This is a genomic window from Bacillus cereus (assembly GCF_025917685.1).
GTDB lineage: Bacteria > Bacillota > Bacilli > Bacillales > Bacillaceae_G > Bacillus_A > Bacillus_A cereus_AT.
The window spans coordinates 2,417,476-2,878,848 of sequence record NZ_CP089518.1; the positions used below are offsets into that span (position 1 = coordinate 2,417,476).

Below are 461,373 nucleotides of genomic sequence, written 5' to 3' on the forward strand. Positions count from 1 at the left end.
ACACGGCACAAAAGAAGAAGTGAAAAACATTACTGATAAATCAGGAAACATTGTTAGCGCAGAAATAATCTCTAAAGGAAAAAGTGGTAATAGTTTAACATTAACGATTGATATGGAATTACAAAAAAAAGTGGAAGAAAGTATTGAGAAAAATTTGAGAGCTTTTAAGAGTTCAGAGCCACTGTTGGACCGAGCTTTTGTCGTCATGACGAATCCAAATAATGGGCAGATTTTATCTATGGCAGGCAAAAAGATTGTAGAAAAAGAAGGGAAAATAGAGATTGAGGATTTGGCATTAGGTAACATGACAACTTCGTATGAGCTAGGGTCAGCTGTAAAAGGTGCTACTTTATTAACTGGATATGAGACAGGGGCAATACATCCAGGAGATCAATTTTATGATGCACCGATGAAATTTAAAGGTACACAAGCTAAGAAATCGTGGAACGTATCTGGTTTTGGTAATATTAACGATTTAAGAGCTTTACAAGTTTCTTCGAATGTATACATGTTCCAGACAGCTTTAAAAATTGCGGGAGTTAATTACGTACCAAATGGTTCGTTGGATATTAAACAAGAAGCATTTGATACGATGCGCTATTATTTTAAGCAATTTGGTTTAGGCGTCCCAACAGGTATTGATTTACCGAATGAAATAATTGGACAAACGAGAAAAGTAGATAGTCAACCTGGTTTTTTATTAGATTTTTCTATCGGTCAGTATGATACGTATACGCCATTGCAATTGGCACAATATATTTCAACGATTGCAAATGGTGGATATCGTATGCAGCCCCAAATTGTACAAGAAATACGAGAACAATCAATAAAAGAAGAAGAGGTTGGCAAAGTTATACGCTCTATAGAGCCTGTCGTATTAAATCGAGTTGATATGAAGAAAGAACATATTGATCGGATAAAAGAAGGCTTTAGATGGGTATTCCAAGAAGGTGATGGAACTGGAGTGAAGTATTTCAAAAATGCTCCATATAAACCAGCAGGAAAGACAGGGACAGCTCAAACTGTATATGGTGGAGATGATCCTATTGGTAGAAATGCAAAAGGAGAACGTATGGAATGTTATAACTTAACATTAGTTGGATATGCTCCATATGATAATCCAGAAGTAGCATTTTCTGTAGTAGTCCCATGGCTTCATGATGATAAAAATGGAATTAATTCTATAATTGGAAAGGAAGTTTTAGATGCATACTTTGATTTAAAACAGCAACGTATACATGGTGAAGCTGCTAGTACAGTTAGTTCGAATCAAAATTAGAACAATATGTGCACTTTTCTCAGGGAAAGAGCCCCTGTTTATATAAAAACCTTAATAAGTTAAATAAAAAGGAAGATTTAAGATAAGAGATAGCAGCTAACATAGTTGCTATCTCTTATTTTTGTTAATATCTTGGCTACTAGTTAAAAAGGTTTTAAATTTATGGAACAAACTTGTTTCCTAGTTGGTCTATTATGTGTACGTATAAAAACAGGTGTTCAAATTGGATACAGTGTATTGAAAATTTGAAAGGAATGATGATTTTGAAAAACAAGAGGATGCAAATAATAGGGATCTGTGCTGGCATATTAGGCTTAGGTCTTACAAGCTTAGGAACTTTTACAGGAGGGGCATTGCAAGTTGAAGCGAAAGAAAAGACAGGACCAGTTAAACATAATAATCATGCGACGTATAAAGAATTCTCTCAACTTGAGAAAAAATTTGATGCTCGATTAGGTGTGTATGCTATTGATACTGGTACAAATCGAACAATTTCTTATCGACCTAACGAAAGATTTGCCTATGCATCAACCTATAAGGCCTTAGCGGCAGGGGTATTGCTACAGCAAAACTCAATTGATAAATTAAATGAAGTCATCAACTATACGAAAGATGATTTAGTTGAATATTCACCCGTTACAGAGAAACATGTAGATAGTGGAATGACATTAGGAGAAATTGTTGAGGCCGCTGTTCGTTCCAGTGATAATACTGCAGGGAATATTTTATTAAATAAAATAGGCGGCCCTAAGGGATATGAAAAGGCACTTAGACAGATGAGTGATCGGGTTACTATGGCTGATCGCTTTGAGGCAGAGTTAAACGAAGCTATTCCAGGAGACATCCGTGACACTAGTACAGCAAAAGCAATTGCTACAAATCTCAAGGCTTTTACGGTCGGAAATGCGCTTCCAGCTCATAAACGTAACATTCTTACAGAGTGGATGAAAGGCAATGCCACAGGAGACAAACTTATTCGTGCAGGCGTACCAACTGACTGGGTAGTTGGAGATAAATCAGGAGCTGGAAGTTATGGGACAAGAAATGATATTGCTATCGTTTGGCCGCCGAATAAAGCACCTATTATCATCGCAATTTTATCCAGTAAAGATGAAAAAGAGGACACCTATGATAACCAACTAATTGCAGAGGCAGCTAAAGTTGTAATCAATGCTCTTAGGTAATAAACTCTCAGTTTTCTCATTTCTTTACCTAATTTTATACAAAGTCTTATGCGGGGGAAAAGTGGGGAAGACTAGAGGGGAACAAATAGTATGAAATTATTTAAGAATAATAAATAATAAAACGGACAAATTCAAGAAAGTATGAATTCGTCCGTTTTATTTACTACTTATAATGAGGATTATCTAAACCAAATGTGAATATGGTATACAACTTAATTAAGGCATACGCAATTGGTAAATTTTATTTTAATTGTTTTTCGTTAGACTAGATAGTTCAACAGATTTTTGAGTACAACGCTTCATAGCTGAAATGATGGCTGTTCTTAAACCTTTTTCTTCTAATGTTGCTACAGCTTCTATAGTCGTTCCACCTGGAGAACAAACCATATCTTTCAATGCACCCGGATGTATTCCTGTCTCTAGTACCATTTTTGCAGAACCTAATACAGCCTGGGCTGCGAATTTATATGCTTGATCCCTTGGCATTCCTTCCAATACAGCAGCATCTGCCATGGCTTCTATAAACATATATACATAGGCTGGCGACGAACCACTTACAGAAGTTACAACATCCATTAATTTTTCATTTACTATCTCTGTTTGACCAAAACTATTAAAAATGTTTAATATATCTTCTAAATCTTTTTCTGTAACCAGTTCATTAGGGCATAATGCAGACATTCCTTCGCCAACAAGAGCTGGTGTATTAGGCATTACTCTTACAATCTTTAACTTTCTACCAAAAGCATCCTCAGTACTCATAATGCTTTTTCCAGCAGCGATAGTTACGATTATTACATCGCCATTTATTTGGTCTTTTATTTCGTTAATTACTGATAAGTATAAGTCTGGCTTAATTGACAAAATTAAAATATCAGCATTTTTAGCTACTGCATTGTTTTTAGAAGTTATAGTTACGCCATATTTTTCGCTAGCATTTTTTAAATTAGTAACGTTTACGTCTGAACAAATTATTTTTTCTGCAGACACTATATTTTCGTTTATCATTCCGCCAATCATAGCCATCCCCATATTTCCGCATCCGATGAATCCAATTTGTTTGTCCATAATAACTCTATCTGGCTCCTTTTATAATCAATTTTATCGGTTTTAAAATATTATTCTGAAAAAGTTAAATAATATCCCATACAATATAAAGAAATATTTTAAGAGAGTGTAGTCCTTTTTGCAATACTAAAAATAAAGATAATAATTTTATTTGAAACTATATAAGTACATGCAGTATAATTTAATGTTTTGTATTGTCTACACTTGATAACATCAAAAATCATGTTTGATAATAGCAAAACATTCTATTATTCGCATAAGGAATTAGGAGAAGTTTTAGGATTTGTAACATAACTAGCTCTATGTGTTGCAGGCTAAAAAGCTGTAAGTTGATTAATAATCGATAAGGTATAGTTAAATCCACATTTTTAAGAAATGGTGATGTTCATAATTTTATACTAAAAACTTGTCGCTCTAATAATTTTTCAAAATATCTCTTGACACAAAAACAAACAATATCGCATAATATAAAAAAATTAGATCGAAAATCGTTGAAGGGAATTAGTACATATGTCTTCTTACGAAAGAGAGTGGAATTCACCGGCTGAAAGATTCCTCGTATAGAATGTATCGAACCTATCCCTGAGTCTTAAATGAAAGTTTAGGCGTACGCCTGCGTTATAGGCGCCAAGTGGATATCTATGTATATCAATTAAGGTGGTACCGCGGAACAATGACCGTTTCGTCCTTTTTATTTTATTAAGGGCGAAGCGGTCATTTTTATTTTGCTCTTTAATAGGCTAGGTGCGGCATTGGTGAGAATAGAAATCGCTGCAAGCTGTATGAATAGAAGTGTAATTTATAAAAAACTTTGATTTTAGACTTGGGGGATACAAAAGTGAAAAAACAACGAATTGTTGTAAAGATTGGGAGTAGCTCTCTAGCAGATAGTCATGGAGGCATTTCTAAAGAACAACTTTTAGATCATGTTGCCGCATTGGCTCGATTGAAAGAGGAAGGGCATGAAGTTTTGTTAATTACATCTGGGGCCGTCGCTGCAGGTTTTTCTGCTCTAGGGTACCCTAACAGGCCAGTAACAATTAAAGGTAAACAGGCTGCTGCGGCTGTCGGGCAAAGTTTGTTAATGCAGGCATACACGGAGGAATTCCGTAAATATGATATCGTTACCGCGCAACTTTTACTAACAAGAAGTGATTTTTCAAGAAAAGAACAATACAGTAATGCTTATGCCACTTTAGGGGAGCTACTAAACCGTTCCGCTCTTCCTATAATTAATGAAAATGATTCTATTTCTTTAGAGGAGTTGACGTTTGGTGATAACGATATGCTGTCTGCTTTAGTAAGCGGACTTGTTTCGGCGGATATGCTCATGATTTTTACAGATGTGAACGGTTTATATGACCAGAATCCCCAGAATAATGCAAATGCGAAAAAATATTATTTCCTCCCTGAGGTTACGGAAGAAATCGCTTCTCTTGCTGGTGATGCTGGATCAAAACTGGGAACTGGCGGTATGAAATCGAAAATCGATGCTGCAAAAACAGCACTTTCTCTTGGTGTGAGTGTATTTATCGGAGCAGGTCGTGGACATGAGAAGTTTTTAGATGTTTTGAAGGGGAAAGGTGATGGAACGTATATCGGTAATGCTCCTCCAAAAGCGATTAAGATGAATAAGCAGTGGATTGCGTTACATTCACTTGTTAGCGGACAAATCGAAGTGGATGCTGGAGCTGCTGCTGCTATCATTCAGCATGGAAAGAGTCTTCTTCCTGCTGGTGTTACTAGTGTGTCCGGGTTCTTCCAAGCAGGAGAAGTTGTGGAGGTCGTAACGCAACAAGGGCGTGTAATAGGGAAAGGTCAATGCAGATATAGTGCAGAGGAAATAAAAGATCTAAAAGGTATGCAGAGCCAAGACATTCAAGTTCGAGGTGAAAGGCATAGCTATGAAGTCATCCATAGAGATAATTGGGTTTCATTTTAAGAATAGAGTAGACTCATCTGAATCTTAAAGAAGGAGGAAATGAAAATGAATGAAGTGTTGGCAAAGGGACAAATAGCGAAGAAGATCGCTAGAGAACTTGTACTAAAATCTACAGATCAAAAAAACGAAGCACTTATCGCGATTGCTGATCAATTGATATTAGAAACCGCATATATTTTAGAGGAGAACAAACGAGATATTGAGGAAGGGAAGGAAAAAGGATTGTCTGCTTCTCTCCTTGATCGCCTTATGCTGAATGAGCAACGTATTATTGATATGACAGAAGGTATTAAGCAACTGATTGATTTGCGTGATCCTGTTGGAGAATGTGTAAGTGCATGGGAACTGGAAAATGGTTTATCTATTCAGGAGATGCGCGTGCCACTAGGTGTTGTCGGGATGATTTACGAGGCGCGCCCAAACGTGACAGTGGATGCGGCCACGATTTGCTTAAAAACAGGAAATGCAGTGATCTTACGTGGTAGTTCTTCCGCTACGTATTCTAACAAAGCCATCGTGGCTGTTATTCACCGAGCGCTTAAACAAACGAGTTTGCCTTCAGAATGCGTACAACTTATAGAAGATACGTCACGTGATAGTGCAAAGCAACTGTTTACACTAAACGAATACTTGGATGTTCTTATCCCAAGAGGTGGTAAACAGTTAATCGATACTGTAGTGAGAGAAGCATCTGTTCCGGTATTGGAAACTGGTGCAGGGAATTGTCACATTTTTATTGATGAAACTGCAGATAAACAAATGGCATTTGATATTATCATAAACGCCAAAACGCAGCGTCCATCTGTATGTAATGCAATTGAAACGATTATACTTCATGAAAATTGGGGGCACCGATTTGGTAACGAACTGTTTTCTTCGTTAAAGGAAAGAGGAGTAGAACTACGTGGAGATAATAAAGTATTAGCAATTGATGCTTCTATTGTACCCGCTATAGAAGCAGACTGGGGGACAGAATTTTTATCTCTCACGCTAGCAGTCAAAATAGTTTCCTCTGCTGAAGAAGCGATTAATCATATCAATACTTATGGATCCATGCATTCTGAAGCGATTATTACAGAGAGTGAAGAAAACGTTAGCAAGTTTTTCACATCCGTCGATGCTGCGGCACTCTACCATAATGCTTCGACACGCTTTACTGATGGTTTTGAATTCGGCTTCGGCGCAGAAATCGGCATCAGTACGCAAAAGCTACACGTAAGGGGACCAATGGGGCTTCCTGCATTGACTTCCACAAAATATATGATTCGTGGGAATGGACAGATTCGGAGATAATAAATATAAGGGAAGAGAAAAAAGCTAAATGCCTACTAAACTAACAAGACAGGTTGAGACTTTATTAAAATGCGTATGCTGAAGATTTTTAAATTGATAACATTAAAATAGAAAGAGGACTGGAATACGGTCCTTTTTGTTTTTTATCGAAGCATCATGCTCGTGAAAATTTTTTAATAAAAGGGCATGTCTATAAGTTGAAATGACCGATTCTTTTTCTATTAGGGTTACATTAGCGTTAATATCGAAAGTAAGTACAAATATATAACAGGAAGACATACGAAGCCATTCAAGGTTCCAATGTTATGGTGATCCGGACTCGATTTTTGTGTTATCGTTATGGAAAGCAGATTAATACAAGTTAAGGAAATAAAGTAGTAAGGAAATAGTTATGGATTTTGGTGCTGAAAATAATTAGAGAAATAATTCTATATGTTAAATTAGTGAAAACCTTTTAGGAGAAACTATGAAAAAAAATATTAATAGAATCATATTTATTATTGGTACATTAGCGGGTATTAGTATATTTTTATATTTGCAGAACAATTTAATAAGTGTAAGTGAAATTAAAATAACATCTAGTAAAATCCCCTCCTCTTTTAAAGGCTTTAAAATCCTCCAGCTTTCAGACTTACATAATAAAATGTTTGGTGATAATCAAGACGTGTTAATTAAAAAAGTAAAAAGTATTCAACCGGACATTATTACTATAACGGGTGATTTAATAGATAGTAAATCGTACGATGCAGAAGGTAGTTTGCAAGTAGTACGAGAGCTTGTAAAGGAGTATCCGGTATATTTTGTGACAGGGAATCATGAAAAGTGGTCAGGGCAATATAACAGTTTAGAGACAGAATTGAAGAAGCATCATGTCACTGTTTTAAGAAATGAACATATAAACATTCAAAAAGACGGACAGGAAATATATTTGTTAGGTATAGATGATCCTGAGTTTACTAGTGGAAATCATAATGAAGGATCTATAGTGAAAAATGAGATTGCTAAAGCAAAAAATGAAGTAAATCCAGATGGATATAAGGTATTACTTTCTCATAGACCTGAATTTTTAAATGTGTATACTGAGGAAAAAATAGATTTAGTTTTATCTGGGCATGCCCATGGCGGACAAGTAAGACTACCATTTATAGGTGGGTTGGTTGCTCCTAATCAAGGTATATTACCTAAATATACAGCGGGTTTATATGAAAAACAAAATACATCAATGATAGTTAGTAGAGGATTAGGTAATAGTATCATTCCGCAAAGAATCTTTAATAGACCCGAGATTGTAGTCGTGCAGTTAAATTAATCTGTACGGCTTTTTTGTTCAGGGGAATAATTTAAAGTTAATTTTTCTTCAGTACAAGTTTTCATTACAATTTTGTTAAATTTTCTCCTCGCTACATAAAGTAACAAAATTTGACTCAATAAGTTTGTTATAGTTTAAATAATCAAAAAATTAAGAATGTCGAATTGAGATGGTCAATATTAGACGTAATTAAAATATAAAGGGGTGTACAAATGCATAAAGAATTTGAAATTGAGGAATATACGGCGATTGAGGAACAAATTCATTATTATTGTAAGTCTTTATTAGTAAGTCATCCTGAACAAATTGTAAAGTATTTAGAAAAAAGATTAGAAAAGTATGCAGAAACTTTACAGTATGCACATTTATATCCGGAAACAGTTATTTTGCCAATACAGCAAATAGTTATCGAATATTCATTAGATGTTGCTAGAATTAGAAAGTATTTAAATTTAAAAACATAAACAAAATCGAATGATTTACAATGAAACAGAGTCGACTTTCAGAAAAAGTATTCTAATGTCGACTCTGTTTCATTGTTTTAGTTATTAACAGAAAAAATATTTATTAGTAAAGTTTGACATATAATAACTCAAGAGTAAAATAAAAGTGAGTACTCACTCATTTTATAGAAAAGGGGGATTTAGAGTGCAACAACCTTCAATTATTTTACGAGATGTATCAAAAAGTTTTGGGAAAAAAGAAGTTTTGTATAACCTTTCATTGCAAGTAGAAAAGGCAGAAATTTTTGGATTGGTCGGGCCTTCCGGATCAGGGAAAACAACACTCATTAAAATGATTGCAGGTATTAATGAATCAACTACAGGAGATGTAATTGTTTTTAATACAAACATGCCTAATTTAAATGGCATGAAAAGAATTGGTTATATGGCTCAGGCTGATGCATTATACGAAGAACTATCGGCGTATGAAAATGCAGATTTTATTGCAACAATGTATGGATTAAAAGGTAAGCGTAAGAAAGAGAGAATTGTAGAAGTTTTTGAACTTGTGCAATTATCCGAGCATATGAAAAAAACAGTACAGCAATTTTCAGGTGGAATGAAAAAACGTTTATCATTGGCGATAGCACTCCTTCATGAACCAGAAATATTGATTTTAGATGAGCCAACAGTTGGCATAGATCCTCTTCTTCGAAAATCGATTTGGGAGAAGTTTTATGACCTTAAAAAGAAAGGCACAACCATTATTGTAACAACGCACATTATGGATGAAGCGGAGTTTTGTGAACGTCTAGGGTTAATTAGAGAAGGGAAATTAGTTGCGATTGGCACACCTGAGGAATTGAAAAAACAAACATCATCTGGACGAATTGAAGATGTCTTTTTATTAGAAGAGGTGGCTGAGTGATGAGAGTTAATGGTGTAATCATTCGTATTATTCGTCAATTTTTTCGAGATAAGCGTTCGTTAGCTATGATGTTTGGGGCACCAATGTTATTACTTTGGTTATTGTCTCTCGTGTTTACACAAAAAGATTATATACCACATATCGCTGTTGTGGATGTGCCGGCTCCAATAGTGAAGGCGATGAAGAATCAAGAAGCATCAATTTATGAATATGAAAAAGAAAAGGCATATTCTGAATTAGAAAAGCAAAAGGTGGATGCAGTGATCTATTTAGAGAATGGAAAAATGAATTTTCTATTAGAAGGCAGTGATTCATCAAAAAATCGTGCTGTACTGCAAGTATTGCAAAAGAGCACAGAGAAGAATGCTGTATCGATTATGAAACCTGAAGTGGAGTATTTACATGGTTCTAAAGACTTTACGATGTTTGATGGGCTTGGGCCAGTATTAATCGGTTTTTTTACATTTTTCTTTGTATTCATATTGTCAGGAGTATCCTTCGTAAGAGAACGTTTAAGTGGCACTTTAGAAAGGCTATTATCCACTCCGGTAAGAAGATGGGAAATAGTTGTAGGATATATTATTGGTTTTGGAATTTTTGCATTTATACAATCTATTATTATCGTAAGTTTTTCAGTTTATATTTTAGACCTTTATGTAGCTGGCTCTATATGGCTAACGCTACTTACTACATGTATGCTATCTTTAACTGCATTAACATTAGGGACATTTTTATCGGCATACGCAAATAATGAATTTCAAATGATTCAGTTTATACCGCTTGTAATTGTACCTCAAGTCTTCTTTTCTGGATTGTTTCCAATGGAATCCATGAATAAGTGGTTACAAATATTAGGGGAATTATTCCCACTCACATATGGTGCTGACGCAATGAGACAAATAATGATTCGGAATCAAGGGTTTACAGAAATTGCTTTAGATCTTACTGTTTTACTTCTTTTTTCACTATTATTTGCAGTAGGGAATGTATTTGCTTTAAAAAAACATCGCAAAATATAATGAAGATAAAAAGGAGCATTATAAATGAAGAAGGATTGGCTGGAAGAATTAGTTGCCGCAACGAATACTGATAAACGTAATGAACGTCAAATGCGTATATTAGAGGCAGCTGTTGATATGTTTGGAGAAAAAGGATACGCCTCAACTTCAACGAGTGAAATTGCAAAGCGTGCGGGTGTAGCGGAAGGAACAATCTTCCGCTACTATAAGACGAAAAAAGATTTATTGTTTGCAGTTGTGATGCCGACCTTAACAAAGTTCGCTGCACCATTTTTCATACAAGCTTTTGCCAAGGAAATATTTAAAACAAATTATGAATCGTATGAAGGTCTTTTAAGAGTAGTAATTCATAATAGGTTTGAATTTGCGAAAAAGCATTTTCCAATGATAAAAATACTAATTCAAGAAGTACCATTTCAGCCGGAACTAAAAAGTGAAATACAACAATTAGTAGAAACAGAACTGCTTTCACATTTTAAAAAGTTAATTGTAAAGTTTCAAGAAGAACGGGAAATTATTGAAATGCCACCATCTTCCGTATTACGTCTTACTTTATCAGCTGTACTAGGATTTCTCTTAACGAGGTTTTTATTATTGCCTGAAGAGAAATGGGATGATGAAGTGGAAATTGAAAATACGATTCAATTTATATTGTATGGACTAACGCCACGGAGGTAATGTGATGCATCAATTTGCTAAACCAACAATTGTTGTAAGTAAATGTTTAGAATTAGATGCCTGTCGCTATAATGGAGAGATTATTTAAGATATAACAATTCGAAGCTTGCAGCCATTTGTTACATTTATCCCTGTTTGTCCTGAAGTAGAGATTGGTTTAGGCGTCCCTCGTGAAACGATACGAATTGTAGAAGAAAACGGTTTGAATAAACTTGTGCAACCGTCGACACGAGAAGATTTAACTGAAAACATGGAGCAATTTTCAAATGCGTTTTTACAAACATTATTTGAAGTTGACGGTTTTATTTTGAAGAATCGTTCGCCAAGTTATGGCACTTTTTATGTAGAAATTTATTCTAGTTTTGAAAAAGGACCAGTAAAAGGAAAAGGAACTGGATAATTTGGCGGAGCAGTAATAAAAAATTTTTCACATCTTCCAATTGAAGAAGAAGGTAGATTGTCGAATTTTATTATAAGAGAGTATTTCTTTTACAATCGCGCATTACAAAATGATTAAATATACTAAAAACATGAAAGAACTTGTAGCGTTTCAATCAGATTATTAGTATATATTTATGGCATAAAATCAGGAGAAACAAAAAGAATTAGGGCGTATTATTGCAAATTTTAAAAAATGAAACGGTTGAAGTTGTATTTGACAACTATGAGAAGATTTTAAATGAATTATTTATGCGCGCGCCCTGCTATCCATCAAATGTAAATGTATGTGAGCACATTTTCGGATATTTTAAAACAACTCTAAAAAACAAGAAAAACTCATTTTTTAGAGTTGCTATAGAAGTATTTTGAAAAGAAAATCCCTCTTAGTAGTTTACTTGTAATTTTAAAAACATGGGCCATTCGATTTGATGAAAAGTATTTATGAAAACAAACATATTTCGAACCATACGCTGAAGCTTTAGTAAAAATTTCTGATTTGGGAAAAGGTAGAGATTATTAAACAATATAATACATAATTCGACAAGAAAATTCCTATGTTGTTGTAGAACAATGTAGGAATTTTTTTGTGCATTGGTACAGAATCTGTTTTAAAATTAAGTTATGACAGAATTATAGCAATTGTCTAACTAATATTCGTGTCTTTTAAGAAGTAATGTTTGTAGTAGTAACTCGCACGCTGTCGAAACTCAATATTCGATAAGGGGTGTGTAGCGTAATGGAATTTACTCTAACTCGCGAAAAACAAATGATTAAAGAAATGGTACGTGACTTTGCTGAAAAGGAAATCGCACCGAAAGCTGTATATTATGACAAAACTGCGGAATTTCCATATGAAACATTTCAAAAAATGGGCGAACTAGGATTATTAGGCATCCCATTCCCGGAAGAGTATGGAGGTTCAGGTGGCGATACTGTATCGTACGCACTAGCAGTTGAAGAAATTGGTCGTGCTTGTGGTGGTACTGGTTTAAGCTATGCTGCAACTATTTCATTAGGTGCTTCTCCAATTTATTATTTCGGTACAGAAGAACAAAAACAAAAGTATTTAGTTCCAATGGCATCAGGTAAAACATTAGGTGCTTTCGGATTAACAGAGCCGAACGCTGGATCTGATGCAGGGGGCACTCAAACAAAAGCTATTTTAGATGGCGATGAGTATGTAATTAGTGGTGAAAAGTGCTGGATTACAAACGCAGAGTATGCAAATACAATTATTGTAACCGCTATCAACGGTGTTGAGGATAATGGTAGAAAACGTATTTCTGCATTTATCGTACCGACTACAAGTGAAGGATTAACGATCTCAAGTCCTTACGATAAGATGGGTGTTCGCGCTTCTAATACTTGTGAAATCGTACTTGATGGTGTACGTGTACCGAAAGAAAATATTCTTGGTGATGTTAATAAAGGATTTAAACAATTCTTATATACACTTGATGGAGGACGTATTTCAATTGCGGCATTAGCAGTAGGTATTGCACAATCTGCATTTGAACGTGCTCTGCAATATGCGAAAGAACGTCAACAATTTGGAAAAACAATTTCTAATTTCCAAGCGATTCAATTTAAATTAGCTGATATGGCGACTGAAGTGGAATTAGCGCGTAATTTAGTACATAAAGCAGCTTGGTTAAAAGATAATGATAAACCTTTCGGTAAAGAAGCGGCTATGGCAAAACTGTTTGCATCTGAAGCAGCAAGTCGTATAGCGAATCATGCAGTACAAATTCATGGTGGATATGGCTATATGCGTGAATATGAAGTTGAACGACATATTCGTGATGCAAAACTGTTAGAAATTGGTGAAGGTACTTCTGAAATTCAACGTCTCGTAATTGCAAGACATTTAGGATGTAGATAAAAAGGAGGAATCACTATGTTTCAAAAAATATTAATTGCAAATCGCGGGGAAATCGCAGTCCGCATTATAAAAACTTGTCAAAAACTTGGCATTCGCACTGTTGCTATTTATTCTGAGGCTGATGAAAATGCCCTTCATGTAAAAATGGCAAATGAATCTTATATAGTAGGCGGCCCGCGTGTCCAAGAAAGCTATTTAAACCTTGAAAAAATTATAGAAATAGCTAAGAAGTCAAAAGCTGAAGCAATCCATCCAGGATACGGATTATTATCAGAGAATCCATCTTTTCCGATTCGCTGTAAAGAAGAAGGAATTGTATTTATCGGTCCTTCAGAAGAAATCATTACTAAGATGGGAAGTAAAATTGAATCACGTTTAGCGATGCAAGCAGCAGATGTACCAGTAGTTCCGGGTATTACTACAAATATTGAAACTGCTGAAGAGGCAATTGAAATTGCAAAACAAATTGGTTATCCATTAATGCTTAAGGCATCCGCGGGCGGCGGAGGCATTGGAATGCAATTGATGGAAACTGAGCAAACGCTCACCAAAGCATTTGAAAGTAATAAAACAAGAGCGCAAAACTTCTTTGGTAACGGAGAAATGTATTTAGAGCGATATATTGCAGATGCACATCATATTGAAATTCAGCTTTTAGCAGATTCACACGGTAATACAGTGTATTTATGGGAACGCGAATGTTCAGTACAGCGCCGAAATCAAAAAGTGATTGAAGAAGCGCCGTCCCCATTTTTAGATGAGGGTACACGAAAAGCGATGGGAGAAGTTGCTGTACAAGCTGCTAAAGCTCTTGGCTATACGAATGCTGGGACAGTTGAGTTTCTTGTAGATGATCAAAAAAACTTTTATTTCTTAGAAATGAATACGAGATTACAAGTAGAACATCCAGTTACCGAAGAAATTACTGGGTTAGACCTAGTTGAACAACAACTACTTATCGCATATGGTGAGAAGCTATCATTTACACAAGATGATGTAAAACGTAGTGGTCATGCCATCGAGGCTCGTATTTATGCAGAAGACCCGAAAACTTTCTTCCCATCACCTGGGAAGATTACAGATCTATCTTTACCGACAAATGTACGTATTGATCACTTTTTGGAGAATCAAGTAACGATTACACCGTTCTATGATCCAATGATTGCGAAAGTAATCGCTCATGGTGAAACTCGAGAAGAAGCGATATCAAAATTACAGGATGCGCTGCAAGAGTTAAAAGTAGAAGGTATTAAAACGAATACACCAATGTTACTACAAGTATTGGAAGACGATGTGTTCAAAAGTGGTATTTATACAACGGGTTTTGTAACGAAACAACTTGTTAAAAAATAAGAGTTATGAATATTAAGGGGGAAAAAATGATGACGAAAGTATATGCATCGATGGCAGGAAATGTTTGGAAAATTGTTGTAGGAGTAGGAGATACAGTAGAGGAAGAGCAGGATGTCGTCATTTTAGAATCTATGAAAATGGAAATTCCAATCGTTTCAGAAGAAGCCGGAACTGTTATGAAAATCAACGTGCAAGAAGGCGACTTTGTAAACGAAGGAGATGTATTACTAGAAATTGAATAGGGAGATATAGGGGGAAGCGAATTGAAACTACCTAATTTTGCTGTCATTAAAGAAGTCGGGCCACGTGATGGTTTACAGAATGAAAAAAAGATTGTTGGCACAAAAGATAAAGTAAAATGGATTCAACTACTTACAGAAGCCGGATTATCGTACGTTGAAGTTTCCTCATTCGTTCACCCTAAATGGGTTCCTGCATTAGCAGATGCAAGTGATGTATTTTCTGAGCTAAAAAGGGATCCAAATGTTACATATGCAGCGCTTGTTCCAAATCAAAATGGTTTGGAACGAGCTTTTTTGCAAAATGTAGATGAGGTGAATGTTTTTTTATCAGCAAGTGAATCTCATAATAAAAGTAATATTAATAAATCAATTAAAGAAGCATTAGCTGTAATTGAAGATATAACAAAACAGGCAACATTTGAAGGGAAAAAGGTAAGAGGTTATGTTTCTACTGTATTTGGATGTCCTTATGAAGGAGATATAAGTACCACAGCAGTTGACGAAATATGTAATCAACTATTTTCATACGGTATTTATGAAATCTCTCTTGGTGACACGATTGGTGTAGCGAATCCATTACAAGTAGATCAAGTATTAGAATATTTATTAAAGAAGTATGATGCTTCACAGTTTGCCATGCATTTTCATAATACGTATGGAATGGCACTGGCAAATGTAGTTAAGTCTTTAGAACATGGTATTACAACGTTTGATAGTTCTTGTGGCGGGCTCGGAGGATGTCCTTATGCACCAGGAGCATCAGGTAATGTTGCTACTGATGACTTAGTTCATATGCTCCATAAGTTAGGTGTCCAAACGAATATTGATGAAGAGAAGTTATTAAGAGCTAGTCAATTTATTCAAAGTAAATTAAATATCCAATTACCGAGTCATGTGTATAGAGCGCTTCAACATAAAACGATAAGTAGGTGAGAAGATGCTACAATTACAAAACATTTCAGTTGATTATGTAACACCTCACGTTGTAAAGATTTCGTTAAATCGTGAAAGACAAGCAAACTCATTATCTTTAGCGTTATTAGAAGAGTTACAAAACATATTAACTCAAATAAGTGAAGAGTCAAATACTCGTGTAGTAATTCTAACAGGTGCTGGCGAAAAAGCGTTTTGTGCTGGTGCTGATTTAAAAGAACGCGCTGGCATGAGTGAAGAACAAGTTCGCCATGCTGTGGGTATGATTCGTTCTACTATGGAGATGGTGGAACAATTACCACAACCAGTTATAGCTGCTATTAATGGAATCGCACTAGGTGGAGGTACTGAATTAAGCTTAGCTTGTGACTTTAGAATTGCTTCTGACACTGCAAGTCTAGGTCTTACTGAAACTTCTCTGGCAATTATACCTGGAGCAGGTGGTACGCAGCGTTTACCGAGATTAATTGGAGTCGGTAGAGCGAAAGAATTAATTTATACAGGAAGACGTATTTCGGCGCAAGAAGCGAAAGAATATGGTTTAGTAGAGTTCGTAGTACCAGCTGATTTACTAGAAGAGAAAGCAATTGAAATTGCAGATCGAATTGCTAATAATGGTCCAATTGCTGTTCGATTAGCAAAAGAAGCAATTTCAAATGGTATTCAAGTAGATTTACATACCGGATTACAAATGGAAAAACAGGCGTATGAGGGCGTAATCCATACGAAAGATAGATTAGAAGGATTACAGGCATTCAAGGAAAAACGCAAACCAATGTATAAGGGGGAGTAAATATGTTAGATCAAAAACAACAATCTAATTCATTTGAAGAACGAGTTGAAACAATTAAGCAAGGCGGGGCACCGAAATATCATGAACAAAACAAAGCAAAAGGAAAACTCTTTGTTCGAGATCGTTTAGCTCTTTTATTTGATAATGGTGAATATGTGGAAGATGCACTATTTGCAAATTGTGAACAAACAGGATTACCAGCTGATGGAGTTGTAACTGCAACTGGTAAAATACATGGTCGTACTGCATGCGTAATGGCAAATGATTCGACTGTAAAGGCCGGGTCATGGGGAGCACGTACAGTTGAAAAGATTTTACGTATTCAAGAAACGGCTGAAAAGTTACGTGTGCCATTGTTTTATTTAGTTGATTCTGCTGGGGCACGTATTACAGATCAAGTTGAAATGTTCCCTGGACGCCGTGGTGCAGGAAGAATCTTTTATAATCAAGTGAAATTATCAGGTAAAGTTCCGCAAATTTGTTTATTATTTGGACCTTCAGCAGCTGGTGGCGCATATATTCCAGCATTTTGTGACGTTGTTATGATGGTGGAAGGAAATGCATCTATGTATTTAGGATCTCCTCGTATGGCTGAAATGGTTATTGGCGAAAAGGTAACTTTAGAAGAAATGGGCGGAGCTCGTATGCATTGCTCTGTATCAGGATGCGGAGACGTATTATGTAAGACAGAAGAAGATGCGATTACACAAGCAAGACAATACATTTCATATTTCCCAAGTAACTACCTAGAAAAGACTCCATTGACTACACCTCAAGAGCCGAAACAGTTCGATAAAACGTTAGAACAAATCATTCCAGAAAATCAAAATGCTCCTTTCAATATGAAAGATCTCATTAACAGAGTAATTGATGAAGGCTCTTTCTTTGAAGTGAAAAAATTATTTGCCCAAGAACTAATTACAGGTTTAGCTCGTATTGACGGTAAGCCAATTGGCATTATTGCAAATCAGCCGCGTATGAAGGGCGGCGTTTTATTCCATGATTCAGCTGATAAAGCAGCGAAGTTTATTAATTTATGCGATGCATATCATATCCCACTATTATTCCTTGCGGATGTGCCTGGATTTATGATTGGTACGAAAGTAGAACGTGCTGGTATTATTCGTCACGGTGCAAAAATGATCTCTGCAATGAGTGAAGCAACTGTACCGAAAATTTCTATCGTTGTTCGTAAAGCATACGGTGCTGGTTTATATGCAATGGCAGGTCCAGCATTTGAACCAGATTGCTGCTTAGCATTACCGACAGCTTCTATTGCAGTAATGGGTCCAGAAGCGGCGGTCAATGCTGTATATGCAAATAAGATTGCAGCTTTACCAGAAGAAGAGCGTGCAAGCTTCATTGCTGAAAAACGTGAAGAGTATAAGAAAGATATTGATATTTATCATTTAGCATCAGAGATGGTGATTGATGGTATTGTTCATCCAAACAATTTACGTGAAGAGTTAAAAGGGCGATTCGAAATGTATATGAGTAAATATCAAGTATTTACGGATCGTAAACATCCTGTATATCCAGTTTAAAAGCCCTATTAAGGGCTTTCTTGCTCAATAAGTCAAGGAGGGGAAAACATTGAAACAAGCAGTTTGGTTTCCAACAGAAGAATATAAAGAAAAAACGCGACTATTTAGTTGGATGAAATCATTAGGTTATGAAGATTACGAAGCTTTTTATAATAAATCAATTGAAGAAACAGCGTGGCTTTGGGGAGAAGCTGAGAAAGCAGTTGGTTATCAGTGGATGGAACCATATACAGAAGTGTTAGATTTAGAAAATGGTACACCGTTTGCACAATGGTATACTGGGGGCACTTGTAACGTTGTAGAATCAGCTTTATCTCGCTGGCTTGCAGACGATAGAACGAAAACACAAGCAGCACTCATGTATGAAGGGGAAAATGGAACTTCGAAATCATTTACATATGAAGAGCTTGACAGCTGGGTAAGCCGTGTTGCCAATGGTTTGAAACATGCTGGTATTGAAAAAGGTGATCGTGTAACAATTTACATGCCAATGATTCCTGAAACAGTTGTTGCTATGTTAGCAGTAATGAAAATTGGAGCGATTATTTCACCAATATTCTCAGGTTTTGCTGCTGATGCAGTAATGACACGTGTACAAGCAGCGGGTTCAAAAATGATTATTACCGCAGATGGTTTTTCACGCCGCGGGAAAATTGTTTCTTTAAAAGATGAAGTAGATAAAGCTTGTGAGCATTGCCCAACTGTTGAAAAAGTTGTAATTGTTCGTCATGCAGGAAATGATTTTACACCGCATAATTACGATTATTCATGGAGTACGTTAGAAAAAGAAAAACCATTTATACATGCTGAAGAAATGAACAGTGATGATCCATTAATGCTTATATATACATCAGGAACAACTGGTAAGCCGAAGGGGACAGTACACACACATGCTGGTTTTCCGCTAAAATCTGCATTTGATGCAGGATTTGGAATGAATATAAAACAAGGCGACCGTGTATTGTGGGTAACTGATATGGGCTGGATGATGGGACCATTTTTACTATTTGGCTCTCTTATTAATGGAGCAACGATGGTTATGTACGAAGGTGTTCCAGACTTCCCAGAGGCAGATCGTTTATGGGAGACAGTCGATAAATATGAAATTACGCATCTCGGTATATCGCCAACATTAATCCGTGCGTTAATGGCTAAAGGCGATGAATATGTAAATAAACATTCACTCAAGAGTTTAGAAGTATTCGCATCAACAGGAGAACCTTGGAATCCGGACCCTTGGATGTGGCTGTTTGAAACGGTTGGAAAAGGGAAAGTTCCAATCTGTAACTATTCAGGGGGAACTGAAATTTCAGGTGGGATTTTTGGGAACGTCCTAATTAAGCCGATTGCACCGATTAGTTTTAACGCATCTTTACCCGGAATGGCAGCGGTTGTACTTGATGGTCAAGGTAAACCGATTCGTGATGAAGTCGGAGAATTATGTTTAGAAAAACCTTGGGTAGGTATGACGAAAAGTTTCTGGGAAGATGATGAGCGTTATGTAAACACATACTGGTCACGATTTGAAAATAAATGGGTTCATGGTGACTGGGTCATTTATGACGGTGAGCAATATATTATTACAGGGCGTTCAGATGATACGTTAAACATTGCTGGAAAACGTATTGGGCCTGCTGAATATGAATCTATTCTTGTGAAACATAATAATGTAATAGAAGCAGCTGCAATTGGTGTACCTGACGATGTTAAAGGTGAGGTTTGTCATTGCTTTGTAGTATTACGAGATGGTGTAATATTTACAGCAGAATTAAAGAAAGAATTAATGAGTTTAGTAAATTCTCATATCGGAAAAGCATTATGTCCAAAAGATATCCACGTTGTAGAGGATTTACCAAAAACACGTAATTCTAAAGTAATGCGACGCGTCATTAAGGCTGCTTACTTAGGGAAAGAATTAGGAGACTTATCTTCACTTGTAAATCCTGAAGTGGTTCCGTATATTCAGGGGCTACAGTCTAGCAAACTATAAAATTACGAATGAGCTCTATGTAAATAGAGCTCATTTTTAATGTTTACTAAAAGATACAAGAGAAAAAGTAAATTTGAAGTTAAAAAATCTACTATTAGTGGTAAGTATGTCTGTTTGTTTTTAGTTTTTATCAAAATAGGATACTGCGGCAGTCTATTCAATGGAGTGATTGAATTTTGTTAAGAATGAAAATTTAGTGAAGAAAAAAGTAATGAATAAAAGGAGAAATCCCTGGGGGACAGGGATTCAATAAGGGAGATAACATTGTCGTTCAATGTCGAAATTTGGCGTATCCGACAAATTAATATTATCATGAATTTTCAGGAGATTGCGATAGTGGATGTGTCAAAAATGTGTACGGGTTTCATATAAAAATGTTATTTAAATAGGAAAAGGGAAAAGAATTAAGTTCACTCGTTCTTAAGATTTTCCCTTTTTAAATTTACTGTTTGCTCGTTGTTCTATATACTTCTGAAATTGGTAAATCTTCGCCATGTAAAGCTTGAGTACTGTCTTTTTTGTTTGAATTATGTGGCTCCGGAGATGTTTCTTGCATTTGCTCTTGGGCTTTACTAGGAGTATTCAGCGCATCCGATGACACATAATCAAGTTGTTGACTTAATAGATTTTTCTTATCCATGTTATGTAGCTCCTTTTTGAACTTAGATATAAAAACAATGTTTTTTTAAATAGTTACGTGGGTATTATGTATCTTTGAATGGACTTATATACATAAACTATATTGAGAATTTAACTAATAATAAAAAGTACTTGTGATGACAAGCTTAAGAAATATAAAGATCATTAGTCCTTATTAAAAGAGTTATTTTAGTAGGGTGTAGATTAAATAGGACCTGTTGTACGGAACAAGTCCTTTCAAAAAGGACAACGGATAATGAATGGGGGTTACTTGAACATTTCTATTAGTGGTAACTAGAGCCCATTCGTTGGATGCTACGAAATTTCATTTGAAAGGAACATCCCAATGATAAGATGAGCACTGTAAATCAGTGCTCATCTTATCAGAAATTGCTTAGTCCTTAAAAATAAAACCATTACGGACAATTCACAATGGTAATAGTGACGTTAGCCATTGTTCCAGGAGAATCAAGAAGTGAAGCAGTAACAGTTACTGTTCCAGGCCCATTAGCGGCTAGAAATACAGCGGTAAAGTTGCCTGAAGCATTGGTAATGACAGCAAGAGGAACCATGAAAGCAAGAGAAGGGTTACTAAATGAAAAACTGACCACTACTCCTGGAGTAGGATTACCGTTTACTAATACTTGCCCCGAAAAAAATAAAGTATTATTTCCTTGAGTGGATACACATGCTGTGGGGTCGTTAGAAGTTAAGGTAATAGATGCAGGCCCAGCAGGAAGATTAAATCCAGTTGGCCCAGTTGGCCCAGTTGGCCCAGTTGGTCCGGTAGGTCCGGTTGGCCCGGTTGGTCCGGTAGGTCCGGTTGGCCCAGTTGGTCCGGTTGGCCCAATTGGGCCAGTTGAACCGGTAGCTCCTGTAGAACCGGTGGGACCAGTAGGGAATTGAAAGGGTGGAACAGGTGGAAGTGTAGGTCCAATAGAACCCGGATTAAGTGCAGCAAAAGATAAAAACTCGTCCATTATATATCACCTCTAAAAATCGTATTACTAATAGTAAATGTAATGATAGAGCAAAGTGAAATGGACAAGCGGTTGTATTTTAATAAATTAAACAAAATAGTTATTTAATAGAAAGAGAGAGTAGTATGATTCCTTTAGAAATTAAATATAAAAAGGCGATTATCTTCAAATCGCCTTTTGGTAATGAAGTGTAATTTTATTCAGTTATTTGAAATATAGTTTCATTCGGTTTAGAAAATCCATACAGTTTCCTTGCGAATTTTAAAACTTCTTCTTCACTACCTGTTAAAACTTTAACATCATTTTTAAGGGTATGACCATCCTTCTTTAAAGTAGATAATTTTTGTTGCTCCGTATTAACCGTGATTTGTTTTTCTTTAATCATTTCTTGTTGGTTATTAAGAGAATATTGAAGGACAAAAATTATAGGTAATATAAAAGCTAAAGTAGTTATAATACGGCGTCTTGTTTTTTTATTATTACCTTGTTGGGTGTTAGGGTTCACTTGCTGTGAGGGTATCTTAGGATTTGATTGTTGTGATGATATTTTTGGGATGTTTCCCATTAAAATGCCTCCATTACTGATTGTAGAATTTAAACCGTTTAAAAGTATTATAAATGTTCAATAGGAATTTTAGAAGATATTTTATTAATATAGGTGAGTTTTGTAAAGTTTAAACAAAATCATTATTTAAATAAAAGAAACCCCGATTGTCTGCGGAGCTCCTAAGGGTAATCATCAAGTGATGACGTACTCGACTAATTAACGATATCATGAATTTTTTTGGTAAAAATACTGGTAAATTCGTCCAAATTAATAAGAGCATCATTTGAAATAAATACGCTATTTTTATAGGGAGGGGAATAATGATGATTCTATGGGACAAACGAGTAAACCTTGTATCAAGGTGATTATTTTATTACAGAGGGGACAATTTTAGAGGTTAGTGAAAGGGTGAATAAATTATTAGATTGGCTTCGGTGCATATTAGCTCCAAACTATGAAAAAGTGTACGGTAATAGTACATAGCGACCTCGGTTGATTCGGATAGACGATGATGAAGAATGATATAAAAATTTCATTTCGTAGAGAAATATGTTGATTAATGATGGGCATTGAATATGCTATGTTTGTATTAAAAAAGAGCAGGATTTAGCCTATATATAGGTGTTGGAATTGTTCTAAAGGGGATCTACATAATTGTATATCCCTGAACCCTCCAAGAAAACAGACTTTGAATTAAGGGTTTTATCTACACGTATAGCGCTCGCTATCATTGCGCCTTGGCCTTATGGATACTTATAGTAACGATATAAAATAATCCTTTTCTAATAAGAAATATACTAAAATATGAGAAAATGCTGTAATAATAATTATACATTTAGTCCTACTGGAAGAACCAGTGGACATCAAACTAAAAAGGGCGTTGTTATATTGCTCTGTAGTTTGGTGTCCGCTTTTTTATTAACAAAATAGATTAGTGGTGTTTTTATAAATGACGCAATTTCGTTTTTAGTATATAAAAAGAAGTTTTAGTACAAGTGTTTGTTTTTTTGTTTTTTTGCTTTCGTCTCGTACACTTTTAAGCTATTGGACATACCTTACTAATAGAAAGGATTAGGGGGTGAGGTTTTGGGTTCTCGATTTAATAATTGTAAAAAGAAGTGTACATGTAAACAGGATGATTGTTGGGAAATATTCGAAGAGTGTAAAAAAGAAAAGCATGAGAAATGTGATAATTCTTGTGTGCAAGGAATTAGAGATGAGCTTAAGAAATTAATTAATCAAACAGTTCAAATTAATACAGAGGGACGTACTTATGTAGGTACTGTTTCGTCTGTAAGTTGTGATGTTGTTAAGCTTGCAGCTATTCCTGGATCTGTTGGAGTAATTATCTCCATTTGCAAAATTGAAGCAATTTTCCCTCCTGTTACAACGGTTACCGCTGAGTTTGATTTTAATGGTGTTGACGTAGCAAACAAAGCATAATTATGCTGGTTTTTTGTAAAGCCATTCTTATGAATGGCTTTATTTTAATTTCGTATAAAAGGAGAATATATTCTTTATATAGAAATAGGTTTGAGGCTATAAAGAGTGATGTACGAAAGGAGAATGAGAGTGATTAAATTAGTGCCCTTTAAAAGATCTGATTTCAAACAATTAATAAATTGGATTAATTCCGAAGAATTTTTAATACAATGGTCGGGAAATGCATTTACATATCCTTTAAATGAACAGCAATTAGAAAAATATACAGAATGTGCAAACACACTGGCATTCAAAATAATAGATGAAGAGACTAAAGCAGTTATTGGTCATATTTCTCTTGGACAAATAGATAATATAAATAAGTCTGCTAGAATTGGAAAAGTGCTAGTTGGTAATACGAACATGAGAGGGCGTTCTATAGGGAAACATATGATGAAAGCCGTACTTCGTATTGCTTTTGATGAATTAAAACTACATAGAGTAACTCTTGGTGTTTATGACTTTAATAAGTCAGCTATTTCTTGTTACGAAAAAATAGGTTTTGTAAAAGAAGGTTTATTAAGAGAGTCAAAAAGAGTAGGAAAAACGTATTGGAATTTATGGAAAATGAGTATGTTAGAATATGAATGGAACAATAAATAATAGTATTTTATAATTATATTATGTTAACAAAAGGGGTTTGGTGGGAAGCGTGAATAAAAAAACTAAAATAATTTCAATTGCAGCTGTTTCAGGTGGAGGTAAAACTACTATTACAGAAAGTTTAACTCATGAGTTAACGAATTCTAAAGCGCTATATTTTGATAGTTATAAATTTGATAGCTGTCCTGCTGATATTTGTAAATGGATTGATGATGGAGCGAATTATGACGACTGGGTACTTACACCATTAATTCATGATATTCAGCATCTTATACGAGATAGTAAATTAGACTATATTATTGTAGATTATCCTTTTGCATACTTAAATAGAGAAATGGGACAATTCATTGATGTAACTATATTTATTGACACACCTTTAGATATTGCGATGGCTAGAAGAATTTTACGAGACTTTAAGGAAGATACTATGAGTGAAATACATAATGATTTGAAACATTACATGGCACATGCGAGAAAAGCTTATTTAGAGGCAATTCATACTGTTAAGCCGAATTCAGATATCGTATTGGATGGATCTTTTTCTGTAAATGAAATAATTGATCATATTGTAGAGGAACTTTGTCGAAGAGAAGTGATTGTCAATGGTTAAATGTATAGAGGAATATGTACAAGTTTATGACGTTAAAATATATACAAAAATATTCCAAGGAAAGAAACTGCAGCCTATTATTATAATGGAAGCAGGTTATGGTGATTATTCAAAGGCATGGGATCATATTGCTGAAGGGCTGACGGAATATGGGACGGTACTCACATATGATCGAGCTGGATTAGGAAAAAGTGGGAAGAGTTCTAAGCGACGTATTAGTTCTGAAATGGTAAAAGAATTAAGAGATTGCTTAAAGCAATTACAACTTAAGCCACCCTATATTTTTGTAGGACATTCCTTTGGGGGTATAAATATCCGTTTATTTACGACCTTTTATCCTGAAGATACGATGGGAGTAGTTTTAGTTGATTCGACACCAGAAAATTATAAAGAGGATTTTTTACCAATAATGTCTTCTGAATTTCAAGATGCATATTATAAGCAATTTATATATGAAAGCTCATACGAAGAGTTCATGTATAGTTTAGGTGAAGCAGGGAAACGTTGTAAGTCAATGAGTGATATTCCACTTGTCGTGTTAGCTGCTGGTAAAAAATCTTTTTATTCGCAAGCTGCACAACTGAAATGGTTACAATTACAAAGAGAATTATTACAATTATCAAGCAAAAATAAATTTATAATTGCAGAACATAGCGGTCACTATATTCAAAAGGATGATCCACATTATATCATAGATGCTATTAAGTGGATCATTGAGGTAAGGGAGAGATAAATGTGTACACTTTATTGCAATATAATTGGCAAGTAAGGGATGATTGGTTTAAGCGGTGTGAGCAACTTACTGAGGAAGAATTGCTTTGCAAACGTGTTGGAGGTGTTGGGAGTATTTTAGAAACACTTTTCCATATTGTAGATGTTGAGTATAGCTGGATTTGTGATTTGAAAGGAAAGGAAGTAGATGAGCCGCAATTTAAGGATTATCAATCAATCAAGAAACTGAAAGCGTTATCTGATTTGTATAACAAGGATTTAGAGAGATTTTTACAATCGTGGACAGAAGACTTAGAGAATAAAATATTAAAAGTTTCATGGATGGATAAAGAGTATAGGTATGGTGAAGTGTTACGACATGTTATTGCACATGAAATTCATCATATAGGTCAGCTATCAATATGGGCAAGAGAATTAAATCTTCAGCCCGTTTCAGCGAATTTAATTGGAAGAGGATTATAGATTTAGAAACCGACTTGCTAAATGCAAGTCGGTTTTTTATATAAAAGAGAACGGTTAGCTAAAGTCCTCGGATTTTTTCTGACGTAGATGTAAAAACATTAAGATCGTAATGATTAAAAAGATTATTACTGTTTGTATGATTAAATTTTTAAACTGAAGTAAAATGGTCCAAGATGTAATAGTGTCTTTGAAAGCTTGAAGTGCAGAATATGAGGTAGGTTCAAAACCGTATTGAAGTAACTTTTTTGTTTCGACAAAAGCCGTGTTTTCTTCATTGGTGTCTAATACTACAGAAATAAACCGTGTGTCTCCTTGTTTTGCTGTGCTAACAAAACTGTAATTACCGTTAGTTGACAAACTAGATTGCAAGCCATCAACACCTTTTAATTTAATGTTTTTATTAAGAGAATAAATCATTTTATTTGTGTTGAAAACTTGAACATCTTTGAAGGTAAATTGGTAAGAGGTTTGTTTAGTAATATTTAATACATCTGGATAGTCTTTTATTAATTGTGCAGCTATTTCGGCTGCGTCTATTGCTGTTGTAATTGATTGTCTATTCTTTTCACTATTTATTCCGGTTGAATTTAAAAATGGAGATTGTTGTGATAATTTTAGTTGTTTTGCTTTTTCATTCATTAACGATGTAAAATTATCTTCATTTCCAGCAATGTGTTCTGCAAGTGCAAGCGCAGAACGATTATTTCCGGTTAAAAGCAAAGCATGAAGTAAGTCACGAACGGTAGTGTTATCCTTTGATGTTACTTGGATCGGACTTGTTTCTGTTTGAAAAACTTCGTTTCTAATTTTCACAGATTCATCTAATTGTATTTTGCCATCATGAAGTTGTTCCATCACAATATATTCTGTCATTAATTTAGATAAAGCGGCCGACTGAATAGGAGTACGTTCATTTTTTTTATAAACAATTTCACCAGAATTAGTATCTATTAAAATAGCTGATTTAGCTCGAATAGTTGGACCATTTACATAAAGATAAAAATATAAAACGATAAGTGCAGTAATAAGAAAAGATAATAATAAAATTGTTATTTTTTTAAAAAATTGCATACGCGATCCTCCTACAATTACATCAATAATATTATTGTAAGAAGGAATGCTTAATTAGTAAGAAAGAAAAGGTAAAGAATTTCTAAAGAATTTTAAGGAATTCTTTAATTTTGGATTTTGATGGAAAATTAAAGGTTCAATTTCTTATTAAATAAGAAATTGAACCTAAAAATGTACCTTATGATCATTTATATGGAAGTAATTTCACAGTGAAAGTTGTCTTTTCATCATCACTATATACTTCAATTGTTCCTTTATGCAGTTCGACAATACTTTTTGCAATTGCTAATCCGAGACCAGATCCACCGGTGTTTGTCGATCGTGATTTCTCTACGCGATAAAAACGTTCAAAAACATGTGGTAAATCAGTACTTGGGATAGCTTGTCCGTAATTTGTTATATCAATTGCAATCGTATTATTGCTTTCGTAAGCTGTTATATCAATATGATTTCCATCATTTCCATAAGTAATAGCGTTTATGATTAGGTTTTCAAACACACGTACTAATTTATCCCCATCAGCGAGTACCATTAGCTTTTGAGATGGGAAAGAAGGACGACATTCAATATTAGCTTCTTGAAGCTGTATCCGAAATTGGACAGTTAATTGTCCAAGTAATTCTACAATATCAATAGGAACAGAATTTAAACTTAACTCTTTATTTTGGACACGTGTATATTCAAACAAATCATTCATTAATGCGTTAAGACGGGTTACTTTATCGTATATAACTTGTATATAATGACGCAATTCCACTTCATCTCTATAATTATCATGATGGATTAAATTCACATATCCAACTATAGATGTAAGAGGCGTTCGTAAGTCATGTGATACATTCGTAATTAGTTCGCTTTTTGCTTGTTCCGCCTGTCTTTCTTCATCAATTGATACTTTTAACTGTTCGACAATTTGATTAACGCCAGTTGCTAATTCTTCTAAATAATTATGCTGTACAATAGAAACTTTATGATTAAAGTTTCCATTCGCAATATATCGAATTTCTTCAATCATTTTTTTAATACAAGTTTCATAGTAAAGCTTTCTTTCATGACGATAAAAAATGTAAAGATAGGATGAGAAAATAGAAAATAAAAACAAATAAGAAACGATTATCATCCATAAAGATTCCTTTATCCCTCTATACTTTTCATAACCAAAAATTCGAATGAATTCTTTACCTAGTTCGCTTAGAGTAAGTGAACTCTCAATTACACTCGTTACGAGGCGAAATATAATTAATTCGGTAATCGGTGTAAGAGTGATAGCTAATAAAAGCCAAAAAATAAGCTTCCACTTTGGTATATCCTTTAATATATCAAATGCTTCATTTCTCAATTTTATATCCTACTCCCCAAACCGTATGAATTAGTTTTTCACCATTCATTACGGTTTCAAGTTTATCGCGTAAATTACTAATATGGACCATTACCGTTTTATTAGAACCATAACCGTCTTCATTCCAAACGCGTTCGAATATCTCTTCAGAGCTAAATACTCTTCCAGTATTACTCGCTAGTAAATATAAAATATCAAATTCGATAGAAGTGAGCTTAATATATTCACCATTTACTTTAACCGTATGATTATGTTTATGAATTTCAACTGTACGAATGCGAATAATACCATCTTCATTCTTTGGTGTGGCAGCGTTTTGGAAAGATGATCTACGTAATAATGCTTTCACTCTAGCAACTAATTCTAGTGGATTAAACGGTTTAATCATATAATCATCTGCACCGGTCATAAGTCCTAATATCTTATCCATATCTTCAGCTTTTGCACTAAGCATAAGGATAGGTACAGTATTATTTTCACGCACTTCTTGACAAACTTCTAATCCATTTCGTTTTGGCATCATAATATCCAAAATCATAAGGTCAACTTCATATGTAGATATCATTTGTAATGCTTCATCACCATCATAAGCTTTATAAATGTTATAACCTTCATTTCGCAAATAAACAGCGAGTAATTCTACAATATCTTTATCATCATCAATAATTAATATGTTTTTATTCATCATATAGTTCCTTTCCTTGCGAATCATCAACATTACTATAATATCAAACATTTATGTATTTTGTAGTAATGTTTCTACAAAAAATTTCACGTAACGTATTAAAAAGGAATTAACACAATTATAACGAATACAAAATAAGAAGGATATTTGAATTTTACGTTATGTTGAAAGTTAGTTATAAGGGGGACTTGCTATGTTATATAATGATATATATTCATTTACTCCAACTGGAAAAATAGAAAATGACATTAAAGCTTTTCTATTAAAATACAATAAAGAATTTACATATAAACATTCAATTCGTGTGGCAAATGAGGCAAGAAAAATTGCGGGAATATTTTATGAAGATGAAGAAAAAGCAGTGATTGCAGGATGTTTACATGATATTAGTGCAATCTTTCCGAACGAGGAGCGGATTGCAGTTGCTGAAAAATTTGGAATAGAAATATTACAAGAAGAACGAGAATTTCCAATGATTATTCATCAAAAATTATCGAGAGTAATTGCAAAAGAGATATTTAAAATAGAGGACGAAGAAGTTTTAAATGCTATCTGTTGCCACACTACTTTGCGTAAACATGCTACAAAAATGGATTTAGTACTATTTGTTGCTGATAAATTAGAATGGGATCAAATAGGGACACCTCCATATTTAATAAATGTTAAAAAAGCTTTAGGAAACTCTTTAGAACATGCTGCTTTTGTATATATTTCATATTTGTGGGAAAGAAAAGATACATTAAAAGTCATACACCCGTGGCTAGTAGAAGCATATTGGTATTTAAAAGAAATTGTAGAGTAGAAAGGGTATGAAAATGCAATTAAAAGAATATATGAATCAAACATTCCCAGGAGTTACATTAGTACCGTCCATATACTTTCAGTGGGAAAATCATCTTCATTTTGATTTTGGGAAAGATAAATATCAATTCAAAGAAGATGGTAACACGTATAATATGGAATATTTTACACAACTATATAGGTATAATAAAAGTCTATTTAAAGATATATTTTCAAAAGAAGATACCGTCTTTTTAGTCACAAATGTTTATCGATTTAAACAGGAAAATATAAAAAATTCGCAGAAAATAAATGTATACAATAGATTTATTAAAAAGAGGGATTTAAAGTTTCATATAAGACAAGAAACATTCCCTTTTCCATTTGAAGATGAAGAAGCTGACTTATATTGTACATATCAACTTTCTTTACAATGTTTTGCGGAAGATATTAAATATGAGCCGCTTATTCAAGCTGCTAATCATGAAGATTTCCCTGACCTACGCCCACGCCTAGGACGAAAAATAGAAATTTCATATCCAGATGTATTTTTTATAAATGTAACAAAGGATATAATCATGTTTATTTATGATGATAGAGGATGTGAAGTAATCGCGAAGAATAAAGAAATGATACGGGATTTATATGAGGAGTATAAAGAGTGGGTACCAGATTATGAACGAGAAAGTATAGATAGCTTATTTAAATGACAATAGGGGAAGTGAAGCGTGTAATGAAACGTATCGCCATCGTATCCGCATGGGAACCAGAACTTACGTATTTGCATCAACATTATCCAAGTGAGCGTGTAGAGAAGATAGCAGCTTGGGAATTTCATTTTCATTCTATTAATGAATTAGAAGTGATATCAGTTGTAACAGGTGTTGGTAAAGTAAGTTGTGCTAGTTGTGTGCAATTATTAATTAGTGAATTTCAGCCGGATGAGTTGTTTATGACAGGGATATGCGGAAGTTTATCAAATAAGGTGAAAAATGGCCACATTGTAGTGGCACTTAATGCAATACAACACGATGTTACTGCCGCTGGCTCAGGTGAGGATGTTTTTAATTTATACGATGGCAGAACAGCACCTATTGAAACAACAAAGTCAATTGTAAGAAAAATAAAAAAAATACGATCTTATGATCCAGTGCACTACGGTACGTTCTTATCTGGAGATCAACGTATTCGTAGTTCAGAAATGAGATATTTACTGCATACTGTATACGGAGCATTGGCGGTTGATCAAGAAGTAGCAGCTTTCGCTTACGTATGTCATATAAATAAAAAACCATTTTTATGTTTAAAAGCTGCTTCAGATCAAGCGAATGATAAAACGAAAGAAGAACAAAAGGTTTTTAAAATGCTAGCGTGTGAAAGAGCGTGTGAGCATCTAATTACTTTTTTACGTGTTTATGAGATTACTGTAGTAAATAGTAGATAGTTAGAGGGTTTTAATATTGGAAACTACAAATAAAATAGCAATTCTTGGTGCGAATGGTAAAGTTGGAAAATTCATCCTAAATCATGCGTTAGAAAAGGGATATCAAGTACGAATACTAACAAGGAATCCTAAAAATACGAAGATATCTAGTGAAAATATAGAGACTATCATTGGGAATGCTCGTGATTTTTCAGCTATAAAGGAATTACTTCAAGGGTGTAAAGCTGTAATTAATGCAGTAGGTCAGCCAAAAAATGAGCCTTATATTTTTAGTACAGTTACGAAGCATATTTTAAAAGTAATGAAGGAATATGAAATAAAACGTTATATTCTTATTTCTGGTGGCTCCTTAAATGTAAAAGGGGATCAGAAGGGAATGGTAAATAAAGTAGGGGCTAATTTGTTCCAATTATTTATTCCAAAGATGATGAGGGATAAATATAAAGAATTGGAAATTATACAAGGTAGTGATGTAGATTGGACAATTGTTAGATTACCATTTGTTATAGAGGGAAATGGTATTGAAAATATAAAAGAGAGTTTAGTAGATATGCCAGGAATGAAAATCCAAAATGGAGATATTGCACCGTTTGTTATAAAACAAATAAATAGTAAGACATATGTAGGGAAATGTCCATTTATTTCAAATTAAGGGGTGAAATAATATTGATTACGTATTATGGAGAACTTTGTACAAAGATATATGAAAGTGATAAATCAATTGCGAGTGGAAAAGAATTGGATTTTTATCTTTCTTTTGCCAAAGACAAAAACATGACAGTGTTAGAACCGATGTGTGGAAATGGTAGAATGCTAATTCCTTTTATACAAAATGGTGTGAATATAGAAGGATTCGACCTTTCAGAAGATATGCTTAAAGTGTGTAAAGAGAAAGCGGAAAAATTAAACTTAAAACCGGTTGTGTCACTAGGAAGAATAGAAGAATATCATAGTGATAAAAAATATGATCTTATTATGATTCCTATAGGTTCATTTTCACTGTTACCTGATAATTTAGTAGAAAATAGTCTTCAAAATATGAAAAAAAACTTAAAGGAAAATGGAAAATTGCTTCTAACAATTGTACAAGGTGGAAGTGAGACAGAACAAATTCTAGATTGGTTAGAGACAAATAGAAAAGAAATTAATAACGAATTAATTGTTGAGTATAGAAAAGTTTCATATGATAAGACGCAAAAACTTCTAAATATTATACTGAAATATGAAGTCATTCATGATGAGAGAATTGAAGAAACTGAGATTATGGATTTTCCTATAAGACTATATGATTTAAAAGAGTTTGAAAATATACTTATTGCTAATGGATTTAGTCAAATTGTTATTCATGAAATAAAAGATGGATATGGTGTAGGGAATTCATTTCATGTATTTGAATGCAGTTTATAACAAGTCAAAACGGAGGATTATACTTATATGATTCAATACAAAAGATGTAGTGAAGTAAGTATAGATTTAGTGTATAAAGCTTTTAAGGATGGATTTTCAGATTATATTATTAAAATGGATGTTTCAAAAGAAGATTTTATAAAAAGGTTTTTTGGGCCAGAAGGCAATTCGTTAGAACACTCCTTTCTTGCTTTAGACGGTGACAAATGTGTTGGTGTAATACTTGGTGGTATTAAGGTATATGAAAGTATAAAAACAATGCGCTGCGGAACATTAGCGGTTCATCCAGAGTTTCGCGGCATTGGTGTAAGTCAAAAGTTATTTGCGTTACATAAAGAAGAAGCAACACAAAATAAATGTAAGCAGCTTTTTCTTGAAGTTATTGTAGGAAACGATCGGGCGATTCATTTTTATAACAAATTAGGTTATGAAAAAGTATATAATCTTTCTTATTATAATTTAAATGATTTAACTGAAATAATGAATAAAGGTAATAAAAATATTGAGGTAAAACAATTAGAATTTCCAACATTTAAAGTTGAAATTCAAAAATGGTTAAACTTCCATATAAATTGGCAAAATGATATTGATTATATCGAAAAAACAAATCATACATTTTACGGTGCATATGTTGATAGCGATATAAAAGGTTCTGTATGTGTAAATGAACAAGGAAAAATTAGTTTTATTTTCATAGACAAAGATTATAGAAATATTGGCGTTGGGACGAAATTATTACAGGTAGCAAGTGAAGAATTAAAGTTATCAAGTTTATCAATTGGGTTTCCAAACAACAATTTACTGGAAGGTTTTTTAAAGAAATCTGGATTTGAAAAGAATTCTTTAGCGCAATATGAAATGTATTTATTGCTATAAAAAGCGGAAGGAATTATTCTTTTCGCTTTTTATTTTGTACTATAAACGTTTTTGCTGTATGTGGGGGGATAAGTAAAAACAACAGAAGTTTTGTTACCTCTCTTATTGAGTTAACTGACACTTTAGTTGAAAAAGGAAAATATATAGTAAACATTGAATATATTAATACATAAAAAGATTTATGAGGTGAAAGTGATGGCAATTAAGCAAGACGAAATTAAAGTAGTAGTCGGAGCTGGAGTATTTAATAATAATCCAGGTTGGGTTCAAACTCAAGAAGATGAACTTAATTTACTAGACAATACCACTTGGGAAGCAAGATTTGAATACAATTCCATTTCAGCTATTTTAGCTGAGCATGTATGGGAACATCTTACTTTTGAAGAAGGTGTAAAAGCAGCTGAAATTTGTTATAAATTTTTAAAGCCATCAGGTCATATTCGGTGCGGAGTCCCTGATGCATTTTTCCGAGATGAGACCTACCAAAATATAGTTCAAATAGGCGGACCTGGTCCGAAAGACCACCCAGCTGCAAGCCATAAAATCGTTCATAATTATAAAACATTAATGAAAATGTTTGAAATCGCTGGATTCGAGGTAGTTTTACTTGAATATTGTGATGAAAATGGTAAATTTCATTACAATGAATGGGATGCAAACGATGGTGTTATTTTCCGTTCGAAAAGGTATGATTCTAGAAATAGAGGCGATAAACTTGGTTTTCCATCGCTAATTGTTGATGCGATTAAAAGGTAAGTCATTCACCTAAAGTAGGTGTTAGTTCCATCAGTTCATTAGTCACAAGTGCATTTTTTTATTTGTGATGTAATTCTATGTTTAACAAGGAAGCAGACATATATAATAAGTTATTTTGAACATTACATAACTTGATTTGAATACTATATTAGCGCTTCTTAACACCATTTACCTTAAAGGAAATTGCTTTCAAATATTTAATGGGAAAATCATATAAAGTAAATAAATCTACGTTTTCTCAAGTTGAATTTTTTTGTAAAAATGTTGAGGTACGCCTATTGTAATAAACACATGGAGAGAATATATAATAAATCAGTCAATTAATGTTCAAGTTAACATTCCCACATTAAATTAATATTTCATTCCCATAGTGATTTCTTTTATACATAAATTCATGTAAAATAAAATAAGAACATACATTCTGCATAAGAGTAGGAGGCAATAAATATGTTAGCTCAAATAGAGAAACAAACTGATGGCTATATTATAAAATTTGAACGCCAATTTCCCAATACAATAGAGGAAGTTTGGTCTGTTTTAACTGAAAACAGCAAACTTAAAAAATGGATGTCTAATTTACAGATTGAAAACCTTAAAGCAGGTGGAATTATAAAGTTCGACATGATGGATGGTTCATTTTTAAATATTGATATTTTAGAGTGCCAACTAAATTCAGTACTTGAATTCACATGGGATAAAGATCGTGTCCGATTTGAAATACATAAAGAGGAAAATGGTTCTCTTTTACTTCTTAAAGAATACATTCATGAATTAACTGATCATACACCGAAAGATATAGCTGGTTGGCATATTTGTTTAGATCTTTTTTCTTCCGTTTTAGAAGGGGAAGAGAAAGAATTTTCTAAAAAAGAATGGAGAAAATGGTTCGAAAAATACAAGGATAAGATTCATGAAGTGAGAGGATAATTGTATAATAGGTAATATTTATTATGTAATTATTATACTATAAAAATGATTTTGTGGAAAAATAAGAATAGAGGTTAATATGAAAGTAAATCAACTAATTGCAAATAACATAAATAAACTTGATACTGTTGTTCCGTTTAATAAATCACTTGGTATTGCTGGTTTATCTGGATCTGGAAAAACAACTCTTTGTCAAACAATTGGTGAAGAATCAAAGAAGCGTCTAGTTTCCTTATTGCCAAAGGCTGAATATCAATATTTATTTCCTAATATTATGGAAACTAATTTTAGCGCAATTAAAATGGAAGAAATGCCTTTAGTACTTTTTTTAGGGAAATCATCAATTTCTTCCAATCCGCGTTCGACGATTGGTACTCATACAGGTGTTTTTAAAGAGATTCGTGAAAAACTAGCGGAAGAATTTAATCTTTCTCCTGAAGTCTTTTCATTTAATAATCAATTAGGTTGGTGTGCTGGCTGTAAAGGGCGTGGTACTACTAAAAATATTGAGTGTAAAAAATGTAAGGGGAAACGTTATAGTGAAGAAGTTGAACAACGTACTATTGAGTTATTTGCTAAATCACATACAATCTCGGATATTAACGATTTAAGCGTTGAATCTATTCTTTTATTAGCAGAAGAATTAAATATTAGCGAAGCAAAACAACATATACTGCAAAATATAATTAATATGAACATTGGTTATTTAACATTAAATCGTATTATGGGTACGTTGTCAGGTGGAGAGTTAACACGACTTTATTTGGCTGAATTCATGGCGGTAAGTGAAAATGCTGTAATTATTATTGATGAGATTTCCGTGGGGCTTGATCACGAAACATTATTACAAATATTAGAAGAAATCAAAAAATTAGGGTGCAAAAATCAAGTTTGGCTCATTGATCATTCAGATACAGTACTGGATACAACGGATGAGAAAATGTTCTTCGGACCTGGTAGTGGAAAATATGGTGGGAAAATCGTAAAAAAATCACCAAGGCCAAAGCCAATACTATCGGAACGAAATTACGAAATGCCAACAGAATATTATACATTCCATGAATTATATTGTCGAAATATCCAAATGACTGAGTTTCAGATTCCTAAAAATAGACTTGTAACTGTTACAGGAGAGTCTGGATGCGGGAAATCTACACTTGTTAATGAATGTATCGCTAAAGATTTTCAAAAGCGATATCCAAAAGACAAACTTGTTATGGTAGGACAAGATCGAAACCAATCGATTACAAGTCGATCAACTGTAGCAACTTTCCTAGATATTAAAAAGAAACTGACAAAGTATAGTGAAGAAATTGATGATATTTTTGAGCGCTCAATTGAGGATATTATTGATGAAATTCCAAATGAAGATATTGCGTATAAACGCTTGAGCCTACTAATCAAATTAGGACTGGGCTATTTAACATTAGAACGAAAAACACAAACATTATCAACGGGTGAGTTTCAATGTGTTCATTTAGTTTCTGAGTTATTTGCAAAAACAAGAAACCCACATACATTATTTATTTTTGATGAACCTTCAAAAGGTTTATCACAAAATATTTTAAATCAATTTATAGATAGTGTTAGAGGGATATTGCAAGATGAATCAGTCTCTATCATTATGATTGAACATAATAGTTACATGTTAGAAAGCTCTGATTATATTGTCGATTTTGGAAAAAGACAGCTTAAATCTATAGAGCATCTTGATGTAGTAAGTCATGAGGATTATTATCGTCAAAAAAGCAGTGTGAATAATACTGAGCAAATATATATTTCTTCAACATTGAATCAACAAAATGGAATTAATTACTTAGAAGAAAATCATATTGATTATTTTAAAAATGCAGAAAACATCTATAAGGGTGGCATATTAAAAAGCTTATCATCAATGGCTCGTTTAATTTACGGTGAATACGAATCTGATACAATTGCACCTGTTGTTGCTATTGATCTCGAAAGACATTTGTATAGTCAATATAGTTTCTTATATGAAATTGGTGGATTGATCAATCATATTGTAGCTGCTCATCCGACTAATAAAGATACGAGAAGTTTTGATTTCTATTCCCAGGACAATCATTGCCCATCATGTTCGGGACGTCTTCAAATTGAAATTTTTGATAAAGAAATTACAATTCAAGATAAAAATGTTCCATTTTGGGATGGTCTATTCGATCCGGAAATCATGAAAGTATTAAAATTTTATCAATATGAAAAAATAGAATTTCTATTTGAAGAAATTAAAAATGAGCTTGGCCATGATTTGTCAAAGAGCTATAATGATATGTCTGAGGAAGAAAAGCATACATTTTGGTATGGCTATTTTGATAAGTCATTTTATGATAAGAAAGGCAAGACACGTAGAACATGGGTAGGATTTAATACAATTATTGGCGGATATATTGTTATCTCAAAAGCAGCTATTAAAGAAGAAATTAAGACGTCTAAAGAATTGATGACATGTCCAATTTGCGAGGGTACTGTATTAAATCACCATAAACCACTTAAATTTAGAGATACAGATATTCGTGAAATTATCAATCAGCCGCTTGATGAAATAATAAAAATTGTAGGAGATTTACCTGTACTCATCAAATTGAAATCTATCGTAGGTGACAATATGATTATGACAGAAGATGTCTCTTTACTGCCTAGGAAAACACAGGTCGCACTGAAAATGTTTGAATTAGAACAAGCAAGCTTTTCAAACTATGAAATGGTATTACAAAATGTTTTACCATTCTGGGGCGAAATTAAAGGTAATATCGAATCAATCAGCAATAATAATAAAGTGACTATTTGTGATTTCCAAAATATCAATGAAACAAGAAAAACTATCATAGATAAGTATTTCACAAATGGAAAATATAAAAAATTAACATATGTGTATGAAGCATTTGGTTATAAAAAATTAGTTACCCAAATTAATAAAATTAAAAAAAGTAACCCATGTCCATTCTGTAACGGAAAAAAAGTTATAACCGAAGATAATCTACATGATGGCGTGTTTAAATTAACAATTCCATGTATAACTTGTAATGCAACTGGTATTAATGATGAAGGGCTAAAAGAAATTGTTGAGGGCGTGGATGTACAAACATGGTTAACTGGAAAAGTTAGTGATGTTGTGGATGAAAGCTTACGAACTGAGGATGTTGCAGACATTCTAATATTTAATCGAATTCGTGAGTTGAATAAGCGAGAAATGATGGCAGTTTATGAATGTCTGGAGAAAAATAATTAAGTTAAGAAGAATAAAATAGTGGTCAGCTAGGGATTAAAAACTCATTTGCAATAATCTGCAAATGAGTTTTTATGTTGAAGAAAAGTTTCTTTAAACGTGTTAAGGTAGATAGATAATATAGCAAGAAAAATCTATTTGTAATACTAATATAAATTATTCTTAAATTATTAAATTTTAAACTGAAAGGTATTACAGGTTGGCATTTATGTTTAAGTTTTTTTAGTCTTTCTAAGATATAAATACATTTGTCTGTGAGAGTTAGTTTTAAATCGTTAATTATGATTATTTATTATGTAATTATTGATGTATAAAAATGTTTTTTGGAGATGATAATTTAGGTTATTTGGATAATACAAAAAGAATATGCTGCTTTTTTAGTGATTGTATAATTATCGGAATTTTTGAATTTAACAGAAATATATACTTGAATGAAGTATATATTTCTGTTAAATTTATCCTATGGATAGAACAAGTTTAATTAAAGGGAATTTAGAAATGTGTGTATTGTCTATTTTGTCTACAAAGAAAAGTTATGGTTATGAAATTATGAAAGAACTCGAAGTACATAATTTAAAATTGAAAGGAGTAGGAAGTATTTATCCCATTTTAACTAAACTGAAAAATCAAGAGTGGGTTAATACTTATCAAGAGGTGACGGATAGTGGTAAAGTTAGGATTTATTACGAAATTAATGAAAATGGAAAATTACGTCTTGAGAAGAAAGTTAATGAATGGTTAGAGTTGCAATCTGATATTAAAAAATTATTAAAGAGTGGTTTGAAAGGAGACCTTCTGAAATGAGGAATGAATTAAAAGAAAAAGAACAGCAATTTTTAACGGGCGTACTTAAGGAATTAAAGCAATATGATATAAGTTTAGAAGAAAGGGAAAATATTAAACAACAAATTTTAGAGCATATCCAAGAATGTCGTGAACATGGTGAGGAAAGTATAAATGACCTAGGAACGCCTCAATTATTTGTTCAAGACTTTTTGGAGATAAATGAAATTGATCTGCGAGTGAAAATGAAACAACTTCAAAATGTAAATAAAAAATCTAATACATTAATCATAATTGGCATATTCGTCGCATTTATTACGTACCTCATTTCACAAACTACACTTTCAATATTTTTAACTGAATCCCTTAATCCAACCAACAGTGAAAATAACTTTAATTTTAATCTTTTATATCGAATAGCAGAAAATCAATGGTGGAACTCTATATTAATAATGATTAGTTTAATGGTTTCTTTATTAATATCTATAATTTTAGTAATTTATAAAAAAAGAAAGTTATCCGAAGTACATTAAGATGAAGATATCGAAATATAAATTGTTTCTAATTTGTATAGTTTGTAATGTATTAATATTATGTATCGTACATCCAAAAGTTTATGCTGAGCAAAATATTAAAGTTACTTTAGATAAGTACATTGAAAAATTTATAAAGGAGCAGAACATTCCAGGAGCTTCTGTTGCAATTGTACATCATAAAGATGTATTCTTCGCAAAATCGTGGGGAATTACTGGAGAGTCTGAAAAAAAGGTAACTAGTAAAACGCCGTTTGCAATCGGTTCAATAAGTAAATCTTTAACAGCTTTAGCTATAGTAAAGTTAATAGAAGATAAAAAAATAAAATTAAAGGATTCAGTTCAACAACATCTTCCTTGGTTTAAACTAAAAGATACACAATCAACTTCAAATATAACAATCCAACATCTACTAACTCATACAAGTGGAATAAACACATATGAAGGCTTAGCATTATCAGATAAACAATTAAAGAGTTCTAAAGCATTAAAAGAAAATGTAATGGAACTTTCAAAAGTAAAATTAAATGCCCCACCAGGGGAAAAGTATCAATATAGTAATGCAAATTATATGATACTTGGTGCCCTTATTGAGGCTGTCACAGATGAAACATATTCTTCATATATAGAAAAGCATGTTTTTCAGCCTTTAAAAATGAATGGCGCAGCGGCAAATAAAGATAGTGCATATGAAAAAAGCTATTTAACAGGTTATCAGTCGTGGTTTGGTATACCAAGAAAAAGTGTAGTGTCTTATGATAATGCTGGAGCACCGTATGGTTATATTACCGCGAATTTGGAAGATATGATTCAATTTATAATGTTTTTGAATCACCAAGAGCACACTCAATTTTTAAAGAAAGAAAGCATGGATCTTTATCTATCACCGCTTTATAAAATAAATTCAGAAAAAAGTTATGGATTTGGATTAAGAACAGCAAATATAAATGAAAGCGAAACGATGGTTTGGCATTCAGGATCAACGCCCGATGCTCGTGCAGAAATGTTTACTTTAAATAAAAGTGGCTGGGCTGGTGTGATTTTAACGAATAAAAATCATGTATTAGAAGAAACAGCACTAACGGTATTGAAAAAGGGGATTATTAGTATTTTGAACGGGGAAAAACCTGGTGATATCCCTAAAAGCATACCACTCACACAAATCGTTATGTCGATAGTCACACTCTCACTCATTATTACATCAATTATGTTAGTGAAAAAGTATAAACGTAAGAAAACTTGTAAAAAAATAACTTGGCTGTTCGTTGGGAGTATATTTCTACTATTATCTATTATTTTGATCCCACTTCTTATTTATTGCACAAATTCACCGTGGCATACGATTAAATTGTTTGCAGCAGATGTAGCTTTAATCGCTAGTAGTACAGTAATTTTATTTGCTGTGAACGGACTAATATCAATATTTATAGCCTTGAGGAGCAACAAAGTATAAGGGTAAATAAATGAAAAAATATAATTTAAGTTGTTAAAGATAGTTGACTCTCACACAATGTCATTGTTTAAGCTAAAGTTGAGCTTCGAAGTAGATAGAATTTTTAGGAGGAAACCATGTTTAAAATTGGAGATTTTTCAAAACTATCTTCCATTAGTATACGTATGTTGAGACATTACGATAAAGTGGAGTTATTACAGCCAGTAAAAGTCGATGAGCAAAGTGGTTATCGATATTATTCAGCAGCTCAATTAAAAAAAGTAAATCGAATCCAAAAGTTAAAAGATATGGGGTTTAATATCGCTACCATTAAAGAAATAATAGAATGCGATAATATAGATAGTATAAAGGAGCAATTTCTAAATCGTAGTACTCAAATTAAAGAAGACATGAATAACCTCCAAAAACAATTACGTCTCCTCGAAGACTCAATGAAAACGATGAGAGAGGATGTTGTTGAAATGAATTATCATATTTCAATAAAGGAAATTCCAGAAAGAAATGTAGCTAGTGTTAGAAAGGTTATTCCATCATATAATTGTGAAGGGGAATTATGGAGTATATTAATGCAGGAAATTCATTCTAAAAATATTAGTATAGCTAATCCGATTAATAGCATTGCTGTCTTCCATGATCAAGAATATAAAGAAAATGATGTAGATGTAGAAATACAGCTAAATATTTTAGGGGAGTATGAAAATACAAAAGATGTTCATTTTAAAAAGATAGAGCCAATCGAGGTAGCATCTATAACAGTAAACGGAAGTTATGAACAAATGACAAACGTAAATGAAGCAGCCGCAAAATGGATTGAGGCGGAAGGATATGAAATAGCAGGCCCGATGTTTAATATTTATCATGTTAGCCCAGCGATGGAATCGGAGCCTAATAAGTGGGTTACAGAGGTTTGTTATCCAATTAACAAATAAGTAAAAAAAGGCATATTTTATGCCTTTTTTATTTTATTGTGTTCAAAAATATATAGCTAAAGGGCTTGTCGGTTTGATTCATCAACTAAATTTAAAATTACGAAAATAAGTGGAGGCAGTTAAAAAATTTTATACCTACTGGAAATTGTGTTTAAAAAAAACCTTCAAGATAATTTACAGTTGAATCTTAAATTAATGGTATGTGTATCCTCCATCTGGAAATAATACATTACCCGTAGTAAAACTATTTTGCATTAAATATAGTACAGTATGTGCAATTTCATCATTATATCCAGCTCGCTGTACAAGAGAAAGAGATTTATAAGTTTCATAAGCAGCTAGTCTATTTTCGTTTTGTTCATTTTCCCTTCGTATCGTTCCAGGAGAAACAACATTAACTCTAATTGGAGCTAATTCAACAGCTAAAGCTTTCCCTAAACTTTCAATAGCACCATTACAAGCTCCGTAAGCAGGCGCGCCTTTAAGTGGCCTTTGACTAAATGCACCGGACATTAATACGATAGATCCAGAGTTTGAGAGAAAAGGAATTGCATATTTTACGGCATAATATTGTGGCCAAAACTTTCCGATAAAGCTGCTTTCGGCGATATCATCCGTAGCAGTTATTGGTCCAAGTGTGTAAGAGGCTCCTGGTGTGAATAAATGATCAAAATTCCCAACTTTCTTGAAAAAATCTTGTAATTGGTTTTTATCTTGGTTATCTAATACATAAGTTTGAAGATGGTTGTTATTTATTACTTCTCGAGCAACTTTTAATTTTTCTTCCGATCGTCCTGCAATAATAACATGTGCGCCTTGTTCGATTGCTTGTTTTGCTGTTGCTAATCCAATACCAGAACTCCCGCCAATGATAACGATATGTTTATCTTTTAATACAGTAATAGACATGATTAAACATCTCCCTTAATATAAGATTTAAAATAAGTTGTGTTAATTTTATTATTCGTTAAAAAATGGCTACTGAAAAGTACGCACTTTAAATGTACTTAGTCGCGAATTTCGTACTAATCGCTTATTGTATGGATACATAATATAAAAAATTACTGGGGAGGAGTGGTGAGGAAAATGAATTTAGAGGAACCGAAATTAAAAGGGGTAATAGCAACATTACAAATTATCGGAGGTAAATGGAAACCACTCATTTTATTTATATTATTAACAGATGGAACGAAACGGTTTGGTGAATTAAAGCGATTAATACCAGACATTTCTCAAGGAACATTAGTGAAGCAGCTTCGTGAATTAGAGCACGATCAACTAATAAAACGCGAAATTTATCAAGAAATACCACCTAAAGTGGAATATAGCTTAACTGAGCATGGAAAAACAGTTAGTACTGTTTTAGATAGTATGTGTGGTTGGGGAAGAGGGCATTTAGAATATATTGATAAAAATAAACTATAAAATTATTATGTAAACTGAATGTGATGTGTGGGAATATATTGTCTTAATGATTTGTATTTTATAATATATAATTAAATAGTGTTATAGGTTATTATATATGCAGTCTTCCAGACGAGGTGATATAGATGAAATGCTGTATCGTTCGAAGTAACTAGTTGTTCGGGGCTGAAAAAATGTGTACCAGATATAAAAGGAGATTTACGAAAATATCAACTTTGAGTCTATTTCGAGGATCATCATAAACATTTAATACATTTTTGCAAAGGGGAAATAATAAAATGAATGAATTAGAGTACAAAAACTTTTATGATAAAGTGGGAAGTGAAAACGGCTGGGATTTTAGTAAGCTAAAATGTGAGACTGTAGGAGACACCTGGGACTTTTATAGCGAAGTGAAAGAAAGATGTAAACCATCACATATTCTACTTGATGTTGGCACAGGTGGAGGAGAAAATGTACTTAACATAGCATCTTCAGCTGCATCACTGATTGGGATAGATAATTCTAATGGAATGATCAAAACAGCACATTCTAATTTGAATAAAGCAGGTGTACAAAACGTTGAATTTCTTCAAATGGATTCTGAAGCTTTAACGTTTCCGCATGCTCATTTTGATATTGCTTCAAGCTGTCATGCGCCGTTTGTAGCATCTGAATTGGCAAAAGTAATAAAAAAAGGTGCTTTTTTCTTAACACAACAAGTTAGCGAACATGATAAATTAAATCTTAAAGAAGCATTTGGTAGAGGGCAATGTTTAGGTGAAAGAGATGGTATGTTAAAAGATAAGTATATGGGTGAACTTATTAGTGCAGGATTTGAACTCGTACAAGTACGTGAATATGATGTTACTGATTATTACAGTACTCCTGAGGATCTCATTTTCTTATTAAAACATACGCCTATTATTCCTAGATTTGGAGAAAAAGAAGAGGACTTTAATATTTTACAAAAGTTCATTGACACTAATAGTTCTGAAAAAGGTATTCGTACGAATTCAAAAAGGTTTATGATTATTGCTGTTAAATCATAGTATATTTTAACGTAAAAGCTGATTTTCTTTAAAAGAAAATCAGCTTTTTTTGTGGAAAAGAATGCAGAGAAAACTGACAGTATAGTAAAAGTAATTCCTGATACTACACATTTGTTACGCTGGGATAAACCAGAAGTTGTTATAGAGGAAATTAAAAGTAATTGGATTTAGACGATTCATACTAAAGTTGTAGTTTTTATATAAAAAATCAATCCTTCCGTTTGATTTTATCTATTTATAATTGTAATACAATACGAATAGATAATAAGAAACAAGGGGGAATGTAACGTGATTACACATATATCAAATATAAAACTACAAACGGTTTCTATTGAAGGGGTAAAACAAGTTTATAAAGACATATTATCTTTTTCGATAAAAAAAGAAACCGCATCATTTATTCAATTTGAAGTAACACCGTATACAACAATTAGTTTTCAAGAAGTATATGAACCAATTGCCCCTGCGCATTTCGCCTTTGAGATCCCATATTCAAAGTTTCATGAAACGGCAAAATGGCTTAAAAAGTCTGGATTACTCATTGTGAAATGGAAAGATGGTCATACAATTGGTGAGGAGAATGGTCTATTCAATTTATACTTTAAAGATGGTGATGGAAATCTTCTCGAAATTATCGCACATAGTTATATAAAAGAAGACGTATTAGTTCCCCATTCACCGTTAAACATTTTATACGTAAGGGAAATCGGTCTTCCCGTTAAAAGTGTACCTGTATTTACGGAATGGTTGAAATCAAATCTAAATATGAAAACGATGGAAGATGGAGAGATTTTCAACTTTGTTATAGGTGGCACTACATATATCGTTGCAACTTGGTGGCAGCGTCCTTGGATTCCAATTGCGATGAGAGCTTTACCACCAAAAGTACACGTATCTTTCGGAACACCTGATTACGCATTTTTAAAACGAATCCAAAATAATTTTAAGAAAAACAGTGTTCCATTTGAAAATAAACATAATGAAGTATTATTTATTCAACAGGGGTATACATTTTCTATTTTGCATACACCTGAGTTTCATTCCGATATTCCTAGAAAATTAAACTTGCCACTTTCTATATAATTATAGGAAGTGGTGAGTTTTCTGCATTTTCATGAAGAAGGGTTTCAGCATAATTAAATAAAAAAGCCGACTTTCAATCCATAATTCTGGAAGGAATAGTCGGCTTTTCTTAATTTCCACACTGTTTTTCGCTTATCTTAACCCAAAAGTTTTACGATTCTTTTTAAATTAACGGTGAATATGGCCATTGCTCCTTGTAATTCCATACCAATTAGCCCCGAGGATGAAGCCACATCGTACCCGTGTTACCCTCAAAACTCATTATTTTTATTAACTCCTTTGATAGCACTCGCTTCCCCAATAGCAATGAGATTAATGCAATTACAGTTGAAGAGGCTGAATGTTTCTTCAGTAAAATTTTTATTTTAGTTTACTGAATTAATTGATTTATTCGCTGGATTTTTTCGCTCTTTATATCGTAATGAAAAATAAGTGAATGTTAATAGTTATTAAAATCTTCGGACCCTTGAATCTCAATATGGGTGAATAGTGGTGAAAAATTAAATTAAAAATTATGAAAATTAATATTGCGTTCGTTTTTCACCTCTGATATATTATATTTAAGTGAAAATTCACTAAATTATTACTTTTATTTACTAAAAATAGAAAAAGAGGTAATCATATTGGTAACATTAAATGAAATTGCCAAAAAGGCACAGATATCAAAAACGACTGTATCAAGAGTGTTAAATGAGGATCAAACTTTATCCGTTACAGAAGAGACTCGGAAAAAAATCCTTAAGGCTGCAGAAGAGTTAGATTACATTCCTAAAAAGCAACGAAATATAGAAAAAAAAATTACCAATCCTAAGCAGTATGGAAAAATTGGGCTTTTGATGTATCTTTCTCAGGAATCGGAATTTGATGATCCATATTTTTTGGCCATTCGTAATGGAATTGAAAAGAGGATGATTGAATTGGGAATTGAACTATCGAAAATGTTGAGACCTCCTTTCAATAAAAAGGATCTAGAAGGATTGGATGGATTAATAGTAGTAGGAGTCATAGGTCAAGAAGAGGTGGAAAATCAAGTAAAGCAAGTACAACATTTAGTGTTTGTCGATGTATCTCCTGACGAACAACTATATGATTCAGTGGTGATAGATTCTGAAAAAGCTACTGAAAAGGTTATTCAATACTTATTGGATTTAGGACACAAAAAAATAGGCTATATTGGTGGTCAATCATATACCATTGGTGGATTATCCGGAAAATTAGAGATTCATGATGTACGAAAAAGAACATATGAAAAAATGCTAACGGAACGGGGATTATATAACCCGGAATATACTTATATTGGAAAATGGACAACGAAAGATGGCTTAACGCTAATGGAGGAAGCGATCCATTCAGGGAATCTCCCTACCGCCTTTTTCATTGGAAGTGACCCTATGGCCATTGGTGCTTTGAAAGCTTTAACGGATTCAGGATTAAAAGTTCCTGATGATATCGCAATCTTTGGATTTGATGGGATTGAATTATGCGAATTTGTTACTCCTCCATTATCCACTGTAAAAGTTCATACCGAGGAGATGGGGAAAGTAGCAGTAAATCTTCTAGTTGAACGCATTGGTGGGAGAACACTGCCATTAAAAGTGGTGGTTCCGACTAGTTTGATTATTAGAAAAAGTTGTGGAGGTGAGGGAATTTAAAAAATTTTTAAGAAGAATGAAAGCGTATTCTTAAAGTTAGGTCTAAAGATTGTTTTACAAAAGACAAAATTGATCTTCAAAAAATGATAGGGGGATTTATGTTGAAAAAAAGAATATCGTTATTATTAATTTTAGCTATTTCTTTTGCAATGCTGCTTTCTGCTTGCGGGAACAGTGAGAAATCTTCTAGTCAAGGTAAAAGTGGGGAGAAGGTATTACGCTTTGCTACATGGGATACTGGAGAGAGTCTCAAATACCAACAAGATATTGCGAAAAAGTTTGAAAAGGCGAATCCAGGAGTGAAAGTGCAAGTTGAAGCATATGCTGACGGGTTTGAGGATAAGCTGGCTGCTTCTTTCGGAGCAAAAAATCCCCCTGATGTCATGTATATGTGGAATTATCCAGATTACTATAAATCTCTGGAGCCACTTGATGATTACGTAAATAAAGACAGTAGTTTTAAAACAACTTTTGATGATTTTTATACGAATATTCTAAACTATCATAAATTTAAAAATACTACCTATGGATTTCCAATTGGTTTTACTACTCGCGTCATTTATTACAATAAAAAACTTTTCCAAGAAACAGGGGTACCTCTTCCGACTTCTGGTTGGACTTGGGAGCAGTTCAGTGATGCAGCGAAAAAGTTATCCAATCCTGAAAAGAAACAATATGGGTTTGTTCTCTCTTCCAAAAAAAATTCATATGCATTCCAAGAATATGTATGGAGTAATGGGAGTAGTTTCATTAGTCCTGATGGCAAAAAGGTAGATGGATATATGAATAGTTCAAAAACACAAGAAATCCTTAATGACTTTCAACATATGATTGATGAAAATAGTGCTATTGTGTCTGATAAAGTCACTGAAAGTTTCAAATCAGGGAAAATTGCTATGATCGAGAACGGCATTTGGCCTTTAGAAGATTTTAAAAAGGCTGGCATGGATTTTGGAACTGCAGAAATTCCATCCTTTCATGGGCAACCTTCAAAGGGTGTTATCCATTCTGCAGGAATTGCAATGGCCAAAGACTCTAAAGAAAAAGATCTAGCCTGGAAATTTATCAAATACTTTGTATCAGCAGAAGCAGCAGAAATGAGAAAGACTGATATGCCAGTACTTAAGAGTGTGGTTTCCGAACAAAGCCATAAAAATGATCAGTTATTAAGTACATTCTATACTATGCTTGAAAGATCATCAGATACTCCAGGCTTTTTACTTACAAACAAATGGACAGAAGTTGACAAAAAACTAGATTATGCAATTAGCAGTGTATTATTAGGGCAAAATTCAGCAGATAAAGCCTTGAATGAAGCGGTTAAATTAACAGAGCCTGCACTAAAAAAATAATTTAAGAGAAAGAAGGGGATCATTCCATGATTATAAAAACTGAAAATAAAATAACTCAAACGGTTCCCGAACGCCCCATATCCATTCTATCAAAGATTAGATGGGGAGACCTTACTCCCTATCTATTCATTTCTCCTTGGATCATTGGTTTCATCTGTTTTACGTTCGGACCCTTGATTTTTTCTCTTATCATAAGCTTTTTTGATTGGCCTACTGTTGGAACCCCAACGTTTATTGGTTTCAAAAATTATGTTGATATGTTTACAAATGATCCAGTGTTTTGGCAATCTTTAGGAGTTACCTTTAAGTTTGCTGCTATTTTAGTACCGTTAAACATCGGTATTGCTCTCTTGCTAGCTATATTATTAAATCAAAAAGTAAAATGGCTTTCAGGCTATAGAACGATATTCTATCTTCCTACGGTTGTTTCGGGAGTAGCCCTTTCAATGATTTGGTCATGGATGTACGACGGAGAATACGGTTTACTAAACTATCTACTATCATTAATTGGCATTAATGGACCAAACTGGCTAAATGATCCAACCTGGTCACTTTTTGCCATCGTGTTTGCAGGTATTTGGGGGCAAGGGACTATGATGCTGATATTCTTAGCCGGTTTAAAAAATATACCGAAAGACCTATATGAAGCTGCAGATATAGATGGTGCAAGTAAATGGCACAAGTTCAGTAAAATAACACTTCCGATGCTGAGTCCAACCATTCTGTTTAATGTCATTACTGCTATCATTTCAGCATTTCAACAGTTAACACTCGCGCTTGTTCTAACAGGTGGAGGGCCTTTAAGAAAGACGTATTTCTATGCGATGTATGTTTATGAAAATGCTTTCAAGTATTTTAAAATGGGTTATGCATCCGCAAATGCTTGGTTTATGTTCTTAATTATTTTGGCTCTGACATTACTGGTTTTCAAATCATCTAATACTTGGGTTTACTATGAAAATGAGATGAAAAAGAAACAAAAATAGGAAAGGAGGAATATGATGATTACGAGAAGTATAACAACGAAGGTTATTGTACATACAATACTGATTATTTTTTGTTTATTTTTTATCGCACCATTTCTTTGGATGTTCATTACAGCTGTAAAAACCCCTGCTGAGACATTTGTTTTTCCTCCGAAACTAATTCCGTCTCAGTTTGAATTTAGTAATTTTTATAAAGCCTGGACTGTTTTACCTTTTACAACATTTCTGGAAAATTCTTTGATTGTTACAGGATTAGGCATCATCGGACAACTATTATCATCTTCTTTAGTAGCTTATGGATTTGCCAGATTCAATTTTAAAGGAAGGGACATTCTTTTTCTAATTTTACTAGCAGGAATGATGATTCCCTGGGATGTAACTGCAATTCCCTTATATATGGAATTTAATCAGTTGGGCTGGATTAATACTTTAAAACCACTGATTGTTCCTAACTTTTTTGGATCACCCTATTTCATTTTTTTACTTCGCCAATTTTTATTAGGAGTTCCGAAAGAAATGGAAGAAGCAGCGCTCATAGACGGGGCGAACCATTTTCAAATTTTTTATCGGATATTCATTCCGTTAATGGCTCCAGTATTGGTGGTTGTCGGTGTGTTTCAAATGTTAGGCTCATGGAATGATTATTTAGGACCATTAATTTTTCTGAACGATCAAAGTAAATACACTTTAACGTTGGGACTCATGCAATTCAAAGGGATGTTTGGAGTTGATATGACTTCTATCATGGCTTCGACTCTATTAATTTGTATTCCTCCCATTATAGTATTTTTTATAGCACAGCGCTTTATCCTGGATGGCGTTCAAAATACAGGTATCAAATAATGTTTATTTCCTACCTGATCAAGGAAGACAGAAAGGAGGAAGTGGGCCGTGATCGCAAGGATTTATCATTTATTAGAATGGATTATGAAATTGTTATGTCTTAATTTATTGTGGATTGGATTTACATTGATTGGTTTTGGGGTGTTTGGATTATTCCCATCGACTGTTGCTATGTTCCAATTAATAATGGATTTGATCAACAAAAAGGATACAAAAATGGTAGCAACTTTTTGGGATTCCTATCAATCTAATTTTAAAAAATCGAACAAAATGGGTTTTGTCATCGTTTTAATAGGATCGATACTTATGACGGATTTTTATTTTTTTCAAATGTATGACACCTTGGTAAGTAGGGTTCTTTCCCTTATGAGTTTGTCAATGCTTTTATTTTATGTAGTGAATTTACTCTATATTATTCAGACATTTAATCATTTTGAAGTAACAACATTTCATTATTTTAAATATGCCACATTAATAGGCATAGCAAATCCGATAAAAACGATCATGATCATCATCACTCTCATTCTGATGTCACTTCTTTTTTTAATATATCCAGGTCTATTATTCATGTTTGGTGGTAGTGGTATTGCACTAGTCATCGTATTGTTTACAAAAAATATTTTTGCTCGCTTAAAAGGTGTAGCTCTATAATTCAATATTCTAAAAAAGAAAAAGAGGAGGAGAGGCTATGATCACACAAAAGGTAAACATTGAGGCCATTCATGAAGAGAGTGTCAAAGTCAAAATTGACCAAAGAGAAGAAAATGGAGTTTTATTTGTTCATATTCATATAGGATCAGAACAACCCATTCAATTCCCAAAAGTTAATTTAGTTTGGCATCACCCAATTGTTGATATTCAATCATATTGGCATCCAGGATCCTCCCGTAGTAAAAGTTTCGGTGTGGATTGGGATGGAGGTTTTTCTTCTAAAGCAACAGTATTAGCCCCGGTTGGCTGTTTCTATAATCAAGAAGGACAAAACAGGCTGGCTGTAGCATATTCCAATGCGATGGATACTGTTAATTTTAATTTGGGCGTCCACGAAGAAACTGGAACGATGAAAGCGCAAATCACATTATTTACAGAGCCATCCAAAGTTCAATCATCCTATGATGGAGTGATTCGAGTCGATATGAGGGATATTCCTTATTATCAAGCAATCCAAGATATTTCCGTGTGGTATGAGGAAATGGATGGATATGGGCCATCCTTTGTTCCAGAAATTGCGAAGCTTCCTATGTATTCGACATGGTATAGCTTCCATCAGGACATATCTGATGATGAAATCGAGAAACAATGTGAGATTGCGAAACAGTTAGGTTGTGGGGCTGTTATCGTTGACGATGGCTGGCAGACAGAAGATGATCATCGTGGTTATGCTTATTGTGGAGATTGGGAAGTGTCTCCTAAAAGAATCGTGGGCATGAGGGAACATGTTGAGAGAGTACATGATTTGGGGATGAAATATTTATTGTGGTATAGTGTACCATTTGTGGGAATCTATTCAAAGACATGGGAGCGATTCCGAAGTAAAATTTTATATTTCAGTGATAATCTCCAGGCAGGAGTTTTGGATCCACGTTACCCAGAAGTCAGGGAATATTTGATATCTACTTACGAAAAAGCTCTGAAAAAGTGGAATCTGGACGGATTTAAATTTGATTTTATTGATTTATTTGATTTAAATCGAGCGAAGGGACAAGCAATTCAATTTGATCCAGAACGGGATTATGAATCCGTACAGGAAGCGGTGGATCGTCTATTTACTGATATTATGGAAAGTTTAAAATTAATTAAGCCATCCATTATGGTTGAATTCAGACAAAGATATATCGGACCTTATATGAGGAAATATGGAAATATTTTCAGGGTAGGAGATTGCCCGAATGATGCAATTACAAACCGTGTTGGTATTATGGATCTACGCTTGCTATCAGGAAACACTGCTGTTCATTCCGATATGATTATGTGGAGTCCAGAAGATACGACCGAAAATGCGGCACTGCAATTAATCAATGTTATTTTTGGTGTACCGCAATTTTCCATGCGTTTTGAAAGATTAAATAAAGATCATTTTGAAATGGCAAAGTTTTGGCTAGGGTTTTCGAAAAAATACCAAGACGTATTATTAAATGGTGATTTAAAGCCTACTGCACCGGAATTACTTTATCCGATAGTAGAAACTGTGAATGACTCAACCAGACTAATCGCCATTTACGCAGATGTTTGTATTAAGACTGGTACCAATATTCCCGAGGAATTTATTATTGTAAATGGCACTTTAAACGAGGAGTTCATCCTAGATTTAGAAACAGATCTTTTCAATATAACAATTGAGACATACAGCTGCACTGGCAAATTAATCCGAAAACATAAAACCGATCTATCCAAAGGGTTACATAGGATGGAGACAGAGAAATCTGGAGTTCTAATTTTTAGAAAAGCCTAAATCGGATTATGGCTTCATGTTAATGAATGCTGGTATTCAACTAGAACAAACTGTTTTTAGGAACACTGCAATGGGAGGATTTTTTTCACGGATTTTTATTCTAAAAAGCCGATCCTAGTTGCTATAAATAATAAATAAAAATGGCTCATGAGGAGGATAAAAATGTCAAAAATTACTTTTATAGGTGCAGGTAGCACGGTGTTTGCGAAAAATGTTCTTGGTGATTGTATGCTTGTACCAGCGTTAGAGGGATTTGAATTCGCACTATATGACATTGATTTGCAAAGGTTAAAAGATTCCGAGAATATGTTGACCAACTTGAAAGAAAGCTTGAATAAAAATATTCAAATTAAAGCCTATTTAGATCGAAAGGAAGCGCTTAAGGACGCAAAATACGTCATTAATGCCATTCAAGTGGGTGGTTATAAGCCAAGCACAGTGATTGATTTTGAAATTCCTAAGAAATATGGTTTACGGCAGACGATTGCTGACACGGTAGGGATAGGCGGTATCTTTCGTAATCTCCGAACCATTCCTGTGCTGCTAGATTTTGCAAAGGACATGGAAGAGGTTTGTCCTAATGCCCTCTTTCTAAATTACACCAATCCTATGGCGGTATTAACAGGCGTGATGAATCGTTTTACATCAATTAAAACAGTGGGCCTATGTCACAGCGTTCAAAGTTGTACAAGCGAACTATTCAAATCATTGGGCATGGATTCTGAAGGTGTTCAGGAAAAGATTGCAGGAATTAACCATATGGCATGGCTATTGGAAGTAACAAGAAATGGTGAGAATCTCTATCCAGAAATTAAAAGAAGGGCAAGAGAAAAGCAAAAAACAAAACATCATGACATGGTGAGATTTGAATTGATGGATAAGTTTGGATATTATGTGACCGAATCATCTGAGCATAACGCCGAGTATCATCCGTATTTTATCAAGTCTAGATATCCGGAGTTAATCGAAAAATACAATATTCCCCTTGATGAATATCCGCGCCGTTGTGAACAGCAAATCAAGAGGTGGGAAACCATGCGGGAGGAATTAGTCAATAATAAGGCATTAGACCATGTACGCTCAAAAGAATATGGTTCAGGTATCATTGAAGCCATTGAAACGAATATCCCATTTAAATTTAATGGAAATATACTAAATACCGGAAGATTGATTAGCAACTTACCTGAAAAAGCCTGTGTGGAAGTTACGTGTATAGCGGATCGAAGTGGCATAACTCCAACGTATGTTGGAGATCTCCCTGAGCAGCTTGCTGCATTAAACCGTACCAATATTAATACGCAGCTGCTAACCATTGAAGCCGCCATTACACGTAAACGAGAATATATTTACCAGGCGGCGATGCTAGATCCCCACACGGCCGCAGAATTGTCATTGGATGATATTGTTTCCCTTTGTGATGATTTAATAGAGGCACATGGAGAGTGGCTTCCAGAATTTAAGAAAAAAGAGGAGATTGCCTTCAACTTGTAGGATTTTATTTTAATCAAGTAAAACAACGTACACAGCTATATCAATCATAAATGATTTTTCCTGCTATCAGCAGTTACGATCTCGAAACTACTAAAAGTAGTTTCTATTTGGGGGAATCATTAAGTCTTATGCATTTATGCCGCGAAAGTCCCTTGACGATGAGGGTGTAGAGGCTCGTGGTCAAGGGAACCGTGGAATAAAAAGCGTAGGACAAAAAGAAAATTAAAATTAGAGATTCTGTAACTCAATTCGATCTAATTCTTTTTGTCTATTTCTTTTAAAACGTTCTCTGTCTGAATTCCATATACTTAAAAGCCCGCATAAACCGGCTATTATCATTAGCCATGTAGAGAAATAATCACCATTAGCTATTAGTTTATTAAAAAAGAAGCTAATAAAGCCTATGTATGCTACAGGAAGAATTCCACTTAAATAAGGGGTTTTTCGAGATGATAAAAAGCTTTGAGTAACTATAATAAGAACAACTATTATTCAAACTACAGGACTCATAATTAAACATTCCTTTCTTTTTTATATTTTTCTATGATGATTTTAGCGACGTCTAGACTAATTCGTTCATCAATAACAAAGCTCTTAATCATATTTACAAACTCTACATCATCTTCCTTACTATGTACCTCAATCTTTTGTATTAACCTATCTAATTTGGTACGTACTGTTGGATAAGAAACATCATACAGGTTAGACATGTTTTTTTAAAGAGCCATAATTCAATATAAACTTTCGAATAAATTTTAAGGATTCCTTAAAGGACTATAAAAAAGAGAAAACTTCCGTATCGTAATTGTTGCCGAGACAAGCCACGAGAGGAGTTTTCGCTTTTTACTCTAAGGTTATCAAAATGATTTTACCATATGATTACGGACTTCGGTTAATTCGTTCTTTCACGGCTTCGTTTCGCTTTGAAATTGTGCGTCATTGTCACGGTCGTGCCTTGTCAGATGTGGTACGGGAATACGACATTCTTTATACCACGTTAGAAACATGTATAGAAAAAATTAGATACTGCTATTAGAACTTACTGAAAATACGATGTTGCGTCTAGAAATAATGATGAACTATTACAAGTGAGCCTGTGAATACTGAGCTGATTTTCTTATTTAAAATGAATGCAAGAGAGAGGTTTATAGTTATGGAAAAGAAACGTGAACTAGCTTTAAAATTTGCTGAGGTATTTGGACCTCAAGAAACAACTCAATATTTTTCTCCAGGACGTATCAACTTAATCGGAGAACATACAGACTATAATGGTGGCTATGTATTCCCCGCTTCGATTACTTATGGAACATACGGAGTAGCTAGACGTCGTGAGGATGATAGAGTATTAGTTTACTCAATGAATTTTAAAGAAATTGGAGTAATTAGCTTCACGTTGAATGAACTGGGTTACGATAAAAATGCGAATTGGGGAAATTATGTAAAAGGAGTTATCTTAACACTGAAAGAATCAGGTCATAAAATAGACTGTGGTTTTGAGTTGTTAGTTGAAGGGACGATTCCAAACGGAGCGGGACTTTCAAGTAGTGCTTCACTTGAATTACTGGTAGGGGTAGTATTAGAAGACTTGTACAACTTAGACGTAACGCGACTTGAATTAGTGAAAATGGGTAAAAAAGTTGAAAATGAATTCATTGGTGTAAATTCTGGTATCATGGATCAATTTTCCATTGGATTTGGCGAGAAAGACAAAGCGATTCTCCTTGATACCAATACGTTAGAGTATGAAATGGTTCCATTGGTTTTGGACGACTATGCTATTGTAATTATGAATACTAATAAACGTCGTGAACTAGCAGATTCAAAATATAATGAGCGACGTGCTGAATGTGAAGAAGCACTCGCACGTCTCCAAACGAAGTTAGAGATTAATGCACTTGGAGAACTAAGCGAAGCAGAATTTGATGCAAATCAAAATCTTATTGGAGATGAAGTCCTAATTAAACGCGCGAAGCATGCAGTTTATGAAAATGAACGCACAAAAAAAGCCAAAGCAGCTCTTACTGCAGGTGATTTAGAAGAATTCGGAAAGCTATTGAATGCTTCTCATACATCTTTAAGAGATGATTATGAAGTAACCGGGATTGAATTAGATACATTGGTGACCACTGCGCAAAAACAAGAGGGTGTGCTTGGAGCACGTATGACTGGAGCAGGATTTGGGGGATGCGCCATCGCATTAGTAAAAGAAAGTGAAACCCACACTTTTAAAAACAATGTTTATGATGAATATATCAAAGTTGTAGGATATGCGCCTGTCTTTTATGTGGCACACATTGGTAGTGGAACTACAGTGATTGGATGATGAATGAGGTGGAAACGATGAACACATGTCAAGCAATTTATGATTTTACTACACTTGCAATTGAGAATGGAGCCATTGAGGAAAATGACCGAATTTATACGCACAATCAACTATTACGTTTAATTGGCGAATCGGAAATGGGAGAGATTACTAGTGTAGTCGAAACGGACCTATATGTGCTGTTAGATACGCTTTTGGATAAAGCGAGGGGAAATCTTACTATTTCTAAAAACCAGGCCAATCGTGATATGTTCGAAGCACTTTTAATGAATGTGATTACACCACTTCCATCCAAGGTCAATGCGAATTTTCAGGAGAGATATCGCAAAAGTCCTGAACAAGCAACGGATTATTTCTTTGAACTAAGTAAACGCAATGATTATATAAAGACCCGTGCGATTGCAAAAAATATTCATTATTTAGCAGAATCAAAATATGGTGAACTTGAGATTACTATTAATTTATCCAAACCAGAGAAAAATCCAAAAGAGATCTTAGCGGCAAGAAATACACCGAAGGGTAATTATCCAAAATGTTTACTTTGTATTGAAAATGAAGGGTATTTCGGTCGCTGGAACCATCCAGGTAGAAGCAGTCACCGAATCATTAACATCGAGCTAGATGGAGAAGAATGGGGTTTTCAATATTCACCATATGCATACTTTAATGAACACTCCATCGTATTATCTAAGAAGCATCGACCAATGAAAATTTCTCGTGAGGCATTCTCTCGTTTATTCAGTTTTGTAGAAATCATGCCACACTATTTTATTGGTTCAAATGCGGATTTACCTATTGTAGGAGGATCTATCTTAAGTCATGATCATTATCAAGCTGGACGCCATAACTTTCCGATGGCTAAGGCTAAAGTTCTTAAAACATTTGAACTATGTGACTATCCAAATATTTCTTGCGGTATTGTCAACTGGCCAATGAGTGTGATTCGCCTCTCTTCTTCAAACAAAGAGGAACTAATTAATGCCAGCACCTACATTCATGAAAGTTGGAAGAACTATTCGGATGAATTTTTACAAATTCGTGCGCAATCAAAATATGGCACACAACATCATACGATTACACCAATTGTGCGGCGTCGCGAAGAAAAGTATGAAATTGATCTTGTACTGCGTGATAATAATGTGAGTGAAGAATACCCTGATGGAATCTTTCATTCACATCCAGATGTACAGCATATTAAGAAAGAAAATATCGGGCTTATTGAAGTCATGGGCTTAGCGATTCTCCCTTCACGTTTGATTGAGGAGCTTCATGAAGTTGAGCTGTACTTGTTAAATCAAGAAGCGAATGTTTCTGAACTCCATCAAAAATGGGCAGATGAATTAAAAGCCCAGGGTGGCTATGCGGAAGAGACCATCCAAAGCTTTCTTCAAACTGAAGTTGCAAAAAAATTCGAATGCATATTAGAAGATGCTGGTGTCTATAAAATGAATGAAGATGGTAGAGCAGGATTTGATCGCTTTATCAAAGAATTACAAAGCGCAAATCGAGAGGTGATGACGAAATGACAGTTTTAGTTTTAGGTGGTGCAGGCTATATCGGTTCACATGCCGTCAATCAATTATAACCCTAAATTTAAGGGGAATTCTGTTATAAGATGCATCAGTACAAGTTATTTAATTTTTTATCGGATTTATGTCAGTTGCAGTCATATATCTAGTAAGTAAATGATCATCTCTATAATAAGTAATCAATTTCTTCTCTTCAGAAAGAAATGAACATAATAACATGTTTTCAATACGCTCTTGTTCGTCTTGGGTTAATGTAGGGCGCTCCACTTTTTTCTGCTGTTTAACAATCTTACGAATACTTTACTGTAAGGAGAGAAATGAATTGAATCTAGAAAATCCGATAGCAAAAGGAAATACGGCTGAAATTTATCTATGTGATAATAAAGTTGTAAAATTGTTTGGAAAATACCTTCCTAATACAGAAGCTCTATATGAAGCACAAAAACAAAAGTATGCATATTCACGTGATTTACACGTTCCTAAAGTATTTGAAGTTACAGAGGTACAAGGAAGACAAGCTATTATTATGGAATATGTAGAAGGAGAAAGTGTTGGTAAGCTTCTACTTAATAATTTGAATAAAGCAGAGCATTACATTGGCCTATGTGTTAATGAGCAAAAAAAAATTCATGCTATACGTGTGAATACGGATGAAATAGAATCAATGAGGGAAAGGTTAGAGTGTCAAATTAAATCTGTACATCAATTGGATGAAAAACAAAAGGGAAATATATTGAATAAGTTACATTCAATCAAATTTGAACCTAGATTATGCCATGGGGATTTCCATCCGTTTAATCTAATTTTGAGTAAAAAGAATGTGAATATTATAGATTGGGTAGATGCTAGTTCAGGTGATATTCGTGCAGATGTGTTTCGTACATATTTATTGTACGCGCAGTCTTATATAGAATTAGCGGAAATGTATTTACAAATATATTGCAGTAATACTGATCTAACAAGAGATGAGATCTTTCAATGGGCTCCTATTATTATTGCAGCTAGATTTTCTGAGAAAATATCTCCGCAAAATGAAGTGTATTTGAAAAGATTATTGAATCAGTTTTTATAAGTAATAAAACAAAGGTTGTCTAGTAGCTAATTAATAAATGCTGTTGTTTAACTAAAGTTTCCTCATAGTTAAACAACAGCATTTTTAAATATTGATATAGGCATACTTATTTTCAATCTTCATCCTATAAAGATTCATTATCCGTACTTGTTCCTCAGTTAATTCTTCTTTATCCCAATACATATGCATTAAACTATATTCAAAAATCTCCTTTAATTTGATAAAAAATGGAAATAGACCTATCATTTCTTTAGGGATCTCATTTTCTTCTTGGTATCCGTCGATTATTGCATTTGTAATAGAATTCTCATAGTCGACTATGTTACCATTCCCAACGAATGAATATTCTATCGCACTATAGATTGGGACTGCTAAATCGAATATGTAAAAATGTTTCTCACAGTCTTGAAAATCAATCATTGTTAAATTCGAATTATTTTCGACTAATATGTTTTCTAACCATAAATCTCCATGTATTAAGCCGTAATTTGAAGGATCCTTTGGCAGTTCCTTTATAGAAGTTAAAACGTCAGATGCAATTTCTCTTATAGTAGTTTCTTCTTTAGGGATATAGTTAATAAAATTATACTCTTCATTTTCATACCAGTCGTTTATATGTATTACTGGTTCAATTCTTTCAAAGTCTTTAGATATACGATGCAATTTTCCAATTTGTTGACCAAGCTTTTTAAATACATTAGAATTCCATTCGTTTCTTGGTAAATGTATACCAGGAGCAGCTTTATATAATACAGTAAAGAGTTCTTTGTCTAATGTTATTTTTTCTACTAAATCCCCTGATATAGAAGGAATTATTGGAGGGACTCCTAACCCTTTTTTATATAAAAAGTCCGTATATTTAACTTCTTCCAACTGTTCTTCATACGTTTTATAGTTAGTTATTCTAACGAAGTAATTACCTTGTTCTGCGAGACATTGATACATTTCGTTTGTTACTGGTATAATTTCAATAAAATTCAATGGATATAGTTTATTAATTTGTTTAAGCATTTCTTTTTCTAAATTTTTCATTATAACTTCCTTTCCAAACATAAATTTTCCACCCACAAAACTATTAGTTCCTTATCTTACAAATTTCGTGTTTTATTTGGTAGAATCCTTTAAAAAGATATATCCTGTAAAAGCCCGATTAGTACGGAATAATAATCGGTGGGGAAGAATAAACTCCACCCTGATTAAAATTTCACTTCATTGGAAAGTTAAGTAAGTGTATGACAAAATAAGATAGCTGAAAAAATATGAAAATAAAAGTTACATATAGTAGTTAAGTTTTTTTGTGGAAGTGTAATGTTATAAATCACAAGAAATATCAAAAGAAGGAAAAGGATACCTCATATAATCTTATTGGGGAGTGAAGTTATTGAATAAACATATACAACTTATGATCGATTGGATTGAGGGGAATTTGAAAAGTGAATTTTCATTAGATGAATTATCTAATTATATGGGGTATACTCCTTATTATTGTTCTTTTAAATTTCACCAAGTAACAGGAATAAGTATTAGACGCTATATTCTTCTCAGAAGATTGTATTTATCTACGGAAGATAATTGATATTGCATTTAATTACGATTACTCTTCGCAAGAGGCTTATAGTAGAGCTTTTAAAACTGTTTTTGGTATAACCCCAAGAGAATTCCAACTTAACAAAAAGCACGTTCAATCATTTATTAAACTCTCAATCAATAATGGCAAGGAGTGGGATAGAATGAATTTTTCTAGAAAAATTGAAGTTGATCAGTTACGAAATGCGAAGAGTGAGCTGTTTGATAAAGATGTACTAAACATATTAAATGGTCAATTTATGTATGAAGAATTTAAAAGTGAAAAACTAATGGGGGAGTCTGATTACGCTCCATTTAATGAAGCTATGTGTGTAAATACGACTACTGCACAGATTTTTGATGATGAGTTTATTAAAACAAGGGCAGAAGGACACCGAGGTACTGTAGAAAATTATACGAAAAAGGTTATTCATCCTTTAGAGGATCTTTTTAAGAAAGAGTATAAATGTATTGTTTTATGGTTCGGTGAAGATATGTTTTGCCAAATGAATCTACTTACAGTACTTTCTTACCTTGAACAGTCTGGTTATAAGGGCAAAGTATACTTAAATAGCTTCAGAGAGGATGAATTTAAAGTAAGTCAAATTGAACTTGAATTAGGAAACTATTTTTCTGTTTACAATGAAGTGCTAGTAAATCATAAAAAGCCATCTCATGAGGTACTACCTGTAATGTATCAGGCGATAGATTTATATTTAGAAATGCTAAAAGAAAATAATGTAGTAGTAAAGTATATTTCCAAAAATAAAGGTTTACCAACACAAGAGTTATTAAAAAGGTTGTTTAATCTCTTTCCAACAATAGGATATGGGGACCTACAATATATAGAACTTATTAATAAAGCGAGATGAAATTGAAACTAATTAGAAGAGAATACAGTAAAAAAGATGCACCTAAAAGTATAGGTGCATCTTTTTTACTTATATTTGTTCAAGTAATTCCAATTCTTCTTCTACAAATGCCATTAATTCTTTTATTGTTTCACTAGAAAAATCAAAGCGAATTCCAGCTGCTGCATATACTTCTGTTAAGGGTTTAGAGCTACCTAGAGATAATGCTTTTTTATAGTTTTGTAGTGCTTGTTTAGGATTCTCTTTATATTGTTTATACATTTGCAATGCACCAAGTTGCGCGATTGCATATTCGATATAATAGAATGGTATTTCGAAAATGTGTAGTACAGGTAACCAGCCAGTTGCTATCCAATTTTCATAGCCTTCAATATTTACCACATTCGATTGGTAAGAGTTATGTAATTCTAAATATTTTTCATTTCTTTCTTTAGCAGTATGATTTGGATTTTCATACATCCAATGTTGGAATTGATCAACGATAAGCATTTGTGGTAAATACTTAACAATATCTTTAAAGAAATCCAATTTTGCTTTTATAACTTCTTCTGTATTCTCATAAAATGTATCCCAATACTCCATCGAAAACAATTCCATTGTCATGCTGGCTAGCTCAGCTGATTCTGAAGGGATTTCTAAATGTTTTTGTAGCTCTAGCTGCTTCATACATTCATTATGAATACTATGGCCCATTTCATGGAGGAAAGTAGTAACATCATAATGTGTATGATTGAGATTCATAAAAATAAAAGATAATTGAGAAGCAGGTAAGTGTTCGCAAAAACCACCAGCTGCTTTTCCTTTACGACTTTCTAAGTCTAAGCAATCATTTTTATGCATTCGGCTCAATAATGCATAAAATTCATGGTCTAGTTTGTGTAAAATATGAGAACTTTTTTCGATTAAATCACTTTCGTTTTCAATAGGTTTTAATACTTTTTGATTTGGTGCGGCTGCTTTTAAATCCCACGGACGAAGTGTATCTACTTGAAGTTCAGCTTTTTTCTCATTAAATATATTATCAATAAGTGGTACAACGTATTTACGAACAGATTCAGCAAGCTCATAGCAATCATCAGCCGTATAATCAAAACGTTCATATTTTTTAAACATATAATCACGATAATTATTTAATTGAATGTTTTTTGCTTTTTGGTGACGGATTGTGATTAATTCATTTAAAATGGTTTGTAGTTTCTTCTCAACAGATAAGTACTGTTCAGAGATAAGTGTTTTTGCTTTTTTTCGTATATCACGATTCGGATCTTGTAAGTAAGATTGTAGTTCAGTAATTGTTTTTTCTTCGCCATTCCATGACGCAGTCAAACTGCCCGTAATTTCGAAATATTCGGTTACTAATTTGTCTTCTTTCACTTCTAAATCAATGTTCTTTTCACAAAATAATGTTTGTGCATTTTTTATTTTTTTATCTAGTATGCTATAAGTTTTTGGATCAAGTAGCATTCGAAATGGTGATTCTAAATATTTATTATCAAATGAATTTTGATAACGTTTCAAAAGAGGCCTTACATATTGTTGATCAAATTCAAACGTATCTTTTATTTCTTTGTTATCTGTATTACATTGAAAAGCAATATAGTGTAATCTTAATTGTTCTTCGATTTTCCATATTAATTTCGACTGTATTTTTAGCCAATTTTCTAAATCTTCATCTGAAGAAATAGGCTTACTTAATAAAGTAGACAATTCGTTTTCTAGCTCATGTATATTACGGATATCGATCGTATTAGAGTTCTGCATTATTTACCCCTCACTTTTTATTTACTCAAGGAGGTATTCTTCTTTTTCGCTATGATTCCTTTTTTGCCTAGAAAATTTGTACCTATTACTCCAAGAACAATCATAAGTGTACCGACAATATGATAGTAGGCAATTTGCTCGTGTAAGAATACAACGCCTGCGATAATGGTAATAAGTGTAGATAAGTTGCTAAAAACACTTATTTTTGCTGCTTCAATATAAGATAATGAATAGTTTAATAACAATGCTGTCAGTAAGGAAGATAGTAATCCTAAATATAAAATGGAGATAAGGAATATTCCATTTGTAAATGGCTTAAAGTATACAGTTATTGTACCTTTGTTCATATGGTCAATGATCGCGATGACATTAAAACTAATAAAACCGATTGCTGTCATTGTGTATGTTAAATCCATTAGCTTGAATTTCTTTGTCATTTTTCGAGCTAATACATTGTAGCAAGCAGATGATAATGCCGATAATAAAATGAGAATAACGCCGATGAAGTTCGTTTCATGAGCTCCTATACCATTCATGATAAATATATATATGACACCGACGACAGAAATAAATACAGATGTTTTTTGCCATGTATTCGTATACTCTTTTAAAAAATAGGAAGCGAGTATCATTGTAAATATAGGAATAGCTGCTTGTATAATTCCAGCTTCAGAAGAACTTGTATATACTAATCCAAATGCTTGGAAAGCAAAGAATAGTGCTGGATAAAATATTGCGAGTGGTAAAAGAGTAAGTATGTTTTTAAATGAAATATTTAACTTTACAAAACCGAAAATAACCGGAATGGTTGCTGCTATGAAGGCAACTGTAAAACGGTGAGCCAGAGTATCAAGAGGACTCGTAATGGTTAGTGCTAGTTTCACAAACATAAATGAAAATCCAATAATAAATGAATAGAGTAATGCTGATATATATGCTTTTGTTGTATTTTTCATAATTTCACCTCATAGTAGTTAATTTCTTACTGGCCAGTATACGTACATAGTAATCCTTCTAATCTAGTGCTACAATGTGAACAAACATAAATTGTACCGGTACAAAAAATATAGGAGGTGTAATGATGTATAAGTATTTACATGTTTTGAACGATCTAGAAAGTATGATTCAAAATGGTGAGATAAAAGAAGGGAAGAAATTACCGTCTATACGTGCGCTTGTTACACAATACGAATGTAATAAGGCGACAATTATACGGGCGCTTCACGAATTAGAAAAACGCCATATTATTTATTCTGTACCTCAAAGTGGATACTACGTTGTTAAAAAATCTGGAAGTTACGTAGAAAGTAACGAGATTATTGATTTCGCTTCTTCAGCACCAGATCCCGATGTTTTTCCATACTTGGATTTTCAGCATTGTATTAATAAAGCGATTGATACATATAAGAATGATTTGTTTATATACGGAACACCGAAAGGATTACCATCCTTAATTTCGGTTGTTCAAAAACAATTAGCAAACTATCAAGTTTTCACGAAGGAAGATAATATATTTATAACGTCAGGTGTGCAACAAGCACTTGCTATATTAACTTCTATACCATTTCCGAATGGACATGGCACAATTCTAATTGAACAACCGAGTTACCATTTATATATAGAATATGTAGAAACAAATAAGATCCCTGTAATCGGAATAAAGCGTACACATGAAGGGATAGATTTAAATGAACTAGAGAAGATATTCCGAACAGAAAAAATTAAATTCTTTTATACAATACCAAGGTTTCATCATCCACTTGGAACGTCGTATTCTAAAAAAGAGAGAGAAAAGATTATTAAACTTGCGAAGAAATATAATGTATTTATAGTGGAAGATGATTATTTAGCAGATTTAGAGACTGATTCAAAAGTAGATCCTTTTTACAGTCAAGATAATTGTAACCATGTTATATATTTGAAAAGTTACTCAAAGATTATTTTTCCAGGTTTACGAGTTGGAGTTGCAGTCATTCCACCATCCATCGCAAATGATTTCCATAAATATAAAAAGATATTAGATATTGATAGTCCGATGATTTCTCAAGCTGCTTTAGAAATTTATATAAAGAGCGGAATGTTTGAACGCCATAAAAGTAAAATTAAATATTCATACTACAATAGATCAATAAAACTAGCAGAAATATTAGAAAAAATGCAAAATGAAAACCCATCTTTGTTTACATATAATAAGCAAAATACATTGGGAATACACACTTGTTTAGAAATGCAAAAAAACATAGTGACGGAAATACTTATAAAAAAATTAAGTGAAAATCAAATAAGTATTGATTCTATTGATAGAAATTATTTAAATGATTTTCATAAAGAAAGGTTGTTGAAGTTAAACGTATCGAATGTAAAGGAAGATAAGATTGAAGAAGGTATTCGCAAAGTAATTGAGGAAGTAACACAATTGGGACGTCTAGATTTTCAATTTAAAAAAGAATAATACGTATAAGGAGGTTTGTTATGAAACGAAAAATAATAGCCTTGTTTGTATGTATTACTATAGTTATTGCAGCACTTGTAATTATTGTAAATAATAAAGAAAGTGACAAATGTATAGCAGTTGCTATGTATTCGAGAGGTGTTATAGTGGATCATAACAATGAACCTATATCTAATGTGAAAATTTATGAAGATTCCATTAAAAGTAAAGAGCGTGCTATTTCAAATCTACAAGGTGAATTTGAAATTATCAATGGCGTGTGTGGTAAAATTACGTTACAATTTGTTACTCCTGATGGAGAAATCTATACGAAAAAATATGATAGTGAGCATATACCAAAAATAATTAAACTTAGTGATAAAAATGAAGGAGAATGATATGAAACCATTACAGGGTAAAGTTGCGGTTGTGGCCGGAGCAACAAGAGGTGCTGGAAGAGGTATTGCGATGATGCTTGGAGAAGCCGGAGCAACTGTATATGTAACAGGAAGAAGTACAAAAGGGAATTTATCCTCGATGGGACGAACAGAAACGATTGATGAAACCGCAGAGCTTGTTACAAAGCAAGGTGGAAGAGGAATCGCAGTTCGTGTTGACCATACGGTAGAAGAAGATATTAAAGCATTATTTGCAAAAATTGAAGATGAACAAAACGGTCAGCTTGATATTTTAGTAAACGATGTTTGGGGTGGTGATCCTTTAACGGAATGGGAGAAACCTTTCTGGGAACACAATCTACATAACGGATTATTAATGCAACAAAGAGCGGTTCATTCTCATATAATGACAAGTCATTACGGCGTACCATTAATGGTGAAAAATAAGAAGGGGCTTGTTATTGAAATTACAGATGGTGTCGACTATCAATACAGAGGAAATTTATACTATAGTTTAGCAAAAATCTCAACAATTCATTTAGCAGAAGCAATGGCGAAAGATTTAGAACAACACAATATTACAGCAATTGCAGTTAGTCCAGGATTCCTTCGTTCAGAAGCGATGTTAGATATATTTGGTGTAACAGAGGAAAATTGGCGAGACGGAGTAAAACAAGATCCTCATTTTATAGCATCAGAAACTCCTTTCTTTGTTGGCAGAGCAATTGCGTCTTTAGCAAGCGATCCAACTGTTCATGAAAAAAATGGACGGGCGCTAAGTTCATGGGAATTAGGAAGGGAGTATGGATTTACAGATATGGATGGAAGAAGACCCGATTGGGGGAAATACTTCGAAGAGAATGTTTTAAATCAAAATTAATATTTTTTAAGAGCACTCATTTGTAGGAGTGCTCTTTTTTATTTAAGAATAAGTATTATAGATTTTCTACAAAAAAAGATGGTAAATAATTCCTGTTCGATGGTATCCTTTAAGTATAGTTTATATATATTATATGGGGGGAAGTATATGGCAGTTCTTGTAGTAGAAAATTTATATCAAATGTCTTTATTACTAATGCTTTTATGCTCATTTTTCTTTTATAGATATTTAAAGAATATAAAACGTGAGAGAAAGCTTACTCTTTTTGAATTTACGATGTATATTATTACTCTATTTACGATTTATACTTGGGCATTCACTTCTATTATTAAATTTTTGTCTAAATCATAATTTACATTGAAACTCTCTATTATAAAGTAGTTACTTTTACCTTCTAGGAATATAAATATAGTCTGTGTCTAAATCAATTACAATATCACTTAAAATATCTTTTAAATAAACTTTTGAAATGAGTTGATAGTTATTTCTAACGCAAAACAAGGCAACAATTTCGTTATAAGATAAATCATCGCGTTTTACGTTTTTATACTTTTTCTTTAAATCAGCAATAGAACAGTTACTTCCAATAACATACTCATTAATTTCATATCCATCAAATTCAATTATCATGTGATCACTGTTGATTGCTAGTCAACGTTATAGCTTTAATTTTGGATGAATCTATTATACATTGTTTGAAGTTTAGTGAGAATATATTTTTGTAAAGTGAGAGGGTAGTAATGGAACAATATAAGTTAGTTTTAGAAGGACCTAAACAATTAAATTGGCAAACTTGTGAAATTAAGTCTATACAGGATGATGAAATTATCATTAAAACAATTGCAGGAGCAATAAGTATTGGGGCAGAGTTACCGCAGTATAAAGAATCGGACATTTCAGATGTTAATCCTGTATATCCGAGAGAAACTGGATATGAAAGTTATGGTGAAGTTATTCAAGTTGGTAATAAAGTAACAAATTTAAACGTAGGCGATAAAGTAGTTTCTTTTTATGGGCATCAAACGATAGGAATAGTTAAGGGACATAAAGTAATTCGAGTACCTAGTTATATAAAGCCTAAAGTTGCCTTATTATCCATTCTGTCATGTGATGCTGCTAAAGGAGTATTAAAATTAAACCTACGACGGGATAAAGTGAAACTTTAATCAGTGGGGGGTTCTTTATTCCCACTGATTATTAGTTGAACCAATCGGGCTTTTACGGGCAGTGGATCCCCCACTTAACTTCTTTGATTTCGCTGGATTTTGAGGTAGGGGTCTTACTGCCCGTTAATGCGGGATAAAAAAGTACTAATAACTGGCATGGGGGTTATGGGTTTACTCACATGTTATTTCTTAAAATATTATGTAGGTGTTGATCATGTGGATGTTGTTGAACCTAATAGAAATAGAAGAGAATTGGCACAGAAATTTGGTGCAAAAAATATATATGATTCAGAAGAGCAAATAATAGAAACATATAGTTACGGTTTTGAATGTTCAGCTACAAATAGCGGATTTCGTACATTGCAAAAAGCCCTTAATAATAATGGTGTAATATGTATACTTTCTGATGGTAATAAAGTTGAACTAACATTAATCGCCGACTTTTATCGGAAAGAATTGCAGATCATTGGGTCAAGTGACGGATATGATTATCAAAAACATGCAGATTGGTTTTTTAGAAAAATAGAACAAACACCGTTTATAGAAGAAATTTTTCAACATGACATAAATTATACCGCACTCGTACAATGTTTTGAGGAATTGGGGCAAGGGATAATTAATCCTTTAAAAGTATACATTTCATATGAATAATGAAAAAACTAACCAAATATTTGTCACATACCTTACATATGTTTCGTCTTAATTATGATATTCAAAATGAGGAGGAACACATATGAAAATTTTTGTAGCAGGTGCAACGGGTGTAATAGGACGTTCTTTATTGCCAATGTTAATAAAAGAGGGGCATACGGTGTGAGCAATGATTCGTAATGAATCGCAAGTAGAAGCAATAAAGAAAGTTGGTGCAATACCAGTAATAGCCGATGTATTTAATCGTCATGCTGTATTTTCTGTATTAGAAGAAACAAATCTCGATGTAGTAATTCATCAATTAACATCATTGTCTACATGGGATTTTGAGGATAATGCATAAATTAGAATCGAAGGTACTCGTAATCTCGTTGACGCAGCTAAAAATGTAGGTGTAAAGAAAATAATTGCTCAAAGTATTTTGTGGGCATATGAACCAGGAGATACGCTTGCATCAGAAACAGATCCTCTAGATTTTTCAGCTTCTATGCCTCGTCAAGTTACGATAAATGGTATTGTTAAATTAGAAGAAATAGTCTCTGAATTAACCGAAGTAGTTATACTTCGGTACGGTACGTTATATGGTCCAGGAACGTGGTATACGGAAAACGGAGTGATTGCGAATCAAGTTCGAAATAACGAAATTGTTGCGACCGATGGGATAAGCTCGTTTATACATGTCGAGGATGCAGCTAAGGCAGCAGTGTTAGCTCTTAATTGGCCCTCAGGTATAGTAAATGTAGTTGATGATTACCCAGCTACTAGTAAAGAGTGGTTACCGATATATGCAACTGCAATTGGGGCACCTAATCCTAAGATTCAAGCGTGGAAGAATAGCTGGGAGAGGGGTGCTTCAAATAATAAAGCACGTAAAGAGTATGGATGGATACCTTTATATCCTTCATGGTCTGAAGGGTTTAAAGATTTGATGAGTATGTGAAACATCATAAAAATCTTTTTATGGGAATACTAGTAACATTCACAATTAAAGGATTGGACCGTAATGAATATACTTTTTGAAAGCTTTATTTTAATCATCACTGGAATTATTTTTTTAAAATTGACAGGTAGTAAATCTGTTAGCCAAATGACGAGAGCTGAAATTATTATTGTTGTTTCTATAGGCCGTATTATTGTAGAACCTATATTAAGTAGGAAAGTAGTCCCATCTATTTTTACTGCGTTTATTTTTGCGAGTGTTTTACTTATCATTCATTTTTTTGAATTGAAATCACGAAAAATAGAAAAGTTTCTAAATGGAACTAGCATTATTGTTATAGAAAACGGGGAGATTTTAAAAAAGAATTTATTACGCGCAAAAATGTCAGAACAACAATTATTTATGCATCTGAGAGAAAAAGGTATACATGAAATCAAGAATTTACAACAAGCAACTGTAGAAACGAACGGACGTATTGGATACAAACTAACTACCACGGCTCAACCGATTACTTTGGAAATGTTAGAAAAGCTATTAGAGCAATACAATCTTAAAAAATAGTTGTAGACTGAAAAACGCTTTCTGTACATAAAGGTATTTTTCGCAAATATGTAAAAGTCCCTTCAGTAATTCTGAAGGGATTTTCGTGCTATCTACTGTATCTATTAATTTAATTTGTGTCTATTAAGATTGGAAGGTATTATTTTTAACGGTCTCATCATATCATGGTCTTCATGCTCTAAGCGATGACAATGCCATACATAATCTCCAGAATAGGGTTCAAACTTCATTATGATTCGAACGGTTTGTTCACCTGCTACTAGCACGGTATCTTTTAAACCAAAATCAGCTGGGAGAGGCTCTAACAAGTTTCCATTCAAATCATGACGATCAAGAACTCGAAAAGTATGTGCTTGTATTTTACCTAGGGTGATAACGATCAATATTATGATTAACAACATTAAAATTCAAAAAATATATAGAATGAATAATTGACAAAAAATGAGAATAGTAGTAACCTAACGTAAAACATACGCTACCGTATTTTATTGGAGAGATGATATGCAATTAACGAGGGAAGACTGGATAAAAGTAGGATTACAACAATTAGCTAATGAAGGAATACATAAAGTTCGCATTGAAGCACTTGCTCGATTGCTAAAAATAAGCAAAGGAAGCTTCTATCACTATTTTCGTGACCATCAAGAACTTTTAGATTCTATGCTTGACTTTTGGGAAGTTCATGCAACAAAGCTGATTGTTCAAAGTATGGAGCAACAGGATTCCTCTTTAGAACAGCTATTACAGATTAGTTTTAATCGAGATAAAAAAATTGAGAATGGTATTTATGCTTGGGCTAAATATGATCCTGTTGTGGCAACACGTTTAGTAGATATAGAAGAACAAAGAATTTCTTGTGTTGCAAAATTGTATCAAAAAATGGGCATAGACGAAACTGAATCAATTGCTCGAGCGAGACTTGCCTATTTAACGTATGTAGGTTGGATGACAAGGTTTGAAGCAAATCCTAATTTTGATATTGATAAAATGGTTGAGCTTTTAACTTCTTTCAGCGGGTGTACAAACATCGACTGAAAGAAGTAAAGCCTCCGAACGCAATTATGCTAAGGCATAATTGATTATTCGATAATTAATGTCCCTAATATGGTTATAAAACCTGAAGGGACAAAATTTTTACTGTAACATACGGTAGTGTATGTTATTTTTGAAGTTACGACATTGGGGGCAAATAAATGAAATTACTATTAACATTAGTAGCTGTAGTGCTTCTGTGTTTTATTAGTTTTTTGCATATTTATTGGGCTTTTGGAGGTCGATGGGGTTCTGCCGCTGTTATCCCAGTAAAAGAGGGAGAACATAAGCCTGCTTTTACTCCGAGAATATGGGGAACATTATTCATAGCCATTCTTATTCTACTAGCTAGTGTCATTATTGTTGTTCAAGCAGATTATTTGCAGGGGTTCCAGGCAAATAGTTTATCTAAAATCGGAAGTATTGTCTGTGCTTTAGTTTTTATTATTAGGGCAATTGGTGATTTTAAGTTTGTTGGATTTTTCAAGAAAATTAAACATTCTCAATTTGCTAAATACGACACTTGGTTCTATAGTCCATTATGTTTATTCTTTGGTTTTGTCTATATCATGTTGTTGTTTTAATAAGTATAATGAATTCTGTATAAAATAAATTTTATACAGGAAGAAAACACCTCTTATTGAACAAGTAGTAATAAAAAGAAGTTTGAGCATAGCAATAGAGCAATACGGGTTCTGTTGACAGCGAAGTCCGCTATGATAAGTCATTTGTGGTTAAAAAGAGGATAGATAGAGCGAATTTATTCAAGCTCTTCTATCCTTTTAATTTCTATACATATAATGTATGACATTATATAAGAATTCACTATTAATAATAGGTCCAGCTAATATCTTGATTTTTAATAAAATTTAAAAGTGTTGGTTTTTTATTGGGTAAATAAGAGGTTAGTTGTTGTTTTGGAGTTTAAATCATTGATTTAAACTTGGTAATTGTATCATATAATCTTTCTAATCCAATCAACATATCTTTTTCATTTAACATTGAATAACTAATTCGCAAATGATTATATTGAGTTTCATGGTTTAACAGACAAGCTGTGCCGGGTAAAAAAGAAACATCTACTTCATTCGCTTTTTGTAATAATGTAAAAGGATCGATTGACTGAGGGAGTGTAACCCATAAGTTAAATCCTCCATTAGGTACTATAAATTCTAATTCTTTTAATGGAGATAATATATCAATTGTTAAATCGCGTCTAATTTGTAAAGCAGTACGTAATTTTTCTAAATGATTTTTCATTCGTTCCGCTCGTAAAAAAGGAAGTAGTGCTTTTTGTGTCAATAAGGGGCTACCTATATCCATCGAAGCTTTCACGGCATATAACCATTCAAAAATAGGACCCTCAGCTGCAAGCGCCGCGATGCGCAGACCTGGTGCTAATGTTTTACTAAATCCTTTTAAATATATAACGTGACCATTTGTATCAAAGCTTTTTATTGGAGGGGGAATTTTAAAATCCTCAAAATATATCTCTCCGAAAGAATCATCCTCTAAAATGAAAAATTGATAAAGCTCTGCTAGTTCTACAAGCTCCATTCTTCTTCCTTTGCTCATTACTGTGCCCGTTGGATTCTGAAAAGTAGGATTCACATATAACAAAACAGGATTCTTTCTTTGACAAATATCATCGATTAAGTCTGAGCGAATGCCGTTGTTATCAAGACTAACAGGGATAATTTGAACTCCTTTATTAATAAATACATCAAGCGCCGCTCCATAACATGGACTTTCTACTAACACTATGTCTCCAGGCTTTAATAACGTTTGGGCGATTAAATCAATTCCTTGCTGGGCACCGCTTGTAATTAATAATTGAGATGGATCTGTAACTACTTTTTGGTGTTCTTTTAAGTAGTTTGTTATTTCCACTCTAAGTTCTTTATCACCTTGAACAGGTCCGTATGTTGCCAGTATCATTTGATCCTTATTAAGTAATTTGTGCATTTCATCTGAAAGAAACGGATTTGGTAGTAAACGTGGATAAAGGACCGCCTGTGAAAAATCGAAATATTTACGGTGTTGGTTCATTACATATTGAGAACGCATAACATTAATGGATTTCGTTTTTTGCCATTGATACGGAATTGGTTTGAAATCTTTATTTACACGTTTATGTATATAGGTACCTTTTCCTTGCTCAATGCGTATATATTCTTTCGTTTCTAACTGCTTATACGCTTTACGAACAGTTAATAAACTAATTTGTAAATCATCGGCCATAGAACGTAAGGAAGGGAGGTAATCGCCATGTGAAAGCATCCCGCTTTGAATTCTCTCAACGATTTGCATATATATTTGTTGGTAATATGGTATGTTGGATTCTTTACGCAGTACTATCTTCATAGAATCACCTGTTTTTCTTTTTAATTTAATTAAAGCGAAAAACATTCTGGCAATCAACTATATTTTTATTCCACTGTTATATGCGTTGATACACTGTTATACACCATATCCTCTATACTCGTTTCAAGAGTAAAAAGGAGGAAGCAAAATGGTCATTTTAAATTATATTTTAGTATGTATTATTTTTGGAACGACATTTTTAACGATAAAAATTGGAATAGAAGCGGGCGCACCACCATTATTTTCAGCTGGAATTCGTTTCTTTTTGGCGGGCCTTATTCTCATTATTATTTTTAAATTAAAGCGAAAGGATATTATGCCTTACTTAATATCGAAACGTATTATATATGCTGGTTTTTGTTTAACATTTATGACATTCGCGACCCTTTACTGGGCTGAACAATATATTTCTTCTGGATTAGCTGCAGTTCTATCTGCTACGGGTCCAATGATGATCTTGCTATTGCAATCAAAGAGAAATAAAACAAAATTGCAAAAAGAACAACTTGTCGCTTTAGTGATAGCACTCCTTGGTGTTTTTTGCATTTCTTTACCTGGAATGCATCAAGAACTTACATTAATATGGAGTATCGCTTGTCTTGTTATATTAGTAGGAGAGTTGTTTTATGGAATAGGTTCTATTCGTTCTAAAGAGATACTTTCAGATTTACCTAACGTATCACCATTTCTCATTAACGGCATTCAAATGTTTTATGGAGGAGTTTTGTTGTTAATTGTATCTATCGTAATGGAACATCCTAATCTAACAATCTTAACATCTTGGAATGTACAATGGCCAATTTTATATCTTATATTTGTAGGATCTATCGGTGGACACGGTTTATATTACTGGCTTTTATCAAAAACAAATCCTGTATTTCCATCAACGTGGTTATATGTATCTCCGTTAATCGCTGTTATTGTAGGTTATTTTGTATTAGGAGAACCATTAAATCCTACAATGGGAATTGGTGCTGGTTTAATCTTGATTGGTGTATTTTTAGCAAATCGTACTACGCTTGGAGTTTATTTTAAGCAGGGTAAGTTATTGAAGAAAGAGATTTAAATAGAAATTATCGGAGCATTTTAAAACAGAGAGCTAAATGAATAGCTCTCTGTTTTTTTATTCTGAAAGAAAAACATGATACGGAATCAATTAAAATCGATTTAGTAGGCACTTTAAAATGTATAATAATTCAACTCGCAAGCCCTCTCGATAAAGTTAAATAACTCCTTATTCAATATAAAAAGCGAGAAGCATCAATGTTTATATTTTTAATTATTCACAAAAACCAAAAAGAATGTTATGGTTTGTAGAAAATGAGGAATGGGTGGAAATATGGCGGATCATAATGTTGACATATTTAATGATAAATACGAATATATTGGGATTTCTAATAAGCGACTTGCCCATCTAGAAGGATTATGGCATAGAGTTTTTACATGTATTGTAATTAACTCAGATGAAAAAACTATGATTCTACAAAGTAAAGTGCCAAATCAGTATTCCTTTGAAAGAGAAGATTATTTAGATATTAGTGTCGGTGGGCATTATAAAGCTGGTGAACGTATCCAAGACGGAATTAGAGAATTAAAAGAAGAGATTGGAATAGATGTAGACTTCGAGGAACTAATTGAAATTGGTATTAGACAAACATCGAAAACTATTTCTGCAGACTACATTAGTAATGAATTTCAACATCTCTTTTTATATGATAGTAATAGACAACTTACACAATATAAGCCTGATAATAAAGAAGTTAAAGAATTGGTTGAAGTGCCAATATATCAAGGTATAGATTTACTTTTAGGTAAAATAGAATACTTAGAAGTGAAAACCTTTGGGATAAAAGATGGTAATAGAGTTGTTAGTCACAAAGTAATTACATTAAAAGATTTTGTACCAGATTATCTAACTATTGATAAATTCATGATGAGACTCTTTATAACAGCTAAGAGATATATTGAAGGTGAGAAAAAGGAGTTCCTTTTTTGGTAGTAAAGATAAAAATAGAATATTATAGAATAAAAAACACTAGATCTTTAAGATCTAGTGTTTTTTTATTAGTTTACTTTCTTTATAAAGCCTTTATAATGACGCTTCACAAGCTGGCTTTCAAGCGTCTTCATTGTTTCTAATGCTACACCTACAATGATTAGTAAGCTTGTACCACCGATTTGAGCAGAAGGTGGTAATGTAGCAATTTTCGTGAATACAAGCGGTAATATTGAAATTGCGCCTAAGAAAATGGCACCGATAAATGTTAAACGATATAAAATTTTTGTTACATATTGTTCAGTTGATTTACCTGGGCGAATACCAGGAACGTATCCGTTTTGTTTCTTTAAGTTATCGGCCATTTGTTCAGGATTTACTTGAACGAATGCGTAGAAATATGTGAAGGCAACGATAAGACCCACATATAGTGTCATTCCAAATGGATGTGCAAAATCAAGATTCGCAATTATCCATTTAGATACGCTTGAATCAGGGAAGAGCTGCGCAATTGTACGCGGCGTCATTAAAAAGGCTGAAGCAAAGATAACAGGAATTACACCTGCACTATTTACTTTAAGAGGTAAATGAGTATTTTTTGCTCCTTGATATTGATTGTTTCCTGAAACAGCTTTTGCATATTGAATCGGTATTTTTCGAACAGCTTGTTGAATGTAAATAACACCAACAACAATCGCTAAAATAACGAGTCCAATTAAGACCATTTTTATAATGTGCATAAATAACTGATCGCCTGCGTTTTGGAATTGTTGCAAATAAATTTGATTAGCGACATTCGGAATCGCCGCAACAAGTCCTGCGAAGATAATCATTGAGATTCCATTACCAACGCCATTAGCGGTAATTTGTTCACCTAACCAAAGTAAAAATGCAGTACCAGCAGTTAAAACTGTCGCAATAAATAAGTATGTAGTCCAGCTTTGATCTGTAATTAATTGTCCACCTGCTATATTATTAAAACCATAAGACATCCCAATGGATTGTATGAATGCGAGAATGATCGTAAAGTATCGAGTAAATTGAGCTGATTTCTTACGGCCCATTTCTCCTTGCTTTGCCCATTCTGTAAATTTAGGTACAACGTCCATTTGTAGTAATTGTACAATGATAGAAGCTGTAATATATGGTGTGATACCTACAGCAAAGATTGAGAAGTGTTGCAGTGCTCCTCCGCCAAATACGTTTAGCATACCTAAAACGTTGGCTTGATCTTGTACTTTTAATACCTCTGCGTTAGTATGAGGAACTGGAATAAACGTGCCAATTCGAAAAACAATTAGCATCGCTAGTGTAAAAAGAATTTTGTTTCTTATCTCAGCTACTCTCATGAAATTTGAAATCGTACGAAACATTATGTCGCCTCCTATATTTTTATCAGTTCAAAACTGATTATTATATCCCGATGAAGTAACCACAAACCTCCTTCCGCATTAAATTCATTTGACAAATGGAATTTTATACATTTTGTAGTTTTCACGGATATAAAAATATAAGGTGTTATACAAGCGATTTATTGATTTTTCGTAATCATTCAATACCCATAATATAACTAATAAATTAACAAATGTACATACATAAGCATTAAAAATGAATGAATAGGATGATTTTTTACATATATTTAATGCTAGATTGATAATTAGGAACGTTTTATGTAGTTATATTGAAGGGATTCCATGGAAAGTATTATGATGTAGCTGTAGCGCATAATAACCTCAAGGAAATCTTCAAGGATGTTGAGAGAACTCATACGTTTCAGCATGAATTAGAGAACCTACTAAAGAAAGAGAAGATTGGATTGGAATAATAGTGAAGGGAAATCTTTTTTCCATAGAGAATATTTCTAGCGTAGGAATCTAAGTATGTAGGTTCTAATGAAAGGAGAATTCACATGAATCCATTTGTAAATGACAAGTTTTATGAAACTAGAAATCAATTATTTGAGGAAATTACTTTGTTAAGTGATGCTCAATTTAATAGGAAACCAGATAAGGATAAATGGAGTATAGCACAAGTTTGTCATCACTTAGTTTTATTAGATGAGAGAGTTATAACAGTTATTTCATCGGGATTAAAAAAGATGGATAGTATCTTAAATGAGCGTAAAGAAATTCACACTATTTTATTAGATAGATCGATAAAATTTATAGCCCCAGAAATGATTGAACCAAGTATAGAACCATTTGAAGTGCAGCAAATGGTTGATTTGTTAAACGACTCTAGAAAAGAATTGATGCGTTTCCTGAGTACAATAGAAGATGAATCTATATTAGCGAAAAAATCAGTAACGCATCCAGCTCTTGGAGAATTACTTCTTGACCAGTGGATAGAACTGATCTATTTGCATGAACAGCGTCATATAGAACAAATTAAAGAGATAAAATTGCTTTGTGGAGTTGAAAAATAAACATCATTATCTATTTTTTGAGCAATTTGGGATAGCATCAAGGTTTCGAGTGATAAAATAGAAATCCTGATTAAAATTATGATGAATTTAGTTGAAAGCAACCAATAAGCTGAAGAAATTACGAAACTAGCAGATCTTACTCCTGAAGAGGAAACGAACATTCGAAAAAAATCTGAATCCGATTTGCTGTATAAGTGTAACCCCGTCTTAAATGAAGAGCGAGGTTATTATTTTTGGAAGTGATCTCAGCATTTTTATTTAGAAGGAAATAAATTGGCAATGAAATCCGAAAATGTAATCAGCATTACAGATTTCGCGATGCGTGAAATCCCATATCGGACTTTAGTCCGCCTTTAGGCATGGGATGAAAGTATCGCTTTTTCATAGAAAAACATTTGTTTTTTGGATATACTTTAACTATAGACAAGTACAAGTCTTTAAAACGCCTATGTGTTCCTTGAAAACAAGATAGCATATGGAGTTCGATAGACTAATTCACGCTATCGGTAAAATGATATGTGTCGTCAAGAACAAGACGCTAAAACATGTGAACACGCAACTATCTGTACGGTATGGTCATAGTACCGTAGCTCACGAACCTATATGGTCTGTCGTGAGAGTGGTGATGGCACACCGCAATCTTGCACGTCAGCGATACCAGAAATGGACTTCGCCTTTGGTGGCAAGAATCCCACTGACGCTAGTCAGCTTGCCCCTTTAGGGGTGGGAGTGCATGCCCATCAACTTAAAAATGAAAACAAAGTGTACTTTCATTTTGTGGAGGTAAAGCATTCCTAAAATAGAAGCATACTCTTAATAATATGCATACCAAATAAACCCTAACGGGTTTCCTTTTTTAAATTATGCAACTTTCTTTTGTTTTTTCAACCCATTATACTCATAAACAACACCCATAATATCAAAAACAGTCTTCTTCTCATATCGATGAGATTTTCTTCCGTTCTTCTGTAGGAGGTGGAACAGGCTGATTAGGATCTTTGTTATTTCTTGGATGTTTTGTTGTATGGCTTGATACAAACTCGATAAGTGGTCTTGAATCATTCCAATTGCTTTATATTCACTTAATTCTTGTTTCTTCTTTTGTAAAATTAATTGTCGCATCTTAAACATAGTAGAAGAACATAGAAAAATGGCAATGAGTTTTCCATAAACATGGCATTCTAATCGCTCTTGTTTAATATGTTGCCAATGATGAATTTGAAATAAGGATTTCCAAGTTTTAAAAATGATTTCAATTTGCCAGCGGAGAGAGTAAAAATTATGGATTTGTTCCATCGGAGCAATCTCCCAAGGTGTATTGGTAACATATAGGTTCATGCCAGCTAATCGTTTGCTTTTTTTCGAATATGTAATCCCTTTTTTACTTTCTGTGTACACTTGTTTTTTCATACGCTCACGAAGTTGTTTTTCTGTTAATCGATACATAATCACCCGAGTGAATAGTTTTTTATCCTTTCCAATATAAGCTTCTTTTATTTCATAGGACTGTCCTGGTTTTAAGGTATCCATGATGTGCTCTAAATCAACTTTGATGTACTGAGATTGTTTTTTTATTGTTCCGTTTCGAAAGTATTCAGGAAATTCATTTTTGACATATACCCTATTGTTTAATTTGAGTCGCGATATATGGTACACACCACGTTGATCCATTTGATCTAAATCATCCAGTGAATAATAGCCTAAATCCCGAATACATAGGTCACCAGGGCGTAATGTTGATAAACACTCTGTTCCAAAGGTTTTATCATTATTTTTCCCTGGTTCCACTTGGAAATTTAAAAACTGACCACTATGTAAATCATATTCTAACTGGATTTTTATACCCGCTGTTTGTGCACAACCACCTGATCCAGGATATACATTGGCCAAGTGTTTTGGTACGTGAAAAATGGTTGCATCTAAAATACGAATTCGCTGAAAATAGGTAAGTGAAGCACTTGGAATTGCTGACTTTCCACAAACTTTATTTTTTAATAATATGGAGAAAATATGTTTCAAAAAGAACACTGCCTTTTTATTAAAGCGCTTATTTAGTCCTTCAGGACTCATAAGAGTTCCTGTTGATGCATGTAGCTGACTACACAATCGGACTAATGAATCACTCGCTACTCGTTGACTATTCCAGACACATATAGTAGCTAAATCATACCCTGAAAATTTACGTTTTCGTTTTACAAAACCTAGCTCTCTAGCGAGATTTTCCAAAAATGAAGGGGTAAGATGTTCATATAATTCTTCAGCGAATAATTGTAATTCGTCAGAAATTGATAGATACATACAAAAACGCCATCCTTTCCTATGATTCTACAGAAAGAATAGCGTATTTTTTGGTTCTGGTGCAAAGGTAGTGGAAAAGAAAATATAACATATATATTTCTAGCATAATGGTAGGATAATCCTGGTTCCTTATCATTTCTACTAAATCACGAAAAATTAAGTTGTACCGTACCAACGTACAGTTAACAAAATAATATCTTGCTGATAATGCTTCCATTTGAACAAATTTTCCTTTTCCATACCGATCACACATCTTTTGTAGAGTAATAGTATCAGCATATCCCAGTTTAAGAGGTTACTTACAAAATATTTAGAATTTTTTTGCGAGAATCCTCCGAAATGTAATACGGACTTTAAATACTTTCATTTATAATTCTCTATTTGTCTATACTTTTCATATCGCTGTTGTATAAGCTCTTCCGAGGATAATAGTATCAATTTTTTTAGAGATGATTCGATTACAGATTCAATCATTTTTGCCTGTGATTTTATATCATTTTGTGCTCCACCTTTAATTTCAGGAATGATTTCATCAATAATTCCTAAATGTTTTAAATCTTTTGCTGAAATTTTCATATGTTCAGCAGCTTCTGGAGCATACTTAGCGTCCTTCCATAGGATAGATGCTGCTCCTTCTGGTGAAATTACCGAGTACCATGAATACTCTAACATATGGATATGGTTACCGACACTAATGCCAAGAGCTCCACCACTTGATGCCTCTCCAATTACAATACAAACAATTGGCACTTTAAGTGTAGCCATTTCAAATAGATTTCGAGCTATCGCTTCAGAAATTCCACGTTCTTCAGACCCTTTCCCTGGATAGGCGCCTATTGTATCAATAAATGTAATAATAGGGCGATTAAATTTATCAGCTTGTTTCATAAGTCTTAGCGCTTTTCTATAACCTTCTGGATGTGCCATTCCAAAATTTCTTTCTATACTTTCCTTTGTATTTCTACCTCTTTGATGACCAATAACCGTAACGGGCATCCCTTTAAATTTTGCAATACCACCTATCATTGCTTTATCATCACCATATAATCGATCACCATGAAGTTCGAGAAAGTTTGTAAACAATAAAGGTATATAGTCCAATGTCGTGGGCCGGTTACGTAGCCTTGCAATTTGAACTCGTTGAAAAGATGTAATATTAGAATAAATTTTATCTTGCATTTTATTTAAACGTTTTTCTAATACATGAATTTCTGACGATAAATCTACATTATTTTCTTTCATAATTTTCTTTAATTCATCAAATTTCTCTTTTAATTCAATAATAGGACGTTCAAAATCCAAGCTCATTTTATCCTCCAAATGTTATGATTTACCTCACTCTAATCAAAAGGCTTAGAAATAGAATCAATAAATAATTCAAAACCATCCACAACTATTTTTTGTTCTGATTCTGATAAATTATTGAGAATACTTTGATAAAATGTAATGGATTGCTCTCTTAAGCAATTAACAGTTATGTGACCTTTTTCTGTGAGGTGCAGAAAAAGTTCTCTTCTATTTTTTTCATTTACTTCACGATAAATAAGCCCCTTTTTTACTAACTTATCTACCAATCTACTTACAGTTGAAGTCTCTAATCTAAGTTTATTGGATAGTTGCCAAACAGTTAATTTTTCCACCTCTAGTTCTTCTAACGCCATCATTTGAGAAGTTGGTAAAGGTTTTTCAAATGGTCCATTGGGCAAATTTTGAGATTCAAAAACCCCAGTTATTATAATCATTTTCTTAATATCTGTTCTTAGTTTTAAGGCATCTTCTCTTTTCAAAAAGGTCACCCTCCTACAACTATTGTATCATACATCAATTGTATTATACATGAATATGATTTTTTCACAAGCTTAACGTAAGCCAATATTACAACATGGACGAGATATTTCTTCTTGTTAAAATGGTATAAGTGGATTGTTTTCTACAAATGGCAGAACATCAATTATGTATCAGGGGCCTTTATGGGGTACCGCTCATCGAAATCAAGCTAAGAAAATAAAACTACCCCAAAAACGAAATTTTGTGATAACTTGTAACAAAATTTCGTTTTTTGGGGGAATTCTAAATTCTTAAGTTGATGGGCATGGGGTGGGAGTGTCAATATGTATATTTATAATATGCTTTAAAAGAGCATACCTTAAGCTAATAACATGCAATAGATGTGTCCTTTTCTATATTTAAATGGGGAGACAAATTTATCTTTAAAAGATATTTTTGACAAGATAAAAAAGCCTGAAACTCATATAAGACTTCAGCAGTCTCAAAACGTTACAATCCATGCAGCTATAGACATAAATAACAAAAATTTTCTATTATGCAAATACAGATGAGTTAAACATGACTGCTAATTTCAAAGAATTGAAATCAGCATGTATTCGAGTGGCAACTAATAAATATGGAGCGAATACAGCTGAAGTTCAAGCAGTGCAAAAGGCATTTGATGTAGCAAAAATTAAGTAGTTAGAAATATAATTTCTATTCATATATTATTACATTATGAAAAACAGATAATGACATTTTAAGGATAGTAGCTGTTTTTTTACGTAGCAATACACTAGTGAAAATAAACTTACTAAGCAATAATCAGGCTGTCTATCTTCAATAAGTTACGACAAATGTATAAAATTTAAAGGATATAAAAACAGAAAATTAATAATATATTGACCTCTTAATAGTAAGTGCTATAGAATGGAAGCGATAACAAACGATTGCTTTAAAATGATTTCCCTGATCTTTTAGTATTTACAAATATATGAAGGTAAAAACAAATCTATTTTTTTAAGTATTAATGCAAACGCTTTCGTATTAAAAGATCATTGAAATACATACGTGAAAATAGTCAATATGGGGGTGAAGTAAAAGAGATTTCTAAATTAATTTAAGTAGTGTAATTTAGTACGAGCATAATAAATCGCTCGTACTATTTAAAGAAAGGGTGTATGTGGTGCAAATGACAAAAAGGTTAATTAACAAATCATTTTTATTACTTACCATAATCGTTATGTTATCATCTGTTTTCTCTTTTCAGAGTGTGAAGGCAGTTTCAAGTTCGAAAGCTACTAAAATTATCATTCATTACAAAGAGAAATCTGGAAATACAAAAGACTGGAATCTTTGGATGTGGGGAGAAAATGCAAATGGTAATTCATATGAATTTACTGGTGAAGATGAATTTGGAAAGTACGCAAAAATTAAAATAGATGGTGACTATAATCGTGTAGGCTTTATCATTCGTACGAATGAGTGGGAAAAAGACGGTGGAGATCGTTGGATTGAAAATATAAAGGACGGTCGTGCTGAAGTATGGATTCTTTCGGGTGATGAAAAAGTATATGACTCTAAGCCTTCTTCGGATCTCTCAATTCAAAAAGCTACTATTGATAGTTTTAATGAAATTACTGTAACGACTAATGTTCCGTTTAATAGTAAGGAACAGAAAATTGAAATTGAGGGAATTAAAATTAAGGAAATTAATCCTTTTGATAAAAATGGTGGAGATATTACTAATAAGGTGAAAATAATTACGGAACAGAAAATTGATTTAAAACAGACATACAAAGTTAAAATAGAAAACTTAGCTAATACGAATACAGAAATTGGTAAAGTCATTCGTAGCGAAGAGTTTGATAAATTATTTTATTATAGTGGTAACGATTTAGGTAATATATATACCCCGCAACATACAAAGTTCCGTGTATGGGCTCCTACTGCGAGTGAAGCAAAGTTAGTTACATATAAAAAGTGGAACGATAAAATAGGTACTGAAATAAACATGCAACAAGGTGAAAAGGGGACTTGGAAAGCAGAACTTAAAGGGAACCAAAAAGGTCTCTTTTATACGTATAAGGTGAAAATTGGGGATAAGTGGACTGAAGCAGTTGATCCATATGTACGTGCTGCTTCTGTAAATGGAGATAAAGGTGTAGTCATTGATTTAAACGAAACAAATCCGAAAAAATGGAAAGCAAACAAAAAACCGGAATTTAAAAATCCGGAAGATGCTATTATTTATGAATTGCATGTACGCGATCTTTCCATCCAACCTGAAAGTGGTATTAAGCAAAAAGGAAAATATTTAGGGGTAACAGAAAGAGGAACAAAAGGTCCTGGAGGTGTTAAAACAGGACTTGATCATATGAAAGATCTTGGTGTTACTCACGTTCAGTTTTTACCGATATTTGATTATGCCTCGGTAAATGAAGAAACTTTAAATGAACCACAATATAACTGGGGATATGACCCGAAAAATTTCAACGTCCCAGAGGGCTCCTATTCTACAAATCCTTATGAACCGACTGTTCGAATAACTGAATTAAAGCAAATGATTCAAACACTGCATGATAATAATCTTCGTGTTGTGATGGACGTAGTATATAACCATATGTATAATGCCGCTGAATCTAATTTTCATAAGTTAGTTCCAGGTTATTATTATCGATACAATGAAGATGGAACATTTGCAAATGGAACTGGAGTAGGAAATGATACGGCTTCGGAACGAAAAATGATGAGGAAATTTATGGTTGATTCCGTCACATATTGGGCAAAAGAATACAATTTAGATGGATTCCGTTTTGATTTAATGGGTATTCATGATTATGAAACGATGAATGAAATACGTAAAGGTGTTAATCAAATTGATCCTTCTATTATTCTGCATGGAGAAGGCTGGGATTTAAATACACCTCTTGCAGCTGAATTGAAAGCAAATCAAAAAAATGCGGAGAAAATGAAAGGGATTGCTCATTTTAACGATAATATACGTGATGGATTGAAAGGTAGTGTATTTGAGGAGAAAGAAAATGGTTTTGTAAATGGAAAGCAAAACATGGAAGACCGTATTAAAAAAGGCATTACAGCCGGTATTGACTATGATACAAATTCGTCTACTTATCAAGATCCGGAGCAGGTGCTAACTTATGTGGAAGCACATGACAATCATACTTTATGGGATAAACTTGAGTTGACTAATTCAGGTGACAGTGAAGAAATGCGAAAACAAATGCATAAATTATCTTCTTCTATTTTATTAACATCACAAGGTATTCCATTCTTACATGCAGGACAAGAGTTTATGCGCACAAAATATGGTGATCATAATAGTTACAAATCTCCTGATTCAATTAACCAGATGGATTGGTTACGCCGTGCAGCATTTAATAATGAAGTAGATTATATGAAGGGCTTAATAGATTTACGGAAAAAGTACCCAGCTTTTCGAATGACATCTGCAGAGCAAATTAAAACACATGTATCTTTTATTGATGCTCCCAAAAATGTTGTAGCTTATACAATAGATGGAAAGGGCAATGGGAATAAAAGCGAATACTTTATGGTGGCTCACAATGCAAACAGAGAAACCGTGGACATAACTCTTCCATCGAAAGGTCCTTGGAAAGTGCTAGTAGATGGTAAGCAAGCTGGAAGTAAAACACTTTATGTTGTCCATGATAATAAAATTAAAGTTCCTGCATTAAGTTCATTTGTTTTAAAAACAGAGAAACCGATTAAATAAAAGCAAATAATGTGGAAGTATATACTGAATTGAGTAAATGTAATAAGGATTGTAAATGCAAAAAGCGAAGTGACGGTTATTTTCACTTCGCTTTTAAAGTTAAATTAATATAATTTCACATACTGTAATTATATTGCAATTTAATGAAAAAAATAAACAAAAAGAGAAGAACTCACCAATGTTCTTCTCTTTTTTATGTGTAATTAGGGTTTCCATAACTGTAGATATGGATGGTGTAAATTAATGGATGAATAATTTACTCTTAAAATTATAACAGAACAAATAAAGCATTTTATATGTAATATTGCATAAGAAGGATAAACAACAATAATTTCTGGTGAATAAGTAGCGCTTTTTCCACATGGCGAGTTTATTTCAGAGTTACTTCCTAAATTCTATATCATTTTCCAATCATGTAAGGTTAAGGGAGAAAACAGAAAAAAGGAAGATTTAAAAGTGAGCTTAGTATAAAATGAAACATTGCAAGTATAAGATTCCGTACTTAGTAATTTCTCACTTTAAGGCATCACATTGGGAAAATGTGGGGAGTTCAATCGATTCTGAATAAAATTGATAGTATCAGTTGCAATTTTTTTACGTTTAAGAACAATCCCAGCATGTCCACATGTATAAATATATCGCGTAGGTCTTTCCCAGGATTCCCACAAATAGTCCGTATCCTCAGGATGCACATATAGATCGTGCCTACCTGAAATTAATAAAATATTTTCTTTTTTCACTTTTGGTAATGCTTGACTCGGTTCAGTGATTTTCCAATAATCTATTAAATCATCATACGTTACACCATGATGTTCCAAGTCTTCTCTAATAAATTTACCTGGATTTGTCTTCCAAATCGAATAAGAAAGTCGATTCGCGTAGAAAATGGATGCTAATACATCAATCTCTGATTCAACAAGAGCTGTTAAGTTAGTAATAACCCCACCTAAACTGACTCCTATTAAAATCAAGGGGCCATTATTATTTGCTTTAATCCATTTAATCAAAGTTCGTAAATCAGCTACCGCTTGTCTAGTGGCTTGTACAGTTCGTTCAATATTAGCACTTACCATGTACTCTCCACTGAATAGGGATTGGTTGGGTTTTCTTTCAAAATGATAGGGTAGAGTGAAATAATACATATTCCACTTCAAGTTAGTCATATGGTCGTGAAATATTTTTTTTACACGTTCGTTAGAATCCATTCTCCAACCGTGAACAAAGATGACATGAGGTGCATCTTCATTTTCATGTAAAAATAATTCCCCAGTTACAGAGTCGTTGCGTGAATCACCAGATTGAACCGAGCTTTTATATTTGAACTGTCCAACCATGTATTCCTTTTCCTGCTTTGAATGCTTAATGTTAAAATGAATATTAGATGGTTGTACTTTATAAAAAAAATCTATGTCCTTTATATCTAGTGAGGTGTTAGAAAGAGAAGTATACTGAAACTCGACACTTCTTTTTTTGTGCAAATCATACAAGGCATATCGATCAATGAGTTTTGAAAAAATCAAATTAACCTCCTCCAAAATACATATTGTTTTAAAACATGGATAAAATTTATGTTTTATTTATGCTGTTAATTAATTATAAAAACAGGTGATAAATTTGTATATTATAAAGCTAGCAATAAAATAAAACTATAAATAATTTATACAAAAATCTAAAAAACAAGTTAATATTCTCATTCATATTAGAGAACATTAACTTGTTTATTTTCGTATCAAAAGATACACCGTTTGAAGTGACGTGATTTATATGAAAGACAATGTGTCAATTTATATATCTTATGCAGTGATTGTTACTATAATTTCCGAAGCCAATAGTCAATTAACCATACAATATATGTCTTTTTGGTATATAAATAGCTCTATATTCATTAAAGAAAGAGCTTTAATCCTTCATGAGAATCTTTAAACCCTAATTTTTTATAAAATTGCAAAGCTTCTTGTCGTTCTTTATCCGTTGTTAACTGTATTAAATGACACCCTCTTAATTTAGCACGTTGAATAGCCCATTTAATAAGTTTACTTCCTATACCTTTACCACGTTTCGATGATGCTGTCCGTACACCCTCAATTGTAGCTCTCCAACCGCCTTGACGTACAATGTAAGGCGTAAATGTAATTTGTTGAATACCAACAATCTCTGTCCCATCACATGCGACAATTAACTCGTTATTTGGATCACAATCAATAGCATGAAATGCTCTTATATAACTATCAGGGAGTGGTGTTTCATAGCGCTCTCTTTTATTTCCTAAAACATCATCAGCAAGCATTTTTACAATTTCATCTAAATCATCTGCCGTTGCAATCCTAAATGTTATAGTTTGTGTCACTATCAAAAAACCTCCTTAATGTATGCACTTGTTACTTTTATTTTACTTGTTTAAATACAATAGGTTAAATTATAAAATATTATGAGTCTCTATAACTTTTTCTTATAAATAGCATAAAAGCCTATCTTATAAAAATTATAAGTTAGGCTTTTTAACACAATATTATTATTAGAAAATCCGACCAACTTCAATAAAACTCCATATTCTTTAATGGATTTTCATATTTTAACAAACACACATATAACCATTCAAATAAGGTGCTTTTTAGTTGTTGTATAGAAATTACATAATAAGAATGAATTTGTATACTTTCATTCAATGAATCTTAACCTTAATTAACCTCTAAGGACTGCCTCTTTATCAATATTCAAAAACGATTACGCTTTTGGATTGGTGTTCCGGTTTTTCTTGACCAGCATATTGAATAACTACACATAAACTCCTTATATCTCTAGATAAACTACTGATTAGCTCCATATAGACTCTAGATAACCTATATAGAATACAAGTTATCAAGGAGGTAAGAAAAAATGAACTTTATGAAACGAGCAATTCTCAGTATGAAAAAAAGAGTAGGAACATCATTAATTTTGATGGCAGTTTTCCTAATTGTTACAAATTTAGTGTTGGCAGGATTCACAATCCAAAATGCATCAAAAAAAGCTGCTGATGCAGCAAGAAAAAAACTCGGTGCAGATGTTACTTTAAGTCTTGATTTTGACAAATTAGGTCAACAAGCTCGGGAAACTGGAGAGATGCCTAATCCGCCAAAGCTTAATACAAAAGAAGCAGATCAATTAGCGAAGTCAAAGTATGTAAAAGACTATAATTACATAACTAACACTTTCGGAATTTCTGATGGACTTAAACTAGTAGGGGCTTCAGAAGGAGAAGAAGATGGAAAAGGTAAAGCGGGAATGGCGGCTGTACGAGGTGGTTCAAGCTCCGGGACAGAAATAGATATGAATGCTTCTTTTATGATTGAGGGAGTTCGCAAAACTGCATTACAAGAAAGCTTTAAGAATGGAAAAAGTAAAATCATTGATGGGAAACCAATTACAGAACAGATGAAGGATCAGAATGTAGCTTTAATGGAAAAACGATTAGCGGAATTAAACAATTTGAAAGTAGGAGACAAAGTTAAAGTGCAATCAGGGGATAAGAAGGAAACCCTGGAGGTTGAAATTATCGGTATTTACGAAACGAATGAGCAAGCAATGGGTCAACAGGCCCCGCCTATAATGGATCCAGCTAATAAACTTTATATGCCGCATTCAACTATGAAAAAATTAGAAATAGATCAAGGTATAAGTAGCATTCAAGTCGTGTATTTCTTGAAAGATCCACAGAACATTGAAGCATTTAAAGAAGAAGCAAAAAAATCTGATATTGATTTTAATTATTATAAATTAGATGCACATGATTCGTTGTACAAACAAATGATTGGGCCTATCGAAAATATCTCATCTACTTCTCAAATGATTATTTATATTGTATCAATTGCAGGTGCGATTATTTTAGGGTTAATCATTATGTTATCGATTAAAGCACGTCGTAAGGAAATGGGGATTCTATTGTCCATTGGAGAGAAAAAGTGGAAACTGATGGCGCAGTTCATAGTAGAAGTAGTATGTATCGCTATTCTAGCATTTGGATTATCCATAACAACAGGAGCGAAAATTTCTCAATTCATAGGGGATAATTTACTTTCGAGTGAAATTGCTACAGCAGGAGAAGAAACAAACACCCCACAAAATGGAACTGTAATGGTAGCTGGACCTGGTGGAACTGTACAAAATCAAAAAGAGGATCCAATTGATAAAATTAATGTAAGTGTAACAGGAGAAGATGTAGGGAAAATGGGAGGGATTGGACTAGCTATTGCTATATTAGCAACGCTTCTTCCAGCATTATCTATTCTACGCCTGAATCCAAAACAAATTCTTTTAAAAGATGAATAAGGAGGATCTATATGGAGACGATTTTACAATTTAAAAACTTAGATTATTATTATGAAAGTAACGGAAAAAAAGTAGCGATACTAGACAATGTTAACTTTTCTTTTCAAAAAGGGCATTTCTACACTATTCTAGGACCATCCGGATCTGGTAAAACCACTACTCTTAGCTTAGGTTGTGGGCTAGATATACCTAAAAATGGTTATGTACTGTTTAATGGAAAGGATATTCGAAAAATTGGTTTGGATCGGTACCGTAATCAAAATGTATCGGTAATTTTCCAATCTTATAATTTGATTACCTATATGACTGCTCTTCAAAATGTCTTAACAGCAATGGAAATTACAGGTGTTAAAGTGCAAAATAAAACGGCAAGGGCGTTAGAATTATTAGAGAAAGTAGGACTTACAGAAGTAGAAGCGAAACGAAATGTTCTGCAACTAAGTGGCGGGCAACAACAGCGTGTAGCAATAGCTCGAGCGTTATCTTGTAATGTTGATTTACTGATTGCGGATGAGCCGACAGGAAATCTTGATGAAGAAACGGCAAATGAAATTATTGAGTTGTTCCAGGAGCTCGCGCATCAAGAAAATAAATGCGTAATTGTTGTGACGCATTCACAAGAAGTTGCAAAAAAATCGGATCGAGCAGTGTATTTAAGTAAGAAGAAGTTAGTGGTAAACGAAATTAATAATACCTAATATAAAAACTATGGTTATTGAATTCACATAATTTTCAAAAATCCACTTCTTCAAATATTTATATTTGATATATAATAAAACCAAGCCATAATCAAAATGGTCTCCCTGTATTGAATGTTAAGATAGTTTGTTGCCCCCTTTTTAACAATATTTGAAAAAAGAACTTGTAGGATATCCTACAAGTTCTTTTTGTTATGATCGATTGACTATAACATTGAAGAATTACATATAAAAAACGGGACATTACCTAGATGTATGATCTAAATACTGTCCCGTTTAACTGTTCATCTGTATAGTTATTGAAGAATTAAACCAACAATCATAATTAAGCTAAATACTATCATCCAACCAAACGCACAATAGCCGAAAATTCTAATCCATTTAGGTAATTGATTCATGTTAACTTTATTTGTGGGAACTCCTTGCATAGAAAACATCATTTTCTGATCTCTATCCCTATTATTTTGTTGTTCATACATAATATCATCACCTTTCTAAAACTATTGTATTTATAGTATATCAGCCTGAAGATAATTATCCACAGAATATTCGACGAAATAAAAAATCATTCGACAATAATAGTGGATATAAGAAATTCAGGTAATGTACCTCTCAAAAAAAGTTGGTAAGAACTTCTTCCTACTTATAAATTATGAAGGTGGATGGAGGGCTCTATTTTTAATGTGTAATCTGTTTTTCAGTAAAACATACTTATATTTCAAAAAACTAAAATTCGATTACTTAAAAGCTATGTATTCTAAAGTAGATGCTCATTTAAAACATAGTAAACCTTTACCAAAGATGCTTTTAATTAGGGATTGAACAATTGTAGATAAATATACCAGGGGAAGGGCTAACTTCATCTTATGTGATAGATATTATAAGTAAAGGTGTTTGATTTTCCATGGCTCTAAGCACTAACCATTTGGAATAAAGATGTAATGTATCAGTTATACTATGTAATATTTCTTCATTACAAAATATGGTGGTAAGTATGACTAAGCAAACAATTACTTTATTTCAAGTTTCTATGATACTCATTGGTAGTATAGGGATAATTAATCATGTCATTATGATTCCTATGTTATTAGATACCTCGGGTAGAGATTCGTGGATCTCTATCATATTAGTAAGCATTATATACTTGATTTGGATTTCATTAATATTCATCATATATAAAAACATAAAAAATGAACATTTGTTTTTGTGGTTAAAAAATAATTTTGGGAAATTCAGTGTATATCCAATCATATTCATAGTTGTACTTTATTTAATAACAATTGGTGTCGTTGCACTAAAAGAAACATTAACCTTTTTCTCTTTTTATTTACCAGAAACACCTCACTTTGTATTAGGAATACTTTTTTCAATGATTTGTCTCTATAATGCTACAAGAGGAATTCAATCTATTGCACTTACAACAGGTGTTTTGTTACCTATTGTATTTCTACTTGGTTTTTTTGTAATGTTTGCAAATGTTCCACATAAAGATTATTCTTTACTTCAGCCAATGATGGAAAATGGAATGAATCCAGTATTTAAGGGGATGGTTTATCCTGCAGCAGGATTTCTAGAGTTAATCTTCATTCTTTTTTTACAACATCACATTTGTTCAAAAGTTAAATTATATCAACTGATTGCTTTGGGTATTGTTATTATTGGTATCACAATAGGACCAGTTATGGCAGCAATTATAGAATTTGGTCCTTTCGTAGCAGCAAACCAACGATATCCAGCATTTGAAGAATGGAGACTTGTGTCAATAGGAAGGTACATTGAAAATTTAGACTTTCTCTCCGTGTATCAGTGGCTTGTAGGGATCTTTATTCGTCTATCACTTGTTGTTTTTCTTATTCCAGATTTGTTATCAATTACAAGTCGGAAAACGAGAAATGGGGTTATGTTTGTAATCCTTTCATGTATTGTATTAATAAGCACACTACCTATCAGTGACTCTAGTTTCTATTGGTTTGTATCTCAAATTGTTTTACCAGTTTCAGCATTAGGGCTATTTTTATTTTCTATCTTACTGATAGTGTTTGTGTGGGTTGCTAAATATAAGAAAAGTTCTTGAAAAAGTATGAGAATGTATTTTATATAAGGTTGCTGAGTTCGAAGGAGACAACGTAGATGAACAAACGAGTAGAATTAAACGAGAAGATAATATTAGAGTGGTTTGAGGGATGCAACGATGTAAAAGTAATAAAGCGTGAATTCGATGAGAAAGAAAAAACGAGGTCAGTATTGTTTATGTATTGTCAAAGCTTAATTGAAAATACAAAATTAAAACAAGCCACATCGTCTCAAGTTTGCAAAGAGCTTTTAAGTAATTCGATAGAAGAACTTAACCTTTCAACATTAATTCCCCAGTTATCAGTAAAGAAATTAGATATAGTAAATTCGAATGAAACTATCTCTCAGATTATATTTGAAGGTAACCTCCTCATTATTTTTGAAGAATCTAAACAAGGATATATAGTTGATATTGCCCAAATACCTACAAGATCAGTTGAACAAACAAATACAGAGATGACCATTCGGGGTGCACGTGATGGATTTGTTGAAGAGTTAAACACAAATATAGGATTAATTAGGAAAAGACTAAAAACGAGTTCTCTTAGTTATGAAGAATTTATTATTGGAGAAAGAACACAAACTAAAGTAGCACTCTTGTATTTAAAAGATATCGCATCCCAAGAAATCATTAATCAAGTTCGATTAAAATTAAGACCAATTAAAATAGACGGGATTGTTTCAAGTGCACAAATTGAAGAATTAATCACAAACAATCAATTTAGTGTATTTCCTTTAGTTGAATATACAGGACGCCCTGATTATGCTGTGAATTGTTTGTTGTATGGGCGTTTTATTTTACTAGTTGAAGGGTCACCAACAGCCACTATTGCACCAGTTACATTTCCTTTTTTTGTGAATACATCTGAAGACCAAGATTTATTCTATATATTCGGCAGCTTTGTACGACTTGTAAGTCTTTTTGGGATAGCAATTTCTATATTTCTTCCAGGAATTTGGATAGCATTAATTACATATCATCCAGATCAGATTCCCTATACGTTGTTAGCAACATTAAGCTTATCAAGAGAAGGAATTCCTTTTCCTGCTCCTTTAGAAGGGCTAATTATGATGACCTTATTTGAAGTTTTGAGGCAAGCAGGATTACGTGTTCCTGCCGTATTTGGCCAAACGTTATCTGTTGTAGGGGGATTGATTATTGGACAAGCTGCTATTAGTGCAGGAATTGTTTCAGCATCTATGGTCATTATAATAGCAATTTCGGTTGTTTCGACATTTGCTTTAACTAATCAGTCAGTAACAGGAATAATAAGTATATTGCGATATATAGTATTCCTAGTATCTTCTTTATTAGGCATAGTAGGATTTATCTTTTGTGTCCTTGTGATGGTAATACATGTAGTAAATTTACGCTCTTTTGGAGTTCCATTTTTTACACCATATTCACCCCCTGTATTTAAAAGTATGCTAGCAGCCACATTTAGAATTCCTTTCACGTATATGAAAAAAAGACCTAAAGAATTGCATACTCAAGATAATACAAGGAAAAGAGAGAGTACCGATGAAGAAAAATAAAAGAATAGTTATATTTCTTTTTATGATGTGTACGTTTCTAACAGGGTGTTGGGATCAAAGAGAGTTGCATCACGTTTTGTATATAAATAGTCTAGGTATCGATTTTAAAGATAATAATTATATCATCCGTCCGCAATTTATTAATTTTTCTAACATAGCGAAACAAGAAGGGAGCACTACCCGTAATTATAGCCAGGCCTATATTGGAAAGGGAAAGGGTCCCATTTTAGATGAGGCAGCATTTGATTTTTATAAGGGTGCTCAACAAGAAATCTCATGGGAGCATCTCAAAACAATTGTTGTAACAGAGAGATTTCTAAAACATGGTGACTTAAATCAATTTAATGATTTTTTCTCTCGTTTTTTTCAATTTCGAGATACTATGTGGATATTTGGAACTAAGGAACCTTTAGAAAATATATTAGCGAACAATAATATTTTAAATATTTCTCAATTATATACAATCATTAATTTACCAAAAGAGATAACTAAGCAATATACAATAATAGATCCTTTACCTTTATATAAATTCCAAAGAAATTATTATGAACCCGGGATGACAACTCGCATTCCTTTCTTAGCTACGACTAAAACATATTGGAAAAAAGGGCATACATCATTTCCAATGTTAAAATTTAGTGGTTATGGTTTTATAAGTGATAAATTTTATATAAATCATTTAAACGACCATGATATTGCTGGGGTTCGATGGACGGATGAAAATACCAAACGAGCTCCATTACTATTAAAATCTAACGAGAAAATCATTGGACATATAGTATTGAAAAATCCAAAGATAGATACAAAGCATTTTATTAAAAATGGAAAGTTACGCATGCTTATGAACATCCATTTCGATGCTGATATTTTCCAATTAATAAATTCTATGCCTGTAAATGATATTAAAAAAATTGCAGAGGACCAAGTTGAAAAAGAAATTAAAAAAACGTACCGAAAAGGAATCGAAAAAGGGATTGACACGTATCAGTTATCACATTCCTTATATCGTCAGAATTCTAAATTATGGAAACGATATGAAAAAGAGGGGAGAATATCCCTTCAAAATAAAGAATCAGATTTTAACGTCTCGATTAATATAGCTACAAATGGAAAATCTAAAAATATGCGTAATATGATTGAGCATTAGAATAGTTGAAGATGAAAGGAAACGTAAAATATTAACTCTAAATAGGAGATTCGAACATGAAAGACCACTACGATGCGGCGGCGCCTTCTTTAGGGCTGGGATGAGGGTTCGGTCAGATCAGAGGAGGCTTTTGCCTCCTTAGTTGCCTGAAAACGCGCTTATACTTCTTAGCGTTTAGATAAGTACAAGTCTTTAAAACTATATGCGCTGTAAAGTAGGAGCAGTTCAATGATTTATTATTATTTATTCGTTATTTTTAAAGCATCTAACACAATTTTGGTTGCATCTGCAATAAGTTTATCATCGTAATTCGCATCCTCTTTAGAATGATTAGAAAGTATCGCAAGAATAATTGGGTTTTTATTTGGTGGCCAAATGATTGCGATATCATTCCTTGTTCCATAAGAGCCAGAGCCAGTCTTATCGGCTACTTCCCATTCTCCTGGAACTCCAGCACGAATTAAGTTGTCCCCCGTTGTATTTCTTTTCATCAAATCTATTAAAAAGTTCCGTTTCTCAATTGAAAGTATATCGCCTAGCGCGTATGCTTGAAGACTAGTAGCTAATGCCTTTGGGGTACTAGTATCACGAGTGTCTCCTGGTGGCACTTCGTTTAATTCTGGTTCAAAACGTTCAGGATTTGTGACAGTATCTCCTATTTCTCTCAGTGATTTTTTGAATTCACTTGGCCCACCTAATTGTTTAAGAATAAGATTTTGTGCGGTATTATCACTATATCGAATGGAAGCATCCGCAAGCTCTTTCAGAGTCATACCTGTATCTACATATTTTTCAGTAATTGGATTGTAATTCACAAGATCTTTGCTAGTATACTTAATTCTTTGATCTAAATCTTCTATTGATTTCTTTTGTAACAGTGCTCCCACAGCAAGGGCTTTGTGGGTAGATGCGTATGCAAACCGTTCATCTGAACGATAAGTAACGGTTTGATTCGTATCTGTGTCCAATGCATAAATACCAAGTTTAGCATCATATTCTTTTTCAAGTTTAACAAAAGAATGATTATCTGTATTTTCTTGTTTGGTTTGTTTCGGTGGTTCAGATTGAATATTACTATTGGAACAGCCTATAAGCGTTACACATGAAAGTAATAATACAGATACCATCTTTTTATAATGTGAAATGTGAAAAAATTTGTTTGAAACTATCATAAATTTTCAACCTCTTTCAAGAATATATAGATTTTGTTTAGGTATTTTACATACCTATGCAATTAACAAATGTACAGGATAGCACTCTTCTTGCATTTCTTGCATTACAAAATGAGAGGATTATCAAGAACACCTTTTTTATACGTAATAGACAATCTAAGTAACACATTTGTTCCATTTATGATTAAGGTTTTGAATATATCTATTAATTTTATTTATAAGAATCACAAAATCCACCTTTTTTTGCACGCCACTTAATTTAATGTGGATTTAAATTGAGTTTACCTCGTAATGGGAATTCCAATTGGATTGCGCATATATAACAACCTCATTTCGGACAGAATAAGTAATAACAACTACTGATTTCATTTTAAGTGAGGTGTTATACGATACATACGACAAAACAAAAAAGACTTGTGGTGCAAAGTATAACTACATTTAGTTTACTAATAACGACTATCTTTACACCCATGCTTATTTACATTGTTTATGGATTACAGATTTCGAAAGGCTTTGAGGGATACTGGCCATCAATCTTGTTTTATACAACTTATATGACGGGTGTGTTTATCTGGATACCTATTGTGAATAAGGCTGGGATTCACCGCTCCTTATATTGGACTGTTTCTATTCTGATAGTATCATTACTTAGTGTTACTTTCTTTGGATGGATTTCAAGATGGCTAGAAATAAGTGCGTTAGTTTCTGGTTTTGCAGTTAGTACAATTTCTACCATGACGAGTACTTTATTGTTTCTACATGTGGAAGGCGGGGGAAAGGTTTATAATAAAAATCAACAAGCGATTATTATTGGTATCGTTTTTCTTTTACTAATAATCGTATTGTTAGCGATTAGTTTTCTATCGCCGCCGCTGATAACATGCATATATGGGATTTGTTTAATCAGTATCCTTTTTGCTATAAAAAAAATGCTGAGAACAGAGTTAGCCAAAGGGCTTTTACCTATCTCCATCGTATCGGTTGTAGGAAAGTTTCTTTTTGTCTCAATGCTTATTCTTTTGATACGAACAAGTCGTAACATAAATAATGAACAATATATTTTCTATTTTTTTCTACTCTCTATAGCGCTTATTTGTTTCATGTTTTTGAGTTTGTTGAAAGGAAAGTTCTTTCATAAACTTTCATCTTCTTTACCAATTCGCTTAAAGGCAGAATCATTTTTACTTGGATTAGGAAATGGATATTTATTTTTGATGGGTATTTTTTATAGTTTTACTTTCTATAACATGTTAACCTGTATTTTCATTGTAGTTGGACCATACCTATTAGGGATTTTAATGTCCATATTTTTAGATATCAAAGCTGCTAAGAAAGTTAATCCAATCCATTTGTTTTTAGTAAGTACTTTAATCATGATATTTGGGTTTTATTCTCCAATATTTATAGTCCTTAGCGTTACATTTGGGAGCTATGCCATTAATAGTATTTCTTCTCAAAATAATATGAAAGTATATATGGTGAATGCTACACATAGAGAGCTTTCTTTACTCATTTACACAACATGGAGAAATATGGGGAATATATTTTTACAATTTTTTATATTGATTGTGATTGTGGGAGTAGGGGTCTTTTACGATGTCGAATGGTCGCAACTTTTCCAAACAATTGTTGGGAAGGGTCAAATGCAGATTGAAGGGTTATCCGTACAACGATTGATGTTTATGTTAGCAATTTGCTGTTGGCTTGGCATGGTGGGCTTAGGTATGTGGATTGGTAAAAAAGCTAATCCCAATATTGCTTAAAAAGTAACTCGAAAAATATCAATACTAAAACTACAAAAAACAAACAAACTCGTCCTACTAAGAGGGGAGTTTGTTTGTTTTTTGTTTAGATAATGGAATGTTCATGCAAAATTGTACACTATGTTCCATATTTTTTATAGAATATTTTATATCTAGCGTTTCAAAAATTTGTTTAACAATATATAAACCTAAACCACTTCCTCCAGTATTTCGATTCCTTGATTTTTCAATTCGATAAAATGGTTTGAAAATTTGTTGTATATCTTCTTCTTTAATATTGACACCTGTATTCATAATTTGCATTTTGATTTGACCTTGTTCAGAATCCTCACTTAACTTTATATAGACTTTTTCATTATGTGGTGAATACATAACCGCATTATGGATAACATTTTTACATGCTTTTTCAAAAAGAACACGATCTGTATAAACAGAAAGGCCAGAATCAATTTCTTTTATTATTTGGATGCTTTTTTGAGAAGCAAAAAATTCGAGATCTTTTGTGATTTTATCTATTAACTTCGAAAGATTAACTTTTTCTACTTTTAGTTTAAAGGTGTGTTGTTCTAATTTCGACATGCTTAAAATTTCACGAACTAATTGTTCCATACTTTCAATAATTTGATGATTTTTCTTTAAATATTGATCACGATTTTGATAAGGGCCAATATTGTATATCATCCCTTCTAAGTATCCTTTCATTACAGTAAGAGGGGTCTTTAATTCATGTGCTACAATCGCAAAAAACTCTCTGCGTTTTGTTTCTATTTCTCTTTCTTTTTCAATATCATTTTTTAATTGTTGATTTGCTTTTTTTAAATCAAACATAGCTTGTTGTAAGTTAATAGACATGTCATTCAAACTATTAGATAATTCTCCTAACTCATCTGTAGAGCGAACCTCAATTTTTTCGGAGAAATCTAAATTTGCCATCTTTTGTGCACCCTCATTAATATAAATAAGTGGTTTTGTAATAAACCTGGAATAGAAATAAGCACTCCCTACACCAATTACGAGTACAATGATACTAATATAGGGGAGAAAGCGTACTAAAACCTGTGAAGCTTCATCAATCGGTTGAAATGTAGCAAAGACTATAAGCGTTAAACTACCATCTTGGAATTGAATTGGTTGCGTAACGTTATATGAATTGCTAAGGGTACCTGCATTCTCGAACCGTGTCGCTCTAGTAACTACTGTTGTTTGCGAACCACTTTGAGTAAAAGAAAATGAAGGAGAGTATTTAATTATTCCCTCATTATTTTGAAGATAAAGCATCGCATTATTTTTTTTGGCATATTCATCAAAAAGTGGTATCGCATCTTGAAACGTAAGATCTTTAGACTTATCAATGATTTCTTTTATCCCTGTTTGAAGTTGATCTGTTTTGTATTGCTCATAAAACGTAGGGAGAAAGAAGTATAAAGTTAAATAAATCAATACTGCAAAGGATAACAAAATGAGAGAGGTAGTCATAAAGAGTTTATAAGTAATTTGCTTCATCTTCATGATTTTCACAATACTATTCATCAATTTTATAACCAATACCCTTTATTGTTTTAATATAAGGGATAGCTAACTTTTTACGTAGGTTTTTAATATGTGTATCAATTATTCGCGTTTCGCCAAAATAATCGTATCCCCAAACTTTTTCTACGATATTTTCTCTTGTGAGTACTTTTCTCTCGTTTTGAAATAGTAGTTGTAGAATTTCAAACTCTTTTGTCGTTAATAAAATTTCAACTTCATTTACATATACTTTATATGCATCAACATCGACACGCACTTCTTTAAAAACCAAATGATTATTTACATTTTTATCATAACTTCTTCTCAGTACGGCTTCGACTCGTCTAATCAAAACATGAAACGAAAAGGGTTTTGTTATATAATCATCGATTCCAAGATCAAACCCTTTCATTTGATCTTCTTCTTCTTCTAACGCAGTTAGCATAATAATTGGTACATTTGACTGGCTGCGAATCATCTTGGAAACTTCAAATCCATTAAGATTGGGCATCATTACATCTAGAAGAATTAAATCAAAGGATTGCTTATTAAATTGTGTCATACCCTCTAATCCATCTGATGCAACTACAACTGTATACTGTTGTGTCATTAAAAATTGTTTAATTAATTCCTGAATTTCTTGATCGTCCTCTACCACGAGAATATGATAGTTCCTCATAATATCACCTCTGATAGTCATTATAGCCTTACTATCTGGAGTTTATGTGGAGATGAATTAGGAGACTTCACAGGACGGTTACTGTGTTAGCTCCACGTTCAATAAGATGAACGATTAATATTTAAGAAAAACTAATGTATAATAATGTAAATCGGGTGTGATTTCTTAAATCGTATGAAAATATACTTTTACTTCTTTACCAAGAGGAGAAAAGGAAATGAATTTCAATATAAAAGAAGCTACTGGAATTCTAGAGCGCGTGCCACAAACTTTGGAGTTTTTTTATCTAGTTTATCCGGTGAATGGCTACATTGTAATGAAGAGGAAGGAACTTAAAATACACTCGAAGTAATTGAGCATTTAATTGATCAGGAGAAAAGCAACTGGATTCCAAGGCTAGAATTAATTCTCCGGGAAGGTGAAAATAAATCCTTTACTCTGTTTGATCGTTATTCTCACCTAAATAATAACTCTCTTGATAAACCAAAAGCTTAAAGGTATGAATTAGGGATTATTTATATAATGCGAGAAAGGCTGTGAAGTTATTTGAGGGGTTATAAAGCGATGTTATTTGATTTAGATGATACGTTACTTGATAGGGATAAGGCAGTAGATAAATTGTTTTTTATTATTTTAGAGAAGTTTTATGGGGATGTTAAAGAACATGCAGTAAAAAACGAAATGTTACAGAAATTCAAGGGATATGATAAAAAAAGCTATGGCCACAGCGATAAAGCAAAGGTTTTGGAATCATTATTTGATGAATTCCCACCGAAATATAGATTACCACTTAATTACATTCAAGACTTTTGGAATAATAATTTCCCAAAATGTTTTTCTATAAACCAAAATACTATTAATATCATAAATACTCTAAAGTCACATATTAAAGTTGGAATTATAACAAATGGCTCAACTCAGAGGCAAAAAGCTAAAATAATTAATACGAATTTGAATCGTTATTTTGATACAATCATTATTTCTGAAGAAACGGGATTTAGTAAACCTGACAAACGCATATTTGAATTAGCATTAAATAAGCTAAATGTACAACCAGAAGATGTACTATTTGTTGGAGATGACTTAGAAAAGGATATTGCTGGTTGCCAAAATGCAAATATAAAGGGTATATGGTTCAATCCTAATATGAGTAAGAATAATACCGACACAAAACCATATGCCGAGATTACTTCTTTCGATAATTTATTAAGTTATTGCGGAGAGATAAATTTCCGAAAATAGTAAAAAGATAGATTTCACTTAATTTCATTGACCGTATGAGAAGTTTTAAAACAATATTTATTTACGATAATATAGAGAGGATATTGAGCCAGGAGCAAATCATTTATGTGTGTTAATGAAGATCTACAAAGCATGTTTAATATATGCTTTATAAATTATAGAGGAGTGAGACTATGGAAATAAAAAATGTAGTAGTCAGTGGAATAAATATTGCAGTCATAAGAAACGATACGGTAGTAATATCCGACGTTCAATCTGCATTAGATCTTATGGCAACAGTTCAATATGAAGTGGATTCGAAGCGGATTGTTATCAATAAATCTTTAATAAGTGAAAGTTTCTTTGACTTAAAAACACGTCTTGCGGGTGATATTCTTCAAAAGTTTATAAATTATAGTGTGAAAATTGCTATCGTCGGGGATTTTTCTATGTACACTAGTAAAAGCTTAAAAGACTTCATTTATGAATGTAATAAAGGTAATGATATTTTTTTCTTAGCAACTGAGCAACAAGCAATTGAAAAGTTAAGCTCATTGAAATAAAGATATAAAATGTATTTCGAAAGAGGCATCCGTGATGGTGCCTCTTATTTGTATTTTTATATAAACATGTTTTTCAAATTTAAATTTTGTACCGGTACAGTAACTGCAAATGTACATTGTTACAATATCCCTTCAAACTTACAATCAGCATATACTATTTTAACTTATAGCTAATAAGGGGTGCTGATTATGACAAGTTTACAAGATCAACTGTTTACAAGATTGAACCTTGAAAAACGTACTGAAGTAAAATTTGAAGAACTAAGTTCAATACTTTTTGCATTTGCACATACTATACCGTTTGAGAATTTGGATGTTATTGCAGGTAATACGAATACAATTTCTATGGAAAACTTACAGGAGAAAATTTTAACTAGATCCCGCGGCGGACTTTGTTATGAATTAAATACTCTTTTTTATTATTTTTTAAAAGATAGTGGTTATGATGTACAACTCGCATTAGGTACCGTATACAAAAATGATATAAACGCTTGGGCACTTGAGGATGGACATATAACAATTATTTTAAATTATGATAACGTACTGTACTTAATTGATGTAGGTATTGCTTCATTAGTACCTCTCGTTCTTGTACCTTTTACTGGTGAATCCGTTTCTTCTAAAAACGGTTCGTATCGAGTGCGACGAAAAGAGACTAGTAAAGGAAATTATGTTCTAGAAAGAATAGATGCTAACGGAGAGTGGACAGTTTGTCATGCTTTTTATACTCGTATTATTGATGAGTCAGTAGTAAACGATGTTCAAAAAAGAGTAATAGAAGATGAGAAATCTATTTTCAACAAAGGACCTATTGCAGTCAAATTGACAGATTTTGGTCATATTTCTTTAACAAATACAAGTATAACTGAAATTAATTGTGGTCAAAAAACGAAGCGTGAAATTACAGAAAATCAATATAAAGAGCTTTTATATACTTTATTTGCTATTAAGTTATGAATAAACAAATAGCCGGTTCTTATTCAGAATCGGCTATTTGTTTAATTTTTGATTTAAAAGTTTTTTTCTAATATGTTTTGGAAACTGCGGTATAGTTAGTGTTTTTAACGTTTCTGCAGCCTCTTCATACGTATGAAAAACGGGTTCTTTTCCCAAAACTAGTCCTTCATCTCGGATTAAATACGGCATAAAATTATTCCTTTAAGTAGAATATTGTGTTCTTTTGAAGCAGAATGATACGATTTAAAGTTTGATTTTCTTAATAGATATAATACACTAGAACAGTATAAAAAAGTATATGCAATGAATATTGGAAGCAAAGGAAGATTATTATGTCAGTAATTGATAAATTGAAATTAAATAAGTATACAAATATGGTCGTTATTAACGAACCGAGTGATTATGACATTTTTACAGGGAAAGAAACTGCATTTTCAAAAGAACACGATGCCATTTTTATTTTTGTAGAAACTCTTGATGAGATGGTGAAGCAGACGAATTATATTATTAATAATGAAGAGTTACTAATTGAAAAAGGTTATGTGTTTTTCGCATATCCGAAAAAAGGTAATGATCGTTACAGTACGTTTATTCATCGTGATGAGATGTTTCCAGCATTACATGTTGGCGACGACGGTTATGTAGGAAAGAGCGATATTAAATTTGCACGAATGGTAAGTATGGATGACGTCTTTACTGTTGTAGGCTTAAAGCGTGAGAAGAAAAAAGCAAAGAAAACGCCTGCTGCGAGTCAATGTGTTGCTGATTATGCAGATCGTATTCAAGATGTTGAAGCATTATTAGCTAATCATCCGAATGAACTTAAGTTTTATCAAAGTTTAACACCCGGATATCAAAAAGATTGGGCTCGTAATTTATTTTCTGTGAAACAAGAAAAAACACGTGATAAACGTCTTGAGAAAATGATTGAAATCTTTTCACAAGGCTATAAAACAATTGAATTATTCCGTAAGAAGAAAAAATAACGATTAAGAACGTCACAATGATGCAACAATTAATTACGTTTTGCACATTGAAAAAAGGATTCCTTTCAGTATACTGAAGTATGTTCTTATATTTAAATAATTAGCAAAAGAGAAAAGGTGTTTGGAATGAAATCGTATATTGTAGTTGGAGCTGGAATTTTAGGAGCATCTACTGCTTATCATCTTGCTAAGGCTGGTGCGAAGGTTACTATTGTAGATCGTCAAGAGTTAGGTCAAGCAACTGACGCAGCAGCAGGTATTGTCTGTCCATGGCTGTCGCAACGTCGTAATAAAGCATGGTATAAAATCGTTAAAGGCGGGGCGCGTTACTATTCTTCGTTAATTCAGCAATTAGAAGAAGACGGTGAAACGGATACAGGTTACAACCGTGTAGGTGCAATTAGTTTACATACTGATGAGAAAAAACTAGATCAAATGGAAGAGCGAGCGTATAAACGCCGTGAAGATGCACCGGAGATTGGTGAAATCACTCGCTTATCAGCTGAAGAAACGAAAAAATTATTCCCAGCATTATCGGAAGAATATAGTTCTGTTCATATTAGTGGTGCTGCACGAGTAAATGGAAGATTATTACGCAACGCATTAATAAGCGCTGCGAAAAAACATGGTGCAACTTTCATAAAAGGTGATGCAGTATTAGTCCGTGAAGGGCATCATATTACGGGAGTTAAAGTAAATGAAGAAACACTTGTAGCGGAAAAGGTAATGGTAACCGCAGGCGCATGGGCGAACGAAATCTTGAACCCATTAGGAATTAATTTCTTAGTTACGTTCCAAAAAGGACAAATTGTTCATTTGCAAATGGAAAATACAGCAACAGAAAATATGCCAGTTGTTATGCCGCCAAATGATCAATATATTTTAACATTTGACAATGGTCATGTAGTAATTGGTGCAACACATGAAAATGATACTGGTTTTGATCACCGTGTGACTGCTGGTGGTTTACATGAAGTATTCCATAAAGCATTGGCGGTGGCGCCTGGTTTAGAAGATGGTACAATGCTTGAAACGAGAGTTGGATTCAGACCATTTACACCAGGATTCTTACCTGTTATCGGACCACTACCTAACTTTGAAGGTATTCTCGTTGCGAACGGATTAGGGGCTTCAGGTTTAACGGCTGGTCCATACTTAGGAGCAGAATTGGCTAAACTAGCGCTCGGACAAACAATTGAATTAGATTTAAATGATTATGATGTTGCTGGTGCAATTGAATAACAAAAAAGATTAGGATTCGCTCCTAATCTTTTTTATTTATAAATAATTTTTTGGTTAGTTATATCACAATCAATTCCAAAACGAGATATTTTGAATCAGTGAAACAGTTAGAATAAGTGTTGATGCGGAACCACCAGATAATAAAGTTACTATTTTTCGCCCATTCTGTTCTTCTGAAGGTTTTATAAGTTCTGTAATCAGCACAATCCATATTATTATAGATACTATAGAGATAATATTTATGGACATATGTAACACACCCCTTCTTGTTTTACATAAACAGTTCTTTATAAAATAAAAACAGTCTAACAAGAAAATATGTACAGCGCTACAAATTAGGATTTTCCTGTTAGTCCTCCTTTTTTAAATAGAAATACCACTGATAAAATAATGATTACAGCTTTTAAACTGCCCCAATATGGATAAACAGCATGATCTGTTAAACTAGCATGTTGAAAAATATTCTCTAAACCGAAAATCCCAATAATGACTGCCAAAAGAAATGCAGCTTTTCCTATAGTCGTATTACTATAGAGGGTAAATAAGTATATTGCACATATAAGTGGTAAGATGATTTGTAGTAAGATTGTCATCGATTTCCCCCCTAATTTATATATTTATAATTATATAATAAAATGTAATATAAAGGAATCTGAGTTAATCGATGTAAAAAGGGAAATGTAATAATTTTTAAACTCAACATATATCTATATAGAATCTATCAAAAACGGACGTGTATGAAAAGGAATTTCCGATTAAATGTCTATAGTTTTGATACTAATAGAACAACTCACATCATATTCTTCTATTAAAAAAGAATAAAAAGGGGGTTAAAGTTAATTGACAAAAGTTAAAGTTAGTTTACGACCCATTGTTCATAACTTAAATTTACCAACTGTAATAAAAACAGCTATTCTTCCAAATGAATCGACTGAAAGGCTATTTATAGCAACTCAATTAGGAGAAATTTTTTACATAGGAGACGGAGTAATAAAGACCTTTTTAGATATTCGTCAACGAATTATCAAATTAGGTACATCTGAAGAAGGCGTTTCTAGTAGTGGCTATGATGAGCGAGGATTGCTAGGACTAGCGTTTCATCCACAATTTCATCAAAACGGTTTATTTTATCTTCATTATTCAGTAGCTGGAACTCAAGGACCGGGTGCGCTTTCTGAACAATTTAAACCGAATCCTTGCGACCCTAAAAATTTAAACTTAAAGTGGGTAAAGAGAGATACTCAATATGATCATATCGATACAGTTGAGGAATGGATTTTACAATCACATGGTCAACCTCAAAAACGAAGAACATTACTTAATATAAGAAGGCCATTTTTTAATCATAATGGAGTCAATAGTTTAAATTTTTCGCCGGAGACTGGAAAACTTGTTTTTACAAATGGAGACGGCGGATCAGGTTATGATCCATTTAATTTAAGCCAAGATGATTTAGAAATAGCAGGTAAAATAATTGAAATCGATGTCAGTAAAAATACATTTATAAATAAACCTCCAGTTGTTACACGTTTTAATGAACTTCCTTTATCTATACAAGAAATAATTACAGTAATTGCGAAAGGAGTTCGTAATATAACAGGTATTTCATTTCAAAGATTTTATAATCAATATGTAAAATATGCTGGGAATGTCGGACAGGATATTGTAGAGTCTATTTTTTCATTTACTCATTATAAACCAATACCGGTTACCGAACTTGTTCAAACGTATTTAATGAGCTCTACTCCTAATCAAGGAGGATTTATTAACTTTGGTTGGCGAGGATGGGAGGGCGTTTTGCCCACTTCTTTTATAAGACACTGTTCTGAGAATCCAACTTTGGATGAGAGAACAATGGCTTATTATGATGAAACAATACAAACATCAGTGAAACGTATTCAGCCTCTAATTAGTTATTTTCATAAAGATTTCAGGGCCGATAAGTTCGGGGGAACTTCACTTACAGGAGTTCATCCATATATGGGGACTGCAATTTCGAATTTAGCAGGTAGCGTGGTGTTTACTGACCTTGCCAAGAAAGAAGAATCTCAATCTCCAGTTAAGGGTGTTTTAGCCTATACTATGGCAGGTACAGACGGTAAACAAAATGACTTTCATGTTATTGAAACCAATTATGATTTTGGTGCTCAAGCAGCTTATTATGTTAGTTTGGGAGCAAATTTGGATCAAACTAGATTATATTTAGGCGTTTATGGTTCTATGAAAGTATCTGATTTTAACAAAGGTACTATTTTTGAAATTGTTCCTTGATACGGTATAAAATCTAAGTCTAAAAATATAAAGAATTCATTCTTCTTCAAAATGCACGACCTGTCGTCCCCCTAAAAAACCTCTATGTATAAATGTCTATTGTATAGTAATTGATAACTAGCAGAAGGTAACGCATAAACAATAAGTGTATGAATAAGATAGAAAGTGATGAATTAAGTATCTTTAGGAGGTATTTTGATGAATCGCTTTAGATGCTATTGGTATCAATTGATGATAGCGCATGATACGAACTTTATTATAAAAAGAAAGATAACTCCTGCAAGTAGGTTAGTCATTACTGCTTTATTGGGTTCACTTGCCACCATTTTTCAATCTGCTGGGAACTTAATCCCTGGTATAGGGTTATTTATTAGTCCCTTCTCGACGCTACCGATTTTTCTCGCTATTTGTTATTCTATTCGTGAGGGAGTACTCTCTTATATTCTTACTATTTTCCTCTTATTCATTATTCAGCCAAGTGAACTAATTGTCTTTCCCTTTACTACAGGATTATTAGGTATAGCGTTAGGAGCATCCTTTTTACGATTCAAGAGGAGGATTTGGATAGTATCCTTTTCAGCGATATGTCTACTTATAGGGATTATAATCGTTCTCGATATCTTTCGTTTTCCAGTACTAGGTCCTATGGTTCATACAACTATGGATATAAAAGTTATTACGTTAATATTTATACTGAGTTTTCTATATTGCTGGATCTTTGCAGAGCTGTGTAGAATAATTGTGAATAGAGTATATAAAGTATGGTCTTAACAATTGTATAAAATCTTTTTGAAAGAATATACTTTCCAATATATTTTCAAAGATTGGAGATTTAAGTCATGTATAATGTTGAAATTAGAAGGCCGAATTCGGATGATATTGATGAACTAAATTTGTTTTTTCGTATAGTTATTACGAATACTTATAAAAACGAAGGGTTATCACAATTATTAGATGACATAGAAAATGAAATTAACTCGAAAAAGCAATATTTGAAAAATGATTTTGATAGTAATGGAGAAAATCGTTACTTTTTATTAGCAATAGATATAAGTAACGATAAAATCATTGGAACAATTGAAGTCGGTCCAGCAAGTACATTGATTAATAGTTGTACAGGCGGTGTACTTAAGGATTTGTATGAAATAGGAACTGTATTTATACTTCCAGAGTATCAAAGAAAGGGTATAGGGAGTTTACTACTAAATACAATGTATCTTGCATTACTTAGCAGAGGAATAACAGAATACTGTTTAGATAGTGGATACAAAAAAGCGCAAAGTATATGGACGAAAAAGTTTGGAAAACCTAGTTATGTACTAAAAGATTATTGGGGAGAATCAAACGATCATATGATTTGGAAAAAGAGTTTACATGATATACCTATAATATTTGAATTTTAAAATGAAATGTGCCTCTGAACATAGCTTTTCTTACGTATGTATGCTATTATTTATCTTTATAATAAAAGAGGACGTGAATGAACTTGATTAAAATTAATATCCCTGAAGCTGATGTTTCAATTACTGAACGTAAACAAGTTATTAAAGGAGACGAGCCAATAATTACTCCAATTAACGGTTTTATCGATTTCCACTTGTTCCCTAGAGATAAAGGCGGCATTTTTATGTTTTACAATATTAATGACGAACTTCTTTTCGTAGGTAAAGCTCGTAAAATTAGACAACGTATTAAAAAGCATTTTGAAGACAATGTTTCACCAATTAAAAATCATCGTGATGAAGTATATCGCATCGATGCATGTATCGTAGAAGATCCAACAGAAAGAGAAATTTACGAAACATATATCATTAATGAATATAAAGCAAAATATAACGTTGAAAAAGTATTCTATAAATAAGCAACATAAACGAAAAAACAATCCTAGCATATAAACTGGGATTGTTTTTTTAGCTTCATTCTTCATATCTTTCTCCTTTTTTAAAATGATTAGCAGCAATTAAACAGAACAGCCCTATAAATAAAATTATAATTCCAAGTGTTTTATGTTTTCCTTCAAAAAATGGAATGTCTGAAATAACATTTGTCATACATAACCCTAAAAATACAAGGATAGGTCCCACCCAAAGTAATACATTTCCGAATTTTGTATGCTTCCACATTATAACCCCTCCTCCTTTTACATATATATCCATAAATTAAAAGTAAATTCATAGAGAAATATACTTTCTTTCATAACAAAAATTTAACCTTCATATATTGGTACAAGCAAACGAGAAAGGAGATCATCATGAATTGGTTAGAAGCTTTTATATTAGGCATAATTCAAGGCTTAACAGAGTTTTTACCGATTAGTAGTACAGGGCATCTTTATTTAGGGCGACATCTTTTTCAATTAGATGAAGCAGGTTTATTTTTAGATACGATGCTGCATATTGGAACGTTACTTGCGGTGTTTATTTATTACAAAAAAGAATTTATATATTTAATTAAAAATCCGTTCTCAAAGCTTATGTTTTTACTTATTGTTGGAACGATACCAGCTGTAGTGATTGGCTTACTATTTAAAGATTTCTTTGAAGATATTTCAAAAACAGGTATCACCATAGGTTGGGAGTTTTTAGTGACAGGTTTATTTCTGTTTATGGCCGATAAACAAAAAAATGGACGTAAAAAAATGGACGACATTACATATAAAGATGCATTTATCATTGGTTCATTTCAAGCGGCTGCTATTTTCCCAGCAATTTCTCGCTCTGGTATGACAATTGTCGCTGCATTATGGAGAAAGCTAGACCGTGAAACAGCTGCGTACTTTTCGTTTTTATTATCAACACCAGCGATTGCCGGCGCTATCATCTTGCAATTTGTTGATGTTTTTCAAGGGAAAGCAGAATCTATTTCTAGTACATCATTAATTGTCGGAACGTTATCAGCAGCGTTCTTTGGTTACATAGCAGTTTCATGGATGATTCAATATTTAAAACGGCATTCATTAAAAGTATTTGCGTATTACGTATGGGGATTAGGTATTTTAATTTTAACGTTGCAATTTACTAACGTGTTTTAATATAGAAGCTATTAGTTTAGATCCTGTTTCATTTAAACACGACAGGATCTCTTTTCATTAAGGGGGAAAATATGTTTAATAAGGCTATTGTTATTGGTGGAAGTATGGCAGGAAAACTTGCAGCAAAAGCTTTGTCAACTTCTTTTAAAGAAGTAATCATTTTAGAAGTGGGTGAAAGATGGGATGGAAAAGCTTCGAGAAAAAGAGTTCCGCAAAGCAATCACCCTCATGTGTTATTAAAAGGCGGAGAAAGAGCAATTGAGGAATTATTCCCTAATATTACGAATGAATTAATAGAAGCAGGCAGCATCGTAAATAACTTTACTCGTGATTTGAAATGGCATCAATTTGGTTTATGGAAACAGCCATTCATAGGAGAAGTGCATATGATTCAACAAAGTCGGCTGTTGCTAGAATGGCATATTCAAAAACGTATTGATCAAATTTCAAATGTTACCACTAAATTTGAAACATTGGTTGAAGGATTATTAGTAGATGGAAAGCTTAACAAAGTGTATGGAGCAAAAACCAAATGTTTAGAGACAGGTGTACACGCAGAAGTTCATGCAGATATTGTTGTTGATGCGAGTGGGTTTGGTTCAAAAAGTATAGAGTGGTTACAAGAATATAATATTGAAGTGCAAGAAGAAAAAGTGCGTATTGATTTATTTTACGCAACTAGAGTGTTTAAACTTAAAGAAAATGAGAAGTTAGACTGTTGTAATATGCTAATGTCTCCAAGTTTCCCTGAAAACCCTTATGGAGTTCTTATTCAAACGATTGAAGATAATCGTTATTTTGTTACTTTTAGTGGATATGCAAATGAGAAAGCACCACAAACAGATGATGAGTTTTATGATTTCGCTGAAAATCTATCAATCCGTAATGTAACAGATTTTCTAAACAAAGCTGAGGGAATAACTGATATAAAGACGTACAAAATCCCTTATCAAGTACGTCGGCGATTTGATTTAGTTAATAATGTACCGGAAGGGTTGTTAGTAGTTGGAGATGCACAATGTCGTTTTGATCCTGTTTTCGGTCAAGGTGTTTCAGTTGCAGCTATGGAAGCTTATCAGTTGCAATTACTTCTGCAAGGTAGGACAAAACTTGATAAAACATTCACGCAACAATTTTATAAAAAGGCCGCTAACATAATAGAAACCCCTTGGGATATGACAACAACGGAAATATCACGTCACCCGCAGCTAAAGAGAGAATTAACTACGAAACAAAAATTTCAACTATGGTATACGAAACAAATATATCGACTATCTGCAAGTGATTCTGATGTTTATATTCGGTTAGTACGAGTGATGAATTTAATTCGTAGTCCATTTCATCTTTTTCATCCGAAAGTGCTACTAGCTGTATTACTTAATCGAAAGAAATAGCAGGAATATAATTGATTAAAAAAGAATGTATAACAGTTAGTAAATCAAGAAGGAGAATACGGGATGGAAATATACATAGAGCAACTAAAGAAACAAGATGCTGAGGATTTATTTACGTTTGAACTTACGAATAAATCTTTTTTTGAAACAATGGTACCAACTCGTGGGTCGCAATATTTCAATTTTGAATATTTCCAAAAGCTACTAGACGATTTATTAATAGAACAAGCGGATGGAGATTCTTATTTTTATTTAATTCGTAATGAAGAAAATGAAATTGTAGGACGAATAAATTTAGTAGATATAGATACGGAAAATCGAAGCAGTTCGTTAGGTTATCGAGTCGGAGAAAAGTTTACTAAAAAAGGAGTTGCAACAGCAGCTGTAAAATTAGTTTTAGACGTGGCGAAAAATAATGAAATTAATGAGGTTCTTGCTAAAACAACTACTAATAATCTCGCATCACAAATTGTACTAGAAAAAAGCGGATTTTCTTATCAAAACAAAGCAGATACAAATTCTGTAGAATTAAACGGGGAACATGTGAAATTTGTACATTATATATGGAGAAATACTTCGCGCTTATAATAAGGGGGACTTATACATGAATGATTTACGTTATCCAATTGGCCAATTTACATACAAACGTCCTATAACTGAAGATATGATTGATACATGGATTCAAGAAATTGAAGATTTACCTAATGAACTAACAAAGGCAATTAAAGATTTAGATCAGAAGCAGTTAGACACACCATATCGAGTTGGTGGATGGACAGTTCGTCAAGTAGTCCATCACGTTGTTGATAGCCATATGAACAGCTACATACGCTTTAAATTAGCACTAACAGAAAAGAATCCAACGATTAAACCATATAAAGAAGAGAAGTGGGCAGAACTACCTGATTCTAAATTACCAGTAGATGTTTCACTAGTAATGTTAGATTCATTACATAAAAGATGGGTTAACCTTTTATATTCGCTAGAACTTGAAGATTTAGAAAAGACCTTTAATCATCCTGAAACCGGTGAAACAAAACTTGCTGCTGCAATTGGACTATATGCATGGCACGGACGTCATCATACAGCTCATATAACTTCATTAAGAAAGCGACTAAATTGGTAACATGGAGATTACATTAGAGAAGGCAACAGAAATTGATGCAGCAGCTTTATTTCAAATGCAAACAGACTCATTTAGCCCTTTATTAAATAAATATAAAGACTATGAAACAAATCCAGCAAATGAATCTATTGAAAAGATTATTTCAAGGATAAATAATCCCAGCAGTAACTTTTATAAGATGATAATAGATTCGAATCTTGTTGGAGCGATATGTATATCCCAAAAAGAAATACCTTATAAATTTTGGATCAGTCCAATGTTCATTCATCCAATCTATCAAGGAAAAGGAATCGCTCAGAAGGTACTTATTTCAATTGAAGAGATGTTTCCAGAAGCGCGCAGTTTTGAACTTGCTACTATTTTAGAAGAAGAGAGAAATTGTTTTCTATACGAAAAGATGGGGTATAAAAGAACAGAAGTTATAAAGAAAATAAATGATAAAACTACACTTATTTATTACAAAAAAGAAAGGTAAAGCATTTGAAATACGCTTTACCTCTTTATGTTATTTAAGATTAAATATACGAAAATAATGCATATTCTTCCAAAATACTCGGGTTAGTAATTTCGGAAATGAATAAACATACAAAAATGTTATTTTGTCGTATATGTTACTAACGCTTTTTGAATGCTTAAAATACTATCGTCACCTTTAAATTCTTTCGTAATTGGTGTACTCAAACTCGATACCCATATTTTAAGTTCTGCATCTAAATCAAAATGACCAGCTGTTTCAACACTAAATTGTGTAATGCTTTTATAAGGAATAGAATGATATTCTGTTTTCTTACCAGTTACTCCTTGTTTATCTACTAAAATAAGACGGCGATTTGTAAATACGATTAAATCACGAATCAATTTATAAGCATGCTCAACTTTCTCATCGTCTAACATAATCTTCTCTAAATCACGTTCTACACTTTCTGTACTCGTATTTGATGCATTTCCTAAAATACCGCTAAATAAACCCATATGAAATTCCTCCTCCATTATTTATGGATTGTGTTACTTATATTGTACCATGCTATTTACTAAGACATTATGACATTGCTTTAGTAGTTTTTGGTTATTGTTGCAATTAATTTATATAACCTCATCTTAAAATCTTGTGCTAACATGTAAGTAAGAAAAAAGAAGCAGAGGGATATAGCATGAAAAATATCGGTTTAGTATTAGAGGGCGGAGGAATGAAAGGTTTGTATACTGCAGGAGTACTCGAATATTTTATGGAAAAGAACTTATTCTTTCCATATGTAGTCGGTGTATCCGCTGGAGCCTGTATGGGGGCAACCTATTTGTCACGTCAAAAAGGGCGAAATAAGAAAGTAAATACAGAGCTAGTGTCAGATCACAGATATATATCTTATCGAAATTTAATTCGAAAACGTGAACTGTTTGGAATGGACTTTTTATTTGATGAAGTACCTAATAAAATTGTCCCATTCGATTTTCAAACTTTCTTAAACTCTAATGAACAATTTGTTATAGGGACGACTGATTGCGAATCAGGACAAGCTATTTATTATAATAAAACAGAACACGGAAATGATATTTTAAAAATCATTCGTGCATCTAGCTCAGTGCCGTTTATAGCACCTGCTGTAGAATATGATAATCGAAAATTGTTAGATGGAGGGATTATAGATCCTATACCAGTTTTAAAAGCTCAAACTGATGGTTATCAAAAGAACGTTGTTATTATGACAAAACCAGAAGGATATGAGAAACAGCGTAATAAATTTTCTGGACTAGCTAAAATTTTATATAGAAAATATCCGAATATCGCAGAATCTTTAGTAGAACATTATCGTTTTTATAACGAGACGATATCTTATATGGGGCAAATAGGACAAAAAGATAATTTTTATGTCATTCAGCCTAGCGTGCAGCTTCCTATAAGCGGAATAGAAAGAAATAAGGAAAAGCTCGTTAATTTATATAATCTTGGTTATACAGATGCTCAATATCATTATGAAAACTTATTAAATTGGATAGAGAAATAAAGGAGGAGAAAGTTGAAGTTAGGAAAACAAATTATTTTTAAGGAATTGCAGAAAATGCATAGTCCGCTGCATAAACGGTTTCCTTATCGTGCTACAGCAAAATTGCAGCGAGACTTAAAAAGTAAACTTACCGAAGATGACTGTTTAAACGCTGATTTTAATCATTATTGGATGCATACAGCAGGCACTTTAAGTTCTGTACTAAATGGAAACGAACAGAACATTACGTTTCAGCAAATAAAATGGTTACGGTTATCGTTTTTTGAATGGTTTCCGCAATATCGTTTTCTAGAAACAGAAATTGTGAAGTACCCCATTTTGTATAGAGATTTCATGAGTTATGAGAAGACCCGGAAACTAATACTATATTATCTTACTGAATAAAAATAAAAACGTACAAGTTATGCTGCTTGTGCGTTTTTTGTTCATAAAACAGACAATATTTATACCTTGTTTATATAGGGATTTTAATGTGCAGAAAGAAGTACTTATAGAATGAAATAAGGGAGAAGAGGCGTTTAGCGATTGTTTTCCTTTAATGCATTGTCCAACTCGAATATCGTTAGTTATTTATGTTAAAATATTTCGAGTGAAATTAAGACAGGAGGGACAACATTAACATGGAAAACGTATCAAATATAGATAAATTGGAATCAATAAAATCTTTACAATCAACAATTCGTAAACTTGAAAATGCACTATCACAGATGACTCAAAAAGGTGCAAATACTACATTAGTGAAAAAACGATTTAAAGCTGTTAGCGTAGGATTAGCAGTACTAGAAAACGTTTGGAATCAAGAAAATCACCAGTATAGTCAAGAAGAGTTAGCAGAATCTGGTAATGTCCTTGCTGGTTTGCTTCCATCAATTGAGAGAGCCTATGATAAGTCTACAGCTGGTAGTCCGCAAAGAACACTTTTAACAAGAAGAATAAAAGCGTTGGAACTTTCTATTCAAGCAATTGATAAACTTTCTAATAAATAACTTATCTAAATACATAACATCCGAATCCTAATTTTATAAAAGCAGTTTAGTGAAAAGAAAGAAATACAAAGGAGGAAGAGGGATGACTTTAATAATTAGTCCTAAGTTAGAGGAGCTTATTAATCAATTGAAAAATGGAAACGAGAAAGCTTTGTATACTTTTTTGCACGAGATAAAGTTAAATAATACGCCGCTAATAGAACAATGTCCTGTAGAAAATCAGTATAAGCTTATAACGTATATATGGTTAGGGGATCAAAAAACTGAAAACGTTTATGTATTCGGCAGTTTCCCTGGTTGGGATCTGCCTTTAAATCAATTAAAACGGTTATTACAAACAGATATTTGGTATCAAACGTTTAGGACGGATAAGAGCTTTATTTCAACTTACTATTTTTCAGTAAACGATTTTTTTGAAAATGATTGGATAAAGCGTAGTGAACAGTACCAACTAGACCAATTTAATGGAAATACATTTGGAGAAGGTGCCAATAAAGCGTCTGTGTTAAACATAGGTATGGAAGTGCAGTATAGCAGTCGTTTCCCTTCAAATCATTATCCCTCTGGAAAAATTGAAACATATTCTTTTCATAGTTCGATTTTAAATAACACACGTAAAATTCATATTTATACGCCTCATGATTATTCTCACACTTCACAGCTTCAAGAACGTCTCATTGTATTTGATGGAAATTCATTTATTAATAACCTTTCAATCGCAAAAACACTCAATTATTTAATTTACGAAAAAGAAATCCCATCTTGTATTGCTGTTGCTATAGAACCAGTTGATCGGCTAGAAGAACTAACCTATAACGATAAAATGAATGCATTTTTAACAGAGGAATTACTTCCGTGGATTAAAGCTACGTATCCTGTGCATCACGAAGCCAAACATACAACTATTGCTGGATTCAGTCTTGGTGGTTTAGCAGCTTTTTATGCAGCACTTCAAAATCCACATATTTTCGGGAATGTGTTGTCAATGTCTGGATCCGTACATTGGAAAAAGGATGCTTATGAAAATAAAATTCCTTGGATTGAAAATCAAATTTTATCTATAAATTCCAATGCAATTCAACCTCATTTTTATATGACAGTAGGAGAACTCGAAAATGAATCTCTTTTAACGGCTAATACACGCTTGTATAAAGCTTTAAAAGAAAAGGGATACCAAATTACTTACGAAGAGTTTCAAGGCGGTCATGACGGTGTTTGGTGGCGAGAAAAGTTATTTGCTGGATTGAGAGCATTAAAACTTACAAAAACAACACTATAAAATAAAAAGGAGAGAGATTCTATGAATCAAGAAGAACTAGATAAAAAACTAAAAAAGCAAGAGATTTTAGTAAAAGACGAGAAAGTTTGGACCTTTACGTATGAGGACCATATTAGTTCTATCGTTAAAGAAGCAGAAAAGAAAGGGTCTTTTGATAATTTGCCTGGTAAAGGGAAACCTCTAAATTTAGATAAAGACCTTTCGTACAATCCTGAAAAGCAACTGTATAGAACGTTAAAGAATAATCATGTTTTACCTAGGTGGATTGAGATTTCAAAGGAAATTGATGATTTAAAAGAAAAGCTAAAAGAAAATACAAATACTGCAGAAGCAGCAGATTTAATTCGAACTATTAATAAAAAGGTTTTAGAACATAATTTACTTTGTCCACCAAGTGCGCAAAAAACGAGGGTGAAAACGGATTTTTAACAATTTTTAATTAAGCTATCTCTTGCTATATAATTAAGTAAGGCATTTTCAATTCATTATTAAAGGGAGGCAAATGGACAACCTATGATGTTACTTACACAGCTAAACTTTGAAGAAATGCCGCATGTTGAATATATGCCTCAAAAGGGAATGTTACAGTTTTTCGTAAGTGCTGACAATGAGCTGTTCGGAGCAGATTTTGATCATCCAACAACCCAAAAAGACTTTCGAATTATTTATCATTCTACAATTATAGAAGATTTAAATAAGGTAATTACTGATTTTAGTTATTTAAAAGAGGACTTTATCATACCCGAAGCAGCAAAATTAAAGTTTGAATTGGATTATCAACCAGTAACATCAAGGGATTATCGATTTGAAAAGATTTTTAGTGAGGATATTGATTGGGAAGAAATTGTTGATGAAGAAAATAATACAGAATTAGGCGAACTGTATGATGATTTATGTAAAGATCAAGGACATAAAATTGGTGGTTATCCATTTTTCACACAGACAGATCCAAGGAAATGGGAAGAAAAATACCAGCAACATAACATATTATTGCTGCAAATCGATACAGACGATTCATTAAATATTATGTGGGGAGATTCTGGTGTTGCTAATTTCTTTATTAAGAAAGACGATTTGTTAAATCTAGATTTTTCCAATGTAATATACAATTGGGATTGTTATTAAAAATATATAAATGAAATACTAGCAAGCTAAAAAATCTTCCTGAAGGTAAGGGAGATTTTTTTATGTTAAAAATAAACGTTATGTTAACTAGAATGAAGAACGATGAGTGTAATGAAAGTCAAGCGTAAATAGTAGAAATAACAACAAATAAAGTAAAGTTGTAAAACGTGTGTAAATAGCAATATAAATTCATTAAGTACAACATAAAATAAAATTATTAATTTATATTTTGTATAGAAATAATTTTTCCGCATAAAAATTTCTTATTGATCAAAAATGATTTTAATTCGTCAAATCTTAATTAATTATTGATTTAAATTTGCTACGATGAATTTATAACAAAAAACGATAAAAACTGTAGAAATTCGTTTAGATAAGATTTTGTGTGAATCTCACTAAAAAACTCTGCTTCGTCTCATTAAGTATAGTTTACTTGGTTTTTGATACCTGAGATTGCTTTATTTCAATAACTTCCTATAATATATATTATGTTAACTAATTAAAAATAATAAACTTATTAAATGTTAGTATTGGTTGTTATGCTTCCCCTTTCTCTTTGGATTAATACTGTGTGATGGATTGTGCGGTAATTGTTTTTTAGTTGTTTTATAAAATAATGTTTCCTGATAAAAATTATATTTAAGGAAATAAAAATGCAATTCGTTTAACATGAACGCATTAAACGAATTGCCCGGATATTATTAAGAATAGGTTTTTAAGATTAGTTTGCTACAGCGATTGCTTCGATTTCAATTAATAAGTTATCGTTAATTAACTTTCTAACTTCTACAGCTGAACTTGCTGGTGGATTCTTAGTATCTATGTATTGATCTCGAATATCTCTGACAATGGCCATTTGAGAAATGTCTGTTAAGAAAAATGTTAATTTTACTACATCATTAAAGTTTAATTTTGAAGTTTCTAATGCAATTTTAATATTTTCAAATACTTGTCGCGTTTGTGTAGCTAAATCATCAATACCCACTATTTGACCGTCAGTATTGATCGCTACTTGTCCAGATATGTAAATTGTTCGTTTAGCGTTACTAACTTCGACTACATGTGAATACCCAAAAGTTGGTGGCATCGTTTCTGGATTGATAAATTTCTTTTGCATGGCTCTTCTCTCCTTTTAATATCTTTTTTTCTTTATATTAGGTTTTAATTTCGGATTATCCTCTATTTACTAATTATTGTCCATACATCATTCAGCTGCTACACATGCAAAAGTATATTAGTCACTTTAATTCAAAGTTTTTAATAGATTATGTACGTTTGATTTTTTTGAGCGCTTGTTATAATTACGCCTTTTTGTATTAATTCTTCAGTTACTTTTGTATAGAAAAAGTGATACCACCAAATAAAAAATTCTTCGTAAGTTATTTCTTTTGAGTATCTGCTGCTCGCAAAGTATTCTTTTAAAGGTTTATCGTTTTCTTTAAATAATAAGACTAAATCTTCACTGATTGTGTTTGCAATTTCGTTAAGTATTGGTAAGTCTGCTGTTTTAAACACAGGAATAACAGGTTGTGAATTTTGATATAAGCCTAATTTTTCGTAAATTACATTTAAATTTATGTCTACTTGTCTATCTGCCGCTAGAAAATTTTTAACTAATTGCTTTTTCGTATAATTAATATCAGAAATAGCATCGTGCAAAAGTTCTTCAAATGTTTCTTTATTTGCAGTTATTAAATTCAAATTTGTATATCGAGTGTTTCCATAAAGTCCAATTTGATATTCACTTAAATCCAAATACGTATTACCATACATTCCAAAGGCCTCTTTCTCTATTTGATCTTGTTCTTGAATCGCATAATAATATCTTTTATTGTTTCTCAAAGGTCGTTCCGTTTCTAAATAGTTTTTTTCAATGTTATTTATTTGTCCAGAATCTAATAACACACCACTATATAGTAAAAGACTATACGATTCTTTAGATAAATGATTAAATGTCTCGATTCTTTTGGAAAGTGCCTCAATTTGATTTGAATAATTTCCAACGATTTTAAGTGTTGGTTTAATTAGAGGCTCACATAGGTTATAAAGTTTTTCTCCTTCAGTAACTGTTATAACCATACACGTTGGATAGTAACTCTCTCCTATCTTTTTCAATAATCCTTCTAGTTCTAATGCATGTATTTGTTTTTCGAATTCTTCGTTCGTCCAATTTAGCTTCGTTTTTATAGTATTTGATTCTATGCCTAGATGAAGCATTACAAGTAAATATTGAAGATTTGTTCCACTTATTTTTATAGATGGAGAATTGTCTCCAGTTGAAATCATTTTAGCCTCATAAGCTGTTTGTAGTATTTTCTCTGGAGTATTATTAACAAGCATCATTGAATCCCTCCTTTTTAATCAAGTAAATTGTAAAATCTGTGTATTAACTATGTTCTATCAATAAAAATAAGTATCCTCTAATAACCTCAAATTAAAAACCTTAGCATAGCAATACTAAGGTTTTTGGAATTCTTATAACAAATTATTGCTTGATGTTAAAATGATTCGTTCATAGTCTTTTTTAAATTGATTATCATTTTTTAACCAACTTTTAAATGTTAATTCGTTAATATTTATATTTAAACAAGCTGTAGTAATACATTTGTTTTTCTCATAATCCTTAAGAAAATTATGTTTTCTTTGCTGAACAGCAGATTGAGTTCTTTTTAATTTTCGATCATGTAATTGATCTAAATGTAGACTTTCTTTCTGAAATATTTCATGTTTTCTACGCAAATAAAGATCTTTGTCTTTATAAATCCACTTTGAAAATAGTTGTATTGATTTTCTTCCGGATAAAATGACACGATAATGTTTATTTTGATTTAGTAAGTTGGAAGGTAAATTATGATTTTGTAAAAGCTTGTTTAAAGTATTCATAAAGTTATATGATCCTCCCACAAAACTTACTGTATAAGTATCATAATTGACGTAACCATCCCCATCAAAATACCCACGAGCAAAGTGATGTAAATATTCTTCTGGTACAAAAGGAAATTCGATGTTAAATGATTTACATGGCCTGATTCCGTGTATGTTCATAAGATCGTCTCTTATTGTTTTACAATTAATGTTTAGCATATATACGCCTGTTTTTTTGTTTTGATAAAGCGGCTGGTTTGAGTTTAGTTCTCTTTTTATATCTTCTAAAATGTAACTTTCTTTTTGTGAAATACTGACACATTGATTTTCTTTTGGTATAACGCCGTCAACTGCTATAAACCCTAAAATATAAGCCATGTTATTTGACCAAGTTTTAAAAAAATCTTCTTTTATGCCATACTTTCTCTTCCAGCTCCCTATAGCTCGCCTTGGAACGTTATTGTCTGTTAAAACCATACGAATATACCTTGCAGACACATTAGCAAGCATAGCGATTTCTGAGGTACTCTTCCCTTCTGCATACAGATGAATGGTTTCAGATTTTGATAGTTTACACTTGGACTTCTTTTTTCTTTCTATTTTCATTTATGGACCCTCCTTCCTTTGATTTATTAAAGGTGTATCTACTTCTATAACATATAATGAAGCGTATGTTCTTTGTGGATTCTAAAAAGGAATTTACTTAATAAAAACAATTTACAATGGCTTAACAATAACCTGCTTCTATATGGCGTAATGAATTTGAAGAATTTACGAACTGCAATGCATTTAAGATGAAAGGTAAAATAATTTAGTTTAAACTAAAAGTAGCTACAATAACAACATACGTATATTGTTAAACGTAAAAAGGAGAACTAATGAATAAGAAATATACAAATCAAATTCATACTGATATGAGTTTTAAACCGAAAGATATTATGGGTTTAATGGCGGATTACTTTAAAATGAAGTCAAAGCTGCGTCCTATAAAGAATTTACCTATTGTTTTATCGAATAAAGATAATGAATCTTTGGAGAGTATTACATGGTTTGGCCATTCTGCTTCTCTTTTAAAAATAGAAGGTAAAAATTTGTTGTTAGATCCTATGTTTGGAGATGCCTCTTCCCCATTCCCTGTCTTTAATAGTAAACGTTATAGTGGTGTTTTTTCTTTAGAACGTGATGATCTTCAAGAAATTGATGCGATTATCATTTCTCATAATCATTATGATCATTTAAATTACAAAAGTATTATGCAGTTAAAAGATCGTGTAAAGCATTTTTATGTTCCGACTGGAGTTGCGCGTTATCTTATTAAATGGGGTGTTTCACCTAATAAAATAAGTGAGCATAATTGGTGGGATGAAATTACGTTTGATAATATTAAATTAGTTTGTACACCTGCAAGGCATTTTTCTGGACGAAGTATGACAGATAGAGATTGTTCATTATGGTGTTCATGGGTTATCCTCGGTCAAGAAGCGAAAGTTTTCTTTAGCGGTGATAGTGGTTATGCTCCACACTTTAAGGAGATTGGTAATAAATACGGTCCGTTTGATCTTACTTTAATGGAATGTGGACAATATGATGCGAGATGGTCTGCAATTCATATGTTACCAGAAGAAACCGTACAAGCTCATATTGACGTTAAAGGAGAATTGCTCGTTCCTATTCATTGGGGTGCTTTTACGTTAGCATTACATGAATGGAGTGATCCTATTGAACGTGTTACGAAAGAAGCAAATCGTTTAGGAGTTAATATTTCAACGCCACAAATCGGTGAAATTATTACGTTACAATCTAAAGAGTATCCTACGGCTGCTTGGTGGCGAGAAGTATAATTAGAATAAAAAGCGAACCGATTAAATATTGATGGTTCGCTTTTTATTCATTTATGACTCATCTATTAAAATTCTTTGTTTTATCTACTGGAATTGCGTTTTTCATCTTTTCTGTTGTCCAATATCCTGTAGGGTCTCCTATATCGTTTGAATATTGAATAGCAGATGGGATATTGGGAGCTTCCTTTTTTCATGAGCTCCTCCTTCTATTACATACTAATCCCCCCTAATTACTACTTCACTATATTTTCTTTCCCACTATTTAAAATTCTACTTGTCGACACAGAGGTAGAATCAATAATACTCACCCTCACGTTAAATTTTATCTTTAGTTTCAATTCGATTACATTAGCTATTTTCTGTTACTGCTTGCACTAATTTATGTATTGAATCTATTGGGCTGGTCTGCTTAGCTAATTCTTTATTCTTATACTCTACTAATTTATGATTTGATAAAACGCAAGAGTGCTCTAATATTAATTCATTATAAAGTACTTCAGTTAAAAATTTAGGTATCATCTCTCCTACGCCGTAATTATAGTCACTTAGAATCCAAGATACCTCTTTCCAATCTAGAATTCCTTCTGAGACTTTTTTTGGGGTGTGATATGTAAATTCATTAAGTAGCTCAACTAGATATACATATATGCCACCAGAATATGAGGAATCCTCCCATTTAATAATGCCTTTAAATTGAATTTGATTTTGTTCCACATCTATATTTGTTTCTTCTTTTATTTCACGAATTGCATTTTCTAACGGTGTTTCCCCTTTTTCTATCTTCCCTCCTACACCGTTCCATAATCCTTTTACAGGATCATATTCTCTGTTTAGCATAAGTATTTCTTCATTTCTTTTTATAAAACATAAAGTATGCTTGTACATTTTTAATTCATTCCTTTGTTCTTAATAAGTTCTAACAGGTGATATTAAATATACTGCTGCAGATTGTTCACCTGCTTCAATTAATATCGGCCTCATGGAGCCACCAAAACTTAAAGTAACTCTATCTTCTTTTATTGCTTTTAAAGTATCGACCATATACCGTCCATCAAAAGATATATTTAATTGCTTTTCACCGTGAATAGCATCTATTTGTTGTGTCTCGGATATTTTACCAATCTGAGAAGCGTTAGATGAGATTAGTATTGTGGATTCGTCGATGATTTCTAAGTTAACGTTGTTGTTTGCCCATTCACTAGCTAATAAACTTGACCGATCTACACCTTGTAAAATCTTTTTTCTATCTATATTAATAACCGTTTGGGATTCATTTGGAATTAGGCCGGTTATATTAGGATATTTTCCTTCAATAAGCCTTGAATACAACGTAATTGTACCGAATTTAAAAATAATGTGACTCTCTGAAAGATATATGTATACTAAATTTGAATTATTGTTCATTAATTTTAATAGTTCACTAATAGTGGAACTTGGTACAATACAATTTAATTTCGCATGTGAAGAAATGGGGATTTCACGTAAAGCCAGTCTATGTGAATCAGTAGCAGCACAAATTAATTTGTTATGATCAATAACAAAATGTACGCCAGTAAGAACGGGTCTAGATTCATTTTTAGCAGCTGCAAAGACAGTTTGTTTAAATACTTCAATCAACTGTTCCATTTCTACTTGTATTTCTGCATGATCGTCTATAAATGGTACATTCGGAAATTCGTTCGCCGAGAATCCATTTAAGTTTAAAGTAATTTCATCTGATTGAATTGAAATCAACTGCTCATTCATACTTTTTATTAAAATTTCACTTGGCATTTTCTTAATAATTTCAATGAAATATTTTGCTGGTACAACAATACTTCCTACTTTTATAATAGTTGTAATTTGTACACCTTCAATTGAACTAGGTATAAACTTTTCAATGAAAACATTCGAATTACTTGCGACTAAAGTAATTCCAGATTGATCTGCTGTTATTTTTATTCCGGATAATATAGGAATTAAAGTTTTTGTTGAGATAGCTTTACTTACTTCTGAAAGAGCTTGTGTAAATTGTTTGTGATTAACGGTAAACTCCATTTTTCCCCCGCCTTAAATGAAATAATATGTTTATGAAGATTGATGAATAATAGTTCCATTAAAAATATAAGGTATTGTTTCTTTCGTTTGTAAAAGGCCTTTTAAGTGTTTTGGTATACGTAAATAAGGTTCTGCTTTATGTAATTCCATCCAGATAATTTCTTCAATTTCTTTTGGTCGTGATATGCAAATTTCCCCTCCGATTATTTCTCCTAAAAAATTAAAGAAGATTGCATGATGTCCTCTTTCCTCAAAAAACGCTTCACTAATGGAACAAATCCCTTTTACATGTATATCTAGTCCAGTTTCTTCTTTCACTTCACGAATTGCTGCCTCTTCTAACGTTTCACCAAATTTTACTGCCCCACCTGGTAATGTATAATAAGAGCCATTTTTTCCTTTGTTTTTAACCATTAAGAGCTTTTCGTGACTTTCATCGTATAAAAGCGCGTATGTAACATTCACCTTTTTCATATTTAACCCCTTTCAATGATAAGAATTTTCTGTCTTTATTTCATTCTACCATTAAATTGTTTTTATTCACAAAAAAGAAAAGAACGTGTTTTGAAAAGGAATAATCAAAAAACGCCCTCTAAATGTCAAAAAGTCGATTCGTTTAAAGAATACCAAACAATAGCAACTATAAATTTAATATGTTTTTTACAACCTTTTTTCTAAATAGTAGTGATGATGTCCTTTAGGATGATCTTTACTGACTCCGATCACTTTATATCCATGTTTTTTATAAAAGTTTGGAGCTTGGAAACTAAAAGTGTCTAAGTTTATCAGCCGACATTCTTTTTCGATTGCAAATTCTTCAATTAGTTTCATTAATTTGCTGCCATAGCCTTCGTGTCTATATTCTTCAGACACCCACAGAAAGTCAATATGCAGGTGATGCCAAAATGTTACCGCTGTTACCCCTCCGATTATTTCTTCTTTTTCATTCCTTACTATAAAACTTACCTTTTCTGAAGGTGTTTTTTCTTCATTTGAAAGATGTTTTTGGTTATATTCAATTACTTTCTCTCTTATGTAATTACTATCTTCTTGAATCCATTGTTTTTGAATTTTCATTTTTAATATCACGCACCTTTTTATATTTACGTAATCTATTCAATTTAATAATTAAATTATCCTGTCTTTATTAATAGTAGGTTACGTAATAAGTAAAGGATGAAATCCAGATATTTCGAGTGGAGACTCTAATTGTAATTAATAGTAAATATCCTTTTTACGTGGTTTTATTTTGACGTGGAGTACATTGTTTACACATTATCTTATAATGTAAAAATAATCTTTTAAAAAGAGCCCTAGCATAAGGACTCTTTCTTAGCATTAAGCTATTTTTCGATTTAACGATTTTATTTCCTTCTCCTTTTCTGCATTTGGAGGACGGATTATTATAGAGATAACGAAAGATATTACACATAGAACACCGATTGTAATGAAGGTTGGTTGAAATCCGCCAAGTAGTGCTCCAATGAATGATCCTGCAAGTGCACCAAATCCGAAACCTTGGTAAACAATCCCGTAGTTTGTACTATGGTTTTTTAATCCGAAGAAATCCCCGACAATGGCAGGGAATATAGTGATATTACCACCAAAGCAAAAGGCAACACTTGCTACACAAGCAAAATAAATCCCGTAATTTAGTGGAATAAAACTTAAAGTAAAGACGGACAATCCAATAATAATAAATGTAGCAGAGACGATTTTTAATCGGCCTATTTTATCTGATAACGTTCCAAGAATAATTCTACCTATTGTATTAAAGATTGCAATCATTGCGACGGCATTTGCGGCAGTCGCTGCACTAAGACCAACGAGCTGCACCCCAATGTCTTTTACCATACCGATTAAATACAGACCGCCCATACATGATGTAAATAACATGAAAAATAAGAGATATACTTGTTTTGTTTTCATCATTTCACGCGGCGTATAATCATTGTGTAATGTTTCAGTTACAGTGTTACTTACAGTTGCTTCACGTAAGAAGAATGATCCTATCACCACTAAAAGTAAGACGATAATACCCCAATATAAAAATGCTTGTGATACCCCAAGACTGTTGATAAGATTTCCGTTTATATATCTAAAGATTAAGCTTCCCATTCCATATGCCGAAACAGATATACCAGAAATAAGTCCTTTACGGTTTGGAAACCATTTAATTAAATTAGATAGTGAGGTAATATATGCTGTTCCATCAGCATATCCAACGACAACACCGGCTAATAAATAAAGTAATGGTAATGAAGAAACTTGTGAACTAAGTATTAAACCGAGTCCTAAAACAATTCCTGCAGTAGCGATAAGTTTACGGAGTCCAAATTTTTGTTGTAGCTTTCCTGCAAATAGAGTCGAGAATGATAAAGAAAAACTCGTAATTGAGAAAGTAATCGCGACTGAATTGAGGTTCCATCCAAACTTACTTACAAGGGGTTGGTTAAATAAACTCCATGTGTAAATTGTTCCTAGGCCAATTTGAACGATGATTGTACCTAGAACAATTAGCAACGGATTTATAGATGATTGTTTCATACTAACTGTCCCCTTTTTTTATCATGACATGAATTTTCACAATTAGTATATCCATGATAAATTGCACGATACCGTACGGAAAATGGAAATTAAGTTAGTTTACACAAAAAGACACTTCATCAAGAAGTGCCTCTTTGTAGGTTATATACAGATGTATTTAAAGAAAGCTTTGTTAAGATAAGACATTTTCAAATGCTTATGTACATATGTTATCAAATAATTTGCTGAAAGTGATGAGACTTAAGACGTATTTTTCTTTCATAAATAAGTCGGAGAGAAAATTAATATTCGATTTCCTCGAAGTCTTTCGGCTGCGGTACAGTTTGCATATTTGCTGCATCTTTCGGATCGCTATAAATCGCATTTTGTTCTGTGTTTACATCCTTTATATTTTGTTTTTTATTTTTATTTTTATTCACTTCATTTTTCATTATATTTCACTCCTTTTTATTATAGGAGTAGTTATGCCCTAATCGTATTATTTATACTGCTATTAAATGTATCTGCGACTAAATTGCTAAATTCACGTAAATAATATAAATAATTGTCTCCACCATAGTTGTATCTTTTATTGTACATTTTAGCAACGACGACATTATATTCTGGAATGACTAATATCGTGGGTCCTGTAATTCCTAATATTTGATAAGAACCTTTCGGAACTCGCTCACCAAGTTCGCTAAGTAAAGCAGGTTCATTTTGAATGAACCAAAACAACCCGTTTTGAGGTAGTTCTTTATTTTTATACGCTGGATTTTGTATGCTTGTAGCAAGTTCTATAACTTCTTTTGGCACAATTTGTTTACTATTCAAGAACCCGTTATTTAAATGCAGGTTCCCCCAGTATGCAAATTCTCTCGCAGAGACAAACAAATTTTTCTCGGAGCCGTCATCTACTGCACCGACACTTTCTATAGCATCTTCAGTTGGATTTACAATAACCTTAACTAAATTTTCATCATGTTCTATTCTCCATCCAGTTTCATTGAAGTTGGCAGGTAGGAATACACGCTCCTTTAACAATTCAGGAAAACTCTTATTATACAGCTGATAAATAAGCTGCGTCACCATTCTTACATTAATATCTCTGTACGCCCAAGCTTGTCCCGGCTCAAATTCACGAAAAACTGTCCCCTCATCGGTTTCATTTAAACCGTGTGAATGGGTTACTAAGTGTCTTATCGTTGTCTTACCGAGTAATGAAGGATCATGTTTTTTAAAATAATTTACTGCCTCGTCATCAAGAGATTTTATTTTCCCCTCATAAACTGCATAAGCAACCATTAATCCTAAATAGCTTTTTCTTGCGGAAGCGACATTGAACTGTGAAGATATGTTTACTTTTTTGCTAGTAGGAGTATTTGAATGCGTTCCACTATAATGCTCTAGCACAATCTTATTATCTTTCATAATACAAAGTGCTGCCGCAGAACTTTGATTTGTCTCTTTAATATTTTCTACCCATGAAATTAATTTCTCATATTTGTACAAATAAATTCCCCCTAAAATGAAAACGAAAAAATGACAGCATGAAAGAAAAGCGTTAATACAACATAAACTGGTATTTACACTTTTCTTTCATGTGAAATATTATTCTGTACTTAAATAATCCACCAGTTCCAGCAATTAGAACAGCTGAAACAACCAACACAACCAACACACCCTACACAACCACCACAACGTCCGCCGCCACAACCACCACAGCGACCACCACAGCCACCACAACGTCCACCGCATCCGCCACAACGACGTGCATCGTCTTGGGTGTAATAATATGGATATTGATTTTGTTGCTGATCCCAATACACAACATTACCAGGTTGATAAGCATTAAGATTTAACGCTTGTAGTTCTTGTTGAAATTCATTCATTATGAAACCCTCCATTTACAAATGTAAATTCCGTCCATATCTTTAAGTTTATTTCCTTTTAAAAATAAAGTAGAAATAAGACTATAGACTAAATGCGTACATCAACAAAATATGACTTTACATTAGGTGATGTACCTTGTTTATTAGCCTATTTTCTTTATATTTTTATAGTGGACGTAATTAATATAAATAGAGACATTTAAAAGTTACTAATCCAGCAATTTAATAGTTCATCACTTAATTTTCTTTCTAGTAATTCTTTTACTGAAGGTGTCGGCATTATTGTATAGGAGTTTATATTTTCTTTAGTAAAATCAATCCAGTGAAATGCTAAATGGGACTCTTTAGATATTGGAGTAAAATCTGATTTTAACTCATTTGAATCTATTTCAAAAATGTGGTTAATTTCATGGTGGAGGTTTTCTTTAGCTTGCCATTTATTTTCTATGACGCCTAAAAATTGTTTTATACTGCATGTTACTCCAAGTTCTTCGCGTAACTCTCTTATTAGTGCATTCTCTGCTGATTCCCCAATCTCAACATGGCCACCGGGTAAAAAATAGTGATGTCCTATGTATTCAGCAACTAGTAATTTTTCATCTTTTATCATGATAGCTCGTACAATATGATGGAATTTACTTTTCATTTTGTATTCCTCCTAATCATTCACTTTATACTTGCTCAAAAATTGTCATTTAAAAGCGGGATAATATAAATCATAGGTGCTTCATATGGATGAACATTATTAATAACTGGAAGATAACATTTTACATGTTCTCGTTTACAATTTAATTGAAACTAATAATCTTGATAAACGATTCTAAAAAAGAGTATGTTTATGAAAATAAATCATCGAAACATACTCTTAATATTTTTAGTTGATTCATTCTTTTACAATAAGGTTTGATTAGCCCTATTCTTTGCGGCCTCAAAATCGAAGCCGTAGCTAAAGTATGCAATCACTACTTTTCCCTAAGCAAATCTATTCTCTATTTCAAATTTACCTGCCTGTACAAATTTTAGACTCTTAACGAACCACGAAAGCCTCTTGCGGCATAGTAAGATTCTGCCCCATTGTGATACACAAAGACGTGTCCAAAGCGATAATCGCAAAAAAGGGCACCGCCAAGTTCTCTAATATCAGAAGGTGTTTGCACCCAACTCGATGTCTTCAAATCGAAATTCCCAATATTTTGCAACGCCCGATATTCTTCTTCCGTTAATAGTTCAATGCCCATAGTAGTTGCCATATCGAAAGCGTTATTTTCTGGTTTATGTTTCTTTCTTGATTCTAGCGCTTCAAGGTCATAACAAACACTTCTACGGCCTTTAGGACTTTCTGCTGAACAATCATAAAAAATGTATTCGCCTTTTTCTTTATCAAAATCAACAACATCAGGTTCTCCGCCAGTTTTTTCCATTTCATTGAGCGACCACAACTTTTCAGTATTAGCATCCAAATTTGATTGAACATTAGCCCATTCTAGCCCTTTATGACGATTCATGTTATTCTCAAAACGATCTTTCAATGTTTGTATTAATTCTTCACGTTGCTCTAGTGACAACTCTTTTTTATTGCTCTCTTCCATAATAGTTCCTCCATTGATGTTTTTATTAATGATAGTTTAAGTATATATAAATACTGTTTTATAATAAAATGTTTAAATAATTGCGTGAATTCAGTTTGCGATAATTTATATGGATTAGTAAAACCAATTCTCCGCAATAGGGCCCTTTAACGAAACAACTTATTGTTTCTAATCAGTTTCTTAATCGATCTTTCAATTCTAGATGTTCTTCACCTTTTCACTATAAATACACGATATAACTTTATTGAAAATCGCACATCTTTAATTCAACAACAATAAGCGATATACTTCCTCACCGTCATATACATTTCCTAATGGTTTAAAACCATAACATTCATATAGTTTCTTTGCAGAAATATTATCTTTATGGACAGTTAATCTAATTTCCTCACACTCTTTAAAGTTATTTTTTATTAAGTTAATGATTTCCTGTAATGCTGCTTTTCCATATCCTTTTCCTTGCTCTTTTTCATCAACGATAAATCCGTTAATCCAATACATATCTGTTGACCCACGTACAAAAGCATGCATAATAAAACCGACTATAAGGTCACCATCATATATAGCGAGTGGAATATATTCGACATTTTCACCATCTGGTTTTATGTATACTTTAGCAAGTGATACTGCCACTGCCGGAACAAATTGCAATTGACTTTCTTTAACTTGTAACTTTAATGCATCTTCCCAATTTTCTCTCGTAACAATTTTTAATTGGACGTTCATTATATTAAGCTCCTTTAAAAAGAGAATTTATCTTTTATATTCAACGGTGTGAAATGATTCCCTTTTTCGACATCAACTTATAACATGATTTTCATAAAATCCTGAATAAATTTTTCCTCATCTAATTGTAACGCTATACGCGCCCCTTCAGATTTAGAGTGTGGGCGAAAATCAGCAAAAGTTTGTCCCTTCGTTTCGCCGCATATATCTACAGTCACTTTTCGGGATGTATAATTTAAAAATGTAGGATTCACCAAACCGCTTATAGCAAGTACATCGTGTAATAATGGCCCTTCAATAGATGGATTGAGCTTTTGGTATGCTGATAAATAATAATCGTACATTGGTTTCATAATTGGCTTAAATGAATTTTTTGTATTAGCTAAAATATAAGTAAATACATTTGGGGTTAAAACTGTTTTATTTGTTACATTTAAAGGGAATAACGTTAAATTTTTCGCTTGCTGAAATACAATTTGACTTGCTATAGGATCTCCGTACACGTTTGCCTCTGCTAATGGAGTAACATTCCCTGCTTCTAAAAAGACACCACCCATAAAACAAATTCCTTTTACATTTAACATCAAGTCATTCCATAAATTAAACGCAATTGCTAACGAGGTAGATCTTCCTACATCGACAATTGTTAAATCTTCTCCATACTTTACAAGAATCGCCGCAATACTACCAAAATTGTATATCGGAATAGATAACACACTTTCCGGTACATGTATGGGTCCTAATCCTTCTGGCCCATGAATTTCAGGGTAATACGTTGTAATTTCATTTGTAAGTGGCTTTGTTGCCCCGCTAATTACAGGAATATCTTGTCTGTTTGCTAATTGTAAAATATAAGCTGCGTTATGAGCGGCATGTATATGTTCAACATTTCCATATCCAGTTACGATACCAACAATTTCAATTTCAGGATGTAGTAATCCGTACATAATTGCAAATGAATCATCAATACCTGGGTCTCCGAAAAATAAAACTTTCTTCAAGAAACGTTCCCCTTTCATAGGTAAGATAATTATGTATATGTGGAAAAAATTTAAATCTATACAATTCTAAGCAAATATTAATAGTGAGTAGTGTGTCGATAAAAAGAACTAGTATTATACTAGTTCTTACTCTGGTAATCATCTAACAGTATAATTGAATTCCGTACAAATGCTGGACTATTACATTTTAATATAGATATTTTCCATTATATCTATATTAACCCCCCTATATTAGTTCAATATTGTTACTTTCAAATTGCAACTACTCGCAGAAAAGTCTTACCATACTTTTTCGCTCTCGATTTGCTTATAATTATCTTTTTTAAATGTTAAATGAGCAATCACAACTCCAAGTATAGTAATTATCCCTCCAATTATCGAAACAAAGCTTGGCACCTCACCTAACCATACCCAAGCGATAAAGCATGCAGTTACTGGTGTTAAATATAGAGAGCTTGTTGCCTCAGATGCACCGGCATAGGATGTAATATATGCTAATGCAATGTACGGAAGGACTGTCGGAAACACACCTAAATATATAACGCTCAAAGTGATTTCTATAGGAGCTGCTACGATTTCTTCATAAATCCCAGGTAAAAAAATAAGCATACATACAGTACCAGACCAAATTGTATATATTGTAAATGGCAAGAAACCATACTTTTTCAAGTACGACTTTTGGAAAACGAAAAATAGGCTTTCTGAAAATGCCGCTAATAATATTAGGAATACCCCACTATTCAATTGAATGGAATCTCCTTGATTTAATGATAAAAAAGTAATTCCTACTAAACTAATTACACCACCGATCCACCCATTTAATTTCATTTTTTCATTTAAAAAAACAGAAGCAAGAATTGCAGTTAATATAGGTGTTACAGATACAATTAAACTAGCAGGTCCAGCATTTACATTCTTTTCACCGTAGTTCAGCGCAATATGATAAATAGTAAATCCTAGAGCGCCAAATATAAAAATTACTGGAATGTCTTTTAAGTCAGGTAAACGTAATTTGTATATAAACGAAAACAGTAGAAGAATCAAAGAAGCTATTAATAATCGTAGCAATGTGAGGTGTTCAGGCGTGTAAGCTTCAAGGCCCATACGAATTCCTGGAAAAGCTGTCCCCCATATAAGAATTGTAAAAGCATGAGCACATACAATACGAGAATTCCATTTTTTATTCTGCATATTTTTTCTCCCTCTCCAATAAACCAGCCATTTTTTAATTACCAATTATTTCTTTTCATCATATTTAATAGTTGATACAATGTCTTCAACCAGTTATTCCTCGAAAAAACCAACCACTTTGTATTTTTAAAATGAATGAGGGAGTTTTTTAATATGTCTACCGATAAAAGACCGCCAAAATATCGACAAATAATAGACTATATGAAAGAAAAAATTGAAAACGGAGAATGGACAATTGGAAGTAAGATTCCTAGTCAGCGGCAGTTAGCGAAATTATTTCATGTCAATCGTAGTACTGTAATAACTGCACTAGAAGAACTTATGGCAGATGGTTTAATTCAAGGGAAAATTGGGGCGGGAACAATTGTAATGAATAATACATGGTCATTATTAGCGACTAATCCCCCGCCTGATTGGAGTGAATATGTGAAAGCTGGTATTCATAAACCGAGTAAATTAATGGTTCGAGAAATTAATGAAGCAGAAGCAAATAAAAAATTCATTCATCTTAGTAAAGGAGAACTTGCACCTCATCTTTTCCCGTTAGAAACCATGAAATTCATTATGGGAAACGTATGTGAGGAGCTAGATTATTTCGGATACGAGGAACAAAAAGGATATTTCCCTTTACGTGAAGCGATAAGTAATTATGTAAAATCATTCGGAATAAATACATCTCCAAGTTCTGTATTAATAGTCTCTGGTGCATTGCAAGCATTACAATTAATATCAATTGGTCTCTTACATAGAGAATCAACTGTTTTACTTGAACAACCATCTTACTTATATTCGCTACATGTATTTCAATCGGCTAATATTCACCTTTCTGGAATACAGATGGATCATCATGGTATTTTTCCTAATGATTTGATAAGACGAATTAATTATAGTCAAAAGAAAAATATTTTATATTCGATTCCTTGTTTTCAAAATCCAACGGGTGCATTAATGTCCAAAGAGCGTCGAAAAGAAATACTAAAAATTTGCGAAAAAGAACAATTGCCTATCATTGAAGATGATATTTATCGTGAGTTATGGATTGATGAACTACCTCCACCTCCGTTAAAATCAATGGATAAACATGGACATGTATTATATATTGGTAGTCTCTCTAAAACGCTTAGTCCAGGACTTAGAATTGGTTGGATTATCGGACCAGAGCCAGTTATTGATAGATTATCAGACATAAAAATGCAAACAGACTATGGATCGAGTTCTTTATCTCAAAGAGTTGCTGCGGAATGGTTAAGTAAAGGCTTTTATGAAGAACACGTTGCGAACGTAAGGATCCACCTAAAAGAGCGCAGACGAATGATGTTACAAGCTTTAGACAAGTATTGTGCAGATATTGCTACATGGGATATCCCAAGTGGTGGATTTTTTATATGGCTAACGGTTGTACCTAACATTCCAATGAAAAAACTGTTTTCAGAGGCCTTATCAAAGGGAGTACTTTTAAACCCAGGACGTATTTATGAAGAAGAATCGGATCAGTGTATACGCTTATCGTATGGATATGCTTCCACTGAACAAATTGCTCAAGGTATTTATATATTAAGTAATTTGATTCGTAAGTTAATGGCATAATAAAAATCCTCTTTTATATAAAGAGGATTTTTTGTGTACCTTATTTACCACAATCTCATTTCCTGTCCTAATAAAATAAGTTCTTCATAAGGATCTCCGTCAATTTTTAATACTTGTGCAAAAGCCGGTTCTGTTTTTACGCCTTGTTCTTTTAATTCAATTACTTCTTCTCTAATGTGTGGGTGCTGCATTAATAGCATGTGCTCCACTATCATATGTTTATATGCATTTTGGTTACGTACTGGCTGCGGTTGAGCAAATAATTCAAATTCAAAACCTTCAAATTGAAAATTCACCTTTATTGTTAAGAGATTTTTAATGTTTTTCTTTTTTATTTCAAATTCTTCGTATGAGCCATACAATGATCTAATTTCCTGTTCAAAAAAATCATAATTATGTACTTCCATTACAATGTCTAAGTCAGAATGAAGGGTATCAATTCTAATAGGGATTGTCCCGCAAAGTACAGGGCTATATAAAGCTAAATCCTCCATTATGTTTAGTTTATTAATAACTTCGTAAACTTTTTGTTGTTTATCGTTCCCAGATTGTAAGTATGTGATAGATGTAAACATAAAAGTCTCTCCTTCATTTAACGTAATACTCGTCGCACTAAATTTGAGAAAAAATTTAATCTTTTCGTTTTGTTCTAAGAGTACCTATATTTCAATATATTAAGCCAAACTAACAATGTTTTTCAACTTTTCTCCTATACTGCAATACTATAAAAATAAAAAAGGAGGAATTTTTATGAGCATTTTTAACGTGATTTTAACCATACACATTTTATTTGGAACAATATGCTTAATCACTGGTATCGTAGCGATGCTTGCTCAAAAAAAGAAAGGAAAGCATACAGAATGGGGCGAAATATATCATGCATCCTATGTTGTTATAACCATTACTGCAATTATATTGTCCATATTAAATTGGGATAAAATCGCATATTTATTTTATGTAGCAATTATCTCCTATTCATTTGCGATTTACGGATATCTCGCAAGAAAACAGCGATGGAAAAATTGGCTAGGACATCATATTAGAGGTATGTTAGGCTCATACATTGGTGCAGTGACCGCACTTTTAGTGAACATTGGGATGTATATTCCTATTATAAATTTACTACCACCAATATGTTTTTGGTTCTTACCTACCCTAATTGGCATTCCTCTTGTATCTAGTGTATCAAAAAGGTATAAAAAACAAAGGTAAAATTAATTACAGTTTAATTACCTTCTAATTTATTTTGTAAAAATAGAATGGAACATCTTATTATTATAAGGATAACCAGAAAGTGAAAATAAAAAGAATCCCATAATGCTCGGATTCTTTTTATTTATGATTTTTTTAAGACGATATTGAATGCAAACGATCCGGATAATTAGTAAACATCCCGTCTACACCCCATTTTAGTAACTTCTCCATATCTTTTTCATTATCTACTGTAAATGGATGAATTTCTAAGCCATGTTTCTTTATGTTTTTTACATAGACTGCATCAATATACTTATAGTTCATGCCTAGGCCAATGCAGTATGTTTTATAGTTTTTTATTTCTAAATCTGTTAATTGAACTGCTTTTTTATATGATAATAATTGTACTAACGGTATATTGGCATTTAAACTATGAATCTTTCGTAGACTTTCTTCACTAAATGATTGGATAATAACTTTATCACTTATTTGATAGAGATTTATAATTTCTAATAAATTTTCTTCCATTCCAGGATATTCATCTGGTGATTTTGTTTCGATATAATAATTAGCATTATGTCCAAACGTTTCAATAATTTCTTCTAGTGTTGGAACTTTAGCATTTTCAAATTCTTTCTTTGCTAACTTTGGATACTTTTTATTGAAAAAAGAACCTGCATTCAGTTGTTTTATTTCATCTAATGTATGATCTTTTACAAAATCAGAACCGTTTGTTGTACGGTTTAATGTTTCATCATGCATAGCTACTAAATGTCCGTCTTTTGTCATTTGGAGATCTATTTCTATATAGTCACCTTTTAATTGCTGTCCTAATTGATACGCTTCTAATGTATGTTCCGGTGCATATGCAGAAGCCCCTCTATGCGCAATATTTTTAATATGATTTGATTGATTAATGGCTTTTGTATATTTTTGTTCATTTACTTGCTGAAAAACAAAAGTGCTAATTACAATAAAGAAACAGATGATTGTAATTATAGATATTTTCTTCATAATGGTATGTTTACTCCTATATTTAAAGCGATTTAATTTGGATGAATTATTCAATTAAATGTCGATTTTCAAAAACTGTAATTTGTCCTGCGGCTTGAAAGCCAGATTTTTTATAAATGTTTTTTCCATCAGGTGAAGCTTGTAATACGCAATAATTATTTTTTAGTTGTTTTGCTTCTTGCAGCAGGAAATTGAACATAATAGAACCAAATCCTTTTCCTCTCATATCTTCTTTAGTCGCTATATCATAAATACCAACGCTATCTTCCGTACAAACTAGAGAGCCAACAGATACTACCTTCCCTTTATAAAGGCCTAAGTATAGTTTCATGGCATCACTATTCCATAAATCTAAAGAAGCAATTTGATTATAGTATGCTTGAACTTGAGTACCTTCTGTTGATGTACCGAATAAAGCTGCTAACGTTTCGCCAAATTGTTGTATTTGTTCTGGCGATGTTGCATTTTGTATTGTAAAACCTACTGGAATGTCTATTGTTGGATGAATTTTTCTTAAGTCTGCTACCATCGCGATATTCTGTTCTGCTTCTTTTAAACCAAGTTTGATTAATTCGCTTTTTATAGTCTGTTCTTGCTTATCATCCCAAAACCAAACACTCATTGGAAATTTTTTTTGATTATAGCATTCTACCTCCTTATATAATTTCTCGATCCCTTCCGTTACATTACTATTTAGTAGTGTAATAATATTAAATGTATCTGCAGGTAATCCGCAGTCGACAGTAATGTAATCCTTCGTTTCTTTTACATCCATTCCATGTACCTGCCGCGCAATATATGAGGTTTTATATGTGAAATTATCTATTAGTAACTGTTTATAATTCATTAATTTTGCTCCTTTCATAAAAATTCGTATTCGAATCCTTCAGTATTAAATATAACATATAAGAAATGTACCTATTTCTATAAAAATATCTCTATAAATCACTCTTTGCGCCCTAAAAGAATTAAAAATGATATAACGTTGTCGGAATGAAAAAAGTGGTATATAATAAATATTAACATTACTAGTAATTATTTTAGGTATTCCTAGAATAAAGGAGCGATACATATGAAAATTACTATTTATTTCGGAAGTCATGAGGATCAAGATGTTCGTACTATGGACTGTCATTTAGATGTAGAAGATACAGAAGAGATTGTTTCTGTATCATAATATAAATAGTTGGGATGAACCCTCTTCCCTACAGCGTTTAAGGCACCTTTTACAGGTGTCTTTTTTGTTGTTTTTTCATCAAAAACCCTTTACTTTAGAGCGTTTTAATAGTAAAATATAAATATACGAACAAACGTTCTTTTTATTTTGATTGTACATGAAGGGATGATTTTAACAATGACTCAAGCAAAGCGCAGAGGAAGAAAAAAGCAAACACCTATTATTTCAAATACAGGCTTTATCGGCTCTGTCTTTATTGATACATTGGAGTTACAAAAGAAATCCTATTATTTCGCTCGTAAAAAACTTCAAATTGTTCATCACGTATTAGATGGTCTATCTGGAGCAACGAGTGCATTATTTAAAGAACATAATATCGCTGCATACATGTCATGTGTGTATTTACATAAACAAAAGAAAATCGGCTTCGTTCTTTCAACAAAACCTTTTGAACAAAGTGATGGTGTTTCTTATTTTATAAATTATTTAATTGAAAAGAATTTTTACGGTAACGAAGAAGTAGAATATCAAGAAGTATTTAATACAGGTTTTATTGGTGTAGTGTTCGCGGATTTATCTAGTATAGATCGCTTTAATTTTGAGTTTGAAATGGGTATGTTAACGAAGTTAATGAAAGATATGATCATTCCGGTTAAAGAGCTCTTTTTACGACATAATGTACCGGCATACATCTCTACTTCTCATTTAGAAGAGCAAAATAAATTAGGTTTCGTTCTATCTGTAAAGCCATACGATGAACGAGCTGAAGCCGATTTATACTTTGAAACATATTTAAAAGAACGCGGATTATTTATTGGTGATGAAGAGGATGATATTGATAAGATTGTTATTAGAAAAACAGCTGAATTACGATAGAAAAGCGCAGGATGGTGATCCTGCGCTTTTTATAATTTATGAAATTAATTTACCAAATAAACGGTATTAGTTTTTTGGTTTTCTGTTTATATACTGTAAATTGTTCTCCGTACTTATTCTGTAAGTAATCATCAGATTTGGGAATATAGTCAAAAACAAATACTATGAATAGGCCTAGAGGTATTAGCAAACTATAAATATTGTTAGAGATTAGCGCTAAGCCTAATACCCAAAGGCAATCCCCAAGATAATTAATATGAATTGCATATTTAAATAAACCGCCTGTATATAGCTTACCTTGATTTGCAGGATTGTCTTTAAAAGGTTTTCTAAGTAACTCTGAAACTGTGTTTAATATACTCCCTCCTAAAAACAATACCCACCCTATAACAAGCACTATTAAGTTGGGATCCTGTTTACTAGTAATCATTAAAATGGGGAAACCTAAATAATAAATCCCAAAAGCAATACTGTTCATAATTGCTTCTTGCCATGCAATCCCTCTAGGTAACCAAATAAACATCATAGCTGTTAATCGTAAAGCTGTAATAATTAAAGCAATAAAAAGTCCTAGTGAAACGCCTGATTTGGCATGAGTAATGAAAAGTAAATAATACGCGATGATTAAATAGATAATCTCAGCAACTAAAATCAAGTTTTTTTCTTTTATCGTTGGCCGGTTTATACCATACATTGTGATACGCCCCTTTATTTATTCATTTTATGGGAAAATATACTTCTATGATATTTTTCTCCTCCCGTGTGCTATAAGGATTCGTTTTATAAACTTCAAACGGAGCGCCATTCAGTTTATAGTTATTTCCTTTAACCCAAACATGTAGCTTTGTATGAATAGAAGGCAATTCTTCGTAAGATCCAATAAGTGTAGCCATTGCGCAAAGGCCGGGATTAAACACTTTTGTTTTATTTGTGGCCTCTGCAAGAGGAATCGCAATTTCTACATCATAATTTTCAGGTACATATTCTGAACTATGGAATATAGCAAGTGGTTTTGCAATAGGTAATAAATTTTCAAATGAAATTTTACTAAACAACTCATTAAAATGCGTTAAAAAATCAGCGGTATTCATTTGTTTTCGCTGAGATAATATATTATAGGTTAAGTGATTTACAAGATTAATCTCAATATGATTTAAGTAACCCATGATACTTTCCTCTTCATCTAATTGTTGAATATCAAGCGTTAACTTTTTTAATAAAGAAGAATAAAATGTTATTTGTTGTGTTAGATTTTCTTGTTTGACTTTCATTTTAGAGTTAAGAAACTCAGTATTCTCCCAATTTGTTAAAAGATCTTTAATCTCTTCCAGTGAAAATAAATAGGTTTTTAATCGTGTAATCAATAAAGCTGTTTCTAATTGAGAAATATTATAGTAGCGATAGCCATTTTTAGCGTCTATGAAATCCGGCTTTAAAAGTCCAATTTCATCATAGTAGCGCAGCGTCTTCATTGTGAGATGTGATATTTTTGAAAACTCCCCAATTGAAAGCATAATAATCACCTCCTGTTATTAATTACTTCAAATATACTGTTTCCTGTAAGGGGAAGGTCAATCAAAATAGTTAAATTTTCTTAATGTATTTAGCGGTGCATCCATACCAATCAACCTAAAATTTCGAAGTATCCCCAAAACGAAAATTTAATCTTTTCATAGTTGTCCATAGGAATTTAGTTTGTTTTTTCGTTTTGGGTATTTGCTTTTCTTAGCTGGATGGTAATGTGACAGTACCCATTTTATAAATAATCTAAGAAACTACTAAGCACTATAATCTTTCGAATGAACTTCTAATATTAAACGATTTGAAGAAACCTTATTCAATATTAAATATAAGATTCCTCCTACAATTGGAATAGTATAGGCTGGAATATAGTTTAATAATATACCTGATATTGCGAGTGCTATTGGCTGCATCATTTTCCCTAAACTTAATCCAATACTAAGCACTCTTCCCCTATATTTATCCGGAATCTCTTTTTGCATGAAATAAATTAAAGGAATATCAATTAGCGCTATAATAAGCCCTAAAAAGAACATAACAACACAATACGTAATAACGTATACAGAATCATTTACTTCAAAACTTTTGAATAAAACTGGAATTCCTGAAATAATCATAAAAACTGCCAACATAAAACTTAGCTTTTTCAAAAGATAAGAGTAAGAAAAACGATCAGTTATCTTTTTTACAAAAATTGCACCAACGATCATCCCTACTGGAAAAGTCCCTTGAATGATACCAAATTGCTTGGAACTTAGATTTAGAACCGTATTTATAATGTATGGTAATGGAACAGTTACAGCAAATCCTAAGAAGAAATTAAGTGAAATTAAAATACTAAACGTATTCTTTAAACTTTCCTTTTCAATTAAGTAAGAAAACCCCTCTTTTATATCTGTAATAAAATTAATTCCTCTTTTTGAACATGCCTCATTTATGTTGAACTCGAACAGTTGAAAATGAATAAATAGTATTGATATGCTCGAAAGAATAAATGAAATACCGTTTATAATTATAAAAGTTTTAATATCAAAGACTGCAAAAACGATGCCACCTAACATAGGACCGATAATTAAAGATACAGAATCGATAATTTTACTTATAGAGTTAATACTCATAAGCCTCTCTTTAGAGACGATATTTGGTTTTGCAGCTTCAAATCCTATTGAAAAAAATGTTGTAAATACCGACATAAGAAAGGTAGTAGCATAAATAATGAATAAGTTTAATCCGTAATTGCTGCTTACTATATAAACAGCAATTAATAAGCCTCCATTTAGTAGATCCATACAAACAACCAGTTTCTTTTTATCAACCTTATCTGCGATTACGCCGGCAAATGGATTCATAACAATCATAGGAATAGATCCTAATATGAGCGAAATCGCGAAATTTAACGCTGACCCAGTTATTTGTAAAACATATAATCCTAATGCGAAACTATAAATAGAGCTACCAAATATAGATACTGTTTTCGCAATTGAATAGAGGCAAATATTTCTTAGTTCTTGATTGCTTTTTTTATTTTCTAAATGTAATCGTAAACTCCCCATAACTCTTCCCTCCCACTGAACTTTGTATTACGTACAGTGTAAGTTCTCGGGTCAACCCAATATCAATATTCTAGTATTCAAAACTTTTAAAAGAAAAATTAAAAAAGATGGGGTTAACCCCATCTTTTTCCGAAAAACGAATATGTATAAATTTCTTCTCCTTGAACAAAGAAATCCTCGTATTTTCCGCCTCGGTCCAAATAATTTGAAGTTCTTTCATCAATGGATTGAAACTGTAGATTTTGGATTTTCCCCTTAACTTTTGTAGATGTAAAATTATCTCGGAGTCTAGGTGCAATTTGGCTATTTATGCTGAATTTATTAAATAAAATAAATGAACTTAATAAATAACAATCGGGTTTAAAAAGGGAATTTAATTCGTGCAATAAAAACTCCTCATGTTCAAAACTATAATTACTTGTACCTGATTGATCAATTACAATATCAACAGAATAACTCTGAATAGGTATGTTTAGAAAATCGGCACAGATAAATACAATATTTCTTTTCACATTTATTCTTTCAATTACATCTTTTAAAAGTAAAAGTTTATTCAAATCTCGATCAACAGCAATGTATAAACAATCTTCCGGTAATTCTTCATAAACATTTCGTAAAAAGAACCCCAGACCCGATCCTAAATCAAGTAATATCTTGTTATTTAAATCTAGCTGTATTAATTTCTTTTTTGCCCATTCGCCGCCTCTTTGTATATTCTCCAAAAAGGTGGTATCAGTTTCATGGATATAATCTGAAATAGACTCTTCAAGTGATGTCCTTTCATACGCCTCAAATAATTTTCCAGCTGTTAAAATCCCGGAAATAATCGCGTATTCCTCACCACAATTACAAATTAACTTTCCCTCAACAATTTGGTTCTTATTGATAATACCATCTTCAAGAATTAAATTTCCGTTACACTTAAAACATTTAAATAAATGAAGTACTTTTAAATCTATCCCTAAAATCGAATTCGAAGTTTCAGTTGCTATTGATAAATTATTTAACGCTTCCTTTAATTTGTCTTTTCGTTCCTCTAAAGTTTTTATTTCTTGTTCAATTTTTTCATATTTCACTTTAAATAAAGATTGATAAAAAGTATCATTTTCGTAATCTAAGGATTGGCCTAAATTTTTATAAAGAAAAAGTTCTTTAATTTCATTCAAGCTAAAACCTAGCCATTTGTACTCTAATATAAGCTCTACATCTTTTTGACAATATTCATCAAAAAAATAGTGGCCACCCTTCTTTTCAGGAATAATTAGTCCGAGATCCATATAATGTCTAATTGTATCTATGCTTATATTATTTTTTTCTCCAAACTTTCCGATTTTCATAATATCACTACCATTATAATTTTTGTTTATACATACTTCTTTTTTAAAAGGAGAAAATCCTTTTATCTATACATTATTATTTATGATATGAGGTTGATGTAATTAAGATTTTATATAATAAAAAAACCCGCGAATTATTCACGGGTTTTCCTTTTAATAACTAATTGCTATTGTACCTTCACCTGCATGAACAGCAAATGAAATTGGTAATGGATACAGTTTGAAATCCATTTCAGGAAATGCTTGTTTAATATCTGAAATCCATTCTTCAGCTCCATCTTTATCGTTAGCATAGAACATATGAAGTACTTTTGGTAATTCTTTTTCAAGCTCATTTTTAATGTATTCTCTACATTTTTGAATTTTACGCACTTTCTTTTCAAGTAAAAGTTCTCCGCCTTTTACTTCTAAGATTAAGTTGACACTTAATAAACTTCCAAGTAAGAATTGAACTCCCTTTACACGACCACTTGCATATAAACCTTTTAAGCTCTTTGGAAATACATAAAAAGGTCTTCTTTTTTCATCTACTAATGTTTTGTGTATATCTTGTAAAGTCATACCATCATTGTATAACGTTTTAGCTTTTCTCATAAGTTCATCCATTGGATAACTTGTCGTTTCACTATCTAATATAGTTAAAGGGAAACCTGCCATATCAGCAGCTAGCTTCATATTTTGATAGGTCCCACTTACTTTTCCGCTAATAGCAACTGCAAAGCCTTCTTCATATTCTTCTTTGCATTTCGTAAATAACTCTACCATTTCCCCTATGTTAGGTTGTGAAGTAGTAACCGTTCTTCCATCATTTAACGCTTCATAAAGACGTTCATGAATTCCTTCTTCACAATCTTTATACGACACTCCATCGATAATAACTTCAATTGGGATAACAAAGTTATCTCCTTCTGTTGTAAAACTCGCAGTTGTACTATCAGTAATCCAAGCAACACGCTTCATGTTGTTCCTCCCTTATTCAATTCCTCTTTTCTGACTTTTCTATATATTTATCTTATGAAAAGAGAATATCCCCTGTAATAGTAACAGGACTTTAATATTTTGGCTATAGTAGATATATGATAAATGTGAATATTGTTTGTCTAATTCACAAATAAAAAAGAAAATCAGGATATTTCCCCGATTTCCCCCTAATAATACATTATTTAAAAGTTTCATTATCTAAAATTACAACATAATCATTCGTCAATCGGCCAGCTTCTTTCGTATAATTAACAAGCCTTTGTATGTTATCACAGCAAATTTTTGCTCCCCATACAAGTAACGGTACTCCGATAAAGTCAATGTGGAACCTTCTAGAAAACAGACCACCGAAAGTCATTGGTAAAGGCACTGTTGGTGATGTATTAGAAAAAATAATCTTTTCATGACTTTGATAATGTTTTTGTAGAATCTCTCCTAAATGTTTCATCGCAGGTACAACAACTTTTGATGCGCCGCATCCAATCGTATAAACAGGATTACCATTTTCGTCTATTCCATGAAAAATAATTTTCCCCATATCTTCTGTTTTTAATTTATTGAAATAATCTACATTCAAAATTTCTTCTTTCGTTAACTTACGATCAGTTGGTAATTTATTCAAATGATACGCTGCAGCTAGTGATGTTGTATGTGTTCCGCCGAAATCTGTGTAAATAAATATCATATTATCATCCCTTGTTGTAAAAATTCAATGTTATTTAGTATTACCGTTCACAGTATTGATAAACAAGGGATGAATATTTTTATACCTTTTGTGTTAATTCATTATATTTTTTCCAAATATAATAACGTCTACTAATCACGGTACCTAATGTAATACATAAAAAAGCATTCGTTACAACCATTAATGTAGAATGCGTACTGCCAGAAAACATACTTTGCTTAATCACGATTTTTGCACCTAAAATAACAAGGAGAATAATGGTACTTAACCAATTTCCTTTTCGTAATACATGACCTGTTTCACTATCTAACCGAAATGTTAAAGCTTTCCCCCTAATAATCCCCAGGGCCAATCCAATTCCAAGCATTGCAACGAAGAGAAGTCCTTGCAATAAAGTTACTTGTTCCATATGAACAATGGACTGAACTGTTACATAGCACAATAAAGCTGGAACTAGCCAAATACGATTAATTTTCACTTTACGTTCTTTACCTTGCATTAAAACGATAATAAGAATAACAACGATAATATCCAATTAAATTCCCCCTATTTACACGTTTCCCTTTAAAAATTATATTCTCCTTTCTTTATTCCATACTTGAAATGCAATAGCCACTTTTAATTGTAAAATATGGAATGTAATCTTTCATCAGTCTTAAGCATTATTTATAAAAGTCCAAAGACGTACTTTTTACTCGTACGCCTTTTAATACCTTTATTCAAAACAAGTATATCCATGAACTCGTTTAAACTTTTAGTTATCAATAGATTCTACACCTTTAGAATTAGCCTTATCTAATACTTGAATGTTAAATTTAGCAGCTATTTTTAAAGCCATTTTATAAATAATAAATCCAAGAATAGAACCTAGAACATTACAGGTTACATCATCAATATCAGTAATGCGACCCCATCCACTAAATAACGACTCAATTAATTGTAATAATTCAATACAAACTGATATAACAAAACCTAATAAAATTATATTTTTGCTCTTTTTACATGTATCCCATATTATTGGTGCTAAAAATCCTAAAGGCATTAATAATAAAATATTCCCGCCTACATTCCTTACGATTAAACTAGTCATAAATAGGACATCACCATCATAAGCACTCCCTATTTGACCAATATCTTTAATAATTGATGCAAAGGGGATAATATTGACTGAACGACTAAGATTTTCAATCCTAGAAGGAAAGCCAATTGGTAAAGGGAATAAAGTTACTGCAACAAGCATACAAATGTATACTACAAATAGAAAACTAATTAATTCTTTCCACCAATTTACATGCTTTTTATTTTTCATCCCAATTAAAATACTTCGTACAATCAAATAACAGATAACTCCCAAAACAATAAACACACTACCGCTGATCATATACAAACTGCTAACACATCCCTTCAGATCAATATCAAAACTGTATATCATCATTTTTATATATAACCATACGAATTACAACTTAAATATTCAACTGAAAAATTTACGTGCGTATAATTTGATTTTTATCTGTATAGAATTACAGTCCATTAAAGAAAACCTTCATTTTGTAAATTTAACGAAGGTTTTTAATTTATTGCTTATCACGCATTAACTAAAATATTTTTCAAAGCAGATACAATCATGAACCCGTTTAAACTTTTGCCTTATCTCTTCTTTATTTTCACCTGTGTAATGAGCAAATGTTTGAACCGGATATAACTGTTTTATATTACTATTTATTACACCTTTTATTTCGTCTGTATGATCGGAATAAACATGTAAATATGAATCTACGTTTACAAATTCGTTCTTTTCATACCATCCATGTACCCATAGATCGTCCCTAGTCCATGCTTCCAGTCGATTTAGCTTAAGTTCTTTAGCTATCTTTTCTGCTTCATGTAATAGTTGATCACCAATTTTCATTCTACGGAAATCTGGATGAACTGCAATATGCCAAATCATACCGCCAAGACCAGTTCCTCTTGAGCAAACAGTACGTTCTTCTAATTCGTATTCAATATCTATCAAACCCACTATTTGATTTTCGTGTACAGCTACTAATTCAATAGCAGGATTTTCATATTTTTCTTTCTCTCTAAATACGTTATCATAATATGCTGTATCTAAAAACGATAACGCACGGCAACGTACCCAGCCTATTTCGTCTTCTTTTTTATATGCTCTAATTTTTATATCCATGTAATTAAAAAGCTCCTTCTATTTCTGTCATTAATTTTTCGGGTCCTACTCCTTTATTTGATGGAATAACTAATGTAATTCCTAAGTCTGGATATATGGCCGAGCGAAAACTAACGCCTGGATCATATCCCATTACATGATATTTAAAAATGGTATTCTGTTTTTTCTCAATCCATATTCCATAACCGTAAGACTGGCTATTATTCACCGAAATATGAGGAGTTAAAAGTAAATTTGTAAATTGGTGGCTTAATATTTCATTGTTAAATAGAGCCTTCCAAAATTTCAACATGTCTGGTGCGGTAACGTAGGCACCGCCATCAGCACCTCCCTTAATAGGTATAGAGTATGCATTTGTTCTCCATTTTTGATTATTCCCATCTTTTATATATCCAAGGGCTGTATCTTTAGGTAAACTATCTAAAGAAAAATAACCCGAATCATTCATGACAACTGGAACAAATATATTCTTTTCTATATATTCCGTAAATTCAAGTCCTGACTGTTGTTCTATAATTAATCCAAGTATGATAAAACCTGCATTGTTGTAGTGAAACTTACTTCCTGGGGCAAACATCATATTACTGTTTTGGAATAATGGTAAAAAGTCTCTTAAACCTTTTAATAGATACATAGGCGTTTTCTCCCAAAGATCCTCGAAATTATCCATAACACTTTCATCAAAATAATCCGGAATACCAGAGCTATGCGTTAAAAGTTGATGTATTGTAATGTCTTTATCGAAGTTTGGAAATTCAATACTTAAACAATCTGTTAACTTTGTATGAAAAGAAAGTAAACCTTTCTCAACGAGTTGACATATGCCGATTGCAGTGAATATTTTACATCCTGAAGCGATTCCAAATCTTGTTTGTAGTGTATTGGTTATACCTTCACTTCGGTTAGCGTATCCAAACGAATTTTCGTAGATAATGTCATTTTCTCTTTTTATTAAGATTGCCCCGGAAAACTCTAATTCTTGGTGTAATTCTTTGACAATTTTCGCAACCACATCATTTGTATTGATCATGACAACCACCCTTATCATCCAATAATGTTCTTCCACCTAATTATTTTTCAATATATAGATGGAAGAACCCTCTTATTACGTGCCATCAATTGTAAAAAAAAGAAAAATTATTTCGAATCTATTGATTCTGTTGAATATACCTTGGACCTTGAAGATAATAAGGTAAACGCACACAATATAATAGTAATAAGTAGCATTACCAATACTCCTACAATGACTACAAGTTGTATAGAAATGAATTGAGTTGCAACGCCGAACAGAATCGTTATAAAAATGGTTATTGCCGCAATAACAAGCCCATATATACTTCCGATCCGTCCCATCATATGAACAGGAACATTATTTTGATAAAATGTATAAAATCCTGTATTTGCATATGCCATAGAGAAAGATAAAATAAAGAATCCGATAGCAGCCATTAAAAACTCATTTGAAAAGGCATAAATCAAATATCCGATTGCAATGAATAATGATCCGATTCCAATTAGAAATGAAGGTACTAATTTTTTTGATAAAATTGTATTTGTTATGGCTCCTAAAATAAAACCCGCTCCAGCGATACTAACTAAAAAGCCATACTCACTATCTGTTAACAATAAAATTTCTTTCGCAAATGATAGTTCAAGTGAATCATTTGCGGTAGCTAATACCATCATCCCTTGGAATAAGAAGTAAACACATACTATATACACAGATTTTTTGCTAAAACTTAAAACTATGTTCCAATCTTTTTTTAGTAAAGCTAGAGACAATTTATCACTTGATGTATTAGAATCGTATTCTTTATCAAGATTAGGTAAAAGTAATGTAATGAACCCTGATAACAGAAATGCTATAGCATTCATATATATTGCAAAATTTGGTGTATTCGCTATTAAAAATATTCCCGCTACCGCTGGACCAATTAAAGATGCACCAGACCCTATTAAACTACGTAGTGAGTTGAAACGTTGTCTTTGCTCTACTGGAATTAATTTCGTCATATATGTCATAGCAGTTGGTTCATAAATCGCACTGGACATACTTATAAAAAATACTAAGAGGTAGACAATCCAAAGGGATGGAACTAAAGGTAAAATAGCAATAAATACTGCTCGATATATATCGAGGTGAATCATTAACTTTCGTTTATTTAAACGATCAATCATACTTCCTGACCAAGCGTTTGTAAATAACGTGGCTAATGGCTTTATCACATATAAAGTAGCAACAGCTAAGGCTGATCCGCCCATATTATAGACAAGTACATTAAGTGCTATTAGGTAAATCCATGCACCTAAATTTGCAATACCAACTCCGGACAGTAGTAATAAAGGATATTTCCAATCTTCAAGTATTTTTTTCACTTTAGGCACCCGCTTTCTAAATTGTTTTAAAACAATAAAAAAATCCCACCCCCCAAGACTTTTTAGTCTTAGGGACGAGATTTATCATCGCGGTGCCACCCTAGTTTGTTAATATGTCACCATATTAACCTTATCAGGTACTGCATTGCATTCATGCTTATACCTTAGCTCTATAACGGGAGCTACCGTCACACCATCCCCACATAAAAGGTTCCGATGTGCTGCTCAGAGGCTTGGTTCAATAAAGAATTTTTACTCCTTTTCAGCTAAATGGAGCTCTCTGTGAAAAATTCATTTTATTTACTCTTCTCTTCACTGCATTTAATGTTTTCCATATTATCACAAGTTTATTTAACTGTAAATAAAAAATAATCAGTCTTTTAAAGAGGTGTCTTTTTTGATTTTCGTCCAATTTGATAAATGTTTTATTTAATATTTTTCTAAAAAATACGGTGCGTGAAATTGCTTGGAATTGTATCAAAAAGAGCCTATTATCTACAGGCTCTTTCAAAATCCCTATTAATTTGTATTAGCTTCTGCTAATGGTTGTAACGGCGGTTCTAAGTCTAGCATTAAAGTATCTCCTTCTTGTAAGTCTTGTCCTTTTTCAATACTTTGACTTGTTACATATCCTGTACCGGTCGTTTTTAAATCTAATTTAAATAATTTTGATAAATACATAACATCGCGCATTGACCAACCTTTTAGGCTAGGCATTTTCACATTATTTCCTACTAGAAATATACGATCTCCTTCCCTCATTATTTCACCAGTCTGTGGATATTGTTTTATTATCTTTCCTTCTCCTAATAATACTGGCTGAAGTTTATCTTTTTCTGCCATATCCTTTATTACGTTTATCGATTGGTTCACATAATTTTGTACTTTTATTTCAGTTTGTTTAGTTGCATCTGCCATTTGTTTTTCTGTATATGGTTTCACTTTTAAATATTCTAGACTATTTTTCATAACTGGTTTAAAAATTTCAGCAAGAGGCTGGGCACCGTACTCATCGCCCTTTAATTTCGGTTGTTTAATAGCTAAATATACGACTAGCTGCGGATCATCAATTGGAGCCATTCCTAAGAAAGAAAAAATATAATTTTCTTTTCCTTCCATATATCGTCCATTTTCAGGATTGGGGATTTGCGCTGTTCCTGTTTTACCGCCAATTGAATAACCATCAATTTTATACATCGTTCCCGTTCCTTTTGACGAAGTTATTACTCGCTCCATTAAGCCTCTTACCTTTTCTGAGGTTTCTTTTTTTATCGGATTCCCAATTTCTTTAGGTTGATTTTCCATAATAACTTGTTTATTTGTTGGATTTACAACCTTATCAACAATATATGGTTGCATCATTTTTCCGTCATTTGCTATAGCTGTGGCTGCTTGTACTATTTGAATAGGAGTTACAGTAGAGCCTTGGCCGAAAGAAGTAGTAACTTGTTGGATTTGAGTATTTAACAATAATGTATTTTTACTTTCTCCAGGCAAATCTATACCTGTTTTTTGATTGAAACCAAATTTATTCATATATTGCTTGAATTTATTTGGTTTCAGTAATTGGTCTTCTAAAATAGAAAAGGCGACGTTCGATGACCTTTCAAACCCTTCATCAAATGTAATTGAGCCCCATCCATATCCACCATTATGATCTTTGATTTCTGCTGAACCAACTGCGTATTTTCCTGATTGGAAATATTCTTTGCCATTATATACACCTTCATTAATTGCGGCAGCTAATGTGAATACTTTCATTGTAGATCCTGGTTCGTATGCATTCGCAATTGGATCATTTAAAAAATATTCAATGTCTCCTTTGTTAGGATTATAACTAGGCTTACTAGACATTGCTAAAATTTGCCCGGTTTTTGGATCCGCTATAATACCTATTAACATAGAAGGCTCATAGTGTTGTTGCGTTTTATTCATTGCTTCTTCTAAAAAACTATCAATTTGTTTATCTAATGTGAGATATACGTTGTTCCCATTTTTAGCGGGTTCTACTTTTCCTATGTCATTTGTAAGTGGGATTCCTTTTCGTGAACCTACATATGAAACATTACCATTTGTAGAGCGCAAATATTTATCTAAACTTTTTTCGAGCCCAAATTTCCCCTCCGCATTACCTTTATCGTCTGGTCTTGCAAAACCAAGTATATACGAGGCGAAATCTTCATTTGGATATACTCTGGCTTTTTCTGTTGTGAAAGATACACCTGGTATTTTCAAATTATTAATTTCTTCCTTCGTTTCTCTAGACAAGTTACGTCCAATTTTACCAATTTCAACTTGTGTACGTCCTTCATGAAAATTTTTCATGATCTCTTCTTTATCAACCTCAAGCGCATCTGCTAAACGTTGTGCAGTATCTTCTTTATCTTTTAATTTATCTGTTCCTTTTAAATTTACAACGATGCGATATGTTGTTGAGTCTTGGACTAATACTTTACCGTTTTGATCATAAATCGTCCCGCGATTTGCCTCCAAAACTCCATTTTTGTTTTGTTGATCATTTGCAAGATCCTTTACATTAACATTATGTACGACTCCTACTGCTTGAATATAAAATATACGTAAAAGCATAATAAGAAACAAAACAATAAAAGCAATCATCATATATCGAGCGCCTTTATTCGTTTGAAGTTTATGCATATTTATCTCCTTTCTTTTCCAATGTATTAATGTAAAGCTGTATTTCTAAATATGTTCTTTATTGTATTAGATACTATATTTTTCGAAGTTTTTTTAGTAATTCCTCTATAACAATAAGAAAACTAGCTATGTTGTTATCTGTTTTTTCGTATTTTATATTTTTAACATAAAAATACGGTAAGTGAAATTTAAGAATCTTCAAATAAAAAGAACCTACAAAAAGTAGGTTCTTTTTATTAAGCTATATGGTTATATTTCGCTAAAAAAGGAATTCGTTTTGCTACTAGTGCATACATTTTGAAAATAAAACTTGCTAACGGTTCAAATATACGTGCGCCTTGCATTACTAATCCACTTGTAATAAATGTTAAGAACGCAGCACCAATTATATCTAGAGGATAATGAACGCCTACGTACATGCGTGATACACCGACTAATATTGCCCATATTAACGCGATATACTTAAGTTTTTCTCCTCTAAGAATAAATACGAAAGCAATCGAAAATACGAGTACAGAATGATCACTTACAAATGATGAATCTGCTGCATGTGGTACTAATTGATTTACATGATGTGTTATAAAAGGACGCGGATGATAATAAACCGCATGTATAAGAACATTTACTAACAATGCAATACTAACTGAAATTGTCGTATATAACACTGTATATTGTTTTCTAATTGCATTTTCTTTCTTTCCATTATTGAACCATAGGATAAGCATGAATAGAATGGCTACATATGGAACACTATTTGTAATAGCAATCATTAGCGAATCTAATAGCTTGGATGATCCAGCAAAGTTATTAATCCATTGAAATACTGTGTAATTCATATTACTCTCTCCTTATTATTTCTCATTGTACTTTAAATAAAGATACAAGTTCTTGATTTACACAGTATACAACATCAATATGAAAATGGGCTTAAACTTTTCTCATCTAATTCTCATGTTATTACTATTCATTTGACAATCGTGTAACTATTTACAAGAGCTAAGTATGTATAAAGGTTGTAAAACATTTTAAATAGTATGGTAAACACTTTATGCATGAATATAATATTTAACATGTTCATTTAAATATAATTTCTCTGAAATCATATTTTTACTCCATACGAAGGGCAATATTACCGAATTGTTCTCCTTGCTGCATTCGATTTAAAGCTTGAATTGCTTCTTCTAATGGATATACTTTATCAATGATGGGTTTAATATTATGTTCCTCTATAAAATGAATCATCTCATTAAATTCTTCACTGCTCCCCATTGATGTTCCCATAATATCGATTTGATTATAAAATAATGCTCGTAACGGTAATTCAATTTTATCTCCTGAACTTGCACCAAAATTAACAATTCTTCCGTTTGGTTTTAATACATCAAAATATTTCGAGAAAGTCGCCGGACCTATACTATCTATAATTAAATCTACTTTTTCTCCATGTAAGCACTCTTCCCAATTACCAGAACTATTAAAAGAAAAGTCTGCTCCATATTTTTCTGCAGTCTTTCTTTTGCTCTCTATCCTTGAAGTAACACTCACCTTTGCTCCAATTGCTTTAGCAAATAACATAGCAAAAGTTGCTACACCACCGCCGATTCCTGGAATTAGAACATGTTCTCCAGATTTCAATTTCCCTTTTGTAAAAAGTGCTCTATATGCAGTTAATGCCGATAAAGATAACACACCAGATTCTTCCCACGTAAGATATGATGGCTTTTTCATTACATTTTCAGCTGGCACAATAACATATTCGGCAAACGTTCCATCTGCTGGTCCACCTAACACTTCAGGTAACGCTGGTATTTCGTGAGTATTATTCCATCCAATACTAGGATTTATAATAACCTCTGTATGTAGTGTGATATTTGAAACACCTTCTCCTAATTCCGTAACAATACCTGCACCATCTGATCCTAAAATTAATGGTAATTCCATTTCTTTTCTATTATTCATAATAAATAAATCACGATGATTTAAACCTGCTGTTTTTAATTTCACTTTAACTTCCCCAACATTAGGTGTTATCTCAGCTGATAATTTAAATTCTAAACCTTCTAATCCTGTTTTATGTTGATGTACAATAGCTTTCATTAATTATTCCCCCTTAATACTTTCAATGTACTAGAAATATCGAAATAAATAAATTTTTTTGATTTCTAAGCATCAAAAAAGGAGGAAATACAAATGTATTCCTCCTTTTAAAGAGTTTTTTCAAAAAGAATTTTATAAACTTAGCTATTAATGAGTAGTATAAGGAAATGTAATCGTAACAATTGTTCCTTCATTTTCTTTACTCTCTAATTGAATAGTTCCGTTATATTTTTCTACAAGCCGTTTTGCAATTGATAATCCTAGTCCATTGCCACCTTGTTTACGACTTCTCGCTTTATCAACTCGATAAAAGCGGTTAAGAACAAAAGGTAAATCTGCTTCAGGTATGCCCGCTCCGTGATCTATTATACTAATTTTAATTTTGCCCGATTGTATACTTGATTCGATGCAAATATACTTATTAGCTTCTTTCGTATACTTGACCGCATTATCCATTACAATAATAATAATTTGTTCTAAGTAAGATGATGGGATTGAAACATAAGCTTCATCTGTATCCAATTTCAGATCAAATTGAAAGTCAGTTTGCAGTACTGCAAAGTTTTGCGTAACTTGTTTCAATACGCTATTAACATGGACTCGTTCGGCTGCTACTGGATGCATCTGTTCTGATTCAGCCCTTGATAGCTCTAGCAGTTCTGAAACTAATTTATTTAATCGATCTACTTCTTTTAAACTGGATTGAAGGGATTTATCCAATACTGCTGGATCATTTTTCCCCCATCGATTTAGCATCGATAAGTGCCCTTGAATAATTGTTAATGGTGTTCTTAATTCATGCGATGCGTCTTCTACAAACTGCTTTTGCTGTGTAAATGAGGTTTCTACTTCATCCATCATTTCGTTAAAAAGAATTGATAATTTTGCGAGTTCATCATTATTTTCTCGTACTGGAACCCTTTCATTTAGTCCGTTTTTCTTAATACGCTTCATCGTTTCTGTTATGTTTTGAACACTCGATAAAAGCTTTTTCGTTATAAGTATTCCACCTAAAAAACTAAACACTAATCCACATAGTCCCGCAACAACCATTACCACTAAAATTATTTTTAATAAATGATCAAATGTCTCTAAGTTTTTCGCAAGCTCAATAGTTCCAGTGAATTTTTTTGTTTGAATGGGTATGCGCTCAACTAATATTCGATCCTCTATATGTCTTTTTATAAATGATTCATCTTGCGTAACCATTTTGGGCTCTATCCATGCTTCATTAAAGTCTCGTGAAACAGTAACAATAGGTTTTCCATCTCTTCCTATAATACGAATCATTTGATGCTTATCGATCATGTTGTTTAGAAATTCTTTACTATTTTCAAATGTTTTGCTCGAGAGCGTATCATTTTTATCTTGAAAATATGCCGCTATTTCTGTCACTTGTCTGTTTATTTGTTTCTGTTCATAATCTATAGTCCACTTATTAATTACAATGAATTGTAATGCGCTATACAAAATAAACAAAATAAACACTAGTGTAGTGGACCAAAGTGTTAATTTCCACTTTATAGGTAAATTTCTAATTCGGTACATAATGTTTTTTATCATTTCATTATATATCCAGCACCGCGGACTGTTTGGATATACTCCTCCTTATCTACACTATGTAACTTATTACGTAAATAACGAACGTACACATCAACGATATTTGTCTCAACCATTGCATCATATCCCCATACTTGGTCCAGTAAAATATCACGGGTAAGAACTCGATTAATATTTTTCATAAACATAAGCAGTAGCTCGAATTCTTTATTTGTAAGTTCAATTTCTTCATTTCCTTTAGTTATAGTTCGAGATTCAATCTGAAGCTGTAAATCTTTAAACGTAAGAAATGATGTGTGCTTTTGCTCTGTAGTTTCTTCTCTTCTAAAAATAACCCTCATACGTGCTAAAAGTTCTTCAATCGCAAATGGTTTTGGAAGATAATCATCCGCTCCACTATCTAAGCCTGTCACACGGTCCATAATACTATCACGAGCAGTCAACATAATAATAGGTGTATTTTTAGTTGCCCTTAGTCGACGACATACTTCCAGTCCATTTAATCCTGGTAACATTAAATCAAGTAAAATGAGATCATAACTTTTTTCAAGTGCAGCTTCTAATCCCTTTCTTCCATCAAGTTGTATATCTACTTTATATCCTTCATACTTTAATTCTAGTTCTAAAAAATCTGCCAAGCTTTCCTCATCTTCAATAATTAATATATGTTGCAACGGTACTTCCTCCTATACGATTAAATGAATAAGTAATCCTATTCCGAATATAATTGCGATGATTTGATGTACTTTTCGATACATCATCAATTTTGTTTTCTGATTAGATTTCTGTAAAGTAAAGCCTGCAACCCCTAATGCTACTAAGGATAAAAGAGAAAATATACCACTATATATTAGTATTATATGACGACTTCCTTTTATTAAAAAGTAAATGCCGTGAGTAGTCGTAACAGCTATTACAGCGTATCCAATTAATACGTGAAACTGTTTTATGAAAAGGTATAGCTCTTTAATCATTTTAAATCCGTGCATATTTTTTTTCTTTAAAAATAACCATATTTGACGTAAGAACCATAATGATGCAGCTATAATTGCCCCGTATTCACCTAAAGAACCTAATTTCTTATTTAGCCATTGTACATTTAATACATTCCCGTACAAAACATTAATAAATAGCAATTCTACACTGCAAACAATAATAGTAATACCAATTATTTTAACATACATATGAACATATTTATTTCTTAGTATCTTCTCCATTTTTAAATCCCCTTACTTATAAAGGCTCTGTAACAAGCAGTGTATCAAATAAAAAAGAAAGGAACATGAGAGAATGATTAAAATAAAATGAGAATTTCAAAATGACTTACATCTTGTATTAATCCTTTTTAGCTAAAACTATTATTTTTTGAATAAACGGGGCTTTTGCAGTTGTATATGAAACACGATCAAAAGGATATGTAGTAGCAAGTCTTACTTTTAATTCGCTATATTCTTTTCGTGCCCATTCATGTTTTATGAGAAAATCTCGAAATAATAGGTTGTTCCTCCATTCTTCACTATTATAAATATAAACATGTAAATGGTGAGTACCAGCTCTCCATTTCCCTTTTCTAAAAAAACGCCAATTCGGTGTTTCTTTTGGGACATATTCATATCCAATTTCTGCAAGGTTTTCAGTCCAATTTTCAGTAATTTGTAAATTAGTTACGCCAATCATCATATCAATAAGAGGTTTAGCTCCTAATTCTTCTACTGCTGTACTTCCTATATGCTCAATAGCAATAATTTCTTCCCGCAACAAAGAAATGAATTTCTCTTTTTCTGTTACATATTCTTCATGCCATTCGTTTTGATATGGTTTAATTAAAATTTGTTGTTCCATTTTATTCTCCTCCTAATAGTATTTATCATTATATTTATAAAATTTCACGTTATTAACATAGGGATTCCGCAAAAATGTGTCGAATAATGCAATATACAACTTAATTATAGTAAATACGAGGTGAATAATGAAAGATATTCCAGTTGAAATTCAGTTAAATAATGTAACATTCCAATTAAAAGAACATCATAATTTTGATTGGCTTATGAAATTAGGAACAGTATTTACCGTTTTTGATCAGCAAGATTCAGGGTATATAAGTTTCGGTGTTGAAAAGAATGGGGAAAAGAAATTTATTAAATATGCAGGAGCATCAACTGTTGCATATGAAGGAACTTCAGATGCAGCTATTATTAGGTTGAAAAATTCAGTTACTATATACCATGAATTAAAACACAATTCTCTTATAAATTTAATTGAACACTACCCTGTACAACAAGGATATGTTTTAATTTTTGATTGGTTTGATGGTGAATGTCTTCACCCGCACTGGAGTTTCCCACCTCCAGCGAAATATATTAATCCTAGCTCACCATTTTATAAATTTAAGCATTTATCTATTAAGGAACGCATCGTATCATTGAATTCTATTTTTTCTTTCCACACTTACGTAGAACACAAAAACTATGTAGCTATTGATTTTTATGACGGTAGTATTTTGTACAACTTTAAAACGAATGAAACAAAAATTTGTGATATTGATTTATACAGTAACAAACCGTATGTAAATAAGATGGGGCGACTGTGGGGGTCCTCGCGTTTTATGTCACCTGAAGAGTTTCAACTTAATGCTATAATAGACGGGAAAACTAATGTATTTAATATGGGGGCTATGGCTTTCGCACTATTAGGTGGCGGGCAAGATCGTTCCTTTATGAAATGGGAAGCTAGTGAAGGCCTATATGAAGTAGCATACCGTGCTGTAAATGAAAATCGTAGTGAGCGCTATGCGTCAATGGAAGAGTTTAATAATGTATGGTTAAAAGTCTATAACGCTGAAAAGTTTTAAAAACTACATACATTATAAAATGAGTATATAAAACTTGTACTTTTATAATGTATAATACATATGGGATTGAAATTCAGGATAACGGGGCATGTATTATGAACTTTGTTTACATTAATCAAAATGTTTTAAATAATCTTCTATATATTTTAAGTAGTATATTTGTTTTTTATTTTATTTATGATAGTGGATACTTTAGGAAGAAATATAAGAAATTGCTTATCATTCTTTGTACGAGCATCCCACTAATTTTATGTATGCGGTACCCCATCTATATGGATGAAAATTGTATTCACGATTTAAGACAAATCCCCTTTTTAATTGGTACACTTTATGGTGGATTTCCTGTCGGTATTGCATTACTCATGATTTTATTAATAACACGTTTTATGTTTTATGGTTTTAGCCTGTTAACAATCATTGTGTATGGAATGATGTTAATAATTACAGTATTCGCATCATCAAAATTTAATACATACAATAGAAAAATGAAAGTAGCTTCATCCATATTTTTAACTTTTTTCCTTGCATTGTTTACAACAGTAATTGTTTTAACTCTATCGGATTTTGAAGTGAATAATTTGTACATTATTTATTTCATTCTATTACCAACTATTTTAATATTATTTATGGTCTATTTTAATGAAGTTTTAAAAGATGCAATATGCATGCGATCAAAATTAATAAAAGTTGAAAAAATGGAGATTGTCAGTCAACTCGCTGCAAGTATTTCACATGAAGTACGGAACCCTTTGACGGTTGTAAAAGGATTTACACAACTTTTAAAAACACCCAATATAACTCAACAATCCAGAGATGAATATATTGAACATATACTTGAAGAGTTAAATCGTGCACAGGCAATTATTGATGATTACTTAACTTTTGCCAAACCTGCTTCAGAAAAACTAGATCGTATTTCAGTTGAGCACGAGTTACATCGAGTTATTAAAATGATATTGCCTTTATGTAATATGAATAATATTAATATTACACAAGAGTTCTCTGAGGGAATAATTATTGGTAATACACAGCACTTCCATCAATGTTTTTTAAATTTAATAAAAAACAGTATAGAAGCAATGCCAAGTGGCGGTAATCTAATTATATCTGCAACTGTTAATAATAATAAGGTCATAATACGGATTCAAGATAGTGGAATTGGAATGTCGCAAGAGCAAATTAACCGATTTGGCGAACCATATTTTAGTACAAAAACGAAAGGTACTGGTTTAGGAACAATGGTTGCTGTAAAAATTATCGAAACGATGCGAGGCACATTGAAAATCCGAAGTGTTATAAATAAAGGAACTACTTTAACAATCACATTACCTAAATGTAGTAATGAGGAGATTTCGTATAATAAATGAAAAAGGAGCTATTAAGCTCCTTTTTCATTTATTACGATACAAAAAGTACCTACTATGTTTTTTAAGTTTACATTTTGTAGAGACTAATTAGAAATTAGTATCCTCAGCCCCAACAGCTGCATCCAACAATTATTAATAAAATAAATAACACAACTAATAAAGCGAAACCTCCACCAAAACCACAAGAACCACCGAAACTCATGTTTTTTCCTCCTTTTGGTTTGAAAACTAATAGGTAGTTGATTTTTTTAACTGGTTCGTATTATACAGTATGTGTATCTCCCATTTTTGAGCATGTCTTCATAAAAATTAGTAAAAGCACTCTATTGAGAGTGCTTTAAAATGGGTACCAGAAACTTTGGAATACATTCAGCTTTAAGTAAATTGCAATAACCAAAATGATAATACCAACAAAAAGTGTGATGTAATCCTCCTTTTGTGCGTTCTTTGCATAGTACCACGTTCGTTTATCCTTTTTTCCAAAACCTCTTAAATCCATTGCATTTGAAACAGTATCAATCCTTTCTAATGAATGAATAATAAGTGGCCAAAAAATTAAAACACGGTTTTTCATACGAATCCACAAGCTCGCTTCTCCTTTTTCAAAAGGTACGCCTCTTGCTTCCTGTGCGTGTCTAATGATTATATATTCAGATTGAATGCTTGGTATATAACGCAGTGCAATATTTATTGCATATGTAATTTTATAAGGAACAGCAAATTTATTTAAGCTGCTCACAAATTCACTTGGATGAGTTGTATAAATAAAGAGAAGTGTAAATGGTAATAACGTAAAATATTTCAATGAAAGTGTAGCTGCATAAAATAAAGTTTCATATGTAATTGTTGCATAACCTATATAAAAAAAAGAGGTATACGATCCCGTTAATTCCGATCCATGGGTGGGCGTAATAAAAAGAATCATAACGGAATTTAATAAACTAAATGTAAATATAACGCTGAAAATAACTATTATTTTACGCAATTGAATTTTTGCAATTAAGAGGCCGATACATCCAACAATAAATAAAATTAGCAATATACGAAAATCAAAAAATAAAAAAGTAAGTGTCATACAAAATATAAATATAGATAATTTAATTGCACCATCCATACGATAAAAATACGTATTATGCATATTCCTCCCTCCTATTAGCCTCAATATAGAGTTTCACAAATGTTTCTGGAGTTGGAATTCCGCTTAATTTAGCTAGTTTTATTAATGAAATCTCCCGTAGATTAGCTCTTTGTAACATTTCTTGATCCCCTAAAACAGCAGATACAGTATTGTCCGCAATAATTTTCCCTTCATGCAGAACTACCGCTCGATCTGCATATTCTAAAGCAAGATTCATATCGTGTGTGATAATAATAAAGGATATGCCCCTTCCAGCCAATTTTCTAATAAACGACATAAACTGTTTGTAATGGTAATAATCTTGTCCAGCTGTCGGTTCATCTAATACAATAATTTTTGGGTTTGTTATAAGTACAGATGCAATAGTAAGCCTCTTTTTTTGTCCATAGCTTAATGCCTGAATTGGCCAGTTACGAAATGGATATAATCCACAAATTCTTAAAGCTTTTTCGACTCTTGTCTCAATCTCATCTTTAGAAACCTTTTTTAATTTTAATGAATATGAAACCTCTTCTAAAACAGTAGGCTGTGTAATCATTTGATTTGGATTTTGCATAACGTAAGAAATAACTTCCCCGCGTTTACGAATAGACCAAGAATTTATATTTTCTCCATCGAATGTTATTCTCCCATTCTTTGTTTTATTTATTCCTATAAGAGTATGAGCTAATGTCGATTTCCCTGCTCCATTATGACCCAATAACGCTACTATTTCTCCCTCTCCTATTGAAAGGTTGATATCTTCTAAGGCTGTATGTTTGTTATTGTACGTAAATGATAAATTTTCTATCTTGCATAAAGCTTTTTTAATATATTTATTTTTTGATGAAACTTGCTTCTGCATCCAGTTTTTTAATAGGCTATGAACGCCTGCATTACGAAGATTTTCAATTGGAAATACCCTAACATTATTACTGTCAAAATTTAATTTCTTTAGCGCCTCTATATAAATAGGTTCTCTTAGTCCGATATTTGGTAATATATTAGAATTTAAAATACTATCCGGTGAACCAATGGCAATAACTTCTCCCTCGTCTATTAAAATAATTTTATCTAAATCAAGGTTTAAAATTTCTTCTATTCGATGTTCAATAATTACAATTGTTTTATTATATTTCTCATGTATATTTTTAATAAGTTCTATTGTATTCAAACTACATGCAGGATCCAAATTAGCTAACGGTTCATCAAATAATAATATATCTGTATTTGTCGTTAGCAGACCTGCAAGAGAGACTGTCTGTTTTTGGCCTCCTGATAATTCATGTGGACTTTGTGTATGAAAGTCCTGCATGCTTACCTTGTTTAAAGAATCCGTAACAATCTTTCTCATTTCTATTTGATTTACACAATCGTTTTCTAATGCAAATGCTACATCCTCTTCGACAGTAAGACCTATAAATTGTGAATCTTGATCTTGTAATATTGTCCCTACGTGTTTACTCTGTTCAAAAACACTACCTTTTCTCGGGTCCTTTCCAGCTATTAAAATGTTACCGGTACTTATCCCTTCGTAAGAAAATGGGATTAGCCCATTTATACAATGCGCTAATGTTGACTTACCTGAACCACTTCGTCCAGCGATAAGTACCTTTTCCCCAGGATATATTTGAAATGTAATATTTTTTAAAGTAGGCTGCATGGCATGCCTATATTGAAAGGTAAATTGTTCAAAAGAAATAATTGGTTGCATGTATTCATCCCTACTTTTCAATTTTTAAATGTGTATGTTTCTTATTTGATTTCGCTAATCCGATCGTGATTGGTAAGCCAAGAACTAAAAATACGATAACGTCTGCAATTGTTGCGCCTAGTACTTGTATAACTATTTTGTCAAACGGTTCTCCCATCCCAATAATATCGAATGCTCCAGCAAATATAATAGCAATGACAATACCAATTAACCCTGCAATTGCAAAATAAGAAATATCACGGTTATTATACGTTCCATGTTTTACACTAAAACCAACTCTTTTTTGTATGAGTCCCATTGCAAAACCAATAATACCTGAACTAATAACCCATCCCCACCAAATACCCCAACCAGCGATCGTATCTGTAACGGTATGACCGATGAGTCCTATTAAAAGTCCTGCTACCGGGCCAAATAACGCTCCAAAAACTGTTAAAATAGCCAATGCGGGTTTAATAAATGTATTCGGTGCGATAGAAAATCCCCAAAGCCCTAATACCCCGTATAAAGCTGCTCCAATTCCAATAGCTACTACTAGCTTTGTCGTTAATTTGTTCATTACAATTCCCCTCTCGTATTATTCAACTTTTAATACTCTATATTTCTTTTGAAAATAAATTATGCATCGACACTTCCTTTCTATACAACAAAAAATGACCTCTTAAATAAGAGGTCATTTTCTTTCACGTACAAGAATCCCCTTATCTTTCAAAAGACACATAATGTCCTCTGCGGAATTAGCACCTTCCTATGTAATTACATAGGGGTTGCTGAGGCTTCATAGGGCCGTTCCCTCTACCTCTCTGGATAAGTATTAATTTGTAATTCGTATTATGGCACTAAGAAAGATAAATTTCAACACTTTTCTAATTATTTTTATTTTTTATTAAATAGTGCATTCAAATCATTGTATTCTTATCGGAATTATGAAATAATAAATTCAAAATTGTTACAGGGGGGAATGTATGATGAAAGTAATTGGTTTAATTGGTGGGTTAAGCTGGGAATCTACATCACTATACTATAAACATATTAATACTCTAACACTCTCTCAATACGATCAAAATGCGAAGCTAGTTTTATATAGTATGGATTTTGGAGAAGTAACTACTTTATTACAAAACCATCAATATGAAGAAGTGAAAAACAAATTAGTCACAGTTGCTAAAAAGGTTGAAAAGTCCGGGGCGGAATGTTTACTAATGTGTTCAAATACGGTCCATTTATTTGCTGAGGAAGTAGAACAAGCAATATCAATCCCACTTCTTCATATCGGTGATGTAAGTGCTAAAGAAATGGTAGAACAGAATATAAAACGTATCGGACTATTAGGAACAAAACAAACGATGGAACAAGATTTCTATACATCAAGACTAGCAAAATATAACATTGAGACAATTATCCCAAATGACGAAGAAAGAACTTTTATCCATCACGTCATATTAAACGAATTAAGTAGAGGCATTATTTCAGGAACTTCAAGAGAGAAACTAATACAAATTACCAATTCATTAATTCAAAACGGTGCGGAAGGTATATTACTAGGCTGTACTGAAATACCATTGCTTATTTCCCAAAATGACCTTACTGTTCCTGTTTTTGATACTGCTTTTTTACATGCAAATACTGCTGTACAATTTGCTGGATAATAATATAAAAGCATAAAGGTAGATCCTCTATGCTTTTATATTGTCCGAACTATTTATTTAAAAGAGCATCAATAACTGCAATGGCTCTTTTGGAACCGCCACACTCTAAAAAACTTTCATTCAGTTTTCGAATGCCATGTTTATACTTTTTATTTGAAAGAACATCTGTTACCGCCTCTTTTAAAGTTTGCACATTAACATGCTCTTTCAATAATCTATGTGCTGCCTCAAGCTCAGTTAATCTTTGCGCTATCATAGGTTGATCTTTATCATGTGGTATTATCACAAATGGGACATTGTAATAAATTGCATCGTGCACACTATTCATTCCACCATGTGTAATAAAAACATCTGCTTCACTTAATATTTCTGATTGAGGTACGTAAGGGGCTATAATAAAGTTGTCTGGTGCTTGCTTAATTTTTGAAATATCATTTCTATCACCGATCGCCATTACTACAATCCCTTCGAAATTTGAAAAAGCATCAATACAAGTATTAAAAAATGGTTCGAGCCCTTCAAGAAGTGTTCCCATTGAAATATAAATAACTTTCTTTTTTGAAAGCAATTCAAGTGGAAACTTTGCATTTGTTTTGCGCTTTATAATACTCGGTCCAATAAAAACATTGTTTTCTCCGAACGAATCGCTATTAGGTTGAAAATAACGACTTGTATACACGAGACTAATATCTCCCTTATTATGCATAAATTGAAGATTATTTTTGGGCTTTACTCCAAATTCATGTTCCATTTGATACAGTAACTTTTCAGAGAGTTCATCGGGTTGGAATTGTATTTCTGCATTTGGATGAAAAGGCAAGGTTTCCAATAATTCTGGTGGAATTAAAAATATAGGAGAGGAAACTATGCCTGGAACTTGTAAATATTCCTTTACTAACTCTCCGGCACCAAATATATCATAAACTACGAAATCAAAATTTATGCTTTTACATAATTCTTTCGTAATTTCTAATATATATAAAGAAGTTTGAACATGTACATGAAAGAAAGATTTTAATCCATATGAAGTTTCATTATCAATAGAAATCTCCTTTAATAAATCCGGATGAGTATGTACAATAGCCCCCAAAACTTCAAGCCTTTCCTTAAAGTTTTCCGTTGTAATATAGTGTACGTTATCTCCTCTTTCAGTAAAGGCCTTTACTAAACTTAATGTAGGATTTACATGTCCCTCTGCAGGAAAATTAATTATTAAAATATTCAACACGTATTTCTCACTCCTTACAATTCAATGTTCTTATTAATCGTACTGTTATTATTACAAGCAATCTTCCTCTAATAGTCCCAATATGCTTACTACTTTAGGTTGATAAATAATTATCAGTCATCGGAAAAGGCATCTACATAAGTAGATGCCTAACTGTGATAAGGAGTGTTCTGTGAGGTTAGGATAAGCTTTTCTGCTTGTCCTATGCTATCAATATATGAATTATTTTATAAAACGTGAATAGTTAATAGAATTATTTTAACCATTTTATTTGATCAAATGGATAATATACCATTTTCACTTTACCTATTACATGTGACTCATCGATAAGTCCAAGTGTATTCCTACTATCTTTACTATGATTTCGATTATCACCTAATACAAATAATTTATGCGAGGGAACTTTCATTTCTCTAAAGTTTGAAAAATGATTTGATACTTGTGACATATCTAACTGTATATACAACTCATCTCGCTTTTTACCGTTAATATATACCACATCGTTTCTTAATTGTATGTTATCCCCTGGTAATCCAATAATTCGTTTCACGTAGTATGTAGGCTCGTCTTCTTTTTTTATTATTACAACATCACCATGATGAAAAGAAGAAAAATAAACACTAGCCTTATTAACTAGTATGCGATTATTTTCATTCAAAGTAGGTTGCATCGAAATTCCCTCTACCATACAAAATAAAAATGACTTATTAATAATAATAATTCCTATTATAATTAAAATATAGCTACATATTTTTCTCCAATCTTTTAGAATCAATTGCTTCATATATACCTCATTTCTAATCTATTCGTATGTAAAAACGTCTCTAGTTCATATAAATGCCAGAGACGTTTCGTATATTTTAATTCTCCTTAGAGTCATCTATTTTTGGTGCTTCGCCAGTTAATCGCTTATTTTTTAAATCAAAATAAGCATCTAAAACTTCTTTTCCAATATCAGAGTTAATACCAGACTTATCATTTATAACCCATGGTACTACAACGGAAAATGCTACTTCTGGATCATCATATGGCGCATATCCTGCTAATGTTAAATTATAGCATTCTCTACGATTGCCTTTCTCATTTCTCCCAATATCACTTTCTCCACCGTATACAGTCTGTGCAGTTCCTGTTTTTCCAGCTGGTTTATAGGGTGCTTTTTGGAACGCCCTTACTCCCGTTCCATCCCCTTCTTGGAATACTTTCCTAAAGCCTTCTTTTACTTGATTGATATATTCTTCTTTCATATCAATTCTATTTAAAACAACGGGTTCTATTGATTGTACTACTTTACCGACCTCATCTTTTTGAACGGTTTGTTCTCTAATTTCTTGAAGAATTTGTGGTTTCATACGATACCCGCCATTTGCAATAGTTGAAATATATTGTGCAAGCTGAAGTGGTGTATACGTATCATACTGACCAATAGAAAAGTCTAATAAGAAACCTGGCTGATTATCTTTTCTCCCAATTTGCCCCGCTGTTTCATTCGGTAAATCAATACCTGTTGGAACACCTAAACCAAATTGTCTGAAATAATATCTCATCTTATCAAAGTATTCTTGTTTAATATCTAGTGAACTGTTCTTTACATAATCCACACCGGCAATTTTTAATGCTGTGTTAAACATATAAACGTTAGAGGAAACTTGTAAAGCTCTTAGGTCATCTATATCTCCAAAATCTTTCCATGACTTTTTCTCCTTAGTTCCTTTAAACTTCATAGGTGCATCATAAAAATGTGTTCCCGGTGTTATAGCTTTTGTTTCAAATCCGGTTAATACTGTAGCACCTTTAACAGTTGATCCAAGCTCGTATGAACTTGTCAGCGTACCTAAAGCGTAATCTTCTACTTCCATTTTCCCATCTTTTTCTACAAGTCTTTTCCCAGCCATCGATAATACTTGGCCGTTTTTCGGATTCATCATTACAACGAAAGCACGGTCTAACATTGATTCTGAACCTTTATATGCCTTTAATATTTTTTCTATACTCTCTTCTACTTTTTTCTGTAATTCCATATCAATTGTTAACGTTAAATTCTTGCCGCTTTTCCCTTCAGAAACTGTCTCCGTTCTAATTGTATTACCTTGTTTATCAGCAATACTTCTTACTTTTTCTTTCGTGCCATGAAGTACATCTTCGTATTGCTGTTCGATGTAACTTTTCCCGACCCGGTCATTCCGGCTATACTCCCGCACTAAATAATAATCTAATCGTTCACGTGGTAATCCCTCATCAGCATTCGAAACATTTCCAAGGACTGAACGGAATAAGCCATCATTTACATAGAGCCGTTCCCAATCAACTGATGCGTCAACCCCAGGGAGATTTGCTAAATTTTCGCTAACCACAGCATATTCCTTTTCACTAACATCTTTTTTTATAATTTGAGGTACCATTTGATAACCTGAAGTCATTTTACTTTTAATAGCTAACACTTCTATGTCTTTTGCTGTTAATTCTTGAAGATTTTTTTCTGTAACTCGCTTTCTTTTTAACTCTTCTATTTTTTTGTCTAACTCTTTTCCGTTAATATCCTTTACTCTAAACTTATCTATTTCTTTTTTAGATACTAAATCTTGAGTAAGTTTTGGATTTAACTGCATCCAAAAATCTTTCTTATCCGTCTCGGTTAACTTATCTATATCTTCTTGCGGCATTTCAATTATTTCTGCAAGTTGTCTTGCAGTTTTTAGCATTTCTTCCGATTTTACACCTTTCACCTTTGTATATGTAATCGTACGTAAAGACTTATTGTCCACCACTGAATTCCCTTCACGGTCATAAATTTTGCCGCGTGGTACTGTAAGACTAACAGTTGCATTCTCTCTTTTTTCTACTTCATTCTTATATGTTTCTCCATCGAAAATTTGTACTTTACCTAACTGGATTATAATTCCAGAAAATAATAAAAATACGCAAAAGAATAAAATATTTAACCGTATAGGTAGGGCTCTACCACTCTTTTTCTCTTTCTTTTTCACCCTGTCATAATCTCCTCCTTACAACATTTTTAATATTTTTTAGCTCTCTATATTAAAAGTAATGTACAATTTCCACACATTACTTTGTACGTATATTAATATAACGTTTAAAACTTAATAGAAATTAAAACAAATATAAAGAAAAAGTAAAGTTTACTAAATTAAATATAAAAATACCCAAGAACAAAAGCTTAGCTTTGTTCTTGGGTATTAAGTATTTTAGGAGTTAATATTAGAACGTATTGAAATACATCTATCATCACAATTTGATAGAGATTGTTTACTCTGAATTTTCGGCAAGTAAATAGTTACAGTTGTCCCGACGCCAACCTCACTCATTATACTTATTGTTCCTTGATGACTTTCAATAATTTTATAACTTAACATCAATCCAATACCGGTACCCTTTTCTTTCGTACTATAAAAAGGTTCACCTAATCTTTTAATTCTTTCTTCAGGTATTCCTATTCCTTCATCTATTACACTAATAATGACACCATTTTTATGTATTTCTTTTATATGGATTGAAATTTTCCCACCATCTAGCATTGCTTCAATTGAATTTTGCAAAATATTAATAAATACTTGTTTCAATTGATTTTCTGAGCATTCAATGATTATCTCCTTGGAATCTGTAAATAGTTCAACTTGAATATTTGTCATGATTGCTTTTGTATTAATTAGTGATACGACATTTTTAAAAATTTGATAAATATTTTTCTTTTCTGTATTTATTTCATCAGTTTTAGCAATCGACAAAAACTCTTGGAGGATTGCTTCTATTCTTTCTATTTCGGAAAGCATAAGGTCAAAATATTTTTCTTGATCTTCTTTATTAATTTGGAATAACTGTATAAATCCTTTAATTACAGTTAATGGGTTTCTCACTTCATGAGCTACACCGGCTGCCAATTGACCAATTGCCGCAAGTGTATCTGATTTATTTAGCAATTCTTCTGCCTTTTTCCGCTCTGTAATATCACGTACAATAATCATAATTTTATCTTGTAATAATGGTAAACATCTAGCTTCAAAGAAATCGATACTTCCATTAAGTGTTAGAGGATATTCTACAATTACATTCTTTCCTTCTTCTTTCAATTGGCGAATTGCTTCTTGAAATTGCTGCGCTACTGCAGATGGTAATATTTCGTAAAACTTCTTTCCCATAAAAGCTTCTGCGGGTACGTAAAATTTTGTAGGAGATCCTGCTTTATAATCTATAATTGTCCCATCATCTTCTGTTAAAAAACATAAATCTGGTAAAGCTTTAAAAATTAATTCTAATTCAGAAGTTTGTTGTATTAATTGCTCTTCTATCGCTTTTAAATGTGTAATATCTACACCAACAGCCCAGTAACTAAATCCTTTTACAGGAAACTGCTCTGATATATTGGACCACATTATCGTTTTAATTTCTCCATTTTTACATGTTAAACGCATTTCCCAATCTCTAAAATTTTTTCCGCAAGTCAAAAATTTATTTTGTATTTGATTGCGATAATTATGGTCAGGATACAGTAATCGAAGTGCGTCTGGATTTCCAATTATTTCTTCAGAAGTATAGCCTGTTACAATCTCACATTCTCGATTCCACAAAACAAAATCTCCATTGTAGTCAAGCGCATCAACCATAACGGGCATATTTTGTAAGATCGTATGTAATTCTTCCTCTTTTCGAGAAAGTAACGATGTATTTTGGGTTTGAAATACTTTTTTTTCCCCGTCTATAATGAGGTTAGAAAGCATTTCGAAATATTTTTTACAATGGAAGATTTCGCTTTTTTCGGACCATACAACAAAAGACCCTAAATATTGATTGTATAAGAAAATGGGGATTTCAATTTTGGGAAGTTTACATACTTTCATTTCATTAATTCCAAATGAAAATATACATTCGTTTTCAGCATCAAGAAGTTGATGTGATATGTTGGTTAAATTATAAAATTGTTCTGCCATGGTTTCTATTGTACTCACATCAATAAGTTCCATTAGCCGCGCATTCATCCCTTTTTCACCTCTATATGTAAAATTTATACAAATTTAAAATTCATACTTCTCCATTATACGAAGAAAGTGTGCATAGGTATATAGCTGTAGAATAATTATTCAAACAAATTCTATTTTTCAATTAAAAACAGAAAATTATATACGTATGAAGTGAAACTTAAATCAATAAGTGTTATTTATCCCTCATACATTATTAGCCACACGAATCGTGATTATATAAACAGTGCGAATCTCACTTAACCTCCTTACGTCCACCAAGTTTTCATATGTGAGTCTTACGCGCCACTAGTAGCGGTATTAAAACACAATAAAAGTAAAGTTCATAAAATTTTCACAATTAATATGAAAATTATAAACATTTATTCCAATATATTCTATATAATGGAGTGTAATAAGGCTTCTATGAATATCATAGAATACCTTACCCCTAATAAAAAGAAAAAAAGAATCCTACTTGGATTCTTTTTTTCTTTTTATTACATTACAAATTTATATAAAGCGTGTGCAACACCATGTTCTTCATTTGATAACGTCTCGTACTGACAAATTGCCTTTATTTCATCTACTGCGTTCCCCATCGCAATTGATATGTTTGCTTTTTCCATCATCGATACATCGTTTAGCCCATCACCTATCGCTACAGTATTTTCAACTGGAATATTCAGATGTTCTGCTAAAGTATATAATCCATTTCCTTTTTGAGCGTCTCGGTGATTAATCTCTAAATTATGCCAATACGAAGATGTAATTGCTAAATCAGTATTATGCAGAAACGCTGCTTTTAACTTTTTTAATTTTTCTATGTCATAAGAAAATGGTAAAAGCTTATGCACATGTATATCAGTTTCTACAATTGGTTTACAACTTTTCGCACTATGAAACGCTGTATGCTCAAGGTATAAGGCTGCGATTGTTTCTAACTCTTTCAAGTCGAAATTTTCTTTTGAATTCTTCACATATTCAATCTCATTACGCACACTCTCTACTCCATAATCTGGTACATATACACCTTTATTAGTATAAAGCTGATAATATAAGCCATTCTCTTCAAGATAGTCTACAATCTCAAGTGCCTGCATATTTTGAATTGGATATCTCTTCATCATTTTTTTATCTTTATATATAAGTGCACCATTTTCCGCGATAATTGGACAATCTAAATTAACTTCTAACAACAATCGTTCAATGTCGACGATAGAACGTCCTGTACAAATTGCAACAACATGACCAGCTTCCTGACATTTTCGAATTGCTTCTGCATTTTCTTTACTAATCATTTTATTCCCCGAAAGAAGAGTTCCATCTAAATCAATTGCGATTAATTTCATTATTTCTTCACCACTTTCTATAAATACACGAGTTCTTATTAAACGAAAGGTATCGTTTTCATACTGATCTCGTGAAGTACTCCTTATTTATAATTTATGAAAAGCGTTTCAGGTCAAGAAATAATTCAAAATAAAATCAAAAGCTTTTCTTTTTAAAGAAAAGCTTTTGATTTTAAACTATGAACTATAACTAATATATTTTGTCTCACACATGTACACATTCTTTTCTTCAGTTGGGACATATATTATAAACTTTTCTAAACGTTTTCCGTAAACATGAATTGTGACAACGCTTTCATTTTCGGATATTTCAAGAATATGACAATCAGCTGGTGGAATGACTTTATCTGTTTCGCCTTCTCCCAAATAAAGATTTCCTGTATGCGTTAAATAAACAAGTGAATTGTCAAGCTGCTTAGTTTGTATAAAGTTCTGCACCATTATCCTTCCTGTAAAAACGCCTTCTACTCCCCATGTACCATCATGATCATGTAAAGGAGTAGATTGTCCATCTTTCCATACAAGAGCTAATACTTCAAAACGATTTAAAGGATCTTCATATAACAAGTGTCGTGCATACTGAGCCGAATTCGCCTTCTGTTTTTCTAACGGAAGCCATGTTTTCTTTTCTAAAAGTTCTTCTAGTAATTTTTCAATTTCACACACGATTTGTTCTTCCAATAAATCACCATCTATTAAATCAGTTACAGCTTTAATAAATGTTTGAAACGTTTTACTCCCATTGCACGTTAACATAAGCATCCTCCTCTACTCTTTTTCCACACACCTCCATACTATAAAACACATTAAAATTTTACAATTGAGAAATAAAAAACAAGGTACAATACAATGTACCTTGTTGAACGTTTTATTGAGTTTTTAAGCGAATAGGTAAGTGTTTTAAGGTTTGTTCATTTTCCAATATACATTTTTCTAAATTGAAAGATGGAGCTAACTCTATTTTTTCAAAAGCATTTATAAAGGTACTTAATGCAATCTCAGCTTCTAAACGTGCAAGTGGTGCCCCTAAACAAAAGTGAGGCCCTTTACCAAAAGTTAAATGCTTTTCATTTCCTGTTCGGTGTAAATTAAACTTAGAAGCTTGTGAGAATTTTTTCTCATCTAAATTTGCTGCACTAACCCACGCAACAATCATCTGATCCTTTTTCATTAAAGGTCCAAATATATTTGTATCTTCTGTAATCCTCCGAGCTAATGTAACAGGAAATCGATAGCGTAACACTTCCTCAATTGCTTTTGAAACTAATTTAGGCTCTTTACTTAATTCTTTATAAATTCCAGGTGAATCCACTAAAAAACAATAAAAGCTATTTATTATTAAATTTGTAGTTGTTTCATTACCAGCCGCTAATAAACCTAATGAAAAAGTTACAATTTCTTCATCAGTTAATCTTTCACCTTCATATTCAGCTCGTATTAAATCTGAAATAATATCATCGGTCAAATGATATCTTTTTTCTTGAACGATTGGAAGCAAATACGTTTTAAATTCATTTAACGCAATTCCTTTTTCTACATCCAAATCGTTAAATCTTTCTTTACTATATGGCATAAATAAAATATCAGACCATTCTTTAATTTTTTTACGGTCAGTTGTTGGCACTCCTAATAAATCGGATATGACGGTAACAGGTAAAGGTGCAGCAAACTCTTCAACGATATTAACCTCACTATATTTTCCTATATGTTGTACAAGTTCATTTGCGATAGACTGTATTCGAGGTCTCCACTGTTCTAAACTTCTTGGAGTAAATGCTTTAGAAACAATTGAACGTACATTACGGTGTTCTGGCGGATCTGTAGAGTTTATATTTATTCTAGTTTCTAAAGGAGGGATTGAGAATTGTCTCCGCTCCCTTCTACTTGAAAATAAGCGATAATCTGATAAAACTCGATTTACATCATTGTATAAAAAAACATTCCATACATCCTGCTCCTCATCATAATGAACCGGATGATTCTCCCTCATAAATTGATACCACTCATACGGATTCCACAATTCTTCTTTTGTTTTCAGCTTTGAAATTTCATGAACTAAAATCACATTTTCAGGCGAAGCCATAGTTCTTTCCTCCCTTTTCTTTTACAATAAAAGTGTTCGGTCGGTAGTTCAAAGTTGTATAATCTAACATATGTTATTTTAACATATGTTAAAGAAGATTTTTTATTGGAGAACTTGAGAAATATATAAGGGGGATTTTTATGTACGTTGATATTTTACTACTAGCTGAATTAACGACAGGACCAAAACACGGCTATGAAATAAAGAAAAATATTCAAAATCGGTTAGGTGAGAATTTCGAATTAAATCATAACACACTTTATCCCGCTCTTCGGCGCTTCGAAAATATGGGTGCTATAACGAAAAAAATACATAAACAAGTCGGAAAGCCAAACCGAAATATGTACGACATAACTGAAACAGGGGAAGAAATTTTTTATGAAATACTAAGAGAGTTTCCTGAAAAAATTGCGACAAATAATACTGAATTCCTTGTGCGTATCGCGCTCTTCGAAAAACTTGATTACGAGGCTAGAAAAGAAATTTTGACTACGCGCCAAAACGTGCTTCGAGAACAACTTACAGCCATCCAATCCCTTGACGTTGTCTCACCTTTTATTACAGAAGTTGTTGAATTTACTAAATCACGTATTGAACATGAATTACATTGGATTATATCTCTTATGAAGAAAATATAAAAAATAACAAGAAAAGTAAAAAATAATGAATGAAAATGAGATTTATTATCAATACTATAATTAATAAAAGGGCAACCTCGATTTGGCTACCCTTCAAAAATTTATATTTCTGGATCGAAAGTTTTGCAATCTGTTTCTTCCGTTGTAGATGCGTGTTTACCTTTATGACTTACTACATAAATTGCATCTGCACTACATTTATTACCGTTAGCCCAAAATTTACAGTTGTTTACTTCACATAAAACGTCTTGTGCCATAGTATCACACCTCCTTGTTCTATTATCATTAACAAAATTCGGAGGTATGATACTCTTTGCCATGCATTTTTTATTACCTTTTTAGCTTCTTAATAATTCTATATCTCCTCGTACAATAGCATCGATATTTTCTGTTATCTTCTCAATGTCAAAATGCCACCATTGTATTTGCAATAATTCTTCTATTATTGCATTTGAAAATCTCTCTTTTATTTTATTTGCAGGGTTTCCACCAACAATTGTATATGGTGCGACGTCTTTAGTCACAACAGATTTAGCTGCAATTATTGCACCATCTCCTATTTTAATTCCGGGCATAATCGTTGTATCCATACCAATCCAAACGTCATTTCCTATAACTGTATCTCCTTTATACGGTAAATCAGACAAATCCGGTGTGAATTTCTCCCAGCCATTCCCAAAAATATTAAAAGGATACGCCGAAAATCCATCCATTCGATGATTCGCTCCGTTCATAATAAAGGTAACTCCAGATGCAATACAACAAAACTTTCCAATAACGAGACGATCTCCGATGAATTCATAATGATATAATACTCGATCTTCTAATGTTTCCCCCTGTTTTGCATCATAATAAGAATAGTCACCAACAAGTATATTAGATTTCGTTATTGTATTTTTTATAAAATGAACGCTTTGATTTCCTTCAATTGGATATTTAACATTTGGATTAGGATTCATGTTGCACAGCACTTCCTTTACCATTCATTTCACTTTCTACTGCTATTACTGGCTTTAAATTGTATATAGGTAAAATAAACAATAATCCAATAACAAATAGTAGAGCCGTCCCCTCATACATCGTACCTAATGAAAACATCTCCTTTAATGAACCAGCTATACTCATCGTTACTACCATTGAACCGGTGAATAGTGGACTTAAAATGCCATTTACTCTACCAATAAAATCCGTATCACTATTTTGGATAATAAGTGTATTTATCCCTATTTGAATACACGGTAGGGCTAAACCACTAAAAAGTTGTGCTGTAAGTGTCACCCATAAATTTGTGGAGTAACCTATAATACCAATACCAATTGCCTGACCAAGCATACCGATAATTAACATCTTTTGCGGGGCCACATTTTTCGCAAATACCATCGCTAAAGCTCCGCCAACAATCATCCCCGCACCATTGACTGTTAGTAACCATTGTAAGCTCTCTTTTGATAACCCTAGTTGTTCTGTCACAATAAATATTCCAAGCGGCTGAATAAGCCCTATACCTAGTCCAGCTGCCATAAAACAAAACCCTAGCAAAGTTAATGTTTTTTTCTTTTTTACATATTGAATACCATCAATCATTTCCCGTAATAGAGTTATTTCTTTTTTCTCTGCTTCGTTTTCAAGATCTTTCGGAAGAAATAACAATACAGCTGCCGCAAGTAAAAATGCGATACCTGTTATGATGATTGAAATATAGATTCCAAAACTGTGAAAGATAAATGTTCCAAGAATCGGCCCTAACACCATAAATATTGCAAATATCGTTTGATATATAGACATTGCTAATTGAATTTGTTCCGTTGACAAATGCTGTTTAAACAACTTCATTCCAGAGGGCTGGGAAAACTGCGAAAGGATTGCAGAGATTAGCGTCACAAAAAACACGATTTTCCACGTTCCAAACATAAGAGTAATTAATACAGCGAATACTGAAATAGCACTTAACGTTTCACACCATATCATTGTCCTCTTCGGCTTCCACCTATCAGCAAAAGTTCCACCAATGAATGAAAAAATAAAAATTGGGGCGAATTCAGCAACTGAAATCATTGATATAGCGAAAGCATCACCTTTCGTCATTTCCATAACATACAATAATACCGCAAAGTTTCGAACCCATATTCCTATTTGTAAAAATAATGCTGATGCAAGAATTCCCTGTACAAATCGATTTTTTAAAACTTGTGATACCCCATGATTTTGTTTCGTTTCTGCAGTCGTTGACATAAAAAAGCCTCCTATTTCGCATACTGAACAGGAGGCAGCACAAACTATATGAAAAGACTATATTTTCACGACGTGAAATACATCCCTTTTCTATAAAAATGTACATACTAATCCTATTCAGAAGAATATTTCGTTTTTGTAACGAAGATCTTTTAAAATAGAATTAGTTGATCATTGGGATGTTTTCACCCTTCCGTTTCGAATTTAAATAACACATACATACTCTATGTAAAACATTTTCAATGTATGCATGTCTCATTTTAACTATTCTAGAAAGTCAAAGGCAATTCCTCTAAAGAACGCATTAAATAATTGCCTTGCCATTTAATGTCTTCACGATCGCCTTTTATTTGTAATTCAGGCATCCGTTTAAATAGAGTAGTAATAGCAATCTTTGCTTCTAACCTAGCAAGTGGAGCTCCTAAACAAAAATGGCTACCATGTCCGAAAGCAATGTGACGGTTATTCTCACGTGTAATATCAAATACTTCTGGGTTTTCAAATACTGTTTCATCACGGTTTGCTGAAGCTAATGCGATAATAACCATATCTCCTTTTTGGATTGTTTGCTCGTGAATTTGAAAAGGCTCAGCTGCCCATCTTGCAGTTGTAACCTCAACGGGAGAATAATATCGTAATCCTTCTTCAATAGCTGAATCAATTAATTTTGGGTTATCTTTTAATAACTGTAATTGATCAGGATCTTCAAGAAGTGCTAATACCGTATTTGTAATTAAATTCACCGTCGTCTCATGGCCCGCTACGATAAGTAACATAATCATGGAATATAGTTCCGGAGCACTAAGTTTATGTCCTTCACTTTCTGCAAGTATTAAAGCACTGACCAAATCCTCTTTAGGATCTTGTCGCTTTACATCAACTAAATATTGAAGATATGTAATAAATTCAGATAGTTGCTTTTCAGTTTCTCTTATTTCTTCTGGCGTTTCTGGAGAAGCGATGACAGCATGAGACCAAATTCTAAATTTCGCTTGATCCTCTTTTGGAATTCCTAGCATCTCGCTAATTACAATAATCGGTAATGGGAATGAATAATCATCCACAAGATTTAATGTACCTTTTCGCTCTATCTCACTTATTAAATTATCCGCTATTCTCTGAATTCTTCCGTCTAATTGTGTAATCATCTTCGGTGTAAAAGCTTTTTGAACTAAAGATCGTAAACGACTGTGGTTAGGTGGATCTGAATTTAACATGTGCGTAGTTAAATGATCACTATTGTCAACGGAAAGATACATATTCTTTGTATCTTGAGGAAACACATTTGCCAGATCTTTTTTTAAGCGATTATCTTTTAAAAGTGGCAGAGCATCTTCATATCTTGTAATAAGCCACTCCGCACCTAATTCATTTTTATTTACAAATAGGACAGGTTGCACTTTTCTTGATTCTTTATAAATTTCATAAGCATCTTCTTTAAAATGAGCTGAAGCTAAATTAATACCATCTTCTATTCTTAGTCCAACTTTATTTTTCATTGACATTGTATTCCCTCACTCTCATTTTTTTTTGAAAACCAGCCAACATTTGCATTATACTCTAATAAAAACGTGAAAATTGTAAATTTTTAATCAAAATCTTACTTCCTATATTGAAAAATAAAAAAGTGAGAAAGTATAATCTTTCTACTCTCTCACTCTTCTTTATGCAAAGCACATAAAATTACTAATTTGTTGATATCGGTAACTTACTTTACGACGTCGGCCACCTTGCCAAGTGTATCCCGAGACTCCGTTTCTTCTAACTTCTGTCGGAAAGAACCATAAGTCTCTTCCGAAAGGCCCAGGACGATGTAAACGTAAATATCCCCATCTTCCTAAGCAGTTACACATCCATGATTTCATATTGCCAGCTTGTGCAGGCGAAGCAAATGTTGACGGTAAAGACGGAGCTTGTGATGGTGGTGGTGACGTTGGCGCATCTTCCGCATCATCTGGTCGATAATCTTCTAGTTCAACCTCTCTAACTTCGATATCAGGTTCATATCCGTATTGTTGTGGATTATAATACATTGTTTGATCATATGGATAGTTTTGTTGGTTATACATATTAATAAATCACCTTCTTTTCATTCATTACCTTTAACATTCATATGTGATATGACACCTATAGGAAGCTTATGTATAGCCCAAATTCAACTAAAAAAATAAAGCTTGTAGTTTTAAAACTACAAGCTTTTTCATAAACGGAATGTATTTATTATTTTCTCAACTTCACACTATAAAAACGCATTTCTTCTAGTGAACCTTCAAATTCAAATGTATGTTGTTTAACTAATGCTTTCAAGCGATATTCTAAAAAGGTATCCCCCACAAGTTGTTCGACATGGCCAAGCACTTCCCCAATTACTCTCGGGGCTTTAAGGAAGTCTTTATCCGCACCTATTCTTTTTGCGCATTCAATCATAAATGGATCAAGATAGTCTTCTTTCACTGAATGTACTTCATTGTCTTTCCAAATTCTTAATAACTCTGTACTATTCGATAAACTATCCCATTCATGTTCAAACTTTTCTCTAGTCTCTTTAGTTAAATATGATAACTCTACAGAATTCCTTATGAAAGTAGCTAAACTTTCGGGCGGCAATTCACCCGTTCCACGTATATCATACTCTTGTTTTAATATTTCTCTGCTCGCTTCAGATGTATTAATTATACGAATATTTTTCTTATCTTTTAATTGAGCCATTACAAAACAAAGGCCTACATGTTCATGTGCGTTATTCGCCTTCCAGATGGTAATTGGTGTTTCATTTGGAATAGAATGTAGTTCTTCTAAAGTTTCCATAAAATTCATTAGATATTCTTCTTCAAAATAACCATCATAAGTAGTTAGATTGTTTAATAACCATTGCTGTCTTGCTAGTTGCCCTTTATTCGTATGTAATTGGTGTATCGGTCCAATTGAAAAGAATTCAGAGAATGAAACAACACTCTCTTCAAATAGTTCTTCTTGACTTAACATATGTTTTAAACATCCGCCTGTTGATTCATCGAAAGTGATATGAATATGTGTACTTTCTTTTACATTTCTTTTATAGGATATATCATTCGTCAGCTGCTTAGGTATACTCATCAAGTGTTTAATCGTATCTTCACTATAGTTCTCTTCTAATAAATCTAATTGTATAAGGAGACTTTGCAGTAAATGTTTCGCTTCATCCTCATACATTTCATCGACAACATTTTTAATTTTATCTATCATGTAAATCCCTCTATTCATTACTAAAATAACGTAAGTTATAGTGTATCATATATTTTCACTTGATTATTACTAATAAAAACGTAAGAGATAAAAAAGACAAAGAGGAATATATAAAATAGTATCCATTCTAGCAAAGTGTGTATCTTTTTTCGTTTAAAGATACCCAAATAATGAAACTCACCAATTACTCTAATGAAAAACACAATCATACAAATCCAGGAACCCGTTTGAACTATTACATGAGGAACTGCAAAATGAACAACATTTGCTTGTTGTAATAAAATTATTGCTGCCATACTATAGTAACACAATGAATAATGTCATTCTTCCACGAGGCGTAAACGCTTTTTCTCCACATTTAGTTGGAATAACACTATTTATCCCCTACCTACCTCCGAAGGCCCAATAAACATGCAAAAAACTAACTAAGAATAATATACAAGCATATATATAATAAGTATTTTTTCTCCCATTATTTTATTGAAGTCCCTATCTTTAAAATATGCTATAAATCCCTCATTAGCAACCTATATTTAATTACATAAAAAACCCCTTAATGATTAATCGATTTTAAGATAAATCATTAAGAGGTTACTAAATTTCATTATGCATTATATCTACTTCTTCGGCGTTCCATTCTTGTTTGCCCTTGAACAGTGCCTTCACTGTATTGCTCTATTTGCTCTGTCATTTCATATTTCGCAACTGTTTCTTCGTAATTACGCTCATGAACTCTTTCTGGTGTTTTATGTTTAGATACTTTTCCACGAAATTTAAATAATTTCAATTTAAGTTTCGGTAATCTTGGAAGACGAATCTTAAACGATAGCCTTTTACGATTCTTTTTTTGCTTAAATAAATTATTATTTTCTTTATTAGTGCCTTTCTCTTTACGGTGTATTAACATCGCAAGTAATCCACCTAATATAAGTCCTCCAACTAAAAGGAGAATATATAAGTAATGGCCTGTCATTAAACTCATCATACGCTCAAGTATGATTAATGACTGTACTTCTTTTATATCCCATAGTAAAGCGGCCCATAATGAAAATAATCCCAAAGTAAGCCCGTATGTACGAAATCGGAATAAACATGGAATTAACGCAATGCAAGCAGCGATTTTCGCGTTCGCTATTATTGAATTTGTTGAAATATCCTGATTCCAAATGACTAACAGTAATGTAATAAATGGTGCATACGCTATCCAGCTACATATTCGTGAGTACATCTTTTTAGCAAAGTAACTTCCAAAACTAGTGAAAAATAATAATCCTCCAATAAATAACGATTGTTCTAAAGGGACTTGCTTCATAACACCTGCAACCGGAAAGAGGCCGCTCAGTATCATTAATAGCACATCTAATTTCTTCACAATTCCCCATTCCTTTCAAATTTTTTTCAGTTTCGCAAAATATAAAGTTCATCATATTTGAAAAACCTTTGTGATATTTCTAAAAAACATCTTAATCCCGAAAGTAAATAAAGTAAATATGAAAACGAAAATATACATGACAAAGCATAGCTATATTTACAATAAAAAATGACAAATCCTGCTTATTATTACTAACAGGATTTGTATACTATTATTTATATTAATATCAATCCATTTTCTTTTTCCATAATTATTACATCTTCATCTAATTCGTCATTGAATTCTTTAAACTCCCTTGAATCAATATCAGTAGTATAATTTTTAATTAATTTAGCCATATGCATTACATACGTATTATAAATATTTTGTTCTGAGAGCGAGGTTGATTTACAGCACATGTAATGTATCATTTTGGCGATTTCTTCTCTCTCTTCAGATTTTACACCAAACGGGATAATTTCGAGTATGTACTGCTGTGTTATCTCATTACAATTTAATTCGTATGCAGCCGTACTATAGTAAATTCCCAGTTGATCTACAAATAATCTCGTTTCATCCATAACATACTTTTGGTCTCTAACAATATAATTCGGTACATCTGAGTTAGTATTAATTCTAATTATTTTTATATCCTCTTTAAAATTTGAGATTATTTCAGGTGAAACCTCAATGTTAACGCTTTTATTTCGCAAATCTTCTATCCAATGTTTCCTCATATTTGCATCTACAACAAAATAAACTTCTTTGTTTTGTTTATGTGCATCTTGTAAAATTTCAACTAATGTCTCTGACAGAAATTGTTTAAAGTGGGCTCCTATATCATTCCTTTTTGATGGTTGTGGTAAAAACACTTTATTATTACCTATATTTAATAAAGTATGATCAATTGTACCCCATTCTTCTTGACCATATAATTTATATAATATTTCTCTCCCATTTATTTTTGAAAAAATAGGTAAGAAATCATATTTAGACATTTTTTCAACTGATAAATTTACAATTATACCTGGTAATTTTATCTTATTCCAACTACGCTTCAAGAACCCCTTTTGTTCTAACAAACTAAGAATAGCGGTAATAATTTCTTTTTTAGATACACTTTGTCCAATAAATAAATTAATAAAAGCTGAAATACGTTGCGTTCGAACGAATCCTTCCCTAATAATTTGCTTTGGATTAATTTTTTCACGGCCATTAAAAGTTTTTAGTGCAATTAATGCTAGTTTCATTCCATTTTGCTCTCCTGCTGTAGCATGTACCGCTTTTACAACATCGTCTACAAGTTCCTTTTTATTTTTATGGCTATATTGCATTCTATATGGATTTTGTAATACTTTTTCAATGTTATATCTTACTATTTTTAACAACACCGGATAATCCGCATTTAATACATAGGAGGAATCTCCATTTTGCGCTAAAACTATTTTGCTATCTAATAACGCTTGCTCTATCTCTATTACTATATCATCTGACCATACTTCTAACGTAATTGAATCTAATTCCTTTGGGGTAATTAAAGGTAATAACTCATTCTCATTATTCGTTAATACACTTTCACATTCTGGAATTAATGTGAAATATGGGAAGGTCAGTTGGAATTCATTTAAAAGCTCCTTTTTTTCTCTTACTTTTATACCAAGTTTTATTTTTGTCCCTTGAACTTTATATATGTTTTCGTTATATGGAAGAAGCACTCTTTTATTTGTTCCTCTAATATACTCTTTTGGACATTGGAGAATGTGTTCTAATTTAACTTCTCCCCCTATCCTATACTCATCTTTTAAATTTCTGAAACGCTTAATCCACTTTATTCCTTTTTCAGCTTGTTGCACTTTTAATTTTACAAATCTTTGCTTTTTCTTATTTGATTCAAATTCAGGAGTTGAAATAAGTATTTGGCTTCGCTTTCGCCCTAAAAGTATAGAAATATCTTTATGGTTATATTGCTGATAAAACCGTCTAATTCCGACTGATACTTTTAATAGTGGACTATTTTCACCTCCACGAGTTATGTATTCAAACCGATATACATAAGCGAAATAATCCTGTGTTTCTTCATCCTTAATTGGCTCAGACATCGCTTCAGAAACATGTTGGGATCGCAGTGGTGAAAAATATACTTCTTCATCATTCTTATTTTTCATACGTAAAGGCTGTTCGCAAAAGATATGTGTAACAAGAGCTGGTACCCATTTAGGAAACGTTTTTTTATCATGTAATACTGGTAAATTACTAATTAAATCATACTGCCATTCTAAATGTGGTTGATCTATTAATTTATTCGGTTTCCAATCATGAATAACTTCATACCAACTTTGAAAAATATAGTCTAACTGTTCTTGTCTCATTGGTTCTTTTGCTACAATCCAAGGTGTATCTTCCTTTAATATATATGGATTATGCTGAATGAATAATATATCAGAAAACATATCATACAATCTTTCATTTACAAGTTTTAACTTACTCGTTAATAAAAATGTTCTATAATGTATCTCTACAATCTCAAGCCATTCAATAGGAAAGTAAAAATACGATACTTTCTCATTATAGAGGGGTTCTACTATATTTTTAAATGTTAATAACCGTAATTTTTCCATATTAGTAATACTTCCTCCCTTAATTAATATTAATCATGAATAATACTAGAAAATTCACCAATATTTTTAAGCATAAACGAATCAAATTTAAACCAAGCATATTTCAGGAATAAATAAATCAAATTATTTAAATAATACATTATAAAACTGAATTAATAAAAAGTTACCCTTAAACATATAACTACCTCCTTATGTTATTTTTTATATTACAAAATCATTATAATAGATTATTTTGTTTTATATCTATAATTCACAAAATATTTACATAAATAAAACATAAGAAAAGGTATCGCCTCTTCATATAGCGATACCTTTTCTATACTCTTTATGAAATAACACCTTTAACTTCTTCATTCACTGGCCATTTTTCTAGTGTATATGCCATTTCCCAAAATGAATATTCATATTGACTACTAATAATAAAATGTTGTCTCATACGTTCACGGTCTGCCTCTGTTACTTTTTCAGCGATAGTATCTAATCGTGTGATTTGCTCTTCTACTAATGTACGGAACCAATCTGATCCATAAGCAGAAATCCACTCTTTATAAATTGGCTCTTCTGGCTGACACTCTTTTAAACGTTCACCAATTTCATAATATAGCCAATAACAAGGTAAAATAGCTGCAATAATATCCCCTAAATGACCTTCATACGCAGCACGATACATATGTGAAGTATACGCATATGCAGTTGGTGCAGGTAGGAAATTATCTTTTTCTTCTTTCGTAACGCCTAATTTTTTAGCAAAATTCTCGTGTAATGATAATTCTGCTTCATATGTATTTTGAGCATGGTGCGCCATACGAGCTGTCGTTTCTAATTCAAGAGCCTTTGCAGCTCCTAAAGTTTGTACTCTAGCAAAATGACTTAAATAATATGAATCTTGAAGTACGTAATAACGGAAACTTGCTAAATCTAACGTACCTTCACCAAGTTTTTTTACAAAAGGATGATTAAAACTTGCTTCCCAAATTGAATCTACTTCTTTACGTAATGATTGTGAAAAAGTCATTTAAATCCCTCCAATAATTTATAAAATATAAGTATTTATCCCATTTATTAAAGCTGTAAAATAAAAAAACTTTCTTTACAGGCGTAAAGAAAGTGAAATTGACAGTATTTATTCATTAAATAACAATGTCTTTCCCACTTCCCTACGCTGGCATTAACCAGATCAGGTACTAAGAGTCTCAAAATTTCATTTGATCTCAGCCTATAAAAGGCCCCCCTAGTGGATAAATATTTTATTTTCGTATTCATCATAGCACAATCTATAAAAGTGTCAAAATTAAAAACCTTCATTTTTCCTAACGTGTAATGAAGTTTGTATAATCATATCTAATAGTTCACTATATTTAATTCCCGCAGCCTCTGCACTTTTTGGCAGTAAACTTGATTGTGTCATCCCTGGTAATGTGTTAACCTCCATTACATATGGAATTCCGTCCTTCACCATCATATCAACCCTTGCATAAACACTACATTTTAATGCTTTATAACAAGCCAGTGACGCTTTATTTACACGTTCCTGTACTTCAGCTGGAAGTTCTATAACTTCTTCAACTGTACTAGCATCATCATATTTTGCATTGTAGTCAAAGAACTCAGCAGCATGTCGAATCGAGATGATAGGTAACTGTTTTCCATCAAAAATGGAACATGTAATCTCCTCACCCTTTATATACTTCTCAATTACTACTTCTGAATCCCATTCGAATACAGTTTCCAGCATTGAAATCAATTCATTTTTATCCTTGACAATCTTTACTCCAACACTGGAGCCGCCAGAGTTAGGTTTTACTACTAACGGAAATCCTAACTTCTCTAACTCTTCAAGGTTTAGATCCTCCATTTTTGTAAGTTCAATCCAATCGGGTGTTTCTACTCCTTCATAACGTAAAATCTTTTTTGAAAGATTTTTGTCCATACATATACCGCTAGATAACATATTGCTACCACTATAAGGAATACCTAAACTTTCAAGCGTCCCTTGAACAGTACCATCTTCTCCGTATTTTCCGTGTAATGCTAGCAATGCAAAATCAATGTCTTTCGCTTTTTCAATTAAATCCATTTTTTCATTTAACGTAATTGGAACTATTTCATACTTACTCTTATTTAAATGTGCAATCATTTCATTTCCAGTCATAATTGATACTTGTTTTTCAGAGGATACTCCTCCCATAATAACGCCAATTCTCATCTTCTCATCTCCAAATTTCATTTTTTAATGTATCACCAATTATTTGAATCCCGCTAACTATTTCCTTTTCTTTCAAACGTGAAAAGCCTAATCGGAAGGTATTCGCTCCCCCTCCATCAGAATAAAAAACATTTCCAGGAGAAAACGTTACACCTTTCTCATAACACTTTTGTAAAAGTGTGCGGGCATTAATTTTTTCTTCTAACTCTATAAATAAATGAAGTCCACCATCTCCAGTCATTCTTTTAAACGGAATGTACTGATTACATGCCTCAACAGCTAACTCATATTTTTTCTTATAAACAGATCTTGCTTTTTTTAAATATTTTTCAAAATATCCTTCATGTAAATATTGAAACAGTACAGCTTGATCTAACGTAGATGTATGAATCGTTCTTGCCCTTTTTACACTTTCTAAATAATGTATCAGTTCTTTATCTGCAATGATCCAACCTACACGTAAACCAGGGAAAAGTACCTTTGAAAAGCTACTAATATAAATCACATTATTACCGGCCCCTGCAAAAGTTAATAATGGCGCTAAATGTGAACCTGAATAACGTAATTCTTCATTAAATCCATCCTCTATAATAGGAATCTTATATTTTGAAAATAATCTCATCAATTCCGTTCTTTTCTCTGAACTCGTAACAATACCGGTTGGATTATGATAAGAAGGAATCAAATACGCAAAATCAAAATCTTTTTCACGTAAACTTTGTTCTACTTCATTCGTATCAATACCATCATCATTCATATTAATCCCATGAACTTCAAGTCCATGTAAGCGAAAAAGCTTCAGTGCAGCATGGTGAGTTGGATTCTCACAAATTACACGCCCTGATTTTTTCGATAAAGAAGATAGTACAATATCTAACCCTTCCGTAAATCCATTTGTGATTAGAATATCTTTGTTCGAAATATCTACACCTTTCATTTCCATGTAATGAAGTAAATAATTCATTAACGGTCTATAGCCTTTTGCATATCCGTAGTTCAATACAATATCCCCTTCAATGGACATACGAGTAAGAAAAGCTCTTTTGAAATTTTCTACATCAAATAGCTTTTCATCCGGGGCTATACTATTAAAAACAATCATTCCTTTTTCCCAGCGAACACCATGTTTCATTAAATCTAATTCATCCGCTAATGCGGTAACTGTATTGAGTTTATTTTTCCAATCTATTTCAACAGACGAAGTGTTAGAAATATCAACCTTCGCAACAAAATTTCCTTTTCCTTTAACTGCATAAATGAGTCCTTCTTGTTCTAAATCCGCATAAGCAGAGAGCACTGTATTTCTGCTCACTGATAATAATTCACTCAGTTCCCTTGTTGATGGGATTTTTTGGTTCCCTAACAAATGCCCTTTCATAATCATCTTTTTTAAATAATCTTTCAATTGAATATAAACGGGACGATCTTTTACAACTTTAAAATCCTTAAACAATTCCTAACCTCCTGCAATCATTTTTGCATATTTATTTCATTCTCAAAAGGTCCACTACATATGTATTTTTTATAAAGGGCGGTACGGTCTTATAAAGTGAAACTTTAATTAGTGAGGGGTTCATCCCCCCACTAATTATTAGGCTTCACCAATCGGGCTTTTACTGCTCACAAATAGCGGGATAAATCTTTACGATATAAGTTAATTACATCTTTTAAAGCAGCAGCTGCAGCTCCGCGTGGATTAGAAGCTCCACCAATTGTAGTAATTTGCCCCATTGTATCTGTAAAGAATGTTATTCCTTTTTCTGTTCCATTGACTTTTGCTAGCGGGTGATCTTTATCTATTTCGCACGGTTCAACATTTAGATTCACATTGCCTTCTCCATCTTTATGCGCCGATGCTATTAATTTAATAATTTTATGTTGTTCCTTAGCATTTCGAATTTGTTGTATTGTAACGTGTTCAATTCCTTGTACATATATACCTTCAAGCGTATTCTCTACTCCCATTAAACTGTTTGTCAAAAGTAACAATTTACACGCACTATCCGAACCACTTACATCTAATGTAGGATCCGTCTCGGCAATCCCTTTATTTTGCGCTTCTTTCAGCGCTTCTTCAAACGTAATATCACCTTCATACATTCTCGTTAGAATATAATTTGTCGTGCCATTTAATATTCCATCTATTTTTTCAATATTGCAACCAGCTAAACTAAATTGTCCAATATCTAAAGTCGGCAGTGCCGCGGCAGTTGCCCCACTATATCGTATTCGTACATTCGCCATTTTTGCTGCTTCATTTATTTCTCTCCAGTTTGTAACAAGTGCACCTTTAGAAATTGCAACTATATCCATATGTTTCTCAATCGCTTGTTTTATATATTTTTTTCCCGGATTTCCATCTTTAAGATTTGTAACGGTTGATTCTACCAATACAGTGCCACTTATCCCACTTGTTGCACGTTCCTCCGGATGATGTTCTAAATATTTTTCAATTGCAGCAGTACCGCCACCATACGTTAATAAATGATGAATAGATAACCCTTCCTCATTATGTATTGCAACATTTCTACCTAATACGCCACTTACCACTAAATTTATTCCATATGTTTCATTTATATATAAATATTTTTCATTTAATAATTTTATAAACTCTCTTCCTACTGTCCCATATCCAGATAATACAATTTGAATTTTCATAATATCCCCCCATATTTTTCTACCAAATCCCTCTTTCAATATAATATAAAGCGCTCTCGAATTCCATCGAGAGCGCTTTATATTATCTATTTCGGTAGACGTGATAACTTTTCTGCAATTGTTCTATAAAACTCTTGAATATTAGAAAAACCTAATGTGTCTGAAACGCTTAATCCTACCATATCGAGATGATCCCAATTTGCTTTCGTTTCGATATGATTCCATTTTCCGATTTGCAAAGACCCATTACTACTTACAACAGTATTAGACGAAGGTGCAATCATAGAATTTGTATTTACTACACCGTCATTTTGCCACCAAGAAGTATCTATTAATGGTCGGTTTTCTTCATATCTTGCATAAGATCCTAAGAAGAATGCATTCCCCATTAGCACTTTATTCATCGTTATATGTGGTAGATGCAAACCTGTTATAGGTACTGCTTGCGATGCATGTCCACTATAAGATAAGTAATATACATCCGATTGCGTCTTTACCCAATTATTTAACTCCTTTGCTCCATCAGTACTTAAATCCCATTGACTAATGTCTTTTGTATTTTCCCAAATTGAATTATTTAAAATACGATCAGTATATTGGAAAAATGACTCTCCAGCATTCTTTTTTATACCCCATTGATCCAATTTAAAATCATATAATGATAAATTATTGTTTCCATTTAAACTTGCAGCTGCAATTAGTAAATCTTTAACAAATGGTAACAGAAGACTTCCGTCCGCGAGTGTTGTACCATTGTGAGGAGTTGCTAATGTTGTAACACTATGAACATATGATTTACCACCCTCAAATAGTGGCGATATCTTTGCGTTTGGATGATTTTTCACGTAATTCTTTTCTTCATAACTTCCTTCTTTTAACAACTGCACTAAAGTTCTCGTCGTTTGTCCACCCATGCTATGCCCAACTAAATGAACTTTATTAGTTTCACTCCAATTCGGTGCAAATCCACTATAAGTTCTACCAAAACGATTATGTCCATGTTTCTCAGCATGCGCCGCTCCATAATCTACTGTTCCACCGTTAATTTGCGCATATAATTCACATGCACGATCCCAGTTACTAGATACAGGCCCAACTGCTGCAGTTTGAACTATATAACCATTTCTCTTTAAATCTTCCTGTATATCATGAACACCACCCCAATATTTAACACCTAGCATTTCCTCTCTACCCCATCCAGCAAATCCATTCACTAAAATAATAGGATAATTATTTTGTTGTCTCTCTTCTGCATAAGTTGTTTTCGCAGCGACTGAGCAAACAGTCACTAACGCAAAAAAACATATTTTTATAAATAATTTCCCCATACTTTCTCCCCCCCAATAAAACGCTTACATTTTTCTATAAAAAAATATACACATTTAGTTTTTCAACTTAAACATAATGTAAAGTATTTTATATACGATGTATATATAGAAAACATACAAAAATGTTGATAAATATTAATTCAAATAAGCATTTAGTTTTTACAATACAACTTATAAATCTTTTTATTCGAATTTACAATTTAGCATAGTTTCCTTATGTTAAATTGATTTTATAATCATAAGAAAACTAATTTCATTGCTTGAAAGGAGGAAAACAGCATGTACATCGGATTAAACATTCATACATTTTCTCAACCTTCTAAAATAACTCCATCTAATTTTGAGCATAATACTATCTCTTCTACTAAGATTGAAGATAAGAAATCCAATGCTCCAATCAAATTTGATATACGTTCATCTGAAAAAGAAATGAAACAAGCAGAGCATAAATTTAACGAATTGGATTTATGGAAGATGTTGAAAGATAAAGGTGTTCCTTTATGGATCATACTTGAAATGCTACAAAAAGTCCGTAAAGAAAAAGAAGTTCAAAATAATTCAGTTCAACATTCAAATGCGATTGAAGAAACAAGTGAGACTCGATTAAATGAAGTAATGTAATGAACGGCCTATAAACTAAAAAGAGTTCGAGGTTGATAAAGTTTCTATCAACCTCGAACTCTTTTTTAAGATTTTTCTTCAATTGTTACAAACTGAAAAGATACTTCTCCTTCCAAACCTTTAATTAGCTTTTTTGCTTTAACATTTTCATTAACTAATGTATTATCTGTCGACATTTTAGGTTTTTCATCACCTAAAGATTTTTTCAGATGAAGAAGGTGCATTTTCGTTTCATTTGCTTTTATTTCTTTATATACACCATTTTCCGCTACAATCACATACCATTGTGTTGGATAATTACGTTTGTTTCCTATCCAAGCGTCACTATTATATGTAACAGGAATCTCTTCCTCTCCTAATTCAATACTTTTTAAAGTCTTTTCGTCTTCTTGTGCAAACAATAGCGAACCATCATTTGGGAATTTTGGTAACGTATCTATAATAAAATCGGATCCATTTTCTCGTTTACGAAAAACCTTTGCTTTAATTAATGCTTGTGCTGTAGATTCATTTAAAATTAATACCTGTCCATTTCCAACTTTACCTTTTTTCACAGAAAACACTTCATTTTCTTTCGTAATTTCTTGATAACGATTAATAATTGGTGAAATTTTATTTTCATCTCCAATGATTAATAAACCGTTTGCAGGAAATGGATTTTCCTTTTTAGAGCATGCACTAAAACTTATTAAAAATAGTATTGTTAACATAAAAATAGTTAAAGTTCTTTTCATCGCGTTTCCTTTCATCATACAGTTCATTTTTTCACATACTTTTGTGTAGTCTTACAAGCTAATATACTCTATTGCTCCATAACTTTATAAAGCTTTTGTAGGTAACGCCAACGAGTGATAAAGAAGTATAAAACTTGTATACATATAAATGAAATTAAAATAACGATAGAGCTATTTATTATAGAAAAATCGACTAATTGTTGTAATGCCATATAGGCGACTACAGTATGAATCACTGCAATGATAATCGGTAAGAAGAACATTAATACTAACTGTCTCGTTACAACTCTTTTTAACTCTCGTTTACTTAATCCCATTTTCGAAATCATTTTATATTGTTGTTGATCACGGTCCAAATCAGTATATAATCGGAAATAAATAAAACTAGCAGCAAATGTAAAGAAAACGATTCCGACTAAAACACTTGCCATAAGTAATAAACCATTCTTTTGCTTTGCCTCCAACAAGTTTAATGTTAAAGCTTCAAAGTAGAAATCTCTGTCCCTAAGATCTTTATCGAATACATTCTTTAATTGATTTGAAATCTCTTTCGTTTTTATCCAATCATCTACAACAAATCCGTAAGTACGATGTTGAATATTTTCATCTTTTGGATTACTCATATGCGGAATTTCATCATACACATGATCTTGAACAGCAATATAAATACTACTAGGATCATGTGGTAAAACTAAATTTCCCACAGTTTTTTTCACACGAAATGTCTTTGTCCAATCTCCTTGAATGACTTCAATATTTTTTTTATAGTCACCATTTTTAAATTCTTGTTTTTGTGACACCCTCCCAGGGATTAGTAAAATTTCATCTTCTTTTTCAATCGTTTCTTGTTGGTACCCGAGTGCTCTCGTAAGTTCGTTATATTCACTTAATTTCAATACATTTACGTTACTTTCTGTAAATTTATTTGAAGATGAAGCCATTCGATACGGAATATTTGCATCCTCAAGATGTTTTTTTAGAATAGAGAGATGTTTATCTACCAATTTGTTGTTTTCAGAGCTTTCATACAGAAATGTATATGGGTTTGTCATCCATACTAAATTCCTATTACCAAGAGCAGCTGTTGTACCGATTGCGGTAAATGCAACTGCTGAAATAATAGATACAATGAAAAACATCGTTGCGTTATCTTTCATACGGTAAATTAATTCTGAAAATGTTAATATATTTGTTCGCTTTAAAAAGAATGATTCACTCCTTTTAGCAAGATACAATATATACACGCTACACTGTGTATATAAAAAGTACGTTCCTATAATGACTAGAAGTACACCCATTCCGAGCGTAATAAAATTAGTACTTGGGATAAAGCGAAATACTGAAATATATCCATAGCCTATACTAATTAAAGAAAGTAGCGATAATAGAATAGAAGCTTTCGGTTCAGGCTTTGGCTTTTCCTCTGCTTGAATAAGTTCCACAAGTTCCGTTACTTTTATCATTTTAAAAGTAACAAGCGAAACAATTAAAAATAAGAAAAAAAATGTGATGACTGTTAATAATACCGCCTGTACTGGTATATAAAAAGGTAAACCATTACTAATCATTAATACACTTGCGCTTATCAATAACACTAGTTTAGAAAATATGAGTCCGATGAAAATCCCTATACAAATTGACCCAAGTCCAATTAACATATTTTCAATTAATAATAATTTCTTAAGTTGCCTCATTGACATTCCTTGCATCATTAAAATGCCAAATTCTTTCTTACGTGTTTTTAAAAATGAACTTACTGAATATAAAATAAAGAAAAATGAAAATACAAAAATCAAGCCTTGCGAAATTGTAAATCCTAATGTTCCAAATGCACTTATTGTTGTACTCGTCGATTTTAATTCCCCTTGTAAATCAGGATGAAATAATAAAAGGGCATACGTAAAGAAAATCATAATAGAAAATGCACAACTTAAAAAATGGGCAGCGTATGTACGCTTATTACGAAAAATATTATTAAATGCGAACTGACGAAAAGTCATGCCTTTTCCCTCCTAACAAAGAAAGGACATCCATAATCTTTTGATAAAAAGTTTGCCTACTTTCACCGCAATAAATTTCGTTATATAGTTGACCATCTTTAATAAATATAACTCTACTGCAAAAGCTCGCTGCATACGGATCATGTGTAACTAACATCATCGTTGCCTTTTCTTCTTTATTAAGGGTATCTAGCATCTCCATTACATCATTTGAAGATTTAGAGTCTAAATTCCCTGTAGGTTCATCTGCAAGTAATAATTGCGGCTTATGAACGATCGCGCGAGCAATTGCTGTTCTTTGAGCTTGTCCCCCTGATATTTCAAACGTTCTTTTACTCAATATATCTGTAATGTTTAATTTCTCTGCAATTTCTTCCACTCGTTTGTTCATTTCTTGTACAGAAACACCATCTAATGTCATTGGCAATACGATGTTTTCTTTTACTGTAAGTGTGCTAAGAAGATTAAATGATTGAAAAACAAATCCTAATTTTTTTCTACGGAATAAAGCTAAATCTTCTGATGTCAACTGGAAAGGATTTGTACCATTTATTAATATTTCTCCCGATGTTGGTGAATCAATAGTAGATACCATATTTAATAATGTTGTTTTCCCACTACCTGATGGCCCCATAATTCCTACAAATTCACCTTCTTGAATTGATAAATCAATATCTACTAATGCTTTAAAAGGTATTTTCCCTTTATATACTTTACTAATACTTTTTGCATGTAAAATTTCCATTTATATTCTCCCTTCATTTGCACTGCTTACTATAAAGTGTAAATGAATTGTTTTATAGCTCATATTGATTCATCTTTCATTTATCTTACACGCTTGTAAGATTTCTAAAAAAACAGATAATAAATCCACTTTCAAACTATAATCGATGTATATCTATCTTATAATATTTGTATAGTGGTATGAAATACAATGCTTCTTATTTCTAGTCGCTGAAACAACTTGTATTCTTTATTAGCAACATGCAATATATTATAAAGAATAACTATACAACTTCAAAACAATGAATAACAACTTATACTTCACCAGTAAAATCAAAAAGTAAATAGCACGTAAAAAAGCTCAGAGTTTTAACTCTAAGCTTTTTTACAATTTCATTGCATTATAGCTCCCTTTAAAGAGCAATATTTTTTATCCACTCTGATTTACTCAATAGATAATGATTATATAGTTGGTTTTCTATCATCTGTTGGCTCATATAAGTAAACCCGCATTTTTCAATAACTTTATTTGACGGTACGTTGTTAATTAAAGCAATTGCGTTAAGGACATCTACATTTGTATTTTTAAACAAATAATCAATTAACCCTTTAGTCACTTTCGTAGCGTAACCATTATTTTGATACTCGCTTGAAATAGCATACATAATTTCTCTATTCGGTAATGGAAGTTCTTCTTTAATACCTGTACAGCACCATCCAATAAATTCATTTGTATCTTTTATAAATACTCCCAGTTTTAAAAAATGACCGTCTATGTTTGATGAATTTGTAGCAGCATCAAGAAATACTTTATTTTCTGGTATTTCATAATTTGTAACCCAATTTACCCGTTGTTCTTTTGTTGATTTCCAGTCTGGCAAAAACTTTTCTATTTCCGGTTGATTCGATATTTTATAAATACTCTCCGCATCTTTGATGGGAAATTCTTGTAAGTATATATCACCACAATCTATTCTAAATAACTTAGTCAAATTTTCTTCTCCCATGATAATCCCCCTTAATCCCGTGTAAAATTCAATTGTTATAGCTACCTCCTAGCTAGAGTGAGGTAGCTATAACTTTATTAAAGTGCCTTAATCTGCTTCGTAAGTTCTATAAATCGTTCGTCAAGTTCTTTATATCCCTTGTCCTTAGAAGTTAAAAAGCTTAATTTACCTAATACTTCTTGTCTCTCTGTTTCTAACGTTAAACGTAGCTCTTCAATTTCATCTCTTGTTTTAGTAGGTTCTTCTAGCTGCTTTTGTATCGTATTGTTTAAAAACACGAGTTTTGTGTTAGTTGTTTTCTCTAGAAAATATCGATCGTGGGAAACGATAACGAGTGTTCCGTTGTACTCAGCTAATGTATTTTCAAGTTGTTCACGTGAAGGAAGATCAAGGTGATTCGTAGGTTCATCTAGAATAAGTACATCTTTTTCATCCAAAATATAAGCCATTAGCTTACATTTTACTCGTTCACCCATACTCATATGCTGAATCGGCTCTTTCCATTGAGAAGCTTGGAACCCTAAATGTTTCATTAAATTTTGTACTTTTCCTCTTTCTTCAAACGTCTCTTTAAAAAATAAATTTTCTGGTGTTTTATCAAGCGGTAAATCAAAAACTTCTTGTGTTAAATAACCGATGTTTGCAGATGGTGAAATCCATACTTCTCCTTGCACAGTTTCCGTTCCCATAATCATCTTCAATAAAGTTGTTTTCCCGCTACCATTCGGCCCAATAATCGCAACCTTCTCACCGTGCTGAATTGTAAAATTAACGTTTTCAAATAATGTCCGATTGTTAAATTCTTTCCGCAATTGTTTTACTTCTAAGAAACGTTTTCCTACTTTTTTACTCGCTTGAATAGAGAATTCAACTGAATACTCCTCTTTCACACGTTCTACTTTCGTTTTCTCCAGCTCTTTTTCGAGACGTTTTCGTTTTGACTTCACTTGTGCATCCATTCGCTTCGCCTTTACACGATAGAATTCTTTCACTCCTTCTTGTTTTGTAGACTGCGCATGTGCCTTTTGTGACCATGAACTTAATTCTTTTATATGAGTTTCTACTTGTTCTATCTTTTTTTGTTGTTTTTCATATTCACGCTGCTGCGTCATTCTTTTATGCTCACGAGCTTTCATATAACTCGTATAATTCCCGCTATGGTCAATTAATTTCTTATCCTCAATTGACCATATTCTTGTTGCGACAACATCTAAAAAATATCGATCATGCGATACGACGATAACTGTACCTCTCATATTTTTGATTTGTTTAATGAGAAATTCCGTACTCATCTCATCTAAATGATTTGTCGGTTCGTCTAATATTAATACATTAGGATTTCCAGCAAATCCTTTTGCTAATCGAACTTTTAGCTTTTCACCACCACTTAAAGTTAGAAAATCGTTCGTTGGCACGCCCCATTTTGCAAGAAGCTCGGCTTCTTTTGCAATCATATCCTTACTAACAAAAGATTCTTTTTCTTGTTCAACATATGCTGTTGTCATATTCATTTGCATCCATTCAACAGTACCTTTTGATGGTTCAATCTTCCCATTTATTAATTGAAGTAACGTTGATTTACCAGCCCCGTTTTTACCAATTAATCCGATAATATCCCCTTGTCTTACTGTCACATTCATTTTCTCTAACAAAGTATTTTCCTTTATTTCAACATAAACATCATTTAATTTTAATAGTTCTTTCATAATACCGATCCCTTTCATTAAGGGAGAATAAAAAAATCCTCCCAAATAAATTTGGCAGGATTAGTCGTTAAAATATTTATACCCAAATAAGCTATTGCGCAACATAAATAGCAATACCGTTGTATGGAAATTGGGCAGACTAATCCTATTTTTTAGAAATTGAAATTTATTTCATTTCAACATTTAAAAATAAGATTAGTTAATCATCGTCCACCCATCATTCCTTTCCGTCGTTAGTAACCATATTGTACCATGATAGTACTGTATGAGTAAATGCAATTATATGTGCTATTATAATGATTGCTTTCTTCTAGGTCTATTTATCATTTCTTAACTTCATATGAAACAAGCATACATTACACTTGTTGTACTACTCCTTTAAATTTCTCTAATAATAAACTTCTACGCACTACCTCTTATATAATTTTTATATAAATTTATGATTAATTTTATATTATACATACTACATTTCAGTTCTTATAATAAAGTTATCATTTTTAAGGAGGGATTCTACAATGGAATTTAGCAAACTCGGAAACAGTGGATTAACAGTAAGTAAGATTGCATATGGAAACTGGATAAACCATGGTGGAAAAGTAAATGAAAATACTGCAAATGATTGTGTGAACGCCGCACTAGATGTCGGTATTACAACCTTCGATACTGCTGATGTTTATTCGGACACTATTGCCGAGGAAGTACTTGGTCGCTCTTTGAAAGGAATACGCCGAGAAAGTATAGAACTTTGTACAAAAGTATGCCATCCGACCGGACCTGGAAAAAATGATCGAGGTTTATCACGAAAACATATTATAGAAAATTGTAATGCATCGTTACAACGGCTACATACAGACTACATTGATGTCTATTATGCACATCGATTCGATACAACAACTCCTCTTGAAGAAACAATGTTAGCTTTCTCAGATCTTGTAAGACAAGGTAAAGTCCTTTATTTAGGTATAAGTGAATGGACATCGGAGCAAATCACACGCGGTGCAGCACTTGCCCGAGAATTGAACATTCCTCTTATTGCTAGCCAGCCTCAATATTCGATGTTGTGGCGAGTGATCGAAACAGACATAATACCTACATGTCAACGTGAAGGACTTGGTCAAGTTGTTTGGTCTCCCCTCGCACAAGGTATTCTCACTGGAAAATATCAACCAGGTAAACCAATCCCTGCCCAATCACGTGCTAACTCGGATGCTGGAAAACCGTTTTTTGACAAACTGGTGCAACGTTGGATGAGTGATGATGTGCTTACTGCTATCCAGAAACTTAACCCTATTGCACAAGAAATTAACCTTACCCTATCTCAACTCGCAATTGCTTGGGTGTTACAAAATCCAGCTGTTTCTTCTGCAATTATTGGTGCTTCAAATCCGGAACAAATAAGAGAAAACGTAGTTGCTACTAGTGTTAAATTGCAACCTGAAATTATGAATCAGATTGATAGTGTATTAAAAGGTTTCGCTGAGTATGATCCTAGCAAAACAGGTTGAACCATGAGTAAGTTTTACCTATAAATAAACACCCTTTCCCAACTTCCCACAGCCCATCCTATAAAGATGGGCCTTTACTTTTCAAATTCAAGTTGTGAAGTCTTATAAATCTCTCTAACAACTGCTAAGAAGTTCTCGAGAACGACAGACTTTTCATCTTGTCTCCATCCAGCGTATAAGTTTATCTCCGGTGTATGTTCCTGAATGTCTTTATACATGACTCCCGATTTTTTATAACTTTCCACCGATGATGGAACGACAGAAATCCCCATTCCTGCTGCAACTAAATTAACAATCGTCTGCATTTGAATTGCTTCTTGAACAATATTTAAACTTACTCCATGTTCCCAAAAGTAACTAATAATTAAATCATAAAAGTTAGTACCGAAATGACGAGGAAATAAAACAAATGGTTCATCTACTAGTTCTTTAATAGAAATATTAGGTAACGAAATTAATGGGTGGTCTTCATGTAAAACCAATTTTAAACGTTCTTTAGAACAAACTTCAGAAGACAATATTTCATTATTCTGCTTAGAACGAATAAATCCAATATGAATTTGTTTTTCATAGAGTGCTTTTATTTGCTGGTCTGTTGTCATCTCGCGTAATATAAGCTGAATGTTAGGAAACCGTTCTCGAAATGTTTTTAATATGTTTATAACCGTTTCTGTAGAATCGACAAAACCGATGATTAAATGCCCGATTTTTCCTTCCTCTACAAGCTGAGTTTCTTTAATCGTTCTTTCTACTTGAAGTAGCGTTTGTCGCGCACCTTCTAAAAATATTTTCCCAGCATCGGTAAGCTCAACCATTCTCTTTGTTCGATGAAAAAGTTGGACCCCTAATTCATCTTCTAATTTGCGAATTTCTTGGCTTAAAGGAGGTTGCGCCATCATAAGACGTTCTGCTGCACGACTAAAGTTTAATTCTTCTGCTACTGTTATGAAATATCTCATTTTACGAATATCTATTTCAATACACTCCTTTCATTAACAAGTAATAAAAGACTCTCTTTTATCTTTAACGGTATCGCTTTGCTTCTCTTATGTAAATAATCTTTCATTCTGGAAATTTATCAATGGTACAAAATAAGGCTAAAAAACTTTAAATATAAGTTTTTTAGCCTTAATCACTTTTACACATTACAAAATTTAATTCGTACAACGGTACCTTTACCAACTTCTGAATGGATCTCTACATTATGTCCTAATTGTTTTGTAATCTCATATACAAGATATAGTCCCATCCCCGTTGACTCTTTAAAATCTCTACCATTTTCTCCTGTAAAGAAAGGTTTAAACACTCTTGGTAAATCTTGCTTCGGTATCCCTACGCCACTATCGGCAATTTCAAGTACAATATTATTACCTTCCTTACAAGCTTTCACTTTAATCTTTTCTCTACTACCTGATGAGTATTTAATTGCATTCGATATAATTTGTCCAATTAAAAATTGTAACCATTTCGCATCACTTTCTACAGTAATACCCTTATCAATTTCAAGCTCTGGATATACGAAATTCCGGATAAAAAAGCGTTTGTGTTCATGTACAGAATCATTCACTATTTTATGTAGTTGTACTCTTTCTACATAAAAATCTTGTGTAAATGCCTCTAAACGTGCGACATACAGTGCCATCTCTAACCCCTTTTTCAGCCTATCTGTTTCCTCATTAATACTTTCAAAGCGCGGATCCGCTTCATCTTGTGTAATTAATTCTATTACAGATAAAGGTGTTTTCATTTGATGAATCCACTGATTCATAAATGTTAAATGATCATTATTTTTTCTCTCTTGTAACTGGAGCTGATTTTGATAATGTCGATATTGTACTTCGAGCAAATCTTGGAGAGCAGTAGATAAAACTGCAAAATCAGATTTTTGAACAGATTCATCCAAAGATTGCAACGGATTTGCTAAACGCTCATAAAAAGATCGATGTGTAAAATAACGAAATACTAAATAACTTACCATAAAAAAAGCACCTAAAAACATTGCATATAATGCCGTTGAAATATGATTATGCCCATCAAACCAATAAACTAAGAATACGGCTAATAGTTGGATCGCAGTAAAACAAATAAGGGGTATATGATCACGTATAAACAACCTTATCATTTTTCCATACCAGTATCCCAAGTAATATGCAATCTATATCCAACACTACGAATTGTTTCAATTGCTCCTTCAATTTGTAACGTTTTTAACTTTTTACGCACACGTGTTGTATTTACACTTAATGTATTATCATCTACATAGGATTCACTATCCCATAATTTATTTAATAATACTTCCCTACTCACAACACGCGGATAGTTTTTCATTAACATCTCTAATAAAATGGCTTCGTTTCTCGTTATATCAATCTCTTGATTCCTAAGTTTTAATACAAGTCTTTCGGGATATAAACTAAGACCTTGTTGCTCAACCATTCGTTCTTCTAATTTCGGTGCATAGTCTCCATAAGCACGTCTTAAATGACTACGAATTTTCGCCATTACAACTTCATAATGAAACGGCTTCGGAATAAAATCATCGCCACCATTTTCTAACGCCATAACTTGATCCATCGTACCTTCACGGGCCGAAATAAATAAAATCGGACATGTAGAAACCCCGCGAATTTGACGACACCAATAGTAACCATCAAAACTTGGTAAATTAATATCTAATAAAACTAACTCTGGTTGTTCTTCTAAAAAAATGTCTAATACATTTTGAAAATCTGATACAATAATTCCTTCATAACCGTATTTCGCAACATATGTTGATAAAAGCTCCGCAATTTTCATATCATCTTCTACAATCATAATTTTGACCATTTCTGAACTCCTTTTTGATCCACAATATCAAATATACTTATATAAATACTACCTCTTTTCACAAAATCCGTAAAATAGAAAAAGGATACTTTTGTATAGGAGTATCCTTTTTCTATTTTTTCTTATTTAATATGAAATTCACTTAGAGAAAATCCTAACTTCTCCACATATTCTCTTCCTAGTTCCATCCGCGCCGTTTTTAGTGGATCCACAACTTGGCAAACTTTTAAATTACCTGCTGCTGATAATAAAAGAGTTGCATCAGCTTTAGACATTTCTAATTCTTCATGTAAAAATGTTACCATATTACGTACGGCGCGATTAGCTGCATCATCTAACAATTTCTCTGAAGCAATCGTCATTATTTTTCCTTTTTGAATAGCCATTGGTAGAGGCCATTGCTTTCCTTTTATAGTTTGAACAGTTACAGTTACCTCACCAGCAACTTCAACCCCGCTAACACCAATTTCACCATCACCCATCGCTGCGTGTAAATCACCTAATGCTAAAAGAGCACCAGGAACATTTACAGGTAATAATAACGTTGTCCCTTCCTTTATCTCTTTACAGTCCATATTCCCACCGTGATCATGCGGTGTACCACATGAAATACTCTCTTCTTTCGGCGCAGTACCAATTACCCCGATCATTGGATTAATCGGGATTTGTAGTTCACTTGAAAACACAACATATTCATTATGTATTGAGACGACTTTCACTGTATTTTCATTTAACTCATCACCCATTACACCAAGATTCGCACCTGTAGTTAAAACGCCCTGCTCTGCAATTTTAATCTTTTCAATCGTTACAACTAATATATCACCAGGTTCGGCCCCTTTAATATATACTGGACCAGTCGCTGGATTAATCCGGTTCCAATCTAATTCTTGAAATACAACATCTTCGGAATCAATTTGATTTTCAAAGCAATCATATGTTTCAAATACAAGGCGACTCCCAATTTCTACTTCCATACATGGTTTATTTTCTGGTGACATTGCGTAAATGCTATGTTCTTTATGAATTCGATACATATTATCTCTCTCCTTTTATATTGGTCTACAATTACTAATTAGCTTTTTTCATAAAAGCTCCTTTTAATAATTAATGAATTTACATATAGAAAAGCACTTAGCTTATTTTCATACATACACTCTTTACTATAACAGGTAAAGAAAGGTGGTATTACAATGCCCCTTATTCCATACAACGAAAGTGACGTTGATTTACTAGCACGTTTAATCCGTGCTGAAGCTGAGGGCGAAGGACGACAAGGTGAACAACTTGTTGGCTGCGTTGTCGTAAATCGTGTGTTTTGTGATTGTTTAGATTTTAAAGAGCTTCGATCTGTGCGTGATGCAGTATATCAAAGCCCTGGCGGATTCGAAGCAGTTCAATACGGTTACTTTTATCAACGTGCCCGTGAATCAGAAAAAGAAATCGCAAGAAAAGTTTTACAAGGTGAATGGCGCTGGCCAGCACGATGGGCTCTTTGGTATTTTCGTCCAGTTGGAGCTTGTCCACCCGAATGGTATAATCAGCCGTTTGCAGGGCAATTTAAAAGCCATTGCTTTTACGAACCAAGTGGTGATGAATGTCCAAAAATGTATTCAAGATAGTAAAAATTAAGCAACGCAAGTACTTATTCTATTGAGTACTTGCATCGCTTTTAACTATATTTTAGAAATCTAATAATGTGACGAATTTTCTTGCGCCTACCACATGTATTAATAACGGTATACGTGGACCACTTGATTGGTTCATAACGAGCCTATATATAATGGTAAATAATTGTTTTTGATTTTCTTTCATTATCTTTTTATTTTCATGATGACAAATCGAATACAATTGTTCCATTAAGTTAGAGTAATCGTTATTAGAACGAAGTATTTTGCAAACTTCTACTAGCCATTCTTTCTGCCTGTCATCTAATGTGTTGTAAAACTCTATATTTCTCTCTTGATTTACTGTAATTAATTTTTTAGATTGAAAGTTTCTAATCCAATACTCCACCCGATTACTTATTGCAATCATTTCAGGTAATGCATAACTTCTATCTGTTTTTTCTAATATACCTTGTAAAATAGATGAATCAAAATGTAATAATGGTAACGTTCCTGCTACTTGATTAAACTTTGGATACTCTTTAAATCGGCTATCAAGTCTAGAAAGTTTAATTGCATCAAATAAATCTTCATTTTTGAGTGTTTTATTTTCATAACTGTCCTTCAATCTCTCATACTCTGTATAATTGCGAATCACATCTTCATCAAGTCCAATATGAAAAGCTGCATCAGGCTTATATTTTGCAAACATAAAAAGAATTACTTCTGGTACATACACTTTTAATAAGTCGCTAGGTATAATACTATTCCCTGAAGAACTAGACATTTTTTCATGATTACCTTTAATACCAATGAAATCATAAGCAATGTAATGAGGCGCTTCACGATTAAATATTTCCCTTGCAATTTCTTTTGATACATTGTAACTACCTGTTTCCGATGAATGATCTCTTCCGCCCGGTTCGAAAATAACATCCTCTATCATCCATCTCATCGGCCAATCGATTTTCCAATTCAGTTTCATTTTATTTGTATTTAATACTGATAATTCATTTTGATTTCTACATACACATTTATACTGAACTGTTTTTAATACTTCATCAAAATGTGTAATAGTTGTTGCATCTTTCCCGCAGCTCTCACAATATAACGTAACGGGATAAAAGTTTTCTCTATCTTCTTCTCGATGTATTCCTGTTTTAAAGCCCATTAAAATATCATATATTTCTTTTCTTTTATACAAAGACTCTATTATGTTTTCATTATACCTTCCGCTTCTATATTCAGCATGTTGATAAATAAATTCTACTTCAATTCCAAATGCTTGAAGCGATTTTTCAAACTCTTTTTCAAAATGCTCTGCGTACGAATTATGACACCCATACGGATCAGGAATATCACAGTATGGCATACCAATATATTTTGCAAAAGAAGGATCAATATTTTTGGGAACTTTTCTAAACCTGTCATAATCATCCCATGAAAATATAAAACGAGTCTTTTTCCCTAAATCTTGAAGCGCCCTTACAACAAAATAAGTCGTTACTATTTCACGAAAGTTACCAATATGAACCGAACCAGATGGACTAATTCCAGATGCGCAAACAAAAGTTTCTTTGTTGGGATGTTTTCTAATTAATTTATGTGCCACTTCATACGCCCAATGCATATACTCACCTCAATTGTATTTTTGTTTTCACATTTTCAGTTTTATACAATAAAAAAACTCCCACCCCCAAGATTATTAATCTTGAGGACGAGAGTTATTAGCTTCGCGGTACCACCTCAGTTTGTTAATACGTCACCATATTAACCTTTTCAGGTACGGCAAAATATGCTTATACCCTATCTCTATAACGGGAGAACCCGTCGCACCATCCCTAAACAAATTAGTTCCTTGCGCAGCTCCAAGTCTTTTTTCGTTAAGATGTTTAACCGCTCTTTCTCAGCTACCAGAGCTCTCTGTATGTATTCATTCTTAACTACTCTTCTCTTCAATGCTATTTTGAATATTAGTTTTTACATATGATAATTTATAACGAATACATTGTCAAATTTTTCTGAACGAAAACAAATAGCATATAACTATCTAAAAAAATGTTTTATCGCTTCCAGTTGAATTTTATGACTACATTCATCACAACAATATTTCCCCTCCGGATTTCTCTTGAATTCCCTATATTTTCCGCTTCCTTCGTATACGCGAAATACATTTTTACATGAAAAACAGACAATTTCATAAAACATCATATGCATTTCCCTCCCCATGGCTATACGCTATTTTCGAATTACGTGATAAGGCCCTCTTTTCTTACACTGGAAATCTTAATTTTATTTCAGTGAAAGGTTTACCTCTCTTCTTATCGAACTTTATATATAGCTTTAATGAATAGAGGTGAAACATATTGCTCAGAAATATAGAATTAGTCGTTGATGCTAAGGCGAATTTAGGGGAAGGTCCTTGCTGGGATGAGAAGAAACAATTATTATACTGGGTTGATATTATCGAGAAAAAATTATGTCTTTATAATCCTGTTAAAAAAACAAACCGAGCGATCACTCTCGACCAACAAATCGGTTGTGTTGTTCCATATACGAACGATGAAGTTTTAGTAGCAATGGAACAAGGCTTTTATTCTCTTAATCTTGACACAAAAATACTTACACATATTTATGACCCTGAACCAGATTTATTAGAAAATCGCTTTAACGATGGAAAATGCGATCCAGCTGGCCGCTTTTGGGCGGGCACTACAGACTTATACGGTATTAATGCTGCTGGTTCCTTGTATTGTTTAAACAATAATTTCAACGTAGATAAAAAAGTTGCACATGTAAATACGTCAAATGGTATAGCTTGGTCCCCTGATCATACATTTCTTTATTTCATTGATACACCTACAAAAAAAGTAGTCCGTTTTCATTATGATATACATACTGGTGTAATTAGCAATCCAACAGATGTTATCATCTTCCCTGAAAATGAAGGTATACCCGATGGCATGACAATTGATGTAGAAGGTTGTTTATGGATTGCACATTGGGGAGGCTCGAAGATTACTAGATGGAATCCCTTTACTGGAAAACAGATTTTAAGTATTCCGATTCCTGCTTTATATGTAACGTCGTGTACATTTGGAGGACCTAATTTGACCGATTTATATATCACAACAGCCCGAACAAGAATGACGGATGCGGAATTAAAACAGTACCCACATGCTGGTGGTATATTTCGAATTCAAATGAATGTTAAAGGTTGTCCAACCTATTCATTTCGCCATGAAACTATTGGAGCTGAAACACTATGAACAGAATCGATTACATAAGACAAGAAGAGAAAAAATATCACGATCTTTGCTATGAACAATACAAATTATTCGAAGCAGGATCTTGGCTGTATAAACCTGTTAAAACAGTTATGGACATGCTGAACTATTTTGAAGGACAGAAAGACCTACAAATACTTGACCTTGGCTCTGGTGTCGGTAGAAACAGTATTCCGATTGCACAAAAATTCACGAATAATGGCGGCACTGTTACTTGTGTTGATCTACTCGAAACGGCTTTAATGAAGTTACAAGTTTATAGCAAAGAATATGGTGTATTTGAATACATAAAAACGGAACATTCAGCAATTGAAAACTACTATATTGCCTCTAATACTTATAATTACATCATTGCCGTATCAAGTTTAGAGCATGTCAGATCAATAGAAGATTTTAAAAAAGTGCTTCACTCTATGAAAAATGGAACAAAGAGTGGTGGTATCAACTGTTTAATAGTCAACTCTAACATTCAAGAAATTGACTTGGAAACGAATCAAGAATTAGATGCTTTAGTTGAAATTAATCTTTCTACTGAAGAAATGATACTTGTACTAAAAAGCGTTTATACTGAATGGCAAGAAGTAAAAATTGAAATTAAAAGTTTATCGTATGATATTGTACGTAACGGAAAACACATTAAATTAAAAACGAATGCGATTACTTATGTCGTTCAAAAAATGTAGTATATGCGAGTGGGGACAATCTTTATTTTATCCAGTCACCACTCGCATATTTATGTAAAGTTTATTCCATTGTAATTACAATTTTCCCTCTAGTATGCTGACTTTCACTCAAAATATGAGCTTCTCTAACTCCTTTTTCATTAAACGGAACAACCTTACTAATGATTGGTTTAATTTTTTCAGCTTGAATCAAACCTGATAATTCGTATAATTGCTTTCCGCTTGGTTTTAACCATAAAAATCCTGATTTTATCCCTTGTACTTCATGTACCGGTTCATGAACGATAGAAACTAGAACACCACTAGGCTTAATAATTTGAAAACTTTTCTCTTGTACTTCTCCGCCGATTGTATCTAACACAATATCATAATCCGATAGTAGCTCTTCAAATTTATCTTTTTTATAATCAATAATGAGGTCAGCACCTAAAGACTTTAAAAACTCTTCATTTTTACTACTTGCAGTTGTAGCGACAAAGGCCCCAAATGATTTCGCGATTTGAATTGCAAAACTACCTACTCCACCAGCTCCAGCATGAATTAATACTCGATCATTTTCTTTTATTTGTGCGTAATCAACAAGACTTTGCCAAGCTGTTAGTCCTGCAAGAGGTATAGACGCAGCTTCTTCAAAACTAATATTATTTGGCATATGTGCTACTAAGTCTGATTTCACTGTAATGTATTCAGCATAAGAACCTTTCCCTATATTTTCTGGTTTCGTAAACACTTTATCACCTATTTTAAAATGGTCCACATCTTCTCCAACTTCTTCAATTACTCCAGCAACATCTAAACCTAATGTAATTGGAAATGAAAATTGCAGCTTCTCTTGTAATTCTCCCTTTCTTATTTTCCAATCAACAGGATTGACAGATGTTGCATGTATGCGTATTAATACTTCATTACATTTAATAACCGACTTTGGAACTTGTCTTTCTTGTAATTTTTCAACACTACCATATTGATCAATAATAATTGCTTTCATTTCCTCTCCTCCTTTCTGTTAATTTTAATAACTAACAATTATTTTTCAAAATTTTTCGTCTTAAATGATAATAAATATGTTTGGAGGTGATATTTATCTCTACTAATTAAGTATTATGAGTGCAAAAAGCATGTACCTAACTTTAATACAATTTAGTTTCCGGATAAGAAACAACAAAATTTTTATTTTCTTTAATTTTTAATGAAACGGAGAGTGTACTATGAGTGAACAAATTTTCAAAGTAAACGGTATTAATTTATGTACAGAAAGCTTTGGCAATCCTAATAACCCAGCAATATTATTAATTATGGGAGCTACATGTTCAATGGTTTATTGGGATGAAGAATTTTGTGAAAGGTTAGCTAGCACAGGAAAATTTGTCATTCGCTATGATAACCGTGATGTCGGGCGCTCTATTACATATAAGCCTGGGACTTCCAATTACACTGTAGCAGACATGGCTGAAGATGCAATCGGGGTACTCGATGCGTATCATATTGACAAGGCACACCTTCTGGGCATGTCATTAGGAGGTATGATTGCTCAAATTGCTGCAGTAAAACACCCAAAAAGAATTTTGACCTTAACATTACTAGCAACAAGCGTTATTGGATCTGATAACAATACTCGTGATTTGCCTCCAATGGATGAAAGAATTTTGACACATCATGCTAATGGTGCAAATTTAGATTGGACAAATAAAGATGTTATAGCGAAATATTTAGTTACAGGATCACGTCTACTCTGTGGGCCAAAGCGTATATTTGATGAATCAAGAACTTTGAAACAAATAAAACAAGAAATAGAACGTGCTAACAATCTATTAAGTATGTTTAATCACGCCCTCCTAACAGGTGATGATTCTTATGAGGGTATACTTAAATCAATACTGGTACCAACTTTAGTAATTCATGGTACGGACGATACAGCTCTTCCACTTGAACATGGACTCGCACTTATTGACGAAATTCCGAACTCAAAGCTATTAACCCTTGAAGGTACAGGACATGAGAATCACCCCGATGACTGGGATAAAATTATTAAAGCAATTTCAGAACATATATCCTATATAAGATAAGGATAACTTTTAGAAGGGGCACAAATTGTTTTGTCCCCTTCTATTTATAGATATTACGATACAATAACAAAAACCCATCACTGCATTCGTATGTATAGTGATGGGCTCTACCTATTTTTTTATGTTTAAAAAAATGGACAATCTAACTGATCAACAGATTCCCACGATTTTTTTTTTACATTTTCGGTGGATTTACTAGTTTCTAATGGTACGTTTTTAAATGGATTCATTTCAACTTTTAATAGAGATGATGGTTCTACATATAAAGAAAAAACATGGCTACTTGGCAAGGTTTTTGATACATCAATATCTCCTACTTGTTTAAATAATTGCTGGGCTGCAAAGAAAAAGAAATTAGTTGGATTAGATTGTTTATTAAGCCAAGCAATCATTTCAGGCGATACTGATTTATTAATATTAATTTTCACTCGATCACCACGTTTATATCGCCTAGATCGCATACTTCCACCAACTAACTTATCGTTAAGTTTGTAAACCCTAACTCTTTTTGCTTATGCTCTCTATATTTTGGCGAGCATGTGTATACTAATAACCCACGAGCATTTGTAAATAACGGGTTATCTACAAAAATCACATTTTTCAAGCGTCCTTTTTGTTTTAAAATCATTTTCAAGCTATTTTTAATAATAACTGCGCCCCCACCGTAAATAAATACATATGGATCGTCTTTCATATCATCAATTTTGTTAATAATATCTGTTGCGACACGTGCAGCTAAACCTAAAAACGCTGGTTGCGATTCCTCAACTAACAATGCATTTCTCGGGTGTTTTTCATTTAAATAAATTTGGTTAAATTCTGTAATACTATCAATTGTTTTCGTTGGATATTTCCGATTCCATCTTGTAATAATTTGTAGTAACGTTTCTTTTACACCGTACGATAACCCTTTACTTAATTGCGGACGGAAATTTACCCCTAACGAAACAACTTCTTCGGTTGTCCCCGCGCCAATATCAAAAGATAATAATGTTTTATCAACAAAATCAATTTCTGAAACTTGATTTTGTTCACATTCTATTTTATGTTTCACAACATTTCCTTCTTCATCATATACAATGCCCCACGTCCCAGAAGCGCCTTCAGGTAGGCATTTACAAAACTCAATAGAAACATTAATCGTAACATCCCGTCCGTTCGGATAATGGAAAACAACCTTATGATTTCCCATATAACGTTTTGCATTTTCAGCAGCGATTTCCTGTGTAATAAGCTGCATAGGAAGAGCGACAGATAAATCATAACGAATATTAATATGACTTGAAGTTGGACTTTGACGCATTGCACTTATCGCTAAACCAGAAAGGATTGTAATAACCATTAATTCATCCGTTGATTTATTTGATTTCTTCTCCACTTCAGTACCTTTTAATTGATCCTGAATCACTTTTTCTCCAACGATGTATCGTACATTATTTAACATTAGCGATGGAGAACTAATGGTCACGTCAATGTGATTCTCTAATTCTGATAATGAGACATCTCCCTCATCTAACAGTCCTGTAGGCTCTCCTATATATAAAGAATAAATACTCGGGATAAAAATAGGGTCCTGCCCTTTCACCATTAACTTCAAACCGTTATTTCCTGCATCTGCACCAGCTTTTAAAAGAATAGACATAACTACCCCCTAATTTAATCTGACATCCCTTCCAAATATATGCGAGCCCACACTTTTACATTCAAATGTTATTTAATTTTTTATTTATCCAAAAACAAAACATCATAAACATTCACTTCATATGTAAAAAATATTTGACATGAAACTTTTCCGATTTTATACTATGGATGTAAAGAGTTTTTTACAAAGGTGGAGGTGCAATTATATATTGAATACTAAAAAAACTATTTTTGTAATCATAATTTTTTCTTTAATCGCTATACTTGGACATGGCACATATAAATACATAACTGAAGGTTCAATTTTGGGCGGGACTATTTTCGCTGCCTCTTTAATACTTAGTAAATTAATTAATCATATTACATGGGGAGATCCAAACGGAGTATCGGAAGAAAGTCAAGATGAGATGGGACAACAAATTACATATAAAAGCTTTAAAATTTCTTATTTTGTACTTATGTGTATGATGTTTCTTATTTTAATATTTTCAGAAGGATTTTCATCCCTATTACTCGATGAAATAAAGAACCTTCCTCTATTTATAGCACTTTGTTCTTCCTTCTTTATTTATCCTATCATTGAACTCATTGTCGCAAAACAATATAAATAAAAAAGTGGTTTTCTGTAAATAGAAAACCACTTTTTTAATACATATCTTCCGCTATTGCTTTTAACTTATTCACAGTCCGCCAATTCCTTACTGTAGCTGGTCTATGTAATTTTTGAAACTGGTTCATTAGTTTAGAATTCCGAATGCTTTTTTTGAAAAACAAATACACTACTCCTCCTTCAATATGGCAATCTTCTATTTCACTTTTAATCGTAAGCAACTGATTACTGTCTTCTTCAGAAAGTGGATTAACTAAAAAGGCAACATGTATGCTTTCTCCTTCTAACAATAAATCGGCTTCATAAGGGCACGTTTTTATAATATTTATAAATTCATCTTTTGTTCTTAACATGACTGGCACATCGAAATCAAAAACATTTTTAATTTCACATTCAATTCGTTCCTTTAAAAAACTTATCCCTTCTTCTGACTCAAACACTACATTTCCACTTTGAATATATGTTTTCACTTTTTTTAACCCTATTGATTCAAAGACTTTTTTCAAATCCAACATTTTGATTACTTTATGTCCACCTACATTAATTCCTCGTAGTAGTGCAATATAAATTGTCATAACAACACACCTCACATTTTAACAGTCCTAAAAATCGGATATATTTACATCTTCATATTCCTCGGATATTTGCATTGATTTTTCTAACATATCACGTAATAAAAAAACTTACTACATGATTTTCTTCAAGAGTAAGCTTTGTTATCTTATTATGTCGTTATAGGTAAATGTAATATGAATTGTTGTCCGATTGGTCCCATTCTTCTAAACCCTTTATCTTGAAATCCAACTTTCTCATATAACTTTTGTGCCGGAATATTTTTTTCATTTACAGCAAGAATTACTTCATTTATTATTGGATAATAATTTATTACAAAGTCTTGTAATAACGCCAATGATTTTTTAGCATATCCTCTCCTTTGTTTATTGTGATTAACAGAAAAAGAAGTTTAAAGTATGGCATCTTTATTTTCTGTAAACTCCTGTACTCTGTCACCCGTTTGTAATGCAAAAACACCGACAGGTACTCCGCTAAAGTCCAAAATAACAACTACATTTTTAGTTCGATCATTTTTCGCTTTCTCCAGTAATTCACCTGGATTCGCTGTGAATCGTACTTGTTCACTTGGTAAACTAAATGATTCTATTCTCTCTTTATACTGCTCCTTATACGGAACTAATTGTATTTCCCCTGTATGTATGTTCATGCTTAACTCTCCCATTTTTTATCAAATTAACTTAAACCTTGCTGTGTTTTAGACTGCACTTTTCCATCCAAAAATGTTATTTCAGCAAATGATTTTGGATTGATTCCTTTCCAAGCAAAAATTTGTTTAATTTGTGTAGAATGTTCTACCCCTTCTTCTATGAGTAAATCCCCTTCAAAACCGATTAATTCTTTCACTTCTAAATAAGTCATTCCTTCATTAATATTTGAGAAATGATTTATATTAATAGACTCTTGCTTTTTATTTTCCGTTATTGTAGAAGACGTAGCCGTTTTCTTCTTCACTTCTTTCTTCTGATCACACGCTGTCATACTGAAACATATGCATAAACTACCTAATATGAATGCGCTTTTTTTCATCATAACGGTTGTCCCTCCCCTCATTATTAAACCATATATTCCTTTGAAAATAAACTGAATATTAAATCTTACAGAAAAATCCCGTACAATTTAGTACGGGATTTTCACTATTTTTTCAAATGGTTATTTGACTGATCTTCTTGTTCTTTTCGTAGTTCTTGTTCTTCATCTTTTGGTAATTGTTTATCATTATCTTTAATTGGATTCGTTTCTCTATTTTCAATCATATCATTTGGAACTTGTGGCATTACTCGGCCAACAATTGCTGCTAATTCATCAAGTATACCCTCACCAGTTTTACCATTCTTAATTTGCTTTCCTATTTGTTTTAATCTTTCATACGTATCAACATCTGCTACAACGACTGCATTAGCACCATTGGGATCATTCTTCAAACTTTCTGCAACAGAATACTTAATTGACTCCACACGAGTTCGATCAAGTTTCGCTTTTACATCAATACCTACAACAGCATATTTCCCAACTACTACTGCTGTCGCATCGTTTACACCAGGTATACTTGCAGCTAAAGATGCTAAATGATCAGCAGCTTTTTCGTTTGGCTTATTTGATTTATTCGTATACGTAACATTTTTCATCGAAACATTTTTTTGTTCTGGCTTTTCATTAGGATTGTCTTTTTTCCCAATACTACATCCAGTAATAACGAAACAAAGCATTAACATATATATAATGATTTTCATTATTTTCACCACTTTATCATTGATGTTTAATCATAAATTTTTTCAACAGCTTGCATCTTCTTCACTTTTTCTTCTGCTCCATTATTTGCGTTAATGAAAATTTGGTACGTATCTTTCCCTAAAGTACCAATAAATTCATAACAAAGTACTTCATTATGCAAGTCATTTACTACTACAGCTTTACGTTCTTCCATAACTTTTACATCAGGGTTAATTTTCTTTCTCGCCTCAGCAGCAGTTAGTTTCGCACTCGGAATTGTTCGTTTTTGATGCGATGCTAAATATTCCTTTGCGGAAAAACCAACAATCGACCCATCATCTAAAGCAATTTTCATTTGGATTGCTTCTGGATAAATACGCATTCCATTTTCATTTACAACGTACGTAAACACACCGATATTATCATATTGAGAGCTATCAAACAGCTCCATATTTGTAAACTTATGATCCTTTAAAAATGCCAATCCTTTACTTCCTGCATCATTTAAACTAATTTTTTGCTCTTTAATTTCTCGGTTATTCATTACCCAAATTGGATATCCACCTTTTCCGGTAATATCCATATAATACTCATTGTTCGTTGCTGGATCTTGAATTTTCACACTGTAGAATGATTCTTTTGCACCTTTTCCACTTTTCTCGACTTCTACTTTTTCATTCCCTTTTAAGTTTAAAAATGATTTCGCGATTTTTTCCGCTTCCTCTTTTGAAATAGCCTTTCCTTCTGCTTCAAATCCACCTTTTTTATTCTTTTGTGCACTTGTAAAAGTCGGTCCGAAGTTTGTAGAAGAGTATGACGTTACATTCTTCTCAACTGTTTTTAATCCATCAATAATTGTGTTATCTGCTGGATCTCGATTTGAAGCAAGTGCCATCTCTACGTCCATCCAGCGTAAATTGTTTTTCAACACCAGATGCTGCACTTTTCTCAGTTCATCTTGTATATTTCCTGCATTTGAATATAAACCTTGTAACGTTTTATATTCTTGATCATTTAACGGTTCTTTTTCTAAATCACGAACCGCTGCACGATAACTAAAATCACCGATATTCGCTAAAAATTCTTCCGTTTTATTAAACGGCATTAATGTTAATGGTAGTTGCCCTACATCTGAACGGGCTTCGGATGTTAAACGCCAAACATCTGCTAATGCTGGTGATAAAGATGAACGTGAATTCATCGCAAGCGTTGTTCCGATTTTATCGTGTAATAGGTCAACCTCATACGCTAAATCATGAAACGCACGCTGATAACTATTTTCCGCTCTAATTAATACCGCATTCTTCTCTTGATGCTCTTTATAGCCCCAATATCCTGTTCCGACTACACCTACTGTTAATAGTACAATGATAATACCTCGTAACATGTTTCCACCTCCGCTCTATTTACAGAAAATATGTTTACCGATTTTTTTAATTTGTGGACGAGTCCAAATCCATTTACTTGTCGCAGTATCTGGATTGAAATAATACAGTGCATTCCCTGTTGGATCCCATCCATTAATCGCATCTAATACAGCCTTTTTCGCTGTTTCATTTGGAGTTAAATAGATTTGTCCATCCGCTACTGCTGTAAAGGCTCTCGGTTCAAAGATTACACCGGAAACAGTATTCGGAAACGATGCGCTTGTGACACGATTTAAAATAACCGCAGCCACTGCTACTTGTCCTAAATATGGCTCACCACGTGACTCTCCGTATACAGCGTTTGCCATTAGCTGAATGTCATTTTGAGAATAACCGTTTGGAACATTTGTCCCTTTACTTTGTGGGGGTTTATTTTCTTGTGCAGTACCACCGCTATTCCCTTTATTAGTTGTAGTACCTTTATTAGCAGTCGACTTATCATACTTTGTTGCCTTAACAAGCATTTGCTTCGTTTTAGCCCCCGCTAAACCATCAATCGGCAATCCGAATTTTTGCTGAAAATTTCGAAGCGCCCAATATGTACCCCAGCCGAAAACACCATCTACTTTTCCTGTATAAAATCCGTTATATTTCAAACGAGATTGCAATTCAATGACATCTTCTCCAGATGCACCTCTTTGAATCACTTGATTAGAAAAGGCTTCTACATTTTTTATTTGCATACTACTTACGATTAAAGATAAGCCAATAAAAGTAAGTAAAGCTGCTACCTTCAAAAAACCTTTTTGACGCATATGTTTCCCTCCTTAATTACAGAATGAATTCATGGTTATGTTTTGTAAATGTGAAGCTTTTATGTAAAGAAGACAAAAAAAGACAAGCTTATACGCTTGAAGATATATGCACACAATATAAAAAAGAATAAAAGGAGCTTATTATGAAGAGACTTTTCACACGTACTGCATTTATAATCTTTTTAATAACAACTTGTTCAAATATATATACTGGCCCATCTATAGTTCACGCACAACCACCCTATGCAAAATGGGGTAAACTAGCCGTTGAAAAAACGAAAGAACTATATCCGAAAGCTGAGATTATCGATTATCTTCATATAGGTAGAAAACCAAAAACTGTTCAAATAACAGTTGAAAAATTTAAATTGTGGCTGCGTGAAGATGGAAAAGAGTATGGTGTTTTTGTAGATGTAGAGTTTGATACGAAAACAGAGAAATTTTTAAAGATGTCCTTTCAGAAGACAAGTCGGTAAAGTAAAACTTTAATCAATATGGGGTCCTATCCATAGCTGTTTATGGCCTACACCCATCAGATTTTCAAAAGTTAAATCAAAAAAACCTCCGTCTTTACTTACTGACAGAGGTTTCTTTATATACACATTCGAGATATGCTGGTATTTCATTTTCTTGTATACTAGCAATTTCGCTAAAGGATTTTCCGTTTTCTAATAAAGTCCGAACAATCTCCCATCCAGCAAAGTATGCTTCTCTGTAATGATTAGTTGTACCTTTTCCGAAAGTAAATTTCATGGAGTATTCCGGAGAAGACTTATGTAAATACGGATAAATTCCCGTTAAAATTTTATTCCTTACATTTTGACACGAGGAAAACCAACCTTCGTTACGTTCAATATAATATTCATCAGTATGTTCTGGGACTATATATTTACCAACTTGAGTCGCTAATCCTTCTTGTAATACTGTAGAACCTATTGTACATTTCCAACTATTTGAAAAATCCGCTGTTTTAGCATGCACAATATGCGTTAATTCATGTGCTATCATAACACGAGATTCAGAAGTACCGTTTTCAATTGGTAAACATAAAGCGATTCCCCCATCATAAGTTGGGGCTACAAAAGGATTTTCATCAAAAGCACCTACAAAATATACTACCGTTATATTCATATTTTCTGTACAATTTAAAAGTTCTTTTACTTCTTTTAAATATGTCTTAATAATTTGCAGATTTGGTTCCCATTGTATTATGTATTCCATCTTTTCTTCGTATTTTGGCCAAGCGCTTCTCAAAAGCTCTTTCGCTAACTGACTTCCTTCTTCTCCAGGAGGGACAGCCGCAAAATTGTAGTGCGCCTTCCACTGTTCCCAACGTGTTTCTTCATCTATTGTATCTTAACTAGCAAGAGTATAAAACTCTAAAAACTTTGGTATCAAATTTAAAATTTCAATCTTATCCAACGGCAATCTCTCCTTTTCTTATTGCTTAATTCGCCCTATATAATACAACCCCTTCCAAAAAGAAATCCCCCTTTAATAAGGAGGATTTCTTTTCAACTTTAAAGTTCGATTTCCTAACATTTTTACTAAGACACAAATAGCCCCAATAACAACAGCTATCCCTATACTATATAAGAATACTCTACCATATCCACCTATTCTCGGATCGAGAAATGGATATGGGTACCAATTAACATATGGACCTCGTATTAAACTATATAAAACATATAAAAGCGGGAAAATAAGCCAACTCGCAGCCTGTTTCCATGTAATGGTCTTTGAAGGTGGATTTATAACCCAATCTAAAATCATTGCTAATGGCATGATGTAATGAAGCACAGTATTTACCCACGGTATCGGTGTTTGAAGTGACTCTTCTAATCCCCTTAATAACAAAAAATAAATAAGTCCCGTTGTCAGTATGTATACTGTAGCTGCGCCGCGAAGAACTCCAAACTGCTCGGAACGTCCAAATAAAGCTGTCCCCAAACTACTTAATAGAAGAATTACCGCCACTAAAATATTGCTTTCAATTGTGAAGTAACTAAAAAAATTAACTGGATTGAACGGTTTCACTTGTGCCCTTGTAACAAATTGTGTAATAAGTGCACTAAACGCTAGAAGACTTAAAGAAAGTCTATAAATTGCTATCATTTTTGCACTTCTCATAACATACCTCCTTCCGCTTCTTATTTATGATTGGCATTCTCTTTTATATGCTCTATAAATAACTTTAATGGTACGAGACCACGTTTAGGCATGTGACTACTAATTACAGCTACGAGCTCTAACTGCGGAATGATAATAATGTATTGCCCTCCGTATCCCATAGCAAAGTACATACAATACGGTATGTGAAATCTTTCGTCATTTAATACCCACCAGTGATACCCATATGCCCCGACATGTTCATACGTTTCAAATAGAGCTGTACTTGATTGCTCTAACCATTTCGATGATACAATTTCATTTCCCTTCCAATATCCATTCTGCAAACATAATTTTCCAAACTTTAATAAATCTATAGATTTCATTTTCATACCGAATCCGCCGACATATGTACCTTGCGGGTCTTGTTGCCACTCATATTCCGTAATGTCTAACGGCTCAAATAAATATTTTTTGGCAAACTGCTCTGTCGACATACCAGTTGCTTCTTGGATAATATAACTAAGTAAATGTGAAGAGCCTGAATTATAATTCATTTTCGTACCCATATCTTCAATGAGCGGCTTTTCTAAAATATATTGCACCCAGTTTTTTGATTCTACAAAGTCATTTGGGAAAACGACCCCATTCCCAAACTCTTTCCAATCTTCTCCCGTTGTCATCGTTAATAAATGATAAAGCGTTAAATCCCTTTTTTCCTCTGATACATTTGAAATCCATGCTGTGATTGGTGTATGTATATCATTTATACATCCTTTATCAATTGCTATGCCAATTAAAATGGATACGATACTTTTGGTAATCGAATTAATTTTAAATAACTCATTTGCACAGTCTATCGTTTTATAGTACTCGGTCGTTGCTTCCCCCTTTTGATAAACAAGAAATGTATTCACTTTTTTCTTTTCAAATTTATTTTGTAATTGCTCGAAATTCAAGAAATCTTCCTCCATCTAAATGATTATGTAATATTTGTAGTTCATCTCGTTCTCTCTATTAAATCATATTTGTTTTTAAAACAAAAAAATAAACTTGCCAGCATTTAATAGCTGACAAGTTTATTTTTATAATTTCGTTCGAACGTTCCAAAGCTCTGGGAAGAAGCATTGATCAAGCACTCGCTTTAAATAAGATACGCCAGAAGAGCCGCCTGTTCCCATTTTATGACCAATAATTCGTTCTACCGTTTTCATATGACGGAAACGCCATTGTTGTAGCCAGTCTTCAATATCAATTAATTTCTCTGCAAGCTGATATAAATCCCAATATTTCTGCACGTCCGCATACACTTCTATCCAAGCCGCTTCTACAGTTGCATCCTCTTCGTAAGGCTGTGTAATGTCACGATTTAACACATCTTTATGAATGGGGAAACCTTCTTTAACAAGCGCCTGTATCGCAACATCATACAAACTTGGTGCATGAAGTGCTTTATGAAGACGAGCATGTAATTCTGGATCTTTTTCATAAATCTTTAATGCATGTGGTGTTTTATAACCAAGTGCATACTCAATCATTCTATATTGATACGATTGGAAGCCTGAAGCTTGACCAAGTGAATCACGAAACTCAATATATTCTGATGGCGTTAATGTCGCAAGAATATCCCAAGATTGAATGATTTGTGACTGAATTTTTGATACGCGTGCTAACATTTTAAAAGCTGGTGGTAATTTATCTTGTTTAATAGATTCAATCGCCGCATTCAGTTCATGTAAAATTAATTTCATCCAAAGCTCACTCGCTTGATGGATGACGATAAATAACATTTCATCATGATGGTCTGATAATCTTTGTTGACTAGATAATAATCTATCTAGCTGTAAATACTCTCCGTACGTCATATTCTCCTTAAAATCCGTATGAATCCCTTTTTCCATAATTACCTTTTCATTTTCTTTCATATTAGCCAAACGCCCCTTTGTGTTCATTTCTACTTATATTGGTCTAATAACAGCTCGAACTGGACTCCCATCCGCATCTGTTAATGCAAGTGGTAATGCAATAAGTTCGTAATCGCCGTCTACTACGTGATCTAGTACGACATTTTCTAAAATGTGTATTCCATGTTTAAATAATTGATGATGCGCTGCTAGTTCTTTATCATCTAAAGGATCAACAGAAGGTACATCTACTCCAATTAAACGAATACCCTTACTTGAAAGAAATGGTGCAATATCAGCACGTAAATACGGGATTTCTTCTGGAAACTCTTGCGCTTTTCCATGTGAAGATGTACGTAACAATAGTCGCTCTACACCTTCTAAGTTAAAACTTTCTAATTCTTTTTTACCGATACTCTCCAGCCCTGAAACATCGATAACTCGTGCTGTACCTATAAATACATCTATATCTAAATCTAATACCTTCTTACCGTCATTATCAAAATGAAAAGGTGCATCAATATGAGTACCTGTATGAATGCTCATCGTTAACTTTCCGACATTTACTGAACCACTGTTTTCTTTTGACCATGAAACTTCATATGAAAAAGATGTATCCCCTGGCCACGTCGCGATATCATTATTTAACGGTTGCGAAATATCAATCCACTGCGATGTTTTCATGCTTACGCCACAACCTCTCGCTTATTTTCAAACTTTTTATATTCTTCGTCTTTCATAATGTTCTTTAAAATTTGTACAGAGTTCCATACTTCCTCATACGTATTGTATAAAGCAACAGGCGCAAGTCTAACTCCATTTGGAGCTCTAAAGTCAGGAATAACCCCATTTGCTTTTAACGCTTTACAAATACGTGCCGCCTCAGCATGTTCTAAATAAATATGCCCGCCTCGTTTTTCATCCTCTAATGGATTTCCAATTGTAAATTCAAAGCCTTTTAATTCATGTTCAATTAAATCAAGCATATATCTCGTAATATGTAATGATTTTTCACGTAACTTTTCAATGTCAGCTTCTTTAAAAATTTCAAGAGAACCGATTAATGGTGCAGTACTTAATACGTGAGGTGTCCCTATTTGATAAGCTCCAGCATGGTCAGCCGCAGTTAATGAATGCTCCATATCAAATTGCTTATCTTTTCTAGAACTAAACCAACCAGATAATCCTGGGAGTCTATTAAAGTGTTTATTATTTACATAAAGGCCTGCAACACCACCAGGACCTGCATTTAAATATTTATAATTACACCATATAGCGAAATCTACATCCCACTCTTTAAAATGATGCGGAATGGAGCCGATTGAATGACATAAGTCAAAACCGATATGAATACCACGCTTATGAGCTTCAGCTGTTAATCGCTTCATATCAAGAATTTGTCCACTCCTATATAGTACAGAAGGCAATAATAGTAAAGCGATATCATCGGTCATCGCATGAATAATATCATCTTCAGAAAGTGTTCTTCCATCTCGGCTTTTCACTCGTACTAAATGCTCATCTGGATCTAAGCCTTTTAAACGAATTTGACTCTGAAGTGCATAAATATCTGACGGAAAAGTTAATTCATCCGCAAGAATTTTTGTTCGTATTCCTTTTGGCTCATAAAAAGTCGCAATAACTTGATGTATATTCGCAGTCGTGGAACCGGTTACAATCGTTTCTTCCGGTAAAGCCCCAATAAGAGGTGCTGTCAATTCACCCAATTTCTCCGAAAGGAAAAACCACGGATGCTCACCTTCAGTCCATCCATCAATCCCAAACTCTTTCCATGAATCTAGCAAGGTAAGTAACGATTTCTCTGCTCTTTTTGAAAGTAACCCTAAAGAGTTACCATCTAAATATATTATTCCTTCTTTTTTATAAAATTCAGATTGAAAATCTTTCAGTTCATCATGTTTATCACATTCAAGCGCATACTCATAAGTTGGTTGAAATGGTTCTTTATACATGGTGTCACCTTCTTTTAATTTTCTTTTTATTCTAACTAATTGAAATATATCACTTAAATTGATATAACGTCAATGATATTATGTCAGTTGACTTTATATACGAACTTCTTTTACAATAAAATTATATTTTCAGATATTTCAGTATAAAGAGGTGATTCCTTGAAAAATTCTACTCTTTCAACAAGAAAACACCGCTCCTTAGAAACAAAAAAGAAACTATTACATTCCGGTTATACTATTTTTATAAAAAACGGATTTCAGAAAACTACAATCACGCAAATTATTAAACATGCAGAAACTGGTTATGGAACAGCATATGTATATTTTAAAAACAAAGATGCTCTCCTCATTATTTTGATGGAAGGTGTGATGAATCGCTTTTATGATATTGCAGATCGCTCCTTTTCCCCTCAAACAAAGTTAGAAGCATGTGATATGATTCAAAGTCAAGTTAGAGCATTCTTACAATTAGCGGAAGAAGAACGGGATATTTTGCAAGTTGTCGAAGAAGCAATAGGATTATCAAGAGAGATAAGTCAAAAATGGGATGAGATTCGTGAACGCTTTATAAAAAGTATTACACAGGATATTACTTACTCTCAAGAAGGTGGCTTGGCGCAGCCTGAATTAAATAAAGAGATTGTAGCACGTGGCTGGTTCGCGATGAATGAAACGTTTCTTTGGAAAATCGTACAAAATGATAAAGAGCTAAATTTAGAAGAAGTTGTACATACATTGACAGTGATGTATACGACAGGTCTATATAAATAGCACACCATTTATTCATAAGGTGTGCTATTTTACATCTATAAAAATATTTTATTGGGATACGGTAATGCTAGAGGTGGCTTTTCAGATAAAGGGAAATATTTTAGTTCTACAGATTCTCCATCAACTGCTTTTAACCCACCTCCGATAATTTCACACTCAAATACAACAACAATATACTCTACTTGATCCCCATTCGAATATGTATGACGAAACTCTTTCCCTCCAAATACCCCTTTTTCTTTTTTCACTTTTATTTTTAATCCTGTTTCTTCCCACACTTCTCTAACAACCGCTTCTTCTGGTGTTTCTCCTGGTTCGATTGCCCCTGCTGGCAAACTCCAGTGTTCTCCTCCAGGATATTGGAATAAGATTTCCCCCTGCTCGTTTTTAATAACAGCAGCTATACTCGGCATAAAAATAAGTTCAGATCCTAATTTTTCACGAAGTCTTTTATAATATAATGACATTGGCATTTGATTTTCTCCCCCCACAATAAATAACTGTATTTTCTAACAATTATTATATAATATTATTAATATCAACTTCTATAAAGAAAGGAAGATCAAATGTCACAAGAGAAACCAACAAATCAGTTTCTATCGTTTTTATCCGTTACAAAAAAGCCTGTAAGTTTAAATTTTTTAAATGAACTTGTTAAAGCTCATCAAGAGAAAGTAAAGTGGGAAACTCTTACTAAAATAATTGACTGGGAAAAAGGTAATGAAACAAGTAATTATTTTCCTTCCATTGAGACATACATAAACCGTATTACAACAAAAGGTCTGGGGGGTACTTGTTGGACGTGCTCGATTGGATTCCATTGGTTATTATCAAACCTTGGTTTTGACGTTCATTATTTGTATATGAATCCCGGACATTTATGCTTACGCGTTAACTTAGAGCAGCCTTACTACGTTGATGTTGGTTACTGTGCACCTTTATTTCAAGCTTATCCACTATATGAATCATTTCAAGTAAGTAATGTAAGAGAGACTTTTTCTTATGAAGTTTCAAATAATAGGATTGAAATTACTAGAGATCCAGGTCCAGCAAAAATCTTAAATACAGAGCCAATACATTTAACAAGTATGAAAGAACTCATTAAAAAGTCTAATGACTGGCATTCTTCTCCTGTATTAAAGAAAATTCAGATTTTCGGTTATATCGATGGCATTCCAACTTCTATTAATGATAATATTTTAAAACGATATTTCCAAGGTAAGAAAAGAGAACATAGCCTTACCTCTTCTGAACTTGCTTATTGGATAACAGAAAGATTTTGTATTGATAAAGAAATGTACCAAACAGCAACTAATATTTTTAATGAGAAAACTTCAAAAAAATAAACTGTTACTCAACATGTTAAGTGACAGTTTATTTTAAATATTTTATTAACGATACAATGATACAAAATAGCGATGTAAGTAAAAACAACAACCCCATATTCTTATTCTCTTTTTCCTCCTTCTTAACGTTTTGTATCCCCATACCAGCAAGCATAAATCCTAACAATAATTGCAAAATAAGCATACTTTGCTTCGAGTCATCATTCCAACTGTAAATAGAATAGCCCATTATAATAATAGCGAGTGTGAATGTGGTAATTCTAATCATAAAAACACCACCTATTTGATTCTATTGTTTTAACCTACTCACCATTCCAACAATAAACTTATACTCAGCTCTACTTTTTCTTACTTTCTTAAAGCCCTCTTTCGTATCAAAAATAAAACACGTTTTCCGAAGCCAAATGCGTACGTATAAAGACTCAAAATAAATTGGTTTTATAATTCCTCGTTCCTCAAATTCAGTTCCATCTTTATTTTCAGTTTCCGTTCGAACGAACCACCTATTTCCGATACCAATTTCAATATACTTCACACGCTAACCCCCTTCAGGAAATCTTCTTTCTAATAATTCTATTATTTCCCTGGCAAGCGCACATTCCGACAGAACGTGAGCCCACAAAGAAAAAGTAGATTACAAAAATCTACTTTTATAGCCTAAATTTTTGCATACGTTTATAAAATGTACTGCGTGGCACATCTAATAGTTTTGCAGCTAATGAAACATTTCCGTTCGTCTTTTCTAGCGCTTCAATCATACTATCACGCTGTATTTTTTCACGGAAATTTAATGTATGTTCTGTTTTATTTTCAGCTTGCAATTCAAGTTGATGTTGATTTCCCATCATTGTTTGTAATAAAAAAGAGATTTGTTTTTCGCATATTTCCCGTCCTTGCGACAAAATGTAAATACGTTCTAATACATTTAATAATTCCCGAATATTTCCGGGCCATGTATGCTGTGAAAATTGCTTACAAATACTCTTTGGAAATACGATATTCCACTTCTTTCGTTCGCAAAAATGTTGTATGAAATATGGAATATCTTCTTTTCTCTCCAATAATGATGGAACATATAGCGGATAAACATGTAAACGATAATATAAATCTTGACGGAATTTCCCTTCTTCTACTAAACGTAGTAAATCTTTATGTGTTGCAGTAATAATACGAATATTTACTGGTACTTCTTTTGAACTTCCAATTGGTGTTACTGTTCGCTCTTGTAAAACGCGCAATAGCGCTACTTGCATCTCTGGTGGTATTTCACCAATTTCATCTAAAAATATTGTTCCTCCGTCTGCTTGTTCGAATTTCCCTTTATATCCTTGGCGCCGCGCACCTGTAAACGCTCCTTCAGCATAACCGAATAATTCACTTTCCATTAATTCTTTCGGTAATGAACCGCAGTTAACAGCTATAAAAGGACCCTTTTTTCTTGAACTATTTTCATGAATCGCTCTCGCTACATATTCTTTCCCTACACCTGTTTCACCACATACATATACACTAGCGTCAGTTGGTGAAACAAGCTTAATTTCTTCTAAAGTATGTTGAAATACGCTGCTTGTCCCAATAACTCCAGGAAAAGTAATGCCGTTTATAAATGGGAAATTAGAAAATAAATTCGCCTGTTTATTTTCCTTTAAATAAATACATTTCCCAATCATTCTATCATTACTATATACTGGTACTTCTAATTTAGATTTCAATCCGTTGTGTATTAAATCTTCAAGTTTCATTCGTGACCAATTACATACTCGTTCGCGAACCCTCTTGCTCGCAGAAACGATAACATCGCGATGATTACAAATAACAACTTGTTCATCACTGTCAATTACATCTAAAAAACGATGGATTAAGTGTAGCTCATTTTGATGCACTCGAATACTACATTCACGTTCAATCGCATGTGCAATCGAAGTTACCATACCGAGCATATATGGATGCGAAAACTCAATTGGACAGGAGAAATCTAGAACACCAATTAATTTCCCATCATCATTATGAATGGGAGCGGCCGCACAACTCCAGCTATGAGATGCGACAGAATAATGCTCTGTACCACTTATCATAATAGCCTCTTCAATCTCTAACGCTGTTCCTATCGCATTTGTACCAATAGCTGCCTCCGTCCATTTCACACCTTCAATGAAATTAATATGTTTCGCTCTTTTCAACGTTTGCTGATTTCCACTTAACGATAGAACGTAACCATCTGGATCAATTAATAATGCCATCATTTGCAGTTCATCAATGGTTTTTCTCATATTTTGTATTTGAGGTATTGCTATATCAAGGAAGATTTCACTTTTTTTCTTTTGACCCTGAAAAATATTAGAAGACAAAATTTTCTGACCTTTATTCATATGAGGATTCACATTTGCTCGTTTACATCGGTGCCATGATTCTGAAATTCTTTCGTTTATACGGTTCGAATCAAGGACTCCTTCATCAACAAACTTTTTCCATGTATGTAAGTAGAACGGTGAAGCTAACATTGTATCATCTCCCTTTTAATTGTTTTGGAGATTTATAAAACATACTTTTATTATAAAACTGAATAAAAGCGTTTTCAATACAACTAGAAAGATGACACAAATATGTTAATGATTTGAATATCTTAATGCGTTTCTTTATTCTTTTTTAGTAGCACTATATTTTGTATAATGGATCCAAAGAAAATACATAACCAAAACCACTTTTGCGGATTGTTATTTATAAAGAAAACTACCATCGCTATTGCGAATAAAATAGTGGCTGCTAAACTAGTATATAATTTCGTTCTAATCCCCATTAGACTTCACTCCCTATCATTTTACAGTGCATAGTAACTCTTCATTTTTCATCTCTAGTATGTACTCTCGTAAAACATATTCTTTCCCGCCATGTTTTTCATACCAATCATGTATTCTTTTAACATGCATCTTATCACTTCTAATTTTCATTTCAATTTCTTCATAATCTTCATATCTATCATATTCCCATATTGCAAATACTTCAGTCGTGCCATCATTATTGCCTTTCATCCAGCGTCCTATTAGTCGAGAGCCATGCTTTAACTGATTAGGTAAATTAGTATTATTAAAATGAGCATTAAATACTTCAATAAATTCATTTTTTACTATATAGTACTTTCTTCTGTAAAACATTCCACTACACCTCTTTTATGAAATGTATTAATAAACCTTCCCATTACTACCGTATTATAATACTTCCCATCCGATAGCCTTTTATCATTTTTCAGTATACCTTCTACTTCAAAACCTAATTTTTTATAAAGGTGAATGGCTTTTTCGTTTGTCTCTAACACTTGTAATGATATCTTTTTCACTTCATTTTCATCAGCCCAATGAATAGATTGTTGCAATAGAATCTTACCGATTCCATATCCCCAAAACTCTCTTAAAATACAAACACCAAACTCTACTTTATGAGATAATCTCTTCAAATTTGATCCTTCACATCTTGAAAATCCTACGATTTGGTTGTGCACTTCTGCAACTAAAAAGAGATTCTTCAGTTCTTCACTATCTGTTTTTATTATTTTTTGAAACCCTACCTTATCTATAAATCCCTCTCCAGCTTCTCTATCCATATTTTCAGTTTCACCATCGATCTGAACTCTAATTTTCGCTAACTGCTCTGCATCTGTTTCAGCTGCAGAACGAATTGTATAAGTTAATCCATTTATATGAAACTCTTGTCCTTTTATAATCATTTCAAACTCCTTTTAAACGCAGTCTATTGGTGCTATCAAAATTTCTTTACCTTGTTTCTCAAATTGTTGAATCGTTTCTTTACTAGCCTCTTCATCTGTTATTATAAGGTCAATTTCTCTCAGTGACTCTCCTTTTATAAAGCAGTTTATTCCGAGTTTATTATGAGGAGCTAAACAAATGTTTCTTCTAGCAATTTTACTTACTGTTTTTCCAAAATAAGCAACTTCCGGCGTTGCAGTGCTTATACCATTCGATGAAATGCCGCCACCTGTAGAAAAATACAGATCAATTGAGAATCGACTTATCAATTCTGAGGCAAGTGTATCTGTCATATTTCCTGATGGTTTCACTTTTCCACCAATTAAGTACGTATCTACATTCTTATACTCCCGTAACTTACTAGCAATTTCTAAAGCATTCGTAATCACTGTAAATGATGTTTCAGGTAAATACTTTAACATCGCATAATGAATAGATGCCCCGCCAATAAAAACGGAATCTCCTTCTTGTATGAATGATGCAGCAACTTTCGCAATCGCTCCTTCATCTAGTGAACTATTACAATAACGTTTCGATGGTTCGGCAGCTAAATTCCTTACTCTAGCAAGTTCGATTGCACCTCCATGTGTTCTTTTTAACAAGCCATCCTTCTCCATAATAGACAAATCTCTTCTTATAGAATCAATAGACATATCGAAACTTTCCGCAAGATCTTTAGCAATTACCCTTCCATCTTTCTTAAGTAACTCTAAAATTTTCTCTCTACGCTCTTCAGTAAACATCTTCCCACCACCGTTATTGAAGATTCAGAAATTTTATCTTTATTTTCATTATATGCATGCTTTTTCAGTTTTACAATATTTTCAATTCTTATTTTTTCCGCTTTATACAGGTTTTCTCCTTCTTTCTATCCCATTACATTCAACACCAAATAAATGTACATTTGCATATTCTATTAAAATACTTCTATTTACCTCCTTGTCGTTGTAAAATTATTCCTATGTTTTACTTTTTAATACAGAAAGGGATTACTATGAAATCTATAATTAAAGTAACTTGTACAGCATTATTATTTACAGGAATAATGGCAGGATGTAGTGAAAATACTGCACCAAAACATGAAAAGAGCGCTTTTGAAAAAAATGCAATGCACTATGGGGAAATATTTAAAAACGAATACTATAGAGCAACAGTTGAAAATGCAAAATTTGAAAAAATAGACAAAGAGTGGCGTCTTACTGCTCGTGTTACAATTAATAACGCTCGTGCTGACGGACAAACAATAGATCTTACAGAAATAAAATATTTCATAAAAGATGAAAAAACTGGTGGAAAATACGAAGGTGAATTTATACAAAATGAGAACGCTGAAAAGGTTCCATCTGAGTTCTCTTTAACTACTGACATTGTATTTAATATGAAAACTTCACCAAAAGATTTAAATAATATGTATTTGTACATAGATAGTAAAGTTGCTCCATTAACAAATACATATTGGAAGCTTGATAATCTAGTATCAAAATAAAAAACAGTCTTAAATGACTGTTTTTTTGTTATCAAACTTGTAAATTTCAGCAAAAGAAACTCTCTTTATTATAAATTAATATACAAATAACTAAGTTATTTTTTCTCAAGCAATACATCTTTTGCACAAATCGTTACTTCTTCAAATGGGCAATCAAATAACACACCCAATTCAAATCCATTTTCAGTAAGTGCTATTTCATGACACATCCACCAAGCACCTTCAAATTTTTTCGGCATAGAACATTCCGTAACTCCTTTAAAAATAAGTCGAAGCTTTTCAAAATCACTAAAACTACCACTGCAATCTAAAATAATAATTAGCGTATCTTTTGATTTTTTCTCTACTGATTTGACTACACTGTCATGTAGTGAGTATTCATGTAGTTGAACGACATTCTGTGTGAGTTTTTCTTTTATAGAATTAAAATTTTCTATATAAGCTTGTTCTAAATCATTCATTCTTTTCTCATAATCTATTGTCCACTCAAGCATAAGTTTCTTTAATTTTTCCGATGGGTATTCTGAATTAATTGTATTGTCATGAATGTATGGATGTAGTGACTTAGGTAGAAACTTTAATAAATCTTCTTTCTTTTCTTCCACATCTTCTCTCAAATTTTGCTTATAATCCATTCCTACCTTTTCACTCTCTCGCAACACCTCTTCCCATTCTTCTAATGTTTCTGAGAAAATTAAAAATCCAGATACTTGCATTTCTTTATACCAATCTTTATTGAAATACTTCAATGGCTTTCCTCCTATAACATTTAAATATCCAATAAAAAAGATATATATTTATTATATCATTCCAATAACTATTTTTTCTAAAGAAAAAATGCAAAACTGTAAATATTACGCCTCTCATTTCTAAAACTTCATAACATTTACAATAATCAATAATTAAAATGCATTTTAGATTCACCTGTACAAAAATCCAAACAAAAAGGGATGGTTATATGTTGAAGAAATTAATAGCAGGGACATTAGTAGCGGGTTTTGCATTAACTGGTGGACTAGGAGTAGCGGCTTTAAAAACTTACCTTCTAGCTGGAATGACAGAATTTCTTCTGTAAGCACAGCATCACCTTCTGCAAGTTATTCAACAACACTTTGGGAGCATACTTCTACACAAGGATATGGAAAAGGTGTTGTATTTAAACACGCTGATTGGTATGGTAAAACTGCTAATTTAGCTCCTGAATGGAACGATAAAACTTCAGCTATTGACGTTAAAAAGTAATAGGGTATTTAATTTCTTCTATAAAAATTCAAACCACTATTCTCTCATCCATTTAGAGAATAGTGGTTTATTATAATCCCATTTAAGCATGCACAGCATGTCCTACCGCTTGCAATAACGCTTCGTGAATTGCTTCAGATAAAGTTGGATGCGCTGCAATATAATCTCTCATAATATCAGCGGTAACTTCCGTATGAATCATTACAGTTCCTTGTCCGATTAGTTCGGTTGCACGAGGACCGATAATAGAAATCCCAACAATTTCTTGGTACTTCGGTTCCACAATGACTTTTACTTTACCCGTCTGTTCTCCAATAATAAGCGCTTTTCCGTTTGCTGTAAAAGGAAATTCTCCGATAAGAATATCACCAAATTGCTCTCTTGCTCCTTTTTCACTTAAACCGACGCTAGCAATTTCTGGAGCTGTATAAATACAGCGAGGTACAGCATGGTAGTTTACTTTCACATCTTCTCCGCTCGCGTGTAATGCTGCTGTCGTTCCTTCATGGAAGGCAACGTGAGCAAGCTGAATTCCACCAATCACATCACCTGCTGCGTAAATATGAGATACATTTGTTTGCATATGTTCATTCACAGAAATTCCTTTATTTGAAAATTGAATGCCTGCTTTTTCTAAATCTAATTCTTGTACACGTGGTTTTCGGCCTACAGAAACGAGAACAAATTCTGGATTGGCTTCTTGGATACTTCCTTCATATTCAAATGAAGCCTGCTTCTTATAATTATTTAATCCTTTTAAAGCTGCTCCTGTAAATATTTCTACTCCATCATTTTCTAGTTTCTCTCTTAATATATTTGCAATATCTTCATCTTCACCAGGTAATAATTGCGGTGCCATTTCAACAATCGTAACTTTTGTTCCAAGCCGACTATAAATACTTGCAAACTCGCAACCTATTACACCACCGCCAACGATTAATAATGATTTCGGTATATTTTCTAGGGACATCGCATGGCTACTATTTAAAATCCACTTCCCATCAAATGGAGCAAAAGGTAATTCAGTTGGTTCTGAACCTGCCGCTATAATGAACTGTTCTCCATCTACTACATCTTCCTTATCACCGTGTGTAACTCGCACACGGTCATCCGTTTCAAATTTTGCTTTACCTTGTATAACTTTTATTTTATTTTTCTTCATTAAATATTGAATTCCTTGGACGAGCTGCGATACGATTTGTGATTTCCTCGCTTGTATTTGCTTCCAATCAATTGATATACTTCCTTTGTTAAGCGTAACTCCATAATTATTCGCTTTTCTCACAATATCATGCACTTCCGCACTTTCTAACAAAGATTTTGTAGGCATGCAACCAACATTTAAACAAGTCCCGCCAAGATCAGCTTCATCAATAAGAGTGACATCTTTTCCATTTTGAGCCGCGGTAATTGCCGCTACATAGCCAGCAGGGCCGCCACCAATAACAACTAAATTACTCATTCTCTCACCTTCTCTTTATAAAAGAATTGTTACAGGTTCTTCTAAATAACGTTTAATTGTGCGTAAAAATGCAGCTGCTGGTGCACCATCTAATACACGATGATCGAATGTTAAACTTAAAGGTAACATACTTCCTTTTCTTAATTTTTCCCCTTTATATACTGGAACATGTTCAATTGCCCCCACACCTAAAATACCAGTTTCAGGCGTATTTAATACTGGTGTGAAATATTCAATTCCAAAGCTACCTAAATTACTAATTGTAAAGGTTGTTCCTTGCATATCATCACTACTTAAACTACCTTTTCTTGCTTTTTGTGCAACGTTTTTAATTTGTTTAGATAACTCTACTAAAGATAGATTATTAGCAAAGCGAATAGCCGGAACGACTAATCCTTTTTCTATTGCGACCGCCATACCTAAATGAACATGTCCAAATTGATGGATTGCATCATCTATATAAGCGCTGTTCATTTCTTTATGCTCCCCAAGCGCTAATACAACAGCGCGAGAAACGAGATCCGTAATAGTTAGTTTGTTATCGTATCTTTCTTGTACAACTTCCGCTATTTCTTTATGTAAAGCCACTAAATCTGTAACATCTACTTTCATCGTTAATGTTAATTGCGCACTATTTTGTAAGCTTGCATGCATACGGTTTGCGATTGCTTTCCGCATACCAGTAACAGGAATTACTTTGCTTTCTTCTTGTTCTAGTACTTCTGGAATTGTCACTCTTTCTTCAAGTGCTTTTAATACATCTACCTTTGTAATTCTTCCGCCAGGACCTGTACCAATTAATTCCCTAATATTAAGATTTTCGGTTTTTGCAATTTTCTTCGCTACTGGAGATATTTTGACCCTTTGCTTCACCATTTCTTTCGCATATGGTTCTGGATGTTGTACATTTTTAGGTTCTGGATTAGGTATTTTTTCTTCTACAACATGAATATTTTCATGAACCTCTACTTTTTCATTCGGTTTACCGATGTAGCAAATTATAGTACCAGGTGGAACTCCCTCATCTTCACTTACAGCTATATCAAGAACAGTTCCATCAGCTGGTGCTTCTATTTCAGTTTCGATTTTTTCTGAGTTAATACTAGCAATTAGTTCACCTTTTGCTACATGATCGCCCGCTTTAATATTCCAGCTCGTAATAATACCTTCTTTCATCGCCATACCTAACTTCGGCATTACAACTTCTACAGCCATGTTTCTCTCTCCCTTCTCATCGTTTCATTACACATGTAATAAAGATTGGTCTCCAATCATTTCTGAAACAGTTTCAATTACTTTCTCCGGCGTTGGTAAATATAACTTTTCAAGTGGTGGCGAGAACGGAACTGGTGTATGTGGTGCTGTAATTCGTTTAATAGGTGCATCTAACAAATCGAATCCTTTATCGGCTACAATTGCTGCAATATCTGTTGCGATACTACATCTTGGATTTGCTTCGTCAATAACAATTAGCCGATTTGTTTTTTCAACAGATGCTAAAATCGTATCCTCATCCAACGGTGATAAAGAACGTGGATCGATTACTTCTACTTCAAGTCCCTTTTTCGATAATTGCTCAGCAGCTGCAAGTGCTGTATGAACTTGTTTTCCAATTGCGATGATTGTTACATCAGAACCCTCGCGTTTAATATCTGCTTTCCCTAAAGGAATTGTATAGTACCCTTCTGGCACTTCACCTTTCATATTGTAGAGTGTTTTATCTTCAAAGAAGATTACTGGGTCATCATCTTCAATTGCCGCTAATAATAAGCCTTTTGCGTCATACGGAGTAGAAGGAACGACAACTTTTATACCTGGAATGCTCGTAAATAACGCATATAAACTTTGCGAATGTTGTGCTGCTGCGCTAAAACCAGCACCATGCATCGTACGTACTGTAACTGGCACTTTCGCTTTACCACCGAACATATAGCGGAACTTTGCACCTTGATTTAATACTTGATCAAGACAACTACCGATAAAATCATTAAACATTAATTCAGCAATCGGACGTAAACCTGTTGCCGCCGCTGCCATCGCCGCTCCCATATAACCTGCTTCTGAAATTGGTGTATCTAAAATACGATTTCGGCCAAATTCTTGTACAAGTCCTTTCGTAACACCGAGTACACCGCCCCACGCTTCATCATCTTGCAAGTGATCAACTTGTGCACCACCTGCAACATCTTCTCCGATTAAAATTACGTTTTCATCACGACGCATTGAAATTTTCATCGCTTCATTAATTGCAGTTGACATACTTACTGTTCTAGTCATTATTTTTCACCCTCCTCTTATTTGTAAGAAACGTATACATCTTTTAATAATTCTGCATCCTCTGGATATGGACTATTTTCACTAAATTCAATTGATTTTTGGACTGCTTCATCTACTGCCTTTTCCATATCAACAAGTTCATTTTCTGTTAATAAGCCTTCATGAATTAAATGCTTACGGAAATGCACAATCGCATCTTTTTCATTTAAATGCTCTTCTTTTTCTTCTGAAGTTTTATATGTTTGTGCTTCCCCTTCAAAATGACCGTAGTTACGATATGTCATACATTCAATAATTGTTGGTCCACCGCCATTACGCGCACGTTCTATCGCTTCTTCCGCGGCTTTATATACTGCAAGTAGATCTTTCCCATCCACCTGAACACCTGGAATATTGTAAGCTTTCGCTCGATCTGCAATGGAATCACAACTTGAAGCATATTCAAATGTCGTTGCTTCACCGTAACCATTATTTTCTGCGATAAAAATAACTGGTAACTTCCAAATCGCCGCTAAATTAACTCCTTCATGAAATGTCCCTTCATTATTTGCTCCGTCACCGAAGAAACAAACACTTACATCTTTCGTTCCTTTATATTTAGCTGTTAATGCTGAACCGCAAGCAAGTGGGAAACCGCCGCCTACAATTCCATTCGCACCAAGCATTCCTTTATTTAAATCGGCAATATGCATTGAGCCGCCTTTTCCTTTACATAATCCTGTCGCTTTCCCAAAAAGTTCAGCCATCATACCGTTTAAATCACAGCCTTTTGCGATACAATGTCCATGTCCTCTATGCGTACTTGTAATACTGTCACTATCTGTTAAGTGGGCACATACACCAACTGCTACCGCTTCTTCACCTGCGTATAAATGAACGAAACCTGGCAGCACGCCTTGAGCGAACAATTCATGTACCTTATCTTCAAACTTACGAATCTCTAACATTTTTTCATACATCCAACGAGCTTGTTCTTTCGAAATTTCATTCCCTTTACTTTCAGTTGTTTTTAACATGTCCAGCCCTCCTATTTTCTTGTTCATCTTTTATATTGCAAGTACTGTGCCAAATTCTAATCCTTGATTTAATAGGTTTTCTCTTTTCTTTCATAATAAAAAAGTGGACAAAATGAGACGTTTGTCTCGTTTTGTCCACTTTTGTTCACCTAATTTGAGAATTATTATCTTATTCATTATCAAAACTCTTCTGTAACTTCCGGATATAAATAATTTGACCAATATGATAAGCATTATGAGTTGTTACGTTTGCTAGCACTTCCCACCACTTCGCACTTACTAGAAATCCAATTACATCACTTTCTACCCTCTCTTCATTGATGAGCTTTTGCCATTGTAACAGTTTCTCTAGTAGTTTTTCTCTTAACTCATCGAAAGATTGATTATCTGAAAGCATAAAACTTTTGTTATTATCACCAATAGCAGGCACGGCATTAACATTCGATTCTTTGTACCTAGTTTGCCACGTTGAGTTCCAATACAGTAAATGTTGTACAATTTCAGCTATACTATTACTCTCTTCATTCGGTTTCCAGAAAGCTTCTCTCTCAGATAAATCTTTCACTGCATCTGAAAATGGAATATACCAACTAGGATCATTTGCATTCGCCAATAATTGATCTGCTAATACATCTTTCACATGGGCCATTTTTCTTCCCTCATTTCATTAACGTATTCATACTCACTTCTTTATATACGCTGAGTCCGAATAATTCCCTCTTTTAAAAATCATTAAAAAATCTCGTATAACATTAATGGGTACTTCTCTCAAAATGAATGTTAGAATAATAGATTTTCTTATCATAACTCGTTATGATAAAAGAAAAAGAAAGCTGGCAGAAAATGAATAAAAAAATCGCAATTATTACAGGATCCTCAAGTGGATTTGGGCTATTAACTACACTTGAACTTGCAAAAAAAGATTATTTAGTTATCGCTACAATGCGAAACCTTGAAAAGCAAGTAAACTTACTATCTCAAGCTGCTAAACTCAACTTACAACAAAATATAAAAGTTCAACAATTAGATGTAACAGACCAAAGTTCTATACATAGCTTCCAATTATTTTTAAAAGAAATAAACAGAGTAGACCTTCTCATTAATAATGCAGGATATGCAAATGGGGGCTTTGTAGAAGAAATTGCAGTAGAGGAATACCGTAAACAATTTGAAACGAACCTTTTTGGAGCTATATCAATCACTCAGCTTGTCTTACCATATATGAGAGAACAGAAAAGCGGAAAAATCATTAATATAAGCAGTATTAGTGGCCAAGTTGGATTCCCTGGTCTATCCCCTTACGTTTCTTCAAAATATGCATTAGAAGGATGGAGTGAATCCCTTCGTTTAGAAGTAAAACCTTTCGGAATAGATGTTGTATTAGTGGAACCAGGCTCTTATAACACCAATATATGGGAAGTTGGTAAACAACTAGCTACAAATCAATCTGAAACTACTTCTCCTTACAAAGAATATATGGATAAAATACAAAAACATATTAATAGCGGCAGTGATACATTTGGTAATCCGATAGATGTTGCTAATAAAATCGTTGAAATTGCTGACGCAAAACGTACTACATTACGATATCCGATTGGAAAAGGCGTAAAATTTATGATTTTTGCGAAGAAAGTTCTTCCTTGGAGATTGTGGGAGTTTCTTGTTTTGAGGAGTTTTAAGAAGATGTAAGTGGCTTTATTGAAAAAATATGTAAGGGGTGCTAATTAAATGCTAGGTTTACCCTATGGTAAAGTGTTTTTAGTTCCGTGGTCCGAAGAGTGGGAATTTGAGTTTTCAAAAGAAAAACAATTAATTGAGGAACAAATTGGAAAATACATTTTAGCGATACACCATATTGGAAGTACTTCCATCCCGCATTTAAGCGCAAAGCCTATTATTGATATTGCGATTGAATTAAGAGATTATACGGTCGGTTTAAACTGTATTAAAGGGTTAGAACTACTAAATTATAAATACAGAAAAGATGTACTACCTGAAAGATACTATTTTAACAAAGGCGAGCCAAGAACTCATCAAATTCATATGTATGAACAAGAGAATACATATTTAATAGAACAATTAAGTTTCCGAGATTACTTAAGAAATAATACAACTGCTCGCATGCAGTATGAGCAGTTAAAGATTCGACTTTCACAAGCAAACCCTAACAATAAACATAAGTATGCGGAGGACAAAGCTAGTTTTATTAAATGTATATTAGATAAAACTAGCGTCTGAAAATATTTTCATTTCCAAAACAAAAAGCAACCATTTATCACCTAACAGATACATGGTTGCTTTTCACTCCATCCCCTTGTTTTCTTCTTTTACGTTAAAAACGGCTGGAAGTAAAGTAACAATGCAATCATAATAATAAATGCAACTAAGCCGATTATCGAAAGAATGCATTCTTTCGATTCCCTATTATATTTCCACTCCATCCATGCCCGTAACGTCCATAAAGTTCCGAAAAAAATGAACATAACATATCCTACATTTTCGCTATTTACATAAGTAAAACAAGTTATGAAATAAATAATAAATAATACTATTTCCAATTTCATATGCAAACTATTCACATACTTATAACCGAAGAACCCCCTCTTCTTCATATTCAATTTTTTTCTTAGAAACTGTTCTAAAAAGTAACCACCTATACCTAGTACAATAATAATAATAAAATAGCAGAGGTTCCCATTTCGCTCCCTCCTATTACCTAATTTATTTTTAGAAATAAAGTTGATTTTATTATGATTACTTTCTACTAAACAATTTAAAATTCCACCAAATTATTAGTGTGCTTTCAATAATTATTTTGTCATGCAGCAGGTGGAACAAAGTAAAACATCATCGAAATCATAAGGATAAACGAAGTTAATCCGAATAACGAAATAATATACTCTTTCGATTTTTTATCATACTTCCATTCCATCCATGCTCTTAAAATCCAGGAAACCCCTAAATAAGTAAAAATGACATACGCAATATTAGCGCTTTCGAATTTGAATATATAAATAAAACTAGTTATTAAATAAACAAAAATTAGTCCTATTTCTAATTTTTTATGTAAGCTATTTACATGTTTATTATATCCCCATAAGCCTTTCTTTGGCATATTCAACTTTCTTCTTAAAAATTGTTCTAAAAAGTAGCCCACTATACAAAAAACAAAGATTATAATCCAAAACGTATAGGTTCTCATTTCCATTCCTCCTATTAACTCATTGAATTATTTAAAATAAAGTGGATGATATTACAGTTATTCTCTTCTAAATAATTTAAGATTCCTATAGGGTATATTGGCTTCTCCTTTAATTCGTCTAGACTTTTCCAAATTAATATAATATCTTCATGTTCTTTATGCCTTATTTCATTTGTAATTATCTCTTCAACCGTTCCCCAATGTATTAATGTACAATGATGTCCTTTTTCGTTGTTCCACTCAAAAATATGCTCATTTACAACAGCTAACTCTTGAACATCGATCTTCAAATCGTATTCTTCCATTAATTCTCGCATTATTGCTTCTTTTGCTATTTCACCAAATTCAATAGAACCGCCTGGAAAACGATAAAATGTTTTACTTAAATCACATTGTACAAGTACTTTAGAATGATCTTCATTTAAAATCATTACTTCAGCACGTAATTTAGGTATTTTCATTTTGTCTCCCCATTCATTCCACATAGGATTAAATCCAATAACTATAAAAGAAAAGATTAATCATAATTCCTGTTATTATTAATAATGGAACTGTTCCTAAAGAAATGACATATTCCCTCGATTCTTTATCATATTTCCACTCCATATATGATTGAAAGCAGTATAAAGTTATTAAAAATAATAGGGGTAAATTACTAATATAAACGGGATTTAAAGTGGCACATATCATCGTTACAATTATATAAGAAATGATAAGAGCCCTAGTACCCCATTTATGAGCGTTGTTTACATATTTACTATTCCAGTCAGTTTGTTTCGGTATATTTAATTTTTTTCTCACTACTTTTTCCAAAAAAACTAAGAATACGATCCATAATACTAATAAAGCCCCTTTAACTAAAAGCAGCGATGTCTCCTCCTTTACCTTTTCACCGGCTGATCACTTGGGTACGTAGCATGCATTTTGTTTTCAACGTCCCAACTAATAATTGTAGCACTATCTCGTCCGAATTGATGATGAACGTGCTCTAATACATGCTGAACACTTTCGTCAAGTTCTATATTATTTCTATTCATGTCATTATATAGATTTAATGGCGTTTCATAACGACGTTCGCCGCATTCTAATACTCCATCTGTAACCATTACAATTCGATTTTTTCCAGTACGTAATTCACGAATTCCTGTTGAATAGCACGGAATAGGTAAATCAAATGTATTTACATTACCAATCCATTCATAAAATTGACGTTGGTTTAATGTATATTGTCCTAATTTATGTAATTCTTCATGAAATACATAAACTAAACAATCGCCAATAGATAGCCACCATATATAATTTTCTTTTCTTATACATATTAAGCAAGCTGTTTCACCTTTTACTCTTTTGCACTTTTCTTTAAATGATTGTGATTGAAAAATTGTAAGTATATGATTTTCAACAGATCGAAATACTGTTTTAATTGATTCTTTCATAATCGCTTTTATATTTTCATATTCTTTTTGGATTGTATTTACTACTAAATCAACACTTTCTGCACTATTATGTCCGTCTAATATAACGGCGAATTCCCAATCACCATTCGACCAAACTAATGCACCGTCTTCATTCTTTTTTGCTCTGGCACTTATATTTCCGCCGTATTTACCAAGTACGATATCACCATATTGCTTTACCGAAACTTCATCTAAACACATCTCTCTACTTCCAACCCATGAATATTGTGTATTATTTGTTATATGCATACTCATTTACCATATACTTTCGTATTCTTTCACATAGTTTTTGTATTTGCTCTGAACCTCCATGCGGTGCACCTGTCCATCCCGCTACTTCAGTTGGTGACCAAAACTCTTTCGGTGTATTCGGATAACGCGGTATGATGTGCATATGCATATGGGGTACACCATTCCCTGAAACGAAAGTGTAAATATGTTCTGCACCTTCGCTTTCTTTTAACGCTTTACTTATTCTACTTGTTATAAGTCCGAATGCTTTTGCCTCATTTTCAGCTAATTCAGCGAGACCAGGTACATGTCTTTTTATATCAATCATTACGTAACCAAGATATGTTTCTTCTGTATCCCAATGGACATGTCCAACGTATACGAGATCGTCTTCATATATAGCACCACCTGGAACTGTAATGTTTCCTTTATGTTTTTCGCAAATAAAGCAGTTTTGTTCTACTTGATTGTTTATTGACATATCCATCACCATCCTTTCCATTTATAATATCATATAAAAAGGAAAAATAGGGTTTATATTCCGAAAATTCAATCTCTTGAATCGTCATCTTTTCTATAAATTTATATTCTACGATTTAAACAAATTTCATATTAAAAGTTTGCAACACATTATTTCTTCAAAACTGTAATCCCAATTCCAACTGCAATCCCAATCGCTATTCCGATTGCTATATGATCAGTAAATACACCAGGAATTACACCGATTACAACACCTATAGCGACACCAATTGTCATAGCATCATTTCTTTTTTTATTTTTAGACAAAATTGCATCTCCTCCCATCATTTCTCCCTGTTCAATATCCATTTACACAAACGTAATGATATTCTAATATATTCATTGTTCACTTGAATATTCCCCCAAAATATACTTTAAAATATATTTTTCCATTTTCTGTACATACTCCTCTTATTATGAAAAAATTTTCGAGTAACCATTAAATATACATAGGCATTTACTATAAGAAAGATTCGTAATTCATTGAAGGAGGAACGATTCAAATGCATCCTCATTGGAATCCAAACTTAAATCAACAATATGTTTACTCACCTCATACTGCAAGGAATACACTGCATTATGATTCGCAATACATGATGCAGCGCATCGCAAGCCTTGAAAGCCAATTGGCTAAATTAATCTCCTTAATCGAGGAAAATAATCATTTAATTAAATCAATGGAACAACAGCAAAACCAAGTTTGTGCACCAGCTGGAGGTTCTGTTATTGTTCGTATGTAATTCGAATGCAAAAAAACACACTTTGTTGTATAAAGTGTGTTTTTTTGCATTATTTTCTTTTTGTATGAAACCCTTGTGTAATGCGGTCTAATATAATCGCAATCACGACGATAGCTAGTCCAGCTTCAAATCCCATTCCGATATTTACTTGTGTAACAGAGCGATATACATCGACGCCAAGTCCTGGCGCTCCTACAAGTGAAGCTGTTACAACCATTGATAGCGAAAGCATAATACTTTGGTTCACTCCAGCCATGATCGTTCCAGTTGCAAGTGGTAATTGTACTTTAAATAGTTTTTGTGATGCTGTGGATCCAAATGCATTCGCTGCTTCAATTAAATCTTCTGGAACTTGTCTAATTCCTAAGTCTGTAAAGCGAATTGTCGGTGGCATTGCAAAAATAACGGAAGCAATAATACCAGGAACAACGCCTACACCAAAAAACGTAATGGCTGGTATTAAATAAACGAAGGCTGGCATTGTTTGCATAAAATCTAATGTCGGTTTTAGAAATTTTGAGAAACGTTCATTTTGAGATGCTAAAATGCCAATTGGAATTCCGACAATAATTGAAATAATAACAGACGTAAGTACGAGTGCTAATGTTTGCATCGTTTGTGCCCAGTAGTTAATATTTAAAATAAATAATAATCCGATGAGCGTAAAAATGACTAAAGATAATTTCCTCGTTGTGTACCAAATGAGGAAACATAGGATAATAATCATCAATATGGCTGGTATTATTGTTAAAAAATTAGTGAGTAAATCAACGAATCCGCCGATAATATATGAGAACCCTCGAAACAGCCCTTCAAAGTGCTCATATAAACTTGCAACAAATGAATCAACCCATTCGCCTAATGGAATGCGCGGAATATTATTCATCGTCCTTCACCTCTTCCTCAATGTTTCCTGCAAGAGCTTGAATGACACTTTCACGTTTAATAATTCCTCTTAACCTTTTCTTCTCATCGATTACTGGTAACGGATATTTCATCTCCGCCATTTTTGCATACGTTTCCTCAAGTAAAGTATCTAAATAAACGTGCGGAATATCATTAAGTAATAAGTCAGCAATTGGCCACTGCTTTTGTACCGCCTTGCTCGCATCGTCTGCTGTTAATATACCTAAGAACTCATACTTTTTGTTTACAACATATACTGTAGAAACACCCGCATTCCTCATAATTTGAAGGGCTACACGCGGTCCACGGTCAATTAATAAAGTCTCCGGTCGTTTTAATATAGATTCCGCCGTAATTACTTTTCCTAAATTCACGTCCGCAACGAACTTCTCTACAAATTCATTGGCAGGGCTCATCATAATTTCTTCCGGCGTTCCAATTTGAACGATTTCTCCATCTTTCATTAATGCGATACGATCGCCAATTCGAAGTGCTTCATCTAAATCATGCGTAATAAATATAATTGTTTTTTCCATTTTATCTTGTAACTCTAACAGTTCATCTTGCATTTCTTTTCGAATTAGTGGATCTAATGCACTAAATGACTCGTCCATTAGTAATACATCTGGATTATTCGTTAGTGCCCTTGCGATTCCAACACGCTGCTGCATACCACCACTAAGTTGACTAGGGTAATTATCTTTATGATGATCAAGTCCTACTAACTGTAGTGATTCTAACGCCTTATTTTCTCGTTCCTCTACTGGAACTCCTTGAATTTCTAACCCGTACGCAACGTTTTGTATCACTGTACGGTGCGGAAATAAAGCGAACTTTTGAAACACCATGCTCATCTTCGTTCTTCTCACTCTTCGTAATTCTTCTTTTCCCATCGTTGCAATGTCTTCACCATCTATGTATATATGCCCCGCTGTCGGTTTGATTAATTGATTTAGCATTCGAACTAGCGTTGATTTCCCGCTACCGGATAAACCCATAATAACGAAAATTTCTCCGGTGTATACTTCAAACGTTGCTTTTTTCACACCAACGTTCATTCCTGTCTCTTTTAAAATTTCTGATTTGCTTTTTCCTTCTTTTAATAAGGTAAGCGCTCTTTGCGGGTGTTTCCCAAATACTTTTGTTACGTTTTCAACACGCACCTTTGTATTATCCATGTCACTACTCCTTTTCTACCCATGTATTTACATAGTGTTGCGATTTTGCAAAGAAATATTACATAAAAATGACATTCATAAGCTTTCTTTAAAATTCTCATTTCCGTTCATAATAAGAATGCTTACTTATACATTTATTTAAAAAGGCAAACGTTACTTAGGAGGTTTTCGATGCGAAAGAAAATATGGCTTATATGCCTTGCATTATTTATTACTATGATTTTCACTTCATGTAATGCAACAAATGCAAATTCGAAAGGGAAAATTAAACTTGGTGTAACAAGTTGGAAAGAAAATATTGCAACTGCAAACATGTGGAAAGTTTTATTAGAAGACAAAGGTTACAAGGTTGAGCTCATGTATTTAGAAAAAGCTGCGATTTGGACTGGCGTCGCCCGTGGCGATGTTGATGCTAATTTAGAAGTATGGCTGCCTGTTACTGATAAACCGCTAAATGCTCGTTATAAAGATGACATTGTCTTAAAATCAAAATGGTATGAAGGCACTGGTCTTGGTTTGGTCGTCCCTTCTTATATGAAAAACATAAACAGCATAGAAGATTTAAACGCACATAAAGATGAGCTAGATAATAAAATTGTTGGGATTGAACCAGGTAGTAGCCTTATGAATTTAACGGATAAAGCAATGAAGGCATATGATATAAAATTAAAACTTGTCCAATCTTCAGAAGCTGCGATGATGAGCGAACTAAAGAAGGCATATACGAAAAAGAAACCAATCGCTGTTACGCTTTGGAATCCGCATTGGGGTTTTTCAGAATTTGACTTGAAATATTTAAAAGACCCTAAGAAAGTATATGGTGAAAAAGATGACATTTATTACTCCGTTCGTAAAGGTTTCGAAAAAGATCATCCGGATATTGTGAAATACTTTGATAAATGGAAAATGAATGATGAACAGCTTGGTACGTTAATGGTCATGTTAAATAAAACGAAAGATCCGGAAGAAGCCGCGCGAAAATGGATTAAAAAAAATCAAGCTTTAGTTGATGAATGGGTAAAAGAATGACAAAAACAAGCTAGGGAATTTATCATATTCTCTAGCCTGTTTCATTTTATTTTTTCTCAATAACTGCATCAACAATTCCATATTCCTTCGCTTCTACTGCCGTCATAAAATAATCTCTTTCTGTATCATGAGCTACCTTTTCTACTGGTTGCCCTGTTCGATCAGATATGATTTTGTTAATATCATGTTTTAACTTCAATATTCTTTTTGCTGTAATTTCAATCTCTGTTGCTTGCCCTTTTACACCGCCGAGCGGTTGATGAATCATGATTTCACTGTTAGGGAGCGCAAATCTTTTTCCCTTTGCGCCAGCTAATAGTAAAAGCGCACCAAATGATGCCGCAAAGCCCATACAAAGTGTTTGCACATCTGGTTTAATAAGGTTCATCGTATCTAATATTGCAAATCCCGCTGTCGTTGAACCGCCCGGACTATTGATATACAAGAATATATCTTTTTCTGCATCTTCCGCTTCTAAAAATAATAATTGTGCTACTACACTGCTTGCAACTTGATCGTTAATTTCTGAACCAATCATAATAATTCGGTCTTTTAATAATCTTGAATATATATCATAGGAGCGTTCTCCTAATTTCGTTTGTTCTACTACGTAAGGAATTGCATTCATATTAAATCCCTCCATCTATTTTATGCCGCACTAAGCATACAACTGTAAGAAGAAGGTTTTTTCATACTGAATAATAACACCGGTTGTATTGATGGTAACTTAGTGAAGTCTATTGTTGGGAGAAGTTTCGTCAACAATTCAGGTCTTTCTTCACGAATAGAAGTTACAACGATTTCAACATCATCCGTGTACTCCACTATTTCAATGCCTTCTTCACTTACAGTTTTCAGCCTATTTCTACTCCTAAATAACGATGCTTTCACTGCACCTTCTGATACCGAACATACTTTAGCAATATCCGCGATACTATATTGAAAAACATCCTTTAATAATAAAATTACAGACTGTTGCACATTTAACGAAGACAATAATTCCCCTACCATTTCATGCAAATCTGCAATTTTTTCATGTGGTTCTTCAAATGTAATTTGCTGTTCTAACTTTTCTTGAACGGATTTTGATTTCATTTGATCTAACCATTGATTTCGAGCAATTTTATACAGAAGCGTTATACAAATTTTCTTCTCACTATACTTTTGAAGAACTTTGCAAATTGCTTCTTGGGCAAGGTCTTCCCCATCCCATTTATTCTTCGTCAAAAACGTACAGTATCTTTTTACCTCTGCATAATGTTCAATTAATAAATTTATATTTGAATGATTCATATCGATATGATTCTTTAAAACCTGAGTTACTTTTGTGCACAAAATAACCACTCCTTTTCAGCGCTTACTTATTAAACGATTGAACAAATAAAAAAGTTACGGTACTTTTAATAAATTTTATGTTTATGTTCATGGATACGGGTCATAAATATGTTATATAGAATTTTACATGAGGAGGAATCAATTTGCCAAAATTAACAGTGGAAGGTACCAGAACTTTTGACATTAAAGAAGGAACGAAATTAGTATTAGCACTTGAAGATAACGGTGTACACATTCTTCATCGTTGCGGTGGCAAAGCCAGATGTACAACTTGCCGAGTTGAAGTCATTGCAGGTGATTTTTGTGAGGCGACAAATGATGAAAAACAAGCTATTACGGAAAAAGGAATTGAAGACCACTTACGATTATCGTGCCAAATGCGTGTACATAAAGATATTACTGTTCGCCCTATACTTACAGTTGAAAATTCCGGTTTAGATGCTGGACCGCGCCCGGCGGAGTAAAATGATGAATTTAAAACAGCTTGCAGGCGAATATGCTGCTGGCTTTGTAAGAGATGGTATGACGATTGGACTTGGTACGGGTTCAACCGTATATTGGACGATACAAAAGTTAGGTCACCGTGTACAAGAAGGGTTATCTATTCAAGCTGTACCGACATCAAAAGAAACTGAAGTATTAGCAAAACAATTATCTATTCCGCTAATCTCTTTAAATGAAATTGATATACTTGATCTCACAATTGATGGAGCAGATGAAATTAATTCAAATTTACAGTTAATAAAAGGCGGCGGTGGTGCATTACTTCGTGAAAAAATTGTTGCCTCTTCCTCTAAAGAACTTATTATTATTGCAGATGAATCCAAACTCGTTTCACACTTAGGTGTCTTTCCACTTCCTATTGAAATCATCCCCTTCTCTTGGAAGAAAACTGAAAAACGAATGCAAGATTTAGGATGCGAAACACGTTTACGTATGAAAGATGGCAGACCATTTATAACTGATAACGGCAATTTAATTATTGATAGTATTTTTCCAAACAAAATACTGAATCCAAATGAAACACATACAAAGTTAAAAATGATTACCGGTGTAGTTGAAACAGGATTATTTATCAATATGACGAGCAAAGCGATCATCGGAACAGAAAACGGTATAAAAGAATATTAACCATTTTAAAAACTGATTTTCGCAAGTCAGTTTTTTCTTTTTGCTTTTATAGCATTACAGTATGATATACTATGAAAACACATTCATATCACACTAGAAAGGGCTGAACAATTTGCAATCCAAACTCATAACAGAACTTACAGATTTAGAAACTGCCTTTCACATTCGAAAAGAAGTTTTTGTAAAAGAACAAGGTGTCCCACTTGAAGATGAATTCGATAAATTTGATGAAATCGGTGAGAAATGTAAACATATTTTAGTTTATTATAACGAGCTTCCTGTAGGAACTGGTCGTATACGATTCGTTGACGGAATGGGTAAACTAGAACGAATTTGTATTTTAAAAGACTATCGCAAATACGGATTAGGCAAAGTAATAATCAAAGCACTAGAAGATATTGCTCGTAACAAAGAAGCAAACAAAGTTAAACTACACGGTCAAACACAAGCTGAAGGGTTTTATGAAAAATTAGGCTATCAAACTTCTTCTGATGTATTTATGGAAGATGGAATTGCGCACATTCTTATGACGAAAGTGTTATCATAATAGAAAGGTTACTATATGATTCTACATTATGTATTCGTATAGTAACCTTTCTGTAGCTTATTCGTTTAAAAGTCTCTTTGTTGAATATTCTAGATTAATACAAAAAGACGACGCTGAATACGTCGTCTTTTTTATAAGCAGAAAAGTTAATTCTCAAGCTTCCTTTTTTTGCATCAAAGCCCATCATCTTTCATTTCATCAACTCCTCGCTTCATATAACATAAAAGTGTCTATATCATTTAATATAGACACCCTTTCACATGTATAGTTTTAATAACGGCCTGTAAATTTAAAAATTTCATCAACTGCTTGCTTATACCCACCTGATTTTCGGAGAGACTCCTTCAAATTCAAAGCAGCTTCTTTACATGGCGGATTATTTAATACTATTTCTACACTTTCACTTAGTTGATTCGCAGTTAATCCTTGCATTTGTAATTTAACTCCTGCCCCGAGACTCTCCACTTGCTTTGCGATTACTGGCTGATCTGCACTTTGCGGAATTACAACGAGTGGAACCCCGTTATATATCCCTTCATGCGTACTGTTCATACCGCCGTGTGTAATAAATAGTTTCGTATATTTGAGAAGTTCAGTTTGTGGTACATAGTTTTTCACAATGAAGTTTTTAGGAATATTACCTAAATTACTTATTTCCGTTTTGTTGCCAATAGACATAACAATTGTATGCTTACTATTCTCGAACGCCTTCATACAAAGTTTATAAAAATCAAGCGCTTCATTAAAAACAGTACCTAATGAAATGTAAATCAGGCTTTTTTCTTCAATTGAAGTGTAATCAAAACCTTCATTTTTCACTTGTGTAGAGATAGATGGACCTACAAATTTGAATGTTTCATTAAATGTATCCCCAAAAGGTTGGAACTCCTTAATTGTATACACAATAGTAAGTGAAGCTGGATTACAGAAAACTTCATACGGTGAGTTTATATCAACTCCATATTTTTCTGTAATTCCATTAGTCAAGTTTTCAAAATCATTATGTATTCTATCCTGAACTTCCAGTGGGATACTTTTAGAAAGATGGTCTAACATTTGTTTAAATGATTTTTCATCTTGTGCAAAAGATGTGCATGAATTTATGGCTGGAAGATTAAGAATTTGAGCAATTAAGCGACCACAGCCAAACATCGAATCATGAATAATATAATCAAAATGTTCGCCTTCAATTTGTTCTAAAACACTAGGTATTACAACATCCGTTGTATGTAGAAGGCCGTTTATTCTTTCCTGTAAATAATTTCGACCACCGGAAAGAAATGCTTGTATAAATTTTTGATCATCAATCGTTCGTACAGTAGCACCTGTCTTCTCAATACGCTCCCTGAAAGCCTCTATTGAAAAATAAACTACCTCTTCACCGCGAGAAATCAGTTCTTCTACAACATGTAATGTTGGATTTATATGTCCTTCTGATCCAGCGTTAATGAATAAAACACGTGCCATTCAAAACACTCCTTAAATTTTAAAATTTCTATGTTGTAAAGAATATGGATACGTCCCATACTCTTTACGGTGTTATATGTATCATTTTCCTGCTAAATTGACCTAGCAAGCCTAAAACCGAGATCATCTATATGAAATGTAGGATGACTACGACGGCGACAAGTGGCACCGCAACCTCTAGCTGCTTCAGCCCAACTACCACCACGAAAAATGCGGTATGACCCGTACACTGTTTCATCATACAAATCATAGCACCATTCCCAAACGTTCCCTAACATATCATAAAGTCCCCATGCATTCGGCTCTTTTTTACCGACGTCATGAATTTGTCCACTTGAATTTTCATTATACCATGCTATTTTCTGAAGTTCCCCATACGTATATCCCGTTATTCCAGCTTTACATGCGTATTGCCACTCTGCCTCAGATGGTAATCGGTAACCGTTGGACTCTACATTACAACTAACCTTTTGGTCGTCATCACTAATGGAATAATACTCTGTTAATCCCGCTTTATTAGAAAGTAAATTACAAAAGGCAATTGCATCATTCCATGAAATATTTACAATTGGTTTATTACTATCTTTATCATTATTTGATACACTATTTGTAATAGCATAATATATTTCCATCGTTACAACATATTTTGCCAGAAGATATGGCTTAATTTGAACTTGCCATTCTTTTTTTATTCGATCATCTCTTAATGTTACTTCTCCTGCTGGAATTTTCACCATATAAGAATCAATCGAGCGAATGATTTCATTCAATGTTATCCCCTCCATTTTAAAATGGAACAAAATTTACTCTTTGAGTGCATAAGTTTATACTTGCTGCACTTCTTTTAAAAATCGCTGCACTTCTTTTGGAGATTTTAAAATAATAATTTCTTTATCCTGACTTAATTGATTTAGTCTTTTGAAAATTGCAGGTCTTTTCGACTTAGGATATTCCCATATCCATTTAAAAAATTGTAAGTCAAATCTTTCTTCACATCCAGTGCCCATATCCGGTCTTGTTTTATTCCGATAGTGCACAATTCTTTTAAAAGCACGATAAATACATATTGTTCTATGTATATCAAGAAAGATAATTGTATCAGCTGCGTTAATTCTTATGTCCATTGTCCCGCCATAATTCCCATCAATAATCCACTTTTCTTCTTTAATTAAGTCATTTTGAACTGTTCTTTGTTCCTCCCTCGGAACACCTTCCCAATTCGGTTTCCAAAATAAAGCATCAAGATGATGCACCTTAATATTTAGTTTATTACCTAACTGCCTTGCTAATGTAGATTTTCCTGAACCACCAGAACCAATTAATATAATTTTTTTCATATGAGTACGATTCTTTCTATAGATTCCTCAATTTCTTCCTTATTAGCAAAAATCCATAAAAACATCTCTTCATTTAACTTTAGTAAATCTTTTAACTGAACAAAATAAGTAATAAATATAACTTGAATTGAAAGCATTACATACCAAATTGATTGTAGCTCTTCTCTCGTTAAAATGTTTTGCTTATAATATCCTTTAAAAATTTCACTTACAATTTGTAACCATTTCCCTCTTAATGTTTCATCACTAAATATCTCACTTAAAATACTTGTACAGCAATAGCATAAATCGAATACTCTAACGTTTTCTTCTAGAAGCTCAAAGTCGATAAACCCTTGAAAATCACTTTCTTTAAATATTACATTTGATAAGTGCATATCGCGATGAATAATTTGTTTCGGTAATGAGTGAACCGTTTCCTTGAAAGCTGTATGTATTTGACCCATTTTTTGAATTACATTCCGATGAACATGCTTATTCTTTACTAAATTCGGTAAAGCCCATTCGTATACCACTTTATATAACTCTCTTTTTATTAACTCGTTAGCACTATTCACTGAATTTAGTTCGTGATGTAAATTAGCTATTTCCTCTCCAATTTTGCTTCCTAGCACTTTTAGCTTTTCTGTATCTTTTATTTCTAGTACACTTCCGGTAACATATTCGTACAAACAATAATTCTTCTCTTTATAAAATACGTACCTTTCATCATTTCTCGTTTTTACTAATTTTTGTACTTTAACTCCTTTTTCATGAAGCTGTTCTAATACATTTAGTTCAACTAAAAACTGTTTTATCGATCCCTTTTCCTTTAAAATATACGCTTTTTTATTACAATGAATCTTCGTTACGTTAGGTTGTATTTCAGTAGCTGTGACATCTTTATCTTGAAACCAAAACTTTGCAATTTCCAGTGCATGCTCCATATACAAATCACCCTTTTTTAAATCTCTTATTTTTTCCGTAACATAAACTCGCAAAGCATTCCTACTCCAACACCAATTGTGTAAGCCACTAAATCACTCCATAAAAATCCGTAACCTAATACGAGTCCACCTAAAGTCGTTGCGCGAATGCTATCAATCCATTCCGCATGGTACAATTGGCTAATTTCAATCCCGTAACAAAATATCAAACTAATAGAAGCTAATTTCTTCGTTTCTATTTTAGGAAACAAAAATCCGAATCCAGTAAAAATCATTAATGCCCATAAAGCATCACCTAAGTACTCATTTAACAAATCTGGTAACACAAAAGCAAACTTTCTTGAACTAAGACCTAAAATAATAACAACTATAGTAAACATTGCATATAGTAATCTATTTCGTTTCGTATTCATTTCAAAATCCCCTAATATATAATGTAAAACTATAAATAGCTAGTAAAATATAATCATTTTACTAGCTATTTATAGTCAGCTTCACTTTGTATTTAATCCAATAACTCTTGTTGCTTTTTCTTTGAAAACGATTGCAATACTAAATCATATGACCAATCTATCATCTTATTAATTTGTTCTTGTCCTACATCTTTATGTATGTACACTGTATTCCAATGCTTTTTGTTCATATGATATCCAGGAATTATTGTTTCTGGGTAATCTTCTCTTATTCTTAATGCGAGTTCTGGATCACATTTTAATGTAATTGCAGCTTTTTCACCTTCTTCATGGTTTACTATCGCAAATATTTTATTATTGAGCCTCATACATGTTGCACTCCAGCCATCTGGAGAATCTTCTGTCGCTTTTCTTTTCGATAAACAATACTCTCTCGTTGCATTCATTCTTCTGGCACCTCTTATTCTTTCACTATTTGATTACGATGCATTACTATTTGCTTCGTCGCTTGAAATTGCTGTTCACCATAAAACTTTATTAGTTTCTCTCCGCAAAATAGACTAACAATATCAATATGAGATAACTCTTTCAATAACATTGTAAGCATATTCTCTCCAATACCTTTATTTCTTACACTCTCATGTACGACAACATCTTCTATGTACGCTCGAAAAACACCATCTGAAACGACTCTAGCAAATCCAATTAATTCATTTTCTTCCCATACTCCAATTGCTATGCAATTCTTTAACATCTTTTCAATATCGACTTCTTTTCTTTCTGGCCACCAGCCTACAGAATCGTAAAGTTTCTTTATTTTTTCTACACAGATTGGTTGTTCATGTTGTAATTTATACGTGTACATTTTTTCTCCCCTCAACTAGTATACATAATATTATTATACTCTCTTTTCTAAAAAGTGTTGACTATGCCCTTTAGGATGATCTTCAACAACACCATATTCTCGGTATCCGTGCTTTTTATAAAAATCTGGTGCTTGGAAACTAAATGAATCTAGTAAAATGAGTCTACATCCTTTTTCCATCGCAATTTCTTCTATTTTATGTAACAATTGACTACCATAACCATCATGACGAACAGATTCATCAACCCATAAAAAATCGATATGAAGATGATAAAAATACATCGTTCCTGTTACCCCGCCAAAGATTTTTCCATCTTCATCTTTCACTACGAAGCTTACTTGTTCCATCGGTTGCTTTACTTCATCTGTTAAAATAGACATGTTATATTGAATTACTTTATTTTTTATGTATTCTCCTTCAGTGCGAGTACCATTCTCTATGCGTTTCATATATTTCTTCCTTTCAACTTAGTAAGCTATAATTAATTTCTATTTCTTCTCTTTAATATACTAATGAATACAAATCCACCATATATAATAAAGCAAGAAAACCCAATTATCCCTGGTACAGAGACATAACCAGTTCTCACATAACTTATAACGGCAAAACTAGCGATTAATAATAAAATAGATGGCCAAAATATAAGAGCTGTTTTTCTTCGTCTCTGTTTCGATGTACTTTCTTTCACTTCAGAAATACGTGTACCAAAAAGCAATACAATACAAATGAGAATCGCTGCAAAGTAAATAGTATCTAATGACAATGTACGATCATATAACGCGATGCCAACTTCCAAAGCAATAATTGTTACAATTAAAATGATAATCGTTGAAGTTTTTAAGTTTCTTTTCAATCATTCACCCCGCGATACTTTTTTATATTCTTTGTACAAACACTTCAAAGCTTCTGTAATTGTTTCATCTACCATTTTATTATTAAATCGATTAGGTAAATCTTTACCTCCAATTACATAAAGAAACGGAAATTCATGAAACATTCCTATTATACCAATATTTATTGTAGCCGTGGGTAATCCACCGGTCATATGTGCTAGATGATAATAAGGTATACTTTCATAATCACCTTGTTGTCTTACCATTCCACTTATAATTGGTTCCCATAATTCTGGTGCGGATTTATATCCTTGGAAAATATGTAATAAAAGCGAAAGAACTTGTTTTAATTCTCCAATATTTTTCTCATCTTTAGGGTTTTCCTGTATATGAATCTTGGAAAAGTTCGTTGAAACATATTCTCTGATAGTATCCCATCCTCCGCAGTGCATAACAATTGACTGAGCGATATAGCTGTCGTGACATGCTACCATTACTTCAACAGCTTTACTAAGTGTTAATGTAGCTCTGTCTTGTAAGTGAGGATATAACTGCGCACTATCTTCATTTGGATTATACTTAATGTGATGAAGTTTATCACTCCAACTAATTAGTTTATCCTTTACCATCTTTGCTACTGCAAATCCAATTGCAACTTTTGCTGCTGATGCTAATGGAACATATAGCTCATCGTTATGGGTAGCAACTATATTTCCATTCTTTGTTGAATAAACAAGTATTCCAACTTGACCAATTTGTATTTCTTTTATTTTTCCAATGACAGCCTGCATATTAATCCCTCTTTTTATATCGTTTTATCATCTTCTCAAAATTCGATATAGAATATAAGAATCCTTTTTTGTTAAATGATATTCACGAATACAATAAGAAAAAGATAGTATGAAATGTCTTCACACTACCTTTTTAAATGAATTATTACGCATAACGAATATATCTATTCTTCGATAGGATTTCCAGGCCCGTTAAGCTCCAATTGATAAAAAGCTAAATCTAGCCATCCATTGAACTTATAACCAGCCTTTTTTATTGTTCCCGAATAAACAAATCCGAAGTTTTTATGCATTGCAATGCTTTTTTCATTTTCCGCATCAATTCCAGCAATTAAGGTCATATACTCTCTTTCTTTTGCAATTGTGATTAATTCTTCCATTAAAGAAGACCCAATTCCATTTTTTCTATATTCCTTATGAACATACACAGAATGCTCAATTGAATATTTATAGGCAGGCCAAGCTCTAAACGGACCAAATGTCGCAAATCCTACTACTTTATTATCTAGTTCGTATACAAAAATCGGATAGCCATCAGCCTTTTTTTGTTCATACCAATCTATTCTATTTTCAAGGGTTACAGGTTTATATGCATATACAGCTGTTGTATTTAGTATCGCATCATTATAAATATCTAAAATATATGTTACATCTTTTTCCGTTGCTTCCCTTATCATAGTTTTCTTCCTTTCATATACGTTATCTTTTTTTACTACCTATTCGTTCCTATTCGTTACACGAACACTAGCTTTTCGGAAGCCATCATAAATGTTTAATGCAGCAGATACTATATAAATAAGAATACCTCCACCAATTAACCACTTTTTAAATTCCTCTGGAGAAGTAGTAAACACATTTGCCACATACGTAATAAATCCTTCGTTAAATAAATGCGGATTTACTACAATTACAATGAATGCTATTGTTCCCGCTAGTTGAAGAATAGCATTCCCAATTGCCAACTTTTTTGTCCATTGTCCCTGCACTAACTTATAAAGAGATATACCTATTTCAAACACAATCATAATCACAACGATTGGCCAATATTGAAGTAAAACCTCTTGATTAAACGTCGGCGCGACAAACTTCAATCCATTTTCCGTGCCATGGTATACGCCAACAAGATGATTCGCATAAAAGTAAAGTGTAGCCCAAACCGCTGTCCACATCAAACCTCCAAAAACTTCAAACTTTGAGATCGACTTTTTCTTTGGAACATACGAAATATTTTTTAAATCATCAGGAGTCCATTTTTTAAAACTTGTTGTTAATGGGTGTGGATCCTTTTCTTTATCAGTTCTTTCTATAACAGCAAATACAAGTGTCAACCAGAAAAATACATGGAGGCCTACTTCGACAATTTCCCCAATGCCTTTACCTATCAATTTTAAAATAACATTTAATACTGCTTGATCACCACTATAGCCTATAAAATTTTCTGCAACCATTGAAATGAGTGCAATAACAGCTGCAATTGGTATAATCATTTTTAATAACGTCGTATATACATCAAAATAACGTGGTCCAATTAAATGCATCGGTCTTTCCAAATACCCATTAGCCAATGAAACTGGACTTCCTAATTTTTCGAGTACGCTCTTCACATCTTCCTCATTATAATCGTCAGGTAACATATCCTCTATTGTTGACCGTAGTTCAAGTGTAATATCTTCACGATTTTTTTCAGGTAATCTCCTCGCAACTTCCTGGATGTAGATATCAACTAAACTCATTCTCATTCTCGTCCTCCTCCTTTAATAAGTTATAAAGTTCCTTCGAATCCTTTATCCATTCCTTTTTCAACTGCAAGAATATCTCTAATCCATATTCACTTAAAACATAATATTTACGAGGTCTACTCTCTGTTTTATCCCAACTACTCGTCACTAGCTCTTGCTTTTCTAAACGGCGAAGTAGTGGATATAAAGTACTTTGATCTATTATAATGCCTGATTTTTCTAACAATTGAACAAGTGAATATCCATACTGCGGCATTCTTAGTTGACTTAAAACCGCTAATGTCAATGTCCCTCTTCTTAGCTCAGTAATTAACGAATTTAATAAAGCATCCATGTATTCACCTCATTTCCATTACTATATGTCATACAGTATATGTTTTATACTATGTATCATACAGTATTATTGTGACAAAAACAATAATTATTTACCAAAAAAATACATAATTAAAAGCACAAACTACATGATTTGTGCTTTTCTAGCCAACTTAAATATCTATAACACGCTTAACTTTGTATCTCTGGTAATATAAACTCTCCTTTTTCTTTAGAAAATGGGACAACCTCTACAATCGCCTCAACATTGATTACTCCATATACATGCGGGTATTCTTGACCGTTTGAAGCAAGTTCATATTTTATTTCTGCTTTTACAAGAGATGGATCTATTGTAAGTAATAAAACATCTTTTTCATGATTGAAATGTTTTTGAGCAACCTTTAAAGCTTGTTCAAATAATGAACAATGAATAAATCCCTCTTCTATAAGTGATTCTTCATTAATTTCTCCAGTTGTTTTTGCGATTTCCCAATTTCTTTTTGTTATTACTTTTGTTATCATAGTTATTTTCTCCCCCGTATCATTATATAGAAAAACAAGAGGTCTTCTGTACATTACTAGAAAAGCCTCTTGAATTTATTATATATTTTTATCTCTTAATTAAAGGTGATACTTCCCCACTATAGAAAATCCATAAATCATGAAGCGATCTTGTACATCCGACATACAATAACTTCGCATCGTGTTTTGTATTTTTGTAATGTTCTTCATCAACATCGATTAGAAGTACTGCATCAAATTCTAATCCTTTCGCCAAGTATACAGGTACTACCGAAATACCACCTTCATATTTACTTTGATCTGCTTCAATAACATTGACTGTCAACCCTGCATTTGTTAATTTTTCATATATATCACGGCATTCATCATCTGTTCTTCCAATTACCGCAATTGTTTTCACATCTTCATTTTGTAAATGCTTTAACGTCTTCATAATTTCAGTGAATTGATCTTCTGCATGGATCACCTTCACGTCTTCACCGCTACGGAAAACTGGTGTTGCCAGTCCCACTGGAATCTCTGCATTTTTAATTATTTCATTCGCGAATTCAATAATTTCTTTTGTAGAACGATAACTTCTCGTCAGTTCATAATAACCTGTTTCTTGGAATACTTCCTTAAAAGCACCCCAGTCTCCAATTCCTTGATAATCATAAATCGCTTGAGATAAATCACCTAATATGGTGAAAGAATTACCTAGTGTAATTTCTTTTAACACATACACTTGGAATGGTGAAAAATCTTGCGCTTCATCAATAACGACGTGATGGAACTTTTGTCCAATTTCAATTCCTGTTATGCGATGATGTATGTAAATTAAAGCTGGTAAGTCTTCTACATACACTTCTTTTTTACTACAATTCTTTTCTGTTTCTTGAACAAGTTCTTCAGGTAATACTTCGAGTATTTCTTTACTCTTTATTATTGAATTATATAGTGAAAGCGGGCTCATTTTCGGCCAAAAATTCATATATGTGTTCAATCTCTTTGTCGCTTCTTTTTTTAGTAATTTTTTCTCGTTTGTTTCTCCAAACTTTTTAAGCTCAATTTCAATCCAGCGCTTCATACGGCCGACTAAACGTTCTCTTCTTTTCTTTAATGGATAGTGTTTATATTCAACCTGCATCCATTTTTTAACGTCTTCCACTGGAATAACAGCTTTATCCCATGCCTCAAAATCTTTTGTTGGCACTAAATCTTTTTCAAATTGAATCATTCTTTCTTCAATAAACGACTTAAATTCCAACGTGCCTTTCAATTTACCTAGCATAACCTTTTTTTCATCGCGATTAATTGAAAAAGCTTCTTTCAATTTTTCTTCTGTCTTCTTCAGTTTCACCGAACCCTCTAACAGACGCAACGCCCAATCTGGAAACGTTGTTTGACTAATATTTCCTACACCTAATTCCGGAAGTACACTCGAAATATAGTCTAAGAACAAACTGTTTGGAGCGAATACGATCATTCTCTCCGCTTCTAGTTGTTCACGGTATTCATAAATTAAAAAAGCAAGGCGATGTAAAGCGATCGTTGTCTTTCCGCTCCCTGCAACCCCTTGAATTAATAATGGTAAGTTTCTTTCCGCACGAATAATATCATTTTGCTCCGATTGTATAGTCGAAACGATATCTTTTAATTTATTATCTTTATTCTCACCTAATCGATATAGAAGAAAATCATCAGTATGCGAGACATCTTCATTTCCTTTTACATATGTATCAACAACACGTTCTAATTCTCTCTTTCGAATGGAAATGTTTCGTTTTAAATAAACATCGCCTTCTACTAATCCGTCTGGTGAATGATAAAATGCTAATTCTTCACCACCGGTAAATGAATAAAACATACTAGCGACAGGCGCTCGCCAATCAATGACCATCGGTTTCATCGTATCTTTATCTGAAACCCCTACTTTACCGATGTAAATCGGCATAACATCTTCTTTTCCATCCTCCTGGAAGTCTAATCTTCCAAAGTACGGCTCTTGCACACCGATACGTAAGTTTTGTCTATTAGACTCCCTCATACTTTCAAGAATTTGCTCTTTAAAATCTTCTCCATAATAAACTGGGATTTTTTCAAGTTGCTCTAATTGCTCATCCATCGTGCATAAAATATCTTTCATTTTCTGTAATTCTTCTTCAAATATATTACTCATTTGATGATTCCCTCCTGTCCGTTCTAATTTTTTCAGTCGAGATACAATTGTATAAAAAATCCATTCATAAAGTCAATAGTTTGAGTAAGAATTTTCTAAAATATAAAAGAGTAGAGATTAATCTCTACTCTTCTTTACTTTAATTCGATATGACAAACATTCAGTTAAACTTGCTAGTTCTTTATATTTCCATTGCTCAAAATCAAATGCTCCCCCTGGGAAGAATCCTACAATACTTAAACCTGCTTTAGTACATAAATCACTAATCTCTTCAACTGTATAACAACGTAAAGACTGTGTTACAATCTCATTAGGCTGATTAGGGTTCCACCAATGATCTAACATTCTTTCATTTATACTATCATATTCATATTTTCTCATAGCTGAACTTAATGGCATTTCTTGTCCACTTATCTTTTTCCAATACAAAGGTTGATAAATATCAATAAGTGCACATCCATCTTCCTTCATCCAATCTTTAATCCGTTTTAGTAGAAACAATTGCTCATCATTTGTTCCTACACCAAATCCATCTAAATAACTAACCACATCAAATTTTTCCTCAAAGTTAATTTGATAAAAATCTCCACAATGAATGGCAATATCACTACTAGAATGTTCTTTTGCAAAGGAAACCAGCTCTGATACAAGTTCAACAGTTGTCATTCTCACATGTAACTTAGACATCGCTCGTGCAAATCCACCATTCCCCGCACCAAGTTCCAACATCGTTTGAAACGGATATCCAACTTGTTCTTGCACCTCTTTAGCAACCTGCTCTATCCAGCTTTCTGTATTTACATCATAATTCGACAGTTCAAATTGTTTTTTGTAAAATTCCTTCACATTTAATTCGTTCATTATTATTCTCCTCCTGTAATAGTTTTTTCTTCTACAGGTTAGAAACTAAATTTCTGATACCCATAATAATCCCCTTTCACTTAACACTACCATTTCAAAATAGTAAAATATTCCCTTTCAACTACATTTAATATAATATCAAAATATACTGAATATTACAACCGAACTCCTTGCAACTTCTCTATTACATGATAATATCTATAAAGTATGTTAAATAACTAAACTTAAATACTCGAAAATGGAACGTGCTTTCTTATTAAAAGATTAGGTAATGCCTCTTTAACATGTCTTATTACTTTGCGCAAAATTGTAACATCCTGCAGCTGCTCGTTATATTCTTCTAATTGCATCAAATACTCATAATTACTTTGAAATATTTTACTTTTTAACATTCCGTTCAAATCCATAACGAGAAAAAGTGTTAACACAGATAAATATTGTCTCTCACCTTCCAAAGATCTTCGTCTTAAAAAAGTGAAAACTTGGTCTTTCGTTTGAAGACAATTATATTTTTTTTGAAAAGATATACCTAATACACGCTTTTCGATTATCTTTATTTGCTTTTTATGCTGTATACACTCCAGTACTGAATTATACAGTTTGTGAGTTAATTGTTGTTTACTGCAAATCATCATTAACCATACTTTTATACCATGCTTATCTCCTAAATGCTCTGTTGCATCTAAAATTTGTTGCAAATAAGAAATATTTGATGTCTTATCAGTTCTCCGTATATTAAATTCATGGTCTATGTAAATAAATTTTTGAAGATATAGTTCTAACAAAATATTTATCATTATTAATATTTCTATATTAGATTGATAAGGAGTTTGTATCGTTCCTTTATCATCATCTATACTTAATAAAAAGAAAAATTCAGGTATTGTTAAACTTTCCATTTGTCATCACCTTCCTTTAGTCAAAACTTTTATTTAAATATATTCACTGTTTAGTTCGTAAGTCCTCTTGCCCTATTAATGAACTAATACAGGATCAGGACAAAAAGTAACCTTGACACTAAAAAACAAATAAGACCCGAATAATGAACATTTTACAAAGCGTTCACTACCCAGGTTTTATATTACTCATAACTATAAGTATTTTTTATTTCTCTCTTTGATACTCCATCCAATCACCAAAATCAATAATCTTCTTCAACATCTCTTTATCCTGAGCAACATACACATATGCATGTATTTCTTTATCAGCAAAATATACTGTTTGCGTTATCCGGTCATATAAATCAGTCTCTGCATTACCTGTATATTCTTCGAGTTCATCTAACTTTTGCAAAACCTCATCATCTACTTCGTAAACTTCCCCATATACCTTTTCCCCGTTTGAACAAATCATTGCCGGATACCCTTCATTAGTATCAAATAATTTACCATACGTCCATGCTTCCTCTGCGATGCATGTTGCACCTTGCATATAATGAGCATTCGTTTGCTCTTTTCTTAACGTGCCATACACAAAAACGTGATGCATATATCCCTATCCCCTTTATATGTCTCTACTTTCTTATTTGTAAATAAGCACGAATCATAAAGTAACTCACTTCATCTGGAAGCTGTTCTTTAATAGATTTCAAACCGCCTTCTGCATTTTGTACGGCAGTTTCAATTAGAGCTTCATACTCTGCTGGAACAAAGCTGTTCCAGTCTACTTGCATACCATCTTCAAAGCAACGGATTAAATGGTTTTCAATCGTTTGTCTCGATAACCCCCGTTCCTTTGCAACCTCATTTAAATCAATACCCTGTTTATACATTTCATATGTTTCTAAATGAGAATTTGCTGAAGCTTTCCCTGACTTTTTACGTTCTGAAACAACTTCTGTCTTAATTGTTTCAGCATAGTTCGGGTTTTCCTCAATAAAGTGCTGTACTGCTTGCAAGAAGTGAGAGCCGTACTTCACAAGTTTGTGCTCTCCAATTCCTTTTACAGTTAGAAGTTCAGAGTCACTTTGCGGCATTTTCGCACACATATCTTTTAATGTTTGATCAGAGAAAATAACGAACGGAGGTACGCCTTCTCCTTGTGCAATTTCTTTACGCACTTCACGAAGCACTTCAAATAAAGGATGGTCTTGAACAATTTGTCGTGTTTCTACTCGTTCTTTACGTAAAACGTTCTCTTTACCAAGTAGCACTTCTTTACCTTTTTCCGTTACTTTTAATGTCGGATATGTACCATGTTCAACTGCGATCAACTCGTCTGAAATTAAAAACTCAATAAACTCACTGACTTCTTTCACACTACGATTGGATAAAAGTCCGTAAGTTGGTAAAGTATGAAAATTAAATTCAATAACTTTTTTATTTTTCGATCCAGTTAATACTTGTGCAATCATTTGTTTTCCAAATCGTTGGTTCGTTCTAATCATACATGATAAAACCATTTGTGATTCTCTCGTTACATCGATACTCTCACGATCGTCCGTACAATTACCACAGCGACCACAATCTTCCTTCGGCTCTTCTCCGAAGTATTGCAAAATAAATGATTGTAAACATTGTTCTGTATGACAGTAATCGGTCATATTTTGCAATTTTTCAAGTTCGTTTGAAAAACGTGATTCTCCAGTTGATTGATCGATTAAAAAGCGTTGTACTTGCACATCTTGAGAAGAATATAACAAAATACATTCACTATCTAATCCGTCACGACCAGCACGTCCTGCTTCTTGATAGTAACTTTCCATATTTTTTGGAAGTTGATAATGAATAACGTAACGAATATTCGATTTATCAATCCCCATTCCAAACGCTGATGTCGCTACCATAACACTAATTTCATCTCGTAAAAAGAGTTCTTGTTGTTCATTTCGATCGTGATCGCTCATACCAGCATGATATTTCGATACCGAAACTCCCGCTTTCCCTAAATCTTCATATAACTGATCGACTACTTTTCTTGTAGCTGCATAAATAATCCCAGATTCCTTCTGATTTTGACGAATATAATCTGCTAAATACGCATTACGATCCTGTCCTTTAATTACTGAAAATGATAAGTTCTCGCGCTCGAACGTTGTCATAATTGTATTTTCTTGATTAATTTCAAGCGTATTGCAAATATCATCACGTACTTGTGGTGTTGCTGTTGCTGTTAACGCTAAAACGAGCGGTTTTTCTGGAAGATAATCTAATATGCGATGTATATGTAAATAACTCGGGCGGAAATCATGTCCCCACTGCGAAATACAGTGCGCCTCATCAATTGCAATCATCGGGATTTTCATATCGATAAGTTGATCAACAAACTCCATAGAATCAAGTCGCTCAGGCGCCACATAAAGCAACTTATAATGTCCTTGTTTCGCCAATTGAATTCGTTGATTCGCTTCTGCAATAGAAATAGAACTATTAATATATGTAGCGGAAATACCATTTTGTATTAATGTGTCCACTTGATCTTTCATAAGTGAAATCAAAGGCGATATAACTAATGTCGTTCCTTCGAATACTAGTGCGGGAATTTGATAACAAATTGACTTACCGCCGCCCGTTGGCATAATACAAACTGTATCTTTCCCATCTAATACATTTTTAATTGTTTCATCTTGTCCTCTTCGGAATGACGAATAACCGAAATAAGACGCTAAAAGTTCTTGTGCTTTTGTAAACAAAAAAGAGTCACCTGCTTTTCTTTATCTTTCATCTATTCCCATTATATCATCAAACTGATTCTCGCCACTTTGAATTTTATAAGTATTTGGGTTCTATTTTCTTCCTACGTTTTCCAACATAAAAAAACAAATCTAGTACACAAGAAGAAAGAATTTCAAAATAAATATTCATTTAATTTACCTTCCTAGAATACTACTAATCGTATACATATGGATTTGAGGAGGTTAAATTATGAAGCGTCGTTACAATAATTCCAACAAACCTAAAGCGTCAAATAAACAACTCCAATTCTCTAATAATGATGCGTGGAAATATGAATCATTTTATAAGTATCAGCCTTTATTTTCTTATAAAAAACTATTTAATTTCCTTTCACAACTTTTTAGGCGTTAATACATGTGCCAAATATATATCATTCAAACAAATTTTCTCAACATTAAACTTATAGACTTACTATAATACAGTTGTTATCCTATATAATAATCTGTTGGATAAACCCCTTATGTTGACCTGCTTAAATTAGCAGGTCTTTTTTATACTTATATATCGTAACCTGATTAAAAAGTCTTTTCTCCATTTTAGAACCCTATTCTGCTCTCCACAAATGATTATAATTCCAAAAAGCAAAATATAAATCCTTTACATTCATACAAGCAATTGATTTTTTTCTCAATACACAAAGTGAATTTCATTTGTTACTATGAAGTTACTCCAGATGAGTTTTTGCTCATCAACATTATCTAGTAAAAGGAATTTGCCGCGGGAAGCAGATTCCTTTTACTTTATTAAATAGTCCTCTTTCCATTTGGACACATTTACCAGGTTATTTTGAAAAAATTTTATGTTAATATTACGTAGTCGAGTCCGACATCTCGGCAATGCCCTTTTTAAGGTCCTGCAATTTCCCTTGCAGGACCTCTATTATTTTAAAATTCTTTTGATTCATATATATCATAAGTATGTTTTTATTCCCCTTCAACTTTCTCCTTTTCCAACTCTCAAAAAAACTCCTGGACATGTAACTTAAAAATAACGTTTATCATATTGTGAGATATACATGTTCAAAGGAGTGTAACTATTTATGTATACTTATTGGCAATCGTATTACTCCCCTTATCATATTACTAATGAAAACTTTGATTCATTTGTACGAAATTACCGAGTTAGTAAAAACGAAAACTTTTTAAAAGGATATATGCGTTCTTTATGGGAACAGCACGTCGCTTGGACGCGATTAGCGATTATAGGCATCGTCTTTAACTTGCCAGACGTAAACGTTACTGTTGGACGTCTTCTAAAAAATGCAACACATATGGGGCTTTCACTTGAACCATTCTACGGTGAAAATGCAGTAAAAAAATATAGTGCATTAATTAAAGACCACTTAGTAATTGCAGCCGATCTTGTTAAAGCCGCCAAAGCTGGTGATCAAAACGCAGCAGCCGCTATAGAAAAGAAGTGGTACGCTAATGGAGATGAAATTGTTGAGTTTCTAACCAGTATCAACCCATATATAGAAAAAGAAGAATTTAGAAAAATGTTTTATGAGCATTTAGCATTAACGAAAGCAGAAGCACTTGCCTTCCTAAATAAAGATTATGATGCCAGTGTAAAACTATACGATAAAATTGAAAAAGAAGCATTAGAAATGGCCGACATGATAACAGACGCAATCGTAAAACAATTTCCGCAAGTGTTTCAATAAAAATAAGCCGATTTGAAAAAAACAAATCGGCTTATTTAGTTTTCTATCAATGATATTTCACCACTCCTCTTTACATTTAACGTATATCGATATATTTTATTAATATCCGTTTTTTATAGGAGGAAATAGTTTGATTAACGCAATTGGTCTCGTATTTATTCTCACAAATAAGCACGAGAAAAAGAAAAAAGTTTATCTGAATGAAAAATTCGCATTAATAGACATTATTGATTCTAAAGAAGTATTTGATGATGAAGGAAACTCATTAGTAGAACTAACATGTAAATACAGTATATATTTAGACGAAAAATACTACTGTAAATCTCTCGATGATTATACTGGACAAGTATTCCCCTTCTTAAGCGCTAAAATAGGAAAAGGACTTCTTAGAAACTTAAATTATTACTTTTCTTACGTTGATGCCTATGATAAAAAACCACCTGTGAAAGAAATAAGACCTCTAATGAAACACGTAACTAACAGATAGAGGACAGTATTCAAAAGAAAGCACCTAACTTCAGATGCTTTCTTTTTTTGAATCAGTAACCCGCTAACTTTCATCTCCTTCTAAATATATGTACCCAAGCATACTTTAAAATAAAAACATTGGAGGATTAGGCTGAATGAAATATTCAGAATCAATCGTAAGTAAACGGCTTCGAAAAATTAGAACAGTTGGTGTATTTTTTATACTATTTTTAATCGCGTGGCTTGGATATACAAAATCCCTTTATGGAAATGGTTTTCTTTTAGAAAAGAAAAATTCAGTGGAAGTAATGAATACTAGCGTTACTGGAGAAATAGAAAAGAATTTCCATGTAAACTTACAAGGCTTTCGCAAAACGAACCTTGATACACTTATAGATGCTAGTAAAACTGATCCGAGTGAATTATCATTAATCGAAATTATTAACACATCTTGTTCTCAAGATTGCATAGGTGAACCTTCAACTTACGTAAAATCGAATCACGGATATATCTTTTATAAAGAAGCTAACGGTAGCCATGTATCTTTAAAAATTAAAAAGCAAGATTCATGGGAAATAGAAAAAAAATCCGTTCAAAATGGAATTTAAAAGGTTCATACAAAAAAAGAGTACTTTACTTCAAAGTACTCTTTCAAAGAAAATTACCACTTACGGCATTTGTCATCATCGTCGTCACGTTTACGATTGCGACGGCAATCATCACAATCACAGTCACGTTTACGTCTACAACCACAATCATCAAAATCTCTGCGTCTACATCTACAAAACATTAAATCATCCCAAAATCTATTACAATCTCTACGTCTACAACCACAATTATTACACATGAATATGATTCCCCCTAATATAAAATAGAATTCATCATATCCTATGATTGAAAGTATAAAACGGCTTGTTTAATAGTCTAATTTAAATGTATAAATGTGATATAATTTGAATCAAGTACTAATTCATGCCTATATTTCCTGATGCCCTTCCACAGCCCCCTTCAATTTCTGCAACATATATCCAATTCCTTTACACCCTTCTAATGGATATGTAATGATTTCTTCTGGATATAATCTTGTTACAACTTTCTTATGCTTTTTTCCTGCAAGCAAAACAATTTCATCAAAATGAATTAAGTATTTATCAATCATCTGTTTTTGTAATTGTTCTATACTAATAATCTCATCGCTCTTTGAATCAAACGCGAGATCATAGTTTTCTTGTACAATATCATTTGGTCTTAAAAATCCATGCTTTGCTGATAATATAACCCAATTCTCGAAAAACTCAGTTGCATACGCCTGACATGCTTTTCCGAATGGGCTAATATATACATCTTTTGCCTCCAGCGGTCCGTAATCTAGATACTTATCCCAAATTTTCTTTTTTCCGCATGGAATTATGCATAACCTTTTCATCGTTATTTCTTACCTCACTTCTAACTTTTTAAATATAAAAATATAGAACTCTCTACTTCTTCATACTCAGCTTCTATATCTCCAATCCCCTCTAAGTTCCAACTATTATTTTTTTCTAGCGGTTTTTCAATCATAATGATATGAATTTGATTCATATTTTTAAAATCTTCTTCAAAAGATGCTAAAACAGGTTGATTTATCATATATGTTTTATTATGTATACAAACACTTAAAAAGGTTTTATGTAATGCTTTATTTCCTTTTAATTTTACATTCATTGGATTAAACATGTTTAATTTTATATCCCCTACAATATACAGGTGATATCCTTTTTCCTTATAAAATTGTTTAAAATCCTCTTCTCTTTCGTTTTGAACAAAATGAAGGATTTGCTTCGTTTCCTTACTTATTGCAATTTCATTATTTAAACTTAAAACAACATTTTTATTTTGTTTTAAACAAGCATATAACGATTTATCACTATTAAAGAAGCATGTTTTCCATTCAGGATGGATTTCATCTAATAATAAACATAAAAGCATTCCTGAGCTATAGCAGCTCTTTCTAATGTTACAATTAGCTTCATATGCATCTAAAATAAATCCGCTATATTTTCGTAATGTTTCACTTTTATCATTTTTATATACTGCATTGTAAGCATTCATTTCAACATACCAAGCAGGCCCCTCTATGCTTTCAACCATACACTCATAAGTTATAAACTCTTCTTTCATAAAACTTGCTCTTTGCTCTCTTAGTTCAATAAATTGCTTAATATAATTATTTTTCTCAGCTTGTGACTTACAATGAACAGCATCATATAAACAAATTCGTTCTTTATTTCGCAATTCTATATTTTCTTCTGTTATAGCATATTGAAATCCTAGAGACTCATTTGGAAATCTACTTTCTTTATTTAAATATTGATAGCAATGAAAAAGTTCATGCACCACAACCGCAAGTAAACTTTCATAATCCTTATACCTATTCATATTCACGATGGCAGTCGGATAATCTTTGAATAAGATAAATGTATCACCTTTAAATTGTTCATCCCACTTTAAAATGGCATACTCACCATCATCTTTCAAAACCAATGGATGATGGAATACATACACATGCTCATCATTATATAATGCAAATGCAGCCCTCTTAAAACCAGGCCATAGCCCATTCAATAAATGCATATTTACATCTTTCTTTATTCGATTTAGTATATTGTTCATTATATATAACACCCCAATATTATTCTACATACACCTATTCTATTCCACTTTAAAACAACCCTTTTATTTACATAAATATTAGAAAAACATATAACTTATCTCAATCTATAATGTATTATGTAAATATACATGTGATAATTTTATGAAAAGGAGGTGAATAAATGAAAAATATATTCCCTGCACTATTACTCTATATTATTGTTTGCATAATCTCTATTATCACTCCAGCATCTCAAGGCTATAATAATGTTGGCTGGAAGTTGTTTGTTGGGCAAGCGTATGCCATACCTATTTTCATCATTACGGCTATCATTACCTTTTATATAAACAAGAGAAAATCTACGAATAAACAGTTATAAGGATAGCTAATGCTATCCTTATTTTAATTCGCTAAGCAGATCCCAAATAACCCTTGTAGTACTTTCTATCCTTGCTTCCGAAAAATCAAATGTAACACCTGTTTTCCTATATATTTCCTGTATAGGTAAGTTCCAATCTGATCTCGCTCCCTCTTTATAGAAAGTAATCGCTTTTTCTGGATCCTCTCGATAAATTTGAAATAATTGCATTGCTCCTATTTGTGCAATTGCGTATTCAATTTGATAAAAAGGAAACTGAACATAGTGAAATGACTCTAACCAACTTGCACCGATTTCATTCTCTAATCCTGCAATATCGACTGATGAATATTGATACCTTTTACATAGTTCAATATATTTCTTATCACGCTCTTCTGATGTATGGTTTGGGTTTGTATAGATCCAGTGCTGGAATACATCTCCTGCAACTGACGACATTAACAAAGACAAAGCGCGATATAATTGTACTCGCTGCACTTCTTTATATTCATCCGCTTGCTTATAAAAAATATTCAGCTTCTCCATTACTAGTAACTCAAGACCCAGGGAATAAAGCTCAGCCACCTCTTCACGAAGATATCTTTCCTGCATACTACTATCATTGTTAAATTGTTTATAAAAATGAAATGCATGTCCCACCTCATGTATTAGTGCATTAATTGCATAAAATGATGGACTAAAATTAGAATACACAAAAACCTCTTTACTATGAGGCAAGGTAAAACAAGCAGCTCCTGGTGCTTTATTTTTCCGTTCTTCTACGTCAATTAATCCAGCTTTCCTTATATGAGTAAATTCCTCATAAAAATATAAATCCGTCTTCTGAAACATTTCTTCCACCCCATTCAATAACTCAATGGCATTTTGAAATGGTGTTTTTGGTAAATTACAAGGAGTAAGGTCCCAAGGGCGATATGTTTTTACACCAAGAGTCTTTTTAGAAAAGCTCCCTAACTGTTCCCAAATCGGTACTACATACTTTTCTATAGATTCATGAAGCTTATAACACTCTTCAATACTATAATCTCTATTTTTTTGTTTGAAAGCATATTCACTATAATTATTAAATCCAACATTTAAAGCTATCTCATTCCGCAATTGTACGAGTTCATTCATAATACAATCTATTTCTATTTTCACTACACTTCTTGCTTCGCATAAAGCATACCAAGCTTTTTCTCGAATTGCTCTATCGGGGGTATCTAGCTTTGCTTTTACGTATGCATACGTCTTTTGCTCACCTTTCCAATTAATAGATATGTTAGACATTATTTCTCTATACTCCGTAATTAGCTCTTGCTCTTTAACGGAAAGGGAAATGTTCTTTTCATTAAACATTTTACTCTTCACAAATCTTGCTTTTTTCATAAATCCATATTTCTGCTCATCTAATAAGTTGGAAAGCTGACACTCTCTAAATTTCTGGTCAAATTTTGCATTGTATCTTTTTAAAAGTGGCTGAATTGTATTTTGGTTATACGTATATAAATCACGTATATTTCTATCATTTGTATCTCTATACATGGCGATTAAACTACTTGTTATCCCCTCTTCTACTTCAGCGTTTAAACGCAGTTCCTCCAAAAGCCAACTCTCTAATTCTGAAACAGACGTAATATTTCGCTCTAAAAGGGACTGTAATTTACTCTCCAAATCATTAAACATACACAATCCTCCTATTTTAAAATTAAAATTTTCTGTTTTTTAGAGATAAAAAAAGACAAGCAGCCAATCCGACTACTTGTCCTTTCTGTTTATCCATACTCAATAATATTAAGCTTGGAATGCTTCTGTTAATACAGGAACGATTTGTTTTTTACGTGATACAACACCTTTTAAAGTAGCAGTGTTGTTTTCTAGAGATACGTTGTATGCTTTCTCAACAACGTTTGCTGCTTTACCGATCGCAAGACCGACAGAATCGTTAGTTAAGATATCAGTTACAACGAATAAGAATAGGTCTAAACCTTTTTCTTCTACTACTGTAGAGATAACTTTTTCAAGTTCCGCTTGGTGTACAAGAACATCGTTTGTATCAACAGCGTTTACTTGTGCGATTTCAACTTTCGCGTTACCCATTTGGAATTCTTTAGCGTCAAGGGAGATTAATTGCTCCATTGTTTTTCCGCTTAAGTCAGCACCAGCTTTTAACATTTCTAAGCCGTAATTATCTGCATCTACATCAGCGATTTCCGCTAATTCGCGAGCTGCTGCTACGTCTTGTTCTGTGCAAGTTGGAGATTTGAATAGTAAAGAATCTGAAATGATTGCAGATAACATTAAGCCTGCAACTTCTTTACGAATTGCAACACCATTTTCTTTGTACATTTTGTTTAAGATTGTAGCTGTACAACCAACTGGCTCACAACGGTAGTATATAGGATCGCTTGTTTCAAAGTTAGCAATACGGTGATGGTCAATAACTTCTAACACACGAACAGATTCGATATCGTTAGCACTTTGTTGACGCTCGTTATGGTCAACTAAAATAACATTGTCCACTTCGCTTGCAACTGTCTCAACAAAACGCGGTCCTTCTACTTTAAAATAGTCTAACGCAAATTGAGTTTCACCGCTGATTTCGCCTAAACGTACAGGCTCAGCATTCATTCCTAATTCTTTTTTCAATTCTGCATAAGCAATCGCAGAACAAATTGCATCTGTATCTGGGTTTTTATGCCCGAAAACTAGTACTTTTTCCATGTTTTCCACCTCTTCATGAAAAGGATATCTTAAAGAAGCAAATATGACAATATTTTAGGCACATTTTTTTATAAATAATTGCAGTTTCTTCTATATTTTTCATCGTTTTCACAAAAAAAGACCATCTAAAATAATTTAGATGGTCAAAAGTTATCTTTTCGTTAAAATAAAGGTGGTACTTGCACTAAGTTGTTAAATGCGAAATTGGCAAAGGCATTCTAATTATCGAATAGCCCTCTTCCTCTCAGATTTGCGGAAACAGGCTCCTTTCCTATTTCACGTGCCCATATAGATAACTGGCCGATATGGTGGATTTCATGGACAATGACATGACGTATTATCTCTCCGTGTGTACATTCAATGACTCGGCGCCTGATTGGGGCGTCTCTAGAGCTTATCGGCTCTTCATTGAAATCAGTTTTTGAAAGTTTCCGAGAATCCATTTCATTTGTCCAAGATGTCACAAATTGCTTCACTTTCTCGTGGTATTGATCCGAAAGATTTTTCACTTTTTGCAAGCTAGCATAATCTTCAAACAATGGCTCCTCAGGCACTGGTTCACCTCGCAAACCTAAGATCCACATATATTCCACATCTACAATGTGAAATAGGGTATGTAGGATGCTACCAAATCCACCAACCCGTTTCTTTAATAGTTCTTCAGCCGACATATCTTCGCACAATGTAAACCAATCATCACGAACTTGCCAGTTATATTGAAACAGTTTCAACATCACAACAACCTCCATTTTTTAGATTAACATTTTAATATTCACCAAATGACTTCAAAATCAAAATCTAAAAAAACTGTTAAAACTCTCTACAGACTGTCCCTTTAAATTAAACATTCCAGATGAAGGTAAAAGGTCAAAAGAAAAACACTATTATACATGGTTGTATCAAACATTGTTTGAAATCATCCCTCTTTTCAAATAAAAAAACTAAATCATTTTATAATAAATTACCGTTGCATCTAGCTCACCATTTGGAGAAATTGCATATTCCGGTATTTTTCCAACTTCTCGATAGTCTAATGATGTGTACAATTTATTTGAAGGATCTCCTTCTCTAGTATCTAACACTAAAAGAGACCTATTTTCTTGCTTTGCTCGCTCCTCTGCTTTTTTCATAAGTGAACGTCCGATGCCGTTACGTCTAAAGTTGGGATGAGTCATTAACTTACAAATTTCAGCTCTATGGATTCCGTTTGGCTTTGTAACTAAATGTAATTGAACACTTCCTGCCACTTCATTGTTTATTTTAGCAACATACAATATCACTTCTGGTTCTAATACAGTTTGCCAATAATTTGTTGCTTCTTTTTGTTCAAGTGGAGGTAAAAAACCAATTGATGCCCCATCATCTACTACAGTTTTCAATAGTTTAGAAAGCTCTTCAATATCATTTTCTAGTTGCTTAATTTCTTCAATTACTAAATTTCGCATTACTTTTCCCCCTTTTGTTTCAGTGTAACAAATTTTAAAGAAGGAAAAATTAAATTCTAAGATGAAATTATTAAATATATAATTTTTTAGAGAAAGGATACCTATATGAAATATATATTAGATAGGACATATGCAAGAGAATTACTCCAGTGGGCATATGAACAAAACCCAGGTCCGTGGTTCGAACATTCATGTAATGTTGCCCTTGCCACTGAAAAGATAGTTGCTGAACTTATTAATAATGGGTACGATCTAGATACTGACATAGCATACAACGCTGCCCTCCTGCATGATATAGGAAGATATAAAGGTTTTACTAAATCTGTTATTCATTCCTATGATGGTTATATGTATATGAATAATTTAGGGTATACAGGAAACGCCATTATATGTGTGACGCATTCATTTCCTTGCAAAAATGAGCATTTAGATATCGCGGCAGAGTGGGGCCTTGTTCCTGATTATATGGAAAGCAGATTAATTGAAATATTGAATGAAAACAGTGACTACGACTTATACAATAAGGTGATTACCCTTTGTGACGCACTTGCTGATGCGGAAGGCTTTACTACTCTTGAAAAAAGATTGATTTCAGTTGGTTTACGACATGGAACAACCTCTCATTCCTCTTTACATTGGAAAGGTTTCTACACAATTAAGAATGAATTAGAATCATTAATCGGTAAGAGTATATACAGAGTTCTTCCTGACGTAGAGAAATCGATTTATAAAAATATGGAATATTAAATTACATACAACTTGAAAACGCTAGAATTTGTATGTGTAATTCTAAAGAACTCATTGAAAAGTGGAGGGGTTAATTATTAGTAAAATAGGATTTGACTTAATAAATCATGAGGATAACTTTGATCTTGGCTATGCAGATATCGAGGAGATATCTAAGGGATGTAAATTTTCTAACTGCACTCATACAAATGAATCACACTGCGCAATTATAAAAGCTATGTCCAACGGAAGTCTTACAGCAGACATAATGAATAGTTATTATAGAGATAAGAATGAATTCGAATATGTATGTAAACAAAAAAACAAAACAAAGGCCATTGACTATATGAAACAGTTAAAACTATTTCGAAAAGATTAGAATACAATAAAGTGAAACTTTAATCAGTGGGGGTTTTGTTCATCCCCCACTGATTATTAGTTGAACCAATCGGGCTTTTACAGGCGGTTGATCCCCCATCTAACTTCTTTGCTTTCGCTGAATTTTAAAGCGGGGGGCTTACTGCCCGTTAATGCGGGATAAAAGGTCTCCCCTTTTCATTTAATTTTAAGGAGAGACTTTTTATATTTAAAGATTTTAATTTTGCTGCACACTCTTACATTAAAGTCGTTTCTTTGCAGTTAAATAGAATTTACCCACTAAAAAAGATTGAATTTTCAGTTTTTAAACTCTAAAATTTTACACTATCATCCACTGTTACTTTTTCAGTAGAGTTTTTTCTTTCAACTTCTTTACTTTTTTCTTCCCAAAATGTTAAACCTTCAATTCCCACATTTTTAGGGTCAAACACTGGATCTTTCCCTTCTTTTTTCTGTGCTTCATAATCTTTTAACACTTTTAATGCGATTTTACTTAATAGTAGAATCGCGATTAAGTTTAACCATGCCATACTACCGATTCCTAAATCTCCAAGGTTCCATAATAGCGACGCTGATTCTACGCTACCGATATAAACCATAATTAAAAACCCAATTTTCAATACTGGTTTTAACCAGCTATATTTGAGGTCACGATCTAAATAAGTAAGCGTCGTTTCAGCGATATAGTAGTAAGCGAGTAAAGTTGTAAATGCGAAGAAGAAGATTGCGATTGAAATAAATATTGGACCAAATCCTGTCATAACAGTTTCAACTGCTTGTTGTGTATAAATTGGACCTGCATCTACATTTTCTATATTCTTTACAATAGCGCTTTTCCCTTCAGGTATTACATTATACATACCTGTTATTAAGATCATAAGCGCTGTCGCTGTACATACAACAATTGTATCGATATATACAGAAAACGCTTGAACTAACCCTTGTTTTGCAGGATGCGATACTTCAGCAGCCGCGGAGCTATACGTCGCTTCTCCAACACCAGCGACGTTTGAAAATACAGCACGCTTTACTCCCCATGCAATTGCTGCACCGACGATTCCGCCAAACATTTCATTTACACCAAAAGCACTAGAGAAAATTAATGCAAACATACTTGGAATTTCCGTTACATTCGCAATTAATACGATACATGTAACAATTACATAACCAATTGCCATAAATGGAACAAGCATTTGCGAAACGCCGGCAATTCTCTTTACGCCACCAAAAATGATCGCTGCTAATAATATAACTAATAATATACCAGTTATATATTTGCTAATACCATTAGAATTTTCAAATCCAACTGCGATACTACTAGATTGAATACCTGGTAATAAAACGCCATATGAAAGTGTTACAACGACCGCTACAATGACTGCAAACCATTTCATTTTTAAACCTTTTTCAATAAAATATGGTGTACCGCCGCGATATTCATTCCCTACTTTACTCTTATACACTTGAGATAATGTTGATTCAACGAACGCACTAGCGGCCCCTAGCAAAGCCATTATCCACATCCAAAATACAGCTCCAGGCCCGCCAAAAGCGATAGCTGTCGCTACCCCTGCGATATTACCTATTCCAACCCTACCTGATAAGGCTAAACAGAACGCTTGAAAGGATGATATTCCCGTCTCCGAGCTCTTCCCTTCAAATAATAGTTTAATCATCTCTTTAAAATAACGAATTTGTAAAAAACGAGTGGCAATTGTAAAATACACTCCTGCTCCTAATGCGAAAACAACTAAACCAATACTCCATACTTGCCCTACTAACCATTCTACTAACTGCTCCATCCAAATCCCCCTTATAATTCTTTTGAAAAAGCAATTTTATATATAAGAAAACGGACAACCTTTTTCATACCTTCCAGTTGTCCGCATCTCTTACTATATTACATCATTTTATTATCCCACTATTTGCAGGCAGTAAAACTCCTCACTGAATAGCGTTTCACTTTATATTTACCCAAACACTTTTCACTTCTGTATAATTATCAAGTGCATATGAACCTAACTCACGTCCAATACCTGATTGTTTATATCCACCAAATGGTGCCGCTGCATTTTCTAAGTTATAATCATTAATCCACACTGTTCCTGCCTTTAATCTATTAGCAACTTGATGTCCAGTTTTAATATTTTGTGTCCATACCCCAGCAGCAAGCCCATATGAAGAGCGGTTTGCTCTTTCAATTACTTCTTCTGTCGAATCAAATGGAAGTACAACGACAACTGGTCCAAAGATTTCTTCCTTAACAATTGTCATATCATCCGTAACATTTGTGAATACTGTCGGCTGAACAAAATAACCTTTTTCAAATGCACGCTCACCACCAGCTGCAACAGTAGCACCTTCAGCTCTTCCTTGTGCAATGTAATTTAGCACACGCTCTTGTTGTTTTTTAGATACGAGTGGACCCATTTCTGTATCTGTTTCCATCCCGGCTCCAAGTTTAATATTATTTGCCCTTTTTACAAGCTCTTCTACTACAGTTTCATAATGCTTCCGATGAACAAATACACGGGATCCTGCACTACAATTTTGACCATGATTGTACATAATGCCTTGGAATGCACCGTTAATCGCTTCTTCTAAATCAGCGTCTTCTAAAATGATATTTGGTGACTTACCACCAAGTTCTAAAGTTACATGTTTAATTGTCTCTGCAGATTGACGCATAATATATTTCCCTGTAACTGTGGAACCTGTGAAAGCTACTTTATCAATATCATGATGGTTTACAATTGCAGCTCCTGCTTCTTGGCCGAAACCTGGTACAAAGTTTACGACACCACTTGGAAAACCAGCTTCTTTAAATAGCTTCGCTGTATATAATAAAGATAAAGGCGTTTGCTCTGCAGGTTTTAGTACAATCGTACAACCTGTCGCAAGAGCGGCACCCATTTTCCAAGAAGACATAACGAGCGGAAAATTCCACGGAATAATTTGACCAACAACACCAACTGGTTCATGGCGTGTGTAATTTAAATAATCTTTTGAAATCGGAATGGTTTGCCCGATAATTTTTGTAGCCCATCCCGCGTAATAACGATAATTTTCTACAGTCGCTGAAATATCATCATCAAGTGCTACTTGATATGGCTTCCCATTATCTAAAGCCTCAAGCTGTGCTAATTCTTCTCTATGTTCTTCAATTAAGTCTGCTAATTTATAGATAAGATGCGCTCTTTCAGCAGTAGTCATTTCTGCCCAAGGGCCTGATTCAAAAGCCAATCTTGCCGCCTTTACTGCGACATCAATATCTTCTTCTTGTGCTTCACATACGACAGCTAGAACATCTTCTGTTGCTGGATTGTATGTTTCAAACGTCTTCCCGCTAATAGAAGGAACAAATTCTCCATTAATAAACATTTTGACTTCTTCATTTAAAAACGCTTTCACTTTTGGTTTCAGCTCAATGTTTGTCGTTAACATATATGCTCTCCTCCTTATTTAAACAGCTACATGAGCTGCGATTTCGGATAATATCGTTTGAAGTTTTTGATCTTCTTCTTCAGTTAATCCTAATCTCGGATAACGTGAAGGCCCTCCGACTTGCCCGTGTAATTCCATTGAACGTTTAACGATTTGTACATATTTCCCAGACCCTTCAAGAAACTCACAAAGAGGTAAAATAGCATCGTTTATTTCCCATGCTTTTTCTAATTCACCATTTTGAAAATGCTCATACATTTTCGTAACGAGACCTGGAACGATATTTCCAGCCACTGAAACCCATCCCGTTGCACCAACTAAATAAGATTCCATAACTAAATCTTCAGACCCACAGAAAACTTGAAAAGCACCTTCGCCTTGTCTTACTAAATCTCTCGCTTTTCGAATATCTCCGCTAGATTCTTTAATATGTGTAACATTTTCACACTCTTTTCCAATACGGAGCATTAGCTCTGTACTCATATCAACACCAGAAGTAAATGGGTTATTGTATAACATTATTGGTATATTTACAGCGTTTGAGATTTCTTTAAAATGAAAATAGATTTCCTCTTCCTTCGGTTTACAATAGTAAGAGTTTATAATTAATGCACAATCCGCTCCGTGCGCTTCTGCATGTTTCGTATATTCAATCGTTTCTTTCGTCGTCTCCGCAGCAGTTCCAACAATGACTGGAATACGGCCATCAACTTCTTTTAATACTGTTTCTACCATGTTAAATCGTTCTTCTTTTGATAAACTAACAAATTCTCCCGTACTTCCATTAATAATAATTCCAGCTACTTTTTTCTCAATAAAGTAGTTTACGTTTTGCTTTACACCTTTCCAATCAATCTCTTGAAACTCATCCATTGGTGTTATTAATACTGGAAATGCCCCTTTAATATTTTGCATCTTTATCTCTCCCTTTAACATTTTATTTTAATAGAAATCCTGTTGGAAACGGATCTGTAGGGTCTAATAGAAACGTCTGCATGCCTGTAATAAACCCTCTACTTTCAAAACGGAAAATGTATCCTAGCTCTTCTTTCTTCACTTGTTCCACTGTTATAAAGCTATTAAAAATACTTTCATTTTTAAAAGCTTTATCCGCTATATATTCATTTTTAAATAAAGCATGAACATAAGACACAATAGTAGAAACAAAACCTGGTGAACGCACTATAAAGTTATCTTCATGAAATGTAATCGACTTTATATGGTTCTTTTCTTTTTGCATAGAATCTACTAAAATAAGTCTTTTTATTAATGACTGTGTTTGTATAGCTTGAAGTGTAGCTTCACCCCATTTTTTTAATTTAGAGATGTTTTCAATACTGATTTCTGGCGAATACGTATCCTTTTCTACAACTGCATATACTTTATCTGCCTGTATGAGAGAGTAACTTATATTACCAGCCTTTAAATTTTTCTCAATCATATAACATAGTTTACTTTCAAACGACACCGAAATAACTTCATCATTCTCTACATAGGCATGGACTGAAAATATTCCAGATAGTGTTTCAATTTTGTATTGATTAGACTCTCTCTTTTTTAAATATCCACTTTCTAGTAACATCGTTATTACCGCAACAATACCTCCATAATGAAGAGGAATAGATCCTTCATGATTAAAAAATAATACAGCTGCATCAACTTCTTTATGAATAGAAGGAACGACAATACATCCATTTAACCCAATAAAACCACGTGGTTCATTTAATAAAAGCTGCATTTCTTCTGCTAATTCGCCTGAAAATTGTTCATTTAAATGTTCTAAACTGTAGTAGTATTTGCATGGTACGTCCTTTATTACACGAAATGCTTCGCCAGCTACGTGCACATCTACTGCTGTATACATTTTTTGAATGTTCATTTTACATCCTCCGTTTCATGTTCCATCGGCGGAATTAGCAAGAAGCCATCTTTAAGTGGATCCTTTTCATTGTAAAAAAATCTATGCATACCCATAAGCCAAGCTGATCCCGTAATTTTCGTTACTACAGCTTCAATATTTTCTACATATGTTGTATTCATAACACACCCTTTAAATAAAGAACCTACAATACTCTCATGAACAAATTCTTCATCGATATCAATTTTTTTATGAGCGTATAATACAGCTAACTTCGCTGATGTTCCTGTGCCACATGGAGATCGATCAATTCCTCCTGGCGGAACAACAACTGTATTTTTCACATGCGCACTTTCATGAGTAGGATCTGTATAAAATTCAACATGTGTTAATCCTCTTATAAACGAATACTCTGGATGAATGATTTCAAACTTCTCATTAATTGTATTTCTAATATGAATCGCCTTATCAATGATTGTAGATGCTTTTTCTGGTATTAACTCTAAACCTACTGATTTCGCATCGATAATGGCATAAAAATTCCCTCCATACGCAATATCCGCCTCTACAGTTCCAATTTCTTCGACGTGCACAGAAATATTTTTCAGTAAAAAAGCTGGTATGTTACAGAAGGAGACTTCTTTCGCTTTTCCATCTTGAACAGAAATATCTACTTCAACTAAGCCAGCTGGTGTATCTAGCTTTAAAGAAGTAACCGGTTCAATTACTGGAATTAAACCTGATTCAACTAAAGCTGTACATACACCGATTGTATCGTGGCCACACATCGGTAAATATCCACCTGTCTCTATGTATATAACACCTATATCAGCTTCAGGATGACACGGATCTGTTAATAGTGCTCCTGACATTACATCATGACCACGTGGCTCATTCATTAACAATTTGCGAATCCAGTCATACTCCTTTTTCATATGTAACATCTTCTCTGCCATCGTCTCTCCAATTAACTTAGGAAGTCCGCTAATTAATGTCCTCGTTGGATTCCCGCCCGTATGTGTATCAATCGTCGTAAAGACTTTCTGTGACCTCATCCATTTAACACCCTTTCTGTAAAACGACTCAAACGAAGTGGTTCAATAGGAATGATTGTTTCTTTTTCATTTAATAACTCCTCAATCACTTTCCCAGTAACTGCCGCAAGACTAATTCCATCGCCTTCATGTCCTGCTGCTATAAAGTAGTTCGGAATATGTTCCACTCCTGAAATGATTGGCAAATGATCTTCTGTCCACGGGCGTAATCCAGCATATGAACGAATCACCATCATATCTGCCATTTTCGGATAAAAACGAATTGCTCTATTTGCAATACATTTAATAACCTCGTTATTTATCCTCGTATGAAACCCTACAAACTCTCGACTACTACCAATTAAAAAATTTTGGCTTTCTGTCGGTTCAAATACAAGAGCTACCCCGTATTTCTCAGTTAAAGCATCCACTTTTCGTTTTCCGCCAAATTTAGAAATTAAATAACCAAATTCCATTACTTTACGGCAGCCAACGTGTTGTTGCCTGGAAGCTACAATAATATGCCCCTTTCTCGGTTCAATTGGGATATTGACATCTAACATCTGTCCAATTTTAGGAGCCCACACACCGGCTGCGTTCACCACTTGCTTCGCAGTAAACGTCCCATTTGTCGTTTCTACAATAAAGGAACCGTCTGTATCTCTTTTCATTTCTTTTACTTCTGTATGATTAAAAGCTTTCGTACCAAATTTCTTCGATTCTGCAAGAAGTGAAAAAGCAAGAAGATATGGATTTACAGTCGAATCCGTTGCGCATTCTAAACCACCTAATAAATCATCCGCAAAAAATGGCGATTCTTCTCTTATATCTTGCCGATCAAGCATTCGAAACGGTAAACCAGCTTCTTTTTGACGATTCACCCATTGCTGTGCTGCCTCCATCTCTTCGTCTGATTCACAAACGAGAATACTTCCTGGCGCTCTATATTCAAATGAGTGCTCCAACTCTACACTTAATTCAGTTACTAAATTTTGACTTACTAACGACATTTGACTATCAAAACCTGGGTCTTTATCAATAGCCAAAATGTTCCCATCACACCGTGAAGACGTCCCACTGACAAATTCTCCTTTTTCAATGATTGTTACGTTTCTTCCGTATTTTGATGTGTAATACGCGATAGAGCAGCCTATAATACCACCGCCTATTATTAAAACGTCACAGTGTCTCACATAGCACCCCCCTTTCTCCTAAATCTCTCACTTTCTATTTATGCAATTGGTGTGCCAATTCTACATGCTGAACTATTTATATAAAATAATTTTTATTTGTAAAAATATTTTAAATTTATCGTAAATAGGTGTATTATTTTTTTATCACTGTCTAAATTTTTATACATAACAGGAGGGCATTATGACATTTTCATTTCCAACAATAAAAGAGTTTATAAAAATTTTATCAATCGATCGTACAAGTATGTTTAAGTACATGAAACAAGTAGGTGGCAAATTTTATTACATCCATTCATCTACTGAAAAATGGAGTTGTGCAGTTATATATGAAAATGACTCTTTCAATGCTTTAATCGAAGCCTTTTCTAGCTATTCAGCGGTCGTTATTATAAACGAAACTCAAGAACCTATATGCTGTATAACTGCTCAGCGAACGATTCCTTTTCTTTATAAGTATTACAATGAACTACAAGCTTTTTATAATACTGTTATTCAAACAACTGATTCTTCTGTTACAGTCATCGATGATAAAGAATGCGTCCGTACTTGGACGGATGGCGCCGAAAAGATTTTTTCAGTCAACCATAATGAAATTATCGGACAACCAATCACTCGCTTTTTTGATTATAAAGATTTAGAAATTTTACAATCATTACATGACGGAAAAAGTATAATCGCTCAGTTCCATCAACCTCGACCAGATTTGTTCGTATTAATTAACTCAAATCCAGTTTATTACAACGAGGAAATTATAGGAGCAGTCGTTTCCGAAACTGATGTTACAAATCAAGTCGCTTTGAATGAAAAATTATTTAATATGTCGCATGAAATGCACCGATTGGAACAAGAAGTAGCAAAATATAAAGATACATCCGATCCTTTCCTTGCGATGAATGGAAAAAGTCCTGTTATACAAAGAACCATTCAATTAGCAAGAAAGGTTTGTTCGGTAAAATCAACGGTTTTAATACTTGGCGAAAGCGGTGTTGGAAAAGAAGTATTTGCGAAAGCAATTCATGAAGCAAGTGAGACAGCAAATGCCCCTTTCATTTCGATCAACTGCGGTGCAATCCCAGAAGCGTTATTTGAAAGTGAATTATTCGGTTACGAGCGCGGGGCGTTTTCTGGTGCAAATAGTAAAGGGAAGAAAGGGAAAATTGAGCTCGCACAAGGCGGTACTTTATTCCTTGATGAAATAGGCGAAATGCCTCTCGATATGCAAGTGAAACTTTTGCGTGTACTGCAAGAACGAAAGTATTACCGAGTTGGTGGAGAAAAAGAAATAAATATTGATTTCCGTATTATCGCTGCTACAAATCGTGATTTACAAGAAGAAATGAGAAAAGGAACTTTCCGAGAAGATTTATACTATCGCTTAAATGTAGTTAGCTTGCATATTCCGCCACTACGCGAAAGACGAGAGGATATTATCGAATTAACATACTCATTCTTAAACGATTTTTCAATAAACTATAACAGACCAATTCGAGACTTACCTTCAAATATTATGCATGAACTACTTCATTACAATTGGCCTGGTAATATTCGCGAGCTCCGCAACGTAGTTGAAAGACTCGTCGTATTTGCGACAGATGGTATTATTAAACAAGAATATTTACCATTTCATACAAATGAAACTTTAGACAATCATGCAGCTCAATCCCTATTACTTAGCAACAATAATACGATTCTTTCTTTACAAGAAGAAATGGATGAGCACGAGAAAAAGGTCATTGAGCGAGCTTTACGCATTTTAGATGGTAATAAATTAGAATGTGCGAAACAACTTGGCGTAACGAGGGCCACTTTATATAACCGTTTAAAAAGACTGGGGTTACAATAAAGTGAAACTTTAATCAGTGGGGGTTTTGTTCATCCCCACTTGATTATTAGCTCTCACCAATCGGGCTTTACGGGCAGCCCGACCCCCACCTAACTTCTTTGCTTTCACTGAATTTTGAGGTGGGGTCTTACTGCCCAGCAAATAGCGGGATACCCCCTCTTCTCCTCTATATTGGCATAGTTTTTGCATAATAATTTGTGCAAACCGAACTAGAGGAGGAATACATATGACGAATAAAGAGAACTTAATTGTTTGTCGTTGTGAAGAAGTTACATACGGACAACTTCAATCGACAATTGCTGAATATAAATGCTCGGCAAGAGAATTAAAACTAAGAACACGTGCTGGCATGGGATTTTGCGGTGGCCGCACATGTAGAATGATGATAGATCGAATGATTGAAAATGCAAACCCTGACATAACTCCTAATGAAATACCTTTAAAATATCAACCACCCGTGCGTGCGGTTACTTTTGGAGCGGTAGGTGAAAGTAAATGAGTAGAATTACAAATCACCCTATTTTAGGTAGTTTAAATAATAGTGAACGCATCACTTTTCAATTTAACGGTCAACAATACGAAGCTTATGAACACGAAACTATAGCTGCTGCCCTGCTAGCAAACGGAATACGAACTTTAAGGGTCCATGAAGATAGCGGGACACCACGAGGTATTTATTGTAATATCGGACATTGTTCAGAATGCCGCGTGACAGTAAATAATCAAACGAACGTAAGAGCGTGCTTAACTGTTGTAGAAGACAATATGGTTGTTGAAAGTGGAAAACAGCATCCAAATATCGTGAGAGAGATGGTGAAAAAGCAATGATAGATGTAATTATTATTGGCGCAGGACCAGCAGGATTATCAGCGTCTATCTCTTGTGCCCATTTTGGACTTAACGTACTTGTTATTGATGAATTTATGAAGCCTGGCGGGAGATTGTTAGGACAATTGCATCAAGAGCCTACTGGAGAATGGTGGAACGGCATAGAAGAATCCAAACGCCTTCACGAAGAAGCAAAATCACTTTCAGTCGATATTCGGTGCGGTGTTTCTGTCTTTAATTTAGAAAAAGATGAGAACTCTTGGCTCATACATACAAATATCGGTACATTAGAAGCATCGTTCGTACTCATTGCTACTGGTGCCGCTGAGTATTCTATTCCCATTCCTGGCTGGACACTTCCAGGGGTTATGTCAATTGGAGCAGCTCAAGTTATGACGAATGTTCATCGCGTGCAAGTTGGAAAAAAAGGAATCATTATTGGCGCTAACATTTTGTCATTCGCTATTTTAAATGAACTACAGTTAGCTGGAATTAATGTGGATCATATTGTACTTCCCGAAAAGAGTGATTTAAGCCAAAAGGCTGGTGAACCAGAAGAAGTTTTGAACTCTCTTTTAAATGCGGCTCACCTCGCTCCTTCTGCTTTGCTGCGTATAGGTAGTCGTTTTATGAAATATGATTGGATTCGAAAAGCTGGATTAACCTTCTATCCAAATAACGGAATGAAAATAAACGGGACACCACTTCATCTCCGGAAAGCTGCACTTGAAATTATCGGTACAGATCAAGTTGAGGGTGTGCGTGTAGCTAATACTGATTCTAACGGAAATGTTATTAATGGCTCAGAAAAGATATATGAGGCTGACTTCGTTTGTATTGCCGGAGGTTTGTATCCTCTTGCTGAGCTTGCCGCTGTAGCGGGATGCCCATTCCATTACATTCCGGAATTAGGCGGACATGTTCCACTTCATTCAGAAGAAATGGAAACCCCTCTTCCCGGTTTATTTGTAGCTGGAAATATTACCGGAATTGAAAGCGGGAAAATCGCGATGGCACAAGGGACTGTCGCTGGATATTCAATCGTAAAACAAGCTAATAAAACATCTAATCCGGTTGAAAAACATTTACAACAAGCAATTCAAAATGTTCACACTGTACGTCAGAAAGCTGCGATTCAGTTTAATCCAATGGTTGATGTTGGTAGACGGAAGATGAATGAAATTTGGCGTGATTTTCAATCATTTGAAGAAAATCAACAAATGAAATCGGGAAAAATTAGCATATAAAAAAACGGTGGATTCATTTCCACCGCCTTTTTTATAATTTTTGTACTACATCTAGTATTTCTGTTACGTCAATTATAGAAACCAAAATTACCTATTTTTCATTCCGACTAAAACTTTCGATATCGACATCCATAAATTTATAAACATTATAATTCCGCAAACATCAGCGACAATTACATACAATCCTATAAATTGTTTTTCAAAGTGGAACAACGGAGTGTAATAAATGGCCATTATTAAGGCTATAACCATGGAAAACAGAAGCAGTTTTTTCCTAGTTATCATATAAATACAATACAAAAACGTATAATAAGCCCAAAATTGCGCAGCATACCATGCATGAGATAGTCGAATACCTGTTTTCGTATGCAAAGTTGTTAAAACCAGTATGTATATTACAAGTAATACAATTAATGGTGCAAATCTAACAAATTGCAAAAGGTTTATTAAAAAGCGTTTTTTTGAACTTGAGTAATTTATTTCGTATTTAAACATCTGTTTCGTTATATAATGAACAAAAAATATTAATCCTACACTAATAGCTAACATAAAGAATTTCATTACTATGCCTTCTTTTCTAAAATTTTTATCAACTATATTTTAAAAATCAATAGGACTTAACCTAATAAAAATTACACCAAATAAAATTTTTATTAAACCATCCACTACAAAAAAGACATCTAGATTTACGTTAGTAATGATTAATCCTATGGATGCATTGATTATTAAAATAATGGACAGCAAAAACATCATCTGCCCATGTACTGGAATAAACGGTATAAAATGAATACCTACTGCTAAAAGAATTAGTAGCCAACAACTTCTATAATCATCACCACCAAAATGAAAAGCGAGAAAAACTAAAATAGCCAATATAATTATTGAAAAATCAGCCCACTTTTTTTGTTCCGGTGTTCCAGAACCAACCGCTAATCGCCTCCTAGTTTTAGGGCTCAATTGCCATATCATTCCTAATATATAAACAATAATAAAAGGCCACACATTTGGATATCCGTTATGTTTTATTAAAAGTAAGAACATTGCTGCTCCAGCAATTATTAGCCAAATCCCATTAATCTTTTGTCTAGGATACTTGTAAGTTTGTGTTTCCATGTTCCGTTCTCCTTTTTCGAACTTTTCTAATCTTCTCGATATACACACTTCTTTTTTACCAGAAGCCTTATGAGCAAATTCAGCTAAATTCACACCATCATTCTTCTACCTCGCTTTGAATAATAAAATATAAGATTTCTGAACTATCATATCAAATATAGTTGCGATTCATTTGTCGTAATTAGTCGAATGAATAAATAAAAGTCGTTTTATGTCAAAATTATTATTTATTTGGATAGCCAACTTTGGTGTAGATAGTTAAAATGATGCAAATACTAAATTGAAGACACATGGAATACTGGATTTTATTCTAAAAGAAGAAACATACCAGCAATATTAATCCAAATAAAAAACTGTTAGAGCATACAGCTCTAACAGTTTTATTGTTCATTATTATTAAATTTCGCTAATGCGTAAATGCCTTCTTCATCATCTAATTCAAGTTGCAATCTTGCAGCAAATGAATTAACGTTGTATTCTCGATCAAGTAGTAAGCGTAGCGCTTCGATTAAGTTTGCTTGAATTAAAATTTGCTGGCGACCATTTACCTCTACTTCTGCAGAGAAACCGTAGTCATCATCATACATTAGTTCAACTGAAACTTCTTCTGGACCAACTTGTCTTTTTTCAGCGATATATACACAAAGTGCATTTATAAGCTCTTGTTCAGAAATTTTTATTGTTTCCATGCTACTTCATCTTCTTTCTTCTTACGTTGATCTTTGAAGTATTTAAATGCACGAACTGCTAACATTACGATACCAGCCATTACTAACATATTTACCATAAACGCTAATACAGAGCCAAGAGCTCCCATATTTGCAAATAAGCTACCCATTAGTAAGCCACCAAGACCACCTAGTAATAAGCCTTTCATAAAGCTTCCTTTATTACTTTTTGGTGCTGTGTTTGTTGCTTTTGTTTTTGAATCTGTTGTCGTTTTTTGTGAATTTACATTAGAATCTTTTTTGTTTAAATCAACTTTTGACTTTTGACCAGAACTTGGTGTATATGATTTTTTACCAGATTTGTAACTTTTCGCTTCCGCATGATTTACGAACATAAAGCTACTAGCCCCAAAGATAACCATGAATGCTGTCATTACTGCTACAAGTTTTTTCAACATATTATATCCATTCTCCTTTTATATAGATATATGTGAAATCTACCTTTCTTGTAAATTTAGAATGATAGATTTGTTTTAAAACCATTTTAAAGGTTCTTATGAACTTATTATATGAACTTTTGTCGAAATATGCAAGTATTATTTACTTACGACAATTTCATGACAAAGGAAAAATTAAGCAAAACGGAATTGACTTTAAATGAAACAAAACATATTATAAGTTCATAAGAACTTTTTATAATTTTGGAGGTGAAAAGATGGAAACATTTCATCTCACACGAAACGAAATGGCAACGCTCCTTCTATCACTTAGAGGATGGAATACGAAAAAGCCTCTTAGCATTTTACAAGAAGCTTGGGCAAAGTCACATAAAAAAGATATTGAAAGCGGACAAAGCGTTACAGCTTTTATTACAACCGCACTTTCACCTATTTTTGAAAAATTAATTAAAATCGATGATACGGATGTCGGTTTTTCTTTAAATGAAATAGTTGCGCTTGGTAATCAGATTGAAAACACAAGTTTCTCTGTAACTGCTATGCAAAACTGGGTGAAACGAGATATAAAAGAAATGATTGGCTCCCCTCAAAAAGGGAAGAAATACTCAATCGAACAGGCAGCCTTATTATTTATTGTTGAAGATTTAAAAACAGCGCTTGATTTTGAATCTATTCGTAAACTATTACGACTCATCGTTAATGACCCGGCCGATCGAAGTGATGATTTAATTAACCCTGTTCATTTATATGTAGCTTATTCCTCTTTATTTGAAGAACTAAATCAAGGGAATTGCATACAACTAAATGCTACAGATACCATTCATACAATTGAAAACATTGTAAAAGAAAAAGCGGATAAAATCGCAAGCAAGTTCGATCAAATAAATAACGAACAACGCGAAGCAATTCGTAACGCTATTATTATCGCTACACTATCTGTACATACCGCATATGTACAAATGTTAGCGAAACGTTATGTGACAGCAACATTATTTTTACAAAATTTAGATGTGAAGCCGTAAAAAATAGGAGTAGAAGTGCTCCTATTTTTTTAATTTCTATACTATTTTGCACTCCTTAACTCTTTGCATCTCATACATTTTCAGCTGATTTTCTACATACGATTCAGTTTTTTTGAACCCAGCTTTCTCATAGCATCGCATTGCCCTCTTATTATCTTCCCTAACTTGCAATACAACCGCTTTTATATCAGGGTCTAAAAATGATTTAGTGATAAAATAATTTGTAATCTCTGTTCCGAGCCCTTTTGAGTATAAATTTGAGACGCCAATCAAGATTGAGTACTCCATCACATATATATCGTCATTTCTCTTCTTTTTTAATCCAACTCTCCCTATTACTTCATCCTCTACTACGATCACATGATAACTTGCATAAGATCGAGACAGTTTTTCTGTCCAATACTTTCGAAGTTCTTCTATTGTATATCGTTTGAATGGTCTCACGTCCGCTATGTTATGTAATTCTTCGTCATTATACCACTCTAAAATAATTGGTAAATCATCCATTTCTAATAAACGTTCATGCCAATTCATATTTTCACCCCATCCACTTTTCGAATTACTCGGCTAATCAAATTGAATACGCATATTCTTTTTTCGGCAAATTCACTATGTCTTGAATGTAAGATGATCGTTCCATAATATCTTCTAACTGACCATTCCTATAAACATAAATACCACTTACATATGAACTGTAAGCCCTTTTCTCAGTTATTATCGCTAATTTATTATTTTTCTCGTTAAAATCACCTTCAAGCCCTTTTTCAAATGGTAAGCTTTTGGATGTTGAAAAATAAAGCTGAATTAACGATGCTATTTCTACGTGATTTGATTTTGCAAAGCACTTTATTTCATTAGAAATTATTTCATCCTGCAACGGAAGAAAGTCCTTCACTTCTATTCTCTTTGCTTTACGAAAGAAATTTTGCAGCTCCGGAGTATGGAACGAAATGTGTTTCTCTTCTATCTTTTTGAAAATAAATTGCAATAATAAGTCTTTACCTACTACAAATGGATGACCAAATCCATGATTATAAAGATCTTTTTTCATTTGAATCAATTGTTCAATATAAGGTATACCATTCTCTTCAATTACAAGCTTTCCATCTATAAAACGCATAGTCGAGATTAGTGCTTTAATCTCAATACCTTCTAACTCAAGCGATGAATAATATAAATCTCTATTCCAAAAATCTAATTGATCCATTCCTAGTGAGTTAAATAATAGCTCATCTATAATCGGAAAAACTCCATCTTCTGTTAAACCTTTCGTTACATCTTCTAATAATCCAGTAGTCTTATTTAAAATCGCACGTATTTCATCATCCTCTTGAATAATTCGAACGGTCAAATCGCCATGATCCTCACCTGAGATTTTCTGAAAGCAATGCGAATATGGACCATGTCCAATATCGTGTAGAAGTGCTACAGTAGAGACTAATTTCCGTTCATATTTTGATAAATGAATATCACCAATCTCTATAAGATGTTCTATTACTTTATTTACCAGTACATATACACCTATCGAATGTTCTTTCCTTGTATGTATTGCGTTCTTATGTAAAAAATATGTATGCCCTTGCTGTTTTATATAGGCCAATCTTCGAAACGCTTTAGTATCGATCAATCGTATGATGTCTCTATTGTGAATAATAATTGGTCCGTAAATAGGATCTGTAAAACGCATAACTTCTCCCCCTTTGTAAATTCAACACTTACATCATTACACAAAATTTTCAGTCTACTATCCCTTTTATTCTCTTTAAATATGAGAAATTTTTAATACTCCTTTCATTCTCTCTTCATGAAAACTCAATTTATATCGTTTACTATAAAAAATAGGAAAACTAATACAAAACATAAAAACTATTAAAATGGCAATACATTCATTAAATAAGGTATAATTTGCATATAGTGAACTTTTTATGTTATTAAATAAAAAGAGCTTTTACTCGAAAAATCTTATGAACTAGAAGGTGCAACAATGTTAAGTAGTTTTATTCATTCAGTATTAACATTTTTTGAAGGATTAGGTTATTGGGGCATAATGCTCGGACTTATGATTGAGATTATTCCAAGTGAAATTGTCCTTGCCTATGCGGGATACTTAGTATCAAATGGAAGTATCTCATTTGTAGGCGCAGTTATATTCGGTACCATTGGTGGAGTCATTGCCCAAGTCTTTATTTATTGGATTGGACGATACGGTGGTCGCCCTGTATTAGAACGTTACGGAAAGTATATTTTCATTCATAAAAAACAAATTGACGCTGCTGAAGATTGGTTTAATCGTTACGGAACTGGCGTAATTTTCACTGCACGTTTCATTCCAGTCGTTCGTCATGCGATTTCAATTCCTGCCGGGATTACAAAAATGCCAATTTCACGTTTCATTACTTTAACAGGACTTGCGATTATTCCTTGGTCTATCATTTTCATTTATTTAGGTGAAAAACTTGGAGAAAACTGGGGTAATATAAATGACGTTGCCGGACCATATGTGCAATCTTTCGCTATTGGCGGCGTTGTTCTTATTATTTTGTATTTCGCAATAAAAAAATGGGCAAAGAAACGTAAAAAGCTGGCTTAAATTTTTAATCAAACCGCTATAAATTCATTTAGAATTATAGCGGTTTTTATTATTGGCTTCGCTAAGTTTTAGGAATTGTATAATTTCTTCTTTATGTTTTAAATCATGTTGAATGAGTGATGAAAAATAATCGTTTAATCTCACTCTTTTTGTGCCGAATTGGTAGTCACCATTAAAATTCTGGGCAGGAATTTGATTAATTTGATCAACTAATTGTTTACGGGTGGATATAAACTGATCTATTAGTTCTTCTTTTGAAATACCAGACCTCGCATATCTCATTGCACTCTTGTTCATTTCTTCCACATCTGTTGGAACATCAGGTACATATTGCGAGCTTATAAAGTACAAAATTCTATATTTCATTAAAAACCCATCCCAAACGATAAAATGCGAAACCACATCCGCAATTCCCCATGAACCTTTTCTAAAAGGTTCAAACCATACATCATTAGTTACACACTTCAATGTTTGGCACCATTCTATTAGTCTTAACTTTTCTTCTAGAATACTTTCTTTCTCCATAATTCATTCCTTCCTCTTTCACACTAATAATCGATTCATATATAACTTCTAGACATTACATAAAAACCCCTCCAGTTTAAGATTTACGTGGATAAGCAACAATTCAGTCATATAATTCGTATAGTAACTCAAAAGGAGTGATTCCCCTATGCACTGGCAGCAAAAAGTACCATACTTAATTGGACGCCCTGTTGGTGTTTCTCTCATTAATGGGCAAGGGACATCCGGCGTTTTATGCGGCGTACAAAATAACCAATTATTTGTTTATGAATACCTTTACCAAGCTCAATTTGCAATGAAACATTATGATTTTAGACAAATTCAAGATATACACGCCTTTCCAAATTGCCCACACCAAAATCCTTTATACTAAAAAACAGGAACGGCTTAATTGCCATTCCTGTTTCTAAGTTGTTATTTCTCAGAGTAAAACTTCTGCACTGCTTCATCGAAATAAATCCAGCCTTTCCAGCCCAAATGAATCGTATCTTTTAAGAAATACTTATCATATTCATGGCTAGAGAAATCGACTACTGGGTATCCCGCTTTCTCGACTTGATCGCGAACCTTACTATAATACACATCACGGCGTTCTTTTGGGAAACCAGCGTAATCATACCACGGTCCGTTTACAGGTACAGAAATAAAGAGTGGTTTTACATTTTTTTCTTTGAAAAGATCTAAAACAATTTGTAAGTCATCATATTCTGGTGATTCATCATACGATTCATTTGCTCTAAAGTTTTTTAACCCTTTTAATTTTTTCTTTAAATTATGTTTATAATAATACGGATTTTCAATTCCGAATGTATTTGTTGTGGATTCCGCCTTACCTTCTTGTTCCGCTTGTTTACGTGCATCTTCCCAAGAAATTGAACGTAGTCCCGTATTGGTTTTCTCTTTCATCGGTTCGATCTTAAATAGAGAATTAAATAAATCTCGATGATCTAAAATATTCCGGTACATATATGCTAGCGGTTTAGCTAGTCCAGCTTTTATATTATGCTTCGTATCGTTATATACAATACTTTCTAGAGAACTACTTAATATCGCATCTTTACGAACAACTTTGTAATCTAATAAACGCTTCGCGATTTTTTTCTTCATTTCAGGATTTATTTCGTCATTAAAAATAAAGTGATAGGCTTGTTGTTTGGAGAAATTATTTGTAAAATCCCCTTGTGATACACCGGTTTTTGTAAACCATTGTGGTGAAAGAACAAAGACTACCTTTTTACCTTCTAATTCATCCATTGTAGACGTCATATTTAAAATATGGGCCAAGCTTTGCGTACCACCAGTCCCTATTAAAAATGGCGTAAAACCTGCCGGATTTACTTTAAAATAATTAGACGGATGATATGCATCCATTCGTAAAAATTCTGATGAACCATACATCGGTAAATACTGCGAATTCTCTAACATTTTTTGCTGTAAGAAAACACTTTGCAATTTTTCTTTTTGCAAGGAAGTTGCTGCATCTTCTACCTTTTTATCGCTTATTAGTGATACTAAACTCTTAGAGGGAATAAGCAATACAATGAAAAAAAGTACGCAGGCTAAAATAATTGGTCCGAAAGCATGCTTCATCTTCATCTGCTATTCCTCTTTCTAGTACTATTAAATTGTAACCCTTGTTTTTGACACGTCATCATTTCTCTCCTTTTTCTCTATACATGCTCCATTCTATTTATCTATTATTTACATGTATGTATTCCATTTCTTTGCACTATTAAGTTAAATACTTATAGAGCAAGAAAGTGTTTCCAAAGAAACATGTTAATTATACAAGATTCTACATAAATTTCACACTGGAATTTTAGTAATAATTTTATTTTTAAGTAGTGAAAAAACACATAAAATGTCTATAATTCATCAGATGATGTATTGAGTTCAAAATATGATAATAAACGCCCACTATGATCAACATCTTGAGTATATGTAAAGCCTTGCTTGCGTAAAAGTTTTTTCGAATTCTCATTAGCTACTTTAACCCTAGCAATTATTCTTTTTAAATTCATCGTCCCTGTTGCATATTGAATGGAAGCCTCTGTTGCTTCTGACGCATATCCATTCCTCCAATACTCTGGATCAAGGAGATACATAATTTCTGTTTCCCCTGTTTCATTTACCTTTCTTAAACCACAATGTCCTAATAACTGGTCTGTTTCATTTTTGAATAACAGCCATACACCAAAATCATACTGTTCCCAATGCAATATAAGTTGACTAATATAATCTTTAGTTTCATCTATCGACATACCTCTTGATTTAGCAAGCCATTGACCAACAGCTTCTTTTTTCAATATGTTATACAATTGATCAACATCTTCTATATTCGGTTTTCTCATCACCAATCTTTTCGTATGTATTACTTTCCCCTTTACAAATACAGACATAGTGCCCCTCCTAATACTGTTTATAGACTAGTAAATTATACCACGAACTATCATCGGCTTTAACTAAGAAAAAACAGACTATCACATACGTGAAGTCTGTTTTTTCTCTTTCTTTACTTTTGTATGTCCGCCCATTTCAAGCTAGTTGCTGGACCAAATTGGTGAACATATAAATCTTTTACATACGGTTTTTGTAAGTAAGATAGTCCACGCTGGAATACCGGTGCAATTACTGCATCATCAAGAAGTACTTTTTCAGCATCTTGCATTGCTTTCCAACGAGCTTTTTCATCATTACCTAATTCTGTTTTAATATTCTTAATTAACGCATCGTATTCTGGATTTGCATACCCTGTATTATTAACGGTACTTCCCGAAAGGAAAACTTCTAAGTATGTCATTGGATCTGGATAATCAGGTAACCAACGTGATAACGACATTTCATATTCTTTTTTCTTCTCTAACGCTAGTTTTTGAGTATGTGGTTGTAGTTTCACATTTACTTTTAAGCCTGGTAAGTTTTTCTCAAGCTGTTCTTTAATATACTCTCCTACTTTTTTAAAGTTTTCTAAATCATAATTTAATAGTTCTAACGTAACTTCATTTGTACCGGTCTCTTGTTTTGCCTTTTCCCAATATTCCTTCGCCTGTTTTACGTCCGTCTTATTAAACTCTCCTGCTGCACTTCTAAAATCTTTCTTATCTGGTCCTTTTAAAAATCCTTTCGGGACGTAGTAGTTGGCAGCTACCGAACCATCATTTAAAAATGAAGTCGCAAGTCCCTTCTTATCAAAAACTGTGCTAAGTGCAAGGCGTGCGTTTTTATTTTTAAGAATCGGTACATTTTCATTGAAACGGAAGAAATACATAACTGGATCTGTATATTGTTTCAATTCTTTATTATTTTTATATTTATCTACGAATTCTGTAGAAATGACAGCCCTATCTACCTTATCTGTTTCATATAAATTTACCGCAGTTGAAATTTCTTTAACAACTTGGTAGTTTACTTCATCTAATTTCACTTCTTTTTTATCCCAATATTTATCGTTTTTCTTCATTGTAAAGCTCGCTTCGTGCTTCCACTCCGATAATGTAAACGGTCCATTATATATCGCTTTACTTGCCTCTAACCCGTATTTATCACCTTGCTCTTTCGCAAATTTTTCATTAATTGGATAGAAGGATGGCAATATTAATAGTTTCGTAAAGTAAGGTACAGGATGTTCTAGCTCTACGACAAATGTTTTATTATCCTTTGCTTTTACTCCTAATTCATCTAGTCCTAATTGTTTCTTATTTATTTTCTCCGCATTTTTCACATCATACGCAATGTATGCATATTGAGAAGCTGTATCTGGATTAATAAGCTGCTTCCAAGCATATACGTAATCGTGAGCCGTTACTGGATCTCCGTTAGACCATTTCGCATCACGTAAATGGAATGTATAAGTCTTTCCATCCTTACTAACCTCATATTTTTGCGCTCCAGCTTCAATTACTTCATCATTTTTCGATAATCGGAATAGCCCTTCCATTACGTTATTCAAAACGTTAAATGATACCGCATCTGTTACTTTCCCTGAATTTAATGATGGAATTTCACCCGTTTCTAGTAGCTGCAATACTTTCTTCTCATCTTTCGGCTTTGTAGTTGTTTTATCTTTTGCACATCCAACTAAAAATGAAGAAACTAATAGAGTACTAACTAATGAATAGCGAACTACCTTTTTCATTTCCAAACCCCCTCTATTTTTTACGGTAAGTAACGACGAGCACCAGCGTATTCTTCTATATATCCTGGTGTATTTAACGGGATTATTTCAACTGATCTTTCAGCTCTTGGTGAGTGAATCATATTACCATCACCAATATACATTGCAACGTGATGGACACTACCTTTCCCTTGATCATGTGCAAAGAAGATTAAGTCTCCTTTTTGTAAGTTTTCTTTATCAACAGCAACCCCCGCTCTTGATTGCGGTCCAGAATCTCGCGGTATTGTAATACCGTGCGATTTATAAATTGTATGTGTGAATCCAGAGCAATCAAAACCAAACCCACTTGTACCAGCCCATATATATGGTAATCCTAAAAACATTTTACCCGTGTTTATTAAATCATCAGCTGTTGGTGCAGGAATGTCATTTTGAGAACGGTGAACAGTTCCATCATTTTTCCGTAGCCATGCCTTTTGACCATTCGGCAACAACACGCGGTATGAAATCGTATCTTCACTTAATAGCGGTAAACGCGTATTATAGCTGACTTCAAGGGATTTATATTTTTCAGAAGGATTAATATATAAAATAGCTGTCGGTTTCGTTATTAATACGAAAGGTTGGTCTGTTTTATCTGCAAATTCTTGATTATACGTTAATTGCTTTTCAGGCATCCATCCCGGGTAGCCTTCTTCATTTCGTGGTGTTGGTTGTCCGTGGACTACTACTTTCACCCAATCACCTTTCTTATCAATAACTGTTACTTCTTGACCTAGCAGCGCTTGTGTTTCTAATTTATTCGCGCTCGTTAACCATAACTTCTCATTAAGAGTCATTGATTTCGTCCATTTCCATAAATCAACTGGATTTGTTGCGCTTGGTGTATCGATTGGTCGTAATGAATCAGGTGCAGTCCAAAGCGTTGCAGCAGATACATCTATAAATGCTTTATTATCTTTCTTCTCTTCAGCATTTGCCGAAGTAAACGATGAAAATATAAATAAAGTTGTTAAAAATGCAGTTCCTACTTTTTTCATATATATCCCCCTTAAAAGATAGTTTACTAGGTACTACTTCTAAGATTGTATATTCACTACAGAATGCAGGTTTACCTTTGGACCAGTGTAAGTCATCCCTTCTGGCTCTTCTACTAACCATAACGGTGCATCAAGATCAAAGTAATGAATGTTCGGATGAGCCGCAGCTAAATGTGCAACAGCGCTAACTGAAAGTGAAGATTCCATCATACTTCCAACCATACATTTCACACCTGCTGCGTCTGCAATATCCGCAATTTTCCAGGCTTCTCGAATACCACCGCATTTCATTAATTTAATATTAAGTAGGTCTGCATACCCTCCTTGGACAATCTTTAATGCGTCGCTTGCCGAAAACACACTTTCATCTGCCATAATAGGCGTTTGTACATTGTCCTTCACGTACTTTAATCCTTCCCAATCTTTCGCATGAACTGGTTGTTCTACAAATTCTATATTTAAATTTCTATTCTCCATTTCTCTAATAATAGAAACCGCTTCTTTCGGATTCCATCCTTGATTTGCATCTAAACGTAACGTCGTGTTCTTTGACACTACGTTTCGAATTGCCTCTATGCGTTCCAAATCTAAATGCGCCTCTTTACCCACCTTAATTTTTAATGTTTGGAATCCCTTTTCGATATGCTTTTTCGCTTCTTTTGCCATTAATAAAGGTTCATCCACACTTACAGTAATATCAGTATAAATCTCTTTCTTTCCACCTAGTAATGCGTATAACGGTATGTTGTGAAATTGACAATATACATCGTATAAAGCCATATCTACCGCCGCTTTCGCACTTGTATTTCCTATACAGCTCATTTGAATGTGTAACAATAACGTTTGAAATTGCAGTACATCTTTATCAACTAATGCAGAGCGAATTGGCCCTAATATTGCTTCCTCAATCCCGTTGGCAAAATCACCTGTAATAACCGGCGTTGCTGTAGCAGCTCCTTTTCCAACAATCCCTTCATCTGTATGAATAACCACATCTATACTTTCGATTTCCGTTACAGTACGAAGTGCTGTTTTAAACGGTGTATGAAGTTTTACGTGTCGGCGTTTTACCTTCACATCAGTAATTTTCATTTTGTTCATCCTTTCGTTATCTTTAGAGCGAAATTTTAATCCACATGAGGTTTTTATTCTGCCTATTAATGCGAAATAAAAAAATCCAGCCATAAGAAAATTCTTACGGCTGGATTTTGTCTATGAATGGGTAGACAAAGCAGCAATCTGATTATATTTTTTCTGTGCATCCTTTAGCGCTACAAGTAGCGCCTTTTGAGACGAACCGAAATACCGATTTTTTATTTCTGTTACTAATGCTGGATCATTAATATTTTTATGTAGAAACAAATATTTAACAAATTGAGATGTTAATGCAATTGTCGCTGAGCAATCTGCATCTACAATTTCCCCTGTATCCTTCACAAGTACAAATGCTACAAAATAGCTTTTAAACTTTTCGGTAATAGGATTATTTTGAGGTGCTTTCGCATCCCCTACGACATAAATTGTATTTGAAGCGTACACAGCTATCTTCCTTTCTTATACGAGGATAACGGTTTTCTTAACAGACGTATGAGCTGTTCACTCAACGTTGATTAAAAAATGTATCCGCTTACCTTGTATTATATACAATTGACAGAATTTTAACAATATTTATCTCGGCATATATTCCATAATTATGAAAACATCTTAAAATAATTAAAAACGGCTCAAACTTCTCATTTTTACAATATGCCATTGCTCCTTGTACCATGACATTCACACTACAAACTCCTTTTCTCTCATACATCAAAAAACAGTTAGCTATCGCTAACTGTTCCACCACTTTACTTCGGCAATACGAATATCGTTTCGTTTGACTTTGAAAATTGATACTCTTTTCTCGCAAACTTCAAAATTTCTTCTTCATTATCCGTTAAATTCTCGATGTTAGTCTTTAAAGAACCTTGATCTTTCTTTAAAGAAACTAATTGTTTCTTTTGATTCGTTATTGTATCTTTTTTTTCATTAATTATTTCTTGTTGTTTCGTTAATATATATTGAACGTACAAAGTAGTCGCAGCAATAAAGATAAACATGAATATAAATCGCCTTAATTTCTTCTTATTAATTGTTCGATTTTCATTAGGCTGTGATAGTTGCTCTGGTATATTGGGAACATTTACTCTTTTGAGTTTCCTCATTTTCAAATCCCCCTAACCCATATTTTTTCACTACCATCGGCACGATCCTCTTACTAACTTAAATTCTATTCTTATAAAATAAGCTCCTTCACAAAAAAATCTCACAAATTAACCAATTAGAGATAGCTTTCGACGACATTTCCGTATTTGATATAAAAATTTTTATTTATGCTGCTATAAAATAGTAGTTTATGTTATTCTTTTTCCACAATTGTAGAAAACATTTTTACACACATTACCTCCTGCTATGCATACCGATGTTATAACATGCTTACAAGGAGGGAAAACGATGCACTACCGTACATTAGGCAAAACTGGGATTACCGTTTCGGAAATTGGCTTTGGAGCGTGGGCAATTGGCGGCGATGAATGGGGACCTGTTAACGACAAACAATCTATAATCGCTATGAAGAAAGCAATTGAATGCGGCGTAAACTTTATTGATACTGCTGATGTATACGGTTTAGGACATAGTGAAAGGTTAGTAACTCAAGCAATAAGAGAGCACCGTAATAATATCGTTTTATCAACGAAAGGCGGTTTAATTGGGCATCACTATGATCCAAGTGGAGAGCCTGTTTATAATACTGCCGAAAAAGTGATCGCAATATTTGAAACTAGCTTACTTCGCTTAGAAACAGATTATATTGATGTTTATTTCTGTCACATTTGGTGGGATAAACAAGAAGAAACAGAAGCATTTTTACGCGCATTTGAAATATTAAAACGGGACGGAAAAGTAAGAGCTGTTGGTGTTTCAACTCACGACCTACAATATATAAAACATTTCAATAAAAACAATGAAATTGATGTTGTGCAACTTGATTACAACATATTAAACCGAAAACCAGAAAACGACATACTGCCCTACCTACAAGAGAACAATTTAGGAGCTGTTATACGCGGGCCTTTAAAAATGGGGATATTAACTGGGAAATTTACAAATAAAACAACTTTTCCTGACGGAGATTTACGCAAAGAATGGCCAAAAGAAAAGTGGTTTCAAGAAGATTTACAAAAAGTAGAAAAATTAAAGTTACTCTCAAATAAAAATCAGACACTAGGGCAACTTGCACTTCGCTACGTCCTCTCCCATCCAGCAGTATCGGTCGCAATTCCTGGCGCAAAAACAGAAACACAAGCGAAAGAAAATGCAGATGCAACTACCCGTCCGATCCTTACAGATGAGGAATTAGCGTATATTCAGTCAATATAAAACAAGACCAGCAGCTGGATTTTTCAACTGCTGGTCTTGTTTTACTTTTAATATTGTAAATCTATATCATATTCCATTCTCTTCGCTGTTTCTTCAGCAATCCGAGCACCTAACAAGTTTTTCACAATATGAAATGACATGTTAATTCCGGCTGAAATTCCACCCGACGTAATAATATGCCCCTCATCTACAAACTTTACATTTTCTAATACTTCAATATTCGGAAAATCATTTCTAAAACTTTCAATACTTGCCCAATGTGTTGTCGCTTGTTTTTCTTCAAGTAAACCTGCTTTCGCTAACAAAAGCGCTCCAGTACAAACAGAGGCCATTAGCTTCACTTCTTTCATCTGCTTACGAATCCAATTTATTACAATTTCATTTTCCACTTCATTTTCTCTAACACCTAACCCACCAGGAATAATTAAAATATCGACTGGAGGCAAGTTTTCGATACTATAGTCCGGTTGTACCTTTATTCCATTTCTTGCTGTAATCATTTCTCCATCTTGACTAACAGTATGAACTGTAAATGGTTGACCTTCACTTGTTGCTGTAACGGAAAAAACTTCAAATGGGCCGGCAAAATCTAACACTTCCACTTCATTAAAAAGAAAAATCCCTACATTCCAGTGGCTAATCATAAGCTCACTTCCTCTTGCAAATGATGTAAAAGATGCTCATGCCCTTTCTCTACAGCGATATCAAATGCAGTTTTCCCATCATTTTTCTTAGTCGTTTTATTGGCCCCATGTTCAAGAAGCAATGTAATTATATCTTCATCTCCTAATAATGCAGCTTCATGAAGTCCTGTCCAGCCACCACTTTGCACTGCATTCACATCTGATCCCTTTTCAATTAAGAAAGATACAAGTTCGATTTGTTTGTTTGCAATTGCCGCTTGAAGTGGCGTATTTTCATTTTCGTTTTTCGCTCTAATATGTATTTCTGCTCCCTGCTCTAAAAGGAAACTTGCTATTTCTTTCTGTCCAAAATAAGCAGCTAAGTGAAGCGGTGTCCATCCATCTTCACTAAATGAGTTAACAGCACTTGGATCCGTATTAATGATTTCTACTACCTTTTCTTTTTCCCCACTTATGACTGCTTGTGATATTGATATGATTTGTTCCATAATGAACCTCCATGTATACAAATATTAAGTCCCCCTTAATAAATTCCATTAATAATCACATGTTCCTTTCTAAATAATTAAGTTTACATAATAATATTATTTTTATAATTCGTTATCCTAATAAAAAAACAACCCACTCTTGAGTAGATTGTTTTTGGATTTCATTTTTATAATTGTTTTTAAAAAATATCATTTTCACTTGCGACTAATTAACATTAATAAAAATGAAATGAAATTATATATTTAGTAGCCATGAGCTCTTTACATATCGAAACCGCTATTTACTTAAAATTAATAGTTTTTTATCATTCGAAAGCCAAAATGAATTTTATCCTTACATTCGAAAAATTTATATGTAGTAAGCGTCTATAACGGTACTCTTATCATACTAATCTATAACAATTCTGCCTTCTTCCCTTACCTGTATCCTTTAAAACATAAGACTTTAAAACGAGTGCTGTTAGTGAATCTGTTAATGTTTTATATGATAAATTTGAAAGAGCTAATAGATCGTTCGTATATAACATTCTATGTTTCTCTAATAATAATAGTACTAATCTTTCTGACGGTTTTAATGTTTCATCACTTTCTAGTATAAAATCTATATTTTTCATATTTCTACTACTTACTCCTTATATAAAAAAATGATATTAGTAGTTATTTAATATAAAAATACTACATAACAAATTTGAAGATATATCGAAATAATATAGCATTCAAACACTATTATACTATAACATATAAAAGGCATTTCCCCAAATTGGAAATGCCTTTTATATTTCTCCCTCTTACTTATATAATTGGTATGATTGTTCTAGTCCTATATTATATTTCGTATTATTGTCCGTCCATTCTCCCCCTAAGTTTCCTGGCCATCCTGATGTATTGGCAACATATTTTAGTAACTCCCAATCAACCAATCCTTTTTTCACACCGCGTTCATACGATTTAACCATATTAGAAATCGCTATTGTTGCATTTATTTGTGAATCCATTAAGCTCTCTTCCGATAATTGCGCTGGCGCTAAACCATCACGATGTAATTGAAACAGACCGAAAGATGTGCCTTTATCCCCTATCGCTTTTCGATTAAATTTTGTTTCATGATCAGCAATAGATAATGGTATCCACTCTGGAATACCATACCTCTTTGCAACTTCACTAATTACTTGTTTATTATTTTTAATCTCTTTCTGCTTTTCATAGTTAATATAAATTACATAACTTAAAGTAACTAACGTAAGTAATATGAATATATATTGTAGCGCCTTTTTCATCATTTCATCTCCTGCTTTGTATATGTTTCATTTTCTACATCTACTATAAAACTTTTATGTGACATTCATTTGACGAAATGATTTTAATTATACTAAGTCGTTACATTTTTAACTATCAATCTGAAAACTGCAATTCTTCTAAAAGACTCCTTCAATACATAAAAACAGTCAGCCTTTCATGTATAGTACATGAAAGGCTGACTGTTTTCCACTACACTTTTTTATGTATACAGTATATCCCCACTATAATAAAACAAATTGAAATTATCGATAAAGCTGTACCATGAATTTCATAAAATGCAGTAAAGAATTTCCCGTTTGATCTATCCCAACTTTCTAATGTACCCGCGTAATATATGTAAGACTGAATAGGAGAACACCCGAAAGAACATAAGTTACTCCAATATTTTTCATTATTAGCTCACCTCCATTAATTTTATTTGTGAATAAAACAAAAAAGACCTTTATACGTTAAAGATCTTTTTCATCTTATTTTTGTTACAAAAAACGCCAGAATCTAAAACAAAAACTTACTTTAGGATGTTCATTTCCATATATACATTAAAAGTTATAAGGCTACCAGCATCTTTTCAATTAACATTTATTACATTAAATGTTTCTTGCAATATGCGGTTTGCTGTAATGACTCGTTCCACCGCCACCTACTACTACTTTACCGCCTTTTTCGAAGATTAATAATTTACTTGAACCATCTGAAAGTAGCACTATTACTTCAGCATGGTCACTTGTCGCTACATAGATTACATAACCACTTTTGGAAATACAAGTTTCCCAATGCTTATCAAATTCTGATCTTACTACCCGATTTGAATACACTTGATTTTCAATTCTTCCTTGTTCTTCGTTTTCCAAATTTATTCCCCCACTTCCCTAAAGTGTCATTTATATTAAAATAACAGTCCTCTTTATAATAGTGACTGGCTTTAATATAAATAGTATATGTGGTTATTAGGAGAATGCTTGGACAATGAAAACGTAACAACATTTTAAATTTTACAATCGAAACTTCTCCTTAATGATTTCCGCTACTTCATTAGCACTCAAATGAGAATTATTAATTTTTATATACTCTTCTTTTTCAATTTCACCATGAAGAGAGTTTAATCTATGTGGTTTTTTAATTACGCTCTAATCCTTCAACTATTTCTGCTTCAAGTTCTACAAAATATACTGCTGCACCTTTTGATTCAAAATAATGAAAACTAACAGAAACATTTTTAATAAAACTCTAGCAAACAAATACAACCAATATAAAAGAGCTTACCTTAGTAAGCTCTTTTATATCATCCCTCTCATATACCTTTACTTCACAATCGGCAATGTTACTTCACTCAATTTTACCGCTAGTTTTGTTCCTGCTTTCGGTCTAATTGTATAATCGTAGTCACTTGCGATTAAGACGACTCCTATTTGATGCCCTGCTTTAAATACGTAATCATCTGGCTGCATGTCCCATGTAAATGTATAATTCTTACCGGGTTGAAGTGCCGTTGAATTTTCTATACTATTTAAGTTTTGTGGATCCATCCAACCTCTCGTTACAATTTCAGGCTTCGCTCCGCCGTAATCAACGAGTAAAGCGGTTAAATTTGAAACAGACCGATCAATATTACCTGTTATTGAAATTTTCGGCGTACCGCTTATTCGCATTTCATTTTGCAGTACAGGCATTGTATATACTAATCGATTTGCTACTTCTAGCTCTGGGTTTTCTACTAATTGATTCGATTTTATTTTTGCATCATCTACTAATGAGAAAACGTTGTTTACTGATCCCATACTTAATGGTAGATTGACTGCTTTATTACTTAAATACATACGAATTTTTGATGGTACAGCCGCTGGATCTGGCCAATTTTTTATTTTTTGCCACGTTTTATTTTCACGTTGCACATCAACCATCGGTTCATCCATAATTCCATTTTCAATTCCATATAACCAATAATCGAACCATTTATTTTGCGTTTGCTGCCAGTTATTACTTGTTGTCCCGCCATGTCCTCCTTGGTGTAACCACATTTTACGAGGAACATTATTTTCACCAAGAGCTTCCCACCACTGTGCGAACTGCTTCGTTTTTACATTCCAATCATTTAGTCCATGAACAACAAACACACTAGCCTTCACATTTTTAGCATCTTTTACATAGTTACGCTTATCCCAAAATTCGTTATAATCGCCTGTTTTACGATCTTGCCCAGCAGTAAGTTCTTTAATGATCGGACCACAAACTTCAGGGTTCTTTCTTGTCAGTACTGCTTCAGCCATATTATCTGTATCTTCTCCTTGATAACCTCCTGGCGCAATAACTGCTCCATTTGCACGATAATAATCGTACCAACTACTAATTGCTGCAATTGGTATAATTGTTTTTAACCCTTCCACTCCAGTCGTTGCGACAGCATTTGGCAATGTCCCATTATAAGAAGCTCCTGTCATTCCTACATTTCCTGTAGACCAATTTGCATTTACTTCCTTACCATCCTCTGTATATGCTTTTGCACGACCATTCACCCAATCAATAACAGACTTAGTCCCTAATATTTCTTGTGCATCTCCGGTTGTCGGACATCCATCTGATTTTCCAGTTCCGATACTTTCACCTAAAATAACTGCATATCCTCTCGGAACGTAATAATTTCCGTATGAACCAAGATTAACAGCTCCATACGGTTTTCCTCCATATGCATTCAATTCTTCATCAACATTATAAACAGGAACATCTTTTAAACCAGCTCGATATGGACTCATTTCATAAATAACGGGGACTTTCACATCTGGATTCGTCTTTGGACGCATAACCTTTACTGATACACGATCTTTTTTACCATCTCGATCACTATCAACTTCTGTCTCTACAAATAGATTTTCTACGATGGCTTCATCAAGTGAATAGATTGGCTTCGTCATCCCATTTTCTAATTCAATTTTCGTGTTTGACATTAAAGCCTCTGAAATTTGACCATTTAACATAACATTTTTGTCTTTTACGGAGCTCCCTTCATTATTTTCTGCATGTGCAGTCATACTAGAAACCCCTGAAGTAATTGTTAAAGATAATATAGTCGATAGTGTAATTGCTATTTTCTTTTTCTTCATGCCCTTCCCTCCCCATATATTCCTTCTCTTACTATACATTAAAAAAACAGAAAATTCAGTTTATATTCTATATAAACAGTTGAGAAATTTGTAGAACTAACTATCAAATCTTTTCATATAAAAGAAAAGGAACTAATCACAATTAGTTCCTTTCTATATACATATAAAATTGTATTTCCCCGTCTACTACCGAAACCCCGTATTCAAATCCATGCCTTTCTAAAATACTTTTTACTATCGCTAGTCCTAATCCTGTACCTGATTTTTCTTTACTACGAGAAGATTCTAATACGTAAAAAGGTTCCCAAATTTTATCTATCTCTTTACTGCCCTCAGCGGCAATACCATTTTGAATTTGAAAATACACAACGCCATTTTTCTGTTCTAATGTGATTTTTATATTTTGATTTGTTGTATATTTTATCGCATTAGAAATTAAATTTTGAAAGACCATTCTCATTTTATTTAAATCAGCATAAACAATTGTATCACCAACATTATAGTTTACTTGCAACTTGATTTCTTTCGACTCCAGTTCAATCTTATGCTTATCTATTATACTTTGGACTAGTGATTCAATAGAGAATTCTTCTTTTTGTAAAATATCTCTTTCTAGTTTAGAAAATCGCAATAACTCTTCAATTAAATTTGAAATTTGATCTGTTTGTTTAATGATTGTATCAACATATGTGCCATCATCTAAACCGTCTTTTATTCCCATAGAATATGCTTTTACTAATGCGATTGGTGTTTTTAATTCATGAGTTACATCGCCCATAAATCGTTTTAAATGTTCATTTCGATTTGTTAGATCTTGATGTGCTTCATGTAATTTATCACTCATAATGTTTATACTATTTGCTAAATCACCTATTTCATCATTCGTTTTAACTTTCGTCCGTTTAAATTTCAGACGTGAAATATCTTCTGCGACATCACTCAATTCATTCAGTGGTGTAGTGATTGTTTTTGAAAAAATCCAGACGAGCACGATAATAAGAAATAGTGAGAATCCCAAAATGTATAAATAAAATGAGTTAAGCGTTTTAATTACTTCATTGGAATGCGCGATAGAAACTCCTACTAAAATCAACATATCATCTTTCGCAATGTATTTCACAAAAAAACTAGATTTTATCTTTTCTTGATCATATATTTTATTCGATTGTCCGAGGTTCTTCACTTTCGTAATTTCTTCTTTTGTAATCCAAAGTTTATTCAATGCAACTCTCTTTTTTGTAAGTTGCATACGTAATTCTTCATTAATAGCATCTTCTGAACTATTTATTGATGTAGAAGCAATCGTAACATTACCTTCATTTTCAATACGATTTATAGCATCATCCAGTTCTTTACGCGGTATTGACTGTATTTGCGCTGTAATGCCTTCTAAGCTTTCGCGTGTTTTGTGCACATTATATTTTGGTAAAAAATAGTTAATTAATAATAAAGAGACCGTATAAATAAGGATGACTGTTAAAGAGATGCTGAAAAATAACTTTTTGCCGAGTTTATTCACACTCTTCCTCCAAACTGTATCCTAAACCGCGATGTGTCTTTATAATATTTCCTCCTATTTTTTTACGTAATCTTCTTACATGCGTATCAACCGTTCGCTCTTCCCCAAAATAATCAAATCCCCAGACGATATCTAACAACTTTTTCCTCGTTAAAATCGTTCCTTTATGATTTAAAAAACATTTTATTAATTGTAATTCTGTCTTTGTAATGTCTAGTTCTTTCTCATTTTTATATACTTTATTTTTGGTGAAATCTATTTTCAAATCTTGAACTTGAATAACATCTTCATGCTGTACAAGCTTTTTCGCTCGCGTAATTAGCACTCCCGGGTGAAATGGTTTTTTCACATACTCATCCGCCCCGCTTTGAAGAGCTGCTAATTCATCTTCACTTTCACTTTTCGCAGTAAGCATTAATACTTTTACACTCGAATTCTTTTTTATTTTCTGACAGACAGTAATACCACTACTTTTCGGCATCATCCAGTCTAAAATAGCTAAGTCAATTTTCTCATCATAAAATATTTGAAGTGCTTCCTCTCCATCTTTTGCTAATAAAACTTCGAAGCCTTCTTTTTCAAAATATGCTTTTAAAATTTTCAGCATATCTTGTTCATCATCCGCGATTAATACTTTCATTACATTTCCTCCATTACTTATAAACAAATATCAATTTTATCATACAACTTCTTTGTTACATCAATGTGACGTAAAAATATTTACAACGTTTGAGGGTATAGTAAGTGTGAGGTGTTGTTTCATGTTCAAAAAAATAGGAGTCATTACTCTTCTCTTCTTTTTATTATCAACAAATGCGTTCGCAAATACAAATCAACAAATTGAAGTATTTGATTGCAAAAAAGAAATGGTAGTCCAAAAACAATCTTTAGATTCAGCCATTCAAAAAGAAGCAGTTCAATACGCAAAATCAATTACTGGTCCATTTAAAAACTTAAATGTCGTTCCGAAAGATGGTCATATGATAAAAATCCCGTTATCAAAACCTGTTCCTATTACAAATCAATGGTTACATACAACAATCGATGAAGTACTCATTCTTCTCCCACTTAATGAAAAACCTTACATTATGCTTTACGATGATGAGAATAATCCACATTTTTATTATGTAAAAGGTGATCCGAAAACTTTATTGAAACAAATGAATGTTAAATTATAATAAATTAAAGAAAGATCCCACAAGTATCATTCGTGGGATCTTTCTTTATCAGTTAACAAGTTGAATTATTAATATGATTTTCATTTAAAAAATTAATAATCTGCCTTTTGTGATGATTATCGTGATCTACGAATTCCTTAATAATATATATAAGAGAATACGGCGTTCCAGTATGAGGACAATACGATACTCCATTGGCAGTTAAATGTTCCTTTAGCTTTCCAATAGACAGTCGGTTAAGCTCTTGAACAAGTAAATCTCTTTTAGCTTGTGCTTCTTCAAGAAGTTTCATCTTAGATACACCTGATTTTGCATAATTAGAGGCTAGTTTATTATATGTATCAAAGTCAGGGAACTCCATTCCCTGTCCATCTCTCACTGATGACAATGTCTCACGTAAAAGATAGTCATCCCAGTTCATAATATGAGATATGATTTCACCAACAGTCCATTTCCCCTCTGATATTGGCGCTGTCCACATTTCTTCTTTCATATCTTTCAATGTGGTTATCCAAATTGAATACTCTTTAAAATCATTAATAATTTTATTGTCTCCCATCATCTAATCCCCATTCTAATAATAGATCCAGATAAATTATATCATTAATCCATACGAACAGGAACAAACGTTCTTGTTGAAAGGTCAATAATAATTCACTACATCCTTTTATCTAAGTTTAGATAATGGCTCGTTCCTACATACATTGTCCCTTTCACAAATCCACTCGAAGTATAAAAGTAATCCCCCTGTTTAGTATCTGTATGTAAGACAACAATAGTAAAATAGGTTTTTGCATCGCTTAAGATTCTCCCTAATAGTAACCTCCCTAATCCTTTCCGCCGGTAATCTTTTGCAATATAAAATCTCCTTAATCGACCAATTTTTTTATCTTTCGTATACGGATCTTGATTTATCCCCCCAATTCCAATTAACGTATCACCTCGAAAAATGCCATATAAACATTCTCCCGTTTTACTAAATGTATTTCTTCTACTTTCATATTCATTTATTAGTTTTATTAAGAAGTTAAATCTTTCTTCTTTACTTTCCATAACAAGATGATTGATCTCATATTTAAACAAATCTTTAATCTGCTTAATTTGTATATTTTCCAGTTTAATCCCTCACTTTCTCTATCCAAATGTATCTTTTTGAAAAATAAGAATGCCCAAGAATATATCATCTCGAGCATTCATTTGAATGTAAACTTATTTAATTTGTTATGTAAGTATTCTTCAATTCTGGTAATATGCCCTTCAGTTCCATTAAATCATCAATTACTAAATCAGCATGAGCAAGTTCATCTTCTTGTGCAAAATCAAAATTACATCCAATCGCAATCAAGCCATTATCTTTAGCTGCATTTATATCAGATAAACGATCGCCAACTACCGCTGCCTCTTTTAAATCATATTTTTTCAAAATATTTTTTACTAAGTCACCTTTATTAAGCGATGAAATTTGTTCGATACTAAAAGTTTCAGTAACCCATTGCTCTAAATCATAATGAGATACGATTGCTTTTAAATAATCCGTTAAACCATTACTAGCTATGTAAATTGAGCAACCAATTTCTTTTAAATAATTAAAAACTTCTTTTACATTCGGATATAAAGCACCTTTCCCACTCTTTATGTTTTCAATTAATCGCTCTAAAAAATAAGCATCTGTTTGTTTTCTTACTTCATTTGAATGATCAGGTAATAGCGCTTCCCAAACTTTAGGTAAAGGAACACCCATAATTTCACGGTATTTATCAATAGGTGTTTCCGCATCCCATAATTGTAGTGAGCGTAAATGATCAAATGTATCATCTAGTGATAATTCTAAGATTTTATCTGTTTGAAATAAAGTTCCATCCATATCAAAGATTAGTGCTTGCAACATTTTATACTCTCCCATTCTTTACGTATTAACTACAATACAGTTTTACTCGAAATATGTTTAAGCATCTCAACAATAATTTCTGAACAATAATTCGCCGCAGTTTTCGCGAAATCATCATATGAAACTTGCGCCTCATCATCTGCACTATCAGAAATACTTCTTATAACGAGAAATGGTATGTCATTTATATGAGCGACATGCCCAATTGCCGCGCCTTCCATTTCAGTACAATGTGGTGCATATTCAGTGACTAATTGCTCCTTTAATTTTGAATCCTCGACGAAGCATTCTCCGCTAACGATTCTTCCTTCATGTACAGGAACATTTAAACTACTACTATTACAAGCTTCTCGCGCTAACTCTCTTAACTCTTTACTTGCAATAAAAGATTCTTGAAACGGAAATAAATTCTTCATTTGATTTTTACTAACATCATGATGAGTAACATTTGTAGAAATAACTAAATCGCCAACTTTCACATCAGGATGCAATCCACCCGCAACTCCTGTATTAATGATAGTGTCTACATCAAAATTATTAATTAATATTTGTGTACATGCGGCAGCATTTACTTTTCCTACACCACATCGCGTAATAATAATTTCTGTATCCATGTAGTTTCCTTTATAAAAAGGCATTCCCGCAATTGTATGTTCCTCTTTTATATGTAGTTTTTCTAAAAGTAAGTCTATTTCAATTTGCATTGCTCCGATAATACCGATTCTGTTCATGTATGTAGTCCCCTTTGTTAATTTGTAATCCCTTTAATCCTCTCCGCCATAACCGAAAGTAAAAACTTCGGCAATACAAGTTGTCTCTTTATTCTTTTTGGCTGCGACATTAATCTATACAACCATTCTGTTCCAGTATCTCTCATTATTTTCGGTGCTCTTTTTACAGTACCTGATATTATATCAATCATGCCGCCTATACCAATAGATAGTGGCACGTTTAATGTTTGTAAGTTATCATAGATGAATTCTTCTTGTTTAGGTGAACCTAACCCTACTAACAATAAATGCGGATTGAATTGCTTGATTTGAGCTTTTACTTCTTCTATTTCTTCACCGTTTACAAATCCATGCTGTCCTTTAAAATGCGCAGATGGATTTTGCTCTTTTAATTTTTCTAATGCTTTTTCATTACTTTCTGGTGCAGCTCCAAAAAGAAAGACACGATACCCATTTTCATTACAACATTTTATTAAATCGCGAGTTAAATCTGCCCCAGTAACACGCTCTTTCAACGTTCCTTTTAATATTCTCGATCCAATTATGACGCCAATCCCATCGGCTGTTATTAAATCCGCAGATAATAACATTTTTTTAAACTGCTTTGATGTAGCCGTGTTTTCCTTAGCTGACATAACAATTTCAGGATTTGCAGTTACTACAAATCTTGCTTTCTCTTGTTTTTCATGTAGCCAACCTTTTAATAAGCTTATAGCTTTTTCATATTCTAAAGTTGAAAAAGGTATTCCCTTTATAAGTTGGTGATCCACTATACTCTCCCCTTACATAAGCTGCAAATATTCATCAATATCTTTAGAAATTTGTATAAAAGCTTTATCCCAAAATTCATAGCTTGTTATATCTATTTGAAAATGTTTTTTCTTGAGTTCTTCTACTGGAGCTTTTCCGGTTTCTCGTAGAAATTCTTTATACTTTAAATGGAATGTACTTGAGTTTTGCTTCGCTATTTCTAATAAACTAAAACTTGCTAAATATCCAAATGTGTACGGATAATTGTAAAAAGGAACATCCGCAATATAAAATTGAGTATATTTCATCCACACGAACGGCTGATATTCACATAGAGCATGTCCATATGCTTCTTCTTGTGCCAATATAGATAACCTCTCAATTTCGTCAGCACTTATAGGACCTTCTTTACATTTTTCATAAAAATTCTTCTCAAACTGAAATGATGCTCGAATGGCCATAACATAATTAAAAGTATTTCTTATTTTCCAGCTAAGTAATGACTTTTTCATTTCTATACACTTTGTTGTTTCAATTAAATAGTTTATGAGTACTGTTTCAAAGAAAATAGACGCTGATTCAGCTGTACTCATTGGCAAATAATCATCTAAAAAAGAAGTAGATTGTTCAAAACTCATATTATGAAAATGCCAAGCATGTCCTAGCTCATGAGCAAGTACTCTTACACTATCTATACTCCCATCATAACGCATGGAGATTCGCGATTCTTTCTCACTGAAAAATGGAGCACAAAAACCACCTGGTGGTTTATTCTCTCTCGGTTCCGCATCTACCCATCCACTTTCTATCGCATTACGTGCAAATTCTGCTAATTCTTCATCAATATCTTTTAATGCATCATATATGTTTTGTACTGCTACTGAAAAAGGAATAATAGCCTCATTATTTTCCTTTACTGTCATAAGTTCATGCCATGTAATGGAAGCTTTCCCGTTCTTATACACGTTTACAGCGCTTACTAATTTATCTAGATTTTCTTCTGTCGCATTCCACATTTGTAATAAAACAGTTTCAGAGATTCCATTCGCTTGAAGAGATTGTGATAAAATCTCACTATCTTCTATTTCGTTACTTTTTATATTACGTAATCTCCCTATTTGATTTAATACAGTAGCAAAGATTTCTTTTTCCTTATTTAATGCGTTTGTTAGTAACTCGAAGACTTCTAATCTTTCCTTTTCATTATCACTATTCATTGCAATATTATTTGCTTGTCCAAATGAAAATTGCTTATTATTGTACTCTATTTCTAACCTATTCCTTAATTGTATGTACATATTTTCCCATGCACTTAGTTCGTCTTTTATTAACGTAGTATTAATAATCTCGGCAGTTTCCGCTTCACTTTGTTGTATTACTTGCTGTACTTCACTTTTTAGTTCTTTTACTTTCACAGTCAATATAGTATTATCAGATGAAACACTTTCTTCAGCCGATCGACAATACAAATAGTATTCTGCTTTTTCAATAGCTTTTATAAGTTTTGAAAGAGCCTCTACATCTTTTGCTACAAAATATTGTTCTTTCAACTCCATTATTGGAACGAGTAAGTCCTCATTCGAACACAAACGATCTAAGTCCCACGTAGCAATTTCATACATTTTTATAGCCGCCTCCTATTTTTACAAATAGTTACAGATATTTCTCCCTACCCAATTATATATGAAACCGCAATTTTTTAATATCTTTAAATATTTCGTTTTTTGATAAACAGCACTAGATTTATATTCGTTTCTTTCACCACTCAAACACAAATAGCATAAACACATGAATGATACGATGTGTAAAAAAGACAATAAAGTTATTTACTTTTAAACCTAAAACAAGCATAACCCCGTTCTAAATTTAGGACGGGGTTAAAATATAGTTGTATAATTTTCGATATAAGATACTTCACTGTACTTAAAAATATAACAATAAAGTCGTTTAAAAATCTAAGTTTTATTCAACAATAGCGCCTATTGTTGAATAATGTTCAATTTTAAACGAATAAAGCCATTAATATTAAATTTTGATAGCCGTCATCCAATTTTACACCCTTTGCTTTTCTACCCTCTTCAAAAAAGCCTAAATTCTTATATAACTGGATTGCACCTAGATTATCTTCCATTACCTCAAGACAAACTTTTTCAATCTTACTGTTATTTTTAGCCCAATTGATTAACGTTTCTAGAAGAGCTCTTCCAATACCATAATTTCGATATTCAGGTAGTATGGTCATTGCAAAAGCCCCTTGATGACTAATTTTTTCTTTGTTTCCGTTCTTAAAATCTATTGCACCGACTAACTTACCATCAACTTCAGCAATAAACTGTACATAATTTGGATTTTCATGATAAGCTTTTAACGTTTTTTGAATAGCATCAACACTCATCTTTTTTACACCCTCAACCGTACTTAGCATGTATGGAGCGTTTATTAAAGCTTTTGAAGCAGCATTTAGCATTCTTTCTGCATCCTGTTCTTTAGCTTCTCTAATTATTACTGTTTTTCCATCCTTAGATTTATAAGTAAAAACGTTAGTTGATAATATATTACACACACCCTTTCGGAATATAATTAATCGGATTTTTTAACTATTCCACAATTCTTAAGTAAGAGAAAGTCGTATCACCTTTTTCTGCAATCACCCTCCTTTAACTTAATAACAATTATTTCAAATATTTTTAATTTTGACAAGAAATCGTTCCGTTATATAGCTCGATTGTTGAATAACATGACTGGCGTTTTTTAAACAACTTTATTGTGTTTTAAACGACTTTATTGTAAATTAAACAACTTTATTATCTCTGTACACGATGACTGATATAAGTAACACTTCACCAATACCATATCGACCAATTATCACAGATTAAAAATAAAAAAGGATTGATCAAAAGATCAATCCTTTACTCTACTTCATTTAAGAAAAATAACGTTATAACGCCAGGACCTGTATGTGCACCGATTGCTGCACCAATTGTATTTACAATAAATACTTCACAGCCAAATCTTTCTGTAATTAATGCTTTTAATGCTTCAGCTGTTTCTAAATCGTCACCGTGAGTCATACCGATTGTTTGACCTTTAAGATCTTTTCCGCGCTCTTCCATAATATCTACAATTCGGCCAAGTACTTTCTTTTTCCCTCTTACCTTTTCAAGTGGTACAAGTTTTCCTTCTTCTACGTTTAAGATCGGCTTAATGTTTAGTAAACCACCGATAAAACCTGCTACTTTACTTAAGCGCCCGCCTCTAACAAGGTACTGCAAGTCAGCTACAGTGAAAATATGTTCCATATGGTTCATTAGAAAATCAACACGTTTTAAAATATCTTCTTTTGCTGCGCCTTCTTTTGCCATTTTAGCAGCTTCTAAAACGACAAGTCCTTGACCAAGCGAAGCACATTTCGTATCAATAATTTCTAAATCTAAATCTGCATATGTTTCTTTTACTTCCTCTTTAATGACAACTGACGATTGATATGTACCAGACAGTTCAGATGAAAAAGCTAAATATATACAAGAATTATCTTCTTTTGCATAAGAAACAAATTTTTCTTGGAAAGTTTCAAGTGAAGGCAATGACGTTCTATAAACAGCGCCTTCTCTCATTTTTTGCAATAATGTAACTGAATTTAATGTAACTCCATCTAAATACTCTGTTTCTGCTTCATCATATACACGGAGTGGAATTAAATCAATATCATATGCCTGCAGCAATTCTACCGGTAAATCCGCCGCACTATCCGTAATGATTTTAACACCCATTTTTAAACCTCTATTCTGTTATAAATATATAAGAAATAAAATAAAAAATATTACTTTTAAATTATATACGTAAAACTAAAATGAAGAAAGGAAAAGACTTTATATTGTATGCACTATTATTCAAAACTTGAACTGCAAATAAAAATGATTTCATTTTAGCCTCTTTTTACGACTTATTACACTGTGTATAATGAGAATATTACATTTTTTCTGAGGGAGGATACATATGAGTATTCAACTAGCTACATCTAATGATTTAGAATGGATTAATAATCACTATGAATCGATAGGATTTGTACCAAGTGATTTAACACGAGACACAGTTGCGATCGTTACATATCACAACGAGTATGCAGGTGTTGGACGATTAGTCCAAATAGATGAAGATACTATTGAAATGGGTGGGATTTTTATTCTCCCTAAATTTAGAGGTCTACAATTAGCTGGAGAACTTGTCTCATTTTTAGTACAAACTGCGAAAAAATTACAAATACAAAATGTGTTTTGTCTTCCTTTTGAAGAACTAGAAAGTTTTTATAAAAAATATGGCTTTACTGAAGTTAATACTACGAAAGAAGTTGTCCACCCAATTATTCTAAAAAAATATAATTGGTGTTTGGAAAATTACGATAAACATGTTTTACTATTTAAGTTGTGAGTTTTGTAATAAAGGAGTGAATACATTCTATATTACGGCTTAGGTTAAAACAAGGAATTAACTATGTTATTTAATTAACTTATTTATTCAAGCAACATATACGCCAATCTTATGTCCGTTTTAAATAAGTGTTAGCAAGTTCGTTGACAAACTTGTTAGCACTTTTTTTAAACATACCCTTGAAGAAATTCATACAATTAAGTAACTATCCTAGCTAGCAATAATATCATCCTTCATAAATATGAAAATGAATTCATTGAGGATAAACCGTTTGGAGGATATTCTATAGCACTAAATGATTTACAAAAGATTACGCCTTGGTACGCAATGAATAAAAATAATGAGCTAATCAAGGGAATATAATCATTTTTATGTAATTCGCACTTGTACTTCCTGTTCTTGTATCACTTGAATGATTAATTCCAATACAATATTTTGTGCTAACTGATACACATTATCATGAAATGTACTTTGTTCTGATATGTATTCAATACATTGATAAATATAGCCTTCTACAAATAAGCTACCTTTTTCAACTGTAAATGCATTTTGTCCATTCTTTTTTACTTTTGGCACTAAGAATTCAGTTTTTGTCAAAACAATCTCCTGTTCCACCTCTTTTATTCCTATGACTTTTTCTGTAAATACAACTTTTTCTCGTAAACTAATTTCACCTTTATACTTCCCTATTTCTATTGGTAGTCTGGCTGTTATACTATTATTTACTTCTCCTTCATTTCCACTCTCTAATATTATACTGTGGATAGGTATCCATGTAGATGTCTCTACCTTATTCTCTTCATTATTCCCTTTAACTTTTTGATTATATAATTCAACAAGCACTCTCTTTTCATGAAGATTTAAAGAAACTAATTTACAATAAGCCTCCGAATGATACTGTTGCACTGTAGTTAATAACTTAGAATCTAATTCACTCCCCTCTGCATCTTTTTCATTTCGAAATACAAATTCATCTTGATTTTTCACATTTATTTTTGGAAATACTTTAAAGCTAGACACTTCTGAAATAATAGAAAATGGAGTTTTCACTACCATTGAATGCACTGAAGTCTCTATTTTTGATCCTAAACCTATACTTTCTCTCTTTGATTCAGTTTCTTCACTTTTTTTCTCTGATTCATTTACTACTTCTACTTTCTCTAATCCAATCACTTTATTTTCTTTTGCTGGTTCAGTCTCTTCACTTTCTTTCTTTGATTTAATTGCTTTATCTTCTTTTTTCAATTCAGTTTCTTCACTTTCTTTCTCTATTCCAATTACTTTATCTTCTTTTTTTGACTCTGTTTCTTTACTTTTCTTTTTTTCTCTTATTTCACGCGAATCATCTTGAACATTCAGCATTTTCCCTTTGTAAACTTTGTTCCATATTCCTTTACCAACCAATGGCTTATCCATCACCATCCCCCCATCTGATGAAATCCATAAAAATATATTATTTTTACGCGACCATTTCATCATTATATATGTTTTATAATAATAAAAAAGACATTGTCTTTTTAATAAAGACAATGCTTTTTTATTTTTATACTTGTACTTGTTGTACTTGTAAAACTTTTAAAGTAAGATCTAGTACAATTTTTTCACGAAGAGTTCCAAATGGCTCGTTTAATTCTGTTGGACAAGGTGAAAAGTCTAATTCGAAAAATTGTGCGCTTACTAATTCACAATATGGTTGTTCGTTATAAAAAACTGCATTTTCGAAGAAATATTTGTCTAAACGTGGTAAATCACCGTTGTTAGGATTAATAAAATGAGAAGTAGTGTCTGAGGAAGAAGCTACTAAAGCTAGTGATAGGAAATCAGCTTCTGTTAGATCTGCAAAACCAGAAAATGGAACATTTGCAATGCGGTCATATAGAACCCCATTACACTCATCATTTGCATATTCAATATTTTTACGAATATACCCTTGTACAAATAATTTTCCTCTTGTAACTCGGCGGTAAGGTGTACCAACTACCGGAGTAAATGCTACAGGAACTAACTTACATTGTGTTAAAAATACATTTTTTAACACACGTTTAATCTCAGTTGCTGGAGGATCTAATGAAATATCAGATTCTACAACAATTTGAATTGTTCTTTCTGCTAATACAACTGGTATTTTTACGATTGGTGCTCCTGGAGTAACAATTGGTGTTGCCGCAGCATCACTTAATGGTGTTTGGGTTTGTCCCGCTACCTGACATGGTACATTAATTGGGCATTGTTCACTCATATTTTATAATCTCCTTTATATGAAAAATTTAGAACTTTTTAACTCTCTATACTGTATATGTTTGTCTTCTATTAATGCGTGGGTTTGTATCATAGACACTTTTATCATTTACAAATAAAAAGAGTACTCTCTCTTTAATAGTCAAATACACATAACTTAATATACTTAATTTTCATGTATATTTACCTATAAAAAATAGAATTTCTTAACTCTCAACGTGGAAAAATACAATGATACGTTAATTAAGTTCAATAGTAAAAAAGATAACCATATTTTCGAAGAAACTTTCAAAATCTATTCTTCATTTTATAATATCCATGTAACAGCAATTTAATATTGAAAGCACCTTATTGTTTATAAATAAAAACCGACTTAATAAAGTCGGTTTTTATACCTAAATTGTTGTGGAATCACTTCATCTTTATGATTCATATCGTTTTTTTACTCTCACCTTTTCCAATAGAATTTATCAATACTTCTAATGAAAACAATCTTGTCGTTGTTCTCCCCTCTAATACTATTAATTAACATCTCTCTTAATGCCTTTAGCTTAGGTAAAATTATCTTTGTATATTTTATCTTTGTAATTATAAAAAAGGACCAATTGATGTTAATTTAATTAGTCCTTTTTTATGTTGTACAATTCAATTCGTACAAACTCGTTCAATTACCTATTATTCACAAAATAAGTATCATACGTCTTATCAAAAACATATCCTAGCTTTTCTGCTAGTTTTGCAGATGTAGTATTTGCTGCATCCCAGTTTGGATATATCCCTTTTTCTAAACAGTCCAAGATTAACGCTGCACTAACTATAGTTGCTAATCCTTTTCTTCTATGATTGTGATCAGTCGCAACTTCAATTTCAATGCCATTATCATATATACTATACGATGATGCACCGCATACAACTTCTCCTTTATACAAAATACTATAACCTATACCTCGATTTATATAATCTTCTACCGTTTGAAATTGACTTGTAAAATCTTCGGAGACCTTATGTAATGTAGGGATATTTACGATATGTTCATCGATTCTTCGTAACTCGTATCCTTTTGGAAGCGCTGATATAAACGATTGTAATTTTGAATGATCGAAAACTTCCGCATTCCGTTTAAATTTATAGCGTAAAAACTTATCTATTTTTCTTTCGTAAAATGTTTCTAAACGCTTTTTCCACTCTTCACTATTTACGATTACTAACATTCTATCAGGAATGTTACGTAATAACTCGTCTGTTTCCTTCACATTTGGATCTCCAGTATAAAATGTGAAAATCCCTACTGTAACTTGCGCTATTGTCGGATTTTCAAGATTATTTACCCAAGCGGTGCCCATATGTCCTTGTAAATAAGAAAGTAACACAACATTATTAAAATCCTCAAACAGAGAAACTAATTTTTTTCTAGTATGTATATTTGCTTCATATATCATTTACATTCCCGCTTTCTATAAAGTCAATATAACTCTATATCTTTATGAATCCACTTAAATAACTTTTTTTACTCATCCGTTTATTCGTCATATAAGCAAACGCCTATTACACTTAAACTTCATATAATTATAAATTATTCACAAATATAAAATTATTATAACATCTATTCAAAAAAGAAAACTTCACTTTTTTGATTTTAAAATACACATCTTTTTATCTAAATAAAACATATTTATTGATAAAATTTTATACGTATACCAAATCTATCTAAATAACTGTAAGATTTATTTATAACTAAGCTTTTTAAGGGGGATTATAAAATGTCTGATTTCTATTCTCGTCTTTCAAAAAGTGATGCCGCTGTTCTTCTAGTGGATCATCAAACTGGCCTGATTTCTAGCCTAGTGCGTGACTATGGTGTTGATGAGTTCAAGAATAATGTTTTGGCTCTTGCTAATACCGCTAGTTTTTTTGATTTGCCGGTTATTTTAACGACTAGCTTCGAAGACGGTCCTAATGGTCCACTCATGCAGGAATTAATTGAACTATTTCCAAATGCTCCTAAAATAGCGCGTCCTGGACAAATTAACGCGTGGGACAATGATGAATTTGTAAAAGCTATTGAAGCAACGGGTAAAAAACAGCTAATTATCGCAGGCGTAGTTACTGATGTTTGTGTTGCGTTCCCGGCTCTATCAGCTGTAAATGCAGGGTATGAGGTATTTGTTGTAACGGATGCATCTGGAACTTTTAGTAAACAAGTTGCTGATGCCGCTCTTATGCGTATGGCTCATGGAGGGGTACAACTCATGAACTGGTTTAGCGTTGCAGCTGAATTACAGCGCGACTGGCGAAATGATGTTGAAGGCTTTGGAGCTTTACTTGCTAAGCATCTTCCAAGTTATCAAAATATCATCGGAAGCTATATGGGAGCTCAAAAAGAATTTAGTAAATAAATTAATCAATCCTTGATTTAACTTGATATCAATTCCGAATAACTATGTAATGTAAAGACTACCAACAGTAATCTACATAATTAAGAAAAGGGCTATTGAAGTAGCCCTTTTCTTAGTTGCTTTACAAATTGACCTCTTTCATTACATTTAAGTTCACTTAAATAATATTTTTCTAGCTTTACTGTAATGGGTCCCTTCATAAATTATTGTAAAAAACCGTATCCTGATAGAAATTTGTACATAGCAATAAAAAATATAACTAACCATCCTATTTACTTCTAACATTCATATTAACAAAGCAATTTTTTCGTTCATACAATCCAATTCGTATATGTAAAAACCCTCATTATCTTGTAAGAGGGTTAATCAATATAAATACGTTATTTCTCCTTCTTAGAAGTAAAGGATTCTGTAGCGCCATTTGTATATATTTTAGTCAACTGAATAATTGATGTGTACGTATTATCGTCATTCTTTACCATCTTTTTCAACTCTTCTATTTCAGCATTACCAGTTCCACTCTCTATTCTCAAACAGTTCGAAATGTTGAGGTATCCACTCGATGCGAAAAGAATAATAAACGTAAGATCTGGGAAATTAATGAACAGTAATCCGAAGTTCAAAGGATTTGCAGCCGTATCCGATAATATCAATCGAAAATCTAATAGTTCTGGCACTTGAACAAAATCTTTAGAAACAATCGCTTCACCTACTATTGTAATTTGCTTTACTACATTCCCAAGTTCATCTGTAAATTCAATACATCTAGGCGCATCAATTGTTTCTGCTTGTAGAGATAAATTCAATTCAGAATTATAAAAGTCGAAAAAGAGTGTGCTTCCCTCCGTTAAACACTGTGGACAAACATTTCCAAGGAGACTAAAATCCTCTTCAATAAATTTAACTTTTGCTTTACAACTACACACTTTTCCTATTCGAATCGCATCAATCTTTGAACAATCTACAAAAATAACATCATTGTCCTCTTGTACAAATGACACGATACCTTTCATCTTGTTAAATGAAAGAAAATAGGATACAACAATTTCCTTTCCGGCTATTACGATACTCTCAACCTTAGTAAAAGGTTCTAGACTTTGTAAAAATTCACATATGCTATTTTGACAACATTTACAATTTCGTTTCGGCTCGCAATCCACTTACATTCAATCCCTTCCCTATATGTTTTTATCTAATACACATAATATGAGCGGGATATAAGAAAAGCTTGGACAATATAATTTTAACGTAAGGATATAATTATTTATTCATAACATTAATAAGGAAATTACATCAATAATAAGTAATAACACATAATTTTTACTATAAATACATATAACAATTTCATCTTTCAATGAAAAAGCGTTATAATGAGGTGTAGCCTCTACGATTACGTTATAAAGGAGATTAAAACAATGGCTAAAATTAAAGTGTACCAAGCAAAAGAAGAAAATATGGAAGCAATAAAAAACATCATTGATGTTGAGGAACAAAACCCAACTGCTGAAAACTTACAAAATCTATACGCATGTGTATTAGAAACTGAAGATATGGCATTGCCTGAATCATACATTGAAGAAGATATCTTAATTGATTCTATGGAAGTTATGGTTAACGCTTCTCAGAGCAAACTAAGAGACTTAGGTACATACGATGTAATCGAAGTTCAAAACAAGGGTAAGAAAACACAAATTTTATTATTAGCAGACGAAGAATACGAAATTATCGAAGGCTAATCTAAATCCGTACATATGAAAAAAGCTCCTTTCAAAATTGAAAGGAGCTTTTTCTTTACGCTTTTGATGTTTCACTTTTTACCTTGTTTTGTTTTTTCTTAAATACCATGCGCTCATTTCCCATAAAGAAAATGAATACTAATGCTAAACCTGCTGGTACTAACGCCCACATAAATGTTTGAACGATTGAACTAGAAAGAGCGTCAATAATTTTATCTAATATTTGCGGCGGAATTTGAGATCTTGCCGATTCTGATAGAATAGCTCTTGAATCTCCTAAAGCGTTCGTATTCATCCCCCCGCTCATACCTTTAAATGCCTCTTCTAGCTGGTTCTGGAAACCAGTTCTTTGAATCATTCCAAAGATCGTAATACCAAGCGTCATACCTAATGAACGAATGAAGTTACTCGTTGAAGTCGCAGACCCGCGTTGTTCCATACCGAAGTTGTGAATAGCTGCCATACTTAGTACAGAGAATGAGAAACCGACTCCAAATCCGATAATAATCATATAAATCGTTAATAATACACGACTTGTTTCTGGCGTTAACGTGCTTAATAAGAATAATCCAAGTAGCATAATAACAGCAGAAATAATCATAATGTTTCGGTAGCTAAGCTTAGTCGTTAAAAATCCGCCTAACTGCGCTGTTACGACTGATCCTAACATCATCGGTAAAAGTAACAATCCTGAGTTTGTTGCAGTCCCGCCATATACACCTTGAATAAATAACGGAATGTACACAGTTGCTGACATAAATGCAGCCCCGTAACATAATGCAATAATTGTACTCATTCCGAATAAACGTTGTTTAAACATCTCAAATGAAATGATTGGTTCTTCTACTTTTCGTTCAATAACAATAAAAGCAATTACTAAAATAGCGAACCCAGCAAATAAACTTAAAATAAAGCTAGAATCCCAATCATATTTTTGTCCGCCTAGTTCTAGGGCAAACATTAAACAAACTACTGCACCAACTAAAGTAATTGCGCCAAACCAATCAATCTTTTGCTTTCTATGAACTCGTGACTCTTTATAAAATAATGTAATAAAAATAAGTGCTAAAATTCCAAGTGGTAAGTTAATATAAAATACCCAGTGCCAGCTAATATAATCCGTAATATATGCGCCAAGTAATGGCCCGAAAATACTTGATAAACCAAATACTGCTCCGAATAATCCACCCATTTTCCCGCGTTTTTCTGGAGGGAAAATATCAAAAACGATAGTAAATGCGATCGGCACTAGTGCCCCGCCGCCAATACCTTGAATGGCACGATAAATACCTAACTGTGTAATATTTTCAGCAGTTCCACAAAGTGCCGAACCAATCATAAAGACGATTAAACCGAAAATAAAGAATCTCTTTCTACCATACATATCTGATAGTTTACCGAAAATCGGCATGCCTGCCATTTCTGCGACCATATAGGCAGAAACGACCCATACAAAGTTTTCAAGGCCTCCTAAGTCACCAACAATCGTTCCCATCGCTGTTACGACAATGGTATTATCCATTGATGCCATTAAAATACCTAGCAATAAGCCCGCCACAACAAAGCCGAGCTTATTATTCTTCTCAACCATAACCTTGCTCTCCCTCGCATTACTTATATTTGTTTATGTTCTTTTACGACTGCATTACCTTTTTGGTTAAAACTAGTATGATATTCTACAACACTAATTTCACATCCTGGACCAATGGTAACGTTGTTTCCTCTTACTACTTCAGCAATCGTATGCTCTAAATAAATCTCATCTCCTTCAATGATAGACGTTTGGAGGCTTCCTGCGTCACTTGTAAATGGAATGAATCTCGCTTTTTTACGAACGGAAATCTTCTTACCACCAATTTCTCTCACTTTACTTCCTTCATAACGAAGTGAAATTTCTATATTTTCAGCATTAAGTAATCCATCACTTTCAAGACCACCCGTTAATGATAATTCCTCTAGTTCGATATCTCCTTTCACATTTAAAGCGCCTTTCACATCTACGAAATCACCAGTTAACTTCCCCTTAACTTCTATCATACCCCTTACTTTTATTTTTTCAATATGAGCATCACTATTCATTTGTGTATTTCCGTATACTTTTACATATTCCGCAGTTACATTTCCTTGTACTTCACTATCTCCATACACGACATAATTTTTCACTTTCATATTGCCACGTACATCACTCGTGCCGTACGTTTTAAATTCATTACAACTCATATCATTAGAAATCGTTCCTTCGCCGCGTATCTTCACTTTGTTATAATCTCCACCTGCTGAACTACCAGAACCATTGACAGTAAGACTATGTTGATGTCCCATACTCATTTCTCCCTTCCTTTAAACCTGCTTAATTTCTTTTACATTTGCACTTTTATCAACAGTAAGAACACCAGTATATTCAATAAGTTCAATCTCACAGTTCGGTCCTACTGTAACATTGTTTCCCCTTACCGTTTTTATGTGCGCATAATCAATATCGATATTGTCACCTTCTAACAATTCAGCTTCTAACTGTAAGCCAAATACTGTTTTAAATAGTCTACTAAAAGCGCTCAATCTATGTTTTACTTTAATGGTTTGGCCACCAATTTCTTTCGCTCTACATGTACCGTGAATATTTATATTAATTTCATCTGCGCTTAGTAATCCACCAACTGTAAATTGCCCTTCTGAAGAAAAAATATCAACTTCACAATTACCATCAATCGTCGCTTGACCATTGATTTTAAATTCTTCACCAGTTACATTACCACCTATCGTCCCTTTTCCTGCAATTTTCAAAGTGGTCGCCTTTACATCTTGTGTAATTGTCCCTTTCCCATCGATTCGCATCGTTTCTGCACTAACTGTACCCTCAACTTTGCCTGATCCGCTAATTCTCGCATCGCCACTTTTCAAATCACCAGTAACAGTTCCGTAACCATTACATTCAAATTGGTCGCATTCAACGTTTCCATTAACAGTTCCTTTTCCATTTAGTTGCACTTTATGAAACTCTCCACCGTTTGATGAACCATATCCATTTATAATTAAATTTTCTGTACGCATTATTTCTCCTCCACTACAACAGTTTAGTTTTTAATGCTTCGGTATATTTCATAATTGCTACACGTAAAACAATCTTTGTTCCCTTTTCAAAGATTAAATCCTCAACGCTTGATACTAAGAAGCATGTAGAAATCCCTAACTTCCGAATAATAACTAAGTCACAATTTTTATGTTTAATCGCTTCATAATTTTCACGTAAAACTTGTAAAACCATTTTCCCTTCTTCTAAGCTAACGTCTCCTGATTGAAGAAGTTCTTCTAACACGTATACATAAAGAATATCTGCAAATTGAAAATCTGCCGTTTTGTTCGTTTGCTCCATGAAAAATTGTAAAACAGTCTCTGATGTAATTCCTTTACGGATGAGATCTTCTTTTGTTAAAAAAATCTCTGTTACGCTTGGTGAAAACATATTTGCCAATTCATCAAGTGATAGATCTTCTTTCATCGTTTGAATTTTATCAATACGCTCTAATATCTTTTCTTTCGGAAAAAATGTTTCCTGACCTGTGAACGTTGACTTCCGTACAAACCAATCTTCCGGTATTAAATTTTTTCTCTTCCACCTATATAACTGTCCGTATGAAATACCAGTTAGCTCTAATAAATCTTTTTTTGAAATTAAATCTGTACTCAACTGTATAACACTCCTTCCTAATATCAATGTAACATAACACTGTTACGCTGTAAATAGACTTTTATCGCAAATAGCGTAACAATGCGTAAAACAAACATGTCTTGCACACAAAAAAGGCTCTTACACATCTCATAAAAAATGCGTAAGAACCCTTATATATCATAGCTTAAACCATATTTCATAAAAATCAATCCAACCTTGTGAATTAATTATTATATTTTGTATTTTTTCGTGTGAACTTACTTGCTGTTTGTTACGATACAAAGGAATGATATGAATTTGACGTAACAGTGTATCCTCAATATCGCGTAACAGTGTAAGTCGCTTCTCTACTTTACTCTCCATAAAGTACGGCTGCAATGTTTCGTTAAAGTTTATATTACTTTGCTGATGAATAAAACTGTTTTTTGTAAGAAACATGTATAGTAAACTTTCTTCAATACGCTCGCTAATTGTCGCACTATCATGCATAATATCAGCCTTTTGTATCGTACTTATTTGCAACAACTCTTCTGTTTCAAGAAATTCAATATCAATTTTAATTCCGTATTTCGTACACTCTTTTTGTATCCAATTGGAGTCTTCAACATGATCTTGTCCTGTAAATGTGTATAGTCGCAATGTCTCATTACGGTAAGAACTTTCTTTAATAAGAGTATTTATGTCCTCATTTATATGTATTGTACCACTCTTTGTTAGCACCAATTCTTCGGCTATCTCTCCGCGCGCTCCTTGTAATTCCGCAACAATCGCCTTGCTATGAATGATTTTATATAAAGCTTTCCGAAACGTCTTATCTTGCATGGGCCCTTCTTTTGCAGTATTTAACGTAATGTATGTTACATTCGACTCAAGTCGAGTTAGTTCTTTATGATGCTTTTCTATATCTTTATATCGTGCTTTCGCTAAAACATCGTACGTATTAACACTGTGCTCTACATTCCATAATTCAATTCGGTTGAGAAAAGGTCGCTCTCGAAAATAATAATCATGTGCTTCTAGTACGAATACATCCTCATTATTTTCACATAACTGAAACGGTCCTGTACCAATTAAATTACCTTTTTCATCTTCACTCACAATAGAACACTGTTCTGAACTTAAAACATGTAAAAATAACTTATTATCTGTAGATAAATGAATCTCCACAATGTAGTCATCTAGTATATGTAAGCTTTCTACATGCTGTAACATCCAAGCATGCGGATTATTTTTAGCTTTCAAGAACCGTTCAAATGTATGTATAACGTCATGCGCGATAAATTCTTTCCTGTTATGAAACTGAACACCTTTTCGTAAGTAAAAGGTCCATATATGTTTCTGATCATCATACTCCCAATAAAACGCCAGTCGTGGCTCTACATTGTTTGTACTTCCGTCTACATACACTAACGTGTCATATATATGTTTGACCATATGACATTCCGAACGCATCGTAGCGTATACAGGATCTAATGCAATGTCTAGATTCATTTGAACTTGCAAGCGGAGCACATCTCTTCTCCCTTGAGATGTCCTTTCAACTTGATAACCAAATATCGAATCTATCCAAGTTTGAAATTGAGCTTGGAGCGATGGGAAATACGAGATATACCTTTCAATAAACGCGTTTCCGCTTTTTACGTCCCCTTGTTTCGTTATTTCTTTTCCTCTTTCTAAAATTAAGGAAAGCGGATGTTTTTGAAATAACAACTTTGAACGATTCCCTCTTCCTCGGCCAGGAAACCACACAATCCAATGTAATTCTTCTAATTTTTTTATGATTAGTTTACTATTCCGCTCTGTACAAAATAATGTTTCGGATATATTTTGTATTGTTATTTCTAATTGCTCCCCCTCTGCTCTCCCTTTTCCATACTGGAGCCATAGGCTCATATATTGCTCCAAAATGCTCATAAAACGCCCCCCTAAAAGATGAAAAATCTTCCCCTTTCATTCTACCCTTTTTCATTTGTAGCTTCCATCTTATCATTTTAATATAGAAAGGAGGAATTAGAAATGAATCATCTTTTAAAACGTTATAACAGGCCAATCCTCATTCGGTTGTTCGGTGAATTGTTAGTCCGGACGACTGAAGCAATGTTAGCTATCATTTTTATCGTTCACGTTAATAAAGTGTTAAATGGTAATGTCATCGTTACAATGCTTCTTTTCGGATTACAGCCTCTCGCTGATATTGTATTTACATTAATTGCTGGAGGTGCAACAGATAAATACGGTCGTAAGAAAATCATGTTACTCGGCTTAATTTTACAAGCTTTCGCCGTAAGTGGATTCGTTTTTGCTGAATCCGTCGCCTTTTTCGCCTTATTATATGTCGTAAATGGTATTGGCCGCTCTTTATACATTCCGGCACAGCGCGCTCAAATTGCTGACTTAACAAGAGCAGAACAACAGGCCGAAATATTTGCGGTTCTGCAAACGATGGGAGCAATTGGCTCTGTAATCGGCCCATTAATCGGTGCTTTTTTCTATAATAGTCATCCTGAGTACTTATTTATTGCACAAGGTGTGACTCTTACTCTTTATGCTGTACTCGTATGGACTCAGCTTCCTGAAACAGTTCCACTCATAAAAAACGTTAATAAAACGAAAGAAGTATATTCACCAAAACATTTCATTTCGAAACATTACGCTGTGTTTGGACTTATGGTTTCTACGCTACCTATTAGTTTTTTCTATGCTCAAACCGAATCGAACTATCGTATATTCGCCGAAAGTATATTTCCAGATTTTCTATTCATACTTGTATTTATCTCAACTTGTAAAGCAGTCATGGAAGTTATTCTTCAAATTTTCCTTGTGAAATGGTCTGAGCGATTTTCTATGCCTAAAATCATTGTTATTTCTTATACTAGCTTTACTTTAGCTGCGATTGGCTACGGTTATTCCACAACAATATGGTCATTATTCTTTACATTACTCTTTTTAGTAATTGGGGAAAGTATTGCTTTAAATCATTTACTACGATTCGTTTCACAAATCGCTCCAAGTCATAGACGTGGATTGTACTTTTCTATTTACGGTATACATTGGGATATTTCAAGGACTTGCGGGCCTTTTGTAGGTGCACTATTATTAAGCAAATTTAGCGGCAGTACTCTATTTTATATTTGTGCCTTCTTATTAATAATTGGCGGTATTATTCAAGCTTTTTTTGTTCAATCGTTAGAAAAAAGCAAAGTAAAAGAGCTGTCCCTATAGGAACAGCTCTTTTATTTAACCTGCCATTTTATTAATACTATCCTCCGGTGAGAACACAGAAATATGATCTACTTTACCAGTAGATTTCGGAATAACGAATTTCAACTCAAACTGATTATTTACTTTATAAATGTATATTTTATCATTACCGTTGGCTTTAACAGACGCTGGTTTTCCTAAAGCCTTTTCGATCTCTTGTAACGTAATCACTTTAAGTTCTGAATGGTAAGATCGCACGTCAAAGACTTGTGATCCTTTATTAAAGCCAAATGCAACATTTTTATTTGTAAACGTCGCATACATCCCGTTTCCTGCTTGCTCCGTCTTATTTGCTTTCCCCCATGCCTTCTCTATTTCTTCAATATCACCTGAATGTGCTGCATATGGAACATTAGGTACTTTACCTTCTTTCGCTAGCTCAAATAAATCTTTAATATGGTTAATTGATTTTGGATTAGAGTCTTTTGAAGGTTTTGATGAGTCTTGATCTTTTGGTTTTTCCACAGGGTCTTTCTCTTTTTTCGGAGCAGTCTCCTCATTCTTTTTACTCGTTTCCGGCTTATCGTTCTTTTCTTCCGTACTATTTTCTGATGTTGGATTTGTTTGTTTCTTTTCTTCTGTACTCTTACAAGCGGTTAATGCCATTACACACGTTAAAATCAGAAAAAATATAAGTACTTTCATATATACTTTCATCATTTTCAGCCCCCTCTTCAACATATTCACTTTTGTAACCATTCCATTACACTACTCTTCAAATTATTTTCACTCCAAAAAGTAAGTGCTTCTCTTTCCCCGAAAGTATGTACTGCATACTCCATATAAGATGTTCCCAAAAAATAACCGAGTCGATTGTATCCGAAATAATCCCCGCCTGATAGACGGAACCATTCTTTCTCTTTTTCAGCTGTCCATCCTTCAATGTAATCTTGTAAAAAACGTTTCTTAATCTGCTTCTCATTTTCTTTATAACATTGGACCATGGATCACCGTCACTATTATATGAATAGTAAACAGACTCACTTAAATCTTTAACAATTTGTTTTGACAGATAAGTTGCAACACCTTCACGATACAAACTTACCGACGCATCAGTCCATTCAGCATTAGTCCAATCCATTCCGCTCTCTTGTAATACGAAATTATGATATATATGTCCGATTTCATGAGCAACGATAACACGAAGATGTTCCCTTATAGGAGATAATTTTTCTACCGCAAAATAGATATCCCCAATAATCTGTCTTTCCACAAATGCATTGGAACCAAATGCGCCAACAAATAAATGAAATGTTACATTTACCTCAAGGCCAAATTGAGCACGATAGCCTTCACTTACTTCTTGAATGATAGATGGTAAAGTTTCCGAAATCATAAGAATATCTTCTAGTTTTGCAGGATACTTTTCAATCGCACTCGAAAGGCGTTCTTCTGTTTTCGGACAATGAAACTTAAAATACTCTTCGAATGCTTCTGGGTGCATATCATAATATTTGTTCAAGTCATGTAATCCTATATCATTGCTTTCCAAAAGCTTTAAAAAGCTTGGAATTGTATTGTTAATCATCTTATTCATCTCCTTGTATACACACCTTCTCTCCTTACTTGTTACAATCCTCTTTATAAATCTTTAAATAAGCTGTCAAAAAAGCTTATTTAAATGCAAAAAACCAGCAGGAAATGATTAATCTTTCCCTGCTGGTTTCATATTGTGGATTTCTGAAGTTTAATCAAACCATTTGTCGCTATCAGAATTCCATTTATTGTTATGTAAATCGCAGTATTCATCATAATCATGAAAAGTAAAAAAACTGCCCTATTAAAGGACAGCTTCAATTATGTATTTTATACTTCAATAGATTTACCATCTTCAACAATATGGTAAAGTAAGTGTGCTAAATGATGAATCGGACCATATTCTTCCTCTTCTTCATTTGTTTCACCTTGGAATTCAAGATCGTTTAAATATAATGCTAAAAATTGATAGTATAATTTCAAATCAAATCCGTAGCAAGCACTTGGCTCTTCGTGATCTCCTTCATATTGTAACATTAAGTATTGATCATTTCCTTCTGCATCTTCTGCGTCAAAGAATACAAAGAAACCAACGTTTGTATCTAAATCAAATAGATGACGAGTACCTTTTTCTGTTGCTTTATTGAAGTCCTCTTCACTTAATTTATGTACTGTTGTCGCTTTTGCATTATCTTCTTGATGGAAATTTACTGTATATGATTTCAAATGCTGACACCTCCTGATTGTATAACAGTAGCATAACAGATTAGACCACATAATTCAAAGGGACTGCTTACAAATGTAAACAGTCCCCTGTATTCATTTCCGCATTGCACGGAATATAAAGCTTACGATGAAAATCAAAACAATCGCGCCTATTAAAGCCGGAACAATCGCATATCCGCCTATAACAGGTCCAAATTTACCAAGTAACGCTGTTCCAAGCCAAGAACCGACAATACCCGCAATAATATTACCAATTACACCGCCCGGTACATCTTTTCCAGTAATTAAACTTGCAAACCAACCTAATATACCACCGACTATTAAAGACCAAATCATATCATTTCCTCCTTTATAATTGACCAATAAAAATTATAATTAGAAACAATTGCTTACCATTAGTTATGTTACATTTTTCATAAGTTATTCGTCCTTAAAGAAATCATATATTTCTCTAACCATTCAAACCGTGTAAACTTATTCTTTGAATCAAATTTCAGCACGTATCGAACTTACATTTGATATTTAACTCAAAATTCATTATAGATAAAATAGAATAACTTTAAAATGGGGGATTCATTTGAATAACACTGACCTACTATTGTTAAATTTATCAGAAATACGAAGACGCAGTATAAAAGTTTGGACAGCTATCCCAAAAGATCGATTGGATTGGAGACCAGATACTGAAGCACTAAGTTGCAAAGAAATGATTAGACATGTACTAGAATGCGATTACTATTATTTACAAATATTAAAAAATCATGGCAAGGCTCAAAATGTACAATCTCCTTTTGAAACAAAAGCATTTACTACACTTGACGATGAACTTAATTTTTCTAAGTCTTTTCGTAATCAATTCATCAATTTTATTGCCTCTCTAGCAGCAGAGGATTTAACAAACATACAAATCGATCGTTCAGAACTAGCCGAACTTGGGTATACTGACTATATTCGAAGTTTAGGGGACATGCTTTTAAGAACTGCATATCATGAAGGTGTCCATACAGGACAAATGTTAGATTATATGCGGACAATGAATGTAGAACGTCCGGATATTTGGGACTGATTTTATATTTATAACCTTCAGTACAGATTGTTCTTTTACTGCTCAGATTCATATACTTATCTACACTAAGAACAATCTGGCTTCAATATCGTCCTCATAAATTCTTCCTTAAAGGCTTCATAACTAAAATCGACCGCAATTCTTTGTACAGGCCGATTATCAAATGTTGTCGGCTCAGCTATTTTTCTAAAATCCGCAACACTTTGACCTCTCGTTACATCATTCGTCGTACTAATCCAAACTGCCGATTTTTCATATTCAAAAATATCATCATTAATAAACGAAATAAACGGAAGTAAATCATGAATCGGACTCCCACCAATACCTGGATATTCTTTTTTGTAAAAGTTCTCGTAATAAAAATCAATCATTGGTTTAATGAGTTTCGCCTGTCCTGTACCTTCTTTATCAATAATATCGACCATTTTAGGGGTAATAAGAGCACGTTGTGTTACATTTAAAGGGTATATAGTAGCGTTCTTTGCATATTTCATAACAATATTCGCCGCAATTGGATCGCCGTAAAAATTAGCTTCCGATACTGGTGTTACATTACCTGGAAATAGAAAAGCACCGCCCATTATATAATAGGAACAAACCCGATTCATTAAATTGGGATACAATAAAAATAATGTTGCAAGTGTCGTTAATCTTCCCGTCGCCACAATAATAATATCTTCTGGACAAGGCTCAATTAATTTACTCAATTCACAAAAATTTCCCCTACCACAAATCCTCATTTTCGGTGGTATGATGGGACCTAAACCGTGATCTCCATGAATTTCAGGGAAAAATAAAGGTTCTTCAGCTGTCATCGGTCTACTAGCACCTTCAATAATCTTCACTTCTGTAGCATAATATTTTTCTAAAAAATAAACATTTTCCGTGACAATTTCCCGTGATACATTACCATACTCTGCAACGATACCTATAATATCTAATTTGCATGTTTTATTCGCATAAATTAACGCTACTGCATCATCAATACCAAAATCTCCGAAAAAAATTATTTTTTTATTAACTTTTCCCCCCCTCTCCAGCATAATCTACTATCATTATTATGCGAAAAAGACAAGGCGGTGAAACGGAGCTAATTAAAAAAGCCGCCTATTTATTGGCGACTTCAATCTTCTTATAAGATAAATATGCTAGTACATTTTTGCTTGAATCATATTTTGGATTATTCCCTTTTCTCGGTTCTCTCATATGTGTTTTTTCAAATCCAGGAATGTCAGGCATTTTCTTCAAAAATTCAATCATCTCTTCCTCAGTTCCCTCAATACGTACACGAATCATTGTTACTATTCCTCAATTCTCATTTTCTCTGTACTAAGTATAACGTACTTCGGAAAGACTGCAAGAAATTTATCTTTTTAATGTTGAACTTTTTTTACATACGAACAGTGCCATTTCAGTATAAAATGACTCTATTTTATTATTTTCAAATTTGATTTTAAAGAATTCCTGCATTTCATTTGATGTTTTCATCATACACTCTGTTAACTTTACGCGCTTTTGTACTGGCACATCCATCATATCGCACCACCAGTCAAAATCGAACTTCTTGTCAAAAGTAATGCATGATTGCATTTGTAAACCATGTTTTTCTAATAAAGTAATCCATTCTGTTTTTTTCAAAGCTCGTTCATGGCTCGGATCTCGCTTCTTTTCGATAAAGTTATAAAATGTATCAAATTCATTATTTTCTGGTGAAACATTATCAATTAATATAAATAAACCATTATCTTCTAACGTACGATTGACTTCAATAATAAATTGCAAAGGATCAACAAAGTGATGTGCTGCAATTCGACATGTAATTGTATCAAAGGATTCTTCAGCAAATGGCAAACTTTCTGCATTTCCTGCTACAAAAGACACATTTTCATGCCCGTTCCCCTCTATAAAACCTTTTGCTTTTTCTACCATTTTTTCTGTTAAATCAAGAGCGACTACTTCTTTAAACATTGGGGCTAGCAAATTTGCAACATGCCCCCCACCAGTAGCAATATCAAGAAGACGAGTATTATGACGAGTTTCAACTTGCTTAACTACATATTGTAAATCCGGTCCATTTGCATGTATTTTACTTTTCACATACTTTTCTGCATTACTACCAAATTGTTGTTTCACAAGCTCTTCTTTACTCATTTTTATCATCTTCTTTCTATAAGTATTCATATAATTAATAAGTTCTCTTTATATAATTTCAAATCCTTTTTTAGGCTCCATTCCTTGTATAAGAGTACTAGTATCCCCCCAAAATATAACTCTTACATTTTTAATTACAAAACAAAAAAGGTTACGAGAACTTATCCCGTAACCTTGAAAAACATCTCTTACATTAGAGTACATACATTTATGTCTAAAAAATTTATATCCTCCTTTAACTTCATAAGAACTTCCACTTCCTTATAAGTAGCCTCTCTCGCATACAATCCAAATTGATCCATACCAACCCATATCCATCCTGGGGTATCATAAAGTATATCTATGTTAAAATGATGCAACTTAGTAAGTTCTGATCTAATAAACCTGTCCCTACTAGCGATTTGCTTATCTATTAAACCATATTCTTTCCCATTTTCAGAAAGCGCTATAACCTTTCCTATTAGTGGATGTTCACGAACAATAAAGTGATATTCCTTTTCATCTATATTCGCCACAATCGTACGCGAATTGGATACATCAAATCCAGAATTCAGTACATTCATATCGATCAGCTCCTTTATTGTTTTCAGTAACATCATAACAAATGAATATTTAAATAACATTAATATAATGTAAAAAATATAAAGGCTGACTTCCCTTTAGAAATCAGCCTTTACACGTTATTCGTCTTTAAACTCTTTACAAAATTTTATAATACTTCTTTTTTTTCATCATTTCCGGACACTAAATTCCCTATAGCATCCGCAGTAACTTCAACTACAAACTCACAAATCCCCGCTACAACTTCTCCAATTACTTCCTCCATCTTTCTACCCCCTAGTTTTATGTAACTTATTTGTAGTATAGAAGATATTGGTTAATTTTAACTATCGGTAAAGGTGACAAAAACATTACAAATTTGTAAGCTATTTCAATGTTTTTTTGAATTATACATCCCACTTTTAAACTTTAAGTATTATTAACAACCAGATAGGTCATCATAATATAAAGTATTTAAGAATCCTAATTTAAAGGAGGCGTGTAAAATATACTACGTAAAATTAATTAAAGGTCAATCTTTCTATGCTTTTGATCATCGATTCTTAGTGTCTCATGAAGAAGAGGTTTCAGAAAAAATTTTTAATTACTTACGCCGGAATGAATTCTTCGAAGTACGTAAAGAAGAATATTCTGCCTAAAGTACGAAAAGCATCAAAAAATGACTCTCATAATTGGGATTTTTTCTTGATGCTTTTATATTATCTCCCTATATTCAACATTACTCCTCAATTATTTTAAAATCTTATAGTATATGTCCAAGCTAATTCATCGTTACCTTCATATTTTAGTATATGAGGAGGTGACGAATATGACTCATATCATTGATTACCAAGCTACTCAACCTTTAAATAAAACTGGTGAAACAACTTTTACAATTCCCGATTCCCCAGAAAAAGCAATTCTAGCAAATATTAAATTAAAAATTTCAAGAAGAGATTCACGTAATAATCGAGTAGAATTAATTGCAACAGTTGGGGTTAAAGGTATAACTGACATTGCACAAATATTATTTAGAATTTTTCGTGACAATACAGAAATCTTCAACGCCCAAGTAGGGATTGAATCTACAGGTTCTGAACAATTTTACGCACAAACATTTCAAGCTATAGATCAAAATGTTAGCTGTGGGACTCACGAGTATTCATTAACTGTAGAAAACCTTACTAGTGGTGCAAGTGCAGACATTGTTGGTCCTCTGTCTTTTAGCGGTTTAGCTATTGGACAAGATCATAAGTGTTGCTAAGTAAATTTATTGTTTAAATTTGTATTTAAGAAAAGCGAGACGTAGTATATACGTTCTTGCTTTTTTATTTTTTCTATGTTTATCTTTACTATCAATTGGTATTTAAGCATAAGTTTTTTTACATTTTGAATTGCTTATTTCAGTACTTAACAAAGTAATTTTTTTACAAATCAAAAAAATTGAAATCCACTAATGAAACACGTAATATAGACTCTGACTCTAAAAAAGCACGTTAAAAAATAACGGATAAATAAGGAGGTTTTATATACGATTTGTAAATTATAAATGACTGCGAGGTTTTTAATTATGTGGCGTAATAAAAACGTTTGGATTGTATTAATTGGGGAGTTTATTGCTGGTCTCGGTTTATGGCTTGGTATTCTTGGTAACCTTGAATTTATGCAAAAATACGTCCCTTCTGATTTCATGAAATCAGTTATATTATTTATCGGACTGTTAGCTGGCGTTCTAGTTGGTCCAATGGCTGGTCGAGTAATTGATCAGTATGAAAAAAAGAAAGTTCTTCTTTACGCTGGATTTGGTCGTGTTATGAGTGTTATTTTTATGTTTTTCGCTATTCAATATGAAAGTATCGCTTTTATGATTGCTTTTATGATTGCACTTCAAATTTCAGCAGCTTTTTATTTCCCTGCATTACAATCTGTAATCCCACTCATCGTTAATGAACATGAGCTATTACAAATGAATGGTGTACATATGAATATCGGTACAATCGCTCGTATTGCAGGTACTTCACTAGGTGGAATTCTTTTAGTTGTAATGAGTTTACAGTATATGTATGCCTTCTCAATGGCAGCATACGCTTTATTATTCTTCTCAACTTTCTTCCTGCAATTTGAAGATAAAAAATCTGCTACATCAAGTAAACAATCTGCTAAAGATAATAGTTTTATGGAAGTATTTCGTATTTTAAAAGGAATCCCTATTGCTTTTAAAGCACTTATATTAAGTATTATCCCTCTTTTATTTATAGCTGGATTCAATTTAATGGTTATTAACATTAGCGAAATACAACATGATCCGACGATTAAAGGATTCATATATACAATTGAAGGTGTAGCGTTTATGTTAGGTGCATTCGTAATTAAACGTTTATCTGAGCATTTCAAGCCTGAAAAATTACTATATTTCTTCGCATTTTGTACCGCTTTTGCACATCTTTCCTTGTTCTTTAGCGATATAAAATGGATGGCTCTTGCCTCATTTGGTTTATTTGGATTTAGTGTTGGCTGCTTCTTCCCTATTATGTCGACAATTTTCCAAACAAAAGTAGAAAAAAGCTATCACGGACGTCTCTTCTCATTCCGTAATATGTTTGAAAGAGTTATGTTCCAAATCGTCTTGCTCGGCACTGGCTTCTTCTTGGATACGATTGGATTACAGTATATGGTTCTAATTTTTGGTTTCATTTCATTAGTAATTATTTTTATTTCCCTTTCTAAGCAGAAACAATTTGAAAAACAATCGTCACAATCTGCGAATTTATAAAACTAATACTTCTTAAGAATGGATCCCGTATTTTACTGGGTCCATTCTTTTTGAATTTCAAGGATTAAAATCTATTTTCTTTATGTAATTCAAATATTTAAAGGATTATCCCCAACTACTTTCGAATAAAATAAATTATAGATTTTTCAAAAAGGAGCTGTGGAAATGTCTGATGGCATCCAATTATTAATTATCCTTCTTTTTTCATTGGTCATGTTTGGCGTCCTTAATTTTTTAGCCATTTCCTTATCTCAAAATAACTTTAAAAGAAGGATTGTTGCAGGTTTCCTATTTTTATTGTTAACTCCCATTATCTTTTTGACTACTACAGCATTCACCACTATATTCGATAAAGATGGTTTGGGAGCAGCTAACCTAGTCTTTGTTATTGTAAATGTATATATTGTAAATGGAATTGTCATTCTTCTTTCCGCTTCATTTATCCTCAAAAAACATAACATAAGATAGATTACTAGGCATGAATCTGGCATTACACTAGATTCATGCCTTTTTATTTTGAAAATTTCACCTTTCTCCAAATTTTTATGTGAAATTTAAAAATTCTTTATAAAAATTTAAACTTTATTTTTTACAATATTCCTATCGTATTCGCACGTTTATAAAAACTAATAAGAAAGGAGTACACAATGAAAAAGCTTCTATTTATTTTTCCTATATTAGTCGTTCTACTTAGTGGATGTAGCAATAATGATATATACGGCTCTTGGGAGGTCATTGATAATAAAAAAGGTGAATGCCCTGTATATTATAAATTTGAAACAGTTGTAAAAGAAGAAAAGAAAGAAAAAATTGTTCAAAACTTAGTAAAGATGCATACAACGAATAAAAAAGAAGATTTATATAAAGGATCATTTGTAAAAAACTCTAACGTGTATCACATTGATTACGGTAACTCGTTTACATCAGATCAATCTATAAAAGTTGTCGATAATAAATTAAATGTATACTTCATGAATGCTGAGAAAATGTGTACATATAAAAAAATAAATAATTAACTATTAGAATTCAGCAACTTTCAAGTACTACAAAAGCGCAGAATGTATTTTCTGCGTTATTTCATTTTAGACGTCTTCCTCTAAAAATATATTCCCCCTTTTAAATCTTTTAATTTGAATGTAAAATTATATAATAAAACAAATTACTGTGAGGTGCTTATTTTGAGAAGCTTAAGTTCTTTAATTATATCAACAATTTGTTCAGTAGCCCTTATCATATGGAACGCTATTTCATTTTATGAAAAATTCACTACAGGAAATTCATACTATTGGATAAGCGGCATATTAGGTATGTTTTTCGTGTTCTTTTTCATTCAAAACGTGCGAGATTTTATTAACAAAAACTACAAAACCTCTTAAATGATATGAGATGAAATATGTAATAAACTTTTAAGTTAGCTGATCTATCATATAGCCACCCTCTTCTAGAAAAATTGGAAGAATAATCACCTTATGAAGTATGACATTTATTCCAATCCCTCCCTCTAAATTTGTCAATCGTTTTAATTTTCATAAAAAAATGATAAAATGTAAACATGTGTTTTCAGAATAATTAAAAACGCAGAAAGAAAACACTGTTTTTAGGAGGGGTTTTGATGACTTACACGTTAGCAACTAGAATGAAAGCATTCCAATCTTCTATATTTAGTGAATTAGGGGCCTATAAAAAAGAGAAAATTGCAGCAGGTCATACAATGATTGATTTAAGTATCGGGAATCCCGATATGCCTCCTGCTGATTTCGTAAGAGAAGCAATGGTACATACGGCGAGTGAAAAAGAAAGCTATGGATACACATTAACAGGCATACAAGAATTTCACGAAGCTGTAACTGAATATTACAACAACACTCATAACGTTATATTAAATGCTGAAAAAGAAGTTTTATTATTAATGGGTTCACAAGACGGACTCGTTCATTTACCGATGGTTTTTGCAAATCCGGGTGATATTATATTAGTTCCTGATCCAGGATATACGGCTTATGAAACAGGAATTCAAATGGCCGGCGCAACATCTTACTACATGCCATTAAAGAAAGAAAATGATTTCTTACCTAACTTAGAAGTTATCCCTGAAGAAATTGCCAATAAAGCGAAGATGATGATTTTGAACTTCCCAGGAAATCCAGTTCCAGCAATGGCTCATGAAGATTTCTTTAAAGAGGTAATCGCATTCGCGAAAAAACATAATATTATCGTTGTCCATGATTTTGCTTATGCTGAATTTTATTTTGATGGCCAAAAGCCAATTAGCTTCTTATCTGTACCTGGCGCAAAAGAAGTTGGCGTTGAAATTAATTCTTTATCTAAAAGTTATAGTTTAGCTGGTAGCCGTATTGGTTATATGATTGGTAACGAAGAAATCGTCGGTGCGCTTACGCAATTTAAGTCTAATACAGATTACGGCGTGTTTTTACCAATTCAAAAAGCTGCATCCGCTGCATTACGACACGGCGCTTCGTTTTGTGAGAAAAACCGTGGAATTTACCAAGAACGTAGAGATACTTTAGTAGATGGATTCCGCCAATTTGGTTGGAATGTCGATAAACCAGCTGGAAGTATGTTCGTTTGGGCTGAAATTCCGAAAGGATGGACCTCTCTAGAGTTTGCTTATGCACTTATGGATCGTGCGAATGTCGTTGTCACACCAGGTCATGCATTTGGTCCTCACGGCGAAGGCTTTGTACGTATTGCACTCGTTCAAGATAAACAAGTGTTACAACAAGTTGTTGAAAACATTAGAAATAGCGGTATTTTTTCTCTTGAAAAAGTAGATGAATTAGTTAAAAATTAATTACAACTCCCCCTGCTTAACTTTTGCAGGGGTATTATTATTAACTGGAGGTACGGTATGAATATTAAAGATACTCTTCCCCATCGCTATCCATTTTTAATGATCGATAAAATTACAAACATTAAAGAATCTCAATTAGCTACAGGATACAAACTAATTACAAATAACGAATGGTTTATTAATGAAAGTCAAAACCACATGCCTCATATGTTAATTGTAGAAGCACTTGCCCAACTTAGTGCATTTGTAAGCACAAGTGAATCTGATGGGTTAGGTTTCCTCTCCTCTTTAGATGGAGTTGAATTTCATGAAAAAGCGTATCCTGGTGATAAACTAGATTTACATTATGAGCTAACACGTAACCGACGAGGTTTTATTCTCGGCAAAGGAACTGCAACTGTTAACGGCCAACCAATTGTTACAATGGCGAAACTATTAATTTATCAAGCTGATTAAACAACACATAGTTAGGAGTAGAAAAATGCAGCGTGCTATCGGGATTGATGCTGGAGGAACATTAACGAAAATTGTTTACTATAACGTAGAGAATAAAATATCTTTTGAAAAATTTTATTCATATGACCACCAAAAGATTAAAGAGTGGCTTCATCAAAACAAATTCATTACAAAACTATGCATTACAGGTGGTAAATCGGCCCAATTGCAAGATCTACTTTCGGATTCATATGAGACAGTAACATTAAATGAATTCGACGCTACTATAACTGGTGTTCACTATATCCTAAACAAAGAACAACAAACTATCAATAATTTTGTATTAACAAATATCGGTACAGGTACATCTATTCACTACGTTTATGACAAGCAATATGTTCGTGCTGGCGGAACTGGAGTTGGCGGCGGTACAATTATGGGACTTTCAAAGCTATTAACAAATTTAGATCATTTTGAAGACGTAATTCCTCTTACAAAAATAGGTTCAAGAAAAAGTCTAGATATTACAGTTGGAGATATTTATGGTGGTATTCTCTCTCCTATCGATAATAGCTTAACAGCTAGCAACTTTGGGAAAGCAGCCATTACAGACTCGAATTTTAGTAGTTCAGATATAATCGCAACCGTTCAAGGACTTGTCGGTGAAGTCGTCACAGCATTAAGCCTTCAATTCGCCGAAGCGAAAAACATTGAACATATCGTTTACATTGGTTCTACCCTAAGTAATAACGTACACCTTCAAAACATTATAAGTAGCTATACAGAATATCAAAATAAAATACCAGTCTTTATACAAGATGATGGGTATAGTGGTGCAATTGGTGCTTTGCTCCATGTTACGAAATAAAAAAGCTGACTTTTGTCAGCTTTTTTATAATGGTACTTCAAATTCAATAATTGATTCTCCGTTCTCCCCAATACGTTCCACACTAATTCTATCGATTACACAGTGTAGCTTCTTATGAAAACAAGGAAGATCCCTTGCTAGTTCAGTAGCTAACTGCGAGCTTTCTTTTCTTCCGACTGTTACATGGGGTATGTACGGAATGTCTTTTCTCAAAAGTGGTAGTAATGGTCCTGTATATAATTTATCATGTAGCTCTTCTATTTGTTCTTTTCCTTGCTCAATTTCTAAAAATAAATAGTCTCCTATACTAGTTACACCACTTGCAAACTTAATCTCAATTGTACCTATCCCTTTTACCAGATTCGAAATATGTGATTTCAATTCATCATTTGAAATATTACTTTCAAAAGGAAATACAATTGTTATGTGAGGAGGAATTAAACCAAATAAAGGATCGTGTATTTCTCGAATACTTTCTATCTCATCAGTAGACATGTTATTTAGAAAAAGTAAAATTGTACGCATTTTTATATCCCCCACTCTCCTCAATTTTTTATATTTATCATATTGCATGGTAGCTTGCACTTCAACAAGTTATTTCACTTACATAGAAAAATAAAAAACTTCTCAAATGAGAAGTTTTCATATAGCATGATTATTATTTTCCCGCCAAACTTTCCTGAACTTTATATAACAAGCAATTCTCCACGGAATAATATATGATATTGCAACTACGTAAAATAATAAACCTATTGTTTGCTGATCTAAGTCAACAATATATTGTCTTGAACCATATCTTAAAATAACAATTCCAATAAAGGTAATTAAAAAGGCTGCACTTTTTTTCGTATAAATGTTCCCATCTTCTCTTCGCTCATAATTTGTTAGAAATATAAGTGGTACGGCGAAAAGACCCCCAATGAATACTGCTATAGTCACTTGTAATATAGCTGGGTGTACTGGACCAAAAAACAATAAAATACCTGGTGTTAAAAATAGTAATGGCCACAAAATACGTTTTCCCTTTCCCTTTATCGGCTTATACATAGAACGATATCGTCGCCAAAAAATCAGCAATGCTACGCATAAAAAGACGGTTATTAGTGAAGAAGTATCTCCCATACAGTCTTCCTTCTCTCTTAAAGTAATTGTACTTAAATCGCATCCTCAAAAGAAACTTTACGAATAAATAGAGCGCTAATTATAAAGTATATTAAAATAAGCACTATCGAAATTGATATAAAATTAGGTATATCAAGTAACGATTTACTATCAATAAATACCAATTCTTTCAAACCTACCTTACCATAAATTGTACTCGTCAACCCCAAGAAAAAAATCACACTAAAAGCAAAGCCTATCCAATTAAATCTTTTTTGAAAAATAGTTGTTAATTGAAATAAGCTAGCTAATAATAGATAGAACACGAACTGTGCAAAGAATTGTTCGATTGTATGTGCTCCTAAATTTATATGTTTCGTTTCATAGAATGTACCTTGTAAAAGCAAAACTTGTAGAAATGAAAAAATTACTGATTGTAATATGATAAAACATACTGAACCAATAAAGAATTGTAATCTAGTAACACCAAATGAGACAACTGTACGAAATATGTCATCTTGAACAAGAAAAACACTTGCCACAATAAATATTGCAATTGCAATAGATGAATTATTGAAGATATCATGTAAAAATGCTACCTTTAGTCCCTTTATATCAGTTGCAGTTGTTGTCCATTTTATAAGTAATGCCACACACCAGAAGATTAGAACAGCCTTATAATGAAATTTCATATGTAACTTTAATTGTTTTAAAAGCATTTTTATTTCACCTCATTATCTGTTAGATAAATAAATAGTTTTTGCAGTGTTACTCTGTCTATTTCTAACCCTTCAGTTTCTATCAGCTCATAATCTCTAGCAGAAAGATCTTCCCATATCGCAGAAATCTCTTTATTCCCATACAACTCTTGTTTTACAACATTTTTCCCCATTAAAAAATTTGTCACTTTATCTTTATGTCCTGATATTATGTGTCCTTTTTCTAAAAAATCTTCCACAGAGGATTGAACAGCTAATGATCCTTCTTTTAATATGATTACATTTTCTATAACATGGGACACTTCCTCAACTAAATGTGTTGATAAGATGATTGTTCGTGGATATTCACCATAATCTTCCAATAGCAATTCGTAAAACAACTCTCGATGTGCTGCATCTAAACCGGTAGTCGGCTCATCAAAAATAGTAATTGGTGCTCTACTAGCTAAACCTTTAATAATACCAACAATTGTTTGCATACCATGGGATAAATCATAATATTTTTCTTTTGCACTCAATTGAAATTTTTTAATAAGTTCCTCAGCATATTCTTGATCCCAATTTTCATAAAACATGTTACACAAATAAAAAACATCTTTTACCTTACTACTTAAATTAATGTTTTCTTTCACCTTTACGAAACAAATATTTTGCATCGCTTTACTATTTTCAAATACATTTTCGCCAAATACAGCTACACTTCCACTACTTGAAATAATTTGACCAGCAAGAAGGTTTAATAATGTTGTTTTCCCCGCTCCGTTTCTTCCAAGCAAACCATATATTTTATGTTCTTCCAATGAAATTGTTACTTCATTTACAGCTAGTTTCTTTTTATATTTTTTTGTTAAATCTTTCGTTTCAAGTGCAAACATTACTCTTTCCCCTCCTTCGTAATTTTGTGTATCATGTCCATCAATTCGTCTTTTGATATTTCTAGTACTTTTGCTTCTTCCCACACTTTAGGTAAATACTCGGTCATAAAAGTATTTTGTCTTTTTTTTAGTACGACTTCTTTTGCTCCCTTTGTAACAAACATCCCGATCCCTCTCTTTTTATATAAAATCCCCTCATCTACTAGTAGATTTACTCCTTTTGCAGCTGTAGCCGGGTTAATTTGTAACATCTTCGCAAATTGATTTGTCGAAGGAACTTGTTCTTCTTCAAGTAATATGTCTTTTAAAATATCAGATTCAATTGTTTCTGCAATTTGTATGTATATTAACTTATTTTGTTCTAGAGTAGGTTTCACGATTTCACCACCTTAGGTTCATAGGTTCATTACTTATGTAACTAACCATATCACATCACTTTATTTTTTACCATAATTTTCATAAAAAAAGAAAATCATTCGATAATGAATGACCCTCTTCTGAAAATTTCCGTATTTTCAATCTTCGTTCTTAAATCTTTTTCATTGATACCATTTTGACAAAAGTTAAACCTCTCTCGCTTTAAAGATTTCGTTCGGTCTACTACTTGCCCCAAATGATAACTTGTGTGCTCGACTAAGTGTAATAAGCTATGCAAATCAATATCGGTTCTTCCTTTACATGCTTTTATATACCTGTTTCCCCATTCACGAAATACTTTTTCTACAATTTCCAGCAGCATTTCAAAATTTAATGCCTTCTTTGGAAAGTACTCTTCAATCCCCTTTTCAAAATTCACATTTGGATTCGAGTAACGAATCGTATTTCTTTTTACATGTTCGCAGATATGTAATACTATACCTCCAATTGAATTAGCCTCACCTTCTCTTTTCCACAAGTCTTCCGCATTTAAACACTTTATTACTTGTGTTAGCTTTGGTAAATAATGATCATACATTCTGAAATAAGAAATTTTATAAACAAGCTCCATCTTTCCCCCACCGTCTCACTTAGTTTCCTGTATAGGATGTTCATCAAAGAATTGTTTCCGGAAATCTTTATTATTAACAAGCGCTACTATTTTTTCTAAATTACCATAAAAGAAGTTCATTATGATTCCCTTATTCCATATTTGATCACCTTTCGGAAAATCATTAAATTCTTTATACAGTATGGGTAAGAGTTCTTCTCTTTTCAGTGTAAAATTCTTAGTTTCCAACTGAAACTCATACCCTTTCGCATTTGGTACTAAAATTGCAAGATAAATAGCATTAAAGAGAAAGTTCTTTTTCATCGTATCCTTTTCGTCAAACCAATACGTCTCAATCATATCTTCTGTTAATTTATCGTTCTTTTTTTCACCGTATTTCACTGCGACTTTCTCATTTTTCAAGCTTATACTTTGAACTGTTTCACCACCAGGTAAACTTTTAACAATTGCAGACACATCAGAATTATTTCCAACGTACGTCCACGTATATTTCTTAAAATCCGCTGGTCCAATATCTGATATTTCTTTTATTCTCCCTCCGTTAGAACAAGCAGTAACAAATAAAAAAATTGTTAGCATAACACCCGCTATTTTATTCATATAGTTCATTAGACACCCCCATTTTCTATATATAATTCGAGTAATACAATATATCCATTAAAAACCCTTCAAAATATACGCATTTTAATCAAAATTAAAAATTTTCACTTTTTATGTTTACAATTATCCATTAATTGTATATACTTACTAACGTAAGAAAAATATTCTAAAAGGAGGTCGAAGGAAATGATGAAATTACAATTACATGCTTTAACTTTAGCGTTAACTGCACCTGTGTTTTTCGGACAATTGAATATGAATTCGACCACCCTAATGGAGAATTGAAAATCGTACTTTATTTCTATTAATTCATAAATTCGCCACAGGAGGTCGTATACTTTCCTGTGGCTTTTTCACGCCTAGCCATAGGAGAACTATATCTTCCTGTGGCTTTTTTGTGCGATTTTTTAGTCTCTTACATTATTTTTTTAAGAAAGGAGCAACATTCGATGACTATTAACGTATTGTTTTTAAGTATTACGATTCAAAGAAACACACTTTCAAAGGCTGAAATGCTTCATAATGAACAAATTGAAAAAGCAATGGATCGTGTTAAGGAGCGCCAAGCACATTATTGCGATCACTTGTAATTCCTTTTCGAAAGGAGGAATTCGCTTATGACTTTTCATATTTTCTTTTTTACGACTGCACTTCAGAAAAAAACTTTATCTGAAGCTGAAATCTTTCATAAACAACAATTAAAACAAACTATGGATAAAATAACGGACATTAAAAGTTCGTATTATACACAAATGTATTAAAAATACTTTTTAAAGGGGCAATATCCTAATGAAATTTAAAGCTTTCTTTTTAACGATTACCATTCAAAAGCGTAAATCTTCAAAAACTGAAATCTTACGTGAACAACATATCAAAAACATTATGGACGAAGTGAAAGAGCGCCAGTCCTCTTATTACAATCGTCTTTACTAAATAAATGATAAAGGGGCAATATCCTAATGAAATTTAAAGCTTTCTTTTTAACGATTACCATTCAAAAACGTAAACCTTCAAAAGCTGAGATCCTACGTGAACAACAAATTAAGAATATTATGGATGATGTGAAAGAGCGCCAGTCCTCTTATTACAATCGTCTTTACTAAATAAATGATAAAGGGGCAATATCCTAATGAAATTTAAAGCTTTCTTTTTAACGATTACCATTCAAAAACGTAAACCTTCAAAAGTTGAAATCTTACGTGAACAACAAATTAAAAATATTATGGATGATGTGAAAGAGCGCCAGTCCTCTTATTACAATCGTCTTTACTAAATAAATGATAAAGGGGCAATAAGCCAATGAAATTCAAAGTATTCTATTTAACGATTACCATTCAAAAAAATAAATTTTCTAAGTCTGATATGCTTCATGAACAACAAATTAAACAGGCTATGGACAACGTAAAAGAACGACAAAGTCATTACTGTAGTCACCTGTAATCCCGATTTGAAAGGAGGAATTCATGTATGAAGTTTCACCTTTTCTTTTTAACCATTACGATTCAAAAAGAAACTATCACTGAAAATGAAATTAAACAAGAGCAACAGTATAAAAAGATTATAGATGAAATTCGTGATCGTAGAAGCAAGTACTACACTCACCTATAATTATTTGAAATTATATTAGAAACGAAAGGAGTCGATTATGATGTTAATAACGCGGTGTAAAGAAATGATTTGGATAGTTCAGAGGGATTCCACGTAGTTTAACAGGAATACTTTATACATGCGTTGTAGTTAATTTGATGTGTAAAAAATATATAATAATACGCCTTTCATACACTCTAAAAATTTGAAAAGATACACCACTTTTTCAGCGGTGTATCTTCCCTAATTTTTTCTATTTCCGATTACTTCGTTTCGTTTTAAACAATCTCACTAGGTTCGAAACAACTGTTTTCGTTACCGCATAAACAGGCACCGCTAAAATCATTCCGATAATTCCAGCAAAGTTACCTACTCCTAAAATAAGGATAATAATCGTTAACGGATGAATGTTTAATTTCGAGCTCATAATACGTGGAGATATAATGTTACTTTCAAACTGCTGTACAATTGTTACAATAATAATTACGTACAGAGCTTGCATCGGAGATACGAATAGACCGACAATAACAGCTGGTGCTGCTCCGATAAAAGGACCTAAGTTCGGAATTATATTTGTAAGTGCTGCGATGATCCCTAAAACGAAAGCGTACGGTAAACCGATGATTAAATAACCAGTAAATGTAAAGGCGCCAATAAACATACAAACGAGTGCTTGACCTTGAATATATGCAGATAATGTTTCGTTCGTTTCCTTTATGATACGAAGTCCTTCTTCACGGTAAGACTCTGGTAATACACTAACGGCCTTACCTGGAAATGCATGTCCATCTTTAAACATATAAAATAAAATGAACGGTACTGTAAAAATAACTAATGCTACGTTCGTGATAATACCAAATAAAGCCGTTGCACTCGACGTAAGTGTGTTTGGTATTTCCTTTAAGTATTCAATTGCATTTTTCTCAATTGTCTCAATGGAAACGTAGTTTTGTGTAGATAGCCATTCAAATAATCTATGATGGGATAGATCTTGTATGTATACTTTTCCCTCTTTTATATAAGTCGGCATGTTTTTCACTAAATCCATTAGCTGTTGTGAGATTGTTGGAACAACTACTCCAATAGCAACTCCAGTTAATGTAATGATAAAAAGATACAGTAGTAAAATCGCTAAACCTCTCGGTACTTTTTTATTCTCCAAAAAGACTAACAATGGGTTAAAAATGAAGTATAAAAATAACGCGATTAAAATTGGGAAAAATAATGTTGATATGAAGATACCAATCGGTTGAAATAGAAACGATATTTTTGTGCAAATAAATATAATTCCTACAACCATCAGCACTTCTAATGTCCAAAAGTGCACTTTCGATTTCAAAAAAACATCCTCCTTTAAACTAGCACTTCTTTTCATTGTACCAAAATAAACATGAATTTTACATAATATTTTCCTTTACAATATTCCAAAATACCTTTAAATACACTACAATGAGATTGCATACAAATTTGTAGGTAAAGGTGATAAATATGACCCAATGCATCATTTGCAGAAAAGATACGAAAGAACTTAGTGAACAATATGTCATACCAGAGATATTATGTGGATATTATTTCACAAACTCCATTTGTGATTCCTGTCATGAACACATGACAACAAATATTGACCGTCCTTTAATTAGACATAAATTAAGTCAATATAAGATTGAGCAAATGAAAAAACAAATCGACTCCCCTCTCTATACGAATGAACATGGTGAGGAGCTGGCGGCCGCTGAAACGGATGTAGTCGAAGTAAGTGATGAAATACTTTATTCCAATGCATTAATTATGAAACTATGTAAAAAGCACGATATTTCATTACATAATGAAATTTGGAAAGAAGAGCGCGTAACAAAAGTAGCTAGTTCTATTCAACGTGAATTGCTTTTAGATAACCGTAAATATAAAATGAGTGTATTAAAAATGGCTTATACTTTTGCTGTACAAACAATTGATGGCTACTTTGACGATCCAGATGCGATTGATATTTCTACCATTCTATTAAATGCCGATTTCATGGAATTAAAGGAAAAGAGTATCGTTCGTGACTTAAGCAAAAGTTCTTTATGGAATACATTAAATACCACGAGTGAAAACCATTACTTTATTTTACTTAGTGATAAAGACGGGCTGTTCTGCTTCATTCGCCTATTTGATATTTTTGACGTTGTTGTTCATTTATCAGAAAAAAGGTACGATCTTCCATCACCAATTGTCGGCGTAAATAATGTAGACAAAAAAGGATTTTTTGTAGAAAGCTTAAAACAGTATATGGACGGGCTATTTAAAGAAACTAAACCTTCTATTTAATCGACACCAGAACATACGGTCTCCTTTCTTCATGAAAAGACACTGTGTTATAATGAGTATGAAAAGAACAATACAATCACATAAAACAATTAAAAACTGTATATAAATAAAAAAGGACTAGTGTGCGGCTACACACTAGTCCACGTAACTTAGCAGATTGGATTGTTCATTTATCCTATTTGTTTCGTACAAACACAACAACCCACTTTCTATAGGCATAGGTGGGTTGTTATTTTTTGAGCTTGTCAATTAAGACGACAATAAACGTTAACAATGCAACGAGAAACAGTCCACCTTGCAGCAGCAACGTAATTTCACTCACGAATTATCACCCCCCTCCTACCTGGAGAAGTGATAATTGAACAACCAACCGCACCTTAAGTTACCTCTTAATTTTACCATATTTATTAATTGTTTACGATGAAAACCCACAAGCTTAAAAAATTGCGAGTTTTTTATTTCTCACTATTTTTTTAAAGCATATGCATCAGCTATCATTTCACCAACGATTTTATTTTCTTGTTGCTTCTCGTCTTTTGATAAAGGGAATAACAGTTCTGCCACTTCTTCCCCCTCCTTGAACTGATTCATATAAATGAATAAATTAGGTTTTTATATAATAAAAAAACCAAAGGCATTCCCGATGATTTAACTAGGTTTTATTAAAAGACACATATGATTCGTTTGAACATCGTTACTGTTTGTTTGAAATACAGTTCGATTTATATTCATAAAAATAGTATATTTCTTTATTTGAAAGGCATTTTTCACTTACTATTTTTCATGGTCCTTAATCCACTGTAGCCAATAAGAAAACTCACATGCCAAATGCATTTGATGCGATTTAATAAGACTATTAGGACAAAGTGCTGGAAACTCTACAACTAGACTTACTTCTATTCCAGTATCTGTATCTTTGAATTGATGTCGAACTCCACCAATAGTAGTACCGTCTTTCATACGTGCAACACCTGTTGATTGGTATTGATAAGACTTATCTCTAGGTGTCTTCAATCCCGTTTCGTTACCATAAACAATAAAAAATTGAACCGGAAACGGAGAATTACCAGTAGTTTCGATAACCTCTAATTCATTTTCCCCAAAGGGTCTTAGTACATAGTGATCAGGACAAGCTGATAAATTCACTTGATCATTTCGTGATTGTTTAAGCATAAAACTATCAATCCCATTTATCGCTTCTTCTGCTGTAATCCCGTCTAAATAGATACTTGTTTTTGAAAATTTTCGTCTATCGCCAGATAAAACAGTACAAATACGCATACCTATTCCACTTAATCTAAGTTTTGATTTCAACTTATCATACATCTCATTATATGAATATCCCATCTTTACTTCCGTTAGCTTTTTTATCATGGCGTCTGTATCATTTATTTCAGGCTCTTTATGTCCTAATGTATTTAATACTTTTTTAATACGCTCTCTTTTCCATTTTGTAAGTTTCTCTTGCGAAATATTGTTTCCATCGATAATAATCTTCATATATATTCACCTTCTTTTTGATCGTATCGTAGTGTAGTTAATACTAAATTAACCATTTCTTGCTTCGTATCTAGACTCAACTTTACTTCTGAATGGGCAATACTGCTAAGACCGTATAAAATAAATCCAGAAGCTAATAATGAGTTGTCAGTATAAAAAATCCCCGTTTTCACTCCTTCTTCAATTACTTGTCGAATTAATGGTTGCATTCGTGTGAATAATTTCTGTTCCAGTTGAAAATGTTGTTCCGTCTGAAACGAACTCATATTTTTATAGGGTGCTAATTTTTCAATAAATGTCCAAAATATATCTAGAGAATCTTTCATCTTCTGCATTACAGACCGTTCATTTGAAATAAGTATTTCTTCGATTAACTCCATATTTTTCACAATGAAGCTATTTAAAGTCTCATCAACAAAATCTTCTTTAGATTTAAAGTAATAGTAAAACAGCCCTGTTGCTACACCCGCACGATTCACAACATCTTTAATGCTAAATCCTCCCATACCATTTTTCATATATAGTTCAAAACCAATATCCATTAACTCTTGGCGTCTTATATCTGGTTCTTTTGATATTCTTTTCATACGTCATCTCCTACTATGTTTTTTACCACGACTGAATCTGATTCAATCAATCTTATTTGATAAATTTAAAAATCAATTTAGAAACTAAGCAACAAAATCCCTACAAAAAAAGAGTAATCCCAAGAAATATGCTTCTAACCTTAGATTTATCAAAAAAGTTAGATCATATAACTTGAGACTACTCATTCTCATTAAACACGTATTTTCTTTTCAAATCGATTAAACTTTATTTTAGCTGCACCATTTCTGTCTCTACAATCATTTGAGGAAGCGACTTTTGAATTATTTCCTTTAAAACATAAAGAGCTTCATCCACATAGCCACCTTCAAAATTCTCTAAGGGCTCAGGTAATTCATCTTCATCTAATATATAGTATTCTCCACTTGGAAGTACCAAAATATCAATAATTAAGTCTTCAAATGACACTAGTTCGTCTGTTATGTGCGTATTTTTTACAATATTAAAATAAGAGCCTAAATACATTCCGTTCTTATCTCTCCATATGTATAAATTGTACGGACGATTTTCCCAGTAGTATGCAATGGTGTAACTTCCTTTTGGGATTGTTAAACTCGAATCATTTGTATTCATCGTAAATGAATACTGAACCTCATGAAATAACATGATACTTTGAGATTTCTTTTCAAGTATTAAGCAATTGTGATCTATTATTGTTGAGTCATACCGAATTTTCCTTTCTATAATTTCACTTTTAGGCGTCCGTAATTTATTCATTTTTTGTTTCCCCTTATGCTATTTCTATTCTTAATTATATCCCTTTATATAGTGATAAAGAAGTGTATGGCCTACAATTACACAATAAAACTCCTTCTTATTTAGAAGGAGTTTTTCACTATCCACCATTCATATGTTTTAACCTTTCAGTAACCGCATCATAAAATTTTCTTTCCTCATCCACATTTAAATGCACACGACTCACTGTTTTAGAAAATCCATATAACAACTGCGCTTTAATTGGTTCTTTTAACGTTATTTCAAAAGTTGCAGGTTCCTTTATAAATTCCATAACAGTTGCATCAAGAGCCTCTTTCTCTTCTTCTTTCTTTAAAAGTTCACCTTTATAAAATGCAATGTTATCAATTTGTGCAAATGGTATAACGATTTTCTTTCCTAATCCAATTTGAATAATTACTTTTTCTTCCGCAACGATAATTGGATTTTTACGCATCGCTTGTATTTCAGCTAAAAAATAAAACATCGCATATATGTTTAAAATAAGTAAAATCCAAGCTATGACTGGATTCCATTGATGAAGTAAATAATGAAAACCGATACTTTCAATTACAGTTGCATGAATAATCATGATATAAACACCTATTGCACCGGTCTTTTTATGATATGAGTATGTGAATTCACTTTCTGATACTTTTACACGCCACGATAAAAAAGCATAATAGAATAATTTACACTCAGTAAGAATGATATTTACTGACTTACTTCTTTTCATAGTATCATCAAATGCTTGATCAATCGCATAAGAAAATGAAGAATACTCACTTCTATATTCTTTATATCGTTTTATTATTTTAGGTAGAACTCTAATAATTTTATATATCAGAAGCAGTTCAAAACATACAAACAAAATTTCTCCAGCAACTATTACATACGAAACAAATGAAAAAGCTTGTAAATAATCACTAGGAATTATAAATCTTGCGAACACGTATCCTGCTATAACTACAGGAAACATATACGTTAACGAATACCTTTTTCGTATAATAAAGAAATATGTGATGACTGGAATTACAAACATAAAATCTAATAACGAACCAAGCACTACTTCTTTCGGAGCAGCCGGTACAATTGGAAGGGCATACAATAAATAGTTTGACAACATAATTAAAGATACAAGCCCAAACCAAACACCCCTTCTCTTCCGAGATATGGTGACATTCATACGTTCACACCTCTATTCAAAAACCTCATTTAAATGGTCTTTATAAAATAAAATGGCACGTTCAAATTCTTTTACTTCCTCTACTTTTACGACCGCTTCCAGCAATAATTTCATCGCGGATTCATGATCGTTTACGTTGTATTTTGCTAGTGATAAAAACACTTTCATCACGTCATTTTCCGGGAACTTCTTTATCCCTGCTTCTAATACAGTAATCGCTTTATCATACTCCCCTATACAACGATACGTACTGCCAAGACCGATATACGCACCGCAAAGGGATTCACCATCAAGTCCGTTCGCGATTGCCTGTTCATAATACGGAACAGCCTCCGTTTCAAGACCCATTACATCATGTATCCAGGCGCATTGATATAGTACTTCTGCATCCCTCGTAAAATTTGTTAACCCTATAAGTATCTCTTTAGACTGTGCATATTTCTTTTCATTTCTAAGTTTAATAGCTTGCTTCAATAAATGTTCCATAAAATCCACTCCTCACAAAATGTTCATTATGCATATAACATGTATTACACATTTACGAGCAGCTAATAGCCTATTCCGTTGATTCGATTTAATAATCAGTAAGGGAGAAGTTCCCTCACTAATTTAATATTAACTCCATTACATACTATGCGACTGCATCTCTTTCTAAAAGCTTAAATTTACATAGAAGTGATACGATTACATAAATGCTCTAACATATTGATAATTTCTTTTGCAGTTTCATCTTTCCCATTACATAACTTCACGTTGCCCTCTTGTCCGATAACATGATGTACAGCGCCGCGAGAATATAAAGAATGCGGTGAGTTCGCTATCATTATACTTGCTTTCGCATCTTCCATCCTTTTGCTTGCTCTTTCAATAAGTTCTGCTTCATTTACGTCACTTTCCAGTTTAAAGCCAACGAGTATCGTTTCTGGATCCCAACTCTTTATTTGTTTTAATACTTTTGGTGCTTTTTTAAAATGAATAATTGGAGCGATGTCACTCGAAATCTTTCCGTTCATATTAAGAATATTTCCATCTTGATCACAAATCTTTTCGACAACCCAATCTGAGCCAGCAGCAGCCATAATAACCGCATCAACTTTTTCATGTGTAATAATACTTTTCATCTTATCTTGTAAATCAATAATCCCCTCAAATGGGTGCAATTCTAATTGGTCATTTACATCCATTGGCTTCTCAGCGAAATAGCCATGCAAATATATTACATTTGCTCCTTTTGTCATTAGCTCTTCTGCAATAATTCTTCCAATTGTACCTTTTGCTAAATTTGTATGTCCACGTACTTGATCCCATTTTTCTAGGCAACCGCCGCTCGTAATTAATACTTTTTTCCCCTTCATCTTAACCATCCCTTACTGATTTTTCGCACGAAACCACTCTGTTCCAAAGTCAACTGCATCGCGTTGTCTCATAAAACGGCACGTCGCATTCCCTATCTTCCCACGCGTAACTGTTCCTTTCCGTTCGTGTTCAATTCCGATTTCTACAAACGTGTCAGAATCGTAATCCATTTCAACGAACTCTTTCCATACTCTTACACCTGCTTCTATAATAGGCGCTCCTACCTTTATTAACTCGCGTGCACCTGTACGTACCTCAGATAAATGTATGGACGTATTGGAGTCGTATCCGACACCAAGTAATAATATGTAGCCATCTAAATCATATATTTTTCGTAAGGGCGATTCTTCCCCAAAACTTATGGAAAGTGAATGATTTGCTATAATTTCCTCAGCATGTTTCCCCCATGCTGCAAAACTACTTAGCGGATGATTACTGCGCAATACATTCGGATATGTACGAAAACATTCAACTACTTTTCCCATTGCCCTTGTTGGTGTTATACGTGGGTCAAATGCGGGGACATTATCCCGGATAATTTGCCACCAGTCTTCTGGTACAGGTGGTCTTGACCAATGTTTTGGATCGGATAAATCTGAAGATTGGGTTGGCATAATTATCGTTCCTTCTTCTGTAACAACTTTCATTAACGCTTCTACTACGGCAACTGCCCCACCAGATATCCAACCGATTGAACTTAATGATGAATGAACAATAACTGTCATTCCTTTTTCTATCCCTAAGGTTTTTAAATCGTTTGTAATTGTTTCGATTGTATTTGGAAGTTTTGTACTCGCCACTATTTCATTCATTTTCACGATTGTTCCCCCATTTTGCTTTAAACTAATACATACATATATTATCATATTTTTCTTAATTTTTAACTTAATCATTCCGATTACTATACGTCTGTCGTTTTTATCATATCGAAAACAGTTAAATTATGGTATATTAATTTGAAATAAATATAAAAAAGTGAACGCAATGAAAAACTTTCAATCTAGCGATCTTAATTTATACTAATATGAAATAGCCCATCACAAATGATGAGCTATGTATTTTATTCATTCTCTAAATAACAATAAAACCTCTCTACTCCCAGGTATTTCTCTCCTAAGCTTTCAATCTTAAAGTTACATTTCTTGTAAAATCCGACTGCCTCTGTATCTGTCTCAGCCTCAATATATGTTAACTCATATTCCCTAATTATTTCTTTAATCATTTGAAGTGCAATGCCTTGATTACGATATTTTTCATCAACAGCTATGTGACACATTCTCGCTCTATTTGTATAAATTAACGCTATACCTATACAACCCTTACTCCCATATTTATATAGCACTGCCTGATCATTTTTATACATTGAAATTGCTTTAATTAAGCTTGCTTCACTTGGACCGGTCGCATGCTTTAATACTTTTTTAATGGAATCTATTTCTATATGCTCAACACGTTGTAACATCCTATCTCCATCCTTTCTCATGAAAAAAAATTAGCTCTTTAGTGAAAAAGAGCTAATCTTTTTATGCCGTTATTTTCTCTTCTTTTTTCACAACTACAGCTACATAACTATGAAGTATCATTCCGACAATTACAAGACTCATTCCAATCCACGATAAAGAAGACGGAATTGGAGCCGATAACCAGATCAGCTCTCCTACTAATGCAAATAAAACTTCACCAGACTGTGTCGCCTCGACTGTTGCTAATTTTTGCGGATCATCTTTTACAAGATCTGTCGCAAAGAAAAATAATACTGTTGCAATTAAACCTGAACTAATCGCTACAATAAAACATTGAAAAACTTGACTACTTGACGGTAAACCGCTTGTAGATACTTCATAACCAGAAAGTAAAAACCAAACTGGTAAACTTGCTAATGTCATACCGAGAACTCGTTGGAAGACATCTAATTCGCCCTTACATACTTGCATCATTTTTCTATTTCCAAGTGGATATGCAAACGCAGCAATGAGTACAGGAACTACACATAAAATGGTTTCACGAATCCCTAAAGAAGAAGCGTGTTCTACTTGCATAAGAACAACACCAAATAAAATAATACCTGACATTACTAATTCCTTCATTGGAAGTTTTTTATGTAATGGGTCTACCGCAAAAAATGGTGTTAACAAAATCCCTGCAACTATTGTTATTTGCCATGTTGATGCAACAAGCCACCCTGGCCCATACGCTCCAGCGAAACTTAGCGGTGCATAAAAAAGACCGAATCCTACAATACTCCATAATAGCCATTCTTTCGGATTACTTTTCATATATTGAAAGAGTTGTTTTAAGTTCCCTCTATACATAACAATAAGTAATAGCATTGGAACCATAAAGTAATATCGTAGTGATGCACTCCAAATCCAACTCCCGCCCCCTAAGTCCATCGATCGGTTTAACACAAAGGTAAAGGCAAAGAAAAACGATGCCAATATCCCTACTGCAATAGCTTTCATTATAAAACCCCTTATAATAGTTTTTTTATTAAATAAATTTCAATCTATTCGAATGCAAAATTTTTTAACAGAATATTAACTTATAAAAATAATAATGTTTTAATTCATCATACAATATATTAAAATAACATTAAAGTGAACCGCTACAGCATTCGTTTCGTGAATTACGCTAATCGAAATGTGTATGTATTTTATATCCGCTGTATGCATAATGATCGGTGCATATCGTACAGATGAAGAGTTTTAACTTAAGAAATAAATTAGTTATTTGGATGTGATCATATTGAAAACATATAAAATTTCCATGGTATTCACCTTAATGATGTTAGCTGCAGGACTTTCTTTTCTTTTCATTTGTATTTTAGCTTTAATAGATGAGTTTTTCTTCCTTGGTATTCTAATTTTAATCATCCCAGGCCTTTTTTTATACTATGGTTTTTATCTTTTGAAAAAAAGAGGAGAGAACACCGTTTTTTATTGGGATGATGAAGGTATAATAATTGATTTAGATGGGAATAAAGTTTATTGGTATGAGATAGAAGATATTGTATACAGCGGTTTCCCAGAAACAAAAGCGACTGTAGTTTCCACTCACTATACTCATCACGAAAATATAAGAATACGCCATAAAAAATGGCAGCCAACAATTTCGCATATAATTTACTGGTATTTAATTGAGCAACCAAAAGACTACCATAAAAATTTGATGTTAACTTGGGAAGAAAAGAAACAAAAGCCAATTTAAAACGAACTCCCCTAATCTATTAATTAAGGGGAGTTTTTCACACTTACATTTAGATTATATGTAATTGATTTTCTTTGTATAATTTTCTCAATCGATTTATATGTGCTTGATGGTACCGATTATGATCAGCTATATGCCATATTCCCCATCTTATAGTCGCACTTTCTCCCTTTTCATAGGACACTTCCCGGGTTAAATCATTTTCTGTTAGTTTCATACATTCCGCATAAAATATATGTTGCACAGCTTCATAAGCTTGCATTAATTCTTGCAATGTATCTTTTCTTAAACTTGGCAATTCCCCTATTTCATTCAACATAGGCCCATATTTATTTTTAAGCACCTGTGGAACTTCTTCTCCTCTTAAACGATATACCCAGTGTAAATCGACAACTGCTAAATGCTGAAGTAGTTGCCCTATACTATTTTCATTATTTTCAGACCCTTTAAAGGATAGTTCGTTCTCTTCTGTACCTTCTACTAAAATTTGCAATCGTTTAAATGTATCAAGAACTGTTGCATACAAGATCGCTACTTGCGGGTTCATATCTTTTTCTAAATGGAGATCTTTCATGATAATATCCATCCTTTAAAGAAACAATACCATATTTTCATCATCACTATACACACCATTCATCTTTATAGCTCTTTTTTCAATTGCATACGTTTTAAATCCCATTGATTTGTACAATTTTTTTGCTGGTTCGTTTGTGGACACAACACCTAAGGTTAATTGCTCTAGTTTTATATCTCGCGCTCTTTGAATGGCATTTGCTATTAACTCACGTGCCAATCCGTTCCGCCTGTTTTGTGCATCTACATACATCGCAACGACATGACCTTTATGCTTATATGCCTCTTTCTCTTCAGTCAGTAAAGTGACAACTCCAATTAATTGATTTTCTTTATTAAAAGCACCGAATGTACAACTATTAGCAGATGTTAAATTACTTGCAACTCGGTCAAGAGGATTTTCCTGGCGGATTGCCTCTTCATAAGTTGTTATAAACGCCTCTGGATTTACTTGTAATGCTTGTAAGCGTAACTCCCAATATTGCTCCGCATCTACTTTCGTAAGTAATCGAATCATATTCCCTATCCCCTTTAAGTTTACATAATATTTTTATAGACTATTAAATAAAGATTGATATTCTTCTTTTAACATACTATAACGATAGCGATGAATGAATTTACCATGACGTAATCTATCATTTCTCATTATTCCTTCACAAACAAATCCTGCTTTTTCATAACTCTTTCTAGCTTGTAAATTATCTTCGTCTACTCGTAGCCATATTTTTTCTAATTCGTATGCAGAAAAGCCAATTTGTAACATACTGTATAGAGCTGCCATTCCATATCCTTTACCCCAATATTCTTTATTTCCAATGGCAATCCCTAGTTCAGCATTTTTATTCGTTTTATCGAAATTCTTAATATCTACCCATCCAATGTGTATACCCTTATCAGTTAGAATAGCTCGTTGTTCATATCCATTCTTTCGACTTATACACGTTTCAATCCACCTTCTCGTATCTTCACGAGTGAACGGTGGATATTGATCTGGTACAACTAAATGTTTTGTTACTTCTGTATCTAATGACCACCTGTACCGATCTTCTACATCATCTAGTGATAGTTCTCTTAATTGAACAATTGGTAAATTCATTTTGCTACCCCTTCTCATTTCCCTATAGAAAATCCTTCGAACATTCTTCCCCCATACTCTTCTAACGTTTTTTCTATAAAAGCGATTAAATCCTTTTTCTCACCTGTTTTATAAAAGTGATCGAAAACCACAACAAATTTCTCCGCATATACTTCGTCGTACCTTTTCAACACTTTAATGAACCATTTTGAATTTCCAAGCCATTGTCCATTTACCCTCAAAACATATTCATGTACTAAATCAGCTAATAAGTTTGCGATAAACAATTCTTCTTCTCTCTTTGTTGCACCAATCAGGTCATCCAAAGCATCCGTAATAAAATAGCGCTTCTGCTTCATCATTTCTTCAGTCCATTTATCTGGTCCCTTCATTAGTAGATCATTCGCTTCTCTTTTTAACCGCTCAACAATTTCAACTTTCCCTTTTAAAACAAACCCTTCTAATACTAATTGCGGTAAAGAAGGTCTCCCGCGGTCACAATCCATTTTAAAAAAGGTTTTATACGTTTCAAAATTATGTACAAATACTTCAACAGGCCACCCATTACTATAGAAAGATTCTCTATAACAAGATGACAAACTGTGGTCGAATATTACAATATCAAGGTCAGATGTTTTCGTAGCCTCTCCTCTAGCAACACTTCCCCCTAGTAAAGCAACATCACATTTCGAAAATTTTGATGTAATTATGTTTTGTGCCGCTTCAATTGGTTTTATAATCTTACCCCTTCTTATTTTACCTTCCTTTTTTCAGCTCTTTCTCGTGCCTTTTTAATATATGGTTCTGCATCTGGAGTTTTACATGACGTTGCACCATGATCAACTTCTACTTTTCCAATTTCACGTGCAATTTCAATCGCTTGTTGCTCTAAAGCTTCATTTCGAATCCCTATCGCAATTAATGCACTATTCATTGCCTCTCTTTTTCTGTTTTTTTCATTATGTATATGAACTTTAATCACTTCTAAATACGGTAAGAAGAAGTCATTGTCTAACGTTTTATTTTTTATTGCAATATTCGCTAATAATGACCAACCAGCTCTTCCAATCCATTCATCATCAGACTTTGTCCATTCTTCCATTCTTTCTATCGCGATTGGCGACGTACATATAGCTGTCATAAAAACGTCCATTAAACAATAATAATCAACATCCTGAACCCACCTATTTAGCTGTTCTGATGTTAGTTTCTTCGGATCTAAAATCATTGTCGCTAAAGTCATAGCATCCATATTTTTTGTTTCCCATAATGAAATTGCTAAATCATGATCTTTTTTTATCTTCTTTTTTAACAATTTTAAATTCGCAAAACTAACTCCAAATAACGGCTCTTTCGCCCCATGGTTTTTATACGTCTTACGAGTTTGTTCTGTCCCATACTCTTTTAGTTGCTGCATTACTTCTTCAAGTAACATAGGTCCACCTCTTTTATGTTTTATGTTGACTTCATATATGTATGTACGATATATTCTACATTATTTTTTGGTTTTCCTATATTTATTTTTTAAATACGGTATGTGAAATTTTCATCGATATTCTTTAAAATCAAAAACATCCTCTTCTTTATTTTTCACACGGTTGTTCATTCGCACTCTGTATACAATACTCCACTAGCGCATTCAACGGATTTATTATGTTCCTTCCTATTATATTTTCTACCCTTGTAGCAGCATCTACCATTGATAATTGTGTAACTGAAAACATTTCGTTTCTATCTTTCATAATTTCATATAAATACTGTTCTAATTTAGCATCATGCTCTTCTTTGCGGCCTTGCATAATTAACTCAAATATCCCCTCTATCACTTCTACTTTTACTTGTATGGATTTATTATTCTGCTGAGCGTATAGTCTTAAACGTTCCATCGTTCCTGAAACAGTACGGTTATTTGTAAATAGTATTGTCTGTGGCTCTTCAACCTGACAAATCATTTCAAAGAATGGCTCATCAATTTTCAATATAGGCATGTCTATTTTGAAATCCTCATCTAATAACGTGATATAATCTGTACAAGTTATTAAAAGTGTATCTACATCACTTTCAGCTATATACTTTATAATATCTTTTAAATTATTTCGTGCTTGTTCTCGTTCTATTTTTAGTCTGTGTGATAAGATTGGATCTACAAAATGGAGTATTTCGATTTCAAAAGATTGCAACACTCGGTCAATGTATTCAATATTTGAATGATGAGCATGTAAACAAGCTAATTTTTTCATACTTATCCTCCCTTTCTAAAACAAAAAATATGAATGAACCATTTTACATACAGTTCCATTCATTTAATTCTTCTTTCATTTTTTCAAACCTGCAAAACCGTGAAATCTTGCATACTTTTTAAAAAACTTTTTTGCGTTTGTAAAAAAGTTTTTTTGCATTTCCCCCTCTAAAATTGCTAATATAGTAGAGTAGAACTTTTATAGAGAGTAGGAAAATTATGCACAATGGAATTCGGATGACAACTTTAGTGAAAAGGGCTCTGTTGATTTGCGCTGGGGTATTATTTACATACGAAGCTGCTTATGGATCAACACATATCGCTCTAGCAAGTACAGAGGATGAAGCGAAATCTGTTCAACTTGTAAGTGAAATTCAAACGTCCCTTGCACCGAAAGAAGCTCCAAAGCACTATAACGGGCAAGTTAGAAAAGTCGCTTACTTAACATTTGACGATGGTCCTGGAAAATACACAGCTGAGCTTTTAGATATGTTAAAGAGTGAAAATGCAAAAGCAACATTCTTCCTAATTGGTTCAAATGTGAAAGCTTTCCCTGATCTTGTAAAACATGAAAATGCTGAAGGCCACTATGTTGGGATGCACAGTATGACCCATAACTACAAGAAGCTTTACACAGAAGGTCATTACGTTGATGAAATGAAAGAAGACCAAGGCTTAATCGCTGGTGTTCTAGGAAAATCACCAGTATTAACACGCCCTGCTTACGGCTCAATGCCAGGATTAAATGAAGCCCTTCGCAACAAAGTTGTCGAAAATGGTTTAAAAGTTTGGGACTGGACAATTGATTCATTAGACTGGAAATACAACAAAATGCCAGTAGACGCTGCATCTGCTAAAATCGTAGAAAACGTTCTACATGGTGCTACAAACCCAACAGAAGTTATTCTAATGCACGATATTCATCCACAATCAGTAAAAGCAATACCTGGTATAATTAAAGGATTGAAAGAAAAAGGATATGAATTAGAAGCTTATAATGAGAACGAACACTTCCCATTAAACTTCTGGCATGATAATCGTATGTAATAAAAAGACTTGATTCCCTCTTGTAGGTTATCAAGTCTTTTTTTATCGTTTTGGGAATTTCCTTTGTTGCTCTTCTATAGAACGAATAATATTCTCTCTATCCTCTTGAGTTATACCGATAGAAAATTCGTACTCTTCTTCCTTACACCATGCGGGGTTAAGTTCCAGCGATAAGCGAATAACAATGTTAAACTCCCCTGATTTTTCCCCCATAAATTCAAACGCTAAATTTGGTTCTATGAAATCTAGTTCGTTATATGTAGGGTTTGGTAAAGATTCAAACCATTTTATCATGTACTGTAAGTCGTAAGTTTGTAAAAAAGGATCCATCGTTTCAAAAACTTTATTTTCTTCTGATAGTTTCGCCTTTACTCTTAGCCAATTTCTATCACACTCGTCTTTTGCATCTTTATATTGGTAATTTACAACCTCTAAATGTAGTGATATTTTTTCATTTTGAAAATTCATGCATAGACTCCTTTTATTTTACCCTATTTTAAAAATATACTTTTCTGTTTCAATATTGATCCTCAAGGAAAATCAAAAAGTTTTACAAACAATACAATCATAACACATTTTTTTCAAACCAATCCCTATTTCCTTTATTCAAATTCCCTCACTGTCTTACAGTATAATATTTACATTTAATAAAAAGACTTGAATTCTAATTATGAATTCAAGTCTTTTTATTATCTATTCTTTAGAAAATATTTCCTAGCAATTTTGCAATCTCACTAATTAAAATACCAACAACAGCAAAGTCAGAATCACCGAATGTTGTATTTTCAAATCCTAATCCACCTAATATAGGTAGTAATATGGCTGGTAGGAATGAGATTAATAACCCATTTACAAAAGCTCCAAGTATTGCTCCTCGTCTTCCTCCAGTTGCATTTCCAAATACAGCAGCTGTTGCCCCTGTGAAGAAATGAGGGATTAATCCTGGCACTATTACACTTAAGCCGATAAACGGAAGAATAAACATAGATAGTAATCCAGCAATAAAACTTATTAAAAAACCAATAATAACTGCATTTGGCGCGAATGGAAAGATTGTTGGACAATCTAATGCTGGTTTGGCGTTTGGTACAAGTTTATCTGCTATCCCTTTAAATGCGGGGACAATTTCTGCAATCAACATACGGACACCAGCTAGAATAATATATACACCCGCAGCAAATGTAATTGCTTGCATGAATGAATACACGAGATAATTTTGTCCGTTACTTAATTCTGTTTCGATAAAGTTTTCCCCAGCAAATGGTGCAACAATAAAGAATAAAATAGCCATTGTTAATGACATAGAAACTGATGTATCACGTAAAAAACCTAATGACTTCGGTACTTTAATTTGTTCTGTAGATTTTTCCTTATTCCCAAATTTACTACCAACAAATCCTGCTGCTAAATACCCAACTGAACCGAAATGACCAATTGCGATATCATCCATTCCCGTAATTTTTCTAACATACGGTTGAAGTAGGGCTGGAAAAATGACCATAAGTAATCCTAGAATAATGGATCCAATAATAACTAGTGAAGCGCCTTTCATCCCTGTAGTTGAAAATACAGCTGAAATTAAACATGCCATGAATAAGGTATGATGACCGGTTAAAAATACATATTTAAATCTTGTAAATCGTGCAATTAGTAAATTAGCAATCATCCCAAATACCATAATTAATGCCGTTTCTGTTCCTAAAGTTTGCTGTGCTATCGCAACAACTGCTTCGTTATTTGGAATAATCCCTTTAATATGGAATGCTTTATCAAATATTTTACCAAAAACATCTAAAGCTCCTATTAATATAGTGGCTCCGCCTCCTAAAACGACGAAGCCCATAATTGTTTTTAATGTTCCTGAAACTGTATCTGCAAAATTCTTTTTTTGCAATAGTAAACCACACATAGCAAACAATCCAACTAATATTGCAGGCTGTCCCAAAATATCCTTCATTATTAAATCAAACATAGCACTACTCCCCTTTCACTGTTTCTACATCAGGTGTTTTTGTAATGCCTCTTTAATTTCATTTAAATCTAGAATGTTTGTTAATCCAGCAACTGTGCGAGTACCATCTTCAAGGTTGCAAATGATATCTTTCGCACCTAAATATAGATCTGCTTGTTCTGATTTACTTGATGCTAAATCCGTATGAGAAACTTCAGCTTGCAAACCAAGTTCAGTTAATATTTTCTTTACATTCATTTCTATAATAAAACTACTTCCTAATCCATTTCCACATACAACTAATACTTTTTTCATTTCAATCTCCCCTTTAATTAGAATATTTAGCTATCATTTCTAGCATTTTATCTTTTGAATTTGAATGCATTAACATTTCTATGTTTTTTGGTTCAGATAACATCTCACTTAATTGTGCCAATGCCTTCAAATGTGTTTCGTTATCTATAGCTGCTAATACAATAATTAAATTTACAGCATGCTCTTGTTTTTCTGAGAATAAAACACTTTCTTTTAATTGTAATAAACTCATCCCTAACTTTTTAACTCCTGCCTCAGGGCGAGCGTGAGGTATTGCAATTTTAGGTGCAATAACAATATACGGGCCTAATTTCTTCACATTCGCAATCATCTCAGAAATATATTCTTCAAAAATATGTCCACTTTGTAATAAAGGTTCCGACGCAACACGAATTGCTTCCTCCCACGCCTCAACGTGATTCTCAAGCTGAATAAATTCTCTAGTTAATAGCTCGTTTAACATAGGCTTATATTTCTCCTCCTTATCAATATGTACCGGACCACTCATAAACTCTCTCAATTCATTTTTCAAAGATTTTTCATCTAAAATGTCTGTGTATTTTTGGATAATACCCATCATCATATCAACTGAATCATTTTGATTTTCGCCATACAAAGCTACATTTACTTTTCGTAGTAACGATGCTTTTTCGGAATCAGTCAAAATTGGATTTACCATAAAGATAGGAATTTTCCCCTTCTCAAGTTCAGTTGTAGTAATGATACAATCTACATCAAATGCATTTGATTCATATTCCCGCTTTGAAATTGCTTTTAAAATATCTACACTCGAAAACAATTGCTCTAATTGGTACTGCAACATACGTGATGTGCCAATACCATTTGGACAAACAAGTAGCGCAGTTTTTCTTGGACTGGGAACGATTCCTTCTTTCCTCATCCAAGCACCAAAATGCATAGTAATATATGCCATTTCATCATCTGAAACCGCCTTTCCAACATATTCTTCAAAATGATGAATCACTTTTTTTGTAAGAGTATATACCTCTTGATAATTTTGCTGGATTGTATAAAGTAATGGATTTTCTATTTCAATCCCGTACTTTACGCGATAAAATGCCGGTTTCATATGCATATATAGGTCTGAAGCAAGTCCTTTAAAATCTTGAAATATAACACAAGCATAATGTTGAAAATCCTTTATCATACATCCGACCATTGAATGTATTCCATCAATCTCACTTTTTTCAAAGTCTTTTTGTTGAGCATTTACTTTTGCTCCTAACAAATGAGTCGTAATATAATAAATCTCGTCTATTGGAAAATCCACGAAAAATACTCTTTCAAACTGTTTTGCAATATATTTTGCTGCTTCAAATTGTTTTGTTTCACGTAGTACATCCTTTTCAGCATCTTCCATCTCAACACATTTTCCATTTACAATACGATTGCGGAATAAATACATGTAAACGCTTAAACTTTCAAGTACCTCATCTGTGTACTGAACTCCTAAAAGCTCTTCACAATTCGATAAAATATTTTTTATTATAAGAAGTTCCTCGTGATCTTTATTACCTTTTACACTTTTATTATCATTCGTAATATATTTCACATGCGATATTAAATATTCCCATCCATGCTTTGAAATTATTTGTGAAAGATTTAAGATTAATATATTTCGTTTTCCATGTTCATTCCCTATAATATTGTAGCCATGTTTACGATTAAAGTTTAATGCGAGCTTAAACTTCACTAACTCTGCTTTTATTTTTTTCAAGTCAGCAAGAGCAGTATTACGACTGACTTGCACAAGTTCTATTAAGTCTACTAATAGAATCCTTTTCTCCATTGTTAGTAAATAAAGAACCAGCAATATTTTTCGTTCATGTGGAGAATATTCATATTGGCTTGTTGTAAATCCATTTAACTTTTTTATCACTCTTTGCTTCGTTTCATTATCAAAACAGTAGCCTAAAGGGCGAATATATTCATATGAATTTAAATCCTCTGCAACTAACCAATCTTCTATTTTCTTCATATCATAATAAATTGTTCGCTTTGAAACTTGTATGACTTCCATTAATTGAGATACAGAAACATAGCTATCTGCTTGAATAATTTGCTGTAAAATACTTATACTTCGATTATCTAATATCATATATGATATACACCCTTTCTATACTTGTTCTTAAATAGAATTGCAAGTATAGATACTAACTTTGCAAAATTAGAATTTGAAATCGCTTTCTATTAATATCTTATCTTGTATCTCTTCTAAAATTAAGTCCAAATTCTTGTTTATGCACAGTGCAATGATTGTACTTTTATTTTTAAATTTTATTATATACGCACGGTATATGAAATTACACAATACATATTTTTATTTTAAAGACAATTTGTCAATCTAAGTGCGACAGTTCCTCCTGAAACGCTTCATGGACAGTTTCCCACGTAAGTAAGTGGTGTAGTAACTTCTATTTTACACGAAGCGAGATGGCCTTTTTTGCTTTTTTCTTTAGGTGTTACACTTGATAATACAATGCGTCAATACATAAAATATTTTTAACTTATTACCCTTTATACATAAAATAAATTTGATTTGCGATATAATCTGAACTAAAGTGAAGTCCATTCCTTATCCACCACATGATGATACCTACCAAAGAAGCTGTTTTAATATCAACCGCAACATAGTCATCTGGCAAATCCTTTTTCGTATTCTCTCTTCTCGTTTCTATTAATTGCTTTAAAAATAAAAATAGTTGTTCCTCAAATTGATTCATTTTAAATAATATAAATAAATAATTTCGATGGATATATAAATAATCAAGTAATTGTGTTAGCTTTTGTTTTTCTGATAAATCTTTTGCATGTATTAAATCCACAATTTTATTAGAAAGCTCGTTTAAAATCTCATTTGTGATTTGGTCTAGTAAATCTTGAATATCTTGATAATGTAAGTAAAATGTTGTCCGATTTAATCCTGCTTTTGTTGCGACTTTCTGAACCGTTAAACTTGAAGTACTAGGATTCTCACATAGGAGAGAAAAAACAGCATTTTTAAACATTTCTCTTGAACGAACTGTACGAGGATCTTCTTTTTTAGGTGTAGACATTTTGAAACTCCTTTATAGATATTCTCTTTACTTACTCGACAGTGCATACCTTATATGTCGAGTAGTGAACATTTTCAACAAAACTGTTCATGGTCAAAGAAAATTTATTTTGTTACCATTAATTTTATCGACACATTGTCGATAAATCAAGAAAACAATGAAGGAGTTTACCAATGCAAAAGGAAATATCAGAAAGAAATAAAAAAATTATATTAGTTGTGCTCATTGCCGGCTGTTTTTTATCAACATTGAATCAGACGCTATTAAATGTGGCGATGAGTAATTTAATGGAAGTATTTGATGTTACGGCTGCAACAGTGCAATGGCTATCAACAGGCTTTATGCTCATAAATGGTGTTCTCGTGCCAATTACTGCGTTTTTAATGAAACGATTTACAACACGGCAGCTATTTATTAGCTCGATGCTCTCTTTGTTTATTGGGACGGTTCTCTGTGCATGTGCCGGGAATTTTGGCATTCTGTTAACAGGAAGAATGATTCAAGCAGTTGGAGCAGGAATTATTATGCCGCTAATGATGACTGTTATTTTATATTTATACCCTAGTGAAAAGCGTGGAAGTATTATGGGGACCATCGGATTTGCCATCATTTTTGCGCCAGCCATCGCTCCAACATTATCTGGATTTATCATTGAATATGTTTCATGGAGATGGTTATTTATTGGATTAGCTCCATTTGTATTAATCGTTATTATTCTCGCGCTAAAATATTTAATGAATGTTGCTGAAACAACAAAAGCAAAATTAGATATCGTAAGTGTCATTTTATCAACGATTGGCTTTGGTTGTATTATCTTTGGATTTAGTAGTGCAGGAAGCAAAGGATGGGATCATCCAGTTGTTATTACTACAATTATCATCGGAATAATCGTTACAACTCTATTCTGTTTACGTCAAATAAAGTCTAGCGATCCACTACTAAACTTATCCGTATTTAAATATAAAATTTTCACTCTTACTTCAATCATTAATATACTAATTACGATGATTATGTATGCGGATTTAATTCTATTACCGATTTACTTACAAAATGGACGAGGTTTTACTGCATTAGAATCCGGTCTACTTCTATTACCCGGAGCTGTCATTAATGCCTTCTTATCACCTATCACCGGGAAAATGTTTGATAAATACGGTGCAAAACCACTCTTTATTATAGGTTTAATATGTATCATTATTTCGATGTGGGGTGTAATTGATTTGACCGAATCCACAACTTATATGTATTTAATGGTTCGTACCATTATTCTACGAATTGGGTTAAGCTTCATTTCTATGCCTTTAAATACAGCAGGTTTAAACGCTTTACCAAGAGAACTGGGTTCACATGGTTCCGCAGTAAATAATACGATTCGCCAATTAGCAGGTGCTATTGGAACAGCAGTTATCATCACAGTGTATACGATTCAGTCAACTTCACATACTTTACAGTTATCTAGTAATAACGGGAACATATCAGCTATGCAAGTAACAAAATTATCTTCTATCTTCAGCTCAAGTGATGCCTATGTATTTATGTTAGTCTTATCTTTTGTAGCACTGATATTTGCATGTTTTATGCCAAAAAAAGTAGCACTCCAAAAATCCGAAAGTAACTCTTAAAACAAAAAATCCTACCCGTATGGAATACGAGTAGGATTTTTTATTATTTATTATTTATTTCGTTGCCCCGTCTTCAGTCGTCTTCACCTTCGTTTTATTTTTATCACGATGGTTATAGTTGTACTTAGAACGATCTACTGGAGTGAAGCCTTCTGGTGTGTAGAATCGTAATAAGTCGCCGTTAACAACTTGGTCAGAGTATTTTAGTGATTTTTGAACCATTTGTTCATTTTGTTTTATTTCGTCTGTAAATTCTACTGGATTTCCAGTCGCTGTATCATAGTATTTGCCGTTCAGTGCAGTAACTGTTGGGCTTACGTAGTTACCGTTACGGAACGGAACGACTTGTTTATGATCTGGCGATAATAAATCTGATCCGAATTGGACATAATTCTTTGTATCTGTACCTAGTAAGTGTAATAACGTTGGAAGAACGTCAATTTCTCCGCCGTATTGATGTTGTACGCCGCCTTTCATTCCTGGTACGCGAATGATTAAAGGTACACGTTGTAACTGTGCATTTTCAAATGAGTTCATTTCTTTACCCATTATTTGAGACATTGCTGCACTATGATTATCTGAAATACCGTAATGGTCACCGTACATAACAATAATTGAGTTATCGTATAAACCAGATTGTTTCAAGTAATCCATGAATCCTTTCACAGACTCATCTAAATAGCGTGCTGTTTGGAAGTACGTATCTACTGATGAATCACCAGTTTTAGCTGGTTCAATCGTTGCTTCCGCTTTATCAATAGGATAAGGGAAATGGTTCGATAACGTAATGAACTTCGTATAGAACGGTTGTTTCAACGTTTGTAATAACGGAATCGATTCGTTAAAGAACGGTTTATCTTTTAAGCCATAGTTTACTACATCTTTTTCGTTCATATCATAGTATGACGCATCAAAGAATTTATTAAAACCAAATGATTTATAAATTTCATCACGGTTCCAGAACGTCTTGTAGTTACCGTGGAACACTGCTGATGTATACCCTTGTTGACCTAAAATAGCTGGTGCTGATTGATACGTGTTATTAGCTTTATTTGTAAAAACAGATCCTTGCGGTAATCCAAACATTGAGTTCTCTAACATGAACTCAGCATCAGATGTTTTACCTTGTCCTGTTTGATGGAAGAAGTTATCAAAGTATAACGTATTCGCATCTTTTGTAAATGAGTTTAAGAACGGTGTAACTTCTTGACCATTTAATTTGTAGTTTAGTAAAAAGTTTTGGAATGACTCTAAATGAATATAAATTACGTTCATTCCTTTTCCTTTACCAAAATACTCAGGATTTGGACTTGCATACGTTGATGAAAGATAGTTTCTAACTTCTGTCATATTATCTCCATCAGCTAATGCTCGTTCGGTTGATGCTTTCGCACTTTGAATACCGTCATAAATCGTAAAGTTATACGCACCTAAATATTTCACGATATAATTGCGGTCAAATGTTCTTGTTAACAATTCAGGGCGGTCAGATTCTGCAAGACCTAAATTAACGCTAAAGAATAAAATACCTGCTACGAATACTAAAGATAATTTATGCTTTGCAACACGGATTGGTTTAGGATTTACAAATTTCGTTGCGACTAAAACAATTAGAATGATCGTATCTAAGAAATATAGTGGATCATATAAGTGTAGCAATGCAAAAATACTACCACCTAAATCTCCAAAGTTATTCGTTTGTGTTAATGTCGGGAACGTAATAAAGTCGCTGAAAAAGCGATAATATACTACGTTTGCGTATAAAAGTATAGACATTAACAAATTAATAACAATTAACCAAATGTAAGCTCGTTTCCCTTTTGCAAATAATGCTAGACCTAAAAATAGAACTGCTGAGCTTAACGGGTTGAAAAACAGTAAGAATTTTTGAATTGTGTTCGATATCCCCAAATTAAATTCTGTCACATATGCTGCATATGTTTTTAACCAAAGTAAAATAACGGCAAATACGAAAAATCCAAAATGATTACTTAATACTCGTTTACTCTTTAATAAAAATTGTTGCATCTCTCCACCTCTTTTGATCATCCAAGGCTTATTTTGTATAAGTCTGTCTCTCTATTCAATTTTTCTTCTTCAAATAGATTTTATTTGTTTAACTATATGAAGAATATTAGTAATTATAATTTGTAACTTTTATTTATTCAACTATTTCTTTCTAAACATTTTGACCTTGGTTTCTATTTAACAAAATAATTTTGTAACATTTCCTGTTTTCTCCCAAGGCTCATCCACTAATTATGACTCCACAAACTATAACCCTTTATTTCCTCATTTGCAAACTAATCTATCTCCAATTTTGGTACATATTTCACATAAGAAAAAGTGTAGTTTGACCTTATTACTCAAACTACACTTCTCCTGTTACAATTAACTCCTTCAATCCTATAAACATTAAATTTCATCTATGTATCAAAAATCTATGCAAACATAACATTACAACTTCTTACCACCGTTAATGTTATATTTGAATAATTATTCATTTAGCACCTTGGTCTTCACCTCTTTTCAACAAAACCCTCGCTCTCATAAAGAAAGCGAGGGTTTTCACTATTTATTATTGACCTTTATACATTGCATCTACTTGTTTTTGAAGTTCTTCATTTTCTAAGTACTCATCGTAAGTTGCCTCTTTATCGATTACACCGTTTGGTGTTACTTCGATAATGCGGTTTGCAATCGTTTGTACGAACTGATGGTCATGAGATGTGAATAACATTGTACCTTTGAATGCAATTAAACCGTTGTTTAATGCAGTGATAGACTCAAGGTCTAAGTGGTTCGTTGGATCGTCAAGTGTGATTACGTTCGCACCACTTAACATCATTTTAGATAGCATACAACGAACTTTTTCGCCTCCAGATAATACAGAAACGTTCTTCTTAACTTCTTCACCTGAGAATAACATACGGCCTAAGAAACCACGTAAGAAGCTTTCTGACTCATCTTGTGGAGAGAATTGGCGTAACCAATCAACTAAGTTGAAGTCACTGTTCTCAAAGTATTTAGAGTTATCTCTTGGGAAGTACGATTGAGATGTTGTAACGCCCCATTTGAACGAACCGCTATCTGGCTCCATTTCACCCATAAGGATTTTAAATAATGTTGTCATCGCAATATCGTTACGACCGATAAATGCAACTTTATCACCTTTATTTAAAGTGAAGTACACATTATCTAATACTTTTTCACCATCAATTGTTTTAGAAAGACCTTCAACAGTTAATAAGTCATTTCCTATTTCACGCTCAGGTGTGAAGCCAACGAATGGATAACGACGTGATGATGGTCTAATATCATCTAATGTAATTTTATCTAATAATTTTTTACGAGAAGTTGCTTGTTTCGCTTTAGATGCGTTTGAGCTAAAGCGTGCAATGAAGTTTTGTAACTCTTTTACTTTCTCTTCTTTTTTCTTATTAGCATCTTGTGTTAATTTTAAAGCTAATTGGCTTGACTCATACCAGAAGTCATAGTTACCAACATAAAGTTGAATTTTACCGAAATCAAGATCAGCCATGTGCGTACAAACTTTATTTAAGAAGTGACGGTCATGGGATACAACGATTACTGTATTTTCAAAGTTCATTAAGAAGTTTTCTAACCATTGAATCGCTTTTAAGTCCAAGTGGTTGGTAGGCTCATCTAGTAATAGAATGTCAGGTTTACCGAATAAAGCTTGAGCAAGTAATACTTTTACTTTCTCTGCCCCAGTTAATTCTGACAATTTCTTATCATGAAGATCTTCACCAATACCAAGTCCTTTTAGTAAGATTGCAGCTTCTGACTCAGCTTCCCAACCGTTAAGCTCAGCGAACTCACCTTCAAGTTCAGCAGCACGCATACCATCTTCATCACTAAAGTCTTCTTTCATGTAAATGGCATTTTTCTCTTGCATTACTTTGTAAAGTTGCGTGTGACCCATAATTACTGTTTCTAATACTGGGAACTCTTCATATTCGAAGTGATTCTGTTTTAATACTGCTAGACGCTCACCTGGCGTAATATGTATGTCACCTGTTGATTGTTCGATTTCTCCAGATAAAATCTTTAGAAATGTTGATTTACCAGCACCGTTCGCTCCGATTAAACCGTAGCAATTACCTGGCGTGAATTTTATGTTAACATCTTCAAATAATTTGCGATCCGCAAAGCGCAAACTAACGTTACTTACTGTAATCATTTGTGTCCTCCTACTAATACCGCTTATTTCAGCGTTTTCTCACCGATTGTCTTAAAAACCGCAAATTACGATTCACTTATTGTAGACTATAGCTATTATATAGTAGAAGATGGATGAATAGCAACGGTTGATTGCTATTCATCTCTTTTCATCCATGAATAAAATTCTTATTTTTAACGAAATAAGATTGTACAGAAATAAAATAAACTTTAAGGAGGTTTTTTTGAAGAAAACATTAATAATTGGTGCGTTATGTATATCTTTAGCTTCTTTAACTGGTTGCTGTGGTAATAACAATGCAAAAACGCCTACTGAATCAAAACAAGAAAAAAAAGAAACGAAAGTAACAGTAGATTCAATTATCTCTGAATTTAAAAGTGCTGGTCTACAAGCAGAAAATTCAACTGGACTTCCAGAAAAAGAATTTGGTAATCTTCGAAAAGAAGGAAAACGTATTATCGTACCTGCGCTCGGTGAAGATAAAGGCGGTAGATTATTCGAAATTACAAAGAAAGACGACCTAGAGAAAGTTAAGAAATATTACGATGAATTAGGAAACTCATCTCCTATGTTTTTCTCTCATACATACGCAAAAGGTAATTTCCTTTTACAGATGAATGGCGATATGAAAGACGAGGAATTTGCAAAATATAAAGATGTGATGGACAAGTTTATTAAATAAGAAAAAAACCCTTTTGAAATAACGGGTTCAGTTTAGGGAGAGAAAAATGCTAATAACCATTAGAAATAACACAATAATTTGTATGCATTTCGCATTATAAATAGCAAACTAAAACGCTCAGAAAATATTCTGAGCGTTTTTATTTCCTTCTTCAACTAAAGCACCCGTTAGCGTAAGTACAATATTTCACAATATGTTACTTTAAGTATCAAAAACAGCGATGTCTTTTTAAAGAATTGCACCAGTTAGTGTAAAAAGCTATTTCACCATTTGTATTGTTAACTTATCTTTTAACATTGACCTATATGAGTCAATTTCATATTTTGTATTATTAATTTTTTCTTTTTTCATTTTTAACATATCGAATATTTCTAACTCTAAATTCCTTCTAGCTTCAAGAACTTTTATCGCTCCTTCTACACCTGAATGGTTATGTTCTTTTCCATAGCCTTGGTTAGTGTAATAGTCGACAATTCCTGTGGACCATTCTAGGGTTCTTTCTTTTAATACCTTCCTAAATGAAAATTCAAGATTATCTTGTTCTACATACAATAACATTGGATTTAAATTCTCTATGATTTTTGCAACTTTCATTACATAATTTATTATTTTTTCTTTTTGTTCACCATATTTAATCATCCCAATCGTTAATGGATTTTGTATGAAACAACATTCAAAGATATAAACCTTATTGTCTTCTAGAGCAATTTCAGCAAAGTCATTCCATTTGTCAGCAATTAATTCAACATTTTTATCGAATGGTAATTCATATATATCATTTTTAAAAATAGTGTTAAATAATTCATCCGAAAACTGGTCACCAAACTCATTTTTTATCTTTCTGTATGGTAATAAATAATTGTTTCCTTTTTTTAGAACTCTTTTAAGAAGCACTTCTTTAAAATCTCCACTGTTAGATAATAATCTATCGAATTCAAATTTATTAAAACAAGATACACCATCATAGTCGGCTGGGTGGTTCAAATTTCCCTCTAAAAATAGTTCAACTTCAATTTTATTTTGGCTTAGAATTTCATTTATTAGCTTTGCAGTGGTTGATTTTCCAAATCCAGGTAAACCTTCTACTATTATTAGTTTTGTGTTCATAGTTATAAATCCCTTCCCTCAAAGTATTTAACCAAGATTAAAAAGATCACTTACTCCACTGCAATCACCCCTTCAAACTTAAAGTAACTTAACCTTTAGTTTAAGAACATTTTTTCACAATCTCTATAATTATTTTAACATAAATTTCTATTTACCTTTTAAAAAAATATAGTCCACCATTATTTGAGTGAACTATCTAAAGTAAATTATATTTTCTAAATCAAACACTTTTCCAGTAATCCCTAATCGTTGTGCTGGTGTTTTTACTGTTTTCTTTTTCCCTTCCTTTGTGGTAAATGACACACTTTTAAAAGGGGATTCTTTTATTTTCTTTTGCTTAATTTCTTTGTATAATCCTTCATTTTACTCGTTAACCCTATTAAAGCAGGTAACAATATTGGCATCACAATGATAGCTAATAGTAATAGTGCAACGCCAACAACGGATGCTACTTGTATAAGAGTCAATACACCTGAAGGGATTAATGCAGCAAATGTACCACCTAAAATAAGTGCCGCTGATAATACAACTCCTCCTATGTGACGAGATGCATTTACAATTTTCGTTACCGAATCACCTTCTATCTCGTTATAACGCATCATTACAAAAATGCTATAATCCACTCCTAAAGCGATAATCATTATGAAACTAAAGAATGGAACATTCCAGCTTAATGCATCTACATGTAATACATGCTTACTAATTTGTTCACTTATACCTAGTGATGCAAAGTACGCTAATATTAATGATCCAATAATAAAGATTGTGTTTAATAATGAACGTGTAATCACGATTAATACGATCGCAATTCCAATTAACATAATTGTAGCCGTACGTAAGAAATCTTGCCCGGTTACTTCTTTTAAATCAACGTTTCTAGCTGTTGTCCCTCCAATTGCTGTTTTCGCATTATTTAATTCGGTCCCCTTTAAAGTACCATCTATCGTTTTATTGATTTCTTGAATAATTGGCATCGCTTCTTTTGAATACGGATTCACGTCTAAAATGATTGTCATTTTAGCAGTCTTTCTATCGTGTGACATATACGTATTCAAAGCTTTTTGGAAATCTTCTCCCTCTAAAACTTCTTTTGGAATATAAAACTTCTCTGAGCTTTTTGATTCATTTAGCTCGCCTAAATATTTCTGTGCGTCATTTAGGCCGTTACTTACTTTCCCAAGCCCTTCTGTACTTTTAGATAAGCCTAATTGTAATTGCCCCATCTTTTCTTGCAAATCTTTCAGCCCAGTTAATAGCTGGCCTTGCCCATCATTTATTTTTGTTAATCCGGTTTGTAACTCTGATGACTTGTTCGCAATTTGTTTTGAACCTGAAGCACCTTCATTTAATCCATTTTTAAGATCAACTGCCCCTTTTTGTAATTTAGTAACTCCATTGCTCATTTCTTTTAAGCCGTTATCGACTTTCAATAATGATTGATTCGCTTCTTTAAATGACCCCATAGCTGCTTTATGCTGCGTCGCTAATTCATTTAATTCTTTTGATAGTACACTTAATTGCTTTTGAGCCTCTTTAGCAATTCCTATCGTTTGCTGTATGTTCGGATCATTTGCTAATTCTGGTTTCGTTTGAATGAAATTGGTCATTAACATTTCAATTTGTTCATAACCTTTTTTCGCGCCATCAATCGCTTGAGAAATACTTCCGAAATATTGATCGTAAGAACTTAAACCTTTTTCTAATTGTGCATAACCAGCATGAAGCTGTGAAGTTGCATTTGATAATACACTTATATTTTCGTTTACTGAAGCTAAACCACTCTCGATTTGCTGCGCTCCTTTGGCACCGTCGTTTATGCCATTCGATAATTGATTTAAAGCAGTTCCTAATGCTGATACACCGTTTTTCGCCTCGTTCGTTCCATCAATTAACTTTTGAACATTTGCGAGACTATTTGAATCATTACTACTCATTTTATCTTTCGCATCCGTTAATCCATTATTAATTTCTTTTATGCCACCATTGGCATCTCCTAATCCTGTATTCAGTTCTCCGGCTTGTTTATTTATATATAATTCTTTTATCTTATCACCGGTTGGACGCGTCGGTGAATATACCTCTGAAACTCCTTTAACTTTCGAAATTTTATCAGTTAGTTCATCTAAAGTTTGTAGGGAGGTCGCCTCATCTAACTTGTTATTCGATTGAATGACTAACGTACTTGGTGAAGAAAAACCAGGAGGAAAATGATCTTCTATGACGTTAATCCCCATCTTTGATTCATACTTATTATCTACTTCAAATAAATCATTGTAATTAAGTATGTTAGAGTATTTTAATACGAAAGGAATCGATATCACGAATACGATGATTAAAGCAACAAATGGCCTTGCTACTGAGTTTTTCGCAAAGAATCCCCATAAGCGGCTATCCTCATGACCTTTAAATGTTTTAACTGGATAAAACATTCCTTTTCCTAAAAGCACCATAAAAAATGGATTTAAAGTCGTTAATACGAGTAGTAATACTAAAACACCAATTGCTACCGCTGAAGTAGATTGATATAATTTAAAACTCGCTAACGCAAGTGATGCAAAACCAATTAGTACCGCTATACCGCTATATAATACGGTTTTACCTGCCGATTTAAATGTTTCTTTCGTGGCCAAAAATGCATTTTCTTGTTTACTTAATTCTTCTTTAAATCTCGTAAATAATAAAATGTTATAATCTGTTCCTACTCCAAACAGGACGACGACTACAAACACTTGCGTAAAGTTTGAAAATGGGAAATTAAATTGATCTACAAGATGAGCAATAATCCCCATTGAAACTAAATACGACACACCGACTGTAAGAAGAGAAACAATCGGAACAACTGGTGAACGGAATACGAGGATTAATACTACAAGAATGAAAATGATTGAAATAACTTCAGTCTTCTTCACTCCCTCTTGAGAAGATTTAAGAAAATCACCCGCTATTAAGTCACTTCCTGTTAAGTACGTTTTTACCCCTTTCGTTTGTACTTTTTTATGAAGATTATTTGCAACTTTTGATATTTCACCATGCTTTTTATCTATTGATATTTGCGTTAAAATAGTCGTATTATCTTTAGAAACTAACTGTTTCTCCAAGTCTTTATTATCTAAATGTGAAACAACTTCCTTTATTCCTAATTGCTCTTTTTCATTTTGCAGGGCGTTGATTGTTTTTATTATTTCCTCTTTTTGCTCAGTAGTTAAAGCAGCTTTATTTCCACTATTAAAAACGGCTATAATTTCGTATTTTTCAGTCCCGTCTTTATCCATTTCTTTTATCATTTTGTCAGCAATACTACTTTGTTCTGTTTTAGGAATCGTAATGTGCCCTTTTTCTTTCACTAATTTATCCATATTAGGCATCGTTACGATCATTGTAATAGTAATAACTATCCATAATAGAAAAGATAAACTTCTCCAACTTTTTAGCTTGCTCATTTGAATCATCTCCCGTTTTTAGCGTTTCACGTTAAGTGCGGAATGAATATTCATTCCTATTCTTTTAAAACTATCATTTCGGAATGAACGTTCATTCCTATTATCCTATTAATTTTTTTCAATTCTATTAAACCACTACCTACGGAATGAATATTCATTCCTTTAACTGTACAGATATATCATCTCCTGTAATCGTTTTTTATATTTGTTTAGGAATGAATGTTCATTCCTGTCCATATAGAGCTATAGAATCAAATGATTCTAATAGCATTCCAAGAGCTCTCTTCCAATTCTTTTACTAATTCTTTTGAGTATTCTAATTGCCCTGTTGCCATTACTTTAGTTAATTTTTCTAACGGTTGATATACAATAATAATTAAAGCAACTGGAGGCAATGGACGAAGAAAACCTTTTGCGATTCCATCTTCTATAATATTCATAAAGAAGCCTATAAAATCGTCAAATATTTTGTTACTCTGTTCATCAAGAAAATAACTACCACAGTGAGAATTTGTAAAAAGAAAAGCATCCACATTGTTTCTCGCAAATTCAAATAAACGGTTATAAATATGACTAAACTGTTCACGAATATTTGCTTCAACAGGAAAATCAGTTTTTAGTATTTCAGATAATTGCAACATGCTTTTTGAAAATAATGAGTTAACGAGTGCCTCTTTATTTTCAAAATAGCGATAAATAGTACCAGCGCCGACTTTTGCTTTTTCAGCGATCATCGGAATTGTCGTACCATCGTAACCACGCTCTGCGAAAAGTTGTATTGCAGCATCAAAAATATCCTCTTGTTTGTTTTTAGCCATTTTTTCACCTCAATTTTAGGAATGAAAATTCATTCCGCTTTTAATTATAAATTAGATGGATTAAAAGTCAAGTGTGCTACACAGTTACGTTATGTTTTTTAATCCCATATCTGTGAGTGAAATTATATCGGCGATTTTCATGATATATCAGCGCAACTCGAATTTTATCGGCGATTTTCAGAATATATCAGCGCAACTCAAATTTTATCAGCGATTTTCAAGATATATCGACTTAACGACAAAAAACAACAAAATAAGAGCGAACTGTACCAAAACTTTATTTGGTACAGTTCACTTTCAAATATACAATTAAAAGAAATCATAAATAAACGCTTCACGCACCGGGACTACATTCTCAAATGTTCGTATCTCCTCTTCGCTTCCACTAATTAATTCAAGCTTACTTAGCTCTAACGGACGTTTATAGCCAAACATTATTGTAGATAGCGCATTAATGTCCAGCTTAATTCCTTTATCTATTGTTTCTTCTTTCATAATTGTTATTTCCTGATTTGCAAGTCTCACCGTTACGTTATTCCACGGAGCAAATGAATCTGTAACGTGTAAAATCAATTCTTGCTGCGCATCGTTCCAGTTCAACTCATATTGTTTTAAGAACTGCTCCACATCTACAATTCTTCCCATAAAATATGGTTTTATTTCTGCCTTCACGCGTGGCTCTTGCAATGTATATAACAACGGTTCTTTCTCACTTAATATCATTTCAACTTCTTTAATCATAGAATCATGCTGGCAAATAAAGTTCCATAGGCCATTTCTCGCTTCATTATGCAGTGGAACAAATTCTTCTACTGTCATTTTATAATTTTCTATTTTATATAATACGTAACCAGCTGCCGTTTTATTTTCATCATAGTAAATCGCTAATGTTAAATCATGATAGACCGCTTGTAACCACCATTTTTCACTGCGAACTAGCATACCTGAAAAGCGTTCTGCAAATGTTTCATAAATTTTCTCTACTTCTTCTGGATGGTTTTCTTTATTAAAACGTTTCACAATACCATTTACTTGTTTTTTCATAATCAAATCGCTCTTCTCCATATGACATACAAGGCGATTTGCACAAAGCTCCCAGCCGTATTTGCGGTAAAATGAAACAGCAAATGGATGTAACATCGATACTGTATAACCAGCTTTTTTCATCGTTTGCAGTGAATGCTGAAGTAACTCTTTTACATACCCACTTCTTCTATATTCCGGATACGTCGCTACCCCTGCAACGCCTCCCATTTTAAATTTTTCTGTGCCTATGTAAATATGAAACGGAATAAGATGCAATTTTGCTGCTAAGTCTTCCCCTTCCATAATGCCGTATATTTCATGACTTTCTTTCATTCGAGTCATTTGTTGCTGCACTCGTTCCTCATCTGCTTTATATTGAAAAGCGTATTCTGATAAACATAATGCTTCTCTGAATTTATCTTCTTTTAATTGTATGACGTTCATCTTTTTCTCCCCCATTCCCTATATGTATTGTACTATCATTTTGAATGTTTCGGGTTGATGATTAGAAATATATCAACGTTTTGAATCCCAGATAAGATTGGTAGGAAAATACGGATTTACAACGTCAAGTAAATCCCATAATAAAAAAGCTTAATTTCTCGGTATAGTAAGGGAGAAATTAAGCTTTAGTTAGTTAATATGACTTACAAAGGCATATTTACCACTTTAAATAATATTAGGGTGATTTTTCTCGTTGTAAAGTTATAGAAAATTAATCCCCCGCATTATCGTTCTATTTACAGATTCTTAATCATTGTGCGATGAGGAATACCCGCATCTATAAATTCTTCAGAAATACTTTCATACCCTAAGTTTTCATAGAAACCAATTGCATGTTTTTGGGCATTCAATTTCACTTTAGAAATGCCCTGATTTTGTGCAAACTTCTCAATTTCATTCATAATTAATTTTCCAGAACCTGCTTTGCGATCAGTTGCCACTACACAAATTCGTTCAATTTTACCAACGCCATCTACAATACGAAAACGTCCAGCTCCAATTGGCTTGCTATTATCGTATAACACAAAATGAGTAGCGGTTTTGTCATGTTCATCAATTTCTTCTTCTACATCGACTTGTTGTTCTTCTATAAAAACCTTTTGTCGAATAGCGTAAGCATCTTCTAATTGTTGTTGATTATTTACGATTTCTACTATCATAAATATTTCTTCCCTTCTAAGTTAAAATGTTTCATCAATTGTCGAGTTAATTAATTAAATGAAAACGATTAAAATCAATAGGTACCGTTCTTCTTGTTCGGCTTCTTTTCAACGTTAAGGGAAAAACCTTGTCTCAAAAGTCCTATTGTTGTTAAATAGTTCATTTTTAACATTATAAGTAGCTTGCTTATAATGTCCTTACGAGCTTAATGTATATTTATACTGTATATCTGCTTTTCATCCTATTATTTCGCTAACTTTTGAAGTTCTTCAAAGAATGTAGGATATGATACGCCTACTGCTTCTGCATCTTCAATTGTTGTTTTTCCTTCTGCTAGACAGCCAGCAATCGCGAGCATCATTCCGATGCGGTGATCACCGTAACTATTTACTGTATTGCCTTTTAGAGCTGATTTTCCGTATATGATCATGCCGTCATCAGTTGCTTCTATGCGAGCTCCTAGTTTCGTTAACTCCGCAACGACTGTATCAATACGGTTCGTTTCTTTTACTTTTAATTCGTGTGCATCTTTAATCACTGTAATTCCTTCTGCTTGTGTTGCTGCTAAAGCGATAACTGGAATTTCATCGATTAGTCTTGGAATAATATCTCCACCAATTTCGATTCCTTTTAATGAAGAAGTTTCGATTGTAATGTTCGCAGCTGGTTCTGATGCGCCTTCATGAATCGGTTCTACAGTAAACGTAGCACCCATTTTCTCTAAAACATCTATAATACCTGTACGTGTTGGGTTCATTCCTACATTTTGTAATAGTAGTTTACTATTTGGGATAATTGCACCTGCTACTAAGAAAAATGCCGCTGATGATACGTCACCTGGCACATGGACGTCTGTTGCTGTTAACTTCTGTCCACCCGCCAGTTTTACAGTTTTCCCCACGCGAGTTACCTTTACACCGAACGCTTCAAGCATTCTTTCCGTATGGTCGCGGGAAATATGTGGTTCTGTAACAGTTGTTACACCTTCTGCACGAAGTCCTGCAAGTAAAATAGCTGACTTTACTTGTGCGCTTGCTACAGGTGAAGTGTACTCAATTGCTTTTAAATCTCCGCCACGTATTGTGAGCGGCGTAAATGTTCCTTCTTCTCGGCCATCAATATTTGCGCCCATTTGTTTTAATGGATTTGTTACACGTTTCATCGGTCTCTTTGCGATAGACGCATCACCTTGTACGCAAGAGAAAAATGGTGTGTTAGCCAAAATCCCTGACATTAAACGTATTGTTGTACCGGAATTACCAACATCTAATACAGCTTTCGGTTCTTGTAAACCTTCTAATCCTTTTCCAATTACCGTAACTTCGTCTCCATGCTGCGTAATCTCTACTCCCATTTCTTTAAAACAAGAAATCGTACTTAAACAGTCTGCACCAGGTAGGAAACCTTTAATTGTTGTTTTCCCTTCTGCAATTGCGCCGAACATAACAGCGCGGTGTGAAATGGACTTATCACCTGGGATTGTAATTGCGCCATTCAATCCGTTAGTTACAGGTTGTATTGTTGTTTCTTTCACTTTGTCACCCTCTTTTTTAAATTGTTTCATACGTTTGGTATTCTTCTTTTCCAAGCGCCAGCTTTGCTTTCATCCGATCGTCTTCTCTTTGGAAACTAATACGTAATACCCCAAGCAGTCCTTCTCGCGCTTCTAATATTTGCAAGTTCGTAATACTAATTTCTTCGCGCGCCAAAATACTCGTTATATGAGCCAATGCACCTACTTTATCTAAAACATCGACGTATAAGTCATGATAGGCAGGAATTGCACCTCTCTTTCGTACTGGTAAAGAATCACGGTATTCTTTTGCGTCAGCAAAATAATTTTGTATTTCACCCGCATCTCCTTTAGAAACCGTCTTATATAAATCTTCCATTTCAGAAATCCATTCTTCTAATAGCTCCAATAAATGCTCACGGTTTTGTTTTACAATATCACTCCACATTTTCGGACTACTTGAAGCGATACGTGTTATGTCTTTAAATCCGCCTGCCGCAAGTTGATGAATAAGCGGGTTATCCCCTGCATGTTTCTCAACTTGTTTTACTAATCCTGCCGCTATAAGATGCGGGAAATGACTAACAATTCCTGTTACATAATCGTGTTCTTCTGTATTTAAGACGAGAAAATGTGATCCTGTTCCTTTTAACCAACCTTTTAGTTCTTCCACTTGTCCATTTGGCACATGGTTCATTGGTGTTAAAATGTAAAATGCATTTTCAAATAAATGTGCTTTTGCACTTTCAACTCCAGTTTTATGAGAACCTGCCATTGGATGTCCACCAATAAAAGAAACTTCCTTTGAAAATAAAGCTTCAGCTTCGTTCATAATCGTTCCTTTTGTACTACCAACATCGGTCACTATAACATCTTTTCGTAAACGAAATGACGCTAATTTGTGTAATAACTTCTTCGTTTCTTCAACTGGAGAAGCAAAAATAATTAAATGTGCCTCTTCACATGCACGCTGTAAATCTACTGCTACTTCATCTACTACATGTAATTCTTTCGCACGCTCTACTTGCTCTTTAAATATGTCATATCCGGCAATCGTTACTTCGTGTTCTTTTTTTATTGCTAATGCAAGTGAGCCTCCTATTAATCCTGTTCCAATTAATACTACCTTTTTACACATTTGCCTCATCTCGAGACTTACTTTTCTTATTTTCAAAGTGTTGTTTTAGCACTGAAATCACTCCTTCATTTTGCTCCCTTGTGCCGACTGTAATACGGACACCATTCGGGAACGGACGAATAATAAATCCTGCGTGTGCACAAGCTTCATAAATCTCTCCACCATTATCTACTGGTAAGAAGATGAAGTTTGTTTGCGACGGATAAAATGGAATTTCATTTTCCTTACAAAAACTTTCGTATTGTTGTAATCCCTCTGTATTAACACGTACAATTTCTTCAATAAATGCTTCATCGTTAAAAGCAATCGTCGCTGCTTTTTGCGCTAATGAAGATACGTTAAATGGCAAACGTACGACATTTAAATTCTCGATTAACTCTTCGTGTCCAATCGCATAACCAACGCGGAAAGAAGCTAATCCATACGCTTTAGAAAACGTTCTAAGTACAAGAATGTTGTTATGTTTTTCTAGAAGCGGTAATGTCTCAGGGAAATCTTTTGCTGTTACGTATTCATAGTACGCTTCATCAATGACAATTAACGTATTTTCACTAATGCTTTCAATGAATTGAGTCAATTTTGACTCATTCACATATGTGCCTGTCGGGTTGTTTGGATTACAAATCCAAACGATTTTTGTATTGTTATCAACTGCTGATGAAATTCTGTCTAAGTCGTATACACCGTTATTTAAAGCAACTTCTTTCACTTCACAGCCTTCAATAATTGCATGATGACGGTACTGCGGGAATGTTGCGCTAGCCGTTACAATATTATCTCCAGCTCGTAATACGGCGCGACTTATTATTTGAATGACCTCATCTAAACCACTACCGCAAAGTATTTGTTCCATTTGAACATTTAATTTCTCTGCGATTGTTTGACGGAGCTTTGTAGCACCTCCGTCAGGATATAAAGCATGTTCCAACCATGATTTTTGCAATTCTTCTAAAACACGTGGGGAGCAGCCGAATGGATTTTCATTCGATGCTAATTTCACAAATGAATGATCTCCATACACTTCTTTCATTTGTTCAGGTGATTTACCTGGTTTATATGGTTGTAATGATGATAGTTGATCTTTTACTCGCATGTTAAATCCACCTTTTCATTAAAATTCTTTTGCGTATTTGTTATGTTGCGTAATGTTTTGCTTTAATAATTCCATACGGTCTTTTCCGAATTGTTCGACTAGCGCATCTGCAAGTTCCCATGCTACAACAGATTCAGCAACAACACCGGCTGCTGGTACTGCACAGCTATCAGATCTTTCTATACTCGCTTGGAATGCTTCTTTCGTATCAATATCAACACTTGCTAACGGTTTATATAATGTAGGAATTGGCTTCATTACGCCTCTTACGACAATTGGCATACCTGTTGTCATACCGCCTTCTAAACCGCCAGCATTGTTTGTTTTTCTCGTGTAGCCTTTTTCTTCATCCCACATAATTTCATCGTGCACTTTACTTCCCGGCTGTCTTGCCGCTTCAAAACCAATTCCGATCTCAGCACCTTTAAACGCATTCACGCTCATAATAGCACCGGCAAGTTTTGCATCTAATTTGCGGTCGTAATGAACGTAACTACCTACTCCAATTGGCATTCCTTCTGCAATGACCTCAACAATACCACCGATTGAATCTCCGCTGCTTTTCGCATCATCAATCGCATCCATCATTTCTTGTTCTACTTCTTTATCTAAACATCGAACTGGTGAATTTTCAGTAATCGTTTGAATTTCTTCTATCGGTAAGTGAGTAATATGCTTCGCTTTTACCCCACCAATTTCAAGAACATGTCCTGCGATTTCTACACCTAATTCTTTCAAAATTTGTTTCGCAACTGCACCAGCTGCAACTCTAACTGTCGTTTCTCTTGCAGAAGAGCGCTCTAATACGTTTCTTATATCACGATGGCCGTATTTAATTGCCCCGTTTAAATCCGCATGTCCTGGACGTGGCTTTGTAATCGTACGCTTCATTTCTTTACTTTCTTGCTCTGAAATTGGTTCTGCGCCCATTACTTTCGTCCAATGTTTGAAATCATCATTTTTTACGATTAGCGTAATTGGTGAGCCAAGTGTCATCCCGTGACGTACACCACTTACAATCTCAACTGTATCTGTTTCAATTTGCATGCGTCTTCCGCGCCCATGCCCTTTTTGTCTTCTTAATAACTCTTTATTAATATGTTCCGCCGTTAATGTTAAACCTGCTGGTACACCTTCTAAAATAACTGTTAACTGCGGCCCATGTGATTCTCCAGCTGTAATGTATCTCATTTCTCTTGCCCCTTTACTATTTTTTTGTACAAAAAAGTCCCTACTGAGCGCTCAGTAGGGACGATGTTTATCGCGGTACCACCCTAGTTGTAGACTTATTTCGTCTACCTCTCTTCTTCTTTAACGATCATTTGACCGTCCTTCCCTCCAAAGGTTGGCGAGAAAGATGCTCCGAGGCTGTAATTCATGCTTACCTTTGTGCTGATTCACACCGACCATCAGCTCTCTTTAACAGTGAGATAAGCACTACTGTTTCCTCTTCAGCGCATATATGATATGGAATTAAGATAATTTATTTTTGAAACCTTTTAACTCATCCATGAATCTATGGAATTCTGGAATATCCATTTGTTGCGCAGAATCTGATAACGCAACAGCTGGGTCTGGATGTACTTCTGCCATTACTGCATCTGCTCCAATTGCAAGTGCCGCTTTCGCTGTTGGTAATAATAGATCTCTACGTCCAGTTGAATGCGTCACGTCAACGATAACTGGTAAATGTGTTTCTTTCTTTAAAATCGGTACTGCTGATATATCTAATGTGTTACGTGTCGCTCTTTCGTATGTGCGAATACCGCGCTCACATAAAATAATTTGGTCGTTACCTTGCGCAATAATGTATTCCGCTGCATTGATGAACTCATCAATTGTTGCTGCTAAACCACGTTTTAATAATACTGGCTTGTTAACTTTACCTACAGCTCGTAGTAAATCGAAGTTTTGCATGTTACGTGCGCCAACTTGAATTACATCAACGTAGTCTAGCGCCATTTCAACATCGTTCGGATTTAAAATTTCACTAATAATCGCTAAGTCGAACTCATCTGCTACTTGGCGTAAAATTTGTAATCCTTCTACTCCTAAACCTTGGAAATCGTATGGAGATGTTCTCGGTTTGAAAGCACCACCGCGCATTAATTTTAAACCTTGGTCTTTCATTGCTTGCCCTACTTGGCGAACTTGCTCTAAACTTTCTACTGCGCAAGGTCCCATAATGAACGTTTGTGTTCCGTTTCCAATCAATTCGCCTTTCACATTAACGATTGTATTTTCTTTTTTCTTTTTACGTGATACTAGTAACGCTTTACGGTTATCATCTTCTTGTAATTCTAAGCTTGCTTTGAAAATCGTTTTGAAAATATGTTGAACCGTTGACGTTTCGAATGGTCCTTCGTTATGCTCTGCGATCATATCAAGCACTTCACGCTCACGTACTGGGTCAAAACGTTTCGTACCTTGTACTTGTTTTTGTTCCCCAATTTTTTGAACGATTTCACCGCGTTTGTTTAATAGGTGTAATAGTTGTAAGTTAATTTCATCTACCTGTTTACGTAATTGATCTAATTCATGATTTGCCATTTGGAAATCCTCCTCTAATGTTTTAAAAGTATAGTAAGAGAATGAAAAATTCTCTATTTTCAGAACTGGTTAATTATACAAATTTAAAGTGGAATCGATACCTCTTCTTATTTTAAACTAATAATTACCATAAAGACACTAACTACTAGTTAATAAGCCACTTTTTTTGTACAAAAAAGCCCTACTGATTCAATCAGTAGGGACGATATTTATCGCGGTACCACCCTAGTTGTAGACTTATTTCGTCTACCTCTCTTCATTGTTAACGATCAATGTGACCGTCTTTCCCTTCATAAAGATAATACTATCTTTACTACGAAAAAGATGCTCCAGGACTGTAATTCGCTCTTGTTTTTGTACTGGTTCGCACCAACCACCAGCTCTCTGTTACAGGGAAACAACAACTACTGCTTTTCCTTTCAACGCATGTTTATTATATTTTCAAGTTGGACCGTCAAAATACAAAAAGTCCCTACTGAATAAATCAGTAGGGACGATATTTATCGCGGTACCACCCTAGTTGTAGACTAAATTTCCGTCTACCTCTCTTCACTGTTAACGATCAATTGACCGCTCTTTCTTCATAAAGACAATCGTATCTTTACTACGAAAAAGATGCTCCAAGACTGTAATTCATGATTATCCCTGTACTGGTTCACACCAACCACCAGCTCTCTGTTACAGTAAGACTAACCACTACTGTGATCTCTTCATTGCACTTTGTTTATTCAAATGTTTTTGAAATTGAATAAGTATGATTCGTATTATAGAACGCTTTTCAAAACACTGTCAACAACTTTTTATTTATTTTTTTAAAATTCCGCTTTCACCCTAGAATTCTTCTTGCAAATTCTCCATTACTATTCCGATACGAATCATCTCATTTTCAATTAATTTTAATACGTGTTTTTCTACTCCATAATCAATTAATTGTTCTTTTATTTGTATGATTTCCTTCTCAAGTAAATCAGCTTCTTGACGTGTTTGAAGTAAAATAAAAAAGACATTTGCATAAAGCCCTTTATATTCTTTCATGCTATTCTTCTTTTCAAGCATCTCAGTAAATAACTGTTTCATTTCCTCTTGATTGCATTGCCCTTCTACACCTAGAAATTTACTTGATATAATACAAAGTCCTTTTTCTAAAATCTCATCCATACATAATACAATACGTAAAATCATCATATATTCTCTCGTAGTTATTACACCCATTTTCGGACGTTCTCTTAAAAATACACTTAGCCATGCTGTCCAAAATTTTTGTTGTTCTTTTCCGCTTAACGTTTTTACGTAGTAGCATACATACTGCATAAATTTAATTTTATTATTTTCGTTTACTTGCATTAAGAGTGGGTATAACCAATCTGTTTTTTGCTCCCAATACAGTACACATTTAATAAATACAAAGCTAAGCCATTTTAAAAACGCTTCTCTCGTATACGGATGTAGCACCTCTAAATGTTCTACCGCATATTTAATATATCTCTTCATTTCTGTAAATAAAGGTAAATTAATTTGCGTATAACATAATCCCGCCCACGCATACTTGGTCAGCTCATTTTCTTTCTTTAAATCTAAGTAGGGTAATATATATTTTCGGCACCATTGCTTCTCAATATGGTATAAAAACGTAATATCTGCTGTTAAGCGAGCGAACATAAAGTTCGTTCTTTCCGAAGTAACCCTTACCTGTTCCTCAAATAAAAATAAATATTCATACACATTACGATCATATAAGTGATCGTATGCTAACAGTTTTAGTAATACAGCGGTCATCTTCCCAACAGGATGCTGTATAGACTCATTGTAAAACTCTTGTTTTCCAATCTTAAAATCCGTTTCCCCTCTCATAACTTGTGGAAATACTGAAAAAGCAAAACGCTTTACAACCCGTATACTATTCTCTTCTAGCTCTTCTAATCGATTGCTAATTTCATATAGAAAACTACTAATTAACCAATGAAAAGTATTATTTCTAACAAACTTCTGCAATAACGGAATAATCCTTTGAATTTGCTCACTCGTTAAATTCCTATTATTTCTCCACTCTCTAATACAAACAAACCACACTTCATTACTAATTTCATGTACGCCTACTAGTTGATAAGCAAACGAAACACTCCACTCTACATTCAATTTACATGCTTTTGATAACATCTCTAAAAAATGGCGTTGCTCAAAAACACCATCTTGAGAAAACTGTAGAACTTGCTTCATTATTTCATCGTCTTTCAGCTGTAGTAATCCATCAGCTGTTACATTACAAGTAATGCTTTGTTCAATATATTCTTTCTTAGGAACACTGTATCGATCAGAAGAAAAATGAGGGTGCTTCTGTTTCATTAATTCATATCCTTCTATCGTGCATCGACTATTCGAATCACATGCAAATAATGTATCTAGAACGAGACAAGCATCAAACGCCCTCTCTTCTGCAAGATGTTCTAATACAGTTTGGATAATTTCCTCTTTTGTTTCTTCTAAAGCATCTGCATAATAATTCTTTAAAAGTTGAAACACTTCATGTTTATATGTGACATCTAGCAGAAGGCCTTCATGTAGTAACCACTTCAGTTTGACATCCGCAGTAACGAATACATTTTTATTCATCGCTTCAATCGCAATTCGCTTTTGAAGTACACTATCTGTTTCTATCATTTCTGTAATATAATAATCCGCTTTTTTCTCATTGTTTTCACATAAATATGTAAGACACTCTTTTACAATTTGAATTAAAAACGTAAAATCATTTTGCTGTAACTCTTGCTCTGAAATTTCTCTATCTCTTTTTTTTAGTACACTTTGTCTTAATGATAATAGTTGTATCTTTTCTAATCCCATTACCATAATAGGAGCAGCATAGTATGAGATATGTGGTCTCATTTTCTCTTTCCAAATTCGCTCTACATGAGAAAAAATAGGCACTGGTAAACGACTCGATTCCTCAAGTTCTATCGACTCTTGCATATCATTTCCCCATCTTCTTACACGTTTCAATTTAAGTTTCCCGTCTAAAATAAACGTTAACAACAACAAGCCAATTTCTTTATGTTCAGGGAAAGAACATTTTTGCAATAAGTATGAGATCATTTCAATTGAGCTACTATCTTTCTCTGCTGTTTCTAATAAAAGCAATGTCCATCTTGCAAACAACAAAGGATCCATCGATTCCTTCGTTTCGTTCAAATAAGTACAAATTGTTCGCCACAATAACCGGGATATTTTAGAATGATTTTTAAAAATCATTTGAAATAGTTCTTTTTGATGAGTAAAAAGGAAGTGCTCCACTAACCATTCCGCAAGTAATTCATCAACTTCATCATAATTTGCTGTAAGCAGAAATAAATTTCTTAGTTTTCCCTCTGCTTCAAGCCATTCCACCCATTCGTAATCACGAGCAAATTCAACAAAGTACCGAACTGTTTCTATTTTTTTTATTGATTGTTTTATATAGGATAATTGCTCCTGCTCTACTGATGGAGGAACAGTTACAATATCACGAATACGCATTCTTTTCGTAATATAATTATCACCCATTAATTCCGCCCATCGTTTCACCGCTTTCACAAGTGACTGGTGATTATTTGCTTTATTCGGATACACAATAGGTCTTATCCCTAAATGTTCCCAATGGTATGTATTATCACCTTGTGCGACGAAAGCATAACGCCTTGTACTCGGTGGTAACCCTGTTGCTAAATATTTCATTACTGGGTCATTATGACTATACCCAACGAATAAAACGGTGTAATTCGAAAATAAATCCACTAGAAATCGTCTCGCCCATCCTTCCGTTAAGTAAGCCCTTCCAAAATCACCATCTGTTAAAATTAAAGCTTCTTTCTCCTGCTCTATATTCCCATGTATGTAAGCTAAGCCTTTAAACGCTCTCCCTGTCGGTAATGCAGGTGCATAATAAATATTTAGCTCTCTATTCATTTCCTTAATTGCATACGTAAAATGTTGATCAAAGTTTGTCGTTACAATGCGAACATCCGTATCTAACGGGAACAACCTTGGAATGGCATAATGTAATGGATTCGGTTTTGATTTTTCTATATTAACGAGATCTCTTGCAACTTGGTGTACATCTTTCGTTTTCGCAATTTTACCAAGATAATAATCGTGTGGTTCTGTCATCTCACGTTTTTCGACATATAAAGCTTTCGAAATTTCATCAACTAAATCATCGAAATTCGGTAAGTTTGATTTCCCTTTCATAGAAACTCCCGCTCCAACGAATAGTACTAACTTCCCTTGTTCAAGATGATCAATTAACTCATCTGGAATTTCTACTTCTGAAGTAATCCACATTCCGGATTCCCCCTTACCTAAAAATGTCATCTACTCTCATTTTACTATAACATTTTTTTGTTATTTTTATAATATTTAGATAAAATTTCAAACATGAAAAAATTTTATCTAAATAAATCCGTAACAATGTATGAACTCCTGAATTTATTGCAAAACTATGTATAAATCGGAGGTGTAAATATTGAATGATTTTACTGTAATAGTAATCAAATTTATATCATGTATTATCGCTTTTAGTATTGGACTCGCTTTATTTTTCCCCGCTACGTTCGTCCAAATTATTTCTTTTAGTCTATTTGTTACAATCGTTTCTTATATGTTTGTTGATAAAATCATTTTAAATCGAATTGGCGATTCTGCTGCCATTATGACGGATTTCTTACTTACGTATTTAAGCGTTTGGATTTTCGGAAATATTTTATTAGACAACTACATGCAAATCGCATGGGGCAGTATCCTTTCTGCCATCGTCTTTACATTATCAGAAGTAATCGTCCATCGTTTTTCTCATTCACGTACTCGTCATAACAACGATAATATTCGTATTAATCGCCGATTTGCGTATGGTACGGAGTTTGCTGAAGAACAGAATGTGTTGGATAAAGATAAGAAAAAGTAACGTTTTGATGAAGGAGTTCCCTTTTGGATAAGGTGGTGCTCCTTTTTTACATTATCATTACGGTGAATGAAATTATATTTGCGACTTTTAAGATTTATCGACAAAAATAAAAAGAAGCTGTTCCAAATTTCCATTTAGAATAACTTCTCCTTCAACACTTACTTACGCTTCTACTTTTAAATCTTTTAACGCAATAACATCCGCAAATGCTCCCAACACTGCGTTATGATGCTTCACAATGTCTTCAGCACGTAATACATCTGTATCGAACGTGCTATGGGCATCACTTACTAACGTTACTTTATATCCTTCACTAAATGCTCTGCGTATTGTCGTATCCACACAATACTCTGTTTGCATTCCTGAAATAATAACGTGTTCAATTCCTTTTTCTTGTAACACTTCGTTTAAGTTTGTCTTATGGAATGAATCTGGCGTCGTCTTTTCAACGATACTGTCCCCTTTTTGCGGAGCGATCGCCGCATGTACTTTCCAGCCATATGTACCTTTTTCTAACGGATGATCTTTTGGTCCGTTATGTTGGACATAAATAACCGGAAGACCATTCGAACGACATTCCCCAATAAGTTCTTGCAAAGTTTCTAAAAACTTTTCCCCATTATGTACTGGCATTCCCGCTGTATACATACCTGCTTGCACATCAATTACTAATAATGCTTTTTTCATTTCGCACAGCTCCCTTTGTTTGTATAAGCCATTACATACTCATTATAATGCTTTATATTCCACCATCCAACAATCTTCTAATTTCCCTTCATGCAGTTCATGTTCCTTTAATATCATCACCTTTTTAAATCCACATTTTTCATAGCACTTAATCGCACGTTCATTATTTACTTTCGGATCCATTGCGATTGCTTCTGCTCCCATTTCACCCATAATGTATGTAATCGCTGCCTGAACGAGTTTTGTTCCAATTCCCTTTCCCCAATAATTAGGCTCACCAATAAATTGGTCCATCCCCCATATATTTTGTGATTCTTCATATCCATATAAAGCTTTCCATTCAGAATCAACAGGATACATTTGTATGTAACCGATCGGCATTTCATCAAATTCTACTATGCATCTTTTTTCATTACTGTTTGGATTATGTATAAAGTGATTAAGTACCTTTTCTACAGATTGCGGATTATCTCTTCCTTCGTAATACTGTAAAACTTCTGGATCTGTTAACCATTTAGAGATGATAGGTGCATCGTCTTTTGTTACATATCTAACCGATAAATTATTGTTTTGAAATAACATGTAGCACCTCGTTGCTAGTATTTTATAAACTGTTAAACTTTATTTTACATCATCATCTTTCTTATTTAATTACTTCTACTCCTCCCATGTATGGACGCAATACTTCTGGGATTATAACTGAGCCGTCTTCTTGTTGGTAGTTTTCTAAAATAGCTGCTACTGTACGCCCTATAGCTAACCCAGAACCATTTAACGTGTGCACAAATTCTGGTTTTGCACCTGATGTACGACGGAAACGTATGCTTGCACGACGCGCTTGGAAATCTTCACAGTTTGAGCAAGAAGATATTTCACGATATACCCCATAACTTGGTAACCAAACTTCAATGTCATATGTTTTCGCAGCTGGAAATGCTATATCAGCTGTACATAATACGATAACTCGATAAGGTAATCGTAACAATTGTAGTACTCTTTCGGCATTCGCAGTTAATTTTTCTAACTCATCGTATGATTCTTCCGGCTTAGTATATTTAACCATTTCAACTTTGCTAAATTGGTGCTGGCGAATAAGTCCTCTCGTGTCACGTCCTGCACTACCAGCTTCAGAACGGAAACATGGCGTATGAGCGGTAAAATTAATAGGCAATTCTGCATCATTTAATATTTCGTCACGATAATAGTTCGCTAATGGTACTTCCGCCGTTGGAATTAAAGAGTAATCTGTGTCTTTTAATGTAAATACATCTTCCTTAAATTTCGGGAATTGTCCGGTTCCTATTAAACTATCGCTATTTACGATAAACGGTGGAATCACTTCCGTATATCCATGTTCTTCAACATGTAAATCTAGCATAAAGTTAGCTACTGCTCGCTCTAAACGTGCTCCCAAGCCATTGTAATATACGAAGCGGCTTCCTGTTACTTTTGCTGCTCGCTCAAAATCTAGTAACCCTAATTTTTCAGCAACTTCCCAATGTGGTTTTGCTTCAAATGAAAATTCGTTTATTTCTCCCCACTTACGTAATTCAACATTATCATCTTCTGATGCTCCAATAGGAACTGTTTCATTAGGTATATTTGGTAATGCCATTAATATAGAATTCAATTCCTCTTCTACATTACGTAACTCATCATCTAACGTTTTAATACTTTCTCCTACTTCACGCATTTCACTAATAAGTTCATTAGCATCTTGTTTTTCACGCTTTAACTTCGCAATACGCTCAGATACTCCATTACGTTTACTTTTTAATTCTTCTACTTCTACTAACAGTTCACGACGATTTTGATCTAATTCTTCAAATGTATCCAATTCAAGAAACTCTCCACCGCGATTAATCAATTTTTTCTTTACTTCTTCAAAATTAGCACGTAATACTTTTACATCTAACATGTCTTATCTCTCCTTTAATAAGTGACTAATGTCATCTTCTTCGTTCACATTAAGCTTTTAAGATAGGGAATTTCACTAAAAAACACAAAAAACTCCCGTCCCTATAAAAGGGACGAGAGTTAACCCGCGTTGCCACCCTAGTTGAAAGCATAGAAAATATAAGCTTTCCACTTAAAAAATTAACGGTTTTTAACCGGAAACGATTACTAACTTCACATTGAAGGGTTCCACATTTCACTCAAGGACGGATTCACAAGCGCTTTCTATCGGTTTACACCACCCACCGACTCTCTAAAAGAAAAGATACTTGTTACTACTTCCTTTCATAACTTTTAAACAATATAAATTTTAATTATCATTACTTTACAATAATTCTGTTTATTTTTCAAGAAAATATTGTATCTTTAAAATAAAGAGTTCATATAATCAAACCACAAATAAACTGGAGGTTATTTACGATGTCTCATATCACTTTGAAAACAATAACTTCTACAAACTGGCGAGAAACGCTTACTAAAACAATTTTTAATGTAACAAAGCAAAAAACTAAAACAATTTGGAGATGAGAATTTGAAATCGACTTTAATCATTCTTCGAGGAAACTCCGCAAGTGGCAAAACAACAATCGCAAAGGAATTACAAGAACATTTCGGGCAAGGTACACTTCTAGTCTCTCAAGACGTAGTGCGTAGAGATATGCTAAGAGTCCACGACACAATGGATAACTTATCTCATGATCTACTATTTGAAATTACGAAATATGGAAAAGGAAAATGTGAAATTGTTATTTTAGAAGGTATTTTGAACAGCCGTAGATACGGTGCTATGCTGAAAGAATTAATACATTATTTTGAAGGAAACACTTATACATATTATTTTGACCTATCACTTGAAGAAACGATTAGACGGCATAATACAAGAGAAAAGCAGCATGAATTTGGTGAGGATGCATTACAGAAATGGTATAATCCGCACGATACAATTGAAGTGAATAAAGAAACTGTGTTTACAGATGATTTCACGCAGAAAGATATATTTCATACGATACTTAATGATATAACTATTCCGCATTAAATTCAGCATATTGAGCGTACTTGTTCTCGGACTTATTTTCAATCAATCCATGAAACAATATAATTTACAAATTATTATCTTAATCTTTCATTAAATTTATATTTTTTATGATTTGTAATTGTCATAAATAGAAACTGCCAATGTACAAAATAGTACTCAAATAAATAACACAAAAAGGGCATATTCCTTTTTGAATCGCCCTTTCCCCTTGAAAATATGAAAATTAACTATTATATTCCTGATTTCCAAGCAATGATGATAAATGTAGTCCAGAATATAGTTCCTAATATAATTGCTATATTTAATAGTATTAAAAACTTAAGTGATGCTGTATACTGCTTTGTTCCACGATATAGAAGTATCAAAGTTATCAATGATATTGTTGTAAATAAATACGCCATTACTGCTCCTATCCAATACCATATCATTGTATTGGAACCCCAATAAGCCATAAACTGAAACAATATACTAAAAATCATTCCTAAAATTGCAAAAAATAAGGAAATAACTATAGATTTCATGATGTTGTTACCTCCTTTTAAAAATTTTAATAGAATTAAAATGTTTTTACTAGGCTTGGTCTATAGTTATTAGCAAAACTGTCTAATAAACCATAAGGTCCGATAATAGTTGTAGAAGTAGGAACCATAAATGGAAGGTTACCCGAGCCATAATAATATGCTTGATATACAATTTTTGAACAATATGTTGGATCAGTACCTTTTGTATTCAAAGTCACTCCATAACTAGGAAATCTGTCTTGAGTTGCACTACCACTAGAAGAATAATATGTTCTATCTGCCCAAGAAGCGGCATTACCAGCTACATAATTATAAGAAGAAGAAACTCGATACATCCATACAGTACCTTTTCCAGTATATTCATCTAACCATTGTTGTACAGTTCTTTGTCTTGTAGTATTTAATACTCCTCGATTTGTATTAATAGCATACCCTGGAGCATCTAAAATATAATTGTCTCCATTGGCTATAGCTGCATGACCAGCAATACCATAAAAGGACGTACCATTAGTAATAAGTATGTCACCTCTTTTAATATTGAACCCTTGATAGTAGGCTCCTTGCCATCCTGAATCTTTTGCAGGTACTTCTTTAACCTTATCGTTTTTTATTTTCTCAAATGCTTTTTCATTATCAGTAACAATTTTCTCCCATTGCTCATATGTTATGCTTTTATCTATCGCTCCAGCTTTTATCCCTTCATTGTACTTTTGTTTTAAGTCTCCATTGGCTATATTCTCATTTGCTGAAGCTGATGGTGAATTAATAAAGAATATCATACATATTGATAATACCGTTAAAATGACTGACAAAAGCCTTCTCATCTGTATTCCTCCTTTAATTTTCTGAATTTTCTTAATAATATGTTTTTAACATTTTTCAATAAAAATAAAGTTGATAAATAATTGATAAACAATTCTCCCCAAAAGTAATGATTATAGGAATCTCTTCCTTCAATTACTCTATATCCTTTCAATTCATTGCAATGTTCACCCTATAATTCTGTTGTTATATTCTGTCCTCACTTTTTATAAAAGTGAGGACAGAATATAATAATAATTAACACTAAAAAGCATCGTCTTCCTGAATAGTTTCTATAATAAATTCTTTTAAACTTTGGGCTATTTCTTCCATTTCGTCATCCTCGTGATACCAAATATATACTTCATCATCCATGAAGCCGCTATTTATTTTAAAGCACAATTTATCCCCTGAACCATCGTCACCAATTACGATAAGGTTTTCTGGCATATGCTCATCTCTCATGTCAACGTTTTGTCTAACTATATCATCCCAAGTTTTCGTTACATTTCTACTATCTTTAATCGGATATAGTATCCATTCCCCTATTTCAGCATTATTAACTAATTTAATAAGATCCCTATATTGATTTGGGAAAGCAGCACCTAACTTTTCTTCAGTTTCTTTTATTTGCAACTCCAATACACCTTGTTTCTTTGTTTCAATATATTCTCTTACTTCTTTCATGAAATACACCTATCCTTTGAACTTAATTACACTATTATGAGTGAAAATGTTTAGTAAATGATTTGATCCGATTTATACATTTCATTATACGTTAACCCGTCGTTGTCAACATACTATTCTTCTCTACTTCTCAATAAATTTTTATTCTACTTCCTCACCTCATTATTAATAGTTTTATTTTATAAACATGATACAAGTTTCATTTTCCTGTTATGTTTTAGTACAGATTTAGTAATAAACCCTTTAAAAATTCTATTTTACTTCCACTCAAAAAATAAAAGCCAGTCTCAATAAAGAGAACTGACTTCTATTTGGATAATTATTATAAAACTTTTACTTTAACAGTTTTTCTTCCCCAATTCATGGCTTTACTTTTGGAGCCCATTAAAACATCAATACGATTACCTTTAATTGCACTTCCAGTATCACCAGCGATAGCTTCTCCATAACCTTCTACCCATACTTTAGATCCTAATGGGATTACTTTCGGGTCAACTGCAATAATTCTCATATTCGGATTTTTCGTTAAATCATGCCCCATTGCAGTTAAAACGCGTCCACCATATGTACCATTTTCACTTGGATCAGCAGTATACGCTGTCGCTACTACCGTTAATTCACGTTTAGCAGACTGTATGTTGTTTTTTGATACTTCTTTCGCTCTCTCTTCTTCTTTAGCTTTTGCTATTTCTTGCGCTTTTTCTTCTTCTTTGGCTTTTGCTATTTCTTGCGCTTTTTCTTCTTCTTTAGCTTTTGCTATTTCTTGCGCTTTTTCTTCTTCTTTAGCTTTTGCTATTTCTTGCGCTTTTTCTTCTTCTTTAGCTTTTGCTATTTCTTGCGCTTTTTCTTCTTCTTTAGCTTTTGCTATTTCTTGCGCTTTTTCTTCTTCTTTAGCTTTTGCTATTTCTTGCGCTTTTTCTTCTTCTTTAGCTTTTGTTATTTCTTTTGCTTTCTCTACTTCTTTAGCTTTTACTATTTCTTTTGCTTTCTCTTCTTCTTTAGCTTTTACTATTTCTTTTGCTTTCTCTTCTTCTTTAGCTTTTACTATTTCTTTTGCTTTCTCTTCTTCTTTAGCTTTTACTACTTCTTTGACTTTTGCCTCTTCTTTAGGCTTTACTATTTCTTGCGCTTTCGGTTCTTCTTCAACTTTTACTTCTTCTTTAGTTTTTGTTATTTCTTGCGCTTTTGGTTCTTCCTTAACTTTTACTTCTTCTTTAGGCTTTGTTATTTCTTGCGCTTTTGGTTCTTCCTTAACTTTCACTTCCTCTTTAGGCTTTGTTACTTCTTGCGTTTTCTGCTCTTCTTTAACTTTTACTTTCTCTGATACTTTCACTACTTCTTTAGACTTTACTATTTCTTGTGCTTTCGTTTCTTTTTGCACTTTTGCTACTTTCTGCGTCTTTACTTCTTTCTTTTCTTTAACTGATTTTTGTACTTTCGCTACTTGCTTCGTTTTCTCTTCAGTTTTCTTTTCAATTGGTACTGTACTTGATAGGAAAGAAACATTTGCATAAGCTGTTTTTCCTTTATACTCAAATTGCAGCCATCCGTCTTTTACTTGATGCGTTGATTCAATTACATCATCTTTTTTTAGTCTACCAAGAATTTCTGATTCTGTATTTGCTTCAGTACGTACATTTAATAAATTCGCCGTTACATGATACACATCTTTTGTAAACTCCGAACTTACAAATACTTCCTTACCATTTAACTCAATTTTTGACCAGCCATCTTCGGTATTTATGACTTTTAACTCTTGCCCATTCTTTACTTTTTCGACAACTTTTGATTCCGTAGTCGGTTTTTCACGTACGTTGAGTACATCTGCTGTTACGATTGTTTCTGCGGTAGCAGTTGTAGTAAAAGCTCCCAATCCAAAAACAGTTGCTGTTGCTGCGCCAATTACTTTTTTCATATTAGCCTCCATTATGTTTTTTTGAATTCTATCAAATACTTCCATAAATTTATGGAAGTATTTGCAGCAGTATATTAGCACCACTTAATATACCGCTATTAAAACTCCTTACTCCAATACTATCAAATTCTTATTTCTAATTCTATATATTATAATTTTCCTTATTTTCTATAAACGTTTTATACCCTTCTTCACACTAAATAGTTGTCGCAATTCCCGCCAAAAACAAACTGACGATTGCTAAAAATTGAGTAGCGACTATAGCCCCTCTTAAATGAAACTTATAATCTTTATATCCCTTCATCCCTTCCGTACAAGGAATAACAACAAATCTCGGGGTGATCCAACAAAAGATTAGCCAATCAATTATGAATAAATCTACTAAATTGAAAAACATTAAAATACCAAAAGTATGTAAATAGGCATCAACATATAATAGTTTTTCATGTTTATGTAGTATATATGTGGAAACGAAAGGAGTACCGAAAAGAATAGCGTTATAGGCAATATTAAAGTAAATCGTTTGCTTTTTTTCATGAATCGATTTCGGAAAAACTACCTTTTGAATATCTTCCGGATAATCAGTTAACGAAAGTCGAGGATTATAATATAAGGACCCTAAAATCATTACGGACAGTACAATAGACATAAGGAAACCAACGTACATCATTTGCTCAAATGAACTCATATTCATCATTCACCCTTTTCAGTAGTTACTATGTAGATAACTCATTTAATTACCTATTGTATGTACGCACATAACCAAAAATTAACAATCCTTTCAACACCGAATCAAAATTGTTGCAATGCAAAAACAATTTTTATAAAGTGAAAGCCTAATTAGTTAAGTTAGGGCTGGTGAAAACTATGAAAATTGAACATATTGCAATTTGGGTAAATGATTTAGAATTAATGCGTACTTTCTATACGAAGTACTTTAATGGTAAAGCAAACTCTTTATATCATAATGAAACGAAACAATTCGAATCTTATTTTATTACGTTCGATTCTGGAGCAAGGCTTGAACTTATGCGCAAAAAAGGTATTGAAAATGAGCCCAATCTTAATATAACTGGCTATGCACATATGGCATTCTCTGTCGGTAGTGAAGAACGTGTAAATGAATTAACTACAACATTAAAAGATGATGGTTATCCTTTATTAAATGGACCGCGTTTCACTGGAGATGGCTATTACGAAAGTGTAATAAGCGACCCGGAAGGCAATCAAATAGAAATCACTATTTAACGCTTGTTTATCTTTTCTGAAGAACAAATAAAAGTTAGTTTGGAGGAATCATATGCATAAGCTACATTTCAAAAAATTTGAAGCAGCGGATTTTAATCTATACTTTCAGCTCGTATCGAACGAAAAAGTCATGGCACAAATTACAGAGCGTGCTATTCCGTTAGAAGAAGCGCAAAACGACTATGAAAAATTGTTACTGCGCAATGAAAAACATAAATTATTTGGTTCCAATAAAGTTTATGACTCTAGTACAAATGAATTCATTGGACTTGGACATATAACAGTGAATGAAGATAATGTAAAAGAAGCTGAACTTGGTTATATGTTATTGCCAGAACACTGGGGAAAAAGATATGGTAGTTGTATTGCAAAAGAATTAATTGAAATAGCGAAGCATACTGATGTAAACGTACTAAAAGCAATTATCGATCCAAATAATATCCCCTCTCGAAAAATTTTATTAAACGCTGGTTTTACATCAGATATAGTTTGTGAGATTGATGGATTACCCGGGGAGATTTTAAGTAAATATATTTAACTATACAAAAAGGTGATGCACCCATTCATAAAAGGCGTCTACGTTAATACATCTGACCTCTCCATTAAAGATTGGCCAGATGCTTACTACAGCTGTAACTTTCACCGATTAATGGAAGCAAAGACTAAATATGACCCGAAAAATGTTTTCAACTTTCCCCAAAGTATCCCTCCCTTTTAATAGTCAAAAATGAAAGTAATAGTTTATATTTCTAGCAAAAAATGAACGATTCTTTTGCATGATAGTGATTTGGTTTCGCTCCTCCCCCATCACCTTACATAAAGCAAGTAAACACGAAAGCCGGTGGAATATTCCAGTTTATTTTCTTCACCTCAATATTTACAAAAAATGAATGAAAAAATTGTTGTTTAAAGCGTGTATATTGGAAAGTAATAAATTTCCCTTCTTCTCCTAATACTTCTTTTGTTACCTGTAATATCTTTGTAGAGGTATCAAGGGATAAACTGGTAAATGGCAATCCTGAAATAATATAATCCACCTGGGTAATTTTATATTGTTGAACATACTTTTCCGTATATTCGGCAGAGTCATGAATAATGTACACATTTTCCATGTGTGAATATCGCTCTTGAAGTATACGGTAAAACTGTGCGTTATTCTCAATAATTAACAATACCGTTTCATTATGTTTATGTTTAACGAGCTGTTCCGTAAACACTCCAGTTCCTGGTCCATACTCAATAATGCATTTTGCTTGTTCAAAATTTATAGGGGCTACCATTTGTTTTGCAAGTTGCTTAGAACTTGACAATACCGCTCCTACAGTTCTTGGGTGCTTTATATATTCACTTAAAAAATGTAGTATATGCATAGTCTTCTTCCTCTTTCCTTGTAGGATACAAGGTATACTCTACTAAAAAAATATGAAAATATGATGAGAAATACATAAGATATTCTTAATGTCCACTAACTTAGGATATCAAATGAAGAGTGTCCATTTTGCTGTATTTTCTATGTCGCGAACAAAAAAAGGGTATACTTATTTAACTGTATTTGTTAAATAAAAAAGTCACTTTAGAAATTTCTTTTTTTCATCCTATTTTAATGATTTTTTCATCCAAATTTCATCTGAATCTCATTCTTATTAGTTACACTCTGTATATAAATTGGCGTTGGCCATAAAAACTAGTAAGGAGGAATCTTACATGAAATATTATGAGAAGGATCAGGATAAGAATAGAGAAAATCCATCCATTTCTGATGAAGTGACTTCCGTTTCATCACGAAGCTGGCAGATGCTGAGCAAAGTTCCAGAAGTCACCATTTTCTTCTGGATTATCAAAATCATGGCTACTACAGTGGGCGAAACAGGCGCGGACTTCTTAAATACAAACTTGAACTTTGGCTTGACTAAAACGACCTTTGTTATGAGTGCTCTCTTATTCATCACACTGTTCTTCCAGTTTAGGTTAAAGAAGTATGTTCCAGGAATTTACTGGCTCACAGTCTTGCTGATTAGTGTTGTTGGCACGCTGGTCACTGACAATCTTACGGACAACTTCGGGGTCGCTCTAGAGACGACCACTATCGTTTTCACACTTTTTCTACTGGCAACTTTTGCTGCTTGGTATGTGAGTGAGAAGACACTGTCCATTCACTCTATTTACACAACAAAGAGAGAAGTATTCTACTGGTTAGCTATCCTGTTCACCTTCGCCTTAGGTACTGCAGCTGGTGATCTCGTAGCAGAGAGTCTCAACTTAGGTTACTGGATTTCAGCGTTCATATTTGCCGCATTAATTGGGGCTGTAACCGTCGCTTACTACTGCTTCAAATTAAATGCAGTGTTGGCCTTTTGGATCGCTTATATTTTAACTCGGCCTTTCGGTGCCTCTTTTGGCGATTATTTATCACAGCCTCACGATTCTGGTGGTCTTGGTCTCGGTACAGTTGGAACAAGTGTACTCTTCCTCGCAATAATCTTGAGCTTAGTTATTTATTTGACCAAGAAGAAAAAAGACGTGAACCCGAGCCTTAATTAATATATATTTTGTCTAAACCTTAAAATAGGTGACATGATTTCCTAATCGTTATTACAAAATTTCAACCAAAAGAAAATTAAAAGGCAATACTACTTTAAACTAACAGTAGTATTGCCTTTATATAAAATAAATCATTATCCCCTTGTTTCGTCTACTATACTATGAATTAAAGAAATTAGAGCTTGTTTTGTTCCCTCATCTGTAACTTTTGCATCATCACTAAATTTAGTGCGTACAGACGGGATTAATAACGAGCCATTTTGAACGACAACTGTATCTAACATGCCTAGTGTAAGTAACAAAGATTCATGGGCTTTATCCCCTCCCGCAATTGACGGTGAAGCTGTTATGATAGCCACTGGTTTTTTATATAGTTCCGCTGAAGACACAAGCCATTCTAATGCATTTTTCAAAACTCCTGGTATACCTTTTGCATACTCCGGTGTACAAATAATCAGTGCATGTGATTCGCTTAATGCCTTTCGAAACTCTTGAACAACAACCGGTGCTCCCACTCGATCTACATCCGGATTAAAATGAGGAAGTTCCTCTATTCCTTTATATATAGTGTAATCTACTCCATCTGGAATAAATGCGGCTAAAGTTTTTAATATGTTTGTGTTGGATGATCCTTTCCTAATGCTGCCTGAAATCGCTATGATTTTTTTGTGTTTACTCATATGATCGTCCCCCCTACAAACATTATACTTATGCAGCCATTGAAAAAACAAAAATAATTAACTATTTAACAAGTTGTATATTCATTAATTTTGTTTACATAATAATATTATGCAATAAATCTATCCTTTTAACGAGATTGTACCTGTTTTCCTACTAACATACATACCAACTACATTACAAATATAGTGCCCCCTATTAGCATCAACGAGAAGGAATAGACCTTGTAAAAAAACATTTATAATTCCACTGATACGCAGAAAAAATAAAAAGAGAATAATTCAAAAATTCCCAATGAATCATTCTCTTTTTATTTTCATATTTTAACATGCTGGATATGCCTTAGAACCCAAATAACGTTCTTTTATAAGTTGACGATGATGAAGCTCATGACCAGCAATTATGTTTGCTAATGCAAGAACCGTGACTTCAGAATTGTTCGCAATTCCCCTTTGTAACCAAGCTTCTTTATCTAAACTTTTAAGCAAATGCATAGTAGATTGGCGAACAACTGTTAAATTCTCAAGAAGATCTTGCATAGATTGCTTATCAAAAGCTGCTCTAAGAACATACATATCATCGTTATATCCAGGAAGTTCTGCTGTCTCGCCTCTTGCTATGGAAAGCAATCGATACGCCATAATACGTTCAGTATCCGCAATATGACCGATTACTTCTTTTATACTCCATTTATTAGGAGCATATCTAAAATGTCCATCACTATCAGAAATATCCTTCAATAAAAGATTCGTTTCCTTCATTTGTTGCTCTAGAATATGTATGATATCTCCATCTGGTATTAAGTTTATGTACGTTGAATAATACGGGTTATATTCATTTGCTTCTGGTCTCTTTTGCATGCTTATCATCCTTTTTATTTTATCCTTATATACAACTTATCATAATTATTATCATATTAATCAAAAAATTTTAATTTTAAAACAAAAGTTCCCCATCCTATAGGATTACATTAACAAAGCGACTCATCCCCAAGCCCCCAACTAAACCATTTCCCATGCCCTTCCGTCTCCCCAACCGTTTCACAATATTCGTTTCCGTTAATATAATAATCAATATGAAGGTCCCGGTCCCACATGTTGTTATATAGGTGGAATACATCACGTTTTGCACCAATTTCTTTAATTTGTTTTTCTAGCGTATGTTTCACACCTTCTGGTATTTGATTCGCTACATGTGTATGGAAAATACAAATCACTGCATCTTCCCTTATTTGATCTACAATGGATGGTAGAAGCACTACACCATCTCCTTCAATTAATTGTACTGATTGTTCTTTTACAAGTTCTGCTGCTTGATCGAATAGTACCAGTCTTTCTTTATGTTCTGGCCAAATAAGCGCTCGTAACCATAAATAGTCTTCGTCATCATTTAAATCGTTCACGTGTAAATCTAGTCCGATTCTTTCTACGACAGGTGGACTTTGTTTTAGCAAATACGGCATATTATCCCCTCTTATTTCAGAGGTTAAATGAACATTCGATTGTGTATTTCCATACACTTCTTCCATTCCATATGAGTAACGATATTGATCCCAAAATAGTTGTAATCCAGAACTTGTACCAATTTCTATTAACGCTAACGGTTTGTTCACTTTATTAAATATGTAACAGAAACTTGGATACAAATAGGCACATCGTCTTACTTCATTCGTTTGAACGAGTTTCGTTTGTAATAAAGTAATTATTTCTTCACGATATACATGGCAAAAATCTTTAAATTGGTGAAAGGTATTTCCAAAATTTATATCAGCATCTTCAACTAAACTATAATAATACCTTTTTAAACTGTGTTCTTTTCCTTTTAACAATAAATAATGGACTGCACCTAATAATACGTTTGGGATTGGTTGACCAGGTTGTGCGTAGGAAGCTAACGTAAGAACTTCCTCATCTTCAGAAATTTTTATTGATAAATACTCGTATAAATCACTTGATCCTTTACATTCATTCTCAGAAAAATTCCGAAATAAGTTTGCGATTTGTTCTTTTGTAAGCATTGGTATCCCTCCTGTTTTTTTCAGAATAATCTTATCATTAATTTGTTATTTACTCTATTTTTTCAAATTAAATGTAATTAAAAACAGATTCTTACAAATTCCCAAAGATTAAAACTTAAAAATAAAAGTATTAGTAAGTTTTTTTGAGATAACATCAAACTGGAATTCTTCTCCAAATTCCGCTTTACTACAATGCTTTTTAGCCTTATGGCAGAAGAATTCTACAAAATAAAGCGTTAAATAGTTTAAAATTATCAGATAACACTAGATATTTTAGTCTATTAATTATTATAATAGAGTATGAGATGGTTATATAATTGAGACAAAAAAGGTAAATACCTAGGTGGGGCCTAGGTGGTGTTTTCTTTTTACGGCTTAGATATAAAAACACCTACTCTTTTTTGCCAATATAGGGGATGGAGAGATTATCATGAGCAACATGCAGCAAAAAACAGACGTTATCTTAATTGGCGCTGGAATTATGAGCGCAACGTTAGGATCATTACTTAAAGAATTGGCACCTGAATGGGAAATTAAAGTATTTGAAAAACTCACAAATGCCGGAGAAGAAAGTTCTAACGAATGGAATAATGCTGGTACAGGACATTCTGCGCTATGTGAGCTTAACTATACATCCGAAAAATCTGACGGGTCTATAGATATTGGTAAAGCTGTAAAAGTAAATGAGCAATTTCAACTTTCAAGACAATTTTGGGCGTATCTTGTTAAGAAAAACTTAATTCGTAATCCACAAGATTTTATTATGCCACTACCTCATATGAGTTTGGTGCAAGGAGAAAAAAATGTCGAGTTTCTAAAAAATCGTTTTGAAGCGCTTTCAAAAAACCCTCTATTCCAAGGAATGGAATTTTCTGATGCTCCTGATACATTAAAAAAATGGCTTCCACTTATTATGGAAGGTCGTAACTCTAATGAACTGATGGCTGCAACGAAAATTGATTCTGGAACAGATGTTAACTTCGGTGCGTTAACACGCATGTTGTTTGATTACTTAAAAACTAAAAATGTCGAGCTAAACTACAAACATAGTGTCGAAAATATTAAACGTACGAAGAACGGTTTGTGGGAAGTGAAAGTACATGATATGAATAGTGGTAAAATCGAACACCATACTGCAAAATTCGTCTTTATCGGCGGCGGTGGCGGTAGTCTACCTCTACTTCAGAAAACTGGTATTCCTGAATCAAAACATATTGGAGGATTCCCAGTAAGTGGACTATTTATGGTATGTAAAAACCAAAAAGTTGTAGAGCAGCACCATGCAAAAGTATACGGAAAAGCTAAAGTTGGTGCTCCACCAATGTCTGTACCTCACCTTGATACGAGATATATAGACAATAAAAAAGCTTTACTGTTTGGACCGTTCGCTGGATTCTCGCCTAAATTCTTAAAAACTGGTTCAAATCTTGACCTAATCGGTTCTGTAAAACCAAATAACGTCTTAACGATGTTAGCAGCTGGTGTAAAAGAAATGGGATTAACAAAATACTTAATCCAACAAGTTATGCTATCACATGAAAAGCGTATGGAAGAATTACGTGAGTTTATTCCGAACGCGAAAAGTGAAGATTGGGATATTGTAGTTGCTGGTCAACGTGTGCAAGTAATAAAAGATACTGATGCAGGTGGTAAAGGAACACTGCAATTTGGTACAGAAGTTGTTAGTGCCTCTGACGGATCAATCGCTGCGTTACTTGGCGCTTCTCCAGGTGCTTCTACTGCTGTTCACGTTATGCTTGAAGTATTAGAAAAATGCTTCCCAGGCCGCATGGTAGAATGGGAAGAAAAAATAAAAGAAATGATTCCTTCTTATGGCATTTCGCTAACTGAAAATCCAAGGTTGTTCCAAGATCTTCACGCTTCAACAGGACGCACACTTGGGTTAAATGAAAAAGAAGCTGTTCACAATTAACTGATAGATTAAAAAACGACATAATAAAAACGTCCGATATATTCGGACGTTTTTATTTTCTACTAGAAATTATACTTATCAATATTATCCTTTGTAAATACAACTCGTTCAGGTAATACGATAATACCATTTCCTTCTGCCTCGTAGTCATACCCTTGAATAGAGTTTGGTTCTACTTTCACTTTTCCGATTCCTTTTACTTCAAAGCTATCCCCTACTTTTAACTTCTTCCCTTTTACAACAATTTCATTTGCGACATACGTTGCGAGTGCACCTTGCTGTTTAACATCCCATAAACCAAATTGCTCTACTGTTCCTCGTTTTACATAATCACGCATAACGTTCGGCGTTGAAAACCCAGTTACGACTACATTTTTATCCATTTTCAAATTTTCAGCAGCTTGCGCCATCGCTGGAAGTGCCGTTGCATCTGGACATATTACTGCGTTAATATCCGGATACGTTTTTAAAATACTCTCCCCTACTGATAAAGATTTTTGTGCATTATTTTCACCATATTGCGTCGTTACAATTTCCCAGTTCGGGTATTTCTCTTTTATAATCTCTTTCGCCCTCGTTACCCATTGGTTTTGATCTGTTACAGTTGGGCTTGAATAAAAGAACGCGACCTTCCCTTTATCTCCAATTTGCTTAGATGTCATTTCTATTAATAAATTTGCAAGTTGATCTGGTGTACCTTGGCTAATATAAAACGAACGGTCTTTCGGATTCACATCAGAATCCCACGTTAATACAGTCATCCCCTTTTTCTTTGCACGTTGCAGTGATTGCGAGAGACCATCAACTGACGTAGATGAAACCATAATTGCATCGTAGTTTTGATTAATAAAATTGTTTATATATTTTACTTGCCCTGATACACTCGCCTCAGATGGTCCATCATACTTCACTTGTACACCTAACTTATCCCCCATCTCTTTTGCACCTTCACCGCCTGATGTGAAGAAGCCCACTCCTGTTAATTTCGGAATGAACGCAAATTTCACATCGTCTGCTTTTTTCTTATCTGCCGTTTGGCTAGAGCAAGCGATTAAACCGATTAAACAAATACACATAATAATAACAATCCCTAGTTTTCTCATCATGACATTTCCCCCTTATGCAAATTCCGTCTTTTCCCCGCTAAGAATTGATGTAATTTGAAATGTCTCATAATAACTGAAAGAATAAGGATAATACCAATTACTACATTGGATTGTTCATTCGTTAAGCCAGTCATTTGCAAACCGTACTGCATAAGTCCTATAAAAATACTCGCTAGTACTGTCCCAATAATACTCCCTTTTCCGCCCGTAATAAGTGTTCCCCCTAAAACAACTGCCGTAATAACTGGCAAAATCGTTTCACTCCCAATATCAGCACGAGCAGAACCGAAATACGCTGTTAAGAAAGCTCCTCCTAATCCACCTCCTAACCCAGAAAGTACATATGCAATAATCACTACTTTCTTCGTTCGAATCCCGGAGTATTTCGCCGTACTTTCATTTGCACCAGTTAGTTTTGCGTGACGACCGTATGTTGTATGGTGAAACAATATCGTAAATACTATCGTTAAAATGACAAGGAGCCATAATAAATTAGGTATACCGATAAAACTACCATTTGCCAGTTGCACATACGAATCTGGTAAACCACTAATTCCTTCATAGCCCGCTGCCCCCGAACCACCTGAAATAACAAGGGCGATTCCTGCATATAAAAACATCGTTCCAAGTGTAACTACAAGAGGTTCTACATCTGTCATTTTTATAATAAGTCCATTTAATCCGCCGGCTATACAACTTACTACAAGCGCAATGATAACTGCCAACAGTATTGGCATGCCATTCATCCAAAGTACGCCGATAAGAATCGAAGTAAGCCCCATAATAGATCCTACTGATACATCAATTCCACCAGTTACAATGACAAATGTCATCGGAATAGCCGCAATTGAAATAATGAGGAAATCGTTCATACTAAAAAGGAGGTTACTAATGTTTAAGAAATCACTATTTATGAAACTAAAGAAAATGAATTCTACGAGAAGCAATAAGAGAAGAACCCCTTCCCATCTATACAAACTACGTATTACCCTCATAGATTCACCTTCCTTTCTTCTAATTGCCGGAGTTTCTTCCATTTTTTTAAGACACTATCTAATATAATGATGAGTAAAAGTAAAAATCCTGAAATTGCACTATTCCAAAATGCAGGTATTTTTAAAAAGACGAGTGAACTGCTTATCACTTCTAAAAAGAATGCACCTAATGCCGCTCCAAATATAGAACCTGTTCCTCCTTTTAAATGAATACCACCTAAAACAGCAGCGGCGATCACTTGCAATTCTATCCCTGTACCTGTTTGATTTGGAACGAACCCAATGTTCATTACGAATATGCATCCAGCGAGCCCAGCGCTTATGCCTGATATGATAAACGCGTATATTTTCACTTTATCTACATGTATTCCAATAAGCCTTGCACCATCTTCATTATCACCTACCGCATAAAAATATCTTCCAATTTGTACTTTCATTAAAAAGAAATATAGTAGTAGCAATATGATAAGAACGGTCCATACGGTTACCGGAATACCGAGCATCATAATAGAAGAAATTTGTTTATACTCATTCGGAATATCTTCAATCCACTTTCCGCCCGTAAATATTAACATTGCACCTCTAATAATCCCAAGCATTCCTAATGTCATAATGATAGCTGGCACCCGAAATTTCGTAACGCCAATTCCGTTTACCATACCAATAAGAGCACCAAGTATAATTGCTGCAAATATTGAAATAAAGGCACTGTGTCCATCTGTTAACAACATCCCGCAAACCGCAGCGCTTAAGCCCATAATAGATCCTACTGATACATCTATATTTTTCGTAAATAATACGAAAGATTGACCAATTGCCAAAACAACTAAAATAACGCTTGATTTCAGCATTAAAGATAATGAGCTAAACTGAATAAAACTAGGATTCATTATTCCAACGAAGGCTATATAAAGAATTAATAAAATAATAATAGACGTCTCATGCATTTTAAATACACGTTTCACTCCGTTACACCTCCCTTTCCTCCGTACGCAAGGCGTGTAACTTCATTAATACAAATTTCCTTCTTCTCTAAATGAGCGACGAATTCTCCGTTTCTCATCACATATACCCGATTCGCTAATTGAACAATCTCTTCTACATCTGAAGAAATTAATATGATCGCAAGTCCCTCTCTCTTCAAACTTCGTATCGTTTCGTATACTTCTAGTCTTGCTTTCGCATCAATACCGCGGGTCGGTTCATCAAGAATAATCACTTTCGGATTACACGCAAGATATTTCGCTAGCACGACCTTCTGTTGGTTCCCACCTGATAAAGAGGTCATCTCTTCATTCATATGCGGGACAACAATTCGAAACTGTCTTATATACAGTTCTGATAAAGCGCTTTCTTTTTTGTTATTTAAAAAGAAGCTACTCATACCGTTTAAAGATGCAGATGTTATATTTTCCTTAACAGACGCAATTGAAAATATGCCATTCCCTGCGCGGTCCTCCGGCACATACACCATCCCTTCTTTTATTCTCTTATGTACCGAATACTTCGTAATGGATTTCCCCTCTAATAAGACGGAACCTGATTTCAAAGGTATTAATCCAAATATTGATTCAGCTAATTCCGTCCTACCTGATCCGACGATACCTGCAATCCCAATAACTTCTCCAGCATGTACAGTTAGTGATACATTTTGAAACACGTAACTAGACGCATTCGTGACATCTAATATTATTTCCGAAGGCTCTATTTCTTCATGCACGATTTCTTTCTTCTCCTCAAGTCTAGAACCTTTCGGCAATAACCCCTCCATTAGCAAGTCATATGTATAACTCGAAACATTCCCCTGACTAACAATCATACCATCACGCAAAATCGCTACTTTATTTGCAATTTCAAAGATTTCTGGAAAACGATGTGTAATGTATATCATGCCAATTCCTTTTTCTCTTAAGCTTTTTATCAACACAAAAAGACTCTTAATTTCGTGAGTTGTTAATGTCGATGTTGGCTCATCTAAAATAAGAATCTTAGCTTCCCTTATTAACCCTTTCAATATTTCTACCAATTGTTGCTGGGCAATAGATAACGATAACCCTAGATCATGAAGTTGAATGTTCCACCCTAATTCTTCTAGCAACTTATTAATTTTATTTCGCAGTTTTTTCTTGTTCGCTTTCATTCCGATACAAATGTTCTCTTCAATTGTCATATGAGGAAAAATGAGCGGCTCTTGAGGAATTAAATAAATACCACGCTGATGTGCTTCTGCTGTGTTTGAAAACTTTTGTACTTGCCCTTTCACAAACATATTACCAGAATCGTATGAATACAAACCTGTTAATATTTTCATTAACGTTGATTTCCCGGCACCATTCCCTCCAACTAAAGCGTATATATCTCCGCGCTCTAATTGTAAATTGACTTCTTTTAATACGAGTTGATTTGAAAAAGATTTACTCATTTTTGTAACTTGTAATAAGGGCACGTTCTCCACATGATGTCACCTACCTTTATCCCGCATTAACTGGCAGTAAAACTCCCACCTAAAAATTCGGCTTGGGCAAAGAAGTTAGGTATGAGATAAACTGCCAGTAAATGCCCGATTGGTGAAGACTAATAATCAGTGGGGGATGAACAAAACCCCCACTGATTATTAGTCTTCACTTTATCCATAACATTTTTTGAGAAAATGATTTTTTGTTCTACTTGTTTTGTAGCATTGTATATTCCTTTTTTCGTATCTAGAACACTTTTTTCACCGGACTATTTATCGCTTCAACTGGAATAATCAAAATAACGAACACATATGTTTAAGCAGTGGTCAATTGTTGAAAGGGATGAAGAGTATGTCACAGCTCAACTTTGAAGACAATTTGTTAACAAAAGTAGCTTGGTACTATTATAAAGATCAATTAACCCAGCAAGAAATTGCTTCACTTCTTCACATTTCAAGAAATAAAGTCGTTCGGTTGTTAGATAAAGCACGCACGGAAGGCGTAGTTACATTCCACGTTAAAGGTTCTGGCTTACACTGTTTAAGTATTGAACGTGACCTAATAAAAAAATTCCATCTAAAAGATGCTTTCGTTATTCCAACGCCAACAGAAGATTATGCATATTCACTCGGAAAAGCTGCCGCACAATATTTAGAAACTCAATTGCAACAGGGGGATTTACTTGGGATTGGCTGGGGAGAGACGATAAGCAAAATGTTAGAAAATATTCATTTTGATAGCTCTATGAATCTCTCAATCGTTACTCTTACAGGAGGCGTAAATCACTATATTCCAAGAATTCAAAGCTATTTAAACTACATGCAAGGCGACCTTCATATTATTCCTACCCCTTTTCTTACATCTACAAACGAAATGACGCAAATTATTCTATCAGAACCGAGCGTGAAAGATATGCTTCACGTCGCTTCACTCGCTCATACAGCAGTAGTTGGCATTGGAAGCTTATCTCAAGATGCCACTATTGTGAAAGAAGAAAAATTAACGCTACATGAAATGACATATATACGTAGTCAGGACGGGGCCGGAGATATTTTAGGCCAATTTTACAATACTGCCGGAAAACAATTAGAACTTCCTCATCATAATCGTCTTATTGGCACACCACTCTCTGTTCTTAAAAATATGAAGCATGTCGTTGGTGTAGCTGGCGGTATAGAAAAGATAGATGCAATATACGGCGCCTTAAAAGGAAAATTCATTCATACATTAATTACCGATGAAGAAACTGCCCTCTCCTTATTAAGAAAGGAAGGTGAATCTTAATGTCTACTCTATTAGCTTACGATGCTGGTACAGGGAGCATTCGAGCAGTTCTTTTTGATTTAAACGGTAATCAACTTGCTGTTAGTCAAAAAGAATGGATTCATAAGTCAGATAGTCGTTACCCTGGTTCTATGAATTTTGATGTGAAAGAAAACTGGAAACTCGTTCAAGAGTGTACGAAAGATGTTCTGCAAAAAAGTAATACATCCCCCTCTTCTATTAAAGGTATTAGTGCAACGAGTATGCGTGAGGGCTTTGTTTTATACGATAAAAACGGGCAAGAAATATGGGCTTGTGCAAATGTTGATGGACGCGCATCAGCGGAAGTTAGTGAATTAAAACAAATTCGTTCCGAAATTGAAGTGGATTTATATAAAAAATCCGGTCAAACTTTTTCATTAGGTGCTTTACCTCGCTTGCTTTGGATAAAAAAGCATGAGCCAGATGTATACAGAAACATTCACTCCTTTACGATGTTAAACGATTGGATTTTATATAAATTGTGCGGTAATTTACAAATCGATCCTTCAAACGGATGCACATCAGGTATATTCGATTTACAAAATAGAATGTGGGATAACTCGGTTGCTGAGCAATGCGGTCTTGCTCTAGCCTTTGCTCCAAAAGTAAATGAAGCTGGTACAGTTATCGGGAATATCACAAAACGCAGTGCTGAATTAACAGGATTACATGAAGGAATTCCTGTCGTTGCTGGCGGTGGTGATGCTCAAATGGCTTCACTCGGAACTGGAGTCGTTAAGCCAAATCAAACATTAATATGCGGAGGTAGCTTTTGGCAGCAAGAAGTAAATATAACAAAACCAGAAACTGATCCAAATGCGGCACTTCGCGTAAATTGCCATGTCGTTCCTAACCTTTGGCAATATGAAACGATCGCCTTTTTTCCAGGTCTCGTTATGCGCTGGTTTCGAGATGCTTTTTGCCAAGAAGAAAAGAAACTTGCTGAAAAACTCGGTATAGATGCTTATGAATTATTAGAAGAACAAGCTTACGAAGTACCTGTAGGCTCACATGGGATTATCCCCACTTTTTCAAACGTCATGAACTACATTTCTTGGCGGCATGCCGCACCTTCTTTTTTAAATTTAAGCTTAGATGCTGACAAATGCGGTAAGAAAGAAATGTTCCGGTCGATTGAAGAGAATGCCGCCTTCGTTACACTTGGCAATTTAAAACTAATTGAAAATCTCACAGGTACGTTCCCTTCCGAAGTCGTTTTTGCTGGCGGTGCTGCTAAAGGAAAACTATGGCCACAAATTCTTTCAGACGTACTCGGAATTCCTGTGAAAGTACCAGTTGTGAAAGAAGCAGCAGCTTTAGGAACTGCAATTACTGCTGGGATTGGTGCTGGCATATATTCATCTATGGCAGAGACTGCCGAACAGTTTGTACAGTGGGAAAAAACATTTGAGCCAGTCACTGAAAATCATGAACTATATAAGGAATTCTATGAAACATGGAAAACTGTGTATAACAGTCAGCTCGCTTTAGCCGATAAAGGGCTCACCTCACATATGTGGATTGCACCCGGTGCTCTGTAACACATTACATAAAGGAGTGAAATGTATGTTAAAAGCGAATGAAAATGACTTCTCCTATCGCTTCGGTGATAACGGCCCGAAATATTTAATACAAGGTCCGAATATTGATCTTGGGCTTGTCGTTATTCAGCCTGGGCAAGAGTTTCAAAATCATTATCATACAACGTGCGAAGAAGTCTTCTATGCGTTAGAAGGCGAAATAGATTTCTATGTAAATAACGAAAGAGTTCCAATCAAACAAGGTGATGTCTTGCAAGTTCGCCCTCATGAATCTCACTATCTTATTAACCATTCTGACAAACCTTTTAAAGCTGTTTTTATAAAATCACCACATTTACCCAATAAAGATACAGTACAAACTGAAAATCCAACATTAACGAAGGAGTGATTCCTAATGACTTGGGGATTTAAAAATCGATTAAACACAATTTTACCTGATGGCAGAGCAGTTATGTTAGCGATAGATCACGGCTACTTTTTAGGACCAATTCATGGACTAGAACAACCGTTAGAAACAGTTAAAAACTTGCTTCCTTATACAGACTCCCTCTTTTTAACACGAGGTGTACTCAGCTCCTGTATACCTGAAAACTGCAACACACCGATGGTTATGCGTGTATCAGGCGGGGCAACCGTTGTCGGTAAAGATTTAGCTAATGAAACAATTGTTACACCTGTGAAAGAAGCAGTAAAACAAAACGCAATTGGCGTCGGAGTTTCTGTCTTTGTAGGATCAGACTATGAAACACAAACCGTTTCAAATCTCGCAAATGTAGTATCTGAGGCTCATGATTACGGCCTGCCAGTACTCGGTATTACCGCCGTTGCGAAAGAACTACAAAAACGTGAAGCTCGCTTTCTAGCACTCGCCTCCCGCGTATGTGTTGAAATGGGAGCTGACATTATTAAAACGTACTACTGCAAAGGATTCGAAAAAATAACGAGCACATGCCCTGCCCCAGTCGTCATCGCCGGCGGACCGAAACTAGATTCAATCGAAGACGCATTAAACATTACGTATAATGCACTGCAAGAAGGCGCAATTGGCGTAGATATGGGCCGAAACATATGGCAATCTGAACACCCAGCTGCGATGATACAAGCGATACATGGTATTGTGAAAAACGGGTTGAGTGTGAAAGAGGCCTTGGAATTGTATAATGATGTGAAAAATTAAAATAAAAATGACAGACTATGTAATACAGTAGTTTGTCATTTTTTGTTAAACTATTAGAAAAGGAGGAATGATTATGCACCACATGTCTTTTGAACGCCCTACTGATCATTACGATGAACACTTATCTTCTATTGATGAAAAAATTTGTTCTTTATTAAAAGAACGAAAAGAGCTTTCGAATGGAAATCCTGGTTTTCCGCCCGATGAAGCAATTTATAATTGGGCAAAGCAATATGGATTTTATCCAGACTATTTAAATTCATTATTCTCTTCCATGATGGACGAAGAAGAATTTAAACCTCGGGTTGAGCCGGCTAAGTTTAAAAAACATATACCCGTTTTAAAAACTTATGAACGTCATGAAACAGTATATACTGTAACCTTTATTCGTCAATATTCTAATGCTAGTATAATTTATTTATATAAAGAATGGGATTCAAAAAACAAAAAACTTAATGAGAAAAATGCACACAGCCTTATTGAATTATCTATAAAAGATACATACGATTGCTGGGCAGAAGGATGGACTGGAACAGAAGGACATGTAAGCTACCAATTTATTGTATCTCCTGCTCTTCCTGATACTTTGTCTGGAATAAGCTTACGATTTAAAGACCGAAGTATGCCGTTTATGAAAGATCCAGCTGTGCTTGAATTTGAAATTCGGTTAGATTAATAAATAAAGAAGCTGTCCCATAAGTCGAATTTCTGACTAAGTGACGCTTCTATTTTGCTTTCGTGTTCCATTATAAAAGTGTTCTAAATGGAAATAAGCCCCTTCCACACTGGGTAAGGGGCTATATATACACCTTCAAACAATTACTCTTGATGAATGCTATTTAGTTTTGAAACTTTCTTACCTTCTCTATAATCAAGACAAGAAACTTCAATTAATAAGCCATTAAATACTGAAAAATAAAAACCATAACTACTACCTCTCATTGCATACGGTTCCTTGTCTATTTCAATGCCACCAGCTACTAAACGATTATATGCTTGATCAACTTCACTTGAAGTATCCACTAAAAAACCAATATGAAAAGCTTCCGGATACATAACTTCCTTATTCCCCTTAAATGCTTTTGGATCGCTTAGCACAAGTATAAATCCACTCTCATCACTCATCACTACTAGTGCCTTTCCCTTTTGCTCCAAAAATTGAAAATCAAAAAATGTTTCAAAGAAATGTCTCGCTTCTGATAAATCATCAACACATAGATTCATATGATTTAACTTCATTTACTCATCTCCTTTTAAGCAGAGGATATATATACTCATATTGATAACACTTACATATGTAAAGAAAGATATACCGTCTAAGACTTTTTTATAGTCTTATGCTTTTTCCTATAGCTTAGAACGTTTTTCGAAAGGAATGCAATCATATGAACAATTCGACATGGAGTATCGATTTACCTATATAAGTTGACAAGTTTTATAGCCCTATTATTTATTCTCCAAATTAAGTAAAATCCACTCAATCAAGAAAATTGCTGAAGAAATCCGCTCTGTCGTATCCCCTAAGAACACTTTATTAAGGAACTCATCAAAATTAGTCGGTCTAATAGGTAATGCTTGAATATACCTTAAAACAGATCCAGCTGGAGGGGCTGGCTTATTATTAATAGCCCATATTCCCTCTAGCAATGTCCACATTGATGTATGAACTATATATGAAGCTTTTAACTCATCATTTACTTTCAAAGCAGACCGAATTTTTATTAGCGAACTATGCAACCAATGAGAAATACCTTTTACTTTATCACTAGAAACACGGTAGTTTTCGATTTCATTTTTAGCTATTTCCTTTAACTTTTTCAACTCACCGCTTTTATCAATTAAAATTTCCCCTTCTAAAAAAGAGTATAACTCCATTGGATTATTTTTAAAGTTTACTTGTATTTGATTAAAATCTGCATACTTATATTCAATTAAAATACCTTCTCTCATTTCTGAATGAAATCCTTCTTTTGTCCATTCTCTAAAAGAACATATAAGTCTAAATCGGATTCGGGATATGCGTCACCTCTTGCGATAGATCCGATGATCATTAATCCATTTACCTTATACATATATAAACTTTCATTTAATATTGTTTGTAACAATTTTTTATGTTTTTTATATGTAATGAATGAAAGGTTTTCTTTCATTTACATCCCCCCAGTACTAAAAAAGAGGATACATGTTAGCTTCTACAACATGTATCCTCTGCTTATATTATTACGACTTCTGATAAGCCGATTTCGATGATTTTACATAATAAACTGCGTGATCAACGTTAATAATATGATCTGGTTTTGGTTTACCACGACTCGCTCTATGTCCAGCTAAATGTTCTTCACTCGTTTCCCAGTTTTTCCATGCTTCTTCAGATTCCCAGCGAATCATAACTACAACTTCTTCATCTCCTCGTCTTACTTTTTTCACTAGCACACTTAAGTCGATGAATCCTTCAAATTTTTCAATAATTCCTTCTCCAGTGAAATGCTGCACTACTATATCAGATGTACCTTCTTTTACTGTAAATGTCTTAGTTTCGATAAACATATATCCCACTCCCTCTTTGTAATACGAATACTAGTATTCTTCCATTATAATTGATTATGATAATTATTTTCAATTATAAAGTTTTTAATTTTTAGAATTATGCTGACTTCTCCTCAATCGACTCATCCAAAAATTTAAAATACGGAAGCAATATCCCTATTAAAGAAGTGACACATATAATCGCACCGATGATAAAGTATAATACTCTTACTCCCCACATTTCACTCAGTATTCCGCCTAGAAACACACCTAATGGCATAGCGGATCGTATGAAAAATAGTCGCACTGAAAATACTTTTCCTATCATATTGCTTTGGACTGTTTGTTGGCATATCGTCGTGTTATGAACATTGAAAAATGCAATACAAATACCTGCAATTACTTCAATGAACACCGCAATTACTATACTATGATTGAACCCTAGAGAAATGTATGTGAGCCCTCCTATAAACAATCCTCCAAGCATAAGTATACGCCGGCTTTTATATGTTACTTTTCCGACTAGTATAGATCCAACTACATAGCCAAGTGGGAAACCTGCCATGAAATAGCCATACTCCGCATACCCCGCTGACAGCTCATCTTTTATATAAGGAAGATTTGTAACCATCGTTACCCCAACCCCAAATTGCACAAAAGTAAGAAATATACCGAGCCAAACGATTATTGGTTTTGTGAAAAAGTATGTAAAACCGTGAAGAAATTGCTCTAGCCACGTTTTTCGAAGTTCTTGCTTTATTCTCTTTTCTTTTATGAAAAGTAACAATCCTCCACTAATGAATAGACAAACGCACACAAAAAATAGTGTAAGCTTCATTCCAATAAAATTAATGACGATACCACCTAATACTGGCGCAAGAAACATCATGAGACGAGTCATCCCGTCTATATACGCGTTTGCGCCTTGAAGCTGCTCTTTACTTACAATGCTCGGTGTAATGGCTTGACTTGCAGGTGTATAAAGCGGTGTAATGAGCCCGATTATTATTTGAACGACATACACGTGCCAAACTTCTATATTACCAATAACTAACATCATTAAAGGTAGTAAGAAAACAGATGCCCGCGTCCATTGTGAAAAAATCATAATCCACTTTCGGCTCCATTTATCAATAAATGGTCCACTTATTAGTTGCAGTATGAGAGACGGGATAAAATATAATAACCACATACTGCTTAATGCTGTTTTTGATCCTGTTAACTCATATACAAGAATTGAATTACATAACGTCCCGAAAGCCCCGCCCAATTCTGAAATCGCGCTACCAATCCACATAAAAAAGAATGAACGATTTTTCAATACATTTTCCAATATAACGCACCAACTTTTCTATTAAATTCCTCCCTTTATGTACATTCTCGTTGTATATTATCTATTTAAAAATACTTCTAATTCTTTCGCTAACGACTGTACTGCTTTCTTTCTCAACACATATTTTCCGTCATGTATATCAACTAACTTTGCTGAACGTAATAATTTCAAATGATGATGTACTGTTGATTTCCCAAGTTGCAATCTTTCCGTTATTTCCTGCAATGTACGTTCTTTTTCAAACAACATTTTTACAATTCTTAATCTCGCTTCATCCCCGAGCGCCTTATGTTTATGTACTAAAAAGTAGCTCGGCTCATACGGATCTTCAGGATGTATACTTTCGTTTGCGACCGGATAATGAAACACTTTCGTGTCTTCAATATCTGCTTCTATATTCCACGGTCTGTACGTAATTTGCGGGATAAGAAATACATGATGCACACTTGGCTCTGGCATATATATAACGCCACCTGTTGCCCACTCGACAAACTCTTCCGGTTTCATCTTTTTATTCATTTCATTTTTCGCTTCATAATCTCGCTCTAGTATAGAAAGTAGTTGCTCTTCCTCTTTCTTAATAACACTCTCATACCATCCTGTCATAACAGCGATTAAATGTCCTTTTAATAATTGCATATCTGTATTACATATAAACTCAATATACGCAGAGAAAAATTGATGTTCCTGTGTTAATTCCATTAGTTCTTGTGCTGCTGAAACTTCTCCGCTAGCTGCTAAACGTCTCTTCTCTTGATGGATTTCCCCTAAAAACGGTAAGCATACATATTTAAAATCTAATTCTGATAGCGAATTGATATTGTGAGCAAACTGAGATAAGTCCGTAAAATCTCCATCATACAGTAACTGTAGCAACGCTTTCCACGTATTGTGCTTCTCGACAAATTGCAAATGCTCTATCATTTCATGAGGTAAAGATTGTCTTGTTTCCTCCCATTCACTTTGAGTCTTTTCAAGCGTGTCGATTAACCTCTTATGAGTAATTGCCGCGATGCCAAGTGCACATTCGAAAAGTATCGAACACTTCATTTGAACGTTGTATGTTTCCCTCTTTCTACTCGTTACGTGAAAGACTTCCATTTCATCCCCTCCTTATTTGCTATATATTAAATTCTATATCCACCGAATTATACCTTCTATATTTTTAGAATTTTTAATTTTAAGTTGCAGTTGATTTTCTTGTTCAACTATGAGGCAGGTTTCTTGAAGAGAAAGGAGAATTTATTGCAGTAAGAAAAATGATTTAGAAAGCATAAGCTTATTTCTGCAATTGCTACAACGGCGTCATATAGTTCTTTTAGAAACTTCAAAATATCAATCAGATGATAAGTAGGTATGTTTCTACCTAATTTCTCTAACACGTATTGTTGGTCTATCTCATAGTTAAGGAGGCTATACGAATGGGTAAAAAAGAAATATTACAAAATGGAGTCAAACAAGTTTTTTACGATGAAGAATGGTACCCACCGATATCAGAAGCGTTAAAGAATCTTACCGCTGCACAAGCATGTTGGCAACCAGAAGGAAAGTCCAGTAATACGATTTGGGAAAATGCAAACCATTTACTAACCTTTAAAGAGCGCTTACTTTCCCGCTTACATCAAGATGACACATTTGTTGCTCCACAAAATAATGATGACACGTTTGTCCAAGGTGGACCTAATGATGAGGATGCTTGGCAGCAAACAGTGAAGCGAACGCTTCAAGTACATGATGCCTTACAATCTTCATTAACATCCCTTCAAGAAGCAGAGCTGGATCAACCAAGTCCTTCTCTACCAGTTTGGCAACAATATATGAATATCCTTTTGCACGATGCTTATCATACAGGACAAATTATACAACTTCGTAAACTTCAAGGTTCATGGCCAGCTCATCGCTCATATTTATAAGTGATGATTAAAGAGGATAGACACGCATATCATTCTACATTAGCAGAATAATTACAAAAAAAAGGTAAATGAGATTCTAGCTCTCATTTACCTTTTTTGCATGTTGGAGAAACGTCCTACAATGAAATAAAATTCACCAAAGAATGTTCAAATGTATAAAGTAAAACTTTAATCAGTGGAATTTTGTCCATCCCTACTAATTATTAGCCCAAACCAATCGGGCATTTCCAGGCCATTATCTCCCATCTAACTTCTTCACATTCACACTTATCCATTCATCTGCGCATCGTTCAATATCCCAATGATTTCACTCAACATTTCCTCTGTAAAAGCACCTGCGCTAAAATTCACTAACGCTCGTAACGGCATATAGTTTAGCATAGCCCCCATCATTTCAGATGTATCACTATCCCCTTCAGCCATACTAGCAAACGGGCTATCTTTTAATGCTTTTTCCATAAGCCCTTTTGCGATTGGTGCTAAAATTGGGTCCACAAATATGTCCCCAAGTAAAGTATTACGATGCACTGGTTTTCGAATTATAGTCGTTGATTGAACATGCATGTTATCTTGTAAAACGATCTCTTTTGAAGATTTACCTACTAAAATCTCAAATTCACCTGTTTCAACATGCCAGTCCTTCAATTCAACATTATAATAAGCAAATGATCTTTTATTTAAAGTAAAGTTAACCGTTTTTTCTTCTCCTGGCTGCAATTCTATTTTTTCAAATCCTTTTAACTCTTTTTCAGGACGAATCATTGTGCTTTCAACATCTTTTATATAAAGCTGAACAATTTCTTTCCCCGCTGTACTACCAGTATTTTTCACGTTTACACTGACAGAAACTGTCTCTGTATCCTTTATTTCTTTCTTATCTACTGAAAGATTACTATACTCAAAGTTTGTATAGCTTAACCCAAAACCAAATGGGAACAATGGTTCAATATTTTTCTTATCGTAATAACGGTATCCGACGAAGACACCTTCTTTGTATTCCACTTTGTCACCTTCTCCAGGGAAGTTTAAGTAAGAAGGATTATCGCTTAAAACTTTCGGGAATGTTTCTGCTAATTTCCCGCTTGGATTCGCATCACCAAATAATAAATCAGCAATTGCTCCGCCTAATGCTTGCCCACCTAAATAGCCTTCAAGTATTCCTTTTACTTTACCTATCCATGGCATTTCAATCGGTGCTCCGTTACTTAAAACTACAACGATATTACTTTGAACCTCAGCAATAGCCTCAATTAATTGAACGTGATTTTCTGGCATTTGTAAATGCTTTCGATCAAAACCTTCTGACTCATAACGATCTGGAAGTCCAACAAAAAGAACCACTGTATCTGCGCTTTCTGCAATCTTTTTTGCTTCATTAATCATGTTTTCATCTATATCATCGCTAGCAAGATCATAACCTTGAGCAAATAGTATATTCGTTTTTTCGCCTGATACAGTTTCAATTTCTTCAAGAATACTCTCAAGTTTTGTTGGATTAATATGAGAGCTTCCACCGCCTTGATAACGTGGTTGCTTTGCAAATTCTCCAATTACCGCTACCGTTCCCTCTTTTTTCAGCGGAAGAATGGAATCTTCATTTTGCAACATAACCATACTTTCACTTGCAACTTCTCTAGCAAGCTGATGATGCGCGTCCTTACTATACACAGCGTTTTCTATTTGGTTATCATAAGCTTTAAAAATAATGTAAAGTAATCGCTCTACTGCTTGATCAAGCTTTTCTACAGATAGCTCACCACCATTAACTGCATCAATAATCTTCTTCTCACCAATTCCAAAGCTTGAAGGCATTTCCAACTCCAAACCGTTAGCTAAACCTTCAACACGCTCATTTACTGCACCCCAATCAGAAACGACAAAACCTTCAAATCCCCATTCATCTTTTAAAATATCATTTAATAAATAGTTATTTTCCGAAGCGTATTCACCATTTACTTTGTTGTAAGCACTCATTACTGTCCAAGGCTGTGCTTCCTTAATGACATCTTCAAAGCTAGCAAGATAGATTTCACGCAATGTTCTTTCATCAACAATTGCATCTACAGACATTCTGCGATGCTCCTGATTATTAGCAGCGAAATGTTTTAATGACGTTCCAATCCCTTGACTTTGTACGCCTTTCACATGATTTGCAGCCATTTGTGATGATAAATATGGGTCCTCTGAAAAGTACTCAAAGTTTCTTCCGCATAGCGGCGAACGTTTTATGTTTGCACCTGGTCCAAGGAGAACACCTACATTTTCAGCCTGACATTCCTCGCCTAATGCAACTCCTACTCGATTTATTAATTCTTTATTCCATGTACTTGCTAACCCTACTGCTGACGGGAAACAAGTCGATGGAATACTGTTATAAATCCCTAAGTGATCTGCTCCCTCTGCTTGTTTTCTAAGTCCATGTGGTCCATCAGTTACCATAATAGAAGGAATTCCTAATCGCTCAATCCCTTTTGTATTCCAAAAGTCTAATCCAGAACATAGACTTGCCTTTTCTTCTAATGTCATTTGTGAAATGATTTTCTTAATATCTCTTTTCATGATAGCCCTCCTAAAAAACAATTAAGTAAACGCTTTCTTAATGTCATTATAGTTATTATTTTTTAGATATTATGGTATATTTTTTAGAATACTTGTAAAAATTTTAGTTGATTATATTTATGATTACTTTGCAAAGTAACATAAGATGTACCCTCTTATTGTGAAACCTTCGCTTAAGAGCGGATTTTATGCTGCTTTTAACTTATACATATATTTAGCTGATTTTTAAAGAATTGAGGTAAAAATAATGAATTGCTCCAAACTAGAAGATTTATATTATATTTGTAAGCTAGTCTTTGACATACATAAAACACCTATCTTTTTCATTGATAACAAAGGGGATTTAGCATTTGAAATCTCGCCCAATTTTCAGCACAACCCTTTGTATTCTTCAAAAGAGGACTTACTTAATCAACTATTTAAGGAAAATCCACCCTATACTTTTCCAGTACTAGAAGAGACTTCTTTTCTTGAAAATTTCTTCTCAATTAGCTTACGTTTGAACGATCAACTGAGTGGGAATATCATCGTTGGACCTGTCCTCTATTCCAGATTATCAGAAACATCAATTAAAGGAATCGTTAATGATCTTCAACTAAAAATAGACAACGAGAAAATAATACGATATTATCATTCTCTCCCCATCTTAAGCAATTTGAATTTTTTAAATGTAAGTATGGTTCTTTATTACATGCTATATCAACAAAAATTAGATGTTGCTGATATTTTGCAAAAAAATATACTATTAAAAAAGGATGATTTTGAGATTGAACAGCCTGATATACAGATATCGGAGCAACGTCAAAGTACATTAACTCATATCGACCCACTAATTGAAAGGGAAATTTTCGAGTGTATTAAGCTGGGGAAAAAGGATGATTTAATTAAAAGTCTAAGGAGATTACCTGAATCAGGGGATCTTGGGGTGTTATCAAAAACAAGTCATTTGCGAAGCCAGAAGAATTCTGCCATCGCAGCAATTACACTTGCGACTAGATCAGCTATAGATGGTGGACTATTCCCTGAAATCGCATATACCCTCAGTGATTTATTTATTCAAAAACTCGAAGAAATAAATAAAAGTGAAGCCATTTCTCCATTTTTGGAGAATGCTTTACTTGAGTTCTCAGAACGAGTAAGAAATGGGACGATACAAAAACATTCAAAACCTATAAACGTATGTCAAAATTATATATTTACTCATCTGTACGAAGAAATCACACTATCCCAACTAGCAGGAATAGTCGCATTAAATCCTAGTTATCTATCTTCCCTTTTCAAAAAAGAAATTGGAATTTCACTAGGCGAATATATACAGCGAGCTAAGATTGATGAGTCAAAAAATTTAATGACCTTTACGAGACATTCTATATCCGAAATTTCTACACTATTAAATTTTCATGATCAGAGTCATTTTACAAAGGTTTTTAAAAAACATACTGGTGTTTCACCTAAACAATTTAAAAATGGATGTTTTTAATGCTTATTCTACTACTAAGAGCAACCTTCTCTCGTTCGACCAATAGATTTATTAAATTGCTTTATATTATTAATAAAAGCCCCCTCAACTCATGTTAAGGGGGTTTTACTAATAATGTAATATACGTTTTTTCTGTTTCCTTTCCATTCTCAATACATGGATTGTGAGCTAAAGGAAAACAAATTGTATAATTATTTCTCTAGCTTCTTCATATATCTCCTAATGTATGAAGAACTTTATTTTTAAAATTCAAATTCAATTTATGAGTTATTGGTCATTCCAAATACAAGCCCTGAAATATATGGAATTAACCAAATGAACCACACAATTACACTTAATGTGTGAAACTTTGCAATCATTTTTATATCCTTCTTCTTCAAAACTACAGTGGCCCACACAGCATGAAATAGCATAAGCAAAATTGCTGATAAACCCGTAATCCCATGAAAGCTAAATAGAGAACCTTCTGAAGCCATTTTCTCCATTAATGTAGTACCAATCGTATCGCATGCTAATCCAACCCAAAATATAATCACATGCCAAGGTTTTAATGTTTTTTGAATCTTTTCACTCCAAACCCCAATTGAATAAAAAATAAGTGCTGCTGTAATAAATGTAATAGCAGATGCTAGCACATCAATCACCCCTTTACAAAATTTCTCTTCCTATTACAAGTTCTATATTACATAAGGATTATGAACAGAGTATGAATGGAGCATTATCCTTCCAAATATATATAGATGGGCTATGTTTTGGCTAAACCAAATACATAGGGCCACTAAATCTTGTGCGCGATATTTACTTTTTCGTTTAACAAATCCTACATTTCTAGCTAATTGCTCTAAAGCATCAGGCGACGTGTATCGTTGCAACTCTTTAGAAAATAACCCCATTTCATCAGAAGTCGATAAATCCATACGAAAAACGCTATTCTTTTTGTATATTTCTACAAAAAGAATAGCGTTTTTTTCGTTCAATAGATACATTTTGTTAGCTTGATAGCGATGTAATGTGCCCCCTATAAATAATAATAAAAGATATAAGAACTCAATTAATTACCAATTTATTTTTTATGCACCACAAGTATTAATTAAAGTTGTTTTAGATATATAACCACCTAATGAAGATATATATAACCATTTAGATGAATTATCGTAATGTCCTTGGACATATTCTCCATTAACCCAAGTACCAGTTACATTAGTATCTTTATTAATGAAACCTACAACCTTAGCGCTAGCAGATGCTGTTTTTCGTACATTAGCGCCATATACACCTACTTTTCCTCCATTTGTACAAAGACCTGATACATCATTTTTTTGTAAAGGATGAATTGTTGAAAATGATGAGGTGAATTCAGTATTTTGGGCATTATCAGTAGATGCAAAAGCAGATGAATTAAATCCAAACAAAGAACAAACGAAAACCGCAACTAAAGAAAAAATAGACAAGCGACGAAACATTCTTTCTCCCCCTTTAATAGTATTAACAGTTCTTATCACTACTTTATGTTCCTTTCTAAAATTTTAAATTGAGAAACTTTTATGAAGACCTAGCTAGTTTGGAAGTTTGAAAATGATGAGGTGATACAAGTGCAAACAGGAGTTATTTGTAAACAATGTAATAATGAATACAAACATCTAAAGCAATATGATAAAAGGTTGGTGGTCCTCCATGCCCATCAACCTTTTATTATGAAGTAACACCTGAACGTATTATATTATTGTTTTTTATTAACAGACATAAAAATATTTTATTTGTTTTATTGATAATTTCTAAACACAATTATAAAACGTTTGTATATATATAAACTAAATCAAATTATGTTTTGTTTTATTGAAAGAGATAGGAAATATTAATAACAATAAAACAATGGGTATATCACCTACAAAGAGCCGTAAAAAGAATAGAACCAGTACGAAAAAGATACTTTCGTAAAAAAATTTTAAAAATAAGAATTATTTGCTCTTGAAGAAAAGTGACTAGAAAAGTTACAACCATATGGAGAATAAGGTTATACCAAAAAAAGTCTTAAAAGGGGGACAAAATTATGGAACAAAGAAAGTTTTCAGTAACACCTCAAGATCGAATGAATTATATATTAGGTCTTTATTCTGCAGATCAACAAATTAATGCAGTTCTTTATTTTCCTGTAGGTATATCAAAGAAAATACTTGAACAATCAGTAAGGATAACGTTACAATTGCAGCCGGTTTTGAACAGCCGGTTTGTAGAAAATGATATTCCTTACTGGGAGGAACATTCATCTGCCACTAACTCACCTATTTGCCTTTTTGCAGAAGGAAATGATCAAGAACTTGAAATAATGGCAATAGATTTTATTAAGGAACCTGGTGATCGTATTCAGGGGCCTATGGTTCAAACAAAATTATTACGAGGCACTGCAACAGATATATTAGTTGTGAAATTATCTCATCTATGCTCAGATGGTGCAGGGGTCAAGGAATATATTAATTTGCTTGGAGCAATTTATACTCAACTTTCCTTGGGACTATCCAAGAATCAAATTATAAAGGAATTTGGTGAGGGAAATGAGAGTTTTCGAGATCAATCACATGTATTCAAATATGCTGGAATATCGGACATAAAAAGCGCGTATCGTCCTAACCAAGAACAACAGACATCGTTATGGGCTTTTCCATCTCAACCCAACAAAAATAACTCCCCCCAAATGTCCGTACGGCGGTTGAACCATGAGCAATCTCTACGTCTACTCCAATGGACAAAAGCACAACAGGCTACCTTGAATGATGTAATCATGACTGCATACTTCCGAGCTTTATCACATTTCACTGTGTATGCAGAACCTCGTACCTCAGAAAAAATGATCGGTTTAACAATTGATTTACGTCGATATCTGCCTAATTATACAACTGGGGCTATTTGCAACTTATCCGGCATGGAAATGCCAGTGATTAAAATGGAGGATGATGAATCATTTAATCAGACTCTCGTCCGAATTAAACAATCAATGGATAAAATAAAGTCTCAAAATCCAGGTCTTTCTTCAGCAGCAGGAATGGAGCTACTGGCAGGTATGAAGCTATCTGTGGTGAAGGAAATGTATAATCAGCAATACGAACAGGCTTTACAGATGGGGATGGCGTTGCCGTTACTGACAAATTTCGGGGTGATCGCTGATGAACCTATTCAGTTTGGTGAAGTTCAAGCTGAGGACGGGTATATGACATCGCCCATTATGTATGCGCCATTCTTTTCAATGGGTGCAAGCTTTTATAATGGAAGACTTACATTTACGATTGGTTATCATACACCGGATACATCAAAAGAAAAGGTGGACAAATTTTTAGAAAGTGTTGTTAATCAACTATCATAAATAAAAGAGAATATAGCGCAAAAATTTCTAGCAGCATTGTATTTTAGGGGCTCGTCCCCATGTCTATCAAGTTAACAAAACAAAATACCCCCTGAAATGAAAAAAGACGTTATTCTTTCTGAAAAATCATCGGAAAAGATAACGTCTTTTTATCAAACTTTTTTACAAGTTATCAATCTTTATTATAAAGTGAAGCTTTAATCAGTGGGGTTTTGTTCATCTCCCACTAATTATTAGCTCACACCAATCGGGCTCTCCTTTGTTTATATGCCATTTATTAAACTATTTTGTTCAAATTTAATTAATATACAAATACTTTTGATGAGCTTTCCTCTAACAAACTAGAATTATAATTAGGTGCTAGTACGATGTTTGTATATGTTCCTGTACCCGAAAGGTATTTGTACCTATGTTTTAACCCTGATGGAATAAAAACAGATGCTGGACTTTCAATTATTTGCAATTCTCCTTCAATTTCCACTTCACACATGAGACCAGTACCATCTATTCTATTCCCCCAAAAAATAAAGGCACTATCACAATGATGTGCATGAGTATCTACATGCCCTTCTAAGTTCTCATCCATATGGGCGTCGTAAAATACACGCTGTATTACATAAAATGAAGCACGTTCATCAGTTCTATAATCCATCTGTACCCAACGCTCTCCTGGACCATCACGATGATATAAAAGCTCAGATGCTCCTTTTACAAATGGTTTACTAACTCGAAGAGACTTTGAAAGCCGAGGCCCTTTTCTTTCTATACGTTTTTGTTGTATGTTCCTTACTCTTCCTAACATTTCAGGTTGAATACCCTCGTATGCTGAATAATTCTGCTGAACAGCTTTTATATGATAGGATGCAGTATGAGTAAATATATTCTTTCCAATAATCGGTCTCCAATGATCTACTTGACAACCAGTAGCTAATTGGAGAGATTGCGTTAATTCAGGAATCATCTGTAGTTTAAAGCACTGTAGATTACGCTTTTGAGATAAAATTACTGATAAATTTAGCAAATCAACAATCCCAGCACGTTCACCTATTCCGCACAATGTAGCATCAATGACAGATGCCCCCGAATCGATTGCAGCGAGAGCATTTGCCATGGCTAATCCTAAATCATTATGAAGATGAACTTCAATCTCACAAGGGAATGTCTCAACAGATTTCTTCACGATTGTCGCACACTGACCTGGCTCCCAAATTCCTACAGTGTCTGCTAAACTGATTCGATCTGCTCCAGCTATATGTGCAACCTGTCCAATGTAGGCGATATCTTCCCATTCCGTTCGTGAAGCATCTTCAATAGTAAAACGGATTTTCATTCCTAAAGATTTTGCTTCTTCAATAGCTTGTTTCACCTGATTAATAACATAATCTTTTGATCGATTGGTGTATTTTGTTTGTAAAGAAATAGGATTAATAGACGCCCAGATTCCTATCCAATCGGCACCAGCACGATAAGCCGCTTGAACTTCTTCTTCTTTCGCCCGAGCATGCATAAGTATTTCGGCATGCTTTGCAGATGCTGCAACTTCTCGGCAAATCTCTTCTTCTTCTTCAGAGATGCCAGGGTGTCCAACTTCAATAAGACTTACTCCAAAATCCTCTAACTTGTGAAGTAATGTAATTTTGTCTTCCTTGGAGAAACGAATACCACATTGTTGTTCTCCTTCACGTAAGGTAGCATCTAATATTGTTAAACCCTTTTTCATTCCTGTTTGCCTTCTTTCGCCTCTATAAAGTTTAATGTTTGTTCGAATAGGATATTACGATTCTTTTCATACACAGCCCAGTGTGTTGCATCGGGGATTACTACTTCTTTTTTTTGTTTTGCACTTGTTAATTTTGACATCATATTTCGGTCTGCAAATATGTCATCTTCCCCGTAAATGACAAGTAATGGAGTGGTAATCTTAGATGCATCATATAGAGGCTGATTTTTCCAAATATAAAATAAATCTTCAAGTGGACCAACTGGTCGACGAATCGTTTGATTATTATTCTTACTCATAGGATCTGAATCAATAAAAACTTGTTTTACGGCATCCATTGCTTCGTTTGTAACAATTTTTTTATTTCCCATCATCATATGCCAATGATGCATTCCTTTATCAAAGTCTACGATTTGATAAGCTGGTGCTTCAGGATTAAACTGATTAGGTTGTAGTGGGTTTTCGAAAGGTTGTGTCATCATAGGAAGTGTGAACCCATGCATATACCCATATAAAATAAGCTTATTAATATCTTGAGGATGGGATATTGCATAATTTCCAGCCACAACGCCTCCATATGACCATCCAACAATATGAATTTTTTTTACGTTTCTCTTCTTTTTAATCCAATCTACAATCGTTTCTAGATCTTTGGTTGCATCATTCAAATGAATAACCGGACGGTTTTGGGAAGAAGGATCTGACATTTCTTTAGGGCGAGAAGAACGACCAAACCCTCTGAAATCCATAGCCCAAGTATCATACCCTTTTTTGGCATACTCATCCATCCATGAAAATTTTGGTACATCAAATGCCTGAGCTGTAGGTACACTAAATGGTTCTAAAAATAAGATAATTTCATCAGATGTATACTGTTTTTTATTATTTAAGTTTTTATGAAGTAAAAATAATTTTTCTTCTCCTTGCTGAATTTCTAATTCTTGTTTTACTACTTTAGAAGTTTGATTATTTCGAGAAGTTTCTTTGATATTAGAACAACTAGACATAAGTATTATCAAAAAAATCCCTACTAAACTAATGTGTGTCCATTTTATCTTCATTTAGAATATTCCTTTCATTTCATAGAAATAATAGCTATGATTCCCGCCGCGATAATTAATCCGGCTGGTAATCCTTTTGTAAATATTACGGCAATAAGAGTACCTATTAAGACACCTAACAATATCGTAGGATTCATAGGTAGAACTCCTACACCTTTTCCTCCTATGTATGACACAGTAAAACCTGCTAGAATGGATCCTAATCCGATAGGAGAGGTAATTAATTTTATTACGTTTTCACTTGTAATCTTTCCAGATGTGATTGGTACTAAAAGGAATAGCATCAGAAAGAAAATACCAATTGGAAAAGAATATTGTTGAATAAGATGTAATAAAGTTTTTTGTCCAACAGCAAGTAAAACTCCTAATAAACAAGCCGCACCAGCTAGCGCATAATCCTTAACAAGCAGAGCGAGTGTAACAATAATCCCCAGTAACAAAAAAGGAAGCATATTCTCTTACCTCATCTATAATGTTGTATAATCCCAACTATCATTTTCAGGTACAGACACATGTACCATATTTTGATTTGCAAAGTTAATTTGGATTAAATTTGGACTTATTACAGGTTTTAAGTCTTCTCGATTTATTATAAATTTAAATGCTTCAAAGCTTGCTAGAATGCCTACTATATTCGCAACAGGAGAGATTACCGCCCATGGTCGATTTTTTTGCACATAACTATTTGCCCAGTTCTCATCCGCGCCGTACGTGACAGAATGAAGAGCACGCCCATCTTTTAGTTTATGAATTTCATCTTGGATTTCTGTTGTTAACTCTTTTTGATAAGACGGATATCCTAACGCAATTTCATAGGGTGTAGAGTCAGGAGTAAAAGACATGACGCCACCTCTAAATGGAGGCGTCACCGCAATCCAAATTGAAGGGATTCCTAGTTTCTGAGCTGTACGATGGATAATCACTCTCGCTACTAAATTATCAGTTGCATCTATAATGATATCTGTATTCGTTAGAAGCTCTAATGCATTGTCCTCGGTAACAAATTCTTTTGTTATCTCTACTTGTAATAATGGATTAATGTCTTGCAAAATTTCTAAAGCGACCTCTGCTTTTCGCTGTCCTAATTTACTGATGGAACTTAGCATTTGTCGATTGATATTACTTGTTTCAAATACATCTTGATCAATAACATGTAAAGAACCCACACCCATTCGCGCCAATTGGATAAGCGTAATTCCTCCTACGCCCCCTGCTCCAACTACAGTAACTCGAGAATTTTTTAATTTCTCCTGCTCCTCTACAGAGATAACACCAATATTTCGCGTAAAACTTTCTTCATATATATTTTGCATATCATTATTTTTTGTTAACAAATTGTATTCCTCCTTACAGTGTTTTATAATCCCATCCACCTTTTGGGACTTCTTTTACTTGAACCGGGATATGACTATCTAAATCTATTACAATGCCTTTAGGCGCTCTAGCTAGAGGTTCACGACCAGTTAAAACTTGTATTGCTTCATGAAAACTAAATAGTGACAATAGATGAGCACGCATCGGCGTGATAATCCATCCTGCTTTTCCATCACAAAAATCTTGCGCCCACTCTTTTGGTGCGCCTTTCTCCACAGAATACCAAGCTCGACTTTTCTTTATATCAGCAATCTGTTGTCTTAATTCTTGATTTGTTAATTTGCATCCGACACTTGAGATATTTAATGCTTCTTCATAAGGAATTCCGGATGGGAAAAATGTAGAAACAAATCCTCGTGTTGGGGGGCTACCTGACATCCCTACACTTGGTATACCTAATTCTCTAGCTGTTCTATGTATAATGACTCTTGAAGGCATATCATCTACGGCTTCTAGTACGATATCATGCCCTTTTATAAGCTCGATTACATTATCTTCATCGACTCTTGTTTGGATAAAGTTTGTTGATATATAGGGATGTATATCTTTTACAACCTGTTCTGCAACTTTTGCTTTTGGTTCACCTATAACACTAGAAAGCGCTAACATTTGTCTGTTAATATTAGAAACTTCAAATTCATCGGGATCAACACCGGTAATATGCCCTATTCCCATTCGCGAAAACAGAATTGCTTCATATCCACCTACTCCCCCTAGTCCAAAAATAATGACCTTCTTATTTCGAAGACATTCTTGTTCCTGTTCAGAATACACACCAATATTTTTCTTAACCATTTCCCAATAATATGAATCCATATCCATTTTGGAGTCTCCTTTATATGTAGTAACCATTTCAAAAAATAAGTCCTGTATATAAAAATAGTCTACAAGTATGTCGTTTTTGTGTGCTATTTGTAAAAAAATAAAAAAACTTTCAATTCTAATTTTTAAAACAAATGAAGAACTTGAAGATTTAAAGGAGGGAAGAATCAGGTTTTCCACTTTTAAACTACAGGAATTCCAATGGGTTTCAGGTGAAGATATAGACAATGTAACTCATTTCTTATCTATAAGATTCTTTTTATATGATAAAAGAGGAATTGTAGGTATTGAGGTTGTAACTGACAATAATCTATCAAAGCCTTACTGGATGCGTTCAAACCTGTTTATTCTTACAGAACTTAATCAAATTGATGATTTTGCAAAAAGAATAGGTTACGCATACCCGACTCGATTAATTTAGCAATAGGCTCATCGTCATTTGTTTCTGCTCCTCCAGATACATAGCTTAACATCTTTTCTCTTATAAACTTATGTACAATAGGGACGGGAGCTGGAATAGATGCAAGAATCATCTTTATGCGTATTTACGCAAATACAAAGACTGGATCCAATAAACTAGCCGTAGCAATATGCTCAGGATTATATCTGGCCAAATTCATTGTTGTCCGACCTCCAATGGAAACACCCCCGATATGCACTTTTTCTAAGCTTAATCCTTCAATTACTTCATTTAACCATTCTGCTTGTTGTTTTTGGTTTTCAATCGCCTTCGTTTGCACGCTCATTCCAGGTTCACCGAGTAAATCTATCGTGTAAACTGGCCTTTGCTCCCTTAGCCCTTCTAAATTGGGCACCCACATTGGAGTGGATGCACCACGTCCAGGGAGTAAGAGTAGGGGTTCCTTATGTTTGTTTTCCTCTTTAGTAAAGTAATAAGCACGAATTGTGCCATATTTAGTTTTTATATCTTTCGTATCGTTAGGATTTTGAAGAAGTGCCATTGATTCATCGTAAGCAATTTAAAAGTCTTCCTTTCCTTTTTCAGATGTAAAGTGACCAATCTTATTATCATCTCTCTTCATTTGAATTCCTCCTTGCTACAAATATATTGATGAACTTTATCAATATATTCATGGCAATAATCCATTAAAAATTTATCTTCTTTAAGCCTAGTGAATAGGCTAATCATTCCGAATATCCTAAACTGATAATAAGCATTTTCATTTATAATTCACGACCAATTTATGATTTCAATTGGGGCCAACTTATGAGTTAAAAAACATATTACATTATGTTTTTTGTTTTTAGATATGATAATTACCAAATTTATTTTGATAAAAAAACGCTCTTACATCTAATTCTGTAAGAGCGTTTTTTTACTTACTTATTTTCAAATCTCATTTTTACATAATAACTTTCCGTTTTTTGGATTTTAGTTTTACAGCCTCCCTATTTTTTGTAGAAAATCCTGTATAATTACCTTCACAAAAAATAAATTCATGTTTAATATTGTAAACCCATTATCTTTGTTATTTGTTTGAAACGCTCCCCAATATCGATTTAAACAAAAACTCCCCTTAAATCAAAAATGATTACGGGGAGTCAGTTAAATATGATGAAGTTACAGTTCGGATTTCACTTGAACAGAAACATTGTTTTTAATTAAATTTTTGACGTCTTTAAAGGTAACAAAATTGTTACTTTGCTCATCCCAAAGACGGAAACGAATTGAACGCAAGCTTGTGGCAAGAGTAATCGTTGGTACATTTTTTAAAGGAAGCGTATTATTGTGTGCCTCTTCTAGTTTATAGTTAGGTACTCTTGGACTCAAATGGTGAACATGATGATATCCAATATTACCAGTTAGAAATTGCAGAATTTTCGGAAGTTTATAAAATGAACTTCCCTCCACTGCCGCTTTCACATATTCCCACTCTTTATCTTCTTCAAAATAAGAATCTTCGAATGTGTGCTGTACGTAAAACAGCCAAATACCTACTGAACCTGCTATTAAGAATATCGTACCATGTACTAAAAGAAACGATTGCCATCCGATTGCCCAGCAAAGTACCCCTACTAAAGCAACAATTAAAACATTCGTCAAATAAGTGTTCATGCGTTCTTTCTTTCTAGCACCTTTTCTGTTAAATCTATTTTTAAGAAGGAAAACATAAATCGGACCTAATCCAAACATAACCAACGGATTGCGATATAAACGATATGCTAAACGGCGTCTAAATGGTGCTGCTAAATATTCATTCACTGTAAGCGTCCAAATATCTCCTGTACCTCGCTTATCCAAATTACCACTTGTAGCGTGATGAACGGAATGCTCATGCCCCCATTGATCAAACGGGAATAAAGTTAAAACACCCATACATGTTCCTACTATTCTATTTACACGGCGACTTTTAAAAAAAGAATAATGGGTACAATCATGAAAAATAATGAAAATCCGTGTCATAAATCCAGCTGCTAACAGAGATGGAACCAATGCTAACCAATAAGAAACGGACAAACTTTTATAAGCAAGGTACCATAAGATAATAAATGGCACTACCGTATTGATGATTTGCCAAATACTTTTTTTTGCCGTTGATTTTTCAAAAGGAGCAACTTGTTTTTTTAAATTTTTAGTATTTTGTAAGGTCATTTTTTCTAATTCCTTTCCTTTTTGTTGCTAATTCGTATTATAACACATTATTAGTAGTAGGTGTTATATGTAGGTATAATAAATATTTTATAATATAAAAATCTCTTTTTTCTTACTCATTCCTTACAAATTGCTTACGTCGAGAATAGCTTCTATTAATGCTAGCCTCATTATCTTTTTACGAAGATTCGTCATTGGTGTTCCTCCATAAGCTGTTTTCGACATCCTCAATGTAACATTCGTATGTAAGCAAGGATTTTATTTTACATAACATTTACGTAAGCTTATATTTATTCTTTTTTATTATTAATTCTCCATTGTCACGAAACTAACAATAACCAGTTTTCTAAAACGATAAAAAACGAATAACATACACAATGAACGTAATGTTCACTTGTTGCAACTGATTTTACCGGAACTGGATCTATTTCATGAAACAAATCAAATTGCATTTCAAATAAAAAACTAGTCTATTTTGAAAACTCCCCTCACTTTTATTTAACTTTTATTCTATATAAAATGTAAAAATTTAATGTCCGTTTATTTAATTTTAAATCTATGATATATTCAAAATATTAATCACGCAAAGTTAATAACATGAAAAAAAGGTAAAATTACGAAAAATACATTTTATATTCATACTAAAATCACATAGTTTTTAGTATAGAAAGGAGATTCAAAATTTGAATAAGAATTTAACCAAAATTACATTAATAAGCGGTATCGCTCTTATACTTTATCATTTTTTCAAATGGTATTTAGTTGAATTCCTTACCCCATTTGTTATGCCATTTCTTTCAATAATAGTTCATGGATTGTTTTTCTTAATATTAATTTTCACAATCATACATCTCATTAAATACAAAAATTGGAAACCGTTAATTATTCAACTAATCATAGTAATTACTTGGATATGTATACCATTTAATGAGATTTATATAAATTTAGATTTTATTATCTATAAAGAAGACCGTGAAAAAGTTATAGCACTTATAGAACATAAAGAGTTAACTCCTAATGTTCATTATGATAGTAGACAAATTCATTTACCTAAACAGTTTGCATCCACTTCCAAAAACGGTGGGGATGTAATTATTCAACAAAATAAAAATGGTATTTCTGTTTTCTTTTTTACTTATCGTGGTATATTAGATAATTTTTCAGGATTTATTTACACACCAAATGATACTAGACCAAACAAATACGACTTTAATAATGAATATAAAGAGATCACAAAAATAGAAAAAAGCTGGTATTATGTCACATCATATTAAAGAACACAAAAATTTTCTTTTAATTATATTAAAAACATACCGTATTTATAGAAAGGGAGCGCTTGTATACTATATACTGATTTGTACTGTATTCCCTAATTAGGCCCAACACGAATTCTTATCGTATTAGCTCATTCAAGGTGATGCAATTTTTTCACAAGCGATACATCTTTTTTATCATATACGTCGCTTTAACACCACTCAATATAGAGGTTGCTGTTTCAAATGACTCGAACCTTAACATAGGAGTAGCATCACACATCCGTCAACTTAAGAATTGTCTCGTTTTGGATTATTTGTTTTTCTCAACTTGATTGTGACAGGGCACTGCCAACAAAAAGCGATTTTCGTACGCTAAGCGATCTTTTATATAAAAAAGCCGATTTCCTGTAATCTAGAGGATAATCGGCTTTTTACTATTCATTTATTTGTAGTAGTTGAAGAAATTCTAAAGGTATAATCATATTAATTATTATCTATAAAACAATCCGTTTCTCAGTTTCTGAATCGAAATAATGCACTTTATCCATGTTTAAACCAAGCTCTATATTTGATTGGTTTTGCACATCTAAAGAAGTGTCTACACGAGCTACAAAAGATTGTCCATTTAAGTTGGAATATAGATATGTTTCTGCCCCCATTAATTCTGCTACATCAATAGATACCGTTACTTTTGCGTTGTACGGTAAAGCCCCGATTGCTTCTCCATAATAAAAGTCTTCTGGACGTATTCCTATTATGATTTCTTTATTCGTATAGCCCTTATTTCGCAAGCCTTTCATCTTCTCTTCTGGCACTTCAATTTCCCACTTATCAATCATAAGCGCGTTATCTGTTAATACCCCTTTGAAAAAATTCATTCCAGGGGAGCCAATGAATCCTCCGACAAATACATTCTCAGGATTGTCATACACTTCTTTCGGTGTACCGACTTGTTGTACAATCCCATCTTTTAGCACAACTAAGCGCGTTGCCATCGTCATCGCTTCTATTTGATCGTGTGTAACATACACAGTTGTTGTTTGCAACTGCTTGTGCAACTTTGTAATCTCAGCACGCATTTGAACACGCAACTTCGCATCTAAGTTTGATAAAGGCTCGTCCATTAAAAATACTTTTGCATTTCGAACAATTGCTCGGCCCAAGGCAACACGTTGGCGCTGCCCACCTGAAAGTGCCTTTGGCTTTCGGCTTAAATACTGCCCAAGCCCAAGAATTTTTGCTGCATGTTGCACACGCTGGTCAATTTCTTCTTTACTATATTTTCGTAGTTTTAATCCAAATGCCATGTTTTCATAAACACTCATATGCGGATAAAGCGCATAGTTTTGAAATACCATTGCAATATCTCTATCTTTCGGTGTAATATCATTTACACGCTTTCCATCAATATAAAAGTCGCCCTCTGAAATCTCTTCAAGTCCTGCAATCATACGTAATGTTGTAGATTTCCCACACCCTGAAGGGCCAACCAAAACGATAAATTCTCCATCATTTACTTCTAGGTTAAAATCTTTTACGATTGTCACATCATGATCATATTTTTTGTAAATGTTTTTGAATGATAGTTGAGCCATAATATCCTCCTAGAATTTGAGCTATATTTATACATATTGCTAAAAATTATGATGACATGAATTATAAAATCTTCGAAATATCCTTCATACTGTCTAAAATATAATCTGCTTTTCCTTCTAAATCTTCTTTCCTACTCGCACCCGATAAGACGCCCACTATTTTAATGTTACTATTTCTCGCAAATGTAACGTCTGTTAATGTATCACCTACCATAAGCACATCTTCTTCAGTTAGAGAAAATTTTTCTTTAAACATATGATAAAAATCACTTTCCGGTTTTGTTCTATTCACACCATCATCTGCACCTAAAAAATCTACGTAATCATATAACTCAGTCATTTTCAGAGAATGAATCGCTGCATCCACATCGTCTGCCGTAACAACTCCAATAATATATTCATTGTTTTTTAAATATCGTAACGTTTCCTTTGCACCTTCCACTTCTGTAAATACAAGATCATCTGCTGTAGAGTACTTTTTGAATAAAAGACATACATCATGAATGAAACTCTCTTTATCCACATGTTGATTTTCTAACAACGAGTACCATGCAGCCGCAATAAAGTAATTTGTGCGACATGCTAGTAAACTCGTACTCTCAAAATCGTTATCATTCATACCAATAATCGATAAGTAATCATCTCTTTTACTTTTTTCATTTGGATACGTTTGAAATATATCCTCTAACACACGATGCACAATTTTGTACCAAACTGAATCTAACTGTATTAATGTTCCATCTTTATCAAAAATAATTGCTTTATTCACCTTTTATTCCCCCTATAACTTCATTCCATGTTTTCATATTTTTAATCTCAACTTTATTATGAATAGGATTAATAAACGCTACTAACTCGTCCTCTTCCCATCCCTCAACCCTAGCATACGCCCCTTCATTTAATGAAAATTCAAAAGTTACGTTGCTGCCAGATTTTTGTTCAATTATTTGCCCATTTATTATTAGTCTCCACTCACACGGTTTGTCAGTAGAAATGTTGTAAATAATATTTCCTTTAGCCTCATCACCGACATAAATCGTTTCGCCTTCGTTTTGAATATCTATCGCTAGTTTTCTAAATCGAGAGAAATAAATTCGTCCCTTTTTGATTGCAGATTTTAAGTTTTTAATAGATAAACCATTACATAATACATATGTTCCTGGATCACCATAAATCGATGGGTCTTTTGATCCAGGGAATGTTTTAGACGGATGCAAATGAGAATCACTTCCTCCTATTCCCCAGATTTTAAGGCCGTTTGACCACATTTGGTCGAAACAACGTAAAGCTTCTAAAGTGGATGATTTACTTTTTTTATAAGTTGGATCACACATAATTTCCATCGTATGAACATTTTCTAAGTTAATATTCACTTGGTTCGCCCAAGGCTTCATAAACGGATGATTCACACTCAATAAATAACCTTTTTCTTTCAAGAAAGAAAATAGTTCATTCATTGTTTCTGCGCTAAACGATTCATCTACATACTTTGTAAAATCAACGTATTCCTTTATCCCAAATATGTTGTAATGACCGTAAGGAGTTGTAAGTTCCATAGATGGTATAATTAATGTGTTTCCTTTTTGATACGATGGCATAACAATATTGTGTTCCGTCGCATATAAAAAATCTAATTTCTGTTTTTCACATACTGTCATTCCAAGTTCATCATCTATCTCGCCATCAGTTAAATCTGTGTGCTCATGAAATTCTCCTTTGTACCAGCGATATTCTTCATTTATTATCTTTTCATAATTGTATTCATCAATAAAAACATTTTCCTTGCAAAAGTGCTCCCTATTATACTTTCGTTCCAATTGCTCATTCACTACTATATTTACTGTATAGTCAACTTTTACTCCAGTAAATTTCACTACTTTCTTTGCACAATGAGGGATATATATGACTTCTAATTCCCAATTACCAGACTGTATTTCTCCTCCTATACAACCAGCAGAACAAAATATTGAATCTTTCGAAACGACTAGTTTTTCATTTGCAACTGGCGTTTGATATTGTATACGTACATAACCGTTAGGGTCTCGCAAGATTAATAATAGCGGAATTTTCCGGTTGTCCCCTTGATCAATAGTTAATGTAAAGTTTGTAATATCAGTTTCATCCATTTGGAAACAATGTTTATTTTTTACGAATGGAGAGAGTGTTATCGTACTTGTTATTTCGATCATCGTTCTCACACCTTTTACGTTTTAATAAAGGAATTTTAGAGGCACTTCCTTCGTTCAAAAGCACCTCATGTTGGTGATATTACTTCTTCTTTTTCAGAACTTTATCTAACTCTTCTTGCGCAACTTTAGCTGCTTCATCTAATGCTTTTTTCGCTGGAACTCCTTCAATCTCTACTTTATCTTTCGCTACATTTAAGGCGTCATTAATTTTACCGCCCGTTGGATCTACAAATGGTCCCACTCCATAATTGTTAGCTTGTTCTAATGGAACTAATGCTTGTGGTTGTTTTTTAACGAATTCAGCATATGGACCATACTCTGTTACATTGTTACGAACAGGGATATATCCTGTAGCCATGGACCATTCAGCCGTTTTCTCCGTACTTGTCGCAAACTTCATAAAGTCATACGCGCCTTTTGCTACTTCTGGATCAATGTTTCTCGTTAATGTGAATAAATATGTTTCTAGTTTTGGCGCTGGTTTATTATTACCCCAAGCCGGCTGAGGTAATGCTTCAAATGTGTTAAGGCGTTCTTCTTCCGTCATTCCTTTTCCTAATGTTTTAAAAACAAATCCTTGATCACCAGATGATCCTGTAAATCCTAATGTTCTACCTTCAACTAAATCAATTACAGTTTTATCCCAATATTCCCATCCAGTACCACCTGAATGTATTTTCATAATTTTATCTTCATGTAGCCATGTACGGAATTTCTCCCATACCGAAACCCAAGTGTCATCGTTAATTAATACTTTTTTACCATCTTCGCTTAATACGTTTCCACCGGCACTGCGAACCGCATCAATTAAATTGGAAGTTCCCCACATTGGCATCCAGCCCGCATATGTCACATTTCCATTTTCACCACGTTTTGCGACTGTTTTTGCTACCTTTTCTACACCTTCCCACGTCTTTAAATCATCTTTTGTAAAGCCATTCTCCGCTAATGTTTTTTTATTGTAATAAAGAATTTGCGTTGTACCGTAGAATGGAATTCCATACAACTTCTCGTCAATTGTTGCTTGCTCCATAAACCCTTTTCCATAATCTTCTTTTTTGAAATTAGTATCATTTTTAACATATTCATCTATAGGTACGATTAACTGTTTTTTAGCATATTCTTGAATGACATCAGAACCTAGTAATGCAATTGCTTCTTGGTTATTCGCTGCAAATCCACTTTGTAACTTTTGATATGACTCATCGTAGCTACCCGCTTTTGTCGTTTTCACTACATATTTGTCCTGACTTTTATTGTATTCTTCCACAATCTTATCTACACGATCCGCAAGAGAGCCCCCTACTCCATTAATGAATGGAACAACAACCTTCTCCCCTTCTTTACTCGCTTTAACCGTACTCCCTTTTCCACCTGAACAACCCGCAAGTGCACTAACAAACAATGTTATAACTGTTAGAAGCATGAATAGTTTTTTCATCCCATAAATCTCCTTTACTATTTAATTACCCCTTTATTCCTGAATCAGTAACACCAGATAAGAACCATTTTTGTAGAATCAAAAATACGATTAAGAGCGGCACTGTTGCGATTGTACTTGCAACCATAATGTGTGACCAATCTCGCCCTAAGGAACTATTAATGAAATAATCAGCAATTCCATTCGTAATTAACTTTTGCGTATTATCTTTCAATATAAGAGCTGGCCAGACGTAATTATTATAATTACCAATAAATGTGACCAATCCTAGTGTTACAAATGATGAACGTGTCATTGGAAAAATAATCTTCCAAAGAATACGCCAATCACTTGCTCCATCAATTTTGGCTGCTTCTACTATTTCAAGACCAACTTTGTGGAACGATTGTTTTAAATAGAAAATACCGAATACGCTAACAGCCATAGAAATCATGTATCCAAAATGTGAATCGAGTAGCCCAAATTTCCCTAACATTACATATACAGGAACATACGAAACAGCTCCAGGAATCATATAGGTTGCCATCACGACACTAAATGTAATATTTTTACCTTTAAACTTGTAAAATGCTAACATATAAGCAAACAGTGCAGATGAAACAAGCACATATATAGTAATGATGAAAGATGTATAAAAACTATTAAATAAATATGTGTTAAATGGTAGTATGTCTAATACTTGCCGATAATTTTCCCAGTGAAATTCTTTAGGCCAAAAACCTCCTTGTAATACTTCACTAGATGTTTTAAACGAACCAAGTACCATCCATATGAATGGAAAAAGAAATAGTATACTTGATAATGCTAAAAAGAGATGCTTTACGATTAATGGACCTTTTTTCATATTATTCACCTTAATAGTTCACCCACTTATCACCTATTATTTTGTTAATAACAGATAGTAAAATTGTAATGATTAATATGATAAATGCGATTGCTGTTGCAGATCCCATATCAAACTGTTCAAACCCTTGTTGGAAGAATAAATACAGTAACGTACGCGTCGAACCACTAGGCCCACCTTGTGTTAAAATCTTTATTTGATCGTAAGCCTGCACCGAAGAAATTGTATTGACGACAACTAAGAAGAAAGTTGTTGATGAAACCATTGGCAGTGTTACATATCGAAATTTCTGCCATGAATTTGCTCCATCAATACTAGCTGCTTCATATAAACTATCTGGAACTTTTTCTAATGCGCCGATATAGAAGATCATCGTCCAACCAACTAATTTCCAAACTGTCATTATAATGACTGCTAACATCGCTGTTTTACTACTTTGAAGCCAGTCCAAACCTGGTATCCCGAAAAAGTTTAGCACTTTATTAATAACTCCAAATTGAGGTTCATATAAAAGTGACCACACAATGGATACAGCTATTGTTGGCGTTACCCACGGTGAAAAAATCATTAATTGGTACAATGCAGAACCTTTAAATTTTTTTCGGAAGAATAATGCGAAACCTAAGCCCAATGCAATTGTTGGAATGACTGTTCCAATTCCGAAATAAAACGTATTGAGCAATGCTTGCATAAAAGAATCTTGTGTAAATAAATTAAAATAGTTTTCTAAACCAACAAAATTAAAATCATTCGTCATAAAATCCCAATCAGTAAAACTAATACCTAAACTAATGAAATTCGGAATAATCCAAAACAAGATTAGAGGTATTCCAACTGGTAGTAAAAAGAACACAGCTTTTGATAGTTTTATTTGCATTCTTGCCACCTCCTAATTCATATTGTAAGAGTTCATTATTAACACAATGTTGTTTATTTGTTAACTAATTGTAAAAACAACAAATTAACAAAACAAAACAACATATAAACAATAAAAAAAGACTATTTCTCAACTTACTAAGAAATAGTCTTCTTTTAGCTTTTCTATACTGTTATTACTTCAACCCCATTACTTGTTAGCATATTTTGCCACGATTCATCGAGCTTCGCATTCGTATATAACGCATCTATATCATTAAAACTTCCGCTTTTATAAAACTTTGTCAAATTAAACTTTGATTCATCAGCCATCATTACAACTTGTTTTGCATTATTCTTTAGCTGCTTAAATATTTGTGCATCTTCAATATACGAACATGTCAGTTCTTTTTCTAATGAAATACCATCACAAGAAGCAAATAATTTATTAACAGTGAAATGATCCAGATAGTTTAATGTCATTTCTCCAGACAATGCTAAGGAATTCGTATTCAATATTCCCCCTATGACTATTAACCTACAATCAAAGGAATCATACTGGTCTTTCAGCTCAATAATTTTATTTACAGCTGGTATCGAGTTTGTTAAAATTGTCAAATTCTTTTTATCGTATATGTAATCTAAAATTTGCATTGTGGTTGTCCCAATTTCAATTGCGATAATATCATTATCTTCTACGATTTTACTTGCTTCCATTGCAATTTTTCGTTTTTCTTCAATATTTTCAGATCGACGTTTATCAAAATGAAATTCTAGTGTTTGATCTTTTTTCTTAATTGCACCACCATGTATTTTCGTAAGCTGTCCTTCCTTGTGCAACATATCTAAATCTCTTCGTATCGTTTCTGTTGTAACATTTAATACCTTTGCTAAATCATTTACCATCACTCGGTTATACTTTTCTAATTCATCTAGTATGTGTTTTCTTCGTTCAAATTGTGTGTACGATTTCATTTCATTAACACCTCGTCAAATTACGTAAAATATTGATTTTCTAAAAACTCTTAATATACAAAAGGCTTAATCTTTACTTTTAACATAACATCATTTACAGAAATAAGGAACGATTATCTTCATGAAATTCCAAAATTAGTTTAACAATAAAAACAAGATTAAAATAAATAAAAATTTATTGTTAAACGATAAATATCATGTTAAATTTAATAGATAATTAATAAATGAGGTGCTTTATATGAAACAAGGATCAACACTCTTTTTAAAGACAGCTATTATCCTTATCGGTATTCCTGTTCTTGCTTTATGTATATTTTTAGTTCCTAACATAGGGAATTATGCAGCGGAATTGTACCCCGATATTGCATATATAAAATATCTTGTTTTACTTAATCTATATGCAACGGTTGTACCTTTTTATTTTGCTCTGTATCAAGCTTTTAAACTTGTAAGCTACATTGACAAGGGTAACGCCTTCTCGAAATTATCTGTTAGAGCTTTAAAGAAGATAAAACAATGTGCAGTAACAATTAGTATATTATATGTAGTAGGCATGCCACTCTTCTATCTTGTGGCGGAGAGAGATGACGCACCTGGTATTATTATACTTGGGATGCTTCTAATCTTTGCTTCAATGGTTATCGCAGTCTTTGCTGCCGTTCTCCAAAGACTTTTAAAAAATGCGATAGATATAAAATCAGAAAATGATTTAACGGTCTGAGGTGAATAACATGGCAATAATAATTAATATTGATGTAATGCTTGCTAAAAGGAAAATGAGTGTAACGGAGCTTTCAGAGAAGGTTGGAATTACAATGGCTAACCTTTCTATATTAAAAAATGGAAAAGCAAAAGCAATTAGAATTTCAACTTTAGATGCTATTTGTAAGGCATTAGAATGCCAACCTGGGGATATTTTAGAATATCAATCTGAAGAAAGCGAATAAAAAGAGTCCTTCTTGTATGAAGGACTCTTTTTATTCAGTATTACGGCGCAAAACTAACTTGACCAGTCAAAATTAAAATAATCGCGATCATCCAAAATATAAAGAATGATGAGGACAGTATTAATGAAATAATAGCAATCCCCTTCTTCTCTGTTTTTTTCGTCATTGTGATTATTGAAAGCATAATACCTACACCTGTCAGAGCAATCGTTATATAATCTCCAACTATATTTCCCGCATTCGCTATCCTCGTCGGAGTTATAAAAACGAATAAAAAACACATAATTCCGATGAGCAAAGATACATAGCTTATTATGCTGTACTTCTTTTTGAGAACTATTTCTGTTTTCATAATTACCCACCCCTTCTATATAGCTATGAGTTCATATTAGCACGAATAACCATAATTTGGTTAATGCATAAAAAAACAGATACAGCGGGAACTTCCGCTGTATCTGTTTTTTATTTAATATATAAATCTGCTATTTCTTCTTTATCATTATAAGTAATGATAAAGGTCCGTTGTTCTTTACTATATTTCGCTACAAGAACAACAGTATATAAACCAGCTTTTTCTTCTGATAATCACGTTTTCATTTTACTATCAAATTTATCATGTGCACTTCTTTATACTTTGCTTCATTTGCTGCGCTTGTAAAAGTAGAAGTTTTATTCAAGCCATTTATAAAGAAAACTCCCTATTTCTATCAATAACTACCTTAAAAAACTCAGAGTAATGCGATAAAGAATAGTCCGCTACATCACATTTATCTTGAAACATACATGTTGTAATACCTAATTCCTTCGCAGGCAATAGATCTAACTCCCTATCTCCAATTGCTAGATCAATATTGTGCTTTTTATGTAAATGATCATAAGCTAAAGAGTTCGGTTTTCGAGGGAAACCATCGTCAATTGTAACCATATCGATGAAGTATTTGTCCCATCCGTAATACTTTAAGATTTCCATAACTCCTGCCCTATGTTTATGTGTCATAATCACGTTTTTATGCGCAAATTTCAAAATCTCTTCGACACCTTCAAATGGTTTCATATCTTTTGGAGTAAACTGTTTCTTCAAAACTTTAATCTGTTCTTCCTGTTCATTTGAAATGTTGTAATATTGAATTGCGTGGGAATATGATATTTTTAAGTTTTTGTATATTTCTCGTTTATCTACTGCATCACCTAATATTTCAGAAAGCATCATTGTATATGCAGGATACGTATTAAATAACGTCCCATCAAAATCCCATAATATATTCATTTTATCCACCTTCTATTTTGTACTTACTTACATTGTTACATATTGCGTATTACGAAATCCGCCCTCTCCCTCGGCAATTCCTCTTCCAAATAATACTCCTCAGCTTTCCAATACCTACTTTGAAACTTTGGCAGGTTCTTCTGCGTTTCCTCACTCTCACGAAGAAACCGTGTCTCACTTGAACAATCCAAATACACCATATAATGAAAGAAATTTCTCCATTCTTTTCGCTGCAGAAAAACTCCTTCAACAATTATTACACCTACTAAAGGAAGCTGTATTTCTTTCATTTCACATGTGTCTGTTTCATCATGATAGCATGGCAACTCTAATTGCATGTCACTTTGTAACTTCTGAAATAAGTTTTGCTGCAACCACTCTATATCCCATTGAAGGTTGTAGTACTCATACCATTCTGCAAATCCAGTATTATATCGCTTGTTACGCTCGGTAATATGATCATCAATATGGAATATATGAAACGGGATTCCACTTTTCTTCATATCTTCTTCCAACTCTTTAACCAAAGTTGTTTTACCTGAACGACTTAGACCATCTACACCTAATATAAATCTCTCATCTTTATGTTCCTTAATAACTTTCATTATTTCACTTGTGCTCATTACTTTTCCCAGTCTTCTTTTAATAATGAATAAACGACTGTGTCATGAGCAACATCATTTTGAATCATATATTTCCGAAGTAATCCTTCTTCCTGAAACCCTGCTTTTTTTAATAAATTACGGGAAGCTTCATTTTCTATATATACAACAGCGGCAATTCTTATAAAGTGCAAATTTTCAAATCCGTAAGCTAGCATTGCTTGCAGTGCTTCGGTTGCGTATCCTTGTCCCCAATATGTATCATCTAGCTCATAACCAATTTCAGCTCGTTTATGATGATTGTTAATTAAATGAAATCCACACGTACCGATTAATTGATCCGTACCTTTCTTCTCTATCCCCCAGCGAAATACACTTCCCTCTTCATTACGCTTTCTAAACGTTTGAATAGTCGTTTTCGCTTGTTCAATATTTTCGAAAGAATCCATCCCAAAATAACGAATAACGGATTCTTTTGAAAAATAATGGAACATTGCATCTGAATCTAACAGTGTAAGTTCTCTTAATAGTAAACGTTCTGTTTCTAATTTCGGAAACCCCATCCTCTTTATCTCCTTCTATTCTAATGAACTACAAATTTCAATATAATTACCGTCTGGATCAGCAATGTAAGCAATTGTTTGTCCCCACGGTTTTACGATTGGCTCAACTAGAACTTTAACCTCTTGTCCTTTTAAATTCTCAATCGTTTCCTTTACATCCTCTACAACAAACCCTAATTCAAAATGAGAAGACTGTAATACCCCTTCAGTAAGTGGTAATCCAGTTAACTCCTTTACATCCTCTCGCGTATTCATTGCTAAAATTGTAGATCCTGTTTCAAATTCGATATATGTACCGTGTTCAGCTCTTATTGGTAATTTTAAAATTTCTTTATAAAACTGAAGACATTGTTCAAACTTTTCTACATATAAAATAATGTATTTCATTTTTAAGTTCATCATTATTCCCCCCTTTACCTTCACCTCTAAAAATTCGACAAATGTTTTTAAAAACCTTGTACCTTATAGAGCCGAGCACAAAAAAATGAGGCCGATTTCTCGGCCCCCCAGCTTATTGGCATAAAACAGGAGATTTGGTTTGGACATAACCAGTTCTTACATATTATTATATTTTATTTTTTCTGAATTTTAAATATAATATATACCTATTTATGTTGAGAAAGTTTTGTTACATGACCATAAAACTATGTGCATAAATTCATATCATTTAAGAAATGCTACAAATGGAGGTGTATACATATGGAACCAATGTTATGTCCAAGCTGTAAAACGAACCGCACTCGCTTTAATATTCTTGAGCAACAAGTAAAACCAGTAAAATTAAATCCGCAAACTGGTCAAGTAGAAGAAGAATACACAAATGAAACGATGAACGCTTTTCATATGGCTTATCAAGGACCAACTTACCGCGTCCAATGTGCCGTATGCGGGCTTGTTGAAAATCCAGAACAATTTATTAAACCTGCGCAAAATCAGTCTTTCTCTTAAATATCTTTATTACCCCCTACCAATTTTCTATAGGGGGTTTTTTCTGTTTTACATAAGTAAGATGCACAATTGCTGTTTAATCAAAGGTTCCTAATTTATCTACATGGCTACTATTCGTACACCGTCATATATATTTCTGTTCTACACAAAAATAGCGGCCCAATAAAATCAAAGAACAGCTAAACCTTGCGACCCAAAGTAAGGAAAATTTGATGAAGCAACAACCTGCAACCTTACTAGACTACCATCACTTTGAATATTAAATGCTGACACTGTCCCCTGATTTCCATTAAGTGTGTAAAAATACCTTCCATCCTTACTTACTCCAACATCCATCGGCAGACCTGGTGCTGTACCCGGCGGAGTACTAGTAATATGCCTTACTACTGACAGTGCTCCATTCAGGGCGATTTGGTAGGTAGATATGGTGCCACTTAAAGTGTTCGTAGTGTAGGCAAAACGTTCATCTTTCGTTGTTATAACCCAACAAGCAGTTTTATATCCGTTTTGTACAGAGCCGCTGATTACATGAAGAGTACCGTCATTGCTCAATGAATAAGATGACAACGCATTTGAAACTGCTTCTGTAACTAAGAGAATTCCGGACGATAGAAAGTAAGCACCCAATGGGCCTTTACCGTAAGAATCATTAACAATTGGTCCTGTAACCGTACCATTTTTATTTACATGGAAGACACTGAGATGATTTGATGTAAGCTCAGAAACAACGATTTTACTACCATCCGGGGTGAAGAGAACTTGTGCTGGCTGAGCATTAAAGGTACTGAGAGCATGAGTGGATCCTGGAATAGGTGTAAGGTTTCCCTTATCATCTATGTGAAATCCAGTAATATTTGATGCAAAATTGTTTGCAGCATTACCTACATTGGAGACATAAAGAAGATTATCATACACACCAATGCTATTGGGCTGAGCACCTCCTGATGGCTTTACATCCACGAAAATCGGCACCCCGTTATCTGCTATGATAAAACTACTGATACTATGACTGCCTGCGTTAACTGCAAATAGGAAACGACCATCACGGGACAAAGTCAGAGAACCTTGTGATGCTAGAGGATCTATACCATCGTTTGCCGTTTCTGTAGAAACTTCCTTTATACCAGTACCTCTTCCGTAAGTTCGGTAAGAACCCAGAAAGGTAAGCATTCCATTCGTATCCATATGAAAAGCAACAATGTGATTCATTACTTCATTATTAGTCATCATGTATACCACACTCGCACGAGCACGAAAATAATTGTTCATTCTCTGCATTTTATGACTCTCCTCCCTTCATAATTTTATATGGTTCTTTTTCCATTTACATTCGCAAGAAAATGTAAATTGGTTTAGAAATATCTCTTACTCATCTCGTAGTTTCTTTAAATGAAAACCTGATTCACTTCCCTATTTTATTTTCAACCCCACACTCTTTTGGTAATATTTACATAAGAGAGGTGAAATAAATGATTTTAAATAAAAAGTTAATGATTCCATCTACATTTCTACTACTAACTTGTCACATAGGCATTTTTTACTTTTGGATTTTCGACTGGAAGAAGATAACAACTCCTTACGGTCTAGCTATATGGATTGTTTCTACTGTTTGCGGCTTTTTACTTTATTACCACTTTAAACATCAAAAATCTAATAAAATAGTATTAATCAGTAGTTCATTATTATTAATCGTTTCTTCATCATTTATGATTTTTTTAGGTATTATTACTAGTATTATCTTTGTAACTGTTAGTTCTATGCCTTAAATGTATAGTCTTTTATTATGTAAAAAAGAGTGAACAAAATAGAATTATATAAAAATTAAAGAAGATGATTCCGGTAATCATCTTCTTTTAAAATCCAATCTTTATTATAATATTTCGCTTTTCAATTTCTTAATTTTCCATAAGAGCCTCATAAAGAAATAAGCATACATACAACCTACAAGCCCTGTCATAACTTTCGCCCAAATTGGCACTCTTGATTCTGTTGAATTTAAAAATACGCTATACATTGAGGGTAATATAGTTATTGAAATCAATGCGAAAAATTGTAATAACTCCTTCATTTTTTGCACCTTCGTGTCCTTCTCTGAATATATGTCAGGTAACTCAATTCCCTCCTCTACTTCCTTACAAAAATAATTCCATCTTGTAAAACTTGTGACACGTTTCCAACCAGACATTTCATATATTTCAAAGTACTCTTGTTGTTTTTCTTTTGAATCCCTGTAAACCAATCTAAAATCCGCTTTATATATTACATCTTTTGGTTCTGTTTTCTTAAACGTATACATCAAATTATACCTTTGTAACGCCCAGCCTTTTTGATGCATTTTCCGTAAAAAAGCTTCTTCTTTTTCTAAACTCCATGCCATGAAAAGTTTGAATACCTTCTTTGTCTCCATCTTCCATTCACTCCCCTAATATACTGTTTCCATTCCTTACAGATCTCTGCAATCTGTTATACTCTAGCTCTAACACTTCTCTACCAAATGGTGTTAACTCGTAGCACTTCTTTCTGTCTGTAGAGGCAACTTCAACAATCAATTTCTCTTTTAGTAACTTCGTCGTATTCCCATATAAAGTACCAGGACCGAGTTTTACTTCCCCATTTGTCATCTCTTCTACCATTTGCATAATTCCGTAACCGTGCATTGGCTTCACAAGTGACAATAATATGTAATATGTTGCCTCAGTTAACGGAATATATTTTTGCGCTTTCGCATTCATTATAACTACCTCCGATACATCGCTTCTTGATATATCGACTAACGATACATCGTATACCGATATTGTATAATCATATTCCAAAATATGCAAGAGTAATTTAATAATTAAATATCCATTTCTTCGAATTAAAAAATCATATCAATTTTCTGAATAATTCGTTAAAATATAGTAATATCCGCTTTTATTTTGAAAGGAATGATACATATGATAAATAAATTGAAAGAAAACATAGGATCTGTTTTTATCGGTAAAGAAAATGTTATAGATCTATTACTCGTTTCATTGCTTGCTGACGGACATGTGCTTCTGGAAGATGTGCCTGGCACCGGAAAAACATTACTTGCAAAAACAATTTCTAAAAGCATTGGTGGTAATTTTTCTCGCGTTCAATTTACCCCTGATGTACTTCCGAGTGATGTAACAGGTATTGAATATTTCAATCCGAAAACAAGTGAATTCGAATTACGACTTGGACCAGTTATGACAAATATACTACTTGCAGATGAAATTAACCGCGCGATGCCGAGAACACAATCTAGTTTGTTAGAAGCGATGGAAGAACGACAAGTAACGCTCGAAAAGCAGTCTACTCCTCTTCCGAAACCGTTCTTTGTTATTGCGACGCAAAACCCAATTGAATCACAAGGAACTTTCCCTCTTCCAGATGCACAGCTTGATCGCTTTTTAATGACGATTTCAATTGGTTATCCGTCTCCTGAAGATGAGCTAAAAATGATGCGTCGTTTTCGTAACAATGCACCACTAGAAAACGTCACATCTGTTATTACTTTAGATGCTATTTTAGAAACACAGAAACGAGTAAAAGAAATTTTCGTATCAGAACCGTTAGAACACTACATTATTAAACTTGCTCACGCTACAAGAAATCATGATTACATCGCTAACGGTGTAAGTCCACGTGCCACACTTGCTTTAGTGCGTGCAGTTCAAGCACTAGCCTTTTTACGCGGGAGAGAATATTGTACGCCTGAAGATATACAATTTTTAGTTCCTTCTGTTTGGAATCACCGTATCGTCTTGTCAATGGAAGGAGCTTTACGTACGACAAAAAATGAATTAATGCAAAGGATTTTAAAAGAAGTTGACGTACCTGTGGAGATTGAACAAGCATGAATAGACAGCGCGTTGTAACTGTACCTTTATTTTTCCAACTTCATATTATTCAATTAACTGTTCCAGTCGCGTTGCTTTTCACATTCTTTTTCCCGCAACGAATGCTTATGTTTCTCTTTTTCTTTTATTATTTATTTGCTATTTTCATTTATAAATATGTCACTTTTATAGAGAAAAAGTTTCAAGTAATAAACGAGAAACAAATAACGCGGCTATTTCCTGATGAATCTGGACAGTTTTTTATTCATTTAAAAAATGGGGCAAGCATACCACTCGTAAACGGTGTTTGTTATTTTCATTTAAATTCATCTCTTATACCGCATAAGGATCAAGGGATTGAACAAATATCGAAAACGTTATTTTCTTTCCCATTTTCACAACCTGCTCATTCAGCACAAAAATGGGATTTAACATTAACCGCAACGAAGCGTGGTGTCTTTCAAATTGAACAGTTCGAATGTGTTTTAAAAGATCCTTTTCATCTTTTAACTGTACATTTACCTGTTTTCGATAAGTTAAAAACTGAAATTATTGTATACCCTACTCCTAAAGAAGTAGCCGGTTTACAAGAACTTCAGCAACTATTAACAGGTTCGTATCGAACGAGTTTCTCTTTTTACAATGATGAAACATCTATTATCGGTGTAAAGCGCTACGAGCGTGAATCATTCCGCTCTATTCATTGGAAAGCATCCGCCAAAATGCAGGCGTTACAAGCGAAGCAATATGAACCTGTAAAGAATTATAGTTGGACGATTTGTCTTTCTTTAGCTGCTGATCGCGGATTCGGTTGGAAAGAAAATGTAGAAGACCTTATTTCATTTACAACATACATTTGTCAATTCGCAACGAAGCATCAAATACCGTTTGAATTATTTATTAGTGTATTAGCAGAAACTGGTGCATTGCATTTACCATTAAACGAAGGACAAACACATTACGGGAAGGCTTTGGAAGAATTAGCACGTATTTCAGATGATAGTACGTTACTTCCGAAACAAGGATTCCTTCATTATGTCACGAGAAAAAGAGAGCGATCATCTACATTGATTTACATTGGTCTGCAGAAGAATGAGCTTCCTCTTCTATCTCAGCCTACGTTTCTCATTAATAATGAAGGGATGGTGGAAAAGCTTGAAAACTTGGCTATATCACATTCATGATTTCATTCTGCTCCTCCTGCTTTCATTATTAACAGAAAGAGATGAACTAATTGGCATTGCAATATTTTTAACAACAGGCTATGTAGGAGTATTTCTTATTCATAAATTAATGAAGAAAAAAATAACAGGATTTGTAATACTTTTAGTTCTTCAAATAGTTCTTTTCTCTTTATTTTTACCTTTTTCTCTTTTTGGCACAATCATATTACCACTATTTTTCTTTATCATACATGCGGTCGGACCTGGATATCCAGTTCAAAAATCTCTAGGTGGTATTGTATGGTTTGTCGTTTCAGCTATATTTTATGCACCCTTTCCACCGTTATGGAAATTATTAATATTAGCCTTACATCTTATGATTACATTTTGGCTAACCGGGGC

At 33.3% G+C, this 461,373-nt stretch carries 477 protein-coding genes, 27 pseudogenes, 2 riboswitches and 7 other annotated features (2 of these 513 cut by a window edge); of the genes and pseudogenes, 185 read left to right on the plus strand and 319 right to left on the minus strand.

Annotated elements, in window-relative coordinates; genetic code table 11:
* Window positions 1–1,279, plus strand: the 3' portion of a protein-coding gene (locus LUS72_RS12480) for a peptidoglycan D,D-transpeptidase FtsI family protein (RefSeq protein ID WP_097829179.1). 857 nt of this gene lie to the left of the window's left edge; 1,279 of the gene's 2,136 nt are visible here — the last part of the coding sequence; its start codon lies off the left edge, out of view; its stop codon occupies window positions 1,277–1,279.
* 257 nt (window positions 1,280–1,536) lie between these two features.
* Window positions 1,537–2,463 (plus strand): class A beta-lactamase Bla1, encoded by a 927-nt coding sequence (bla, locus tag LUS72_RS12485; RefSeq protein WP_420720174.1) that lies wholly within the window; start codon window positions 1,537–1,539, stop codon window positions 2,461–2,463.
* Window positions 2,464–2,709: 246 nt separating this feature from the next.
* Here bla (LUS72_RS12485) and proC read toward each other — a convergent pair whose 3' ends face one another.
* Window positions 2,710–3,531, minus strand: coding sequence for a pyrroline-5-carboxylate reductase (gene proC / locus LUS72_RS12490; protein ID WP_097829181.1), 822 nt, complete (start codon window positions 3,529–3,531; stop codon window positions 2,710–2,712).
* Window positions 3,532–4,013: 482 nt separating this feature from the next.
* Window positions 4,014–4,224: a binding site (T-box leader), on the plus strand.
* 145 nt (window positions 4,225–4,369) lie between these two features.
* Here proC and proB point away from each other — a divergent pair.
* The 15 genes and pseudogenes from proB to LUS72_RS12565 all read left to right on the plus strand — a co-directional run bounded on the left by proB (window position 4,370) and on the right by LUS72_RS12565 (window position 20,321).
* Entirely contained in the window at window positions 4,370–5,473 is a 1,104-nt protein-coding gene (proB, locus tag LUS72_RS12495; RefSeq protein WP_098361866.1) for a glutamate 5-kinase, read from the plus strand.
* A 45-nt stretch (window positions 5,474–5,518) separates the two neighbouring features.
* Window positions 5,519–6,766, plus strand: a complete 1,248-nt coding sequence (locus tag LUS72_RS12500) for a glutamate-5-semialdehyde dehydrogenase (protein ID WP_097829183.1) — start codon at window positions 5,519–5,521, stop codon at window positions 6,764–6,766.
* 466 nt (window positions 6,767–7,232) lie between these two features.
* Window positions 7,233–8,075: a metallophosphoesterase gene (locus tag LUS72_RS12505; RefSeq protein WP_097829184.1), complete on the plus strand. Its 843-nt coding sequence runs from the start codon at window positions 7,233–7,235 to the stop codon at window positions 8,073–8,075.
* A 212-nt stretch (window positions 8,076–8,287) separates the two neighbouring features.
* On the plus strand, window positions 8,288–8,539 hold the full coding sequence (locus LUS72_RS12510; protein ID WP_071745955.1) for a hypothetical protein: 252 nt from the start codon (window positions 8,288–8,290) through the stop codon (window positions 8,537–8,539).
* 184 nt (window positions 8,540–8,723) lie between these two features.
* Window positions 8,724–9,446, plus strand: a complete 723-nt coding sequence (locus LUS72_RS12515) for an ABC transporter ATP-binding protein (protein ID WP_097829185.1) — start codon at window positions 8,724–8,726, stop codon at window positions 9,444–9,446.
* Entirely contained in the window at window positions 9,446–10,465 is a 1,020-nt protein-coding gene (locus LUS72_RS12520; protein WP_097829186.1) for an ABC transporter permease, read from the plus strand. Before LUS72_RS12515 ends, LUS72_RS12520 begins: the two co-directional genes overlap by 1 nt.
* Window positions 10,466–10,489: 24 nt before the next feature.
* Window positions 10,490–11,143, plus strand: a complete 654-nt coding sequence (locus LUS72_RS12525) for a TetR/AcrR family transcriptional regulator (protein ID WP_097829187.1) — start codon at window positions 10,490–10,492, stop codon at window positions 11,141–11,143.
* A gap of 91 nt (window positions 11,144–11,234) precedes the next feature.
* A pseudogene (locus LUS72_RS12530) lies at window positions 11,235–12,104 on the plus strand (YbgA family protein).
* A 216-nt stretch (window positions 12,105–12,320) separates the two neighbouring features.
* The gene (locus LUS72_RS12535) at window positions 12,321–13,466 is read left to right on the plus strand and encodes an acyl-CoA dehydrogenase (RefSeq protein WP_000397266.1); all 1,146 of its coding nucleotides are present in this window, start codon (window positions 12,321–12,323) and stop codon (window positions 13,464–13,466) included.
* 15 nt (window positions 13,467–13,481) lie between these two features.
* Window positions 13,482–14,819 (plus strand): acetyl-CoA carboxylase biotin carboxylase subunit, encoded by a 1,338-nt coding sequence (locus LUS72_RS12540; RefSeq protein ID WP_097829188.1) that lies wholly within the window; start codon window positions 13,482–13,484, stop codon window positions 14,817–14,819.
* 26 nt (window positions 14,820–14,845) lie between these two features.
* Window positions 14,846–15,061: an acetyl-CoA carboxylase biotin carboxyl carrier protein subunit gene (locus tag LUS72_RS12545; protein WP_001985297.1), complete on the plus strand. Its 216-nt coding sequence runs from the start codon at window positions 14,846–14,848 to the stop codon at window positions 15,059–15,061.
* A gap of 21 nt (window positions 15,062–15,082) precedes the next feature.
* Window positions 15,083–15,994, plus strand: a complete 912-nt coding sequence (mvaB, locus tag LUS72_RS12550) for a hydroxymethylglutaryl-CoA lyase (RefSeq protein ID WP_097829189.1) — start codon at window positions 15,083–15,085, stop codon at window positions 15,992–15,994.
* 4 nt (window positions 15,995–15,998) lie between these two features.
* Window positions 15,999–16,787 (plus strand): enoyl-CoA hydratase, encoded by a 789-nt coding sequence (locus LUS72_RS12555; RefSeq protein ID WP_097829190.1) that lies wholly within the window; start codon window positions 15,999–16,001, stop codon window positions 16,785–16,787.
* A gap of 2 nt (window positions 16,788–16,789) precedes the next feature.
* Window positions 16,790–18,331 carry an acyl-CoA carboxylase subunit beta gene (locus LUS72_RS12560; RefSeq protein ID WP_097829191.1) on the plus strand — a complete coding sequence of 514 codons (1,542 nt, stop codon included), beginning with the start codon at window positions 16,790–16,792 and terminating at the stop codon, window positions 18,329–18,331.
* A 49-nt stretch (window positions 18,332–18,380) separates the two neighbouring features.
* Window positions 18,381–20,321, plus strand: coding sequence for an AMP-binding protein (locus tag LUS72_RS12565; RefSeq protein ID WP_097829192.1), 1,941 nt, complete (start codon window positions 18,381–18,383; stop codon window positions 20,319–20,321).
* 442 nt (window positions 20,322–20,763) lie between these two features.
* Here the strand turns inward: LUS72_RS12565 and LUS72_RS12570 are convergent, their stop codons facing one another.
* The gene (locus LUS72_RS12570) at window positions 20,764–20,961 is read right to left on the minus strand and encodes a hypothetical protein (protein ID WP_097829193.1); all 198 of its coding nucleotides are present in this window, start codon (window positions 20,959–20,961) and stop codon (window positions 20,764–20,766) included.
* Between the two features lie 431 nt (window positions 20,962–21,392).
* Here LUS72_RS12570 and LUS72_RS12575 point away from each other — a divergent pair, with 431 nt between their 5' ends.
* Window positions 21,393–21,638 carry a hypothetical protein gene (locus tag LUS72_RS12575; RefSeq protein WP_000237381.1) on the plus strand — a complete coding sequence of 82 codons (246 nt, stop codon included), beginning with the start codon at window positions 21,393–21,395 and terminating at the stop codon, window positions 21,636–21,638.
* A gap of 15 nt (window positions 21,639–21,653) precedes the next feature.
* Window positions 21,654–21,866, plus strand: a complete 213-nt coding sequence (locus LUS72_RS12580) for a hypothetical protein (protein WP_257127361.1) — start codon at window positions 21,654–21,656, stop codon at window positions 21,864–21,866.
* A 17-nt stretch (window positions 21,867–21,883) separates the two neighbouring features.
* Here LUS72_RS12580 and LUS72_RS27265 read toward each other — a convergent pair.
* A pseudogene (locus LUS72_RS27265) lies at window positions 21,884–21,940 on the minus strand (exosporium leader peptide-containing protein); the annotation flags it as partial.
* 196 nt (window positions 21,941–22,136) lie between these two features.
* On the minus strand, window positions 22,137–22,505 hold the full coding sequence (locus LUS72_RS12585) for an FtsB family cell division protein (RefSeq protein ID WP_097829195.1): 369 nt from the start codon (window positions 22,503–22,505) through the stop codon (window positions 22,137–22,139).
* 1,068 nt (window positions 22,506–23,573) lie between these two features.
* Between LUS72_RS12585 and LUS72_RS12590 the strand changes: the two genes are divergently transcribed.
* From LUS72_RS12590 to LUS72_RS12610, 5 genes are all read left to right on the plus strand, one after another.
* Window positions 23,574–23,930, plus strand: a complete 357-nt coding sequence (locus tag LUS72_RS12590) for a hypothetical protein (protein ID WP_002136449.1) — start codon at window positions 23,574–23,576, stop codon at window positions 23,928–23,930.
* Window positions 23,931–24,059: 129 nt separating this feature from the next.
* Window positions 24,060–24,572 carry a GNAT family N-acetyltransferase gene (locus LUS72_RS12595; RefSeq protein WP_141533604.1) on the plus strand — a complete coding sequence of 171 codons (513 nt, stop codon included), beginning with the start codon at window positions 24,060–24,062 and terminating at the stop codon, window positions 24,570–24,572.
* Between the two features lie 49 nt (window positions 24,573–24,621).
* Entirely contained in the window at window positions 24,622–25,182 is a 561-nt protein-coding gene (locus LUS72_RS12600) for a nucleoside/nucleotide kinase family protein (RefSeq protein ID WP_097829485.1), read from the plus strand.
* Window positions 25,175–25,915 (plus strand): alpha/beta fold hydrolase, encoded by a 741-nt coding sequence (locus tag LUS72_RS12605; protein WP_097829197.1) that lies wholly within the window; start codon window positions 25,175–25,177, stop codon window positions 25,913–25,915. The genes LUS72_RS12600 and LUS72_RS12605 overlap by 8 nt, the downstream gene beginning before the upstream one ends.
* 2 nt (window positions 25,916–25,917) lie before the next feature.
* Window positions 25,918–26,376: a DinB family protein gene (locus tag LUS72_RS12610; RefSeq protein WP_264449002.1), complete on the plus strand. Its 459-nt coding sequence runs from the start codon at window positions 25,918–25,920 to the stop codon at window positions 26,374–26,376.
* Between the two features lie 54 nt (window positions 26,377–26,430).
* Here LUS72_RS12610 and LUS72_RS12615 read toward each other — a convergent pair whose 3' ends face one another.
* From LUS72_RS12615 to LUS72_RS12625, 3 genes are all read right to left on the minus strand, one after another.
* The gene (locus LUS72_RS12615; RefSeq protein ID WP_097829199.1) at window positions 26,431–27,447 is read right to left on the minus strand and encodes a D-alanyl-D-alanine carboxypeptidase family protein; all 1,017 of its coding nucleotides are present in this window, start codon (window positions 27,445–27,447) and stop codon (window positions 26,431–26,433) included.
* Window positions 27,448–27,631: 184 nt separating this feature from the next.
* Complete coding sequence (locus tag LUS72_RS12620) at window positions 27,632–28,786, minus strand: sensor histidine kinase (protein WP_097829200.1); 1,155 nt, start codon at window positions 28,784–28,786, stop codon at window positions 27,632–27,634.
* Complete coding sequence (locus LUS72_RS12625) at window positions 28,776–29,474, minus strand: response regulator transcription factor (RefSeq protein ID WP_000981333.1); 699 nt, start codon at window positions 29,472–29,474, stop codon at window positions 28,776–28,778. The genes LUS72_RS12620 and LUS72_RS12625 overlap by 11 nt, the downstream gene beginning before the upstream one ends.
* Before the next feature lie 190 nt (window positions 29,475–29,664).
* On the opposite strand from LUS72_RS12625, the gene yqeK reads away from it, so the two are divergent.
* From yqeK to LUS72_RS12690, 13 genes are all read left to right on the plus strand, one after another.
* Entirely contained in the window at window positions 29,665–30,273 is a 609-nt protein-coding gene (gene yqeK / locus LUS72_RS12630) for a bis(5'-nucleosyl)-tetraphosphatase (symmetrical) YqeK (RefSeq protein WP_097829201.1), read from the plus strand.
* 13 nt (window positions 30,274–30,286) lie between these two features.
* Window positions 30,287–30,961, plus strand: a complete 675-nt coding sequence (locus LUS72_RS12635) for a DUF3885 domain-containing protein (protein WP_141533605.1) — start codon at window positions 30,287–30,289, stop codon at window positions 30,959–30,961.
* A complete protein-coding gene (gene mtnN, locus LUS72_RS12640) occupies window positions 30,958–31,695 on the plus strand; it encodes a 5'-methylthioadenosine/S-adenosylhomocysteine nucleosidase (protein ID WP_128854594.1) in 738 nt (245 codons plus the stop codon). The genes LUS72_RS12635 and mtnN overlap by 4 nt, the downstream gene beginning before the upstream one ends.
* A gap of 16 nt (window positions 31,696–31,711) precedes the next feature.
* A complete protein-coding gene (locus tag LUS72_RS12645; protein ID WP_097829202.1) occupies window positions 31,712–32,347 on the plus strand; it encodes an SDR family oxidoreductase in 636 nt (211 codons plus the stop codon).
* Between the two features lie 14 nt (window positions 32,348–32,361).
* Window positions 32,362–33,102: a class I SAM-dependent methyltransferase gene (locus LUS72_RS12650; RefSeq protein WP_097829203.1), complete on the plus strand. Its 741-nt coding sequence runs from the start codon at window positions 32,362–32,364 to the stop codon at window positions 33,100–33,102.
* A gap of 27 nt (window positions 33,103–33,129) precedes the next feature.
* The gene (locus LUS72_RS12655; RefSeq protein ID WP_097829204.1) at window positions 33,130–33,978 is read left to right on the plus strand and encodes a GNAT family N-acetyltransferase; all 849 of its coding nucleotides are present in this window, start codon (window positions 33,130–33,132) and stop codon (window positions 33,976–33,978) included.
* 195 nt (window positions 33,979–34,173) lie between these two features.
* Complete coding sequence (locus tag LUS72_RS12660) at window positions 34,174–34,734, plus strand: class I SAM-dependent methyltransferase (protein ID WP_264449003.1); 561 nt, start codon at window positions 34,174–34,176, stop codon at window positions 34,732–34,734.
* 447 nt (window positions 34,735–35,181) lie between these two features.
* Complete coding sequence (locus tag LUS72_RS12665; protein WP_097829206.1) at window positions 35,182–35,661, plus strand: SRPBCC family protein; 480 nt, start codon at window positions 35,182–35,184, stop codon at window positions 35,659–35,661.
* 79 nt (window positions 35,662–35,740) lie between these two features.
* The gene (locus LUS72_RS12670) at window positions 35,741–38,911 is read left to right on the plus strand and encodes an ATP-binding cassette domain-containing protein (RefSeq protein WP_097829207.1); all 3,171 of its coding nucleotides are present in this window, start codon (window positions 35,741–35,743) and stop codon (window positions 38,909–38,911) included.
* Window positions 38,912–39,370: 459 nt separating this feature from the next.
* Window positions 39,371–39,712: a PadR family transcriptional regulator gene (locus LUS72_RS12675; RefSeq protein ID WP_097829208.1), complete on the plus strand. Its 342-nt coding sequence runs from the start codon at window positions 39,371–39,373 to the stop codon at window positions 39,710–39,712.
* Entirely contained in the window at window positions 39,709–40,224 is a 516-nt protein-coding gene (locus tag LUS72_RS12680; protein WP_097829209.1) for a DUF1129 domain-containing protein, read from the plus strand. Before LUS72_RS12675 ends, LUS72_RS12680 begins: the two co-directional genes overlap by 4 nt.
* A gap of 1 nt (window position 40,225) precedes the next feature.
* Window positions 40,226–41,677, plus strand: coding sequence for a serine hydrolase domain-containing protein (locus tag LUS72_RS12685; RefSeq protein WP_264449004.1), 1,452 nt, complete (start codon window positions 40,226–40,228; stop codon window positions 41,675–41,677).
* 116 nt (window positions 41,678–41,793) lie between these two features.
* Complete coding sequence (locus tag LUS72_RS12690) at window positions 41,794–42,606, plus strand: MerR family transcriptional regulator (protein WP_097829211.1); 813 nt, start codon at window positions 41,794–41,796, stop codon at window positions 42,604–42,606.
* A 192-nt stretch (window positions 42,607–42,798) separates the two neighbouring features.
* Here LUS72_RS12690 and LUS72_RS12695 read toward each other — a convergent pair whose 3' ends face one another.
* Window positions 42,799–43,515 carry an SDR family oxidoreductase gene (locus LUS72_RS12695; RefSeq protein ID WP_097829212.1) on the minus strand — a complete coding sequence of 239 codons (717 nt, stop codon included), beginning with the start codon at window positions 43,513–43,515 and terminating at the stop codon, window positions 42,799–42,801.
* Between the two features lie 177 nt (window positions 43,516–43,692).
* Here LUS72_RS12695 and LUS72_RS12700 point away from each other — a divergent pair, with 177 nt between their 5' ends.
* The 11 genes and pseudogenes from LUS72_RS12700 (at window position 43,693) to LUS72_RS12750 (ending at window position 54,921) form a co-directional block, all read left to right on the plus strand.
* A complete protein-coding gene (locus LUS72_RS12700) occupies window positions 43,693–44,031 on the plus strand; it encodes a winged helix-turn-helix transcriptional regulator (protein ID WP_097829213.1) in 339 nt (112 codons plus the stop codon).
* A 278-nt stretch (window positions 44,032–44,309) separates the two neighbouring features.
* Entirely contained in the window at window positions 44,310–45,062 is a 753-nt protein-coding gene (locus LUS72_RS12705) for a class I SAM-dependent methyltransferase (protein ID WP_097829214.1), read from the plus strand.
* 69 nt (window positions 45,063–45,131) lie between these two features.
* Window positions 45,132–45,233, plus strand: a pseudogene (locus LUS72_RS12710) (alpha/beta hydrolase); the annotation flags it as partial.
* Between the two features lie 117 nt (window positions 45,234–45,350).
* The gene (locus tag LUS72_RS12715) at window positions 45,351–46,145 is read left to right on the plus strand and encodes a VOC family protein (RefSeq protein ID WP_097829216.1); all 795 of its coding nucleotides are present in this window, start codon (window positions 45,351–45,353) and stop codon (window positions 46,143–46,145) included.
* A gap of 623 nt (window positions 46,146–46,768) precedes the next feature.
* Window positions 46,769–47,797 carry a LacI family DNA-binding transcriptional regulator gene (locus LUS72_RS12720; protein ID WP_264449005.1) on the plus strand — a complete coding sequence of 343 codons (1,029 nt, stop codon included), beginning with the start codon at window positions 46,769–46,771 and terminating at the stop codon, window positions 47,795–47,797.
* A 101-nt stretch (window positions 47,798–47,898) separates the two neighbouring features.
* The gene (locus tag LUS72_RS12725; RefSeq protein ID WP_097829488.1) at window positions 47,899–49,149 is read left to right on the plus strand and encodes an ABC transporter substrate-binding protein; all 1,251 of its coding nucleotides are present in this window, start codon (window positions 47,899–47,901) and stop codon (window positions 49,147–49,149) included.
* Window positions 49,150–49,175: 26 nt separating this feature from the next.
* Window positions 49,176–50,135: a carbohydrate ABC transporter permease gene (locus LUS72_RS12730; protein WP_002201080.1), complete on the plus strand. Its 960-nt coding sequence runs from the start codon at window positions 49,176–49,178 to the stop codon at window positions 50,133–50,135.
* 15 nt (window positions 50,136–50,150) lie between these two features.
* Entirely contained in the window at window positions 50,151–50,978 is an 828-nt protein-coding gene (locus LUS72_RS12735) for a carbohydrate ABC transporter permease (RefSeq protein WP_097829218.1), read from the plus strand.
* 48 nt (window positions 50,979–51,026) lie between these two features.
* Window positions 51,027–51,629, plus strand: coding sequence for a YesL family protein (locus LUS72_RS12740; RefSeq protein WP_264449006.1), 603 nt, complete (start codon window positions 51,027–51,029; stop codon window positions 51,627–51,629).
* 37 nt (window positions 51,630–51,666) lie between these two features.
* Window positions 51,667–53,430 (plus strand): glycoside hydrolase family 36 protein, encoded by a 1,764-nt coding sequence (locus LUS72_RS12745; RefSeq protein ID WP_097829220.1) that lies wholly within the window; start codon window positions 51,667–51,669, stop codon window positions 53,428–53,430.
* Between the two features lie 162 nt (window positions 53,431–53,592).
* Window positions 53,593–54,921, plus strand: a complete 1,329-nt coding sequence (locus LUS72_RS12750) for an alpha-glucosidase/alpha-galactosidase (RefSeq protein ID WP_097829221.1) — start codon at window positions 53,593–53,595, stop codon at window positions 54,919–54,921.
* Between the two features lie 228 nt (window positions 54,922–55,149).
* Here LUS72_RS12750 and LUS72_RS12755 read toward each other — a convergent pair whose 3' ends face one another.
* Together LUS72_RS12755 and LUS72_RS12760 are read right to left on the minus strand one after the other, a co-directional pair.
* Entirely contained in the window at window positions 55,150–55,413 is a 264-nt protein-coding gene (locus LUS72_RS12755; RefSeq protein ID WP_240523241.1) for a hypothetical protein, read from the minus strand.
* 20 nt (window positions 55,414–55,433) lie between these two features.
* A pseudogene (locus LUS72_RS12760) lies at window positions 55,434–55,671 on the minus strand (DUF2089 family protein).
* A 403-nt stretch (window positions 55,672–56,074) separates the two neighbouring features.
* On the opposite strand from LUS72_RS12760, the gene LUS72_RS12765 reads away from it, so the two are divergent.
* Window positions 56,075–57,244: a galactokinase gene (locus tag LUS72_RS12765; protein ID WP_097829223.1), complete on the plus strand. Its 1,170-nt coding sequence runs from the start codon at window positions 56,075–56,077 to the stop codon at window positions 57,242–57,244.
* On the plus strand, window positions 57,241–58,770 hold the full coding sequence (gene galT / locus LUS72_RS12770) for a UDP-glucose--hexose-1-phosphate uridylyltransferase (RefSeq protein WP_097829224.1): 1,530 nt from the start codon (window positions 57,241–57,243) through the stop codon (window positions 58,768–58,770). Before LUS72_RS12765 ends, galT begins: the two co-directional genes overlap by 4 nt.
* 45 nt (window positions 58,771–58,815) lie before the next feature.
* Here the strand turns inward: galT and LUS72_RS12775 are convergent.
* Window positions 58,816–59,070 (minus strand): annotated as a pseudogene (locus LUS72_RS12775) (YolD-like family protein).
* Between the two features lie 25 nt (window positions 59,071–59,095).
* Here LUS72_RS12775 and LUS72_RS12780 point away from each other — a divergent pair.
* Entirely contained in the window at window positions 59,096–59,845 is a 750-nt protein-coding gene (locus LUS72_RS12780) for an aminoglycoside phosphotransferase family protein (protein ID WP_097829226.1), read from the plus strand.
* Between the two features lie 84 nt (window positions 59,846–59,929).
* Here LUS72_RS12780 and LUS72_RS12785 read toward each other — a convergent pair whose 3' ends face one another.
* Window positions 59,930–60,898, minus strand: coding sequence for a phosphotransferase enzyme family protein (locus LUS72_RS12785; protein ID WP_141536800.1), 969 nt, complete (start codon window positions 60,896–60,898; stop codon window positions 59,930–59,932).
* 328 nt (window positions 60,899–61,226) lie between these two features.
* On the opposite strand from LUS72_RS12785, the pseudogene LUS72_RS12790 reads away from it, so the two are divergent.
* Window positions 61,227–62,283: pseudogene (locus LUS72_RS12790) on the plus strand (helix-turn-helix transcriptional regulator).
* Between the two features lie 69 nt (window positions 62,284–62,352).
* Here the strand turns inward: LUS72_RS12790 and LUS72_RS12795 are convergent.
* Together LUS72_RS12795 and LUS72_RS12800 are read right to left on the minus strand one after the other, a co-directional pair.
* Window positions 62,353–64,044, minus strand: a complete 1,692-nt coding sequence (locus LUS72_RS12795; protein ID WP_097829228.1) for a M3 family oligoendopeptidase — start codon at window positions 64,042–64,044, stop codon at window positions 62,353–62,355.
* A gap of 17 nt (window positions 64,045–64,061) precedes the next feature.
* A complete protein-coding gene (locus LUS72_RS12800) occupies window positions 64,062–65,000 on the minus strand; it encodes a DMT family transporter (RefSeq protein ID WP_097829229.1) in 939 nt (312 codons plus the stop codon).
* A gap of 125 nt (window positions 65,001–65,125) precedes the next feature.
* Between LUS72_RS12800 and LUS72_RS12805 the strand changes: the two genes are divergently transcribed.
* From LUS72_RS12805 to LUS72_RS12820, 4 genes are all read left to right on the plus strand, one after another.
* Entirely contained in the window at window positions 65,126–66,496 is a 1,371-nt protein-coding gene (locus LUS72_RS12805; RefSeq protein ID WP_097829230.1) for an aminotransferase-like domain-containing protein, read from the plus strand.
* 20 nt (window positions 66,497–66,516) lie between these two features.
* Entirely contained in the window at window positions 66,517–66,873 is a 357-nt protein-coding gene (locus tag LUS72_RS12810) for a serine/threonine protein kinase (protein WP_097829231.1), read from the plus strand.
* Window position 66,874: 1 nt separating this feature from the next.
* Entirely contained in the window at window positions 66,875–67,753 is an 879-nt protein-coding gene (locus tag LUS72_RS12815; RefSeq protein WP_097829232.1) for an SDR family oxidoreductase, read from the plus strand.
* 147 nt (window positions 67,754–67,900) lie between these two features.
* Window positions 67,901–68,104, plus strand: coding sequence for a hypothetical protein (locus LUS72_RS12820; protein ID WP_071772571.1), 204 nt, complete (start codon window positions 67,901–67,903; stop codon window positions 68,102–68,104).
* 36 nt (window positions 68,105–68,140) lie between these two features.
* Here LUS72_RS12820 and LUS72_RS12825 read toward each other — a convergent pair whose 3' ends face one another.
* Window positions 68,141–68,383, minus strand: coding sequence for a hypothetical protein (locus tag LUS72_RS12825; protein ID WP_097829233.1), 243 nt, complete (start codon window positions 68,381–68,383; stop codon window positions 68,141–68,143).
* A gap of 110 nt (window positions 68,384–68,493) precedes the next feature.
* On the opposite strand from LUS72_RS12825, the pseudogene LUS72_RS12830 reads away from it, so the two are divergent.
* The 4 genes and pseudogenes from LUS72_RS12830 to LUS72_RS12845 form a co-directional block, all read left to right on the plus strand.
* Window positions 68,494–68,904 (plus strand): annotated as a pseudogene (locus tag LUS72_RS12830) (alcohol dehydrogenase catalytic domain-containing protein); the annotation flags it as partial.
* A gap of 150 nt (window positions 68,905–69,054) precedes the next feature.
* Window positions 69,055–69,570: pseudogene (locus LUS72_RS12835) on the plus strand (zinc-binding dehydrogenase); the annotation flags it as partial.
* A gap of 82 nt (window positions 69,571–69,652) precedes the next feature.
* Window positions 69,653–70,510 (plus strand): annotated as a pseudogene (locus tag LUS72_RS12840) (NAD-dependent epimerase/dehydratase family protein).
* 63 nt (window positions 70,511–70,573) lie between these two features.
* Window positions 70,574–71,071 (plus strand): DUF421 domain-containing protein, encoded by a 498-nt coding sequence (locus tag LUS72_RS12845; protein WP_097829234.1) that lies wholly within the window; start codon window positions 70,574–70,576, stop codon window positions 71,069–71,071.
* A 104-nt stretch (window positions 71,072–71,175) separates the two neighbouring features.
* On the opposite strand, the pseudogene LUS72_RS12850 reads toward LUS72_RS12845, so the two are convergent.
* A pseudogene (locus tag LUS72_RS12850) lies at window positions 71,176–71,418 on the minus strand (multicopper oxidase domain-containing protein); the annotation flags it as partial.
* A 154-nt stretch (window positions 71,419–71,572) separates the two neighbouring features.
* Between LUS72_RS12850 and LUS72_RS12855 the strand changes: the two are divergent.
* Together LUS72_RS12855 and LUS72_RS12860 are read left to right on the plus strand one after the other, a co-directional pair.
* Window positions 71,573–72,106, plus strand: coding sequence for a TetR/AcrR family transcriptional regulator (locus LUS72_RS12855; protein ID WP_097829235.1), 534 nt, complete (start codon window positions 71,573–71,575; stop codon window positions 72,104–72,106).
* A 158-nt stretch (window positions 72,107–72,264) separates the two neighbouring features.
* Complete coding sequence (locus tag LUS72_RS12860) at window positions 72,265–72,687, plus strand: DUF3995 domain-containing protein (RefSeq protein WP_097829236.1); 423 nt, start codon at window positions 72,265–72,267, stop codon at window positions 72,685–72,687.
* Between the two features lie 340 nt (window positions 72,688–73,027).
* Here the strand turns inward: LUS72_RS12860 and LUS72_RS12865 are convergent, their stop codons facing one another.
* On the minus strand, window positions 73,028–74,467 hold the full coding sequence (locus LUS72_RS12865; protein ID WP_097829490.1) for a MocR-like pyridoxine biosynthesis transcription factor PdxR: 1,440 nt from the start codon (window positions 74,465–74,467) through the stop codon (window positions 73,028–73,030).
* 148 nt (window positions 74,468–74,615) lie between these two features.
* On the opposite strand from LUS72_RS12865, the gene LUS72_RS12870 reads away from it, so the two are divergent.
* Both LUS72_RS12870 and LUS72_RS12875 read left to right on the plus strand, forming a co-directional pair.
* A complete protein-coding gene (locus tag LUS72_RS12870) occupies window positions 74,616–75,533 on the plus strand; it encodes a DMT family transporter (protein ID WP_097829237.1) in 918 nt (305 codons plus the stop codon).
* A 273-nt stretch (window positions 75,534–75,806) separates the two neighbouring features.
* The gene (locus tag LUS72_RS12875; protein WP_097829238.1) at window positions 75,807–76,466 is read left to right on the plus strand and encodes an NUDIX hydrolase; all 660 of its coding nucleotides are present in this window, start codon (window positions 75,807–75,809) and stop codon (window positions 76,464–76,466) included.
* A 65-nt stretch (window positions 76,467–76,531) separates the two neighbouring features.
* Here LUS72_RS12875 and secY read toward each other — a convergent pair whose 3' ends face one another.
* Window positions 76,532–77,836 carry a preprotein translocase subunit SecY gene (gene secY / locus LUS72_RS12880; protein ID WP_000490110.1) on the minus strand — a complete coding sequence of 435 codons (1,305 nt, stop codon included), beginning with the start codon at window positions 77,834–77,836 and terminating at the stop codon, window positions 76,532–76,534.
* 536 nt (window positions 77,837–78,372) lie between these two features.
* Here secY and LUS72_RS12885 point away from each other — a divergent pair.
* Window positions 78,373–78,888, plus strand: a complete 516-nt coding sequence (locus LUS72_RS12885) for a DinB family protein (protein WP_097829239.1) — start codon at window positions 78,373–78,375, stop codon at window positions 78,886–78,888.
* An 861-nt stretch (window positions 78,889–79,749) separates the two neighbouring features.
* On the opposite strand, the gene LUS72_RS12890 is transcribed toward LUS72_RS12885, so the two are convergent.
* The 4 genes and pseudogenes from LUS72_RS12890 to LUS72_RS12905 all read right to left on the minus strand — a co-directional run bounded on the left by LUS72_RS12890 (window position 79,750) and on the right by LUS72_RS12905 (window position 82,973).
* Complete coding sequence (locus tag LUS72_RS12890) at window positions 79,750–81,186, minus strand: IS4 family transposase (RefSeq protein WP_264449007.1); 1,437 nt, start codon at window positions 81,184–81,186, stop codon at window positions 79,750–79,752.
* 121 nt (window positions 81,187–81,307) lie between these two features.
* A pseudogene (locus tag LUS72_RS12895) lies at window positions 81,308–81,426 on the minus strand (IS6 family transposase); the annotation flags it as partial.
* A gap of 123 nt (window positions 81,427–81,549) precedes the next feature.
* A complete protein-coding gene (locus tag LUS72_RS12900) occupies window positions 81,550–82,494 on the minus strand; it encodes an acetyl-CoA carboxylase carboxyltransferase subunit alpha (protein ID WP_064470405.1) in 945 nt (314 codons plus the stop codon).
* Between the two features lie 32 nt (window positions 82,495–82,526).
* Window positions 82,527–82,973, minus strand: a complete 447-nt coding sequence (locus tag LUS72_RS12905; RefSeq protein ID WP_000817662.1) for a MarR family winged helix-turn-helix transcriptional regulator — start codon at window positions 82,971–82,973, stop codon at window positions 82,527–82,529.
* 526 nt (window positions 82,974–83,499) lie between these two features.
* On the opposite strand from LUS72_RS12905, the pseudogene LUS72_RS12910 reads away from it, so the two are divergent.
* Both LUS72_RS12910 and pulA read left to right on the plus strand, forming a co-directional pair.
* Window positions 83,500–83,655: pseudogene (locus tag LUS72_RS12910) on the plus strand (M4 family metallopeptidase); the annotation flags it as partial.
* A gap of 484 nt (window positions 83,656–84,139) precedes the next feature.
* The gene (gene pulA / locus LUS72_RS12915) at window positions 84,140–86,710 is read left to right on the plus strand and encodes a type I pullulanase (protein WP_264449008.1); all 2,571 of its coding nucleotides are present in this window, start codon (window positions 84,140–84,142) and stop codon (window positions 86,708–86,710) included.
* Between the two features lie 518 nt (window positions 86,711–87,228).
* Here the strand turns inward: pulA and LUS72_RS12920 are convergent.
* Complete coding sequence (locus LUS72_RS12920) at window positions 87,229–88,230, minus strand: alpha/beta hydrolase (protein ID WP_097829241.1); 1,002 nt, start codon at window positions 88,228–88,230, stop codon at window positions 87,229–87,231.
* Between the two features lie 365 nt (window positions 88,231–88,595).
* Complete coding sequence (locus LUS72_RS12925; protein WP_264449009.1) at window positions 88,596–89,057, minus strand: GNAT family N-acetyltransferase; 462 nt, start codon at window positions 89,055–89,057, stop codon at window positions 88,596–88,598.
* A 530-nt stretch (window positions 89,058–89,587) separates the two neighbouring features.
* On the opposite strand from LUS72_RS12925, the gene LUS72_RS12930 reads away from it, so the two are divergent.
* Both LUS72_RS12930 and LUS72_RS12935 read left to right on the plus strand, forming a co-directional pair.
* A complete protein-coding gene (locus LUS72_RS12930) occupies window positions 89,588–91,018 on the plus strand; it encodes an ABC transporter permease (protein ID WP_264449010.1) in 1,431 nt (476 codons plus the stop codon).
* An 11-nt stretch (window positions 91,019–91,029) separates the two neighbouring features.
* Window positions 91,030–91,716, plus strand: a complete 687-nt coding sequence (locus tag LUS72_RS12935; RefSeq protein WP_097829244.1) for an ABC transporter ATP-binding protein — start codon at window positions 91,030–91,032, stop codon at window positions 91,714–91,716.
* A 296-nt stretch (window positions 91,717–92,012) separates the two neighbouring features.
* Here LUS72_RS12935 and LUS72_RS12940 read toward each other — a convergent pair whose 3' ends face one another.
* Window positions 92,013–92,195 (minus strand): hypothetical protein, encoded by a 183-nt coding sequence (locus LUS72_RS12940; protein WP_002172101.1) that lies wholly within the window; start codon window positions 92,193–92,195, stop codon window positions 92,013–92,015.
* A 515-nt stretch (window positions 92,196–92,710) separates the two neighbouring features.
* Between LUS72_RS12940 and LUS72_RS12945 the strand changes: the two genes are divergently transcribed.
* From LUS72_RS12945 to LUS72_RS12955, 3 genes are read left to right on the plus strand one after another with little or no spacing between them, the layout of a single operon-like run.
* Window positions 92,711–93,790, plus strand: coding sequence for a spore germination protein GerXB (locus tag LUS72_RS12945; RefSeq protein ID WP_097829246.1), 1,080 nt, complete (start codon window positions 92,711–92,713; stop codon window positions 93,788–93,790).
* 56 nt (window positions 93,791–93,846) lie between these two features.
* Window positions 93,847–95,325, plus strand: coding sequence for a spore germination protein GerXA (locus LUS72_RS12950; protein ID WP_264449011.1), 1,479 nt, complete (start codon window positions 93,847–93,849; stop codon window positions 95,323–95,325).
* Window positions 95,312–96,472, plus strand: coding sequence for a spore germination protein GerXC (locus LUS72_RS12955; RefSeq protein ID WP_097829248.1), 1,161 nt, complete (start codon window positions 95,312–95,314; stop codon window positions 96,470–96,472). Before LUS72_RS12950 ends, LUS72_RS12955 begins: the two co-directional genes overlap by 14 nt.
* A gap of 239 nt (window positions 96,473–96,711) precedes the next feature.
* Here the strand turns inward: LUS72_RS12955 and bla (LUS72_RS12960) are convergent, their stop codons facing one another.
* Window positions 96,712–97,644: a class A beta-lactamase gene (gene bla, locus LUS72_RS12960; protein ID WP_264449012.1), complete on the minus strand. Its 933-nt coding sequence runs from the start codon at window positions 97,642–97,644 to the stop codon at window positions 96,712–96,714.
* 470 nt (window positions 97,645–98,114) lie between these two features.
* On the opposite strand from bla (LUS72_RS12960), the gene LUS72_RS12965 reads away from it, so the two are divergent.
* Entirely contained in the window at window positions 98,115–99,407 is a 1,293-nt protein-coding gene (locus LUS72_RS12965; protein ID WP_264449061.1) for a hypothetical protein, read from the plus strand.
* A 57-nt stretch (window positions 99,408–99,464) separates the two neighbouring features.
* Here LUS72_RS12965 and LUS72_RS12970 read toward each other — a convergent pair whose 3' ends face one another.
* Entirely contained in the window at window positions 99,465–100,937 is a 1,473-nt protein-coding gene (locus LUS72_RS12970; protein ID WP_264449062.1) for a sensor histidine kinase, read from the minus strand.
* On the minus strand, window positions 100,930–101,595 hold the full coding sequence (locus tag LUS72_RS12975; protein ID WP_016095431.1) for a response regulator transcription factor: 666 nt from the start codon (window positions 101,593–101,595) through the stop codon (window positions 100,930–100,932). The genes LUS72_RS12970 and LUS72_RS12975 overlap by 8 nt, the downstream gene beginning before the upstream one ends.
* A gap of 564 nt (window positions 101,596–102,159) precedes the next feature.
* Between LUS72_RS12975 and LUS72_RS12985 the strand changes: the two genes are divergently transcribed.
* The 5 genes from LUS72_RS12985 (at window position 102,160) to LUS72_RS13005 (ending at window position 106,564) form a co-directional block, all read left to right on the plus strand.
* Window positions 102,160–102,837, plus strand: coding sequence for an HAD family hydrolase (locus tag LUS72_RS12985; protein ID WP_264449013.1), 678 nt, complete (start codon window positions 102,160–102,162; stop codon window positions 102,835–102,837).
* Between the two features lie 173 nt (window positions 102,838–103,010).
* Window positions 103,011–103,379: a DUF4180 domain-containing protein gene (locus tag LUS72_RS12990; protein ID WP_264449014.1), complete on the plus strand. Its 369-nt coding sequence runs from the start codon at window positions 103,011–103,013 to the stop codon at window positions 103,377–103,379.
* Between the two features lie 189 nt (window positions 103,380–103,568).
* Complete coding sequence (locus tag LUS72_RS12995) at window positions 103,569–104,336, plus strand: arylamine N-acetyltransferase family protein (RefSeq protein WP_097829252.1); 768 nt, start codon at window positions 103,569–103,571, stop codon at window positions 104,334–104,336.
* A gap of 332 nt (window positions 104,337–104,668) precedes the next feature.
* Window positions 104,669–105,322, plus strand: a complete 654-nt coding sequence (locus tag LUS72_RS13000) for a YdeI/OmpD-associated family protein (protein ID WP_264449015.1) — start codon at window positions 104,669–104,671, stop codon at window positions 105,320–105,322.
* A gap of 126 nt (window positions 105,323–105,448) precedes the next feature.
* Complete coding sequence (locus LUS72_RS13005) at window positions 105,449–106,564, plus strand: NAD(P)/FAD-dependent oxidoreductase (RefSeq protein WP_097829492.1); 1,116 nt, start codon at window positions 105,449–105,451, stop codon at window positions 106,562–106,564.
* Window positions 106,565–106,633: 69 nt separating this feature from the next.
* Here LUS72_RS13005 and LUS72_RS13010 read toward each other — a convergent pair whose 3' ends face one another.
* Both LUS72_RS13010 and LUS72_RS13015 read right to left on the minus strand, forming a co-directional pair.
* On the minus strand, window positions 106,634–106,813 hold the full coding sequence (locus LUS72_RS13010; RefSeq protein WP_097829255.1) for a hypothetical protein: 180 nt from the start codon (window positions 106,811–106,813) through the stop codon (window positions 106,634–106,636).
* 86 nt (window positions 106,814–106,899) lie between these two features.
* Window positions 106,900–107,157, minus strand: a complete 258-nt coding sequence (locus tag LUS72_RS13015) for a hypothetical protein (RefSeq protein ID WP_097829256.1) — start codon at window positions 107,155–107,157, stop codon at window positions 106,900–106,902.
* A gap of 247 nt (window positions 107,158–107,404) precedes the next feature.
* Between LUS72_RS13015 and LUS72_RS13020 the strand changes: the two genes are divergently transcribed.
* From LUS72_RS13020 to LUS72_RS13035, 4 genes are all read left to right on the plus strand, one after another.
* Window positions 107,405–108,835, plus strand: coding sequence for a PQQ-dependent sugar dehydrogenase (locus LUS72_RS13020; protein WP_264449016.1), 1,431 nt, complete (start codon window positions 107,405–107,407; stop codon window positions 108,833–108,835).
* A 198-nt stretch (window positions 108,836–109,033) separates the two neighbouring features.
* Window positions 109,034–109,606, plus strand: a complete 573-nt coding sequence (locus tag LUS72_RS13025) for a YybS family protein (RefSeq protein ID WP_264449017.1) — start codon at window positions 109,034–109,036, stop codon at window positions 109,604–109,606.
* A gap of 68 nt (window positions 109,607–109,674) precedes the next feature.
* Entirely contained in the window at window positions 109,675–110,238 is a 564-nt protein-coding gene (locus tag LUS72_RS13030) for a GNAT family N-acetyltransferase (protein WP_097829259.1), read from the plus strand.
* A 77-nt stretch (window positions 110,239–110,315) separates the two neighbouring features.
* Window positions 110,316–110,696, plus strand: coding sequence for a nucleotide excision repair endonuclease (locus tag LUS72_RS13035; protein WP_097829260.1), 381 nt, complete (start codon window positions 110,316–110,318; stop codon window positions 110,694–110,696).
* Window positions 110,697–110,751: 55 nt separating this feature from the next.
* On the opposite strand, the gene LUS72_RS13040 is transcribed toward LUS72_RS13035, so the two are convergent.
* On the minus strand, window positions 110,752–110,958 hold the full coding sequence (locus tag LUS72_RS13040) for a hypothetical protein (protein ID WP_097829261.1): 207 nt from the start codon (window positions 110,956–110,958) through the stop codon (window positions 110,752–110,754).
* Between the two features lie 128 nt (window positions 110,959–111,086).
* Between LUS72_RS13040 and LUS72_RS13045 the strand changes: the two genes are divergently transcribed.
* The 5 genes and pseudogenes from LUS72_RS13045 to LUS72_RS13065 all read left to right on the plus strand — a co-directional run.
* Window positions 111,087–111,866 carry an undecaprenyl-diphosphate phosphatase gene (locus tag LUS72_RS13045; protein ID WP_097829262.1) on the plus strand — a complete coding sequence of 260 codons (780 nt, stop codon included), beginning with the start codon at window positions 111,087–111,089 and terminating at the stop codon, window positions 111,864–111,866.
* A 71-nt stretch (window positions 111,867–111,937) separates the two neighbouring features.
* Window positions 111,938–113,260 carry an FAD-dependent oxidoreductase gene (locus LUS72_RS13050; RefSeq protein ID WP_097829263.1) on the plus strand — a complete coding sequence of 441 codons (1,323 nt, stop codon included), beginning with the start codon at window positions 111,938–111,940 and terminating at the stop codon, window positions 113,258–113,260.
* A gap of 63 nt (window positions 113,261–113,323) precedes the next feature.
* On the plus strand, window positions 113,324–113,848 hold the full coding sequence (locus LUS72_RS13055) for a GNAT family N-acetyltransferase (protein WP_097829264.1): 525 nt from the start codon (window positions 113,324–113,326) through the stop codon (window positions 113,846–113,848).
* 16 nt (window positions 113,849–113,864) lie between these two features.
* Complete coding sequence (locus tag LUS72_RS13060; protein WP_097829265.1) at window positions 113,865–114,386, plus strand: YfiT family bacillithiol transferase; 522 nt, start codon at window positions 113,865–113,867, stop codon at window positions 114,384–114,386.
* A 1-nt stretch (window position 114,387) separates the two neighbouring features.
* Window positions 114,388–114,861: pseudogene (locus LUS72_RS13065) on the plus strand (GNAT family N-acetyltransferase); the annotation flags it as partial.
* A gap of 119 nt (window positions 114,862–114,980) precedes the next feature.
* On the opposite strand, the gene LUS72_RS13070 reads toward LUS72_RS13065, so the two are convergent.
* Window positions 114,981–115,358 (minus strand): PH domain-containing protein, encoded by a 378-nt coding sequence (locus LUS72_RS13070; RefSeq protein ID WP_097829267.1) that lies wholly within the window; start codon window positions 115,356–115,358, stop codon window positions 114,981–114,983.
* Between the two features lie 179 nt (window positions 115,359–115,537).
* Between LUS72_RS13070 and LUS72_RS13075 the strand changes: the two genes are divergently transcribed.
* From LUS72_RS13075 to LUS72_RS13100, 6 genes and pseudogenes are all read left to right on the plus strand, one after another.
* Complete coding sequence (locus LUS72_RS13075; protein ID WP_097829268.1) at window positions 115,538–116,389, plus strand: patatin-like phospholipase family protein; 852 nt, start codon at window positions 115,538–115,540, stop codon at window positions 116,387–116,389.
* A gap of 12 nt (window positions 116,390–116,401) precedes the next feature.
* Window positions 116,402–116,773 (plus strand): YxiJ-like family protein, encoded by a 372-nt coding sequence (locus LUS72_RS13080; protein WP_264449018.1) that lies wholly within the window; start codon window positions 116,402–116,404, stop codon window positions 116,771–116,773.
* Window positions 116,774–117,009: 236 nt separating this feature from the next.
* Window positions 117,010–117,375 (plus strand): hypothetical protein, encoded by a 366-nt coding sequence (locus tag LUS72_RS13085; protein ID WP_264449019.1) that lies wholly within the window; start codon window positions 117,010–117,012, stop codon window positions 117,373–117,375.
* An 82-nt stretch (window positions 117,376–117,457) separates the two neighbouring features.
* Window positions 117,458–118,654, plus strand: coding sequence for an alpha/beta hydrolase (locus tag LUS72_RS13090; RefSeq protein WP_264449020.1), 1,197 nt, complete (start codon window positions 117,458–117,460; stop codon window positions 118,652–118,654).
* Window positions 118,655–118,675: 21 nt separating this feature from the next.
* Window positions 118,676–119,083 carry a DnaJ family domain-containing protein gene (locus LUS72_RS13095; RefSeq protein WP_097829272.1) on the plus strand — a complete coding sequence of 136 codons (408 nt, stop codon included), beginning with the start codon at window positions 118,676–118,678 and terminating at the stop codon, window positions 119,081–119,083.
* A gap of 63 nt (window positions 119,084–119,146) precedes the next feature.
* Window positions 119,147–119,779, plus strand: a pseudogene (locus LUS72_RS13100) (YwqG family protein); the annotation flags it as partial.
* Window positions 119,780–120,500: 721 nt separating this feature from the next.
* On the opposite strand, the gene LUS72_RS13105 reads toward LUS72_RS13100, so the two are convergent.
* The 3 genes from LUS72_RS13105 to LUS72_RS13115 form a co-directional block, all read right to left on the minus strand.
* Window positions 120,501–120,896 (minus strand): RidA family protein, encoded by a 396-nt coding sequence (locus LUS72_RS13105; RefSeq protein ID WP_097829274.1) that lies wholly within the window; start codon window positions 120,894–120,896, stop codon window positions 120,501–120,503.
* A 140-nt stretch (window positions 120,897–121,036) separates the two neighbouring features.
* A complete protein-coding gene (locus LUS72_RS13110; protein WP_097829493.1) occupies window positions 121,037–122,119 on the minus strand; it encodes a synaptonemal complex protein 1 in 1,083 nt (360 codons plus the stop codon).
* Between the two features lie 135 nt (window positions 122,120–122,254).
* Window positions 122,255–123,250 carry an LAGLIDADG family homing endonuclease gene (locus LUS72_RS13115; RefSeq protein ID WP_264449021.1) on the minus strand — a complete coding sequence of 332 codons (996 nt, stop codon included), beginning with the start codon at window positions 123,248–123,250 and terminating at the stop codon, window positions 122,255–122,257.
* 272 nt (window positions 123,251–123,522) lie between these two features.
* Here LUS72_RS13115 and LUS72_RS13120 point away from each other — a divergent pair, with 272 nt between their 5' ends.
* Window positions 123,523–124,485 carry an MBL fold metallo-hydrolase gene (locus LUS72_RS13120; RefSeq protein WP_097829276.1) on the plus strand — a complete coding sequence of 321 codons (963 nt, stop codon included), beginning with the start codon at window positions 123,523–123,525 and terminating at the stop codon, window positions 124,483–124,485.
* Between the two features lie 348 nt (window positions 124,486–124,833).
* Here LUS72_RS13120 and LUS72_RS13125 read toward each other — a convergent pair whose 3' ends face one another.
* The 14 genes and pseudogenes from LUS72_RS13125 to LUS72_RS13190 all read right to left on the minus strand — a co-directional run bounded on the left by LUS72_RS13125 (window position 124,834) and on the right by LUS72_RS13190 (window position 135,447).
* Window positions 124,834–125,370 (minus strand): NUDIX hydrolase, encoded by a 537-nt coding sequence (locus LUS72_RS13125; RefSeq protein ID WP_264449022.1) that lies wholly within the window; start codon window positions 125,368–125,370, stop codon window positions 124,834–124,836.
* A gap of 21 nt (window positions 125,371–125,391) precedes the next feature.
* Window positions 125,392–126,522 carry a DNA polymerase III subunit beta gene (dnaN, locus tag LUS72_RS13130; RefSeq protein WP_097829278.1) on the minus strand — a complete coding sequence of 377 codons (1,131 nt, stop codon included), beginning with the start codon at window positions 126,520–126,522 and terminating at the stop codon, window positions 125,392–125,394.
* A 30-nt stretch (window positions 126,523–126,552) separates the two neighbouring features.
* Entirely contained in the window at window positions 126,553–126,996 is a 444-nt protein-coding gene (locus tag LUS72_RS13135) for an NUDIX hydrolase (RefSeq protein ID WP_097829279.1), read from the minus strand.
* A 186-nt stretch (window positions 126,997–127,182) separates the two neighbouring features.
* Window positions 127,183–127,599, minus strand: coding sequence for a GNAT family N-acetyltransferase (locus tag LUS72_RS13140; protein WP_097829280.1), 417 nt, complete (start codon window positions 127,597–127,599; stop codon window positions 127,183–127,185).
* Window positions 127,600–127,860: 261 nt separating this feature from the next.
* Window positions 127,861–129,069: an L-lactate MFS transporter gene (locus tag LUS72_RS13145; protein WP_097829281.1), complete on the minus strand. Its 1,209-nt coding sequence runs from the start codon at window positions 129,067–129,069 to the stop codon at window positions 127,861–127,863.
* 281 nt (window positions 129,070–129,350) lie between these two features.
* On the minus strand, window positions 129,351–129,500 hold the full coding sequence (locus tag LUS72_RS13150; protein WP_097829282.1) for a hypothetical protein: 150 nt from the start codon (window positions 129,498–129,500) through the stop codon (window positions 129,351–129,353).
* A gap of 31 nt (window positions 129,501–129,531) precedes the next feature.
* Window positions 129,532–130,560 (minus strand): serine hydrolase domain-containing protein, encoded by a 1,029-nt coding sequence (locus LUS72_RS13155; RefSeq protein WP_097829283.1) that lies wholly within the window; start codon window positions 130,558–130,560, stop codon window positions 129,532–129,534.
* A 110-nt stretch (window positions 130,561–130,670) separates the two neighbouring features.
* Window positions 130,671–130,940 (minus strand): heterocycloanthracin/sonorensin family bacteriocin, encoded by a 270-nt coding sequence (locus LUS72_RS13160; protein ID WP_097829284.1) that lies wholly within the window; start codon window positions 130,938–130,940, stop codon window positions 130,671–130,673.
* A gap of 199 nt (window positions 130,941–131,139) precedes the next feature.
* On the minus strand, window positions 131,140–131,586 hold the full coding sequence (locus tag LUS72_RS13165) for an NUDIX domain-containing protein (RefSeq protein WP_264449024.1): 447 nt from the start codon (window positions 131,584–131,586) through the stop codon (window positions 131,140–131,142).
* Window positions 131,587–131,621: 35 nt separating this feature from the next.
* Window positions 131,622–131,735, minus strand: a pseudogene (locus LUS72_RS13170) (cytochrome C biogenesis protein); the annotation flags it as partial.
* Between the two features lie 224 nt (window positions 131,736–131,959).
* Window positions 131,960–132,529 carry a DUF4256 domain-containing protein gene (locus LUS72_RS13175; RefSeq protein ID WP_264449025.1) on the minus strand — a complete coding sequence of 190 codons (570 nt, stop codon included), beginning with the start codon at window positions 132,527–132,529 and terminating at the stop codon, window positions 131,960–131,962.
* Window positions 132,530–132,790: 261 nt separating this feature from the next.
* Window positions 132,791–133,255, minus strand: coding sequence for a GNAT family N-acetyltransferase (locus LUS72_RS13180; RefSeq protein ID WP_097829287.1), 465 nt, complete (start codon window positions 133,253–133,255; stop codon window positions 132,791–132,793).
* A gap of 77 nt (window positions 133,256–133,332) precedes the next feature.
* A complete protein-coding gene (locus LUS72_RS13185) occupies window positions 133,333–134,256 on the minus strand; it encodes a nucleoside hydrolase (RefSeq protein WP_097829288.1) in 924 nt (307 codons plus the stop codon).
* Between the two features lie 279 nt (window positions 134,257–134,535).
* Entirely contained in the window at window positions 134,536–135,447 is a 912-nt protein-coding gene (locus LUS72_RS13190; protein WP_264449026.1) for a DMT family transporter, read from the minus strand.
* A 153-nt stretch (window positions 135,448–135,600) separates the two neighbouring features.
* Here LUS72_RS13190 and LUS72_RS13195 point away from each other — a divergent pair, with 153 nt between their 5' ends.
* Window positions 135,601–137,034, plus strand: coding sequence for a MocR-like pyridoxine biosynthesis transcription factor PdxR (locus LUS72_RS13195; protein ID WP_212936714.1), 1,434 nt, complete (start codon window positions 135,601–135,603; stop codon window positions 137,032–137,034).
* Between the two features lie 44 nt (window positions 137,035–137,078).
* On the opposite strand, the gene LUS72_RS13200 is transcribed toward LUS72_RS13195, so the two are convergent.
* Window positions 137,079–137,609, minus strand: a complete 531-nt coding sequence (locus tag LUS72_RS13200; RefSeq protein WP_097829291.1) for a DUF4269 domain-containing protein — start codon at window positions 137,607–137,609, stop codon at window positions 137,079–137,081.
* Between the two features lie 175 nt (window positions 137,610–137,784).
* Between LUS72_RS13200 and LUS72_RS13205 the strand changes: the two genes are divergently transcribed.
* Window positions 137,785–138,246 (plus strand): DUF2306 domain-containing protein, encoded by a 462-nt coding sequence (locus LUS72_RS13205; protein WP_097829292.1) that lies wholly within the window; start codon window positions 137,785–137,787, stop codon window positions 138,244–138,246.
* A 135-nt stretch (window positions 138,247–138,381) separates the two neighbouring features.
* Here LUS72_RS13205 and LUS72_RS13210 read toward each other — a convergent pair whose 3' ends face one another.
* Window positions 138,382–139,242 (minus strand): glycerophosphodiester phosphodiesterase, encoded by an 861-nt coding sequence (locus LUS72_RS13210; protein WP_097829293.1) that lies wholly within the window; start codon window positions 139,240–139,242, stop codon window positions 138,382–138,384.
* 46 nt (window positions 139,243–139,288) lie between these two features.
* A complete protein-coding gene (locus LUS72_RS13215) occupies window positions 139,289–140,089 on the minus strand; it encodes a GNAT family N-acetyltransferase (RefSeq protein ID WP_097829294.1) in 801 nt (266 codons plus the stop codon).
* Between the two features lie 507 nt (window positions 140,090–140,596).
* Here LUS72_RS13215 and LUS72_RS13220 point away from each other — a divergent pair.
* Window positions 140,597–141,295 carry a hypothetical protein gene (locus LUS72_RS13220; protein ID WP_060751184.1) on the plus strand — a complete coding sequence of 233 codons (699 nt, stop codon included), beginning with the start codon at window positions 140,597–140,599 and terminating at the stop codon, window positions 141,293–141,295.
* A gap of 49 nt (window positions 141,296–141,344) precedes the next feature.
* Here the strand turns inward: LUS72_RS13220 and LUS72_RS13225 are convergent, their stop codons facing one another.
* The 18 genes from LUS72_RS13225 to LUS72_RS13310 form a co-directional block, all read right to left on the minus strand.
* Window positions 141,345–141,989, minus strand: a complete 645-nt coding sequence (locus tag LUS72_RS13225; protein ID WP_264449027.1) for a methyltransferase family protein — start codon at window positions 141,987–141,989, stop codon at window positions 141,345–141,347.
* A 22-nt stretch (window positions 141,990–142,011) separates the two neighbouring features.
* Window positions 142,012–142,809, minus strand: coding sequence for a MerR family transcriptional regulator (locus LUS72_RS13230; RefSeq protein WP_264449028.1), 798 nt, complete (start codon window positions 142,807–142,809; stop codon window positions 142,012–142,014).
* 264 nt (window positions 142,810–143,073) lie between these two features.
* The gene (locus LUS72_RS13235; RefSeq protein WP_264449029.1) at window positions 143,074–144,369 is read right to left on the minus strand and encodes an MFS transporter; all 1,296 of its coding nucleotides are present in this window, start codon (window positions 144,367–144,369) and stop codon (window positions 143,074–143,076) included.
* Window positions 144,370–144,482: 113 nt separating this feature from the next.
* Window positions 144,483–145,706, minus strand: a complete 1,224-nt coding sequence (locus LUS72_RS13240; RefSeq protein WP_097829298.1) for a methyltransferase domain-containing protein — start codon at window positions 145,704–145,706, stop codon at window positions 144,483–144,485.
* A gap of 153 nt (window positions 145,707–145,859) precedes the next feature.
* Window positions 145,860–146,666 carry a DegV family protein gene (locus LUS72_RS13245; RefSeq protein ID WP_071746066.1) on the minus strand — a complete coding sequence of 269 codons (807 nt, stop codon included), beginning with the start codon at window positions 146,664–146,666 and terminating at the stop codon, window positions 145,860–145,862.
* Window positions 146,667–146,865: 199 nt separating this feature from the next.
* Window positions 146,866–147,372 carry a DUF3189 family protein gene (locus LUS72_RS13250; protein WP_097829299.1) on the minus strand — a complete coding sequence of 169 codons (507 nt, stop codon included), beginning with the start codon at window positions 147,370–147,372 and terminating at the stop codon, window positions 146,866–146,868.
* Window positions 147,373–147,451: 79 nt separating this feature from the next.
* Entirely contained in the window at window positions 147,452–147,907 is a 456-nt protein-coding gene (locus tag LUS72_RS13255) for a CcdC protein domain-containing protein (RefSeq protein WP_097829300.1), read from the minus strand.
* A 219-nt stretch (window positions 147,908–148,126) separates the two neighbouring features.
* Window positions 148,127–148,759: a VanZ family protein gene (locus LUS72_RS13260; protein ID WP_141533397.1), complete on the minus strand. Its 633-nt coding sequence runs from the start codon at window positions 148,757–148,759 to the stop codon at window positions 148,127–148,129.
* Between the two features lie 204 nt (window positions 148,760–148,963).
* Window positions 148,964–149,557 carry a GNAT family N-acetyltransferase gene (locus LUS72_RS13265; RefSeq protein ID WP_097829301.1) on the minus strand — a complete coding sequence of 198 codons (594 nt, stop codon included), beginning with the start codon at window positions 149,555–149,557 and terminating at the stop codon, window positions 148,964–148,966.
* A gap of 4 nt (window positions 149,558–149,561) precedes the next feature.
* Window positions 149,562–150,587 carry a serine hydrolase domain-containing protein gene (locus LUS72_RS13270; protein WP_097829302.1) on the minus strand — a complete coding sequence of 342 codons (1,026 nt, stop codon included), beginning with the start codon at window positions 150,585–150,587 and terminating at the stop codon, window positions 149,562–149,564.
* A 107-nt stretch (window positions 150,588–150,694) separates the two neighbouring features.
* A complete protein-coding gene (locus tag LUS72_RS13275; protein ID WP_097829303.1) occupies window positions 150,695–151,933 on the minus strand; it encodes an MFS transporter in 1,239 nt (412 codons plus the stop codon).
* Between the two features lie 67 nt (window positions 151,934–152,000).
* Window positions 152,001–152,258 (minus strand) — a binding site (T-box leader).
* Between the two features lie 194 nt (window positions 152,259–152,452).
* Complete coding sequence (locus LUS72_RS13280; protein WP_097829304.1) at window positions 152,453–154,591, minus strand: penicillin-binding protein; 2,139 nt, start codon at window positions 154,589–154,591, stop codon at window positions 152,453–152,455.
* A 236-nt stretch (window positions 154,592–154,827) separates the two neighbouring features.
* Entirely contained in the window at window positions 154,828–155,427 is a 600-nt protein-coding gene (locus LUS72_RS13285; protein WP_097829305.1) for an undecaprenyl-diphosphatase, read from the minus strand.
* Between the two features lie 271 nt (window positions 155,428–155,698).
* Entirely contained in the window at window positions 155,699–156,688 is a 990-nt protein-coding gene (locus LUS72_RS13290) for a zinc-binding dehydrogenase (RefSeq protein ID WP_097829306.1), read from the minus strand.
* A 147-nt stretch (window positions 156,689–156,835) separates the two neighbouring features.
* Window positions 156,836–158,251: a sensor histidine kinase gene (locus tag LUS72_RS13295; protein WP_097829307.1), complete on the minus strand. Its 1,416-nt coding sequence runs from the start codon at window positions 158,249–158,251 to the stop codon at window positions 156,836–156,838.
* Entirely contained in the window at window positions 158,248–158,922 is a 675-nt protein-coding gene (locus LUS72_RS13300; protein WP_097829308.1) for a response regulator transcription factor, read from the minus strand. Before LUS72_RS13300 ends, LUS72_RS13295 begins: the two co-directional genes overlap by 4 nt.
* A gap of 12 nt (window positions 158,923–158,934) precedes the next feature.
* Window positions 158,935–159,465, minus strand: a complete 531-nt coding sequence (locus LUS72_RS13305; protein WP_097829309.1) for a hypothetical protein — start codon at window positions 159,463–159,465, stop codon at window positions 158,935–158,937.
* A gap of 118 nt (window positions 159,466–159,583) precedes the next feature.
* Window positions 159,584–160,090, minus strand: coding sequence for a GrpB family protein (locus tag LUS72_RS13310; protein WP_097829310.1), 507 nt, complete (start codon window positions 160,088–160,090; stop codon window positions 159,584–159,586).
* Window positions 160,091–160,217: 127 nt separating this feature from the next.
* Between LUS72_RS13310 and LUS72_RS13315 the strand changes: the two genes are divergently transcribed.
* Together LUS72_RS13315 and LUS72_RS13320 are read left to right on the plus strand one after the other, a co-directional pair.
* The gene (locus tag LUS72_RS13315) at window positions 160,218–161,099 is read left to right on the plus strand and encodes a protein kinase family protein (RefSeq protein WP_097829311.1); all 882 of its coding nucleotides are present in this window, start codon (window positions 160,218–160,220) and stop codon (window positions 161,097–161,099) included.
* A gap of 47 nt (window positions 161,100–161,146) precedes the next feature.
* Window positions 161,147–162,466, plus strand: a complete 1,320-nt coding sequence (locus LUS72_RS13320) for a sensor histidine kinase (protein WP_141533396.1) — start codon at window positions 161,147–161,149, stop codon at window positions 162,464–162,466.
* A gap of 103 nt (window positions 162,467–162,569) precedes the next feature.
* Here the strand turns inward: LUS72_RS13320 and LUS72_RS13325 are convergent, their stop codons facing one another.
* The 4 genes from LUS72_RS13325 to LUS72_RS13340 form a co-directional block, all read right to left on the minus strand.
* Window positions 162,570–162,668, minus strand: coding sequence for a YjcZ family sporulation protein (locus LUS72_RS13325; RefSeq protein WP_016115012.1), 99 nt, complete (start codon window positions 162,666–162,668; stop codon window positions 162,570–162,572).
* Between the two features lie 135 nt (window positions 162,669–162,803).
* On the minus strand, window positions 162,804–163,604 hold the full coding sequence (locus LUS72_RS13330) for an energy-coupling factor transporter transmembrane component T family protein (RefSeq protein ID WP_097829313.1): 801 nt from the start codon (window positions 163,602–163,604) through the stop codon (window positions 162,804–162,806).
* Window positions 163,597–165,297 (minus strand): ABC transporter ATP-binding protein, encoded by a 1,701-nt coding sequence (locus LUS72_RS13335; RefSeq protein WP_097829314.1) that lies wholly within the window; start codon window positions 165,295–165,297, stop codon window positions 163,597–163,599. Before LUS72_RS13335 ends, LUS72_RS13330 begins: the two co-directional genes overlap by 8 nt.
* Before the next feature lie 10 nt (window positions 165,298–165,307).
* Window positions 165,308–165,856, minus strand: coding sequence for an ECF-type riboflavin transporter substrate-binding protein (locus tag LUS72_RS13340; RefSeq protein ID WP_097829315.1), 549 nt, complete (start codon window positions 165,854–165,856; stop codon window positions 165,308–165,310).
* A 139-nt stretch (window positions 165,857–165,995) separates the two neighbouring features.
* Window positions 165,996–166,111, minus strand: a riboswitch (SAM riboswitch).
* A gap of 151 nt (window positions 166,112–166,262) precedes the next feature.
* Here LUS72_RS13340 and LUS72_RS13345 point away from each other — a divergent pair.
* Window positions 166,263–166,946, plus strand: a complete 684-nt coding sequence (locus tag LUS72_RS13345) for an aspartate/glutamate racemase family protein (RefSeq protein ID WP_141533395.1) — start codon at window positions 166,263–166,265, stop codon at window positions 166,944–166,946.
* Between the two features lie 49 nt (window positions 166,947–166,995).
* On the opposite strand, the gene LUS72_RS13350 is transcribed toward LUS72_RS13345, so the two are convergent.
* The 7 genes from LUS72_RS13350 to LUS72_RS13380 form a co-directional block, all read right to left on the minus strand.
* A complete protein-coding gene (locus LUS72_RS13350) occupies window positions 166,996–168,174 on the minus strand; it encodes a macrolide family glycosyltransferase (RefSeq protein WP_097829316.1) in 1,179 nt (392 codons plus the stop codon).
* Window positions 168,175–168,427: 253 nt separating this feature from the next.
* Window positions 168,428–168,958: a signal peptidase I gene (gene lepB, locus LUS72_RS13355; RefSeq protein ID WP_097829317.1), complete on the minus strand. Its 531-nt coding sequence runs from the start codon at window positions 168,956–168,958 to the stop codon at window positions 168,428–168,430.
* A 76-nt stretch (window positions 168,959–169,034) separates the two neighbouring features.
* Entirely contained in the window at window positions 169,035–171,161 is a 2,127-nt protein-coding gene (locus LUS72_RS13360) for a peptidoglycan D,D-transpeptidase FtsI family protein (protein WP_071772640.1), read from the minus strand.
* A 219-nt stretch (window positions 171,162–171,380) separates the two neighbouring features.
* A complete protein-coding gene (locus tag LUS72_RS13365) occupies window positions 171,381–173,168 on the minus strand; it encodes a PAS domain-containing sensor histidine kinase (protein ID WP_141533394.1) in 1,788 nt (595 codons plus the stop codon).
* A gap of 479 nt (window positions 173,169–173,647) precedes the next feature.
* The gene (locus LUS72_RS13370; protein ID WP_097829320.1) at window positions 173,648–174,499 is read right to left on the minus strand and encodes a Cof-type HAD-IIB family hydrolase; all 852 of its coding nucleotides are present in this window, start codon (window positions 174,497–174,499) and stop codon (window positions 173,648–173,650) included.
* Between the two features lie 177 nt (window positions 174,500–174,676).
* Entirely contained in the window at window positions 174,677–175,255 is a 579-nt protein-coding gene (locus LUS72_RS13375; protein ID WP_097829321.1) for a cysteine dioxygenase family protein, read from the minus strand.
* A 112-nt stretch (window positions 175,256–175,367) separates the two neighbouring features.
* The gene (locus LUS72_RS13380; protein WP_264449037.1) at window positions 175,368–176,582 is read right to left on the minus strand and encodes a cytochrome P450; all 1,215 of its coding nucleotides are present in this window, start codon (window positions 176,580–176,582) and stop codon (window positions 175,368–175,370) included.
* Between the two features lie 140 nt (window positions 176,583–176,722).
* On the opposite strand from LUS72_RS13380, the gene LUS72_RS13385 reads away from it, so the two are divergent.
* Window positions 176,723–177,220, plus strand: a complete 498-nt coding sequence (locus LUS72_RS13385) for a PadR family transcriptional regulator (RefSeq protein WP_097829323.1) — start codon at window positions 176,723–176,725, stop codon at window positions 177,218–177,220.
* A 101-nt stretch (window positions 177,221–177,321) separates the two neighbouring features.
* Here the strand turns inward: LUS72_RS13385 and LUS72_RS13390 are convergent, their stop codons facing one another.
* The 14 genes and pseudogenes from LUS72_RS13390 to LUS72_RS13455 all read right to left on the minus strand — a co-directional run bounded on the left by LUS72_RS13390 (window position 177,322) and on the right by LUS72_RS13455 (window position 192,838).
* A complete protein-coding gene (locus LUS72_RS13390; RefSeq protein ID WP_071746091.1) occupies window positions 177,322–177,477 on the minus strand; it encodes a DUF1540 domain-containing protein in 156 nt (51 codons plus the stop codon).
* 81 nt (window positions 177,478–177,558) lie between these two features.
* Window positions 177,559–178,179, minus strand: coding sequence for a Vat family streptogramin A O-acetyltransferase (locus LUS72_RS13395; RefSeq protein WP_097829324.1), 621 nt, complete (start codon window positions 178,177–178,179; stop codon window positions 177,559–177,561).
* Entirely contained in the window at window positions 178,169–179,452 is a 1,284-nt protein-coding gene (locus tag LUS72_RS13400; protein WP_097829325.1) for an MFS transporter, read from the minus strand. Before LUS72_RS13400 ends, LUS72_RS13395 begins: the two co-directional genes overlap by 11 nt.
* A 269-nt stretch (window positions 179,453–179,721) precedes the next feature.
* On the minus strand, window positions 179,722–180,957 hold the full coding sequence (locus tag LUS72_RS13405) for a cytochrome P450 family protein (RefSeq protein ID WP_264449038.1): 1,236 nt from the start codon (window positions 180,955–180,957) through the stop codon (window positions 179,722–179,724).
* Window positions 180,958–181,116: 159 nt separating this feature from the next.
* Window positions 181,117–181,521 (minus strand): hypothetical protein, encoded by a 405-nt coding sequence (locus LUS72_RS13410; protein ID WP_000282706.1) that lies wholly within the window; start codon window positions 181,519–181,521, stop codon window positions 181,117–181,119.
* Window positions 181,522–181,672: 151 nt separating this feature from the next.
* Window positions 181,673–182,677, minus strand: coding sequence for a DUF1835 domain-containing protein (locus LUS72_RS13415; protein ID WP_097829327.1), 1,005 nt, complete (start codon window positions 182,675–182,677; stop codon window positions 181,673–181,675).
* A 55-nt stretch (window positions 182,678–182,732) separates the two neighbouring features.
* Window positions 182,733–183,127: pseudogene (locus LUS72_RS13420) on the minus strand (DUF3995 domain-containing protein).
* Between the two features lie 154 nt (window positions 183,128–183,281).
* Window positions 183,282–184,049, minus strand: a complete 768-nt coding sequence (locus tag LUS72_RS13425) for a DUF3959 family protein (RefSeq protein ID WP_097829328.1) — start codon at window positions 184,047–184,049, stop codon at window positions 183,282–183,284.
* A 215-nt stretch (window positions 184,050–184,264) separates the two neighbouring features.
* The gene (locus tag LUS72_RS13430) at window positions 184,265–186,646 is read right to left on the minus strand and encodes an RNaseH domain-containing protein (protein ID WP_264449039.1); all 2,382 of its coding nucleotides are present in this window, start codon (window positions 186,644–186,646) and stop codon (window positions 184,265–184,267) included.
* A 325-nt stretch (window positions 186,647–186,971) separates the two neighbouring features.
* Window positions 186,972–187,661 carry a thiaminase II gene (gene tenA, locus LUS72_RS13435; RefSeq protein ID WP_097829330.1) on the minus strand — a complete coding sequence of 230 codons (690 nt, stop codon included), beginning with the start codon at window positions 187,659–187,661 and terminating at the stop codon, window positions 186,972–186,974.
* A gap of 122 nt (window positions 187,662–187,783) precedes the next feature.
* Window positions 187,784–187,889, minus strand: a riboswitch (TPP riboswitch).
* A gap of 48 nt (window positions 187,890–187,937) precedes the next feature.
* On the minus strand, window positions 187,938–188,852 hold the full coding sequence (locus LUS72_RS13440; RefSeq protein ID WP_097829496.1) for a D-alanine--D-alanine ligase: 915 nt from the start codon (window positions 188,850–188,852) through the stop codon (window positions 187,938–187,940).
* 4 nt (window positions 188,853–188,856) lie between these two features.
* The gene (locus LUS72_RS13445) at window positions 188,857–190,305 is read right to left on the minus strand and encodes a MocR-like pyridoxine biosynthesis transcription factor PdxR (RefSeq protein ID WP_097829331.1); all 1,449 of its coding nucleotides are present in this window, start codon (window positions 190,303–190,305) and stop codon (window positions 188,857–188,859) included.
* Between the two features lie 167 nt (window positions 190,306–190,472).
* Complete coding sequence (locus LUS72_RS13450) at window positions 190,473–191,510, minus strand: homoserine dehydrogenase (RefSeq protein WP_097829332.1); 1,038 nt, start codon at window positions 191,508–191,510, stop codon at window positions 190,473–190,475.
* A gap of 86 nt (window positions 191,511–191,596) precedes the next feature.
* On the minus strand, window positions 191,597–192,838 hold the full coding sequence (locus LUS72_RS13455; RefSeq protein WP_097829333.1) for an esterase/lipase family protein: 1,242 nt from the start codon (window positions 192,836–192,838) through the stop codon (window positions 191,597–191,599).
* Between the two features lie 279 nt (window positions 192,839–193,117).
* Between LUS72_RS13455 and LUS72_RS13460 the strand changes: the two genes are divergently transcribed.
* Window positions 193,118–193,459: a DUF3914 domain-containing protein gene (locus LUS72_RS13460; protein ID WP_097829334.1), complete on the plus strand. Its 342-nt coding sequence runs from the start codon at window positions 193,118–193,120 to the stop codon at window positions 193,457–193,459.
* A 65-nt stretch (window positions 193,460–193,524) separates the two neighbouring features.
* Here LUS72_RS13460 and LUS72_RS13465 read toward each other — a convergent pair whose 3' ends face one another.
* The 5 genes from LUS72_RS13465 to abc-f form a co-directional block, all read right to left on the minus strand.
* Window positions 193,525–194,193, minus strand: coding sequence for a lipoprotein BA_5634 family protein (locus tag LUS72_RS13465; protein WP_097829497.1), 669 nt, complete (start codon window positions 194,191–194,193; stop codon window positions 193,525–193,527).
* A gap of 68 nt (window positions 194,194–194,261) precedes the next feature.
* Entirely contained in the window at window positions 194,262–196,193 is a 1,932-nt protein-coding gene (locus tag LUS72_RS13470) for an ABC transporter permease (protein WP_264449042.1), read from the minus strand.
* Entirely contained in the window at window positions 196,168–196,938 is a 771-nt protein-coding gene (locus LUS72_RS13475; protein WP_097829336.1) for an ABC transporter ATP-binding protein, read from the minus strand. Before LUS72_RS13475 ends, LUS72_RS13470 begins: the two co-directional genes overlap by 26 nt.
* Before the next feature lie 391 nt (window positions 196,939–197,329).
* Window positions 197,330–197,923 carry a GNAT family N-acetyltransferase gene (locus tag LUS72_RS13480; protein ID WP_264446416.1) on the minus strand — a complete coding sequence of 198 codons (594 nt, stop codon included), beginning with the start codon at window positions 197,921–197,923 and terminating at the stop codon, window positions 197,330–197,332.
* A gap of 77 nt (window positions 197,924–198,000) precedes the next feature.
* Window positions 198,001–199,629: a ribosomal protection-like ABC-F family protein gene (abc-f, locus tag LUS72_RS13485; RefSeq protein WP_097829498.1), complete on the minus strand. Its 1,629-nt coding sequence runs from the start codon at window positions 199,627–199,629 to the stop codon at window positions 198,001–198,003.
* 515 nt (window positions 199,630–200,144) lie between these two features.
* Between abc-f and LUS72_RS13490 the strand changes: the two genes are divergently transcribed.
* The gene (locus LUS72_RS13490; RefSeq protein ID WP_097829338.1) at window positions 200,145–201,134 is read left to right on the plus strand and encodes an aldo/keto reductase family protein; all 990 of its coding nucleotides are present in this window, start codon (window positions 200,145–200,147) and stop codon (window positions 201,132–201,134) included.
* Window positions 201,135–201,208: 74 nt separating this feature from the next.
* On the opposite strand, the gene LUS72_RS13495 is transcribed toward LUS72_RS13490, so the two are convergent.
* From LUS72_RS13495 to LUS72_RS13510, 4 genes are all read right to left on the minus strand, one after another.
* Complete coding sequence (locus LUS72_RS13495) at window positions 201,209–202,108, minus strand: LysR family transcriptional regulator (RefSeq protein ID WP_097829339.1); 900 nt, start codon at window positions 202,106–202,108, stop codon at window positions 201,209–201,211.
* A 164-nt stretch (window positions 202,109–202,272) separates the two neighbouring features.
* Window positions 202,273–203,256: a sensor histidine kinase gene (locus tag LUS72_RS13500; protein ID WP_097829340.1), complete on the minus strand. Its 984-nt coding sequence runs from the start codon at window positions 203,254–203,256 to the stop codon at window positions 202,273–202,275.
* Window positions 203,253–203,960, minus strand: coding sequence for a response regulator transcription factor (locus tag LUS72_RS13505; protein ID WP_097829341.1), 708 nt, complete (start codon window positions 203,958–203,960; stop codon window positions 203,253–203,255). The genes LUS72_RS13500 and LUS72_RS13505 overlap by 4 nt, the downstream gene beginning before the upstream one ends.
* Window positions 203,961–204,082: 122 nt before the next feature.
* On the minus strand, window positions 204,083–204,997 hold the full coding sequence (locus tag LUS72_RS13510) for an acetamidase/formamidase family protein (RefSeq protein WP_097829342.1): 915 nt from the start codon (window positions 204,995–204,997) through the stop codon (window positions 204,083–204,085).
* Between the two features lie 156 nt (window positions 204,998–205,153).
* Between LUS72_RS13510 and LUS72_RS13515 the strand changes: the two genes are divergently transcribed.
* Window positions 205,154–205,582, plus strand: coding sequence for a cell wall hydrolase (locus LUS72_RS13515; RefSeq protein WP_078203319.1), 429 nt, complete (start codon window positions 205,154–205,156; stop codon window positions 205,580–205,582).
* A gap of 61 nt (window positions 205,583–205,643) precedes the next feature.
* Here the strand turns inward: LUS72_RS13515 and lysS are convergent, their stop codons facing one another.
* A complete protein-coding gene (gene lysS, locus LUS72_RS13520) occupies window positions 205,644–207,197 on the minus strand; it encodes a lysine--tRNA ligase (protein ID WP_097829343.1) in 1,554 nt (517 codons plus the stop codon).
* A gap of 80 nt (window positions 207,198–207,277) precedes the next feature.
* Window positions 207,278–207,535: a binding site (T-box leader), on the minus strand.
* A gap of 78 nt (window positions 207,536–207,613) precedes the next feature.
* Window positions 207,614–207,784, minus strand: coding sequence for a DUF2197 domain-containing protein (locus LUS72_RS13525; RefSeq protein WP_141533391.1), 171 nt, complete (start codon window positions 207,782–207,784; stop codon window positions 207,614–207,616).
* 149 nt (window positions 207,785–207,933) lie between these two features.
* Here LUS72_RS13525 and LUS72_RS13530 point away from each other — a divergent pair, with 149 nt between their 5' ends.
* Window positions 207,934–208,836: an SMP-30/gluconolactonase/LRE family protein gene (locus tag LUS72_RS13530; protein WP_071746117.1), complete on the plus strand. Its 903-nt coding sequence runs from the start codon at window positions 207,934–207,936 to the stop codon at window positions 208,834–208,836.
* Window positions 208,833–209,537, plus strand: a complete 705-nt coding sequence (locus tag LUS72_RS13535) for a class I SAM-dependent methyltransferase (protein ID WP_264446433.1) — start codon at window positions 208,833–208,835, stop codon at window positions 209,535–209,537. The genes LUS72_RS13530 and LUS72_RS13535 overlap by 4 nt, the downstream gene beginning before the upstream one ends.
* 61 nt (window positions 209,538–209,598) lie before the next feature.
* Here the strand turns inward: LUS72_RS13535 and LUS72_RS13540 are convergent, their stop codons facing one another.
* Window positions 209,599–210,525, minus strand: a complete 927-nt coding sequence (locus LUS72_RS13540) for an NADP-dependent oxidoreductase (RefSeq protein WP_097829346.1) — start codon at window positions 210,523–210,525, stop codon at window positions 209,599–209,601.
* Window positions 210,526–210,745: 220 nt separating this feature from the next.
* On the opposite strand from LUS72_RS13540, the gene LUS72_RS13545 reads away from it, so the two are divergent.
* Complete coding sequence (locus LUS72_RS13545; protein WP_098361720.1) at window positions 210,746–211,603, plus strand: BCA family alpha/beta fold macrolide esterase; 858 nt, start codon at window positions 210,746–210,748, stop codon at window positions 211,601–211,603.
* Window positions 211,604–211,728: 125 nt separating this feature from the next.
* Here LUS72_RS13545 and LUS72_RS13550 read toward each other — a convergent pair whose 3' ends face one another.
* A complete protein-coding gene (locus tag LUS72_RS13550; RefSeq protein WP_071746121.1) occupies window positions 211,729–212,064 on the minus strand; it encodes a hypothetical protein in 336 nt (111 codons plus the stop codon).
* 11 nt (window positions 212,065–212,075) lie between these two features.
* Window positions 212,076–213,245 (minus strand): ParM/StbA family protein, encoded by a 1,170-nt coding sequence (locus LUS72_RS13555; protein ID WP_071746122.1) that lies wholly within the window; start codon window positions 213,243–213,245, stop codon window positions 212,076–212,078.
* 208 nt (window positions 213,246–213,453) lie between these two features.
* On the opposite strand from LUS72_RS13555, the gene LUS72_RS13560 reads away from it, so the two are divergent.
* A complete protein-coding gene (locus LUS72_RS13560; protein ID WP_097829348.1) occupies window positions 213,454–213,855 on the plus strand; it encodes a hypothetical protein in 402 nt (133 codons plus the stop codon).
* A gap of 34 nt (window positions 213,856–213,889) precedes the next feature.
* Here the strand turns inward: LUS72_RS13560 and LUS72_RS13565 are convergent, their stop codons facing one another.
* The 6 genes and pseudogenes from LUS72_RS13565 to sleB all read right to left on the minus strand — a co-directional run bounded on the left by LUS72_RS13565 (window position 213,890) and on the right by sleB (window position 218,322).
* Window positions 213,890–214,429, minus strand: coding sequence for a DUF1697 domain-containing protein (locus tag LUS72_RS13565; protein ID WP_097829349.1), 540 nt, complete (start codon window positions 214,427–214,429; stop codon window positions 213,890–213,892).
* Between the two features lie 149 nt (window positions 214,430–214,578).
* Window positions 214,579–215,076, minus strand: a pseudogene (locus tag LUS72_RS13570) (GNAT family N-acetyltransferase).
* Window positions 215,077–215,102: 26 nt separating this feature from the next.
* Window positions 215,103–215,459, minus strand: a complete 357-nt coding sequence (locus LUS72_RS13575; protein ID WP_097829350.1) for a hypothetical protein — start codon at window positions 215,457–215,459, stop codon at window positions 215,103–215,105.
* Between the two features lie 104 nt (window positions 215,460–215,563).
* On the minus strand, window positions 215,564–216,160 hold the full coding sequence (locus LUS72_RS13580) for a YhcN/YlaJ family sporulation lipoprotein (protein ID WP_071746127.1): 597 nt from the start codon (window positions 216,158–216,160) through the stop codon (window positions 215,564–215,566).
* Between the two features lie 26 nt (window positions 216,161–216,186).
* On the minus strand, window positions 216,187–217,527 hold the full coding sequence (gene ypeB, locus LUS72_RS13585) for a germination protein YpeB (protein ID WP_071746128.1): 1,341 nt from the start codon (window positions 217,525–217,527) through the stop codon (window positions 216,187–216,189).
* 15 nt (window positions 217,528–217,542) lie between these two features.
* On the minus strand, window positions 217,543–218,322 hold the full coding sequence (gene sleB, locus LUS72_RS13590) for a spore cortex-lytic enzyme (protein ID WP_098361719.1): 780 nt from the start codon (window positions 218,320–218,322) through the stop codon (window positions 217,543–217,545).
* A gap of 143 nt (window positions 218,323–218,465) precedes the next feature.
* On the opposite strand from sleB, the gene LUS72_RS13595 reads away from it, so the two are divergent.
* Entirely contained in the window at window positions 218,466–218,798 is a 333-nt protein-coding gene (locus tag LUS72_RS13595) for a DUF3889 domain-containing protein (RefSeq protein WP_097829352.1), read from the plus strand.
* Between the two features lie 94 nt (window positions 218,799–218,892).
* Here LUS72_RS13595 and LUS72_RS13600 read toward each other — a convergent pair whose 3' ends face one another.
* From LUS72_RS13600 to kynU, 6 genes are all read right to left on the minus strand, one after another.
* Window positions 218,893–219,543 carry a DUF2268 domain-containing putative Zn-dependent protease gene (locus LUS72_RS13600; protein WP_141536798.1) on the minus strand — a complete coding sequence of 217 codons (651 nt, stop codon included), beginning with the start codon at window positions 219,541–219,543 and terminating at the stop codon, window positions 218,893–218,895.
* 273 nt (window positions 219,544–219,816) lie between these two features.
* Window positions 219,817–220,452 carry a Pr6Pr family membrane protein gene (locus LUS72_RS13605; RefSeq protein WP_097829354.1) on the minus strand — a complete coding sequence of 212 codons (636 nt, stop codon included), beginning with the start codon at window positions 220,450–220,452 and terminating at the stop codon, window positions 219,817–219,819.
* A 20-nt stretch (window positions 220,453–220,472) separates the two neighbouring features.
* Window positions 220,473–221,390, minus strand: coding sequence for a serine hydrolase domain-containing protein (locus tag LUS72_RS13610; protein ID WP_097829355.1), 918 nt, complete (start codon window positions 221,388–221,390; stop codon window positions 220,473–220,475).
* Window positions 221,391–221,516: 126 nt separating this feature from the next.
* Window positions 221,517–222,356, minus strand: a complete 840-nt coding sequence (gene kynA, locus LUS72_RS13615) for a tryptophan 2,3-dioxygenase (protein WP_097829356.1) — start codon at window positions 222,354–222,356, stop codon at window positions 221,517–221,519.
* 33 nt (window positions 222,357–222,389) lie between these two features.
* Window positions 222,390–223,019 carry an arylformamidase gene (gene kynB, locus LUS72_RS13620; protein ID WP_097829357.1) on the minus strand — a complete coding sequence of 210 codons (630 nt, stop codon included), beginning with the start codon at window positions 223,017–223,019 and terminating at the stop codon, window positions 222,390–222,392.
* A 2-nt stretch (window positions 223,020–223,021) separates the two neighbouring features.
* Window positions 223,022–224,308, minus strand: coding sequence for a kynureninase (kynU, locus tag LUS72_RS13625; protein WP_097829358.1), 1,287 nt, complete (start codon window positions 224,306–224,308; stop codon window positions 223,022–223,024).
* Between the two features lie 159 nt (window positions 224,309–224,467).
* Between kynU and LUS72_RS13630 the strand changes: the two genes are divergently transcribed.
* On the plus strand, window positions 224,468–225,079 hold the full coding sequence (locus LUS72_RS13630) for a TetR/AcrR family transcriptional regulator (protein ID WP_097829359.1): 612 nt from the start codon (window positions 224,468–224,470) through the stop codon (window positions 225,077–225,079).
* 35 nt (window positions 225,080–225,114) lie between these two features.
* Here the strand turns inward: LUS72_RS13630 and LUS72_RS13635 are convergent, their stop codons facing one another.
* Window positions 225,115–225,552: an NUDIX hydrolase gene (locus tag LUS72_RS13635; protein WP_002147436.1), complete on the minus strand. Its 438-nt coding sequence runs from the start codon at window positions 225,550–225,552 to the stop codon at window positions 225,115–225,117.
* A gap of 93 nt (window positions 225,553–225,645) precedes the next feature.
* On the opposite strand from LUS72_RS13635, the gene LUS72_RS13640 reads away from it, so the two are divergent.
* Complete coding sequence (locus tag LUS72_RS13640) at window positions 225,646–226,425, plus strand: arylamine N-acetyltransferase (RefSeq protein ID WP_097829360.1); 780 nt, start codon at window positions 225,646–225,648, stop codon at window positions 226,423–226,425.
* A 28-nt stretch (window positions 226,426–226,453) separates the two neighbouring features.
* On the opposite strand, the gene LUS72_RS13645 is transcribed toward LUS72_RS13640, so the two are convergent.
* The 7 genes from LUS72_RS13645 to LUS72_RS13675 form a co-directional block, all read right to left on the minus strand.
* Window positions 226,454–226,693 (minus strand): DUF3953 domain-containing protein, encoded by a 240-nt coding sequence (locus tag LUS72_RS13645; protein ID WP_097829361.1) that lies wholly within the window; start codon window positions 226,691–226,693, stop codon window positions 226,454–226,456.
* Between the two features lie 21 nt (window positions 226,694–226,714).
* Window positions 226,715–226,960 carry a DUF3977 family protein gene (locus LUS72_RS13650; protein ID WP_097829362.1) on the minus strand — a complete coding sequence of 82 codons (246 nt, stop codon included), beginning with the start codon at window positions 226,958–226,960 and terminating at the stop codon, window positions 226,715–226,717.
* Between the two features lie 115 nt (window positions 226,961–227,075).
* On the minus strand, window positions 227,076–228,926 hold the full coding sequence (locus LUS72_RS13655; protein ID WP_097829363.1) for a sigma-54-dependent Fis family transcriptional regulator: 1,851 nt from the start codon (window positions 228,924–228,926) through the stop codon (window positions 227,076–227,078).
* A 122-nt stretch (window positions 228,927–229,048) separates the two neighbouring features.
* Window positions 229,049–229,222: a hypothetical protein gene (locus LUS72_RS13660; protein ID WP_170961014.1), complete on the minus strand. Its 174-nt coding sequence runs from the start codon at window positions 229,220–229,222 to the stop codon at window positions 229,049–229,051.
* A gap of 16 nt (window positions 229,223–229,238) precedes the next feature.
* Window positions 229,239–229,577, minus strand: a complete 339-nt coding sequence (locus LUS72_RS13665) for an NIPSNAP family protein (protein WP_097829364.1) — start codon at window positions 229,575–229,577, stop codon at window positions 229,239–229,241.
* On the minus strand, window positions 229,550–230,146 hold the full coding sequence (locus LUS72_RS13670) for a GNAT family N-acetyltransferase (protein ID WP_097829365.1): 597 nt from the start codon (window positions 230,144–230,146) through the stop codon (window positions 229,550–229,552). Before LUS72_RS13670 ends, LUS72_RS13665 begins: the two co-directional genes overlap by 28 nt.
* 12 nt (window positions 230,147–230,158) lie before the next feature.
* Window positions 230,159–230,929, minus strand: coding sequence for a DeoR/GlpR family DNA-binding transcription regulator (locus LUS72_RS13675; protein ID WP_097829366.1), 771 nt, complete (start codon window positions 230,927–230,929; stop codon window positions 230,159–230,161).
* A gap of 251 nt (window positions 230,930–231,180) precedes the next feature.
* On the opposite strand from LUS72_RS13675, the gene LUS72_RS13680 reads away from it, so the two are divergent.
* Window positions 231,181–231,672, plus strand: coding sequence for a hypothetical protein (locus tag LUS72_RS13680; protein ID WP_264446478.1), 492 nt, complete (start codon window positions 231,181–231,183; stop codon window positions 231,670–231,672).
* A gap of 95 nt (window positions 231,673–231,767) precedes the next feature.
* Here the strand turns inward: LUS72_RS13680 and LUS72_RS13685 are convergent, their stop codons facing one another.
* Window positions 231,768–232,421, minus strand: coding sequence for a DUF4085 family protein (locus tag LUS72_RS13685; RefSeq protein ID WP_097829368.1), 654 nt, complete (start codon window positions 232,419–232,421; stop codon window positions 231,768–231,770).
* A gap of 271 nt (window positions 232,422–232,692) precedes the next feature.
* On the opposite strand from LUS72_RS13685, the pseudogene LUS72_RS13690 reads away from it, so the two are divergent.
* Window positions 232,693–232,914 (plus strand): annotated as a pseudogene (locus LUS72_RS13690) (hypothetical protein); the annotation flags it as partial.
* 82 nt (window positions 232,915–232,996) lie between these two features.
* Here the strand turns inward: LUS72_RS13690 and lpdA are convergent.
* From lpdA to LUS72_RS13715, 5 genes are all read right to left on the minus strand, one after another.
* A complete protein-coding gene (gene lpdA, locus LUS72_RS13695; protein WP_097829369.1) occupies window positions 232,997–234,376 on the minus strand; it encodes a dihydrolipoyl dehydrogenase in 1,380 nt (459 codons plus the stop codon).
* A 15-nt stretch (window positions 234,377–234,391) separates the two neighbouring features.
* A complete protein-coding gene (locus LUS72_RS13700) occupies window positions 234,392–235,591 on the minus strand; it encodes a dihydrolipoamide acetyltransferase family protein (protein WP_264446483.1) in 1,200 nt (399 codons plus the stop codon).
* 27 nt (window positions 235,592–235,618) lie between these two features.
* Complete coding sequence (gene acoB, locus LUS72_RS13705; protein WP_097829371.1) at window positions 235,619–236,653, minus strand: acetoin:2,6-dichlorophenolindophenol oxidoreductase subunit beta; 1,035 nt, start codon at window positions 236,651–236,653, stop codon at window positions 235,619–235,621.
* Between the two features lie 17 nt (window positions 236,654–236,670).
* Window positions 236,671–237,669: an acetoin:2,6-dichlorophenolindophenol oxidoreductase subunit alpha gene (gene acoA, locus LUS72_RS13710; protein WP_097829372.1), complete on the minus strand. Its 999-nt coding sequence runs from the start codon at window positions 237,667–237,669 to the stop codon at window positions 236,671–236,673.
* Between the two features lie 169 nt (window positions 237,670–237,838).
* Window positions 237,839–238,318 (minus strand): DinB family protein, encoded by a 480-nt coding sequence (locus LUS72_RS13715; protein ID WP_097829373.1) that lies wholly within the window; start codon window positions 238,316–238,318, stop codon window positions 237,839–237,841.
* Window positions 238,319–238,512: 194 nt separating this feature from the next.
* On the opposite strand from LUS72_RS13715, the gene LUS72_RS13720 reads away from it, so the two are divergent.
* Window positions 238,513–239,358, plus strand: a complete 846-nt coding sequence (locus LUS72_RS13720) for an oxidoreductase (RefSeq protein ID WP_218011733.1) — start codon at window positions 238,513–238,515, stop codon at window positions 239,356–239,358.
* Between the two features lie 39 nt (window positions 239,359–239,397).
* A complete protein-coding gene (locus LUS72_RS13725; RefSeq protein WP_097829375.1) occupies window positions 239,398–239,907 on the plus strand; it encodes a GrpB family protein in 510 nt (169 codons plus the stop codon).
* A gap of 89 nt (window positions 239,908–239,996) precedes the next feature.
* On the opposite strand, the gene LUS72_RS13730 is transcribed toward LUS72_RS13725, so the two are convergent.
* The 7 genes from LUS72_RS13730 to LUS72_RS13760 all read right to left on the minus strand — a co-directional run bounded on the left by LUS72_RS13730 (window position 239,997) and on the right by LUS72_RS13760 (window position 243,363).
* Window positions 239,997–240,347 carry a DUF4181 domain-containing protein gene (locus tag LUS72_RS13730; protein WP_141533390.1) on the minus strand — a complete coding sequence of 117 codons (351 nt, stop codon included), beginning with the start codon at window positions 240,345–240,347 and terminating at the stop codon, window positions 239,997–239,999.
* A 140-nt stretch (window positions 240,348–240,487) separates the two neighbouring features.
* Entirely contained in the window at window positions 240,488–240,871 is a 384-nt protein-coding gene (locus LUS72_RS13735; protein ID WP_097829377.1) for a DUF4181 domain-containing protein, read from the minus strand.
* A 14-nt stretch (window positions 240,872–240,885) separates the two neighbouring features.
* Window positions 240,886–241,332: an NUDIX domain-containing protein gene (locus tag LUS72_RS13740; RefSeq protein WP_097829378.1), complete on the minus strand. Its 447-nt coding sequence runs from the start codon at window positions 241,330–241,332 to the stop codon at window positions 240,886–240,888.
* Between the two features lie 28 nt (window positions 241,333–241,360).
* A complete protein-coding gene (locus LUS72_RS13745) occupies window positions 241,361–241,684 on the minus strand; it encodes a DUF4181 domain-containing protein (protein ID WP_097829379.1) in 324 nt (107 codons plus the stop codon).
* A gap of 68 nt (window positions 241,685–241,752) precedes the next feature.
* Window positions 241,753–242,577, minus strand: coding sequence for a PP2C family serine/threonine-protein phosphatase (locus LUS72_RS13750; RefSeq protein WP_097829380.1), 825 nt, complete (start codon window positions 242,575–242,577; stop codon window positions 241,753–241,755).
* Window positions 242,561–243,052 (minus strand): HIT family protein, encoded by a 492-nt coding sequence (locus LUS72_RS13755; RefSeq protein ID WP_141533400.1) that lies wholly within the window; start codon window positions 243,050–243,052, stop codon window positions 242,561–242,563. Before LUS72_RS13755 ends, LUS72_RS13750 begins: the two co-directional genes overlap by 17 nt.
* A 137-nt stretch (window positions 243,053–243,189) precedes the next feature.
* Entirely contained in the window at window positions 243,190–243,363 is a 174-nt protein-coding gene (locus LUS72_RS13760; protein ID WP_097829382.1) for a glycine zipper domain-containing protein, read from the minus strand.
* 218 nt (window positions 243,364–243,581) lie between these two features.
* On the opposite strand from LUS72_RS13760, the gene LUS72_RS13765 reads away from it, so the two are divergent.
* Window positions 243,582–243,818 (plus strand): hypothetical protein, encoded by a 237-nt coding sequence (locus tag LUS72_RS13765; RefSeq protein ID WP_128280232.1) that lies wholly within the window; start codon window positions 243,582–243,584, stop codon window positions 243,816–243,818.
* 49 nt (window positions 243,819–243,867) lie between these two features.
* On the opposite strand, the gene LUS72_RS13770 is transcribed toward LUS72_RS13765, so the two are convergent.
* Both LUS72_RS13770 and LUS72_RS13775 read right to left on the minus strand, forming a co-directional pair.
* The gene (locus LUS72_RS13770) at window positions 243,868–244,704 is read right to left on the minus strand and encodes an ABC transporter permease (protein WP_097829383.1); all 837 of its coding nucleotides are present in this window, start codon (window positions 244,702–244,704) and stop codon (window positions 243,868–243,870) included.
* A complete protein-coding gene (locus LUS72_RS13775) occupies window positions 244,697–245,902 on the minus strand; it encodes a quaternary amine ABC transporter ATP-binding protein (RefSeq protein ID WP_000370622.1) in 1,206 nt (401 codons plus the stop codon). The genes LUS72_RS13770 and LUS72_RS13775 overlap by 8 nt, the downstream gene beginning before the upstream one ends.
* A 171-nt stretch (window positions 245,903–246,073) precedes the next feature.
* On the opposite strand from LUS72_RS13775, the gene LUS72_RS13780 reads away from it, so the two are divergent.
* Window positions 246,074–246,931, plus strand: a complete 858-nt coding sequence (locus LUS72_RS13780) for a glycine betaine ABC transporter substrate-binding protein (RefSeq protein WP_097829384.1) — start codon at window positions 246,074–246,076, stop codon at window positions 246,929–246,931.
* Between the two features lie 46 nt (window positions 246,932–246,977).
* On the opposite strand, the gene clpP is transcribed toward LUS72_RS13780, so the two are convergent.
* Together clpP and LUS72_RS13790 are read right to left on the minus strand one after the other, a co-directional pair.
* Window positions 246,978–247,559: an ATP-dependent Clp endopeptidase proteolytic subunit ClpP gene (clpP, locus tag LUS72_RS13785; protein WP_002147396.1), complete on the minus strand. Its 582-nt coding sequence runs from the start codon at window positions 247,557–247,559 to the stop codon at window positions 246,978–246,980.
* Window positions 247,560–247,579: 20 nt separating this feature from the next.
* Window positions 247,580–248,266 carry an RNA polymerase subunit sigma-70 gene (locus LUS72_RS13790; RefSeq protein ID WP_097829385.1) on the minus strand — a complete coding sequence of 229 codons (687 nt, stop codon included), beginning with the start codon at window positions 248,264–248,266 and terminating at the stop codon, window positions 247,580–247,582.
* Between the two features lie 143 nt (window positions 248,267–248,409).
* Here LUS72_RS13790 and LUS72_RS13795 point away from each other — a divergent pair, with 143 nt between their 5' ends.
* The 3 genes from LUS72_RS13795 (at window position 248,410) to LUS72_RS13805 (ending at window position 249,944) form a co-directional block, all read left to right on the plus strand.
* Window positions 248,410–248,730, plus strand: a complete 321-nt coding sequence (locus LUS72_RS13795) for a 2Fe-2S iron-sulfur cluster-binding protein (protein WP_097829386.1) — start codon at window positions 248,410–248,412, stop codon at window positions 248,728–248,730.
* Window positions 248,731–248,734: 4 nt separating this feature from the next.
* Entirely contained in the window at window positions 248,735–249,397 is a 663-nt protein-coding gene (gene rpiA, locus LUS72_RS13800) for a ribose 5-phosphate isomerase A (RefSeq protein ID WP_097829387.1), read from the plus strand.
* Between the two features lie 112 nt (window positions 249,398–249,509).
* Complete coding sequence (locus LUS72_RS13805) at window positions 249,510–249,944, plus strand: GNAT family N-acetyltransferase (RefSeq protein ID WP_097829388.1); 435 nt, start codon at window positions 249,510–249,512, stop codon at window positions 249,942–249,944.
* Window positions 249,945–250,214: 270 nt separating this feature from the next.
* Here LUS72_RS13805 and LUS72_RS13810 read toward each other — a convergent pair whose 3' ends face one another.
* From LUS72_RS13810 to recQ, 19 genes are all read right to left on the minus strand, one after another.
* On the minus strand, window positions 250,215–251,411 hold the full coding sequence (locus LUS72_RS13810) for a macrolide family glycosyltransferase (protein ID WP_097829389.1): 1,197 nt from the start codon (window positions 251,409–251,411) through the stop codon (window positions 250,215–250,217).
* Between the two features lie 92 nt (window positions 251,412–251,503).
* Window positions 251,504–252,181 carry a formylglycine-generating enzyme family protein gene (locus LUS72_RS13815; RefSeq protein ID WP_141533389.1) on the minus strand — a complete coding sequence of 226 codons (678 nt, stop codon included), beginning with the start codon at window positions 252,179–252,181 and terminating at the stop codon, window positions 251,504–251,506.
* 54 nt (window positions 252,182–252,235) lie between these two features.
* Window positions 252,236–252,748, minus strand: coding sequence for a DNA topology modulation protein (locus LUS72_RS13820; RefSeq protein ID WP_097829390.1), 513 nt, complete (start codon window positions 252,746–252,748; stop codon window positions 252,236–252,238).
* On the minus strand, window positions 252,745–253,674 hold the full coding sequence (locus tag LUS72_RS13825) for a phosphotransferase enzyme family protein (protein ID WP_097829501.1): 930 nt from the start codon (window positions 253,672–253,674) through the stop codon (window positions 252,745–252,747). Before LUS72_RS13825 ends, LUS72_RS13820 begins: the two co-directional genes overlap by 4 nt.
* 26 nt (window positions 253,675–253,700) lie before the next feature.
* Window positions 253,701–254,087 (minus strand): ribosomal maturation YjgA family protein, encoded by a 387-nt coding sequence (locus LUS72_RS13830; RefSeq protein WP_097829391.1) that lies wholly within the window; start codon window positions 254,085–254,087, stop codon window positions 253,701–253,703.
* A gap of 92 nt (window positions 254,088–254,179) precedes the next feature.
* A complete protein-coding gene (locus tag LUS72_RS13835; protein WP_070143336.1) occupies window positions 254,180–254,533 on the minus strand; it encodes an MmcQ/YjbR family DNA-binding protein in 354 nt (117 codons plus the stop codon).
* Window positions 254,534–254,547: 14 nt separating this feature from the next.
* Window positions 254,548–254,952, minus strand: a complete 405-nt coding sequence (locus LUS72_RS13840) for a GNAT family N-acetyltransferase (RefSeq protein WP_097829393.1) — start codon at window positions 254,950–254,952, stop codon at window positions 254,548–254,550.
* A 33-nt stretch (window positions 254,953–254,985) separates the two neighbouring features.
* A complete protein-coding gene (locus LUS72_RS13845; protein ID WP_097829394.1) occupies window positions 254,986–255,402 on the minus strand; it encodes a GNAT family N-acetyltransferase in 417 nt (138 codons plus the stop codon).
* A 32-nt stretch (window positions 255,403–255,434) separates the two neighbouring features.
* Window positions 255,435–255,806 (minus strand): hypothetical protein, encoded by a 372-nt coding sequence (locus tag LUS72_RS13850; protein WP_097829395.1) that lies wholly within the window; start codon window positions 255,804–255,806, stop codon window positions 255,435–255,437.
* Entirely contained in the window at window positions 255,807–256,577 is a 771-nt protein-coding gene (locus tag LUS72_RS13855; protein ID WP_264446558.1) for a serine hydrolase, read from the minus strand.
* Between the two features lie 164 nt (window positions 256,578–256,741).
* Window positions 256,742–257,254: a GNAT family N-acetyltransferase gene (locus LUS72_RS13860; RefSeq protein ID WP_097829397.1), complete on the minus strand. Its 513-nt coding sequence runs from the start codon at window positions 257,252–257,254 to the stop codon at window positions 256,742–256,744.
* Window positions 257,255–257,293: 39 nt separating this feature from the next.
* Window positions 257,294–258,310 (minus strand): HAAS signaling domain-containing protein, encoded by a 1,017-nt coding sequence (locus LUS72_RS13865; protein ID WP_097829502.1) that lies wholly within the window; start codon window positions 258,308–258,310, stop codon window positions 257,294–257,296.
* Window positions 258,297–258,650, minus strand: a complete 354-nt coding sequence (locus tag LUS72_RS13870; RefSeq protein WP_264446562.1) for a PadR family transcriptional regulator — start codon at window positions 258,648–258,650, stop codon at window positions 258,297–258,299. The genes LUS72_RS13865 and LUS72_RS13870 overlap by 14 nt, the downstream gene beginning before the upstream one ends.
* 170 nt (window positions 258,651–258,820) lie before the next feature.
* Window positions 258,821–259,153: a DUF952 domain-containing protein gene (locus tag LUS72_RS13875; protein ID WP_071772747.1), complete on the minus strand. Its 333-nt coding sequence runs from the start codon at window positions 259,151–259,153 to the stop codon at window positions 258,821–258,823.
* Window positions 259,154–259,241: 88 nt separating this feature from the next.
* A complete protein-coding gene (locus LUS72_RS13880; protein ID WP_097829399.1) occupies window positions 259,242–261,311 on the minus strand; it encodes a HelD family protein in 2,070 nt (689 codons plus the stop codon).
* 117 nt (window positions 261,312–261,428) lie between these two features.
* On the minus strand, window positions 261,429–262,172 hold the full coding sequence (locus tag LUS72_RS13885) for a class I SAM-dependent methyltransferase (protein WP_097829400.1): 744 nt from the start codon (window positions 262,170–262,172) through the stop codon (window positions 261,429–261,431).
* 224 nt (window positions 262,173–262,396) lie between these two features.
* Window positions 262,397–263,071, minus strand: a complete 675-nt coding sequence (locus LUS72_RS13890) for a hypothetical protein (protein ID WP_098361718.1) — start codon at window positions 263,069–263,071, stop codon at window positions 262,397–262,399.
* A 205-nt stretch (window positions 263,072–263,276) separates the two neighbouring features.
* Window positions 263,277–263,660: a gamma-glutamylcyclotransferase family protein gene (locus LUS72_RS13895; RefSeq protein ID WP_097829401.1), complete on the minus strand. Its 384-nt coding sequence runs from the start codon at window positions 263,658–263,660 to the stop codon at window positions 263,277–263,279.
* Between the two features lie 25 nt (window positions 263,661–263,685).
* Window positions 263,686–265,803 (minus strand): DNA helicase RecQ, encoded by a 2,118-nt coding sequence (recQ, locus tag LUS72_RS13900; protein WP_097829402.1) that lies wholly within the window; start codon window positions 265,801–265,803, stop codon window positions 263,686–263,688.
* A 232-nt stretch (window positions 265,804–266,035) separates the two neighbouring features.
* Here recQ and LUS72_RS13905 point away from each other — a divergent pair, with 232 nt between their 5' ends.
* The 4 genes from LUS72_RS13905 (at window position 266,036) to LUS72_RS13920 (ending at window position 268,585) form a co-directional block, all read left to right on the plus strand.
* Complete coding sequence (locus LUS72_RS13905) at window positions 266,036–266,197, plus strand: hypothetical protein (protein WP_097829403.1); 162 nt, start codon at window positions 266,036–266,038, stop codon at window positions 266,195–266,197.
* 688 nt (window positions 266,198–266,885) lie between these two features.
* Complete coding sequence (locus LUS72_RS13910; RefSeq protein ID WP_097829404.1) at window positions 266,886–267,509, plus strand: acetylglutamate kinase; 624 nt, start codon at window positions 266,886–266,888, stop codon at window positions 267,507–267,509.
* 130 nt (window positions 267,510–267,639) lie between these two features.
* On the plus strand, window positions 267,640–267,996 hold the full coding sequence (locus tag LUS72_RS13915; protein WP_023522187.1) for a hypothetical protein: 357 nt from the start codon (window positions 267,640–267,642) through the stop codon (window positions 267,994–267,996).
* A 136-nt stretch (window positions 267,997–268,132) separates the two neighbouring features.
* Window positions 268,133–268,585, plus strand: coding sequence for a hypothetical protein (locus tag LUS72_RS13920; protein WP_097829405.1), 453 nt, complete (start codon window positions 268,133–268,135; stop codon window positions 268,583–268,585).
* A gap of 53 nt (window positions 268,586–268,638) precedes the next feature.
* Here the strand turns inward: LUS72_RS13920 and LUS72_RS13925 are convergent, their stop codons facing one another.
* The 3 genes from LUS72_RS13925 to LUS72_RS13935 all read right to left on the minus strand — a co-directional run bounded on the left by LUS72_RS13925 (window position 268,639) and on the right by LUS72_RS13935 (window position 270,629).
* Complete coding sequence (locus tag LUS72_RS13925; RefSeq protein WP_097829406.1) at window positions 268,639–268,824, minus strand: hypothetical protein; 186 nt, start codon at window positions 268,822–268,824, stop codon at window positions 268,639–268,641.
* A 129-nt stretch (window positions 268,825–268,953) separates the two neighbouring features.
* Complete coding sequence (locus tag LUS72_RS13930; RefSeq protein WP_097829407.1) at window positions 268,954–269,403, minus strand: DUF6884 domain-containing protein; 450 nt, start codon at window positions 269,401–269,403, stop codon at window positions 268,954–268,956.
* A gap of 20 nt (window positions 269,404–269,423) precedes the next feature.
* The gene (locus LUS72_RS13935) at window positions 269,424–270,629 is read right to left on the minus strand and encodes a peptide ABC transporter permease (protein ID WP_264446576.1); all 1,206 of its coding nucleotides are present in this window, start codon (window positions 270,627–270,629) and stop codon (window positions 269,424–269,426) included.
* A gap of 161 nt (window positions 270,630–270,790) precedes the next feature.
* Here LUS72_RS13935 and LUS72_RS13940 point away from each other — a divergent pair, with 161 nt between their 5' ends.
* A complete protein-coding gene (locus tag LUS72_RS13940) occupies window positions 270,791–270,988 on the plus strand; it encodes a DUF4017 family protein (protein WP_097829409.1) in 198 nt (65 codons plus the stop codon).
* 18 nt (window positions 270,989–271,006) lie between these two features.
* On the opposite strand, the gene LUS72_RS13945 is transcribed toward LUS72_RS13940, so the two are convergent.
* From LUS72_RS13945 to LUS72_RS13960, 4 genes are all read right to left on the minus strand, one after another.
* The gene (locus LUS72_RS13945; protein WP_097829410.1) at window positions 271,007–272,653 is read right to left on the minus strand and encodes a M3 family oligoendopeptidase; all 1,647 of its coding nucleotides are present in this window, start codon (window positions 272,651–272,653) and stop codon (window positions 271,007–271,009) included.
* Between the two features lie 108 nt (window positions 272,654–272,761).
* Window positions 272,762–273,691 carry a manganese-dependent inorganic pyrophosphatase gene (ppaC, locus tag LUS72_RS13950; protein WP_071772756.1) on the minus strand — a complete coding sequence of 310 codons (930 nt, stop codon included), beginning with the start codon at window positions 273,689–273,691 and terminating at the stop codon, window positions 272,762–272,764.
* Between the two features lie 218 nt (window positions 273,692–273,909).
* Window positions 273,910–274,425 (minus strand): DinB family protein, encoded by a 516-nt coding sequence (locus LUS72_RS13955; protein WP_097829411.1) that lies wholly within the window; start codon window positions 274,423–274,425, stop codon window positions 273,910–273,912.
* A 207-nt stretch (window positions 274,426–274,632) separates the two neighbouring features.
* Entirely contained in the window at window positions 274,633–275,136 is a 504-nt protein-coding gene (locus LUS72_RS13960; protein WP_097829412.1) for a GNAT family N-acetyltransferase, read from the minus strand.
* A 105-nt stretch (window positions 275,137–275,241) separates the two neighbouring features.
* On the opposite strand from LUS72_RS13960, the gene LUS72_RS13965 reads away from it, so the two are divergent.
* Both LUS72_RS13965 and LUS72_RS13970 read left to right on the plus strand, forming a co-directional pair.
* Complete coding sequence (locus LUS72_RS13965; RefSeq protein ID WP_097829413.1) at window positions 275,242–275,883, plus strand: HD domain-containing protein; 642 nt, start codon at window positions 275,242–275,244, stop codon at window positions 275,881–275,883.
* 61 nt (window positions 275,884–275,944) lie between these two features.
* Complete coding sequence (locus LUS72_RS13970) at window positions 275,945–276,241, plus strand: P-loop NTPase family protein (protein WP_097829414.1); 297 nt, start codon at window positions 275,945–275,947, stop codon at window positions 276,239–276,241.
* A gap of 310 nt (window positions 276,242–276,551) precedes the next feature.
* Here the strand turns inward: LUS72_RS13970 and LUS72_RS13975 are convergent, their stop codons facing one another.
* From LUS72_RS13975 to LUS72_RS14000, 6 genes are all read right to left on the minus strand, one after another.
* Window positions 276,552–278,042, minus strand: a complete 1,491-nt coding sequence (locus LUS72_RS13975) for an alanine/glycine:cation symporter family protein (RefSeq protein WP_097829415.1) — start codon at window positions 278,040–278,042, stop codon at window positions 276,552–276,554.
* Window positions 278,043–278,199: 157 nt separating this feature from the next.
* Window positions 278,200–279,684: an aldehyde dehydrogenase family protein gene (locus LUS72_RS13980; RefSeq protein WP_071772761.1), complete on the minus strand. Its 1,485-nt coding sequence runs from the start codon at window positions 279,682–279,684 to the stop codon at window positions 278,200–278,202.
* 18 nt (window positions 279,685–279,702) lie between these two features.
* A complete protein-coding gene (dapA, locus tag LUS72_RS13985) occupies window positions 279,703–280,599 on the minus strand; it encodes a 4-hydroxy-tetrahydrodipicolinate synthase (RefSeq protein ID WP_071772762.1) in 897 nt (298 codons plus the stop codon).
* A 22-nt stretch (window positions 280,600–280,621) separates the two neighbouring features.
* The gene (locus tag LUS72_RS13990) at window positions 280,622–281,563 is read right to left on the minus strand and encodes a proline racemase family protein (protein ID WP_264446587.1); all 942 of its coding nucleotides are present in this window, start codon (window positions 281,561–281,563) and stop codon (window positions 280,622–280,624) included.
* Window positions 281,560–282,597 carry a proline racemase family protein gene (locus tag LUS72_RS13995; RefSeq protein WP_264446589.1) on the minus strand — a complete coding sequence of 346 codons (1,038 nt, stop codon included), beginning with the start codon at window positions 282,595–282,597 and terminating at the stop codon, window positions 281,560–281,562. Before LUS72_RS13995 ends, LUS72_RS13990 begins: the two co-directional genes overlap by 4 nt.
* Window positions 282,594–283,769 (minus strand): NAD(P)/FAD-dependent oxidoreductase, encoded by a 1,176-nt coding sequence (locus tag LUS72_RS14000; RefSeq protein ID WP_097829418.1) that lies wholly within the window; start codon window positions 283,767–283,769, stop codon window positions 282,594–282,596. Before LUS72_RS14000 ends, LUS72_RS13995 begins: the two co-directional genes overlap by 4 nt.
* Before the next feature lie 181 nt (window positions 283,770–283,950).
* Between LUS72_RS14000 and LUS72_RS14005 the strand changes: the two genes are divergently transcribed.
* The 4 genes from LUS72_RS14005 to LUS72_RS14020 all read left to right on the plus strand — a co-directional run bounded on the left by LUS72_RS14005 (window position 283,951) and on the right by LUS72_RS14020 (window position 287,687).
* A complete protein-coding gene (locus LUS72_RS14005; protein WP_071772766.1) occupies window positions 283,951–285,612 on the plus strand; it encodes a sigma-54 interaction domain-containing protein in 1,662 nt (553 codons plus the stop codon).
* A 226-nt stretch (window positions 285,613–285,838) separates the two neighbouring features.
* Window positions 285,839–286,111 (plus strand): (2Fe-2S)-binding protein, encoded by a 273-nt coding sequence (locus LUS72_RS14010; RefSeq protein WP_071746196.1) that lies wholly within the window; start codon window positions 285,839–285,841, stop codon window positions 286,109–286,111.
* Window positions 286,108–286,440, plus strand: a complete 333-nt coding sequence (locus LUS72_RS14015; protein ID WP_097829420.1) for a (2Fe-2S)-binding protein — start codon at window positions 286,108–286,110, stop codon at window positions 286,438–286,440. The genes LUS72_RS14010 and LUS72_RS14015 overlap by 4 nt, the downstream gene beginning before the upstream one ends.
* Window positions 286,437–287,687, plus strand: coding sequence for an NAD(P)/FAD-dependent oxidoreductase (locus tag LUS72_RS14020; protein WP_264446596.1), 1,251 nt, complete (start codon window positions 286,437–286,439; stop codon window positions 287,685–287,687). The genes LUS72_RS14015 and LUS72_RS14020 overlap by 4 nt, the downstream gene beginning before the upstream one ends.
* A gap of 87 nt (window positions 287,688–287,774) precedes the next feature.
* On the opposite strand, the gene LUS72_RS14025 is transcribed toward LUS72_RS14020, so the two are convergent.
* From LUS72_RS14025 to LUS72_RS14040, 4 genes are all read right to left on the minus strand, one after another.
* Window positions 287,775–288,248 carry a hypothetical protein gene (locus tag LUS72_RS14025; RefSeq protein ID WP_264446598.1) on the minus strand — a complete coding sequence of 158 codons (474 nt, stop codon included), beginning with the start codon at window positions 288,246–288,248 and terminating at the stop codon, window positions 287,775–287,777.
* A gap of 39 nt (window positions 288,249–288,287) precedes the next feature.
* On the minus strand, window positions 288,288–288,800 hold the full coding sequence (locus tag LUS72_RS14030) for a DUF6609 family protein (protein WP_264449063.1): 513 nt from the start codon (window positions 288,798–288,800) through the stop codon (window positions 288,288–288,290).
* 380 nt (window positions 288,801–289,180) lie between these two features.
* A complete protein-coding gene (locus LUS72_RS14035) occupies window positions 289,181–289,489 on the minus strand; it encodes a YxcD family protein (protein WP_000447767.1) in 309 nt (102 codons plus the stop codon).
* Window positions 289,477–289,926 carry a hypothetical protein gene (locus LUS72_RS14040; protein WP_097829422.1) on the minus strand — a complete coding sequence of 150 codons (450 nt, stop codon included), beginning with the start codon at window positions 289,924–289,926 and terminating at the stop codon, window positions 289,477–289,479. The genes LUS72_RS14035 and LUS72_RS14040 overlap by 13 nt, the downstream gene beginning before the upstream one ends.
* Before the next feature lie 257 nt (window positions 289,927–290,183).
* On the opposite strand from LUS72_RS14040, the gene LUS72_RS14045 reads away from it, so the two are divergent.
* The gene (locus tag LUS72_RS14045; protein WP_071772772.1) at window positions 290,184–290,948 is read left to right on the plus strand and encodes a DUF1836 domain-containing protein; all 765 of its coding nucleotides are present in this window, start codon (window positions 290,184–290,186) and stop codon (window positions 290,946–290,948) included.
* A gap of 36 nt (window positions 290,949–290,984) precedes the next feature.
* Here the strand turns inward: LUS72_RS14045 and LUS72_RS14050 are convergent, their stop codons facing one another.
* On the minus strand, window positions 290,985–291,482 hold the full coding sequence (locus tag LUS72_RS14050) for a GNAT family N-acetyltransferase (protein WP_264446609.1): 498 nt from the start codon (window positions 291,480–291,482) through the stop codon (window positions 290,985–290,987).
* Between the two features lie 37 nt (window positions 291,483–291,519).
* Window positions 291,520–292,635, minus strand: coding sequence for an HD domain-containing protein (locus LUS72_RS14055; protein ID WP_097829423.1), 1,116 nt, complete (start codon window positions 292,633–292,635; stop codon window positions 291,520–291,522).
* 297 nt (window positions 292,636–292,932) lie between these two features.
* Between LUS72_RS14055 and LUS72_RS14060 the strand changes: the two genes are divergently transcribed.
* Window positions 292,933–293,538: an undecaprenyl phosphate transporter UptA gene (locus LUS72_RS14060; protein WP_097829424.1), complete on the plus strand. Its 606-nt coding sequence runs from the start codon at window positions 292,933–292,935 to the stop codon at window positions 293,536–293,538.
* Between the two features lie 24 nt (window positions 293,539–293,562).
* Here LUS72_RS14060 and LUS72_RS14065 read toward each other — a convergent pair whose 3' ends face one another.
* Window positions 293,563–294,063 carry a DinB family protein gene (locus tag LUS72_RS14065; protein ID WP_097829425.1) on the minus strand — a complete coding sequence of 167 codons (501 nt, stop codon included), beginning with the start codon at window positions 294,061–294,063 and terminating at the stop codon, window positions 293,563–293,565.
* A 148-nt stretch (window positions 294,064–294,211) separates the two neighbouring features.
* Between LUS72_RS14065 and LUS72_RS14070 the strand changes: the two genes are divergently transcribed.
* A complete protein-coding gene (locus tag LUS72_RS14070) occupies window positions 294,212–294,436 on the plus strand; it encodes a hypothetical protein (protein WP_002032598.1) in 225 nt (74 codons plus the stop codon).
* A gap of 41 nt (window positions 294,437–294,477) precedes the next feature.
* Here the strand turns inward: LUS72_RS14070 and dltD are convergent, their stop codons facing one another.
* The 8 genes from dltD to LUS72_RS14105 form a co-directional block, all read right to left on the minus strand.
* Window positions 294,478–295,659, minus strand: coding sequence for a D-alanyl-lipoteichoic acid biosynthesis protein DltD (gene dltD / locus LUS72_RS14075; RefSeq protein WP_097829426.1), 1,182 nt, complete (start codon window positions 295,657–295,659; stop codon window positions 294,478–294,480).
* Between the two features lie 269 nt (window positions 295,660–295,928).
* Window positions 295,929–296,462 (minus strand): GNAT family N-acetyltransferase, encoded by a 534-nt coding sequence (locus LUS72_RS14080; RefSeq protein ID WP_264446621.1) that lies wholly within the window; start codon window positions 296,460–296,462, stop codon window positions 295,929–295,931.
* Window positions 296,463–296,575: 113 nt separating this feature from the next.
* Window positions 296,576–298,198 carry a peptide ABC transporter substrate-binding protein gene (locus LUS72_RS14085; RefSeq protein WP_264446623.1) on the minus strand — a complete coding sequence of 541 codons (1,623 nt, stop codon included), beginning with the start codon at window positions 298,196–298,198 and terminating at the stop codon, window positions 296,576–296,578.
* Window positions 298,199–298,218: 20 nt separating this feature from the next.
* Window positions 298,219–299,220, minus strand: coding sequence for a C40 family peptidase (locus tag LUS72_RS14090; protein ID WP_264446625.1), 1,002 nt, complete (start codon window positions 299,218–299,220; stop codon window positions 298,219–298,221).
* A 39-nt stretch (window positions 299,221–299,259) separates the two neighbouring features.
* Window positions 299,260–300,321 (minus strand): dipeptide epimerase, encoded by a 1,062-nt coding sequence (locus tag LUS72_RS14095; RefSeq protein ID WP_170961013.1) that lies wholly within the window; start codon window positions 300,319–300,321, stop codon window positions 299,260–299,262.
* Window positions 300,322–300,432: 111 nt separating this feature from the next.
* On the minus strand, window positions 300,433–300,759 hold the full coding sequence (locus LUS72_RS14100; RefSeq protein ID WP_071772783.1) for a DUF3870 domain-containing protein: 327 nt from the start codon (window positions 300,757–300,759) through the stop codon (window positions 300,433–300,435).
* Window positions 300,760–300,847: 88 nt separating this feature from the next.
* Window positions 300,848–301,123: a hypothetical protein gene (locus LUS72_RS27270; RefSeq protein ID WP_097829431.1), complete on the minus strand. Its 276-nt coding sequence runs from the start codon at window positions 301,121–301,123 to the stop codon at window positions 300,848–300,850.
* Window positions 301,062–301,418 carry an FtsB family cell division protein gene (locus LUS72_RS14105; RefSeq protein ID WP_097829432.1) on the minus strand — a complete coding sequence of 119 codons (357 nt, stop codon included), beginning with the start codon at window positions 301,416–301,418 and terminating at the stop codon, window positions 301,062–301,064. Before LUS72_RS14105 ends, LUS72_RS27270 begins: the two co-directional genes overlap by 62 nt.
* 289 nt (window positions 301,419–301,707) lie before the next feature.
* Here LUS72_RS14105 and LUS72_RS14110 point away from each other — a divergent pair, with 289 nt between their 5' ends.
* The gene (locus tag LUS72_RS14110; RefSeq protein ID WP_097829433.1) at window positions 301,708–302,634 is read left to right on the plus strand and encodes an aldo/keto reductase; all 927 of its coding nucleotides are present in this window, start codon (window positions 301,708–301,710) and stop codon (window positions 302,632–302,634) included.
* Between the two features lie 47 nt (window positions 302,635–302,681).
* On the opposite strand, the gene LUS72_RS14115 is transcribed toward LUS72_RS14110, so the two are convergent.
* The 10 genes and pseudogenes from LUS72_RS14115 to LUS72_RS14155 all read right to left on the minus strand — a co-directional run bounded on the left by LUS72_RS14115 (window position 302,682) and on the right by LUS72_RS14155 (window position 310,322).
* Window positions 302,682–303,278 carry a DJ-1/PfpI family protein gene (locus LUS72_RS14115; RefSeq protein WP_097829434.1) on the minus strand — a complete coding sequence of 199 codons (597 nt, stop codon included), beginning with the start codon at window positions 303,276–303,278 and terminating at the stop codon, window positions 302,682–302,684.
* The gene (locus LUS72_RS14120; protein ID WP_264446634.1) at window positions 303,275–303,766 is read right to left on the minus strand and encodes an ankyrin repeat domain-containing protein; all 492 of its coding nucleotides are present in this window, start codon (window positions 303,764–303,766) and stop codon (window positions 303,275–303,277) included. Before LUS72_RS14120 ends, LUS72_RS14115 begins: the two co-directional genes overlap by 4 nt.
* A gap of 383 nt (window positions 303,767–304,149) precedes the next feature.
* Entirely contained in the window at window positions 304,150–304,380 is a 231-nt protein-coding gene (locus tag LUS72_RS14125) for a hypothetical protein (RefSeq protein WP_000789035.1), read from the minus strand.
* Window positions 304,381–304,554: 174 nt separating this feature from the next.
* Window positions 304,555–305,046 carry a transglycosylase SLT domain-containing protein gene (locus LUS72_RS14130; protein ID WP_264446649.1) on the minus strand — a complete coding sequence of 164 codons (492 nt, stop codon included), beginning with the start codon at window positions 305,044–305,046 and terminating at the stop codon, window positions 304,555–304,557.
* Window positions 305,047–305,254: 208 nt separating this feature from the next.
* Window positions 305,255–305,457: pseudogene (locus LUS72_RS27275) on the minus strand (hypothetical protein).
* A 195-nt stretch (window positions 305,458–305,652) separates the two neighbouring features.
* On the minus strand, window positions 305,653–305,916 hold the full coding sequence (locus LUS72_RS14135) for a hypothetical protein (protein WP_002147285.1): 264 nt from the start codon (window positions 305,914–305,916) through the stop codon (window positions 305,653–305,655).
* Window positions 305,917–306,057: 141 nt separating this feature from the next.
* Window positions 306,058–306,256, minus strand: a pseudogene (locus tag LUS72_RS14140) (shikimate kinase); the annotation flags it as partial.
* Window positions 306,257–306,366: 110 nt separating this feature from the next.
* Entirely contained in the window at window positions 306,367–308,163 is a 1,797-nt protein-coding gene (locus LUS72_RS14145) for a Xaa-Pro dipeptidyl-peptidase (RefSeq protein WP_264446652.1), read from the minus strand.
* A gap of 142 nt (window positions 308,164–308,305) precedes the next feature.
* Window positions 308,306–309,682 (minus strand): sensor histidine kinase, encoded by a 1,377-nt coding sequence (locus LUS72_RS14150; protein WP_264446654.1) that lies wholly within the window; start codon window positions 309,680–309,682, stop codon window positions 308,306–308,308.
* Window positions 309,675–310,322, minus strand: a complete 648-nt coding sequence (locus LUS72_RS14155; protein WP_264446656.1) for a response regulator transcription factor — start codon at window positions 310,320–310,322, stop codon at window positions 309,675–309,677. The genes LUS72_RS14150 and LUS72_RS14155 overlap by 8 nt, the downstream gene beginning before the upstream one ends.
* Before the next feature lie 121 nt (window positions 310,323–310,443).
* Here LUS72_RS14155 and LUS72_RS14160 point away from each other — a divergent pair, with 121 nt between their 5' ends.
* Window positions 310,444–310,860, plus strand: a complete 417-nt coding sequence (locus tag LUS72_RS14160; protein ID WP_097829440.1) for a hypothetical protein — start codon at window positions 310,444–310,446, stop codon at window positions 310,858–310,860.
* 52 nt (window positions 310,861–310,912) lie between these two features.
* On the opposite strand, the gene LUS72_RS14165 is transcribed toward LUS72_RS14160, so the two are convergent.
* From LUS72_RS14165 to LUS72_RS14200, 8 genes are all read right to left on the minus strand, one after another.
* On the minus strand, window positions 310,913–311,419 hold the full coding sequence (locus LUS72_RS14165) for a DinB family protein (RefSeq protein ID WP_264449064.1): 507 nt from the start codon (window positions 311,417–311,419) through the stop codon (window positions 310,913–310,915).
* A gap of 98 nt (window positions 311,420–311,517) precedes the next feature.
* A complete protein-coding gene (locus tag LUS72_RS14170; RefSeq protein ID WP_373605117.1) occupies window positions 311,518–311,913 on the minus strand; it encodes a GNAT family N-acetyltransferase in 396 nt (131 codons plus the stop codon).
* Window positions 311,914–312,073: 160 nt separating this feature from the next.
* On the minus strand, window positions 312,074–312,748 hold the full coding sequence (locus LUS72_RS14175) for an HAD family hydrolase (protein ID WP_097829443.1): 675 nt from the start codon (window positions 312,746–312,748) through the stop codon (window positions 312,074–312,076).
* A gap of 29 nt (window positions 312,749–312,777) precedes the next feature.
* Window positions 312,778–313,479, minus strand: a complete 702-nt coding sequence (locus LUS72_RS14180) for a 5'-methylthioadenosine/adenosylhomocysteine nucleosidase (RefSeq protein WP_264446660.1) — start codon at window positions 313,477–313,479, stop codon at window positions 312,778–312,780.
* A gap of 17 nt (window positions 313,480–313,496) precedes the next feature.
* Window positions 313,497–314,249, minus strand: coding sequence for a WecB/TagA/CpsF family glycosyltransferase (locus tag LUS72_RS14185; RefSeq protein WP_264446663.1), 753 nt, complete (start codon window positions 314,247–314,249; stop codon window positions 313,497–313,499).
* Between the two features lie 12 nt (window positions 314,250–314,261).
* Window positions 314,262–315,851 carry a M3 family metallopeptidase gene (locus LUS72_RS14190; protein WP_264446665.1) on the minus strand — a complete coding sequence of 530 codons (1,590 nt, stop codon included), beginning with the start codon at window positions 315,849–315,851 and terminating at the stop codon, window positions 314,262–314,264.
* 380 nt (window positions 315,852–316,231) lie between these two features.
* Window positions 316,232–316,792: a GNAT family N-acetyltransferase gene (locus LUS72_RS14195; RefSeq protein ID WP_015000610.1), complete on the minus strand. Its 561-nt coding sequence runs from the start codon at window positions 316,790–316,792 to the stop codon at window positions 316,232–316,234.
* Window positions 316,793–317,138: 346 nt separating this feature from the next.
* Entirely contained in the window at window positions 317,139–317,999 is an 861-nt protein-coding gene (locus LUS72_RS14200; protein WP_097829447.1) for a DegV family protein, read from the minus strand.
* Window positions 318,000–318,225: 226 nt separating this feature from the next.
* Here LUS72_RS14200 and LUS72_RS14205 point away from each other — a divergent pair, with 226 nt between their 5' ends.
* The gene (locus tag LUS72_RS14205) at window positions 318,226–318,657 is read left to right on the plus strand and encodes a GNAT family N-acetyltransferase (RefSeq protein WP_097829448.1); all 432 of its coding nucleotides are present in this window, start codon (window positions 318,226–318,228) and stop codon (window positions 318,655–318,657) included.
* 369 nt (window positions 318,658–319,026) lie between these two features.
* On the opposite strand, the gene LUS72_RS14210 is transcribed toward LUS72_RS14205, so the two are convergent.
* The 3 genes from LUS72_RS14210 to LUS72_RS14220 all read right to left on the minus strand — a co-directional run bounded on the left by LUS72_RS14210 (window position 319,027) and on the right by LUS72_RS14220 (window position 322,334).
* Window positions 319,027–320,073, minus strand: coding sequence for a BC_2427 family protein (locus LUS72_RS14210; protein WP_264446670.1), 1,047 nt, complete (start codon window positions 320,071–320,073; stop codon window positions 319,027–319,029).
* A gap of 127 nt (window positions 320,074–320,200) precedes the next feature.
* Window positions 320,201–320,896 (minus strand): CsxC family protein, encoded by a 696-nt coding sequence (locus LUS72_RS14215; RefSeq protein ID WP_097829450.1) that lies wholly within the window; start codon window positions 320,894–320,896, stop codon window positions 320,201–320,203.
* A gap of 667 nt (window positions 320,897–321,563) precedes the next feature.
* Window positions 321,564–322,334 (minus strand): GNAT family N-acetyltransferase, encoded by a 771-nt coding sequence (locus LUS72_RS14220; protein WP_097829451.1) that lies wholly within the window; start codon window positions 322,332–322,334, stop codon window positions 321,564–321,566.
* 321 nt (window positions 322,335–322,655) lie between these two features.
* Here LUS72_RS14220 and ycaC point away from each other — a divergent pair, with 321 nt between their 5' ends.
* Window positions 322,656–323,291, plus strand: a complete 636-nt coding sequence (gene ycaC, locus LUS72_RS14225; RefSeq protein WP_097829452.1) for an isochorismate family cysteine hydrolase YcaC — start codon at window positions 322,656–322,658, stop codon at window positions 323,289–323,291.
* 380 nt (window positions 323,292–323,671) lie between these two features.
* Here the strand turns inward: ycaC and LUS72_RS14230 are convergent, their stop codons facing one another.
* Window positions 323,672–324,451 carry a BC_2878 family exosporium-associated protein gene (locus LUS72_RS14230; protein ID WP_097829453.1) on the minus strand — a complete coding sequence of 260 codons (780 nt, stop codon included), beginning with the start codon at window positions 324,449–324,451 and terminating at the stop codon, window positions 323,672–323,674.
* A gap of 255 nt (window positions 324,452–324,706) precedes the next feature.
* Between LUS72_RS14230 and LUS72_RS14235 the strand changes: the two genes are divergently transcribed.
* Window positions 324,707–325,027, plus strand: a complete 321-nt coding sequence (locus tag LUS72_RS14235) for a hypothetical protein (protein ID WP_097829454.1) — start codon at window positions 324,707–324,709, stop codon at window positions 325,025–325,027.
* A 55-nt stretch (window positions 325,028–325,082) separates the two neighbouring features.
* On the opposite strand, the gene LUS72_RS14240 is transcribed toward LUS72_RS14235, so the two are convergent.
* From LUS72_RS14240 to LUS72_RS14260, 5 genes are all read right to left on the minus strand, one after another.
* Window positions 325,083–326,618, minus strand: coding sequence for an MDR family MFS transporter (locus tag LUS72_RS14240; RefSeq protein ID WP_097829455.1), 1,536 nt, complete (start codon window positions 326,616–326,618; stop codon window positions 325,083–325,085).
* 23 nt (window positions 326,619–326,641) lie between these two features.
* Window positions 326,642–327,349 carry a polymer-forming cytoskeletal protein gene (locus LUS72_RS14245; protein ID WP_097829456.1) on the minus strand — a complete coding sequence of 236 codons (708 nt, stop codon included), beginning with the start codon at window positions 327,347–327,349 and terminating at the stop codon, window positions 326,642–326,644.
* Between the two features lie 18 nt (window positions 327,350–327,367).
* Window positions 327,368–328,078, minus strand: a complete 711-nt coding sequence (locus LUS72_RS14250) for a bactofilin family protein (RefSeq protein WP_097829457.1) — start codon at window positions 328,076–328,078, stop codon at window positions 327,368–327,370.
* A gap of 13 nt (window positions 328,079–328,091) precedes the next feature.
* Window positions 328,092–328,715 (minus strand): YhbD family protein, encoded by a 624-nt coding sequence (locus tag LUS72_RS14255; RefSeq protein ID WP_097829458.1) that lies wholly within the window; start codon window positions 328,713–328,715, stop codon window positions 328,092–328,094.
* 159 nt (window positions 328,716–328,874) lie between these two features.
* Window positions 328,875–330,611 (minus strand): ABC transporter substrate-binding protein, encoded by a 1,737-nt coding sequence (locus LUS72_RS14260; RefSeq protein ID WP_098361715.1) that lies wholly within the window; start codon window positions 330,609–330,611, stop codon window positions 328,875–328,877.
* A 102-nt stretch (window positions 330,612–330,713) separates the two neighbouring features.
* Here LUS72_RS14260 and LUS72_RS14265 point away from each other — a divergent pair, with 102 nt between their 5' ends.
* Window positions 330,714–331,919 (plus strand): MDR family MFS transporter, encoded by a 1,206-nt coding sequence (locus LUS72_RS14265; protein WP_097829460.1) that lies wholly within the window; start codon window positions 330,714–330,716, stop codon window positions 331,917–331,919.
* 15 nt (window positions 331,920–331,934) lie between these two features.
* Here LUS72_RS14265 and LUS72_RS14270 read toward each other — a convergent pair whose 3' ends face one another.
* From LUS72_RS14270 to LUS72_RS14285, 4 genes and pseudogenes are all read right to left on the minus strand, one after another.
* Window positions 331,935–332,618 (minus strand): YjgB family protein, encoded by a 684-nt coding sequence (locus LUS72_RS14270; protein WP_141533388.1) that lies wholly within the window; start codon window positions 332,616–332,618, stop codon window positions 331,935–331,937.
* Between the two features lie 23 nt (window positions 332,619–332,641).
* Window positions 332,642–333,486: pseudogene (locus LUS72_RS14275) on the minus strand (DUF5700 domain-containing putative Zn-dependent protease).
* Between the two features lie 278 nt (window positions 333,487–333,764).
* Window positions 333,765–334,160, minus strand: coding sequence for a hypothetical protein (locus tag LUS72_RS14280; protein WP_000844593.1), 396 nt, complete (start codon window positions 334,158–334,160; stop codon window positions 333,765–333,767).
* Window positions 334,161–334,253: 93 nt separating this feature from the next.
* Entirely contained in the window at window positions 334,254–334,496 is a 243-nt protein-coding gene (locus LUS72_RS14285; RefSeq protein WP_002013368.1) for a GlsB/YeaQ/YmgE family stress response membrane protein, read from the minus strand.
* A 241-nt stretch (window positions 334,497–334,737) separates the two neighbouring features.
* Here LUS72_RS14285 and LUS72_RS14290 point away from each other — a divergent pair, with 241 nt between their 5' ends.
* Complete coding sequence (locus tag LUS72_RS14290; RefSeq protein WP_097829463.1) at window positions 334,738–335,226, plus strand: DinB family protein; 489 nt, start codon at window positions 334,738–334,740, stop codon at window positions 335,224–335,226.
* A gap of 65 nt (window positions 335,227–335,291) precedes the next feature.
* Here the strand turns inward: LUS72_RS14290 and LUS72_RS14295 are convergent, their stop codons facing one another.
* From LUS72_RS14295 to LUS72_RS14310, 4 genes are all read right to left on the minus strand, one after another.
* The gene (locus tag LUS72_RS14295; RefSeq protein WP_098361714.1) at window positions 335,292–336,269 is read right to left on the minus strand and encodes a nucleoside hydrolase; all 978 of its coding nucleotides are present in this window, start codon (window positions 336,267–336,269) and stop codon (window positions 335,292–335,294) included.
* 64 nt (window positions 336,270–336,333) lie between these two features.
* Window positions 336,334–336,522 (minus strand): DUF3970 family protein, encoded by a 189-nt coding sequence (locus LUS72_RS14300; protein WP_097829465.1) that lies wholly within the window; start codon window positions 336,520–336,522, stop codon window positions 336,334–336,336.
* 69 nt (window positions 336,523–336,591) lie between these two features.
* Window positions 336,592–337,377 (minus strand): class I SAM-dependent methyltransferase, encoded by a 786-nt coding sequence (locus LUS72_RS14305; protein ID WP_097829466.1) that lies wholly within the window; start codon window positions 337,375–337,377, stop codon window positions 336,592–336,594.
* 188 nt (window positions 337,378–337,565) lie between these two features.
* A complete protein-coding gene (locus LUS72_RS14310) occupies window positions 337,566–337,940 on the minus strand; it encodes a hypothetical protein (RefSeq protein WP_097829467.1) in 375 nt (124 codons plus the stop codon).
* 483 nt (window positions 337,941–338,423) lie between these two features.
* On the opposite strand from LUS72_RS14310, the gene LUS72_RS14315 reads away from it, so the two are divergent.
* The 9 genes from LUS72_RS14315 (at window position 338,424) to coaW (ending at window position 344,805) form a co-directional block, all read left to right on the plus strand.
* Entirely contained in the window at window positions 338,424–338,576 is a 153-nt protein-coding gene (locus tag LUS72_RS14315; protein WP_080001761.1) for a YqbF domain-containing protein, read from the plus strand.
* Window positions 338,577–338,746: 170 nt separating this feature from the next.
* Entirely contained in the window at window positions 338,747–339,181 is a 435-nt protein-coding gene (gene exsC / locus LUS72_RS14320; RefSeq protein WP_097829469.1) for an exosporium protein ExsC, read from the plus strand.
* Window positions 339,182–339,487: 306 nt separating this feature from the next.
* Window positions 339,488–340,690, plus strand: a complete 1,203-nt coding sequence (locus LUS72_RS14325; protein ID WP_097829505.1) for an MFS transporter — start codon at window positions 339,488–339,490, stop codon at window positions 340,688–340,690.
* 165 nt (window positions 340,691–340,855) lie between these two features.
* Window positions 340,856–341,158 (plus strand): hypothetical protein, encoded by a 303-nt coding sequence (locus tag LUS72_RS14330; RefSeq protein ID WP_097829470.1) that lies wholly within the window; start codon window positions 340,856–340,858, stop codon window positions 341,156–341,158.
* A gap of 179 nt (window positions 341,159–341,337) precedes the next feature.
* Window positions 341,338–341,706, plus strand: coding sequence for a hypothetical protein (locus tag LUS72_RS14335; protein WP_097829471.1), 369 nt, complete (start codon window positions 341,338–341,340; stop codon window positions 341,704–341,706).
* Window positions 341,707–341,868: 162 nt separating this feature from the next.
* Window positions 341,869–342,066: a DMT family transporter gene (locus tag LUS72_RS14340; RefSeq protein WP_097829472.1), complete on the plus strand. Its 198-nt coding sequence runs from the start codon at window positions 341,869–341,871 to the stop codon at window positions 342,064–342,066.
* 236 nt (window positions 342,067–342,302) lie between these two features.
* A complete protein-coding gene (locus tag LUS72_RS14345; RefSeq protein WP_141533387.1) occupies window positions 342,303–343,502 on the plus strand; it encodes an LL-diaminopimelate aminotransferase in 1,200 nt (399 codons plus the stop codon).
* 57 nt (window positions 343,503–343,559) lie between these two features.
* Complete coding sequence (locus LUS72_RS14350; RefSeq protein WP_097829474.1) at window positions 343,560–343,958, plus strand: 3-hydroxyacyl-ACP dehydratase FabZ family protein; 399 nt, start codon at window positions 343,560–343,562, stop codon at window positions 343,956–343,958.
* A 25-nt stretch (window positions 343,959–343,983) separates the two neighbouring features.
* Window positions 343,984–344,805: a type II pantothenate kinase gene (gene coaW / locus LUS72_RS14355; RefSeq protein ID WP_097829475.1), complete on the plus strand. Its 822-nt coding sequence runs from the start codon at window positions 343,984–343,986 to the stop codon at window positions 344,803–344,805.
* 24 nt (window positions 344,806–344,829) lie between these two features.
* Here the strand turns inward: coaW and LUS72_RS14360 are convergent, their stop codons facing one another.
* From LUS72_RS14360 to LUS72_RS14390, 7 genes are all read right to left on the minus strand, one after another.
* A complete protein-coding gene (locus tag LUS72_RS14360; RefSeq protein WP_097829476.1) occupies window positions 344,830–345,330 on the minus strand; it encodes a 2'-5' RNA ligase family protein in 501 nt (166 codons plus the stop codon).
* A gap of 117 nt (window positions 345,331–345,447) precedes the next feature.
* A complete protein-coding gene (locus LUS72_RS14365) occupies window positions 345,448–345,927 on the minus strand; it encodes a CcdC family protein (RefSeq protein ID WP_097829477.1) in 480 nt (159 codons plus the stop codon).
* Window positions 345,928–345,959: 32 nt separating this feature from the next.
* Window positions 345,960–346,625: a DUF4052 family protein gene (locus tag LUS72_RS14370; RefSeq protein ID WP_097829478.1), complete on the minus strand. Its 666-nt coding sequence runs from the start codon at window positions 346,623–346,625 to the stop codon at window positions 345,960–345,962.
* A 2-nt stretch (window positions 346,626–346,627) separates the two neighbouring features.
* Window positions 346,628–347,500, minus strand: coding sequence for an ATP-binding cassette domain-containing protein (locus tag LUS72_RS14375; RefSeq protein ID WP_264446711.1), 873 nt, complete (start codon window positions 347,498–347,500; stop codon window positions 346,628–346,630).
* Window positions 347,500–347,877 (minus strand): GntR family transcriptional regulator, encoded by a 378-nt coding sequence (locus LUS72_RS14380; protein WP_097829480.1) that lies wholly within the window; start codon window positions 347,875–347,877, stop codon window positions 347,500–347,502. Before LUS72_RS14380 ends, LUS72_RS14375 begins: the two co-directional genes overlap by 1 nt.
* Before the next feature lie 95 nt (window positions 347,878–347,972).
* Window positions 347,973–348,488 (minus strand): DinB family protein, encoded by a 516-nt coding sequence (locus tag LUS72_RS14385; RefSeq protein ID WP_264446714.1) that lies wholly within the window; start codon window positions 348,486–348,488, stop codon window positions 347,973–347,975.
* A gap of 15 nt (window positions 348,489–348,503) precedes the next feature.
* Window positions 348,504–349,097: a DUF4825 domain-containing protein gene (locus LUS72_RS14390; RefSeq protein ID WP_264446716.1), complete on the minus strand. Its 594-nt coding sequence runs from the start codon at window positions 349,095–349,097 to the stop codon at window positions 348,504–348,506.
* 440 nt (window positions 349,098–349,537) lie between these two features.
* Between LUS72_RS14390 and LUS72_RS14395 the strand changes: the two genes are divergently transcribed.
* Genes LUS72_RS14395 through LUS72_RS14425 form a run of 7 tightly spaced genes read left to right on the plus strand, consistent with a single transcriptional unit; the run spans window position 349,538 to window position 350,696 of the window.
* Complete coding sequence (locus LUS72_RS14395; RefSeq protein ID WP_097829482.1) at window positions 349,538–349,678, plus strand: YrzI family small protein; 141 nt, start codon at window positions 349,538–349,540, stop codon at window positions 349,676–349,678.
* Between the two features lie 27 nt (window positions 349,679–349,705).
* Window positions 349,706–349,849 (plus strand): YrzI family small protein, encoded by a 144-nt coding sequence (locus LUS72_RS14400; protein WP_097829483.1) that lies wholly within the window; start codon window positions 349,706–349,708, stop codon window positions 349,847–349,849.
* Window positions 349,850–349,877: 28 nt separating this feature from the next.
* Window positions 349,878–350,021 (plus strand): YrzI family small protein, encoded by a 144-nt coding sequence (locus LUS72_RS14405; RefSeq protein WP_097829484.1) that lies wholly within the window; start codon window positions 349,878–349,880, stop codon window positions 350,019–350,021.
* Window positions 350,022–350,047: 26 nt separating this feature from the next.
* Window positions 350,048–350,191, plus strand: coding sequence for a YrzI family small protein (locus LUS72_RS14410; protein WP_002147208.1), 144 nt, complete (start codon window positions 350,048–350,050; stop codon window positions 350,189–350,191).
* A 26-nt stretch (window positions 350,192–350,217) separates the two neighbouring features.
* Complete coding sequence (locus LUS72_RS14415; RefSeq protein ID WP_098519725.1) at window positions 350,218–350,361, plus strand: YrzI family small protein; 144 nt, start codon at window positions 350,218–350,220, stop codon at window positions 350,359–350,361.
* A 26-nt stretch (window positions 350,362–350,387) separates the two neighbouring features.
* Entirely contained in the window at window positions 350,388–350,528 is a 141-nt protein-coding gene (locus tag LUS72_RS14420; protein WP_097830467.1) for a YrzI family small protein, read from the plus strand.
* Between the two features lie 27 nt (window positions 350,529–350,555).
* A complete protein-coding gene (locus LUS72_RS14425) occupies window positions 350,556–350,696 on the plus strand; it encodes a YrzI family small protein (protein ID WP_264446731.1) in 141 nt (46 codons plus the stop codon).
* 232 nt (window positions 350,697–350,928) lie between these two features.
* On the opposite strand, the gene LUS72_RS14430 is transcribed toward LUS72_RS14425, so the two are convergent.
* Window positions 350,929–352,014 carry an AI-2E family transporter gene (locus LUS72_RS14430; protein WP_000837890.1) on the minus strand — a complete coding sequence of 362 codons (1,086 nt, stop codon included), beginning with the start codon at window positions 352,012–352,014 and terminating at the stop codon, window positions 350,929–350,931.
* Between the two features lie 149 nt (window positions 352,015–352,163).
* On the opposite strand from LUS72_RS14430, the gene LUS72_RS14435 reads away from it, so the two are divergent.
* The gene (locus LUS72_RS14435; RefSeq protein WP_097830465.1) at window positions 352,164–352,985 is read left to right on the plus strand and encodes an HNH endonuclease; all 822 of its coding nucleotides are present in this window, start codon (window positions 352,164–352,166) and stop codon (window positions 352,983–352,985) included.
* 229 nt (window positions 352,986–353,214) lie between these two features.
* Here LUS72_RS14435 and LUS72_RS14440 read toward each other — a convergent pair whose 3' ends face one another.
* From LUS72_RS14440 to LUS72_RS14490, 11 genes and pseudogenes are all read right to left on the minus strand, one after another.
* Window positions 353,215–353,307 carry a putative holin-like toxin gene (locus LUS72_RS14440; RefSeq protein WP_001290205.1) on the minus strand — a complete coding sequence of 31 codons (93 nt, stop codon included), beginning with the start codon at window positions 353,305–353,307 and terminating at the stop codon, window positions 353,215–353,217.
* Window positions 353,308–353,450: 143 nt separating this feature from the next.
* A pseudogene (locus LUS72_RS14445) lies at window positions 353,451–353,564 on the minus strand (alkanesulfonate monooxygenase); the annotation flags it as partial.
* A gap of 195 nt (window positions 353,565–353,759) precedes the next feature.
* Entirely contained in the window at window positions 353,760–354,485 is a 726-nt protein-coding gene (locus LUS72_RS14450; protein WP_264446739.1) for a hypothetical protein, read from the minus strand.
* A complete protein-coding gene (locus LUS72_RS14455; protein ID WP_097830462.1) occupies window positions 354,482–355,072 on the minus strand; it encodes a TetR/AcrR family transcriptional regulator in 591 nt (196 codons plus the stop codon). Before LUS72_RS14455 ends, LUS72_RS14450 begins: the two co-directional genes overlap by 4 nt.
* Window positions 355,073–355,298: 226 nt before the next feature.
* Window positions 355,299–355,808 (minus strand): ribonuclease FAU-1 family protein, encoded by a 510-nt coding sequence (locus LUS72_RS14460; protein ID WP_097830461.1) that lies wholly within the window; start codon window positions 355,806–355,808, stop codon window positions 355,299–355,301.
* Between the two features lie 118 nt (window positions 355,809–355,926).
* On the minus strand, window positions 355,927–356,991 hold the full coding sequence (locus LUS72_RS14465; protein WP_097830460.1) for a hypothetical protein: 1,065 nt from the start codon (window positions 356,989–356,991) through the stop codon (window positions 355,927–355,929).
* Window positions 356,992–357,003: 12 nt separating this feature from the next.
* Window positions 357,004–357,477: a tetratricopeptide repeat protein gene (locus LUS72_RS14470; protein WP_128854333.1), complete on the minus strand. Its 474-nt coding sequence runs from the start codon at window positions 357,475–357,477 to the stop codon at window positions 357,004–357,006.
* Window positions 357,478–357,656: 179 nt separating this feature from the next.
* Window positions 357,657–358,346 (minus strand): phosphopantothenoylcysteine decarboxylase domain-containing protein, encoded by a 690-nt coding sequence (locus LUS72_RS14475; RefSeq protein ID WP_071772846.1) that lies wholly within the window; start codon window positions 358,344–358,346, stop codon window positions 357,657–357,659.
* A 12-nt stretch (window positions 358,347–358,358) separates the two neighbouring features.
* The gene (locus LUS72_RS14480) at window positions 358,359–359,159 is read right to left on the minus strand and encodes an AAC(3) family N-acetyltransferase (RefSeq protein ID WP_141533399.1); all 801 of its coding nucleotides are present in this window, start codon (window positions 359,157–359,159) and stop codon (window positions 358,359–358,361) included.
* A 248-nt stretch (window positions 359,160–359,407) separates the two neighbouring features.
* Window positions 359,408–359,809 carry a GNAT family N-acetyltransferase gene (locus LUS72_RS14485; protein WP_097830457.1) on the minus strand — a complete coding sequence of 134 codons (402 nt, stop codon included), beginning with the start codon at window positions 359,807–359,809 and terminating at the stop codon, window positions 359,408–359,410.
* A gap of 61 nt (window positions 359,810–359,870) precedes the next feature.
* Window positions 359,871–360,809, minus strand: coding sequence for a DMT family transporter (locus LUS72_RS14490; RefSeq protein ID WP_097830456.1), 939 nt, complete (start codon window positions 360,807–360,809; stop codon window positions 359,871–359,873).
* Window positions 360,810–361,083: 274 nt separating this feature from the next.
* Between LUS72_RS14490 and LUS72_RS14495 the strand changes: the two genes are divergently transcribed.
* Window positions 361,084–361,554, plus strand: a complete 471-nt coding sequence (locus LUS72_RS14495) for a hypothetical protein (protein ID WP_240523187.1) — start codon at window positions 361,084–361,086, stop codon at window positions 361,552–361,554.
* A gap of 49 nt (window positions 361,555–361,603) precedes the next feature.
* Here the strand turns inward: LUS72_RS14495 and LUS72_RS14500 are convergent, their stop codons facing one another.
* The 6 genes from LUS72_RS14500 to LUS72_RS14525 form a co-directional block, all read right to left on the minus strand.
* On the minus strand, window positions 361,604–362,128 hold the full coding sequence (locus tag LUS72_RS14500; protein WP_097830454.1) for a DinB family protein: 525 nt from the start codon (window positions 362,126–362,128) through the stop codon (window positions 361,604–361,606).
* Between the two features lie 15 nt (window positions 362,129–362,143).
* Window positions 362,144–362,644: a GNAT family N-acetyltransferase gene (locus LUS72_RS14505; RefSeq protein ID WP_097830453.1), complete on the minus strand. Its 501-nt coding sequence runs from the start codon at window positions 362,642–362,644 to the stop codon at window positions 362,144–362,146.
* Window positions 362,645–362,677: 33 nt separating this feature from the next.
* A complete protein-coding gene (locus LUS72_RS14510; protein ID WP_264446753.1) occupies window positions 362,678–363,223 on the minus strand; it encodes a GNAT family N-acetyltransferase in 546 nt (181 codons plus the stop codon).
* Window positions 363,224–363,237: 14 nt separating this feature from the next.
* Window positions 363,238–363,939, minus strand: a complete 702-nt coding sequence (locus tag LUS72_RS14515; RefSeq protein ID WP_097830451.1) for a nucleotidyltransferase domain-containing protein — start codon at window positions 363,937–363,939, stop codon at window positions 363,238–363,240.
* Window positions 363,940–363,953: 14 nt separating this feature from the next.
* A complete protein-coding gene (locus LUS72_RS14520; protein WP_097830450.1) occupies window positions 363,954–364,637 on the minus strand; it encodes a DNA alkylation repair protein in 684 nt (227 codons plus the stop codon).
* A gap of 148 nt (window positions 364,638–364,785) precedes the next feature.
* The gene (locus tag LUS72_RS14525; RefSeq protein WP_097830449.1) at window positions 364,786–365,442 is read right to left on the minus strand and encodes a hypothetical protein; all 657 of its coding nucleotides are present in this window, start codon (window positions 365,440–365,442) and stop codon (window positions 364,786–364,788) included.
* A 218-nt stretch (window positions 365,443–365,660) separates the two neighbouring features.
* Here LUS72_RS14525 and LUS72_RS14530 point away from each other — a divergent pair, with 218 nt between their 5' ends.
* Entirely contained in the window at window positions 365,661–366,488 is an 828-nt protein-coding gene (locus tag LUS72_RS14530; RefSeq protein WP_264446756.1) for a peptidoglycan-N-acetylglucosamine deacetylase, read from the plus strand.
* A 42-nt stretch (window positions 366,489–366,530) separates the two neighbouring features.
* On the opposite strand, the gene LUS72_RS14535 is transcribed toward LUS72_RS14530, so the two are convergent.
* The 5 genes from LUS72_RS14535 to LUS72_RS14555 all read right to left on the minus strand — a co-directional run bounded on the left by LUS72_RS14535 (window position 366,531) and on the right by LUS72_RS14555 (window position 371,831).
* Entirely contained in the window at window positions 366,531–366,956 is a 426-nt protein-coding gene (locus LUS72_RS14535; RefSeq protein WP_097830447.1) for a WapI family immunity protein, read from the minus strand.
* A gap of 232 nt (window positions 366,957–367,188) precedes the next feature.
* On the minus strand, window positions 367,189–368,460 hold the full coding sequence (locus LUS72_RS14540; RefSeq protein WP_264446758.1) for a PTS ascorbate transporter subunit IIC: 1,272 nt from the start codon (window positions 368,458–368,460) through the stop codon (window positions 367,189–367,191).
* A 24-nt stretch (window positions 368,461–368,484) separates the two neighbouring features.
* Complete coding sequence (locus tag LUS72_RS14545) at window positions 368,485–368,754, minus strand: PTS sugar transporter subunit IIB (protein WP_002161414.1); 270 nt, start codon at window positions 368,752–368,754, stop codon at window positions 368,485–368,487.
* A gap of 13 nt (window positions 368,755–368,767) precedes the next feature.
* A complete protein-coding gene (locus LUS72_RS14550; protein WP_264446762.1) occupies window positions 368,768–370,873 on the minus strand; it encodes a BglG family transcription antiterminator in 2,106 nt (701 codons plus the stop codon).
* 412 nt (window positions 370,874–371,285) lie between these two features.
* The gene (locus LUS72_RS14555) at window positions 371,286–371,831 is read right to left on the minus strand and encodes a TetR/AcrR family transcriptional regulator (RefSeq protein ID WP_097830444.1); all 546 of its coding nucleotides are present in this window, start codon (window positions 371,829–371,831) and stop codon (window positions 371,286–371,288) included.
* Between the two features lie 173 nt (window positions 371,832–372,004).
* Between LUS72_RS14555 and LUS72_RS14560 the strand changes: the two genes are divergently transcribed.
* Window positions 372,005–373,453 carry a DHA2 family efflux MFS transporter permease subunit gene (locus LUS72_RS14560; RefSeq protein WP_264446766.1) on the plus strand — a complete coding sequence of 483 codons (1,449 nt, stop codon included), beginning with the start codon at window positions 372,005–372,007 and terminating at the stop codon, window positions 373,451–373,453.
* 54 nt (window positions 373,454–373,507) lie between these two features.
* Here LUS72_RS14560 and LUS72_RS14565 read toward each other — a convergent pair whose 3' ends face one another.
* Window positions 373,508–375,481: a lipoteichoic acid synthase gene (locus LUS72_RS14565; protein WP_097830442.1), complete on the minus strand. Its 1,974-nt coding sequence runs from the start codon at window positions 375,479–375,481 to the stop codon at window positions 373,508–373,510.
* Window positions 375,482–376,031: 550 nt separating this feature from the next.
* Complete coding sequence (locus LUS72_RS14570; RefSeq protein ID WP_000633869.1) at window positions 376,032–377,657, minus strand: ABC-F family ATP-binding cassette domain-containing protein; 1,626 nt, start codon at window positions 377,655–377,657, stop codon at window positions 376,032–376,034.
* 241 nt (window positions 377,658–377,898) lie between these two features.
* Here LUS72_RS14570 and LUS72_RS14575 point away from each other — a divergent pair, with 241 nt between their 5' ends.
* Window positions 377,899–378,339, plus strand: a complete 441-nt coding sequence (locus LUS72_RS14575; protein WP_373605116.1) for a stress protein — start codon at window positions 377,899–377,901, stop codon at window positions 378,337–378,339.
* Window positions 378,340–378,597: 258 nt separating this feature from the next.
* On the opposite strand, the gene LUS72_RS14580 is transcribed toward LUS72_RS14575, so the two are convergent.
* From LUS72_RS14580 to LUS72_RS14630, 11 genes are all read right to left on the minus strand, one after another.
* Complete coding sequence (locus tag LUS72_RS14580; RefSeq protein WP_097830440.1) at window positions 378,598–379,446, minus strand: P-loop NTPase family protein; 849 nt, start codon at window positions 379,444–379,446, stop codon at window positions 378,598–378,600.
* A 323-nt stretch (window positions 379,447–379,769) separates the two neighbouring features.
* On the minus strand, window positions 379,770–382,886 hold the full coding sequence (locus LUS72_RS14585; protein WP_141533386.1) for an MMPL family transporter: 3,117 nt from the start codon (window positions 382,884–382,886) through the stop codon (window positions 379,770–379,772).
* A 251-nt stretch (window positions 382,887–383,137) separates the two neighbouring features.
* The gene (locus LUS72_RS14590) at window positions 383,138–383,704 is read right to left on the minus strand and encodes a TetR/AcrR family transcriptional regulator (protein ID WP_097830438.1); all 567 of its coding nucleotides are present in this window, start codon (window positions 383,702–383,704) and stop codon (window positions 383,138–383,140) included.
* Between the two features lie 309 nt (window positions 383,705–384,013).
* Entirely contained in the window at window positions 384,014–385,174 is a 1,161-nt protein-coding gene (locus LUS72_RS14595; protein ID WP_071746313.1) for a GNAT family N-acetyltransferase, read from the minus strand.
* 296 nt (window positions 385,175–385,470) lie between these two features.
* On the minus strand, window positions 385,471–385,893 hold the full coding sequence (locus LUS72_RS14600) for a GNAT family N-acetyltransferase (protein ID WP_071746314.1): 423 nt from the start codon (window positions 385,891–385,893) through the stop codon (window positions 385,471–385,473).
* 245 nt (window positions 385,894–386,138) lie between these two features.
* Window positions 386,139–387,428 (minus strand): 3-phosphoshikimate 1-carboxyvinyltransferase, encoded by a 1,290-nt coding sequence (gene aroA, locus LUS72_RS14605; protein ID WP_097830472.1) that lies wholly within the window; start codon window positions 387,426–387,428, stop codon window positions 386,139–386,141.
* A 16-nt stretch (window positions 387,429–387,444) separates the two neighbouring features.
* Window positions 387,445–388,545 (minus strand): prephenate dehydrogenase, encoded by a 1,101-nt coding sequence (gene tyrA / locus LUS72_RS14610; RefSeq protein WP_097830435.1) that lies wholly within the window; start codon window positions 388,543–388,545, stop codon window positions 387,445–387,447.
* Window positions 388,538–389,638: a histidinol-phosphate transaminase gene (hisC, locus tag LUS72_RS14615; RefSeq protein WP_097830434.1), complete on the minus strand. Its 1,101-nt coding sequence runs from the start codon at window positions 389,636–389,638 to the stop codon at window positions 388,538–388,540. The genes tyrA and hisC overlap by 8 nt, the downstream gene beginning before the upstream one ends.
* Before the next feature lie 18 nt (window positions 389,639–389,656).
* Window positions 389,657–390,829, minus strand: a complete 1,173-nt coding sequence (gene aroC / locus LUS72_RS14620; protein ID WP_097830433.1) for a chorismate synthase — start codon at window positions 390,827–390,829, stop codon at window positions 389,657–389,659.
* Window positions 390,830–390,882: 53 nt separating this feature from the next.
* Window positions 390,883–391,102: a binding site (T-box leader), on the minus strand.
* Between the two features lie 9 nt (window positions 391,103–391,111).
* Complete coding sequence (locus tag LUS72_RS14625) at window positions 391,112–392,188, minus strand: bifunctional 3-deoxy-7-phosphoheptulonate synthase/chorismate mutase (RefSeq protein WP_001273571.1); 1,077 nt, start codon at window positions 392,186–392,188, stop codon at window positions 391,112–391,114.
* Between the two features lie 195 nt (window positions 392,189–392,383).
* Window positions 392,384–392,620: a binding site (T-box leader), on the minus strand.
* A gap of 54 nt (window positions 392,621–392,674) precedes the next feature.
* Window positions 392,675–392,911: a binding site (T-box leader), on the minus strand.
* A 108-nt stretch (window positions 392,912–393,019) separates the two neighbouring features.
* Window positions 393,020–396,532, minus strand: coding sequence for a DUF4020 domain-containing protein (locus LUS72_RS14630; protein WP_264446783.1), 3,513 nt, complete (start codon window positions 396,530–396,532; stop codon window positions 393,020–393,022).
* Between the two features lie 151 nt (window positions 396,533–396,683).
* Between LUS72_RS14630 and LUS72_RS14635 the strand changes: the two genes are divergently transcribed.
* Window positions 396,684–397,121, plus strand: a complete 438-nt coding sequence (locus tag LUS72_RS14635; protein WP_071746320.1) for a YndM family protein — start codon at window positions 396,684–396,686, stop codon at window positions 397,119–397,121.
* 162 nt (window positions 397,122–397,283) lie between these two features.
* On the opposite strand, the gene LUS72_RS14640 is transcribed toward LUS72_RS14635, so the two are convergent.
* The 3 genes from LUS72_RS14640 to serS form a co-directional block, all read right to left on the minus strand.
* A complete protein-coding gene (locus LUS72_RS14640; RefSeq protein WP_264446787.1) occupies window positions 397,284–397,808 on the minus strand; it encodes a cysteine hydrolase family protein in 525 nt (174 codons plus the stop codon).
* A 42-nt stretch (window positions 397,809–397,850) separates the two neighbouring features.
* Window positions 397,851–398,390, minus strand: a complete 540-nt coding sequence (locus LUS72_RS14645; RefSeq protein WP_264446788.1) for a GNAT family N-acetyltransferase — start codon at window positions 398,388–398,390, stop codon at window positions 397,851–397,853.
* Window positions 398,391–398,451: 61 nt separating this feature from the next.
* Window positions 398,452–399,726 (minus strand): serine--tRNA ligase, encoded by a 1,275-nt coding sequence (gene serS, locus LUS72_RS14650; protein ID WP_264446790.1) that lies wholly within the window; start codon window positions 399,724–399,726, stop codon window positions 398,452–398,454.
* Between the two features lie 105 nt (window positions 399,727–399,831).
* Window positions 399,832–400,062: a binding site (T-box leader), on the minus strand.
* A gap of 234 nt (window positions 400,063–400,296) precedes the next feature.
* Between serS and LUS72_RS14655 the strand changes: the two genes are divergently transcribed.
* Window positions 400,297–400,800, plus strand: coding sequence for a kinase (locus tag LUS72_RS14655; RefSeq protein WP_097830427.1), 504 nt, complete (start codon window positions 400,297–400,299; stop codon window positions 400,798–400,800).
* Window positions 400,801–401,030: 230 nt separating this feature from the next.
* Here LUS72_RS14655 and LUS72_RS14660 read toward each other — a convergent pair whose 3' ends face one another.
* The 5 genes from LUS72_RS14660 to LUS72_RS14680 form a co-directional block, all read right to left on the minus strand.
* Window positions 401,031–401,321 (minus strand): DUF3902 family protein, encoded by a 291-nt coding sequence (locus tag LUS72_RS14660; RefSeq protein ID WP_097830426.1) that lies wholly within the window; start codon window positions 401,319–401,321, stop codon window positions 401,031–401,033.
* A gap of 35 nt (window positions 401,322–401,356) precedes the next feature.
* On the minus strand, window positions 401,357–402,145 hold the full coding sequence (locus LUS72_RS14665; RefSeq protein WP_264446792.1) for a hypothetical protein: 789 nt from the start codon (window positions 402,143–402,145) through the stop codon (window positions 401,357–401,359).
* Between the two features lie 241 nt (window positions 402,146–402,386).
* Window positions 402,387–402,809, minus strand: coding sequence for an SMI1/KNR4 family protein (locus tag LUS72_RS14670; RefSeq protein ID WP_097830424.1), 423 nt, complete (start codon window positions 402,807–402,809; stop codon window positions 402,387–402,389).
* Window positions 402,810–403,131: 322 nt separating this feature from the next.
* Window positions 403,132–404,724, minus strand: coding sequence for a cell wall-binding protein EntB (gene entB, locus LUS72_RS14675; RefSeq protein ID WP_264446795.1), 1,593 nt, complete (start codon window positions 404,722–404,724; stop codon window positions 403,132–403,134).
* Window positions 404,725–404,920: 196 nt separating this feature from the next.
* Window positions 404,921–405,412: a nitroreductase gene (locus tag LUS72_RS14680; protein WP_264446797.1), complete on the minus strand. Its 492-nt coding sequence runs from the start codon at window positions 405,410–405,412 to the stop codon at window positions 404,921–404,923.
* 179 nt (window positions 405,413–405,591) lie between these two features.
* Between LUS72_RS14680 and LUS72_RS14685 the strand changes: the two genes are divergently transcribed.
* From LUS72_RS14685 to LUS72_RS14695, 3 genes and pseudogenes are all read left to right on the plus strand, one after another.
* The gene (locus tag LUS72_RS14685) at window positions 405,592–405,972 is read left to right on the plus strand and encodes a VOC family protein (RefSeq protein WP_264446799.1); all 381 of its coding nucleotides are present in this window, start codon (window positions 405,592–405,594) and stop codon (window positions 405,970–405,972) included.
* 52 nt (window positions 405,973–406,024) lie between these two features.
* Complete coding sequence (locus LUS72_RS14690; protein ID WP_097830420.1) at window positions 406,025–406,510, plus strand: GNAT family N-acetyltransferase; 486 nt, start codon at window positions 406,025–406,027, stop codon at window positions 406,508–406,510.
* Window positions 406,511–406,525: 15 nt separating this feature from the next.
* Window positions 406,526–406,690 (plus strand): annotated as a pseudogene (locus LUS72_RS14695) (BBE domain-containing protein); the annotation flags it as partial.
* 94 nt (window positions 406,691–406,784) lie between these two features.
* On the opposite strand, the gene LUS72_RS14700 reads toward LUS72_RS14695, so the two are convergent.
* Window positions 406,785–407,342 carry a class I SAM-dependent methyltransferase gene (locus LUS72_RS14700; RefSeq protein WP_097830419.1) on the minus strand — a complete coding sequence of 186 codons (558 nt, stop codon included), beginning with the start codon at window positions 407,340–407,342 and terminating at the stop codon, window positions 406,785–406,787.
* Between the two features lie 334 nt (window positions 407,343–407,676).
* Here LUS72_RS14700 and LUS72_RS14705 point away from each other — a divergent pair, with 334 nt between their 5' ends.
* A complete protein-coding gene (locus LUS72_RS14705; protein WP_264446805.1) occupies window positions 407,677–408,513 on the plus strand; it encodes a COG4705 family protein in 837 nt (278 codons plus the stop codon).
* Window positions 408,514–408,647: 134 nt separating this feature from the next.
* On the opposite strand, the gene LUS72_RS14710 is transcribed toward LUS72_RS14705, so the two are convergent.
* The 3 genes from LUS72_RS14710 to LUS72_RS14720 all read right to left on the minus strand — a co-directional run bounded on the left by LUS72_RS14710 (window position 408,648) and on the right by LUS72_RS14720 (window position 411,208).
* Window positions 408,648–409,193, minus strand: a complete 546-nt coding sequence (locus LUS72_RS14710) for an NADPH-dependent FMN reductase (protein WP_264446807.1) — start codon at window positions 409,191–409,193, stop codon at window positions 408,648–408,650.
* Window positions 409,194–409,514: 321 nt separating this feature from the next.
* Window positions 409,515–410,051, minus strand: coding sequence for a DinB family protein (locus LUS72_RS14715; protein WP_097830416.1), 537 nt, complete (start codon window positions 410,049–410,051; stop codon window positions 409,515–409,517).
* Window positions 410,052–410,161: 110 nt separating this feature from the next.
* Window positions 410,162–411,208, minus strand: a complete 1,047-nt coding sequence (locus LUS72_RS14720) for a DUF2332 domain-containing protein (RefSeq protein WP_264446810.1) — start codon at window positions 411,206–411,208, stop codon at window positions 410,162–410,164.
* A 430-nt stretch (window positions 411,209–411,638) separates the two neighbouring features.
* Between LUS72_RS14720 and LUS72_RS14725 the strand changes: the two genes are divergently transcribed.
* On the plus strand, window positions 411,639–413,141 hold the full coding sequence (locus tag LUS72_RS14725; protein ID WP_097830414.1) for a malate:quinone oxidoreductase: 1,503 nt from the start codon (window positions 411,639–411,641) through the stop codon (window positions 413,139–413,141).
* 62 nt (window positions 413,142–413,203) lie between these two features.
* Here the strand turns inward: LUS72_RS14725 and lsrB are convergent, their stop codons facing one another.
* The 4 genes from lsrB to LUS72_RS14745 are packed head-to-tail and all read right to left on the minus strand — an operon-like array spanning window position 413,204 to window position 417,697.
* On the minus strand, window positions 413,204–414,247 hold the full coding sequence (lsrB, locus tag LUS72_RS14730) for an autoinducer 2 ABC transporter substrate-binding protein LsrB (RefSeq protein ID WP_097830413.1): 1,044 nt from the start codon (window positions 414,245–414,247) through the stop codon (window positions 413,204–413,206).
* Entirely contained in the window at window positions 414,244–415,242 is a 999-nt protein-coding gene (locus LUS72_RS14735; protein ID WP_141533506.1) for an ABC transporter permease, read from the minus strand. Before LUS72_RS14735 ends, lsrB begins: the two co-directional genes overlap by 4 nt.
* A complete protein-coding gene (locus LUS72_RS14740; protein WP_264446815.1) occupies window positions 415,239–416,207 on the minus strand; it encodes an ABC transporter permease subunit in 969 nt (322 codons plus the stop codon). The genes LUS72_RS14735 and LUS72_RS14740 overlap by 4 nt, the downstream gene beginning before the upstream one ends.
* Entirely contained in the window at window positions 416,204–417,697 is a 1,494-nt protein-coding gene (locus LUS72_RS14745; RefSeq protein ID WP_264446817.1) for a sugar ABC transporter ATP-binding protein, read from the minus strand. The genes LUS72_RS14740 and LUS72_RS14745 overlap by 4 nt, the downstream gene beginning before the upstream one ends.
* Window positions 417,698–418,049: 352 nt before the next feature.
* On the opposite strand from LUS72_RS14745, the gene LUS72_RS14750 reads away from it, so the two are divergent.
* The 5 genes from LUS72_RS14750 (at window position 418,050) to LUS72_RS14770 (ending at window position 422,397) form a co-directional block, all read left to right on the plus strand.
* Window positions 418,050–418,982 carry a sugar-binding transcriptional regulator gene (locus LUS72_RS14750; protein ID WP_264446819.1) on the plus strand — a complete coding sequence of 311 codons (933 nt, stop codon included), beginning with the start codon at window positions 418,050–418,052 and terminating at the stop codon, window positions 418,980–418,982.
* A complete protein-coding gene (gene lsrK / locus LUS72_RS14755; protein WP_264446821.1) occupies window positions 418,982–420,544 on the plus strand; it encodes an autoinducer-2 kinase in 1,563 nt (520 codons plus the stop codon). The genes LUS72_RS14750 and lsrK overlap by 1 nt, the downstream gene beginning before the upstream one ends.
* Before the next feature lie 25 nt (window positions 420,545–420,569).
* Window positions 420,570–420,932: a cupin domain-containing protein gene (locus tag LUS72_RS14760; protein ID WP_000909986.1), complete on the plus strand. Its 363-nt coding sequence runs from the start codon at window positions 420,570–420,572 to the stop codon at window positions 420,930–420,932.
* A 6-nt stretch (window positions 420,933–420,938) separates the two neighbouring features.
* Entirely contained in the window at window positions 420,939–421,721 is a 783-nt protein-coding gene (lsrF, locus tag LUS72_RS14765) for a 3-hydroxy-5-phosphonooxypentane-2,4-dione thiolase (RefSeq protein ID WP_264446824.1), read from the plus strand.
* A gap of 73 nt (window positions 421,722–421,794) precedes the next feature.
* Complete coding sequence (locus tag LUS72_RS14770; protein WP_170961040.1) at window positions 421,795–422,397, plus strand: chorismate mutase; 603 nt, start codon at window positions 421,795–421,797, stop codon at window positions 422,395–422,397.
* Between the two features lie 143 nt (window positions 422,398–422,540).
* Here the strand turns inward: LUS72_RS14770 and LUS72_RS14775 are convergent, their stop codons facing one another.
* From LUS72_RS14775 to LUS72_RS14795, 5 genes and pseudogenes are all read right to left on the minus strand, one after another.
* Window positions 422,541–422,960 (minus strand): VOC family protein, encoded by a 420-nt coding sequence (locus LUS72_RS14775; protein WP_128280371.1) that lies wholly within the window; start codon window positions 422,958–422,960, stop codon window positions 422,541–422,543.
* A gap of 207 nt (window positions 422,961–423,167) precedes the next feature.
* Window positions 423,168–423,871: pseudogene (locus tag LUS72_RS14780) on the minus strand (nucleotidyltransferase domain-containing protein).
* A 70-nt stretch (window positions 423,872–423,941) separates the two neighbouring features.
* Complete coding sequence (gene hmoA, locus LUS72_RS14785) at window positions 423,942–424,268, minus strand: heme-degrading monooxygenase HmoA (RefSeq protein WP_097830404.1); 327 nt, start codon at window positions 424,266–424,268, stop codon at window positions 423,942–423,944.
* 97 nt (window positions 424,269–424,365) lie between these two features.
* Complete coding sequence (locus tag LUS72_RS14790; protein ID WP_264446829.1) at window positions 424,366–425,580, minus strand: MFS transporter; 1,215 nt, start codon at window positions 425,578–425,580, stop codon at window positions 424,366–424,368.
* A 57-nt stretch (window positions 425,581–425,637) separates the two neighbouring features.
* Window positions 425,638–426,681: an ArsR/SmtB family transcription factor gene (locus tag LUS72_RS14795; protein ID WP_264446831.1), complete on the minus strand. Its 1,044-nt coding sequence runs from the start codon at window positions 426,679–426,681 to the stop codon at window positions 425,638–425,640.
* A 320-nt stretch (window positions 426,682–427,001) separates the two neighbouring features.
* Between LUS72_RS14795 and LUS72_RS14800 the strand changes: the two genes are divergently transcribed.
* Window positions 427,002–427,493, plus strand: coding sequence for a DinB family protein (locus tag LUS72_RS14800; protein ID WP_097830401.1), 492 nt, complete (start codon window positions 427,002–427,004; stop codon window positions 427,491–427,493).
* A 267-nt stretch (window positions 427,494–427,760) separates the two neighbouring features.
* On the opposite strand, the gene LUS72_RS14805 is transcribed toward LUS72_RS14800, so the two are convergent.
* A complete protein-coding gene (locus LUS72_RS14805; RefSeq protein ID WP_264446835.1) occupies window positions 427,761–430,052 on the minus strand; it encodes a glycoside hydrolase family 3 C-terminal domain-containing protein in 2,292 nt (763 codons plus the stop codon).
* Between the two features lie 247 nt (window positions 430,053–430,299).
* On the opposite strand from LUS72_RS14805, the gene LUS72_RS14810 reads away from it, so the two are divergent.
* Complete coding sequence (locus LUS72_RS14810; protein WP_264446837.1) at window positions 430,300–431,532, plus strand: helix-turn-helix domain-containing protein; 1,233 nt, start codon at window positions 430,300–430,302, stop codon at window positions 431,530–431,532.
* 260 nt (window positions 431,533–431,792) lie between these two features.
* Here the strand turns inward: LUS72_RS14810 and LUS72_RS14815 are convergent, their stop codons facing one another.
* From LUS72_RS14815 to LUS72_RS14825, 3 genes and pseudogenes are all read right to left on the minus strand, one after another.
* Window positions 431,793–432,167: an HsmA family protein gene (locus tag LUS72_RS14815; protein ID WP_097830398.1), complete on the minus strand. Its 375-nt coding sequence runs from the start codon at window positions 432,165–432,167 to the stop codon at window positions 431,793–431,795.
* 105 nt (window positions 432,168–432,272) lie between these two features.
* Window positions 432,273–432,449: pseudogene (locus LUS72_RS14820) on the minus strand (IS4 family transposase); the annotation flags it as partial.
* 153 nt (window positions 432,450–432,602) lie between these two features.
* Window positions 432,603–432,995, minus strand: coding sequence for a hypothetical protein (locus LUS72_RS14825; RefSeq protein ID WP_097830397.1), 393 nt, complete (start codon window positions 432,993–432,995; stop codon window positions 432,603–432,605).
* Window positions 432,996–433,582: 587 nt separating this feature from the next.
* On the opposite strand from LUS72_RS14825, the gene LUS72_RS14830 reads away from it, so the two are divergent.
* Window positions 433,583–434,890: a condensation domain-containing protein gene (locus LUS72_RS14830; RefSeq protein ID WP_097830396.1), complete on the plus strand. Its 1,308-nt coding sequence runs from the start codon at window positions 433,583–433,585 to the stop codon at window positions 434,888–434,890.
* A 301-nt stretch (window positions 434,891–435,191) separates the two neighbouring features.
* Here LUS72_RS14830 and LUS72_RS14835 read toward each other — a convergent pair whose 3' ends face one another.
* From LUS72_RS14835 to LUS72_RS14865, 7 genes and pseudogenes are all read right to left on the minus strand, one after another.
* On the minus strand, window positions 435,192–436,610 hold the full coding sequence (locus LUS72_RS14835) for a homocitrate synthase/isopropylmalate synthase family protein (RefSeq protein ID WP_264446842.1): 1,419 nt from the start codon (window positions 436,608–436,610) through the stop codon (window positions 435,192–435,194).
* Window positions 436,607–437,671, minus strand: a complete 1,065-nt coding sequence (locus LUS72_RS14840) for an alpha/beta hydrolase (protein ID WP_264446844.1) — start codon at window positions 437,669–437,671, stop codon at window positions 436,607–436,609. The genes LUS72_RS14835 and LUS72_RS14840 overlap by 4 nt, the downstream gene beginning before the upstream one ends.
* Before the next feature lie 14 nt (window positions 437,672–437,685).
* The gene (locus tag LUS72_RS14845; protein ID WP_097830393.1) at window positions 437,686–438,123 is read right to left on the minus strand and encodes a DUF441 family protein; all 438 of its coding nucleotides are present in this window, start codon (window positions 438,121–438,123) and stop codon (window positions 437,686–437,688) included.
* 15 nt (window positions 438,124–438,138) lie between these two features.
* Entirely contained in the window at window positions 438,139–439,005 is an 867-nt protein-coding gene (locus LUS72_RS14850; RefSeq protein ID WP_097830392.1) for a HesA/MoeB/ThiF family protein, read from the minus strand.
* Between the two features lie 13 nt (window positions 439,006–439,018).
* The gene (locus LUS72_RS14855; RefSeq protein ID WP_097830391.1) at window positions 439,019–439,867 is read right to left on the minus strand and encodes a HesA/MoeB/ThiF family protein; all 849 of its coding nucleotides are present in this window, start codon (window positions 439,865–439,867) and stop codon (window positions 439,019–439,021) included.
* Window positions 439,868–440,259: 392 nt separating this feature from the next.
* Window positions 440,260–440,847, minus strand: a pseudogene (locus tag LUS72_RS14860) (alpha/beta fold hydrolase); the annotation flags it as partial.
* Between the two features lie 602 nt (window positions 440,848–441,449).
* Window positions 441,450–442,481: a Delta(5) desaturase DesA gene (locus LUS72_RS14865; protein WP_071746362.1), complete on the minus strand. Its 1,032-nt coding sequence runs from the start codon at window positions 442,479–442,481 to the stop codon at window positions 441,450–441,452.
* Between the two features lie 683 nt (window positions 442,482–443,164).
* On the opposite strand from LUS72_RS14865, the gene LUS72_RS14870 reads away from it, so the two are divergent.
* Complete coding sequence (locus LUS72_RS14870) at window positions 443,165–443,755, plus strand: hypothetical protein (protein WP_071772901.1); 591 nt, start codon at window positions 443,165–443,167, stop codon at window positions 443,753–443,755.
* Between the two features lie 476 nt (window positions 443,756–444,231).
* On the opposite strand, the gene LUS72_RS14875 is transcribed toward LUS72_RS14870, so the two are convergent.
* The 7 genes from LUS72_RS14875 to LUS72_RS14905 form a co-directional block, all read right to left on the minus strand.
* On the minus strand, window positions 444,232–445,332 hold the full coding sequence (locus LUS72_RS14875; RefSeq protein ID WP_097830390.1) for an ABC transporter ATP-binding protein: 1,101 nt from the start codon (window positions 445,330–445,332) through the stop codon (window positions 444,232–444,234).
* Window positions 445,333–445,393: 61 nt separating this feature from the next.
* Complete coding sequence (locus LUS72_RS14880; RefSeq protein ID WP_264446852.1) at window positions 445,394–446,101, minus strand: HAD family hydrolase; 708 nt, start codon at window positions 446,099–446,101, stop codon at window positions 445,394–445,396.
* Window positions 446,094–447,521: a CehA/McbA family metallohydrolase gene (locus tag LUS72_RS14885; protein ID WP_097830388.1), complete on the minus strand. Its 1,428-nt coding sequence runs from the start codon at window positions 447,519–447,521 to the stop codon at window positions 446,094–446,096. Before LUS72_RS14885 ends, LUS72_RS14880 begins: the two co-directional genes overlap by 8 nt.
* A gap of 79 nt (window positions 447,522–447,600) precedes the next feature.
* A complete protein-coding gene (locus LUS72_RS14890) occupies window positions 447,601–448,962 on the minus strand; it encodes an extracellular solute-binding protein (protein WP_264446855.1) in 1,362 nt (453 codons plus the stop codon).
* 25 nt (window positions 448,963–448,987) lie between these two features.
* Window positions 448,988–449,806: a carbohydrate ABC transporter permease gene (locus LUS72_RS14895; protein WP_264446857.1), complete on the minus strand. Its 819-nt coding sequence runs from the start codon at window positions 449,804–449,806 to the stop codon at window positions 448,988–448,990.
* A gap of 10 nt (window positions 449,807–449,816) precedes the next feature.
* Window positions 449,817–450,683, minus strand: coding sequence for a carbohydrate ABC transporter permease (locus LUS72_RS14900; RefSeq protein ID WP_001165981.1), 867 nt, complete (start codon window positions 450,681–450,683; stop codon window positions 449,817–449,819).
* A gap of 164 nt (window positions 450,684–450,847) precedes the next feature.
* A complete protein-coding gene (locus LUS72_RS14905) occupies window positions 450,848–451,636 on the minus strand; it encodes a DeoR/GlpR family DNA-binding transcription regulator (protein ID WP_264446860.1) in 789 nt (262 codons plus the stop codon).
* A gap of 238 nt (window positions 451,637–451,874) precedes the next feature.
* Here LUS72_RS14905 and LUS72_RS14910 point away from each other — a divergent pair, with 238 nt between their 5' ends.
* On the plus strand, window positions 451,875–452,357 hold the full coding sequence (locus LUS72_RS14910; protein ID WP_264446862.1) for a DUF2975 domain-containing protein: 483 nt from the start codon (window positions 451,875–451,877) through the stop codon (window positions 452,355–452,357).
* Window positions 452,358–452,367: 10 nt separating this feature from the next.
* Complete coding sequence (locus LUS72_RS14915; RefSeq protein WP_071772908.1) at window positions 452,368–452,583, plus strand: helix-turn-helix domain-containing protein; 216 nt, start codon at window positions 452,368–452,370, stop codon at window positions 452,581–452,583.
* Window positions 452,584–452,623: 40 nt separating this feature from the next.
* On the opposite strand, the gene LUS72_RS14920 is transcribed toward LUS72_RS14915, so the two are convergent.
* The 6 genes and pseudogenes from LUS72_RS14920 to LUS72_RS14945 all read right to left on the minus strand — a co-directional run bounded on the left by LUS72_RS14920 (window position 452,624) and on the right by LUS72_RS14945 (window position 455,414).
* Window positions 452,624–452,935, minus strand: a complete 312-nt coding sequence (locus tag LUS72_RS14920; RefSeq protein WP_097830383.1) for a hypothetical protein — start codon at window positions 452,933–452,935, stop codon at window positions 452,624–452,626.
* Between the two features lie 110 nt (window positions 452,936–453,045).
* Window positions 453,046–453,260: pseudogene (locus LUS72_RS14925) on the minus strand (hypothetical protein); the annotation flags it as partial.
* A gap of 5 nt (window positions 453,261–453,265) precedes the next feature.
* Entirely contained in the window at window positions 453,266–453,850 is a 585-nt protein-coding gene (locus LUS72_RS14930; RefSeq protein ID WP_264446866.1) for an HAD-IA family hydrolase, read from the minus strand.
* A 35-nt stretch (window positions 453,851–453,885) separates the two neighbouring features.
* Window positions 453,886–454,473, minus strand: coding sequence for a kinase (locus tag LUS72_RS14935; protein ID WP_264446868.1), 588 nt, complete (start codon window positions 454,471–454,473; stop codon window positions 453,886–453,888).
* A complete protein-coding gene (locus LUS72_RS14940; RefSeq protein ID WP_264446870.1) occupies window positions 454,473–455,015 on the minus strand; it encodes a GNAT family N-acetyltransferase in 543 nt (180 codons plus the stop codon). Before LUS72_RS14940 ends, LUS72_RS14935 begins: the two co-directional genes overlap by 1 nt.
* A gap of 15 nt (window positions 455,016–455,030) precedes the next feature.
* On the minus strand, window positions 455,031–455,414 hold the full coding sequence (locus tag LUS72_RS14945) for a VOC family protein (protein ID WP_097830379.1): 384 nt from the start codon (window positions 455,412–455,414) through the stop codon (window positions 455,031–455,033).
* 300 nt (window positions 455,415–455,714) lie between these two features.
* Here LUS72_RS14945 and LUS72_RS14950 point away from each other — a divergent pair, with 300 nt between their 5' ends.
* The gene (locus LUS72_RS14950; RefSeq protein WP_000433610.1) at window positions 455,715–455,963 is read left to right on the plus strand and encodes a hypothetical protein; all 249 of its coding nucleotides are present in this window, start codon (window positions 455,715–455,717) and stop codon (window positions 455,961–455,963) included.
* A gap of 168 nt (window positions 455,964–456,131) precedes the next feature.
* On the opposite strand, the gene LUS72_RS14955 is transcribed toward LUS72_RS14950, so the two are convergent.
* On the minus strand, window positions 456,132–457,241 hold the full coding sequence (locus LUS72_RS14955; protein WP_264446887.1) for a lactonase family protein: 1,110 nt from the start codon (window positions 457,239–457,241) through the stop codon (window positions 456,132–456,134).
* A 191-nt stretch (window positions 457,242–457,432) separates the two neighbouring features.
* Here LUS72_RS14955 and LUS72_RS14960 point away from each other — a divergent pair, with 191 nt between their 5' ends.
* On the plus strand, window positions 457,433–457,729 hold the full coding sequence (locus LUS72_RS14960; protein ID WP_002185543.1) for a hypothetical protein: 297 nt from the start codon (window positions 457,433–457,435) through the stop codon (window positions 457,727–457,729).
* Between the two features lie 104 nt (window positions 457,730–457,833).
* On the opposite strand, the gene LUS72_RS14965 is transcribed toward LUS72_RS14960, so the two are convergent.
* Together LUS72_RS14965 and LUS72_RS14970 are read right to left on the minus strand one after the other, a co-directional pair.
* Window positions 457,834–458,370, minus strand: coding sequence for a DUF2812 domain-containing protein (locus tag LUS72_RS14965; protein WP_097830377.1), 537 nt, complete (start codon window positions 458,368–458,370; stop codon window positions 457,834–457,836).
* 7 nt (window positions 458,371–458,377) lie between these two features.
* Window positions 458,378–458,695 carry a PadR family transcriptional regulator gene (locus tag LUS72_RS14970; protein WP_000991891.1) on the minus strand — a complete coding sequence of 106 codons (318 nt, stop codon included), beginning with the start codon at window positions 458,693–458,695 and terminating at the stop codon, window positions 458,378–458,380.
* A gap of 204 nt (window positions 458,696–458,899) precedes the next feature.
* On the opposite strand from LUS72_RS14970, the gene LUS72_RS14975 reads away from it, so the two are divergent.
* The 3 genes in view from LUS72_RS14975 to LUS72_RS14985 are tightly spaced (each overlapping or abutting the next) and all read left to right on the plus strand, a layout consistent with a single transcriptional unit that may run on beyond the window.
* Window positions 458,900–459,829 carry an AAA family ATPase gene (locus LUS72_RS14975; protein WP_264446897.1) on the plus strand — a complete coding sequence of 310 codons (930 nt, stop codon included), beginning with the start codon at window positions 458,900–458,902 and terminating at the stop codon, window positions 459,827–459,829.
* Window positions 459,826–460,992 (plus strand): DUF58 domain-containing protein, encoded by a 1,167-nt coding sequence (locus LUS72_RS14980; protein ID WP_264446899.1) that lies wholly within the window; start codon window positions 459,826–459,828, stop codon window positions 460,990–460,992. Before LUS72_RS14975 ends, LUS72_RS14980 begins: the two co-directional genes overlap by 4 nt.
* Window positions 460,964–461,373: the 5' portion of a DUF4018 domain-containing protein gene (locus LUS72_RS14985; protein ID WP_264446901.1), read on the plus strand. The gene runs 700 nt beyond the window's last position; 410 of the gene's 1,110 nt are visible here — the first part of the coding sequence; its start codon is at window positions 460,964–460,966; its stop codon lies off the right edge, out of view. Before LUS72_RS14980 ends, LUS72_RS14985 begins: the two co-directional genes overlap by 29 nt.

Excerpts from the sequence above, each read along its gene's own strand:
- bla (WP_420720174.1), top strand. The coding sequence starts at position 1,537 with ATGATTTTGAAAAACAAGAGGATGCAAATAATAGGGATCTGTGCTGGC.
- proC (WP_097829181.1), bottom strand. The coding sequence starts at position 3,531 with ATGGACAAACAAATTGGATTCATCGGATGCGGAAATATGGGGATGGCT.
- LUS72_RS12500 (WP_097829183.1), top strand. The coding sequence starts at position 5,519 with ATGAATGAAGTGTTGGCAAAGGGACAAATAGCGAAGAAGATCGCTAGA.
- LUS72_RS12505 (WP_097829184.1), top strand. The coding sequence starts at position 7,233 with ATGAAAAAAAATATTAATAGAATCATATTTATTATTGGTACATTAGCG.
- LUS72_RS12510 (WP_071745955.1), top strand. The coding sequence starts at position 8,288 with ATGCATAAAGAATTTGAAATTGAGGAATATACGGCGATTGAGGAACAA.
- LUS72_RS12520 (WP_097829186.1), top strand. The coding sequence starts at position 9,446 with ATGAGAGTTAATGGTGTAATCATTCGTATTATTCGTCAATTTTTTCGA.
- LUS72_RS12525 (WP_097829187.1), top strand. The coding sequence starts at position 10,490 with ATGAAGAAGGATTGGCTGGAAGAATTAGTTGCCGCAACGAATACTGAT.
- LUS72_RS12535 (WP_000397266.1), top strand. The coding sequence starts at position 12,321 with ATGGAATTTACTCTAACTCGCGAAAAACAAATGATTAAAGAAATGGTA.
- LUS72_RS12540 (WP_097829188.1), top strand. The coding sequence starts at position 13,482 with ATGTTTCAAAAAATATTAATTGCAAATCGCGGGGAAATCGCAGTCCGC.
- LUS72_RS12545 (WP_001985297.1), top strand. The coding sequence starts at position 14,846 with ATGATGACGAAAGTATATGCATCGATGGCAGGAAATGTTTGGAAAATT.
- LUS72_RS12555 (WP_097829190.1), top strand. The coding sequence starts at position 15,999 with ATGCTACAATTACAAAACATTTCAGTTGATTATGTAACACCTCACGTT.
- LUS72_RS12560 (WP_097829191.1), top strand. The coding sequence starts at position 16,790 with ATGTTAGATCAAAAACAACAATCTAATTCATTTGAAGAACGAGTTGAA.
- LUS72_RS12570 (WP_097829193.1), bottom strand. The coding sequence starts at position 20,961 with ATGGATAAGAAAAATCTATTAAGTCAACAACTTGATTATGTGTCATCG.
- LUS72_RS12575 (WP_000237381.1), top strand. The coding sequence starts at position 21,393 with ATGGTAATAGTGACGTTAGCCATTGTTCCAGGAGAATCAAGAAGTGAA.
- LUS72_RS12585 (WP_097829195.1), bottom strand. The coding sequence starts at position 22,505 with ATGGGAAACATCCCAAAAATATCATCACAACAATCAAATCCTAAGATA.
- LUS72_RS12605 (WP_097829197.1), top strand. The coding sequence starts at position 25,175 with ATGGTTAAATGTATAGAGGAATATGTACAAGTTTATGACGTTAAAATA.
- LUS72_RS12615 (WP_097829199.1), bottom strand. The coding sequence starts at position 27,447 with ATGCAATTTTTTAAAAAAATAACAATTTTATTATTATCTTTTCTTATT.
- LUS72_RS12625 (WP_000981333.1), bottom strand. The coding sequence starts at position 29,474 with ATGATGAATAAAAACATATTAATTATTGATGATGATAAAGATATTGTA.
- yqeK (WP_097829201.1), top strand. The coding sequence starts at position 29,665 with ATGTTATATAATGATATATATTCATTTACTCCAACTGGAAAAATAGAA.
- LUS72_RS12635 (WP_141533605.1), top strand. The coding sequence starts at position 30,287 with ATGCAATTAAAAGAATATATGAATCAAACATTCCCAGGAGTTACATTA.
- mtnN (WP_128854594.1), top strand. The coding sequence starts at position 30,958 with ATGACAATAGGGGAAGTGAAGCGTGTAATGAAACGTATCGCCATCGTA.
- LUS72_RS12655 (WP_097829204.1), top strand. The coding sequence starts at position 33,130 with ATGATTCAATACAAAAGATGTAGTGAAGTAAGTATAGATTTAGTGTAT.
- LUS72_RS12660 (WP_264449003.1), top strand. The coding sequence starts at position 34,174 with ATGGCAATTAAGCAAGACGAAATTAAAGTAGTAGTCGGAGCTGGAGTA.
- LUS72_RS12665 (WP_097829206.1), top strand. The coding sequence starts at position 35,182 with ATGTTAGCTCAAATAGAGAAACAAACTGATGGCTATATTATAAAATTT.
- LUS72_RS12670 (WP_097829207.1), top strand. The coding sequence starts at position 35,741 with ATGAAAGTAAATCAACTAATTGCAAATAACATAAATAAACTTGATACT.
- LUS72_RS12675 (WP_097829208.1), top strand. The coding sequence starts at position 39,371 with ATGGATAGAACAAGTTTAATTAAAGGGAATTTAGAAATGTGTGTATTG.
- LUS72_RS12680 (WP_097829209.1), top strand. The coding sequence starts at position 39,709 with ATGAGGAATGAATTAAAAGAAAAAGAACAGCAATTTTTAACGGGCGTA.
- LUS72_RS12685 (WP_264449004.1), top strand. The coding sequence starts at position 40,226 with ATGAAGATATCGAAATATAAATTGTTTCTAATTTGTATAGTTTGTAAT.
- LUS72_RS12690 (WP_097829211.1), top strand. The coding sequence starts at position 41,794 with ATGTTTAAAATTGGAGATTTTTCAAAACTATCTTCCATTAGTATACGT.
- LUS72_RS12695 (WP_097829212.1), bottom strand. The coding sequence starts at position 43,515 with ATGTCTATTACTGTATTAAAAGATAAACATATCGTTATCATTGGCGGG.
- LUS72_RS12700 (WP_097829213.1), top strand. The coding sequence starts at position 43,693 with ATGAATTTAGAGGAACCGAAATTAAAAGGGGTAATAGCAACATTACAA.
- LUS72_RS12705 (WP_097829214.1), top strand. The coding sequence starts at position 44,310 with ATGAATGAATTAGAGTACAAAAACTTTTATGATAAAGTGGGAAGTGAA.
- LUS72_RS12730 (WP_002201080.1), top strand. The coding sequence starts at position 49,176 with ATGATTATAAAAACTGAAAATAAAATAACTCAAACGGTTCCCGAACGC.
- LUS72_RS12735 (WP_097829218.1), top strand. The coding sequence starts at position 50,151 with ATGATTACGAGAAGTATAACAACGAAGGTTATTGTACATACAATACTG.
- LUS72_RS12745 (WP_097829220.1), top strand. The coding sequence starts at position 51,667 with ATGATCACACAAAAGGTAAACATTGAGGCCATTCATGAAGAGAGTGTC.
- LUS72_RS12750 (WP_097829221.1), top strand. The coding sequence starts at position 53,593 with ATGTCAAAAATTACTTTTATAGGTGCAGGTAGCACGGTGTTTGCGAAA.
- LUS72_RS12765 (WP_097829223.1), top strand. The coding sequence starts at position 56,075 with ATGGAAAAGAAACGTGAACTAGCTTTAAAATTTGCTGAGGTATTTGGA.
- galT (WP_097829224.1), top strand. The coding sequence starts at position 57,241 with ATGATGAATGAGGTGGAAACGATGAACACATGTCAAGCAATTTATGAT.
- LUS72_RS12785 (WP_141536800.1), bottom strand. The coding sequence starts at position 60,898 with ATGTTTGGAAAGGAAGTTATAATGAAAAATTTAGAAAAAGAAATGCTT.
- LUS72_RS12795 (WP_097829228.1), bottom strand. The coding sequence starts at position 64,044 with ATGCAGAACTCTAATACGATCGATATCCGTAATATACATGAGCTAGAA.
- LUS72_RS12800 (WP_097829229.1), bottom strand. The coding sequence starts at position 65,000 with ATGAAAAATACAACAAAAGCATATATATCAGCATTACTCTATTCATTT.
- LUS72_RS12805 (WP_097829230.1), top strand. The coding sequence starts at position 65,126 with ATGTATAAGTATTTACATGTTTTGAACGATCTAGAAAGTATGATTCAA.
- LUS72_RS12810 (WP_097829231.1), top strand. The coding sequence starts at position 66,517 with ATGAAACGAAAAATAATAGCCTTGTTTGTATGTATTACTATAGTTATT.
- LUS72_RS12815 (WP_097829232.1), top strand. The coding sequence starts at position 66,875 with ATGAAACCATTACAGGGTAAAGTTGCGGTTGTGGCCGGAGCAACAAGA.
- LUS72_RS12820 (WP_071772571.1), top strand. The coding sequence starts at position 67,901 with ATGGCAGTTCTTGTAGTAGAAAATTTATATCAAATGTCTTTATTACTA.
- LUS72_RS12825 (WP_097829233.1), bottom strand. The coding sequence starts at position 68,383 with ATGATAATTGAATTTGATGGATATGAAATTAATGAGTATGTTATTGGA.
- LUS72_RS12845 (WP_097829234.1), top strand. The coding sequence starts at position 70,574 with ATGAATATACTTTTTGAAAGCTTTATTTTAATCATCACTGGAATTATT.
- LUS72_RS12855 (WP_097829235.1), top strand. The coding sequence starts at position 71,573 with ATGCAATTAACGAGGGAAGACTGGATAAAAGTAGGATTACAACAATTA.
- LUS72_RS12860 (WP_097829236.1), top strand. The coding sequence starts at position 72,265 with ATGAAATTACTATTAACATTAGTAGCTGTAGTGCTTCTGTGTTTTATT.
- LUS72_RS12865 (WP_097829490.1), bottom strand. The coding sequence starts at position 74,467 with ATGAAGATAGTACTGCGTAAAGAATCCAACATACCATATTACCAACAA.
- LUS72_RS12870 (WP_097829237.1), top strand. The coding sequence starts at position 74,616 with ATGGTCATTTTAAATTATATTTTAGTATGTATTATTTTTGGAACGACA.
- LUS72_RS12875 (WP_097829238.1), top strand. The coding sequence starts at position 75,807 with ATGGCGGATCATAATGTTGACATATTTAATGATAAATACGAATATATT.
- secY (WP_000490110.1), bottom strand. The coding sequence starts at position 77,836 with ATGTTTCGTACGATTTCAAATTTCATGAGAGTAGCTGAGATAAGAAAC.
- LUS72_RS12885 (WP_097829239.1), top strand. The coding sequence starts at position 78,373 with ATGAATCCATTTGTAAATGACAAGTTTTATGAAACTAGAAATCAATTA.
- LUS72_RS12890 (WP_264449007.1), bottom strand. The coding sequence starts at position 81,186 with ATGTATCTATCAATTTCTGACGAATTACAATTATTCGCTGAAGAATTA.
- LUS72_RS12900 (WP_064470405.1), bottom strand. The coding sequence starts at position 82,494 with ATGAGCTTGGATTTTGAACGTCCTATTATTGAATTAAAAGAGAAATTT.
- LUS72_RS12930 (WP_264449010.1), top strand. The coding sequence starts at position 89,588 with ATGAACTTTATGAAACGAGCAATTCTCAGTATGAAAAAAAGAGTAGGA.
- LUS72_RS12935 (WP_097829244.1), top strand. The coding sequence starts at position 91,030 with ATGGAGACGATTTTACAATTTAAAAACTTAGATTATTATTATGAAAGT.
- LUS72_RS12940 (WP_002172101.1), bottom strand. The coding sequence starts at position 92,195 with ATGTATGAACAACAAAATAATAGGGATAGAGATCAGAAAATGATGTTT.
- LUS72_RS12945 (WP_097829246.1), top strand. The coding sequence starts at position 92,711 with ATGACTAAGCAAACAATTACTTTATTTCAAGTTTCTATGATACTCATT.
- LUS72_RS12950 (WP_264449011.1), top strand. The coding sequence starts at position 93,847 with ATGAACAAACGAGTAGAATTAAACGAGAAGATAATATTAGAGTGGTTT.
- LUS72_RS12955 (WP_097829248.1), top strand. The coding sequence starts at position 95,312 with ATGAAGAAAAATAAAAGAATAGTTATATTTCTTTTTATGATGTGTACG.
- bla (WP_264449012.1), bottom strand. The coding sequence starts at position 97,644 with ATGATAGTTTCAAACAAATTTTTTCACATTTCACATTATAAAAAGATG.
- LUS72_RS12965 (WP_264449061.1), top strand. The coding sequence starts at position 98,115 with ATGCTTATTTACATTGTTTATGGATTACAGATTTCGAAAGGCTTTGAG.
- LUS72_RS12970 (WP_264449062.1), bottom strand. The coding sequence starts at position 100,937 with ATGAATAGTATTGTGAAAATCATGAAGATGAAGCAAATTACTTATAAA.
- LUS72_RS12975 (WP_016095431.1), bottom strand. The coding sequence starts at position 101,595 with ATGAGGAACTATCATATTCTCGTGGTAGAGGACGATCAAGAAATTCAG.
- LUS72_RS12985 (WP_264449013.1), top strand. The coding sequence starts at position 102,160 with ATGTTATTTGATTTAGATGATACGTTACTTGATAGGGATAAGGCAGTA.
- LUS72_RS12990 (WP_264449014.1), top strand. The coding sequence starts at position 103,011 with ATGGAAATAAAAAATGTAGTAGTCAGTGGAATAAATATTGCAGTCATA.
- LUS72_RS12995 (WP_097829252.1), top strand. The coding sequence starts at position 103,569 with ATGACAAGTTTACAAGATCAACTGTTTACAAGATTGAACCTTGAAAAA.
- LUS72_RS13000 (WP_264449015.1), top strand. The coding sequence starts at position 104,669 with ATGTCAGTAATTGATAAATTGAAATTAAATAAGTATACAAATATGGTC.
- LUS72_RS13005 (WP_097829492.1), top strand. The coding sequence starts at position 105,449 with ATGAAATCGTATATTGTAGTTGGAGCTGGAATTTTAGGAGCATCTACT.
- LUS72_RS13010 (WP_097829255.1), bottom strand. The coding sequence starts at position 106,813 with ATGTCCATAAATATTATCTCTATAGTATCTATAATAATATGGATTGTG.
- LUS72_RS13015 (WP_097829256.1), bottom strand. The coding sequence starts at position 107,157 with ATGACAATCTTACTACAAATCATCTTACCACTTATATGTGCAATATAC.
- LUS72_RS13025 (WP_264449017.1), top strand. The coding sequence starts at position 109,034 with ATGAATCGCTTTAGATGCTATTGGTATCAATTGATGATAGCGCATGAT.
- LUS72_RS13030 (WP_097829259.1), top strand. The coding sequence starts at position 109,675 with ATGTATAATGTTGAAATTAGAAGGCCGAATTCGGATGATATTGATGAA.
- LUS72_RS13035 (WP_097829260.1), top strand. The coding sequence starts at position 110,316 with ATGAACTTGATTAAAATTAATATCCCTGAAGCTGATGTTTCAATTACT.
- LUS72_RS13040 (WP_097829261.1), bottom strand. The coding sequence starts at position 110,958 with ATGTGGAAGCATACAAAATTCGGAAATGTATTACTTTGGGTGGGACCT.
- LUS72_RS13045 (WP_097829262.1), top strand. The coding sequence starts at position 111,087 with ATGAATTGGTTAGAAGCTTTTATATTAGGCATAATTCAAGGCTTAACA.
- LUS72_RS13050 (WP_097829263.1), top strand. The coding sequence starts at position 111,938 with ATGTTTAATAAGGCTATTGTTATTGGTGGAAGTATGGCAGGAAAACTT.
- LUS72_RS13055 (WP_097829264.1), top strand. The coding sequence starts at position 113,324 with ATGGAAATATACATAGAGCAACTAAAGAAACAAGATGCTGAGGATTTA.
- LUS72_RS13060 (WP_097829265.1), top strand. The coding sequence starts at position 113,865 with ATGAATGATTTACGTTATCCAATTGGCCAATTTACATACAAACGTCCT.
- LUS72_RS13070 (WP_097829267.1), bottom strand. The coding sequence starts at position 115,358 with ATGGGTTTATTTAGCGGTATTTTAGGAAATGCATCAAATACGAGTACA.
- LUS72_RS13075 (WP_097829268.1), top strand. The coding sequence starts at position 115,538 with ATGAAAAATATCGGTTTAGTATTAGAGGGCGGAGGAATGAAAGGTTTG.
- LUS72_RS13085 (WP_264449019.1), top strand. The coding sequence starts at position 117,010 with ATGGAAAACGTATCAAATATAGATAAATTGGAATCAATAAAATCTTTA.
- LUS72_RS13090 (WP_264449020.1), top strand. The coding sequence starts at position 117,458 with ATGACTTTAATAATTAGTCCTAAGTTAGAGGAGCTTATTAATCAATTG.
- LUS72_RS13095 (WP_097829272.1), top strand. The coding sequence starts at position 118,676 with ATGAATCAAGAAGAACTAGATAAAAAACTAAAAAAGCAAGAGATTTTA.
- LUS72_RS13105 (WP_097829274.1), bottom strand. The coding sequence starts at position 120,896 with ATGCAAAAGAAATTTATCAATCCAGAAACGATGCCACCAACTTTTGGG.
- LUS72_RS13110 (WP_097829493.1), bottom strand. The coding sequence starts at position 122,119 with ATGCTTGTTAATAATACTCCAGAGAAAATACTACAAACAGCTTATGAG.
- LUS72_RS13115 (WP_264449021.1), bottom strand. The coding sequence starts at position 123,250 with ATGAAAATAGAAAGAAAAAAGAAGTCCAAGTGTAAACTATCAAAATCT.
- LUS72_RS13120 (WP_097829276.1), top strand. The coding sequence starts at position 123,523 with ATGAATAAGAAATATACAAATCAAATTCATACTGATATGAGTTTTAAA.
- LUS72_RS13125 (WP_264449022.1), bottom strand. The coding sequence starts at position 125,370 with ATGTACAAGCATACTTTATGTTTTATAAAAAGAAATGAAGAAATACTT.
- dnaN (WP_097829278.1), bottom strand. The coding sequence starts at position 126,522 with ATGGAGTTTACCGTTAATCACAAACAATTTACACAAGCTCTTTCAGAA.
- LUS72_RS13135 (WP_097829279.1), bottom strand. The coding sequence starts at position 126,996 with ATGAAAAAGGTGAATGTTACATACGCGCTTTTATACGATGAAAGTCAC.
- LUS72_RS13140 (WP_097829280.1), bottom strand. The coding sequence starts at position 127,599 with ATGAAAATTCAAAAACAATGGATTCAAGAAGATAGTAATTACATAAGA.
- LUS72_RS13145 (WP_097829281.1), bottom strand. The coding sequence starts at position 129,069 with ATGAAACAATCATCTATAAATCCGTTGCTAATTGTTCTAGGTACAATC.
- LUS72_RS13150 (WP_097829282.1), bottom strand. The coding sequence starts at position 129,500 with ATGAAAAATGAAGTGAATAAAAATAAAAATAAAAAACAAAATATAAAG.
- LUS72_RS13160 (WP_097829284.1), bottom strand. The coding sequence starts at position 130,940 with ATGAATGAATTTCAACAAGAACTACAAGCGTTAAATCTTAATGCTTAT.
- LUS72_RS13165 (WP_264449024.1), bottom strand. The coding sequence starts at position 131,586 with ATGAAAAGTAAATTCCATCATATTGTACGAGCTATCATGATAAAAGAT.
- LUS72_RS13175 (WP_264449025.1), bottom strand. The coding sequence starts at position 132,529 with ATGGAAGAGAGCAATAAAAAAGAGTTGTCACTAGAGCAACGTGAAGAA.
- LUS72_RS13180 (WP_097829287.1), bottom strand. The coding sequence starts at position 133,255 with ATGAACGTCCAATTAAAAATTGTTACGAGAGAAAATTGGGAAGATGCA.
- LUS72_RS13190 (WP_264449026.1), bottom strand. The coding sequence starts at position 135,447 with ATGCAGAATAAAAAATGGAATTCTCGTATTGTATGTGCTCATGCTTTT.
- LUS72_RS13195 (WP_212936714.1), top strand. The coding sequence starts at position 135,601 with ATGTCTACCGATAAAAGACCGCCAAAATATCGACAAATAATAGACTAT.
- LUS72_RS13200 (WP_097829291.1), bottom strand. The coding sequence starts at position 137,609 with ATGTTTACATCTATCACATACTTACAATCTGGGAACGATAAACAACAA.
- LUS72_RS13205 (WP_097829292.1), top strand. The coding sequence starts at position 137,785 with ATGAGCATTTTTAACGTGATTTTAACCATACACATTTTATTTGGAACA.
- LUS72_RS13210 (WP_097829293.1), bottom strand. The coding sequence starts at position 139,242 with ATGAAGAAAATATCTATAATTACAATCATCTGTTTCTTTATTGTAATT.
- LUS72_RS13215 (WP_097829294.1), bottom strand. The coding sequence starts at position 140,089 with ATGAATTATAAACAGTTACTAATAGATAATTTCACATATAAAACCTCA.
- LUS72_RS13220 (WP_060751184.1), top strand. The coding sequence starts at position 140,597 with ATGACTCAAGCAAAGCGCAGAGGAAGAAAAAAGCAAACACCTATTATT.
- LUS72_RS13225 (WP_264449027.1), bottom strand. The coding sequence starts at position 141,989 with ATGTATGGTATAAACCGGCCAACGATAAAAGAAAAAAACTTGATTTTA.
- LUS72_RS13230 (WP_264449028.1), bottom strand. The coding sequence starts at position 142,809 with ATGCTTTCAATTGGGGAGTTTTCAAAAATATCACATCTCACAATGAAG.
- LUS72_RS13235 (WP_264449029.1), bottom strand. The coding sequence starts at position 144,369 with ATGGGGAGTTTACGATTACATTTAGAAAATAAAAAAAGCAATCAAGAA.
- LUS72_RS13240 (WP_097829298.1), bottom strand. The coding sequence starts at position 145,706 with ATGAAAATCGGAAAGTTTGGAGAAAAAAATAATATAAGCATAGATACA.
- LUS72_RS13245 (WP_071746066.1), bottom strand. The coding sequence starts at position 146,666 with ATGAAGCGTGTTGCTTGGATTACTGATAGTACAACTGCGAGTTTTACA.
- LUS72_RS13250 (WP_097829299.1), bottom strand. The coding sequence starts at position 147,372 with ATGATATTTATTTACACAGATTTCGGCGGAACACATACAACATCACTA.
- LUS72_RS13265 (WP_097829301.1), bottom strand. The coding sequence starts at position 149,557 with ATGGATATAAAAATTAGAGCATATAAAAAAGAAGACGAAATAGGCTGG.
- LUS72_RS13270 (WP_097829302.1), bottom strand. The coding sequence starts at position 150,587 with ATGATCAATACAAATGATGTGGTTGCGAAAATTGTCAAAGAATTACAC.
- LUS72_RS13280 (WP_097829304.1), bottom strand. The coding sequence starts at position 154,591 with ATGCATAAACTTCAAACGAATAAAGGCGCTCGATATATGATGATTGCT.
- LUS72_RS13285 (WP_097829305.1), bottom strand. The coding sequence starts at position 155,427 with ATGAATTACACAGTATTTCAATGGATTAATAACTTTGCTGGATCATCC.
- LUS72_RS13290 (WP_097829306.1), bottom strand. The coding sequence starts at position 156,688 with ATGAAAGCTATTGTACATCAACATAAAACAGGATTAGAAGGTTTAGAA.
- LUS72_RS13295 (WP_097829307.1), bottom strand. The coding sequence starts at position 158,251 with ATGATAAAAAACATTATGTACCGAATTAGAAATTTACCTATAAAGTGG.
- LUS72_RS13305 (WP_097829309.1), bottom strand. The coding sequence starts at position 159,465 with ATGGAGAAGATACTAAGAAATAAATATGTTCATATGTATGTTAAAATA.
- LUS72_RS13310 (WP_097829310.1), bottom strand. The coding sequence starts at position 160,090 with ATGGAACAACAAATTTTAATTAAACCATATCAAAACGAATGGCATGAA.
- LUS72_RS13315 (WP_097829311.1), top strand. The coding sequence starts at position 160,218 with ATGAAAGATATTCCAGTTGAAATTCAGTTAAATAATGTAACATTCCAA.
- LUS72_RS13320 (WP_141533396.1), top strand. The coding sequence starts at position 161,147 with ATGTATAATACATATGGGATTGAAATTCAGGATAACGGGGCATGTATT.
- LUS72_RS13325 (WP_016115012.1), bottom strand. The coding sequence starts at position 162,668 with ATGAGTTTCGGTGGTTCTTGTGGTTTTGGTGGAGGTTTCGCTTTATTA.
- LUS72_RS13330 (WP_097829313.1), bottom strand. The coding sequence starts at position 163,604 with ATGCATAATACGTATTTTTATCGTATGGATGGTGCAATTAAATTATCT.
- LUS72_RS13335 (WP_097829314.1), bottom strand. The coding sequence starts at position 165,297 with ATGCAACCAATTATTTCTTTTGAACAATTTACCTTTCAATATAGGCAT.
- LUS72_RS13340 (WP_097829315.1), bottom strand. The coding sequence starts at position 165,856 with ATGAACAAATTAACGACAAAGCTAGTAGTAGCTATTGGAATTGGAGCA.
- LUS72_RS13345 (WP_141533395.1), top strand. The coding sequence starts at position 166,263 with ATGATGAAAGTAATTGGTTTAATTGGTGGGTTAAGCTGGGAATCTACA.
- lepB (WP_097829317.1), bottom strand. The coding sequence starts at position 168,958 with ATGAAGCAATTGATTCTAAAAGATTGGAGAAAAATATGTAGCTATATT.
- LUS72_RS13365 (WP_141533394.1), bottom strand. The coding sequence starts at position 173,168 with ATGAATGCGCGGCTAATGGAACTTATTGATGTGAGTACAATAGAAACC.
- LUS72_RS13370 (WP_097829320.1), bottom strand. The coding sequence starts at position 174,499 with ATGAAATTAATCGCAATTGATTTAGATGGAACTCTTCTTTCGGGGAAT.
- LUS72_RS13375 (WP_097829321.1), bottom strand. The coding sequence starts at position 175,255 with ATGTTAACGTGCAATGGGAGTAAAACGTTTCAAACATTTATTAAAGCT.
- LUS72_RS13380 (WP_264449037.1), bottom strand. The coding sequence starts at position 176,582 with ATGGCTTCGCCTGAAAATGTGATTTTAGTTCATGAAATTTCAAAGCTG.
- LUS72_RS13385 (WP_097829323.1), top strand. The coding sequence starts at position 176,723 with ATGTACGTTGATATTTTACTACTAGCTGAATTAACGACAGGACCAAAA.
- LUS72_RS13390 (WP_071746091.1), bottom strand. The coding sequence starts at position 177,477 with ATGGCACAAGACGTTTTATGTGAAGTAAACAACTGTAAATTTTGGGCT.
- LUS72_RS13395 (WP_097829324.1), bottom strand. The coding sequence starts at position 178,179 with ATGAATCCTAATCCAAATGTTAAATATCCAATTGAAGGAAATCAAAGC.
- LUS72_RS13400 (WP_097829325.1), bottom strand. The coding sequence starts at position 179,452 with ATGTCAACGACTGCAGAAACGAAACAAAATCATGGGGTATCACAAGTT.
- LUS72_RS13405 (WP_264449038.1), bottom strand. The coding sequence starts at position 180,957 with ATGTCAATGAAAAATAAAGTTGGACTAAGAATAGAAGATGGTATTAAT.
- LUS72_RS13410 (WP_000282706.1), bottom strand. The coding sequence starts at position 181,521 with ATGTATAACCAACAAAACTATCCATATGATCAAACAATGTATTATAAT.
- LUS72_RS13415 (WP_097829327.1), bottom strand. The coding sequence starts at position 182,677 with ATGATAGATAAAATTAAAAATGTTGTCGATGAAATGTATGAGGATGAA.
- LUS72_RS13430 (WP_264449039.1), bottom strand. The coding sequence starts at position 186,646 with ATGGAAAAATTACGGTTATTAACATTTAAAAATATAGTAGAACCCCTC.
- tenA (WP_097829330.1), bottom strand. The coding sequence starts at position 187,661 with ATGACTTTTTCACAATCATTACGTAAAGAAGTAGATTCAATTTGGGAA.
- LUS72_RS13440 (WP_097829496.1), bottom strand. The coding sequence starts at position 188,852 with ATGAGAATTGGCGTTATTATGGGAGGAGTATCCTCTGAAAAACAAGTA.
- LUS72_RS13450 (WP_097829332.1), bottom strand. The coding sequence starts at position 191,510 with ATGAAAATTCAAATTGTATTATCTGGATATGGGACAGTAGGAAGAGAG.
- LUS72_RS13455 (WP_097829333.1), bottom strand. The coding sequence starts at position 192,838 with ATGGGGAAATTATTTATAAAAATATGTTTTTTTGCGTTAGTGACTGTT.
- LUS72_RS13460 (WP_097829334.1), top strand. The coding sequence starts at position 193,118 with ATGTACATCGGATTAAACATTCATACATTTTCTCAACCTTCTAAAATA.
- LUS72_RS13465 (WP_097829497.1), bottom strand. The coding sequence starts at position 194,193 with ATGAAAAGAACTTTAACTATTTTTATGTTAACAATACTATTTTTAATA.
- LUS72_RS13470 (WP_264449042.1), bottom strand. The coding sequence starts at position 196,193 with ATGACTTTTCGTCAGTTCGCATTTAATAATATTTTTCGTAATAAGCGT.
- LUS72_RS13475 (WP_097829336.1), bottom strand. The coding sequence starts at position 196,938 with ATGGAAATTTTACATGCAAAAAGTATTAGTAAAGTATATAAAGGGAAA.
- LUS72_RS13480 (WP_264446416.1), bottom strand. The coding sequence starts at position 197,923 with ATGGGAGAAGAAAATTTGACTAAGTTATTTAGAATAGATTGTGGTGAT.
- abc-f (WP_097829498.1), bottom strand. The coding sequence starts at position 199,629 with ATGAAAGAACTATTAAAATTAAATGATGTTTATGTTGAAATAAAGGAA.
- LUS72_RS13490 (WP_097829338.1), top strand. The coding sequence starts at position 200,145 with ATGGAATTTAGCAAACTCGGAAACAGTGGATTAACAGTAAGTAAGATT.
- LUS72_RS13500 (WP_097829340.1), bottom strand. The coding sequence starts at position 203,256 with ATGATAAGGTTGTTTATACGTGATCATATACCCCTTATTTGTTTTACT.
- LUS72_RS13505 (WP_097829341.1), bottom strand. The coding sequence starts at position 203,960 with ATGGTCAAAATTATGATTGTAGAAGATGATATGAAAATTGCGGAGCTT.
- LUS72_RS13510 (WP_097829342.1), bottom strand. The coding sequence starts at position 204,997 with ATGTATCGAATTCATAAAGAACATAGCATTTACGCAATGTCACCAGAA.
- LUS72_RS13515 (WP_078203319.1), top strand. The coding sequence starts at position 205,154 with ATGCCCCTTATTCCATACAACGAAAGTGACGTTGATTTACTAGCACGT.
- lysS (WP_097829343.1), bottom strand. The coding sequence starts at position 207,197 with ATGCATTGGGCGTATGAAGTGGCACATAAATTAATTAGAAAACATCCC.
- LUS72_RS13525 (WP_141533391.1), bottom strand. The coding sequence starts at position 207,784 with ATGCATATGATGTTTTATGAAATTGTCTGTTTTTCATGTAAAAATGTA.
- LUS72_RS13535 (WP_264446433.1), top strand. The coding sequence starts at position 208,833 with ATGAACAGAATCGATTACATAAGACAAGAAGAGAAAAAATATCACGAT.
- LUS72_RS13540 (WP_097829346.1), bottom strand. The coding sequence starts at position 210,525 with ATGAAAGCAATTATTATTGATCAATATGGTAGTGTTGAAAAATTACAA.
- LUS72_RS13545 (WP_098361720.1), top strand. The coding sequence starts at position 210,746 with ATGAGTGAACAAATTTTCAAAGTAAACGGTATTAATTTATGTACAGAA.
- LUS72_RS13550 (WP_071746121.1), bottom strand. The coding sequence starts at position 212,064 with ATGCGATCTAGGCGATATAAACGTGGTGATCGAGTGAAAATTAATATT.
- LUS72_RS13555 (WP_071746122.1), bottom strand. The coding sequence starts at position 213,245 with ATGTCTATTCTTTTAAAAGCTGGTGCAGATGCAGGAAATAACGGTTTG.
- LUS72_RS13565 (WP_097829349.1), bottom strand. The coding sequence starts at position 214,429 with ATGACAATTTATATTGCACTACTACGAGGAATTAATGTAGGTGGACAT.
- LUS72_RS13575 (WP_097829350.1), bottom strand. The coding sequence starts at position 215,459 with ATGATGAAAAAAAGCGCATTCATATTAGGTAGTTTATGCATATGTTTC.
- LUS72_RS13580 (WP_071746127.1), bottom strand. The coding sequence starts at position 216,160 with ATGAAAATCATTATATATATGTTAATGCTTTGTTTCGTTATTACTGGA.
- ypeB (WP_071746128.1), bottom strand. The coding sequence starts at position 217,527 with ATGTTACGAGGTATTATCATTGTACTATTAACAGTAGGTGTAGTCGGA.
- sleB (WP_098361719.1), bottom strand. The coding sequence starts at position 218,322 with ATGCGTCAAAAAGGTTTTTTGAAGGTAGCAGCTTTACTTACTTTTATT.
- LUS72_RS13595 (WP_097829352.1), top strand. The coding sequence starts at position 218,466 with ATGAAGAGACTTTTCACACGTACTGCATTTATAATCTTTTTAATAACA.
- LUS72_RS13600 (WP_141536798.1), bottom strand. The coding sequence starts at position 219,543 with ATGGAATACATAATACAATGGGAACCAAATCTGCAAATTATTAAGACA.
- LUS72_RS13605 (WP_097829354.1), bottom strand. The coding sequence starts at position 220,452 with ATGAGAAGTGCAAAAATGATAGCAATTTATAGACTTTCTTTAAGTCTT.
- kynA (WP_097829356.1), bottom strand. The coding sequence starts at position 222,356 with ATGAAAGAAAATGAAAAGGTAATTATGGAAAAAGGGATTCATACGGAT.
- kynB (WP_097829357.1), bottom strand. The coding sequence starts at position 223,019 with ATGAAAACATCGCAGTGGATTGATATTTCGCAACCGTTAAATAATGAT.
- kynU (WP_097829358.1), bottom strand. The coding sequence starts at position 224,308 with ATGTATAAAGAACCATTTCAACCAACTTATGAGTATGCGCTTGAATGT.
- LUS72_RS13635 (WP_002147436.1), bottom strand. The coding sequence starts at position 225,552 with ATGCCAATGTCATTATATTATAAAAGACTTCGTGAAAAATTAGGATCT.
- LUS72_RS13640 (WP_097829360.1), top strand. The coding sequence starts at position 225,646 with ATGTCACAAGAGAAACCAACAAATCAGTTTCTATCGTTTTTATCCGTT.
- LUS72_RS13645 (WP_097829361.1), bottom strand. The coding sequence starts at position 226,693 with ATGATTAGAATTACCACATTCACACTCGCTATTATTATAATGGGCTAT.
- LUS72_RS13655 (WP_097829363.1), bottom strand. The coding sequence starts at position 228,926 with ATGTTAGCTTCACCGTTCTACTTACATACATGGAAAAAGTTTGTTGAT.
- LUS72_RS13660 (WP_170961014.1), bottom strand. The coding sequence starts at position 229,222 with ATGGGGATTAGAACGAAATTATATACTAGTTTAGCAGCCACTATTTTA.
- LUS72_RS13665 (WP_097829364.1), bottom strand. The coding sequence starts at position 229,577 with ATGTTTTACAGAAGAAAGTACTATATAGTAAAAAATGAATTTATTGAA.
- LUS72_RS13670 (WP_097829365.1), bottom strand. The coding sequence starts at position 230,146 with ATGATTATAAAAGGACAAGAGTTTCATATAAATGGATTAACTTATACA.
- LUS72_RS13675 (WP_097829366.1), bottom strand. The coding sequence starts at position 230,929 with ATGTTTACTGAAGAGCGTAGAGAGAAAATTTTAGAGTTACTTAAGAAA.
- LUS72_RS13680 (WP_264446478.1), top strand. The coding sequence starts at position 231,181 with ATGAAATCTATAATTAAAGTAACTTGTACAGCATTATTATTTACAGGA.
- lpdA (WP_097829369.1), bottom strand. The coding sequence starts at position 234,376 with ATGAGTAATTTAGTTGTTATTGGTGGCGGCCCTGCTGGCTATGTAGCG.
- LUS72_RS13700 (WP_264446483.1), bottom strand. The coding sequence starts at position 235,591 with ATGGCTGTAGAAGTTGTAATGCCGAAGTTAGGTATGGCGATGAAAGAA.
- acoB (WP_097829371.1), bottom strand. The coding sequence starts at position 236,653 with ATGACTAGAACAGTAAGTATGTCAACTGCAATTAATGAAGCGATGAAA.
- acoA (WP_097829372.1), bottom strand. The coding sequence starts at position 237,669 with ATGTTAAAAACAACTGAAAGTAAAGGGAATGAAATTTCGAAAGAACAA.
- LUS72_RS13715 (WP_097829373.1), bottom strand. The coding sequence starts at position 238,318 with ATGGCCCATGTGAAAGATGTATTAGCAGATCAATTATTGGCGAATGCA.
- LUS72_RS13720 (WP_218011733.1), top strand. The coding sequence starts at position 238,513 with ATGAATAAAAAAATCGCAATTATTACAGGATCCTCAAGTGGATTTGGG.
- LUS72_RS13725 (WP_097829375.1), top strand. The coding sequence starts at position 239,398 with ATGCTAGGTTTACCCTATGGTAAAGTGTTTTTAGTTCCGTGGTCCGAA.
- LUS72_RS13735 (WP_097829377.1), bottom strand. The coding sequence starts at position 240,871 with ATGAGAACCTATACGTTTTGGATTATAATCTTTGTTTTTTGTATAGTG.
- LUS72_RS13740 (WP_097829378.1), bottom strand. The coding sequence starts at position 241,332 with ATGAAAATACCTAAATTACGTGCTGAAGTAATGATTTTAAATGAAGAT.
- LUS72_RS13750 (WP_097829380.1), bottom strand. The coding sequence starts at position 242,577 with ATGCATATAACAAATAATACACAATATTCATGGGTTGGAAGTAGAGAG.
- LUS72_RS13755 (WP_141533400.1), bottom strand. The coding sequence starts at position 243,052 with ATGGTGATGGATATGTCAATAAACAATCAAGTAGAACAAAACTGCTTT.
- LUS72_RS13760 (WP_097829382.1), bottom strand. The coding sequence starts at position 243,363 with ATGGGAGGAGATGCAATTTTGTCTAAAAATAAAAAAAGAAATGATGCT.
- LUS72_RS13765 (WP_128280232.1), top strand. The coding sequence starts at position 243,582 with ATGCATCCTCATTGGAATCCAAACTTAAATCAACAATATGTTTACTCA.
- LUS72_RS13770 (WP_097829383.1), bottom strand. The coding sequence starts at position 244,704 with ATGAATAATATTCCGCGCATTCCATTAGGCGAATGGGTTGATTCATTT.
- LUS72_RS13775 (WP_000370622.1), bottom strand. The coding sequence starts at position 245,902 with ATGGATAATACAAAGGTGCGTGTTGAAAACGTAACAAAAGTATTTGGG.
- LUS72_RS13780 (WP_097829384.1), top strand. The coding sequence starts at position 246,074 with ATGCGAAAGAAAATATGGCTTATATGCCTTGCATTATTTATTACTATG.
- clpP (WP_002147396.1), bottom strand. The coding sequence starts at position 247,559 with ATGAATGCAATTCCTTACGTAGTAGAACAAACGAAATTAGGAGAACGC.
- rpiA (WP_097829387.1), top strand. The coding sequence starts at position 248,735 with ATGAATTTAAAACAGCTTGCAGGCGAATATGCTGCTGGCTTTGTAAGA.
- LUS72_RS13810 (WP_097829389.1), bottom strand. The coding sequence starts at position 251,411 with ATGGCACGTGTTTTATTCATTAACGCTGGATCAGAAGGACATATAAAT.
- LUS72_RS13820 (WP_097829390.1), bottom strand. The coding sequence starts at position 252,748 with ATGAAAAAAATTATATTAATTGGTTCTGGTGGTTCAGGAAAATCTACA.
- LUS72_RS13825 (WP_097829501.1), bottom strand. The coding sequence starts at position 253,674 with ATGGAGCATGCACTGGAAATTGCAAAGTTTTGGTTTCAAGATAAAGAT.
- LUS72_RS13830 (WP_097829391.1), bottom strand. The coding sequence starts at position 254,087 with ATGAATACGAAACGAAATAGATTACTATATGCAATGTTTACTATAGTT.
- LUS72_RS13835 (WP_070143336.1), bottom strand. The coding sequence starts at position 254,533 with ATGAATGCAACGAGAGAGTATTGTTTATCGAAAAGAAAAGCGACAGAA.
- LUS72_RS13840 (WP_097829393.1), bottom strand. The coding sequence starts at position 254,952 with ATGTACACGTATAAATTACAACATGAACAACCAATCTGTGTAGAAAAA.
- LUS72_RS13845 (WP_097829394.1), bottom strand. The coding sequence starts at position 255,402 with ATGAAACGCATAGAGAATGGTACTCGCACTGAAGGAGAATACATAAAA.
- LUS72_RS13855 (WP_264446558.1), bottom strand. The coding sequence starts at position 256,577 with ATGCAGGCTGTCATTGGAAAAATAAAAGAAATACAAATTGGTCAAGTT.
- LUS72_RS13860 (WP_097829397.1), bottom strand. The coding sequence starts at position 257,254 with ATGATAAGGGAAGCAACGGAAAAAGATGTAACATATATTTTAGATATT.
- LUS72_RS13865 (WP_097829502.1), bottom strand. The coding sequence starts at position 258,310 with ATGAGTTTAGTTGATATCTACATCCAGGAAGTTGCGAGGAGATTACCT.
- LUS72_RS13870 (WP_264446562.1), bottom strand. The coding sequence starts at position 258,650 with ATGGATGCTTTATTAAATTCGTTAATTACTGAGCTAAGAAGAGGGACA.
- LUS72_RS13875 (WP_071772747.1), bottom strand. The coding sequence starts at position 259,153 with ATGATAACAAAAGTAATAACAAAAAGAAATTGGGAAATCGCAAAAACA.
- LUS72_RS13880 (WP_097829399.1), bottom strand. The coding sequence starts at position 261,311 with ATGAGTAATATATTTGAAGAAGAATTACAGAAAATGAAAGATATTTTA.
- LUS72_RS13885 (WP_097829400.1), bottom strand. The coding sequence starts at position 262,172 with ATGAACGAATTAAATGTGAAGGAATTTTACAAAAAACAATTTGAACTG.
- LUS72_RS13890 (WP_098361718.1), bottom strand. The coding sequence starts at position 263,071 with ATGGAAAGTTTAACAATACCTGAATTTTTCTTTTTATTAAGTATAGAT.
- LUS72_RS13895 (WP_097829401.1), bottom strand. The coding sequence starts at position 263,660 with ATGCATCACGTTTTTGTGTATGGCACGTTAAGAAAAGAGCAAACGAAT.
- LUS72_RS13905 (WP_097829403.1), top strand. The coding sequence starts at position 266,036 with ATGAAGCGTCGTTACAATAATTCCAACAAACCTAAAGCGTCAAATAAA.
- LUS72_RS13910 (WP_097829404.1), top strand. The coding sequence starts at position 266,886 with ATGTATACTTATTGGCAATCGTATTACTCCCCTTATCATATTACTAAT.
- LUS72_RS13920 (WP_097829405.1), top strand. The coding sequence starts at position 268,133 with ATGAAATATTCAGAATCAATCGTAAGTAAACGGCTTCGAAAAATTAGA.
- LUS72_RS13925 (WP_097829406.1), bottom strand. The coding sequence starts at position 268,824 with ATGTGTAATAATTGTGGTTGTAGACGTAGAGATTGTAATAGATTTTGG.
- LUS72_RS13930 (WP_097829407.1), bottom strand. The coding sequence starts at position 269,403 with ATGAAAAGGTTATGCATAATTCCATGCGGAAAAAAGAAAATTTGGGAT.
- LUS72_RS13935 (WP_264446576.1), bottom strand. The coding sequence starts at position 270,629 with ATGAACAATATACTAAATCGAATAAAGAAAGATGTAAATATGCATTTA.
- LUS72_RS13940 (WP_097829409.1), top strand. The coding sequence starts at position 270,791 with ATGAAAAATATATTCCCTGCACTATTACTCTATATTATTGTTTGCATA.
- LUS72_RS13945 (WP_097829410.1), bottom strand. The coding sequence starts at position 272,653 with ATGTTTAATGATTTGGAGAGTAAATTACAGTCCCTTTTAGAGCGAAAT.
- ppaC (WP_071772756.1), bottom strand. The coding sequence starts at position 273,691 with ATGGAAAAAGTACTAGTTTTCGGGCATAAAAACCCAGATACAGATGCA.
- LUS72_RS13955 (WP_097829411.1), bottom strand. The coding sequence starts at position 274,425 with ATGTTGAAACTGTTTCAATATAACTGGCAAGTTCGTGATGATTGGTTT.
- LUS72_RS13960 (WP_097829412.1), bottom strand. The coding sequence starts at position 275,136 with ATGCGAAATTTAGTAATTGAAGAAATTAAGCAACTAGAAAATGATATT.
- LUS72_RS13965 (WP_097829413.1), top strand. The coding sequence starts at position 275,242 with ATGAAATATATATTAGATAGGACATATGCAAGAGAATTACTCCAGTGG.
- LUS72_RS13975 (WP_097829415.1), bottom strand. The coding sequence starts at position 278,042 with ATGGAGCAGTTAGTAGAATGGTTAGTAGGGCAAGTATGGAGTATTGGT.
- LUS72_RS13980 (WP_071772761.1), bottom strand. The coding sequence starts at position 279,684 with ATGTTAACGACAAACATTGAGCTGAAACCAAAAGTGAAAGCGTTTTTA.
- dapA (WP_071772762.1), bottom strand. The coding sequence starts at position 280,599 with ATGCAAAATATTAAAGGGGCATTTCCAGTATTAATAACACCAATGGAT.
- LUS72_RS13990 (WP_264446587.1), bottom strand. The coding sequence starts at position 281,563 with ATGAACATTCAAAAAATGTATACAGCAGTAGATGTGCACGTAGCTGGC.
- LUS72_RS13995 (WP_264446589.1), bottom strand. The coding sequence starts at position 282,597 with ATGAGGTCACAGAAAGTCTTTACGACGATTGATACACATACGGGCGGG.
- LUS72_RS14005 (WP_071772766.1), top strand. The coding sequence starts at position 283,951 with ATGACATTTTCATTTCCAACAATAAAAGAGTTTATAAAAATTTTATCA.
- LUS72_RS14010 (WP_071746196.1), top strand. The coding sequence starts at position 285,839 with ATGACGAATAAAGAGAACTTAATTGTTTGTCGTTGTGAAGAAGTTACA.
- LUS72_RS14015 (WP_097829420.1), top strand. The coding sequence starts at position 286,108 with ATGAGTAGAATTACAAATCACCCTATTTTAGGTAGTTTAAATAATAGT.
- LUS72_RS14020 (WP_264446596.1), top strand. The coding sequence starts at position 286,437 with ATGATAGATGTAATTATTATTGGCGCAGGACCAGCAGGATTATCAGCG.
- LUS72_RS14025 (WP_264446598.1), bottom strand. The coding sequence starts at position 288,248 with ATGAAATTCTTTATGTTAGCTATTAGTGTAGGATTAATATTTTTTGTT.
- LUS72_RS14030 (WP_264449063.1), bottom strand. The coding sequence starts at position 288,800 with ATGGAAACACAAACTTACAAGTATCCTAGACAAAAGATTAATGGGATT.
- LUS72_RS14035 (WP_000447767.1), bottom strand. The coding sequence starts at position 289,489 with ATGGAAACAATAAAAATTTCTGAACAAGAGCTTATAAATGCACTTTGT.
- LUS72_RS14040 (WP_097829422.1), bottom strand. The coding sequence starts at position 289,926 with ATGTTGAAAAAACTTGTAGCAGTAATGACAGCATTCATGGTTATCTTT.
- LUS72_RS14045 (WP_071772772.1), top strand. The coding sequence starts at position 290,184 with ATGGAAACATTTCATCTCACACGAAACGAAATGGCAACGCTCCTTCTA.
- LUS72_RS14050 (WP_264446609.1), bottom strand. The coding sequence starts at position 291,482 with ATGAATTGGCATGAACGTTTATTAGAAATGGATGATTTACCAATTATT.
- LUS72_RS14055 (WP_097829423.1), bottom strand. The coding sequence starts at position 292,635 with ATGCGTTTTACAGATCCTATTTACGGACCAATTATTATTCACAATAGA.
- LUS72_RS14060 (WP_097829424.1), top strand. The coding sequence starts at position 292,933 with ATGTTAAGTAGTTTTATTCATTCAGTATTAACATTTTTTGAAGGATTA.
- LUS72_RS14065 (WP_097829425.1), bottom strand. The coding sequence starts at position 294,063 with ATGGAGAAAGAAAGTATTCTAGAAGAAAAGTTAAGACTAATAGAATGG.
- LUS72_RS14070 (WP_002032598.1), top strand. The coding sequence starts at position 294,212 with ATGCACTGGCAGCAAAAAGTACCATACTTAATTGGACGCCCTGTTGGT.
- dltD (WP_097829426.1), bottom strand. The coding sequence starts at position 295,659 with ATGAAGATGAAGCATGCTTTCGGACCAATTATTTTAGCCTGCGTACTT.
- LUS72_RS14080 (WP_264446621.1), bottom strand. The coding sequence starts at position 296,462 with ATGTCTGTATTTGTAAAGGGGAAAGTAATACATACGAAAAGATTGGTG.
- LUS72_RS14085 (WP_264446623.1), bottom strand. The coding sequence starts at position 298,198 with ATGAAAAAGGTAGTTCGCTATTCATTAGTTAGTACTCTATTAGTTTCT.
- LUS72_RS14090 (WP_264446625.1), bottom strand. The coding sequence starts at position 299,220 with ATGAAAAAAGTAGGAACTGCATTTTTAACAACTTTATTTATATTTTCA.
- LUS72_RS14095 (WP_170961013.1), bottom strand. The coding sequence starts at position 300,321 with ATGAACAAAATGAAAATTACTGATGTGAAGGTAAAACGCCGACACGTA.
- LUS72_RS14105 (WP_097829432.1), bottom strand. The coding sequence starts at position 301,418 with ATGAGGAAACTCAAAAGAGTAAATGTTCCCAATATACCAGAGCAACTA.
- LUS72_RS14110 (WP_097829433.1), top strand. The coding sequence starts at position 301,708 with ATGCACTACCGTACATTAGGCAAAACTGGGATTACCGTTTCGGAAATT.
- LUS72_RS14115 (WP_097829434.1), bottom strand. The coding sequence starts at position 303,278 with ATGATTAGCCACTGGAATGTAGGGATTTTTCTTTTTAATGAAGTGGAA.
- LUS72_RS14120 (WP_264446634.1), bottom strand. The coding sequence starts at position 303,766 with ATGGAACAAATCATATCAATATCACAAGCAGTCATAAGTGGGGAAAAA.
- LUS72_RS14125 (WP_000789035.1), bottom strand. The coding sequence starts at position 304,380 with ATGAAAAATATAGATTTTATACTAGAAAGTGATGAAACATTAAAACCG.
- LUS72_RS14130 (WP_264446649.1), bottom strand. The coding sequence starts at position 305,046 with ATGATGAAAAAGGCGCTACAATATATATTCATATTACTTACGTTAGTT.
- LUS72_RS14145 (WP_264446652.1), bottom strand. The coding sequence starts at position 308,163 with ATGAAGAAAAAGAAAATAGCAATTACACTATCGACTATATTATCTTTA.
- LUS72_RS14155 (WP_264446656.1), bottom strand. The coding sequence starts at position 310,322 with ATGAAAGTATTAATCGCGGATGATGAACAAGATATGCTGAAAATTTTA.
- LUS72_RS14160 (WP_097829440.1), top strand. The coding sequence starts at position 310,444 with ATGTTCAAAAAAATAGGAGTCATTACTCTTCTCTTCTTTTTATTATCA.
- LUS72_RS14165 (WP_264449064.1), bottom strand. The coding sequence starts at position 311,419 with ATGGGAGACAATAAAATTATTAATGATTTTAAAGAGTATTCAATTTGG.
- LUS72_RS14170 (WP_373605117.1), bottom strand. The coding sequence starts at position 311,913 with ATGGAAAGTAAAGAAGAAAGATTTAACTTCTTAATAAAACTAATAAAT.
- LUS72_RS14175 (WP_097829443.1), bottom strand. The coding sequence starts at position 312,748 with ATGTTGCAAGCACTAATCTTTGATATGGATGGAACTTTATTTCAAACA.
- LUS72_RS14180 (WP_264446660.1), bottom strand. The coding sequence starts at position 313,479 with ATGAACAGAATCGGTATTATCGGAGCAATGCAAATTGAAATAGACTTA.
- LUS72_RS14190 (WP_264446665.1), bottom strand. The coding sequence starts at position 315,851 with ATGTATGAAATTGCTACGTGGGACTTAGATCGTTTGTGTTCGAATGAG.
- LUS72_RS14200 (WP_097829447.1), bottom strand. The coding sequence starts at position 317,999 with ATGGGTGTTAAAATCATTACGGATAGTGCGGCGGATTTACCGGTAGAA.
- LUS72_RS14205 (WP_097829448.1), top strand. The coding sequence starts at position 318,226 with ATGAGTATTCAACTAGCTACATCTAATGATTTAGAATGGATTAATAAT.
- LUS72_RS14210 (WP_264446670.1), bottom strand. The coding sequence starts at position 320,073 with ATGGATAAGCCATTGGTTGGTAAAGGAATATGGAACAAAGTTTACAAA.
- LUS72_RS14215 (WP_097829450.1), bottom strand. The coding sequence starts at position 320,896 with ATGAGTGAACAATGCCCAATTAATGTACCATGTCAGGTAGCGGGACAA.
- LUS72_RS14220 (WP_097829451.1), bottom strand. The coding sequence starts at position 322,334 with ATGATATATGAAGCAAATATACATACTAGAAAAAAATTAGTTTCTCTG.
- ycaC (WP_097829452.1), top strand. The coding sequence starts at position 322,656 with ATGTCTGATTTCTATTCTCGTCTTTCAAAAAGTGATGCCGCTGTTCTT.
- LUS72_RS14235 (WP_097829454.1), top strand. The coding sequence starts at position 324,707 with ATGGCTAAAATTAAAGTGTACCAAGCAAAAGAAGAAAATATGGAAGCA.
- LUS72_RS14240 (WP_097829455.1), bottom strand. The coding sequence starts at position 326,618 with ATGGTTGAGAAGAATAATAAGCTCGGCTTTGTTGTGGCGGGCTTATTG.
- LUS72_RS14245 (WP_097829456.1), bottom strand. The coding sequence starts at position 327,349 with ATGGGACATCAACATAGTCTTACTGTCAATGGTTCTGGTAGTTCAGCA.
- LUS72_RS14250 (WP_097829457.1), bottom strand. The coding sequence starts at position 328,078 with ATGCGTACAGAAAATTTAATTATAAATGGATATGGTTCATCAAACGGT.
- LUS72_RS14260 (WP_098361715.1), bottom strand. The coding sequence starts at position 330,611 with ATGAGCATTTTGGAGCAATATATGAGCCTATGGCTCCAGTATGGAAAA.
- LUS72_RS14265 (WP_097829460.1), top strand. The coding sequence starts at position 330,714 with ATGAATCATCTTTTAAAACGTTATAACAGGCCAATCCTCATTCGGTTG.
- LUS72_RS14270 (WP_141533388.1), bottom strand. The coding sequence starts at position 332,618 with ATGATGAAAGTATATATGAAAGTACTTATATTTTTTCTGATTTTAACG.
- LUS72_RS14285 (WP_002013368.1), bottom strand. The coding sequence starts at position 334,496 with ATGATTTGGTCTTTAATAGTCGGTGGTATATTAGGTTGGTTTGCAAGT.
- LUS72_RS14295 (WP_098361714.1), bottom strand. The coding sequence starts at position 336,269 with ATGCTGGAGAGGGGGGGAAAAGTTAATAAAAAAATAATTTTTTTCGGA.
- LUS72_RS14300 (WP_097829465.1), bottom strand. The coding sequence starts at position 336,522 with ATGATTCGTGTACGTATTGAGGGAACTGAGGAAGAGATGATTGAATTT.
- LUS72_RS14305 (WP_097829466.1), bottom strand. The coding sequence starts at position 337,377 with ATGAGTAAAGAAGAGCTTGTGAAACAACAATTTGGTAGTAATGCAGAA.
- LUS72_RS14310 (WP_097829467.1), bottom strand. The coding sequence starts at position 337,940 with ATGAATGTACTGAATTCTGGATTTGATGTATCCAATTCGCGTACGATT.
- exsC (WP_097829469.1), top strand. The coding sequence starts at position 338,747 with ATGACTCATATCATTGATTACCAAGCTACTCAACCTTTAAATAAAACT.
- LUS72_RS14325 (WP_097829505.1), top strand. The coding sequence starts at position 339,488 with ATGTGGCGTAATAAAAACGTTTGGATTGTATTAATTGGGGAGTTTATT.
- LUS72_RS14330 (WP_097829470.1), top strand. The coding sequence starts at position 340,856 with ATGTCTGATGGCATCCAATTATTAATTATCCTTCTTTTTTCATTGGTC.
- LUS72_RS14335 (WP_097829471.1), top strand. The coding sequence starts at position 341,338 with ATGAAAAAGCTTCTATTTATTTTTCCTATATTAGTCGTTCTACTTAGT.
- LUS72_RS14345 (WP_141533387.1), top strand. The coding sequence starts at position 342,303 with ATGACTTACACGTTAGCAACTAGAATGAAAGCATTCCAATCTTCTATA.
- LUS72_RS14350 (WP_097829474.1), top strand. The coding sequence starts at position 343,560 with ATGAATATTAAAGATACTCTTCCCCATCGCTATCCATTTTTAATGATC.
- coaW (WP_097829475.1), top strand. The coding sequence starts at position 343,984 with ATGCAGCGTGCTATCGGGATTGATGCTGGAGGAACATTAACGAAAATT.
- LUS72_RS14360 (WP_097829476.1), bottom strand. The coding sequence starts at position 345,330 with ATGCGTACAATTTTACTTTTTCTAAATAACATGTCTACTGATGAGATA.
- LUS72_RS14365 (WP_097829477.1), bottom strand. The coding sequence starts at position 345,927 with ATGGGAGATACTTCTTCACTAATAACCGTCTTTTTATGCGTAGCATTG.
- LUS72_RS14370 (WP_097829478.1), bottom strand. The coding sequence starts at position 346,625 with ATGCTTTTAAAACAATTAAAGTTACATATGAAATTTCATTATAAGGCT.
- LUS72_RS14375 (WP_264446711.1), bottom strand. The coding sequence starts at position 347,500 with ATGTTTGCACTTGAAACGAAAGATTTAACAAAAAAATATAAAAAGAAA.
- LUS72_RS14385 (WP_264446714.1), bottom strand. The coding sequence starts at position 348,488 with ATGGAGCTTGTTTATAAAATTTCTTATTTCAGAATGTATGATCATTAT.
- LUS72_RS14390 (WP_264446716.1), bottom strand. The coding sequence starts at position 349,097 with ATGAACTATATGAATAAAATAGCGGGTGTTATGCTAACAATTTTTTTA.
- LUS72_RS14395 (WP_097829482.1), top strand. The coding sequence starts at position 349,538 with ATGACTATTAACGTATTGTTTTTAAGTATTACGATTCAAAGAAACACA.
- LUS72_RS14400 (WP_097829483.1), top strand. The coding sequence starts at position 349,706 with ATGACTTTTCATATTTTCTTTTTTACGACTGCACTTCAGAAAAAAACT.
- LUS72_RS14405 (WP_097829484.1), top strand. The coding sequence starts at position 349,878 with ATGAAATTTAAAGCTTTCTTTTTAACGATTACCATTCAAAAGCGTAAA.
- LUS72_RS14410 (WP_002147208.1), top strand. The coding sequence starts at position 350,048 with ATGAAATTTAAAGCTTTCTTTTTAACGATTACCATTCAAAAACGTAAA.
- LUS72_RS14415 (WP_098519725.1), top strand. The coding sequence starts at position 350,218 with ATGAAATTTAAAGCTTTCTTTTTAACGATTACCATTCAAAAACGTAAA.
- LUS72_RS14420 (WP_097830467.1), top strand. The coding sequence starts at position 350,388 with ATGAAATTCAAAGTATTCTATTTAACGATTACCATTCAAAAAAATAAA.
- LUS72_RS14425 (WP_264446731.1), top strand. The coding sequence starts at position 350,556 with ATGAAGTTTCACCTTTTCTTTTTAACCATTACGATTCAAAAAGAAACT.
- LUS72_RS14435 (WP_097830465.1), top strand. The coding sequence starts at position 352,164 with ATGACCCAATGCATCATTTGCAGAAAAGATACGAAAGAACTTAGTGAA.
- LUS72_RS14450 (WP_264446739.1), bottom strand. The coding sequence starts at position 354,485 with ATGAAGATTATTATCGATGGAAACAATATTTCGCAAGAGAAACTTACA.
- LUS72_RS14455 (WP_097830462.1), bottom strand. The coding sequence starts at position 355,072 with ATGAAAAGAATATCAAAAGAACCAGATATAAGACGCCAAGAGTTAATG.
- LUS72_RS14460 (WP_097830461.1), bottom strand. The coding sequence starts at position 355,808 with ATGAATAAATTACGGACGCCTAAAAGTGAAATTATAGAAAGGAAAATT.
- LUS72_RS14465 (WP_097830460.1), bottom strand. The coding sequence starts at position 356,991 with ATGAATGTCACCATATCTCGGAAGAGAAGGGGTGTTTGGTTTGGGCTT.
- LUS72_RS14470 (WP_128854333.1), bottom strand. The coding sequence starts at position 357,477 with ATGGAACATTTATTGAAGCAAGCTATTAAACTTAGAAATGAAAAGAAA.
- LUS72_RS14475 (WP_071772846.1), bottom strand. The coding sequence starts at position 358,346 with ATGAAGGGGAAAAAAGTATTAATTACGAGCGGCGGTTGCCTAGAAAAA.
- LUS72_RS14480 (WP_141533399.1), bottom strand. The coding sequence starts at position 359,159 with ATGAATGAAATAGTGGCGAGTACAAAACTTCCAAATACAATCGAAACA.
- LUS72_RS14485 (WP_097830457.1), bottom strand. The coding sequence starts at position 359,809 with ATGTTACAACGTGTTGAGCATATAGAAATAGATTCCATTAAAAAAGTA.
- LUS72_RS14490 (WP_097830456.1), bottom strand. The coding sequence starts at position 360,809 with ATGAAAGCTATTGCAGTAGGGATATTGGCATCGTTTTTCTTTGCCTTT.
- LUS72_RS14500 (WP_097830454.1), bottom strand. The coding sequence starts at position 362,128 with ATGAAAGATCTCCATTTAGAAAAAGATATGAACCCGCAAGTAGCGATC.
- LUS72_RS14505 (WP_097830453.1), bottom strand. The coding sequence starts at position 362,644 with ATGATTCGATTACTTACGAAAGTAGATGCGGAGCAATATTGGGAGTTA.
- LUS72_RS14510 (WP_264446753.1), bottom strand. The coding sequence starts at position 363,223 with ATGAATTTACCAATTGTTCAATTAAGAGAACTATCACTAGATGATGTA.
- LUS72_RS14520 (WP_097830450.1), bottom strand. The coding sequence starts at position 364,637 with ATGTTACTTGAAGAAGTAATGCAGCAACTAAAAGAGTATGGGACAGAA.
- LUS72_RS14525 (WP_097830449.1), bottom strand. The coding sequence starts at position 365,442 with ATGAAAAAATTAGCTTGTTTACATGCTCATCATTCAAATATTGAATAC.
- LUS72_RS14530 (WP_264446756.1), top strand. The coding sequence starts at position 365,661 with ATGCACAATGGAATTCGGATGACAACTTTAGTGAAAAGGGCTCTGTTG.
- LUS72_RS14535 (WP_097830447.1), bottom strand. The coding sequence starts at position 366,956 with ATGAATTTTCAAAATGAAAAAATATCACTACATTTAGAGGTTGTAAAT.
- LUS72_RS14540 (WP_264446758.1), bottom strand. The coding sequence starts at position 368,460 with ATGTTTGATTTAATAATGAAGGATATTTTGGGACAGCCTGCAATATTA.
- LUS72_RS14545 (WP_002161414.1), bottom strand. The coding sequence starts at position 368,754 with ATGAAAAAAGTATTAGTTGTATGTGGAAATGGATTAGGAAGTAGTTTT.
- LUS72_RS14550 (WP_264446762.1), bottom strand. The coding sequence starts at position 370,873 with ATGATATTAGATAATCGAAGTATAAGTATTTTACAGCAAATTATTCAA.
- LUS72_RS14555 (WP_097830444.1), bottom strand. The coding sequence starts at position 371,831 with ATGTCTACACCTAAAAAAGAAGATCCTCGTACAGTTCGTTCAAGAGAA.
- LUS72_RS14560 (WP_264446766.1), top strand. The coding sequence starts at position 372,005 with ATGCAAAAGGAAATATCAGAAAGAAATAAAAAAATTATATTAGTTGTG.
- LUS72_RS14565 (WP_097830442.1), bottom strand. The coding sequence starts at position 375,481 with ATGCAACAATTTTTATTAAAGAGTAAACGAGTATTAAGTAATCATTTT.
- LUS72_RS14570 (WP_000633869.1), bottom strand. The coding sequence starts at position 377,657 with ATGATTACAGTAAGTAACGTTAGTTTGCGCTTTGCGGATCGCAAATTA.
- LUS72_RS14580 (WP_097830440.1), bottom strand. The coding sequence starts at position 379,446 with ATGAACACAAAACTAATAATAGTAGAAGGTTTACCTGGATTTGGAAAA.
- LUS72_RS14585 (WP_141533386.1), bottom strand. The coding sequence starts at position 382,886 with ATGAGCAAGCTAAAAAGTTGGAGAAGTTTATCTTTTCTATTATGGATA.
- LUS72_RS14590 (WP_097830438.1), bottom strand. The coding sequence starts at position 383,704 with ATGGCTAAAAACAAACAAGAGGATATTTTTGATGCTGCAATACAACTT.
- LUS72_RS14595 (WP_071746313.1), bottom strand. The coding sequence starts at position 385,174 with ATGAACGTCATACAATTAAAAGAAGATAAATTCAGAGAAGCATTATGT.
- LUS72_RS14600 (WP_071746314.1), bottom strand. The coding sequence starts at position 385,893 with ATGATAGTAGAAATCGTAAATAATCAACAACAATTAGAAGATGCTTAC.
- tyrA (WP_097830435.1), bottom strand. The coding sequence starts at position 388,545 with ATGTGTAAAAAGGTAGTATTAATTGGAACAGGATTAATAGGAGGCTCA.
- hisC (WP_097830434.1), bottom strand. The coding sequence starts at position 389,638 with ATGCGAGTAAAAGATCAACTATCATCATTACAACCATATAAACCAGGT.
- aroC (WP_097830433.1), bottom strand. The coding sequence starts at position 390,829 with ATGAGATACATTACAGCTGGAGAATCACATGGGCCGCAGTTAACAGTT.
- LUS72_RS14625 (WP_001273571.1), bottom strand. The coding sequence starts at position 392,188 with ATGGCAAATCATGAATTAGATCAATTACGTAAACAGGTAGATGAAATT.
- LUS72_RS14630 (WP_264446783.1), bottom strand. The coding sequence starts at position 396,532 with ATGACATTTTTAGGTAAGGGGGAATCCGGAATGTGGATTACTTCAGAA.
- LUS72_RS14640 (WP_264446787.1), bottom strand. The coding sequence starts at position 397,808 with ATGAAAAAAGCATTATTAGTAATTGATGTGCAAGCAGGTATGTATACA.
- LUS72_RS14645 (WP_264446788.1), bottom strand. The coding sequence starts at position 398,390 with ATGTTATTTCAAAACAATAATTTATCGGTTAGATATGTAACAAAAGAC.
- serS (WP_264446790.1), bottom strand. The coding sequence starts at position 399,726 with ATGTTAGATGTAAAAGTATTACGTGCTAATTTTGAAGAAGTAAAGAAA.
- LUS72_RS14660 (WP_097830426.1), bottom strand. The coding sequence starts at position 401,321 with ATGAAATCTATAGTTATTTCCTTATTTTTTGCAATTTTAGGAATGATT.
- LUS72_RS14665 (WP_264446792.1), bottom strand. The coding sequence starts at position 402,145 with ATGAGAAGGCTTTTGTCAGTCATTTTAACGGTATTATCAATATGTATG.
- LUS72_RS14670 (WP_097830424.1), bottom strand. The coding sequence starts at position 402,809 with ATGAAAGAAGTAAGAGAATATATTGAAACAAAGAAACAAGGTGTATTG.
- entB (WP_264446795.1), bottom strand. The coding sequence starts at position 404,724 with ATGAAAAAAGTAATTGGCGCAGCAACAGCAACTGTTTTTGGATTGGGA.
- LUS72_RS14680 (WP_264446797.1), bottom strand. The coding sequence starts at position 405,412 with ATGAGTTCATTTGAGCAAATGATGTACGTTGGTTTCCTTATGTCTATT.
- LUS72_RS14685 (WP_264446799.1), top strand. The coding sequence starts at position 405,592 with ATGAAAATTGAACATATTGCAATTTGGGTAAATGATTTAGAATTAATG.
- LUS72_RS14690 (WP_097830420.1), top strand. The coding sequence starts at position 406,025 with ATGCATAAGCTACATTTCAAAAAATTTGAAGCAGCGGATTTTAATCTA.
- LUS72_RS14700 (WP_097830419.1), bottom strand. The coding sequence starts at position 407,342 with ATGCATATACTACATTTTTTAAGTGAATATATAAAGCACCCAAGAACT.
- LUS72_RS14705 (WP_264446805.1), top strand. The coding sequence starts at position 407,677 with ATGAAATATTATGAGAAGGATCAGGATAAGAATAGAGAAAATCCATCC.
- LUS72_RS14710 (WP_264446807.1), bottom strand. The coding sequence starts at position 409,193 with ATGAGTAAACACAAAAAAATCATAGCGATTTCAGGCAGCATTAGGAAA.
- LUS72_RS14715 (WP_097830416.1), bottom strand. The coding sequence starts at position 410,051 with ATGCAAAAGAGACCAGAAGCAAATGAATATAACCCGTATTATTCAACG.
- LUS72_RS14720 (WP_264446810.1), bottom strand. The coding sequence starts at position 411,208 with ATGCTTACAAAAGAACAAATCGCAAACTTATTTCGGAATTTTTCTGAG.
- LUS72_RS14725 (WP_097830414.1), top strand. The coding sequence starts at position 411,639 with ATGAGCAACATGCAGCAAAAAACAGACGTTATCTTAATTGGCGCTGGA.
- lsrB (WP_097830413.1), bottom strand. The coding sequence starts at position 414,247 with ATGATGAGAAAACTAGGGATTGTTATTATTATGTGTATTTGTTTAATC.
- LUS72_RS14735 (WP_141533506.1), bottom strand. The coding sequence starts at position 415,242 with ATGAGGGTAATACGTAGTTTGTATAGATGGGAAGGGGTTCTTCTCTTA.
- LUS72_RS14750 (WP_264446819.1), top strand. The coding sequence starts at position 418,050 with ATGTCACAGCTCAACTTTGAAGACAATTTGTTAACAAAAGTAGCTTGG.
- lsrK (WP_264446821.1), top strand. The coding sequence starts at position 418,982 with ATGTCTACTCTATTAGCTTACGATGCTGGTACAGGGAGCATTCGAGCA.
- LUS72_RS14760 (WP_000909986.1), top strand. The coding sequence starts at position 420,570 with ATGTTAAAAGCGAATGAAAATGACTTCTCCTATCGCTTCGGTGATAAC.
- lsrF (WP_264446824.1), top strand. The coding sequence starts at position 420,939 with ATGACTTGGGGATTTAAAAATCGATTAAACACAATTTTACCTGATGGC.
- LUS72_RS14770 (WP_170961040.1), top strand. The coding sequence starts at position 421,795 with ATGCACCACATGTCTTTTGAACGCCCTACTGATCATTACGATGAACAC.
- LUS72_RS14775 (WP_128280371.1), bottom strand. The coding sequence starts at position 422,960 with ATGAAGTTAAATCATATGAATCTATGTGTTGATGATTTATCAGAAGCG.
- hmoA (WP_097830404.1), bottom strand. The coding sequence starts at position 424,268 with ATGTTTATCGAAACTAAGACATTTACAGTAAAAGAAGGTACATCTGAT.
- LUS72_RS14795 (WP_264446831.1), bottom strand. The coding sequence starts at position 426,681 with ATGGAAGTCTTTCACGTAACGAGTAGAAAGAGGGAAACATACAACGTT.
- LUS72_RS14800 (WP_097830401.1), top strand. The coding sequence starts at position 427,002 with ATGGGTAAAAAAGAAATATTACAAAATGGAGTCAAACAAGTTTTTTAC.
- LUS72_RS14805 (WP_264446835.1), bottom strand. The coding sequence starts at position 430,052 with ATGAAAAGAGATATTAAGAAAATCATTTCACAAATGACATTAGAAGAA.
- LUS72_RS14810 (WP_264446837.1), top strand. The coding sequence starts at position 430,300 with ATGAATTGCTCCAAACTAGAAGATTTATATTATATTTGTAAGCTAGTC.
- LUS72_RS14825 (WP_097830397.1), bottom strand. The coding sequence starts at position 432,995 with ATGTTTCGTCGCTTGTCTATTTTTTCTTTAGTTGCGGTTTTCGTTTGT.
- LUS72_RS14830 (WP_097830396.1), top strand. The coding sequence starts at position 433,583 with ATGGAACAAAGAAAGTTTTCAGTAACACCTCAAGATCGAATGAATTAT.
- LUS72_RS14835 (WP_264446842.1), bottom strand. The coding sequence starts at position 436,610 with ATGAAAAAGGGTTTAACAATATTAGATGCTACCTTACGTGAAGGAGAA.
- LUS72_RS14840 (WP_264446844.1), bottom strand. The coding sequence starts at position 437,671 with ATGAAGATAAAATGGACACACATTAGTTTAGTAGGGATTTTTTTGATA.
- LUS72_RS14845 (WP_097830393.1), bottom strand. The coding sequence starts at position 438,123 with ATGCTTCCTTTTTTGTTACTGGGGATTATTGTTACACTCGCTCTGCTT.
- LUS72_RS14855 (WP_097830391.1), bottom strand. The coding sequence starts at position 439,867 with ATGGATATGGATTCATATTATTGGGAAATGGTTAAGAAAAATATTGGT.
- LUS72_RS14865 (WP_071746362.1), bottom strand. The coding sequence starts at position 442,481 with ATGACCTTACAAAATACTAAAAATTTAAAAAAACAAGTTGCTCCTTTT.
- LUS72_RS14875 (WP_097830390.1), bottom strand. The coding sequence starts at position 445,332 with ATGGCTCAACTATCATTCAAAAACATTTACAAAAAATATGATCATGAT.
- LUS72_RS14885 (WP_097830388.1), bottom strand. The coding sequence starts at position 447,521 with ATGATCGAAATAACAAGTACGATAACACTCTCTCCATTCGTAAAAAAT.
- LUS72_RS14890 (WP_264446855.1), bottom strand. The coding sequence starts at position 448,962 with ATGAAAAAACTATTCATGCTTCTAACAGTTATAACATTGTTTGTTAGT.
- LUS72_RS14895 (WP_264446857.1), bottom strand. The coding sequence starts at position 449,806 with ATGAAAAAAGGTCCATTAATCGTAAAGCATCTCTTTTTAGCATTATCA.
- LUS72_RS14900 (WP_001165981.1), bottom strand. The coding sequence starts at position 450,683 with ATGCAAATAAAACTATCAAAAGCTGTGTTCTTTTTACTACCAGTTGGA.
- LUS72_RS14905 (WP_264446860.1), bottom strand. The coding sequence starts at position 451,636 with ATGAAATCGTACACACAATTTGAACGAAGAAAACACATACTAGATGAA.
- LUS72_RS14910 (WP_264446862.1), top strand. The coding sequence starts at position 451,875 with ATGAAACAAGGATCAACACTCTTTTTAAAGACAGCTATTATCCTTATC.
- LUS72_RS14915 (WP_071772908.1), top strand. The coding sequence starts at position 452,368 with ATGGCAATAATAATTAATATTGATGTAATGCTTGCTAAAAGGAAAATG.
- LUS72_RS14920 (WP_097830383.1), bottom strand. The coding sequence starts at position 452,935 with ATGAAAACAGAAATAGTTCTCAAAAAGAAGTACAGCATAATAAGCTAT.
- LUS72_RS14930 (WP_264446866.1), bottom strand. The coding sequence starts at position 453,850 with ATGAATATATTATGGGATTTTGATGGGACGTTATTTAATACGTATCCT.
- LUS72_RS14935 (WP_264446868.1), bottom strand. The coding sequence starts at position 454,473 with ATGAGCACAAGTGAAATAATGAAAGTTATTAAGGAACATAAAGATGAG.
- LUS72_RS14940 (WP_264446870.1), bottom strand. The coding sequence starts at position 455,015 with ATGGGGTTTCCGAAATTAGAAACAGAACGTTTACTATTAAGAGAACTT.
- LUS72_RS14945 (WP_097830379.1), bottom strand. The coding sequence starts at position 455,414 with ATGAACTTAAAAATGAAATACATTATTTTATATGTAGAAAAGTTTGAA.
- LUS72_RS14950 (WP_000433610.1), top strand. The coding sequence starts at position 455,715 with ATGGAACCAATGTTATGTCCAAGCTGTAAAACGAACCGCACTCGCTTT.
- LUS72_RS14955 (WP_264446887.1), bottom strand. The coding sequence starts at position 457,241 with ATGCAGAGAATGAACAATTATTTTCGTGCTCGTGCGAGTGTGGTATAC.
- LUS72_RS14960 (WP_002185543.1), top strand. The coding sequence starts at position 457,433 with ATGATTTTAAATAAAAAGTTAATGATTCCATCTACATTTCTACTACTA.
- LUS72_RS14965 (WP_097830377.1), bottom strand. The coding sequence starts at position 458,370 with ATGGAGACAAAGAAGGTATTCAAACTTTTCATGGCATGGAGTTTAGAA.
- LUS72_RS14970 (WP_000991891.1), bottom strand. The coding sequence starts at position 458,695 with ATGAATGCGAAAGCGCAAAAATATATTCCGTTAACTGAGGCAACATAT.
- LUS72_RS14975 (WP_264446897.1), top strand. The coding sequence starts at position 458,900 with ATGATAAATAAATTGAAAGAAAACATAGGATCTGTTTTTATCGGTAAA.
- LUS72_RS14980 (WP_264446899.1), top strand. The coding sequence starts at position 459,826 with ATGAATAGACAGCGCGTTGTAACTGTACCTTTATTTTTCCAACTTCAT.